The sequence below is a fragment of the Nocardioides sp. GCM10030259 genome, from assembly GCF_042666375.1.
In the GTDB taxonomy this organism is placed as follows: Bacteria; Actinomycetota; Actinomycetes; order Propionibacteriales; family Nocardioidaceae; genus Nocardioides.
In genome coordinates this window covers 1-444963 of record NZ_JBHTDF010000002.1, presented here as the reverse complement: position 1 = coordinate 444963, position 444963 = coordinate 1, and the positions used below count along the sequence as shown (strand labels likewise).

444 protein-coding genes, 1 other RNA gene, 1 pseudogene, 1 riboswitch and 1 other annotated feature (1 of these 448 only partly in view) are annotated in these 444963 nt (G+C 72.1%); of the genes and pseudogenes, 168 read left to right on the top strand and 278 right to left on the bottom strand.

Features of this window, described 5'->3' with window-relative positions; genetic code table 11:
* Together ACFQQI_RS02525 and murI are read right to left on the bottom strand one after the other, a co-directional pair.
* A protein-coding gene (locus ACFQQI_RS02525; RefSeq protein WP_378557435.1) for an MBL fold metallo-hydrolase crosses the window boundary here: on the bottom strand, positions 1 to 388 show its 5' portion. The gene continues 368 nt to the left of window position 1, outside the view; only the first 388 of its 756 coding nucleotides appear in the window; it begins with the start codon at positions 386 to 388; its stop codon lies beyond the left edge, outside the window.
* Positions 385 to 1209 (bottom strand): glutamate racemase, encoded by an 825-nt coding sequence (murI, locus tag ACFQQI_RS02520; protein ID WP_378557432.1) that lies wholly within the window; start codon positions 1207 to 1209, stop codon positions 385 to 387. The genes ACFQQI_RS02525 and murI overlap by 4 nt, the downstream gene beginning before the upstream one ends.
* A 100-nt stretch (positions 1210 to 1309) precedes the next feature.
* On the opposite strand from murI, the gene ACFQQI_RS02515 reads away from it, so the two are divergent.
* Entirely contained in the window at positions 1310 to 2338 is a 1029-nt protein-coding gene (locus ACFQQI_RS02515) for an alkaline phosphatase family protein (protein WP_378557429.1), read from the top strand.
* A gap of 3 nt (positions 2339 to 2341) precedes the next feature.
* Here ACFQQI_RS02515 and ACFQQI_RS02510 read toward each other — a convergent pair whose 3' ends face one another.
* The 4 genes from ACFQQI_RS02510 to ACFQQI_RS02495 form a co-directional block, all read right to left on the bottom strand.
* Complete coding sequence (locus tag ACFQQI_RS02510; protein ID WP_378557426.1) at positions 2342 to 3319, bottom strand: ribose-phosphate diphosphokinase; 978 nt, start codon at positions 3317 to 3319, stop codon at positions 2342 to 2344.
* 155 nt (positions 3320 to 3474) lie between these two features.
* The gene (locus ACFQQI_RS02505; RefSeq protein ID WP_378557423.1) at positions 3475 to 4425 is read right to left on the bottom strand and encodes a PLP-dependent cysteine synthase family protein; all 951 of its coding nucleotides are present in this window, start codon (positions 4423 to 4425) and stop codon (positions 3475 to 3477) included.
* 4 nt (positions 4426 to 4429) lie between these two features.
* On the bottom strand, positions 4430 to 4708 hold the full coding sequence (locus ACFQQI_RS02500; RefSeq protein WP_378557420.1) for a MoaD/ThiS family protein: 279 nt from the start codon (positions 4706 to 4708) through the stop codon (positions 4430 to 4432).
* 14 nt (positions 4709 to 4722) lie between these two features.
* A complete protein-coding gene (locus ACFQQI_RS02495) occupies positions 4723 to 5154 on the bottom strand; it encodes a Mov34/MPN/PAD-1 family protein (protein WP_378557417.1) in 432 nt (143 codons plus the stop codon).
* A 95-nt stretch (positions 5155 to 5249) separates the two neighbouring features.
* On the opposite strand from ACFQQI_RS02495, the gene gdhA reads away from it, so the two are divergent.
* Positions 5250 to 6596: an NADP-specific glutamate dehydrogenase gene (gene gdhA, locus ACFQQI_RS02490; RefSeq protein WP_378557414.1), complete on the top strand. Its 1347-nt coding sequence runs from the start codon at positions 5250 to 5252 to the stop codon at positions 6594 to 6596.
* A gap of 99 nt (positions 6597 to 6695) precedes the next feature.
* Here the strand turns inward: gdhA and ACFQQI_RS02485 are convergent, their stop codons facing one another.
* From ACFQQI_RS02485 to clpS, 3 genes are read right to left on the bottom strand one after another with little or no spacing between them, the layout of a single operon-like run.
* The gene (locus tag ACFQQI_RS02485) at positions 6696 to 7163 is read right to left on the bottom strand and encodes an NUDIX domain-containing protein (RefSeq protein WP_378557411.1); all 468 of its coding nucleotides are present in this window, start codon (positions 7161 to 7163) and stop codon (positions 6696 to 6698) included.
* Positions 7163 to 7747 (bottom strand): DUF2017 domain-containing protein, encoded by a 585-nt coding sequence (locus ACFQQI_RS02480; RefSeq protein ID WP_378557408.1) that lies wholly within the window; start codon positions 7745 to 7747, stop codon positions 7163 to 7165. The genes ACFQQI_RS02485 and ACFQQI_RS02480 overlap by 1 nt, the downstream gene beginning before the upstream one ends.
* 17 nt (positions 7748 to 7764) lie before the next feature.
* The gene (clpS, locus tag ACFQQI_RS02475) at positions 7765 to 8055 is read right to left on the bottom strand and encodes an ATP-dependent Clp protease adapter ClpS (RefSeq protein ID WP_378557405.1); all 291 of its coding nucleotides are present in this window, start codon (positions 8053 to 8055) and stop codon (positions 7765 to 7767) included.
* Positions 8056 to 8061: 6 nt separating this feature from the next.
* Here clpS and ACFQQI_RS02470 point away from each other — a divergent pair, with 6 nt between their 5' ends.
* The 3 genes from ACFQQI_RS02470 to ACFQQI_RS02460 are packed head-to-tail and all read left to right on the top strand — an operon-like array spanning position 8062 to position 10746.
* The gene (locus ACFQQI_RS02470; RefSeq protein WP_378557402.1) at positions 8062 to 9390 is read left to right on the top strand and encodes a nicotinate phosphoribosyltransferase; all 1329 of its coding nucleotides are present in this window, start codon (positions 8062 to 8064) and stop codon (positions 9388 to 9390) included.
* A 17-nt stretch (positions 9391 to 9407) separates the two neighbouring features.
* Complete coding sequence (locus ACFQQI_RS02465; RefSeq protein ID WP_378557399.1) at positions 9408 to 9983, top strand: isochorismatase family protein; 576 nt, start codon at positions 9408 to 9410, stop codon at positions 9981 to 9983.
* Positions 9976 to 10746: an enoyl-CoA hydratase-related protein gene (locus ACFQQI_RS02460; protein WP_378557396.1), complete on the top strand. Its 771-nt coding sequence runs from the start codon at positions 9976 to 9978 to the stop codon at positions 10744 to 10746. Before ACFQQI_RS02465 ends, ACFQQI_RS02460 begins: the two co-directional genes overlap by 8 nt.
* Before the next feature lie 100 nt (positions 10747 to 10846).
* On the opposite strand, the gene ACFQQI_RS02455 is transcribed toward ACFQQI_RS02460, so the two are convergent.
* The 3 genes from ACFQQI_RS02455 to ACFQQI_RS02445 all read right to left on the bottom strand — a co-directional run bounded on the left by ACFQQI_RS02455 (position 10847) and on the right by ACFQQI_RS02445 (position 14251).
* Complete coding sequence (locus tag ACFQQI_RS02455; RefSeq protein WP_378557393.1) at positions 10847 to 12697, bottom strand: bifunctional metallophosphatase/5'-nucleotidase; 1851 nt, start codon at positions 12695 to 12697, stop codon at positions 10847 to 10849.
* 105 nt (positions 12698 to 12802) lie between these two features.
* Positions 12803 to 13339, bottom strand: a complete 537-nt coding sequence (locus ACFQQI_RS02450; RefSeq protein ID WP_378557390.1) for a DUF1697 domain-containing protein — start codon at positions 13337 to 13339, stop codon at positions 12803 to 12805.
* A gap of 18 nt (positions 13340 to 13357) precedes the next feature.
* The gene (locus ACFQQI_RS02445) at positions 13358 to 14251 is read right to left on the bottom strand and encodes a diiron oxygenase (protein ID WP_378557387.1); all 894 of its coding nucleotides are present in this window, start codon (positions 14249 to 14251) and stop codon (positions 13358 to 13360) included.
* Positions 14252 to 14309: 58 nt separating this feature from the next.
* Between ACFQQI_RS02445 and ACFQQI_RS02440 the strand changes: the two genes are divergently transcribed.
* The 5 genes from ACFQQI_RS02440 to ACFQQI_RS02420 all read left to right on the top strand — a co-directional run bounded on the left by ACFQQI_RS02440 (position 14310) and on the right by ACFQQI_RS02420 (position 18835).
* Positions 14310 to 14996: a TetR/AcrR family transcriptional regulator gene (locus ACFQQI_RS02440; protein ID WP_378557384.1), complete on the top strand. Its 687-nt coding sequence runs from the start codon at positions 14310 to 14312 to the stop codon at positions 14994 to 14996.
* Positions 14993 to 15283 carry a DUF4873 domain-containing protein gene (locus ACFQQI_RS02435; RefSeq protein WP_378557381.1) on the top strand — a complete coding sequence of 97 codons (291 nt, stop codon included), beginning with the start codon at positions 14993 to 14995 and terminating at the stop codon, positions 15281 to 15283. The genes ACFQQI_RS02440 and ACFQQI_RS02435 overlap by 4 nt, the downstream gene beginning before the upstream one ends.
* Before the next feature lie 94 nt (positions 15284 to 15377).
* Positions 15378 to 17069 carry an alkaline phosphatase family protein gene (locus ACFQQI_RS02430; RefSeq protein ID WP_378557378.1) on the top strand — a complete coding sequence of 564 codons (1692 nt, stop codon included), beginning with the start codon at positions 15378 to 15380 and terminating at the stop codon, positions 17067 to 17069.
* A gap of 69 nt (positions 17070 to 17138) precedes the next feature.
* Positions 17139 to 17579: a MarR family winged helix-turn-helix transcriptional regulator gene (locus tag ACFQQI_RS02425; RefSeq protein ID WP_378557375.1), complete on the top strand. Its 441-nt coding sequence runs from the start codon at positions 17139 to 17141 to the stop codon at positions 17577 to 17579.
* Positions 17576 to 18835, top strand: coding sequence for an MFS transporter (locus ACFQQI_RS02420; protein ID WP_378557372.1), 1260 nt, complete (start codon positions 17576 to 17578; stop codon positions 18833 to 18835). The genes ACFQQI_RS02425 and ACFQQI_RS02420 overlap by 4 nt, the downstream gene beginning before the upstream one ends.
* Before the next feature lie 19 nt (positions 18836 to 18854).
* Here ACFQQI_RS02420 and hppD read toward each other — a convergent pair whose 3' ends face one another.
* Entirely contained in the window at positions 18855 to 20048 is a 1194-nt protein-coding gene (gene hppD / locus ACFQQI_RS02415) for a 4-hydroxyphenylpyruvate dioxygenase (protein ID WP_378557369.1), read from the bottom strand.
* Positions 20049 to 20130: 82 nt separating this feature from the next.
* Here hppD and ACFQQI_RS02410 point away from each other — a divergent pair, with 82 nt between their 5' ends.
* The 3 genes from ACFQQI_RS02410 (at position 20131) to ACFQQI_RS02400 (ending at position 22569) form a co-directional block, all read left to right on the top strand.
* A complete protein-coding gene (locus ACFQQI_RS02410) occupies positions 20131 to 20598 on the top strand; it encodes an Lrp/AsnC family transcriptional regulator (protein WP_378557366.1) in 468 nt (155 codons plus the stop codon).
* Positions 20599 to 20689: 91 nt separating this feature from the next.
* Positions 20690 to 22321 (top strand): methyl-accepting chemotaxis protein, encoded by a 1632-nt coding sequence (locus ACFQQI_RS02405; RefSeq protein WP_378557363.1) that lies wholly within the window; start codon positions 20690 to 20692, stop codon positions 22319 to 22321.
* Between the two features lie 32 nt (positions 22322 to 22353).
* Entirely contained in the window at positions 22354 to 22569 is a 216-nt protein-coding gene (locus ACFQQI_RS02400) for a DUF2007 domain-containing protein (RefSeq protein WP_378557360.1), read from the top strand.
* Here the strand turns inward: ACFQQI_RS02400 and ACFQQI_RS02395 are convergent, their stop codons facing one another.
* The 4 genes from ACFQQI_RS02395 to ACFQQI_RS02380 all read right to left on the bottom strand — a co-directional run bounded on the left by ACFQQI_RS02395 (position 22570) and on the right by ACFQQI_RS02380 (position 25880).
* On the bottom strand, positions 22570 to 23208 hold the full coding sequence (locus tag ACFQQI_RS02395; RefSeq protein WP_378557357.1) for an IclR family transcriptional regulator: 639 nt from the start codon (positions 23206 to 23208) through the stop codon (positions 22570 to 22572). It lies immediately after the preceding gene.
* 20 nt (positions 23209 to 23228) lie between these two features.
* Positions 23229 to 24911 carry a DEAD/DEAH box helicase gene (locus ACFQQI_RS02390; RefSeq protein ID WP_378557495.1) on the bottom strand — a complete coding sequence of 561 codons (1683 nt, stop codon included), beginning with the start codon at positions 24909 to 24911 and terminating at the stop codon, positions 23229 to 23231.
* Between the two features lie 122 nt (positions 24912 to 25033).
* A complete protein-coding gene (locus ACFQQI_RS02385; RefSeq protein ID WP_378557354.1) occupies positions 25034 to 25294 on the bottom strand; it encodes a DUF3039 domain-containing protein in 261 nt (86 codons plus the stop codon).
* 16 nt (positions 25295 to 25310) lie between these two features.
* The gene (locus ACFQQI_RS02380; RefSeq protein WP_378557351.1) at positions 25311 to 25880 is read right to left on the bottom strand and encodes a PadR family transcriptional regulator; all 570 of its coding nucleotides are present in this window, start codon (positions 25878 to 25880) and stop codon (positions 25311 to 25313) included.
* An 88-nt stretch (positions 25881 to 25968) separates the two neighbouring features.
* Between ACFQQI_RS02380 and ACFQQI_RS02375 the strand changes: the two genes are divergently transcribed.
* Positions 25969 to 26136 (top strand): hypothetical protein, encoded by a 168-nt coding sequence (locus ACFQQI_RS02375; RefSeq protein ID WP_378557348.1) that lies wholly within the window; start codon positions 25969 to 25971, stop codon positions 26134 to 26136.
* Positions 26121 to 26858: a PIG-L deacetylase family protein gene (locus ACFQQI_RS02370; RefSeq protein ID WP_378557345.1), complete on the top strand. Its 738-nt coding sequence runs from the start codon at positions 26121 to 26123 to the stop codon at positions 26856 to 26858. Before ACFQQI_RS02375 ends, ACFQQI_RS02370 begins: the two co-directional genes overlap by 16 nt.
* Before the next feature lie 21 nt (positions 26859 to 26879).
* On the opposite strand, the gene ACFQQI_RS02365 is transcribed toward ACFQQI_RS02370, so the two are convergent.
* Positions 26880 to 27437 (bottom strand): YqgE/AlgH family protein, encoded by a 558-nt coding sequence (locus ACFQQI_RS02365; protein WP_378557342.1) that lies wholly within the window; start codon positions 27435 to 27437, stop codon positions 26880 to 26882.
* Between the two features lie 132 nt (positions 27438 to 27569).
* Entirely contained in the window at positions 27570 to 28097 is a 528-nt protein-coding gene (locus tag ACFQQI_RS02360; protein ID WP_378557339.1) for a hypothetical protein, read from the bottom strand.
* Between the two features lie 153 nt (positions 28098 to 28250).
* Here ACFQQI_RS02360 and ACFQQI_RS02355 point away from each other — a divergent pair, with 153 nt between their 5' ends.
* Complete coding sequence (locus tag ACFQQI_RS02355) at positions 28251 to 28964, top strand: TetR/AcrR family transcriptional regulator (RefSeq protein WP_378557336.1); 714 nt, start codon at positions 28251 to 28253, stop codon at positions 28962 to 28964.
* 10 nt (positions 28965 to 28974) lie between these two features.
* On the opposite strand, the gene ACFQQI_RS02350 is transcribed toward ACFQQI_RS02355, so the two are convergent.
* The 4 genes from ACFQQI_RS02350 to ACFQQI_RS02335 all read right to left on the bottom strand — a co-directional run bounded on the left by ACFQQI_RS02350 (position 28975) and on the right by ACFQQI_RS02335 (position 32593).
* The gene (locus tag ACFQQI_RS02350) at positions 28975 to 29985 is read right to left on the bottom strand and encodes a DUF3048 domain-containing protein (protein ID WP_378557333.1); all 1011 of its coding nucleotides are present in this window, start codon (positions 29983 to 29985) and stop codon (positions 28975 to 28977) included.
* A gap of 165 nt (positions 29986 to 30150) precedes the next feature.
* Complete coding sequence (locus ACFQQI_RS02345) at positions 30151 to 30918, bottom strand: SDR family NAD(P)-dependent oxidoreductase (protein ID WP_378557330.1); 768 nt, start codon at positions 30916 to 30918, stop codon at positions 30151 to 30153.
* A gap of 62 nt (positions 30919 to 30980) precedes the next feature.
* Positions 30981 to 32090 carry a hypothetical protein gene (locus tag ACFQQI_RS02340; RefSeq protein ID WP_378557327.1) on the bottom strand — a complete coding sequence of 370 codons (1110 nt, stop codon included), beginning with the start codon at positions 32088 to 32090 and terminating at the stop codon, positions 30981 to 30983.
* An 86-nt stretch (positions 32091 to 32176) separates the two neighbouring features.
* Positions 32177 to 32593 (bottom strand): HIT family protein, encoded by a 417-nt coding sequence (locus ACFQQI_RS02335; RefSeq protein WP_378557324.1) that lies wholly within the window; start codon positions 32591 to 32593, stop codon positions 32177 to 32179.
* A gap of 20 nt (positions 32594 to 32613) precedes the next feature.
* On the opposite strand from ACFQQI_RS02335, the gene ACFQQI_RS02330 reads away from it, so the two are divergent.
* Entirely contained in the window at positions 32614 to 34323 is a 1710-nt protein-coding gene (locus ACFQQI_RS02330; protein ID WP_378557321.1) for a cation:proton antiporter, read from the top strand.
* Here the strand turns inward: ACFQQI_RS02330 and ACFQQI_RS02325 are convergent.
* Positions 34311 to 35708, bottom strand: coding sequence for a M15 family metallopeptidase (locus ACFQQI_RS02325; protein WP_378557318.1), 1398 nt, complete (start codon positions 35706 to 35708; stop codon positions 34311 to 34313). The two genes, ACFQQI_RS02330 and ACFQQI_RS02325, sit on opposite strands and share 13 nt — an antisense overlap.
* Positions 35709 to 35775: 67 nt before the next feature.
* Complete coding sequence (locus tag ACFQQI_RS02320) at positions 35776 to 36234, bottom strand: carboxymuconolactone decarboxylase family protein (RefSeq protein ID WP_378557315.1); 459 nt, start codon at positions 36232 to 36234, stop codon at positions 35776 to 35778.
* A gap of 74 nt (positions 36235 to 36308) precedes the next feature.
* On the opposite strand from ACFQQI_RS02320, the gene ACFQQI_RS02315 reads away from it, so the two are divergent.
* Positions 36309 to 37193, top strand: a complete 885-nt coding sequence (locus ACFQQI_RS02315) for a sigma-70 family RNA polymerase sigma factor (RefSeq protein ID WP_378557312.1) — start codon at positions 36309 to 36311, stop codon at positions 37191 to 37193.
* Here ACFQQI_RS02315 and ACFQQI_RS02310 read toward each other — a convergent pair whose 3' ends face one another.
* Positions 37194 to 37397: a DUF2892 domain-containing protein gene (locus ACFQQI_RS02310; RefSeq protein WP_378557309.1), complete on the bottom strand. Its 204-nt coding sequence runs from the start codon at positions 37395 to 37397 to the stop codon at positions 37194 to 37196.
* A gap of 12 nt (positions 37398 to 37409) precedes the next feature.
* Positions 37410 to 39590: an MMPL family transporter gene (locus ACFQQI_RS02305; protein WP_378557306.1), complete on the bottom strand. Its 2181-nt coding sequence runs from the start codon at positions 39588 to 39590 to the stop codon at positions 37410 to 37412.
* Positions 39591 to 39720: 130 nt separating this feature from the next.
* Here ACFQQI_RS02305 and ACFQQI_RS02300 point away from each other — a divergent pair, with 130 nt between their 5' ends.
* Together ACFQQI_RS02300 and ACFQQI_RS02295 are read left to right on the top strand one after the other, a co-directional pair.
* Positions 39721 to 40098, top strand: a complete 378-nt coding sequence (locus ACFQQI_RS02300; RefSeq protein ID WP_378557303.1) for an ArsR/SmtB family transcription factor — start codon at positions 39721 to 39723, stop codon at positions 40096 to 40098.
* Positions 40098 to 41012: a cation diffusion facilitator family transporter gene (locus ACFQQI_RS02295; protein ID WP_378557300.1), complete on the top strand. Its 915-nt coding sequence runs from the start codon at positions 40098 to 40100 to the stop codon at positions 41010 to 41012. The genes ACFQQI_RS02300 and ACFQQI_RS02295 overlap by 1 nt, the downstream gene beginning before the upstream one ends.
* A gap of 53 nt (positions 41013 to 41065) precedes the next feature.
* Here the strand turns inward: ACFQQI_RS02295 and ssrA are convergent.
* Both ssrA and ACFQQI_RS02285 read right to left on the bottom strand, forming a co-directional pair.
* Positions 41066 to 41436, bottom strand: a transfer-messenger RNA (tmRNA) gene (gene ssrA / locus ACFQQI_RS02290).
* Positions 41437 to 41530: 94 nt separating this feature from the next.
* Positions 41531 to 42373 (bottom strand): S1 family peptidase, encoded by an 843-nt coding sequence (locus ACFQQI_RS02285; protein WP_378557297.1) that lies wholly within the window; start codon positions 42371 to 42373, stop codon positions 41531 to 41533.
* A gap of 133 nt (positions 42374 to 42506) precedes the next feature.
* Here ACFQQI_RS02285 and ligD (ACFQQI_RS02280) point away from each other — a divergent pair, with 133 nt between their 5' ends.
* Positions 42507 to 43442 carry a non-homologous end-joining DNA ligase gene (gene ligD / locus ACFQQI_RS02280; RefSeq protein WP_378557294.1) on the top strand — a complete coding sequence of 312 codons (936 nt, stop codon included), beginning with the start codon at positions 42507 to 42509 and terminating at the stop codon, positions 43440 to 43442.
* Positions 43439 to 44308, top strand: a complete 870-nt coding sequence (gene ligD, locus ACFQQI_RS02275; RefSeq protein ID WP_378557291.1) for a non-homologous end-joining DNA ligase — start codon at positions 43439 to 43441, stop codon at positions 44306 to 44308. The genes ligD (ACFQQI_RS02280) and ligD (ACFQQI_RS02275) overlap by 4 nt, the downstream gene beginning before the upstream one ends.
* Here the strand turns inward: ligD (ACFQQI_RS02275) and ACFQQI_RS02270 are convergent.
* The 6 genes from ACFQQI_RS02270 to ftsE form a co-directional block, all read right to left on the bottom strand.
* Positions 44303 to 44806, bottom strand: coding sequence for a DNA polymerase ligase N-terminal domain-containing protein (locus ACFQQI_RS02270; protein WP_378557288.1), 504 nt, complete (start codon positions 44804 to 44806; stop codon positions 44303 to 44305). The genes ligD (ACFQQI_RS02275) and ACFQQI_RS02270 overlap by 6 nt on opposite strands.
* 2 nt (positions 44807 to 44808) lie before the next feature.
* Positions 44809 to 45702 (bottom strand): amidohydrolase family protein, encoded by an 894-nt coding sequence (locus ACFQQI_RS02265; RefSeq protein ID WP_378557285.1) that lies wholly within the window; start codon positions 45700 to 45702, stop codon positions 44809 to 44811.
* Positions 45695 to 46174, bottom strand: coding sequence for an SsrA-binding protein SmpB (gene smpB, locus ACFQQI_RS02260; protein ID WP_378557282.1), 480 nt, complete (start codon positions 46172 to 46174; stop codon positions 45695 to 45697). Before smpB ends, ACFQQI_RS02265 begins: the two co-directional genes overlap by 8 nt.
* Before the next feature lie 270 nt (positions 46175 to 46444).
* A complete protein-coding gene (locus tag ACFQQI_RS02255) occupies positions 46445 to 47707 on the bottom strand; it encodes a peptidoglycan DD-metalloendopeptidase family protein (RefSeq protein WP_378557279.1) in 1263 nt (420 codons plus the stop codon).
* Positions 47708 to 47762: 55 nt separating this feature from the next.
* Positions 47763 to 48674, bottom strand: a complete 912-nt coding sequence (gene ftsX / locus ACFQQI_RS02250) for a permease-like cell division protein FtsX (protein ID WP_378557277.1) — start codon at positions 48672 to 48674, stop codon at positions 47763 to 47765.
* 46 nt (positions 48675 to 48720) lie between these two features.
* The gene (ftsE, locus tag ACFQQI_RS02245) at positions 48721 to 49410 is read right to left on the bottom strand and encodes a cell division ATP-binding protein FtsE (protein ID WP_378557275.1); all 690 of its coding nucleotides are present in this window, start codon (positions 49408 to 49410) and stop codon (positions 48721 to 48723) included.
* A gap of 127 nt (positions 49411 to 49537) precedes the next feature.
* On the opposite strand from ftsE, the gene ACFQQI_RS02240 reads away from it, so the two are divergent.
* Positions 49538 to 50158, top strand: a complete 621-nt coding sequence (locus tag ACFQQI_RS02240) for a hypothetical protein (RefSeq protein ID WP_378557273.1) — start codon at positions 49538 to 49540, stop codon at positions 50156 to 50158.
* A gap of 4 nt (positions 50159 to 50162) precedes the next feature.
* On the opposite strand, the gene ACFQQI_RS02235 is transcribed toward ACFQQI_RS02240, so the two are convergent.
* Positions 50163 to 51068 (bottom strand): oxygenase MpaB family protein, encoded by a 906-nt coding sequence (locus ACFQQI_RS02235; RefSeq protein WP_378557270.1) that lies wholly within the window; start codon positions 51066 to 51068, stop codon positions 50163 to 50165.
* 45 nt (positions 51069 to 51113) lie between these two features.
* On the opposite strand from ACFQQI_RS02235, the gene ACFQQI_RS02230 reads away from it, so the two are divergent.
* A complete protein-coding gene (locus ACFQQI_RS02230) occupies positions 51114 to 51710 on the top strand; it encodes a TetR/AcrR family transcriptional regulator (RefSeq protein WP_378557267.1) in 597 nt (198 codons plus the stop codon).
* A gap of 9 nt (positions 51711 to 51719) precedes the next feature.
* Here ACFQQI_RS02230 and ACFQQI_RS02225 read toward each other — a convergent pair whose 3' ends face one another.
* The 6 genes from ACFQQI_RS02225 to ACFQQI_RS02200 form a co-directional block, all read right to left on the bottom strand.
* Complete coding sequence (locus tag ACFQQI_RS02225) at positions 51720 to 52310, bottom strand: DUF6518 family protein (protein WP_378557492.1); 591 nt, start codon at positions 52308 to 52310, stop codon at positions 51720 to 51722.
* A 5-nt stretch (positions 52311 to 52315) separates the two neighbouring features.
* Positions 52316 to 53434: a peptide chain release factor 2 gene (gene prfB, locus ACFQQI_RS02220; protein WP_378557264.1), complete on the bottom strand. Its 1119-nt coding sequence runs from the start codon at positions 53432 to 53434 to the stop codon at positions 52316 to 52318.
* Between the two features lie 35 nt (positions 53435 to 53469).
* Positions 53470 to 54222, bottom strand: coding sequence for a response regulator (locus ACFQQI_RS02215; protein ID WP_378557260.1), 753 nt, complete (start codon positions 54220 to 54222; stop codon positions 53470 to 53472).
* A gap of 52 nt (positions 54223 to 54274) precedes the next feature.
* Entirely contained in the window at positions 54275 to 56230 is a 1956-nt protein-coding gene (locus tag ACFQQI_RS02210; RefSeq protein ID WP_378557257.1) for a PAS domain S-box protein, read from the bottom strand.
* Positions 56231 to 56265: 35 nt separating this feature from the next.
* Positions 56266 to 56736 carry a CAP domain-containing protein gene (locus ACFQQI_RS02205; protein WP_378557254.1) on the bottom strand — a complete coding sequence of 157 codons (471 nt, stop codon included), beginning with the start codon at positions 56734 to 56736 and terminating at the stop codon, positions 56266 to 56268.
* 125 nt (positions 56737 to 56861) lie between these two features.
* Positions 56862 to 57257 (bottom strand): hypothetical protein, encoded by a 396-nt coding sequence (locus ACFQQI_RS02200; protein ID WP_378557251.1) that lies wholly within the window; start codon positions 57255 to 57257, stop codon positions 56862 to 56864.
* Between the two features lie 362 nt (positions 57258 to 57619).
* Between ACFQQI_RS02200 and ACFQQI_RS02195 the strand changes: the two genes are divergently transcribed.
* Complete coding sequence (locus ACFQQI_RS02195) at positions 57620 to 58561, top strand: hypothetical protein (RefSeq protein WP_378557248.1); 942 nt, start codon at positions 57620 to 57622, stop codon at positions 58559 to 58561.
* A gap of 48 nt (positions 58562 to 58609) precedes the next feature.
* Here ACFQQI_RS02195 and ACFQQI_RS02190 read toward each other — a convergent pair whose 3' ends face one another.
* Positions 58610 to 59584, bottom strand: a complete 975-nt coding sequence (locus ACFQQI_RS02190) for a tripartite tricarboxylate transporter substrate binding protein (RefSeq protein WP_378557245.1) — start codon at positions 59582 to 59584, stop codon at positions 58610 to 58612.
* Between the two features lie 185 nt (positions 59585 to 59769).
* Between ACFQQI_RS02190 and ACFQQI_RS02185 the strand changes: the two genes are divergently transcribed.
* On the top strand, positions 59770 to 60549 hold the full coding sequence (locus ACFQQI_RS02185; RefSeq protein ID WP_378557242.1) for an enoyl-CoA hydratase/isomerase family protein: 780 nt from the start codon (positions 59770 to 59772) through the stop codon (positions 60547 to 60549).
* Between the two features lie 7 nt (positions 60550 to 60556).
* Here ACFQQI_RS02185 and ACFQQI_RS02180 read toward each other — a convergent pair whose 3' ends face one another.
* The 18 genes from ACFQQI_RS02180 to ACFQQI_RS02095 form a co-directional block, all read right to left on the bottom strand.
* Positions 60557 to 61474, bottom strand: coding sequence for an LLM class flavin-dependent oxidoreductase (locus ACFQQI_RS02180; RefSeq protein ID WP_378557239.1), 918 nt, complete (start codon positions 61472 to 61474; stop codon positions 60557 to 60559).
* A gap of 8 nt (positions 61475 to 61482) precedes the next feature.
* A complete protein-coding gene (locus ACFQQI_RS02175) occupies positions 61483 to 63111 on the bottom strand; it encodes a tripartite tricarboxylate transporter permease (protein ID WP_378557236.1) in 1629 nt (542 codons plus the stop codon).
* A 1-nt stretch (position 63112) separates the two neighbouring features.
* A complete protein-coding gene (locus ACFQQI_RS02170) occupies positions 63113 to 63619 on the bottom strand; it encodes a tripartite tricarboxylate transporter TctB family protein (RefSeq protein WP_378557233.1) in 507 nt (168 codons plus the stop codon).
* A gap of 38 nt (positions 63620 to 63657) precedes the next feature.
* Complete coding sequence (locus tag ACFQQI_RS02165; RefSeq protein ID WP_378557230.1) at positions 63658 to 64629, bottom strand: tripartite tricarboxylate transporter substrate binding protein; 972 nt, start codon at positions 64627 to 64629, stop codon at positions 63658 to 63660.
* A gap of 261 nt (positions 64630 to 64890) precedes the next feature.
* The gene (locus ACFQQI_RS02160) at positions 64891 to 65625 is read right to left on the bottom strand and encodes a FadR/GntR family transcriptional regulator (RefSeq protein WP_378557227.1); all 735 of its coding nucleotides are present in this window, start codon (positions 65623 to 65625) and stop codon (positions 64891 to 64893) included.
* Positions 65626 to 65719: 94 nt separating this feature from the next.
* Positions 65720 to 66898 (bottom strand): CaiB/BaiF CoA transferase family protein, encoded by a 1179-nt coding sequence (locus tag ACFQQI_RS02155; RefSeq protein ID WP_378557224.1) that lies wholly within the window; start codon positions 66896 to 66898, stop codon positions 65720 to 65722.
* Entirely contained in the window at positions 66899 to 68104 is a 1206-nt protein-coding gene (locus ACFQQI_RS02150) for an NAD(P)/FAD-dependent oxidoreductase (protein WP_378557221.1), read from the bottom strand.
* Between the two features lies 1 nt (position 68105).
* Complete coding sequence (locus ACFQQI_RS02145) at positions 68106 to 68300, bottom strand: ferredoxin (RefSeq protein WP_378557218.1); 195 nt, start codon at positions 68298 to 68300, stop codon at positions 68106 to 68108.
* Between the two features lie 50 nt (positions 68301 to 68350).
* On the bottom strand, positions 68351 to 69505 hold the full coding sequence (locus tag ACFQQI_RS02140; protein ID WP_378557215.1) for a CaiB/BaiF CoA transferase family protein: 1155 nt from the start codon (positions 69503 to 69505) through the stop codon (positions 68351 to 68353).
* Positions 69502 to 70644, bottom strand: a complete 1143-nt coding sequence (locus ACFQQI_RS02135; protein ID WP_378557212.1) for an acyl-CoA dehydrogenase family protein — start codon at positions 70642 to 70644, stop codon at positions 69502 to 69504. Before ACFQQI_RS02135 ends, ACFQQI_RS02140 begins: the two co-directional genes overlap by 4 nt.
* Positions 70641 to 71699: an amidohydrolase family protein gene (locus tag ACFQQI_RS02130; protein ID WP_378557209.1), complete on the bottom strand. Its 1059-nt coding sequence runs from the start codon at positions 71697 to 71699 to the stop codon at positions 70641 to 70643. Before ACFQQI_RS02130 ends, ACFQQI_RS02135 begins: the two co-directional genes overlap by 4 nt.
* Positions 71700 to 71711: 12 nt before the next feature.
* A complete protein-coding gene (locus ACFQQI_RS02125) occupies positions 71712 to 72575 on the bottom strand; it encodes a VOC family protein (RefSeq protein ID WP_378557206.1) in 864 nt (287 codons plus the stop codon).
* Positions 72576 to 72618: 43 nt separating this feature from the next.
* Complete coding sequence (locus tag ACFQQI_RS02120; RefSeq protein ID WP_378557203.1) at positions 72619 to 73401, bottom strand: SDR family NAD(P)-dependent oxidoreductase; 783 nt, start codon at positions 73399 to 73401, stop codon at positions 72619 to 72621.
* A gap of 5 nt (positions 73402 to 73406) precedes the next feature.
* Positions 73407 to 74270: an alpha/beta fold hydrolase gene (locus ACFQQI_RS02115; RefSeq protein ID WP_378557200.1), complete on the bottom strand. Its 864-nt coding sequence runs from the start codon at positions 74268 to 74270 to the stop codon at positions 73407 to 73409.
* Positions 74271 to 74350: 80 nt separating this feature from the next.
* Complete coding sequence (locus tag ACFQQI_RS02110) at positions 74351 to 75694, bottom strand: MFS transporter (protein WP_378557489.1); 1344 nt, start codon at positions 75692 to 75694, stop codon at positions 74351 to 74353.
* Between the two features lie 43 nt (positions 75695 to 75737).
* A complete protein-coding gene (locus ACFQQI_RS02105; protein ID WP_378557197.1) occupies positions 75738 to 76679 on the bottom strand; it encodes a zinc-binding dehydrogenase in 942 nt (313 codons plus the stop codon).
* A gap of 53 nt (positions 76680 to 76732) precedes the next feature.
* Positions 76733 to 77254, bottom strand: a complete 522-nt coding sequence (locus tag ACFQQI_RS02100) for an aromatic-ring-hydroxylating dioxygenase subunit beta (RefSeq protein WP_378557194.1) — start codon at positions 77252 to 77254, stop codon at positions 76733 to 76735.
* Positions 77251 to 78576, bottom strand: coding sequence for an aromatic ring-hydroxylating dioxygenase subunit alpha (locus tag ACFQQI_RS02095; RefSeq protein WP_378557191.1), 1326 nt, complete (start codon positions 78574 to 78576; stop codon positions 77251 to 77253). The genes ACFQQI_RS02100 and ACFQQI_RS02095 overlap by 4 nt, the downstream gene beginning before the upstream one ends.
* Positions 78577 to 78664: 88 nt before the next feature.
* On the opposite strand from ACFQQI_RS02095, the gene ACFQQI_RS02090 reads away from it, so the two are divergent.
* The gene (locus tag ACFQQI_RS02090; RefSeq protein WP_378557189.1) at positions 78665 to 79060 is read left to right on the top strand and encodes a universal stress protein; all 396 of its coding nucleotides are present in this window, start codon (positions 78665 to 78667) and stop codon (positions 79058 to 79060) included.
* On the opposite strand, the gene ACFQQI_RS02085 is transcribed toward ACFQQI_RS02090, so the two are convergent.
* Genes ACFQQI_RS02085 through ACFQQI_RS02075 form a run of 3 tightly spaced genes read right to left on the bottom strand, consistent with a single transcriptional unit; the run spans position 79057 to position 82721 of the window.
* Positions 79057 to 79803, bottom strand: a complete 747-nt coding sequence (locus ACFQQI_RS02085; protein WP_378557186.1) for an enoyl-CoA hydratase/isomerase family protein — start codon at positions 79801 to 79803, stop codon at positions 79057 to 79059. The two genes, ACFQQI_RS02090 and ACFQQI_RS02085, sit on opposite strands and share 4 nt — an antisense overlap.
* Before the next feature lie 34 nt (positions 79804 to 79837).
* On the bottom strand, positions 79838 to 81112 hold the full coding sequence (locus ACFQQI_RS02080; protein ID WP_378557183.1) for a CynX/NimT family MFS transporter: 1275 nt from the start codon (positions 81110 to 81112) through the stop codon (positions 79838 to 79840).
* Positions 81099 to 82721 carry a bifunctional 3-(3-hydroxy-phenyl)propionate/3-hydroxycinnamic acid hydroxylase gene (locus ACFQQI_RS02075; protein WP_378557180.1) on the bottom strand — a complete coding sequence of 541 codons (1623 nt, stop codon included), beginning with the start codon at positions 82719 to 82721 and terminating at the stop codon, positions 81099 to 81101. The genes ACFQQI_RS02080 and ACFQQI_RS02075 overlap by 14 nt, the downstream gene beginning before the upstream one ends.
* 101 nt (positions 82722 to 82822) lie before the next feature.
* On the opposite strand from ACFQQI_RS02075, the gene ACFQQI_RS02070 reads away from it, so the two are divergent.
* Entirely contained in the window at positions 82823 to 83599 is a 777-nt protein-coding gene (locus ACFQQI_RS02070) for an IclR family transcriptional regulator (protein ID WP_378557177.1), read from the top strand.
* A gap of 6 nt (positions 83600 to 83605) precedes the next feature.
* Here the strand turns inward: ACFQQI_RS02070 and dmpG are convergent, their stop codons facing one another.
* Genes dmpG through ACFQQI_RS02055 form a run of 3 tightly spaced genes read right to left on the bottom strand, consistent with a single transcriptional unit; the run spans position 83606 to position 86417 of the window.
* Positions 83606 to 84628, bottom strand: a complete 1023-nt coding sequence (dmpG, locus tag ACFQQI_RS02065; RefSeq protein ID WP_378557174.1) for a 4-hydroxy-2-oxovalerate aldolase — start codon at positions 84626 to 84628, stop codon at positions 83606 to 83608.
* Positions 84625 to 85587: an acetaldehyde dehydrogenase (acetylating) gene (locus ACFQQI_RS02060; protein WP_378557171.1), complete on the bottom strand. Its 963-nt coding sequence runs from the start codon at positions 85585 to 85587 to the stop codon at positions 84625 to 84627. The genes dmpG and ACFQQI_RS02060 overlap by 4 nt, the downstream gene beginning before the upstream one ends.
* A complete protein-coding gene (locus tag ACFQQI_RS02055) occupies positions 85587 to 86417 on the bottom strand; it encodes a 2-keto-4-pentenoate hydratase (RefSeq protein ID WP_378557168.1) in 831 nt (276 codons plus the stop codon). The genes ACFQQI_RS02060 and ACFQQI_RS02055 overlap by 1 nt, the downstream gene beginning before the upstream one ends.
* Before the next feature lie 69 nt (positions 86418 to 86486).
* Here ACFQQI_RS02055 and ACFQQI_RS02050 point away from each other — a divergent pair, with 69 nt between their 5' ends.
* Entirely contained in the window at positions 86487 to 87239 is a 753-nt protein-coding gene (locus tag ACFQQI_RS02050; RefSeq protein WP_378557165.1) for an IclR family transcriptional regulator, read from the top strand.
* Positions 87240 to 87249: 10 nt separating this feature from the next.
* Here the strand turns inward: ACFQQI_RS02050 and ACFQQI_RS02045 are convergent, their stop codons facing one another.
* The 9 genes from ACFQQI_RS02045 to ACFQQI_RS02005 all read right to left on the bottom strand — a co-directional run bounded on the left by ACFQQI_RS02045 (position 87250) and on the right by ACFQQI_RS02005 (position 93619).
* Positions 87250 to 87702 carry a Tad domain-containing protein gene (locus ACFQQI_RS02045; protein WP_378557162.1) on the bottom strand — a complete coding sequence of 151 codons (453 nt, stop codon included), beginning with the start codon at positions 87700 to 87702 and terminating at the stop codon, positions 87250 to 87252.
* Positions 87689 to 88141, bottom strand: a complete 453-nt coding sequence (locus ACFQQI_RS02040; RefSeq protein ID WP_378557160.1) for a hypothetical protein — start codon at positions 88139 to 88141, stop codon at positions 87689 to 87691. Before ACFQQI_RS02040 ends, ACFQQI_RS02045 begins: the two co-directional genes overlap by 14 nt.
* On the bottom strand, positions 88138 to 88530 hold the full coding sequence (locus tag ACFQQI_RS02035; protein ID WP_378557157.1) for a TadE/TadG family type IV pilus assembly protein: 393 nt from the start codon (positions 88528 to 88530) through the stop codon (positions 88138 to 88140). Before ACFQQI_RS02035 ends, ACFQQI_RS02040 begins: the two co-directional genes overlap by 4 nt.
* Positions 88530 to 88712 (bottom strand): hypothetical protein, encoded by a 183-nt coding sequence (locus ACFQQI_RS02030; RefSeq protein ID WP_378557154.1) that lies wholly within the window; start codon positions 88710 to 88712, stop codon positions 88530 to 88532. The genes ACFQQI_RS02035 and ACFQQI_RS02030 overlap by 1 nt, the downstream gene beginning before the upstream one ends.
* A gap of 21 nt (positions 88713 to 88733) precedes the next feature.
* A complete protein-coding gene (locus tag ACFQQI_RS02025) occupies positions 88734 to 89669 on the bottom strand; it encodes a type II secretion system F family protein (RefSeq protein WP_378557151.1) in 936 nt (311 codons plus the stop codon).
* Positions 89666 to 90517 carry a type II secretion system F family protein gene (locus ACFQQI_RS02020; RefSeq protein WP_378557148.1) on the bottom strand — a complete coding sequence of 284 codons (852 nt, stop codon included), beginning with the start codon at positions 90515 to 90517 and terminating at the stop codon, positions 89666 to 89668. The genes ACFQQI_RS02025 and ACFQQI_RS02020 overlap by 4 nt, the downstream gene beginning before the upstream one ends.
* The gene (locus ACFQQI_RS02015; RefSeq protein ID WP_378557145.1) at positions 90517 to 91800 is read right to left on the bottom strand and encodes a CpaF family protein; all 1284 of its coding nucleotides are present in this window, start codon (positions 91798 to 91800) and stop codon (positions 90517 to 90519) included. Before ACFQQI_RS02015 ends, ACFQQI_RS02020 begins: the two co-directional genes overlap by 1 nt.
* 101 nt (positions 91801 to 91901) lie before the next feature.
* Positions 91902 to 93251, bottom strand: a complete 1350-nt coding sequence (locus tag ACFQQI_RS02010; protein WP_378557142.1) for a hypothetical protein — start codon at positions 93249 to 93251, stop codon at positions 91902 to 91904.
* Positions 93251 to 93619 (bottom strand): hypothetical protein, encoded by a 369-nt coding sequence (locus ACFQQI_RS02005; RefSeq protein ID WP_378557139.1) that lies wholly within the window; start codon positions 93617 to 93619, stop codon positions 93251 to 93253. The genes ACFQQI_RS02010 and ACFQQI_RS02005 overlap by 1 nt, the downstream gene beginning before the upstream one ends.
* Positions 93620 to 93819: 200 nt before the next feature.
* On the opposite strand from ACFQQI_RS02005, the gene ACFQQI_RS02000 reads away from it, so the two are divergent.
* Positions 93820 to 94419: a hypothetical protein gene (locus ACFQQI_RS02000; RefSeq protein ID WP_378557136.1), complete on the top strand. Its 600-nt coding sequence runs from the start codon at positions 93820 to 93822 to the stop codon at positions 94417 to 94419.
* 6 nt (positions 94420 to 94425) lie between these two features.
* Here the strand turns inward: ACFQQI_RS02000 and ACFQQI_RS01995 are convergent, their stop codons facing one another.
* From ACFQQI_RS01995 to ligD (ACFQQI_RS01940), 12 genes are all read right to left on the bottom strand, one after another.
* Entirely contained in the window at positions 94426 to 94974 is a 549-nt protein-coding gene (locus ACFQQI_RS01995; RefSeq protein WP_378557133.1) for a C40 family peptidase, read from the bottom strand.
* 6 nt (positions 94975 to 94980) lie between these two features.
* A riboswitch (cyclic di-AMP (ydaO/yuaA leader) is annotated at positions 94981 to 95133 on the bottom strand.
* A 162-nt stretch (positions 95134 to 95295) separates the two neighbouring features.
* The gene (locus tag ACFQQI_RS01990) at positions 95296 to 95934 is read right to left on the bottom strand and encodes an ABC transporter ATP-binding protein (RefSeq protein ID WP_378557130.1); all 639 of its coding nucleotides are present in this window, start codon (positions 95932 to 95934) and stop codon (positions 95296 to 95298) included.
* Positions 95931 to 96755 carry an ABC transporter ATP-binding protein gene (locus ACFQQI_RS01985; protein ID WP_378557127.1) on the bottom strand — a complete coding sequence of 275 codons (825 nt, stop codon included), beginning with the start codon at positions 96753 to 96755 and terminating at the stop codon, positions 95931 to 95933. The genes ACFQQI_RS01990 and ACFQQI_RS01985 overlap by 4 nt, the downstream gene beginning before the upstream one ends.
* Positions 96742 to 99510 (bottom strand): hypothetical protein, encoded by a 2769-nt coding sequence (locus ACFQQI_RS01980; RefSeq protein WP_378557124.1) that lies wholly within the window; start codon positions 99508 to 99510, stop codon positions 96742 to 96744. The genes ACFQQI_RS01985 and ACFQQI_RS01980 overlap by 14 nt, the downstream gene beginning before the upstream one ends.
* 4 nt (positions 99511 to 99514) lie before the next feature.
* Positions 99515 to 100330, bottom strand: a complete 816-nt coding sequence (locus ACFQQI_RS01975; RefSeq protein ID WP_378557121.1) for an HAD-IIA family hydrolase — start codon at positions 100328 to 100330, stop codon at positions 99515 to 99517.
* On the bottom strand, positions 100330 to 101544 hold the full coding sequence (locus tag ACFQQI_RS01970) for a histidine kinase dimerization/phospho-acceptor domain-containing protein (protein WP_378557118.1): 1215 nt from the start codon (positions 101542 to 101544) through the stop codon (positions 100330 to 100332). The genes ACFQQI_RS01975 and ACFQQI_RS01970 overlap by 1 nt, the downstream gene beginning before the upstream one ends.
* Positions 101537 to 102229 (bottom strand): response regulator transcription factor, encoded by a 693-nt coding sequence (locus tag ACFQQI_RS01965; protein WP_378557116.1) that lies wholly within the window; start codon positions 102227 to 102229, stop codon positions 101537 to 101539. Before ACFQQI_RS01965 ends, ACFQQI_RS01970 begins: the two co-directional genes overlap by 8 nt.
* Before the next feature lie 44 nt (positions 102230 to 102273).
* Positions 102274 to 102897 carry a hypothetical protein gene (locus ACFQQI_RS01960; RefSeq protein ID WP_378557114.1) on the bottom strand — a complete coding sequence of 208 codons (624 nt, stop codon included), beginning with the start codon at positions 102895 to 102897 and terminating at the stop codon, positions 102274 to 102276.
* Between the two features lie 296 nt (positions 102898 to 103193).
* Positions 103194 to 103718: a hypothetical protein gene (locus ACFQQI_RS01955; protein WP_378557112.1), complete on the bottom strand. Its 525-nt coding sequence runs from the start codon at positions 103716 to 103718 to the stop codon at positions 103194 to 103196.
* A gap of 109 nt (positions 103719 to 103827) precedes the next feature.
* Entirely contained in the window at positions 103828 to 104748 is a 921-nt protein-coding gene (gene ligD / locus ACFQQI_RS01950) for a non-homologous end-joining DNA ligase (RefSeq protein WP_378557110.1), read from the bottom strand.
* Positions 104749 to 104757: 9 nt separating this feature from the next.
* Entirely contained in the window at positions 104758 to 105465 is a 708-nt protein-coding gene (locus tag ACFQQI_RS01945; protein ID WP_378557107.1) for a hypothetical protein, read from the bottom strand.
* The gene (gene ligD / locus ACFQQI_RS01940; protein WP_378557104.1) at positions 105462 to 106379 is read right to left on the bottom strand and encodes a non-homologous end-joining DNA ligase; all 918 of its coding nucleotides are present in this window, start codon (positions 106377 to 106379) and stop codon (positions 105462 to 105464) included. The genes ACFQQI_RS01945 and ligD (ACFQQI_RS01940) overlap by 4 nt, the downstream gene beginning before the upstream one ends.
* Between ligD (ACFQQI_RS01940) and ACFQQI_RS01935 the strand changes: the two genes are divergently transcribed.
* Genes ACFQQI_RS01935 through ACFQQI_RS01915 form a run of 5 tightly spaced genes read left to right on the top strand, consistent with a single transcriptional unit; the run spans position 106378 to position 110664 of the window.
* Complete coding sequence (locus ACFQQI_RS01935) at positions 106378 to 107697, top strand: flavin-containing monooxygenase (RefSeq protein ID WP_378557101.1); 1320 nt, start codon at positions 106378 to 106380, stop codon at positions 107695 to 107697. The genes ligD (ACFQQI_RS01940) and ACFQQI_RS01935 overlap by 2 nt on opposite strands.
* Positions 107697 to 108641 carry a bile acid:sodium symporter family protein gene (locus tag ACFQQI_RS01930; protein WP_378557098.1) on the top strand — a complete coding sequence of 315 codons (945 nt, stop codon included), beginning with the start codon at positions 107697 to 107699 and terminating at the stop codon, positions 108639 to 108641. The genes ACFQQI_RS01935 and ACFQQI_RS01930 overlap by 1 nt, the downstream gene beginning before the upstream one ends.
* A 47-nt stretch (positions 108642 to 108688) precedes the next feature.
* Positions 108689 to 109582 (top strand): SDR family oxidoreductase, encoded by an 894-nt coding sequence (locus ACFQQI_RS01925; protein WP_378557095.1) that lies wholly within the window; start codon positions 108689 to 108691, stop codon positions 109580 to 109582.
* A 4-nt stretch (positions 109583 to 109586) separates the two neighbouring features.
* Positions 109587 to 110498, top strand: coding sequence for a Ku protein (locus ACFQQI_RS01920; RefSeq protein ID WP_378557092.1), 912 nt, complete (start codon positions 109587 to 109589; stop codon positions 110496 to 110498).
* 28 nt (positions 110499 to 110526) lie between these two features.
* The gene (locus ACFQQI_RS01915; RefSeq protein WP_378557089.1) at positions 110527 to 110664 is read left to right on the top strand and encodes a hypothetical protein; all 138 of its coding nucleotides are present in this window, start codon (positions 110527 to 110529) and stop codon (positions 110662 to 110664) included.
* A 23-nt stretch (positions 110665 to 110687) separates the two neighbouring features.
* Here the strand turns inward: ACFQQI_RS01915 and ACFQQI_RS01910 are convergent, their stop codons facing one another.
* Complete coding sequence (locus tag ACFQQI_RS01910) at positions 110688 to 111440, bottom strand: TetR/AcrR family transcriptional regulator (protein ID WP_378557086.1); 753 nt, start codon at positions 111438 to 111440, stop codon at positions 110688 to 110690.
* Positions 111441 to 111531: 91 nt separating this feature from the next.
* Here ACFQQI_RS01910 and ACFQQI_RS01905 point away from each other — a divergent pair, with 91 nt between their 5' ends.
* Both ACFQQI_RS01905 and ACFQQI_RS01900 read left to right on the top strand, forming a co-directional pair.
* Complete coding sequence (locus tag ACFQQI_RS01905) at positions 111532 to 112452, top strand: ATP-binding cassette domain-containing protein (RefSeq protein WP_378557083.1); 921 nt, start codon at positions 111532 to 111534, stop codon at positions 112450 to 112452.
* Positions 112453 to 112472: 20 nt separating this feature from the next.
* Positions 112473 to 113252: an ABC transporter permease gene (locus ACFQQI_RS01900; RefSeq protein WP_378557080.1), complete on the top strand. Its 780-nt coding sequence runs from the start codon at positions 112473 to 112475 to the stop codon at positions 113250 to 113252.
* A gap of 12 nt (positions 113253 to 113264) precedes the next feature.
* On the opposite strand, the gene ACFQQI_RS01895 is transcribed toward ACFQQI_RS01900, so the two are convergent.
* Positions 113265 to 114584, bottom strand: coding sequence for an SLC13 family permease (locus ACFQQI_RS01895; protein WP_378557077.1), 1320 nt, complete (start codon positions 114582 to 114584; stop codon positions 113265 to 113267).
* A 79-nt stretch (positions 114585 to 114663) separates the two neighbouring features.
* Between ACFQQI_RS01895 and ACFQQI_RS01890 the strand changes: the two genes are divergently transcribed.
* Complete coding sequence (locus tag ACFQQI_RS01890) at positions 114664 to 115425, top strand: sulfite exporter TauE/SafE family protein (RefSeq protein WP_378557074.1); 762 nt, start codon at positions 114664 to 114666, stop codon at positions 115423 to 115425.
* Here ACFQQI_RS01890 and ACFQQI_RS01885 read toward each other — a convergent pair.
* From ACFQQI_RS01885 to ACFQQI_RS01860, 6 genes are read right to left on the bottom strand one after another with little or no spacing between them, the layout of a single operon-like run.
* Positions 115397 to 116230: an SDR family NAD(P)-dependent oxidoreductase gene (locus ACFQQI_RS01885; RefSeq protein ID WP_378557071.1), complete on the bottom strand. Its 834-nt coding sequence runs from the start codon at positions 116228 to 116230 to the stop codon at positions 115397 to 115399. The genes ACFQQI_RS01890 and ACFQQI_RS01885 overlap by 29 nt on opposite strands.
* Positions 116227 to 117303: an ABC transporter permease gene (locus ACFQQI_RS01880; protein ID WP_378557068.1), complete on the bottom strand. Its 1077-nt coding sequence runs from the start codon at positions 117301 to 117303 to the stop codon at positions 116227 to 116229. Before ACFQQI_RS01880 ends, ACFQQI_RS01885 begins: the two co-directional genes overlap by 4 nt.
* The gene (locus ACFQQI_RS01875; protein WP_378557065.1) at positions 117300 to 118136 is read right to left on the bottom strand and encodes an ABC transporter ATP-binding protein; all 837 of its coding nucleotides are present in this window, start codon (positions 118134 to 118136) and stop codon (positions 117300 to 117302) included. The genes ACFQQI_RS01880 and ACFQQI_RS01875 overlap by 4 nt, the downstream gene beginning before the upstream one ends.
* A complete protein-coding gene (locus ACFQQI_RS01870; protein WP_378557062.1) occupies positions 118133 to 119536 on the bottom strand; it encodes an amidase in 1404 nt (467 codons plus the stop codon). The genes ACFQQI_RS01875 and ACFQQI_RS01870 overlap by 4 nt, the downstream gene beginning before the upstream one ends.
* Before the next feature lie 26 nt (positions 119537 to 119562).
* Positions 119563 to 124407 carry an NAD-glutamate dehydrogenase gene (locus ACFQQI_RS01865; RefSeq protein WP_378557059.1) on the bottom strand — a complete coding sequence of 1615 codons (4845 nt, stop codon included), beginning with the start codon at positions 124405 to 124407 and terminating at the stop codon, positions 119563 to 119565.
* 60 nt (positions 124408 to 124467) lie between these two features.
* Positions 124468 to 125295, bottom strand: a complete 828-nt coding sequence (locus ACFQQI_RS01860) for a tryptophan 2,3-dioxygenase (protein WP_378557056.1) — start codon at positions 125293 to 125295, stop codon at positions 124468 to 124470.
* Between the two features lie 136 nt (positions 125296 to 125431).
* On the opposite strand from ACFQQI_RS01860, the gene ACFQQI_RS01855 reads away from it, so the two are divergent.
* From ACFQQI_RS01855 to ACFQQI_RS01840, 4 genes are read left to right on the top strand one after another with little or no spacing between them, the layout of a single operon-like run.
* The gene (locus ACFQQI_RS01855) at positions 125432 to 125851 is read left to right on the top strand and encodes a phage holin family protein (RefSeq protein ID WP_378557053.1); all 420 of its coding nucleotides are present in this window, start codon (positions 125432 to 125434) and stop codon (positions 125849 to 125851) included.
* Between the two features lie 37 nt (positions 125852 to 125888).
* Positions 125889 to 126281 (top strand): DUF3618 domain-containing protein, encoded by a 393-nt coding sequence (locus ACFQQI_RS01850; protein WP_378557050.1) that lies wholly within the window; start codon positions 125889 to 125891, stop codon positions 126279 to 126281.
* Entirely contained in the window at positions 126281 to 126601 is a 321-nt protein-coding gene (locus ACFQQI_RS01845) for a DUF4235 domain-containing protein (protein WP_378557047.1), read from the top strand. The genes ACFQQI_RS01850 and ACFQQI_RS01845 overlap by 1 nt, the downstream gene beginning before the upstream one ends.
* 35 nt (positions 126602 to 126636) lie before the next feature.
* Positions 126637 to 127113 carry a DUF2505 domain-containing protein gene (locus ACFQQI_RS01840; RefSeq protein ID WP_378557044.1) on the top strand — a complete coding sequence of 159 codons (477 nt, stop codon included), beginning with the start codon at positions 126637 to 126639 and terminating at the stop codon, positions 127111 to 127113.
* On the opposite strand, the gene ACFQQI_RS01835 is transcribed toward ACFQQI_RS01840, so the two are convergent.
* The 4 genes from ACFQQI_RS01835 to ACFQQI_RS01820 are packed head-to-tail and all read right to left on the bottom strand — an operon-like array spanning position 127098 to position 130742.
* A complete protein-coding gene (locus ACFQQI_RS01835) occupies positions 127098 to 127271 on the bottom strand; it encodes a hypothetical protein (protein ID WP_378557041.1) in 174 nt (57 codons plus the stop codon). The genes ACFQQI_RS01840 and ACFQQI_RS01835 overlap by 16 nt on opposite strands.
* Positions 127271 to 128899 (bottom strand): L-glutamate gamma-semialdehyde dehydrogenase, encoded by a 1629-nt coding sequence (gene pruA, locus ACFQQI_RS01830; protein WP_378557038.1) that lies wholly within the window; start codon positions 128897 to 128899, stop codon positions 127271 to 127273. The genes ACFQQI_RS01835 and pruA overlap by 1 nt, the downstream gene beginning before the upstream one ends.
* Before the next feature lie 47 nt (positions 128900 to 128946).
* The gene (locus tag ACFQQI_RS01825; protein WP_378557035.1) at positions 128947 to 129294 is read right to left on the bottom strand and encodes a DUF6912 family protein; all 348 of its coding nucleotides are present in this window, start codon (positions 129292 to 129294) and stop codon (positions 128947 to 128949) included.
* The gene (locus ACFQQI_RS01820) at positions 129291 to 130742 is read right to left on the bottom strand and encodes a wax ester/triacylglycerol synthase family O-acyltransferase (RefSeq protein ID WP_378557032.1); all 1452 of its coding nucleotides are present in this window, start codon (positions 130740 to 130742) and stop codon (positions 129291 to 129293) included. Before ACFQQI_RS01820 ends, ACFQQI_RS01825 begins: the two co-directional genes overlap by 4 nt.
* 100 nt (positions 130743 to 130842) lie before the next feature.
* On the opposite strand from ACFQQI_RS01820, the gene ACFQQI_RS01815 reads away from it, so the two are divergent.
* A complete protein-coding gene (locus ACFQQI_RS01815) occupies positions 130843 to 131223 on the top strand; it encodes a hypothetical protein (RefSeq protein WP_378557029.1) in 381 nt (126 codons plus the stop codon).
* Positions 131224 to 132561 (top strand): hypothetical protein, encoded by a 1338-nt coding sequence (locus ACFQQI_RS01810; RefSeq protein ID WP_378557026.1) that lies wholly within the window; start codon positions 131224 to 131226, stop codon positions 132559 to 132561.
* Between the two features lie 7 nt (positions 132562 to 132568).
* Here ACFQQI_RS01810 and ACFQQI_RS01805 read toward each other — a convergent pair whose 3' ends face one another.
* From ACFQQI_RS01805 to ACFQQI_RS01795, 3 genes are read right to left on the bottom strand one after another with little or no spacing between them, the layout of a single operon-like run.
* Positions 132569 to 133351 (bottom strand): hypothetical protein, encoded by a 783-nt coding sequence (locus ACFQQI_RS01805; protein ID WP_378557024.1) that lies wholly within the window; start codon positions 133349 to 133351, stop codon positions 132569 to 132571.
* A gap of 58 nt (positions 133352 to 133409) precedes the next feature.
* Positions 133410 to 134624: a CpaE family protein gene (locus ACFQQI_RS01800; protein WP_378557021.1), complete on the bottom strand. Its 1215-nt coding sequence runs from the start codon at positions 134622 to 134624 to the stop codon at positions 133410 to 133412.
* Position 134625: 1 nt separating this feature from the next.
* Complete coding sequence (locus ACFQQI_RS01795; RefSeq protein ID WP_378557018.1) at positions 134626 to 135342, bottom strand: hypothetical protein; 717 nt, start codon at positions 135340 to 135342, stop codon at positions 134626 to 134628.
* 99 nt (positions 135343 to 135441) lie between these two features.
* Between ACFQQI_RS01795 and ACFQQI_RS01790 the strand changes: the two genes are divergently transcribed.
* Positions 135442 to 135693, top strand: a complete 252-nt coding sequence (locus ACFQQI_RS01790; RefSeq protein WP_378557015.1) for a helix-turn-helix domain-containing protein — start codon at positions 135442 to 135444, stop codon at positions 135691 to 135693.
* Between the two features lie 11 nt (positions 135694 to 135704).
* On the opposite strand, the gene ACFQQI_RS01785 is transcribed toward ACFQQI_RS01790, so the two are convergent.
* From ACFQQI_RS01785 to sigE, 3 genes are all read right to left on the bottom strand, one after another.
* Positions 135705 to 136973: a S1C family serine protease gene (locus tag ACFQQI_RS01785; RefSeq protein WP_378557012.1), complete on the bottom strand. Its 1269-nt coding sequence runs from the start codon at positions 136971 to 136973 to the stop codon at positions 135705 to 135707.
* Positions 136974 to 137035: 62 nt separating this feature from the next.
* Complete coding sequence (locus ACFQQI_RS01780) at positions 137036 to 137509, bottom strand: anti-sigma factor family protein (protein WP_378557009.1); 474 nt, start codon at positions 137507 to 137509, stop codon at positions 137036 to 137038.
* Positions 137506 to 138081 (bottom strand): RNA polymerase sigma factor SigE, encoded by a 576-nt coding sequence (gene sigE, locus ACFQQI_RS01775; protein WP_378557006.1) that lies wholly within the window; start codon positions 138079 to 138081, stop codon positions 137506 to 137508. The genes ACFQQI_RS01780 and sigE overlap by 4 nt, the downstream gene beginning before the upstream one ends.
* Positions 138082 to 138309: 228 nt before the next feature.
* On the opposite strand from sigE, the gene ACFQQI_RS01770 reads away from it, so the two are divergent.
* Positions 138310 to 138951, top strand: coding sequence for an O-methyltransferase (locus ACFQQI_RS01770; protein WP_378557004.1), 642 nt, complete (start codon positions 138310 to 138312; stop codon positions 138949 to 138951).
* 6 nt (positions 138952 to 138957) lie between these two features.
* Here ACFQQI_RS01770 and ACFQQI_RS01765 read toward each other — a convergent pair whose 3' ends face one another.
* Positions 138958 to 140409, bottom strand: coding sequence for a leucyl aminopeptidase family protein (locus tag ACFQQI_RS01765; RefSeq protein ID WP_378557001.1), 1452 nt, complete (start codon positions 140407 to 140409; stop codon positions 138958 to 138960).
* Positions 140410 to 140506: 97 nt separating this feature from the next.
* The gene (locus ACFQQI_RS01760) at positions 140507 to 140674 is read right to left on the bottom strand and encodes a DUF3117 domain-containing protein (protein WP_082574674.1); all 168 of its coding nucleotides are present in this window, start codon (positions 140672 to 140674) and stop codon (positions 140507 to 140509) included.
* Between the two features lie 138 nt (positions 140675 to 140812).
* Here ACFQQI_RS01760 and ACFQQI_RS01755 point away from each other — a divergent pair, with 138 nt between their 5' ends.
* A complete protein-coding gene (locus ACFQQI_RS01755) occupies positions 140813 to 141589 on the top strand; it encodes a PaaX family transcriptional regulator C-terminal domain-containing protein (RefSeq protein WP_378556997.1) in 777 nt (258 codons plus the stop codon).
* Positions 141590 to 141601: 12 nt separating this feature from the next.
* Complete coding sequence (locus ACFQQI_RS01750; RefSeq protein ID WP_378556994.1) at positions 141602 to 142411, top strand: enoyl-CoA hydratase/isomerase family protein; 810 nt, start codon at positions 141602 to 141604, stop codon at positions 142409 to 142411.
* Here ACFQQI_RS01750 and ACFQQI_RS01745 read toward each other — a convergent pair.
* Genes ACFQQI_RS01745 through dapE form a run of 6 tightly spaced genes read right to left on the bottom strand, consistent with a single transcriptional unit; the run spans position 142408 to position 146938 of the window.
* A complete protein-coding gene (locus ACFQQI_RS01745) occupies positions 142408 to 143604 on the bottom strand; it encodes a calcium-binding protein (protein WP_378556991.1) in 1197 nt (398 codons plus the stop codon). The two genes, ACFQQI_RS01750 and ACFQQI_RS01745, sit on opposite strands and share 4 nt — an antisense overlap.
* Position 143605: 1 nt before the next feature.
* Positions 143606 to 144397: a M14 family zinc carboxypeptidase gene (locus ACFQQI_RS01740; RefSeq protein WP_378556988.1), complete on the bottom strand. Its 792-nt coding sequence runs from the start codon at positions 144395 to 144397 to the stop codon at positions 143606 to 143608.
* Between the two features lie 29 nt (positions 144398 to 144426).
* Positions 144427 to 144846, bottom strand: coding sequence for a hypothetical protein (locus ACFQQI_RS01735; RefSeq protein WP_378556985.1), 420 nt, complete (start codon positions 144844 to 144846; stop codon positions 144427 to 144429).
* A 15-nt stretch (positions 144847 to 144861) separates the two neighbouring features.
* A complete protein-coding gene (locus ACFQQI_RS01730) occupies positions 144862 to 145155 on the bottom strand; it encodes a DivIVA domain-containing protein (RefSeq protein WP_378556982.1) in 294 nt (97 codons plus the stop codon).
* Positions 145152 to 145880: a TIGR00730 family Rossman fold protein gene (locus ACFQQI_RS01725; RefSeq protein WP_378556979.1), complete on the bottom strand. Its 729-nt coding sequence runs from the start codon at positions 145878 to 145880 to the stop codon at positions 145152 to 145154. The genes ACFQQI_RS01730 and ACFQQI_RS01725 overlap by 4 nt, the downstream gene beginning before the upstream one ends.
* On the bottom strand, positions 145877 to 146938 hold the full coding sequence (gene dapE / locus ACFQQI_RS01720) for a succinyl-diaminopimelate desuccinylase (protein ID WP_378556976.1): 1062 nt from the start codon (positions 146936 to 146938) through the stop codon (positions 145877 to 145879). Before dapE ends, ACFQQI_RS01725 begins: the two co-directional genes overlap by 4 nt.
* 61 nt (positions 146939 to 146999) lie before the next feature.
* Here dapE and ACFQQI_RS01715 point away from each other — a divergent pair, with 61 nt between their 5' ends.
* Both ACFQQI_RS01715 and ACFQQI_RS01710 read left to right on the top strand, forming a co-directional pair.
* Positions 147000 to 147845 (top strand): LLM class F420-dependent oxidoreductase, encoded by an 846-nt coding sequence (locus ACFQQI_RS01715; RefSeq protein ID WP_378556973.1) that lies wholly within the window; start codon positions 147000 to 147002, stop codon positions 147843 to 147845.
* Positions 147846 to 147928: 83 nt separating this feature from the next.
* On the top strand, positions 147929 to 148729 hold the full coding sequence (locus ACFQQI_RS01710) for an NAD(P)H-binding protein (protein ID WP_378556970.1): 801 nt from the start codon (positions 147929 to 147931) through the stop codon (positions 148727 to 148729).
* Between the two features lies 1 nt (position 148730).
* Here ACFQQI_RS01710 and ileS read toward each other — a convergent pair whose 3' ends face one another.
* Complete coding sequence (gene ileS, locus ACFQQI_RS01705; protein WP_378556967.1) at positions 148731 to 151973, bottom strand: isoleucine--tRNA ligase; 3243 nt, start codon at positions 151971 to 151973, stop codon at positions 148731 to 148733.
* A gap of 264 nt (positions 151974 to 152237) precedes the next feature.
* Between ileS and ACFQQI_RS01700 the strand changes: the two genes are divergently transcribed.
* Positions 152238 to 152732, top strand: a complete 495-nt coding sequence (locus tag ACFQQI_RS01700) for a DinB family protein (protein ID WP_378556964.1) — start codon at positions 152238 to 152240, stop codon at positions 152730 to 152732.
* 19 nt (positions 152733 to 152751) lie between these two features.
* On the opposite strand, the gene ACFQQI_RS01695 is transcribed toward ACFQQI_RS01700, so the two are convergent.
* A complete protein-coding gene (locus tag ACFQQI_RS01695; protein ID WP_378556961.1) occupies positions 152752 to 153720 on the bottom strand; it encodes an ABC transporter substrate-binding protein in 969 nt (322 codons plus the stop codon).
* Between the two features lie 87 nt (positions 153721 to 153807).
* On the opposite strand from ACFQQI_RS01695, the gene dapD reads away from it, so the two are divergent.
* The 3 genes from dapD (at position 153808) to ACFQQI_RS01680 (ending at position 156093) form a co-directional block, all read left to right on the top strand.
* On the top strand, positions 153808 to 154764 hold the full coding sequence (gene dapD / locus ACFQQI_RS01690; RefSeq protein ID WP_378556958.1) for a 2,3,4,5-tetrahydropyridine-2,6-dicarboxylate N-succinyltransferase: 957 nt from the start codon (positions 153808 to 153810) through the stop codon (positions 154762 to 154764).
* Between the two features lie 45 nt (positions 154765 to 154809).
* The gene (locus ACFQQI_RS01685; protein WP_378556955.1) at positions 154810 to 155769 is read left to right on the top strand and encodes a hypothetical protein; all 960 of its coding nucleotides are present in this window, start codon (positions 154810 to 154812) and stop codon (positions 155767 to 155769) included.
* Between the two features lie 150 nt (positions 155770 to 155919).
* Complete coding sequence (locus ACFQQI_RS01680) at positions 155920 to 156093, top strand: DUF5999 family protein (protein ID WP_378556952.1); 174 nt, start codon at positions 155920 to 155922, stop codon at positions 156091 to 156093.
* A gap of 37 nt (positions 156094 to 156130) precedes the next feature.
* Here the strand turns inward: ACFQQI_RS01680 and dapC are convergent, their stop codons facing one another.
* A complete protein-coding gene (gene dapC, locus ACFQQI_RS01675; RefSeq protein WP_378556950.1) occupies positions 156131 to 157231 on the bottom strand; it encodes a succinyldiaminopimelate transaminase in 1101 nt (366 codons plus the stop codon).
* Positions 157232 to 157238: 7 nt separating this feature from the next.
* Positions 157239 to 157565 carry a ferredoxin gene (gene fdxA / locus ACFQQI_RS01670; RefSeq protein WP_378556948.1) on the bottom strand — a complete coding sequence of 109 codons (327 nt, stop codon included), beginning with the start codon at positions 157563 to 157565 and terminating at the stop codon, positions 157239 to 157241.
* Positions 157566 to 157621: 56 nt separating this feature from the next.
* On the opposite strand from fdxA, the gene ACFQQI_RS01665 reads away from it, so the two are divergent.
* On the top strand, positions 157622 to 158572 hold the full coding sequence (locus ACFQQI_RS01665) for a GNAT family N-acetyltransferase (protein WP_378556946.1): 951 nt from the start codon (positions 157622 to 157624) through the stop codon (positions 158570 to 158572).
* Here ACFQQI_RS01665 and ACFQQI_RS01660 read toward each other — a convergent pair.
* On the bottom strand, positions 158569 to 159540 hold the full coding sequence (locus tag ACFQQI_RS01660; protein ID WP_378556944.1) for a DUF389 domain-containing protein: 972 nt from the start codon (positions 159538 to 159540) through the stop codon (positions 158569 to 158571). The two genes, ACFQQI_RS01665 and ACFQQI_RS01660, sit on opposite strands and share 4 nt — an antisense overlap.
* 202 nt (positions 159541 to 159742) lie before the next feature.
* Between ACFQQI_RS01660 and aspS the strand changes: the two genes are divergently transcribed.
* Positions 159743 to 161047 carry an aspartate--tRNA(Asn) ligase gene (gene aspS / locus ACFQQI_RS01655; protein WP_378556942.1) on the top strand — a complete coding sequence of 435 codons (1305 nt, stop codon included), beginning with the start codon at positions 159743 to 159745 and terminating at the stop codon, positions 161045 to 161047.
* On the opposite strand, the gene ACFQQI_RS01650 is transcribed toward aspS, so the two are convergent.
* From ACFQQI_RS01650 to ACFQQI_RS01630, 5 genes are read right to left on the bottom strand one after another with little or no spacing between them, the layout of a single operon-like run.
* Entirely contained in the window at positions 161044 to 162798 is a 1755-nt protein-coding gene (locus ACFQQI_RS01650; RefSeq protein WP_378556935.1) for a VanW family protein, read from the bottom strand. The two genes, aspS and ACFQQI_RS01650, sit on opposite strands and share 4 nt — an antisense overlap.
* A 9-nt stretch (positions 162799 to 162807) precedes the next feature.
* Positions 162808 to 163146: a DUF6113 family protein gene (locus ACFQQI_RS01645; protein WP_378556932.1), complete on the bottom strand. Its 339-nt coding sequence runs from the start codon at positions 163144 to 163146 to the stop codon at positions 162808 to 162810.
* A complete protein-coding gene (mshB, locus tag ACFQQI_RS01640; protein WP_378556929.1) occupies positions 163143 to 164072 on the bottom strand; it encodes an N-acetyl-1-D-myo-inositol-2-amino-2-deoxy-alpha-D-glucopyranoside deacetylase in 930 nt (309 codons plus the stop codon). The genes ACFQQI_RS01645 and mshB overlap by 4 nt, the downstream gene beginning before the upstream one ends.
* A gap of 42 nt (positions 164073 to 164114) precedes the next feature.
* Positions 164115 to 164393, bottom strand: coding sequence for a hypothetical protein (locus tag ACFQQI_RS01635; RefSeq protein ID WP_378556926.1), 279 nt, complete (start codon positions 164391 to 164393; stop codon positions 164115 to 164117).
* 4 nt (positions 164394 to 164397) lie between these two features.
* On the bottom strand, positions 164398 to 164796 hold the full coding sequence (locus ACFQQI_RS01630) for a (deoxy)nucleoside triphosphate pyrophosphohydrolase (protein WP_378556923.1): 399 nt from the start codon (positions 164794 to 164796) through the stop codon (positions 164398 to 164400).
* 37 nt (positions 164797 to 164833) lie between these two features.
* Here ACFQQI_RS01630 and ACFQQI_RS01625 point away from each other — a divergent pair, with 37 nt between their 5' ends.
* Positions 164834 to 165733, top strand: a complete 900-nt coding sequence (locus ACFQQI_RS01625) for a hypothetical protein (RefSeq protein WP_378556920.1) — start codon at positions 164834 to 164836, stop codon at positions 165731 to 165733.
* Between the two features lie 33 nt (positions 165734 to 165766).
* Here ACFQQI_RS01625 and ACFQQI_RS01620 read toward each other — a convergent pair whose 3' ends face one another.
* Positions 165767 to 166603 (bottom strand): thioesterase family protein, encoded by an 837-nt coding sequence (locus tag ACFQQI_RS01620; RefSeq protein ID WP_378556918.1) that lies wholly within the window; start codon positions 166601 to 166603, stop codon positions 165767 to 165769.
* A gap of 44 nt (positions 166604 to 166647) precedes the next feature.
* On the opposite strand from ACFQQI_RS01620, the gene ACFQQI_RS01615 reads away from it, so the two are divergent.
* The 3 genes from ACFQQI_RS01615 to ACFQQI_RS01605 are packed head-to-tail and all read left to right on the top strand — an operon-like array spanning position 166648 to position 169327.
* Complete coding sequence (locus ACFQQI_RS01615) at positions 166648 to 167001, top strand: YidH family protein (protein ID WP_378556915.1); 354 nt, start codon at positions 166648 to 166650, stop codon at positions 166999 to 167001.
* Positions 166998 to 168419 (top strand): hypothetical protein, encoded by a 1422-nt coding sequence (locus ACFQQI_RS01610; protein WP_378556913.1) that lies wholly within the window; start codon positions 166998 to 167000, stop codon positions 168417 to 168419. The genes ACFQQI_RS01615 and ACFQQI_RS01610 overlap by 4 nt, the downstream gene beginning before the upstream one ends.
* On the top strand, positions 168416 to 169327 hold the full coding sequence (locus ACFQQI_RS01605) for a phosphatase PAP2 family protein (protein ID WP_378556911.1): 912 nt from the start codon (positions 168416 to 168418) through the stop codon (positions 169325 to 169327). Before ACFQQI_RS01610 ends, ACFQQI_RS01605 begins: the two co-directional genes overlap by 4 nt.
* Here ACFQQI_RS01605 and ACFQQI_RS01600 read toward each other — a convergent pair.
* Positions 169324 to 170853, bottom strand: coding sequence for an acyl-CoA synthetase (locus ACFQQI_RS01600; RefSeq protein ID WP_378556908.1), 1530 nt, complete (start codon positions 170851 to 170853; stop codon positions 169324 to 169326). The genes ACFQQI_RS01605 and ACFQQI_RS01600 overlap by 4 nt on opposite strands.
* Positions 170854 to 171035: 182 nt before the next feature.
* Between ACFQQI_RS01600 and ACFQQI_RS01595 the strand changes: the two genes are divergently transcribed.
* Entirely contained in the window at positions 171036 to 173195 is a 2160-nt protein-coding gene (locus tag ACFQQI_RS01595) for an MMPL family transporter (RefSeq protein WP_378556905.1), read from the top strand.
* A gap of 28 nt (positions 173196 to 173223) precedes the next feature.
* Here the strand turns inward: ACFQQI_RS01595 and ACFQQI_RS01590 are convergent, their stop codons facing one another.
* Positions 173224 to 174204, bottom strand: a complete 981-nt coding sequence (locus tag ACFQQI_RS01590) for a hypothetical protein (RefSeq protein ID WP_378556902.1) — start codon at positions 174202 to 174204, stop codon at positions 173224 to 173226.
* A 187-nt stretch (positions 174205 to 174391) separates the two neighbouring features.
* Here ACFQQI_RS01590 and ACFQQI_RS01585 point away from each other — a divergent pair, with 187 nt between their 5' ends.
* Entirely contained in the window at positions 174392 to 175549 is a 1158-nt protein-coding gene (locus ACFQQI_RS01585) for a hypothetical protein (RefSeq protein WP_378556899.1), read from the top strand.
* Positions 175550 to 175662: 113 nt separating this feature from the next.
* Positions 175663 to 178224, top strand: coding sequence for a bifunctional FO biosynthesis protein CofGH (locus ACFQQI_RS01580; protein ID WP_378556896.1), 2562 nt, complete (start codon positions 175663 to 175665; stop codon positions 178222 to 178224).
* On the opposite strand, the gene ACFQQI_RS01575 is transcribed toward ACFQQI_RS01580, so the two are convergent.
* Together ACFQQI_RS01575 and ACFQQI_RS01570 are read right to left on the bottom strand one after the other, a co-directional pair.
* Positions 178202 to 179245 (bottom strand): acetate/propionate family kinase, encoded by a 1044-nt coding sequence (locus tag ACFQQI_RS01575; protein ID WP_378556893.1) that lies wholly within the window; start codon positions 179243 to 179245, stop codon positions 178202 to 178204. The two genes, ACFQQI_RS01580 and ACFQQI_RS01575, sit on opposite strands and share 23 nt — an antisense overlap.
* A gap of 1 nt (position 179246) precedes the next feature.
* Entirely contained in the window at positions 179247 to 181592 is a 2346-nt protein-coding gene (locus tag ACFQQI_RS01570) for a phosphoketolase (protein WP_378556890.1), read from the bottom strand.
* 138 nt (positions 181593 to 181730) lie between these two features.
* Between ACFQQI_RS01570 and ACFQQI_RS01565 the strand changes: the two genes are divergently transcribed.
* From ACFQQI_RS01565 to ACFQQI_RS01555, 3 genes are all read left to right on the top strand, one after another.
* The gene (locus tag ACFQQI_RS01565; protein WP_378556887.1) at positions 181731 to 182186 is read left to right on the top strand and encodes a DUF5709 domain-containing protein; all 456 of its coding nucleotides are present in this window, start codon (positions 181731 to 181733) and stop codon (positions 182184 to 182186) included.
* 51 nt (positions 182187 to 182237) lie between these two features.
* On the top strand, positions 182238 to 182381 hold the full coding sequence (locus ACFQQI_RS01560; RefSeq protein WP_378556884.1) for a GPGG-motif small membrane protein: 144 nt from the start codon (positions 182238 to 182240) through the stop codon (positions 182379 to 182381).
* A 198-nt stretch (positions 182382 to 182579) separates the two neighbouring features.
* Complete coding sequence (locus ACFQQI_RS01555; RefSeq protein WP_378556881.1) at positions 182580 to 183443, top strand: TIGR03619 family F420-dependent LLM class oxidoreductase; 864 nt, start codon at positions 182580 to 182582, stop codon at positions 183441 to 183443.
* 6 nt (positions 183444 to 183449) lie between these two features.
* On the opposite strand, the gene ACFQQI_RS01550 is transcribed toward ACFQQI_RS01555, so the two are convergent.
* Positions 183450 to 184694, bottom strand: coding sequence for a DUF222 domain-containing protein (locus tag ACFQQI_RS01550; RefSeq protein WP_378556879.1), 1245 nt, complete (start codon positions 184692 to 184694; stop codon positions 183450 to 183452).
* 347 nt (positions 184695 to 185041) lie between these two features.
* Between ACFQQI_RS01550 and ACFQQI_RS01545 the strand changes: the two genes are divergently transcribed.
* The gene (locus ACFQQI_RS01545; protein ID WP_378556876.1) at positions 185042 to 185407 is read left to right on the top strand and encodes a VOC family protein; all 366 of its coding nucleotides are present in this window, start codon (positions 185042 to 185044) and stop codon (positions 185405 to 185407) included.
* 1 nt (position 185408) lies between these two features.
* Here the strand turns inward: ACFQQI_RS01545 and guaA are convergent, their stop codons facing one another.
* The 4 genes from guaA to ACFQQI_RS01525 all read right to left on the bottom strand — a co-directional run bounded on the left by guaA (position 185409) and on the right by ACFQQI_RS01525 (position 191451).
* Entirely contained in the window at positions 185409 to 186986 is a 1578-nt protein-coding gene (guaA, locus tag ACFQQI_RS01540; protein ID WP_378556873.1) for a glutamine-hydrolyzing GMP synthase, read from the bottom strand.
* Positions 186987 to 187306: 320 nt separating this feature from the next.
* On the bottom strand, positions 187307 to 189025 hold the full coding sequence (locus ACFQQI_RS01535) for a GMC oxidoreductase (RefSeq protein WP_378556870.1): 1719 nt from the start codon (positions 189023 to 189025) through the stop codon (positions 187307 to 187309).
* On the bottom strand, positions 189022 to 190644 hold the full coding sequence (locus ACFQQI_RS01530; protein ID WP_378556867.1) for a succinic semialdehyde dehydrogenase: 1623 nt from the start codon (positions 190642 to 190644) through the stop codon (positions 189022 to 189024). The genes ACFQQI_RS01535 and ACFQQI_RS01530 overlap by 4 nt, the downstream gene beginning before the upstream one ends.
* 81 nt (positions 190645 to 190725) lie before the next feature.
* Positions 190726 to 191451 carry a FadR/GntR family transcriptional regulator gene (locus ACFQQI_RS01525; protein ID WP_378556864.1) on the bottom strand — a complete coding sequence of 242 codons (726 nt, stop codon included), beginning with the start codon at positions 191449 to 191451 and terminating at the stop codon, positions 190726 to 190728.
* Between the two features lie 182 nt (positions 191452 to 191633).
* Here ACFQQI_RS01525 and ACFQQI_RS01520 point away from each other — a divergent pair, with 182 nt between their 5' ends.
* Positions 191634 to 194036: a glycoside hydrolase N-terminal domain-containing protein gene (locus ACFQQI_RS01520; protein WP_378556861.1), complete on the top strand. Its 2403-nt coding sequence runs from the start codon at positions 191634 to 191636 to the stop codon at positions 194034 to 194036.
* Between the two features lie 10 nt (positions 194037 to 194046).
* Here ACFQQI_RS01520 and ACFQQI_RS01515 read toward each other — a convergent pair whose 3' ends face one another.
* The 9 genes from ACFQQI_RS01515 to ACFQQI_RS01475 form a co-directional block, all read right to left on the bottom strand.
* Positions 194047 to 195486 (bottom strand): aldehyde dehydrogenase, encoded by a 1440-nt coding sequence (locus ACFQQI_RS01515; protein WP_378556858.1) that lies wholly within the window; start codon positions 195484 to 195486, stop codon positions 194047 to 194049.
* A 38-nt stretch (positions 195487 to 195524) separates the two neighbouring features.
* Positions 195525 to 196646, bottom strand: a complete 1122-nt coding sequence (locus ACFQQI_RS01510; RefSeq protein ID WP_378556855.1) for a hypothetical protein — start codon at positions 196644 to 196646, stop codon at positions 195525 to 195527.
* The gene (locus ACFQQI_RS01505) at positions 196643 to 197779 is read right to left on the bottom strand and encodes a phosphotransferase family protein (protein ID WP_378556852.1); all 1137 of its coding nucleotides are present in this window, start codon (positions 197777 to 197779) and stop codon (positions 196643 to 196645) included. The genes ACFQQI_RS01510 and ACFQQI_RS01505 overlap by 4 nt, the downstream gene beginning before the upstream one ends.
* 73 nt (positions 197780 to 197852) lie before the next feature.
* Entirely contained in the window at positions 197853 to 199580 is a 1728-nt protein-coding gene (locus ACFQQI_RS01500; RefSeq protein WP_378556849.1) for a glycerol-3-phosphate dehydrogenase/oxidase, read from the bottom strand.
* A gap of 363 nt (positions 199581 to 199943) precedes the next feature.
* Entirely contained in the window at positions 199944 to 200744 is an 801-nt protein-coding gene (locus ACFQQI_RS01495) for a carbon-nitrogen hydrolase family protein (protein WP_378556846.1), read from the bottom strand.
* Entirely contained in the window at positions 200741 to 201211 is a 471-nt protein-coding gene (gene rnhA, locus ACFQQI_RS01490; RefSeq protein ID WP_378556843.1) for a ribonuclease HI, read from the bottom strand. The genes ACFQQI_RS01495 and rnhA overlap by 4 nt, the downstream gene beginning before the upstream one ends.
* Complete coding sequence (locus ACFQQI_RS01485) at positions 201208 to 202314, bottom strand: GuaB3 family IMP dehydrogenase-related protein (protein WP_378556840.1); 1107 nt, start codon at positions 202312 to 202314, stop codon at positions 201208 to 201210. Before ACFQQI_RS01485 ends, rnhA begins: the two co-directional genes overlap by 4 nt.
* An 18-nt stretch (positions 202315 to 202332) precedes the next feature.
* Entirely contained in the window at positions 202333 to 203835 is a 1503-nt protein-coding gene (guaB, locus tag ACFQQI_RS01480; RefSeq protein ID WP_378556837.1) for an IMP dehydrogenase, read from the bottom strand.
* A gap of 50 nt (positions 203836 to 203885) precedes the next feature.
* Positions 203886 to 204770, bottom strand: coding sequence for a GNAT family N-acetyltransferase (locus tag ACFQQI_RS01475; RefSeq protein ID WP_378556834.1), 885 nt, complete (start codon positions 204768 to 204770; stop codon positions 203886 to 203888).
* A 69-nt stretch (positions 204771 to 204839) separates the two neighbouring features.
* Between ACFQQI_RS01475 and ACFQQI_RS01470 the strand changes: the two genes are divergently transcribed.
* Genes ACFQQI_RS01470 through ACFQQI_RS01460 form a run of 3 tightly spaced genes read left to right on the top strand, consistent with a single transcriptional unit; the run spans position 204840 to position 208226 of the window.
* Entirely contained in the window at positions 204840 to 206312 is a 1473-nt protein-coding gene (locus ACFQQI_RS01470) for a hypothetical protein (protein ID WP_378556831.1), read from the top strand.
* 52 nt (positions 206313 to 206364) lie between these two features.
* Complete coding sequence (locus tag ACFQQI_RS01465) at positions 206365 to 206907, top strand: SigE family RNA polymerase sigma factor (protein ID WP_378556828.1); 543 nt, start codon at positions 206365 to 206367, stop codon at positions 206905 to 206907.
* Complete coding sequence (locus ACFQQI_RS01460) at positions 206904 to 208226, top strand: hypothetical protein (protein WP_378556825.1); 1323 nt, start codon at positions 206904 to 206906, stop codon at positions 208224 to 208226. Before ACFQQI_RS01465 ends, ACFQQI_RS01460 begins: the two co-directional genes overlap by 4 nt.
* 82 nt (positions 208227 to 208308) lie before the next feature.
* Here ACFQQI_RS01460 and groL read toward each other — a convergent pair whose 3' ends face one another.
* Positions 208309 to 209937, bottom strand: coding sequence for a chaperonin GroEL (gene groL / locus ACFQQI_RS01455; protein WP_378556822.1), 1629 nt, complete (start codon positions 209935 to 209937; stop codon positions 208309 to 208311).
* Positions 209938 to 210017: 80 nt separating this feature from the next.
* Positions 210018 to 210311 carry a co-chaperone GroES gene (gene groES / locus ACFQQI_RS01450; RefSeq protein ID WP_378557486.1) on the bottom strand — a complete coding sequence of 98 codons (294 nt, stop codon included), beginning with the start codon at positions 210309 to 210311 and terminating at the stop codon, positions 210018 to 210020.
* Positions 210312 to 210504: 193 nt separating this feature from the next.
* Between groES and ACFQQI_RS01445 the strand changes: the two genes are divergently transcribed.
* Positions 210505 to 211665 (top strand): methyltransferase domain-containing protein, encoded by a 1161-nt coding sequence (locus ACFQQI_RS01445; protein ID WP_378556819.1) that lies wholly within the window; start codon positions 210505 to 210507, stop codon positions 211663 to 211665.
* Positions 211666 to 211726: 61 nt separating this feature from the next.
* On the opposite strand, the gene ACFQQI_RS01440 is transcribed toward ACFQQI_RS01445, so the two are convergent.
* The 3 genes from ACFQQI_RS01440 to ACFQQI_RS01430 all read right to left on the bottom strand — a co-directional run bounded on the left by ACFQQI_RS01440 (position 211727) and on the right by ACFQQI_RS01430 (position 214220).
* Positions 211727 to 212362, bottom strand: coding sequence for a hypothetical protein (locus tag ACFQQI_RS01440; RefSeq protein ID WP_378556816.1), 636 nt, complete (start codon positions 212360 to 212362; stop codon positions 211727 to 211729).
* Positions 212363 to 212499: 137 nt separating this feature from the next.
* Positions 212500 to 213108: an MBL fold metallo-hydrolase gene (locus ACFQQI_RS01435; RefSeq protein ID WP_378556813.1), complete on the bottom strand. Its 609-nt coding sequence runs from the start codon at positions 213106 to 213108 to the stop codon at positions 212500 to 212502.
* Positions 213108 to 214220: an S-(hydroxymethyl)mycothiol dehydrogenase gene (locus ACFQQI_RS01430; RefSeq protein WP_378556810.1), complete on the bottom strand. Its 1113-nt coding sequence runs from the start codon at positions 214218 to 214220 to the stop codon at positions 213108 to 213110. The genes ACFQQI_RS01435 and ACFQQI_RS01430 overlap by 1 nt, the downstream gene beginning before the upstream one ends.
* A 94-nt stretch (positions 214221 to 214314) precedes the next feature.
* On the opposite strand from ACFQQI_RS01430, the gene ACFQQI_RS01425 reads away from it, so the two are divergent.
* From ACFQQI_RS01425 to ACFQQI_RS01415, 3 genes are all read left to right on the top strand, one after another.
* The gene (locus tag ACFQQI_RS01425; protein WP_378556807.1) at positions 214315 to 214821 is read left to right on the top strand and encodes a SigE family RNA polymerase sigma factor; all 507 of its coding nucleotides are present in this window, start codon (positions 214315 to 214317) and stop codon (positions 214819 to 214821) included.
* Positions 214818 to 215945, top strand: coding sequence for a hypothetical protein (locus ACFQQI_RS01420; protein WP_378556804.1), 1128 nt, complete (start codon positions 214818 to 214820; stop codon positions 215943 to 215945). The genes ACFQQI_RS01425 and ACFQQI_RS01420 overlap by 4 nt, the downstream gene beginning before the upstream one ends.
* 131 nt (positions 215946 to 216076) lie before the next feature.
* Positions 216077 to 218179 (top strand): MMPL family transporter, encoded by a 2103-nt coding sequence (locus ACFQQI_RS01415; protein WP_378556801.1) that lies wholly within the window; start codon positions 216077 to 216079, stop codon positions 218177 to 218179.
* Positions 218180 to 218278: 99 nt separating this feature from the next.
* Here ACFQQI_RS01415 and tsaD read toward each other — a convergent pair whose 3' ends face one another.
* The gene (tsaD, locus tag ACFQQI_RS01410; protein ID WP_378556799.1) at positions 218279 to 219325 is read right to left on the bottom strand and encodes a tRNA (adenosine(37)-N6)-threonylcarbamoyltransferase complex transferase subunit TsaD; all 1047 of its coding nucleotides are present in this window, start codon (positions 219323 to 219325) and stop codon (positions 218279 to 218281) included.
* Positions 219326 to 219329: 4 nt separating this feature from the next.
* Positions 219330 to 220118, bottom strand: coding sequence for an AraC family transcriptional regulator (locus ACFQQI_RS01405; protein WP_378556796.1), 789 nt, complete (start codon positions 220116 to 220118; stop codon positions 219330 to 219332).
* 49 nt (positions 220119 to 220167) lie between these two features.
* Between ACFQQI_RS01405 and ACFQQI_RS01400 the strand changes: the two genes are divergently transcribed.
* A complete protein-coding gene (locus tag ACFQQI_RS01400; RefSeq protein WP_378556794.1) occupies positions 220168 to 220578 on the top strand; it encodes a DUF2000 family protein in 411 nt (136 codons plus the stop codon).
* On the opposite strand, the gene ACFQQI_RS01395 is transcribed toward ACFQQI_RS01400, so the two are convergent.
* The 5 genes from ACFQQI_RS01395 to ACFQQI_RS01375 all read right to left on the bottom strand — a co-directional run bounded on the left by ACFQQI_RS01395 (position 220575) and on the right by ACFQQI_RS01375 (position 223976).
* Positions 220575 to 221048 (bottom strand): GNAT family N-acetyltransferase, encoded by a 474-nt coding sequence (locus ACFQQI_RS01395; RefSeq protein ID WP_378556792.1) that lies wholly within the window; start codon positions 221046 to 221048, stop codon positions 220575 to 220577. The two genes, ACFQQI_RS01400 and ACFQQI_RS01395, sit on opposite strands and share 4 nt — an antisense overlap.
* A complete protein-coding gene (gene tsaB / locus ACFQQI_RS01390) occupies positions 221045 to 221689 on the bottom strand; it encodes a tRNA (adenosine(37)-N6)-threonylcarbamoyltransferase complex dimerization subunit type 1 TsaB (RefSeq protein WP_378556790.1) in 645 nt (214 codons plus the stop codon). Before tsaB ends, ACFQQI_RS01395 begins: the two co-directional genes overlap by 4 nt.
* A gap of 239 nt (positions 221690 to 221928) precedes the next feature.
* Positions 221929 to 222471 (bottom strand): DUF664 domain-containing protein, encoded by a 543-nt coding sequence (locus tag ACFQQI_RS01385; RefSeq protein WP_378556787.1) that lies wholly within the window; start codon positions 222469 to 222471, stop codon positions 221929 to 221931.
* A 27-nt stretch (positions 222472 to 222498) separates the two neighbouring features.
* Positions 222499 to 222861, bottom strand: coding sequence for an STAS domain-containing protein (locus ACFQQI_RS01380; protein ID WP_378556784.1), 363 nt, complete (start codon positions 222859 to 222861; stop codon positions 222499 to 222501).
* Positions 222862 to 222896: 35 nt separating this feature from the next.
* Complete coding sequence (locus ACFQQI_RS01375; protein WP_378556781.1) at positions 222897 to 223976, bottom strand: DNA polymerase domain-containing protein; 1080 nt, start codon at positions 223974 to 223976, stop codon at positions 222897 to 222899.
* Between the two features lie 23 nt (positions 223977 to 223999).
* Here ACFQQI_RS01375 and msrB point away from each other — a divergent pair, with 23 nt between their 5' ends.
* Entirely contained in the window at positions 224000 to 224401 is a 402-nt protein-coding gene (msrB, locus tag ACFQQI_RS01370) for a peptide-methionine (R)-S-oxide reductase MsrB (protein ID WP_378556778.1), read from the top strand.
* A gap of 10 nt (positions 224402 to 224411) precedes the next feature.
* Here the strand turns inward: msrB and ACFQQI_RS01365 are convergent, their stop codons facing one another.
* The 7 genes from ACFQQI_RS01365 to ACFQQI_RS01335 all read right to left on the bottom strand — a co-directional run bounded on the left by ACFQQI_RS01365 (position 224412) and on the right by ACFQQI_RS01335 (position 231946).
* The gene (locus ACFQQI_RS01365; protein WP_378556775.1) at positions 224412 to 225041 is read right to left on the bottom strand and encodes a hypothetical protein; all 630 of its coding nucleotides are present in this window, start codon (positions 225039 to 225041) and stop codon (positions 224412 to 224414) included.
* Between the two features lie 58 nt (positions 225042 to 225099).
* On the bottom strand, positions 225100 to 225843 hold the full coding sequence (hemQ, locus tag ACFQQI_RS01360; protein WP_378556772.1) for a hydrogen peroxide-dependent heme synthase: 744 nt from the start codon (positions 225841 to 225843) through the stop codon (positions 225100 to 225102).
* 21 nt (positions 225844 to 225864) lie between these two features.
* Entirely contained in the window at positions 225865 to 226518 is a 654-nt protein-coding gene (locus tag ACFQQI_RS01355; protein WP_378556769.1) for a response regulator, read from the bottom strand.
* Complete coding sequence (locus ACFQQI_RS01350; protein ID WP_378556766.1) at positions 226515 to 228581, bottom strand: sensor histidine kinase; 2067 nt, start codon at positions 228579 to 228581, stop codon at positions 226515 to 226517. The genes ACFQQI_RS01355 and ACFQQI_RS01350 overlap by 4 nt, the downstream gene beginning before the upstream one ends.
* 7 nt (positions 228582 to 228588) lie before the next feature.
* Entirely contained in the window at positions 228589 to 229299 is a 711-nt protein-coding gene (locus ACFQQI_RS01345) for a hypothetical protein (protein ID WP_378556763.1), read from the bottom strand.
* Between the two features lie 162 nt (positions 229300 to 229461).
* Complete coding sequence (hemG, locus tag ACFQQI_RS01340) at positions 229462 to 230829, bottom strand: protoporphyrinogen oxidase (protein ID WP_378556760.1); 1368 nt, start codon at positions 230827 to 230829, stop codon at positions 229462 to 229464.
* 13 nt (positions 230830 to 230842) lie between these two features.
* Positions 230843 to 231946, bottom strand: a complete 1104-nt coding sequence (locus ACFQQI_RS01335; RefSeq protein WP_378556757.1) for an LLM class flavin-dependent oxidoreductase — start codon at positions 231944 to 231946, stop codon at positions 230843 to 230845.
* Positions 231947 to 232060: 114 nt separating this feature from the next.
* On the opposite strand from ACFQQI_RS01335, the gene ACFQQI_RS01330 reads away from it, so the two are divergent.
* Positions 232061 to 232981, top strand: a complete 921-nt coding sequence (locus ACFQQI_RS01330) for a DUF4349 domain-containing protein (protein ID WP_378556754.1) — start codon at positions 232061 to 232063, stop codon at positions 232979 to 232981.
* Here ACFQQI_RS01330 and hemE read toward each other — a convergent pair.
* The gene (gene hemE, locus ACFQQI_RS01325) at positions 232966 to 234018 is read right to left on the bottom strand and encodes a uroporphyrinogen decarboxylase (RefSeq protein ID WP_378556751.1); all 1053 of its coding nucleotides are present in this window, start codon (positions 234016 to 234018) and stop codon (positions 232966 to 232968) included. The genes ACFQQI_RS01330 and hemE overlap by 16 nt on opposite strands.
* A gap of 70 nt (positions 234019 to 234088) precedes the next feature.
* Here hemE and ACFQQI_RS01320 point away from each other — a divergent pair, with 70 nt between their 5' ends.
* A complete protein-coding gene (locus ACFQQI_RS01320) occupies positions 234089 to 234751 on the top strand; it encodes a DUF3000 domain-containing protein (RefSeq protein WP_378556748.1) in 663 nt (220 codons plus the stop codon).
* Positions 234752 to 234755: 4 nt separating this feature from the next.
* Positions 234756 to 236012 (top strand): HRDC domain-containing protein, encoded by a 1257-nt coding sequence (locus ACFQQI_RS01315; RefSeq protein ID WP_378556745.1) that lies wholly within the window; start codon positions 234756 to 234758, stop codon positions 236010 to 236012.
* A 6-nt stretch (positions 236013 to 236018) separates the two neighbouring features.
* Here ACFQQI_RS01315 and ACFQQI_RS01310 read toward each other — a convergent pair whose 3' ends face one another.
* The 4 genes from ACFQQI_RS01310 to hrpA form a co-directional block, all read right to left on the bottom strand.
* The gene (locus ACFQQI_RS01310) at positions 236019 to 237386 is read right to left on the bottom strand and encodes an ABC transporter substrate-binding protein (RefSeq protein WP_378556742.1); all 1368 of its coding nucleotides are present in this window, start codon (positions 237384 to 237386) and stop codon (positions 236019 to 236021) included.
* A 92-nt stretch (positions 237387 to 237478) separates the two neighbouring features.
* On the bottom strand, positions 237479 to 237886 hold the full coding sequence (locus ACFQQI_RS01305; RefSeq protein WP_378556739.1) for a type II toxin-antitoxin system PemK/MazF family toxin: 408 nt from the start codon (positions 237884 to 237886) through the stop codon (positions 237479 to 237481).
* Positions 237887 to 238054: 168 nt separating this feature from the next.
* Complete coding sequence (locus ACFQQI_RS01300) at positions 238055 to 238651, bottom strand: hypothetical protein (protein ID WP_378556736.1); 597 nt, start codon at positions 238649 to 238651, stop codon at positions 238055 to 238057.
* Positions 238652 to 238672: 21 nt separating this feature from the next.
* A complete protein-coding gene (gene hrpA / locus ACFQQI_RS01295) occupies positions 238673 to 242443 on the bottom strand; it encodes an ATP-dependent RNA helicase HrpA (RefSeq protein ID WP_378556733.1) in 3771 nt (1256 codons plus the stop codon).
* Between the two features lie 54 nt (positions 242444 to 242497).
* Between hrpA and ACFQQI_RS01290 the strand changes: the two genes are divergently transcribed.
* Positions 242498 to 244009, top strand: coding sequence for an FAD-dependent oxidoreductase (locus tag ACFQQI_RS01290; protein ID WP_378556730.1), 1512 nt, complete (start codon positions 242498 to 242500; stop codon positions 244007 to 244009).
* A 19-nt stretch (positions 244010 to 244028) separates the two neighbouring features.
* Here ACFQQI_RS01290 and ACFQQI_RS01285 read toward each other — a convergent pair whose 3' ends face one another.
* A complete protein-coding gene (locus ACFQQI_RS01285; RefSeq protein WP_378556727.1) occupies positions 244029 to 244643 on the bottom strand; it encodes a TetR/AcrR family transcriptional regulator in 615 nt (204 codons plus the stop codon).
* A gap of 49 nt (positions 244644 to 244692) precedes the next feature.
* On the opposite strand from ACFQQI_RS01285, the gene ACFQQI_RS01280 reads away from it, so the two are divergent.
* Entirely contained in the window at positions 244693 to 246180 is a 1488-nt protein-coding gene (locus tag ACFQQI_RS01280; RefSeq protein WP_378556724.1) for a flavin-containing monooxygenase, read from the top strand.
* Entirely contained in the window at positions 246177 to 247019 is an 843-nt protein-coding gene (locus ACFQQI_RS01275) for an SDR family NAD(P)-dependent oxidoreductase (protein ID WP_378556721.1), read from the top strand. Before ACFQQI_RS01280 ends, ACFQQI_RS01275 begins: the two co-directional genes overlap by 4 nt.
* Here ACFQQI_RS01275 and ACFQQI_RS01270 read toward each other — a convergent pair.
* On the bottom strand, positions 246991 to 248355 hold the full coding sequence (locus ACFQQI_RS01270) for a threonine/serine exporter ThrE family protein (RefSeq protein ID WP_378556718.1): 1365 nt from the start codon (positions 248353 to 248355) through the stop codon (positions 246991 to 246993). The genes ACFQQI_RS01275 and ACFQQI_RS01270 overlap by 29 nt on opposite strands.
* 59 nt (positions 248356 to 248414) lie before the next feature.
* Here ACFQQI_RS01270 and ACFQQI_RS01265 point away from each other — a divergent pair, with 59 nt between their 5' ends.
* Together ACFQQI_RS01265 and ACFQQI_RS01260 are read left to right on the top strand one after the other, a co-directional pair.
* Positions 248415 to 248918 carry a DUF402 domain-containing protein gene (locus ACFQQI_RS01265; RefSeq protein ID WP_378557483.1) on the top strand — a complete coding sequence of 168 codons (504 nt, stop codon included), beginning with the start codon at positions 248415 to 248417 and terminating at the stop codon, positions 248916 to 248918.
* Between the two features lie 19 nt (positions 248919 to 248937).
* Positions 248938 to 250065, top strand: a complete 1128-nt coding sequence (locus ACFQQI_RS01260; protein WP_378556715.1) for a glutamate--cysteine ligase — start codon at positions 248938 to 248940, stop codon at positions 250063 to 250065.
* A gap of 1 nt (position 250066) precedes the next feature.
* Here the strand turns inward: ACFQQI_RS01260 and ACFQQI_RS01255 are convergent, their stop codons facing one another.
* Positions 250067 to 251161 carry a DNA polymerase IV gene (locus ACFQQI_RS01255; RefSeq protein ID WP_378556712.1) on the bottom strand — a complete coding sequence of 365 codons (1095 nt, stop codon included), beginning with the start codon at positions 251159 to 251161 and terminating at the stop codon, positions 250067 to 250069.
* A complete protein-coding gene (locus ACFQQI_RS01250; protein ID WP_378556709.1) occupies positions 251158 to 252261 on the bottom strand; it encodes an aromatic acid exporter family protein in 1104 nt (367 codons plus the stop codon). The genes ACFQQI_RS01255 and ACFQQI_RS01250 overlap by 4 nt, the downstream gene beginning before the upstream one ends.
* Positions 252262 to 252375: 114 nt before the next feature.
* Between ACFQQI_RS01250 and ACFQQI_RS01245 the strand changes: the two genes are divergently transcribed.
* Positions 252376 to 253773: a wax ester/triacylglycerol synthase family O-acyltransferase gene (locus ACFQQI_RS01245; protein WP_378556706.1), complete on the top strand. Its 1398-nt coding sequence runs from the start codon at positions 252376 to 252378 to the stop codon at positions 253771 to 253773.
* Here the strand turns inward: ACFQQI_RS01245 and ACFQQI_RS01240 are convergent.
* A complete protein-coding gene (locus ACFQQI_RS01240) occupies positions 253770 to 254951 on the bottom strand; it encodes a site-specific DNA-methyltransferase (protein WP_378556703.1) in 1182 nt (393 codons plus the stop codon). The genes ACFQQI_RS01245 and ACFQQI_RS01240 overlap by 4 nt on opposite strands.
* Before the next feature lie 70 nt (positions 254952 to 255021).
* Between ACFQQI_RS01240 and ACFQQI_RS01235 the strand changes: the two genes are divergently transcribed.
* Positions 255022 to 256281 carry a phosphodiester glycosidase family protein gene (locus tag ACFQQI_RS01235; protein WP_378556701.1) on the top strand — a complete coding sequence of 420 codons (1260 nt, stop codon included), beginning with the start codon at positions 255022 to 255024 and terminating at the stop codon, positions 256279 to 256281.
* Between the two features lie 3 nt (positions 256282 to 256284).
* Here ACFQQI_RS01235 and ACFQQI_RS01230 read toward each other — a convergent pair whose 3' ends face one another.
* The gene (locus ACFQQI_RS01230) at positions 256285 to 256713 is read right to left on the bottom strand and encodes a hypothetical protein (protein ID WP_378556699.1); all 429 of its coding nucleotides are present in this window, start codon (positions 256711 to 256713) and stop codon (positions 256285 to 256287) included.
* Between the two features lie 69 nt (positions 256714 to 256782).
* Here ACFQQI_RS01230 and ACFQQI_RS01225 point away from each other — a divergent pair, with 69 nt between their 5' ends.
* Positions 256783 to 257361, top strand: a complete 579-nt coding sequence (locus ACFQQI_RS01225; RefSeq protein WP_378556697.1) for a mismatch-specific DNA-glycosylase — start codon at positions 256783 to 256785, stop codon at positions 257359 to 257361.
* A 10-nt stretch (positions 257362 to 257371) separates the two neighbouring features.
* Here ACFQQI_RS01225 and glgC read toward each other — a convergent pair whose 3' ends face one another.
* Complete coding sequence (gene glgC, locus ACFQQI_RS01220; protein ID WP_378556696.1) at positions 257372 to 258619, bottom strand: glucose-1-phosphate adenylyltransferase; 1248 nt, start codon at positions 258617 to 258619, stop codon at positions 257372 to 257374.
* Between the two features lie 37 nt (positions 258620 to 258656).
* Between glgC and glgA the strand changes: the two genes are divergently transcribed.
* Entirely contained in the window at positions 258657 to 259844 is a 1188-nt protein-coding gene (gene glgA / locus ACFQQI_RS01215; protein ID WP_378556695.1) for a glycogen synthase, read from the top strand.
* Positions 259845 to 259865: 21 nt separating this feature from the next.
* Positions 259866 to 260537 carry a hypothetical protein gene (locus tag ACFQQI_RS01210; RefSeq protein WP_378556694.1) on the top strand — a complete coding sequence of 224 codons (672 nt, stop codon included), beginning with the start codon at positions 259866 to 259868 and terminating at the stop codon, positions 260535 to 260537.
* 6 nt (positions 260538 to 260543) lie between these two features.
* On the opposite strand, the gene ACFQQI_RS01205 is transcribed toward ACFQQI_RS01210, so the two are convergent.
* The 3 genes from ACFQQI_RS01205 to ACFQQI_RS01195 all read right to left on the bottom strand — a co-directional run bounded on the left by ACFQQI_RS01205 (position 260544) and on the right by ACFQQI_RS01195 (position 265468).
* On the bottom strand, positions 260544 to 263450 hold the full coding sequence (locus ACFQQI_RS01205) for a glycosyl hydrolase (protein ID WP_378556692.1): 2907 nt from the start codon (positions 263448 to 263450) through the stop codon (positions 260544 to 260546).
* Between the two features lie 149 nt (positions 263451 to 263599).
* Positions 263600 to 264955: a GntP family permease gene (locus ACFQQI_RS01200; protein ID WP_378556690.1), complete on the bottom strand. Its 1356-nt coding sequence runs from the start codon at positions 264953 to 264955 to the stop codon at positions 263600 to 263602.
* Between the two features lie 3 nt (positions 264956 to 264958).
* The gene (locus tag ACFQQI_RS01195) at positions 264959 to 265468 is read right to left on the bottom strand and encodes a gluconokinase (RefSeq protein ID WP_378556687.1); all 510 of its coding nucleotides are present in this window, start codon (positions 265466 to 265468) and stop codon (positions 264959 to 264961) included.
* 83 nt (positions 265469 to 265551) lie between these two features.
* Here ACFQQI_RS01195 and ACFQQI_RS01190 point away from each other — a divergent pair, with 83 nt between their 5' ends.
* From ACFQQI_RS01190 to ACFQQI_RS01175, 4 genes are all read left to right on the top strand, one after another.
* The gene (locus ACFQQI_RS01190; protein WP_378556684.1) at positions 265552 to 266727 is read left to right on the top strand and encodes an acyl-CoA dehydrogenase family protein; all 1176 of its coding nucleotides are present in this window, start codon (positions 265552 to 265554) and stop codon (positions 266725 to 266727) included.
* Between the two features lie 10 nt (positions 266728 to 266737).
* Complete coding sequence (locus ACFQQI_RS01185) at positions 266738 to 267874, top strand: acyl-CoA dehydrogenase family protein (protein ID WP_378556681.1); 1137 nt, start codon at positions 266738 to 266740, stop codon at positions 267872 to 267874.
* Positions 267875 to 267942: 68 nt separating this feature from the next.
* A complete protein-coding gene (locus ACFQQI_RS01180; RefSeq protein ID WP_378556678.1) occupies positions 267943 to 268257 on the top strand; it encodes a WXG100 family type VII secretion target in 315 nt (104 codons plus the stop codon).
* A complete protein-coding gene (locus ACFQQI_RS01175) occupies positions 268257 to 268547 on the top strand; it encodes a WXG100 family type VII secretion target (protein WP_378556675.1) in 291 nt (96 codons plus the stop codon). Before ACFQQI_RS01180 ends, ACFQQI_RS01175 begins: the two co-directional genes overlap by 1 nt.
* 16 nt (positions 268548 to 268563) lie before the next feature.
* Here the strand turns inward: ACFQQI_RS01175 and ACFQQI_RS01170 are convergent, their stop codons facing one another.
* From ACFQQI_RS01170 to ACFQQI_RS01160, 3 genes are all read right to left on the bottom strand, one after another.
* Positions 268564 to 268911, bottom strand: a complete 348-nt coding sequence (locus ACFQQI_RS01170) for a hypothetical protein (RefSeq protein WP_378556672.1) — start codon at positions 268909 to 268911, stop codon at positions 268564 to 268566.
* A 386-nt stretch (positions 268912 to 269297) separates the two neighbouring features.
* Complete coding sequence (locus ACFQQI_RS01165; protein WP_378556669.1) at positions 269298 to 269813, bottom strand: DUF6318 family protein; 516 nt, start codon at positions 269811 to 269813, stop codon at positions 269298 to 269300.
* Between the two features lie 62 nt (positions 269814 to 269875).
* Entirely contained in the window at positions 269876 to 271204 is a 1329-nt protein-coding gene (locus tag ACFQQI_RS01160) for a hypothetical protein (RefSeq protein WP_378556666.1), read from the bottom strand.
* 112 nt (positions 271205 to 271316) lie between these two features.
* Between ACFQQI_RS01160 and ACFQQI_RS01155 the strand changes: the two genes are divergently transcribed.
* Both ACFQQI_RS01155 and ACFQQI_RS01150 read left to right on the top strand, forming a co-directional pair.
* Positions 271317 to 272693 carry an RNase A-like domain-containing protein gene (locus ACFQQI_RS01155; RefSeq protein WP_378556663.1) on the top strand — a complete coding sequence of 459 codons (1377 nt, stop codon included), beginning with the start codon at positions 271317 to 271319 and terminating at the stop codon, positions 272691 to 272693.
* 10 nt (positions 272694 to 272703) lie between these two features.
* A complete protein-coding gene (locus ACFQQI_RS01150) occupies positions 272704 to 272997 on the top strand; it encodes a contact-dependent growth inhibition system immunity protein (RefSeq protein ID WP_378556660.1) in 294 nt (97 codons plus the stop codon).
* 176 nt (positions 272998 to 273173) lie between these two features.
* On the opposite strand, the gene ACFQQI_RS01145 is transcribed toward ACFQQI_RS01150, so the two are convergent.
* Together ACFQQI_RS01145 and ACFQQI_RS01140 are read right to left on the bottom strand one after the other, a co-directional pair.
* Positions 273174 to 273317, bottom strand: a complete 144-nt coding sequence (locus tag ACFQQI_RS01145; RefSeq protein WP_378556657.1) for a hypothetical protein — start codon at positions 273315 to 273317, stop codon at positions 273174 to 273176.
* Between the two features lie 95 nt (positions 273318 to 273412).
* Positions 273413 to 273565, bottom strand: a complete 153-nt coding sequence (locus tag ACFQQI_RS01140; protein ID WP_378556654.1) for a hypothetical protein — start codon at positions 273563 to 273565, stop codon at positions 273413 to 273415.
* 11 nt (positions 273566 to 273576) lie between these two features.
* On the opposite strand from ACFQQI_RS01140, the gene ACFQQI_RS01135 reads away from it, so the two are divergent.
* Entirely contained in the window at positions 273577 to 274179 is a 603-nt protein-coding gene (locus ACFQQI_RS01135) for a hypothetical protein (protein ID WP_378556652.1), read from the top strand.
* On the opposite strand, the gene ACFQQI_RS01130 is transcribed toward ACFQQI_RS01135, so the two are convergent.
* From ACFQQI_RS01130 to ACFQQI_RS01095, 8 genes are read right to left on the bottom strand one after another with little or no spacing between them, the layout of a single operon-like run.
* Positions 274176 to 276368 (bottom strand): glycoside hydrolase family 15 protein, encoded by a 2193-nt coding sequence (locus ACFQQI_RS01130; protein WP_378556650.1) that lies wholly within the window; start codon positions 276366 to 276368, stop codon positions 274176 to 274178. The genes ACFQQI_RS01135 and ACFQQI_RS01130 overlap by 4 nt on opposite strands.
* Positions 276369 to 276417: 49 nt before the next feature.
* Positions 276418 to 276951 (bottom strand): DUF4234 domain-containing protein, encoded by a 534-nt coding sequence (locus ACFQQI_RS01125; protein WP_378556648.1) that lies wholly within the window; start codon positions 276949 to 276951, stop codon positions 276418 to 276420.
* Positions 276952 to 276977: 26 nt separating this feature from the next.
* On the bottom strand, positions 276978 to 278822 hold the full coding sequence (locus ACFQQI_RS01120) for a glycosyl hydrolase (protein ID WP_378556646.1): 1845 nt from the start codon (positions 278820 to 278822) through the stop codon (positions 276978 to 276980).
* Positions 278819 to 280378 carry a glucoamylase family protein gene (locus tag ACFQQI_RS01115; RefSeq protein WP_378556644.1) on the bottom strand — a complete coding sequence of 520 codons (1560 nt, stop codon included), beginning with the start codon at positions 280376 to 280378 and terminating at the stop codon, positions 278819 to 278821. The genes ACFQQI_RS01120 and ACFQQI_RS01115 overlap by 4 nt, the downstream gene beginning before the upstream one ends.
* A 10-nt stretch (positions 280379 to 280388) precedes the next feature.
* Positions 280389 to 281225: a carbohydrate ABC transporter permease gene (locus ACFQQI_RS01110; protein ID WP_378556642.1), complete on the bottom strand. Its 837-nt coding sequence runs from the start codon at positions 281223 to 281225 to the stop codon at positions 280389 to 280391.
* 4 nt (positions 281226 to 281229) lie between these two features.
* A complete protein-coding gene (locus ACFQQI_RS01105; RefSeq protein WP_378556640.1) occupies positions 281230 to 282147 on the bottom strand; it encodes a carbohydrate ABC transporter permease in 918 nt (305 codons plus the stop codon).
* A gap of 2 nt (positions 282148 to 282149) precedes the next feature.
* Positions 282150 to 283427, bottom strand: coding sequence for a sugar ABC transporter substrate-binding protein (locus tag ACFQQI_RS01100; protein WP_378556638.1), 1278 nt, complete (start codon positions 283425 to 283427; stop codon positions 282150 to 282152).
* A complete protein-coding gene (locus ACFQQI_RS01095) occupies positions 283424 to 284413 on the bottom strand; it encodes a LacI family DNA-binding transcriptional regulator (protein WP_378556636.1) in 990 nt (329 codons plus the stop codon). The genes ACFQQI_RS01100 and ACFQQI_RS01095 overlap by 4 nt, the downstream gene beginning before the upstream one ends.
* Positions 284414 to 284568: 155 nt before the next feature.
* On the opposite strand from ACFQQI_RS01095, the gene ACFQQI_RS01090 reads away from it, so the two are divergent.
* Positions 284569 to 285198, top strand: coding sequence for a maleylpyruvate isomerase N-terminal domain-containing protein (locus ACFQQI_RS01090; protein WP_378556634.1), 630 nt, complete (start codon positions 284569 to 284571; stop codon positions 285196 to 285198).
* A 61-nt stretch (positions 285199 to 285259) separates the two neighbouring features.
* On the opposite strand, the gene ACFQQI_RS01085 is transcribed toward ACFQQI_RS01090, so the two are convergent.
* From ACFQQI_RS01085 to ACFQQI_RS01045, 9 genes are read right to left on the bottom strand one after another with little or no spacing between them, the layout of a single operon-like run.
* Positions 285260 to 286210 carry a nucleoside hydrolase gene (locus ACFQQI_RS01085; RefSeq protein WP_378556631.1) on the bottom strand — a complete coding sequence of 317 codons (951 nt, stop codon included), beginning with the start codon at positions 286208 to 286210 and terminating at the stop codon, positions 285260 to 285262.
* The gene (locus ACFQQI_RS01080; protein WP_378556629.1) at positions 286207 to 287064 is read right to left on the bottom strand and encodes a hypothetical protein; all 858 of its coding nucleotides are present in this window, start codon (positions 287062 to 287064) and stop codon (positions 286207 to 286209) included. Before ACFQQI_RS01080 ends, ACFQQI_RS01085 begins: the two co-directional genes overlap by 4 nt.
* Positions 287061 to 287543, bottom strand: a complete 483-nt coding sequence (locus tag ACFQQI_RS01075; RefSeq protein ID WP_378556627.1) for a hypothetical protein — start codon at positions 287541 to 287543, stop codon at positions 287061 to 287063. The genes ACFQQI_RS01080 and ACFQQI_RS01075 overlap by 4 nt, the downstream gene beginning before the upstream one ends.
* Positions 287543 to 288373, bottom strand: coding sequence for an ABC transporter ATP-binding protein (locus ACFQQI_RS01070; protein WP_378556625.1), 831 nt, complete (start codon positions 288371 to 288373; stop codon positions 287543 to 287545). The genes ACFQQI_RS01075 and ACFQQI_RS01070 overlap by 1 nt, the downstream gene beginning before the upstream one ends.
* A complete protein-coding gene (locus tag ACFQQI_RS01065; RefSeq protein WP_378556623.1) occupies positions 288370 to 289203 on the bottom strand; it encodes a hypothetical protein in 834 nt (277 codons plus the stop codon). The genes ACFQQI_RS01070 and ACFQQI_RS01065 overlap by 4 nt, the downstream gene beginning before the upstream one ends.
* Positions 289200 to 289748, bottom strand: a complete 549-nt coding sequence (locus ACFQQI_RS01060; RefSeq protein WP_378556620.1) for an RNA polymerase sigma factor — start codon at positions 289746 to 289748, stop codon at positions 289200 to 289202. The genes ACFQQI_RS01065 and ACFQQI_RS01060 overlap by 4 nt, the downstream gene beginning before the upstream one ends.
* Before the next feature lie 54 nt (positions 289749 to 289802).
* A complete protein-coding gene (locus ACFQQI_RS01055) occupies positions 289803 to 290234 on the bottom strand; it encodes a hypothetical protein (protein WP_378556617.1) in 432 nt (143 codons plus the stop codon).
* Between the two features lie 39 nt (positions 290235 to 290273).
* Complete coding sequence (locus tag ACFQQI_RS01050) at positions 290274 to 293447, bottom strand: heavy metal translocating P-type ATPase (protein WP_378556614.1); 3174 nt, start codon at positions 293445 to 293447, stop codon at positions 290274 to 290276.
* A gap of 25 nt (positions 293448 to 293472) precedes the next feature.
* On the bottom strand, positions 293473 to 293682 hold the full coding sequence (locus ACFQQI_RS01045) for a heavy-metal-associated domain-containing protein (RefSeq protein WP_378556611.1): 210 nt from the start codon (positions 293680 to 293682) through the stop codon (positions 293473 to 293475).
* Between the two features lie 217 nt (positions 293683 to 293899).
* Between ACFQQI_RS01045 and ACFQQI_RS01040 the strand changes: the two genes are divergently transcribed.
* Positions 293900 to 294058, top strand: coding sequence for a hypothetical protein (locus ACFQQI_RS01040; protein ID WP_378556608.1), 159 nt, complete (start codon positions 293900 to 293902; stop codon positions 294056 to 294058).
* Positions 294059 to 294062: 4 nt separating this feature from the next.
* Here ACFQQI_RS01040 and ACFQQI_RS01035 read toward each other — a convergent pair whose 3' ends face one another.
* Complete coding sequence (locus ACFQQI_RS01035) at positions 294063 to 295064, bottom strand: aldo/keto reductase (protein WP_378556605.1); 1002 nt, start codon at positions 295062 to 295064, stop codon at positions 294063 to 294065.
* Positions 295065 to 295081: 17 nt separating this feature from the next.
* The gene (locus ACFQQI_RS01030) at positions 295082 to 295225 is read right to left on the bottom strand and encodes a hypothetical protein (protein WP_378556602.1); all 144 of its coding nucleotides are present in this window, start codon (positions 295223 to 295225) and stop codon (positions 295082 to 295084) included.
* Positions 295226 to 295350: 125 nt separating this feature from the next.
* On the opposite strand from ACFQQI_RS01030, the gene ACFQQI_RS01025 reads away from it, so the two are divergent.
* A complete protein-coding gene (locus ACFQQI_RS01025) occupies positions 295351 to 296169 on the top strand; it encodes a sigma-70 family RNA polymerase sigma factor (RefSeq protein ID WP_378556600.1) in 819 nt (272 codons plus the stop codon).
* Between the two features lie 49 nt (positions 296170 to 296218).
* Positions 296219 to 296551: a TfoX/Sxy family protein gene (locus tag ACFQQI_RS01020; RefSeq protein WP_378556597.1), complete on the top strand. Its 333-nt coding sequence runs from the start codon at positions 296219 to 296221 to the stop codon at positions 296549 to 296551.
* Here ACFQQI_RS01020 and ACFQQI_RS01015 read toward each other — a convergent pair.
* Both ACFQQI_RS01015 and rlmC read right to left on the bottom strand, forming a co-directional pair.
* Complete coding sequence (locus ACFQQI_RS01015; protein WP_378556594.1) at positions 296520 to 296879, bottom strand: TraR/DksA family transcriptional regulator; 360 nt, start codon at positions 296877 to 296879, stop codon at positions 296520 to 296522. The two genes, ACFQQI_RS01020 and ACFQQI_RS01015, sit on opposite strands and share 32 nt — an antisense overlap.
* Entirely contained in the window at positions 296876 to 298012 is a 1137-nt protein-coding gene (gene rlmC, locus ACFQQI_RS01010; protein ID WP_378556591.1) for a 23S rRNA (uracil(747)-C(5))-methyltransferase RlmC, read from the bottom strand. Before rlmC ends, ACFQQI_RS01015 begins: the two co-directional genes overlap by 4 nt.
* A gap of 52 nt (positions 298013 to 298064) precedes the next feature.
* On the opposite strand from rlmC, the gene ACFQQI_RS01005 reads away from it, so the two are divergent.
* Positions 298065 to 299507 carry an MFS transporter gene (locus ACFQQI_RS01005; RefSeq protein WP_378556588.1) on the top strand — a complete coding sequence of 481 codons (1443 nt, stop codon included), beginning with the start codon at positions 298065 to 298067 and terminating at the stop codon, positions 299505 to 299507.
* Between the two features lie 79 nt (positions 299508 to 299586).
* On the opposite strand, the gene ACFQQI_RS01000 is transcribed toward ACFQQI_RS01005, so the two are convergent.
* From ACFQQI_RS01000 to ACFQQI_RS00990, 3 genes are all read right to left on the bottom strand, one after another.
* Positions 299587 to 301893: an immune inhibitor A domain-containing protein gene (locus tag ACFQQI_RS01000; RefSeq protein ID WP_378556585.1), complete on the bottom strand. Its 2307-nt coding sequence runs from the start codon at positions 301891 to 301893 to the stop codon at positions 299587 to 299589.
* 177 nt (positions 301894 to 302070) lie between these two features.
* A complete protein-coding gene (locus tag ACFQQI_RS00995) occupies positions 302071 to 303348 on the bottom strand; it encodes a cation:proton antiporter (RefSeq protein WP_378556582.1) in 1278 nt (425 codons plus the stop codon).
* Between the two features lie 21 nt (positions 303349 to 303369).
* Positions 303370 to 304674 (bottom strand): hypothetical protein, encoded by a 1305-nt coding sequence (locus ACFQQI_RS00990; RefSeq protein ID WP_378556579.1) that lies wholly within the window; start codon positions 304672 to 304674, stop codon positions 303370 to 303372.
* 34 nt (positions 304675 to 304708) lie between these two features.
* On the opposite strand from ACFQQI_RS00990, the gene ACFQQI_RS00985 reads away from it, so the two are divergent.
* Positions 304709 to 305815 carry an acyltransferase family protein gene (locus ACFQQI_RS00985; protein WP_378556576.1) on the top strand — a complete coding sequence of 369 codons (1107 nt, stop codon included), beginning with the start codon at positions 304709 to 304711 and terminating at the stop codon, positions 305813 to 305815.
* On the opposite strand, the gene ACFQQI_RS00980 is transcribed toward ACFQQI_RS00985, so the two are convergent.
* The 6 genes from ACFQQI_RS00980 to ACFQQI_RS00955 are packed head-to-tail and all read right to left on the bottom strand — an operon-like array spanning position 305775 to position 312834.
* The gene (locus ACFQQI_RS00980; RefSeq protein ID WP_378556573.1) at positions 305775 to 306926 is read right to left on the bottom strand and encodes a CDP-glycerol glycerophosphotransferase family protein; all 1152 of its coding nucleotides are present in this window, start codon (positions 306924 to 306926) and stop codon (positions 305775 to 305777) included. The two genes, ACFQQI_RS00985 and ACFQQI_RS00980, sit on opposite strands and share 41 nt — an antisense overlap.
* A complete protein-coding gene (locus ACFQQI_RS00975) occupies positions 306923 to 308179 on the bottom strand; it encodes a lipopolysaccharide biosynthesis protein (protein WP_378556570.1) in 1257 nt (418 codons plus the stop codon). The genes ACFQQI_RS00980 and ACFQQI_RS00975 overlap by 4 nt, the downstream gene beginning before the upstream one ends.
* Complete coding sequence (locus tag ACFQQI_RS00970; RefSeq protein WP_378556567.1) at positions 308176 to 310398, bottom strand: hypothetical protein; 2223 nt, start codon at positions 310396 to 310398, stop codon at positions 308176 to 308178. The genes ACFQQI_RS00975 and ACFQQI_RS00970 overlap by 4 nt, the downstream gene beginning before the upstream one ends.
* Positions 310395 to 311261, bottom strand: a complete 867-nt coding sequence (locus ACFQQI_RS00965) for a hypothetical protein (protein WP_378556564.1) — start codon at positions 311259 to 311261, stop codon at positions 310395 to 310397. The genes ACFQQI_RS00970 and ACFQQI_RS00965 overlap by 4 nt, the downstream gene beginning before the upstream one ends.
* The gene (locus tag ACFQQI_RS00960) at positions 311258 to 312382 is read right to left on the bottom strand and encodes a glycosyltransferase family 4 protein (protein ID WP_378556561.1); all 1125 of its coding nucleotides are present in this window, start codon (positions 312380 to 312382) and stop codon (positions 311258 to 311260) included. Before ACFQQI_RS00960 ends, ACFQQI_RS00965 begins: the two co-directional genes overlap by 4 nt.
* Positions 312379 to 312834 (bottom strand): hypothetical protein, encoded by a 456-nt coding sequence (locus tag ACFQQI_RS00955; RefSeq protein ID WP_378556558.1) that lies wholly within the window; start codon positions 312832 to 312834, stop codon positions 312379 to 312381. Before ACFQQI_RS00955 ends, ACFQQI_RS00960 begins: the two co-directional genes overlap by 4 nt.
* Positions 312835 to 312905: 71 nt before the next feature.
* Here ACFQQI_RS00955 and ACFQQI_RS00950 point away from each other — a divergent pair, with 71 nt between their 5' ends.
* Positions 312906 to 314039: a glycosyltransferase family 4 protein gene (locus tag ACFQQI_RS00950; RefSeq protein WP_378556555.1), complete on the top strand. Its 1134-nt coding sequence runs from the start codon at positions 312906 to 312908 to the stop codon at positions 314037 to 314039.
* Between the two features lie 72 nt (positions 314040 to 314111).
* Positions 314112 to 315128 (top strand): glycosyltransferase family 2 protein, encoded by a 1017-nt coding sequence (locus tag ACFQQI_RS00945; RefSeq protein WP_378556552.1) that lies wholly within the window; start codon positions 314112 to 314114, stop codon positions 315126 to 315128.
* Between the two features lie 3 nt (positions 315129 to 315131).
* Here the strand turns inward: ACFQQI_RS00945 and ACFQQI_RS00940 are convergent, their stop codons facing one another.
* Positions 315132 to 316688: an alkaline phosphatase D family protein gene (locus ACFQQI_RS00940; protein WP_378556549.1), complete on the bottom strand. Its 1557-nt coding sequence runs from the start codon at positions 316686 to 316688 to the stop codon at positions 315132 to 315134.
* Between the two features lie 85 nt (positions 316689 to 316773).
* Positions 316774 to 317100, bottom strand: a complete 327-nt coding sequence (locus ACFQQI_RS00935; protein ID WP_378556546.1) for an STAS domain-containing protein — start codon at positions 317098 to 317100, stop codon at positions 316774 to 316776.
* Positions 317101 to 317250: 150 nt separating this feature from the next.
* Here ACFQQI_RS00935 and ACFQQI_RS00930 point away from each other — a divergent pair, with 150 nt between their 5' ends.
* Positions 317251 to 317640 (top strand): ATP-binding protein, encoded by a 390-nt coding sequence (locus tag ACFQQI_RS00930; protein WP_378556543.1) that lies wholly within the window; start codon positions 317251 to 317253, stop codon positions 317638 to 317640.
* Between the two features lie 16 nt (positions 317641 to 317656).
* Here the strand turns inward: ACFQQI_RS00930 and ACFQQI_RS00925 are convergent, their stop codons facing one another.
* Both ACFQQI_RS00925 and ACFQQI_RS00920 read right to left on the bottom strand, forming a co-directional pair.
* Positions 317657 to 317839 (bottom strand): DUF1918 domain-containing protein, encoded by a 183-nt coding sequence (locus ACFQQI_RS00925; RefSeq protein ID WP_378556540.1) that lies wholly within the window; start codon positions 317837 to 317839, stop codon positions 317657 to 317659.
* Positions 317840 to 317945: 106 nt separating this feature from the next.
* Positions 317946 to 318374 carry an Hsp20/alpha crystallin family protein gene (locus ACFQQI_RS00920; RefSeq protein ID WP_378556537.1) on the bottom strand — a complete coding sequence of 143 codons (429 nt, stop codon included), beginning with the start codon at positions 318372 to 318374 and terminating at the stop codon, positions 317946 to 317948.
* Positions 318375 to 318477: 103 nt separating this feature from the next.
* On the opposite strand from ACFQQI_RS00920, the gene ACFQQI_RS00915 reads away from it, so the two are divergent.
* The 6 genes from ACFQQI_RS00915 to ACFQQI_RS00890 all read left to right on the top strand — a co-directional run bounded on the left by ACFQQI_RS00915 (position 318478) and on the right by ACFQQI_RS00890 (position 324999).
* Positions 318478 to 318756, top strand: coding sequence for a MerR family transcriptional regulator (locus tag ACFQQI_RS00915; RefSeq protein WP_378556533.1), 279 nt, complete (start codon positions 318478 to 318480; stop codon positions 318754 to 318756).
* A 33-nt stretch (positions 318757 to 318789) separates the two neighbouring features.
* Positions 318790 to 320406, top strand: coding sequence for a Na+/H+ antiporter (locus tag ACFQQI_RS00910; RefSeq protein ID WP_378556530.1), 1617 nt, complete (start codon positions 318790 to 318792; stop codon positions 320404 to 320406).
* A gap of 70 nt (positions 320407 to 320476) precedes the next feature.
* On the top strand, positions 320477 to 320869 hold the full coding sequence (locus ACFQQI_RS00905; RefSeq protein ID WP_378556528.1) for a hypothetical protein: 393 nt from the start codon (positions 320477 to 320479) through the stop codon (positions 320867 to 320869).
* 23 nt (positions 320870 to 320892) lie between these two features.
* Positions 320893 to 321924, top strand: coding sequence for a hypothetical protein (locus ACFQQI_RS00900; protein ID WP_378556525.1), 1032 nt, complete (start codon positions 320893 to 320895; stop codon positions 321922 to 321924).
* A gap of 70 nt (positions 321925 to 321994) precedes the next feature.
* Positions 321995 to 323299: an exo-beta-N-acetylmuramidase NamZ domain-containing protein gene (locus tag ACFQQI_RS00895; protein ID WP_378556521.1), complete on the top strand. Its 1305-nt coding sequence runs from the start codon at positions 321995 to 321997 to the stop codon at positions 323297 to 323299.
* The gene (locus ACFQQI_RS00890; RefSeq protein ID WP_378556518.1) at positions 323296 to 324999 is read left to right on the top strand and encodes a serine hydrolase; all 1704 of its coding nucleotides are present in this window, start codon (positions 323296 to 323298) and stop codon (positions 324997 to 324999) included. The genes ACFQQI_RS00895 and ACFQQI_RS00890 overlap by 4 nt, the downstream gene beginning before the upstream one ends.
* On the opposite strand, the gene ACFQQI_RS00885 is transcribed toward ACFQQI_RS00890, so the two are convergent.
* Entirely contained in the window at positions 324965 to 325687 is a 723-nt protein-coding gene (locus ACFQQI_RS00885; RefSeq protein WP_378556515.1) for a TIGR02206 family membrane protein, read from the bottom strand. The two genes, ACFQQI_RS00890 and ACFQQI_RS00885, sit on opposite strands and share 35 nt — an antisense overlap.
* A 51-nt stretch (positions 325688 to 325738) precedes the next feature.
* Between ACFQQI_RS00885 and ACFQQI_RS00880 the strand changes: the two genes are divergently transcribed.
* Positions 325739 to 326059 (top strand): putative quinol monooxygenase, encoded by a 321-nt coding sequence (locus ACFQQI_RS00880; RefSeq protein WP_378556512.1) that lies wholly within the window; start codon positions 325739 to 325741, stop codon positions 326057 to 326059.
* Positions 326060 to 326065: 6 nt separating this feature from the next.
* On the opposite strand, the gene ACFQQI_RS00875 is transcribed toward ACFQQI_RS00880, so the two are convergent.
* Complete coding sequence (locus tag ACFQQI_RS00875) at positions 326066 to 326737, bottom strand: CHAP domain-containing protein (RefSeq protein WP_378556509.1); 672 nt, start codon at positions 326735 to 326737, stop codon at positions 326066 to 326068.
* 270 nt (positions 326738 to 327007) lie between these two features.
* Between ACFQQI_RS00875 and ACFQQI_RS00870 the strand changes: the two genes are divergently transcribed.
* The 4 genes from ACFQQI_RS00870 (at position 327008) to ACFQQI_RS00855 (ending at position 332175) form a co-directional block, all read left to right on the top strand.
* Positions 327008 to 327643, top strand: coding sequence for a hypothetical protein (locus tag ACFQQI_RS00870; protein WP_378556506.1), 636 nt, complete (start codon positions 327008 to 327010; stop codon positions 327641 to 327643).
* 216 nt (positions 327644 to 327859) lie between these two features.
* Complete coding sequence (locus ACFQQI_RS00865; RefSeq protein ID WP_378556503.1) at positions 327860 to 328654, top strand: hypothetical protein; 795 nt, start codon at positions 327860 to 327862, stop codon at positions 328652 to 328654.
* Between the two features lie 41 nt (positions 328655 to 328695).
* Positions 328696 to 331794, top strand: a complete 3099-nt coding sequence (locus ACFQQI_RS00860) for a DUF3427 domain-containing protein (protein ID WP_378556500.1) — start codon at positions 328696 to 328698, stop codon at positions 331792 to 331794.
* Between the two features lie 9 nt (positions 331795 to 331803).
* Positions 331804 to 332175 carry a PH domain-containing protein gene (locus ACFQQI_RS00855; RefSeq protein ID WP_378556497.1) on the top strand — a complete coding sequence of 124 codons (372 nt, stop codon included), beginning with the start codon at positions 331804 to 331806 and terminating at the stop codon, positions 332173 to 332175.
* Positions 332176 to 332303: 128 nt separating this feature from the next.
* Here ACFQQI_RS00855 and ACFQQI_RS00850 read toward each other — a convergent pair whose 3' ends face one another.
* Together ACFQQI_RS00850 and nrdR are read right to left on the bottom strand one after the other, a co-directional pair.
* A complete protein-coding gene (locus ACFQQI_RS00850) occupies positions 332304 to 335204 on the bottom strand; it encodes a vitamin B12-dependent ribonucleotide reductase (protein WP_378556494.1) in 2901 nt (966 codons plus the stop codon).
* 156 nt (positions 335205 to 335360) lie between these two features.
* Positions 335361 to 335831, bottom strand: coding sequence for a transcriptional regulator NrdR (gene nrdR, locus ACFQQI_RS00845; RefSeq protein ID WP_378556491.1), 471 nt, complete (start codon positions 335829 to 335831; stop codon positions 335361 to 335363).
* A 415-nt stretch (positions 335832 to 336246) separates the two neighbouring features.
* On the opposite strand from nrdR, the gene ACFQQI_RS00840 reads away from it, so the two are divergent.
* A complete protein-coding gene (locus ACFQQI_RS00840) occupies positions 336247 to 337026 on the top strand; it encodes a SigB/SigF/SigG family RNA polymerase sigma factor (RefSeq protein ID WP_378556488.1) in 780 nt (259 codons plus the stop codon).
* A 46-nt stretch (positions 337027 to 337072) separates the two neighbouring features.
* On the top strand, positions 337073 to 337453 hold the full coding sequence (locus ACFQQI_RS00835; RefSeq protein ID WP_378556485.1) for a hypothetical protein: 381 nt from the start codon (positions 337073 to 337075) through the stop codon (positions 337451 to 337453).
* Between the two features lie 7 nt (positions 337454 to 337460).
* Here the strand turns inward: ACFQQI_RS00835 and ACFQQI_RS00830 are convergent, their stop codons facing one another.
* The gene (locus ACFQQI_RS00830) at positions 337461 to 337874 is read right to left on the bottom strand and encodes a DUF3052 domain-containing protein (protein ID WP_378556482.1); all 414 of its coding nucleotides are present in this window, start codon (positions 337872 to 337874) and stop codon (positions 337461 to 337463) included.
* 153 nt (positions 337875 to 338027) lie between these two features.
* Positions 338028 to 338378: a LysM peptidoglycan-binding domain-containing protein gene (locus tag ACFQQI_RS00825; RefSeq protein ID WP_378556479.1), complete on the bottom strand. Its 351-nt coding sequence runs from the start codon at positions 338376 to 338378 to the stop codon at positions 338028 to 338030.
* Positions 338379 to 338658: 280 nt separating this feature from the next.
* On the opposite strand from ACFQQI_RS00825, the gene lexA reads away from it, so the two are divergent.
* The 5 genes from lexA to ACFQQI_RS00800 all read left to right on the top strand — a co-directional run bounded on the left by lexA (position 338659) and on the right by ACFQQI_RS00800 (position 344825).
* Entirely contained in the window at positions 338659 to 339411 is a 753-nt protein-coding gene (lexA, locus tag ACFQQI_RS00820) for a transcriptional repressor LexA (RefSeq protein WP_378556476.1), read from the top strand.
* A 106-nt stretch (positions 339412 to 339517) separates the two neighbouring features.
* Positions 339518 to 340321: a phosphatase PAP2 family protein gene (locus tag ACFQQI_RS00815; protein WP_378556473.1), complete on the top strand. Its 804-nt coding sequence runs from the start codon at positions 339518 to 339520 to the stop codon at positions 340319 to 340321.
* A gap of 3 nt (positions 340322 to 340324) precedes the next feature.
* On the top strand, positions 340325 to 341974 hold the full coding sequence (locus ACFQQI_RS00810) for an alkaline phosphatase D family protein (RefSeq protein ID WP_378556470.1): 1650 nt from the start codon (positions 340325 to 340327) through the stop codon (positions 341972 to 341974).
* On the top strand, positions 341971 to 343209 hold the full coding sequence (locus ACFQQI_RS00805; protein ID WP_378556467.1) for an alkaline phosphatase family protein: 1239 nt from the start codon (positions 341971 to 341973) through the stop codon (positions 343207 to 343209). The genes ACFQQI_RS00810 and ACFQQI_RS00805 overlap by 4 nt, the downstream gene beginning before the upstream one ends.
* 59 nt (positions 343210 to 343268) lie before the next feature.
* Positions 343269 to 344825, top strand: coding sequence for an MXAN_6640 family putative metalloprotease (locus tag ACFQQI_RS00800; RefSeq protein ID WP_378556464.1), 1557 nt, complete (start codon positions 343269 to 343271; stop codon positions 344823 to 344825).
* A gap of 1 nt (position 344826) precedes the next feature.
* On the opposite strand, the gene ACFQQI_RS00795 is transcribed toward ACFQQI_RS00800, so the two are convergent.
* The 10 genes from ACFQQI_RS00795 to ACFQQI_RS00750 form a co-directional block, all read right to left on the bottom strand.
* Positions 344827 to 346719 (bottom strand): ATP-dependent DNA helicase, encoded by a 1893-nt coding sequence (locus tag ACFQQI_RS00795; RefSeq protein ID WP_378557480.1) that lies wholly within the window; start codon positions 346717 to 346719, stop codon positions 344827 to 344829.
* A 242-nt stretch (positions 346720 to 346961) separates the two neighbouring features.
* The gene (locus ACFQQI_RS00790; RefSeq protein ID WP_378556461.1) at positions 346962 to 347927 is read right to left on the bottom strand and encodes a sugar phosphate isomerase/epimerase family protein; all 966 of its coding nucleotides are present in this window, start codon (positions 347925 to 347927) and stop codon (positions 346962 to 346964) included.
* Between the two features lie 36 nt (positions 347928 to 347963).
* Positions 347964 to 348971 (bottom strand): sugar phosphate isomerase/epimerase family protein, encoded by a 1008-nt coding sequence (locus tag ACFQQI_RS00785; RefSeq protein ID WP_378556458.1) that lies wholly within the window; start codon positions 348969 to 348971, stop codon positions 347964 to 347966.
* A 1-nt stretch (position 348972) separates the two neighbouring features.
* Positions 348973 to 350160 (bottom strand): Gfo/Idh/MocA family protein, encoded by a 1188-nt coding sequence (locus ACFQQI_RS00780; protein WP_378556455.1) that lies wholly within the window; start codon positions 350158 to 350160, stop codon positions 348973 to 348975.
* 79 nt (positions 350161 to 350239) lie between these two features.
* Positions 350240 to 351298 (bottom strand): substrate-binding domain-containing protein, encoded by a 1059-nt coding sequence (locus ACFQQI_RS00775; RefSeq protein WP_378556452.1) that lies wholly within the window; start codon positions 351296 to 351298, stop codon positions 350240 to 350242.
* Positions 351299 to 351340: 42 nt separating this feature from the next.
* On the bottom strand, positions 351341 to 352369 hold the full coding sequence (locus tag ACFQQI_RS00770) for an ABC transporter permease (protein WP_378556449.1): 1029 nt from the start codon (positions 352367 to 352369) through the stop codon (positions 351341 to 351343).
* Positions 352366 to 353880, bottom strand: coding sequence for a sugar ABC transporter ATP-binding protein (locus ACFQQI_RS00765; protein WP_378556446.1), 1515 nt, complete (start codon positions 353878 to 353880; stop codon positions 352366 to 352368). The genes ACFQQI_RS00770 and ACFQQI_RS00765 overlap by 4 nt, the downstream gene beginning before the upstream one ends.
* Positions 353881 to 354045: 165 nt before the next feature.
* On the bottom strand, positions 354046 to 355236 hold the full coding sequence (locus ACFQQI_RS00760) for an ROK family transcriptional regulator (protein WP_378556443.1): 1191 nt from the start codon (positions 355234 to 355236) through the stop codon (positions 354046 to 354048).
* Between the two features lie 30 nt (positions 355237 to 355266).
* The gene (locus ACFQQI_RS00755; RefSeq protein WP_378556439.1) at positions 355267 to 355959 is read right to left on the bottom strand and encodes an SGNH/GDSL hydrolase family protein; all 693 of its coding nucleotides are present in this window, start codon (positions 355957 to 355959) and stop codon (positions 355267 to 355269) included.
* 123 nt (positions 355960 to 356082) lie between these two features.
* Complete coding sequence (locus ACFQQI_RS00750; protein WP_378556436.1) at positions 356083 to 357306, bottom strand: MFS transporter; 1224 nt, start codon at positions 357304 to 357306, stop codon at positions 356083 to 356085.
* An 82-nt stretch (positions 357307 to 357388) separates the two neighbouring features.
* Here ACFQQI_RS00750 and ACFQQI_RS00745 point away from each other — a divergent pair, with 82 nt between their 5' ends.
* Positions 357389 to 358252, top strand: coding sequence for a LysR family transcriptional regulator (locus ACFQQI_RS00745; RefSeq protein WP_378556433.1), 864 nt, complete (start codon positions 357389 to 357391; stop codon positions 358250 to 358252).
* Here ACFQQI_RS00745 and hflX read toward each other — a convergent pair.
* Complete coding sequence (hflX, locus tag ACFQQI_RS00740; protein WP_378556430.1) at positions 358249 to 359727, bottom strand: GTPase HflX; 1479 nt, start codon at positions 359725 to 359727, stop codon at positions 358249 to 358251. The genes ACFQQI_RS00745 and hflX overlap by 4 nt on opposite strands.
* 68 nt (positions 359728 to 359795) lie before the next feature.
* Positions 359796 to 360533 carry a DUF4386 family protein gene (locus ACFQQI_RS00735; protein WP_378556427.1) on the bottom strand — a complete coding sequence of 246 codons (738 nt, stop codon included), beginning with the start codon at positions 360531 to 360533 and terminating at the stop codon, positions 359796 to 359798.
* A 203-nt stretch (positions 360534 to 360736) separates the two neighbouring features.
* Between ACFQQI_RS00735 and ACFQQI_RS00730 the strand changes: the two genes are divergently transcribed.
* Genes ACFQQI_RS00730 through ACFQQI_RS00720 form a run of 3 tightly spaced genes read left to right on the top strand, consistent with a single transcriptional unit; the run spans position 360737 to position 363992 of the window.
* A complete protein-coding gene (locus ACFQQI_RS00730; RefSeq protein ID WP_378556424.1) occupies positions 360737 to 362737 on the top strand; it encodes a sensor histidine kinase in 2001 nt (666 codons plus the stop codon).
* Positions 362734 to 363411, top strand: a complete 678-nt coding sequence (locus ACFQQI_RS00725; protein WP_378556421.1) for a response regulator — start codon at positions 362734 to 362736, stop codon at positions 363409 to 363411. The genes ACFQQI_RS00730 and ACFQQI_RS00725 overlap by 4 nt, the downstream gene beginning before the upstream one ends.
* Positions 363408 to 363992: a nucleoside/nucleotide kinase family protein gene (locus tag ACFQQI_RS00720; protein ID WP_378556419.1), complete on the top strand. Its 585-nt coding sequence runs from the start codon at positions 363408 to 363410 to the stop codon at positions 363990 to 363992. Before ACFQQI_RS00725 ends, ACFQQI_RS00720 begins: the two co-directional genes overlap by 4 nt.
* Here ACFQQI_RS00720 and ACFQQI_RS00715 read toward each other — a convergent pair.
* From ACFQQI_RS00715 to ACFQQI_RS00705, 3 genes are all read right to left on the bottom strand, one after another.
* On the bottom strand, positions 363978 to 365507 hold the full coding sequence (locus ACFQQI_RS00715; protein WP_378556417.1) for a substrate-binding domain-containing protein: 1530 nt from the start codon (positions 365505 to 365507) through the stop codon (positions 363978 to 363980). The two genes, ACFQQI_RS00720 and ACFQQI_RS00715, sit on opposite strands and share 15 nt — an antisense overlap.
* A gap of 187 nt (positions 365508 to 365694) precedes the next feature.
* Positions 365695 to 367266, bottom strand: coding sequence for an alkaline phosphatase D family protein (locus ACFQQI_RS00710; RefSeq protein WP_378556415.1), 1572 nt, complete (start codon positions 367264 to 367266; stop codon positions 365695 to 365697).
* A 71-nt stretch (positions 367267 to 367337) separates the two neighbouring features.
* Positions 367338 to 368177: a helix-turn-helix domain-containing protein gene (locus ACFQQI_RS00705; protein ID WP_378556413.1), complete on the bottom strand. Its 840-nt coding sequence runs from the start codon at positions 368175 to 368177 to the stop codon at positions 367338 to 367340.
* Between the two features lie 51 nt (positions 368178 to 368228).
* Between ACFQQI_RS00705 and ACFQQI_RS00700 the strand changes: the two genes are divergently transcribed.
* Complete coding sequence (locus tag ACFQQI_RS00700) at positions 368229 to 368765, top strand: maleylpyruvate isomerase family mycothiol-dependent enzyme (protein ID WP_378556410.1); 537 nt, start codon at positions 368229 to 368231, stop codon at positions 368763 to 368765.
* Positions 368766 to 368769: 4 nt separating this feature from the next.
* Here the strand turns inward: ACFQQI_RS00700 and ACFQQI_RS00695 are convergent, their stop codons facing one another.
* The 7 genes from ACFQQI_RS00695 to miaA all read right to left on the bottom strand — a co-directional run bounded on the left by ACFQQI_RS00695 (position 368770) and on the right by miaA (position 375497).
* Entirely contained in the window at positions 368770 to 369546 is a 777-nt protein-coding gene (locus ACFQQI_RS00695) for an SDR family NAD(P)-dependent oxidoreductase (RefSeq protein ID WP_378556407.1), read from the bottom strand.
* Positions 369547 to 369570: 24 nt separating this feature from the next.
* The gene (gene dapF, locus ACFQQI_RS00690) at positions 369571 to 370389 is read right to left on the bottom strand and encodes a diaminopimelate epimerase (RefSeq protein WP_378556404.1); all 819 of its coding nucleotides are present in this window, start codon (positions 370387 to 370389) and stop codon (positions 369571 to 369573) included.
* Positions 370382 to 371026, bottom strand: coding sequence for a pyridoxamine 5'-phosphate oxidase family protein (locus ACFQQI_RS00685; RefSeq protein ID WP_378556401.1), 645 nt, complete (start codon positions 371024 to 371026; stop codon positions 370382 to 370384). The genes dapF and ACFQQI_RS00685 overlap by 8 nt, the downstream gene beginning before the upstream one ends.
* A gap of 116 nt (positions 371027 to 371142) precedes the next feature.
* Positions 371143 to 372978, bottom strand: coding sequence for a gamma-glutamyltransferase (gene ggt, locus ACFQQI_RS00680; protein ID WP_378556398.1), 1836 nt, complete (start codon positions 372976 to 372978; stop codon positions 371143 to 371145).
* Between the two features lie 18 nt (positions 372979 to 372996).
* Complete coding sequence (locus ACFQQI_RS00675; RefSeq protein ID WP_378556395.1) at positions 372997 to 373545, bottom strand: dihydrofolate reductase family protein; 549 nt, start codon at positions 373543 to 373545, stop codon at positions 372997 to 372999.
* On the bottom strand, positions 373542 to 374450 hold the full coding sequence (locus ACFQQI_RS00670; RefSeq protein WP_378556392.1) for a helix-turn-helix domain-containing protein: 909 nt from the start codon (positions 374448 to 374450) through the stop codon (positions 373542 to 373544). Before ACFQQI_RS00670 ends, ACFQQI_RS00675 begins: the two co-directional genes overlap by 4 nt.
* A 126-nt stretch (positions 374451 to 374576) precedes the next feature.
* A complete protein-coding gene (miaA, locus tag ACFQQI_RS00665; RefSeq protein ID WP_378556389.1) occupies positions 374577 to 375497 on the bottom strand; it encodes a tRNA (adenosine(37)-N6)-dimethylallyltransferase MiaA in 921 nt (306 codons plus the stop codon).
* An 18-nt stretch (positions 375498 to 375515) separates the two neighbouring features.
* Here miaA and ACFQQI_RS00660 point away from each other — a divergent pair, with 18 nt between their 5' ends.
* The 6 genes from ACFQQI_RS00660 to ACFQQI_RS00635 are packed head-to-tail and all read left to right on the top strand — an operon-like array spanning position 375516 to position 377106.
* Complete coding sequence (locus ACFQQI_RS00660) at positions 375516 to 375692, top strand: hypothetical protein (protein WP_378556386.1); 177 nt, start codon at positions 375516 to 375518, stop codon at positions 375690 to 375692.
* 1 nt (position 375693) lies between these two features.
* On the top strand, positions 375694 to 375897 hold the full coding sequence (locus ACFQQI_RS00655) for an antitoxin (RefSeq protein WP_378556383.1): 204 nt from the start codon (positions 375694 to 375696) through the stop codon (positions 375895 to 375897).
* A gap of 9 nt (positions 375898 to 375906) precedes the next feature.
* The gene (locus tag ACFQQI_RS00650) at positions 375907 to 376086 is read left to right on the top strand and encodes a hypothetical protein (protein ID WP_378556380.1); all 180 of its coding nucleotides are present in this window, start codon (positions 375907 to 375909) and stop codon (positions 376084 to 376086) included.
* On the top strand, positions 376083 to 376586 hold the full coding sequence (locus ACFQQI_RS00645; protein ID WP_378556377.1) for an NUDIX domain-containing protein: 504 nt from the start codon (positions 376083 to 376085) through the stop codon (positions 376584 to 376586). Before ACFQQI_RS00650 ends, ACFQQI_RS00645 begins: the two co-directional genes overlap by 4 nt.
* A gap of 14 nt (positions 376587 to 376600) precedes the next feature.
* A complete protein-coding gene (locus ACFQQI_RS00640) occupies positions 376601 to 376870 on the top strand; it encodes a hypothetical protein (protein ID WP_378556374.1) in 270 nt (89 codons plus the stop codon).
* Positions 376867 to 377106 (top strand): hypothetical protein, encoded by a 240-nt coding sequence (locus tag ACFQQI_RS00635; protein WP_378556371.1) that lies wholly within the window; start codon positions 376867 to 376869, stop codon positions 377104 to 377106. Before ACFQQI_RS00640 ends, ACFQQI_RS00635 begins: the two co-directional genes overlap by 4 nt.
* Here the strand turns inward: ACFQQI_RS00635 and miaB are convergent, their stop codons facing one another.
* Positions 377107 to 378603, bottom strand: a complete 1497-nt coding sequence (miaB, locus tag ACFQQI_RS00630; protein ID WP_378556368.1) for a tRNA (N6-isopentenyl adenosine(37)-C2)-methylthiotransferase MiaB — start codon at positions 378601 to 378603, stop codon at positions 377107 to 377109.
* Between the two features lie 156 nt (positions 378604 to 378759).
* On the opposite strand from miaB, the gene ACFQQI_RS00625 reads away from it, so the two are divergent.
* From ACFQQI_RS00625 to ACFQQI_RS00605, 5 genes are all read left to right on the top strand, one after another.
* Positions 378760 to 379533, top strand: coding sequence for an amino acid ABC transporter ATP-binding protein (locus ACFQQI_RS00625; RefSeq protein WP_378556365.1), 774 nt, complete (start codon positions 378760 to 378762; stop codon positions 379531 to 379533).
* Between the two features lie 67 nt (positions 379534 to 379600).
* Positions 379601 to 380494 carry a glutamate ABC transporter substrate-binding protein gene (locus ACFQQI_RS00620; RefSeq protein ID WP_378556362.1) on the top strand — a complete coding sequence of 298 codons (894 nt, stop codon included), beginning with the start codon at positions 379601 to 379603 and terminating at the stop codon, positions 380492 to 380494.
* A 50-nt stretch (positions 380495 to 380544) separates the two neighbouring features.
* Complete coding sequence (locus tag ACFQQI_RS00615) at positions 380545 to 381195, top strand: amino acid ABC transporter permease (RefSeq protein WP_378556359.1); 651 nt, start codon at positions 380545 to 380547, stop codon at positions 381193 to 381195.
* Positions 381192 to 382031: an amino acid ABC transporter permease gene (locus tag ACFQQI_RS00610; protein WP_378556356.1), complete on the top strand. Its 840-nt coding sequence runs from the start codon at positions 381192 to 381194 to the stop codon at positions 382029 to 382031. The genes ACFQQI_RS00615 and ACFQQI_RS00610 overlap by 4 nt, the downstream gene beginning before the upstream one ends.
* A gap of 35 nt (positions 382032 to 382066) precedes the next feature.
* Complete coding sequence (locus ACFQQI_RS00605) at positions 382067 to 383548, top strand: CehA/McbA family metallohydrolase (protein ID WP_378556353.1); 1482 nt, start codon at positions 382067 to 382069, stop codon at positions 383546 to 383548.
* Between the two features lie 109 nt (positions 383549 to 383657).
* Here ACFQQI_RS00605 and ACFQQI_RS00600 read toward each other — a convergent pair whose 3' ends face one another.
* Genes ACFQQI_RS00600 through ACFQQI_RS00575 form a run of 6 tightly spaced genes read right to left on the bottom strand, consistent with a single transcriptional unit; the run spans position 383658 to position 386626 of the window.
* Positions 383658 to 384119, bottom strand: a complete 462-nt coding sequence (locus ACFQQI_RS00600) for a hotdog fold domain-containing protein (RefSeq protein WP_378556350.1) — start codon at positions 384117 to 384119, stop codon at positions 383658 to 383660.
* Positions 384120 to 384129: 10 nt separating this feature from the next.
* A complete protein-coding gene (locus tag ACFQQI_RS00595; protein ID WP_378556347.1) occupies positions 384130 to 384444 on the bottom strand; it encodes a hypothetical protein in 315 nt (104 codons plus the stop codon).
* Positions 384441 to 384710 (bottom strand): colicin immunity domain-containing protein, encoded by a 270-nt coding sequence (locus ACFQQI_RS00590; RefSeq protein ID WP_378556344.1) that lies wholly within the window; start codon positions 384708 to 384710, stop codon positions 384441 to 384443. Before ACFQQI_RS00590 ends, ACFQQI_RS00595 begins: the two co-directional genes overlap by 4 nt.
* Before the next feature lies 1 nt (position 384711).
* Entirely contained in the window at positions 384712 to 386004 is a 1293-nt protein-coding gene (locus ACFQQI_RS00585; RefSeq protein ID WP_378556341.1) for a colicin D domain-containing protein, read from the bottom strand.
* Positions 386001 to 386306: a WXG100 family type VII secretion target gene (locus ACFQQI_RS00580; RefSeq protein WP_378556338.1), complete on the bottom strand. Its 306-nt coding sequence runs from the start codon at positions 386304 to 386306 to the stop codon at positions 386001 to 386003. The genes ACFQQI_RS00585 and ACFQQI_RS00580 overlap by 4 nt, the downstream gene beginning before the upstream one ends.
* Complete coding sequence (locus tag ACFQQI_RS00575) at positions 386306 to 386626, bottom strand: WXG100 family type VII secretion target (protein ID WP_378556335.1); 321 nt, start codon at positions 386624 to 386626, stop codon at positions 386306 to 386308. Before ACFQQI_RS00575 ends, ACFQQI_RS00580 begins: the two co-directional genes overlap by 1 nt.
* Positions 386627 to 386704: 78 nt before the next feature.
* On the opposite strand from ACFQQI_RS00575, the gene ACFQQI_RS00570 reads away from it, so the two are divergent.
* Genes ACFQQI_RS00570 through ACFQQI_RS00560 form a run of 3 tightly spaced genes read left to right on the top strand, consistent with a single transcriptional unit; the run spans position 386705 to position 389016 of the window.
* Positions 386705 to 387814, top strand: a complete 1110-nt coding sequence (locus tag ACFQQI_RS00570; protein WP_378556332.1) for a TIGR03857 family LLM class F420-dependent oxidoreductase — start codon at positions 386705 to 386707, stop codon at positions 387812 to 387814.
* On the top strand, positions 387811 to 388830 hold the full coding sequence (locus ACFQQI_RS00565; protein ID WP_378556329.1) for a phosphotransferase family protein: 1020 nt from the start codon (positions 387811 to 387813) through the stop codon (positions 388828 to 388830). Before ACFQQI_RS00570 ends, ACFQQI_RS00565 begins: the two co-directional genes overlap by 4 nt.
* Before the next feature lie 9 nt (positions 388831 to 388839).
* On the top strand, positions 388840 to 389016 hold the full coding sequence (locus ACFQQI_RS00560) for a hypothetical protein (RefSeq protein WP_378556326.1): 177 nt from the start codon (positions 388840 to 388842) through the stop codon (positions 389014 to 389016).
* Here the strand turns inward: ACFQQI_RS00560 and ACFQQI_RS00555 are convergent.
* Both ACFQQI_RS00555 and ACFQQI_RS00550 read right to left on the bottom strand, forming a co-directional pair.
* Positions 389013 to 389375 (bottom strand): VOC family protein, encoded by a 363-nt coding sequence (locus ACFQQI_RS00555; RefSeq protein ID WP_378556323.1) that lies wholly within the window; start codon positions 389373 to 389375, stop codon positions 389013 to 389015. The genes ACFQQI_RS00560 and ACFQQI_RS00555 overlap by 4 nt on opposite strands.
* Positions 389372 to 390142, bottom strand: a complete 771-nt coding sequence (locus ACFQQI_RS00550) for a trans-aconitate 2-methyltransferase (protein ID WP_378556320.1) — start codon at positions 390140 to 390142, stop codon at positions 389372 to 389374. Before ACFQQI_RS00550 ends, ACFQQI_RS00555 begins: the two co-directional genes overlap by 4 nt.
* A gap of 89 nt (positions 390143 to 390231) precedes the next feature.
* Here ACFQQI_RS00550 and ACFQQI_RS00545 point away from each other — a divergent pair, with 89 nt between their 5' ends.
* Complete coding sequence (locus tag ACFQQI_RS00545; protein ID WP_378556317.1) at positions 390232 to 390717, top strand: MarR family winged helix-turn-helix transcriptional regulator; 486 nt, start codon at positions 390232 to 390234, stop codon at positions 390715 to 390717.
* A gap of 3 nt (positions 390718 to 390720) precedes the next feature.
* On the opposite strand, the gene ACFQQI_RS00540 is transcribed toward ACFQQI_RS00545, so the two are convergent.
* Genes ACFQQI_RS00540 through rsmA form a run of 3 tightly spaced genes read right to left on the bottom strand, consistent with a single transcriptional unit; the run spans position 390721 to position 394332 of the window.
* The gene (locus ACFQQI_RS00540; RefSeq protein ID WP_378556314.1) at positions 390721 to 392565 is read right to left on the bottom strand and encodes an ABC-F family ATP-binding cassette domain-containing protein; all 1845 of its coding nucleotides are present in this window, start codon (positions 392563 to 392565) and stop codon (positions 390721 to 390723) included.
* Positions 392558 to 393460, bottom strand: coding sequence for a 4-(cytidine 5'-diphospho)-2-C-methyl-D-erythritol kinase (locus tag ACFQQI_RS00535; protein WP_378556311.1), 903 nt, complete (start codon positions 393458 to 393460; stop codon positions 392558 to 392560). Before ACFQQI_RS00535 ends, ACFQQI_RS00540 begins: the two co-directional genes overlap by 8 nt.
* Positions 393457 to 394332: a 16S rRNA (adenine(1518)-N(6)/adenine(1519)-N(6))-dimethyltransferase RsmA gene (gene rsmA, locus ACFQQI_RS00530; protein WP_378556308.1), complete on the bottom strand. Its 876-nt coding sequence runs from the start codon at positions 394330 to 394332 to the stop codon at positions 393457 to 393459. Before rsmA ends, ACFQQI_RS00535 begins: the two co-directional genes overlap by 4 nt.
* Before the next feature lie 120 nt (positions 394333 to 394452).
* On the opposite strand from rsmA, the gene ACFQQI_RS00525 reads away from it, so the two are divergent.
* Complete coding sequence (locus tag ACFQQI_RS00525) at positions 394453 to 397923, top strand: M6 family metalloprotease domain-containing protein (protein WP_378556305.1); 3471 nt, start codon at positions 394453 to 394455, stop codon at positions 397921 to 397923.
* An 88-nt stretch (positions 397924 to 398011) separates the two neighbouring features.
* Entirely contained in the window at positions 398012 to 399151 is a 1140-nt protein-coding gene (locus tag ACFQQI_RS00520; protein WP_378556302.1) for a hypothetical protein, read from the top strand.
* A gap of 18 nt (positions 399152 to 399169) precedes the next feature.
* On the opposite strand, the gene ACFQQI_RS00515 is transcribed toward ACFQQI_RS00520, so the two are convergent.
* The 4 genes from ACFQQI_RS00515 to rsmI all read right to left on the bottom strand — a co-directional run bounded on the left by ACFQQI_RS00515 (position 399170) and on the right by rsmI (position 403194).
* Entirely contained in the window at positions 399170 to 400312 is a 1143-nt protein-coding gene (locus tag ACFQQI_RS00515; RefSeq protein ID WP_378556299.1) for a ubiquitin-like domain-containing protein, read from the bottom strand.
* Positions 400313 to 400585: 273 nt separating this feature from the next.
* Positions 400586 to 401410 carry a TatD family hydrolase gene (locus ACFQQI_RS00510; RefSeq protein WP_378556296.1) on the bottom strand — a complete coding sequence of 275 codons (825 nt, stop codon included), beginning with the start codon at positions 401408 to 401410 and terminating at the stop codon, positions 400586 to 400588.
* Positions 401407 to 402258: an alpha/beta fold hydrolase gene (locus tag ACFQQI_RS00505; RefSeq protein WP_378556293.1), complete on the bottom strand. Its 852-nt coding sequence runs from the start codon at positions 402256 to 402258 to the stop codon at positions 401407 to 401409. The genes ACFQQI_RS00510 and ACFQQI_RS00505 overlap by 4 nt, the downstream gene beginning before the upstream one ends.
* 69 nt (positions 402259 to 402327) lie before the next feature.
* Positions 402328 to 403194 (bottom strand): 16S rRNA (cytidine(1402)-2'-O)-methyltransferase, encoded by an 867-nt coding sequence (rsmI, locus tag ACFQQI_RS00500; RefSeq protein ID WP_378556290.1) that lies wholly within the window; start codon positions 403192 to 403194, stop codon positions 402328 to 402330.
* Positions 403195 to 403212: 18 nt separating this feature from the next.
* On the opposite strand from rsmI, the gene ACFQQI_RS00495 reads away from it, so the two are divergent.
* From ACFQQI_RS00495 to ACFQQI_RS00485, 3 genes are read left to right on the top strand one after another with little or no spacing between them, the layout of a single operon-like run.
* The gene (locus ACFQQI_RS00495; protein ID WP_378556287.1) at positions 403213 to 404892 is read left to right on the top strand and encodes a dolichyl-phosphate-mannose--protein mannosyltransferase; all 1680 of its coding nucleotides are present in this window, start codon (positions 403213 to 403215) and stop codon (positions 404890 to 404892) included.
* A gap of 18 nt (positions 404893 to 404910) precedes the next feature.
* Positions 404911 to 405330 carry a pyridoxamine 5'-phosphate oxidase family protein gene (locus tag ACFQQI_RS00490; protein ID WP_378556284.1) on the top strand — a complete coding sequence of 140 codons (420 nt, stop codon included), beginning with the start codon at positions 404911 to 404913 and terminating at the stop codon, positions 405328 to 405330.
* A gap of 56 nt (positions 405331 to 405386) precedes the next feature.
* The gene (locus ACFQQI_RS00485) at positions 405387 to 405671 is read left to right on the top strand and encodes a DUF3263 domain-containing protein (protein WP_378556281.1); all 285 of its coding nucleotides are present in this window, start codon (positions 405387 to 405389) and stop codon (positions 405669 to 405671) included.
* A gap of 14 nt (positions 405672 to 405685) precedes the next feature.
* On the opposite strand, the gene ACFQQI_RS00480 is transcribed toward ACFQQI_RS00485, so the two are convergent.
* The 4 genes from ACFQQI_RS00480 to ACFQQI_RS00465 form a co-directional block, all read right to left on the bottom strand.
* Positions 405686 to 406954, bottom strand: a complete 1269-nt coding sequence (locus tag ACFQQI_RS00480; protein WP_378556278.1) for a hypothetical protein — start codon at positions 406952 to 406954, stop codon at positions 405686 to 405688.
* Positions 406955 to 407090: 136 nt separating this feature from the next.
* Positions 407091 to 408533 (bottom strand): PepSY-associated TM helix domain-containing protein, encoded by a 1443-nt coding sequence (locus ACFQQI_RS00475; protein ID WP_378556275.1) that lies wholly within the window; start codon positions 408531 to 408533, stop codon positions 407091 to 407093.
* A 96-nt stretch (positions 408534 to 408629) separates the two neighbouring features.
* Positions 408630 to 409331 carry a hypothetical protein gene (locus ACFQQI_RS00470; protein WP_378556272.1) on the bottom strand — a complete coding sequence of 234 codons (702 nt, stop codon included), beginning with the start codon at positions 409329 to 409331 and terminating at the stop codon, positions 408630 to 408632.
* 43 nt (positions 409332 to 409374) lie between these two features.
* Complete coding sequence (locus ACFQQI_RS00465) at positions 409375 to 409827, bottom strand: MarR family winged helix-turn-helix transcriptional regulator (protein WP_378556269.1); 453 nt, start codon at positions 409825 to 409827, stop codon at positions 409375 to 409377.
* A gap of 111 nt (positions 409828 to 409938) precedes the next feature.
* Here ACFQQI_RS00465 and ACFQQI_RS00460 point away from each other — a divergent pair, with 111 nt between their 5' ends.
* A complete protein-coding gene (locus ACFQQI_RS00460) occupies positions 409939 to 410589 on the top strand; it encodes a maleylpyruvate isomerase family mycothiol-dependent enzyme (protein WP_378556266.1) in 651 nt (216 codons plus the stop codon).
* Here the strand turns inward: ACFQQI_RS00460 and ACFQQI_RS00455 are convergent.
* The gene (locus ACFQQI_RS00455; RefSeq protein ID WP_378556263.1) at positions 410583 to 410879 is read right to left on the bottom strand and encodes a hypothetical protein; all 297 of its coding nucleotides are present in this window, start codon (positions 410877 to 410879) and stop codon (positions 410583 to 410585) included. The two genes, ACFQQI_RS00460 and ACFQQI_RS00455, sit on opposite strands and share 7 nt — an antisense overlap.
* A gap of 185 nt (positions 410880 to 411064) precedes the next feature.
* On the opposite strand from ACFQQI_RS00455, the gene ACFQQI_RS00450 reads away from it, so the two are divergent.
* Positions 411065 to 411406 carry a hypothetical protein gene (locus tag ACFQQI_RS00450; protein WP_378556260.1) on the top strand — a complete coding sequence of 114 codons (342 nt, stop codon included), beginning with the start codon at positions 411065 to 411067 and terminating at the stop codon, positions 411404 to 411406.
* Here ACFQQI_RS00450 and ACFQQI_RS00445 read toward each other — a convergent pair.
* On the bottom strand, positions 411390 to 411842 hold the full coding sequence (locus ACFQQI_RS00445; RefSeq protein ID WP_378556257.1) for a hypothetical protein: 453 nt from the start codon (positions 411840 to 411842) through the stop codon (positions 411390 to 411392). The two genes, ACFQQI_RS00450 and ACFQQI_RS00445, sit on opposite strands and share 17 nt — an antisense overlap.
* 214 nt (positions 411843 to 412056) lie before the next feature.
* On the opposite strand from ACFQQI_RS00445, the gene ACFQQI_RS00440 reads away from it, so the two are divergent.
* Positions 412057 to 412452 carry a hypothetical protein gene (locus tag ACFQQI_RS00440; RefSeq protein WP_378556254.1) on the top strand — a complete coding sequence of 132 codons (396 nt, stop codon included), beginning with the start codon at positions 412057 to 412059 and terminating at the stop codon, positions 412450 to 412452.
* A gap of 109 nt (positions 412453 to 412561) precedes the next feature.
* On the opposite strand, the gene ACFQQI_RS00435 is transcribed toward ACFQQI_RS00440, so the two are convergent.
* Entirely contained in the window at positions 412562 to 415561 is a 3000-nt protein-coding gene (locus ACFQQI_RS00435) for an alpha-mannosidase (RefSeq protein ID WP_378556251.1), read from the bottom strand.
* Positions 415562 to 415599: 38 nt separating this feature from the next.
* Here ACFQQI_RS00435 and ACFQQI_RS00430 point away from each other — a divergent pair, with 38 nt between their 5' ends.
* The 4 genes from ACFQQI_RS00430 (at position 415600) to ACFQQI_RS00415 (ending at position 420000) form a co-directional block, all read left to right on the top strand.
* On the top strand, positions 415600 to 416829 hold the full coding sequence (locus ACFQQI_RS00430) for a 6-phospho-beta-glucosidase (RefSeq protein ID WP_378556248.1): 1230 nt from the start codon (positions 415600 to 415602) through the stop codon (positions 416827 to 416829).
* Positions 416826 to 417797: an N-acetylglucosamine kinase gene (locus ACFQQI_RS00425; protein ID WP_378556245.1), complete on the top strand. Its 972-nt coding sequence runs from the start codon at positions 416826 to 416828 to the stop codon at positions 417795 to 417797. The genes ACFQQI_RS00430 and ACFQQI_RS00425 overlap by 4 nt, the downstream gene beginning before the upstream one ends.
* A 64-nt stretch (positions 417798 to 417861) precedes the next feature.
* Positions 417862 to 418902, top strand: coding sequence for a citrulline utilization hydrolase CtlX (gene ctlX / locus ACFQQI_RS00420; protein WP_378556242.1), 1041 nt, complete (start codon positions 417862 to 417864; stop codon positions 418900 to 418902).
* A 36-nt stretch (positions 418903 to 418938) separates the two neighbouring features.
* Entirely contained in the window at positions 418939 to 420000 is a 1062-nt protein-coding gene (locus tag ACFQQI_RS00415; RefSeq protein ID WP_378556239.1) for a glycosyltransferase, read from the top strand.
* A gap of 10 nt (positions 420001 to 420010) precedes the next feature.
* Here ACFQQI_RS00415 and ACFQQI_RS00410 read toward each other — a convergent pair whose 3' ends face one another.
* The 6 genes from ACFQQI_RS00410 to ACFQQI_RS00385 form a co-directional block, all read right to left on the bottom strand.
* Positions 420011 to 420424, bottom strand: coding sequence for a DivIVA domain-containing protein (locus ACFQQI_RS00410; protein WP_378556236.1), 414 nt, complete (start codon positions 420422 to 420424; stop codon positions 420011 to 420013).
* 6 nt (positions 420425 to 420430) lie between these two features.
* A complete protein-coding gene (locus ACFQQI_RS00405; RefSeq protein ID WP_378556234.1) occupies positions 420431 to 420832 on the bottom strand; it encodes a group 1 truncated hemoglobin in 402 nt (133 codons plus the stop codon).
* A 96-nt stretch (positions 420833 to 420928) separates the two neighbouring features.
* Positions 420929 to 422251, bottom strand: coding sequence for an enolase C-terminal domain-like protein (locus ACFQQI_RS00400; protein WP_378556231.1), 1323 nt, complete (start codon positions 422249 to 422251; stop codon positions 420929 to 420931).
* Positions 422248 to 423747: an aldehyde dehydrogenase (NADP(+)) gene (locus ACFQQI_RS00395; protein ID WP_378556229.1), complete on the bottom strand. Its 1500-nt coding sequence runs from the start codon at positions 423745 to 423747 to the stop codon at positions 422248 to 422250. The genes ACFQQI_RS00400 and ACFQQI_RS00395 overlap by 4 nt, the downstream gene beginning before the upstream one ends.
* A 16-nt stretch (positions 423748 to 423763) precedes the next feature.
* Positions 423764 to 424678 carry a 5-dehydro-4-deoxyglucarate dehydratase gene (gene kdgD, locus ACFQQI_RS00390; protein ID WP_378556227.1) on the bottom strand — a complete coding sequence of 305 codons (915 nt, stop codon included), beginning with the start codon at positions 424676 to 424678 and terminating at the stop codon, positions 423764 to 423766.
* 133 nt (positions 424679 to 424811) lie between these two features.
* Positions 424812 to 425723 carry a LysR substrate-binding domain-containing protein gene (locus tag ACFQQI_RS00385; protein WP_378556225.1) on the bottom strand — a complete coding sequence of 304 codons (912 nt, stop codon included), beginning with the start codon at positions 425721 to 425723 and terminating at the stop codon, positions 424812 to 424814.
* Positions 425724 to 425861: 138 nt separating this feature from the next.
* On the opposite strand from ACFQQI_RS00385, the gene ACFQQI_RS00380 reads away from it, so the two are divergent.
* The 6 genes from ACFQQI_RS00380 to ACFQQI_RS00355 are packed head-to-tail and all read left to right on the top strand — an operon-like array spanning position 425862 to position 432709.
* On the top strand, positions 425862 to 426860 hold the full coding sequence (locus ACFQQI_RS00380; RefSeq protein ID WP_378556222.1) for a Bug family tripartite tricarboxylate transporter substrate binding protein: 999 nt from the start codon (positions 425862 to 425864) through the stop codon (positions 426858 to 426860).
* Between the two features lie 34 nt (positions 426861 to 426894).
* Positions 426895 to 427434, top strand: coding sequence for a tripartite tricarboxylate transporter TctB family protein (locus tag ACFQQI_RS00375; RefSeq protein ID WP_378556219.1), 540 nt, complete (start codon positions 426895 to 426897; stop codon positions 427432 to 427434).
* Positions 427435 to 427445: 11 nt separating this feature from the next.
* Positions 427446 to 428972 (top strand): tripartite tricarboxylate transporter permease, encoded by a 1527-nt coding sequence (locus tag ACFQQI_RS00370; RefSeq protein ID WP_378556216.1) that lies wholly within the window; start codon positions 427446 to 427448, stop codon positions 428970 to 428972.
* A 20-nt stretch (positions 428973 to 428992) separates the two neighbouring features.
* Positions 428993 to 429388, top strand: a complete 396-nt coding sequence (locus ACFQQI_RS00365; protein ID WP_378556213.1) for a universal stress protein — start codon at positions 428993 to 428995, stop codon at positions 429386 to 429388.
* Positions 429385 to 430650 (top strand): glucarate dehydratase family protein, encoded by a 1266-nt coding sequence (locus ACFQQI_RS00360; RefSeq protein WP_378556210.1) that lies wholly within the window; start codon positions 429385 to 429387, stop codon positions 430648 to 430650. Before ACFQQI_RS00365 ends, ACFQQI_RS00360 begins: the two co-directional genes overlap by 4 nt.
* Positions 430651 to 430702: 52 nt before the next feature.
* The gene (locus ACFQQI_RS00355; RefSeq protein ID WP_378556207.1) at positions 430703 to 432709 is read left to right on the top strand and encodes a hypothetical protein; all 2007 of its coding nucleotides are present in this window, start codon (positions 430703 to 430705) and stop codon (positions 432707 to 432709) included.
* Between the two features lie 7 nt (positions 432710 to 432716).
* Here the strand turns inward: ACFQQI_RS00355 and ACFQQI_RS00350 are convergent, their stop codons facing one another.
* Both ACFQQI_RS00350 and ACFQQI_RS00345 read right to left on the bottom strand, forming a co-directional pair.
* Positions 432717 to 433403 carry a FadR/GntR family transcriptional regulator gene (locus ACFQQI_RS00350; protein ID WP_378556204.1) on the bottom strand — a complete coding sequence of 229 codons (687 nt, stop codon included), beginning with the start codon at positions 433401 to 433403 and terminating at the stop codon, positions 432717 to 432719.
* On the bottom strand, positions 433400 to 434521 hold the full coding sequence (locus tag ACFQQI_RS00345) for a mandelate racemase/muconate lactonizing enzyme family protein (RefSeq protein WP_378556201.1): 1122 nt from the start codon (positions 434519 to 434521) through the stop codon (positions 433400 to 433402). Before ACFQQI_RS00345 ends, ACFQQI_RS00350 begins: the two co-directional genes overlap by 4 nt.
* A 75-nt stretch (positions 434522 to 434596) precedes the next feature.
* On the opposite strand from ACFQQI_RS00345, the gene ACFQQI_RS00340 reads away from it, so the two are divergent.
* Positions 434597 to 435820 carry an alpha-hydroxy acid oxidase gene (locus ACFQQI_RS00340; RefSeq protein WP_378556197.1) on the top strand — a complete coding sequence of 408 codons (1224 nt, stop codon included), beginning with the start codon at positions 434597 to 434599 and terminating at the stop codon, positions 435818 to 435820.
* A 2-nt stretch (positions 435821 to 435822) separates the two neighbouring features.
* Here ACFQQI_RS00340 and ACFQQI_RS00335 read toward each other — a convergent pair whose 3' ends face one another.
* Positions 435823 to 436746: a 2-hydroxyacid dehydrogenase gene (locus ACFQQI_RS00335; protein ID WP_378556194.1), complete on the bottom strand. Its 924-nt coding sequence runs from the start codon at positions 436744 to 436746 to the stop codon at positions 435823 to 435825.
* A 68-nt stretch (positions 436747 to 436814) separates the two neighbouring features.
* On the opposite strand from ACFQQI_RS00335, the gene ACFQQI_RS00330 reads away from it, so the two are divergent.
* Positions 436815 to 437726, top strand: a complete 912-nt coding sequence (locus tag ACFQQI_RS00330) for an AEC family transporter (protein ID WP_378556191.1) — start codon at positions 436815 to 436817, stop codon at positions 437724 to 437726.
* Positions 437727 to 437744: 18 nt separating this feature from the next.
* Positions 437745 to 439166, top strand: coding sequence for an FAD-binding oxidoreductase (locus tag ACFQQI_RS00325; protein WP_378556188.1), 1422 nt, complete (start codon positions 437745 to 437747; stop codon positions 439164 to 439166).
* A 111-nt stretch (positions 439167 to 439277) separates the two neighbouring features.
* On the opposite strand, the gene ACFQQI_RS00320 is transcribed toward ACFQQI_RS00325, so the two are convergent.
* Together ACFQQI_RS00320 and ACFQQI_RS00315 are read right to left on the bottom strand one after the other, a co-directional pair.
* Positions 439278 to 440477, bottom strand: a complete 1200-nt coding sequence (locus ACFQQI_RS00320) for a hypothetical protein (protein ID WP_378556185.1) — start codon at positions 440475 to 440477, stop codon at positions 439278 to 439280.
* Positions 440478 to 440602: 125 nt separating this feature from the next.
* Positions 440603 to 442938: pseudogene (locus ACFQQI_RS00315) on the bottom strand (arylsulfatase).
* A 500-nt stretch (positions 442939 to 443438) separates the two neighbouring features.
* Between ACFQQI_RS00315 and ACFQQI_RS00310 the strand changes: the two are divergent.
* The 3 genes from ACFQQI_RS00310 to ACFQQI_RS00300 all read left to right on the top strand — a co-directional run.
* Positions 443439 to 444323, top strand: coding sequence for an IS481 family transposase (locus ACFQQI_RS00310; protein ID WP_378556182.1), 885 nt, complete (start codon positions 443439 to 443441; stop codon positions 444321 to 444323).
* A gap of 46 nt (positions 444324 to 444369) precedes the next feature.
* Complete coding sequence (locus tag ACFQQI_RS00305; protein WP_378556179.1) at positions 444370 to 444699, top strand: transposase; 330 nt, start codon at positions 444370 to 444372, stop codon at positions 444697 to 444699.
* Positions 444657 to 444785, top strand: a sequence feature (AL1L pseudoknot). It overlaps the preceding gene by 43 nt.
* On the top strand, positions 444753 to 444963 hold a 211-nt coding region (locus tag ACFQQI_RS00300; RefSeq protein ID WP_378556176.1), incomplete at its 3' end, for an IS3 family transposase. (Overlaps the previous feature by 33 nt.)

Genomic DNA, 444963 nt, shown 5'->3' with positions numbered 1-444963 from the left:
CGATCTGCACCGGGCCGTCCCAGGTGCAGAAGTCGAACTCCGCGGTCATGCCGGGCTCGGGCGGGAGGTCGTAGGCCCGGGCCATTCGCTCCGCGGTGCCCGCCGGTCCCCAGACCGGGATCCGCGGCTGGGCGCCGGTCGGGTGGTACTTGCGCATCACGTAGTAGCCGCACAGGTCGAGGCAGTGGTCGGCGTGCAGGTGGCTGAGCAGCACCGCGTCGATCGCGAGCGGGTCGACGTACTTGTGCAGCGCCCCGAGCGCGCCGTTGCCGAGGTCGAGCAGCACCCGCCACGTCCGGCCCTCGTGCTCCTGCTCGAGCAGGTAGCAGCTCGCGGGCGAGTCCGGGCCGGGGTAGGAGCCGGAGCAGCCGACGATCGTCAGCCTCATATGCGGCCTCCGGCGAACTGGGAGGCCGTGACCATCTCTGGTCCGAGGAAGCGGTGGCCGATCGACTCGAACTCCGCCGGCGAGCCGGTGGTGAGGAACGTGTAGGTCGGGTCGCCGCCGGGACGCATCAGGTCGGTGGCGACCAGCATCTTGTAGACGTCCTTTGCGCACTCCTCGGCGCTGCTCACGAGCGTCACGTTGTCCCCCATGACGTAGGAGATGACGCCGGTGAGCAACGGGTAGTGGGTGCAGCCGAGGATCACCGTGTCGACGCCGGCCGAGGTCAGCGGGTCGAGGTACTCGTGCGCGACGCCGATCAGCTCCTCGCCGCCGGTGACCCCGGCCTCCACGAAGTCGACGAACCTCGGGCAGGGGCGGGTGAAGAGCTCGACGTGCGGCGCGGCGGCGAAGGCGTCGTCGTACGCCATCGACTCGGCCGTGGCGCGGGTGCAGATGACGCCGATGCGACCGGTGCGGCTGGCGGCGACCGCGCGCCGGGTGGCGGGCAGGATCACCTCGACCACGGGTACGTCGTACCGCTCGCGTGCGTCGCGGAGCATCGCCGCGCTGGCGGAGTTGCACGCGATGACCAGCGCCTTCACGCCGAGGGCGACCAGGTGGTCGAGGCACTCGAGGGCGTACTCGCGGACCTCGCCGATCGGCTTGGGGCCGTACGGCTGGCGCGCGGTGTCGCCGACGTAGACGATCGACTCGTGCGGTAGCTGGTCGATGACCGACCGCGCGACGGTGAGGCCACCGAAGCCGGAGTCGAAGATGCCGATGGAGGCGTCCCGGCGGTCGATGCTGGTCAGGTCGTGCACGGAGCAAGGCTAGAGTGTCCGACCCCCCAGCGCGGGCGCCACGCGACCGACGTCACGGGGAGACGCCGATCACGGGCGCCGACGGGGTAGCGTCACGGGCATGGCCCGCCGTCTCGTCCTGCTTCCTTCGTGCGCCATGGTGGCTGCGCTCCTCGCCCCCGGCTCCGCGACCCAGGCGGCGCCGGCCGAGCCACCGCTGACGCCGGCGCCACGGGTGCTCGCGATCTCGGTCGACGGGCTCAACCCGACCGCGATCAAGCGGCTCGGCGAGGCCGAGGCGCCCACGTTCCACCGGCTCCTGGCCGAGGGGGCCGGCACGCTCAACGCCCGCACGGAGTACGAGCAGAACGTCACGCTGCCCAACCACACATCGATGATGACCGGCCGCCGGATCGACCGAAGCCTCGGCGGACACGGCGTCGTCTGGGACGACGACCGGCCGTTCATGACCGTGCAGAAGGGCGCCGGCCACGCAGTCGCGTCCGTGTTCAGCGTCGTGGACCAGGCCGGCGGGGAGAGCGCGCTCTTCAGCACGAAGGAGAAGTTCCAGCTCTACGAGCGGTCCTGGTCGGCGGGCATCGACCGCGCCGAGTTCGACGTGCAGCAGCGCCGCCTGGTGCGTACGGCGGTCGCGGACGTGGTCGAGAACGACCGGCCGTTCACGTTCCTCCACCTGTCGCTGCCCGACCGGGCCGGACACGCGTACGGCGGCCTGTCGCCGCAGTACCTGTCGGCGGTGCGCAAGACCGACCGCCAGCTCGGCACCGTGCTCGACACCATCGAGGCCAACCCGAGCCTGTCCGAGCACGTCACAGTGGTCCTCACCGCCGACCACGGCTTCCTGCCGGGCAAGAAGACCCACACGCCGCGGGTGCTCGCGGACTTCCGGATCCCGTTCCTCGTCTGGGGCTCCGACGTCCAGCACGGTGACCTCTACGCGCTCAACCCCGACTACCGCAACCCGCGCAAGACGCACCCGACGTACGCCCCGGCGCGGCAGCCGGTGCGCAACGGCGACCTGGGCAACCTCGCGCTCGACCTGCTCGGCCTCGGCCCGATCCCGGGCAGCGAGCTGAACGCCGACCAGGACCTCGACGTCGCCAACCGGGCCGCCGAGCCGATCGGCTAGGGCCTAGTCGAACAGCCGCGGCTGGGGTGGCCCGAGGGAGGGGTCGACGCCGTCGAAGAGGCTGCTGACGGACTCGCCTGCGTGCACGCGCTCGATCGCCTCGGCGAACAGCCCCGCGACCGACCGGACCTGGAGGCCGGGCCAGTTCGACGGCGGCGGGACCGAGTCGGTGCTGACCACCTCGGTGACCATCGGGTGGTCCCGCAGCCGCTCGACGGCCTTGCCGACGAAGACGCCGTGCGTGCACGCCACCGAGGCGCCCGTGCAGCCCTGCTCCCGGAGCCGGTCGAGCAGCTCCACGATCGACCCACCGGTCGCGATCTCGTCGTCGAGGACGATCGCGCGGCGGCCGGCCACGTCGCCCACGATCGTGTCGATGACGACCTGGTCGTCGGCGAGCCGCTTCTTGCTGCCGGCCGCGACCGGTACGCCGAGCAGCCGCGCGAACTGGCTCGCGGTCTTGGCGTTGCCGAAGTCCGGCGACACGACCACGGCGTCGGACAGGTCCTGGCCCTGGAAGTGGTCGGCGAGGATCCCGAGCGCGGTGAGCTGGTCGACGGGCACCGAGAAGAACCCGTGCACCTGCGGGGCGTGCAGCGTCATCGTGAGGACCCGGTGCACGCCCGCGGCCGAGAGCAGGTCGGCCACCAGCCGGCCACCGAGCGAGATGCGCGACGCGTCCTTCTTGTCCGACCGCGCGTAGGAGTAGTACGGGATCACGGCCGTGATCTGGGCCGCGGAGGCCCCGCGCGCCGCGTCGATCATCAGCAGCAGCTCCATCAGGTGCTCCTGCGTCGGCGGCGTCAAGGGCTGGACGATGTAGACGTCCCGCTGGCGGCAGTTGGCCTGCAGCTGGGCCTGGAGGCAGTCGTTGCTGAACCGGGTCATCTCGACCGACGACAGCTCGACCCCGAGGGCGTCGCTGATCGCCGAGGCGAGGGGTCGGTGGGCGCTGCCGCTGAAGACGACGATCTCGCGCAAGGGGTGCTCCCTCGAGGGGTCCGGGCCGGATGGGGGCACCGTAGCGGGAACGCCCCACATACGTCACTGGGTCTCGACACGCTCCGTCGCGACCTCGTTCCTCGGTCGCGGTCGCTGCTCGACCACCGACGATCAGGTCCGCTCCGCGTCCCTGATCACGCCCAGAGCTGGCCCTCGAGGCGGTCCTCCGCCTCGTCGACGGTGCCCTCGTAGGCGCCGGTCGACAGGTACTTCCAGCCGCCGTCGGCGACCACGAACGCGATGTCCGCGCTCTCCCCGGCCTTGACGGCCTTGGCGGCCTGGCCGAGCGCGGCGTGCAGGATCGCGCCGGTCGAGATGCCGGCGAAGATGCCCTCGAGCTCGAGCAGCTCGCGGACCCGGCGTACGGCGTCGCGCGGCCCGACCGAGAACCGCGAGTCGATGAGCGAGGCGTCGTACAGCTCCGGCACGAAGCCCTCGTCGAGGTTGCGCAGGCCGTAGACGAGCTCGCCGTACCTCGGCTCGGCGGCGACGATCCGCACCTCCGACTTGGCGCTGCGGAAGAACCGGCTGACGCCCATCAGGGTGCCGGTGGTGCCGAGACCGGCGACGAAGTGGGTGATCGAGGGGAGGTCGGCGAGCAGCTCGGGTCCGGTGCCGAGCTCGTGCGCGAGCGCGTTCGCGGCGTTGCCGTACTGGTAGAGCATCACCCAGTCGGGGTGCTCGGCGGCGACCTGCTTGGCGACCCGCACGGCCTCGTTGGACCCGCCGGCGGCCGGCGAGGACACGATCTCCGCGCCCCACATGCGCAGCAGCTGGCGCCGCTCCGCGGAGGTGTTCTCCGGCATCACGCAGACGATGCGGTAGCCCTTGAGCTTCGCGGCCATCGCCAGGGAGATGCCGGTGTTGCCCGACGTGGGCTCGAGGATGGTGCAGCCGGGACGCAGCGTGCCGGCCTTCTCGGCCTCCTCGATCATCATCAGGGCCGGACGGTCCTTGATCGAGCCGGTCGGGTTGCGGTCCTCGAGCTTCGCCCAGAGGCGTACGTCGGGGGTCGGCGACAGCCTCGGCAGCCCCACCAGCGGCGTACCGCCGACGGAGGCCAGGAGGTTGTCGTAGCGGGTCATCGGATCAGCGCGCGCCGCCGGCGACCGCCGGCAGGACGACGACCTGGTCGCCGTCGCTGAGCTCCGCCTCGAGCCCACCGATGAAGCGGACGTCCTCGTCGTTGACGTAGACGTTGACGAACCGGCGGAGGTCGCCGTTGTCGATCAGGCGCTCCTTGATGCCGGGGTGGCTGGCGTCAAGGTCGTCGATCAGCGCGCTCAGGCTGGCGCCGTCGGCGGTGACGGCCTTCTCGCCGTCGGTGTAGGTGCGCAGGATGGTCGGGATCCGGACCTCGATGGCCATGGTGTCTTGACTCCTCAGTTGCTCAGCGTGTCCACGACCGTGACCTCTTCCTCGGTCACCTCGCCGTCGACGATCCTGTAGGACCTGAACTCCACGGGACCCTCGTTATTCCCGTGCTCGCGTGTGCTCACCAGCACGTAGTGCGCGCCGGGCTCGCTCGCCAGGCCGATGTCGGTGCGGCTGGGGTACCCCTCGGTCGCCGTGTGTGAGTGATAGATCACGACCGGCTCCTCGTCGCGGTCCCACATCTCCTTGTAGAGCTCGAGGAGCTCGGTGGAGTCGAACTCGTAGAACGTCGGCGACCCAGCCGCGTTGACCATCTCGATCATCCGCTCCGGACGGTCGCTGCCCTCGGGGCCCGCGACGATCCCGCAGGCCTCGTCGGGGTGGTCCCGCTTGGCGTGCGCGACGATGGCGTCGTACGTCGCGCGGTCGATGGTCAGCACGGCTCCAGCGTAGAGGGGTGGTCGGGCCCACCCGCGCGACGCCCGTCCTCCGGACCGATGCCGGACGCCCGGACCACCAGACTTACAGTGCGTTGGTGCCGACCCTTGATCCTGCGCTGCGCCCGCACTACGACATCGTCCTGAACCGCAACCCCGGTGAGCGGGAGTTCCACCAGGCCGTCGCCGAGGTGCTCGAGTCGCTGGCGCCGGTCGTGAAGCGGCACCCGGAGTACCTCCACCAGGCGGTCATCGAGCGGATCTGCGAGCCGGAGCGGCAGCTGATCTTCCGCGTCCCGTGGGTCGACGACCAGGGCCAGGTGCAGGTCAACCGCGGCTTCCGCGTCGAGTTCAACTCCGCGCTCGGGCCGTTCAAGGGCGGCCTGCGGTTCCACCCGTCGGTCTACCTCGGCATCGTGAAGTTCCTCGGCTTCGAGCAGATCTTCAAGAACGCCCTCACGGGCCTGCCGATCGGCGGCGGCAAGGGCGGCTCCGACTTCGACCCGAAGGGTCGCAGCGACGCCGAGATCATGCGGTTCTGCCAGTCCTTCATGACCGAGCTCTACCGGCACCTCGGTGAGTACACCGACGTCCCGGCCGGCGACATCGGTGTGGGTGGGCGCGAGATCGGCTACCTCTTCGGGCAGTACAAGCGGATCACCAACCGCTACGAGTCCGGCGTGCTGACCGGCAAGGGTCTGGCGTTCGGCGGATCGCGGGTCCGCAAGGAGGCCACCGGCTACGGCACGGTGTTCTTCACCGAGCAGATGCTCGCCGCCGCCGGCCAGACCCTCTCGGGTCGTCGCGTCATCGTCTCCGGCTCGGGCAACGTGGCGATCTACGCCGCGGAGAAGGCCATCGCGCTCGGCGCCCAGGTCGTCGCCGCCTCCGACTCCTCGGGCTACGTCGTGGACGAGGCCGGCCTCGACCTCGACCTGCTGCGCCAGGTCAAGGAGGTCGACCGGGCCCGCATCTCGGCGTACGCCGAGCACCGGGGCTCGGCGAAGTACGTGGAGGGCGAGTCGGTCTGGGACGTCCCGACCGAGGTCGCGCTCCCCTGCGCCACGCAGAACGAGCTGGACGCCGACGCGGCGCGCACGCTCGTCGGCAACGGCGTGGTCGCGGTCGCCGAAGGTGCGAACATGCCGTGCACACCCGAGGCGACGCGGATCTTCCAGGAGGCCGGCGTGAAGTTCGCGCCCGGCAAGGCGGCGAACGCCGGCGGCGTGGCGACCAGTGCGCTGGAGATGCAGCAGAACGCCTCGCGCGACTCGTGGACGGCCGAGTACACCGAGCGCCGGCTGCAGGAGATCATGACCGGCGTGCACGACCGGTGCCTGGCGGCGTCGGAGGAGTACGGCGCACCCGGCAACTACGTCGCCGGCGCCAACATCTCCAGCTTCATCCAGGTCGCCGACGCGATGCTCGCGCTCGGGGTCGTCTGAGCGCCCCGAGCCTGAGCCTGCGAAGGCTCGGACGCAGGCGCCAGGTCGAGGAGACGCGCGACCGACGAAGGAGGTCGCGACCGGCGTCTCGAGACCGACTCAGATCCGGAAGCGCGCCGCGGTCTCCGCGGCGAGGACGTCGTCGATCCGCTGACGGATCGACGACGACATCGCCGGCAGGTCGGCGATCGGCCACCACCGGACGTCGACGTTCTCGTCGTCCGCCACCCGCGCCTCACCCGCGACCCAGGTGCAGCCGAACGTGAGGTCGAGGTAGGCGGCGCGGTCGCCGTTCTCGTAGACGACGTCGGGGATCACGCCGACCGAGGCGAGCCGGTCGACGGTGACCTCGACGCCGGTCTCCTCGAGCGCCTCGCGGGCCGCCGAGACCGCCGGCTCCTCCTCGGGGTCGACGATGCCGGTGACCGGCGACCACTCGCCGTTGTCGGCTCGCCTGGTGAGCAGGAGATCGTCGTCGCGGCGGATGACGGCCGTGACGCCGGGCAGCCACAGCGGGTGGGTGCCGATCAGCGCGCGCAGCTCGGACACGAAGGGCGGGATCGGCATCAGGCGCTCAGCGCTCCGACCAGGGTCTCCTGGAGGTAGCCGACCCACTCGTAGATGTCGTGCGCCTGGGCGCGGGGGTCGTCGTCGGGCAGGGAGTACCAGTAGGCCTCGTCGCCCTCCACCACCCCCAGCCGGGTCGCGAGCGCGAGCCGGAGGTCGGTGAACGACCGCATCCAGGTCAGGGCGGTCGGCTCGTCGAGCTCGACGTCGATCACCAGCCCGTCCTCGGCGAGCTCCTGCGGCAGCCCGGCCTCCTCGAGCCCGTCGATGATCGTGATCGCGGCCGCGGCCTTGCCGTCGCGCAGCGTGCCCTCGGTGAACCGGCGGAACTCGGCGGCCGCCTCCTCGTCGTCGGGGTACGCCGTCGGGAACAGCCGCGCCAGCACCGGGTCCTCGGGCTCCTGCGTGGGACCGGAGAAGTCCAGCAGCGCCTCGATCGGGTCGACGTCGTCGCGGGGCTCGGCGGCCTCGTTGCGGAGCAGCTCGACGAGCTGGCCCGCGAGGGAACGCAGCAGGTCGGCCTCGAAGCCCGAGAAGTTCGCGATGATGAGCTTGCTGCGGCGGTGGCGATGAAAAGCACTCATGCTTGGCGGCTCAATCCCTAGTCCTGCCTGTCCATCGTCGCCCAGAGGCCGTACTCGTGCATCGCCTGCACGTCGCGCTCCATCTCCTCGCGGGTGCCGTGGCTGACCACCGACTTCCCGTCCTCGTGCACCTCCATCATCAGCTTCTCTGCCTTCTTCTTCGGGTAGCCGAAGTACTTCTGGAAGACGAACGTCACGTAGGACATGAGGTTGACCGGGTCGTTCCACACGATCGTCACCCACGGCTTCGCCGTCTGGACGATCTCGTCGGGCGTGATGGTCGGCTCGACCTCGACGGGCGCGGTCACGGACCCATGTTTGCACAGCGGAGTTGGCACACTGGCCTCGTGGCTGTCCCGACCGCGCCCTCGACGGCGTTGCTCACCGACCACTACGAGCTGACGATGCTCCAGGCCGCGCTGCGGTCGGGAACGGCGCACCGTCGCTCCGTCTTCGAGCTCTTCCCGCGGCGGCTCCCCGAGGGGCGCCGGTACGGCGTCGTGGCGGGCGTCGGCCGGGCCCTGGAGGCGATCGAGGCCTTCCGCTACGACGACGCGACGCTCGCCGCGCTCGAGGACGTCGTGGACGCGCCGACGCTCGAGTGGCTGTCGTCGTACCGCTTCTCCGGCGACGTGTGGGGCTACGGCGAGGGCGAGGCCTACTTCCCCTACTCGCCCCTGGTCGTCGTCGAGTCGTCGTTCGCCGAGGCGGTGCTGCTCGAGACGGTGCTGCTGTCGATCTACAACCACGACTCCGCCGTCGCGTCGGCGGCCTCGCGGATGACCCTCGCCGCCGGCGATCGGCCGTGCATCGAGATGGGGTCGCGGCGCACGCACGAGGAGGCGGCGGTCGCGGCCGGCCGGGCGGCGTACGTCGCGGGCTTCGCGTCGACCTCCAACCTCGCCGCCCGGCACCGGTACGGCGTGCCGACCACCGGCACCAGCGCCCACAGCTTCACGCTCCTGCACGACACCGAGGCCGACGCCTTCCGCGCTCAGGTCGCCGCGCTCGGCACGGGGACGACGCTGCTGGTGGACACCTACGACGTGGCCGAGGCCGTCCGGGTCGCGGTGGAGATCGCCGGCCCTGAGCTCGGCGCGGTGCGGCTCGACTCCGGCGACCTCGCGGTACAGGCCGCGGAGGTGCGGGCCCAGCTCGACGGGCTCGGGGCCACCGGCACCCGCATCATCGTGACCAGCGACCTCGACGAGTTCGCGATCGCCGCGCTGGCGGCCGCGCCGGTCGACGGGTACGGCGTCGGCACCGAGCTGGTCACCGGGAGCGGCCACCCGACCTGCGGCTTCGTCTACAAGCTCGTCGCGCGCGAGTCGGACGCCGGCGAGATGGTGTCGGTCGCGAAGCGCAGCGTCGACAAGATCTCGGTGGGCGGCCGCAAGTACGCGCTGCGGAGGCGGTCGGCCGCCGGGGTGGCCGAGGCCGAGGTGGTCGGCATCGGCGAGCCGCCCGTGGACGACGGCGACGACCGGTCGCTGCTGGTCCAGCTCGTGCGGTCCGGCGAGCTCGTCGGCAGGGAGTCCCTGGACGCCGCCCGCGAGCGCCACCTCGCCTCCCGCGCCGAGCTGCCCGTGGTCGTCCAGCAGATGTCCCGGGGCGAGCCGGTGATCCCGACGATCCACCTGTGACCGGTAGCGTTCGTGACATGAAGCGTGCCCTGATCGTCACGGACGTGCAGAACGACTTCTGCGAGGGTGGCTCGCTGCCGGTCGACGGCGGCGCCCGCGTCGCCGCCGACATCGGCGCCGTGCTGCGGGCCTGGTCCGCGGGCGGGCCCGACGCCCCGGCGTACGACCACGTGGTCGCGACCAAGGACCACCACGTCGACCCGGGCGACCACTGGGCGAAGGAGCCCGACTACGCGGAGTCGTGGCCGGTGCACTGCAAGGTCGGCACCGACGGCGAGGCCTTCCACCCCAACCTCGACCCCCAGCCCTTCGACGCGATCTTCCTCAAGGGCGAGCACGCCGCGGCGTACTCCGGCTTCGAGGGACGCACCGTCGACGGCCACGCGCTTGCGGACTGGCTGAAGGCGCACCAGGTGACGGCGGTCGACGTGTGCGGCATCGCGACCGACTACTGCGTGCGGGCGACGACGCTCGACGCGCTGAAGTCCGGCTTCGAGACCCGGCTGCTGCTGGGGCTGTGCGCGGGGGTCGACCCCGACTCGACGGCGACCGCGGTCGCCGAGATGGAGGCTGCGGGAGTGCACCTTGGCTGACCTGCTGGTGGAGGCCGCCGACGGCGTGCTCACGCTGACGATGAACCGGCCCGAGGTGTTCAACGCCATGAGCGACGAGATGAGCGACCGGCTCGCCTCGGAGCTCGAGGCGGCGCCGTCGCGGGCGGACGTGCGGGTGGTGGTGATCACCGGTGCCGGTGCGGCGTTCAGCGCCGGCGCCGACATCTCCGGTGAGAACGCGCACGAGCGCTTCGACGTCCGCGCCCTCGACCGCGCCAACCGCCTGGTCCGCGCGGTCGTCGGCTGCGACAAGCCGGTGCTGGCGGCCGTCAACGGCGTCGCCGCCGGGGTCGGCTGCTCCGTCGCGCTCGCGGCCGACCTGGCCGTGGCGTCGTCGTCGGCGACGTTCCTGCTCGCGTTCTCCCGGATCGGCCTGATGCCCGACGGCGGCGCGTCGGCCACGGTCGCGGCCTCGGTCGGAAGGGCCCGGGCGATGCGGATGGCGCTGCTCGCCGAGCCGCTCCCCGCCGCCGACGCCGGCGCCGCCGGACTGGTGTCGCACGTGGTGGACGACGCGGACTTCCCGGCGCTCGTCGCCAAGCTCGCCGGCCGCCTCGCCGCCGGTCCCCCGCTCGGCTTCGCCGCCACCAAGAAGGCCATCAACGCTGCCAGCCTCCCCGGCCTCGACGACGCCCTCGAGCGGGAGCGCACCGGTCAGACCATCCTGCTGCGCACCGACGACGTCGCCGAGGGGATGCGGTCCTTCAGCGAGCAGCGCCGGCCGGTGTTCCGCGGCGAGTAGCTGCTGTAACGGGGTGTTGTGGCATCTTTCGCCCCGTTGTGACGGGGTCATAGATGCCACAACACCCCGTTACATGCGCGACGCCGCCGCGAGGGCCAGCTCAGGTGACCGTGATCGGCTGGCCGTTGGCGACCAGCCGCCAGTCGACGGAGGCGAACTGGGCGGGGTCGATGGTGCCGTGGGCGGTGACCCAGTCGATGAGCAGCTGGCGGATCTCGTTCTGCCGGTTGTAGACCACCGGTGCCGTGGACACGGCGGGGAAGCCGCCGCCGCCCGACTGGCGGTAGTTGTTGACCGCGAGCACGAACTCCTGGTCGGCCGCGACGGGCGCGCCGGCGTACGACAGCCCGACGATCCGCGAGCCGACCGGCCGGGCGAGGTCGATGTCGTAGGTCAGCGGGGCGTCCAGGCCGGCCACCGAGTCGAAGTTGTAGTCGGGCGTGCCGTTGGGCGCGGTCGGGGTGACGGCGTTGGTGACGTCGGCCATGGGAACGGGGCCCGGGCCGGACACGGGCTTGAAGTAGCGGGCCGAGTACTCGAGGTAGTCCTTCACCTGCGCACCGGTCACGCGTACGGCGAGCAGCGTGTTGTCGTAGATGTAGAGGCCCGCCACGTCGCGGACGGTGACCTCCCCCGACGGGAACGACGCCGCGCGGTTGAAGGGCGCCGCGATCGACAGCACCGGCAGCGTGGCGTCGGAGCCGGCGAGGCCGGCCTTCACGGCGTCGGCCTGCACGTAGTTGACGAAGTCGATGATCGGCACGTCCTCGACGACCGCCCGCGCCGCCGACAGCGCGGCGGCGGAGGTGCCGATCACCGAGTTCACGTAGGTGATCACGGTGTCGTGCTGCGACCGCACCGCGCTCGCCACGTCGGGGTCCTCCGCGGCGGTGTTGGAGTTGAGCACCTGCGAGGTGGCCGAGACCAGCCGCCAGCCGCGACCACCCCGCCACCTGGTCTCCTCGACGAGGAAGTCCATCACGGCCAGCCGCCGACCCCAGTACGACGGCTCGCACAGCAGCACCTGCTGCCCGGTCTCGGCGTTCGTGACGTAGCGCTGCGCGATCTCGGCGTGCGCGTGGCCGACCAGGATGGCGTCGATGCCCGGCACCTGCTCGGCCACCAGCGACGAGGCGTTCTCGGGGTACGGCAGCGCGTCGCCGTACGACGAGGACGTGTCCGCGCCCGAGTGCGCCGAGACGATCACGATGTCGCAGCCGCGACGCCGCAGCTCGGGCACGAACTTCCGCGCCTGCTCGACGAGGCCGGGGAACTCCATCCGCCCCTCGACGTTGGCCTTGTCCCAGATCGCGATGCCGGGGTTGGTCAGGCCGAGCACGCCGATCTTGAGCGTGCGGCCGCGACCGACCCGGTAGTGCTTGATGAGGTACGGCGGGAACGCCGGTCGCTTGGTCGCCGGGTCGACCGCGTTGGCGCCGAGCAGCGGGAAGTCCAGCTGCCGCTCGAAGGTGCGCAACGTGTCGAGGCCGTAGTTGAACTCGTGGTTGCCGAGCGCCGCCGCGTCGTACCCGACCTCGTTCATCGCGCGCGCCATCGGGTGCACGGCGCCGCCGGTGATCGGGTCGATCTTCGCGTAGTAGTACGCCAGCGGCGTGCCCTGGATGGTGTCGCCGGCGTCGAGCGTCAGCACCGGCTCGCCGCGGCGGTCGCGCCGCACGGCCTTGATCAGCGTCGAGACCTTCGCCAGCCCGATGTCGTTGTGCGCGGTGTCGTCGAACTCGGCGTTCTTGAAGTAGTCCCAGTTGTAGACGTTGCCGTGCAGGTCGGTGGTGCCGAGCACCGTCAGCCGCACGCGGTCGGGGCCGTGGCCGTGGCCGCTGCCGGCGTACGCCGCATCGGTGTAGCCGGCCGCCGCGAGGGCGGCCGTCCCGGTGACGCCGCCGGCCAGGACGGCGCGGCGCGAGGGCAGGGGTGCAGACGATGACGACACAGGCGTTTCCTCCCGAGAACGGACCGAGCCACGCAGTTCTATCCCGTTCCTCCCCCTCCGACAAGGGGCGACACGCGGTCGGTGGCCCTGTTCACCTGCGAGCCGTCAGCACCACTTCTCCGCCAGGGTCCTGATCACGGTGAGGTTGCGGTTGGTCGCCGCCACGCCGAGGGCCTTCTCGACGCCGAACGGGTCCACGGTCCCCTGGACATAGCCGGCGCCGAGGAGCAGGTGGGCCGCGCGGCCGCGGACGACCACTTCGTTGACGTCCGTCGAGCGGCCGGCGAGCGCGTCGACGCGTGCGACCTCGGGCTCGGACTTGAGCAGGTAGACGAAGTGCCGCTCCAGCTCCCGGTCGGCGCCGAGCTCAGCGGCGTCGGCGGCGATGGTCCGCACCTCCGCCTTTGTGAACACCATCGTCGGCACCTCGAACCCGGCCTCGGCCGCGAACGCCTCCTCGAGCGCGGCCTCGATCCTCGCGCGCGACCGCAGCGAGGTGTCGAAGCGGACGTTGCCGGTGTTGATGTAGGTCTCGACTCCGGTGAACCCGGCCTTCTCGACCGCGGCCGCGATCGACGCCTTCGCGAACTTCCGCTTCGCGCCGAGGTTGATCGCCCGCAGGAATGCCACGTAGGTCGCCATGCGGGCGATCATGCCCGGTCAGCGGATCAGCATCGACTTCCGCCACAGCCCGCGCTGGTGACGCGGGATCAGGCCGAGGTCGTCGAGGTACGACGTGACCCGCTCGCCCATCCAGGCCAGCGTGTCCTGGTAGTGCGGGTTGGCGAGCGCGGCGCGACGACCCTCGCGCGGGTCGATCCCGATGGCCCGGTAGACCTCGGGGTTGACCAGCGCCCGCGCCACCATGAACGCGGTCTGCGCCAGCGCCGCCTGGTGCCACGTGCGCGTCACCTTGTTGAGGTCCGGCAGCATCGCCTCGACCTCGTCGCGCGCGAACGTCATGTGCCGCGCCTCCTCGAGCACGTGGATCCGGCACACCATGCGCACCAGCGGCTGCACGCGCTCGTCCTTCATCAGCTCCCGCTGCCATCGGTCGAGGATCTCCTCGGCCACCAGGATCGAGGCGTACGCCGAGGCGCCGACGCCGATCGTCTTCATCAGCTTGCCGAGGCGGTGGATGGTGGGCTGCGGGCCGTACGCCGGCGCGCCGACCTTCTCGATCGCCTTGCCGAACATCAGCGAGTGGCGGCACTCGTCGCCGACCTCGGTCAGCGCGTAGTGCATCCGCGACGTGCGCGGGTCGGCGTCGTACAGGTCGCGCACCATCATCTGCATCAGGATCAGCTCGAACCAGAGCCCGACGCTGGAGATGCTCGCGACCTCGTGCCGGGAGAGCTCGATCCGCTGCTCCTCGGAGAGCCGGTCCCACACGGGGGTGCCGTAGAGGGACAGGCGCTCGGGCTGCATGAACCAGAGACCGTCGACCAGGGGCGCGTCCCAGTCGATGTCCACCTCGGGGTCGTAGCTCTGCTTCGCGCTCGAGGTGAGCAGCCGGTTGGCGACGGCGCTGGTCGGGGTGTCGGTCATCGTCATGGGGGAGCCTCCCGAGTATCTGTTACCAGAAGTAACGGTTACCGCTAGACTGACGCACATGACGCGCCAGGTCAAGGACGGCAGGTCGGCCCGCTGGGACTCCCACCGCGAGGAGCGGCGGGCCGAGCTCGTGCTCTCCGCGGTCGCCGCGATCGACGCCCTCGGCCCCTCCGCGGGCATCTCCGAGATCGCCCGGGAGGCCGGCGTCAGCAAGCCGGTGCTCTACCGCTACTTCGACGGGCTCGACGACCTGTACGCCGCGGTCGGCCGCTGGGGCGCCGACGAGGTCCTCCGGCGGCTGCTGCCCGCGATCCTTACCGAGGCGCCGATCCGCGAGCGCGTCGCCCGCGGCGTCGACTCCTATCTCGCGACGATCGCGGAGCACCCGCAGGTCTTCCTGCTGCTCGTGCGCCACCGACCCGCGGGCAACGACCCCCTGGCCGACGGCAAGGCCGCCATCGCCGCGACCTTCGCCCGCGTGCTCGGCGACACGATGCGCGAGCTCGGGGTCGACACCGGCGGCGCCGAGCCCTGGGCGCAGTCGCTCGTCGGCATGGGCCTCGCGACCGGCGAGTGGTGGCTGGAGCGGCAGACGATGAGCCGTTCCGCCGTTGGCGCCTACCTGACGTCCTTCATCTGGCACGCGTTCTCGGGCACGGCCGGCGACCTCGGCGTACCACTCACGTCCCTGGACGCCCCCGACACCGTCCCCGGATCCATCACCCCACTCGAGGAGAGGCGATGACAGACAACACCCGGCACGAGCCCCAGGAGGAGTACGCCGGCCCCGCGACGCTGGTCGCCGGCGACGTGGAGCTCGCGGTCGACGCCGACCTGCGCGGCCACGTCGAGCCGATCGACGGACGCTTCCACTGGTACGGCCGGCTCGCGGCCTCGCCCGCGCTCGCCGAGGTGTCCTCCGGGTCGACGGTGACGCTGTCGACCGAGCATGGCGCGGCCCAGGGTCGGCTCAACGACATCGACCCGTGGGGTCGGCCGCGAGTGAGCGGGGTCGGGCGACCGCCGTTCTGACGTACCTCCCGCAGGGGATTCCGCGGACGAGACGCGAGGAATACCTTCGTCCCACGGTTCGCGGCAGCGCAGCCGCGCCGGGAGGGAAACCGTCATGGCTCGTCCCCGCACGCTCGCCGCGCTCGCCACCGCGCTCGTCGTCACCGCCGCCGGAGCGCACGCCGGCGCGGTGGCGGGAGGCCCGGGGCACGGCCCACGCCCGGCCGATCGGCCCACCAAGGTCGTCATCATCGTGGTCGACGCCCTGAGCAGGGAGATCGTCGAGAAGTACGACATGCGCAACGTCGAGGCCCTGATGCGGCACGGCGTCGACACCCCGCGCGGCTACCTCGGCCACACCGGGTCGGTCACCGTCGTCACCCACAACGTGATCACCTCCGGCCAGCTCCCCAAGCACATGGGCTGGACCGACGAGGGCTACCGCGACGTCGCCGACGTGCTGCCCGACCGAGAGCCGACCAACCCCGACGAGCTCTACATCACCAGCAACTTCGGCAGCAGCGAGATGTTCGCCCTGCAGGAGGCGGCCGGCTACCCGAAGCTCGGGGACTACCTCGGCGCGGCCGACCCGTCGGCGAAGAACTTCACCATCAGCCCCAAGGGCTACGCGGGGTACGCCTTCGGCGGGACGGGCTCGGACTCGATCATCACCTTCGGCAGCTCGACCACCTGCACGGGCGTCGCGGGGTCCTGGCGCCCGCCGAGCGGGATCAACGTGCCGTCGTACATCTCGGGCGACCCGTGCAGCCGGTTCTGGGTGCACAGCGGCTACCCGGCATACGCCTACGACACCACCAAGCTGCCGGCGGTGCTCTACCCGCTCGACAGCGACCGCTACACGACCGGCAAGGACGCGGCGCACCCCGGCGGCGACGTGTGGGCCACCGACATCGCCATCGAGGTGATGCGCCGGGAGCCCAGCTGGAACGGGATCTTCGTGACCCTCCCGGGCGTCGACAAGGCCGCGCACATGTGGGGCGGGGTCGACGACCCCGGACCGACGGGCGCCGACGGCGACCCCATGACGCACATGGCGGCCGCGACCGCCGAGGCCGACCGGCAGGTCGGCAGGATCATGGCCGAGCTCGAGGCCCGGGGCGTGCTCGACGACACCCTCGTCGTCCTGACCGCCGACCACGGCTCGGTGGCAGGCAGGAGCTTCCACGGTGCGCTGGTGCCGACGCGGGACCACGGCTACTTCAACTGGTACTACGGCGACCCCGAGAACGACACCGTGACCTACGACAAGCCGCAGGCCGCCCTGAAGCCGCTGGTCGACACGGGGAACGTCGGGCTGTCCTACAGCGACTCCATGCTGCGCGTCTGGCTCAAGGACCAGTCCCGCGCCAAGGTCGACCAGGCCGCGACGGCGATGCAGACCATGGCGGACGTGACCGCGGTGTGGCGCCGCCACGGAGACCACTTCGACCGGGTCTCGCCCGTGCGGTGGGACCGGATGCGATCCGGCGGCGAGCGCCGCTGGTTCCTGGAGAAGGCGCAGGAGCTCGTCGACACCGAGGCGGCGGAGTACGGTCCCGACCTGATCGCCACGCTGCCCGACGACACGACGTACTCCGTCGCCGGCGACCACGGAGGCATCCAGCGCGCGTCCCAGCAGATCCCGATCGTCTTCGCGGGCGCCGGCCTCTCGGGCAAGGACCTGCACGCCGAGGTCCGGTCGGTCGACATCATGCCGACCGTGCTGAAGGCGATGGGGATCCGCGCGACCCACCCGATGGACGGCACCGCCTACACGCTGCCCACACGCGGGAAGCACCGGCGCTAGCAAGCGCGGGCTCCGGTGTGGCCCACGTCATCTACCAATGCATAGGTTTCCTATGTAAAGTGGTCTCACGTGAGCCACCCGTCCCCCGCCGACATCGAGCTCGCGAGTGATCTGGTCGTCCAGGCCGCCCGCCTGGTGCGGGCCGTGCGCCGCGAGCTCGAGCTCCCGGCCCCGAGCCGGATCCTGTCGCTGCTCGACGAGACCGGCCCGGTCGGCATCACCCGGCTCGCCGAGCTCGACCGCTGCTCGCAGCCGACGATGTCGAATGCCGTCACCCAGCTCGTCGAGCGCGGTTGGGCGACCAAGGCGCCCAACCCGGAGGACGCCCGCAGCAGCGTCGTGACCCTCGCCGACGCGGGCCGCGACGAGCTGCAGCGGGTGCGGGCCCTCAATGGCGAGCGGGTGGCGACCCTGCTCGCCGGCACGCACACATCCGAGGAGGTCGCCACGGCCGTCGCCGTGCTCCGCGACGTCCTCGCCGCCTCGAACACCCAGAAGGGAACTTCGTGAACCACGCCGTCATCGAGTCCGCTGACACCCGGCAGCAGGGCTCCCTCCTCAAGCAGCCACGCGCCGTGTGGGCCGTGGCGTTCGCCTGCGTCATCGCCTTCATGGGCATCGGACTCGTCGACCCGATCCTCAAGGAGATCGCGGCCGACCTCGGCGCGACCGGCAGCCAGGTCTCGCTGCTCTTCAGCAGCTACATGGCCGTCATGGGTGTGGCGATGCTGGTCACCGGTGTCGTCTCCAGCCGGATCGGCGCCAAGCGCACCCTGCTGGCCGGCCTCGTGCTGATCATCGTCTTCGCCGGCCTGGCGGGGTCGGCGGACTCCGTGGGCGGCGTCATCGGATTCCGGGCCGGCTGGGGCCTCGGCAACGCACTGTTCGTGGCGACGGCCCTGGCCACGATCGTGCAGGCGTCGAAGGGCTCGGTCGCGCAGGCGATCATCCTGTTCGAGGCCGCGCTCGGCCTCGGCATCGCGTCCGGCCCCCTGCTCGGCGGCCTCCTGGGCGAGCAGTCGTGGCGCGCGCCGTTCTTCGGCGTCTCGACCCTGATGACGATCGCCCTCGTCGCGACCGCGTTCTTCCTGCCGTCGACGCCGCCGCAGGGCCGGCGTACGTCGCTCGCCGACCCGTTCCGCGCGCTGCGCCACCCCGCGCTGCTGCTGCTCGCGCTGGTCGCGATCTTCTACAACCTCGGCTTCTTCACGCTGATGGCCGCCGGCCCGTTCGCGCTGCCGACCTTCGGGATCATGCAGATCGGCTGGACGTTCTTCGGCTGGGGCGTGCTGCTCGCGTTCACCTCGGTGGTGGTCGCGCCGTGGCTGCAGCGGCTCTTCGGCACGCTGCCGACGCTCACCACCGTGCTGGCGCTCTTCGCCGCGGTGATGGCGCTGATGGCGGTCTTCGCCTCGCACGAGACCGTGATCGCCGTCGGCATCATCGTGGTCGGCGCCCTGCTCGGCATCAACAACACGCTCGTCACCGAGGCGGTCATGGGTGCGGCCCCGGTGGAGCGGCCGGTCGCGTCCGCGGCGTACTCCTTCGTCCGCTTCACCGGTGGCGCCATCGGCCCGTTCGTCGCGATGAGGCTCTTCGAGGGCCAGGGCGCGGCCGCGCCGTTCTGGTTCGGTGCCGCGGCGATCACCGTCGGCGTCGTGATCATCGCGGCCGGCTCCCCCACGATCCGCCGCGCCCTCGCCAGCTCCCCGGAGCCCGACGGCACCGATGCGGCCGAGGCCGAGCTGGTCGGCGACCTGGCCTGACCGACCCCTCCGGGCCAGGTCAAAGGTTGCCCCGGCGCTCCTGCTCGCGCTCGATCGCCTCGAAGAGGGCCTTGAAGTTGCCCTTGCCGAAGCCCAGCGAGCCGTGCCGCTCGATGAACTCGTAGAACACCGTCGGCCTGTCGCCCATGGGCTTGGTGAAGATCTGGAGCAGGTAGCCGTCCTCGTCGCGGTCGACGAGGATCTTGCGCCGCTTCAGCTCCTCGATCGGCACCCGCACCTCGCCGATCCGGGCGCGCAGCTCGGGGTCGTCGTAGTAGGAGTCGGGCGTCTCGAGGAACTCGACGCCGTTGTCGCGCAGGATGTCGACGCTGCGCAGGATGTCGTTGGTCGCGAGCGCGATGTGCTGGCAGCCGGCGCCGCCGTAGAACTCGAGGTACTCGTCGATCTGCGACTTCTTCTTCGCGATCGCGGGCTCGTTGAGCGGGAACTTCACCCGATGGTTGCCGCTCGCCACGACCTTCGACATCAGCGCGGAGTAGTCGGTGGCGATGTCGTCGCCGATGAACTCGGCCATGTTCGTGAAGCCGAGGACCTTGTTGTAGAAGGTCACCCACTCATCCATCCGGCCGAGCTCGACGTTGCCGACGCAGTGGTCGACGGCCTGGAAGAGCCGCTTCGGGTGCCCCTCGCGCCGCGCGACCTTCGTGGACGCGGCGACGTAGCCGGGCAGGTAGGGGCCGTCGTAGCGGGACCGGTCGACGAGCGTGTGGCGGGTCTCGCCGTACGTCGCGATCGCGGCGATCCGCACGGTGCCGTGCTCGTCTGACTCGTCGTGCGGCTCGACCAGGATCGTGGCCCCCTGCACGCGTGCGTGGTCGATGCACTTGTCGACGTCGGGCACCTCGATGGCCAGGTCGACGACGCCGTCGCCGTGCTTGCGGTGGTGGTCGAGCACCGGGCTGTCCGGTGTCACGCCGCCGGTGAAGACGAAGCGGGCGCTGCCGGATCGGAGCACGTAGGACTTCGAGTCGCGGCAGCCGTTCTCGGGGCCGCGGTAGGCCTCGAGCTCCATGCCGAGCGCCAGCTGGTAGAAGGTCGCGGTCTGGGTCGCATTGCCGACCACGAAGCACACGGCGTCCTGGGCGGTCACCGGGAACGGGTCGTTGGCGGCGTCGTACTCGACCAGCCCGACCAGCTCCTTGAGCTGCTCGAGGGTGAGGTCGGCCTTGAGCTCGTCAGGGGTCAGCGTCATGCGCGTGAGCCTGACGCGAGCAGGCAGGATGTGCAACAGTACGCCGAATCGCTGTGCAACCTGTCCACCAAGGGGGCCGACCATGGACGACCTCGACGGCAGAATGATCGACCTGTTCGCCGATGACCCGCGGGTGGGTGTGCTCGAGGCGTCCCGGCGGCTCGGCGTCGCCCGCGGCACCGTCCAGGCGCGCCTCGACAAGCTGACCGCGAGCGGCGTGATCACCGGCTGGGGGCCCGACCTCTCCCCCGAGGCGCTCGGCTACCCGGTGACGGCGTTCCTCACCCTGGAGATCCGGCAGGAGCCGAGCCGCGGTGGGCACGACGCCGTCGGGGCACACCTCGCCGCGATCCCCGAGGTGCTCGAGGCGCACACCATCACCGGGGCCGGCGACATGCTCGCCCGCGTGGTCGCCCGGTCGAACACCGACCTCCAGCGCGTCATCGACCGGGTGCTCGAGAACCCCGCGATCGTGCGCTGCTCGACGGTGATCGCGCTCGCGACGCAGGTGCCCTACCGCGTGCGTCCGCTCGCGCGATCCATCGGTTGACTCCTCAACTCCTCCCGGTCGGTGCCGATGGGTACGCCGATCAGGACAGCGGGCGATCCTCGCGTGTCCACCCTGCTGCCCCGAGGTCACCATGCTGAAGAACGTCCTCCGTCGCCTCGACAACGTGAGGATCGGGGTCCGCCTGAGCGCGGTCTTCGCCCTGTGCGGGCTGCTCGTCGGGTCCGCCTACGCCCTCGACATCAAGGCGCAGCACGACGCTGCTGCCCTCGAGGACCAGGTCGAGGCCGCCGCGGTCGGTGAGCAGATCGCCGACGACCTGCTCATCGCGATCAACGACATCACCGGCTGGCAGGGCCTCTACATCGCGGACGCCGCCGCCTACGGCGTGGCCAAGGGCATGGGGCCCGAGGACTACAACGTCCAGGGCTTCGCGAGCTCACAGCAGGGCATCGAGGAGATGTTCGGCACGATGGACCGGTCGATGCTCACGCCGGACGAGGACGCGATCATCGCCGAGGTCGAGAAGAACTTCGAGCAGTTCTTCGCCGAGGACCTCAAGCTCCGCGCGATGCTCACTGAGCAGGGCCTCGATGCACTGCCCGCGGTGATGGACAGCATCAACGGCGGTTCCGCCGGCGAGGCGTGGTCGGCGACGTACGACGCCAGCGCCCGCTTCCGCGAGCTCATCGAGGCGCGGACCGCCGAGCTCCTCGACCAGCAGGAGGCCGAGCTGTCCGCCGGCCGCCGCAACGTGCTCGTGGCATTCGGCCTGGCGGGGATCGTGGCCCTCGGCCTGCTGGTCGTGGTCATCCGGTCGATCACCGGGCCGGTACGGCGGATGGTCGACCAGCTGCGGCTCGTCGCGACCGGCCGGCTCGACGTACGGTCCGACTTCCAGCGCGGGGACGAGGTCGGCCAGATGTCCGCCGCCCTCGACGAGGCGCTGGCCTCGATCAGCGACTCGATGCGGCAGGTGGGCACCAACGCCGACGGCCTCACCGAGGCCTCGCAGCGCCTCGCCGGCGTCTCGGCCCAGATGTCCCACGCGGCCACGGACGCCGCGGGCCAGACCGACCTCGTCGCGACCGCGGCCGACCAGGTCTCCCACAACGTCCAGACGGTGGCCGCCGGCACCGAGGAGATGTCCGCCTCGATCCGCGAGATCGCCCACAACGCCACCGACGCCGCGGGCGTCGCCGGTCGAGCCGTCGAGGCCGCCGAGGCCACGACCGCGACCGTCGCCAAGCTCGGCGAGTCGTCGTCCGAGGTCGGCAACGTGATCAAGGTGATCAACTCGATCGCCGAGCAGACCAACCTGCTCGCCCTCAACGCCACCATCGAGGCCGCCCGCGCCGGCGAGGCCGGCAAGGGCTTCGCGGTCGTCGCCAACGAGGTCAAGGAGCTCGCCCAGGAGACCGCTCGGGCGACCGAGGACATCAGCCGGCGGATCGAGGCGATCCAGGCCGACACCGGCGAGGCCGTCGTCGCGATCGGCGAGATCTCCGAGATCATTGCGCAGATCAGCGACACCCAGACCACCATCGCGTCCGCGGTGGAGGAGCAGACCGCCACCACGAACGAGATGTCGCGCAACGTCAACGAGGCCGCCACCGGCTCCCGCGACATCGCTCAGACCATCACCGGCGTCGCCCGGGCGACGACCGAGAGCACGGCCGCTGCGACGAGCACCAGCGAGGCGGCCGACGACCTCGCCCGGATGGCCGCGGACATGCAGGCACTGGTGGGCCGCTTCACCTGCTGACCACAGATACGCTCCCGCCCAGGGAGGCCCTCATGTCGAAGCTGCTCCAGACCCAGGACGTCGCGCTGATCTCGGTGATCGAGAACCTGCTCACCGAGGCGGGGATCCCCTACCACGTGGCCGACCGCACGATGAGCCTGATGGAGGGGTCGATCATCGCGATCCAGCCGCGCATCCTGGTGCCGGACGAGTACGACGCCGAGGCGCGGCAGCTGCTGATCGACGCCGACCTCGGCGAGTGGGTGTAGCTAGGACAACCGGGCACTGATCTCGGCCGCGGCGCGCTCGACCAGCGGGCCGGCGTTCGCCTCGTCGAGGCCGGCGTCCATCGTCACGATGCCGACGCTCGCCTCCAGCCCGATGATGCCGCGCACCGGCGCGGCCAGGCCGCGGGCGCCCGTCTGGAGCTCGCCGACGGTCACGACGTACGGCGTCTCGTCGCCCCCGCGGCCCATCAGGATCGCCTTGCCGGCCGCGCCGGTGGAGAGCGGGTGTCGCGCGCCGACCCGGTAGGCGACGTGGAAGTCGGTCCACGACGGCTCGACGACCGCGAGCGCCAGCGCCTCCTCGCCGTCGGCGACGGTCAGGTGGGCGGTGCACCCGACGGCCTCGGCGAGGTTGCGCAGCACCGGCAGAGCGGCCTCGCGGACGACCGGCTGCACGGCCGCGCCGAGCCGCAGGACGCCGAGCCCGACCCGGAGCCGGCCGTGCGGGTCGCGGCGTACCAGTGCGTGCCGCTCGAGCGTGCCGACCAGCCGGTGCACGACGGTGCGGTTGACCTCGAGCCGTGCCGCGAGCTCGGTGACGGTCAGCCCGTCGGGCGAGGCCGCGAGCACGTCGAGCACGCGCAGGCCGCGGTCCAGGGTCTGCGAGATCTCGGCGGCCACGGGCCTGAGTGTAGGGAGGCCTACGAGCTCTTGCGCGTGGCCCACTCGCGGATCCGGTCGATCCGCGCGTGCAGCTGCTCGGCCGTCGCGACCGCCGCGGCCGGGCCGCCGCACTCCTTGCGCAGCGCGGAGTGGGTGATGCCGTGCGCCTGCCCGGTGCGGTGGTGCCAGGCGGCGACCAGCCCGTTGAGCTCGCGCCGCAGCACGGCGAGCTGCTCGTGGGCCGAGACCTGGGCGACCGTGTCGGGCTCGGGCTTCGCGGCGCTCGCGGCCTTCTGCTTCTTCGCCCGCTCGCTCTGCCGGCTGTGGAGCAGCTCGCGCACCTGGTCGGGCTCGAGCAGACCGGGGATGCCGAGGAAGTCCATCTCCTCCTCCGACCCGACGTGCACCTCGCCGGCGTGGCCGAACTCGCCGCCGTCGTACAGCACCCGGTCGAAGCGGGCCTCGGAGCCCATGGCCTCGAAGGACCCCAGCAGGTCGTCGGACGCCGCGTCCCCCGCGTTCGCCTCCGCCATCAGCTGGTCCTCGGCGGCGAAGATGTCGGCCTCGTCGGTGATCTTGCGGCCGAGCACGTGGTCGCGCTGCACCTCCATCTCGGAGGCGAAGCCGAGCAGGTTCGGGACCGACGGGAGGAAGACCGACGCGGTCTCGCCGCGGTTGCGCGCCCGCACGAAGCGGCCGACGGCCTGGGCGAAGAAGAGCGGCGTGGACGTGGTCGTGGCGTAGACGCCGACCGCCAGGCGCGGGACGTCGACGCCCTCCGACACCATGCGGACCGCGACCATCCACCGCTTGTCGTTGCCGCTGAACTCGCTGATCTTCTTCGACGCGGCCTTCTCGTCGGAGAGCACGACGGTCGCGGACTCCCCGGAGATGGTCTTGAGCAGCTTGGCGTACGCGCGGGCGGAGTCCTGGTCGGTCGCGATCACCAGGCCGCCAGCGTCGGGCACGTGCCGGCGCACCTCGGACAGCCGCTTGTCGGCCGCCGCCAACACCGACGGCATCCACGAGCCGCCGGGGTCGAGGGCGGTGCGCAGGGCCTGGTTGGTGAGGTCCTTGGTCAGCGGCTCGCCCAGCCGCGCGGCGATCTCGTCGCCGGCGCGGGTGCGCCACTGCATCTCGCCGGAGTAGGCCATGAAGAGCACCGGGCGGACGACGTGGTCGGCCAGCGCGTGGGCGTAGCCGTAGGTGTAGTCGGCCACCGACGTCGGCACGCCGTGGTCGCCCGGCGCGTAGGTGACGAACGGGATCGGGTTGATGTCCGACCGGAACGGCGTGCCCGTCAGGGCGAGCCGGCGCGACGCGGGCTCGAACGCCTCGCGGACGCCCTCGCCCCACGACAGCGCGTCACCGGCGTGGTGCACCTCGTCGAGGATGACCAGCGTCTTGAACCGCTCGGTGCGGATGCGCATCGCGAGCGGGTTGACCGCGACGCCGGCGTAGGTCACGGCGATGCCGACGAAGTCCTGCGAGGTCTTGCCCTTGCCGGCGGAGTACGTCGGGTCGATCGGGATGCCCGCGCGGGCTGCCGCCTCGGCCCACTGGAGCTTGAGGTGCTCCGTCGGCGCGACGATCGTGATCCGGTCGACCATCCGGCGGCCGAGCAGCTCGGCGGCGACCGACAGCGCGAACGTCGTCTTGCCGGCACCCGGCGTCGCGACCGCGAGGAAGTCGCGCGGGTGGTTGTCGAAGTACTGCTTCATCGCGGCGGACTGCCACGCGCGCAGCGAGGTCGCCGTGCCCCAGGCGGCGCGCTCGGGCCAGGCCGGACCCAGCTTCGATCCAAGAGGTGCGTTGGGCTGGGGGTCGGCCTCGGGCCGGCCCGTCACTCGCCGGAGCCCGAGTCGTCCTTGAGGGACTCCCAGACTTCCTTGCACTCCGGGCAGACCGGGAACTTCTCCGGCGCTCGGCTCGGCACCCAGACCTTGCCGCAGAGAGCCACGACGGGAGTGCCCATCACCATCGCCTCGGTGAGCTTGTCCTTCTCCACGTAGTGGGAGAACCGCTCGTGGTCGCCCTCATCGGTCGGGACGGTACGGCGATCCTCACGGACATCCGTGTCTGTCGAAAAGCCGATGGTGGTCACGAACGACAAGCCTACGTCACGTCCGGGACAGTCCGGGATCATCGGTGGCGCGCCACCGATCGACCTCGCCGATCGCCCACGCCGCCCAGTCGATCGTGGTCTGCTCCTGCTGCTGCTGGAGCCGCATGCAGAGCCCGCTGATGTGCCGTCGCTCCGGGAACGCCTCCTCTCCGTCGCTCATCGCCTGCAGCTCGGCGAGCCGCACCCGGGCGCCGTCCTGCACGCCCGCCAGCGTCGCGCGCAGCGAGTCGCGGTCGCCGGCGTCGGCGAAGAACACCCGCACCATCGCCTCGCTCTCCTGGCTCGGCGGCGCCGACGGCTCGGCGAGCCACGCGGCGAGCGCCGCGCGTCCGGCGTCGGTGATCTCGTAGACCGTGCGCTTGCGGCGACCGGTGAACTCCTCGCGCGCGGTCGCCCAGCCGGCCGCGACGAGGCGCTTCGGCTCGTCGTACAGCTTGCGCTCGGCCCGCGGCCAGAACCAGTTGAGGCTGCGGCGCACCTGCTGGGCGAGCTCGTACGTCGTCCAGGGTCGCAGCGCGAGGAGACCGAGGAGGGCGTAGCCGGTCGTGGTCGGGGCGGTGGGCATGAAGCATCTTGACACACTGCCCTTGGCAGTATCTACTTCTCGGGAGAAATACTGCACACGGCAGTATCCGGCACCCACGGAGCCCGTCATGACCACCGCGCGCCACCTTCCGCCGGGCGAGGAGATCGAGGCCGCCTGGCGCAACGTCCGGGCCGCCCTCCACGCCCGGCGCCAGCGCTCCCCGGGCCGCACCCGCCGGCCGCTGCCCACCGGCTCGCGGCCGACGATCGAGGAGCTGCCGTGTTCCCCGAGCTGAGCCCTCGCCACCAGCCGCCACGGCTGCTCCTGGTGGTCGCGCACCCCGACGACGAGACCTTCGGATGCGGCTCGCTGCTGCTGCACGCGGCGGCCGAGGGCTGGGAGACGACCGTCGTCTGCGCGACCCGCGGCGAGGCCGGCGAGCCGGCGCCCGGCACCGACCTCGGCGGCCGGCCCCTCGGCGAGCATCGCGCCACCGAGCTGCACGAGGCCGGCGACGTGCTCGGCGTGCGCCGGCTGGTGCTGCTCGACTTCGTCGACTCCGGCATGGACGGCGACGCCGACCCCGCGACGCTGCACGGCGCCGACCCGGCAGCCGTCGCGGCCGCGGTCCGCGCCGTCGCCGACGAGACCGATCCCGACGTCGTCGTCAGCCTCGACGGCGGCGACGGCCACCGTGACCACGCCCGCGTCCGCGACGCGGCGGTCGCGGTCGCGGCCGAGCGCAGCGTCCCGGCGTACCTCCAGGCCCTCCCCCGCAGCCTGATGTCGCGGTGGGCGGAGCACATGGCGCAGGCGCGACCGGAGATGGCGCACCTGAGGTACGCCGAGCTGGGCACGCCGGACGAGCGGATCGCGGTCGTCCTCGACACCACCGCCCACCTCGACCGGCGCGAGCGGGCGATCGCGGTGCACCGCAGCCAGGTCTCGCCGTTCGAGGGGCTGCCCGACGACCTGCGCCGCGCGTTCCTCACCCGCGAGCACCTGGTGCGGGCGTAGGGCCCGGGCTCGGTTTCGAACTCAGTTGAGGTCGGGGTCGAACGGCCGGGTCGAGTGCCAGGCCAGCTCGCCCGGCTGACGACGCAGCACGTCGCGCCACAGGTCGGCGGTGTCGAGCCGGAACACGTCGGCGGTCTCCGCGGGGACGACGTACCAGCTGCCCTCGGCGATCTCGCCGTCGAGCTGGCCGGCGCCCCAGCCGGCGTACCCGGCGAAGATCCGCAGTCCGGCCAGGCCGCCCTGGAGCAGCTCGACCGGGGTGTCGAGGTCGACCAGGCCGAGCGTGCCCTCGACCGCCCGGAAGCCGACCGGCACGTCGTCGGCGTCGCGCAGGAGCGCCACGGCCAGCGCACCGTCGGTGCCGACCGGCCCGCCGTGGAAGAGCACGTCGGGCTCGGCGACGACGTCGGCCCAGACGTCGAGGACCTCGGCGACCGGCACCCCGGACGGGCGATTGAGCACCACGCCGAGGGCGCCCTGCTCGTCGGCGTCGAGCAGCAGCACGACGGTGTCGACGAAGTTGGGGTCGACCAGCGCAGGCGTCGCCAGCAGCAGCATCCCGGCCCGCGCCTCGCTCATGGGCCCCATCATCACGCACCGGGGCCGGACAGACGACAGCCCCGGGGCCGGCGGGACAGTGCGGTCGGGAGGGACCGCGGGGAGGGAGTTGCCGGCTCCGGGGCCGTCGAGCTCGGGGTCAGGCCATGGGCTCTAGGCCGGTACGGCGGCCCTGATGCGGCGGAGCAGCCGGCCGGGCCGCTCGCGGGTCGCGGGCGCCGGCACGGACACGTAGGTCAAGCGGGCCCGGTCCTCGATCTCCTCGCCCACGCGCGCGGCGGCGGGATCCGGGGTGCTGACCCGGCCGGCCAGCATCGCGAGCATGGTCCGCTCCTTGGCGGTGGCCTTCGCCATCGCCTCGGCCGTGGCCTCGTCGCGGGGTGCGGTCTTGGCGCGATCGAGGATCGCGAGCACGCCGGGGAGCTCGTCGGCGGTCGCGTGCCAGGCGGCGACGACCGCGTCCTCGAGGTCCAGGGGCTGCGCCGCGAGCTCGCGCTCGATGCGGCCGGACAGACGCGTGTGCCAGCGCAGCTGAAGGGCGCCGAGCAGGGAGAGCTCGTCGCCGAAGGTCTCGGCGACGCCGGGCAGCTCCATCGGGAGGAGGCCGTCGCGGCGGCGGTTGGCGCTGGAGATGACGTCGCGGAGGATCTCTCCGCGTCGGTGGAAGGACGTCCAGGTCATGGGTGCCACTCCTTCGGGGGACAGGCGGCTCGTCCGGACGGACATACCGCGAGTACGTACTCACGGTATGTACCCATACCGTCGGTATGCAACCGCGCCTGCCGGTGATCCGAGTCACGCCGTACCGACGGTCGGTATTAGGCTCCCGTGATCATGAGCAAGTCCTCGGTGTCCAAGCTCGTCCCCCGCGTCCCCGGGGTGCCCGGTGTTCCCGGGATGCCGGGTGCCAGCCGGCGGCAGCAGTACTCCGCCTCGACGAAGCGGCTGCTGATCGAGGTCGCCGAGGCGCTGTTCACCGAGAACGGGTACGCCGCGACGTCGCTGGACACGATCGTGGCCGGCGCCGAGGTCACCAAGGGCGCGCTCTACCACCACTTCAGCGGCAAGCAGGCTCTCTTCGAGGCGGTCTTCGAGCAGGTCGAGCAGGACGCCGCGCGGGCGATCCAGAAGGCCCTCAAGGGCCACCGGGACCCGTGGGAGAAGGCCACGGCCGGGCTGCGCGCGTTCCTCGACGTGGTCCAGGAGCCGCGGTACCGCCGGATCGTGATCCAGGAGGGTCCGTCCGTGCTCGGCTACGAGCGCTACCGGGAGCAGGAGGAGCGCTCGACGTTCGCCAACGTCCTCGAGATCGTGCAGTCGGTGCTCAACGCCGGCGAGTGGGAGCTCGACGACGACCTCACCCAGACCTTCGCGCGGATCTTCTTCGGCGCGATGTCGTCGGCCGGCGAGTCGGTCTCGAGCGCGCCCGACCCGATCCAGGCCGCGGCGAACGTCGAGACCGCGATCGGCTTCATCCTCACCGGCTTCCGGGTGCTCGCCGAGAACGGCGTGGAGCTGCCGGTCGCCGACGGCGCCGCCGAGGACTGACCCCGTCGGGCTACTTCGAGAAGGTGACGTTGCCGTTCGCGGCCGGCACCAGCTCGATCCAGGTGTGGCCGGCCGGGATCTTCAGCTCGCCCGCCTTCGTCGACAGCGAGAGCGTGTCGTCGAGCCCGGACTTCGTCCAGGTGCCGCGCACCAGCTTGCCGCCGTGGAAGACCAGCGCCTGGCCCTTGCCCTCGAGCTTGGTCTCGGGGACGGGGTTGCCGGCCGGGTCGCGGTAGCCGGCGTCGCCCACCTGCACCTTGAGCACCAGCACGGTGTCGGCCGGGAAGTGGTCGCCCTGGGCCGCGAAGGTGTTCTCGTTGACGTAGCCCGAGCCGTCGTACTTCCAGTTGGTGGTGTGGCCGCCGCCGAAGCCGGCAGCGATCCGGGTCGCCTTCTGCCCGCCCGGGAAGTCCTTCTCCTCGCCCCACGGCAGGTAGTCGGCCGGACGCCCGGAGTCCTGCTCGGCGGCGTCGGCGACCTTCGTCAGGTCCGCGAAGACGTTGTACGGCGCGCTGCGTGCGGTGTCGCGGGACAGGCCGGTCGCGCCCTCCTGGAAGAACTGGATGCCGGCGCCCTTGATCCGCGCGATGGTCGGGGCCGCCGCGCCGCTGGTGACCACCGAGGCGTCGACCGGCGAGACGATGCCGATGTCGCTGGCGCGCATCGAGCGCACCGGGCCGACCTTGTTCGGCAGCTCGGAGTAGAAGAACGCCGCGAGGCGGGTCAGCCCGCCCTCGACGAGCTCCTCGACCACGAGGTCGGCCTTGCCCAGGCCGAGCTGCGGGGAGCTCGAGTAGGTGTTGTCGATCTTGGTGACCAGCACCGGGTGGCCCTGCTCGACGTCCTCGTCACCACTGACCGGGAGACCCGTGAGCGGCCAGGTCGAGACCACTTCCTCGCCGCCGGCGACCTGCTGGGCGGCGGGCTTCTCGTCGTCGGAGGATTCGCCCCCTCCCCCGCAGCCGACGAGCAGGAGGCTCGAGGCGGCGAGGAGGGCGGTGGTCAGCTGGGCACGGCGCACGGGGTCGCTCCGTTTCGTCAAACTCGTGTGTTCCGATCGACTTCAAGTGTGCGGGCGCGCCTCGGCACAAGTGCGGAGGCGCGCCCGAGAGAGATCAGATCGGCCGTCGGTGGCCGCATCCGAGGGTACGAGAGGCTCCCGGGGAGCCCTAATCACCCGACCCGGTTACCCCAGCTTGGCGCCGCCGTCGACGTACAGCGTCTGGCCGGTGATGTACGACGCCTCGTCGCTGCACAGGAAGGCGGCCGCGGCGGCGATGTCCTCGGGGTACCCGACGCGCTTGACCGGGTTGGCCTCGGCCGCGGCGGCACGGAACTCCTCGACACCGACGCCGAGCCGGGCAGCGGTCGCGTCGGTCATCTCGGTGGCGATGAAGCCGGGAGCGATCGCGTTGGCGTTGACGCCGTACCGGCCGAGCTCGATGCCGAGCGTGCGGGTGAGGCCCTGGATGCCCATCTTCGCGGCGGAGTAGTTGGCCTGGCCGCGGTTGCCGAGCGCGGAGACGCTCGAGAGGTTGAGGATCTTGCCGTACTTCTGCGCGACGAAGTGCTTCTGGGCGGCGCGGGTCATCACGAAGGCACCGCGCAGGTGCACGCCCATGACCAGGTCCCAGTCGTCGTCGGTCATCTTGAACAGCAGGTTGTCACGGGTGATGCCGGCGTTGTTGACGAGGATGTGGATCCCGCCCAGCTCGGCCACGACCCGCTCGACGGCGGCCTCGCCGGACTCGGTGTCGCTGACGTCGCAGCCGATGCCGATGGCCTTGGCGCCGTCGGTCAGCGGCAGCTTCGCCGCGGCCTCCGCCGCAGAGGACTCGTCGAGGTCGAGGATCGCAACCGAGGCGCCCTCCTGCGCGAACCGGGTGGCGGTCCCGAACCCGATGCCACGCGCTGCTCCGGTGACGACGGCTACCCGCCCGTCAAAACGACCCATCGGTGGTGCTCCTGCCTCTCGACGTGGACTGTCGAGGAAACACCATAGGGGGCCGCTACCCGTCAGTACCCGGTGGGTCGCGGCTCGCCGTACGGGAGGACGGCGGCGAAGGCCTCGTCGCGGGGCAGCGTCACGAGGCGCCGCTCCTTGCCGGTCGCCGGGTCGAAGCTCGCCAGCGCCGACCGCACCGCGCCGCCGTCGCAGGTGACCGCGTGCTGGAGCGTCAGCCGGTCGCCGTCGCTGTCGACGAGCAGCACGTTGCCGGCCGCGCGCGGGACCTGGACGTGGGTGATCCGGCCGTCCCGGTGCTGGCGGCCGAGGTAGGCGTAGCCGCACGGACCGGCGACCTGCACGTAGAGCCGCCCTCCGGCGCGCCGGGCGTCGAGGTGGCCCAGGTCGCTGCGCTGCGGGTCGCGGCGCGCGGTGAGGCGGGTGTACGTCGCGGCGCGCATGTCGACCAGCCCGAGCGTCGTCGCGCCGCGCTCCATGCAGGTCACCAGCACCCGGTGGTCGTCCCACCAGCGGACGGGCTGGCACCGGCGCGGGGTGGGGATGACGTTCTGGACGCTGCCGTCGGCCACCGACACGAGGCGGATCACGCGCTGCTTCCAGCTCGTCCCATGGGTGACCAGGCCGGTGCCGTCGTGGGTCGGGAGCAGCCGGCCGTCGACGTCGGGGTTGAGCCGGGACCGGGTGCCGTCCCAGCCGATCCGGAGCAGCGGCGCGCGGCCGGTGCTCCCCCGCTGATAGGCGACGGCGAGCAGCCCGGAGCCGTCAGGAGCCAGCACCGCCTCGGCGATGTTGCGGGGCAGCGCGGTCCGGGTGACGTCGCCGGTGGTGACGTCGACCTGGAGCGCCAGCCGCTTCGGGTACTCCGCGAGCAGCAGCGCGGTGCTGCCGTCGGGCGACCAGTCGACGAGCCGGAACCCGCGCTGGCGTACGTCGAGGACCTCGGTGCGATCGCCGTCCGGCGCGACCAGCTCGAGCCGGAGCCGCTTCGCGCGGATGCCCTCCCGGGTCGGCCGGCCCTGCTCCACGGCGGCCAGGAACCACCCGTCCCCCGGCACGGCGGCGTCGGCGGTCGGTTCGGTCGGAGCCTGCGCGCTCCCCGCCGGTCCCGGCGCGGCGACGAGGCTCGCGAGGACGGCGGCAGCGGCGATCAGGGCCTTCATGGGAGTCTCCCGGTGGTTGTCGGTTGCGTCTCTGGGGAGACGCGCGCGGGCACGTTCAGGTTGCGTCGCGACGCGACCGGCGTGGGTCAGAGCACGGCGCGGAGGCGGGCGGCGTAGTCGGGCGCCTCGCCGTCGGCGTACTTCGTGCGCGGCCAGAAGAAGCCGCGCAGCCCGTCGCCCTTGGTGCGTGGGACGACGTGCATGTGCAGGTGGGCGACGGACTGGCTGACGACGTTGTTCATCGCCACGAAGCTGCCCTGGGCGCCCAGGCCGTCGACGACCGCGGTGGCGAGCCGTTGCGCGGCCGCCAGGAAGGGGTCGCGGAGCGCCGCAGGCAGGTCCGGCAGGGTCACGACATGGGTGCGCGGCACCAGCAGCACGTGGCCCTTGAACACCGGTCGGCGGTCGAGGAAGGCCACGAAGTCGGGCTCGTCGAGGACGACGTCGGCGGGGGTCTCTCCCGCCGCGATCGCACAGAACACACACTCGACCCCGGCTGCCATCGCGCGACAGGCTAACGCCCATGGACGTCGCCCTGCTCGCTGTGTCCGCAGTGCTGTGCATCGCCGGCGTGACGGCCTTCGCGCCACGCGTGGGCGTCGCCGCGCCGCTCGTGCTCGTGCTGATCGGGGTCGCGGTCAGCCTGCTGCCGTTCGTGCCGGTGGTGGAGGTCGACCCCGAGTGGATCCTGATGGGGGTGCTCCCGCCGCTGCTCTACTCGGCCGCCGTGTCGATGCCCGCGATGGACTTCCGGCGCGACCTGCGGGCGATCAGCAGCCTCTCCGTGGTGCTGGTCGTGGTGAGCGCGCTCGTCATCGGCGTCCTCATCGACCGCACGGTCCCCGGCGTCGGCCTCGCCACCGGCATCGCCGTCGGCGCGATCATCAGCCCCACCGACGCCGTGGCGACCACGATCGTCAGCCGGCTGGGTGCCTCGCCCCGGGTCGTGACGGTCCTCCAGGGCGAGAGCCTGCTCAACGACGCCACCGCGCTGGTGCTGCTGCGGTCGGCCGTCGCGGCCACGGGCGCGAGCGTCTCCCTGCTCGGTGTGGCGTGGGACTTCGTCGTCGCCGTGGCGGTCGCCGTGGCGGTCGGCCTGCTGGTCGGGCGACTGAACCTCGTCGTACGTCGTCGCGTGGCCGACCCGACCGTCAACACGGCGATCTCCTTCGCCGTGCCGTTCGTGGCCTACCTGCCCGTCGAGCACTTCGGGGCGTCCGGCCTCGTGGCGGCGGTCGCCGCGGGCCTCTACACCGGCCAGGCCGGCCCGCGGTACCTCGAACCGCAGCACCGGCTGTCGGAGGAGCAGAACTGGCGAACCATCGAGCTGCTGCTCGAGGGCGGCGTGTTCCTGCTGATGGGGCTGGAGCTGAACGGGCTCGTCGACGACGTGCACGCCGAGCACGACCAGCTCGCGGACGCGGTCCGGATCGGCGTCCTCGGCATCGTGATCGTGGTCCTGGTGCGCGCGGCGTACGTCGTACCGCTGCTGTGGGCGCTGGGCCGCCGGGCCCGGCGCGGCGCCCGGGTGCGCGAGCACCTGGAGGGCTGGCAGAGCCGGCTCGACGAGGACGCCGTGGCCGCGACGGACCACGAGCGCCTGCAGACCCGCGTACGGCGCTCGCTGGCCGACATCGACTACCTCGCGAGCGCGCCGCTCGGCTGGCGGGAGGGCACCGTGGTGGTCTGGGCGGGCATGCGGGGCGTGGTGACCCTGGCCGCCGCACAGACGCTCCGGGCCGACACCCCGCACCGCTCGGTGCTGGTGATGATCGCGTTCGTGGTCGCCGTCGGATCCCTGCTGGTGCAGGGCGGGACGCTCCGCTTCGTGGTCCGGGGCCTCGGCCTCGCCGGCGAGGGCGCGACGGGCGACCCGGGCGAGCGCACCCGGCTGCTGACCCACCTGGCCGCCGCCGGGATGGAGGTGCTCGACGACCCCGGCCTGGCCCGCCCGGACGGGCGGCCGTACGACGAGTCCGTGGTCGACCGGGTCCGCCGGCAGGTGAGCGTGCCCGAGGACGCCGAGGGCTGGTCGGCGGCGCACGGCCACGACGAGGAGTACCGCACGCTCCGGCTCGCCGTGATCACCAGCATGCGCGAGACGCTGCTGCGCGCCCGCAGCGACGGCACCTACGACTCCGCGGTGCTCGAGGGCGCGCTGCACGTCCTCGACGCGGACCAGATCAGCCTCGAGGTGCGCGGCGGCCCGATCAGCCCCGATCAGTCGCAGTAGCGGCGGCAGGGCGCGGGACCACCGAGCTCGGCGAGCATCCGCTTGGAGCCGCCGGTGTGGTCGAAGTGCTGCGTGTCGCCGTTGCCGAAGCTCCAGCGCAGCCCGTGGCGAGCCATCAGCTGGACGACCGCGTGGGAGCGGGACCGCCACGCGACCAGGCGGTGCGACCGCGCCTGCCACCAGCCGTTGGGCACGACGCCCTGCGCCGACCGGTACGGGTTCTCCCAGGTGTTGACGTCGAGCGAGCGCCCCCAGGCGTGCGGCGACCGGCGACCGGGTCGGCCGACGACGTCGCGGCAGTTGAACGCCGAGGTGTTGCCGGCCGCCATCGACCGGTAGTCGTCGCCGCCGCGCACCCGGTTGCTCCAGCCGAACCGGTCGACGCGGTACATCGACCGGATCGGCAGCTGGCGGTCGTACATCTCGGCCAGGGCGGCACCCATCGCCTCGGCGGCGCTGGTCGCGGCGACGAGCTCGCCGCGGTGCCGGTAGCCGTCGTAGCCCCAGTAGTTGACGCGGACCATGCGCAGCCCGCCGCGCCCGACCGGGCAGCCCTGGTGCCAGGTCACGCCGGTCATCTGGCGCCAGATCCCGTCGCTGATCCTCGTGATCCGGACGTGGGCGCCGTCGCCGACCGCGCGCGGCTGCGGAGGCAGCGCGACGCGCGGGCTGGGCGCCGCGGCCGGCAGTCGGACCGGCCGGACGGGTGGCACGTTGTTCACCCGGTGCGCCCGGCTGCGGTCGCCCTTCACCCAGTCGAGCCGCGGTGCGCGCGCCTGCCAGCGCGAGTCGCGACGCGGCGTGACGTCGAGGACCGCCTCGCCCGCGGCATCGGTCTGCACCGCGGCGTACTCGCGCCAGGGCCCCTTGCCCTGCCGTCGGTAGACGGTGACCTCGCCGGCCAGCGGCACGTCGTTGGCCGTGCGCCACCGCACCCGCAGCTGGATCGACTGCTCGTCGACGACGGAGCGGGGACCCGCGAGCGAGACCTTCGCCTTGCGGCGCTTCATCGGGATCGCCGCCTCCGCCGTGGCCGGGGCGTGCGCGGCATCGCCGGCGTACGACGCGCGCAGGGCGTTGTCGTCGGCGACCCGCGACACGGTCAGCTGGGTGGCGGCCCGACCGGCGGCGTCGGTCACCAGCGTCGCGACCGGCTGCCAGACGTCGGCCGTGCGGCGCTCCAGGACGATCGTGGCTCCGGCGAGCGGGGCGCCCGACTCGTCCAGGAGCGCGACCGTGACGTCGGTGGCGTCGTCCGCGAAGGCCTCGCCCGCCGAGAGCTGCAGGCTCGTGCCGGTGGCGGCGGACGCTCCTGTCCACGGGCCGATCCCGGTCACCAGCGCCATCGCGCAGCACACGACCAGGACCCGCCACCCGAGAGACATGAAGGAGGTCCTTCCCGCCTGACGGCGTTCCAACCCCTCGATCTCCCGGCGTGGCGGGTCGGGCGGGTCATCCCGACCAGTCGCCGGCGACCTGCCGGGTGGCCGCGTTGAGCCGGTTCCACACGTTGACGGAGGTGATCGCGATGAGGAGGGCGCTCAGGCCCTGCTGGTCGTAGTGCCGGGCCGCCTCGGCCCACACCTCGTCCGACACCGGGTCGCCCGTGTCGGCCACCCGGGTCACCGCCTCGGCGAGCTCGAGGGCGGCGCGCTCCGCGTCGGTGAAGTACGGCGCGTCGCGCCACGCAGCGACCGACAGCAGCCGCTCGTCGCTCTCGCCCTCCTTCTTGAGCGCGGTGCCGTGCAGCACGACGCACACGCTGCACCCGTTGATCTGGCTCGCGCGGAGGTGCACGAGCTCGAGCGTCTGGGTCGGGACGCCGAGTCCCTCGGCGGCCTTCCCGTACGCCACGAGTCCCTTCATCGCCGCCGGGACGAGGAAGGTCGGATGGGTCATGCGTGCCTGCATGGTCGGTCTCCTGTCATGTTGTCCGTGTCCGGTTCGTCATGTGGTTGACGGATCGCGAGGAAGGAACCTGACAGATGACCCAGGAAGAGCTGGCCGAGCAGTTCGAAGAGCACCGCAGCCACCTGCGGTCGGTCGCCTACCGGATGCTGGGCTCGAGCGCGGAGGCCGACGACGCCGTCCAGGAGGCGTGGTTGCGGCTGGCCCGCTCGGACACCTCGGAGGTCGCCAGCCTGCGGGCCTGGCTCACGACGGTGGTCAGCCGGGTCTGCCTCGACCAGCTGCGCGTGCGGAAGTCGCGGCGCGAGGACTCGCTCGACGTACGCGTCCCCGACCCCGTGGTGACCCGCCTCGACGCCGACCCCGAGGCCGCGGCCGAGCAGGCCGACGCCGTCAGCCTCGCGCTCCTCGTCGTGCTCGAGGCGCTCCCGCCGCGCGAGCGCACGGCGTTCGTGCTCCACGACATGTTCGGGGTGCCGTTCGACGAGATCGGGCAGATCGTCGGCCGGTCGGCTGCGACCGCGACCCAGCTCGCCAGCCGGGCTCGGCGGCGGGTCCGCGAGGCGGCGCCGGTGAGCGCCGACCTGCCGACGCAGCGGCGGGTGCTCGACGCGTTCGTGGCGGCGTCGCAGCGCGGCGACTTCGACGCGTTGATGCAGGTGCTCGACCCCGACGTCACGCTGCGGGCCGACCTCGGCGCCGCCGGTGAGTCCCGGGTCATCCACGGCGCGGCCGTCGTGGCCGGTCAGTCCCTGCTGTACGCGAGGCTCGCGCGCGAGTCCGTCCCCGTGCTGGTCAACGGCCACGTCGGGCTGGTGTCGGTCGTCGACGGCAACGTGGTGTCGGTGTTCAGCCCCGAGATCCGCAACGGCCGGATCGTCGAGATCAACGTCGTCGCCGACCCCGACCGCATCGCCCGGCTCGACATCCACCTACCACGGGAGGACGCTCCGGGCGCCTGATCAGCGGAAGGCGCAGCCGGACCGTACGCCGAGGCGGCGCAGGATCGTGGCCGCCGGGCAGAGGCCGGTGAGGCTCGCCTGCAGCTGGTTGGCGCCGACGAAGCCGGCGAGGAGCAGCCACCACGGCGACACCAGCACGGCGAGCACGGCGGCCAGCAGGGTGAGGGTGCCGGCGAGGGCGAAGACGGCGCGGTCGATGTTCACGGTGGTCTCCGTTCAGTGGGAGAAGCGGATGGTCGGGAGGATCCGGCGCAGCCAGGCCGGCGTGGCCCAGGCAGCGCGGCCGGTGAGGCGGAGCAGTACCGGCAGCAGGACGAGCCGGACCAGGAAGGCGTCGAGGAGGACGGCGACGCCGAGGATGACGCCCATCTCCTTGGGCGGCAGCGGCCCGGACAGGGCGAAGGTGAAGAAGACGGCGACCATGACGCCACCGGCGGCGAAGATCACCCGGCCGGAGTGCGTGACGGCGCCGACCATGGCCTCCCGCGGGCTCCCGGTCCTCTCCCAGTGCTCCTTGGCGGACGCGAGCAGGAAGACCGTGTAGTCCATCGCGATGGCGAAGATCATCGCGAAGAAGAACACCGGCGCCCATGCGTCGAGGAAGCCCTGGTGCTCGAACCCGAGCGGGCTCGAGCCGTGGCCGTCCTGGAAGACCAGGCGCGCGACGCCGAACGCGGCCGCCGTGGAGAGCAGGCTGGCGAGGGTGCCGAGCAGCGAGATGAGCGGTGCCTGCAGGGCCACGAGCAGGAGCACGAAGCCGAGCACCAGGACGACGCCGATGACCAGCGGGGTCGACTCGTCGAGCTGGGCCTCGAGGTCGAGGTTCTCCACGGCGGCGCCGCCGACGAGGGCGGAGTCGGGCAGGTCGGCGCGGAGCCGGTCGACCGTGGTCACGAGCTCGGGGTCGGACGGGTCGACGGTGGGCACGGCCTGGACGAGCACGTGGTCGCTGCCGTCGACGGCCGGAGTAGCGGGCAGCACGGCACCGATGCCGGCGTCGCGCTCCAGCACCTGCGCCGCGCCTTCGGCCTGGTCGGTGTCGACGACGACCTGGAGCATGCCGGGCGCGCCCGGCCCGAAGGCGTCCTGGACCTGGTCGTAGCCGACCCGCGCGCTGGCGTCGTCCGGCAGCACCTTGATCGAGGGCATCGCGGTCTTCAGCCCGAGCATCGGCGCGGCCAGGGCGACGAGCACGACCAGGGAGCCGAGGCCCCAGGCGACCGGGCGGCGCCACAGGTGGGCGCCCCACCGCGCGAAGAGAGGTGAGCCGGACGACGCCCGGGCGGCCCGGCGCGCCCAGGGCAGGGAGAGGCGGTTGATGCGGTCGTCGAGCTTGACCAGCACGAGCGGCAGCAGGGTCAGCGTCGCGGCGAGCACGAAGACGACCGAGAGCATGATGCCGCCGGCCATCGAGCGGAAGGACGGCGACGGGACGAGCATGACGGCGCTCAGGGAGACCAGCACGGTGGCGCCGGAGAGCAGGACGGCCTTCCCGGCGGTGTCCATCGTCTCGGCGATGGCCTCGCGGGCCGACCCGGCGCGGCCGGCCTCGCGCTGGCGGGCGCGGGCCGCCCGGTAGCGGACCACGATGAAGAGCGCGTAGTCGATCCCCAGGGCGAGGGCGAACATCATCGCGAAGTTCATCGCCCAGATCGAGACCGGCACGAGCTCGTTGATCAGGACCAGGGACCCGGCAGAGGCGACGAGGCCGGCAAGGGTGAGCAGGAGCGGGAGCCCGGCGGCGACCAGCGCGCCGAAGGCGAGCACGAGGATGGCCAGGGTGACCGGCCAGGAGACCATCTCCGAGGTCAGCATCGCCTCGAGGTTGGCCTCGTTGAAGTCCGACCAGAGCAGCGAGGAGCCCGTCGGGTTCACCTGCACGGTGTCGGTGGAGAGCCCCTGCAGCTCGTCCTTGAGGTCGGTCGCGACGCGCACCATCTCGTTGGTGTCCACGCCCGCGCCGGCGAGCACGACGGCGGTCCGACCGTCCTCGGAGAGGCTCGCTCCGGGCGTCGGGGCGATGACCTCGGCGAGGCGCGGCTCCTGCTCCAGCGTCCTGGTCACCCGGCCGAGGACGTCCCGGCCCTCTCCCTCGGAGAGGGGGCCGTCGGTGCTGTGCACGACGACCTGGATCGCGTGGCTGGCGTTGCCGCCGAAGTGCTCCTGCGCGATCTCGCGCACGGCGACGGACTCCGAGCCGTCGGCCTGCCAGCCGGCGCCGGACAGGTTCTTCTCCACCGAGGGGGCGAACACGCCGAGGCCGACGACCACCAGCACCCAGGCGATGGTCACCAGCCGGCGGTGGTCGGCCACCCAGACGCCCAGGCGGCCCAGCGGGCCGGGCCCGAGGCTCGGGACGGGGGTCGTCTCGTCGGTCTCGTACGTCGTCTGCGCCACCGGGCGCCTCCTCTCGATATATCCCCACGGGGGGATGCGGTGGAGACCGTAGCAGATCCCCCCGGGGGGATACAGAATCGGCGGGCGCACGCCGGATGACAGATCGCGATACGACGGATAGCATCGCCTTATGGCGATGACAGAAGCGGTCGGAGATGCCGAGGTCCCCGCGGAGGTCGAGGCTGCGGCGCTGACGGCCGCGGCGTGCCTCTTCCACGGGTTCTCCGACCCGGCCCGGTTGACGATCGTGCAGCACCTGGCCCTCGGGGAGCACCGGGTGGTCGACCTGACCGCTCACCTGGGGCTGGCGCAGTCGACGGTGTCGAAGCACCTGGCCTGCCTCAAGGACTGCGGCCTGACCAGCACCCGGCCGCAGGGCCGGGCGTCGATGTGGTCGCTGAACCACCCCGAGGCCGTGATGGAGCTCCTGGCCGCCGCCGAGAAGCTGCTGGGCCTGACCGGCGACGCGGTGACGCTGTGCCCGAGCAACCGCGAGGTGCTCCCCTGATGGGCGCCGACCACTCCCACGACGCCGCCGGGCTCGTCGACCACCGCGGCCGGCTCGCCACGGTCCTGGCCATCACGGTCACCGTGCTGGTCGTCGAGGTCATCGGCGCGATCGTCTCCGGCAGCCTTGCGCTGCTCGCCGACGCCGCCCACATGCTCACCGACGTCGCCGGCCTCACCCTCGGGCTGCTGGCCGCCGTGCTCGCGCGCCGGCCGGCGACCCCGGCCCGGACGTGGGGCTACCGGCGGGCCGAGGTCCTCGGTGCCGCAGCGCAGGCCGCACTGCTGCTCGCCGTCGGCGCCTACGTCCTCGTCGAGGGCGTACGGCGCCTCTTCGAGCCGCCCGAGGTCGCGTCGACCGCGATGATCGTGTTCGGTCTGGTCGGCCTCGTCGGCAACCTCGTCGGCCTCGCCATCCTGTCGTCGGGCCGCGGGGACAACCTGAACATGCGCGCCGCGTTCCTCGAGGTCGTCAACGACGCCCTCGGGTCGGTCGCCGTCCTCGTCGCGGCCACGATCATCGCGACCACCGGCTGGCTCCGCGCCGACGCCGTCGCGTCGCTGGTCATCGGGGTCCTGATCGTGCCGCGCACCGTCCGGTTGCTGCGCGAGACCGGGCACATCCTGCTCGAGTCGACCCCGACCGGGCTGAACCTCCAGCTGGTGCGGGAGCGGCTGCTGTCGATGGACCACGTGCACGAGGTCCACGACGTGCACGCCTCCCAGGTCGCCACCGGACTGCCGGTCTTCACCGCCCACGTGGTCGTCGACGACTCCTGCTTCCACGACGGCCACCTCGCCGGGATGCTCGACCAGGCCCAGCGGTGCCTCGCCGATGAGTTCGACGTCGAGCACTCCACCATCCAGTTCGAGGCCGCCTCGCACGCCGCCCACGAGCCCGGGACCCACGCCTGAGGATGGACACGACAATGGCCCGGCCCCGCCGAAGCGGGACCGGGCCATCGAAGAAGTGGAGCTGCGGGGAATCGAACCCCGGTCCTCGAGCGTCGAACCAGGTCTTCTCCGGGTGCAGTCCGTGATGTCGCATTTCTCAGCCCCGGGGCTCGCACGGACACGTCCCCGACAGGCTCAGCCGGGTTTGAGTCCCGATCAACCACCCCGACAGCAGTTGACCGGCAAGTCTCCTAGATGACGCCAGGGTCCGGGACGGAGACGGATGCCCGGTCTGACGCTTCGATCACCGCTCAGGCGGCGAGAGCGAAGGAACTGCGCTGAGTGTTGGCAGTTATTGGTTTCCAGCGATCGTTTACGAGATGACGCTGGCTCCTCGACCCGCTTCCCCTGGAACTAACGTCCCAAGTCGAAACCGATCAGCCCCTCTTGAGTTGTACGACCTCAGTCTAGATGCTCAACCCCGGGCGGGCACGCGGGTATTCCCCCACACCCTCCGCGCGCCCGCCACAGGGAAGACCTCAGATCGGGAAGCCCGCGAGCCAGTCCTGGACCACCTCGATGTCGACACGCTGGTAGCCGTCGAGGTAGCGGCAGTTCTGGGTGTAGCCGTACGACGTCACGCCGACGATCTCCCCGTTGTAGAAGAGCGGGCCGCCGGAGTCACCGAAGCAGGTGCCGCCCGTGCCGAACGGGTCCTTGTCGTTGCCGTTGCCCTGGATGATCTGCGGGGTGATCTTCTGACCGGGCAGCTCGACGTACCGCCGGATCAGCGGGTAGCTCATCGGGGTGGGCTTCTGCGGTCCGGAGTCCGGCTTGCGGACCTCGGTGCCGTAGCCGACGGCGGTGAAGAGCACGCTGCGCGGGTGCTTGATGGCGTCCGCCGTACCGACGTCGGCGATCGTCGCGGGCTCGATGTCGGTCACCGGCTGGTCGAGCACGATCACGCCGACGTCGTTCCAGTTGCGAAGGTCGGTGAAGTCGGAGTACTCGGGGTGCGTGTACGCCGTGCCGCTCAGGTAGCCGGCCGCGGCGAGCTCGGCAGCCGTGTAGCCCGCGGCCGGGTTGGCCGCGACCGGGAACGGCGACGGCGGCTGCTCCGCGATCACGGAGTCGAAGGTGACCAGCGTCTTCCCGACCGTGCCGTCGGTGCAGTGCGCCGCGGTGAGCAGCACCGTCGGGCTGACGAGCGTCGCGGAGCAGCGGAACCGCCCGGTGGCGTCGTAGAACAGGATGAGCCCGACGTTGGGATGGAGCTCCCCGTCCGGGGTCCCTCCGGTGCTGGCCTGCGCCGGCCCGGGCGCGGCGACGAGGCCGACAGCCACCAAGAACATGGCGACCAGCGCGATCAGACGATTTCTCATGAAGTGCTACTCCTTCGCAACAATCCCCTGAGCCTGGGGAGTACCTCACCACCGGAGTGTCCGGATGGGAAGCCTCTTCGCAGGAAATCTCCCTTCGGGTGAGCCGCCCGGCCTCCCGGGGTACCGGTCCGCCGTGCCCGACGTGCCCCAGCCCGCTCTCGCGACCCTGAGCCACGAGCGCCACTGGTCGGACGGGTGGATCTACGAGCGCAAGCTCGACGGGCAGCGCTGCCTGGCCGTGCGTACGGTGAGCGGCACCCGCCTGTACTCGCGCAGCGGACGCGACGTCACGGTCGCGTTCCCCGAGATCGCGGAGGCGCTGGAGCGGCAGGCGTCGAGCGACTTCGTGGTCGACGGCGAGGTCGTCGCGTTCGAGGGGTCCCGCACCAGCTTCTCCCGGCTCCAGCCCCGCATCCACGTGAGCAGCGCCGAGAAGGCGCGCCGCAGCGGCGTGGCCGTCTACTTCTACGTCTTCGACGTGCTGCGCGGCGACGGCGACGACGTACGCCGTGAGCTGCTGCTCGACCGCAAGCGCCAGCTGCGCGGACTGCTCACCTGGGAGGACCCGATCCGGTACACCCCGCACCGCGTGCGCGGCGGCGAGGAGTGGTTCGGCCAGATCTGCGGCAAGGGCTGGGAGGGCCTGATCGCCAAGCGCACGGACGCGGCGTACCCGACCGGGCGCACGAAGGACTGGCTGAAGTTCAAGTGCGAGGCCGGCCAGGAGCTGGTGATCGTCGGCTGGACCGACCCGGAGGGGTCCCGCGTCGCGCTCGGCGCGCTGCTGCTCGGCTACCACCGCGGCGACGACCTGGTCTACGCCGGCAAGGTCGGCACCGGCTTCAGCCAGGCGGTGCTGCGCGACCTGCACGGCCGGCTGACGAAGCTCGAACGCACGGACTCCCCGTGCACGGTCGGCCAGCTGCCTCGCAAGGACGTGCACTGGGCGGAGCCGGAGCTCGTGGCCGAAGTGGCGTTCACCGAGTGGACCGGCGCGGGCCAGCTGAGACACCCTCGCTACCTGGGGCTGCGGACGGACAAGCCGGCGAGCGGGGTGGTGCGCGAATGACGACTGTGGCCGGTGTCGAGATCAGCAAGCCTGACAAGGAGCTCTTCCCCGACGGCCTGACCAAGCTCGACCTGGCGAACTACTACGCCGGCGTCGCTGAGCGGATGCTCCCCCACCTCCAGGGCCGGCCGATCAACATGCAGCGGTTCCCGGACGGCATCGACGGCTCGTCGTTCTACGAGAAGAAGGTGCCTTCCCACTTCCCCGACTGGGTGCACACGGTCGAGGTCGACACCGCCGACGGACCGCAGCAGCAGGTGGTCGTCGACGACCGGCGCTCGCTCGTATACCTAGCCCAGCAGGCCTGCATCACGCCCCACACCTGGCTGAGCACCGGCGACGACCTCGGCCACCCCGACGAGCTGGTCTTCGACCTCGACCCGTCCGACGACAACCTCCGGAAGGTCCGCCGGGCGACGCGGATGGTGGGCGAGCTCCTGGACGACCTGGGCCTCACGGCGTACCTCAAGACCACCGGCTCGCGCGGCTACCACGTCGTGGTGCCGCTGCGGCCCGGCGCGGACTTCGAGGAGGTGCGCGGCTTCGCGCGCGCCGTCGCCGAGCGGCTCGTCGAGCGCGACCCCAACCTGCTCACGCTCGAGGCGCGCAAGGCCAAGCGCGGCGACCGGGTTCTCATCGACATCATGCGCAACGGCTACGGCCAGACCGCGGTGCCGCCGTACGCCGTGCGGGCGCGACCGGGCGCGCCGGTCTCGGCGCCCATCGCCTGGGACGAGCTCTCCCGCGTCGCGCCCGACCAGGTCACCGTGGCGAACCTGAAGCGCCGGCTGGCCTCGAAGGCCGACCCGTGGCGGCGCTGGCGGCAGCACGCGAGCGGTCTCACCCGGGCGCGGCAGCGGCTATGACTCGAAGTCCTCGTTGGTCTTCCCACTGAGCACGGACTCGTTCTGGGTCGAGGTCGGCTTGCGCCGCCGGTCGGCGCGCTCGTCGTCTACCTTGACCAGCATCCAGTTCTTCGGGTCGCCGCCCATCTTGGTGTGGGTGAGCGCGAAGGCGCCCGTGAGCTTCTCGCCGTGCAGCACGACCTTGAGGTGACCACCCTCGATCGCGTCCGCCAGCCCGATCGGCTCGCCCTTGCGCTCGGTGACGTTGTCGAAGGTGCCGGTGTCCCAGACGATCACCGTGCCCTCGCCGTACCCCTCGCCGATGCGGCCCTCGAAGTCGGCGTAGTCGAGCGGGTGATCCTCCACCTGTACGGCCAGCCGCTTGTCCCGCGGGTCGAGCGACGGCCCCTTCGGCACTGCCCAGGAGGCCAGCACACCGTCGACCTCCAGGCGGAAGTCGAAGTGCAGGCTCGACGCGTCGTGCCGCTGCACGACGAAGATCGGTCCGTCTGTGGTCATCGTCAGCGCCCGAACAGGCTCTCGCCGTTCTCCCAGCACACCGCGCGCAGCCAGGCGTCGCCGAGATCGAGGCGGGCGAGGCCCTCGAGCTGGTGGGCGTAGGGGTACGGGATCGTCGGGAAGTCGCTGCCGAGCAGGACCCCGCCGCGGTCGGGGTGGCCGAGGTCGCGGAGCCGCGGGACGAGCTCGGCAGGGTACGGCGGGAAGAAGTCGGTGAAGACCATCGTCGTGTCGAGCCGCACCTCGTCGTACCTCTCGGCGAGCGCCAGGAACTCCGCGCACTCCGGCGCGCCCATGTGCGCGAGGACGAGGCGCAGCCGCGGGTGCTGGCGCAGCAGGCGCTCGGTCGAGTCGGGGCCGGTGAAGTCGTTGCCGACCGGACCGGAGCCGGCGTGCACGACGACCGGGGTGCCGGTGTCCTCGAGCAGCCCCCAGACCTCGTCGAGCAGCGGGTCGTCGAGGTGGAACTCCCCCACCTGCAGGTGCACCTTGAAGATGTCGACGCCGTCGGCGATCCGCTTCCCGACGTACGTCGCCGCGGAGTCCTCCGGGTAGAACGTCGCCGACCACAGCGACTCCCGCACCTCCCGCGCGAAGTCGGCGGCCCAGTCGTTGAGGTACTCCGCGACGCCCGGCTTGTGCGCATAGGGCAGCGTCGGGAAGTGCCGGACGCCCATGGCTCGCAGGATCTCGACCCGCTCGGCGTGGTCCTGCCGGTAGCGGATCGGCCACTCGCGGCCGATCTTCGGGCCGGCGGCGTCGAAGACGGCGTACACCGCGCGCTGGATGTTCGGCGGCAGGAAGTGCACGTGCACGTCGAACAGCCCGGGCAGCCCGAGCGACTCCCAGAAGTCGCGGACCGGCCGGACGTCCGGGTGCGCGTCCGGATCAGTCACGCATGCCCTTGAGGTGCCGGCCCAGCGCCTGCTGCTTCTCCCGGTCGGCCTGCCGCTCGGCGAGCGCGGACCGCTTGTCCCACGACTTCTTGCCCTTGGCCAGGGCGATCTCGACCTTGGCCCGGCCGTCCTTGAAGTAGAGGGACAGCGGGACGACGGTCAGGCCCTTCTCGTTGACCCGCCGCTCGATCTTGTCGATCTCGACCCGGTTGAGCAGCAGCTTGCGCTTGCGACGGGCGGCGTGGTTGGTCCACGTGCCCTGGGAGTACTCCGGGATGTGGACGCCGTGCAGCCACGCCTCGTGGCCGTCGATGTCGACGAACCCGTCGACCAGGGACGCGCGACCCATCCGCAGCGACTTCACCTCGGTGCCCTGGAGGACCAGGCCGGCCTCGTAGGTGTCCTCGATGTGGTAGTCGTGCCGCGCCTTCTTGTTCTGCGCGATGAGCTTGCGCCCCTGCTCCCTGGCCATCCCACCATTCTCTCAGTGGCTACAAGGTGGTTTCGAGACGGGCGCCAGGGCGCCCTCCTCAACCACCGGAGCCGGTGGTTGAGGAGGTTGCGCCAGCAACCGTCTCGAAACCCCCGGCTACGGCAGGCAGTTCATCGGGTGCCGGAGCCGGTGGTTGAGGAGGTTGCGCCAGCAACCGTCTCGAAACCCCCGGCTACGGCAGGCAGTTCATCTGGTGCCGGAGCCGGTGGTTGAGGAGGTTGCGCCAGCAACCGTCTCGAAACCCCCCGGCTACGGCAGCCAGTTCATCGGGTCGACCGCGTTGCCGTTGACCAGCAGCGTGAAGTGCAGGTGGCAGCCGGTGGACCAGCCGGTGGAGCCGGCGTAGCCGATGACGTCACCCTGGTTGACGCGGGCGCCGAGGCCGACGTTGTAGCCGGTGGCGTGGTTGTAGACGGCGGTGACGTTGGAGCCGTTGATGCTGCCGAGCGAGATGTAGAGGCGGTTGCCGTAGACGTCGGACCAGTAGCGGGCGATCACGGTGCCGCCGGCGATGGCGTGCATCGGCTGGCCGCAGGAGACGCCGAAGTCGGTGCCGTCGTGGAGGCCCCAGTAGTGGTAGATCGGGTGCTCGCGGTAGCCGAACGACGAGGTGACGTAGCCCGACACCGGCCGGACGAAGAGGCCGTTGGTCGGGCCCCGGTAGCCGCCCTGGGCCCGGCGCTGGGCGGCGAGGATGCGCTGCTTGATCGCGGCCTCGCGCTTCTTGGCGGCACGCAGGGCGCGCAGGTCGTGGATGCGGGCCTTCTTGGCGGCCTTGCGGCTCTCGGCCCTGGTCAGCACGAGCGCGTGGACCTTGTCGCGGGCGGTGCGCTTGTCGGCGCGCAGGCCCTCCATCAGCACCAGGTGCTTGGCCGCGGCCTTCCGCTGGACCTCCACCGCGTCGCGGGCGTCCTCGACCTGGCCCTCGCGGACCTCGAGGAGCACCTCGGCGGCGTGGAGGTCGTCGTACGCGCGGGTCTCGCGGCCGACGATGACGTTGCGCGCCTCCATCTGGCGGGTCAGGTCGGCCGGGGTCTCGGCGTCCAGCAGCGCGGCGAACGCCAGCAGCTCGGGGTCGCCCTCCTGGTAGATGTCGGTGATCGTCGCGGTCACCTTCTCGTGCTGGTCCTCCACCGCGTGCTTCCCCGCGGCGAGGTCCTGCTGGGCGGTGTCCAGCTGGATCTGCGCCGCGACCAGCTCCTGCTGCATCTGCTCGTCGCGGACCTGGGCCGCGGCCAGCTTGGCGTTGGCGGCCTTCAGGTCGACGCGGGCGTCGGCGAGCTGGGTCCGGGCCCTCGTGAGGGCACCGACGGCCTTCCGGAGCTCGGAGCTCGACTCGTTGAGGGCGTGCTGGGCGCTCCGGACCTGCGCCTGGGCGTGCTTCTGCTTCTGCTTGAGCTGCTTGTGGTCGTCGGCGATGGCGAGGGGGGCGACGAGGGCGCCGATCGCCAGGCTGGCGACTGCAGTTGCCGCGGCCAGGCGCCGGCGTGCGGTACGGGGGAAGAGACGCACCGGGCTGCCTTCACGTGTTCGGGGAGGTGAACGCGTTGACGGTAACCCGCGCGAATCAGACTTTGAGGTATTTGCGCGTCAACACGAGTGTCGGAAGCAGGGTGAGCACCGGACCGAGGATCGCGATCGAGACGAGCGCCACGACGTACTCCGACATCCCGATCCAGGGCATGAACGCCAGACCGGTCGCCGCGCGCTGCTCGATGCCGAAGTACATGAACGCCGCGAGGGCGCCGCCGGCGAGCACCACGCCGATGACCGCGGTCACCAGTGCCTCGAGCAGGAACGGCAGCGCGATGTAGAGCGTGGAGGCACCGACCAGCCGCATGATGCCGATCTCCTTGCGCCGGGCGAATGCGGCGAGGCGGATGGTGTTGCCGACGAGGAGCAGCGCCGCGAAGACGAGGAACGCCGCCGTCGCCAGCGCCGCCCACTGGAGCGCGTTGATGGAGCCGTAGATGGGCTTGAGCACGTCACGCATGTCCCGGATGCCCGACACGCCGTCGAGCCCGACGACCGCGCTGGTGATGCCCTTGTACTCCTCCGGGTCGTTCAGCGTGATCCAGACCGACTGGGGCATGTCGTCGGCGGTGGCCGCCGGGTTGGGCCCCTCGAACTTCTCCGGGCCGAGCAGGTCCTTGACCTTCTCGAAGGCCTCCTCCTTGGTCTCGAAGTGGAAGCCGTCGACCTCCGGGTTCTTCTCGACCTCGGTCGCGATCGCGTCCTTCTGGGCGTCGGTGACCTCGCCGGTGCAGGCGGGGTTGTCGTCCTTGTCCTTGCACAGCCAGACCGTGATCTGAAGCTGGCTGCCCCAGTGCTGGGCGGCCTTGTCGGCCTGCTGGTTGAGCAGCACGCCGAGGCCGACGAGGGTCAGCGAGACGAAGAGGGTCAGGATGACCGCGATGTGCATCGACAGGTTCCGGCGCAGGCCCTGGCCGAGCTCGGAGAAGACGTAACGCAGCTGCATGTGGTGAGGGGCTTCCTTCAGGGAGTCGTACGGCGGGACGCGGCGGTCAGTGCTGGAATCCGTAGACGCCCTGCGCCTGGTCGCGGACCAGGCGGCCGCTGTCGAGCTCGATGACGCGCTTGCGCATCTGGTCGACGATGCCGGCGTCGTGCGTCGCCATCAGCACGGTGGTGCCGGTGCGGTTGATCCGGTCGAGCAGCTTCATGATGCCCACCGACGTGGTGGGGTCGAGGTTGCCGGTCGGCTCGTCGGCGATGAGGATCATCGGCCGGTTGACGAACGCCCGCGCGATCGCGACCCGCTGCTGCTCGCCACCGGAGAGCTCGTCGGGCATCCGGTCACCCTTCCCGTCGAGGCCGACCAGCTCGAGCGTCTCGGGGACGACCTTGTTGATGTCGGAGCGGGACCGACCGATCACCTGGAGCGCGAACGCGACGTTCTCGGAGACGGTCTTGTTGTTGAGCAGCCGGAAGTCCTGGAAGACGGTCCCGATGTCGCGACGCAGCCGCGGGACCTTCCAGCTGGCCAGCCGGTTGATCTCCTTGCCGGCGACGTAGACACGCCCCGAAGTCGGGCGAGCCTCGCGCAGCACGAGCCGGAGGAAGGTCGACTTGCCGGAGCCCGAGGTGCCCACGAGGAAGACGAACTCCCCCTTCTCGACGTCGACCGACACGTTGTCGAGCGCCGAGTGGGTCTGACCTGGGTAGGTCTTGACGACCTTCTCGAAGCGGATCACGGGAGTCGAGCGTAACTGCTGTACCTGAGCGTCCGCCCCACGGCGCCTCCAGGGCGCGTCCTGCCCCATTCCGGGGGAGCCGTGTCGGCTGGCCGTGACGGCGCCGACGGGGGCGTACGTTGGGGGCATGTCTCCCCGGAACCGCGCCCTTCTCGCAGCCGTGGTGGTGACGGCGCTGCTCGGCCTCGCCGGCTGCGGGGACAGCGCCGACGAGCCCTCGACCGCCTCGGAGACCCCGTCCGAGACGGCATCGGAGTCACCCGCGCCGTCGGAGACGGCGTCGGCCGCGCCGACCAGCGCCCGGACCGACTTCTGCGCCCAGATCTCCCCGGCCGCGATCGAGGAGGCGATCCTCGCCAAGCCGGTCTACGAGGAGGCCTGGAGCGACGGCGAGAAGTTCGACATCGTCGGCGGCGCGCACCGGAAGGGCGCCGAGTTCGGCTGCGCCTTCACGGCGAAGGACGGCACCTCGGCCACCGCGTGGCTGTTCGCGACCGCCGTCTCGGCCGACGAGGCCGCCACCCTCGTGAAGCAGGCCCGCGACGGCTGCGCGAAGCGGAAGGTGCAGTCGCCGGGCGACCCGGCCGTCACCGTCCAGTGCATCTTCGACGACGACACCGTGACCCGCACCCAGGCGCTCCACGGCGACGCCTGGCTGTCGTGCTCGCTACAGACCCCGGGGATCCTGACCCGGCTCTCGCGCGCGGCGGACTGGTGCGCGGCCGTCCGCGACGCCGCCCTGACCTGACCCCTCAACCCACTTGGTCGGCCGCCGGCGTGGCCTCGTGCCGCACCGGGCAGCCGTTGCGCCCGGGCACGGGGAACGTGCCGAGCTGCTCGAGGTCGTAGCCGTCGGGGTAGGTGCGGATCCACGAGATGTCCTCGATCCGCTTCGGCTCCTTGCGGGCCGGGAACGCGCGCAGCACCAGTCCGCGACCCCGGAGCGCGGCGCGACTGACCCGCTCGACGACCGCCGGCGGCGCGTCGTACCGGAACGCCTCGCGCAGCGGCTGGTCCATCAGCGCGCGGGCGAAGAGCCCCGCCGGCCTGCGGACCGGCTTCGCGTAGAAGGTCTGCATCAGGTCGAGCGTCGCGTCGGCGACGCGGCGGCCGCCCTCGTCGTAGGCGAAGTGCTCGCGCTCGTAGGAGTCCATGAGCTCCTCGAAGCCGGCGTAGGTCTCCGGGATGTCCTTGATGCCCATGTGGCGCCCGAGCGTCCGGTAGTAGTGCACGCTCGCCTCGACCTCGGTGGGCGTGAACGGGCGCTTGCCGTAGTCGTCCATCCAGCGCTTGGGCACGACGACGAAGGTGCTGAGCACGTAGCGGAACTCGTGGTTGGGGATGTCGTAGGAGCGGTGCATCGCGTTGATCCGGCGGATCGCGGCCTTCGCCTCGGGGTGCTCGAACCCCAGGCGGGTGGGCGGCTCGAGCAGCAGCGCGGTGTCGTCGTACCGCTTCTGCACCTGCGTCGTGAACTCGCCCGTCTCGTCGAGCAGGCGGCCGATGCCGGGCACGGCGTAGGTGCGGAACAGCGCGAAGCTGAGCGCCTGGTTCATGTCCCAGGGGAACTCGTACATCACGACGTTCGCGTAGATCTCGACGAAGTCGGTCTCGGGGTCGAGCCGGTCGTTGCACCGCTTCCAGTGGTCGCGCCTCATGCCGCCAAACTAGAGTAGTCACTCCAGTTCTGTACAGTGTCGACCGTGCGCACGCCCCTGCAGACCCGCAGCACCTCCTCGGCGGACCGGATGCTGGAGGCGACGCTGGAGCTGCTCGACACCGGTGGGCTGGCGGCGGTGACGGTGGCGGCCGTGGCCCGCGGGGCGGGTACGTCGAACGGGTCGCTCTACCACCGCTTCGGCGACCGCGGCGGCCTGCTGCTGGCGGCCCAGGACCGCGCGCTGAGCGCCATCGAGCACGACACGTCGGAGGCGTTCGCGCGCGCGGACGGCGAGCCCGACGACGACCGCGCGCTGCGGCTGCTCGCCCGGGCGGCCCTCGACATCTTCGCCCGGCACCGGGGCCCGATGCGGGCGTTCCTGGTCGAAGGACGGGGTGACGCCGCGATCCACGCGCGCAACGAGCGCAGCTCCCACCTGCTCGCCGTGACGGTCACCGGCTGGCTGCGCCGGCGCTTCGGCGCGCGCCGGGCCGACGCCGAGGCCGCCTGGCGGATCCTCTTCGCGCTCGGCGCGTCGCAGGCGCTCTTCGACGACGCCCAGGTCTCCCCCGGCCGGCTCGGCGGCGACGCCTTCGCGGATGCGGTCGCCCGGGCCGTGCGCGCCGTGGTCACCGGCTGACGCCGCGCCTCAGCGGAAGGAGAGCAGCGCCTCGTGCACGCCGTACCCGAGCAGGCCGAGGCCGGTCGCGACCGGCACGAGGACGTTCGCGGCGACCCGGCCGCGCGCGGTCGCCCAGGCGACGATCGCCAGGGCCGTCGCCACGAGGCCCGCGATGACGAGGTTGCGGTAGTCGAGCCCGCTCGCGCGGGCGTGGGGGATCTCGGCGATCGGCACCCCCGCGAGCAGGCCCCAGGCCAGCACGCGGGTGGTGGCCGACTCGCCGTGCTCCCCCAGCCAGCCGGCGGCGCCGAGGACGGCGCCGAGCAGCGCGCCTCCGATGAGCCACACCGGCGCGCCGTAGTCGCTCAGCATCGAGCCGCCGGCACCGAGGGTCGCCTGCCAGACGTAGTAGGTGACCAGCCCGGCCTCCACGACCACGACCGCGGTCACGGCGGCCCGGCGTACCTCGGACGCGCCGCGGCCGGCGACGAACGCCAGCACCAGCCACGGCGTGCCGAGGTCGGGCAGCGCGCGCAGCGCGCCGGGCAGGTCCGAGCCCTGCGCGGAGAGCACGCCGAGCGCGACTCCGCAGCCGAGCAGGAGCGCCGGGCGCTTCAGGCGCGTCAGTTGGCGTCGGCCTTCTCGGCGCCCCGGCGCCAGCGGATGCCGGCCTCGATGAAGCCGTCGACCTCGCCGTCGAAGACGGCCTGCGGGTTGCCGACCTCGAAGCCGGTGCGCAGGTCCTTGACCATCTGGTAGGGGTTCAGCACGTAGTTGCGCATCTGATCGCCCCAGGCGGCCACGACGTCGCCCTTGAGCTCCTTCTTGAGCGCCGCCTCCTCGGCCTTCTGCTTCGCCAGCAGCTTGGCCTTGAGGACGACCATCGCGGAGGCCTTGTTCTGCAGCTGCGACTTCTCGTTCTGGCAGCTGACCACGATGCCCGTGGGGATGTGCGTCAGGCGGACCGCGGAGTCGGTGGTGTTGACCGACTGGCCGCCGGGGCCGCCGGAGCGGAAGACGTCGACGCGCAGGTCGTTCTCGTCGATCTCGATCTCGTCGGTCTGCTCGAGCACGGGCACCACCTCGACGGCGGCGAACGACGTCTGGCGGCGGCCCTGGTTGTCGAACGGGCTGATCCGGACCAGGCGGTGGGTGCCGGCCTCGACGGAGAGGGTGCCGTAGGCGTACGGCGCGTGGATCGCGAACTCGGCGGACTTGATGCCCGCCTCCTCGGCGTACGAGACGTCGAAGACCTCGACGGGGTACTTGTGCTGCTCGGCCCAGCGCGTGTACATCCGCATCAGCATCTCGGCGAAGTCGGCGGCGTCCACGCCACCGGCGCCGGAGCGGACGGTCACGATCGCCTCGCGCTCGTCGTACTCGCCGGAGAGGAGCGTGCGCACCTCGAGGGCCTCGATCGACTTCTGCAGCCGGGCCAGCTCGGACTCGGCCTCGGCGAGCGAGTCAGCGTCGCCCTCCTCCTGGCCGAGCTCGACGAGGACGCCGAGGTCCTCGACGCGGCTCTGGAGGCCGGTGATGCGCTCGAGCTCGCCCTGCAGGGCGGAGAGGCGTCCGGTCACCCGGGTGGCGTTGGCCTGGTCGTCCCAGAGGTCGGGCGCAGCGACCTGCTCGCCGAGGTCGGCGATCTCCTGGCGCATGGCGCCGAGGTCGAGCACCTTCTCGATGGAGCCCAGGGTCGCCTGGAGCTGCTTGATCTCTGCGTCGAAGTCCGGTCCTGCCACAAAGAGCAAGGTTACGGGGCGCGTGGGTCCCGGGCCTACTCGGCAGCGGCGGAGGCGAGCGGGAGCTCGGCCCAGATCCGCTTGCCGCCGGACTCGACGGACTCCATGCCCCACGACGCCGCGAGCGCCCCGACCAGGTGCAGCCCGCGGCCGTGCTCCTCGGTCTCGGTGAGCGGCTGCGGCTCGGGCGTGCCCGTGCCGTCGTCCTCCACCTCGATCCGCAGCGCCGGGCCGACGGCGGTCAGCCGGACCCGGTAGGAGGACTCCGCGTGCGTGAGGGCGTTGGTGGCCAGCTCGCTCACCACGAGCATCGCGTCCTCGACCGTCGACTCGATGCCCCACTCGATGAGCTGGTTGCGGACGAACCGGCGGGCGCCCGACACGCTGCTCAGGTCGTGGTCGAGGTCGAGCACGGCCTCCTGCCGGGCGGGCCGGCCGACCTCCTCGAGCAGGTCGATGAGGTAGCTGAGGTCGGTGTCCTTGACGACGTACCCGGCCGCGTTGGCGTCGATCCAGGCCCGGTCGACCCCGTCGAGGCCCGAGAAGACCACGACCTTGGCCGACGGCACCTCGCTGCGGATGCGACCCAGCAGCTCCTGCCCGGCGATGTCGGGCAGGCCGAGGTCGAGTACGACGACGTCGGGACGCAACCGCGCGGCGAGGTCAACGGCTTCTGCCCCGTCTCCCGCCTCACCCACGACCTCGAACCCGCCCCGGAAACGGAGCGAGGTGCGGACCAGCCGGCGCACCTCAACGACGTCGTCCACCAGGAGGACGCGGATGGGCACGACCGAAGCCTAGGCGCTGGCGGGCGATCTGGGCCACATCCGTGCGGAGTGTTCATGGCGTGTTGTCGATGGCGTCCCTGCCCGCGCGCGGCAGCCGGAACGCGAACGCGCCGGGAGCGGTGCCGTCCGGCGGGCGGTACCACGCGTCGCCGCCGTGCTCGCGGGCCAGCTGCCGCACGATGTAGAGGCCGAGCCCGGTGCCGCCGGCCTTCCGGCCGGTCGCGAACCGGTCGAAGAGCCGCCCCTGCATCTCGGCGGGTACGCCTGCTCCCGCGTCCTCCACCGTGACGAGGACGTCGTCGCCGTCGGCGCGGGCCGTGACCTGGACGGGCGGCGACCCGTGCACGATCGCATTGGTCACGAGGTTGTCGACGGCCTGGGCGAGCCGGCCCACGTCGCCGACGACCATCAGCCCGGGCCCGGCGTCGACCTCGATCTGGAGCTCGGGGAACCTGCGCTGGGCGGTCGCCACGCTGGTCTCCACCACCGGCGCCACGTCGACCTCGGCGAGCTGGAGCTCCAGCCCGCTGCGCTGGAGCCGCGACGCGGTCAGCAGGTCGTCGAAGAGGCGGCGCAGCCGGGTCGCGCTCGCGGTCATCCCCGCGAGCAGCTCGCTGCGCTCGTGGTCGCCCAGCTCGGCCCAGTGGTCCTCGAGCACCTCCGCCGTGCCGCCCAGCACGCTGACCGGCGTACGCAGCTCGTGCACGGTGACCGCGAGGAAGTGCGCCTGGTCGTCGGCGGCCTGCTCGAGCCGGCGGTTGGCGGCGGCCAGCTCCTCGGCCGACCTCTCACGCTCGCGGACCATCCGCTGGCGCTCGGTGATGTCGCGCACCACCTTGGCGTAGCCGATGTGGCGGCCGTCGGCGTCGCGCACGACGGTGATCACGACGTTGGCCCAGAAGCGGCTGCCGTCCTGGCGGACGCGCCAGCCCTCCTCCTCGTAGCGGCCGTCGCGCGCCGCGAGCTCGAGCTCGTGCTCCGGGTGCCGGATCTCCTGCTGCTCCGCGGGGTAGAAGACCCGGAAGTGGCGGCCGATGATCTCGTCGGCGGCGTACCCGTTGGTGCGCTCGGCTCCGGCGTTCCAGCTCGCGACCAGGCCCTCCGGCGACAGCATGAAGATGGCGAAGTCGGGGACGTTGTCGACCAGCAGGCGGAAGCGGAACTCGCTGCGCCGCAGCTCCTCCTCGGCCCCGCGCTGGCCGGTCACGTCCTGCACCTGGACGAAGAAGTAGAGCGGCCGGCCCGCGCTGTCGAGCACGGGAGCGACGGTCGCGACCACGCTGCGCGGATGCGTCACCCCCGCGACCTCGTGCTCGACCGTGCCGGACTCGACCGTCCCGGCGAGGATCCCGTCGCGCAGCCGTTCGAGCGTCCCGGCGGCCGGACCCGCGAACTCGGCGTACGACGTGCCGACCAGCTCATCCGCGGGCCGCTCGAGGATCGCGCCGAGCGACCTGTTGGCGCGCACGATCTGACCGGCCAGGGTCACCGTCGCCATGCCGATGGCGGCGTCCTCGAAGACCTCGCGGAAGCGCTCGAGGTGGTCGTGCAGGACGCGGCGCTCCGCGTCGTCGACCTCGCTCAGGGACGGCGGGCGGAGGGTGATGTCGGTCGTCGGCTCCACCTGCCCAGCGAGCACGTCGAGCAGGTCGCCGGGCAGCGTGTGGAGCGAGGTGGACTTCTCGAAGAACGCCGCGGCGCCCAGGTCGACAGCGCGGTGCGCGAGCCCCTCCTCCTGGAAGCCGCTGTACATCACGACCTTGGCGCCCGGGGCGACGGCGAGCAGGTGCGGGAGCGCCTCGAGCCCGTCCATCACCGGCATCGAGACGTCGAGCAGCACCAGCGCCGGCTGCAGACGGCGTACGACGTCGACGGCCTCGGCGCCGTCGGACGCCTCGCCGACCACGTCGAGCAGGCCCGAGAGCCGGAGCCGGGCTCGGACCAGCATGCGCACGTCTGCGGCGTCGTCGACCACCACGATCGTCGGCCGCGAGCCGTCCCAACCCACGCCCGGAACCTAGCCCACCCGGAGCGGGTCTGTCGTCAGGCCCGTCCGAAGACCTGCGAGACCCACCACGTGCCCCCGCGGTCGCGATGGGCGCCGATGCCCATCAGGCGGAAGCTCGGTCGCAGGATGTTCTCGCGGTGGCCCTCGGAGTTCATCCAGCCGCGGTTCACCACCTGCCGGCCGGTCGGGTAGCCGTACGCGATGTTCTCGCCTGCCCCGCTCAGGCGGCACTGGCGCATGATCGGCCCCAGCGACTGGTGCACGAGCTCCCGGTCGCGGGCCATCTGCCGCGCCCAGCGCTCGGCGAAGCCGGTGAGGCACTTCCGCGCGCGCAGCGTGGAGAGGTCGCGCTCGCTGCGCTGGTGGTTGGTGGCCGCGAACGCCGCGTCGGCGTACCGCTCCCCCGCTGCCGGTCGCAGGGCCTGCGCCGGCGCGAGCCACAGCGCACTCGTCACCGCGGTCACGCTCAGCACGGCGACGACGGACTGTCGGATCTTCGGGTACATGCCACCCCCCGATCGCTGGTGGACAGGCCTCCGACGGTACCCGGTCAGATCCGAAGGTCGCCGGGGACGGCTGACGGATCACCCGCGCCCAGGCACCCGCTCGTTCAGCACGACGGGCTGGGCCATCAGTACTCCCTCTCGGTCACGCCGGTGACGTCGACCTCGCCGGCGGGCACGCGGATCTGCCAGCCCATGTGCTGGTCACCCTCCATGCCCAGCTCCCGCGCCCGCGCGGGCGACCGGTCGTAGTTGAGGAGGACGGTGCCGTCGATGACCGGGCCGACGACCGTGACCGGCTCGTCGCGCCAGGTCGCCTCGACGGTCACCTTCACCCGACGCTCGAGCGCCTCGACGGGCAGCTTCACCCAGGAGACTCCGCCGGACTCGCCGTACTCCAGCGCGTCCGGGAACTGCTCGTCGTCGCGACCCGCAGCCGCGGGCACCCCGACCCAGACCGCACTCCGGAAGAGGTCGCGATGGCGCCGGCCGCGGTAGTCGACGTAGAACCCTCCCACCTGCACGGCGGCATCCTCTCGCATCGGTTGGCGCATGTCGCTGTCCATCAGTTGCCCTGGGGGATCCACGCGTTGCCGCGGAGCAGACGGCCGCGTGGACCGACGAGACGCCCTCGCGGCAGGCACAGCGCCAGTACGAGCAGCGCCTGCGCACCGGCATCACCGACCTCACCGAGGCCCTCGAGACCGTCCGCGCTGCCGTCGAGGCCCACCGCGAGCGCGCCCGCGACGCCGAGCTCGAGAACGTCGCGATCGTCGGCTGACCCGCGTCAGGGCGCGGGCGCCGCAGGGGTGAGCCCGTTTGGCTCATGTCCTGCGCCCCTCGGGCGTGGTACCAAGATCGAGAGCCAGGTGGAACGAGGACCTCCATGCTTGCTGATGCGGTGCTGCTCAAGGTCGCAGACTGGACCGTGTCCGTGTTCGCTGCCGCCCGGAACAAGCGCGAGCAGCGATACGCCAACGTGCTGCAGCACGCGTCCACCCTCGCCGCCGGGACCCGGTACCTGGATCGGCGGTACACCGAGCTCTTCGCACCACTGACCTTCTATCGGCCCGCAGCCTGGCCGAAGGAGCGACGCATCGCCCAGGCCGAAGCGATCGTGACGTTCCTCAGCGAACCGAAGGTGCTGCCCAAGCTGGCCGCGTCGCTGTACTGGCTCGCCACGGCGAGCGACTCGAGCGACGGCGGAGTACCGGAGGAGCTCAGATCCACCGGAGGGCCGCTGCCGCGGCTGATGTCCACCGTCGCCGTCGGCGTGTGGATGACCGCGGACCCGGACGAGCTGCTGTTCCCGTCGCAGCCGCAGCCCCCGCCGTCAGCGCTCGCCTACGTTCCCCAGCCCGGCATCCCCGGATGGGAGCCACCAGCGGGCCAGGGGCCACCACCCCCTGCACCTGTCGAGGCCGATGCGGTCGGCCGTGCCATCGAGACCTGGCGAGCGCTCGCGGACCAGGGTGGACCCTGGGCTGCCGTGATCCAGGACGTGATCAGCAGGCCCGACCCGGAGCTCTTCTACGACCTGCCGCGCACGGAAGACCTACTGGACCTGCTGCACGAGGACGACCCCGCCCCCGAAGCGGTCCGGGCGGCCGTGCTCGCGAGCATGCGGGCACCAGCGCCGCACCTCGAGGCCCGACGGATGTACGGCAGGTACGACCATGACGCGCCGGGCGCCGCAGTCGTGTACGGAAGCCCCATCCGTCCCTACGCGGATCGCGCAGCGAGCGAGTTCGTCGAGGTCCTGGTCCTCGCGCAGCAGCGGTTCCCCGGGGTCCCGTCTCCCGACTGGATGTTCGACCTGGACGCCTGACGCGCCTCGGCCTGCCGCAGGGTGCGGACGGTCACCGGCGATCAGCCACTACTCGGTCTCGACCACCGACTCGTAGGTCTCGGCGGCATTGCTCAGCATGTCGGCGGTGTCCGCGGCACCCAGGAACGGGTCCGGGACGTAGAGCTCGCCCATCCCAGCGATGACGTCCTCGGAGGCCATGCAGTCCTTGATCGCACCTTCGAGCGTGTCGACGACGTCCTCCGGCATGCCCTTCGGGCCGAAGGCGAGGTAGACGTTGTTCGGCAGCGCGGCGTCCTCGAACCCGAGGTCGGACAGGGTCGGTACGTCCGGGAGCCAGTTCACCGGCTCGTCGCCGATGGCGGCGAGCGGGATGAACTTTCCCGCGTCGATCTGCTCGCGGACGTCGTTCGTCGCCTCCACGGCGACTGCGTCCACGTTGTTTCCCAACATCGCGGCGACCTGACCAGCCTGCCCGTCGAGCGGGACCGCCTCGAGGTCGACGTCGTACTTCGAGCGCAGGGCGTCGAGCACGACCTGCTTGGGGCTGGTCGGTCCGGGGGTGCCGACCTTGATGTCGCCCGGGTTGTCCTCGGCGGCGTCGAACAGCGCCTCACCGCTCTGGTACTCCGAGTCGGCCGAGGTCACGAGGATCATCGCGGTCTCGAAGACCGAGGCGATCGGGGTGATGTCCTCTTCCGAGAAGCCCACGTCGTCCAGCAGCGGCGTCAGCGTCAGCCCGGTGTGGGGGCTGATCGCGATCGTGTAGCCGTCAGGCTCGGACGTCATCAGCTCGCGGGTGCCGATGGCCTGCGAGGCGCCCTCGACGTTCTTGGGGACCACCGTCTGGTCCAGCTCGCCGTTGAGGCACTCACCCACGACGCGGGCCGAGACGTCGTTGGGGCCGCCAGGCGTGTTCGGGATGATCAGCTCGATGCTCTTGCTGGGGTAGTCACCGCCCGAGCTCGCCTCGCTACTGCAACCGACAAGCGTCCCCGACACCAGCGCAGCCACTGCCATCGCGCCGATCTTCGCGTGGTTCATCTCGTCTCCATTCCGGCCGGAGGCCGTGTCAATGGTCGGACCTTCAATGGTTTAGCCAGAGCGTGGCACTCGTCACATGGGGCGTCAATACTCAGAGTTCCGTCCAGCGGGACGCCCGGATCCGCTCGCCGCCGCACCCCCTGGACACCGCTAGACTGAATCAATGGTTGGTCCATACTGGAGCCATGGCAGCCACACCGGACCTGCTGGTGGAGCGTGACGGCGCAGTCCTCACGGTCACGTTCCATCGGCCGGACAAGCACAACGCGATGACGAGTGCCATGTACGACCGCCTGGCCGAGGCCTGCGCCGAGGCCGACCGGGACCCCGAGGTCCGGGCGATGGTGCTCGCGGGCGCCGGCGACCGCGCCTTCGTGGCCGGCACCGACATCGCGGAGTTCCTCGCGTTCGAGGGAGGGGAGGACGGGGTGCGCTACGAGCGGCGGATCACCGAGGTCCTCGACGCGCTCGAGCAGGTCCGGGTGCCGACCATCGCGGCGGTCTCCGGGCACTGCTTCGGCGGCGGCCTCGCCCTGGCCACCGCCTGTGACCTGCGCGTGGTGACGCCGGACAGCCGGTTCGGGTACCCGATCGCCCGGACCCTGGGCAACTGCCTCTCCGCCAGCACCCTGGCGGCCCTGGTCGAGTGCCTGGGCGCGGCACGCACGAAGACCCTGCTCCTCCTGGCTCGGCCGATGGACGCCGAGGAGGCAGTGGCCAGCGGCTTCGCCGCCGAGGTCGTGCCCGGCGACCGCCTTCGCCAGCGCGTGGCAGCGCTGGCCGAGGAGATGTCGGGCCATGCGCCGCTGACGATGTGGGCGACGAAGGAGGCGCTGCGCCGGTTGCGCGTGGCGGCCATGCCCGACGACACCGACATCATCCACACGGTCTATGGAAGCCGCGACTTCCACGAGGGCGTCCGCGACTTCCTCGCCAAGCGTCCCCACACCTGGACCGGCCGCTGACCGCGGCTCAGCCCGCGGCGAGGGACCGGCGTACCTCGGCGGCCACCTCGACCGACTCCAGCGGGCTCCCCGCCGGAAGGGTCAACGAGACGTGGCCGCAGCCCCCCGCGGCGTACTCACGCACGCGGTCGGCGAGCTCGTCGGGCGGGCCGACCGGGCACCAGCGGCTGAACTTCTCGAACGACATCTTGTAGCGCTGCTGCATGGTCTCGGTGAGGCGGTCGCCGCCCCGCCCGTCGGCACCGGGCGTCGCGCACCAGAGCACCAACCCGTGCTGCCAGTCCGTCATCTTCCGCCCGGCCCGATCCGCGAGCTCCGCCACCTCGGAGACCGCCGCGGCGAAGCGTTGGGGCGAGGTCCACAGCGCGAGCCAGCCGTCCCCGTGGCGCGCAGCCCGCCGGAGGGCGGCGTCCGAGCGCCCGCCCACCAGGACCGGGATCCGGGACGCCGGCGCCGGGCGAACGAGCGCATCGCGCACGCGGTAGAACTCCCCCTCGAACGTGACCGGCTCGCCGGTCAGCAGCCCGTCGAGCAGCGCGAGTGCCTCGTCGGTACGCCGACCCCGGGTCGCGGGGTCCACCCCGCTCACCTCGAACTCGTGCCGGTCCTCGCCGCCGACGCCCACGCCGAGCGCGAGCCGGCCGGGGAACAGACGGGCCAGGTCGGCCAGCTGGCGCGCGACCAGCACGGGGTGCCGGAGCGCCAGGAGGTAGAGGCCGACCCGCACCGGCACGGTCTGTTGTCCGGTCAGCGCGACGGCGGCGTGCAGCAGCCCGTCGAAGCCGGTGCCGTCGTGGAAGCTGACATGGTCGCCGATCTGCACGAAGTCCACCTCGGACCTCGCGGCGGCGCGCAGCACCGTCGTGGGAGCGACCCCGTCAGCGCCGATGAAGGCACTGGTCAGGGTCACCCCCACCTGGGGCATGGGCGACGTCATCGTCGCCGTCGGCGGGACCGGTCACCCGGATCGTCGGCGTCGGCGGAATCTCCCGCAGTGACCGTCGCAGGTGCGTGGTCCTCGGTGTCACCTGGCCCGACGTCGACCGCGGCATCGGCCGCGGCGTTCGCCTCGTCGACGCGCATCACCATCGAGTCGCCGGTCCGGCGCTTGCCGATGAAGGCGGCGACGAGGACCACCAGCATCAAGCCGAACACGGCGCCGGAGTAGGGCCGGGTGACGAAGATGGTGAAGCTGCCGTCGGAGAGCAGCATCGACCGCCGGAACGACGCTTCGAGGATCGGTCCGAGGACGAAGGCCAGGACCAGCGGCCCGGGCTCGAACCCGGTCTTCTTCATCAGCCACCCGAGGACACCGAATCCCAGCACGATCCACATGTCGAAGATGTCGTTGTTGATCGAGTAGACACCGGCCATCGTCACCAGCAGGGCGAACGCCGCGAGGATCCCCTCACGCACGCGCAGCAGCTGGATGAAGACACCGACCAGCGGCATGTTCAGGACCAGCAGCATGACGTTGCCGATGTACATCGAGATGATCACGCCCCAGAAGATGTCCGGGTGCTCGTTGATCAGCTCCGGGCCGGGCGTGATGCCCTGGACGAGCAGGGCACCGAAGATCAGCGCCAGGACGACGTTGGCCGGGATCCCCAGGGTCAGCAGTGGGATGAACGACGACGTGGAGGAGGCGTTGTTCGCCGTCTCCGGTCCCGCGACCCCCTCGATCGCGCCCTTGCCGAACCGGCTCGGGTCCTTGGCACGCTTCTTCTCCAGCGCGTACGACGCCAGCGACGAGATCACGCCACCTCCGCCGGGCAGCACGCCGATGAGGAACCCCAGGACGGACCCACGGGCGATCGGCCCGGCGGAGTCCTTGACGTCCTTGCGCGTCGGGAGGATGTTCTTCACCTTCGAGGTGATCAGCTGTGCCCGCTCGGTGTGCTCCAGCTGGTGCAGGATCTCCGCGACGCCGAACAGGCCCATCGCCACGGCGACGAAGTCCAGGCCGTCCCAGAGCTCGAGCCGGTCGAAGGTGTAGCGCTGCTGACCGTCGATCGGGTCCTGCCCGACGGTCGCGAGCAGCAGGCCGAGCGCGGCCATGCAGAGGCTCTTCAGCGGCGACCGTGTGCCGAGATAGGTGACCATCAGGATGGCCAGCACTGTCAGGGCGAAGAACTCCGGAGGACCGAACTGCACGGCCACCCGCGCGAGGAACGGCGCCAGGAGCGTCAGGCCGACCACCGCGATCGTGCCGCCGATGAACGACCCGATGGCCGCGATTCCCAGCGCGGGTCCGGCGCGTCCCTGTCTGGCCATCTGGTAGCCGTCGAAGGTGGTGACGACCGACGCCGCCTCACCCGGCAGCTTCAACAGCACCGAGGTGATAGTGCCGCCGTACATCGAGCCGTAGTAGATGCCCGCCAGCATGATGACCGCGGTCGCCGGCTCGATCTCGTAGGTCAACGGCAGCAGGAGGGCGATCGTCGCGGTCGGCCCGAGGCCGGGGAGGACGCCGATCACGGTGCCGATCAGCACGCCGATGAAGACGTAGAGCAGGTTCGTGGGCTGGAACGCGACCTCCAGCCCGTGCAGCAGGCCTTCCATGTCAGGAGCCTCCCGATTCGATCGTGACGAGTCCGGGCGGGAAGGGGACGGCGAAGACGTCGACGAAGACGAAGTTCAGGGCGAAGGCTCCGACGACCGCGAGCAGGAGGGACATCCGCCACGACTCCCGTGCGAGCACCTTCATCCAGATGAACAGGAACAGAAGTGACGACGGGACGAAGCCGAGCACCCCGAGGGACCACACGTAGGCGGCGAGCACGGCGACCCCGCCGAGCACCCGGACGCTGCGCCAGCTCCAGGCCTCGTAGTCCTCGGGGATGTCCCGCACGACCAGCAGGAGCGCGGTGACGCCCATGACGACGGAGACGATGAGGGGCCACATGCCCGGGCCGGGCTGGGACAGGCCGTGGACCTCGAGGTCGCGCGCCGCGTAGACGGCGTACGCCGCGCAGGCGGCGAGCAGGAGCGGCGCGAATCGGTGCACGTGCCCGCGCCAGCGGCCGTCCGTCTGGGTTCGACCCTGCGTGCCGGTCTTCGTCTCCGGCATCACTGCCCCTGTCTCGCCGGCCTGGTCCGTCCAGGCCGTCACTCGACGATTCCCTGGTAGGTCTCGGCGGAATCCGCGAGCCAGGTGGCGGTCTCCTCGGCTCCCTGGAACGGCTCGGTGATGTAGTCCTCGCCGACCTTCTCCGCGACCTCCGGGTCCTCGACGCAGCCCTTCATGGACTCCTCCAGCGTGCTGACGACGTCGTCGGGCATACCTGCGGGGCCGTAGAGGGGGTACTCGTTCATCGGCAGCATCGAGTCGGCGTAGCCGAGGTCCTCGAGAGTCGGCACGTCGCCGAGCCACGAGACGGCCCCGGGACTGATGTAGGCGAGCGGGACGAACTCACCGGACTCGATGTACGACTTGACGTCGTCGGTCGCCTCGACAGCCGCGACGTCGACGTTGCCACCGAGCATCGCGGTCACCACGCCTGCCTGACCTTCCAGCGGCACCGGCTTGAGGTCGATGTCGTGGTTGTTCCTGAGCGCCTGCATGATCACCTGCTTGGGGCTCGTGGGTCCGGGCGTGCCGACCGTCAGCTTGCCGGGGTTCTTGTCGGCGTCGGCGAAGAACTCCTCAGCAGACTTGTAGGAACCCTTCGAGGTCACGAACACCATGGCCGTGCCGAAGAGCCGGCCGACGGGCGACACGTCCTCGTGGTCGAACCCGAGGTCCTCCAGGTAGGGCGACAGCGTCACGCCGGTGGCCGGGGTCAGCGAGAGCGTGTAGCCGTCGGGCTCGGCGGCGATCACCTCGCGGTTGCCCATCGCGCCAGAGGCGCCGTCGACGTTCTTCACGACGATCGTCTCCCCGAGGTCCTTCTCCATGCAGGTCGCGAGGATCCGGGCGTTCGTGTCGGTCGGCCCGCCGGCCGACGTCCCCACGATCAGCTCGATCGAATCATTCGGGTAGTCCCCGCCCCCCGAGCCCCCGGCGGAGCTGATCTGGCAGGCGGTGAGGCCGGGAACGAGCGCCAGCGCCAGCATGGTCACGACGGACTTCGAACGCATTAGGAATCTCCTGGGTCGACTCACACACTTCGGATGTTCTTCGCCAACCTCGGTCTGCCCGCCCCGAGCCCACTCAACCGAGAGATCAATGGTTGGACCAGCCTCAGTCTGTGGTGGTGCTCACGCTCCTGTCAAGGGATGGACCATTCTCGGTCTTGCGCGTCAGCGCCACGCAGGCGCGACGGCAGGCACGACGGCAGGCCGCAATGACCGGGCCCGACGCTCGGGCGCGGCCGACTGCGGAGAGAGGTGAGACGTGGGTCAGGACTCGCGGAGTCGGGAACCCTTGTAGTAGCCGTCGACCCAGAGCTTGTGCATGCGCTCGAGATGCCGGTACATCTCCGCGACCGCGGCCTCGGCATCGCGGTTGTGGAGGTGCTTCATGAACCGGCGACGGCTGCGCAGCACCACGTCGCCCTCGGTGGGTCCGAGACGCAGCACGATCTTGGCCATGACGTCCATCAGTCCACGCATCATCGCCACCATCACCGGATTGCCGGTGGCCTCGGCGAGCAGGTTGTGGAACTCGACGTTGACCAACGCCTTGCGCTCCCAGTCCCCACGATCGCTGAGCTGAGCGGCTTCCGCGACATTCGCGTCCAGCCTGGCCAGCATCGCCTCGTCGGCACGCTCGCAGGCGATCCGGGCGACGACGGACTCCAGCCAGCCTCGGGCCTCGGTCAGGTCACTGAGGGAGAACTGGTTGAGCTCCAGCATGTCGGTCATGCTCGAGGCGACCTTGGAGGGGTCCGCCTCGGCGATGAACGCTCCCCCACTCGCCCCACGCCGCAGCTGGACGAGGCCGGAGATCTCGAGCATCCGCAGCGCTTCGCGCACCGTGTTGCGGCTCACCGCGAACTGCTCGGCCAGCTGTCGCTCCGCCGGGAGGCGGTCGCCGGGCACCAGCTCTCCCTTGCGCACCATCTCGCGCACCTGGGCGATGATCTCGTCGAAGGCCCGGCGAGGCTTGGCGGGCTGGAACGTGGGCGTAGCCATGCTCGGATTCCGATCTCTCGGGCGTGGTCGCGATTCGGTTGGTCTGACCATTCAGGAGGATACCGAATGGTGGGACCGATCGCCCGGCAATCGGTCAGTGGGCGTGGCCGTCCAGCCATCCCCGCACGGAGTCGTTGTGCTGGCCGAGCAGCGGGGGCGCGAGGTGCTCGGCGCGGCCACCTGCGTACTCGTTGTCGTCGAGCCGGATCGTCGGGCCGGGCAGCTCCAGGGTTCCCTGCGTGGCGTGCTCGACCTGGATCACGAGTCCCTGCGAGCGCGTCTGCTCCCAGCCGTAGACGTCGTCGAGGCTGCGCACCTTGCCGGCCGGCACTCCGGCGCCGGCCATCAGCTTCAGCCAGTGCTCGGCCGGCGCGGTCGCGAAGATCGCCTCGATGCGGGCCGTCAGCGCGTCGCGGTCGGTGACCCGCCGTTGGTTGACCGCGAAGTCCGGGTCATCCGGGTCAAGACCGATCGCGGTGGCGAACCGCCGCCACAGCGACTCCGATCCGCACGCGACCTGCACGGGTGCCGTCGCGGTCCGGAACAGGCCGTACGGCGAGATCGAGGGATGGTGCACGCCGGACGTGCCGGGCACCTCCTTGGCCACTGTCCAGCGAGTGCCCTGGAAGGCGTGGGCGCCGATCACGGATGCCAGCAGCGAGGTGCGGACGACGCGGCCGCGGCCGGTGCGGGTGCGTTGGTGCAGCGCGCTCACGACGCCGTACGCACCGTTCATCCCGGCGAGGACGTCGGCGATCGGCACCCCGACCTTGGTCGGCTGCTCGTCACCGGGGCCGGTGAGGCTCATCAGCCCGGCCTCGCCCTGCAGGATCTGGTCGTAGCCGGCGCGCTGGCCCTCGGGCCCGTCGTGGCCGAACCCGGTGATGCTGAGCACGACCAGTCTCGGGTTGAGATCATGGAGTCGTTGGACGGGGAAGCCGAGGCGGTCCAGGACACCGGCGCGGAAGTTCTCGATCAGCACGTCCGCACGACGCACGAGTCGCGCCAGGACGTCGTTGTCCGCGGGGTCCTTCAGGTCGAGGGTGATCGACTCCTTGTTGCGGTTGACGCAGTAGAAGAACGTCGCCTCCTCGCCGTTCTCGCCGACGAACGGCGGCCCCCAGCCACGACTGTCGTCGCCCAGCCTGCTCTCCACCTTGATCACGCGAGCGCCCATGTCGCCGAGCATCATGCCGGCCTGGGGCCCTGCGACCGCCCGGGACAGGTCCAGCACGATGGTCCCGGCGAGCGGGGCGTCGTCGGGCACGCTCATTCAGGCTCCCGCCGTCGCGCCGGTCGGAGCCAGCAGCTGGTCGATGGGGTCCCGCGCGGCGATGTGGCCGCGGAACCTCATCAGGTGTCGGGCCGCGGCCACGCCGAGCCCGCCGATCAGTCGGCCGCCGTTCGTGTAGAGCACGACGAACTCGGGCTGGTCGAAGCCCCCGTGGACCAGGTGGGTCGCGTCGTGGCCCGCGGACGTGCCGAGGAACTGGATCCGTCGTCGGTACTGGTCGGACCAGAAGTACGGGACGGGCCCGACGGTCCGGACCGAGGCACCGGCGGCGATGTTGTGGGCCACAGCCGCACCCTGCTCCTTGGCCGTGGTCCAGTGCTCGATGCGGACGTGCTTGCCCGTGGCCGGGTTGCGCCACGCCGCCGCGTCCCCCGCCGCCCAGACACCGGGCACGCCGGTGCGGCCGTGCTCGTCGCACACGATGCCGTCATCGATCGCGAGGCCCGCGCCCTCGAGCCACTCCACCGCCGGGACGGCACCAAGGCCGAGGAGGACGAGGTCGGCAGGCAGCTCCCTGCCGTCGGAGAGCCGGACGCGCTCGACGCGCTGCACGCCTTCGATCGCCTCGACGGTGACGCCGCACTCGAGGCGGACCCCGGCGGAGCGGTGCCACCCGGCCAGCGCCTCGGCGACCTCGCGCCCGAACAGGTGCTGGAACGGCAGCGGGAGCGCCTCGACGATCGTGACCTCGAGCGCGAGGTCCGCTGCGACCGCGGCCGCCTCGGCGCCGATGAAGCCGCCGCCCACGACCACGACCCGCGGTCGCCCTGCCAGGGCCGCGCGAACGGCGGCGCTGTCAGCTGCGGTGCGGATCGCATGGACGCCGGGCAGCATCATGTGCTCGGGCAGCAACCGTGCCCGGACCCCGGTCGCGAGGACGACGTGATCCGCGACGAGCTCGGTGCCGTCGTCGAGTCGAACCGCACGCCGCTCGCCGCCGAGCGCGACCGCCGTCCTGCCGGTGACCAGCTCGACGCGCTTGTCGCGGTAGTGCTCCTCGGGACGCAGGAGGCCCTTCACCGGGTCCCAGTCCGGCTTCAACGCCTGCTTGGACAGTGGCGGCTTGTCGTAGGGCAGCGACGGATCCGCGTCGACGACCGTGATGCGGCCGGGGTAGTCCTGGGCACGCAGTCCGTCCGCGACCGCGAGGCCGGCGACCGAGCCGCCGATGACGAGGACGCTCATCTCACTCCTCGATGACGATCGCGTCCGTCGGGCAGGCCTCGGCCGCCTCGCGGGCGCACTGGTGGAGTCGCTCCGGCAGGTCACCCTCGACCAGCGGCACCGCGATCTGGTCCCCGTCGATGTCGAACACGTCGGGCGCGACGCTGATGCACGTGGCGAAGCCGCAGCACTTGTCCTCGATGACCGTGACCCTCATGGCACTCCTTTCAATGGTCGTACCATTGAACACGGCGCGATGGCCGGCCGTCAAGATGTCGAGGAGGATCCGGCCCGCTCGGCTCCGAACACCTCCTCGGCGTCCCCGTCGAGCTCGCTCACCGGACGAGGCTCCGGACCGTCGGGGAAGCTCCGCGACTGGAACGGCGCACCGACGAACTCGAACGTGCCCGCCCGGTCCTCGGCCGTGCGCAGCGTCCCGCGGTGTCGCACCTGGTCGTCGAACAGCGCCTGGTCGACCGTGCGGAACCGGCTGCACGGGACGCCCCGCGACAGCAGCAGCTCCTCGAGCTCCCTGGCGTCCTGGTCGCGCGCCCAGGCCGCGATCAGCTCCTGCCACTCCTCCCAGTTCTCCTCGCGCGCCGACATGGCCGCGAACCGCGGATCCTCGAGCAGCTCGGGCTGCTCCATCGCGTTGACCAGCGACACGAAGTTGCGGTCCGTGATCGCCGCGATGATCACGAACTCGTCCCCGGCCCGGCAGGGCCGGTAGACCGTCTTGCCCGGCCCCGCTCCCCCGGCCTGCGCGGCCTGCGTCTCGTAGACCAGCGTCGACAGCATGATGTCGAGCAGGGCCACGTCGAGGTAGTCGCCCCTGCCGGTGCGCTCACGACCGAGGAGTCCGGTGAGCACCGCGCCGTAGGCCACCTGGCCGGCCATGATGTCGGCGACGAAGGTGCCGGTCGAGGTCGGACGATCGGCGTCGCGCTGGTAGCCCATGTTCGTGAGGTCGTACCCGGAGAGCGCGTGCAGGATCGGCGCGTACGCCGGATAGCGGGACTTCGGGCCGGTCTGGCCGTAGCCGGAGATCGAGCAGTAGACGAGCCGCGGATTGACCTCCGCGCAGGCGTCGTACCCGAGGCCCAGCTTCGCCATCACCCCGGGCCGGTAGTTCTCCAGGACCACGTCCGCCTCGGCGATCAGCGCCATCGCGCGGTCGCGAGCAGCCGGGTCCTTCAGGTCCAGGGCCACGCTCTTCTTGCCGGCGTTCATCGCGCCGTAGTAGGTGCTGGCGCCGTCACGGATCGGCGTCCGGCTGCGCATCGGGTCACCCTCGGGAGGCTCGACCTTGACCACGTCCGCACCCGCGTCCGCCAGGAGGCGGCCGCCGTACGGGCCCGCGATCATGATCGAGAACTCGAGCACCTTCACGCCGGCCAGCGGCCCGCCTCCCGCCGCGTTCATCGGAGGATGCGCTTCGCGATGATGTTGCGCTGGATCTGGCTGGTGCCCTCGTAGATGCCGATCAGCTTGGCGTCGCGCATGTAGCGCTCGACCGGGTGCTCGGACATGTAGCCGTGGCCGCCGAGGATCTGCACCGCGTTCGAGGTGACCCGCTGCACGGTGTCGGCCGCGAACAGCTTGGCCATGGAGGACAGCTTCGTGACCTCGTCCTGCGGCGCGTTCGCGTCATAGGCCATGGCGCAGTCGTAGACCAGGTGCCGGGCCGCGGCGATCTGCGTGTAGTCCTCGGCCATCATCCAGCGCAGGCCCTGGAACTCGACGATCTTCTGGCCGCCGGCCTCCCGCTCCTTCGCGTAGGCGATCGCGTAGTCGAGCGCGCACTGTGCGGCACCGACCGCGATCGCGGCGACCGTCGGCCGGTTCAGGTGCAGTCCGTGCATCGCGGCCCCGAAGCCGTTGCCCTCGTCGCCGATCAAGCCGTCCTCGTGGACCTCGACGTTGTCGAGGAGGATCTCGTTGTTGGGCACGCCGTGCTGGCCCATCTTGTCGTTCGCCTTGGCGATCTGCCAGCCCGGCTGGTCACAGTCGACGAGGAACGCGCTGATCCCCTTGGCGCCCGGCTGGTCGTTGGTGCGGGCGAAGACCACGGCGTACTTGGCCATGCTGCCCCAGGTGATGAACTGCTTGGAGCCACTGATCACCCAGGTGTCCCCGGCCTTCTTGGCGCGGGTCTGCATGAGCGAGGGGTCGGAGCCGGCGTCGGGCTCGGTGATCGCGATGCAGGTGATCGTGCGACCCTCGGCCAGCTCGGGCAGGAGCCGCTTCTTCAGCTGGTCGCTGGCACCGGTGAGCATCGCGTTGATGACGATGCTGTTCTGCCCGGCCAGCTGGGCCAGCGCCATCGAGCCGGCCGCGGCCACTTCCTCACGGGCGATGCAGCCCGACAGCAGGTCGCCGCCGGGGCCGCCGTACTCCTCCGGAACGGCGAGCTGCACGAGGCCCATGTCGCCGAAGACGTCGATCAGGTGCTCGGGGAACTTGTCGGTCTTGTCGATCTCGTCGGCCACCGGCGCGACATGCGTGCGCGCCATCTCCCGGACCGCCTTGCGGAAGTCCTCGTGGTCCTGGGACAACTTCATCGCTCTGCTCCTATCGGGTGCTCCTCGCCGCGGTCGCCGAGGAAGTGGGTGGTGGGGTCGGCTGACCCCAGGAACGTACGGGCGTTGCGTGTGGTGACCTCGGCCCAGTCCCGGCCGTAGGGCAGCAGCCCGGCGGCGACGCCGTTGACGAACGACGCCCCGATCGGGGACTCCTGGGCATCGAAGGGGAAGTCGGACCCCACCACCATGTGCTCGGGGCCGAAGGTGCTCGCGGCGAGGGCGAGCGCGGCGGGGTCGTAGGTCAGGCCGTCGGCCCACAGCCGCGCCAGGAGGTGTCGCGGCCCGGCCCGGGGCGTGCGGGTGTCGACGGGCTGCCGGGACCACCCGTTGGCGAGCCGACCACGGATCGCCGGGATGCCGGCTCCGCCGTGCGCCAGGCACACCCGCAGGTCGGGGTGGCGCTCGAGGACCCCGCCGAAGACCAGCGACCCCACGGCCAGCTCGGTCTCGACCGGTCGGCCGAGACCGAAGGCGAGCCCGTGGTGGCTGGTGCGCGTGGGAGCCATCGGCTTCCACGGGTGTACGAACACCGGCAGGTCCAGCTGCTCGATCCGGGCGAACACCGGCTCCAGCTCCGGCGAGTGCAGCTCGAAGAGGTCCGCGTGGGTTCCGATGCCGACCCCTGCGAGGCCGAGCTCCAGCGCCATGCGACCTACCTCCGCGACCGCCGCCTCCGGGTCCTGGAGCGGCACGGACCCGAAGCCGGTCAGGCGGCCCTGCCCCGAAGCCACGAGCTCGGCCAGCACGTCGTTCTGGGCACGGGCGTAGTCGCCCGCTATGTCGGGGTCCGCGTCGTAGAGGAACGTGAAGGGGGTCGGCAGCACGACGTGGTGGTCGACCCCCAACCGGTCCATGGCCGCCAGGCGGGCCGTGGCGTCCCAGGCTGTCGCGTCGAGGACGCGGACCACTCGCCCCTGTTGCCGCACCTCCACGAGGTCACCGTCGGGGGCCAGCTCCGGCCACCCGTCCGCCAGCGCACGGTCGGACGGTGGCGGAAGGTGGCGTGGGAAGAAGTGCGTGTGGACGTCGAGCATGGACCTCGCCGCTCAGTCCAGGTCCACCGGCGGCACCCAGACGTTGGAGGTCCACCGCCCGGGCGCCATGCTCCGGGGTCGGTAGTCGGGGTCGGTGATCTTGGCGTGGTCGATGCAGAACTCCACGGTCGACGGACCGGGCAGGCCCTTGGCGTAGAAGCCCATCGACCCCGAGGTCGGGTGCCGGAGCAGGTCCCGGTCGAGCGGGATCTCCCGGGCGAGGAAGTTCTGCCGGACCCGCATCAGGTCGTCGATGTCCGCGAAGTGGAAGGCGACGTGGTCGAGGAACGGCGGCGTGCCGCGGCCGCCACCGAGCACCAGCGAGTGGTGGAACTGGTTCGCGGCCCGCAGGAAGATCGTCTTGCCCAGCACCCGGTCGGACTCGAGCAGCCCGAGCACCCGGCCGTAGAAGTCGAAGGACTCCTCGATGTCGTGCACCGCGACCACGGCGTGCAGCAGCTGGGTCGGGGGGACCCACGGCCTCGTCGGAGTGATGCCGACGTTGCCGAGGGCGTCGAAGAGCTCCACCTCGTAGCCGTTGGGGTCCTGGAAGCGGATCGCGTTCCCGGTCCACTCGCCGTCGTGGTCGGTGACCTGGATCCCTTCGTTCTTGAGCCGCTCACGGTAGGCGTCCAGGTGCTCGCGCCGCTGAACCTCGAAGGCCATCCGGCGCAGTCCGGGTTCTCCGTCGCTCTCGTGCAGCACCACCCAGTGGTGGTCGGTGCCGCCGCGCAGGTGGACGGTGCCCTCGGAGGTCTCCGAGACCTCCAGCATGCCGAGCCGGGTCCAGGCCTCCACGGCCTCGTCCAGGTCGGGGACGTTCAGCGCCACGTAGCCCAGGCGCCAGGGGATCAGGTTCTCGTCGGTGGTGGTCATCGGGTCCTCTCTCGCTGCTTCTCTGGGTGGTGGCGCGGATGGGTCACAACATCGTCGAGCCGCCGTTGACGCTGACCACCTGGCCAGTGATGAACGACGCCTCCCTGCTCGCCAGGTACAGGACGGCGGAGGCGACCTCGGCCGTCGTCCCGAACCGCCCCACGGGGATCAGGGCACGGTTCTTCTCGAAGCGCTCGACCGCGTCGGCGGGCCGCGAGGCGACGTACGGCGTCACGGTCCCCGTCGGCGCCACCGTGTTCACGGTGATCCCGTCGGGGGCGAACTCACGGGCGAGCCCGGTCGTGAGCCCGTGCACGCCGCCCTTGGCGGCGTTGTACATCGCGTGCTGGAAGAGTCCGTTGCGGACCGAGTCGGCGCCGACGTTCACGATCCGGCCGTAGCCGGCGCGTCGCATGACGGGCAGGACGCCGGTGGAGCAGTTCACCGCCGTCCACAGGTTCCGGTCCACGGTCTCCCGCCGCGACTCGTGGTCGTGGTCGAGGTAGTCCTTGATGATGCCGCCACCGGCGTTGTTGACCAGGACATCGACCCGGGCGAAGGTCTCGACGGCGTGGTCGACGAGAGCCTGTGCCCCCTCCACGGAGGCCAGGTCACGGTCCAGGTAGGTCCACTTCGGCGCGTCCGGGCCGAGGAACCCTGCCACCATCTCCTCGCCGTCCGGGCGCCGGTCGGATGCCACCACGTGGGCGCCCTCCCGCGCGAAGCGGCGGATGATCGCGCTGCCGATCCCCCCGGCCGCGCCGGTCACGACGACCACCTGGCCGTCGAACCGGCCGGGGCAGGTGAACTCCTCGGTCTCGCTCATCCGCGTCACGTCGCCAGGAGGAAGTCGAGGTGGATCTTGTTGAAGGTGTCCGCGTCCTCGAACTGGGGCCAGTGACCGCATCCGGTCATCAGCTCGAAGCGGGACTCCGGGATCCAGTCGGCGACCTCGCGGCCGACCTCGGGCGGCGCGGTGGGGTCGTGATCGGTCCACAGCACCAGCACCGGACACGCGACCTTCGCCCAGTCCTCCTCGACGAGGCAGTTGCGGTCCTGACCGGCCGGGTCGGTGTGCCGGGCGGCCAGGATGTTCGTCATCCGCTCGACGTAGTCCGGGTTCTGGTAGATGGCCAGGCGGGTCGACACCAGGTCCTCGGTCACGTCGGCCGGATCGTCGACCAGCCACTCGAGGCGCTTGCGGACGCTCTCCTCCGTAGCGTTGCGGACCGCCTCCATCGTGAGCGTGGCCATTCGCTGGATGACGTCGTCGGCGAGCCGCAGCGCGGCTCCGGTGTTCAACACCAGCTTGTCGATCCGGTCCGGGTGGAGCAGCGCGAACCACGCCCCGATGCCGGCACCCATCGACTCACCGCTGATCGAGGCTCTCTCGATGCCCTCGGCATCGAGGAAGGCCCGCAGGTGATCGGCGTAGTCCTTGAAGTCGTAGGTCTGGTCGGGCTTGTCGGTGAACCCGTGGCCGACCATGTCGATCGAGTAGACGTGGAAGTGCTCCGCGTGCGGACCGAGGTTGCGGGTGTAGGCCTCGGCGTGACCGCCGGTGCCGTGGATGAACACCACGGTGGGGTTGGCCCGGTCCCCGGCCTCGAGGACGCGCGTGCGGATGCCCCCGGCGTTCACCCAGCGCTGGGAGAACTCCACGTTGCGCAGGTCGGTCCAGACACTCTGATGCATTGGCCCTCTCTCTCAATGGTTGGTCCAAACTATGCACAACGGTGTGACGCGCGTCAATCCCCCTTCGAGGATCGGCGCCGTCAGCCGCGCGCGTGAGGTCGGCCGACGTAGTTGCCGACCACCCCGATCAGGGCGATGGCAACACCGAGGGCGAAGGATGCGTCCAGGGCGCGCGCCGTCGGGTAGAGGTGTCCCTGCCAGTCCAGGTGCATCGCGGCGACCAGCGACGCGTACCCCGCGCCCGCCGCTGCGATGCCGGTCTGGCGCATGGTCGTGCTGAGCGCCTGCGCCGACGCGGTCTCCGATGCAGGGGAGGTACGGGCCACCGCCATCGGCAGCGCGGCCAGGCAGATCGCGACGCCGGTCTGGACGACGACGTACCCCATCGTCACCTCGACGAGGTTCCGGTCGAGCAACGCCCGCAGTGCGTAGCCGGCGCCCACCACCGTCAGGCCGGTCCGCAGCACGGCCCTGACTCCCCACCTCCGGGCGCACCGTGCCGCCGGCACGGGGGCGACCAGCATCATCAGGTTGCCGGGGATGAGGCAGAGCCCCGCGACGAGTGCGGTGCGACCCAGGCCGTAGCCCGTCTCGAGGGGCCCCTGCACCACCACGACCACGGTGAGCAGGCTGAAGAAGAGCGCGCCGCCCGTGACCAGCGACACCGCGAGCGAGCCGCCGAAGCCCCAGGAGAACGCCAGGCGCAGGTTCACCATCGGATGCGACTGCCGGAGCTGGTGCCGCACCCACAGCGCCCCCACGACCACCGCGACCGCGGCCATCGACCACACCAGGGCCGAACCCCATCCCCATTCGGAGCCCTTGCTCAGCGGGATGAGCAGGCAGGTGAGCACGACGGCCAGCCCGACTGCGCCCCACACGTCGATCCGCCGATTGGTCGCGGACACGTCGGCCGGCACCAGCTTCAGGATCAGCACGAACACCAGTGCCGCGAGGACGCTGGTCGCCCCGAACACGAGACGCCAGCCGCCGTGCGCGAGCAGCACGCCGGCCAGGGTGATGCCGATGCCGCTGCCCAGGCCGAGCGTGGCGCTCAAGGCACCGATCACCACGCCCAGCTGGCGCGCGGGCACGACGTGCCGCACGATCCCCATCGCCAGGGGTACGGCTCCGACGGCGACCCCCTGCAGCACCCGCCCGACCAGCATCATCTCGAGGCTGGTGGCCAGCGCACACACCACGGAACCGACCACGAGGCAGGCCATCGCGCCGAGCAGGGTCCGCCTGGGGCCCCACGTGTCTCCCATGCGTCCGGTGACCGGCGTCGACACCGCCCCGGAGACCGAGTTGGCGACGATGATCCAGGTCGCGCTCGACGCGCTCACCGAGAAGATCGCGGGGAACTGTCCCAACAGGGGCATGGCGAGGCTGTAGACGAGTGACGAGACCGCGCTGGCTGCCACCAGCACCCCCGCCACGGTGGAGGGGCGTGCGGGCGCAGCCACGTCAGTCCTGGTGGCTGACGAGGACGACGACCTTGCCGGGACTTCGTCCCTCGACGAGCTGCCCGTAGGCGCCGGTGATTTCGCCCAGGTCCACGGTCGCGGCGATCACCGGCCGGACCCTGCCCTCGCGCACCACCGGCAGCACCTCGTCACACACGCCCGCGACGCTCTCGGCCAGCTGTTCCAGGGACTGGGTCTTCCAGGTGGTCCCGATCAGGCGGGCTCGCCGGCCGGCGAGCGCGGTCAGGTCCACGGGCACGCTCCGGTCCCCCAGACGACCGACCGAGACCACCCGTGCCCCGATGCGCAGGTGCGCCAGGGCTGCGACCAGCCAGTCGCCCCCGACGTGGTCGACCACGACGTCGTACCCGTCACCGTCGGGGTCTCCGACCGCCTGCGGGTCGCGCGCCACCCGGTCCGCACCGAGCTCGCGCAGCAGCGCGTCGGAGTCGTCGCGACGACTGGTGGTGACCAGCCACGACGGAGCGAGTGCCCGGGCCAGCTGGACGCCGACGAGGCCCACACCCGACGTGCCACCGACGACGAGGACCCGGTCGCCTGCGGACAGTCCACCCAGCCGGACCAGGGCCTCGTGCTCGGTCAGCAGCGCCATCGGCAGCGCCGCCGCCTCCGCCCACTCCAGGTGCTCGGGGACCGGCATCAGCAGGCGGGCGTCCACGACGGCGTAGTCGGCGTACGAGCGCGCGGTCATCGCCATCACCCTGGAGCCGACCAGGGAGTCGTCGACCCCGTCACCGACGTCCGACACGACGCCTGCGAGCTCCATGCCGGCGACGTCGGGGCCCGTGGCACCGGCGAAGGCGCGCTGTCCGTAGCGGCCCGCCGCGTGCAGCAGGTCGGCCCGGTTCATGCCCGCGGCTCGGACCCGGATCCGGACTTGGCCCGGGCCGGGCTCGGGCACCGGGATGTCCGCCAGTGACACGACGCCACCGTCCGGGATCGCAGCCCGCATGCCGGGGCGCGACGCGTGCGCGCTCACAGGATGATCGACAGCACGCCGCCCACGTCGCGCAGGGTGTGGTGGTCGAGCAGCGCGTGCTTGAACGCGATCCGGAAGGAGCCGCCATCCCTGCGCAGGCGGTAGTGGACGTCGGCGACGTACGACGTCGTGCCCGGCACGCGAGAGCGGTAGACGACCACGGAGCAGCGCACGCCGACGTCGCCGTCGTCGTGGTCCCACACGCGCACGTTGCTGACGATGCGACGGGTCCGGGAGCGCGGGTTCTCGATGTGGGCATAGGTGCTCATCAGGCGCTGGACGCGGCCACGGAGACCCTCGGCGTCGTCGTCGATCAGGGCCAGGTCCATGGCGAGGTCACCGTCGGGGTTGTCCGTGGACGGGACGACGTAGTGGCCGTCCTCCTCGAACAGGTCGCGCCACTCCTCGAGCCTCCACGCGTCGAGCAGCTGGGCCTCGTAGTAGAGGAAGTCCTCGACCTCGGACCGGGCGACCTGCTTCGAGGAGACCTGCCGGTCCTCGGCGTACCTGAACGTCATGCGTCTTCTCCCATCAGGGTGTCCCAGCGCCGCCAGAAGGTCCGCATCTGAAGCTCGTCCCAGTTCGCGGGTTCTGCCTTGTCCATGCCGCGCGAGACGTCCGACCATCCTTCGCCCGGGCGGGCCTCGTAGCCGCGCTGGCACGACTCCAGCGCCTCGTTGTCGTCCGGGGTGGCAAGCCCGGCCGGCCCGAGGAAGGACAGGAACGACTCGTTGCGGACCCGCCGGGCCGCCGCGTCCTCGTCACCGGGCGCCAGCGACCAGGCGGTCACGTTCATGTGGCCGGGGGCGTTCGGGAAGAACGTCCGGACGATGACCGCCATGATGTTGTTCAGCACGAGGTTCGGGAAGATCAGCATGTTGAAGTCGAGGTTCGCGATCATCTCCGCGCGCTCGGCACCATGGGCCTCGACGAGCCGCTGGTGACTGCGCTCGACGGTCTCCTTGGTGTCCTCCCCCATCGACGGGGTCCACCGTGCGACCGGTCGACCCCACGGTGCCTGCTTGACGGTGACGGTGTGGCCGTTGCCCAGGTCGAAGGCGTGCGACTCCTTCCAGTCCTTCTCGGTGCTGCCCGCGATGTCGTCACCGCGTGAGCGCTGCACGTCCAGGTAGGTCTTGTGGACCGGAATCGCGTGGTAGCCGTCGGAGCTGTTCTCGGCCAGCAGCTTCCAGTTGCTGCGCATGGAGTACTCGTGCGTGCCCGGGGTGACCACGATGCCGGCCTCTCCGGAGGCCTGGTCGGCGGTGAGGTCGAGGTAGTACTTGGCGTCGGCCAGGTACTCCTCGAGCGGCTCCTGCTCCGGGTTGAAGGTCGCGAAGACGAAGCCCCGGTAGGAGTCGACCTGCTCCGGCTTCGCCAGGCCGTGGTCCTCCTTGCGGAAGCCCTCGGGGAAGCCGCCCTCGTCGGGCATGTTGATCAGGTCGCCGTCGTTGGAGAACGCCCAGGAGTGGTAGAAGCAGCGGAACCGCTTCTGGTTGCCGCGGCGCTCACGACACACCTCGGCACCACGGTGGGAGCAGGAGTTCAGCAGGACCCGCACCTCGTGGTCCTTGTTGCGCGTGAAGAGCACCGGGCGTCCGGCCACCTCGCGGGCCACGAAGTCGCCGGGCCTGGGGATCTCGGACTCGTGCCCGACGTAGATCCAGCACTTGTCGAAGATCCTGCGGCGCTCTGACTCGAACACCTGCTGATCCGTGAACACCTTGCGATGCACGAGGAACCGGTTGGGGGACCGCTCGTCCCGGAGGTAGTCGGTCTCCCGTGGGTCGATCCGTTGGATCTCCGGGATCCGGCTCGATTCAGGCGCGAAGCCAGCCATCGCAAAGGCCCCTTCTTCGAAGATGTCTATGGTTGGACCATTATCGAGTAGAGTGTGGTCCGGGTCAAGCGAGACGAGAGGAACCACCATGACGATCCTGCTGGGCTACAAGCCCAACGCCCTGGGGGACGCCGCCCTGGAGCGAGCCATCGACGAGGCGCGTCGACACGAAGACCGGCTGGTGGTCCTCAACGTCGCCCGCGGCGACGCCGCGATCGAGAACAACCGGCTCACGGATCCGCAGGCCGAGGGGCTGCAGCACCGACTCACCGAGAGCGGCGTCGAGTTCGAGATCGAGCGACTCGTCGATCCCGGCGAGGTGGCCGAGGAGGTCCTGGAGGCCGCCGACCGCCTCGGCGCGGACCTGATCGTGATCGGCCTGCGGCACCGCACCGCGGTGGGCAAGCTGATCCTGGGCAGCGACGCCCAGCGCATCCTGATGCACGCCACCTGCCCGGTGCTGGCGGTCAAGCCGCTCCTCTAGCCGGCCGCGCGTCCGCCCGCCCGACCGGCGAGCAGCACACGCATCAGGTCGGGCTCCACAACGTCCCACGCCCCGCCGTCGCCCTCGAGGAAGGCATCGAGCCCGCGATGGACGGCCGAGCGCGAGGTGAGCACCGCGTCTCGCGCGGGGTGTTCCGCGATCGTTGATGCCATCGTCAGCGCCTCGGCGAGCGGGTCGTCGGCGACCCTGCTGACCAGCCCCCACGTCAGCGCTCGTTCCGCATCGATCGGGTCACCGGTGAGGGCGAGGTCGAGGACCACCTTCATCGGGAGCTGGCGCGGGCCGCGCACCAGTCCCCCGGCGGCGGCCACCAGCCCGTGGCGGACCTCGGGCAGCCCGAAGGTCGCGGTCGGGGCAGCGACGGCGAGGTCGCTGGCGAGCACGAGCTCCATCCCGCCTCCGAAGGCGATCCCGTTGACGGCAGCGATGAGCGGCTTGGCGAGCTGCCGCCGCGCGAGGCTGGTGACGTTGCCGTTGCGCAGTCCGTCGGCGAAGGCCGGCCGGTCGTGGATCTCCTTGAGGTCGGAGCCTGCGCAGAACGCACGACCGGTTCCCGTGAGCACCGCGACGGTCAGGTCCGCGTCGTCCTCCAGCTGGTCGAAGGCGTCGTGGAGCTGCTGCGACATGGCGCGGTTGATCGCGTTCAGCGCTTGGGGCCGGTCGAGGGTGATGACGAGGACGCTGCCCTCGCGCTCGGTCCGGACACTCTGCGGGATCTCCACGACGTTCTCCTGTTCTGTGCTGTCGCTGCGGTTGTCAGCCGGCCCGCGACAGGTCGGTGCGGGTGTGGGAGCGACCGACGGGCAGGCCTCGATCGCGACGGATGATGCGGCGGGCCCACCGGATCACGACGATGCCGAGCGCGCCGACGACCGCGGTGCAGAGCCAGGCGACGCGGTAGGACGAGGTCTCCACGACCAGGCCGAGGAGCACGGGGCCGAACGCGGCGCCTCCGGAGAAGCCGGACTGCACGGTGCCCGTCGCGGCGGCCACCGCACCGTGACTGTCGCGGACGACGGCCAGGTGGAACAGGCCGGGCCAGGCCCAGCCGAGGTAGCCGAGGATCGCGCCGGCGACGAAGACCCAGCCGCTGCCGAATGCGAGCAGCACCATGCCGACGACGGTGCAGGTCATGATGTTCACCGATCCGACGTAGAGACTGCGCCCTGTCAGCCGGTCGGCCAGCCAGCCGGCCACGACCCGGCCCACCAGGCAGCAGGCGGCGCAGACCGCCAGCAGGTAGCCGGCGACCCCGGCGTCGACGCCGGCGTCCACCGCCGCGTCGACGAGGAAGACGCCCAGCGCCGTCGCCGAGCCGGCGGCCAGTCCGGCGCCCACGGTGAGCACCAGCAGCCCACGCCGGCTGAGCAGGGGTGGCGGCGGCACCCGGACCGCGTCGTACGGCGCGGCCGGGACATCCGGGAATGCCGGCTCCTTCGGCCTGTCGTCGTCCCCGACACCTCGCGTGCGGCGGCGTCCGCTGAGGAGCGTGAGCACGCAGAAGACGGCCGCACCCGCGATCGCCCAGCGCCAGCCGTACTGCACCGCCACGATCGGCACGGCCAGCCCGCCGAGCAGGGAGGCGATCGGGATGTAGGACTGCTTGATGCCCATGGCGAGGCCGAGGCGGTGACGGCCGACCATCTCGGTGATCATCAGGTTCGCGGCCGGCTGCGCGGCGGCGTTGCCCAGACCCGCGATGACGAGCCCGGCCGCGAGAATGGCGTACGACGGCGCCACCAGCACCACCACCAGCGCGAGGGTAGACAGCGCGAGTGCGAGGTGGAAGCCGAAACGGGACCCGCGCCGCTGGACCAGGCGCCCCATCGGTCGGGACGTCGCGCCGCCGACGCCGAAGGAGATCGAGGTGGCGAGGCCGAGTGCGCCCGGGCCGAAGTGGAGGTCGTCCTGCAGCTGGACGGCGAGCGCGCTGGTCAGGAACGTGGGCAGGGCACCGCCGATCGTGACGGCGACGGCGAGGAGGGTGCCCGTCGCCTGCGAGCCGCGGGTGTGCGCGTCAGGACCGGACACGTCGCGCCCCTGCCTCCGGGATCCGGCCGCGCAGGTCGCGGCTGATCGCCTCCAGGTCCGCCAGGCTCCCGAGCCCGGCGAGCACTCGATCGGGCCGGATCACCGCGACCTCGGCGCCATGGCGGCCGAACCAGGTGGCGAGGTGTCCGTGGACGTCCTCAACGCGCACTTGGTCGGGCACCTGCTCGGGGGCGGAGGAACGCGAGATGTCGACACGGACGAACGTGGTGCCCAACCGGGACCAGAAGTCGCGCAGGTCGCCGGGCATGGCCGTCGCGGGGTCGCAGCGGTAGCCGACCACTGCGAAACGGGGGCCGAGCGCGTCGTCGAGCCGCACCTCGCGACCATCCTGCTCGACCGCGGGCTGGACGAACATCGATCCCACGGCGGGATGCTGTCCGCCTCCTGCCCGGTGCACGAGGGCACCGTCCCGGTAGCGCAGCGGGGTGGAGAACCAACGTCGGGTGAGCGGGTCGCGCAGCCGCGCCGAGCTGCGGACGCCGTGCATCACGGCGTCGCGGACGGCGACGGCCCGCCGGTCACGCGGGATGAAGACCCTGCCGAAGCGGCGGGACAGGTCGATGACCTTGCGGACGTGGCCGGAGCGCTCGGCGTGGTAGCCGGCCAGCAGCGCGGACGAGTCGAAGCCGTCGCGGGCGGCGGCCAGCCGCCAGGCGAGGTTCGTGGCGTCCCTGACACCGCTGTTGAGACCCTGACCGGCCCACGGGGGCATCAGGTGCGCGGCATCACCGACCAGCGCGACGCGTCCGGCGACGAAGCTGCCGGCCTGGCGCGCCTGGTGGCGGTAGACCTGGGCCCGGATGATGTCGAGGTCGTCGAACGAGGGCACCAGCGGCGAGAGGAGTCGGCGCAGACCGGCCGCGCTGACGACCTCTTCGTCCGACTCACCTGGCAGCAGCATCAGCCCCCAGCGGCGGTGGCCGTGGGGCAGGTGGCCGGAGTAGATCGGACGTGCCGGATCGCAGAGGAATGAGGAGTACGGCGCGTCCCACGGATCGTTGCTCACCTCCAGGATCAGCCACGGCTCCTCGTAGGTGTCGCCCTCCAGCGGGAGGTTCGCCAGCCTGCGCACGGTGCTCCGCGCGCCGTCGGCGCCGACCACGTGGGAGGCGCACACCTCGCGGGACTCGCCGGTGCGCACGTCGCGCACCCCGAGCCGCACGAACTCATCCAACTGGTCCAGCGCGAAGACCTCGGCCTCGCGCTGCAGGTCCACGTGGGGGTAGCGCTCGATGCCGTCGGCGAGCACTCGGTCCGCGAGGTGCTGCATGAACATGTTGCGCCCGAACCAGCCGCCCCTGCGGCCACCCTCAGCCTGCCGCGGGATGTCGGCGAGGAGCGAGCCGTCGGCCGCGAAGAACTTGACGGCGGTGTTCTGGACGATGTCGGGCAGCATCCGGTCGACCAGGCCGATGGTCTGGAACGTGCGCAGCGCGTCGTGGTCGATCCCGACCGCACGGGGATAGCTGACCTCGCTCCCCCGCGCCGACCGCTCCAGCATCACCACGGAGAGGCCGAGCTGCCCGAGCAGGTTCGCCAGGGCCAGGCCGGTCGGCCCGGCCCCCACGATGGCCACGTCCGCATCCATCCGGCCTCCTCGACGTTCCCAGTTGGGTGAATGGTCCAATCATTGGTGGATGTGTCCGAGCGGTCAAGAGTGGCGTACCGCCCTGTGGGCAGGATGCAGGCGTGTGTCCGGAGGAGATCGACACCAAGAGCGTGCTGGGCAAGGTCGTGACGGTGCTGCAGGCATTCACCGTCGACGACCACGGCGTCAGCCTCGCCGAACTGGGTCGCCGTACCGGCCTGGCGAAGGCGACGCTGCACCGGACTCTCGGAGACCTGGTCGCCGTACGACTGGTCGACCGGACACCGTCGGGCTACCGCCTGAGCAGCCAGATGTTCGAGCTCGGCATGCGCGCCTCCGTGGAGCGAGGACTGCTCGAGGTCGCCACGCCGTTCCTCGAGGACCTCTACGAGCGCACCCACGAGATCGTGCACCTCGGAGTCCTCGAGGGCACGGAGGTGGTGTACGTCGGCAAGATCGCCGGCCACCGCCAGGCGTCCTCGCCGTCGCGTGTGGGGGGCCGGATGCCGCTCCACTGCACCGCGATCGGGAAGGTGCTGCTCGCGCACGGGGACGCGGACCTGTTCGTCCGGGTCGTCGGGGCAGGGCTGCCGCGCCGCACCCCGCGGACCATCGTCGCTCCCGGGCTCCTGCGCCGGCAGCTCAGCCTGGTCCGCTCCGCGGGCGTGGCGTACGAGTACGAAGAGTCGGCGACCGGCATCGCCTGTGTCGCCGCGCCGGTGCTGGACCGGGACGACAGGGTGGTGGCGGCCATCAGCGTGACGGGACCCGTCCACCGGTTCCGCCCCGAGGCCCACGCATCGGCGGTCAAGGCCGCGTCCGCCGGCACCTCGGCGATCCTGGCCCGCCGGGCTCAGCCGTCGGCTCCGGCAGGCTGACGGCTCCTACGCCGTGGCCGCGGTCGGGGCGGCCAGGTCGAGCGCGATGTCGATGATCATGTCCTCCTGGCCTCCGACCAGGTTGCGGCGGCCGCACTCCATCAGGATCTCGCGCACGTCGACGTCGTACCGGGCGGCCGCGTTCTCGGCGTGCCGCAGGAACGACGAGTAGACGCCCGCGTACCCGAGCGTGAGGGTCTCGCGGTCGACGCGGACCGGACGGTCCTGGAGCGGGCGGACGATGTCGTCGGCGGCGTCCTGCAACCGGAAGACGTCGCAGCGGTGCTCGAAGTCCAGCAGGTCGGCGACGGCGACGAACGCCTCGATCGGGCAGTTGCCCGCGCCGGCGCCGTGGCCGGCGAGGGAGGCGTCGACGCGGCGCACGCCGTTCTCGACGGCGACGACCGAGTTGGCGACCGAGAGCGAGAGGTTCTCGTGGGCGTGGATGCCGATCTCGGTCTCCGGCTCGAGGACGTCGCGGTATGCACGGACACGGTCGCGGACGTCGTTCATGGTCAGGCGGCCACCGGAGTCGGTGACGTAGACACAGTGAGCCCCGTAGGACTCCATCAGCTTCGCCTGCCTGGCGAGCTCCTCCGGCGGCGCCATGTGCGAGAGCATCAGGAAGCCGGCGACGTCCATGCCGATCTCGCGAGCGGCGGCGATGTGCTGGGCCGCGACGTCGGCCTCGGTGCAGTGCGTGGCCACGCGGACCGAGCGGACGCCCAGGTCGTAGGCGTGCTTCAGGTCGTGGATCGTGCCGACGCCCGGCAGCAGCAGCGTGGTGAGCCGCGCCCGGGTGATGGCCGACGCCGCCGCCTCGATCCACTCCCAGTCGGTGTGGGACCCCGGGCCGTAGTTGACCGAGCCGCCGGCGAGGCCGTCGCCGTGCGCGACCTCGATGGCGTCGACGCCGGCCTCGTCGAGCGCGACGACGATGCGCGTGACGTCGTCGGGGCTGATGCGGTGGCGGATCGCGTGCATGCCGTCACGCAGCGTCACGTCCTGGACGAAGATCGGGGTGCTCATGCTCGGACCTTCCCGGTGGCGGCGATCTTCTCGGCCATCTGGACTGCGGCCGAGGTCATGATGTCGAGGTTGCCGGCGTACGCCGGCAGGTACATGCCGGCGCCCTCGACCTTCAGGAACGTGCTGACCTGGTGGGTCGGACGGTCGGTGCGACCGTCGGCGAGCAAGGTCTCGACGGGCTGGTCGGCCGGGATCTCGGTGATCTGCACGTCCTGGACCAGCTGGTAGCCGGGGACGTACGCCGCCACCTCGGCGACCATCTTCCGGATGGAGTCGGCGACCTGCGCCCGGGCGGTCTCGCCGTCCGGTCCGGCCGGCAGCGTGACGAGGGCGAAGACGGTGTCGCGCATCATCAGCGGTGGCTCGGCCGGGTTGAGGATGATGACCGCCTTCCCGCGCTCGGCGCCACCGACCTCCACGATCGCCGTGGACGTCGTCTCGGTGAACTCGTCGATGTTCGCGCGGGTGCCCGGGCCGGCCGATCTCGAGGCGATCGACGCGACGATCTCGGCGTACGCGACCGGCACGACGCGGCTGATCGCCGCCACGATCGGGATGGTGGCCTGGCCACCGCAGGTGACCATGTTGACGTTCGGCGCGCCGAGGTGATCCTCGATGTTGACCGCCGGGATGACGAAGGGGCCGATGGCGGCGGGCGTCAGGTCGATCATCCGGATGCCGTGCGGGCTCAGCAGCTCCGCGTTGCGCCGGTGGGCGCCGGCCGAGGTGGCGTCGAAGACGATGCCGATCTCGTCGATCTGGGGCGACCCGAGCAGGCCCTCCACACCCTCGTGGGTGGTCTCGAGGCCGAGCTTCGCCGCGCGGGCGAGGCCGTCGGACGCCGGGTCGATGCCGACCATGACCCCCATCTCGAGGTGCTCGGCGTTGCGCATGATCTTGATCATCAGGTCGGTGCCGATGTTGCCCGACCCGATGATGGCCACCTTCGTGTTGCTCATCAGGACTCCTCGCCCATCGTGTTGATCAGGGTGAACTGGACGGCGCCGAGCGGCCGGACGACCGCGCGGACCCGGTCACCGGGGGCGATCGGCCGCATCGGGCCGAGCGCACCGGAGAGGATCACCTGCCCGGCTCGAAGCGGGTCGCCGAACCGGCGCGCCGTGCGGGCCAGCCAGACGACGGCGTCGATCGGGTCGCCGAGGCACGCGGCGCCGGTGCCGGTCGAGACCTCCTCGCCGTCGACGGTCATCGTCATCGTGACGTCCCGCGGCTCGAACTCGTCGAGCGTGAGGCGCTGCGGACCGAGCACGTAGGCACCGGAGGAGGCGTTGTCGGCGACGGTGTCGCTGAAGGAGATGTCCCAGCCCGCGACGCGGCTGCCGCAGATCTCGATGGCCGCGACGGCGTAGTCGATCGCGGCGCGGACCTGCTCGGCGTCGAGGTCGCCCTCGACGAGGTCGCTCTTGAGGACGAACGCCACCTCGGCCTCGGCGCGGGGCTGCAGGACCGCGCCGGCGGGCACGTCGTCACCCCCGTCGTACGCCATGTCGTCGAACAGCACGCCGAAGTCGGGTTGGGCGATGCCCATCTGCTGCTGCACGGCCGCGGACGTCAGCCCGATCTTGCGGCCGACGACGCGGGCCCCGGACGACAGCCGGGCCTCGGTCACCCGCTCCTGGACGGCGTACGCCGCCTGCACGTCGTCGCGCCCGATCAGGTCGCGCACGGGCGGGACCGGCGCGCCGGTCTCGGCGGCAGACAGCAGTCGGGTAGCCGCAGCGGCGATGGCATCGGTGCCGGCGTGGGCGGCGACGGTGGCTTCGGTCATGCCCCTCAGCATCCGGGTCGACGAGCCACGAGCGGAGCCGTTCGTTCCACTCACCGGTACGCTGTTCCCGTGGCCGCCGAGCTCGACACCGTCCTCGGGAAGGCGGTCGCGATCCTCCGCTCCTTCACGGCCGACGACCGCGTGCTGCCGCTGGCGGAGCTGGTCCGGCGCACCGGGCTGGCGAAGGGCACCGTGCACCGGGTCGCCGGCGACCTCGTCGAGCACCGGCTGCTCGACAAGACGCCGACCGGCTACCGGCTCTCGGGTGGCCTGTTCGAGCTGGGGCTGCGGGCCTCGGCCGAGCGCACGCTCCTGGAGATCGCCGTGCCGTTCCTGCAGGACCTCTACGAGCGCACGCACGAGACCGTCCACCTCGGCGTGCGCGAGGGCACCGAGGTCGTCTACATCGCCAAGATCGGCGGTCACCGCCAGGCCCGCACCCCGTCGCGGACCGGTGGTCGGATGCCGATGCACTGCACCGCGATCGGCAAGGCCCTGCTGGCCACCGCCGATCCGGAGCTGCAGCGCGAGGTGCTGGCCGGACCGCTCGAGCGGCGTACGCCGCACACCATCGTGGCGCCGGGCGTGCTGCTGAGACAGCTGCGCAAGTCCCTGGACACCGGCGTGACCTACGAGCGCGAGGAGTCGACGCCGGGCCTGCTGTGCGTCGCCGCCCCCGTGCTCGAGCCGGACGGACGCACGTCGATCGCCGCCATCTCGGTCACCGGCCCGGTGGGACGGTTCCGGCCCGAGACCCATGAGAACGCCGTACGCGCGGCGGCAGCCGGCCTCGGCACCACCCTGGCGCGCCGGCCCCGGTGACGAGCCAGACCTATCCCTCGGCCACGACGACCGCCGAGCCGGTGGCGCCGATCATCGCCACGTCGGGCGAGCCGGGGACCGTGAGCGGCAGGTCGAGGGGCGCGGTGACGTGGATCGTGACGGACGAGGTGGCCGGGTCGACGTCGACGTCGAACGCCAGGCCGGGATAGTCGGCGTAGGCACCGGACTGCTGGAGGAACTCCTGCACCGAGCCGCGCACCCGCTCGACGCTGAGCTCAAGGCGCCCCTCGGGCACCCCGCCGGCGTACACCTCCTCGCCGGTCGCGCCGAGGTCGGCGGCTCGCAGGGCTGCGCCGTCGGCGACGGTGTTGAGGCCCTGGCGCTGGAGGTACGCCGCCGACACGTCGACCACGGTCGCGACGGCCATCGCGAGCACCAGCGCGAAGCCGACGATCAACAGCGTCGTCTGGCCCTGCTCCCCACGGGGCTCACGGCGCCGCATCCGCGACCTCCTGGAACTGCCCGATCGGCACGGAGTGCGTCGAGTCGAGCGCGAAGCTCGGGGCACCGCCGCCGAGGATGTCGGGGATCAGCGGCAGGGCGACGCTCGACTCGACGACGACCGTGATCACCGAGGTCCCGCTGTGGCAGTCGTCCGGGTACGGCGTGCACGTGATCTGTACGGCGAGGGGCGCGCCACCGATCCCCTGGTCCTCGAGCGCCTGGCGGGCCGCGGCCTCCGCCCGAGCCACACCCACGGCGTGGTCGGGCGCCAGCGCGTAGGCGCGGCCGGCGGCCCGCGCGGCGCCCGAGACCGCGAACGCCCCGCGCTGCACCTCGAACACCGAGACCACGATCCAGAGCATCGGCACCAGCAGCAGGATGCCCAGCCAGCTCAGCTCGACCAGCGCGCTGCCGCGCTCGTCGCGGCGATGCTTCACGGCGGCTGCTCCTCCACGGCGTGACCCGTCACCTCGAGCGCGATTCCGGGGCCGCCGATGCCGAGCGCGGGGACGACGGCACGCACCGTGACGACGACGCCGGGTGCTCCGTCGACCGTCGCGGACTGCGCCGACACGTCGCGGGCGAATCGTCCCGAGATCGCACCGTCGATCTGGTCGCGAGTCCGCGCAGCGCCGTCTGCCGGCCCGCGGTCGAGCGTCGCGGCGTACCGCGCCCCCTCGGACGCCGCCGACGCGAGCGTGTTGCGCACCAGCAGCACGAGCGCGACCTGCAGGATGCCCAGGAACACCGGCACGAGCACGACGAGCACCAGCACGAAGTCGACGACCGCCGAGCCCCGGTCGTCGCGTCCGTGCCGAAGCGGCACTACCGCACCTTGGCGAGTGCCGAGCTGACCATGTCCTGCAGGGCCGGGCCGGCGATCGCGGTGATGCCGACGACGAGCCCCGCCGTCATCACGGTGATCATCACCCAACCGGGCACGTCACCGCGCTCGTCGCGCTCGCGTGGGGACAGCCAGGCCGCGAGGGCGAGGACGAGATGGTTCATCGACTTCCTCCTTGTGGGACGTCACGGGGTGGTCAGGGAGAGCCCGACGACGCCGGGCCAGAACGCGAAGAGCACGGTCACCGGCAGCACCAGGAAGACGACGGGCACCATCATCAGCACCTCGCGCCGGGCGGCCGACTCGATCAGCTCGCGGCGCCCGGCCTCGCGCACGTCCGCGGCCTGGGCGTGCAGCACGTCGGCGAGCGGCGTGCCGCGCTCGACAGCCACCGCGACGCCCTGGGCGAAGCGGGACACGACGGGCAGCCCGCTGCTCGCGGCCAGCGCGTCGAACGCCGACGCGACCGGCTCGCCGGTGCGGATGGCGGCGAGCACCCGGGCGAGCTCGCGGGAGAGCTCGCCGCCGCTACGGCGTACGACGCGGTCGAGCGCCATCACGGGGCTCTCACCGGCCGCGACCGCCAGGGCCAGCAGCTCGGCGACGGTCGGGAACTCGGCGAGGATCTGCCGCTCGCGTCGTCGCACCTGCCCGGTGAGGTGGTTGTCGCGAGCCAGCACCCCGGTCACGAACGCGATCGCGCACACGATCGCCCACAGCAGCACGCTGCCCGGCTGCGAGAGAGTGCGGACCACGGCGACGGCCGCGGTGGTGGCGAAGGTCACCAGGCCCCAGACGACCTGCTCGATCCGGAACTCGTGGACGCTCTTGTCGATGCCGGCTCGCGCGAGCCGGCGCTCCACCGAGGCCGCACCGCCGAGCACCCGCTCGACGCCGTCGGCCGCCGACCGCAGCAAGGGCCCGAAGACGCCCACGGCCGCCGACGTGGGCGGCGGGCTGACCCGCGGAACGGCCCCGTCGAGGGTCGGGAGGTCGCGTACGTAGGGCAGCACCCGGAGGGCGAGCTGCGGCCGCCGGATCGCCCGGACCCGGGCCAGGACGAGCAGCAACCCGGCGGCCGAGGTGGCGCCGAGGAGCGCTCCCCACATCGCGGGCGTCATCCGAGGATCCGTCGCTCGACGGGCAGGCGCCCGATCCGCATCATCAGCCGGTAGGCGACCACGCACACTCCGGCGCCGACGACGAGGACGACCACGCCGACCGGCGAGGCGTAGCGACGGATCACGTCGTGCTGGAAGGACATCAGCAGCAGCACCAGCCAGGGCGACGCGACGGCGAGCCGGGCGCCGTTGACGGTCCACGCCTGTCGCGACTCCATCTCGGAGCGGGTGCGCAGGTCCTCACGCAGGTATGTCGACAGGTTGCGCAGCAGCCGGCCGAGCTCTCCACCGCCGACCTCGCGGGCGACCCGCAACCCCTCGACCACACGGTCACCGACGGGGTCGGCGAGCCGGTCCTTGAGCCGGTCCAGCGACTCCCCGAAGCGGCCGGTGACCTGGTAGTCCAGCGCGAACTGGTCGAACGCCGGCCGCAGCGGCGCCGGGCCGCGCACGGCAAGGCCGGCCAGGGCATCGGGCAGCGACATGCCGGCTCGCACGGCCGACGTCAGGTTGTCCACGGCCTCCGGCCAGACCTCCGCGAGCTCCCGCTGACGCCGGCGGGCCCGCCCGGACACGACCGCGACCGGCAGACAGCCGCCCATCGCGCCGAACGCGAGCGCGACCGGCGGCGTACCCGAGACGACCTGCATCAGCAGCGTCGTGACCACGGCGCACACCACGCAGAGCAGCACGAACCCGGTCACCGAGACCTGGCCGAGCCCCGCCCGCGCGAGCAGGTCCGTCGTACGTCGTGCCCGCGGCGCCCGGGACGATCGGCGCGGGAGGAAGAAGGCGCTCCAGACCAGCAGCAGGCCGATGCCCACGCCGAGCCCGACCAGCGCGCCCATCAGGACGCCTCGGCCAGGATCCGGTGCACGTCGATGCCGGCGCGCTCGAACCGCTCGAGGTGGGGCGGCAGCCCGCCCGTCCGGCACAGCTCCCCGCCGCGGCGGTCGAAGACCGGCTCGGTCTCGATGACGTCCTGCTCCACCCGCCCGGGCACGCCGACGATCTCGTTGACCCGTCGGATGCCGCGCTCGTCGACGCCGAGGTGGACGACCAGGTCGACGGAGGCGGCGACGGTCGGGACCACGAAGCGCGCCGAGATGTTCTCCCCCGCCAGCAGTGGCAGGGTGCACATCTTCACCAGGGCCTCGCGGGCGCTGTTGGCGTGGATCGTGCACATGCCGGGCAGCCCGGCGTTGAGGGCGAGCAGCAGGTCGAGGCACTCCTCGGCGCGGACCTCGCCGACGATGATGCGGCTCGGCCGCATCCGCAGGCTCTCCTTGACGAGGTCGCGCAGCTTGACCTCGCCGGTGCCCTCCAGCCCGGACTGCCGGGTCTGGAGCGCGACCCAGTCCGGGTGGGGGAAGCGGAGCTCGAAGACCTCCTCGGCCGAGACCACCCGGTCGCCGCCGGGGATCGCGGCAGCGAGGCAGTTGAGCATGGTCGTCTTCCCGGCCTGGGTCCCGCCGGCGATGAGGATGTTGAGCCCGGCGCGCACCGAGGCCTCGAGGAACGCCGCGGCCGCGGGCGTCAGGCTGCCCAGCTCGACCAGCTCGCCGAGCCGGCCGGCGCGGAGCACGAACTTCCTGATGTTGACCGCCGAGAATCCACGGCTGATCCCCTCGAGCACGACGTGGAGCCGGTGCCCCTCCGGCAGCATCGCGTCGACGAACGGGCTGCTGACGTCGATGCGTCGCCCGCTCGACTTCAGCATCCGCTCGACCAGCTCCTGCACCTGGGCGCTCGTCAGCACCAGGGTCGTCAGCTCGTGCCGGCCGTTGCGGGCGATGAACACGCGACTCGGGTCGTTGATCCACACCTCTTCGACGGTGGGGTCGTCGAGGAACTGCTGCAGCGGCCCGAAGCCCGAGACCCGGGCCACCAGCTCGCCCACCATCGCGCCGACGTCGGGCACCGGGGCGACGAGGCCGGTCAGGCTGCGCTCGTCGTGGTCGCGGACCACGTCCTCCGCGATCCGCCGCACCAGCGTCGGGTCGCGCTGCGGGTCGACGCCCTCGCGGCGCACCAGCTCGCGGACGTGCTGGTCGAGCTGCTCGACGAGCTCACCGTGCGCGCCGCGAACGCCGTCCTGAGTACGGCGCGGCGCCGGATGGGTCAGTGCCATGGGCTCCCCCGAGCTGGATCCTTGCCGCCAGTCTCTCCGCCGACAGGCTCCGCGAAACAGACCCGATCAGCGATCTGTGGACAACGACCGGGCAGGTGCCCTCAGTCGAGGACGCCGGGGGCTGCGCCCTCGTCGTCGACCCAGTCCTCGCCGGCGTCGAAGAGCTCGCGCTTGCGGCCCTTCTCGTCGTCCTTGGCGCTACCGCTCCGACCGCCGGTTCCGGCGCCGCCGGCGGCGCGGCCGCCTGCGCCTGCGCGGCCCGAGGAGCCCGATCGTCCGGTGGCGCCGGCGCCGCCGCGACCGGCCGCGCCTGCACCCGAGCGCCCGGTGGCACCGGCTGCGCCGCGGCCCGTCGCTCCGGCGGTGCCGGCGCGTCCGGTGGCGCCGGCGGCGCCCGCCGCGCCACGGCCGAGAGTTCCGGCTGCACCGGCGCGCGCCGTGCTGCCGATGCCGCGGACGGCGCTCGACGCCGTACCGCGTCCGGCCGTGGCCGAGCCACCCGGGAAGAGCCCGCCCTTGAGCGCACCGGTGAGCTTGGCGCCGATCACGCCGGCGGCCGCGCCGCCGCCGACGGCGCCCGCCGTGCCGGCACCGATGGTGCCGAAGCCGGAGAGGCCCTCGGAGCCGGCCGTCCCGCCGGTGCCCGTGACGGTGGCGTCGACGGGCGTGGGCGTGAACGCGAAGTCGGGGACCGATCCCGGCGTCCCTCCGGGCCCGTCGCCACCGGGGGTGCCGGCATGGCCGGGTCCGTCGGTCGGCTCCCAGGCCGGGTCGAGCCCGGGCTCCCAGACCGGGGTGCCGATGACCCCGTCCCCGGGCCTGCCCTTGCCGCCTCCGGGCGCGCCGACGGCGCTGCCGGTCATGCCCGAGGGCATGCTGCCGGCGCCGCCGGAGCCGGAGGTCGAGGGCGGCGGGGGCGGCGGCGGGTCGGGCTCGCCGTGGATCTTCTTCATCGTCTCGGTCGACTTCTCGAGCGACTTCTCGAAGGCGTCGGCCGCGGCGCGCGCCCTCTCCTCCTGGTCGGCGTACGCCTGGGCCGCTGCCTGCTCACGCCCCTTGCTCTGCGCCTCCCGCTGGAGGTCCTCCGGCGGCGGGTTCGGCCCCGACGCCCGGAACGGCGTGGGCTGGGAGATGTCCTTGGTGCCCTTCTCGGCATCCTTGGCCGCCTTGACCGCGGCCCCGGCGTCGATGAGCGCGCTGGAGCCCTCCGTCAGCACGTCGGCCTTGGCGTTCAGCGCCTTCGACGACGTCGCGAAGGCCTTCTGCACGGCGGGGCCGGTCTCGCCACCGACCGCCCAGCCGACGGTCGACCCGGCGCCCTCCAGGTAGGTGCCGATGTCGCGCAGCAGCGTGCTGCACTTGATCCACTCGGTGGCGGCACTGTTGACGTTCTCCTCGTCCGCGCCGCCGATGGCCTGGCGCAGCCGCTCGACCTGAGGTCCGACCACCATCAGTCCGTCCCCCCGTCGTTGTGCAGGTCGTGCGAGTTCAGGCTGGTGCCAGCGTCGAGCAGCTCGCGCCTGCGCGACGGCGTCAGGGCGGCGGCGGCCTCGAAGTCGCGCTCGCTGAGGTCCCGGACGAAGTCGTTGAGGTTGGTGGCATAGCCCTGGAGTCCGGCGGCCATCTGGTTCAGCGCGTCGACCACGTGCTGGTGCGCGACGTTGGTGTGGTGCCCCATCTGGGCACCATGCGTGGATCCTCCGAACACGCCGGCCCCTGTCTGCATGGGGCTGGCCTCTTTCATGCTGCTCGCATGGTTGTCGAGAATCTCCCGACACTGGTTCACCAGGGCCTCCGGCAGCCCCAGCACCGTCAGCACGTCAATCGGTCCCATTGCGTGTGTCGCCCTTCCCCCGAGTGGCGCTTCGCGCGCCTTCCGTTCCTCGCCGGTGGACTGCCCCGACCGGGCGGTGCTGAAACCTCCGACTCCGTCCACCGGTCGGTCAGGTTTCACAACGATCGGGCGCGGCTAGGGTGACACCGTCGAATCCGGCGACTCTCGGACCCAGGAGGCCCCGCGTGGCTCACCCGCTCCAGGCCCGCGCGGCCCTCGCCGCCACGATCGCGGCCCTGCTGCTGCCACTCGCGGCCTGCGGCGGCGACGAGCCCGGCGGCGCCGACGAACCGTCGGCATCGCCATCCGAGTCGGCCTCGGAGTCTCCCGCTCCGAGCGAGGAACCCTCGTCGACGGTCGCCCCCGCGTCCGGGCCGCTCCTCGAGCTCCCGAACGCGGAGCTCCACGTCCCCGAGGGCTGGACGAAGGACGAGGCGATGATCGACCTGCAGTCCGGCGCCACCGGTCCCGACAGCACCTCCTCGGCCACGCTCACGGCCATCGAGATGCCGGCGGCCGCTCCTGATCTCCCGCTCGCGGAGCTGACCAGGAACGCGCTGAAGTCGGCGCCGACCCCGAAGCCGAAGGTCCTGGACACCGTCCAGATCGGGGAGGTCGACTGGTACCACCTGAGCGGTGAGACCGGCGGCCAGCACGCGGAGTCCTTCGGCACGGTCAACGACGGCTACCAGACGACGATCAACTTCTTCTTCTTCCCGACCATTCCGGTCCGGGAGCGGGAGGAGGTCATCGCCACCAGCCTTGCCTCCTTCGCCTGGCGCTGACCGGGGTCAGCCCCGACCGCGGAGCGTCCCGGCGAACCACGAGTTGGACCACACCCGGTCGGTGCGCACCCGGGTGCCGGAGTACGGCGAGTGCAGCACCATCCGGTGCCCGCGGTACCAGCCCGCGAAGACGCCGACGTGGTAGACGCCACCGCCACCCGTGAAGAACATCAGGTCGCCGCGTCGCATCGCCGAGCGGGGGATGTGCCGGGTGAAGCCGGCCTGTGCGGCCGATGTGCGGGGGATGCCGCCGAAGCCGGCCCGGCGGAAGCTGTAGTACGTCAGGCCGGAGCAGTCGAAGCGGTTCGGGCCGGCGCCGCCGTAACCGTACGGATCGCCCTTCTGGGCCACCGCGGTGCGCATCGCGACCTCGACGCGGCTGGGCTTGCGCTTGGGCTTGTCCTGGCGCTCGCGCTTCACCTGGTCGGTCGTCGCCGAGTGTGCCTCGGAGATGGGTGCGGTGCTGAGCAGTCCGATCGCGAGGGCGCCGCTGACGATGACGCGGGCACCCGCGCGGGTACAGGAGCGCAGGACAGTAGGAAGTGCTGTGGACATGTGCGTGGTTCCTCCCCACGCCTGTGAGGTGAGCTGTCGGGTTCGGGCAGGAAGGTGCCCGGCCGCGCTGGCGCGGCTTCACCCCGAGCGGCCGTGTGGCCGCGAAGAACCTGTGGGTCCCCCACTCCTGCCCGTGTGTTCGATCGTCGGTCGCGGTCCGGCCGCGACCAAGGTGGACCGGTGCCACGGACGGGCAGGACTCGGCGTACCCGGGACCGGCTGTGCTGGTGCAATCGTCAACGACGCTACCCACCTGGTCGGGTGAACCAACCCTCCATCGCCGCAAACCGGACGCAGATCACATAGTCGCGCGCGTGTGATTCAGGAGAGGACCCGGCCCTCGTCGAGCCGCACGACCCGGTCCGCGACCTCCCAGATCCGCTGGTCGTGGGACGCGACGAGGACCGCGGATCCGACGCGGGCGGCGTCCGCGAGCACGCCGATCACCTGGCCGACGTGGTCGTCGTCCTGGTGCCCGGTGGGCTCGTCGAGGATCGCCAGGCGGGGCGCGAGGACGAGCGCCCGCGCGACCGCGACCCGCTGCTGCTCGCCGAGCGACGTCTCGGTGACCCCGCGGTGTGCGAACTCCCCGATGTCCAGCGCCTCGGCGAGACGCGCGAACGCCGCCCCCGGGTCGACCTTGGCGCGCAGCGCCGGCAGCGTGACGTTGTCGCGCACCGAGAGCCCCGCCAGCAGCCCGTGCTGCTGGGGCACGACCGCGATCCGCGACCAGTCGGCGACATCGGCGGTCGGGCTGCCCCCGAGGGTCGCCGTGCCGTGCTCGGGCCGCTCGATGCCGGCGGCGAGGTGGCACACGGTCGTCTTGCCCGACCCCGACGGCCCGGCCAGCGCGACCAGCTCCCCCGGCGCGACGACGAGCGAGACGCCGTGGAGCACCTCGACGCGGCCGGTGCCGGCGCCGTACCCGTGCCGGACGGCGGCCATCTCCAGGGCGCTCATTCGGACACCTCCGGTGGTCGCAGGCGTACGCCGTCGCCGTCGTCCTCGATGATCACGCGCCGCGAGGGGAAGAGGTCCAGCAGCGCGGGCGGCAGCTGGAGCCGGCCGGTCGCGTCGATCACGGCGGTGGTGTCGCGACGGGTCGTCTCGCTGGAGAGCACGCCGTGCCGGAGCCGGAGCAGCCGATCGGCGCGGTGCATGATCCGCTCGTCGTGGCTGCTGATCACGACCGCGGCGCCGGCCGCGGCGGCGACGAGCAACGCGTCGACGACGAGGTCGGCGTTGGCGTGGTCGAGCTCGGCCGTGGGCTCGTCGGCGACGATCAGGCTCGGCGTGCCGGCGAGGGCGACGGCCACGGCCAGCCGCTGCTGCTCGCCGCCGGAGAGCGCGGCCGGCAGGTGGTCGGCCCGGTGCTCGAGGCCGACGGCCGCCAGCGCGTCGTACGCACCGTCGGCGGCGCCGCGCCAGGCGCCGACCTGGCGCACCTGGTCGACCGCGCGCAGGTGCGGGAAGACGCCGAGCGACGACCGCTGCGGCACGAACCCGATCCTCGATCGCCGCAGCGCGCGGAGCTGGCGGGTCGACGCGACGACGACGTCGCTGCCGAGGACCGCGAGCCGGCCGGCGCTCGGCCGGTCGCGCGCGCCGAGGAGGGTCAGCAGGCTGCTCTTGCCCGAGCCGGACGGTCCTGCGACGACCGTGAGCGCGCCCGGGTGGACCTCGAGTCCGATCCCCCGCAGCGCATGGGTCTCCCCCGTCGCCGAGCGGAAGACCTTGACGAGGTCCTCGCAACTGGCGGCCACGGTCTCAGACGCCGGCACGGAGCACCTCCGCGGGGTGTCGGCGCCGGGCGCGCCAGGCGCCGAGCAGCCAGGCGACCAGGACGGTCGCGACGAGCACCCCGACCAGTACGGCGACGTCCGCGAGCCCGGGTCGCGGGCGGGTGAGCGGCGGGATGGTGGCGGTCGCGTCGATGATCGTGGGGAGCAGCACGAGCACGGTCGAGGCGAGGACGGCGGCGAGGACGGCCGTGGCGACGGCGTACCCGACCTCCCACGCGCGCGAGCGCGCGAGCTCCGAGGGGCGCCAGCCCATCCGCGCGAGCAGCACGTCGGAGACGCTGTCGCGGTCGGCGAGCCGCAGTGCCAGCACGAGCGCACCGGCGACGGCGAGCACGAGGACGACGACGCCGAGGGCGAGCACGTAGCCGGCGGCCCAGGTCGCGGCGACGAGGCCGCCCCCGATCTGCGCCTGGGTCTGGTTCGTGACCTCGCCGTCGGTCGCGACGCCGGCGTCGGCGAGGCCGCGGCGGAGCACCCGGGCGGGGTCCGCCGACCACACTTCGGAGCTGAAGACCCCGGCGTCGCCGCTGGACGCACCGCGGCGGCCGGGGTGCACCGTCGGGAACACCAGGCGGAAGAGCCGCTGGGTGTCGGCGACGACCGTCACGGCGCCGGTGTCGGTCTCCGATCCCGGGAACGCCGGGACGACCCCCACGACCTCGAACGGGATCTGGAACTCGCCGCTGAAGTCGAGCGTGCCGTGGTCCCCGGCGTCGAGGTCGGTGTCGCCGGACAGCAGCACCGGGAGGCCCTTGGCCTCGCGGTCGAGCCTCGGCAGCAGGTCGCGGCCCGCGTCGAGGTCGCCGGAGCCGCCCCAGTCGGCGACCGCGGCGAACGAGCCCGTGTCGACGGCCATCAGCGGGTTGTCGCCGAACGCGGGCGGCAGCGCCACCGTGCGCCGCCACACGATCGAGGTGCCCTCAGCGGGCGGGGTCGACAGCACCGCCGTACGACGCGGGCCCTTCATCCCGCCACCCCGGAAGTCCTCGGCGACCTGGATCGTCGTGGCCGCACCGGCCAGGGCCGCGGTCTTGTCCGCGACTCCCTCGTCGATCCCGCGGTGCACGGTGAGCGCATAGGCGAACAGCCCGAGGCCCACGGCGACGACGGCGGTGAGGGCGGTGACCTCGCGGACGACGGGGCCGGTACGGCGCGTGGCCAGCCAGCGCGGCCGGCCGGGATGGGTGCGGGCCGGCCGGCGCGAGCGCAGCCAGCCGACGGCGCGGGCGACCAGCACGGCGACCGACCCTGCGACCAGCACGGGGAGGGCCATCGTCAGCGGCGCCTCGGCCCGGTCGGTGACGTCGACGGTGAAGACCGCGACGGCGACGGCGACCGTGGCCGCGAGCAGCGCCGCCGTCCACGGCACGGCGCGACGGCCCCGGCCGAGGAGCGACAGCCGGGCCAGGCTGTCGGTGCCGACGGCGGACAGCGCCGCGGTCGCCACGACGAGCGCCAGCCCGATGCCCGCGGCCACCGCCGCGCGCACGAGGTCGCCGGTCGAGGTGACGAGGCCGGTGTCGGTGGGCGGACCGGCGGTCAGCACGCCGAGGCAGGCCAGCCCGAGCCCGGCCGGTACGGCGAGCAGCGCGACCGGCAGCATCTCCAGACCGGCCAGGGCGGCGAGCTGGCCGGGGCTCAGGCCGAGCCCGGAGACGAGCAGCTGCTCGCGCCGTCGGCTGCGGCCCAGCAGCACCCACGCGGCCACCAGCAACGCGGCCGCGAGCGCCTGGCCGGCGACGGCGTACGGCCGCACCTGCTCGCGGGCGGTGCGGGCGGTCCCGTCGGTCTCGAACGCGATGTCGGGCAGTCCGGTGAGCACATTGAGCTCGGCTCCACCCTCCGGCTCGGTCCCGAGCAGCGCGCGGTAGAGCGCCGCGCGGGAGTCGAACGCGTCGTTGCCGAGCCGCTGGAGCTGGGTGACCGCTGCCGCCGCGTCGTCGGGGCTGATGTCGGCGTCGAGCGGGAGCTCGGCGAGGTAGAGCGGTATCTCCCCGGCATTGAGCACCAGCCGGTCGAAGGTGTCGCGGCCGGCAATCGCCAGCGGGGTCTTCCTGCTCGGGTCGTCGGGGTCGTAGGGCACGAACCACCGGTCGGCGTCGGGGTCGTCGGCGATCGCCTTCGGGAGCGCGGAGCCCGGCGCGGTCTCGTAGGTGCCGGCCACCTTCGTGCGGACCAGCGACGGCGGCGTGGCGATCAGGAAGGTCGGGACCAGGCCGAGCCGGATCACGTCGCCGGTCTCGACCCCCAGGTCGGCGGCGACGTCCTCGGCGAGCCAGACCCCGTCGGCGTCCTCGTCGCCGCCGATCGCCTCGATCGCGCCGTCGCGGTACCAGATCTCCGACCCGGCCCTGCGGCCGTCGGCCTCCACCACGGCGCGACGGGTACGGTTCTGCCCGTTGCCGGCCGCCGTCAGGACGGGGTCGCCGTACCCGCGCAGCGCAGCGAGCCGCTCCATCACGACGGCCTCGCCCTCCGGAAGGAGAACGGCGTCCCAGGTCACCCGCAGGTCGGCCGACTCCGAGCCGTACGGCGCGCCCGCCGCAGCGCGCAGGCCGTCGGAGAGCGCGGTCGCGCGCGCGGTCGCCGCGAACATCGGCGGCGCGACGACGGACGCCACGAAGAGGGTGGCCGCGACCAGGACCAGCAGCAGCCAGCCCGGCGTCCGCAGCAGGCGGAGCGGCGCCGCCCGCCACAGCGCCCCGCGCCGAGCACGGGCGGGGGCGCTGGTCACGGCGTCAGACTACGGACGTGGGAGCGCTCCCGCCACCGATCTCGGGAACCAGGTCGGCGATCGAGTCGACGACGCGGGTGGGCCGGTAGGGGAACCTCTCGACCTGGTCGGGACGGGTGGACCCGGTCGTCACCAGCACGGTGCGCAGCCCCGCCTCGAGACCGCTGATGATGTCGGTGTCCATCCGGTCGCCGATCATCACCGTCGTCTCCGAGTGCGCCTCCAGCCGGTTGAGCGCGCTGCGCATCATCAGCGGGTTCGGCTTGCCGATGAAGTACGGCGTGCGCCCGGTCGCGGTGCTGATCAGCGCGGCGACCGACCCGGTCGCGGGCAGCATCCCGTGCTGGCTCGGCCCGCTCGGGTCGGGGTTGGTCGCGATGAACCGGGCGCCGGCGGCGACCAGCCGGATGGCGCGGGTGATCGCCTCGAACGAGTAGGTGCGGGTCTCCCCCAGCACCACGTAGTCAGGGTCGCGGTCGGTCATCACGTAGCCGACGTCGTGCAGGGCCGTGGTCAGGCCGGCCTCGCCCACGACGTACGCCGTGCCGCCGGGTCGCTGCTCGTCGAGGAACTGCGCCGTCGCGAGCGCAGAGGTCCAGATCGACTCCTCGGGCACGTCGATGCCGCTGCCGAGCAAGCGGGCGCGCAGGTCTCGCGGGGTGTAGATCGAGTTGTTGGTGAGCACCAGGAACGCCAGTCCGGAGGCCTTCAGCGCCTCGATGAACTCCTGCGCACCCGGGATCGGCACCTCCTCGTGGACGAGCACGCCGTCCATGTCGGTCAGCCAGGTCTCCACGGGACGGTGAGTCATGTCGAGCATTATCGCCGCGGCAGGATGACGTCGACGCCGTCGGCGGGGTGGTCGCCGGTGACCCGCCCGCCGAGTGCCTCGACGACCACGCGGACCTGGCTCATCCGGTCCAGGCTCTCCCCGTCGAGGTCCTTCTCCGGGGTTCGGTCGGCGCACAGCACGTGGATGCGCAGGTGCCCCGCGGGGTCGCCGTGGAAGACGATCCGGACCGCACCCTTGCCACGGCGTACGACGTCGGCGAGGAGCAGGTCCGTCGCGTGCTCGACCGGTCCCGGCGTGTAGGTCAGCGTGAGGTCGCCCTCGACCGCGGCCGTGAGCGCGCGGTTGCGGGCGGCGAGCCGGTCGGCCCAGCGCTGCGCGAGCTGGGTGGAGAGCTCGGAGAGCGGGACCTCCGCCCCGACCACGAGGCTGCCGCGCCGGGTGATCTCGACGAGCTCGGCGGCGACCGTGGCCACCTGCTCGACGCGGGCCAGGCAGCGGGTGACGGTCTCCTGCGCGTCCTCCGGCAGGTCGTCGCGCATCGAGAGGTCCTCGAGCTCGAGCCGGATGCCGGTGAGCGGGGTGCGCAGCACGTGGGAGGCGTGCTCGGCGAACGCCCGCTCGCGGTGGACGCGGTCCTCCAGGGCGAGCGCGCTGGAGCGCAGCGCGTTGGCGATCGCGCGGGCCTCGGGGATGCGGGTCTCCGGCAGGTCCAGGTCGAAGCGCCCCCGGCCGAGCGCGGCCGCGGCGACCGCGAGCTTCTGGAAGGGCGCCGAGAGCAGCGCGGCGATGACCAGGCCGGCCAGGCCGGCGACGACGGCGATCAGCAGGAAGAGCGCCGCGATCGACCCGAGGTCGCGCCCCACGACGTCGTTGGCCACCGACGACGGCTCGCTGACGGTCACCGTCGTGTCGGCGGCGCCGTCGACCACGGCGGTCGCCGAGATGTCGTCGCCGTCGTCGTCCTCGTAGTCCTCGCCGGTGACCACGATCTCGGAGTCGCCGACGGCGAGGACCAGCCGGTCGTCGGGGCCGACGAGTTTCTGCAGCATCTCCTCGTCGACGGCCCCGCCGGCGGCCTGCCGGTCGGCCACGATCGCGGCGACGAGGCTGGCCTGCTGGTCCAGCTGGCCGGCGACCTGCTCGCGGACCATGTCGCGCAACACGAAGGTCCGCACCAGTCCGGCCCCGAGGAGCAGGACGATGGTGAGGATGATGAAGGCAGCTGTCAGGCGCTCACGCATCGGGTGAGCCCTCGAGGCGGAACCCCACGCCCCGGACAGCCACCACCCGATCGGTCACGCCCACGCTCTCGAGCTTCTGGCGCAACCGACCGATCGTGACGTCCAGCGTCTTGGTCGAGCCGTACCAGTTCTCGTCCCACACGTCGGCCATCAGCCGGCCGCGGGAGACCACCTTGTCCCGGTTCGCGGCAAGGATGCTCAGCACCTCGAACTCCTTGCCCGTCAGCGGGACCTCCTCGGCGCCGGCGTAGACCCGACGGGCCTCGACGTCGATGCGCAGCCCGTCGTCGACGGCATCGTCGCTCGTGCCGGCGAACGCTGAGGAGGTACGGCGCAGCAGCGCGCGGACCCGCGCCTGCAGCTCGGCCAGGCCGAACGGCTTGGCCAGGTAGTCGTCGGCCCCGTAGTCGAGACCGACCACCCGATCGAGCTCGCCGGCCCGGGCGGTGACGATGATGATCGCCCCCTGGTAGCCGGCTTCCCGGGCTCGACGGCAGACCTCGAGGCCGTCCATGTCCGGGAGTCCCAGGTCGAGGATCACGAGCTCCGGCGTCGTCGCGAGCGTGTCGAGGGCCTTCTGACCGCTCTCGACCCACTCGACGTCGTAGCCCTCGCGCTCCAGCGTGCGGACGAGGGGGAACGCGATGTCCTCCTCGTCCTCCACGACCATGACCCGGTGCGCCATGGGAGCGAGCATAGGGGCACGGAGGAGCTCGCCGACGGCACTATTCACGGTTCGCTCCTCGCGTGCGGCGCGGCGTCGGCCCCGCCCGAGCGCACGGCGACCACCTCGGCGGGCGTCTCGACGGGCGTCTCGGCGGGGCGCGGCGACGGCGTACCCCGGCGGCGGCCGCGGGCCGTCAGCGCCACCAGCACCACCGCCGAGGCGATCGTCAGGACCCAGCCCAGCGGGTGGAAGAGGACGAGGTACGCCCAGCCCACCCATGGGAGCGCGAACTCGACACGGGGCACTGCCGGGCCGTCCGGGCGCAGCGTCCACGGGTCGGCCGACGGCAGCGCGTCACCCTGCGTGACGATGCCGTCGGGCCCGATCGCCACGATCCGATGGGTCACCATGGCGTCCCCATCGGCACCGCCTGGGCGCGGATAAGTGATGACGTCCCCGACCCGGAGGTCGCCGACGGGCACGACCCGCTCGAAGGCGATCGACCCACGAGAGAGGCCGTCGTCGCCGGCGCCGTCCATCGACGTACTCGTGATGACGTAGCGCTCGAGGCCCAGGCCGGTCGGCAGCAGCACGAGGAGCGAGACAGGCACGAGGAGCACCGCGAGCAGCACCCATCGGCCCCACGGCGTCGGCGCCGGGGGGCGGGGAGCGGTCGGGATCTCCATCGTCGTGCTTTCCGAGAAGGGGGTCAGGGTCCAAGGCGACGGCCCCTGCCGGCCCGGCGCGTCCCCCGAGCGCCGGGCCGGCAGGTGCCTACCCTCCAGAGCGCCGTCCGCGCCTCCCCCCGGATGCGCGCACGGATGCCCGTGGTCGGGCTGACGGCGACCGTCCGCGCTCCCCCCAGATGCGCGGGCGGCCACCTTCAGCCCGGCGACCGGAGGGGCGAGAGCCCCTTCGGCCACAGCTCTTCAGTTGTGAGGCAGAACCCGATCCGGTCCGGACCGGTCCAGACCGGTGCGGGTCACCCCGTCGTGTCGGTGCTCTGCCAGGTGTACGTCGCGACCGCGGGGTCGCCCTGGTTCGCGAACGGCGCCGAGTCGGGCAGCGAGACCGTGAACGTGAACGTGCTGGCTCCCCCGGGCGGCAGGTTGCCGACGTCCTGTGCGACGTCGTTCATGCCGCCGAAGGCGCCGTCGTACACGGTCCGGCCGTCCTGCTCGATCCTCAGGTCCAGCACGCCGCCCGCGAAGGCCGACGGATCGGCGGCCTCCTCGAACGACAGCCGTGACTCGCCGGTCGCGGAGTTGCGGATCGTGATGGTCCTGACCACCGAGTCACCAGGCTCGAGCTCGGTGATGGTCAGCGTGGCGCCCTGACCGGGTGCGGCCTGGAGGCGGATGCCGGTCGCCGCCTCACTCGCCCCGGTCCACGGGATGCCGGTCACCGTCGCGAGCACGCCCACGGCGGCCAGCGCGACCACCGGGAGCACGAACCGGCTCGCCTGCACACGCGTGGTGCGGGTCGGCGCGGTCGTCGCGATGGTCATTGGGTCCTCCGGTTGCAGCCCCTCGGCGTGGCCACACGCTAGGAGGACGGCGTCCACGCAAGGTCAACACGGGCTCCACGCCGGACCCACTGTTTGGTAACAGACCGCCCTATCGCGGATCGGCGAAGAGGTCGCCGTGCTCGGCGATCCGCGCCAGCACCTGCTCGGGCGTGAACTGCTCGAGCCCCAGCGGGTCCTCGGCGCCCTCCTCGACCTCGTCCCAGCCGACGGGGGTGGCGACCGAGGGGCGCTCCCGGCCGCGGAGGGAGTACGGCGAGATGGTGGTCTTCGAGCCGGCGTTCTGGGACCAGTCGAGGAAGACCTTGCCGCTCCGCCGCGCCTTCGTCATCGTCGCGGTCACCAGCTTCGGGTGCTCTCCCTGGAGCTCCTCGGCGACCTCCTTCGCGAGCGCGCTGGACTCGTCGGAGGGCAGGCCGCCGGGCAGGTCGGCGTACAGGTGCAGGCCCTTGCTGCCGCTGGTGACCGGCTTGGCGTCCAGGTGGCGCTCGGCGAGCTTGTCGCGCACCAGCAGGGCGACCTGGCAGCACTCGTGCAGGCCGGCGGGCTCCCCCGGGTCGAGGTCGATGACGAGGCGGTCGGCGTTGCGGGGCCGGCCGTTCTTCCCCACGGTCCACTGGTGGACGTGCAGCTCGAGGGCGGCGAGGTTGACCAGCCAGGTGAGCGTCGCGAGATCGTCCACGATCGGGAAGACGAGCGTGTCACTCGAGGACTGCGCGCGGGAGCCGGTCGTCGGGACCTTCGCCGTCCGCACCCACGAGGGGGTGCCGTTGGGGGTGTTCTTCTCGAAGAAGCTGGCCTCCTGGACGCCGTGCGGCCAGCGGATCCGGGTCACGCAGCGGTCGCGCAGGTGCGGCAGCATCGTCGGCGCGACCTGGGCGTAGTAGTTGAGCACCTCGCCCTTGGTGTAGCCGGTGCGCGGGTAGAGCACCTTGTGGAGGTTGCTGAGCGTGAGGGTCCGGCCCTCGACGTCGACGCGCACCTCCTCCCGCTGCGCTGGCCTGTCCGGCACTGCTCCCCCTCAGCGGCCGACCGCGATCACGGGCCGGTGGTCCGGGTCCAGACGCCTCATGAGCGCGGCGATGAACCAGCGCGGCGCGCTCACGCACCCGGCGGTCGCCCCGCTGCCGTTGACGTGCAGGAAGATGCCGGAGCCGCGGTGCCGCACCTGCCCCTTGTTGAAGCCCATCACGATCGCCCACTCGTACTGCTGCCGGTAGTCGGTGAGCCGCTCCGAGGCGTTGGGGTCGCTGCTCGGGAGCCACCAGCGGAAGCCGCCCTGGCGCTGGTTGCGGTAGCGGTTGTAGTACGGCGAGGCGTTGTCCTGGACCCAGAAGTCCCCGCGGCGCACCTGGCGGTAGCGCAGGTCCCAGGAGTCGTCGCGGGCGTGCATCCCGAACGCCCACGGCAGGTCGTAGGTCCCCAGCGGCGTGGTGCCGGTGTTCTGGCGCCGGCGGTGCCCGGGCACCAGGCCGCCGTAGCCGATCCGCCCGTCGGCCGCCTGCATCCGCTGCTCCCAGCCGTCGCCGGTCAGCGCCCAGAACGTGATCCGGGCGCGGTGGCCGCCGGTGTGGTCGACCGTGACGACCTGGCGGGTGCCCTCCCGGAGGCGGACGTCGACGCCGTCGAGGGTGACGTGGGTGCGTTCGGCGGCGCCGGCAGGTGCGGGCGCCAGCCACGCGGTCGCGGCGACGACGAGGACGAGCAGGAGTCGGATCGGCCGGTTCACAGGTCCTCCGGTGCGAGGTCGGTGCGGACCCCCTGGAACGAGGGCTGTCGCAGGCGGTCATACCCACGACCGTGCGTGTCGATGTCGACGACGAGCACCGGCTCCAGCCAATGGGTGCCCTGGGCGTCGACCCGCGGCACCTCGTCGACGAACGGGCTGTCGGCCCGGCCCAGTCCGGCGACGAGACCGGTCAGCGCGGCGCTCTGCTTCGGCCCGATCCCGCTGCCCACCCGGCCACGGTAGACCAGCCCGTCGGGCGTCTGCTCCCCGACGAGCAGGGCGGCCAGCCGGTCGGACGAGCCCTCCTGGGGGCGCCAGCCGCCCACGACGTACGACAGCCGGTGGCGGTGTGCGAGCTTCAGCCAGTGCGGCGTGCGCTCGCCGGGTCGGTACGTCGAGGTCCGGCGCTTGCTGACCACGCCCTCCAGGCCCTGCTGGAGCGTGGCGTCGAAGAGCATCGCGCCGTCGTCGTACGCCGTCGGGACCTGCCAGCCGCCGTTGATGCCCAGCCCTTCGAGGACGCCGCGGCGCTTCTCCAGCGGCTCGCCGGTGAGGTCGCGCCCGTCGAGGCGGAGCAGGTCGAAGACCATGTAGATCGCGGGGACCTTGTCGGCGAGCCGGGCCGCGGTCGAGGCCTTGCGGACGTGCATCCGCTCCTGGAGCGTGCGGAAGTCGGGCAGGCCGCGGTCGTTGAGCGCGATGATCTCGCCGTCGACGACCAGGTCGCGGTCGCCGAGCGGGCTGGTGGCGAGGTCGGGCCACGCGAGCGTGATGGCGTTCTCGTTGCGGCTGGTCATCCGCAGCACGCCGCCGGTGACGGCGGTGATCGCCCGGACGCCGTCCCACTTGACCTCGTGGGTCCAGGCCCCGCCGGCGGGCACGTGGTCCGTCTTGGTGGCGAGCATCGGACGCATGCCTGACATCATGCCGGTCGTGACGGACGACACCTACGCCGTGATCGGCGCCGGGCCCTCCGGCCTGGCTGCTGCGCGGAACCTCCAGCGCTTCGACATCCCGTGGCACGGCTACGAGCTCTCCTCGGGCGTCGGCGGGCTGTGGGACATCGGCGGCCCGCGCAGCACGGTCTACGAGTCGGCGCACCTGATCTCCTCGAAGCGGACCACGGAGTTCGCCGAGTTCCCGATGCGCGACGAGGTCGCCGACTACCCCTCGCACCGCGACCTGCTGACCTACTTCCGCGACTTCGCCTCGACGTACTCGCTGACCGACGGGTTCTCCTTCGGCACCGAGGTCGTGTCGGCGAAGCCGTCGGGCGACGGCGGCTGGATCGTCGTCACGGAGGGACCTGACGGCCGCGTCGAGCGGCGCCACGCGGGCGTGATCGCGGCCAACGGGACACTGAGCGAGCCGTCGGTGCCGACGTTCGAGGGCTCCTTCGACGGCGAGGTGCTGCACACCAGCGCCTACAAGTCGCCGACGGTGTTCGCCGGCAAGCGGGTGCTGATCATCGGCGCCGGCAACTCCGGGTGCGACATCGCGGTCGACGCCGTCCACCACGCGGCGTCCGTCGACATGTCGGTGCGCCGCGGCTACTACTTCGTGCCGAAGTACCTCTTCGGCAAGCCGGCCGACACCCTCAACCAGGGCCGCCCGCTGCCACCGCGGATCAAGCAGGCGATCGACTCGCGGGTGCTGAGGCTCTTCACCGGTGACCCAGTGAAGTTCGGGTTCCCGAAGCCCGACTACAAGATCTACGAGTCGCACCCGATCGTGAACTCGCTGGTGCTCCACCACCTGGGCCACGGCGACCTGCACGTGCGGCCCGACGTACGCCGCTTCGCCGGCGACTCGGTCGAGTTCGTCGACGGCTCGTCGACGGCGTACGACGTGATCGTGCTGGCGACCGGCTACCACCTGCACTACCCGTTCCTCGACCCGGCGCTGCTGCGCTGGGCGGGCCGCGGGAGCGCGCCGGACCTCTACCTCAACATCTTCACGCAGGAGGACCCGAACCTCTTCGTGCTCGGCATGATCGAGGCGTCCGGCATCGGCTGGCAGGGCCGCTACGAGCAGGCCGAGCTGGTCGCGTCGTACCTCCGGGCGCGGGCGGACCGACCGGATGCCGCGCGCGCCCTCGAGGGCCGGGTCGCCGGACCCCGCCCCGACCTTTCGGGCGGATATCGCTACCTCGGGCTCGAGCGCATGGCTTACTACGTCAACAAGGACGCCTACCGGTCCGCGGTGCGCGACGAGATCGAAAGGCTCCGTTGATGCCGCCCCTGCTGACCAGCCTGGCCGCCGACGTCGACAGCATCAAGATCGACTTCAGCGGCGGCGCCTCGACCGTGCTGAAGATCGTGATCGCGACGATCCTGTTCGGCATCGCGCTGGACATCAGGATCACGGACTTCACCGCGGTGCTGCGACGGCCGTTCCCGATCCTGGTCGGCATCGTCGCGCAGTTCCTGTTCCTGCCCGCACTGACGCTGCTGCTGACGATCGTGCTCGACGTCCGCGGCTCCATCGCGCTCGGCATGATCCTGGTGGCCTGCTGCCCGCCCGGGAACGTCTCCAACATCCTGACCCACCGAGCCGGCGGTGACGTGGCGCTGTCGGTCTCGATGACCGCGATCAGCAACCTGCTGACGATCGTGATGCTGCCGATCAACTTCGCGTTCTGGGCCGGCCTCTCCCCCGCTGGCGAACCGCTCCTGCAGGACGTCGACCTCGACCCCGTGAAGACCTTCCTCGAGATCGCGCTGGTGATCGGGCTGCCGTTCGTCGCGGGTGTCACCATCAACCGGCTCTGGCCGAGCGTCGCGCACCGCGCCCACAAGGTCGTCGGGCCGATCTCGTTCGTCCTGCTGCTGCTGATCATCGTGCTGGCGTTCATCGGCAACTGGGACATCTTCACGAGCTACATCACCCTCGTGCTGCTCGCCGTGTTCATCCAGCACGCGATGGCGCTGGGGCTCGGGTACGGCGTGGCCCGCGGAACCGGACTGCCCAGCCGCAGCCGCAAGGCGATGACGTTCGAGGTGAGCGTCCGCAACACCGGGCTCGGGCTGGTCCTGGTGTTCGCGTACTTCGACGGCCTCGGCGGGATGGCGCTGGTCGCCGCCTGGTGGGGCCTGTACGACATCCTCGCAGGCCTCGTGGTCGCGGCGCTCTGGAAGCGCCGGACGGCCGACCTACCGGACCCGGTGAACGCGTGAAGGCGGTCCCAGAGGAGGTTGCGCAGCAACCGTCTCGAAGGGTGCTGGTGACGGGCGGGGCCGGCTTCCTCGGGCGCTCGGTCGTCGCCGGTCTCACCGCCGCCGGCCACGAGGTCGTGAGCGCCGACCTGCGCCCGCCCTCCGTGGTCATGGACGTGACGTCGGAGTCGAACGTGTCCGACGTGATCTCGTCGGTGCGGCCCGAGGTCGTCGTGCACCTCGCCTCGATCGTCACGCCGGGCCCCGGCTCGACGCGCGAGCTCGAGTACGCCGTCGACGTCACCGGCACCCGTCACGTGCTCGACGCCTGCGTCGCGCACGGCGTGCGCCGGGTCGTGGTGTCGTCGAGCGGTGCGGCGTACGGCTACCACCCCGACAACCCGGCCTGGATCACCGAGGACCAGCCGGTGCGCGGCAACGAGGAGTTCGCGTACAGCCACCACAAACGGCTGGTCGAGGAGATGCTGCCGGCGTACCCGACCCTCGAGCAGGTCGTGCTGCGCATCGGCACGATCCTCGGGGCGTCGGTCGACAACCAGATCACCGCGCTGTTCGAGCGGAAGCGCCTGCTGAAGATCCGCGGCTCGGAGTCGCCGTTCGTGTTCATCTGGGACACCGACGTGGTCGCCGTCATCGAGCAGTCGGTGACCGGTTCCGTGACCGGGGTGTTCAACGTCGCCGGCGACGGCGCGCTGACGATCACCGAGATCGCGGAGCTGCTCGGCAAGCCGGTGCTGACCATTCCCGAGCCGGTGCTGCGCGGAGCGCTGACGGTGCTGTCGCGGCTCGGCCTCTCGCCGTACGGGCCGGAGCAGACGATGTTCCTCCGGTACCGCCCCGTGCTCGCCAACGACCGGCTCAAGGAGGTCTTCGGCTACACGCCGAGCCGGACGAGCCGCGAAGCGTTCGATGAATGGAGGCGGGCTCGCAAGTCATACTGACACCATGCGAGCAATCTGGAAGGGCGCGGTGTCGTTCGGGCTGGTGAGCGTGCCGGTCAAGCTGTACGCCGCCACCGAGTCCCACGACGTGTCGTTCCGGCAGGTGCACGCCAAGGACGGCGGGCGCATCAAGTACCAGCGGGTCTGCTCGCTCGACGGCGAGGAGGTCGCGTACGCCGACATCGCCAAGGGCTACGAGACCGAGGACGGCGAGATGGTCATCCTCACCGACGACGACATGGCCGAGCTGCCGTCGACGTCGTCGCGGGAGATCTCCGTCGAGAAGTTCGTGCCGTCCGACCAGATCGACCCGATGCTCTTCGAGAAGTCCTACTACCTCGAGCCGGAGAAGACCGGCGCCAAGCCGTACGCCCTGCTGCGCCAGGCGCTCCTCGACGCCGACCGGATGGCCGTGGTCACCGTCGCGCTCCGGCAGCGGACGACGGTCGGCGTGCTACGGGTGAAGGACGACGTGATCGTGCTCCAGACGATGATGTGGCCCGACGAGATCCGCGTCCCCGACTTCTCGGTCGACACCGGCGAGGTGAAGCCGCAGGAGGTCAAGATGGCCAACATGCTCGTCGAGACACTCGCCGGCGACTTCGACGCCTCGGAGTTCGAGGACGACTACGCCGGGGCCGTCGACGCGCTCGTCAAGGCGAAGATCGAGGGCGGCGAGGTCAAGCGCACCGAGACCTCCACCAAGACCTCCGGCGAGGTCGTCGACCTGCTCGCCGCACTGCAGCGCTCGGTCGACGCGGCCAAGACCGCCCGCGGCGAGTCGGCGCCCGAGGAGGCAGAGGAGAAGCCGGCGAAGAAGGCTCCCGCCAAGAAGGCCGCGAAGAAGACCGCGGCCAAGAAGTCGACCACGAAGAAGTCGACGACCAAGAAGGCGGCGGCCAAGAAGGCCAGCTGAACCTCGGCCCGCGTGCCACCATGGGGGCATGGCGGATCCTGACTACCGGAAGCTCCCCGAGCCCGTGTCCCTGGAGGACACGGTGACGACCGTCGACCCGGCGCCCGCGCACGACCCCGAGGGCGACCGCAACAAGGAGCAGCACCGCGCCCTGCGCGACGACTGACCCCGCTCGTACGGCGACTGGCGTCAGCGCTGCCTGAGGTGGGACTCGATCCCGTCGAGGATGCGGGCGAGGCCGAACTCCAGCTCACGGCGCGGGTCGGTGCCGGCCTGGTAGGCCTCACCCGTGGCTGAGCCGACGCGGCCGGCGAGCGGGTAGTCCCGACCCGCCATCACGCGACCGAGCTCGTCGGCGTTGGCCTCCCACCACTCGAGGTCGGTCATCCCGGACTGGCGCTCCGCCCGCCGGACGGCGTGCTCGGCCCGGGCGACGTTCGCCGCGAAGCCCGCCACGAGCGTGATCGTCTGGTCCATCTCGATGTCGTCGAGGCCGACGCCCTCGATCGCGGACAGCTGCCACTCGTAGCGGTCCGCGACGTGCGGTCCCAGCCACGGCCGCACGCCGACGACGTCCAGCAGCCAGGGGTGCGCCCGGTGGATGGCGAGCGCGGCGTCGGCGACCAGCGTGAGCCGTGCACGGAGGTCGCCCGTCATGGGCTCGATCGGCTCGCGGCCGTAGACCTGGTCGACCATGAGAACGACCAGGTCGTCCCGGCTCGCGACGTACGAGTAGAGCGTCATGGCGCCGATCCCGAGGTGCTCGGCGAGGGGCCGCATCGAGAGCGCCTCGAGACCGTCCCGGTCGGCCAGCTCGATCGCGGCGTCGACGACCTCGTCGACGCTCACCTTCGGGCGCCGGCCCCGCTTCGGGCCCTCGTCCTCGGCACCCAGCACGTGTCGCCAGAGCAGGCGCAGGGTCGGGTCCGGTTCGGCTGGCACGCGGCGATCCTAACTTTCTCGTACGGCGTACGGAACAAATGCTACTCTCGGCGCGTTCTGATCCGTACAGCGTACGAATATTGGAGGAAGCATGCACCCACCCCTGGTCGCGCGCCAGGTCTGCAAGCGGTACGGCGACACCTTGGCCCTCGACGGGTTCGACCTCGTGGTCGAGGCCGGGACCGTGCACGCGCTGCTCGGCCCGAACGGCGCCGGCAAGAGCACCGCGGTCCGCACGTTCGCCACCCTCACCCGGTACGACGCGGGCGAGGTCCGCGTCGCCGGGCACGACGCCAGCCGCGCCGGCGCCGCGGTCCGTCAGTCGATCGGCCTGGTCGGCCAGTCCCCCGCACTCGACGAGGTGCTGTTCGGGCGGGAGAACCTGGTGCTGCTCGCCCGACTGTACGGCCTGTCCGCCCGCGCTGCCCGCAGCCGGGCCGACGAGCTGCTCGCGTCGTACGGGCTCGCCGAGGCGGGCGACCGCAAGGTGGCGACGTACTCCGGGGGGATGCGGCGGCGGCTCGACATCGCGGCGAGCCTGATCCGCCGGCCGAGCCTGCTGTTCCTCGACGAGCCAACCACCGGGCTGGACCCGCGGGGCCGCAACGAGGTCTGGGCGGCGGTCCGGCAGGTCGTCGCCGAGGGCACGACCGTGCTGCTCACGACGCAGTACCTCGACGAGGCCGACCAGCTCGCCGACCGGATCACGGTCATGGGCACCGGCTCCGTGATCGCCGAGGGGACGTCGGCTCAGCTGAAGGACCGCCTCGGTGGCGACCGCGTGATCGTCACGGCAGCCGACGTCGAGGCCGTCGCCGGGGCGCTGGGCGTCCCCGCCGACCCCGAGACCAGGCAGGTCGTGGTCGAGGCCGGGCCGGACGGCGGCACCGCCGCGCTGCTGCGGGTCGTGCGAGCGCTCGACTCCGCCGGGCTCGAGGTCGACGACGTCCTGCTGCGCCGCCCGACCCTCGACGAAGTGTTCCTCCACCTGACCGAAGGGAGCCTCCGATGAGCGGCTCGATCACTGCCCCGATGACTGCCTTGCGCCAGGGCTGGCTGATGACCCGGCGCGACCTCATGCACTGGCAGCGCGAGCCGTGGGGGCCGATCTTCGGGATCGCCTTCTCCCTGATGCTGCTCCTGGTGTTCGGCTACCTCTTCGGCGGCGCGATCGGGGTGCCGGGCGGCGGCGACTACCTGGACTACCTGCTCCCGGGCATGTTCGCGCTGACCATGCTCTTCGGGGTCGAGACCACGATGGCCGCGGTCACCCAGGACTCGAAGCGGGGCATCACGGACCGGTTCCGGTCGATGCCGATCCACGCCGTCGCCGTACCTCTCGGCCGGTCGGCCGCCGACCTCGCCAACTCCGCGGTCCAGCTCGCGGTGCTGATGGTCGGCGGCGTGATCGTCGGCTGGAGCATCGACGGCGGACCGGGTGGCGCCGCGCTCGCGGTCGCCCTGCTGCTGTGGCTGCGGTTCGCCGTGCTGTGGATCGGCATCTACCTCGGGCTCGCCCTGCGTGGTGAGGGATCGCTGGCCGCGGTGCAGGTCCTGGTCTGGCCGCTCGGGTTCCTCTCGAACCTGCTCGTGGCGCCGGAGACGATGCCGGACTGGCTCGGCACGCTCGCCCAGTGGAACCCCGTGTCGGCCACGGCCGCCGCCGCTCGCGATCTGTTCGGCAACCCCACCGGGATCACCGACGGCGTGCTCGCCGACCACGCGGTGCTGCTCGCGTTCGCGTGGCCCGCGGTGCTGACCGCCGTGTTCCTGCCGCTGTCGGCGCGCGCGTACCGGAACCTCTCCCGCTGAACGCTGGCGGCGTCACCAGCCCGGCAGCACCAGGGCCGCCCACACCAGCAGCGGTCCGGCGACGACGACGATCACGCTGTAGGTCAGGATCTGCTTGTAGTAGACCTGCTCCTCGATCGTGTCGGGGCGGTTGGCCAGCATCAGGGCGCCGTTGGTGGAGAACGGGCTGACGTCGACGATCGTCGACGACACCGCCAGGGCCGCGACGAAGAGGCCGGCGCTGACGCCGCCGTCGGCGATCAGCGGGATCGCGATCGGGATGATGACGGGCAGCAGCGCGGTCGACGACGCGAACGCCGAAACCACGCCGCCGACGTAGCAGAGCACCAGTGCGCCCAGGACCGCCGTGCCGAGCCCCGCCGCCCAGTCGCCGACGAACTCCGGCGAGCCGGCAGTCTCGAGGATCGTCGCGTAGGTGCTGACGCCGGCGACGAGCAGCACGGTGGGCCAGGCGATCTGCTTGACCGCGTCCTTGTGCTCGTTGGGCGACAGCATCGCGAGCAGCACCGCGGCGGTGATCGAGACGAAGCCGATGTTCTTGTCGAAGGCCAGGGCGATCAGGGCGACGCCGAGGAAGGCGAGGAGCGTCAGCACCTGGTCGCGGCGCACACCGACCGCCTGCGTGCCGACCGGCGCGGAGGCGCCCGTGCCGCGCGCCGGCACGGTGGCGCCGCCGCGGTGCAGGTCCTCGGTGAGGGTGTCGTCCTCGTCGGGGTCGATCCGCTGCGACATCAGCGAACGGCCGCCGAGCACGATGAAGAGCACGACGGCGAGCGCGAGGTTCACGAAGAGGCTCGCGAGGAAGATGGTGATCTCGCTGTTGGGCAGGTCGTTCTGCGCCATCACGGAGTTGGTGATGGTGCCGTAGATGCTGATCGGCGAGAACCCGCCGGCCTGCGCCCCGTGGACGACGAACATGCCCATCATCAGCGGACTGATGCCGTAGCGGCCCGCGAAGCCGAGCGCGATCGGGCCGATGATCGCGCACGCCGCCGGGCTGACCGCGCCGACCGCGGTCAGCACGGCGGTGACCGCGAACATCACCCACGGGATCAACGCCACCCGGCCGCCCACGGCCTTCACCGCGGTCCGGACGATCAGGTCGACCGTGCCGTTGTTGCGTGCGATCGCGAAGAGGTACGTGACGCCGATCAGCGTCAGGATCAGGTCACCGCTGACCCCGGCGACGATCTCCTTCTCGTCGAGATCGAGCGAGAACATGCCGACCAACCACGCGGCGACGTACGCCAGCGCTCCCATGTTGATCGGCAGCACCGTGCCGACGACGAACAGTGCGACGAGGGCGATGATCGCCACCCACTCCGGACCCATGCGGGCACTCCTTCGAAGCCGCCGGCGGGGGTCCCGAGTGACCCCGATCACGCCGGCGGCGCTCCTCTAGCCTTACCCGGTGACCGGCCTCGAACACCTCGCCATCGTCGGGACCGGCCTCGTGGCGGGGATCATGACCTCGACCGTCGGAGTGGCGTCCCTGCTGAGCTTCCCGGTGCTGGTGGCGCTCGGCCTGCCGCCCGTGGTCGCGAACGCCTCCAACACGGTGGGGATGGTGCCCGCGGGCCTGACCGGGTCGCTCGGCTACCGCCGCGAGCTGCGCGAGGAGCCGGCCGTGACGGCCGCCGTGATCACGACCTGCGCGGCGGGGGCCGTGGGCGGTGCCGCATTGCTGCTCGCGCTGCCGCCCGGGGTCTTCGAGGCGATCGTGCCGTGGCTGATCCTCGGCACCTGCCTGCTCGTCGGCGCCCAGCCACGGATCCGGCGCTGGCTCGGCCGCAAGCACGACGCGGTGGAGCCGGGCGACTCGCACCTCTCCCCCGCCACGACGTTCTTCTCCACGCTCGTCGGGGTGTACGGCGGCTACTTCGGCGCCGGGTCCGGCGTGATGATGATGGCGGTGCTCGGCATCGGGTCGCACCTCGACTTCCGCGTGATCAACGCGCTGAAGACACTGGCCGTGCTGGCCAGCAACCTCGTCGCCGCCGCGATCTTCCTGGTCGTCGCCGAGCTCGACTGGACGGCGGTGCTGCTGCTCGCTCTCGGCTCGGTGGTCGGCGGGTACGTCGGCGCGCACCTCGGCCGCCGGCTCAACCCGGCGCTGCTGCGCGGCCTGATCGTCGTGGTCGGCGTCAGCGCGGCGGTCTGGATGCTCGTCTGAGGTCCCCTCTGGCCGCGGCGGAGTCCGGGAAGAGCCGGTCGAAGCGGTGGAAGAGCCAGTCGGCGAACCGCGGGGCGACCAGGCCGAGGAGCTCGCCGACGTTGCCGGAGAGCGTGTTGACGTTGACCGGCCGCTTCTCCATGGCGCGCACGACGCGCGCGGCCGCCTGCTCGGGCGTCGCGCCGCGCCCGGCGTACGCCTCCGTCGGCGCGCTCATCGCCGTCCGCACCAGCGAGAAGCGCATGTTCGTGAACCGCACGTTGTCGCCGTAGCACTCGCGGGCCGCGACGCGGCTCCACGAGTCGAGCGCGGTCTTGGAGGCGATGTAGGCGCTGAACTTCGGCGCCTTGAGCTGCACGCCCCACGTCACGATGTTGACCACGTGCCCGAACCCCTGGGCACGCATCGCCGGGAGCAGCCCCAGCGTGAGCCGCACCGGCCCGAGGAAGTTGATCGCCATGCTGCGCTCGATGTCGTGGAAGCGGTCGTAGCTCAGGGCCAGCGACCGCCGGATCGACCGGCCCGCGTTGTTGACCAGGTGGTCGACGGCACCGTGCTCGTCGAGCACCTGCGCGACCAGCGCGTCGACGGCGTCGAGGTCCGTGAGGTCGCAGGGGTACGCCGCGGCGCGGCCACCCGTGGCCTCGATCTCGCGGCGGACGCGGTCGAGCTCGTCCGCCCGTCGGGCCACGAGCAGCACCGTCGCGCCCCGCGCGGCCACCGCCTTCGCGGTCGCCTCCCCGATCCCCGACGACGCACCGGTGACCAGGATCCGACGGCCGGCCAGGGAGTGTGGAGTGCTCATGTGGTCTCCCACCGGAAGAGCTTCGCCGAGATCAGCGTGACGACGACCGCGAAGATCGCGAGGAAGAGCATCGGCAGCAGCGCCGCCGTCCACGGCTCCCCCCGCACCATCACGTCGAGCATGCCGTCGTTGAGGTGCTTGAGCGGCAGCAGGTTCGACACGGTCTGCAGCCACTGCGGCGCGGCGTCGAGCGGGAAGAACGACCCGCTCAGGAAGGCCATCGGCAGCACCATGAAGTTGGCGGCGTTGACCGCGCCCTCCTGGGTCTTCGTGATCGCGCCGGCCAGCAGCCCGAGCGACATGAAGCACAGCGTGCCGACGACGAGCAGCGGGATCGCCATCCACCACGCCCCCGTCAGCGTGAGGCCGAAGAACAGCGCCCCGATGCCGATGAAGATCGCCATCTGCACCAGCGCCACCGCCACCGTCACCGACACCCGCGCGCCGACGACCGTGCGGGTCGACACGGGCGCGAGCTGGAGCCGGCGGAGCAGCTTGGTCTGGCGCCACCCCTGGATCGTCGCGGCCGCGCCGAAGGCGGCGCTCATCGCGACCGCCCAGCCGAGCAGTCCGGGGGTGAAGTACTGGATGGTGTCGAGCGAGTCGTCCTCGACCGACTCGACCTCCAGCGTGTACGTCGGCGGCTGGCCCGTCACCGCGACGTTGGTGCCGTCGACGAGTGCCTGCAGCGCGCCGGCCGTGATGCCCGCCTTCGCGGGGTCGGTGCGCGTGTAGTGCGCGACCAGCGTGTCGCCCTGTTGCTCGATCGCCACGTCGGCATCGCCCTTGCGCACCTGGTCGACCGCGTCATCGAGGTCGTCGGAGCGGGTGACCTCGAAGGTCGCGTCGAAGGTCGCGTCGGCCTCCTCCGGCAGGTCGTCGATCAGCGACACGTCCCCGACGACGATCATGTCGACCTTGCTCGCCGACTGGTCGCCGAAGAGGCCCCCGAAGAGCACGAGGAACATCAGCGGGAAGATCACCGCGAAGAAGACCGCGGTGCGGTCGCGCACGAAGCCGAGCAGGATCGCCCGCGACAGCGCCCAGAACGGGCCCTGCGTCAAGGACCTCATGCGCGGTACTCCCGCCCGGTCAGGTCGAGGAAGACGTCCTCGAGCGTGCCGGTCTGCACGCGGACGCCGTCGAGGCGGTTCTCCTCCGTGAGCCGGGCGATCTCCGCGGCCGGCTCACGCGTGGTGATCACATCGCCGTCGGCCAGCATGATCCGGGTCGGGGCGTCGAGCCGGTGGATCAGGGCCGACGGGGTGTCGTAGACGAGCAGCCGCCCATTGTCGATGATCGCGACCCGGTCGGCGAGAGCCTCCGCCTCGTCCATGTAGTGGGTGGTGATCACGACGGTGCGGCCCTGCTCGTTGATGTCGTTCAGCAGGTCCCAGAGGTTGCGCCGCGCCTGCGGGTCGAGTGAAGCCGTCGGTTCGTCGAGGAACACCAGCTCCGGGTCGTGCACCAGCGCGCAGGCGATCGACAGGCGCTGACCCTGGCCGCCCGACAGGTCCTCGACCCGGCTGTCCGCCTTCTCGACCAGCCCCACGCGCTCCAGCCACTCGTCGGCGTGCGCTGCGGGGACGCCGTACAGCGACGCGAAGGTGTGGATCTGCTCGCGGGCCGTCAACCGCTCGAAGAACGACGAGGCCTGGAGCTGGACGCCGATCCGCGGCAGCAGCGCGTGGTTGCGCGGCCACGCGGGCAGCCCGAGCACCGTGGCGGTCCCCTCGGTCGGCTCGCGCAGGCCCTCGATCATCTCCAGCAGCGTGGTCTTGCCGGCGCCGTTGGGCCCGAGGATGCCGACGAACTCGCCCTCGGCGACCGTGAGGTCCACGCCGTCGACGGCACGCAGCTCGCCGTACACCTTGGTGAGCCCGGCGACCTCGATCGCCGCCGTCATGCTGCGGCCACCGGAGCGAGCAACGGCCACGGGCGGGCCGACTCGATCTGCGCGGACAGCGAGAAGAGGGTGGCCTCGTCGTCGGTGCGCCCGACCAGCTGCACGGCGAGCGGGAGCCCGTCCGGCGCCGTACCGCAGGGCACCGACGCGGCGGGGTTGCCGGCGACGTTCCAGATCGCGGCGTACGCGATCGACGGCATCGCCCTCAGCGACGACTGGATCGTGCCGACGCCGTCCAGCCGGCCGACCGGTGGGGGTCGATGGGCGATGGCGGGCGTGAGCAGCACGTCTACCTCCTGGAAGATGCGGTTCGCCTTCGTCGACACCTTCTCGGTCTGCCCGAGCGCCCACTCGACGACCTTCGGGGTGACCCAGGCGCCGAGCCGGCAGGTCTCCCGGGTGCGTCGCTCGAGGCGGTCGTAGTGCTCGACGTGCTGGGCCTCGTGCCTGATGCCGGCGAAGAACTGCGGCACGAACGCCGCTGTCGGGTCGGGGTAGTGCGGATCGACCTGGCGTACGTCGTGGCCGAGGTCGGTCAGAAGGCGTGCGGCGTCCTCCACCGCGCGGACGTGCGCCGGGTCGGGCGCGACGCCGATCGTGACGGACTTGATCGACCAGCCGATCCGCAGCCGACCGGGCGCCCGCCCGACCGCGTCGACGAAGGAGTCGTCACCACCCGCCGTGTAGAGGTCGCCCTCGACGTTGCCGCGGATGACGTCGTAGACGATCGCGCTGTCCCGGACGGTGCGCGTGAGCGGCCCGGCCGTGCCGAGCGCGAACCACAGGTGCGACTGCGGCGCGGTGGTGACCCGGCCGCGCTGCGGCTTGAGGCCGAAGAGACCGCAGCTGGCGCTGGGGATCCGGATCGAGCCGCCGCCGTCTCCGCCCATGCCGGCCGGGACCATGCCCGACGCGACCGCGGCCGCCGTACCGCCGCTGGAGCCGCCGGGCGTGCGGTTGCGGTCCCAGGGGTTGCGGGTGATGCCGCGCGAGACCGACTCGGTGAACGGGAACGCCCCGAACTCCGGCATCGTCGTCTTGCCGACGATCACCGCTCCCGCGGCGCGCAGCCGGGTGACGACCTCGGCGTCCACGGCGGCCGGGGTGGAGTTGCCCTCGCCGCCGAAGGTCGTGACCGTGCCGGCGACGTCGATCTCCTCCTTGATGGCGATCGGCACACCGTGCAGCGGCCCGGGCGACGCACCGGAGGCCAGCGTGGCGTCCCGCGCCTCGGCCTCCGCGATCGCCTCGTCGGCGAGCACCCGGGAGAAGGCGTTGAGGTCGCGGTCGCGCTCGTCGATGCGAGCCAGTGCGGCCTCGACGGCACCGCGCGCGGAGACCTCACCCTCCCTCACCAGCCGTGCGGTCTCGGCCACACCGGCCGCGGCGAGATCGGTCATGGGAGGACGCTATCGGCTGGGGACGCTCAGCCCGAAGCGAGTAACCCGCGCACCACCCGCAGCGCCACCGACAGCCGGGCCAGGTCGGCCTGCTCGTCGGCGCAGATCTCGTCCAGGGTCGCGGCCGCTCGCGCGACGACGACCTCCTCGGCCGCCTCCCACGCCGCGACCCGCGCCGGTGCGGGGTCGTCGACCGACGTCGCCGCCAGCACCTGCGCGGTGAGCTGGGCGTGCACGGTGTGCAGATCGTCGCGCAGCGAGGCGCGCGCCATCGTCTGCCAGCGGTCGGCCCGCGGCAGCGCGAGGATCCGCTGCACCAGGGCCGGCAGCCCCAGCCGCTCCCCCAGGGCGAAGTGCACCCGGGCGACCGTGCTCGGGTCGAGGCCCTCGCGCTGGGCGATCTCGATGACGCCGAGCAGCATGTACGCCGGCGGCAGCACGGCCACCCGCGACGCCAGGTCCTCGGGCACGCCCGAGCGCTCGAGCGACTCCTTGCGCTCGACGTACGCCCCGAGCTCGCGGCCGCCCATCAGCTCGGGCAGCTCGGCCATCGTGCGCCGCACCGGCTCGCCGAACAGCTCGACCGTGGCCTCGCTGTCGAGCGGCGGCCGCCGGTTGTTGACCAGCCAGCGCGACGCGCGCTCCACCAGCGTCCGCATCTCGAGGCGCATCCGGGTCTGGACGGCCGCGTCGAGACGGTTGTCGTAGGTCGTCAGCTCCCTGCGGAGCTCGAGCGACGCGAAGATCTCCCGGGCCACGAAGTTCGCCCGGGTCAGCTCGCCCGCGCTCGCGCCGGTCTCCCCCGCGAGCCGCGGCCAGTAGGTCATGCCCGCGCCGTTGACGAGGTCGTTGACCACCTGGGTCACGATGATCTCGCGCCGCAGCGGGTGCTGGCCGACCTGGTCGACGAAGCCCTCCTGCACCTGGGTCGGGAAGTAGGCCCGCAGGTCGTAGTGGAGGTACGGGTCGTCCGGCAGGTCCGACTCCAGCAGCTCCTGGGCGAGCACGATCTTCGTCCACGCCAGCAGCACCGAGAGCTCGGGCGCCGTCAGCCCGTCGCCGCTGTCGAGCCGGCGCTTGACCTCGCGTGCCGGCGGCAGGCCCTCGAGCTCGCGGTCGAGCACGCCGTCGCGCTCCAGGCGCCGGATCCACTCCTCGTGGACGTGCAGCATCGAGGGCGCGTGGTCGATGGCGTTGGCGAGCGCGAGGTTCTGCTCGTAGTTGTCGCGCAGCACCAGGTCGGCGACCTCGTCGGTCATCTCCGCGAGCAGCCGGTTGCGCTGCTTCGCGGTCAGGTCGCCGTCCTTGACGACCCGGTCGAGCAGGATCTTCAGGTTCACCTCGTGGTCCGAGGTGTCGACGCCGGCGGAGTTGTCGATGAAGTCGGTGTTGATCCGGCCACCGTTGAGGGAGTACTCGATGCGGCCGAGCTGCGTGAGGCCGAGGTTGCCGCCCTCACCGACCGCGCGCGCCCGGACGTCGCGACCGTCGACGCGGATCCCGTCGTTGGCCTTGTCGCCGGCCGCCGCGTGGCTCTCGGTCGACGCCTTCACGTAGGTGCCGATGCCACCGTTCCAGAGCAGGTCGACCGGCGCCTGGAGGATGGCGTGCATCAGCTCGGCCGGTGTCATCGCGGTGACACCCGCCTCGATGCCGAGCGCGTCACGGACCGCGTCGTTGAGCGGGATCCGCTTCAGCTGGCGGGAGTAGATGCCACCGCCCTCGGAGATGAGGCCCTTGTCGTAGTCCTGCCAGCTCGATCGCGGCAGCTCGAACAGCCGCTTCCGCTCGGCGTACGACGCCGCCGGGTCCGGCGTCGGGTCGACGAAGATGTCGCGGTGGTCGAACGCCGCGACCAGCCTGATGTGCTCCGAGCAGAGCATGCCGTTGCCGAAGACGTCGCCGGACATGTCGCCGACGCCGACGACCGTGAAGTCCTCCGCCTGCGTGTCCACGCCGCGCTCGCGGAAGTGCCGCTGCACGGAGACCCACGCGCCGCGCGCCGTGATGCCCATGGCCTTGTGGTCGTAGCCGACCGAGCCACCGCTCGCGAACGCGTCGCCCAGCCAGAAGCCGTAGTCCTGCGCGACCCCGTTGGCGATGTCGGAGAACGTCGCGGTGCCCTTGTCGGCCGCCACGACGAGGTAGGTGTCGTCGCCGTCGTGGCGCACCACGTCGCGCGGCGGCACGGTCTCCCCGTCGACCAGGTTGTCGGTGATGTCGAGCAACCCGGAGATGAACGTCTTGTAGCAGGCGACGCCCTCGGCCAGCCAGGCGTCGCGGTCGCTGGCGTCGGGGAGCTGCTTGCAGAAGAACGCGCCCTTCGCGCCGACCGGCACGATGACGGTGTTCTTCACCATCTGCGCCTTGACCAGGCCGAGCACCTCGGTACGGAAGTCGTCGCGGCGGTCCGACCAGCGCAGGCCACCGCGGGCGACCGCGCCGAAGCGGAGGTGCGAGCCCTCCACGCGCGGCGAGTAGACGAAGATCTCGTACTTCGGCCGCGGCGCCGGCAGGTCCGGGATCGCGTCCGGCTCGAGCTTGAGCGCGATGTAGGCCTTCGGGCCGCCGTCGGACGCGGGCTGGAAGTAGTTGGTGCGCAGGGTCGCGCGCACGAGCGTCAGGTACGAGCGCAGGATGCGGTCGTGGTCGAGGCTGGCCACGTCGTCGAGCGCGCGGTTGATGCGCTCCTCGACCACCTCGGCGCGGCTGCGGTCGGCCTTCGGGTCGAACCGGATCTCGAACAGCTGCACCAGCAGCCGGGTGATGTCGACGTTCCCGCGCAGCGCGCCCTCGATGTAGTCGAGCGCGAACGGCGAGTTCCCCTGGCGCATGTACTTCGCGTAGGCGCGCAGCAGCGTCGCCTGCCGCCAGCTCAGCCCGGCGGCGAGCACCAGCGCGTTGAAGCCGTCGACCTCGTTGAAGCCGTCCCACACCGCGCGGACGGCGTCCTGGAAGAGCTCGCGGGCGTTGTCGGGCAGGCTCGCGCCGTACCGCAGCCCGAACTCGTAGATGTACGTCGGCCGCTCCAGGTCGACCTGGTAGGGCCGCTCGTCGACGACCTCGACGCCCATCGACGACAGCATCGGCAGCACGTTCGAGAGCGAGAGCGGGCGGCCGATCCGGTAGACCTTGAGGCGGGCCTCGCCGCGGCCGGCGTCGAGGTCCTCGTAGAGCGAGAGGTCGAGCCCGGACTCGTCGTCGTCGAGCCGGATGTCCTCGAGCCGGCCGAGGTCGACGGCGCCCACGCGCGCCGCGAAGTCCTCCTTGTACGCCTCCGGGAACGAGTCGAGGTAGCGGCGCAGCAGCGCCGTGCCGGCCTCCTCGCCGTACGACGCGAGCACCGCGGACGTGAAGTCGTCCCGCCACGACCGGGAGGCGTCGAGCAGCCGGCGCTCGAGATCGGTCGTGTCGACCTCGCGGATGTCGGCGCCCTTCGGCGGGTGCACCACGAAGTGGACGCGCGCCGTCGTCGACTCGGTCAGCCGGACCGTGAACTCGACCGACTCCCCACCCAGCCGGTCCCGCAGGATCTCCGAGAACCGCTCGCGGACCGCCGTGTTGTAGCGGTCGCGGGGCAGGTAGACGAGCACCGAGACGTAGCGGCCGTAGGTGTCGCGGCGGATGAAGAGCCGCAGCTGCCGGCGCTCCCGGGCGTGCATCGCCTGCTCGGCCATCGGCGCGAGCTCGTCGACGGTCGTGTGGAAGAGCTCGTCGCGCGGGTAGGTCTCGAGCGTGTCCATGAGCGCCTTGCCGTCGTGGCTCATCGGCGAGAACCCGATGCGCTTCAGGACGGCGGCCGCGCGCTCCCGCAGCAGCGGGATGCGGGTCAGCGACTCCGTGTAGGCAGCGCTGGAGTAGAGGCCGAGGAAGCGACGCTCGCCCACGACCTCGCCGTTCTCGAACTTCTTCACACCGACGTAGTCGAGGTACGCCGGGCGGTGCACGGTCGACCGCGAGTTGGCCTTGGTCAGCACCAGCACGGTCTTCTCGCGGGCCTTCGCGGCCGCCGCCGCGGGGAGCCGGCCGGACGTCGCGCCCATCAGCTGGTCGGCGCGCAGGATGCCGAGCCCGCTGCCGGGGACGCCGCGCAGGTACTCGTCGTCGCCCTGCCGCTCGAGCCGGTACTCCCGGTAGCCGAGGAACGTGAAGTGGTCGTCGGCCAGCCACTGCAGCAGGTTGCGGGCCTGCTGCACCTCGGCCGGGTCGACGCCCTCCGGCGGCTCGGCCGACAGCTCCTCCACGACTGTCGCGACCTGGGTGTGCATCTTGTCCCAGTCCTCGACGGCCTCGCGGACGTCGCGCAGCACCCGCTGCAACGCCTCCTCGATGGCGGCGACGTCGTCGCCCTCGGGGACCCGGTCGATCTCGACGTGCATCCAGGACTCGCGGACGACCCCGTCCTCGTGCTCGGTGCCGTCGGCCACGGGCCGCACGCTCTGGAGCGAGCCGGTGATGTCGCGGACCACGTCGAAGACGGGGTGGATCACCAGGTGGACGTCGTGGAGCTGGCGGGAGAGCTCCATCGTCAGGGAGTCGACGAGGAAGGGCATGTCGTCGACGACGACCTCGACGACGGAGTGCCCGTCGGCCGACCACCCCTGGTCGCTGGGGCCGGGCGTCAGGACCCGGACCCGGGCCGTGCCCTGCGGCCGGCTGCCCGCGAGCTTGTAGTGGGACGCGAACGCCCCGTAGACGTCGATCTCCGAGCGGTCGGCGATGTCCTCGGGGGCGACATGGCGGTAGTACGCACGGATCAGCGTGTCGACCTGGTCGTGGGGCGGACCGCCACTCCCCCTCCCCGATCGCGCCAGCTCGATCGCGCTCTCGAGGAGCGCGGACTTGTCCACATCATGCGTCGCCGTTGACACAGTTCTGACACTAGGACCCCACGTCGGCTACCGGCCAGTCAGGGTCGGACACGCCGCCCCTCAGAGCTCGCTGCGCAGGCCCCAGAGCAGGGGGTAGTACTGCACCGGCAGGCGCGATCGGAGGTACGTCGCGCCGGACGACCCGCCCGTGCCCGACTTGGCGCCGATCATCCGCTCCACCATCACCACGTGGCGGGCCCGCCAGCTGGCCGCGAGCTCGTCGTGCTGGAGGAGCGCTTCGGCGAGCGCCCAGACCACGGCGTACTGGTCCCGGTCGTGGGCGACCAGGCGCATCGACGCCGAGACGTCCTCGTCGGTGTCGGCCGCGAGGCCGAAGGAGCGCAGCACCGCGAGGAAGGCGTCCCACAGGCTCGGCTCGTCGAGCCGGGCCGCGAGCCGGGCCTCCTCGGCGTCGGTGAGGCCGCGGAACCGGCGCAGGTACGCCGGGTCCTTCGCGCCCGACAGGAACTCCAGCTCCCGGAACTGCACCGACTGGAAGCCGCTCGCGGGCGCCAGCCGCTGCCGGAACTCCAGGAAGTCCTGCGGCGTCATCGTCTCCAGGACGTCGACCTGCTGCACCAGCACCCGCTCGATCACGTGCACCCGGCCGAGCAGGTGCTGCGCCCACCAGAGCCGCCCACCTCCCTCTGACTTCGGGGCGACTCCGCTGAGCATCGCGTCGCGGGCCGCGGTCACCTCGTGCAGCAGCTGCTTGAACCACAGCTCGTAGACCTGGTGGATCGTGATGAACAGCAGCTCGTCGTGCGCCGGCGGGTCCGACTCGAGGTGCTGGGAGTCGAGCAGCTGCGGGAGCCGGAGGTAGCTGCCGTACGTCAGCTGCGCCCCCTGCTCGCCGAAGGACACGAAGCTCTCTGCCTGCTCGCTCATGGGCCAGAGCGTACGGCGACGGTCGCCCTCGCATGCCTGGGGTCGAGGTGGGCACCTGACCAGCAAGCCGCCTGCATCGTGTGGCCGCCGCCCAGGAGGCGCCGGCCGGGCGGGCTGAGGGTTTGGGGAGGACCACATGGCTGTGAACAACGACCCCTCCGGGGCCGGTACTGGAGAGAGCACGACGGGAGACCTGGTGTCCCGTCTGTCCGAGGACGTGTCCCGGCTGGTGCGCGACGAGCTGCGGCTCGCCCAGGTCGAGGTCACGGGCAAGGCGAAGACGGCCGGCATCGGCGCGGGCATGCTCGGAGGGGCCGGCATCCTGGCCCTCTACGGCATCGCGGTCGTCATCGCCACCGTCATCCTCGCTCTTGCCCTCGTGATGGACGCCTGGCTCGCCGCGCTCATCGTCGCCGTCGTGCTGCTCGCTGCTGCTGGGATCGCCGCGCTGCTCGGCAAGAAGCGGGTGGCCGAGGCGACGCCACCGATGCCCGAGCGCGCCGTCGACAACGTCAAGCGTGACGTCGAGGCGGTCAAGCACGCCCGCGAGCACTGACCCGCCGACCCACACCCAGGAGCGAGGGAGCCCTGACATGGCAACGAACGACACCGCCGGAGGCCCCGGCGCCCACCGCGCCGACGGGCACGCCCCGCCGGACCCGATGCCCACCGACGACGCGACCCCGGAGGTCGCCGCACTGCAGGCCGACATCGACCGCACCCGCGCGGACCTGGCCGAGACGGTGGACCAGCTCGCCGCGAAGCTGGACGTGAAGACCCGGGTCCGCGGGGCCCTCAGCGACGCCAGGGACAACGCGTCCGCGCGACTGCGCGGGCTCCGGGCCCGGGCGACCGATGACGAAGGCAAGCCCACCCCGGCCACGCTCGGCCTCGGGGGCGGCGTGATCGCGGCGGCGGCCGCCGTCGTGGTCGTCGTGCTGTGGCGCCGCAACAACTCGCCGCGACGGTCGAGGAGGCGGCGCTGATGGCCAGACAGATGACCGGGCCCGCGGCCGGCGAGAAGCGGTCCAGCAAGTCGGCCAAGATCCTGTACCGGCCGTGGGGGCTGGTCGCGAGCCTCGTCGGCGGGCTCATCGCCGGGCAGATCTTCCAGCAGGTGTGGAAGCGGCTCGACCCCCAGAGCTCCGACGACCCGCCGACGCCGTTGCAGTCCGAGTTCAACCTGTCGAAGATCCTCGTCGCCGCCCTCGTCCAGGGCGCGATCTTCTCCGTCGTCCGGGCCCTGATCGACCGCGGCGGCGCTCGCATGTTCGAGCGCTGGACCGGTGAGTGGCCCGGGGACTGACGGCCCGAGCCTCAGGGACCGGCATGATGTCGGCCATGAGGTTCACCCACACGATGACATACGACGCCCAGCTCGCCGAGGTGGGCGCCATGCTCGACGACCCGGCGTACCGCGACGAGGTCATCGCCGCGCAGGGGTCGCTGACCGGCTCGGCGCGCTTCGAGCAGGACGGCGACACGGTCGTGGTGGTCGTCGACCAGGTGCAGCCGGCGGAGGGCATCCCCGGGTTCGCGAAGAAGTTCGTCGGCTCGGAGATCAACATCGTGCAGCGCGAGGAGTGGACCTCGACCGAGCACGCCGACCTGCACGTCACGATCCCGGGCAAGCCGGGCCAGATGGTGGGCAGCATCGAGCTCGTCGAGGACGGCACGACGACGTCCGAGACCGTGGACGTCGAGATCACGGTCAACATCCCGCTGGTCGGCGGGAAGATCGAGAAGCTGATCGGCGACCTGCTCCGCAAGGCGCTGCGCGCCGAGGAGCGGGTCGCGCACGACTACCTGTCGCGCTGATCCTCGAGGTCGTCCTGCGCGGCGTCGTGCCGGCGCCGCTGCACGATCACGGCCCCGAGCACGACGAACGGGCCGAACGCCAGCGCCAGCACCAGCGCCTGCTCGTAGGTGTGCAGGGCGCCCATGTGCAGCGCCGTCGCGACCTGGGGCAGGGCCATCAGCCGAGGTAGGGGTAGCGGTAGTCGGTCGGCGGGACGAAGGTCTCCTTGATCGACCGCGGGCTGGTCCACCGCAGCAGGTTGACCGCGGCGCCGGCCTTGTCGTTGGTGCCCGACGCGCGCCCGCCACCGAACGGCTGCTGGCCCACGACGGCGCCCGTGGGCTTGTCGTTGATGTAGAAGTTGCCCGCGGCGAACCGCAGCTCCCGCTGCGCCCACGCGATCGCACGGCGGTCCTGGGCGATGACCGCGCCGGTGAGCGCGTACGGCGCGATCGACTCCATGCCGCGGACGACCTTCTCGAAGTCGCCGTCCTCGTAGACGTGGACCGCGAGGATCGGGCCGAAGTACTCGGTCGTGAACATCTCGTCGGTCGGGTCGCCGCCCTCGACGACGGTCGGGTTCACGAAGTAGCCCACCGAGTCGTCGAGGGTGCCGCCGACGAGGATGTCGAGCTTGCGGGACCGCTTCGCGCGCTCGATCGCCTTCTTGTGCTTGGCGAACGCCCGGTCGTCGATGACCGCGCCCATGAAGTTGGAGAAGTCGGTCGGGTCGCCCACGGTGATCGACTCGATCTCGGAGAGGAACGAGTCCTTCATCTTCTTCCACACCGAGCGCGCGACGTACGCCCGCGAGGCGGCCGAGCACTTCTGGCCCTGGAACTCGAAGGCGCCGCGGATCATCGCGGTCCGCACCACCTCGGGGTCGGCCGAGGGGTGGGCGACGATGAAGTCCTTGCCGCCGGTCTCGCCGACGATGCGCGGGTAGGAGCGGTACGACGCGATGTTCTCGCCGACCGTGCGCCACAGGTGCTGGAAGGTCGGCGTCGAGCCGGTGAAGTGGATGCCCGCCAGGTCCGGGGAGGCCAGCGTGACCTCGGAGACCTCGAGCCCGTCGCCCGGGAGCATGTTGATGACGCCCGGCGGCAGGCCGGCCTCCTCGAGCAGCTCCATCGTCAGCGACGCGGCGAGCTGCTGGGTCGGCGAGGGCTTCCAGATGACCGTGTTGCCCATCAGCGCCGGGGCCGTCGGCAGGTTGCCCGCGATCGCGGTGAAGTTGAACGGCGTGATCGCGTAGACGAAGCCCTCGAGCGGCCGGTGGTCCGTGCGGTTCCACACGCCGGGGCTGTTGGCGATCGGCTGGTCCGCCAGGATCCCGCGCGCGTAGTGGACGTTGTAGCGCCAGAAGTCGATCAGCTCGCAGGCGGCGTCGATCTCGGCCTGGAACGGCGTCTTGGACTGGCCGAGCACGGTCGCGGCGTTGAGGCGCTGGCGCCACGGGCCGGCCAGCAGGTCGGCCGCCTTGAGGATGACCGCAGCCCGGTCGTCGAACGACATGTCCCGCCAGCCCGGCGCCGCCTCGGTCGCCGCCTTGACCGCGGCGCGGGCGTCGGCCTGCGTCGAGTTCTTCAGCGTGCCGAGCACGTGCTGGTGGTCGTGCGGCTGGACGACCTGGATCTCCGCGCCGCCGCCGGCCTTCCAGCGACCGCCGACATAGGCACGCAGCGGCTTCTGCTTCTTCTCGAGCCGCGCGATCTCGGCCTCGAGCTCCTTGCGCTCCGGGGTGCCGGGTGCGTAGGTGAGGTTCGGCTCGTTCGTGGGAGCCGGCGGGGTGGTGACAGCGTCCATGTTGCGATGCTCTCACTGCCGGTCCGCGCCCCCAAACCCGGACCGGCTCAGATCAGGTGCTCGATCTCCTGCACCCCGAACCAGCCCAGGTCCTCGTCGGGGTCGGCGTCGGCGGGCCGGTCGGACGCGTCGGCGTGCACGGCGACCCAGCGCTTGCGCGGGATGACGTCGCCGGGCTCGGGCACCCGGTCGAGCTCGGCGACGAGCACGACCCGCCGCCCAGGTCCCTCGAGCAGCACCGTCGAGAGGTCGGCGGCCGTCATCAGCGCGGCGTACTCCTCCTCCTCGCTGTCGTCGACGGCGACCACGAGGTCGTCGTCGACGACGACCTCGCCGTCGGCGTCGGCGGAGGCGAGGCCGCCGAGGGTGAGCGCGACGTAGACGCGGTGGCTCACGAGTCGGCCTTCTTCGCGGCGCGCTTGCGGCGACCGCGCGGTGCGCGCGTGCGGCCCGCCGACGCGGAGTCGACGAGCTCGTCGAGCGCCTCGGTGATGCACGGGCCGAGCAGGTCGGCGTCGGGCAGCATGTCGCGGTCGGCGTTGAGGCCGTAGTACACCGCTCCGTCGTACGACGTCACGCCGATCGCGAGCGGGCGCCCCTCGAAGAGCGGCGGCACGGGGTACGTCGCGGCCATCCGCGCACCGGCCGCGTAGAGCGGCGCCTGCGGGCCGGGCACGTTGGTGACGCACAGCTGGTAGCCGCGCCGGCGCTCGACGGCCGCCACCCGCGCGCCGAGCGCGTGGAACGTCGCCGGCGCGAAGCCGGACATGCCGGCCAGCCGCGAGGCCGGGATCCCGCGGCCGGTCTCCTTGTGGGCGAGGAACGAGTAGGACACCTGGTGCAGCCGGACCACGGGGCTCGCCTCCCAGACGGGCAGGTCGACGAAGTGGGCCGCGATCTGGCTGCCGAGCGAGGTGGGCTCGAGCTCCTCGTCGATCACCGAGACCGGCACCAGCGCCCGGATGCGGCGGATGCCGCGCATGGACTCGCCCCGGGACATCAGCCAGGCGCGCAGCGCGCCGGTGACCGTGGCGAGCACGACGTCGTTGACCGAGCCGCCGTGCGCCTCGCGGACCTTGCGGTGGTCGGCGAGGTCGGTGCGGACGGTCACCACCCGCCGCTGCTGCGAGAGCGGCCCGATGATCGGCGACTCCGCGCGTGGAGTGCGATTGGTCAGGGCGTCGACCACGCGGCCCGTCGTACGCGCGCCGTCGGCGAAGCCGCGCAGCAGCGAGCCGGTCGTCGAGACCACGGTGTCGGTGACCGTGTCGATGTCGCTGACCGAGTCCTTGACCGCACCGGCCATCAGCGAGAACGGCGAGGGGCGGCCGTGCGGCCGCCAGTCGTCGTGGCCGAGCTCCTTGGCGTCCGGGGTCTTGTCGAGGAGCACCTGGCCGATGTCGACGGTCTGGCTGCCGTCCACCAGCACGTGGTGGGACTTCGTGAGCAGCGCGACCTGGCCGTCGGCGAGCCCCTCGACGACGTAGATCTCCCACAGCGGGCGGCTGCGGTCCAGCGGACGGGAGACGATCCGCGAGACCAGCTCGCGCAGCTGGTCGAGGCTGCCCGGCCGCGGCAGCGCGGAGCGTCGGACGTGGTAGCCGATGTCGAAGTTCTCGTCGTCCACCCAGACCGGGTTGGCGATCCGGCCCGGCACCGTCTGGATCCGCTGGCGGTAGCGCGGCACGAACGAGATGCGGTCCTGCACCAGCCGCACGAGGCACGCGTAGTCGAAGCCGGAGTCCCCCGGGTCGAAGATCTCGACCGTCGCGTTGTGCATCGGCGTGGACGGAGACTCCTCGGCCAGCAGGGCCACGTCCCGAGGCCGGAGCCGCTCGCTCATCCGTCCCCCTTCGTCACGGTCGGCCGGTGGACCCGGCGTACCGACGGTTGGTACGACATGGGATTCTGACAGACATCACCCGCACCAGAAGGATGCACGCATGCGACGTACCCTCGCAGCCGTGGCCGCAGTGCTCGCCACGCTCTCGCTCGCGACCGCCTGTGGCGACGAGGAGGAGCCCTCGTCGAACGGTGGGTCCTCGGGCGGCTCCACCGACGCGAAGGTCGTCGAGGTGACCTTCGAGGGCGGCACCGTCACGCCGAACGGCGAGCGGGTCGAGGTCGCGGTCGGCCAGGACGTCGAGCTCGCGGTGACCGCCGACGAGCCGGGTGAGATCCACGTGCACTCCGATCCGGAGCAGGAGCTCGAGTACGCCGCGGGCGAGAGCACCGTGACGATCCAGGGCATCGACCGGCCGGGCGTCGTCGACGTCGAGTCGCACACGCTCGACCAGGTCATCGTCCAGCTCGAGGTCAGCTAGTTGTCCGACGGCTCCAGCCTCGCCCACGGGATCGGCGGGGCGACAGACCTGCCGATCTCGCCCGAGCTCGCGATCGCCGGTGCGACCGCGGCGCTGGTCGTGTCGTTCACCGTGCTCGCGGTGGCGTGGCGCACCCCCCGGTACGACTCGGCGACCAGCGGCCGGCCGGCGCCCGCGTGGCTGGTCTCGATCGTCGACTCGACCTGGTGGCGAGTGCTGTGGCGCGTGCTCGGCATGGCGCTGTTCCTCTACGTCGGCGCCGCCGCGGTGTTCGGCGAGGACCTCGTCATCAACCCCGTCTTCGGGGTGTTCTACGTCTGGTGGTGGGTCGGGCTGGTCCCGCTCTCCCTCCTCTTCGGTCCGGTGTGGAAGGCCATCAGCCCGGTCCGCACGATCAACCTCGCCTTCGCGAAGCTGTCGGGCAGCGACCCGGAGAAGGGCGTCTTCACCTACCCCGCGTGGCTCGGCCACTGGCCCGCGGCCATCGGGCTCTACGCGTTCGTCTGGCTCGAGCTGGTCTACCCCTACTCCACCGAGCTCGGCCCGGTGCGGCTGTGGTGCGCGGCGTACGTCGCGGTGATGCTGGTCGGCGGCGCGCTCTTCGGCAACGTCTTCTACGAGCGGGCCGACCCGTTCGAGGTGTACTCGACGCTCGTCTCGCGGATGTCCGCCTGGGGTCGGCGCGGCCCGGGCGACACCGGCATGCTGGTGATCCGCAGCCCGCTCGCCAACCTCGACGCGACGCCGGTCCGCCCCGGCCTGCTCGCGGTGGTCGCGGTGCTCTTCGGCAGCACGGCGTTCGACTCGTTCAAGGACTCCACGCGCTGGATCCAGTTCGTGCAGGGCTCGACGACCTCGTCGTACCTCCTCAACAACCTGGCACTGCTGACCTTCTGCGTCGGCGTCGGCCTGGTGTTCGCGGCCGGCACGATGCTGACCGGCCTCGGCGACGACCTGAAGCGGCTCGAGCTGCCGAACCTGTTCGCACACTCGGTGGCGCCGATCGTGGTCGGGTACGTCGTCGCGCACTACCTCAGCTACTTCGTCGAGGTCGGGCAGATGACGCTGGTCCACCTCAGCGACCCGTTCAGCAACGGCAGCGACTTCCTCGGCACGGCGGACCTCGACGTCAACTACTGGCTCAGCTACCACCCGACGCTGCTGGCGAACGTCAAGGTGCTGGCCGTGGTCGCCGGCCACGTCCTCGGGGTGATCGCGGCACACGACCGGGCGGTCCGGATCCTGCCGCCGCGCCACCAGCTCACCGGTCAGCTGCCGCTGCTGGTGGCGATGATCGCCTTCACCGTGGGCGGGCTCTACCTGCTGTTCGCGTCCTGACCGCTGCTCAGGCGGCGGTCGGGCCGGCCGACATGCCGGCCAGCCACGGCTCGCTCGCGCTGACCACGAGCTGCTCGTCGACGACGTCGGAGAGGATCACGGCCGCGGCGCGGAGCCGGGTCGCGCGGAAGACGGGGCTGCGGCGGACGGTCGGGCTCGAGACCGTGGTGACCCGGGTGACCATCCGCAGGGACGCCTGGCGGCCGGTGACCGAGGCGGTGGCGAGGAAGGTGTCGGCGATGCCGTCCCAGTAGTACTCCGAGTGGGCGACCCACGCCGCGGTCACGGCCTGCACCCGGCGGGCGCTCCCCGTGAAGTCGGCGATGCCGTGGAGCACGTCGAGCACCTCGTCGTACCCGGGACCGAAGCCGAGCTGCTCCTCCGGTCCGACCAGCTGGCGCAGCGGGCGCAGCGTCTGCTCGGTGACCGCCGGCCGGATCCACCGCTCGAGGTGGAGCACGGTCGCGACGTCGCAGAGGGCGTCGATGCCGTTGCGGTGGACCTTCTCGAGGCCCGGCAGCAGGTCGAGGTAGAAGCGCACCAGGTTGGCGCGCACGCGCACCTGGCTGACGAGGAGGTCGGGCGGAGCTCCTGCGGGCAGCACGGTCGGGCTGACCGGTCCGCGCAGGGCGCCGAGCATGCCGAGCTCGGTCCGCGACATCCGCGGGATCAGCGCAGGGACGATCGAGCCGAGCAGCGGGGACACGAACGCCGTCCGTCGGCCGTTCGGATGGAGCAGACGCGTCTCCATCTCGGCGGCCGCCGGTTCCAGGTCATCGAGTTCCCACACGGGGGAATGGTCGGCACCGCGGGAGCCCGCCTGAGCGTTCCGGGCCCGCCGGTTTGGATCAGCCGACCGGCGGGAGCAGCCCGTCGACGATCCGGGCCACCGCTCGACCGAGCTCGGAGTCGCCGCCCTCGACCAGCGTGCGGCCCGCCACGAGGGCCCGGTCGACCGCCGGCTGGTCGTCGGGGAGGAAGTGGATCGCGCTCGGCCGGGCGAAGCCCGACACCATCGCGACGATCTCGCGCTCGGTCCAGCCGAGCGTCGGGCGCATCCGGTTGACGACGACCTGGACGGGCAGGCCGGCGCGGCGCTCGCGGACCTCGACCAGGCCGCGGGCCAGCCGGGACAGCCCGACGGGGTCGGCGCCGCCGACGACCAGCACCTCGTCGGCGGTCTCGAGCGCGGCGATCGTCAAGTGGTTGCGGCCGGGCCGGCCGCCGAGGTCGGGCACCGCGTCGTCCTCGAGACTGAAGCCGGTGTCGACCACCACCTCGGCGCGCGTGCGCGCGAGGGCCAGGAGCGCCTCGAGCGTGCCGGACCGCACCTCGACCCACCGGTCGGCGCGCGGCAGGCCGGTCACCACGCTCAGGTGCCGGTCGAGGCCCCGCTGGACCGAGCCGAGCCGCTCCTCGAGCTGTCCCGCGGCGTCCAGGCGCACGGCCGCGAGCAGGCCGGAGACCTCGTCGAGGATCCCGAGCTGCTGGGCGACCGCGCCGCCGTACGGGTCGGCGTCGACGAGCACGGCCGTCCGGCGGCGTCGGGCGATCTCCGCGGCGAGCGCGGACGCCAGCGTCGTCCGGCCGGAGCCGGCCGGTCCCCAGACCGTGACGACCCGGCCGGCCACGGCGGCCGCCGGTGCGGCCGGCGGTGCCTCGGGCGCGGGCGCCTCGGGCCGGCGTACCTGGGTCGGCGGCTGGTCGTCGGCGCAGAGCACGTCGGCGAGCGTGTCGAGCCGGTCGTCGGTGACCACGACCCGGATGCCGATCCGGCCGGCCCGCAGCCGCCCGCCGTCGAGGGTGGCGGCCCCGCTCGCGATCGCGACGGGGCGGACGCCGTTCGCGCGCAGGTGGTCGACCGCGACCCGGTCGAGGCCCGGAGCATCGATGCCGACGACGGCGACGTCCGCCTGACCGGCGGACGCGGCAGCCAGCAGGTCGTCGACGTCGACGCAGCGCTTGAGCACGACGACCCGGGGGTGGTCACCGAGCAGGCGCAACGCCTCCGGCTCCCACGCCGCGCCGGAGGCGACGATCAGCGCGACGACCCGGTCGGCCATGTCAGCCCCGGCGGACCACGGTCAGCACCGGGGCATCGAGGTCCGCGACTGTGGCGAAGTACGCCGCGGCCGCCTCCTCGGGCACCGCCAGCACCAGCTGTCGACGGCCGGCCGAGCCGCCGAACCCGGAGTCGACCGCGGGGGCGTCGACCACCGTCGCCTCGCGCAGCACCGGCGTGCCGGGCTCGGTGTCCCGGTCGTCGCCACCGCGGGCGGGCGAGCCGACGAGGTAGACGTCGACGACGGAGCCGGCGCCGACGGTCGGCGGCACCTGCTCGGTCTCGACGGCCACGGGCAGCTCGACCGTGTCGACGGGGGCGTCGTCCTCGCCGACGGCGCCGCGGGGCAGCAGCTCCCCCGCACCGACGCCGCGCACCAGGCGCAGGCCGTCGGGCAGGGCTGCGTCGACGGCGTAGTAGGCGGCCAGGTCGCCGGCGTCGGCGAACCGGACCCGCCGCGCGACCAGGTCGGCCTCGGTCAGCTGCGCGCCCGGGCCTGCGTCGGCCCGGACCGCCCAGACCCGGACGGTGTCGTCCGCGGCGGCGAGCAGCCGGGAGCCCGCGACGACCGAGACGGCGACGATCAGCAGGCCGATCCAGAGCCGTGGGTCGCGCCACCCCGGCGTCGACGTACGGGTCGCGGGCGCGACCGGGACGGCGTCGCGGCCGCCGGGCCGACGGCCGGCGTCCCGCTCGTCGTGCCTGACCCCGAGACTCACGACGACATGATCACCCCGGCGCCCGACGCCGAAACCCGGTCATCCACAGGCCTGCGGGGTCGGTCCCGGCCACCCCCGCGAAGGTGCGACGATGGCCCCATGGCCGCGAGTCCCCGCTTCCTCACCCTCGCCGACGTCGCCGAGGTGCTCAACACCTCGAGCGCGCAGGTCTACGCGCTGGTGCGGCGCGGCGAGCTGCCGGCGATCAAGATCGGCGGGCGCGGTCAGTGGCGGGTCGAGGCCGACCAGCTCGAGGAGTTCATCCAGCGCATGTACGACGACACGCGCACCTTCGTCCGCCAGCACCCGTTCGTCGAGTCGTCCTCCGAGGAGGAGACCCCCGTCGAGTGAGAATTCGCGGCTCAGCCGACCTCGCCGTCGAGGGTGAGCTGGACGGTCCGCTCCTCGCCGTCGCGGACGACGGTGAACTCGACCTGCTCCCCCGGCTGGTGGGTCCGGATCGCGACGATGAGTGCGATGCCGTCGGTGACGCGGGAGCCGTCGACCGCGGTGATGACGTCGCCCTTCTGCAGGCCACCGGCCTCGGCCGGCGTGTCCGGCATGACCGCGTCGATCTCGGCGCCGTCGCCGTCGGTCTCGCCGGTCTTCACCTGGGCGCCGATCACGGGGTACTTCGCCTCGCCGGTGCGCAGGATCTGGTCGGTGGTGACCTTCACCTGCTCGATCGGGATCGCGAAGCCGACGCCGATGTTGCCGGACTCGCCGCCGATCGCGCCGCCCGCGGTGGCGATCGCGGAGTTCACCCCGACGACCTGGCCGCGGAGGTTGACCAGCGGCCCGCCGGAGTTGCCCGGGTTGATCGCCGCGTCGGTCTGCACGGCGTTGATGTACGACGACTCGTTGCCGGAGTCGCCGGTGGTCACCGGGCGGTGCAGCGCGCTGACGATCCCGGCGGTCACCGTGGAGCTGAGCCCCAGCGGCGACCCGATCGCGACGACGCCCTCGCCGACGACGAGCCCCCGCGAGGCGCCGAGTGCCGCGGGCGCGAGGCCGCGGGCCTCCGGGACGTACAGCACCGCGAGGTCGTAGACCGGGCTGCGGCCGACGATCGTGGCGTCGTACCGGTCGCCGTCGCGGTCGACGATCTCGATCGGGCCGTCGCCGTCGGCGGCGTCGGCGACCACGTGGTTGTTGGTGACGACGTGGCCCTGGCGGTCGAGCACGAAGCCGGACCCCGTGGCGCCACCCTCCTCGCCCTCGAACTCCGCGATGATCTGCACGGTGCTCGGCAGCAGCTTCTGGGCGACGGCGGCGATCGAGCCGTTGTCGAGGGGCAGCGGCGGCACGGAGACCGTGTCGACGGCGGCGAGTCCGCCGTCGACCGTGCCCTCGTCGTCCTGGATCCGCTCGTAGGCGGCGCCGCCCACCAGCCCGCCGAGCACGCCGAGCACGAGCGCGAGCACGCACACGACCGGCCACAGCCAGCCGGGCACCCGGCCGCGCGGGGTCGCGTGCCGCGGCGGCGACGGCGGCGCGGCCACGTGCCAGGCCGGCGTGTACGGCGGGGCCTGCGTGGTCGGCGGCACCCAGGAGGGTGCCGGCGCGGTCGGCGGCTGGTACGGCAGCGGCCGGGTCGGCTCGGTGCCGGCCGTGGCGTCGTCGTGGCTCACGGCTCCATCATGTCCCGTGACCGAAGGAACCACGCGTTCCGGGGGCCGGCGGAGCCGCCGGATCACTGCTGCTGGCGAAGGAACGGGTTGACGGAGCGCAGCGAGCTCGGCGGCGTCTGGGCCGGCGCCTGCGGGGTCTGGATGACGGTCACGGGCGCCCGACGGTCGATCGTCGGCGCGTCGGCGGGGGCGATCCCGAGCGCGAGCACGCCCATGAACGCCGCACCGACGGCGCCGCCGCCCAGGGCGACGAGTCCGAGCTGGCGACGCCGGCCGTCGCGGTCGTCGACGAGGAACGGGTCGCCTGCCACCATGGGCAGCGGACCGAGGAGCGATCCCTTCAGCCCGGCCGGAGCCTCGGTGGCGCCGTACGCCAGCCCGGCGAGACGGGTCTTCACCCAGCCCTCGCGCTCGACCTGGTCGCGGCAGGTGTGGCACTGGTGGACGTGGGCCCAGGCCCGCTCGGTGTCCTCCGGCGAGAGCTGACCGTCGAGCAGCGCGCTGATGCGCGGTCCGAGGTGGCCCGGACCGATCACGACGACTGTCCCGAGAGCAGCGGGCCGGCGTACCGCACCCGCCCGGCACCGGGGGCGCGGTGCGCCAGGGCGGCACGCAGCATGTTGCGGCCGCGGTGGATGCGGGAGCGGACGGTGCCGAGCTTGGCGCCGAGGATCTCCGCGATCTCCTCGTAGCTGAGGCCCTCCACGTCGCACAGCACCACGGCGGCCCGGAAGTCGGGCGGCAGCGTCGCGAGGGCGCGCTCGATGTCGTCGTCGAAGGTCCGGTCGGCGTACGCCGTCTCCGGCGCGGGCGTCGCGGACGTGAGCCGCTCGGCGCGCTCGTCGGACAGGGCGTCGAAGCGGATGCGCTGCTTGCGGCGCGCCTGGTCGAGGAAGAGGTTGGTGGTGATGCGGTGCAGCCAGCCCTCGAAGGTGCCCGGCGTGTAGGTCGAGAGGGACCGGAACACCCGGACGAAGACCTCCTGGGTCAGGTCCTCGGCGTCGTGGCGGTTGCCGGTCAGGCGGTAGGCGAGTCGGTAGACGCGATCGGAGTGCTGCTCGACGATCTCGTCCCACGAGGGCACGTGCTGATCCGGAGTCGTCTCCACCGGAGCCTCCTGGTTGTGCACTGGGTCGCGCTGTCGCGCGGTTCCGCCGAACAGGGTCCTTGTCCTTCCTGACCTTAGGGACGAGTACTGAGAGGAACCTGTGAAGCCCGGTTCCCTCGAGCCCAGTGTCCCTCACCGGGCTCTCGGAGGGGAGAACGAGCGGGGTACGGCCGGTGTTCCCGCACGACGTTCCCGCCGGTGGGCGCGCGCTCGCGATACGTTGAACCCGTGAAGCCAGCGACGTGGAGCTACGCCGAGGAGTTCATCGCCGAGGACGAGGTGCTGGCCGCGGCCCGCGCCCGCGCGGCCGAGGTCGGCGTCGTGCCGATCGGGTCCGGGGTCGGGGCAGCCCTGCGCTTCCTCGCGTCCGCCCTCGAGGCCCGCGCGGTCGTGGAGATCGGCACCGGCACCGGCATCTCGGGGCTCTGGCTGCTCCGTGGGATGCGCGGTGACGGGGTGCTCACGACCGTCGACATCGAGACCGAGCACCAGCGCCTGGCGCGGCAGTCGTTCACCGACGCCGGCATCGCCAGCCAGCGGGTCCGGACGATCTCGGGGGCCGCGCTCGACGTGCTGCCGCGGCTCACCGACGGCCACTACGACCTGGTGTTCTGCGACGGCGACAAGCGCGAGTACTCGGCGTACCTCTCCGAGGCGCTGCGGCTGCTGCGCCCCGGCGGCGTCGTCGCGTTCGACAACGCGCTCTGGCACGACCGGGTCGCCGACCCCGCGCAGCGCGACGAGGAGACCGTCGCCATCCGCGAGCTGGGCCGCACCGTGGCCGAGCGCGACGACCTGGTCTCCGTGCTGCTGCCGGTCGGCGACGGCCTGCTCGCAGCGAAGAAGGTCTGGACGCCCGACGCGGACTGACCCCGGTCAGTCGCCGACGCCGGCGAGCGGCTCGGGCGAGCCCAGCCACTCGAGCAGCGCGCGGGCGCCGAACCCGGTGGGTCCGGGCGTCCACTCGTAGGCGTCCTCGGGGGAGTCGCCCACGGAGGCGATGTCGAGGTGCGCCCACGGCTTGTCACCGACGAAGTGCTGGAGGAAGAGGGCCGCGACGATCGCGCCGGGGCCGCCCGGTGCGTTGTCGGCGTCGGCCACCTTCGAGCTGAGCTTGCCCTCGTAGGAGTCGGTGAGGGGGAACCGCCACAGCGGCTCGCCCGCGACTTCGGCCGCACCGCCGAGCAGTCCCGCGAGCGCGTCGTCGTTGGCGAAGAGGCCGCCGACCTGCTGGCCGAGCGCGACCTTCATCGCTCCGGTCAGCGTGGCGACGTCGACGACGACGGCCGGGTCGAGGTTGCGCACGGCGTACGCGATCGCATCGGCCAGCACGAGCCGGCCCTCGGCGTCGGTGTTGGTGACCTCGCTGGTGCGGCCGCCGTAGTGGCGCACCACGTCGCCGGGCCGCAGCGCGTCGCCGCCGATGCTGTTCTCGGCGGCCGCGATCAGCCCGATCACCCGGACCGGGCAGCCGACGGCCTTCAGCGCCGCCATGGTCGCGATGACGACGGCGCCGCCGGTCATGTCGCGCTTCATGTTCGACATCGCCTCGCCCGGCTTGATCGAGAGGCCGCCGGTGTCGAACGTGATGCCCTTGCCGACCAGGACCACGGTGGGCGTACGCCGTCCGGCGCGGCGCGGCGCGTAGTCGAGGCGGATCAGCCGGGGCGGCGTCGCCGATGCCTGGCCGACCGCGAGCAGGCCGCCGAAGCCCTCGGCCGCGAGTCGCTGCTCGTCCCAGACCGCGCAGTCGAGGGAGTGGGCCTCCGCGACCGCCTCCGCCTGCGTGGCCAGCCAGGCGGGGTTCTTGAGGTTGGCGGGGACGGTGGCGAGCGTGCGCGCCAGCCAGGCCGCGCCACCGATCGCCACGGCCCGGTCGAGCGTGGCGGACTGGTCGTCGGGGATGTCGGCGAGCACGATCCGCGCGGCCGGGACGTGCTCGGGCGGCTTCGAGCGCCAGTGGAAGAGGAACGAGCCGAGCGTCGCGCCGACGACGAACGGAGTCACGGCGTCCGGGGCGATCGCCGGGATGGAGGTCGCGACCGCCGCCCGGTCGCGGGTGGCGCGCGCGAGCGCGGCGCCGGCCCGCCGGAAGTCCTGGTGCCGCTGCTGGCCGACGCCGACCAGCAGCACGGTGGTCAGCTCGGCGCTCACCGCGGTGCCGAGCGGCACCGGGATGCTCGTCACCTCACCGGTCCTGCCGGTGGCGGCGGACACCTCGAGCACGCGCAGGAGGTCGAGCCCGAGCAGGTCGGAGAGGTCGGCCGCGCCGGGGCCGAGCACCGGCCCGCCACCGTCCTCCCCGGGCAGCACGGGCAGGGCGACCACGTCGACCCCCGCGACGCCGTGCGGCGCGGCCGCACTCAGGGCGAAAGCGGGAGGTGAGACCTGGCTCGGAAGTATCGGGGTCGGTGTCGGCGGCACGTCAGCCGACGACATCCTTCAGCGCATCCCCGAGAGCGCCTGCCTCCTCGGCGTTGAGCTCGACAACGAGGCGGCCACCACCCTCGAGCGGAACGCGCATCACGATGCCCCGCCCCTCCTTGGTGACCTCCAGCGGACCGTCGCCCGTCCGCGGCTTCATCGCCGCCATCCGCGCACCTTCCTTCACCTGTCAGGGCGCAAGTCGAGCCTCCGAGCGAGCCCGCCGCGCCGTACGCGAGATCCATTATCCCCTATCCGCCGGTGACGTGGAGCACAGGGCGGAAACCCGGGCTGGCACACTCTGGCTATGCAGGCTCGCTCGGCGCTCTTCGACGTCTACGGCGACCACCTGCGCAGCCGCGGGAGCCAGGCGCCGGTGGCAGCCGTCGTACGGCTGCTCGACCCCGTGGGCATCGCCGCTCCGGCCGTGCGCACCGCGATCTCCCGGATGGTCATGCAGGGCTGGCTCGAGCCGGTCCAGCTCCGCGGCGGACGCGGCTACCGCACGACCGAGCGCGCGAACCGCCGCCTCGACGAGGCCGCCGACCGGATCTACGGCCGGCACGTGCCTCGCTGGGACAGCCGCTGGCACCTGGTCTTCGTCGATCCGCCGGCCGCGCGGTCGGCCCGGATCCGGCTCCGCGCCGACCTGGGCTTCGTCGGGTACGCCGAGCTCGCCGAGAACGTCTGGATCAGCCCCTACCCCCGCAGCGAGCTCACCGGGGTGCTCGAGCGTGCCGGCGCCACCGCCCGCACCGCCCGCGCCGACGAGTTCGACCTGGAGCCGACCGGGGCCTGGGACCTCGAGGGGCTCCGCACGGCGTACGACGGCTGGCTGAAGTCGGCCGAGCGCGTCGTCAGCGACCACCTCGATGCCCACGACGACCCCGACGAGGCGGCCTTCGCCGCCCGCTTCCACCTCGTGCACGAGTGGCGGAAGTTCCTCTTCGCCGACCCGGGGCTGCCCGACCAGCTGCTGCCGGACGACTGGCCCGGCCGGGATGCGGCAGAGCTGTTCGCCGCCGAGGCGAGCCGGCTCAAGCCGGGAACCGACCGGTTCGTGGCACGCTGCCTGGGCTCCTGACAGACTGCGCCCATGACCGACTCCCCCGTCCTGCCCGACCCTGTGTTGCTCGACGTGGCAGACGGCGTCGGCACCATCACGCTGAACCGTCCCGACGCCTACAACAGCCTCAACGTGGCCACCAAGGAGCTGCTGCTCGAGACCGTGCAGCGGGTGGCCGACGACCCCGCCGTCCGCTGCGTGGTGCTGACCGGCACCGGCAAGGCGTTCTGCACCGGGCAGGACCTCAAGGAGCACATCGAGCTGCTGGAGAACGGCGGCAGCGACGCGCTCTTCACCACCGTCGACAAGCACTACAACCCGACCGTCACCGCGCTGGCCGGCATGGCCAAGCCCGTGATCGCCGCGGTCAACGGCGTCGCCGCCGGCGCGGGCGCCAGCCTGGCCTTCGCGTGCGACCTGCGCATCGTCGCCGACACCGCCGGCTTCAACCTGGCGTTCGCGAACGTCGCGCTCTCCTGCGACACCGGCGCCAGCTACCACCTGCAGCGGCTCGTCGGGCGCGCCAAGGCGATCGAGCTGCTCTACTTCCCGAGCACCGTCACCGCCGCCGACGCCCTCGAGCTCGGCCTGGCCACCAAGGTGGTGCCCGCCGACCAGCTCGCGGCCGAGGTCGGCGCGCTCGCGACCCGGCTGGCGGCGGGGCCGACCGTCGCGCTCGGCGCGATGCGGCAGTCGGTGGCGTACGCCGCCGGGCACTCCTTCGAGGAGGCGCTCGAGCTCGAGAGCGCGATGATGACGAAGACCGGCGCCACCGCCGACCACCGCGCCGCGGTCGCGGCGTTCGTGGCCAAGGAGAAGCCGGTGTTCGAGGGCCGCTAGCGCTCGCAGCCCTTCTCGAGCTCGGCGTCGCAGGTGTCGGTGCCCTGGCGCCCGAACACGTCGTCGTTGCCCTCGCCGCCGATGAGCACGTCGTCGCGACTCCCGCCGTTGAGGACGTCGTCACCGCCGCGGCCGTCCGCGATCACGCGACCGAAGTCCAGGGTGAGCTCGTCCGGGCCGTCGGAGCCCAGGAACTCCAGGACCCCGCGCTGGATGCCGAAGCCGAGCTCCGCGAAGCCGGTGATCGTGCCGCCGGTCGCCCCGCCGGTGATCGTGCCGGCCCGGGCGTCGACCACGACGCGGGCCCCGGCCATGGGGCCGCGGCTGGAGATCCAGACGGCGTTGGTGTCCCAGGGCTTCGGGCCGGGCGGACCGCCGTCGATCACGGCACCCGACAGGTTGCGCAGGTCGCCGCCGACGTAGACGAAGACCAGGTCGCCGCCCTCGTCGCCGTGGACCTCGTCGCCGGCACCACCGCGCACGGAGATGACGTCGTCGGCGCGTTGGCCGTGGAGCTCGTCGCGGCCGGCGGTGCTGGTGATCTCGTCGGGTCCGCGGCCGCCGCGCACGATGTCGTCGCCGGCGTCGGCGCGCAGGACGTCGGGGCCGCCGAGGCCGATCAGCTCGTCGTCGCCACCGCGCCCGACCAGGTGGTCCGGCTCGTCGGTGCCGAGGATCCGGTCGTCGCCGTCGGACCCGACGACGCCGAGGGTGCGTCGCCAGGTGATCAGGTCGGTGCCCTGGCCGGTGGCGATGCCGGCGTCGAGGTCGACGGCCACGCCGTGCCGTCCCCCGAAGACGAGCAGGTCGGGCTGGACCAGTTCGACGCCGCGGATCGTCGGGCCGGGGTGCAACCGGTCGTCGCCGGGCCCGCCGTCGAGGCGGTCGCCGGTCGCGATCGTCTGGAACTGGTCGCGCCAGCGCCGGTCCGCCCCGCCGTACAGCCGGTCGTCGCCGTCGCCCCCGCAGAGCAGGTCGCTGCCGCCTCGGCCGCGGATCTCGTCGTCACCGCCGCGGCCGACGATCACGTCGCGCCCCGGGGTCCCGGTCAGGACGTCGCCGCGGTCTGTGCCGACGATCGTGGCCCGGTGGCCCTGGCAGGTCGGCGGCGCGGCGCCCCCGGCGGAGGCCGGCACCGCGACGAGTGCTGCCGCGACTGCTGTCGTGACGGCGAGGCCGAGCCCGCGGCGCATGTCAGCGCTCCCGGTGGGCGCCGCCGCCCTTGCCGACGCGGTGCGCGTCGAAGAGGTGGAGCACCTGGCGCGGCGCGGCCTCACGCATCCGCTTCCGCGGGGGGTTGTGGCCGTACTCCACCGTGAGGGCGGCGCCGTCGAAGCGGTTGTTGTACCAGCCCGTCATCGTGCCGTGGCAGACCCCACCGCAGGTCAGCGACTTCCGCGGCAGGCGCAGGTGGGAGGCCACCCGCCGCGAGAAGCCGCGGTCCTTGGTGACCGTGTCGACGCCGACGAGCGGCTGGTGGAAGCTGATGATGCGCGACGGCTTGATCTCCTTCAGGAACCGCATCATCGCGCGGGTCTCCGGCTCCGATCCCGGCCGCGGCCCGGACTCGTAGGAGCCGTCCAGGTCGGCCCAGGCGTTGGGGAAGTTGCGGTTGAGGTCGACGCCACGGGCGTTCTTGCGGGTGCCGCGGGCCAGGCCGTCGGGGTTGTAGACCGGCACCACCCAGAGGTCGATGCCGCGGATCGGGCGCCCGTCCCGCAGGCTCTCGAGGATGCGTCGCGTGTTGTCCTCGTCGCCGTGCATGGTCGAGATCAGCACCACCTTGCGCTGACCCGGCTCGCCGAGGTGCCAGGCCTTGATCGGCCGGCCGCGCACGGAGTGGCCGATCACGCGCTTCTCGATGACGGCGTTGCCGCGGTCGTCGCGCACGGGCGCGGCGTACGCCGATCCGCTGGTTGCCGTGGCGGCGGGCACCGTGAGCGTGGCTGCGAGCAGGGCGGTCGTGATCAGGGTCCCGAGACGCATGACCAGCACCCTGCCACAACGCCCGGGTCTCAAACCGCCGACGTGAGGTAGGCCCAGGTGAAGACGCAGACGCCGACGAGCATGCCCACGTGGGCGAGGATCGAGAGGCCGGGTCCCTCCGACCACGAGTCGGCGCTGCCCTCGGAGGCGTGCCTGCCGTGGGAGGGCAACCAGCGCACGAGGATCAGCAGCCCGGCGATCACGGTCACCCACCACAGAGCCAGCGACACGATGCCGAAGGTGGACGTCCCGACAGGGCTGTCCTCGGGGGCCACGAGGAACACGATCCACGTGATCAGGGCGAGTCCACCGGCCACCGTGTGCACGTTGACGAGGCTCGTCCCCATGCTGAGCCGGCCGGCCCCGCCCTTCCCCAGCCGCAGTCGGGTCAGCGACACCACGACGGCAGCCAGCGCGGTGAGGACGTAGACGATCACCTCGGTCGACACGCCGGGCAGTCTGCCCTACCCCGTGTGGTCGTCGCCACGGGCGGGGTCGTCGCCCGCATCCCGGACAGACTCCTCGCGCTCGCGGGCGAGCCGGTCGAGCAGGGCGTCGACCTCCGACATCCGGTAGCCGCGGAACGCCAGCGAGAAGCGCACGCGACGCAGGTCGTCGGCACCCAACGGACCGGTCGCGGGCACGGTCGAGTCGGGCCGGTCGTCGTACACCTCGGCCATCGGCGTGCCCCGTCCGGCGGCCAGCAACGCGATGCCGCCGAGCGCGAGCACGACGAGGATCGCGAAGAACCACATCATCGCCGGGCCTCCCGCGCGGCCACCATCCGCGCGACCGCGACCTCCACGTCGTCGGTGACGACCAGCCGGTCGATGTCGGCCTGGGCGATCGCACCCTCGGCGAGCTGGGTGCCGCGCATCCAGTCGATCAGGCCGCTCCAGTACGACGAGCCGACGAGCACGATCGGGAACTCGGTGACCTTGCCGGTCTGGACGAGCGTCAGCGCCTCGAAGAGCTCGTCGAGGGTGCCGACGCCGCCGGGGAGCACGATGAACCCCTGGGAGTACTTCACGAACATCGTCTTGCGCGCGAAGAAGTAGCGGAAGTTGATGCCGACGTCGACCCACTCGTTGAGACCGGCCTCGAAGGGCAGCTCGATCCCGAGCCCCACGCTGACGCCGCCCGCCTCGCTCGCGCCCTTGTTGGCGGCCTCCATCGCGCCCGGTCCGCCTCCGGTGATCACCGCGAAGTCGTGCTCGGCCAGGCTGCGGCCGGCCTGCTCGGCCATGGCGTACGTCGGGTGGTCGGGCGACGTGCGCGCGGAGCCGAACACCGAGACCGCCGGGCCGAGCTCGGCGAGGGCGCCGAAGCCCTCGATGAACTCGGCCTGCATCCGGAGCACGCGCCACGGATCGGTGTGCACCCAGTCGCTCGGGCCGCGCGAGTCGAGCAGCCGCTGGTCGGTCGTGCCGGGGTCGACCTGGTCTCGGCGCTGGATGATCGGACCCTTGAACTTGGCTCTCATGCGGTCAACCACCTGGTGAGGACTTCCTCGCAGCGCTGGATGTGCTCCACGGGCACGTGCTCCTCCTGCTTGTGGGCCAGCAGCGGGTCGCCGGGCCCGAAGTTCACGGCGGGTACACCGGCGGCGGTGAACCGCGCGACGTCGGTCCAGCCGAACTTGGGTGCGACCTCGCCACCGACGAGGTCGACGAACGCCTTCGCGGCGGGCCGGTCCAGGCCGGGCAGCGCCCCGGGTGCCGAGTCGGTGACGGTCACGTCGTACCCGTCGAAGAACTCGCGGGCGAACGCCTCGGCCTCCGCCTCGGAGCGGTCGGGCGCGAAGCGGTAGTTGACCTCGACGACGCACTCGTCGGGCACGACGTTGCCCGCGACGCCGCCGCGGACGGCGACGGCGTTGAGGCCCTCGTGGTACTCCAGCCCGTCGATGACCGGCTTGCGCGGCTCGTAGGCCTCGAGGCGGCGGAGCACCTCGCCCGCCTTGTGGATCGCGTTGACCCCGCGCCAGGCGCGGGCGGTGTGGGCGCGCTCGCCGGTGGTGCGCACGTCGACGCGGAGCGTGCCCTGGCAGCCGGCCTCGACGATCGCGTTGGACGGCTCCATGAGGATCGCGAAGTCCGCCGCGAGCAGGTCGGGTTGGCTCTCGGCCAGCTTGCGCAGGCCGTTGTGCTCGGCGGCGATCTCCTCGGCGTCGTAGAGGATGAACGTGACGTCGCGGTTGGGCTCCGGGATCGTCGCGGCGATGCGCAGCAGCACCGCGTCGCCGCCCTTCATGTCGCAGCTGCCGAGCCCATGGACGATCCCGTCCTCGAGCCGCGACGGCAGGTTGTCGTTGACCGGGACCGTGTCGAGGTGCCCGGCGATGACGACGCGCTCGCTGCGCCCGAGGTCGGTGCGGGCGACGATGGTGTGGCCGTGCCGGACGACGTCGAGGTGGCCGAGCCCGCGCAGCGCCTGCTCGACCGAGTCGGCGATCCGCTGCTCGTCCAGGCTCACCGACTCGATGTCCACGAGCTGCCTGGTCAGCGAGACGGCGTCGGTCGTCAGGTCGAGGGAGGTCACGGGCCTATCCAACCAGCCGCCCACTACCGGTAGAACTGGAACACGTTCTACTATGCGACCCATGCGCAACGGACTCGTGCTCTTCACCTCCGACCGCGGCATCCGGCCAGCCACCCTGGCCGCCGCAGCCGAGGAGCGGGGGTTCGACACGTTCTACGTGCCCGAGCACACCCACATCCCGGTGCGGCGCGACGCCGCGCACCCCGGCACCGGCGACGCGACGCTGCCCGACGACCGCTACCTGCGCACGCTCGACCCCTGGATCTCGCTCGCGACCGTCGCCCAGGCCACGTCGCGGATCCGGCTCTCGACGGCGGTCGCACTGCCCGTCGAGTCCGACCCGATCACGCTGGCCAAGCAGATCGCGACCCTCGACCACCTCTCCGGAGGCCGGGTCGAGATCGGCGCCGGCTTCGGCTGGAACACCGACGAGCTCGCCGACCACCACGTCCCGACCGACCGGCGGCGTACCGTCCTGCGCGAGTACGTCGAGGCGATGCGCGCGCTGTGGACGCAGGAGGAGGCGTCGTACGACGGGGAGTTCGTGTCGTTCGGGCCCTCGTGGGCCTACCCGAAGCCGGCCGCGCACATCCCGCTGGTCATCGGCGCCGGCGGCGGGCCGAAGACGTTCCGGTGGATCGCCCAGCACGCCGACGGCTGGATGACCACGCCGACCCAGCAGGACATCTCCGGGCAGATCGAGGCGCTCAGGAAGGCCTGGGCCGACGCCGGTCGCGACGGCTCCCCCGACATCCGGATCCTGATCGCCTTCAAGCCGGACCCCGCCGACCTCGTCGCCTGGGCCGAGCAGGGTGCCACCGAGCTGATCTGGGGCGTCCCGGACAGGTCCGAGGACGAGGTCCTCGCCTCCCTCGACCGCCTCGCCGGCCGACTCGGCATCAGCTGAGGTGTCCGGGGTCCCGGACGGTCCTTGACCTGAAGCGGACTTCAACTCCTAGCGTCGCCGCCAACGACGAACAGGAGGACGACATGGTGATGGCACTGGTGGCAGGAGCGACGGGGAAGGCCGGCCGGGAGACGATGACGGCCCTGCTCCGCAGGGACGTCCGGGTCCGGGCGATGGTGCGGGACCGGGATCGTGCCCACCTGCCGGCGGAGGTCGAGACCGTGGAGGGCGACCTGAGCCGGCCGGTCGACCTGGAGCGCGCAGCAGACGGCGCGGACTACGCGTTCCTGCTGTCCGGCGCGATGACCCCGGAGAGCGCCGCCGCGATCGGGGCGGCGCCGATCCGGCGCACGGTGCTGCTGTGGGCGGGCTACCGCGGCCCGGTCGAGGACGCCCTGGCGGCGTCCGGCACGGAGTGGGTCGGCCTGGAGCCGGTCAGCTTTCTCGGCAACACGCTCACCTGGGCGAGCGGTGTCCGCGACGGGTCGACGGTCGTGGAGCCGTTCGTCGACGTCGCCGAGTCGATGGTCGACGAGCGCGACGTCGCCGAGGTCGCGGCCGAGGTGATGCTGACCGACGGTCACGCCGGTCGCCGCTACTCCCTGACCGGGGCGGAGCCCGTCTCGGTCCGGGACCGGGTGCGGGGACTCTCAGCAGCCCTGGGCCGGGAGGTGACGCTGCGCGAGCTCACCGAGGAGCAGGCGCGGCGGCGCTGGTCGCAGGAGGGGTACGACGAGGCGCTCATCGACGCGCTGGTCGCCTGGCAGCAGCGTCCGCCGGCCGAGGCGACGCGCGTCGACGCCGCCGTGCCCGACCTGCTCGGTCGCCCGGCAGGCACGTTCGCGGGGTGGCTCGGGCGCCACCTCGACCGGTTCCGCAGGTAGCTCAGGCCCTGGCGACCGCCACGGTGGCCTTCTCGCCGTCGCCGACGACGACCTCGGCTCCGTCGACGGCGTCCACCACGTCGTACGACGTCGCGAGGGTCTCGGCCGTGATCAGCCCCTCGTGGGCGCGTGCGGCGGCCTGCACCGACGCACCGCCGGCGACGGTGAGCGCGATCCGGTCGGAGACGTCGAGGCCGGCGTCGCGGCGCGCCTGCTGGATGCCGCGCACCAGGTCGCGGGCGAGGCCCTCCAGCGCCAGCTCCGGGGTGACGTCGGTGTCGAGGACGACGAAGCCACCGCTGCGGAGCATGCCGGTCGCCGAGCCCGCGTCGGCCGACCCGGCGACGGTCTCGAGGGTGTACTCGCCCTCCTGGAGCGCCAGGCCACCGGCGGTGACGCTGCCGTCCTCGGCGACCGACCAGTCACCGGTCTTCGAGCCCTTGATGGCGAGCTGCACGTCCTTGCCGAGGCGCGGACCCGCGGCGCGGGCGTTGACGGTGAGCTTCTGCTCGACGCCGTACGTCGCCGCCTCGTCGGACTCGACCGAGAGCAGCCGGACCTCCTTGACGTTCACCTCGTCGCGGACGATCGCCTCGAAGCCCTCGAGCGCGGTCGGGTCGGCGACCACGACGGTCAGCGACCCGAGCGGCAGCCGGTTGCGCAGGTTGCGGGCCTTGCGCAGCGCCGACGCGGCCGAGCAGACCTCGCGGACGGTGTCCATCGCGGCCACCAGGGCGTCGTCGGCCGGCAGCTCGTCGACCAGCGGCCAGTCGGCGAGGTGCACCGAGCGACCGCCCGTGAGACCGCGCCAGACCTCCTCGGTCGTGAGCGGCATCAGCGGCGCCGTCGCGCGGCAGGCCGTCTCCAGCACCGTGTAGAGCGTGTCGAAGGCCGCCGGGTTGTCACCCCAGAAGCGGTCGCGCGAGCGGCGGATGTACCAGTTGGTCAGCACGTCGAGGAACGACCGCGTCGCATCGCACGCGTCCGCCACGGCGTACCCGTCGAGCGCCTCGGTCATCTCGCCCACGAAGTCGCGGCACTTGGCCAGCAGGTAGCGGTCGAGCGGGTCGGTCGAGTCGGTCGCCCGCCTCGCGTCGTACCCCTGCCCGTTCTTGGCGGCGTTCGCGTAGAGCTGGAAGAAGTACCAGCTGTTCCACAGCGGGATGAGCACCTGGCGCACCGAGTCGCGGATGCCCTGCTCGGTGACGACCAGGTTGCCGCCGCGCAGGATCGGCGACGACATCAGGAACCAGCGCATCGCGTCGGCGCCGTCGCGGTCGAAGACCTCGCGCACGTCGGGGTAGTTGCGCAGCGACTTCGACATCTTGTTGCCGTCGGAGCCGAGCACGATGCCGTGGCTGATGCAGTTCTCGAACGCCGGCTTGTCGAAGATCGCGCTGGCCAGGATGTGCAGCGTGTAGAACCAGCCGCGCGTCTGGCCGATGTACTCGACGATGAAGTCCGCCGGGAAGTGCCCGGAGGCGGAGCCTCCAGATTCAGTACCGTCGAACCAGTCGGAGTTCTCGAATGGGTAGTGCACCTGCGCGAACGACATCGAGCCGGAGTCGAACCACACGTCGAGCACGTCGGAGACGCGCCGCATCATCGACTTGCCGGTCGGGTCGTCGGGGTTCGGGCGCACCAGGTCGTCGACGTACGGCCGGTGCAGGTCGGGCTCCCCCGCCTTGTTGCGCGGCAGCGTGCCGAAGTCGCGCTCGATCTCCTCGAAGGAGCCGTAGACGTCGATGCGCGGGTACGCCGGGTCGTCGCTCTTCCACACCGGCACCGGGCTGCCCCAGAAGCGGTTGCGGGTGATCGACCAGTCCCGGGCGTTCTCGAGCCACTTGCCGAACTGGCCGTCCTTGATGTGCTCCGGCACCCAGTTGATCTGCTGGTTGAGCTCCATCATCCGCTGCTTGAACGCGGTGACCTCGACGAACCAGGACGAGACGCCCTTGTAGATCAGGGGCTCGCGGCAGCGCCAGCAGTGCGGGTAGCTGTGGTCGTAGGTCTCGCGGCGCAGCAGCACCGTGCCCGGCGTGACGGACCCGCTGGTCGCCTTGAGGTGGTCGATGATGTGCAGGTTCGCGTCGAAGACCTGCATGCCCTCGTAGTCGGTGACCGGGAACGTGAAGCGCCCGTCCTTGCCGACCGGCATCACGGCCTCGATGCCCTCGCGGTCGGTGACGATCTTGTCGTCCTCACCGAAGGCGCCGGCGGTGTGCACCATCCCGGTGCCGTCCGTGGTCGTGACGAACTCGGCCGCGACCACCCGGAAGGCACGCTCGTGGCCCCGGTAGTAGGTGAACGGCGGGTCGTAGGTCAGTCCGACGAGCTCCGAGCCGGGGCCGCGCCAGGTGATCTCGGGCGTCTCGCCCAGCTCACGTGCGTACGCCGACAGCCGCGCCGCGGCGAGGACGTACCGGGTGCCGTCCGCCCCCGAGTCCGACGGAGTGGCCACGACGTACTCGATGTCCTCGCCGACCATCACCGCGAGGTTGCTCGGCAGCGTCCACGGCGTGGTCGTCCAGACGAGCAGCTTCGCGCCCCGGAAGGGCCCGTCGGTCGCGATGTCGAAGCCGACCGTGACCGCGGGGTCCTGACGGTTCTGGTAGACGTCGTCGTCCATCCGCAGCTCGTGGTTGGAGAGCGGGGTCTCGTCGTTCCAGCAGTAGGGCAGCACGCGGAAGCCCTCGTAGACGAGGCCCTTGTCGTGGAGCTGCTTGAACGCCCAGATCACCGACTCCATGTAGTCGGGGTTCATGGTGCGGTAGTCGTTGTCGAAGTCGACCCAGCGCGCCTGGCGGGTGACGTACTCGCGCCACTCGCCGGTGTACTTCATCACCGACGCCCGGCAGGCCTCGTTGAACGCCTCGATGCCCAGCTCGAGGATCTCGTCGGTGGTCTTGATGCCGTTGAGCCGCATCGCCTCGAGCTCGGCGGGCAGGCCGTGGGTGTCCCAGCCGAAGCGCCGCTCGACGCGCTTGCCGCGCATCGTCTGGTAGCGCGGGATGAGGTCCTTGACGTAGCCGGTCAGCAGGTGGCCGTAGTGCGGGAGGCCGTTGGCGAACGGCGGGCCGTCGTAGAAGACGAACTCGTTGTCGCCGTTCTGGCCCGGGTCGCGCTGGTCGACGCTCGCCTGGAACGTGCCGTCCTTCTCCCAGAACTCGAGGATCCGCTCCTCGATCTCCGGAAAGCGAGGGCTCGAAGGCACGCTGCCGGACTCGTTCTTCGGATAGCTCATCGCGGGTCTCTCTGTGATCGGTGCGCCAACCACAGGGACGACTTCTCTGCCGCGGTACCACCCTGCTTGCTCCCCCAGCTGCTGGGAGCCACTCGTTCGAGGCTGTGACGGGCCCACCCGCCGGGTTCTACTGGGCCGAGGCCGTTCTTCCCGGGGCTCACCGTTGATGACGGCTCAGACGCCTGTCCCGAAAGCGTACGGCGCGGCGCGCCGCCGGTGCCAATCGGATTGCGCTCCCGCGCGTCGGACTGATCGGGTGCACCCATGACCGACGAGATTCTCCGCGGCGAGGAAGCCGTCCTCCAGGACTACCTGAGCCACTTCCGGGCCGCGTTCGAGCGCAAGTGCGAGGGGCTGGACGCCGAGCAGATGGCGCGCCGGTCGGTGCCGCCGTCGACGATGTCGCTGCTCGGCCTGGTGCGGCACCTCGCCGCCGTCGAGTACTCGTGGTGGCGACGGGTGATGGAGCGCCGCCTCGACCTGCCGAAGATGTGGGGCAAGGACGAGCACCGCGACGCCGACTTCGACGGCGCGGTCGCGGACGACGACGTGGTGGCCGAGGCCTGGGCGGCGTGGCGCGCGGAGGTGGCGTACGCCGCGGAGTTCCAGGCCAGCCACCCGATGGACCACCTCGGACTGCACGACGACGGCGACATCGAGATGCGCGAGGTGGTCGTCCACCTGATCGAGGAGTACGCGCGCCACTGCGGCCACGCCGACCTGCTCCGCGAGTGCATCGACGGCCGCACCGGTCAGTGACCCGGCGAGCGGCCCAGCGTCAGGCGGCGGCCTCCTCCAGGTAGGGCCGCAGCTGGTCGAGCGCGTACGGGATCGACAGCGGCGTGGGCGTGTTGAGCCCCACGATCGTGGCGTAGTCGAGCACCGCCACGGTCCCCGGCAGCTCGTCGAAGCCGGCGATGTCGGCGAGGTCGCCCTCGTCGCCGCCGTTGACGAGGAACGCCAGGAAGTCGGCGCGCAGCAGGTCCGCGCGCTCGGTGCTCACCTGGACCCGTGCCTCACCGGTCTTCTCGCCCTGCGCGCGGACCGGCTCGAACATGGTCATGCCGAGGTGCTCGAAGAAGACGCTGGACCCGTCGGCCTCGTCGGCGACGATGTACATCGAGTCGCCCACGACGTACTGCGCCAGCGCGAACGTCTGGTCGGCCAGCGCAGGCAGGTCCTCGGCGGTCTGCGCGACCGCGTCGTCGACATCGCTGATGACCGACTCGGCCTCGTCGGGGCGGTCCAGGACGGTGCCGGCCATCGTGACCAGGTCCTGCCACGGCTGGACCTGGGCCTCGTCGAGGTTCGGGATCGTCGGCGCGATCGCCGAGAGCAGCTCGTAGGTGCGCTTGTCGGTGATCGAGAAGGACCCGACGATCAGGTCCGGGTTCAGTGCTGCGATCTTCTCGATCGGGACCCCGTCGGTCAGGTCCAGCGCCTCCCCGTCGGCGGGCAGGTCCTGCCACGGCGCCGGGCCGTCGGGCATGTAGGGGTCGATCGTGTAGCCGACCGGCTCGACCCCCATCGCGAGCATGGCGTCGGTCCACTGCACGTCGATCGTCACGATCCGCTCCGGTACGCCGTCGACCTCGGTCGAGCCGTAGACGTGGTCGACCACGACCGGCTCGCGCGGCGTACTCGACGCGCCGGCGGCGTCCGCGGTGTCATCGCCCGTGTCGCCGCACGCGACGAGGGCGAGAGGGAGGACCAGGAGCGACGCGAGGGTCGCGAGACGACGATGCATGATAGGTGAGGCTAACCTAAGTTCCTGGTGCTCGCACTGCGACCCGAGGGGCGAGACCACCGACCGCGACCCCTAGGGTGGACTCCCGTGACCGACGAGCAGACACCCCGCACCGCCTGGGGCTTCGGCCTCGCCACCCTCGACGCCTCCGGGGCGGTCCTGGACGTCTGGTTCCCGGCGCCCGCGCTCGGCGAGAAGCCCGCCGACGCGATCACTCCGCCGGAGCTGAGCGCGCTGCAGGGCACGGACACCGACCGCGGCGTCACCCGCGAGGTGCTCCTCGTCGAGGTCGCGGACCTGCAGTCGGCGCCGGCGAGCACCGAGGACGTGTGGCTACGGCTGCACCTGCTGTCCGCTCGGCTGGTCACCCCCCACTCGGTCAGCCTCGACGGAGTCTTCGGCCTGCTCACCAACGTGGTGTGGACCAGCGCCGGCCCATGCGCGGTCGAGGGCTTCGAGCTCACCCGGGCCCGGCTGCGGGCGAACGGGCGCCACCTCACGGTGTACGGCGTCGACAAGTTCCCGCGGATGGTCGACTACGTGCTGCCCGCCGGGATCCGGATCGCGGACGCCGACCGGGTGCGTCTCGGCGCCCACCTCGCCGAGGGCACGACCGTCATGCACGAGGGCTTCGTCAACTACAACGCCGGCACCCTCGGCGCCTCGATGGTCGAGGGCCGGATCTCCGCGGGCGTGGTGGTCGGCGACGGCTCCGACGTCGGCGGCGGCGCGTCGATCATGGGCACGCTCTCGGGCGGCGGCCAGCAGGTCATCTCGATCGGCGAGCGCTGCCTGCTCGGCGCCAACGCCGGGCTCGGCATCTCGCTCGGCGACGACTGCGTGGTCGAGGCGGGCTGCTACGTCACCGCTGGCACCAAGGTCACCGTCAGCGACATGGACGGCAAGCCGAAGGTCATCAAGGCCCTCGAGCTCTCCGGCACCAGCAACGTGCTCTTCCGTCGCAACTCCGTGACCGGCGCCGTCGAGGCGGTCCCGTGGAAGAGCGCCGGCGTCGAGCTCAACGCGGCGCTGCACGCCAACTGACCGCGGCGATTCGGGGCTGTTGAACCACATCCGCACACTTGCTCCATGCGGATGCGGACCGGCGTCACCCTGCTCGGCCTCGCCACCGTCGGCGTGGCCGCGGCGGTGGGCTATGCCGTCGTGCAGCAGGTGTCGCCGCTCCTCCAGCCCGACGAGTGCACCGCCACCGTCGACGGCCGCACGGTCGCGCTCGACGTGGAGCAGGCCGAGAACGCCGCGCTGATCACCGCGGTCTCGATCCAGCGCGGCATGCCGGCCCGCGCCGCGACGATCGCCCTGGCCACGGCGTACCAGGAGTCGAAGCTCTACAACCTCGAGACCGGCGACCGCGACTCGCTCGGCCTCTTCCAGCAGCGGCCGTCGCAGGGGTGGGGCACGACCGACGAGATCCTCGATCCCGTGTACGCGACCAACGCGTTCTACGACGGGCTGGCGAAGGTCGACGGCTACGAGTCGATGCAGGTCACCGAGGCCGCGCAGCAGGTGCAGCGCTCGGGCTTCCCCGACGCGTACGCCGACCACGAGGCGGACGCTCGCGTGCTCGCCTCCGCACTGACGGGCAACTCCCCCCACGCGTTCAGCTGTCGCCTCGGCGACGAGCCGTCGTCGGCGGCGACGAGGCTCCGGGACTCCGGCCTGACGAAGCGCGCCGACGTCGTACGCCGTGAGGTCGCCGCCGTCTTCGGCGACCCGCCGGTCGGCGGGTTCGCCCCCGGCGGGGTCTCGACCGGCCACATGGAGGGCTCGGCCCACTACGAGGGGCGGGCCGTGGACGTCTTCGTGCGGCCGGTCAACGCCGAGAACAGGATCCGCGGATGGGCGATGGCGCAGTACCTCGTCGCCCAGGCCGACCGGCTCTCGATCCGCACGGTGATCTTCGACGGCCGCATCTGGACCGCGAACGACTCCGACGAGGGCTGGCGGCAGTACGACCCGCCGGCGCGGTCCGGCGACCGCGCGATCCTCGAGCACCGGGACCACGTGCACGTCGACGTCCACGAGTAGTCGTCCGCGACACGCCGGGTCGACTTCCTGTGGAGGACGTGTGTGAAGCGCGCCTCGGCGGAGCATGCTGGATGGGTTGGACGAACTGCTCAGGCTTCACCGACGCACTGCCGATGGAGACGGAGAACACAGACCCCCCGAGGAACGACGATGTGCATCCACTCACCCAGCTGCCCCGACAGCAACGCCGACGACTGCTGCACCGCCCAGGTGGTCGCCGACCACACCGAGCAGGGCTGGTGCCAGCTGTGCAACGGCGTGATCTGGTTCGACGACGGGCACTACCTGACGCCCGACGGCCTCGACCACACGCTGAGCGCCTGACGCTGCGCCTGACGCTGCGACTGACGCTGCGACCGACCTAGTCGGCCAACCGCGCGATCGCCTCGTCGACGCGCTCGTCGGTGGCGGTGAACGCGACCCGCACGTGACGCCCGCCGGCGCGGCCGTAGAAATCACCCGGAGCGACCAGGATGCCGCGCTCCGCGAGCCACGACACCGTCGCCCAGCACTCCTCCTCACGCGTCGACCAGAGGTAGAGCGACGCCTCGGAGTGGTCGACCCGGAAGCCGGCCGACTCGAGCGCCTCGCGCAGCTTCGCCCGCCGCGCGGCGTACCGCGCGTGCTGCTCCACGACGTGGTCGTCATCGTCGAGCGCGGCGGCCATCGCCACCTGCTGCGGGCCGGGCATGATCAGCCCGAGGTTCTTTCGCACGGCGAGCAGCTCGCCGACCAGCACGGGGTCGCCGGCTACGAAGGCGCACCGGTAGCCGGCCAGGTTCGAGCGCTTCGACAGCGAGTGGGCCGCGAGGATGCCCTCGTGGGACCCACCGCAGATGTCGGGGTGGAGCACCGACATCGGTGACGCCTCCCAGGCGCACTCGATGTAGCACTCGTCGGAGACCAGGATCGTGCCGCGCTCGCGGCACCAGTCGACGACCTTCCTCAGGTGCTCGGGCGGCAGCACCCGCCCGGTCGGGTTGGACGGCGAGTTCACCCACAGCAGCGCCGGCCGCTCCGGGCCGAGCGAGAGCAGCGAGTCTGTCGCGACGCCGCGGGCGCCCGCGAGCGCCGCGCCCACCTCGTACGTCGGGTAGGCGAGCTCGGGCCACGCCACGAGGTCACCCGGGCCGATGCCCAGCTGAACCGGCAGTGTCGCGACCAGCTCCTTGGAGCCGATCGTCGGCAGCACGCCCTCGGGGCCCAGGCCCGTGACGCCGTGGCGCCGGGCGAGCCAGTCGACGCACGCCCGCCGGAGGTCCTCGGTGCCGATCGTCAGCGGGTAGCCCGGCGAGTCGGCCGCGGTGGCCAGCGCCTCGCGGACGACCTTCGGCGTGGGGTCGACCGGGGTGCCGATCGACAGGTCGACGATCCCGTCGGGGTGCGCGGCCGCGCGCTCCCGGTGCTCGACCAGGTTGTCCCAGGGAAAGTCCGGGAGGCGCCCGGAGACACGCCCCTTCAAGACAGGATCAGCTGTCCTGGTTCTGCGGAGGCAGCTCGGCGATCATCGGGTGATCGTGGTCGATCTCGCCCATCTTCGCCGCGCCGCCGGGCGAGCCGAGGTCGTCGAAGAAGTGCACGTTGGCGTCGTAGTAGGCCTTCCACTCCTCCGGAGTGTCGTCCTCGTAGAAGATCGCCTCGACCGGGCAGACCGGCTCGCAGGCGCCGCAGTCGACGCACTCGTCGGGGTGGATGTAGAGCATCCGCTTGCCCTCGTAGATGCAGTCGACGGGGCACTCGTCAACGCAGGCCCGGTCCTTGACGTCGACGCACGGCTGGGAGATGACGTAGGTCACCGATTCCTCCTGATACTCACGAGAGCAGGTGCTCGACCACAGCCTAGTATCCCCGGGTGGCACCGTCGGCAGACCCCCAGTATGTGAACCAGCACGGGCTCGGCCCCCACGTGGTGGGCCAGCGCGTGGTGTTGCGCCGTCTGGTGCGCGGCGAGACCGGGCCCACGGGCGGGCCGGCCTTCACCGACGTCCTCGGCACCTGCCTGTCCTGGGCCGACGGCGCGTGCGTCGTGCAGCCCGAGTCGGGCCCGCCGGTCACGATCGCGCTCGCCGACATCGTCTCCGGCAAGCCGGTGCCGCCGCGGCCGTCGACCCGGCACCGCGTCACGCCGGCCGAGGCGCAGCGGCGGGCGCTCGCCCTCTTCCCCGACCTCCGGCCCGAGCCGCTCGGCGACTGGCTGCTCCGGCACACCCCCACGTCGACCGCGCGCCGCGCCAACTCCGTGCTCGCGATCGGCCCCTCGGGCCTCCCCGACGACTACGAGCTGGTGCTCGGCTGGTACGCCGAGCGCGGCGCCCGGCCGATCGCGGCGGTGCTGCCCGACTCCGACGAGGACGCGCTCTTCCGCGGGCACGGGTGGGTCGCCGAGAGCAGCGACGCCGACACGCTCTTCCAGATCACCTCGGTGGCCACAGCCCTGCGCACGCTGCGGGGGTCCCTTCGACGGGCTCAGGACGACGCTCGACAGGCTCGACCACCGGAGGCGGAGCACGACGAGGAGGGTGACCTGGTGACCGTCCGCGTCGGCGAGCACGCCCGGGGCATCGCGGCGTACGCCGACGACTGGGTGGGCTTCCGCGGCATCGAGGTCGACCCGGCGCACCGGCGCCAGGGGCTCGGGCTCGTGGTGATGGAGGCGCTGCTGGAGTGGGGTGCCGAGCGCGGCGCGACCACGGCGTACCTCCAGGTGCTCGCCGACAACCGCGGCGCGATCGCGATGTACGAGGAGCTCGGGTTCACGACGCATCACGCCTACCGCTACCTCGCGCCGCCGCTGGGTCGCTAGTCCTCGGCGAGGTCGGCCTGGCGGCCGAACAGCCGCTCCGACCAGGCGGTGAGCGGCGCCCAGCACCACCGCATCAGCAGCAGCACGATCGCGCCGGCGATCACCATGCCGACGATGTTGACGGCCAGCTGCGTGGCCGACCCGATGATCTCGTGGCTGTTGGCGAAGGCCAGTCCGAGCGCCAGGTTGCCGGCCGCCGGGACGGTCGTGACGCTGATGAAGACGCCGACCATCGTGGCGGACCGCGAGACGGCCAGCGCGAGCGCGCCGGCGGCCCCGGCCAGCAGGGCGACGATGAACGACCACTCGTCGGGGTGCCAGATGAAGCCGGTGTTCGGGCGCGGTCTCGTGACGTCGTCCAGGGTGATCAGCCCGGTCAGCCGGCCCGCCACCGAGAGCAGCGTGATCACGATGATCGCGAACGCGAACGAGAAGAGCAGCAGGCGGAGCCCGCGCCCGATCAGGCCCCGGCGGCCCAGCGCGATGCCGGCACAGACGGCGGCGACCGCAGTGAACTCCGGCCCGACCACCATCGCGCCGACGACGAGCACCGCCGAGTCGGTGATGACCGCGATCGCGGCGAGCGCGACGGCGAGGACCAGGAACAGGTGGTACGACACGGTGGGCACGGCTCCGGACTCGGCGTGTGCCTCGACCGCCTCCCAGATCACCGCGTCGTCCGGGTGCCCGGGCGCGGCGGCCTCGAGCCGGCGAGCCGCCTCGAACGGCGCACCCGTCGGCGTGGTGACGACGATCCCGCCCACCTTGTCGAGGTCGAGAGCGTTGAGCTTCGCGAGCAGGACGCCCGCCTTCTCCCGGGCGACGTCACACTCGACGAGGTCCCCGGGCGGCTGGACCACCGCGCCCTCCTGGCGCGTGACGTTCGTGATCCACTCACGCTCCCGCAGCACGTCCACGACGCGCTCGGTGAGGTCCGACGGCGACGTCAATCTGAAGTGCACGACCACGCGGCGCAGCGTACGCTGACCGCGGCGCCATGAGGCCTGACGAACCTCCCACGATCCGGTGGAGCGACGGGCGCCCGCGCGTGCGGCGTACCGACGAGAGGTCGACCGCCAGAAATCTGGACAGAGCGTCGACGAAGGTGTGGTGGCACCGCGACGTAGCCCCCGCCCACACCTCCAGGGCTTTCGCCTACTGGAGGTAGCCATGCAACGCACACTCTGTATCGACCTTCCCCTCGCGACGCCCGGTGAGACCGTCCGGCTCCAGGGCTGGGTGCATCGCCGGCGGGCGCTTGCCGCTGTGACGTTCCTCGTGGTCCGCGACCGCAGCGGCCTGGCCCAGGTCGTGGTCCGCGGGGGCGAGGTGCCGCCCGAGGAGACGACCGTCGAGGTGGTCGGTACGGCGACCGCGAACGCCCAGGCCCCGGGCGGCGTCGAGGTGACCGATCCGGTCATCACCCCGCTCACCGAGCCGGCCGCGACGCCGCCGGTGGAGCTGTGGCGACCGGCGCTGAGCGCCGGCCTCCCGACGCTGCTCGACCACGCGCCGGTCACCTGGCGCCACCCCGCGCAGCGGGCCCGCTGGGAGCTCGCCGCCGCGTCGGTGCGCGGGTTCCGCGCGACGCTGGACGCGGCCGGGTTCACCGAGATCCAGACCCCGAAGTTCGTGGCGTCGGCGACCGAGTCGGGCGCGAACGTCTTCGAGGTCGACTACTTCGGCCGGCCGGCGTACCTCGCGCAGAGCCCGCAGTTCTACAAGCAGCAGCTCGTCGGCGTCTTCGAGCGGGTCTACGAGGTCGGACCGGTCTTCCGGGCCGAGCCGCACGACACGGTGCGGCACCTCGCGGAGTACGTCTCGCTCGACGTGGAGCTCGGCTTCATCGACGATCACCGCGACGTGCTCCGGGTGCTCCGTGAGGTCGTCGCCGGCATGGTCGCGGGCATCCACGAGCACGCCCCCGGCGCGGTCGAGCGCACCGGCGCGCAGGTCCCGGTCGTGCCCGAGGAGATCCCGGTGATCCACTTCCGCGACGCCCTCGCTCTGGTCGGCGCGCCCGAGGACGAGCCCGACCTCGCTCCCGAGCACGAGCGCGCGCTCGGGGCGTGGGCGCTCGAGGAGCACGGCAGCGACTTCGTCGCGGTCGAGGGCTACCCGATGGTGAAGCGGCCGTTCTACACCCACCCTTGGTCTCGAGACGGCGCTGGCGCGCCTCCTCGACCACCGGCTCGATCGCGCTGGAGCAACAGCTTCGACCTGCTCTTCCGCGGGCTCGAGCTGGTCACCGGCGGGCAGCGCCTGCACCGGCCCTCGGCGTACGACGCGGCGATCCGGGCGCGCGGCGAGGACCCGGCGGCGTACGCGTCGTACCTCCAGGCGTTCGAGCACGGCATGCCGCCACACGGCGGCTTCGCGATCGGCCTGGAGCGGTGGGCCGCCCGGCTCACCGGCGTCGCGAACGTCCGGGAGGTCACGCTCTTCCCGCGCGACCTGACCCGGCTCACGCCCTAGTCGTCGCCCTTCTCCTGCTTGGGCTCCTTGGGCTGCTTGCAGACGACCGTGTCGGAGGGGATGTAGCTGGTGTGGAACTTCTCCGTCTTCTCGACGGCGCTGCTGCCGGGCTCGTGGAAGTAGCGCCAGACATCGACGTCGAAGCCCGAGTAGCCGGTGTTGGGGTAGCAGTCCGGCGTGGTGAGGGTGCGGGTGGCGGGCTCGCGGAAGTTGTAGCGGTCGGAGGTCTTCGTCGTGATGTCCCAGGTCTTCGTCGAGTACATCGAGACGGTCACGACGCCCTGCGACGACGGCGTGCTCGGCCGCACGGTCGCGTGGACGAGCACGCCGTACGGCGTGTCGTTCTCGAAGCGCAGGTCGACCGATCCCCAGGCGACGGTGGCCTCGCGGCCGACCGGGTAGCGGTCGATGTAGAACGAGTGCGGCTTGTGCTCGATGTCCTTCAGGCCGGCGAAGAACATCGCGTTGAAGGTCGTCGTCGCCATCTGCGAGACGCCGCCGCCGAGGTCCTCCTTGAAGATGCCGTCGCTGATGATGAAGCCCTCGGTGAAGCCGTTCTCGGCGGTGCGCTCGCCGACGATGTCGTTGAGCGAGAAGACGTCGCCGGGCTTGAGCACGGTGCCGTCGACGATCTCGGCGGCCCGGCCGATGTTCACGTTGCGGTACTCCGCGTAGGGGTAGTACGTCGTGAACGACGAGACCCGCTCCTTGATCCGGAGGGCCTTGGCGTCGGCGGTCGTGAACTCCGGCTCGGCGACCGTCGCCTCGACCTCCATCCGACGCGCGTCGCCCTCCTGCGTGACCAGCTGGAGGAAGGCGCTGCTCACGGCCGCGGGGTCGTAGGTCACGCCCGGCTTCGCCGGCACCACGCGCGGCCTGCCGTTGACGAGCTCGACGGTGGCGTCGACCGGCTGGTCCTCCTCGCTGACGCCCTGGGCGACGAGCGCGGTCAGCTTCTTCGTCTTCAGGTCGGGCACGAGCGCGCCGTTCTCCGCCTTCATCCGGAGCGCGACCGAGAACTCACGCGGCCGCAGCTGCACGGGCGAGTCGCCGAAGACCAGCGTGACCGGCGCCGACATCGCGGGGTTGGCGAACGTGTCGAGCGCCTCCTGCACGGCCGCCTGGTCGATCTCGGGCTGCACGGTCGCGGGCTCGAGCTCGACGACCTCGTCGTCCGTGGAGAGGTACGACGACAGCACCCCCGTGCGGGCCGCATCCGGGTCGAAGCCCGTGCCGGGCGCGGGGTCCGTCACCGTGATCTCGCCGCCGCGGAACTTCACTGCGCCGTCGGTGGCCGGCGTGCCGACCTGGTCGGCCAGGCCGTCGAGGGCCGCGTCGAACGCCGCGTCGTCGACCGTGACCGTCGGCTCCTGCTCGTCGCCACCGGTCCAGTAGTCCCACAGCCGGCCGGGAGACCAGCTCTTCCCGCCGCCCGCGTCGCCGACCGTGGCGGCGTAGTCGACCTGGAGACCGGCCTCGCTCGGCGTGAGCGACGCGGTGCGGCCCTCGGCGCTGAGGTTCACCGGGCGGTCGGCGCGGTCGGCGAGCCCCTCGCGCAGCGCCTGCTCGGCGTCGTCGGGAGCGAGGCCGCCGATCTCGACGCCCTCGACGCTGGTGCCGCGCGGCACCTTGTCGCCGGCGGCGAAGTAGGCCGCGGCGTAGGCGCCACCTGCCAGCAGCAGGAGGCCGCCCAGCAGGAGCAGCACCACCTTGCCGCCGGCGGACTCCCGGGCGGTCTCTCGCTTGATCACTGCGCGATCCTACGTAAGTGGTGGCGTTCGCCGCGGCAGTGTGGCGAGTCCCACGACGATGAGCACCATGCCGAGACCGAGCACGAGGTAGCCCTGCCAGTCCTGGCTGACCAGGTAGTCGCCCTCCGGCCGCGGCAGGGTCAGCCAGCCCACGAGCAGCACCCAGCCGGCCACGAAGGCGAGCCGGGTCCACCACCCGGGCGGCAGCGCGTACGTCGTCACCACGGTGGCCGCGACGGCGAGTGCAAGGCCCCAGGCCAGGTCATGGACCGCGACGGTGGCGATCCCGGTGCCGGCACCGAGCAGCAGCAGCGCCACGGCCACCCCGATGGCTGGGAGGAGCCTCACGGTCGGTCGGCGAGGCCCGCGAAGAGATCGGTCTCCAGGCCGTCGGGACCGAGCTCGCCGCGCTGCCCCTTGGCGAGGCGGTAGAACTCGACGCCCATCGCCTCCGCGCCGACGTTGTTGGACAGCGCGAAGAACGGTCCGTCGGTGGTGATCTGGGTGGCGTGGGCGCGCAGCGCATCCAGCTTCTGGTCGATGTAGGCGGTCGCGTCGACCGCGGCGGCGAGGTTCTCGTCGCTGGTCACGAACGGCGGGAGCGGACCGTCGGGGTCCATCCCCTCGAAGGTCGTCGAGTCGCCCGCCGCCCGGAGCGCCCGCAGCCCGGCCCGCAGCCGGCTCTCGGACATCGCGCCCCAGTAGACCTTCGGGATGTCCCAGCTCTCGCCGAGGTCCTTGCGGTACGACGGCACCGCGGCGAGCGAGGCGGCGTACGTCGCGACCCGGTGGGCCTGGATGTGGTCGGGGTGGCCGTAGCCGCCGAACTGGTCGTAGGTGACCAGCACCTGCGGGCGCACCTCGCGGATGATCGCGACCAGGTGGTCGGCCGCCTCGGTGAGGTCGGCGTTCCAGAACGCGTTGGGGTGCTTGGCGATCACCTCCGGGTCGCCGACCGCGTGACCGTCGGGGTGCCACGCCATCCCGGAGTCGCGGTAGGTGCCGAAGCCCCCGAGGAACCGGTGGTCGGCGACGCCGAGCGCGGCCATCGCGTCGGCGAGCTCGCCCTTGCGGTGCTCGCCGAGCCGGTCGTCGCGGTCGGCGGCGAGGTGCTCGAGGTCGGGGACGAGGATCTCGCCCATCTCGCCGGCGGTGCAGGTGACGAGCGTGACGTGGCGACCCTCGGCGGCGTACTTGGCCATCGTGGCGCCCTGGCCGATCGACTCGTCGTCGGGGTGGGCGTGCACGAGGAGGATGCGCTGGTCAGTGCTCATGGCTTCGATCCTAGGGAGGGGTGCCGACAGTGTTCTGTGGCCTCAACCATCGGAGGGCCGCTTGATCTTCCGCGGACCGGTCGGAAGCTGCAGCGGCGGGTGGGCGGGCTCGGGCTCGTCCATGTCGAGCCAGCCGTCGTGCTCGTCGACGAGCACGTCGAGCACGAGCTCCGGCGCGTCGGTCACCACCGCCCACGGGTGGTCCTCGTCGTCGTCCTCGCCGGCCAGGCGCTCGCGCTCGGCGCGGGCGGAGTAGCCGGCCGCCACCAGGCGCCCCACGACCGCCCGGGCGTCGTCCTCGTCGAAGAAGATGCCGCGCACGCGCTCATCCTCTCCCGTCGGTCGAGAGCAGCGCGCGCAGGTGTGGGAGGAACGGCCGGTCGGGCTCCAGCCAGTCGATGCTCTCGAGCTCGCCGGCCTCCAGCCAGCGCACCTCGTCGTGCTCGACCGGGTCGGGGTCGACGTCGTCGGCGGCCGCGGCGATCGCCACGCGCAGCACGTGCCGCTCCCCGATCGCGACCTCGCCGGGCAGCCAGCCGGTCACGGCGACGTCGCAGCAGAGCTCCTCACGGACCTCGCGGACGACCGCCGCCTCAGGGCTCTCCCCCTCCTCGACCTTGCCGCCCGGGAACTCCCAGCGCCCGGCCGTCTCGGGCGGCGCCGTACGCCGCGCTGCCAGCACGCGCCGGCCCCGGACGATCGCTGCTCCCACCACCGCGGCCATGGACCCCACCGTAGGGGTAGCGGCTACCGTTCCGCGGGTGCACCTGGAGCGGACCCCCGACCTCACCGCCGAGGTCGACGCGTTCGTCGCACGGCACGGCGGGCGAGCCGGCCTCCACGCGGTCCTCGGCGACCTGGACCGCCGGCTGCGGCGTACCTGGGCCCCCTGCCTGACCCTGAACCGCGCGTGGGCCTGGGAGCGCGCCGACCGCCGGGACCCGGAGTGGTGGCCCCAGGGCATCGCGCACCAGCCGGACGGGCCGCACGTCGCGACGACCTGGTACGCCAAGGGCGGCGGCGTCCGCGTCTCCGTTCTCGACCCCCGGCGCCGGCGCTATCGGCACGTCACGGTCGTCGTGCCGACCACCACGGGCCACGAGCCGCTGAAGGCGCACGCCGGCGGGATCGCGTGGCACGGATCCCGGCTGTACGTCGCCGCCACCCGCGCCGGGCTCTGGGTGTGCGAGACCGGCGACGTGGTCCGCTCGGGCGGCGACTACCTGCTGCCGGTGCGCCACCAGCTCACGCCGCGCACGGACGAGGGCGACGAGCCGGTGCGCTTCTCCTTCGTCACCGTGGACGACGCGACCGAGCCGCCGAGCCTGGTCGTCGGCGAGTACGGCAACCGCCGGCAGACCCGCCGGATCGCCGAGATGCCCATCGACGGCGGGCCGGCGACCGTGGTCGCGCACGACGTGCTCCGCGCGCAGGGCGTCGCCCGGGTCCGCGGCCGCGTCTACCTGTCGTCGTCCAACGGGCCGTGGGGCCTCGGGTCGATCTGGTCGGGCGCGCCCGGCGACCTGCGGCAGCACCGGCGGGCGCTGCCGATGGGACCGGAGGACCTCTCGTACGACGGACGCACCGGCCGGCTCTGGACCGTCACCGAGCACCCGCGCCGGCGGTGGGTGGTGTCGATGCGGCTGTCCCGCTTCGACTGACTCGGTTTCGAGATGGGCGCCAGGGCGCCCTCCTCAACCACCGATGGGTCGCGGCTGTCGGGCGAGCTGGCGGCTCTGCGCGACGAGGCGGCCGGCGGAGTCCCAGACCTCGCAGTCCTCCTCGAACATCCCGCCGGCGAGGTTGCGGGTCGCGTGCCGCACCTTGAGCCAGCCGGGCGCCGGCTTCGCGCGGACGTGTGCGGTCAGCTCGAGCGTCGGCGCCCAGCCCATCATCCCGAGGTCGAAGGTCACCGGCGGCAGCGCGTCGACGACCATCAGGAGCGAGACCGGGTCGGGCTCCCGGCCGTCGACGAGCCGGAACCACGCCGCGATCTCGCCGCGCCCGCTCGGCTGCCCGACCGCCCACCCGACGTGGTCGGGGTGGAAGCGCATGTCGAAGCGGGCCATCATCGGCGCGAGCTCGAGCACCTCCTTCGGCGCGAACGTGTTCGCGACGCACTCGTCCGGCGGCGGCAGCACCGGCTCCTCGGCCGTCGTCCGCACGTCGTCGCCGAGCCGGTCGAGGTCGCCGTACGTCGCGAGCGCGGCGATCCGGGTCTCCTCCCCCTGCGCTCCCGGTTGGCGGAGCTCGGCGGACGCAGTCGCGACCGAGCCGCCCTCGCGGCGTACGTCCACGGCCACGGTCGCCGGGCCGGGCGTCGCGGCGCTCAGGTAGTAGGCCGAGATCGCCAGCGGGTCGGGCTTCTTGGGGAACGTCTCGTGCAGCGCGCTGCCGATCACCGCGAGCAGGTAGCCGCCGTTGACCCCGCCGCCGACGACCCAGCCGGTGTCGAGGTCGGCGGCGTACTCGAGCTCGCCTCCGCCGTCGACGGGCCGGACCTCGGTGTGGGCATCGAACTCGAACGTCACAAACCGAGAGCGTAGAGGTCGGTCCGTGCGGAAGGATGGGCGCCATGACGCGACGTCGGCCGCACTGGGTCTACGACGCCGGGGAGGAGCCTGATCCGCGCTACACCCTGGCCAACGAGCGCACGTTCCTGGCGTGGGTGCGCACGGCGCTGGCGATGATGGCCGGTGGCGTGGCGCTGCACGCGCTCGGACTGCCGGACAACGACTCGGTCCGCGGCCTCCTCGCGATCGCACTCGTGCTGCTCGGTGGCGTCGCCACGGTGTTCGCCATGCTGCGGTGGGCGCGCATCGAGCGCGCGATGCGCACGGGCACGCCACTCCCGGCCTTCAACCTCGGCATCCTGCTGGCCGGGGTCGTCATGGTGGGGGCCGTCCTCCTGGCCTTCGCGCTCGCGTGAGGGGCCGCGCGGCCTGGGGTGTCGCCGGGCTCGCCGCGGCGGCGGGGCTGTGCGCCGTGCCGTACGCCGGACGCCCGCTGTCGCCCGACGAGGGCGGCCTGCTGCTGCTCGCGTCGCAGTGGTCGCCGGGGTCGTCGCTGTACGGCGACTACTTCGTCGACCGCCCGCCCGGCCTGATCGCCCTGGTCGCGCTCGCCGACGCCGCCGGTGGCGGCTGGGCGCTGCGCGCGCTCGGGGTCATGGCCGCCGTGACGGCGGTGCTGCTGAGCGGGGTCGTCGGCCGGCTGGCCGCGCCGGAACGTCCGGTCGCCCCGGTGCTCACCGCGGCGACCGCCGCGCTGCTGACGGCCTCCCCGCTCTTCGGCGGGACGGTCGTCAACGGCGAGCTCCTCGGGCTGCCGCTCCTGCTCGGCGCGATGGTGTCGGTGCTGCGGTCCGTGGCGGCGCCCACCACCAGGGCGATGCTCTGGTGGGGCGTGCTGGCCGGCGCCGCCGCCGCGGGCGGGGCGCTGGTGAAGCAGAGCCTGCTCGACGCGTTCGTGTTCACCGTCGTGCTGCTGCTGGTGAGCCGCCGTGCTCGCCCGGCAGTCGGCGTCGCCGTCGGCGCGATCGTCACCGTCGGCCTCGCGGTCTGGGCCGCCGCGGAGCGCGGCACCGACCCGGTAGCGCTCTGGGACGCGGTCTTCGTCTTCCGCGGGGACGCCGCGACGGTCATCGCCGAGTCGGCCACCAGCGCCACGACCCGCCGGCTCGGCGCGATGCTGCTTGCGCTGCTCGCCACCGGGGTGCCGGTGCTGGTCGCGCTGCTCGCCCGCGGCCTGCCGCACCCGGCCCGGACCGGCGCCCCGGACCTGCGCTGGCCGGCGGCGGCCACCCTGGCGTGGGAGCTCACGACCGTGCTGCTCGGCGGCAGCTACTGGCTGCACTACCTGATGGGCCTGGTGCCCGGGCTGGTGCTGCTCACGGCCGCCGCGTGCCAACGGCCGCTGCCCGGTCGACGCGCCCTCGCAGCGGCGTACGCGGTGATGGCGCTGTCGGCCGCGAGCACGCTGGTGTGGGTGGCGGTCCAGCCGATCGACCGTCCCGAGCAGCCCGCGATCGACTGGCTCGACGCACACGCGGAGGCCGGAGACACGGCGGTCGTGGCGTTCGGCGCCCCCAACATCCTCGAGGCGACCGGTCTGCGCAGCCCGTACGCCGACCTGTGGAGCCTCCCCGTGCGCGTGCGCGACCCCGAGCTCGTGGACCTCACCGCGCTGCTGCGCAGCGACGAGCGCCCCGACTGGGTCGTGGTCGCCGGCCGCTCCCTCGGATCCTGGGGAATCGACGCCACGAACGCCGATCCCGTCCTCGCCGAGAACTACGATCGCGCCACGAGCACCGGCGAGTGGACGATCTGGCGGGAGGTGACCCGGTGACGACGTTGGCGCCTGCTCCCAGCACCAGTCGCGCGGTGCGCAACCGCGCGATGACGGCGTACGCCGCGCTCCTGCTGGCCTGGTCGTGGTTCGTCGGCATCCCCAACGACCCCGCGGGGGTGATCCTCTGGATCTGGCTCGCGACGGTCGCGTGGGACATCGAGGCCCCACGGCGTACGCACCTGGAGTTCTGGCGCGCCTGGTGGAAGCCACTGCTCCTGCTCGTCGGCTACTGGCTCGCGCGCGGGCTGGCCGACGAGATCGGCATCGCCCCGCACTACTCGATGCCGGTGCGCTTCGACGAGTGGCTCTTCGGGGGTACGGCCCCCACCGTGTGGCTGCAGCAGGAGTGGTGCGGCGACCCGTGCGTGAAGTCGCTGCCGCCGCACTGGTACGACGTGCTCTTCACCAGCGTCTACGCCTCGCACTTCCTGGTCGCGTTGACGCTCGCCGGCGTGCTCTGGGTCCGCAACCGCGACGAGTGGGCGCGCTGGCTGCGCCGCTACCTCACCCTCCTCTACGCCGGGCTGGCGATCTACATCGTCTACCCGATGGCGCCGCCGTGGATGGCCGCGCGCGACGGCTACCTCGACGAGGTCCACCGGATCACCAGCCGAGGCTGGTCGGAGATCGACCTGCACCGCCAGACGATGGTCATGTGGGGCATGGGCAACAAGGTGGCCGCGATGCCGTCGCTGCACGCCGGCATCGCGTTCCTGGTCGCCTTCTGGTTCATCAGCCGGTTGCGCTCGCCGTGGCGCTGGGCGCTGCTGCTCTACCCGTTGGCGATGTCGCTCGCGCTGACCTACTTCGCCGAGCACTACGTCGTCGACACGATCGCCGGGGCCGCCCTCGCGGCGCTCGTCATGGTCGGCGTCGGTCGGTGGGAGCGGCGCCGGGCGGCCTAGCTGCCGACGTACTCCGCCTTCAGCTTGCCCTTGACCATCTTCCCCGTCGGCGTGCGGGGCAGCTCGTCGCGGAAGTGGAACTCCCGCGGCACCTTGAAGTGGGCGATCCGCTCGCGGGCGTACGCCGTGAGCTCCGCCGCCAGCTCGTCCCCGGCGGTGACGCCAGGTGCGGGCTGCACGAACGCGACGACGCGCTCCCCCATCTCGTCGTCGGGCACACCGATGACGGCGATGTCGGTGACGGCCGGGTGGAGGCTGAAGAGGTCCTCGACCTCCTGCGGGTAGATGTTCACGCCACCCGAGATGATCATGAAGGCCTTGCGGTCGGTGAGGAACAGGTAGCCCTCCTCGTCGAGGTAGCCGAGGTCGCCGACCGTCGTCCAGCTGTCGTGCTCGGGGTGCTGCGTGCTGCGGGTGCGCTCCTCGTCGTTGTGGTAGCTGAAGTTCCGCTCCTCGCGCTCGAAGTAGACGGTGCCGACCTCGCCCGGCCCGAGCACGGCGCCGTCCTCGCCGCAGATCCGGACGATGCCCATCAGCGCGGTGCCGACCGAGCCGGGCTTGCGGAGCCAGGCAGCGGAGTCGATGAAGGTCGCGCCGTTGGCCTCGGTCGACGCGTAGTACTCCTGGATGATCGGCCCGAACCAGTCGATCATCGCCCGCTTCACGGCGACCGGGCACGGCGCGGCGGCATGGATGACCGTGCGCAGCGAGCCCACGTCGTACGACGCGCGCACCTCCTCGGGCAGCTTGAGCATCCGGACGAACATCGTCGGCACCATCTGCGTGTGCGTGACGCCGTACTGCTCGATCGCGCGCAGCGCACCTTCCGCGTCGAACCTCTCCATCATCACGAGCGTGCCGCCGAGCGCGTGGATCACGCCGCCGAAGCGCAGCGGAGCCGCGTGGTAGACGGGCGCCGGCGACAGGTACACGGTGTCCTCGTCGAAGCCGTAGAGGGCCCCGAACACCGTGGGGTAGCCGTATCCCGGCTCGTCCACGGCGATCTGCGGCAGCGGCGGCTTGATGCCCTTCGGGCGGCCCGTGGTGCCGGAGGAGTAGAGCAGGTCGTCGCCGTGCGGCTGCTCCGCGAGGGGCTCGGGCGAGGCCACGGCCAGCGTCTCCTCGTACGGCACGTAGCCGTCGATCGCGCCGCCGTGGACCAGCCGCGTCGGTACGTCGACGTCGAGACCGGACACGACCTCGGCCTTGGCCGCCGAGACGACGAGTGCCTTGGCGCCGCAGTCTCGGATGATGTAGCTCGCCTCCTCGGCCGACAGGTTGTGGTTGACCGCCGTGATGTAGAGACCCGAGCGCAGTGCCGCCCAGTAGACCTCGTAGGTCTCCGGGGTGTTGTCCGAGAGCATCGCGACCACGTCGCCGACGACCAGGCCGGCGGTGTCGTGGAGGTGGCGCGAGAGCCGCGTGCTGCGCTCCTCGAGCTGCGCATAGGTCAGCGTTCGGCCGGAGCCGGCCATGACGATTGCGGGCTTGTCGGGGGTCTTCGCGGCCCAGGTGCCTGGATACATGCGCCGAAACGTACTCCGGCTCAACCACGGGCGAAATAGGGACGGATGAGGTCTCGAAGACCTGTCACATTTCGGTTGCGGCGTTCGTCGTACCGGTGTCCGATGAGTTCATCGACAGCGGGTGGTCGGACTAGGGGAAAACCCCGATGCCGACTGTCCCCGCCCCCTGAGAGGGTTCCCCCATGCACCGTCAGATCGCCGGTAGATTGACCGGCCCCATCACCAAGTGGCTCGTGCTCCTCTTCTGGCTCGTCGCCCTCGGCGTGTTCGGGTCGCTGTCCGCGAAGCTCGTCGATGTCCAGAACAACGAGGCATCGTCGTGGCTGCCGGCCAGCGCCGAGTCGACCGAGGTCTCCGAGGAGCTCGCGAGCACGGTCGACCCCAACAACATCCCGACGCTGATCGTCTACTACAACGAGGACGGTCTCTCCGAGGAGGACCGGGCGACGATCGCTGAGCAGGCCGAGGAGATGGCCGGCATCGACGGGGTGGTCGAGGGCACGGTCCTGACTCCCCAGCAGGCCGCGGAGCAGGGCATGGGCGGGTTCTCCGAGGACGGCCAGGTGGCGGTCACGTCGGTGACCTTCAACTTCGGCGCCAACGGCTGGAACGACATCCCCGACGCCGCGGAGTCCATCCGTGACATCGCGCAGCTCGACGGGGCAGAGGTCCACCTGGCCGGCTATGGCGGTCAGGCCGCCGACGCCGCCGAGGTCTTCGAGGGCGTCGACACGACGCTGATCCTCGGTGCGCTCGTCGTGGTCGTGATCATCCTGCTGTTCACCTACCGCAGCCCGATCCTGTGGCTGCTGCCGATCTTCAGCGTCGTGGTGGCCTACAGCGTCTCGGGCGGCGTGGTCTACCTGCTCGCCAAGTACGCCGACCTGACCGTCAACGGGCAGAGTCAGGCGATCCTCGGCATCCTGGTGATCGGCGCCGGCACCGACTACGCGTTGCTGCTCGTCGCCCGATATCGCGAGGAGCTGCGCCGCCACGAGAACCGCCACGAGGCGATGGCGTTCGCGCTGCACCGCGCGGCCCCGGCGATCCTCGCCAGCGCGGCCACCGTGGCCGTCGGCATGCTCTGCCTGCTGCTCGCCGACCTCAACTCCACGGCCGGTCTGGGCCCGGTCAACGCCGTCGGCATCGCGGTCACCTTCCTCGTGATGGTGACCCTGCTCCCGGCACTGCTGGTGATCTTCGGCCGCTGGATGTTCTGGCCGATGCGTCCGGCGTTCGGCTCCCGCGAGCCCAACACCACCGGCTTCTGGTCCAAGGTCGGTCGCGCGATCGCGCCGCGGCCGCGCCGGGTCTGGCTGGTCACCACCGGCCTGCTCCTCATCGCCTGCCTCGGCGTCCTCAAGATCGACGCGGCCGGCATGGCGACCGAGGACACCTACACCAAGGAGTTCGACGCCATCAAGGGCCAGAAGGTGCTCGCCGCGCACGGCATGGTCGACAGCTCCAACACCATCCAGGTGATCGCGAACTCCGACCAGGTCGAGGACGTCGCCGCGTCGCTCGAGGGCATCGACGGGCTCGGGGCGCCCACCGAGATCCAGCCGATCTCCGACGACCGGAGCTACTTCGAGGCGCCGATCGACGCGGACATCTCGTCGACGACGGCCTACGGCATCGTCGAGGAGAGTCGCGCTGCAGCTCATGGCGTCGACGGCGCTGATGCGCTGGTCGGAGGCGGGTCGGCCTTCTACCTCGACACCAAGTCCGCGTCCAACCGCGACAACAAGGTGATCATCCCGACGGTGCTCCTGGTGGTGCTGCTGATCCTGATCTTCCTGCTGCGTGCACTCGCGGCACCGTTGATCCTGATCGCCACCGTGGTGCTGTCCTTCGGGGCCGCGATGGGCTTGTCGGCCCTGGTCTTCGACTACTTCATGCCGCTGATCACCGACCATTGGCCGGACGGCGTGCAGGTCGATCCAGGGTTCCCGTTGTTCGCGTTCGTCTTCCTGGTCGCCCTGGGCATCGACTACAACATCTTCCTGATGACCCGGGTGCGCGAGGAGACCGCACAGCACGGAACCCGCCAGGGCTCGCTGATCGCGCTGAGCTCCACCGGCGGCGTGATCACCTCGGCCGGCATCGTGCTCGCCGCGACGTTCCTGGTGCTCGGCTCGATCCCGTTCGTCTTCCTCGCCGAGCTCGGCGTGGCGGTCGCACTGGGTGTCCTGCTCGACACCTTGATCGTCCGGTCCGTGCTGGTGACCGCGATCAACCTCGACCTCGGCGGCAAGATCTGGTGGCCGAGCGCGCTCGACCGCAAGCCGCCCGTCGAGCCGCGGCCGGCGGACGTCGAGGAGTCGGAGCCGGTCTCGGTCTGACCCGGACCCCCGCTGCGGGCGGCGCGCGTCAACCCTGGCGCGCGTCGCCCCAGGCGACTCCGAGGGCGAGCATCGAGCCCACGCCGAAGTGGTCCATCGCCTCGGAGACCCGGCGCCGGCCGGTGCGCTCGGAGATGCCGAGGGCGCGGGCCGCCCCCTCGAGGGTGGCGCCGCCGTTCATCAGCGTGAGCAGCGGGTCCCAGGTGGCGGTCTCGGTGCGCGCCGGGACCGCGCGCTCCCACATCCGCTCGAAGAGCCAGCTCGCCATGCCGGCGACCGCGCGGCTGCGCACGGCGATGACCGACGTCGGCCAGCGCTCTCCCCAGACGAGCGGCAGCGCCACGGTCGAGTCGTCGGTGATCCAGAACCACCCGGGCGGCTCGGCCATCAGCCGGATCTGCACCCCACCGTCGAGCTCCTCGGTGAGCCGCTGCTGGGCGAGCGGGTGGACGGCGTCGGAGAGCCGGGCGATCACCCGGGCCCGGCGCCCCTCGCCCTGGCTGGCCTCGTGCCAGAACTTCTGCATCGCCGGGTCGGCGACGTACAGCCGGGACGCGTCGGGCAGCACGACGTCGGTGCGGCGGGCCGGCTCGCGGGCCTGCCGGACGTGCCACAGGTCCACGACCGCCTCGGGTCCGTGGAAGACCTCGATGTCGAGCAGCTGGTGCTCGCTGGCGCCGACGTCCCACTGCTGCGCGAGCGCCGGCAGCTGGCCGACGACCTCGGCCAGGTCGGCGAGGCGGCGCAGCATCTCGGCGCCCAGGTCACCGGCGCGACGGCGTACGACGTCGGCCACGACCTCCTCCGGCGCCGTGTAGCTGATCTGGTCACCGCGCAGCACCACGAAGCCGTCGGCGTCGAGGCGCTCCAGGTCGCGGCGCACGTCGGTCTCGTCACGCACGGCCAGCGCCGCCAGCTCCGCGACGGTCGCCGCACGGGAGCGCAGGCCGACGCCGAGGAGCTCGAGGGCGGTCAGCTCGGGCGAGCGGGAAGCAGGCTCCGAGGACACCGGGTGATGATCGCATGCCTCAGCGAAGCAGCGCAGGTACTTCCCGAGCCCGTCCGATCCCGGCCATGGCAGGAACCGGTCAGTCCGATTGCTGCCATGGCCTGATTCGGACACACATCGATGCCCCAGGTGCCGACAGGATCCGGCGTCGGGCCCCACGGTGGTGCCCCTGTCGGGAGGAACTGCAATGCACGCACTGAGGGCCGCGAAGCCCCCTAGGTCACGACTGATCGCCGGCGTCGCCGCCGTGGCGCTGGGCGCCGGCGGCATCGTCGGTCTGGCTGCTCCGGCGCAGGCCGCGACGGCCGCACCGGCGAACCTGTCGGCCGCGCCGAACGAATGGTCCATCGACGCCGTCGACATCACCTGGGAGCAGGGGAAGTACTACTGGGAGCTCGAGGAGGCCGGCGAGGAGCTGGTCGAGTACGAGTACCGGGTCCTCGACGCCGGCGACGAGGTCGTCTACGCCGACATCACGGTCAGCCAGAACGCGTGGGTGGACCAGCTGGAGCCGGGTGCGACGTACACCGTCGAGGTCGCCAGCATCGTCGACGACGAGTACAGCGACTGGGCGTCGGAGCAGGTCACGACCTACGAGCGGTTCGTCGGCGCGCCGTCGGACGTCGCGATCCAGGGCAGCCTGACCGTGGGCAGCACCCTCAGCGTGGCCACGACCGGCGCCTGGGAGGACGGCGCCGACGTCACCTACGAGTGGTTCGGCACGCTCCCGGAGGCCCAGTCGAGCGGCCCCGTGATCGCCACCGGCCCGACGCTGCCGCTGACCCAGGCGCACCTCGACATGGCCATCTACGTCGTCGTGACCGGGACCAAGGACGGCCTCGCCACCGTGGGGCTCGCGTCCGCTCCCAACCTGACGACGCGGGTCACGAACCCGGCACCGCCGGTCACCGCGCCGACCACCCCGGCCGCGCCGGCACCGGCCGCGCCGAAGGTGCTGACCGCCGCGACCCCGAAGATCACCGGCAAGGCCGAGGTCGGCGAGACCCTGACCGCCAAGGCGGGCGACTGGACCGACGGCGCGAAGCTCACCTACCGGTGGGAGGCCGACGGCAAGGCGATCAAGGGCGCCGACGACCGCACGCTCGAGCTCACGAAGGCCCTCAAGGGCAAGCGGATCTCCGTCACCGTCACCGGCACGCTCACCGGCTACGCCACCGTGTCCAAGGCCAGCGCCGAGACCGCCAAGGTCAGCGCCGCCGACAAGCCCGGCAAGGATGACAAGGGCAAGGGCAAGGGCGACAAGCCCGGCAAGGGCAAGCCGGGGAAGGGCAAGGGCGGCAAGCCCGGCAAGGGCGGCAAGGGCAAGCCCGGCAAGGGCCGCTGACCCGGCCCGCACGATCGTCCTGCGCCGGCCCGTACACGGGGGTGGGCCGGCGCAGGAGTGACCGACAGGCGGCCAGCCGTCCCACGGAAACGACGGCTGGCTAGCCTGTCGGGGTGAGCGAGCAGCCCACCCCCCAGCAGATACGCCGCGCGCTGGCCCGAGCCGAGCGCGGGGCGGCACTCGACGTCCCCGAGGCCACCGCGCTCCTGGCCGCCACCGGCGAGGAGCTCGACCGGCTGACCGCCGCCGCCGCGAAGGTGCGCGACGCGGGCCTGGTCGCCGCCGGGAGACCGGGCGTCGTGACGTACTCCCCCAAGGTCTTCATCCCGGTCACACGGCTGTGCCGCGACCGGTGCCACTACTGCACGTTCGTCGAGACGCCCGGCCAGGCCGCGCGCGACGGGCGCGCGCCGTACCTCTCCCCCGACGAGATCCTCGACATCGCCTCCCGAGGCGCCGAGATGGGCTGCCTCGAGGCGCTCTTCACGCTCGGCGACCGGCCCGAGGACCGGTGGCCCGAGGCCCGCGCCTGGCTCGACGAGCAGGGCTACGACTCCACGCTCGCCTACGTCCGCGCCATGGCGATCCGGGTGCTCGAGGAGACCGGGCTGCTGCCGCACCTCAACCCCGGCGTGCTGTCGTGGGAGGAGCTCAACCGGCTCAAGCCGGTGTCCCCGTCGATGGGGATGATGCTCGAGACGACCTCGCGCCGGCTGTTCGAGACCAAGGGGCTGGCCCACTTCGGCTCCCCCGACAAGGACCCCGACGTCCGCCTCCGGACGCTCGACGACGCCGGTCGGCTGTCGATCCCGTTCACCACGGGGCTGCTGGTCGGAATCGGCGAGACGCTGACGGAGCGCGCGGAGACGATCTTCGCGCTCCGCTCGACGCTCAAGGCGTACGGCGCGGTCCAGGAGGTGATCGTCCAGAACTTCCGGGCCAAGCCCGACACCGCGATGCGGCACACCGACGACCTCGGGCTCGACGAGTACCGCGCCGCCATCGCCGTCACCCGCATCGTGCTCGGCCCGAAGGCGCGGGTGCAGGCGCCCCCGAACCTGGTCGACACTCAGTCATCTTCGGAGGAGTGCCGGGCCCTGCTCGGCGCCGGCATCGACGACTGGGGCGGGGTCTCGCCGCTCACCCCCGACCACGTCAACCCCGAGCGCCCGTGGCCGTCCCTGGAGCGGCTCCGGTCGATCACCGCCGAGTGCGGCTTCGACCTCAGGGCGCGGCTGACCGTGCACCCGGAGTACGTCGTGGCGGGCGAGCCGTGGCTGGACCCGCGGGTCTCCGCGCACGTGGCCGCCCTGGCCATCCCTTCCGGACCGATGGCCGGGCTGGCGAAGCCCGGCGTACGGCCGCAGGGCCTGCCCTGGCAGGAGCCCGACGGCGGCTTCGCGAGCCTGACCACCAGCACCGGGCGCACGGACCTCTTCGCCGCCGTGGACACCGAGGGCCGGAGCGAGGACCGTCGGTCGGACTTCGCGAACGTCTACGGCGACTGGGACGAGGTGCGCGAGGCTGCCTCGCACAGCGGTGGTCTCGAGACGGGACTTCGTCCCTCCTCAACCACCGGCTCTGCCGCCCTGAGGGCGGCCGAGAAGGACCCGGGCAACCTCTCCGACGAGCACGCGCTGACGCTGATGACGGCCGAGGGCGACCTGCTGCGCGAGGTGTGCCGGCTGGCCGACGACCTGCGCCGCGAGACCGTCGGCGACGACGTGACGTACGTCGTCAACCGCAACATCAACTTCACCAACGTCTGCTATGTCGGCTGCCGCTTCTGCGCGTTCGCCCAGCGCCGCACCGACGCCGACGCCTACTCGCTCTCGCTCGACGAGGTGGCCGACCGCGCCCAGGAGGCCTGGGACCTCGGCGCCACCGAGGTGTGCATGCAGGGCGGCATCGACCCGGAGCTCCCGGCGACGGCGTACTTCGACCTCGTGTCGGCGGTGAAGCAGCGGGTGCCGGAGATGCACGTGCACGCCTTCAGTCCGATGGAGATCGTCAACGGCACCGCCCGCACCGGGCTGTCGATCGAGGACTTCCTGATCAAGGCGCGCGAGGCCGGCCTCGGGTCGCTGCCGGGCACGGCCGCGGAGATCCTCGACGACGAGGTCCGCTGGGTGCTCACCAAGGGGAAGCTCCCCACCAGGACCTGGGTCGAGATCGTCTCCACCGCGCACCGCGTGGGCATCCCGACGACGTCGACGATGATGTACGGCCACGTCGACCATCCGCGGCACTGGGTCGGCCACCTCCGGGTCCTGAGCAGGATCCAGGACGACTCCCTGAATTCTGGGGGAAGTGGGTTCACCGAGTTCGTGCCGCTCCCCTTCGTGCACACGAGCGCGCCGATCTACCTCGCCGGCGTCGCCCGCCCCGGCCCGACCCTGCGCGACAACCTCGCCGTCCACGCGATGGCGCGGATCATGCTCCACGGCCGGATCCGCAACATCCAGACCTCGTGGGTCAAGCTCGGCGGCGACGGCACCCGCGCGATGCTCCAGTCCGGCGCCAACGACGTCGGCGGGACGTTGATGGAGGAGACCATCTCCCGGATGGCCGGCTCCGAGCACGGCTCGGCGAAGACGGTCGCGGAGCTCGTCGAGATCGGCGCCGGCATCGGCCGACCGGTCCGCGAGCGGACTACGACGTACCAGCTCCGCTGACCACCGCCCGGACCTCCCGCTCGATCTCGAGGTCCTCCCGGGCGGTGACGACGAGGGTCGAGCCGGTGGTGCCGGAGGCCGAGATGTCCGCGTCGTCGGTGACCTCGTCGTTGAGCAGCTCGTCGACGGCGAGGCCGAGGAACGCCAGGCGCTCCACGGTCGCGAGGCGTACGTCGGGCGCGTGCTCGCCCACCCCGCCGGTGAACACCAGGGCGTCGACACCGCCGGTCGCCGCGGCCATCGCCCCGACCTCGCGCGCCAGCCGGTGGACGTAGACCTCGAGCCCGGCGGCAGCGGCGGCCGACCCGTCGCGGATGGCCTTCCGGACCTCGCGGATGTCGCCGGACGTGCCGGTCAGCCCGCACAGTCCGGACTCGCGCTCGAGCACTCGCTCCAGCTCGTCGGCCGACACCCCGCGCGACCGCATCACGTGGAGCATCAGGCCGGGGTCGACCGAGCCCGCCCGGGTCTGCATCACGAGGCCCTCCATCGGCGTCAGGCCCATGGTCGTGTCGACCGACCGGCCGCCACGCACGGCGCACAGGGATGCGCCGCCGCCGAGGTGGCAGGTCACGATGCGCAGCTCCTCGACGGGCCGGCGGAGCATCTCGGCAGCCCGGCGAGCGGCGTACGAGTGCGAGAGCCCGTGGAACCCGTAGCGCCGGAGCCCCCAGTCCTCGCGCCACTCGCGGGGCAGTGCGTAGGTCGCCGCCGGGGCCGGGATCGTGGCGTGGAAGGCGGTGTCGAAGCACGCGACGACGGGTGTGCCCGGGTGCTTCTCCACCAGGTCCCGCGCCGCGTCCAGCGCCGGGGGGTTGTGCAGCGGAGCCAGCTCGGAGACGGCGGCGAGCTCGTCGAGGACCTCAGCCGTGGCCAGCACGGACGAGGTCCGGGGCCCGCCGTGCACGAAGCGCACGCCGATCGCGTCGTAGGGCCCGCCGTCGTCGGGCACCTCCCACCCGTCGTCGAGCAGCGTGACCTTGAGGCTGCTCGATCCGGGGTTCACCACCAGCGTGCGCACGTCAGCTCGCCGTCCACGCCCAGTCGCGGATCTCCGGCAGGTCCTCGCCTGCGGTCCGCACGTGGTGGTGGTGCCGGATCAGCGCGTCCTTGAACCGTTCGCGCGCCCTGCCCGACGTGTTGTGCAGCCGCGGCACGCGGTCGATGACGTCCATCGCGAGGTGGTAGCGGTCGATCTCGTTGAGCACCGTCATGTCGAACGGCGTGGTCGTGGTGCCCTCCTCCTTGTAGCCACGGACGTGGAGGTTCTCGTGGTTGGTGCGCCGGTAGGTGAGGCGGTGGATGAGCCACGGGTAGCCGTGATAGGCGAAGATCACGGGCTTGTCGCGGGTGAAGAGCGCGTCGAAGTCGGCGTCGGAGAGCCCGTGCGAGTGCTCGGACTCCGGCTGCAGCCGCATCAGGTCGACGATGTTCACGACGCGGATCTTCAGGTCGGGCAGCTCCTCGCGCAGCAGCTGCACGGCGGCCAGCGTCTCCATGGTCGGCACGTCGCCCGCGCACGCCATCACGACGTCGGGCTCGCCGTCGCCCTCATTGGACGCCCAGTCCCAGATGCCGGCGCCCTTGGTGCAGTGGATGATCGCGTCCTCCATGGAGAGGTACTGCGGCGCCGGCTGCTTGCCCGCGACGATCACGTTCACGTAGTGCTTGCTGCGCAGGCAGTGGTCGCCCACCGAGAGCAGCGTGTTCGCGTCCGGCGGCAGGTAGACCCGCACGACCGTCGCCTTCTTGTTCACGACGTGGTCGATGAAGCCCGGGTCCTGGTGGGAGAAGCCGTTGTGGTCCTGGCGCCACACGTGCGACGTGAGCAGGTAGTTCAGCGACGCGACCGGACGTCGCCACGGGATCCGGCGCGTGGTCTCCAGCCACTTCGCGTGCTGGTTGAACATCGAGTCGACGAGGTGGATGAACGCCTCGTAGCAGGAGAAGAACCCGTGCCGCCCGGTCAGCAGGTAGCCCTCGAGCCAGCCCTGGCACGTGTGCTCCGACAGGATCTCCATGATCCGGCCGTCCGGCGCCAGGTGGTCGTCGTACTCGTAGGTCTCGGCGTTCCAGGTGCGGTCGGTGACCTCCATGACGTCCTGGAGCCGGTTGGAGCTGTTCTCGTCGGGCGAGAACACCCGGAAGTTGTCCATGTTCCGAGCCATCACGTCGCGCAGGAACCCGCCCAGCACCCGGGTCGCCTCGGCCGACCCGGCGCCCGGCGCGTCGACCTTGACCGCGTAGTCGCGGAAGTCGGGCATCCGGAGGTCGCGGAGCAGCAGGCCGCCGTTCGTGTACGGCGACGCGCTCATCCTCAGGTCGCCGGCGGGGCGCAGGTCGGTGATGTCCGCGACCGGGGCGCCGGTCTCGTCGAAGAGCTCCTCCGGCGCGTAGCTGCGCATCCACTCCTCCAGCACCTTGCGGTGCGCCTTGTCGCTGCGGGCGTTGGCGAACGGCACCTGGTGGGAGCGCCAGAAGTCCTCGACCTTGAGGCCGTCGACCTCCTTCGGGCCGGTCCAGCCCTTCGGCGAGCGGAGCACGATCATCGGCCACGGACGCCGCGGCGGCGCCGTCGAGGAGGCCCGTGCCTCCCCCTGGATGTCGGCGATCTCGTCGAGCGCCTGCGCGAGCGTCCCCGCGAAGTCCGCGTGCATCTGGGCGGGGTCGGACCCGGCGACGACGTACGGCGCGTGCCCGTAGCCGCGCAGCAGCGCGACCAGCTCGTCCTCGGGGATCCGGGCCAGCACCGTCGGGTTGGCGATCTTGTAGCCGTTGAGGTGCAGGATCGGCAGCACCGCGCCGTCGCGGCGCGGGTCGACGAACTTGGTGCCGTGCCAGCTGGTCGCGAGCGGCCCGGTCTCCGCCTCCCCGTCACCGACCACGGCGGCGACCACCAGGTCGGGGTTGTCGAACGCGGCGCCGTACGCGTGCGAGAGGGCGTAGCCGAGCTCGCCGCCCTCGTGGATCGACCCGGGCGTCTCGGGCGCCGCGTGGCTGGGGATGCCGCCGGGGAACGAGAACTGCATGAACAGCCGGCCCAGCCCGCGCTCGTCGAGCCCGACGTCGGGGTAGATCTCGGAGTAGGTGCCCTCGAGGTACGACGCGGCGACCACGCCGGGCCCGCCATGCCCGGGACCGGCGATGTAGATCATCGCCTGGTCGCGCTGCATGATCGCGCGGTTGAGGTGGGCGTAGATGAAGGTCAGCCCGGGGGTGGTGCCCCAGTGGCCGAGCAGGCGGGGCTTGACGTGCTCCTCGCGGAGCGGCTCCCGCAGCAGTGGGTTGCCCATCAGGTAGATCTGCCCGACGGAGAGGTAGTTGGCCGCGCGCCACCAGCGGTCGAGCGCCACGAAGTCCGCATCCATGGCCACACGGTTCCCGGCGCGGACCGCCGCACGCAAGAGGCGGCGACCAACGGCAGGCGAATCTCGCGAGAATCGGGTGGGCACCGGGTGCCCAGTAGCGTGGATGCACCGACCAGGCCCCGGAGCGAAGGAGGAGTCGTGACCACCAGCCATGGAGACGGCGACCAGGAGATCTACGGCGACTACAGCGTCGACGACGAGGACCAGCCGGGGAACATCGACGACCTCGGCGACCAGGACGTCGACGACGAGCTCGATCGCGGCTACTCGCCGCCCGAGCGCTACTCCGCCGGTCAGGGCTACGGCAACACGCCCTGGGAGGAGGAGCACCGGGAGTCGATCGACCAGCGCCTCGGGCAGGAGGAGCCGGAGCCCGATCCGTACGCCGAGACCGACACCCGGTTCGACGACACGAGCCTCGACGACGACGAGGTCGGCGACCTGCGGGCGGGCCGCCTCGTCGACCCCGACCAGGGACTCGGTGAGGACCTCGAGAAGGACCTCGTCGGCGACGACGTCGGCATCGACGACGGGGCGTCCTCCGCCGAGGAGGCCGCCGTCCACGTGGTCGACGAGAACGAGGACCGGTACTGAACCCGCACCGAAACGGGTAACTGTCCCTTATCGAGAGGGAGGTACCAGCTCATGGCATTCCTGCTGTGGATCCTCGCCGTCATCCTGGTGATCGGCGGCATCGTCCAGCTGTTCCGTGGCCAGCTTCTGTTCGGCATCGCACTGATCGTCATCGGCTTCCTGGTCGGCCCCGGAGGCGTCAGCCTCTTCACCTAGGTCATGCCGTCCGCGGGCGATGCTTCCTGAAGCCTGCCTGAAGCACGGGGCGGCGGGACCGGCTCACTGCGTGAGGGCCGGTACCGCCGCCATGGTCTTCGTACCCCGGGCGGCCCGGCCGCACCTCCACCCACTCGGGTGACACCGGCGCGGACCCGTTGACGAGAACGTGTTCCAGTTCGGCCCTAGGCTGGGCGCGTGCGCTTCGCGATCAGTACGGCGTTCCAGCCGGTCGACCACCTCGTCCCCCTGGCCCGTGCGGCCGACGACCTCGGGTATCACTCGCTCGCCGTGCCCGACCACGTGGTCGACCTCGAGGAGCTGGCGACGCCGTACCCCTACACGGCCGACGGCGCCCGGCGCTGGCAGCACGACGCCGCGTGGCCGGATCCGTGGGTGCTGGTCGGCGCGCTGTCGGCCGTCACGACCCGGCTGCGCTTCTTCACGTCGGTCTACGTGCCCGCGATCCGCAACCCGTTCCAGGTCGCGAAGAGCGTCGGCACGGCGGCCGTGCTGTCCGGCAACCGCGTGAGCCTCGGTGTCGGCGTCGGCTGGTGCCGCGAGGAGTTCGAGCTGCTGGGCCAGGACTTCCGCAACCGGGGTCGGCGCACCGACGAGGCGCTCGCGTTGCTGGCTGAGCTGTGGCGCCCCGGCTGGACGGAGTTCGAGGGCGAGTTCTACAGCGCGCCGCGGCTCGTGATGGAGCCGACGCCGTCCGAGCCGATCCCGATCATCGTCGGCGGCCTCTCCGACATCGCGATCCGTCGCGCCGCCCGGCACGACGGCTGGGTCGGCGACCTCTACACGGTCGACGAGGCCGGCGCGATCGCGGCGCGGCTCGCGGCCGCCCGGGCCGACGTCGGCGCAGAGGGCGACTTCGCGGTGATCACGGCGCTGAGCGACGCGTTCCTGCCCGAGCACTTCGAGCGCGCCGCGTCCCTCGGCGTCACCGACTGCTGGACGATGCCGTGGGCCTACTACCACGGTGTCGACGCCACGCTCGAGCAGAAGCTCGACGCGATGGAGCGCTTCGCGGCCGACGTGCTGGTGCCACTGAACTGAGCCGGCCTACCGCCGCCGATGGAACCTCACGTCGCCGTTGGGGAGCAGCTCGGTCTGGTAGCGCTGGTCGTGGACGGCGTGGTGATGGCGGCTGCAGAGCAGCCGGGCGTGGTGGAGGTCGGTGTGGCCGCCGTGGGCCCAGTCGAGCAGGTGGTGGGCCTCGCACCAGGTGCCGGGGATGCTGCAGTCTTCGGCGCGGCAGGTCTGGTCGCGCAGCAGCAAGGCCCGGCGTTGGGCGGGGCTGAAGAGGCGGCGTGAGCGGCCGAGGTCGAGGACCTCGGAGTCGGCGCCGAGCACGGCCGGGATGATCTGGGCGGTGCAGGCGAGGCGTCGGGCTTCGGCGGCGGTGATCCGGCTCGGCTGGTCGCCGCCGGGGACGTGGCCGGTGCCGAGGAGGTCCGCGGTGGCCAGTTCCTTGCGGAGATCCTCCAGCGAGATCGTCACGACCACGGTGGTCGCGTCGCCGCCGTGGACCGGGAGCCGCGTGGGGTCGAGGGCCTCGAGGAGCTGGCAGAACGCCTGCCCGAGCCGGCGGGGGTACGGGAGCCGGTCATCGCCGGTGGGCCGGGGCTCGCGGCGGGGGTTGGTGTACGCCTGGAGGTAGGTGAGGAGCCGGTCGGCGGTGGCGTCGGGGACCAGGCCGCTGATCCGGGTGGTGCCGTCGCCGCGGCGGAGCAGGCCGAGCCGGGTCTTGGCGTGGGCGTGGGCGTCGAGGTCGGCCAGCCGCCGGGCTTCCGCGGCCTCGGCGATCTCGGGGGCGATGGCGTCGAGGATCCGGGCCCCCAGGCGGGCGAGCGGGCGGGGGCCGAAGTCCGCCGCGTGGCCGACCAGCACCTCTTCGGCGCGGGCCAGGATGCCGGTCGGCACGTCGTCGGGCAACTGGTCCAGTGCGCGGGCGATGACCTGGGCCTGGGCGAGGGTGGCCTCCCCGTCGCGGAGCGCGGTGCCCAGAACCGTCCAGCGCCGCTCGACCGCGACGGCGAGGGCCAGGTCGGCGCTGGCGTCCTCGCGGCGGAGGTGGGTCTGGGTGGCGAGCCATTCGGCGACTGTGTGGGCGGCGGTGGTCTCGGCGACGTCGCCGGCGTCGGCGAGGATCCGCAGCCGCAGCTCGGCGAGCCGGGTCTCGAGGGTGACCAGCTCGCGCAACGCGGCCGCCTTGTCGGCTGTGGCCATGAAGGTCGGGTTCACGTCCGCGACGGCCTTGAGCGCCTCGTCGATGGAGGCGACCGCGGCGAGGACCGGGTGGGTCATCGGGGGCCTCCTGGCAAGCGTGGACACGACCTTGATGGGGTCGTCGCTCCTGGAGGCCCGGGTGCCGGGCTATTACTCACCCTCGCGGCTGGCGTTCATCCTCGATGCCCTGGACCGGGTCGGTGGTCGGCGTCGTGGATAAAGCGCTTGCGCCGATCCTAGCAGGTCGTGCCAACATGGGCAAGAGTTTTCGGAAATTCGCGGCGCGGACCTGCAGCCCGTCGGCGACCGCAACCCCGCGCCCGCCGCACCGTCTTCGCAGCCTTCCGGTCGCAACCCCGGACCGGCCGCAAGATGCAGGCATCGGGCCTACGATCCGCTCATACGACGGCGACCAGGAGACCACCGTGCCCCACCTCGAGGCGATCACGATCCACGCCCGCCGGCCGGCGGAGCTAGCGACGTTCTGGTCGGCCGCGCTCGGCCTGCCCGTCGATCCGGACGACGAGCGGGCGATCGCCGCCGGGACGCTGGAGCCTGACGAGTCCGTGCTGCTCGGCCGGCGCGACGCGCTGCACGTGTGGATCAGCCCGGCCGACGAGCTCGCACCCGTCGGTGGGCGGCTGCACCTCGACATCCAGCTCACCGCGCCTGAGGACGCGGAGCGCCTGGTCGCGCTGGGCGCACGGCACCGGTGGGACGAGCCGCGTGGCCGGTGGACCGTCTACGAGGACCCGGAGGGCAACGTCTTCTGCGCGGTTCCGAGCGCCTGACTCACTCCCACTCGATGGTGCCGGGCGGCTTCGAGGTGATGTCGACGGTGACGCGGTTGATCTCGCGCACCTCGTTGGTGATGCGCGTGGAGATCCGCTCTAGAACGTCGTACGGGAGCCGCGCCCAGTCGGCGGTCATCGCGTCCTCGGAGGTGACCGGGCGCAGCACGACCGGGTGGCCGTAGGTGCGGTGGTCGCCCTGGACGCCGACGCTGCGTACGTCGGCGAGCAGCACGACCGGGAACTGCCAGATGTCCCGGTCGAGCCCGGCCCGGGTCAGCTCCTCGCGCGCGATGGCGTCGGCCTCGCGGAGGATGTCGAGCCGCTCGCGGGTCACCTCGCCGACGATGCGGATGCCCAGGCCCGGGCCCGGGAACGGGTGGCGCCAGACGATCTCGGCGGGCAGGCCCAGCTGCTCGCCGACGAGCCGGACCTCGTCCTTGAAGAGCGTGCGGAGCGGCTCGACGAGCTCGAACTCGAGGTCGTCGGGCAGCCCGCCGACGTTGTGGTGGGACTTGATGTTCGAGGTGCCCGCTCCCCCGCCGGACTCGACTACGTCCGGGTAGAGCGTGCCCTGCACCAGGAACGCGACCTTCTCGCCCTCGGCGGCGGCCGGGCCCAGCACCTCGGCCTCGGCGGCCTCGAAGACCCGGATGAACTCGCGCCCGATGATCTTGCGCTTCTCCTCGGGGTCGCTCACGCCGGCGAGCGCGTCGAGGAACTGCTTCTCCGCGTCGACGACCTTGAGGTCGGCTCCGGTGGCGGCCACGAAGTCGCGCTCGATCTGCTCGGTCTCGCCTTTGCGCATCAGGCCGTGGTCGACGTAGACGCAGGTCAGCCGGTCGCCGATCGCCCGCTGGACGAGCGCAGCGGCGACCGCCGAGTCGACGCCGCCGGAGAGGGCGCAGATGGCCTGGCCGCGCTCCCCGATCTGCTCACGGATCCGGTCGACCTGCTCGTCGACGATGTTGACCATCGTCCAGGTCTGGCGGCAGTGCGCGATGTCGACGAGGAAGTGCTCGAGCACCCGCTGGCCGTGCTCGGTGTGCAGCACCTCGGGGTGCCACTGGACGCCGGCCAGGCCACGCGCGACGTCCTCGAACGCCGCGACCGGGGTCGTGTCGGTCGACGCCAGCACGTCGAACCCGGCCGGGGCGGCCGTCACCGAGTCGCCGTGGGACATCCAGACGGTGTGCTGGGCGGGTACGTCGCCGAGCAGCGTGCCGCCCTGCCCGACCCGGACCGCCGTGCGGCCGTACTCGCGGGCGCCGGTGTGGGAGACCTCGCCGCCGAGTCCCTGCGCCATGAGCTGGAAGCCGTAGCACATGCCGAAGACGGGCGTGCCGGCCTGGAACACGGCCGGGTCGATGCCCGGGGCGCCCTCCGCGTACACGGACGAGGGACCGCCGGAGAGGACGATCGCCTTCGGCCCGCGGGCGAGCATCTCGGCGACCGGCATCGTGTGCGGCACGATCTCGGAGTAGACGCGCGCCTCGCGCACGCGGCGGGCGATCAGCTGGGCGTACTGGGCCCCGAAGTCGACCACCAGGACCAGATCGTGCTCCGGCGTCTGCGTCATGCGCGCAGCCTATCGAGGCCAGGGGTTGATGTCGGACTCACGGGTGTCTCGACACGACCGTCGTTCGCCGACACCGGGCGCGCGCTCCGCGCGCGCCCGGCTGGCGAAAGCATCAGGGCCCGGCCGGGGAGGGAGGGATGGCCGGGCCCTGACCGTCCACGCAACTGCCGGACAGCGCCTGGACACGGGACCCGGCGGTGGGAGGGAGCGTTTGACCGGGTCCGCTGGCTCAACGAGGGGTCCCGAGCCGGGTCACGGGCAATTCGGTCATTTCTCGTCGGTGCGACGGGCGGTCGGTCCCGTACGACGAACGGGTCGGCTCAGCTGACCCCGACGATCGGCAGTCGCAGCGCTCCCGGTGCCTCGTCTGGCACCACCGGGGCGACCGGGCGCACCGGCTCGATCCGGTGGTACGGCGCGCCCAGGTCCGGGCGGCCGTCGGCCTCACCCTTGTTGGGCCAGAACGCCATCGCCCGCTCGGCCTGCGCGGTGATCGTGAGTGACGGGTTGACGCCGAGGTTCGCGGTCACCGCGGAGCCGTCGGCGACGTGCAGCCCGGGGTGCCCGTAGACCCGCTGGAACGGGTCGATCACACCGGTCGCGGGCGACTCGCCGATCGCGCAGCCGCCGATGAAGTGGGCGGTGAGCGGCTTGTTGAACGCGTCGCCCACCGCGCTGCCCGGGAACCCGTCCATGATCGAGGCCATGGTGCGGATCGCCTCGTTGCCGGCGGGGATCCACGTCGGGTTGGGCACGCCGTGGCCCTGCTTCGACGTCAGGTAGCGCCGGCGGGTGCCGGGGATCCGCTTCGTGTACGTCGTGATCGAGTTGTCCAGGCTCTGCATCACCAGCGCGATCACGGTGCGCTCCGACCAGTGCTTCATGTCGTAGAGGTTCGTGAGCTGCCCGCGCTGCCGCCACATCTCCCGCAGCCAGGTGCGCCACCGCGGCTCGTCGCCGTCGCCGTCGGTCAGCACCGACTGCAGCAGGGACATCAGGTTGCTGCCGGGCCCGTAGCGCACCGGCTCGATGTGGGTGTCCTCGTCCGGGTGGAAGCTCGAGGTGATCGCGATGCCCTGGGAGTAGTCGACGCTGTTGTCGGGCGCGATCACGCCGCCGATCGACTCCGAGTTGGTGCGGGAGAGGTGGCCGAGCCGGTCGGAGAGGCGGGGCAGGTGGCCCTCGTCCTTCAGCCGGTGCAGCAGCCGCTGGGTGCCGAGCGCGCTCGCGGCGAAGACGACCTGCTCGGCCGTCAGCACCCGCTCGGCCGAGCGGCGACGCACCTTGGCCTTGGTGAACCGCACGTGCACGTCGTACCCGCCGGCCTCCCGGGGGCGGACCCGGGTGACGGTGGTCAGCGGGAGGACCTTCGCGCCGTTCTGCTCGGCGAGGTAGAGGTAGTTCTTGACCAGGGTGTTCTTCGCGTTGTGTCGGCACCCGGTCATGCAGGAGCCGCACGCGATGCAGGTCCTGCGGTCCGGGCCGGCGCCGCCGAAGTACGGGTCGTCGATCTCCTGCCCCATGCCGGCGCCCTGCTCACCGAAGAAGACGCCGACCGGGGTCGGGTGGAAGGTGTCGTGCACCCCCATCTCGGTGGCGACCTTCTCCATCACGTCGTCGGACGGCGTGCGCAGCGGGTTCTCAACCACGCCGAGCATCCGCTTCGCCTGGTCGTAGTACGGCGCCAGCTCGTCGCGCCAGTCGGTGATGTGGCTCCACTGCGGGTCGTCGTAGAAGGGCGAGAGCGGCTCGTAGAGCGTGTTCGCGTAGACCAGCGAGCCGCCGCCGACGCCGGCGCCCGACACGATCAGGCAGTCACGCAGCGCGTCGATGCGCTGGATGCCGTAGCAGCCGACCTCCGGCCGGAAGAGGTACTTCCGCACCTCGAACGACGTCTCCGGCAGGTCGTCGTCCTCGAACCGGGCGCCGGCCTCGAGCACGCCGACGCGGTAACCCTTCTCCGTGAGCCGGAGCGCCGTGACGGACCCGCCGAAGCCGGAGCCGACGACGAGGACGTCGAAGTCGTACGTCGTGCTCATGCCCGTCCCAGCCTCTTCATCAGGCGGAGGTTGGCGCTCATCATCTTGGCGTAGCTCTCGTCGGACAGGCCGAACTGGGGGCCGAACCGGATCAACCGCTGGGTCGCGACCGACTGGGTCTCGGTGAAGCGCAGCACCCCCTCGGCACCCTGGCGCCGGCCGATGCCGCTCTCGCGCATCCCGCCCATGGGGGCGTCGAGGCTCGCGAAGGTGGCGGCGAAGGCCTCGTTGACGTTCACCGTGCCGCACTTCAGGTGTCGCGCGACGACCCGCGCGCGGCCGGTGTCCTCGCTGTAGACCGAGGCGTTGAGGCCGTACTCGCCGCTGTTCGCGCGGGCGACCGCGTCGGCCTCGTCGTGGAACCGGTAGACGGACACGACCGGCCCGAACGTCTCGCGCCCGAAGCAGGTCATGTCGGGGCTGACGCCCTCGAGGATCGTCGGCTCGAAGAAGTACGGGCCGAGGTCGGGCCGGGCGTTGCCACCGACCAGCACCCGGGCACCCTTGGCGACCGCGTCGTCGACGTGGGCCGTGACCGTGTCCAGCTGCGCCTGCGAGATCAGCGGGCCCATGTCGTTGCCCCACTCGAGGGTGGATCCGAGCGTCATCGCCTCGGTGCGGGCGACGAACCGCTCCACGAACCGGTCGTAGACCTGGTCGGCCACGAAGATCCGCTCCATCGAGACGCACAGCTGGCCGGAGTTGGAGAACGACGCCCGGACGGCGCCCTCGGCCGCCTTCTCGATGTCGGCGTCACGGAGCACGAGCAGGGGGTTCTTGCCACCGAGCTCCAGCGAGCACCCGATCAGCCGGTCGGCCGCGCTCCGCGCGATGTGGCGGCCGGTGGCCGTCGACCCGGTGAAGCAGATGTAGTCGGCGCGCTCGACGATCGCCCCGCCGATCTCGGCGCCGGGGCCGGCCACGACCTGCCACAGGTCGCGCGGGATGCCGGCCTGCTCGAGCAGCTGGGCGCCGAGCAGGGCGGACAGCATGGTCTGCGCGTCCGGCTTGGCGACCACGGCGTTGCCCGCGACGAGGGCGGCGATGCCGTCGACCAGCGCCAGGTCGAAGGGGTAGTTCCAGGGCGAGATGATCCCGACGACGCCCTTCGGCACCCGGTTGACCTCGACCCGGGTCAGGCCGGGTACGACGCCCGGCCGACGGGTCGTGGCGAGATGGCGGGTCGCCGTACGTCCGTGGTAGCGGGCGGTGAGCGCGACGTGCAGCGGCTCGTCGAACGCGTGCTTGCGCGCCTTGCCGGTCTCCCACTGGACCAGGTCGATGATCTCGTCCTGCCGGTCGAGCACGAGGTCGTGCAGCCGCAGCAGCGCGCGCTGGCGCTCCTCGACCGGGGTGCGCGCCCACGCCACCTGGGCGCGCCGGGCGCGACCGAAGGCCTCGGCCACGTCGGCCACCGTGGACTGCGGGACGTGCGCGAGCGGGGCGTCGTTGAGCGGGGAGCGCACCTCCGCGGTCCGCCCGCTCGTCGCCACCAGGCGGTTGGTGAGCGCCGCGACGTACGCCCGATCCAGGGCGTACGACGCGCGCGGGTCGTGCTCGGGGTCGTGCGGTCCGACGACGGCGGGGTCTCCCGCCGGCGTGGGGTTCTGGGAGCTCATGTGTCCCGAGGGTATGTGACGCCCGTCTCCGTCACTACCCCGGAGTAGCATCTGTGGCGTTTTACACAGCCGGTCGATCTGTCAAGCGGTGTCGCGACGGCTCCCAGCGTCGTCGTCCAGCACCTTCTGGAGCGCCGAGGCGACCCAGTCCCGGGTCGTCGCGACGTGCACCGCGGCGACCGACTCGGCCAGCCGCGCGTCGCGAGTCGCGATCGCATCGAGGATCGCCCCGTGCTCGGCAAGCGTCCGGTCGCTCGACCCGGGCACCTGCTGACCGCGCCAGGCCCGGGCCCGCTGCGTGCGGCTGGACACCGCCGTGAGCATGGAGGCGAGAGCCTGGTTGCCGGTCGCCCGGGCGACGCAGGCATGGAAGTCGGCGTCCCGGAGGATCAGCTCCTCGGGACGGTCGCGCACCTCGTGCATCGCGTCGAGGCAGGCGCGCAGCTCGGCCAGGCCCGCGTCGTCGATCCGGGCGGCGGCGAGCGCGGTGGCGGCCGGCTCGAGGAGCATCCGCACCTCGACCAGGTCGAGGAGCGAGTCGTCCTGGACCAGGTCGATCGCGAACCCGAGGCCCTCCAGGAGCAGCTCGGGCCGCAGGCTGGTGACGTACGTGCCGTCGCCGCGCCGTACGTCGAGGACCCGCGCGGTGATCAGCGCACGGACCGCCTCGCGCGCGGTGTTGCGGGACGTGCCGAGCTGCTTCGCGAGCTCCGGCTCCGCGGGCAGGCGCGAGCCGGGACGCAGCTCGCCGGCGAGGATCAGCTCCCGGATCCGCGCGATCGCGGACTCGATCAACGGTGCAGCCATCCAACCTCCTCGATGCTCGGGCTCCAGTCGCCATTCAAGCAGAACCGCGGATTCCCGCGTGGACAAGCGTGATCTCGCTTCGAGGTGTCACCCGTCGACAGGTGGCTGTGACGTGCCTTACAGTCCAAACATCCAATGTTTCCCCCCTTCTCTCGGGGGTCCCGAACCGAAGGAGTCCGACCATGGTCGAGTTCAGCAGGCGCCGCGTGCTGCAGACCGCCACCGGCGTCGCCGCCGGAGCTGCGGTGGTTCGTCCGACGACCGCAGCCGCCGCCGTCACCCAGGCGGCGGAGCACAACCCGCTCCAGCTGTGGTACCGCAAGCCGGCCGTGGAGTGGCTCCAGGCGCTCGCCGTCGGCAACGGCCGCATGGGCGCCATGGTCTGGGGCGGCGTCGCGACCGAGACGCTCAACCTCAACGAGGACAGCGTCTGGGGCGGCGGGCCGCACCAGTACGACGACCCGCAGGGCGCCGCCGCGCTTCCGGAGATCCGGCGGCTCATCGGGGAGGACAACTGGGTCGGTGCCCAGCGCCTCGCCGACCAGAAGTTCATGGGGCGGCCGACGGAGCAGATGCCCTACCAGCCGGTCGGCGACCTGTTGCTCGAGTTCCAGGGCGTCGATGGTGAGCTGACGTCGTACCGCCGCTCGCTGGACCTCACCACGGCCGTGACCACGACGGAGTTCGTCGTCGGCGGCGTCCGTCACAAGCGCGAGGTCTTCGCCAGCCACCCGGACCAGGTCATCGTCATGCGGATCAGCACCAGTGATCGCACCCCGCTGTCGTTCGACGCGCTGTACCGGACACCCCAGGCCGCGACCGCGCAGCCGCACGACCGCACCACCCTCGCGCTCGAGGGCGTCAGCGGGGACGCCGAGGGCATCGAGGGCGCGGTGCGCTTCGTCAGCCTGGTGCGCGCCGTCACCGACGGCGGCTCGGCGGTGGCCCGGGGAGACCGGCTCCTCGTCCGGGACGCGCGCGAGGTCACCCTGCTGATCTCGATGGCGTCCAGCTACCGCAACTACGCCGACGTCGGCGACGACCACATCGGGAAGGCGGAGCGGCCCCTCGCGCGGGTGACCCACCGCGGCTACGACCAGCTGCTGGGCACACACCTGCGCGACTACCAGGCGCTCTTCGGGCGCGTCGACATCGACCTCGGCACCTCCGACGCGATCAACCGTCCGACCGACGAGCGCCTGCTGACCTTCCGCGACGGCGGGGACCCGCAGTTCGCCGCCCTCTACTACCAGTTCGGCCGCTACCTGCTGATCTCCTCCTCCCGCACCCCCGGCCAGCCGGCGAACCTGCAGGGCATCTGGAGCCTCAAGATGGCCCCGGAGTGGCAGTCGAAGTTCACACTGAACATCAACGCCGAGATGAACTACTGGCCGGCGGGCCCGGCGAACCTGGCGGAGTGCTGGGAGCCCATGTTCCAGATGACCGAGGAGCTCTCCGAGACCGGCCGCCGCACGGCCGAGCTCATGTGGGACGCCGACGGCTGGGTGGCCCACCACAACACCGACGCCTGGCGCGGGACGGCCCCGGTCGACTTCGCGTACTACGGGGTCTGGCCGATGGGTGGAGCCTGGCTCTGCCTGCTCTTCTGGGAGCAGTTCGAGTACACCGGTGACACCGGCACCCTCGCGAAGTACTACCCGGTGCTGCGGGGCTCCGTCGAGTTCTTCCTCAGCACGCTGGTCCGCGACGAGCGCACCGGCTACCTGGTGACCAACCCCTCGCACTCGCCGGAGGTGAAGCACCACGAGCAGGACGACGAGGGCGTCTCGATCTGCGCCGGCCCCACGATGGACTGCCAGATCCTGCGCGACCTCTTCACGGCGTTCGAGAAGGCCGCCGACGTGCTCGACAAGAGCGACCCGATGGTCGCCCAGGCCGTCGCGGCCCGGGCGGAGCTCCCGCCGAACCAGATCGGCTACCTGGGCCAGCTGCAGGAGTGGCTGATCGACTGGGAGGAGGCCGCCCTCGAGCGGAGCCGGCACGTCTCGCACCTGTGGGGCGTCTTCCCGAGCGACCAGATCACGCCGCTCCGCACCCCCGAGCTCGCCGACGCGGCGCGCAAGGCGCTGGAGCTGCGCGGCCCCGCCGTCACCGCCGGCTGGTCCCTCGCCTGGAAGATGAACATCCGGGCCCGGCTGCTCGAGCCGGACAACGCCTACCTCCACGTGCGCCAGCTGCTCGCACCCGGCCGGACCGCGCCCAACCTGTTCGACCTGCACCCGCCGTTCCAGATCGACGGCAACTTCGGCGGCGTCTCGGGCATCACCGAGATGGTCCTCCAGAGCCACTCCGGCGAGGTCTTCCTGCTGCCCTGCCTGCCGTCCGCCTGGCCGACGGGACGGGTGCGCGGACTGCGGGCGCGCGGCGGCCACGAGCTCGAGATCCGGTGGGAGGACGGTCGGCTCGCCGACGCCCGCCTGCGCTCGCTGCTGGGCAACCGCGTGCGGCTGCGCACCGACCGCCCGGTCGACATCGTCGGCGTGGACGCGGTGGAGCGGCCCGAGGCGAACGTCGTGGAGTTCGACACCCGGCGCAACCAGACCTACCGGGTCCGGCCGCGCTGAGTCGGGCTCGTCAGGGCTTGTAGATGGACTTCAGCTCCGTGTAGTGGGACAGCCCCTCGGGACCGAACTCGCGGCCGATCCCCGAGGACTTGTAGCCACCGAAGGGAGCCGCGAAGTCCATCGTGTAGGTGTTGACGCCATAGGTGCCGGTGCGCACCCGGCGGGCGACGTCGAGGCCGGCCTCGACGTCGCCCGTCCACACGGTGCCGGCCAGGCCGTACTCCGAGTCGTTGGCGATCCGGACGGCGTCGTCGACGTCGTCGTACGCGATCACCGACAGCACCGGCCCGAAGATCTCCTCCTGGGCGATCCGCATCCGGTTGTCGACGTCGGCGAACACGGTGGGCCGGACGTACCAGCCCGACGACAGCCCGTCGGGCATGCCGTTGCCGCCGGTCACGACGCGGGCGCCCTCCTCCTGGCCGAGCGCGATGTACTTCTCGACGCGCTCCTGCTGGCGCTGCGCGACCATCGGGCCGATCTCGGTGGCGGGGTCGAGCGGGTCGCCGACGACCATGCCGGAGACGGTCTCGGCGAGCGCGTCGACGACCGCGCCGTAGTTCGAGCGGGGCGCCAGGATGCGGGTCTGCGCGACGCAGGCCTGCCCGGAGTTCATCAGCGCGGTGAACTTCAGGCCCTCCATGGTCGCGGCCAGGTCGGCGTCGTCGAGCACGATCGCCGCCGACTTGCCGCCGAGCTCGAGCGAGACCCGCTTGAGCTGCTCGCCGCAGATCGACGCGATCGTGCGGCCAGCGGCGGTCGAGCCGGTGAAGGCGACCTTGTCGACGTCCGGGTGGCGCACGAGGTGCTCGCCCACCTCGCGACCGGCGGCCACGATGTTCACGACGCCGTTGGGTACGCCGGCCTCCTGGAGGAGCTCGGCCATCAGGTAGGGGTCGAGTGGGGTCTCGGGCGCCGGCTTGATCACGATGGTGCAGCCGGCCAGCAGCGCGGGCACGAGCTTGGACATGATCGTGAACTGCGGGACGTTCCACGGCGGGATGGCCGCGACCACGCCGACCGGCTCGCGGCGCACGATGACCTCGCCCAGCGAGCCGGCGCGGGTCTCCTCCCACGGGTAGGACCGCGCGATGCCGAGGAACGCCTCGATCTGCATCCACGGCGCGGGCGCCTGGGCCAGGTTGGAGAAGGACACCGGCGCGCCCATCTCGGTCGAGATCACCTCGGCCATCTCACCCAGCTTCGCGGCGTACAGGTTCGAGAAGTTCTGCACCACCTCGATGCGCTCCTCGGGCGACATCCGCGGCCACGGGCCCTCGTCGAACGCCCGCCGCGCGGCCGCGACCGCGGCGTCGATGTCGGCCCTGCTGCCCTCGGGCACGGTCGCGACGACCTGCTCGGAGTGCGGTGAGACGACCTGGATCGTGCCGCCGCTGGCGGGCGCGGCCCAGTCGCCGTCGATGAAGAAGGCGGTGCGGTCGAGAGTCATGTGTCCTGGTTCTCCCTGTGGCGGTTGCGGGGTTGCGGTTACGGGGCGACGGTGAAGAAGTCGGTGAAGCCGGAGGGGTCGTGGCGGCCGATGGAGAAGTGCTCGAAGAGGCCCCAGCCCTCCTGGCCGTCGGCCCCACTGGTGCTGCAGAGTGCGCGGCCGACGTGGTCGACGCAGCCGAACATGAAGCGGCCCCGCACGGCGTCGTCGGCCATGTCGTAGGTGACGCGCTCGCTGAAGCCCTCGCCCTTCCACGTGCCGTGGATCCAGTCGGGGTCGCCGCCGTACCCGCCGCCGACGTGGAGGGGTACGGCGAGCCGCGACTCGACCTCCAGCACCAGCGGCTTGCCCTCGGGCGTGGTGCAGCGGATCGTCGCGCCGGTCGGCGTACGCGTGCCGGACTCGTAGTGGATGTCGATCAGCGGCCAGCCGAGCTGCTCGACGCGGCCGTCCTTCCAGACCCGGGTGCAGTCGTTGAGGGTGCGGAACCCGTCCGGGCTCTCCTGGATGATCAGCACGATCGCGAAGTCCTCGAACTGCATCGGCACGTAGAGCCACCACATGCCCTCGAAGGGCGGGTCGGCCGGGGCTCCCGGCGGATCCGCCTCCCCCACGGGGCGGATCCCCCAGGAGCGGTCCCGACTGCCCAGCCAGACGTTCGGGTCGACCGCGATGTCCTCGCCGTCGATGGCGATCGTGCCGCTCCAGCTGCCGAGCTGGGCGAAGCGCTGGGCGTCGAGCGTGACGCGGCTGCCCGCGCGCAGCACGTGCGGCTGCTCCTGGACGACGTCGGAAGTGCCCTCCCAGGTCAGGTCGAGGGCGATGCCGCCGGTCTCCTCGAGCACGACCCGCACCTTCCGGAGCGGGTCCGGCACCTCGATGCGGTAGCCGCCGACCCTCGGGTTCATCCGGTCCTGGTCCATCAGGTCGGACAGGTGGACGGCGGTCTGCTTGCCGTTGCGGGCGACGAGGACGAAGGCGTCCTTGGTGCCGAGGTTGGGGTAGTAGCCCATGCCGGTGATCAGCATGATGTCGCCGGTGCGGTCGTGGGCGTTGAAGTACCAGCGGTCGTAGAAGTTGCGGTCGCTGCTGTTGGCGTACGCGAGGGGCAGCGGCGCCTGGTGGAGCGGGAACTCGTCGAGCGGCGTGATGTCGTTCATGCCCCGACCTCCTCGAGTAGCCGCTCGATCAGCGGCTTGCAGTGGAAGAGGCTCTCGATGTCGTCGGGACGCTCGATCTCGCCGAAGTGGATCTGCCGGGCGCCGGTGCGCATGAAGACGATGCACCACTGGACGCCGTTGTAGACGTGGTACCACTGCAGGTCGCCCAGCTCGACGCCGGCGATGCGCTCGTACTCGGCCTTCACGTCCTCCTCGTGCAGGAAGTGCGGCATGCCCGGCATCTCCAGCATCCCGGTGATGGTCTCGAACACCTGGTGGGCGAAGGCCATCCACGACACGTCGAGCTCGCGCGGGCCGATGGCGGCCATCTCCCAGTCGAGCACCGCTACCGGCTCGAAGTCGCGGTACATGACGTTGCCGATGCGGGAGTCGCCCCAGCACAGGACGGCCTCGTCGGTGGCCGGGAGGTTGGCCTCGAGCCAGGCCAGCGCCCGCTCGACCAGTGGCGAGCGGCCGATGTCGGAGACCGCGAACTCGTACCACTCCCGGGTGCGGGCCAGGTTGCGCCCGAGCAGCGTGTCGCCGCCGTGGCCGTGGCGCGCCGGGTCGAGGAAGTCGAACGTCGTCGCCGCGTGGGGGATCGCGTGCAGCTGCGCGAGCACCCGGACGCTGTTGTCCTGGAGCCGGCGCTGGTCGTCACGGCTGGCGTCGTGGAGCCAGTTGTCGCCGAAGTTGTAGGGCAGCACGTCCTGCGGGACGACGCCCTCGACGCGGTCCATGAGGAAGAACGGCGTGCCGAGCACGTCGCCGGTCGGCTCCATCCAGCGCACGGCCGGCACGGGTACGTCGGTCCGCTCGCCGACGATCCGCATCGCGTCGTACTGGTCCTGGAGCTCGTAGTGCGCGAACACCGGCAGGTCGTGGGCGGCCGGCGCGACGCGCGCGACGTACTCGCCGTGCCGGCGCTCGCCGGCCTCGGTCCAGTCCACGTCGAGGATGATCGTCTCCGACGACATGCCGTTGGCGTCGACGCCGCTGTGCAGCGTGACGACCGGGTCGGCGTCCGCCGGGAGCACGGTCGCCAGCCACTCGGCCAGTCGGGCGGGCAGCGTGGTCGCGTCACGACTCGAGCGCTGCATCTTCATGTCTGCCGGCGGTGGCGCCTGGGTCACATTCCCTCCCGGTGGCTGTGACGTGGCTCTCAGCGTGGTGGAACGTGTTCTAGTTGTCAACGGTGGGTCGAGGTCAGACGACGTCTCCCACGACGACCCGCGCCTCGTCCGCCTCCTGGTCGGTGAGCTTGAGCTGCGACTGGCGCTCCGCCTCGACGCGGCGCAGGTAGTGGTCGACCTCCTCGGCGGTTCGCTCCGGGGACCAGCCGAGCTCGGCGGCCATCAGGGCCGCCGCGGCGGGGGCGGCGGCGACGCCGCGGTCGAAGGTCTCGATCGAGATGCGGGTACGGCGGGTGAGCACGTCGTCGAGGTGGCGGGCGCCCTCGTGGGTGACGGCGTAGACGACCTCGGCGGACAGGTAGTCCTCCGTGCCCTCCAGGGGCAGGGCGAGCGACCGCCGCGAGGCGATGAGCGCCAGCAGGTCATCGACGAGCCCGCCGTACCTGCCCAGCAGGTGGTCGATCCGGGCGACGTGCAGGCCGGAGCGGCGGGCGAGCAGCACCCGCTGGTTGGAGCGCGTCTCCCAGTCGGCGGCGCCGAGCAGCGGCACCCGGTCGGTGATCGAGTCGCGCACCGGCAGCCCGAGCGTCGTGGTCAGCGTGTGGGCGGCGGCGTCGACCGCGTCGCGCCCCATCACGCGGTACGTCGTGAGCTTGCCGCCGGCGATCATCACCAGCCCGGGGACCGGGGTGACGACGGTGTGCTCGCGGGAGATCCGCGAGGTCGGCTCCGACTCCCCGGACAGCAGCGGCCGCAGCCCGGCGTACACGCCCTCGACGTCGGAGTGGTCGAGCGGCTCCCGCAGGATCGCGTTGACGTGGTCGAGCACGTAGTCGATGTCGGCCCGCGACGCCGCGGGGTGGGCCTTGTCGAGGTTCCACGCGGTGTCGGTGGTGCCGATGATCCAGTGCCGGCCCCACGGGATCACGAACAGCACGGACGTCTCGGTGCGCACGATGAAGCCGGCCTCGGAGCGGATCCGGTCGCGCGGCACGACGAGGTGGATGCCCTTCGACGCCTGCACGTGCAGCGCGCCCCGGCCGCCGACGAGGTCCTGGATCTCGTCGGTCCACACGCCGGCGGCGTTGATGACGGCGCGGGCACGGACCTCGATGTCGCGCCCCTCCTCGAGGTCCCGGGCGCGTACGCCGACGACGCGCTCGCCCTCGCGCAGGAAGCCGGTCACCTTCACCCGCGTCGCGACGTGCGCGCCGTGGGCGGCGGCCGTGCGCGCGATCGTGACGACGAGGCGGGCGTCGTCGACCTGGCAGTCCCAGTACTTGATCGCCCCGGCCAGCGACGCCGGGTCGAAGTCCGGCGCGATCCGCTGCACGCCCCGGCGGGAGAGGTGGCGGTGGCGGGGCAGGCCCATCTCGTAGCGCCCCGTCATGGCCATGCCGTCGTAGAGCGCGAGGCCGGCGCCGACGTACGGCCGCTCCCAGGCGCGGTGCGTGAGCGGGTAGAGGAACGGCACCGGGCGCACCAGGTGCGGCGCCAGCCGGGTGAGCAGCAGCCCGCGCTCCTGGAGGGCCTCGCGGACCAGGCCGAGGTCGAGCATCTCCAGGTAGCGCAGGCCACCGTGGATCAGCTTGCTGCTGCGGCTGCTGGTGCCGCTGGCGAGGTCGCGCTGCTCGAGCAGACCGGTGCTGAGCCCGCGGGTGACGGCGTCCAGGGCGGTGCCGGCGCCGACCACGCCGCCGCCGACGACGAGGACGTCGAGCTCGCCCTGCCCCTCGGCGCCGGTCATCGCCGCGAGCGCCTCCACTCGAGCCTGCGTTCCGAGCGCGCTGGAGCGGGTCATGTGGTCCAGTCTGGCAAACCGGCCCGAGCGACTACCCCGATGAGGGGACGCGGCCACCGCTCCGGATCCCTAGGCTCCGGGTCATGGCCCCGCGCATTCCGTCGGCCGATCGGATCACCCTGTACCTAGGCGGGCTGGTGACGGCGGCGGCCCTGATCGTGGTGTGGCTGAAGACCCGATGACCCCGCAGGGCCCGAGCCAGGTGCGGTCCGTGGACCTGCTCCCAGCTCGGGCTCCGAACCCGAGATGGTTCCCCACGTTCCCCCACGCAGGAAGGTAGACCCTGCCCCCCGTGCGTCGGCATAGCCCAGTTGCGTCATTCATCCGCCAGCAGGGCGGCGCGTCGATGGCACGGATGGGCGGTCAGAACCGGACGCGCGGCCCCAGCGTGGCCCGGTGGTCGCCGATCATCGTGTGCGTGGCCCGGGTCTCGGCGACGACCTCGGTGTCGATCTCGGCGATGGCGAGGCCCTCCTCCTCACCGAGCCGGGCCAGGGGACGGCCCTCGGGGTCGTAGACCGCCGAGCCGCCGATGAACTCGGACGTACCGCACCGGCCGGTCAGGCCGGCGAGGACGACGTACATGCCGTTCTCGACCGCGCGGGCGGCGTAGTAGAGGTCGCGGCGGTGGGCACCGCCGGGGAAGTACGCCGCCGACGCGAGGTAGCCGACCGCGCCGTCGAGCGCCGCCGCCTGGGCGTGCTCTGGGAAGCAGCCGTCGTAGCAGATCGAGAGCCCCAGCTCGACGCCGTCGACCGTGATCGACGCGCCGTGGTCGCCGACCGTGAAGAGCTCCTTCTCGACGCCGTCGAGGTGCTGCTTGTCGTACGGCGCACTGGTGGTGCCGTCGGGACGCACCACGACCTGCGAGAGCCGGCGCTCGTCGCCGCGGCGCAGCGCGGTGCTCGCCACGACGGTGACGTCGCCCGCGGCCGCGGCGGCGCGGAGCGGGTCGAGCCAGGCGCCGGCGAGCCCGTCGGCGTCGGGCAGCGGGCCGAGGAAGGCGTCGGCGTCGTACCCGGTCAGGAACGCCTCGGGCAGCACGAGCACCCGGACGCCCTGGGTCGCGGCGAGCCCGACCAGCCGGGCGGACGTCGCGACGTTGGCGTCGAGGTCGCCCGAGACCGAGGCGGCCTGGCCGGCGGCGACGAGGAGCCGCGTCATGACGGTGCCGCCGGCGCGGCTGCGACCGCCTCGGCGAGGCCGCGGGCGGCGAGCCGGTCGGCGCGCTCGTTGCCCTCGTCGCCGGCGTGGCCCTTGACCCAGTGCCACTCGACGTCGTGCCGCTCGCACGCGGCGACCAGCTCCTGCCAGAGGTCGACGTTCTTGACCGGCTGCTTCGCCGACGTCAGCCAGCCGTTGCTCGCCCAGCCCGCGCACCACTTGGTGATGCCGCTGCGGACGTAGGTGCTGTCGGTGTAGATGTGCACGACCGACCGGCGGTTCAGCGCCTCCAGGGCCCGGATCGGCGCGGTCAGCTCCATGCGGTTGTTGGTGGTCGGCTCGACCTGCCCGCCGCAGAGCTCGCGCTCGTGCCCGCCGTACCTCAGCAGCGCACCCCAGCCGCCCGGGCCGGGGTTGGGCACGCACGCGCCGTCGGTGTGGATGGTCACCGCGACGGGCTCGGTCACTCGACGACGACCTCGACGCGCTGGAACTCCTTGACCTCGGTGTAGCCGGTGGTGGCCATCGAGCGGCGCAGCGCGCCGACGAGGTTCATGGTGCCGTCGGCGACCCGCGAGGGGCCGAAGAGGATCTCCTCGAGCGTGCCGATCGTCTCGAACTGCACGCGCTGGCCGCGCGGCAGGTCGTGGTGGTGCGCCTCGGTTCCCCAGTGGAAGCCGCGCCCCGGTGCGTCGCTGGCGCGGGCGAACGGCGAGCCGACCATGACCGCGTCGGCGCCGCAGGCGATCGCCTTGGCGACGTCGCCGGACTTGCCGATCGAGCCGTCGGCGATGACGTGGACGTAGCGGCCGCCGGACTCGTCGAGGTAGTCGCGACGGGCGGCGGCGACGTCAGCGACCGCCGAGGCCATCGGTACGGCGACGCCCAGGACCGTCCGCGTCGTGTGGGCCGCGCCGCCGCCGAAGCCGACGAGCACGCCGGCGGCGCCGGTGCGCATCAGGTGCAGCGCGGCCTGGTGGGTGGCACACCCGCCGACGATCACCGGCACGTCGAGCTCGTAGATGAACTCCTTGAGGTTCAGCGGCTCGGCCTGCGACGAGACGTGCTCGGCCGAGACGGTGGTGCCCCGGATGACGAACATGTCGACGCCCGCGTCGACGACCGCCTTCGCGAACTCCTTGGTCTTGCCCGGGGACAGCGAGCCGGCGACGGTGACGCCCGCCTCGCGGATCTCGCGCAGCCGCTCGGTGATCAGCTCACCCTTGATCGGCTCGCGGTAGATCTCCTGCAGCCGGCGCGTGGCCTCGGTGCCGCGCAGCCCGGCGACCTCCTCGAGCAGCGGGTCCGGATCCTCGTAGCGGCTCCACAGGCCCTCGAGGTTCAGCACGCCCAGTCCGCCGTACCGACCCAGGGCGATCGCGGTCGCCGGCGACATCACCGAGTCCATCGGCGCCGCGAGCACGGGGATCTCGAACCGATAGGCGTCGATCTGCCAGGCCGTGCTGACCTCCTCGGGGTCGCGGGTACGCCGCGACGGCACGATCGCGATGTCGTCGAAGGAGTAGGCGCGGCGGGCGCGCTTGGCCCGGCCGATCTCGATGTCGGTCACCGGTCCAGCCTATCGGCGCTACCGACCGGAGTAGTTGGGTGCCTCGACGGTCATCTGCACGCCGTGCGGGTGGCTCTCCTGGAGCGAGGCCTGGGTGATCCGGACGAACCTGCCCTTGTCCTGGAGCTCCGGGATGGTCCGCGCGCCGACGTAGAACATCGACTGGTTGAGGCCGCCGATGAGCTGGTGGGCGACGGCGGCGAGCGGGCCGCGGTAGGCGACCTGGCCCTCGATGCCCTCGGGGACGATCTTGTCGTCGCTGCTGACCTCGGCCTGGAAGTAGCGGTCCTTGGAGTAGGACTTCTTGCCGCGGCTCGACATCGCGCCGAGCGAGCCCATGCCGCGGTAGGACTTGAACTGCTTGCCGTTGACGAAGACGAGCTCGCCGGGCGACTCCTCGCAGCCCGCGAGCAGCGACCCGACCATCACGGTGTCGGCGCCGGCGACGACGGCCTTCGCGATCTCGCCGGAGTGCTTGAGGCCGCCGTCGGCGATCACCGGGATGCCGGCCGGCCTGCAGGCGAGCGACGCCTCGTGGACCGCGGTCACCTGCGGCACGCCGACACCGGTCACGACGCGGGTGGTGCAGATCGAGCCCGGTCCGACGCCTACCTTGACCGCGTCGGCACCCGCGTCGACGAAAGCCTGCGCGCCCTCCTGGGTCGCGACGTTGCCGCCGATGACCTGCACGTGCCGGGTGGCCGGGTCGGACTTCAGCCGCTGGACCATGTCGAGCAGCATCCGCACGTTTCCGTGTGCCGTGTCGGCGACGAGAACGTCGACGCCGGCCTCGATGAGGGTGGTGGCGCGCTGCCAGGCGTCGCCGAAGTAGCCGATGGCCGCGCCGACCATGAGCCGGCCGGAGCCGTCGTACGTCGCGTTCGGGAACTGCTCGCCCTTGACGAAGTCCTTGACGGTGATCAGGCCGGCGAGGCGACCCTGCTCGTCGACCAGCGGGAGCCGCTCGCGCTTGTGCTTGCGCAGCAGCGTCGTCGCCTCGTCCCGGTCGATGTCGGCCGGACCGGTGATGAGCGGCATGGGCGTCATCACCTCGTCGACCTTGGTGGTCGACCACTCAGCGACCGGTGTGAACCGGAGGTCGCGGTTGGTGATGATGCCGAGGAGTCGGTTGTCGGTGTCGACGACGGGGAAGCCGGAGACGCGGTACTCCCCCGCGAGCCGGTCGAGCTCCTCGAGCGTCGCGTCGGGGCCGATCGTGACCGGGTTGGGGATGATGCCGGTCTGGGTCCTCTTCACGAGGTCGACCTGGTAGGCCTGGTCCTCGATCGAGAGGTTGCGGTGCAGTACGCCGAGGCCGCCCTGGCGCGCCATCGCGATGGCCATCCGGGACTCGGTGACGGTGTCCATCGCCGCGCTGATCAGCGGCACCTTGAGCGAGATCTCGCGGGTGAGTCGCGAGGTCGTGTCGATGTCCGCGGGTGCCAGGTCCGAGTGACCGGGCAGCAGGAGGACGTCGTCGTAGGTCAGGCCGAGCGGGGCGAACTTCTCCGGTACCTCCATTGCCCCAGCCTACCGACGGCGACACGCCTCCCGGGAATCGTGGCCGGCCCTCAGACCCGCAGCCGCTTGAGGTCCCGTACCGCGATCCGCACGGTCAGTGTGTCGGCCGCCATCCGGATCCGGCCGCGCAGCCCGGCGGCCAGCACCATCGGCAGGATCGCCTGGTTGTCCGACCGGGTGGTCAGCACGATCTCCTCGGCGCCGAGAGCGTGGGCGAGCCGGGCGACGTCGCCCAGCAGACGGGAGCCGATCCCCCGCCGCTGCCAGGCGGGGTCGACCCTGAGGGTGACGGGCCGCACGCCGGGCTCTCCCGTGGCCGGGCGCACGACCGCCAGCCCGACCGGCACGCCGTCGATCAGGGCCGACACGGAGTCGTCGCCCACGACGTACTCCGGGGTCGCGCCGCCGCCCATGAGCCGACCGGGCCGGGACACCATGGCGCTCTCGCGCGCACGCTCGATGACGTCCGTGACCAGGTCGGCCAGCGCCGTGCCGCGCGCGTGCTCGGTGGCGGTGAACGGCGCGGCGCGGCGCACCTGCACCTGCACGTCCCCGACGGTCATCTCCATGACGTCGCCGGCCGTGGCGGGATCGGGCTCGGCGTCGAAGAGCCGGCCGACCACGTCGGGGAAGGACGCCGGCTGCGCGAGGATCGCGCGGGCCGCCTGCACGTAGCGGGTCGGCTGGTCGGCCAGCGCGGCCTCGGTGCATCGCTGCGCGCTCACCAGCACGCCGCCGGAGCGGCCGAGCAGGCTGGCGAGGTCGGCCTCGGACCAGTCGTCCGGCGAGCTGAGCACCAGCTCGTCGGTGACGGCCTCGACTCCGGGGAAGATCTGCAGTCCCAGGATGTTGACGCCGGCCTCCCCACAGGTCGCCGCAAGCACGGCCAGGGCGCCCGGTCGATCGGGCAACGTCGTACGGATCCTCCACAACATGGCGCCAGCGTGGCCGGGCGAGGTTGCGCCGCGACGTCCGGGTTGTTTCGGGCGCTTTACAGTTCACGCGTGACGTTCCTGCGCCGGTATCCCGTCGCCGTCGCGGTGGTCGTCACGATCCTCGCGCGGCTGCCCGCGCTCACCCGACCGGTGCGGGCCGACGAGGCCGGGTTCCTGCTCGTCGCCGGGGCGTGGGACCCGCGGCCGGACAGTGTCTTCGGCACCTACTGGGTGGACCGGCCGCCCTCGCTGGTCGCGGTCTTCGACGCCGTCGACGCGCTGGGCGGCGTGACGACGCTGCGCGTGCTCGGCGCCCTGGTCGCCGGGCTCGCGGTGCTGCTCGCCGCCGCCGTCGCAGGCACCGTCAGTGGTCCACGGGCGACCGTGTGGACCGCGGTGCTGACCGCCGCGCTGCTGTCGAACCCGATGATCGACGTCGTCGCGGTGAAGGGCGAGCTGCTCGCGCTCCCCTGCGTGCTCGGCAGCATGCTGCTCACGCTGCTGGCCGTACGCCGCGAGTCGTGGCCGGTCGCGTTCGCGGCCGGCGTCACCGCGGCGCTGGCCGTCGGGCTGAAGCAGAACCTCGCGACCGGGCTGCTCTTCGCCGGCGTGCTGCTGCTCGTCGCGTGGCGCACCGGCCGGCTGCCCGGCCGGTCGGCGGCCGCGCTCGCCGTGGCCGGCGCGGCCGGCGCGGCCGCACCGGTGCTGACCACCGTCGCATGGGCCGAGGCCGCCGGGGTCCGGCTCGGCGTGCTCTGGGACACCGTCTACGGGTTCCGCGCCGCCGCGGCGCAAGTGATCGCGGACGGGTCCACGGACGCCACCGAGCGCCGGGCCTGGATCCTGCTGGTGATCGCGCTCGCCACCGGCCTGTTCGCCGTGCTGGCCGGCGTCGTCGCCCACCTGGGCGAGCTCTGGCGCTACGACCCGCCGGTGACCGCGGCGACGCTCGCCGTGATGGCCGTAGACCTGGTCTCGCTCGGTGCCGGCGGCAGCTTCTGGCAGGACTACCTGATCCCGCTCGTGCCCGGCGCCGCGCTGTGCACTGCCCTGCTCGCCGGCCGCGACGGACGCCCGGGCCGGACCATGCGCGGCGTGGTGGTCTTCGCGACGGCGTCGGCCTGCGCGGGCATGGTGTTCTGGCTGGCCTGGAACGCGACCGGGCAGCAGGAGTTCGACGAGGTGCGCACGGGCGAGGCGATCGCGGCGTCCGCCGAGCCGGGCGACACCCTCGTCGTCTTCGGCGGCCGGCCCGACCTGCAGCGGACGAGCGGCCTCTCCTCGTCGTACCCCTACCTGTGGAGCCTCCCGATGCGCACGAACGATCCCGGGTACGCCGACCTCACCACCCTGCTGGCCGGCCCCGACGCACCCACCTGGCTGGTGCGGTGGGTCCACCTCGACGCGTGGTCCGACGAGGGGGTCGACGACCTCGAGGCCGCGATCGAGCAGGAGTACGTCGTGGCGGGCGCGACCTGCAACGACCAGCCGGTCTACCTGCGGCGTGGCGTCGAACGGACCCCGGTGGAGCCGAACTGCTGAGAAACTCGGACGGTGGATGCAACGGGTCCGGCGCCGACCACGTTGGAAGGGCATGACGCGCGACGCGGGCGTTGACGCCGCCTTCACCGAGTTCGCGACCGCCAGCCGGTCGCGACTGCGGAGCACGGCGTACCTGCTCTGCGGCGACTGGGACCGCGCCTCCGACCACGTCCAGGAGGCGCTGATCCGGGTCTACGTGGCGTGGCCGCGACTGCAGCGGCAGGGGCGCGAGCTCGCCTACGCCCGCAAGGCCGTGGTGAGCGTGGTCCTCGACGCCGGTCGCAAGCGCTCCAACCGGGAGCGTCCGCTGGCCTCGACGCCCGACGTGTCCTCGCCGGAGGACGTGGCCGCCGGGGTCTCCGACCGCGCCGCGCTGATGACCGCCCTCGCCCGGCTGCCCGAGAGGCAGCGCGCCTGCGTGGTGCTGCGGTACTTCGAGGACCTCGACGTCCGCGAGACCGCAGCCGCCCTCGGGTGCAGCGAGGGCACCGTCAAGAGCCAGACCTCGCGCGCTCTCGCCTCGTTGCGGGGGATGTTCGAGGCCGCCCACCGCGACGAGCTCGTCGTGGCCGGAAAGGAGAACCTGCCGTGGTGAACGACCTCCAGGAGCTGCTGCGCCGCAATGTCGAGAGCGCGCCGCCCGACCACCTCGACCTCGCCGGCGTCATGGACGCCGGGCGCCGTCGGGTACGCCGCCGCCGCGGCGCCGTCGGCTCCGCGGCCCTGGCCGCGGCGGGCGTCGTCGCCGTCGCCGCGCTCGGCTGGCCCGGCACCGACGGGAGCGGCGTCAGCACTACCGACGCGCCGCCGAAGCCGGACGCACCGACGATCTCGCTCGCCGACGCGACGCGTGCGGTGGAGGGACGCGACTACGAGGTGCTCGCGTTGTACACCAACAAGAACCTCATGCGCGACAACGGGCAGTACCTCGACGGCGTCACCGACGACGGGATGATCCTCCTGCGCGACGGACCGCGCGCCGACCAGGCCGAGGCCCGCTACGCACTGATGGATCCCGCGACCGGCGCCAAGGACTGGCTGCCGGACCTCCACGCCGGGGCGAGCCAGACCTGGCCCATCGAGCTCGGCAGCGAGGAGCTGACCCTGCTCGGCGACGACGGCGACGGGTTCCCGCTCGCCTACTTCTTCGACCGGGACGGCGGCCGGTGGAGCGGCATGAAGTGGCCGGAGCTCCCCGCGGTCGACGTCTGGCGATCGGTGCTCGGGCCCGACGACCGGCTGTACGTCTTCCAGCCGGCCACCCAGGGCCGGGTCCCCGAGGGCGGCTGGCCGACCGGCCCCGACGGCGAGGCCGACGACGCGGACGCCGAGGGCGACACCTACCACCTGTGGTCGGCCTCGCTCGACGACATGCACGACGTCCGCGACGAGGGGATGACCGTCGGCAGCCTCGCCTTCACCGACTCGTCGATGATCTGGACCGACTCGACGAACGGCGACGCCGGCCTGGTGCACGTGCGCGACCTGGCGACCGGTGAGGAGCACTCCTTCGATCCGCACACCGGCGAGAGGTGCAACCTGCTGTCCTTCGGGGCGACGGACGACCGCATCGTGATGGGCCAGTACTGCGGCACCTACTCGGGCAACACCCGCGACGACCGGGTGCAGGTCCTCAGCACCGACGGCGAGCAGGTGGCCACTCTCCAGGACAACGGCGTCGACGGCTGGCTCCCGACCGGCAGCGACGTCGTGAACGTGACGGTGTTCCAGGGTGGCGGCGATGGCGGCACCTACGTGTACGACCTCGCGACCGACCGGCTGCTGCAGGTCAGCGACACGATCTCGTCGTACGCGCTCGGCGGCCGGCTCGGCAACCCCGGCCAGTTCCAGTGGCACACCCCGGTCGACGGCGCGAAGGGCGCCACCCAGCACATTGGCACGCTGCTTCCCTGAGACGACTGCCCTGAAATGACGCTGACCCGGCAGAGAGCTCTCTGCCGGGTCAGCGCACAGGTGGTGCCGGGTCAGTGGCCGATCAGTGGCCGTGCCCGTGGCCGTGACCGTGACCGGCGCCCGCGGACTCGTCCTCGTCCTCGGGCTTGTCGACGACCAGGGTCTCGGTCGTGAGCAGCATGCCCGCGATCGAGGTGGCGTTGACGAGCGCGGACCGGGTCACCTTGACCGGGTCGAGCACGCCCTGGGCGACCAGGTCGCCGTACTCGCCGGTGGCGGCGTTGTAGCCGTTGCCCTTGCCGAGCTCGCGCACCTTGGTGGTGACGACGTAGCCGTTCTCGCCGCCGTTCTCGGCGATCCAGCGCAGCGGCTCGTCGGCCGCCTTGCGGACCACGCGGACGCCGACCGCCTCGTCGCCTGACAGGCCGAGGTCACCCTCGAGCACCGACACAGCGTGGATGAGCGCGGAGCCACCGCCGGGCACGATGCCCTCCTCGATCGCGGCGCGGGTCGCGGAGACGGCGTCCTCGATGCGGTGCTTCTTCTCCTTCAGCTCCACCTCGGTGGCGGCGCCGACCTTGATCACGCACACGCCGCCGGCCAGCTTCGCGAGGCGCTCCTGGAGCTTCTCGCGGTCCCAGTCGGAGTCGGTGGACTCGATCTCGGCCTTGATCTGGTTGACGCGGCCCTCGACCTCGGCGTGGTCGCCGGCACCCTCGACGATCGTGGTGTTGTCCTTGGTCACCACGACGCGGCGGGCCTGGCCGAGCACCTCGAGGCCGACCTGGTCGAGCTTGAGGCCGACCTCGGGGGCGACGACCTGACCGCCGGTCAGGGTCGCGATGTCCTGCATCATCGCCTTGCGGCGGTCGCCGAAGGCCGGGCTCTTCACCGCGACGGCGTTGAACGTGCCGCGGATCTTGTTGACGACCAGCGTCGACAGCGCCTCGCCCTCGACGTCCTCGGCGAGGATGAAGAGCGGCTTGCCGGACTGGATGACCTTCTCCAGCAGCGGGAGCAGCTCGGCAACGGCCGAGATCTTGCCCTGGTGGAGCAGGATGTACGGGTCGTCGAGGACGGCCTCCATGCGCTCCGGGTCGGACACGAAGTACTGGCTGATGTAGCCCTTGTCGAACTGCATGCCCTCGGTGAAGTCGAGCTCGGTGCCCAGGGTGTTGGACTCCTCGACGGTGATGACACCGTCCTTGCCGACCTTGTCGAAGGCCTGCGACAGCAGGTCGCCGATGACGCTGTCGCGGCTCGAGATCGTCGCGACGGACGCCATGTCCTCGACGGAGTCGACCTCGCGGGCCGCCTCCTTGAGCGCGTCGCCGACGGCCTCGGCCGCGGCGTCCATGCCCCGCTTGAGGCCCATCGGGTTGGCGCCCGCGGCCACCGCGCGGAGGCCCTCGTGGACCATCGCCTGGGCGAGCACGGTCGCGGTCGTCGTACCGTCACCGGCGATGTCGTTGGTCTTGGTGGCGACCTCCTTGGTGAGCTGGGCACCAAGGTTCTCGAACGGGTCGTCCAGCTCGACCTCACGCGCGACGGTCACGCCGTCGTTGGTGATGGTCGGGGCGCCCCACTTCTTGTCGAGGACGACGTAGCGACCCTTGGGGCCCAGCGTCACCTTGACGGCGTTGGCGAGTGCGTCGACGCCGCGCTCCAGCTTGCGGCGGGCGCTCTCGTCGAACTCCAGGATCTTCGGCATGACTCTCCTCTAACGAAGACCGGGTCGTGTGCCTGAGCACGCGCCATGGCGCGGCGTCAGGCACACGACCCGTCGGTGATTCAGGAAACGATGGCGAGGACGTCGCGCGCGGAGAGGATGAGGTACTCCTCGCCCGCGTACTTGACCTCGGTGCCGCCGTACTTGCTGTAGATGACCTTGTCGCCGACGTTCACGTCGAGCGGGACGCGGTTGCCGTTGTCGTCGATCCGGCCCGGACCGATCGCCAGGACCTCGCCCTCCTGGGGCTTCTCCTTGGCGGTGTCCGGGATGACCAGGCCCGAGGCCGTGGTCTGCTCGGCGTCGAGCGGCTTGACGACGATGCGGTCCTCGAGAGGCTTGATGTTGACCGACACGATGTCGACCTCCACTTTCTGGCACTTCGATGATGTGGGTGATGCACGTCTGGTGCCTGGGAATCGGTACGCCGTCGCGGGGGTCGCACCGGGTCACAGGCGCTGGCACACTCACGGGGAGAGTGCCAGATCAGAAACTAGCACTCTGCCCGACTGAGTGCCAGCGATACCCCCGGCTGACAGGATCGGGGCCGTGGACCTCGACGCCTTCCGCTGGCTGCTCACCGACGACGGGCAGCTGCTGCTCGCCGAGGCGATCGCCGCGGGTGACGACTCGCTTGCGACCCAGACCCGGCTGCGGCGTACGGCGGAGCCGGCGCACGTCGCCGCGGCCCTGACCCAGGCCACGTTGAGGGTTCGGGCCCGCGAGAAGCTCGGCGACCTCGCCGACCGGATGTACTTCACGCCCGACGGCCTCGAGCAGGCGACCCGCCTACGGGTCGCCGAGCACCGGGCCGCCCGGGTGGTCGCGTCGTCGGCCACGACGCTGATCGACCTCGGCTGCGGCATCGGCGGCGACCTCGTGGCCGCCGCCCGCGCCGGACTGGTCTGCGCGGGCATCGACCTCGACCCGGTCCGCGTCGAGGTGGCCCGCGCCAACCTCGCGGCCCTCGACCTGCCCGGCGCGGTGCAGGTCGCCGACGCGACGACGATCGACACCACACCCTTCGACGTGGCCTTCGCCGACCCGGCCCGCCGTGGTGCCCGGGGCCGCACCTTCGACGTCGACGGCTGGACGCCGCCGTGGTCTTTCGTGGAGCGCCTGCTGACCCGCGACTCGTGCGTGAAGGTCGCGCCGGGCGTCCCGCACGAGCTGCTGCCGCCGGGCATCGAGGCCGAATGGGTGAGCGACCACGGCGAGGTCAAGGAGGCCGCGCTCTGGTCCGGGCGGCTCGCCACGACCGACCGCCGGGCGACGGTGATCGCCGGCGGCGGGCTGGCCTCGCTCACCTCGGAGGACGACCCGGGCGGCGCCCCCGTTCGGTCGTTCGGCGAGTTCCTCTACGAGCCCGACGGCGCGGTGATCCGGGCCGGACTCGTGACCGCCGTGGCCGCCGGCGTGCAGGGCGGCCTCATCGACGAGCACATCGCCTACGTCACCTCGGACGCGTCGTTCCGTACGCCGTTCGCGCGCGGCTACCGGGTGCTGGAGGAGCTCCCCTACCGGGAGAAGCAGCTGCGCGCCGCGCTGCGCGAGCGCGGGGTCGGCCGGCTGACCATCAAGAAGCGCGGCGTCGACGTCGTACCCGACCAGCTGCGCAAGCGCCTCGACCTCAGCGGCGACAGCGAGGCGACGATCGTGCTCACCCGGGCCGCCGGGCACGGGATCGCCCTGCTGGTCGCGCCGTTCTGACGCGAACGTGCCGAGTCGGCGCCGGTTTGCGTGAAACCGGCGCCGACTCGGCGTGGTGGGGTCAGGCGTGCTGGGGAACTGCCCGCGGGACCTCGGTGCCACCCTCCTGGCGAGCCTTCCTGGCGTGCCAGAGGCCGAGCCCGAAGAGGAGCAGCAGGGCGGCCGCCCCGGCGAAGGCCGCGATGGCGGCGATCCCGGCGATGGTGCCGACGGTCGCGAAGGCGTAGCCGTAGAGGAGCAGGCCGCGGAGGGTGTTGCCCATGAAGAGCGACTCACGCAGGTCCATCCACGCGGCTGCCTCGTCCTTCTGCGCCTGGGTGGCGTTCGGGTTCTCGGCGATCTCGGCCGCGAGGGCGCGAGCCTGGCCGCTGGCCTCCTCGTAGGTGACGGGCTCGCCCGCGAGCGCCTCACCCGAGGAGTTCATGTGCACCAGGATGTAGTGGTCCGCGAACGCCTTGGCCTCGGGCCCGGTGTCGAGCGGGCTGCCGGCGTAGGGCTCCAGGGCTTCGGCGTCGGCCTTCGGGAGGCTGGCGAGCGCCTCGCCCTCCGGCATCACGATGTCCTGCTGCGCGAACTGGGCCTCGACCTGGTCACCGATGAACACGTTCGCCCAGGTGAGCAGGCCACCGGCCATGAGAAGGACGGCGGCCAGGGCCAGTCCCGTCCACGAGATCAACTTGTCGAATGCCGAGCGCATCGTGCGCCTCCCTTGGTTGGCGGGACTCCTTTGTCCTCGCTTCACCAAGAACGTTAGAAATTGCTGAGCGCCGTCGGCAGGGCCCGAAGCACGGTGCTGGCGGGACCTAGGTCCCGCCAGCACCGATCGGCAGTGCGTCAGCCGAGGTCGGCCTTCTCGGCCCCGATCGTGGTGTCGTCGCCGTGGCCGGTGTGCACGACCGTGTCGTCGGGCAGCGCGAAGAGCTTCGCCCGGATCGACTCCTTGATGAGGTCCTCGTCGGAGAACGACCGTCCGGTCGCCCCGGGGCCGCCGTTGAAGAGCGTGTCGCCGGTGAAGACGCAGCCGAGGTCGGGCGCGTAGAGGCAGACCGCACCGGGGGCGTGGCCCGGCGTGTGCAGCACCTGCAACGTCGTACCGGCCACCTCTATCGTGAGTCCGTCGGAGAGGTCGAGGTCCCAGAGGTACTTCGTGTGGGTCAGCTCCCACAGCGGCTTGTCGTCGGGGTGCAGCATGATCGGCGCGACCACCTCCTCACGCAGCCCCGGCGCGACCCGCACGTGGTCGTCATGGGCGTGGGTGCACACGATCGCCTTGACCTTGCGGTCCCCGACGATCGCGAGGATGTCGGCGACGTCGTGCGGCGCGTCGATCACGACGCACTCGGCCTCGTCGCCGACCACCCAGATGTTGTTGTCCACGTCGAAGGTCTGGCCGTCGAGGCTGAAGGTGCCGGAGGAGACGCCGTGGTCCACTCGCGCCGTCATCAGATGATCACCACCGAGCGCAGCACGCTCTGCTGATCGGGGGCGTGGTGCATGCGTTCGAACGCCGCCTCGATGTCGCCGATGCCGATCTCCTCGGACACGAACGCGTCGAGGTCGAGCCGGCCCTGCCGGTAGAGGTCGACCAGCATCGGGAAGTCGCGGCTGGGCAGGCAGTCGCCGTACCAGCTGGACTTCAGTGCCCCGCCCCGGCCGAACACGTCGATGAGCGGCAGGTCGGGCACCTTCATGTCGGGCGTGGGTACGCCGACCAGCACGACGGTGCCGGCGAGGTCGCGGGCGTAGAACGCCTGCTTCCAGGTCTCCGGCCGGCCGACCGCCTCGATGACGACGTCGGCGCCGTCGGCACCCTCGTAGAACTCCGCGGAGATCCGCTTGATCTCCTCGACCGGGTCGACCTTCGAGGAGTCGACGGTGTGGGTCGCGCCCATCCGCTCGGCGGTCTCGAGCTTCTTGGCGTCGATGTCGACGGCGATGATCGGGCTCGCTCCCACGAGCGCGGAGCCGGCGATCGCGGCCACGCCCACGCCACCGCAGCCGATCACGGCGACCGACTTGCCGCGCGTGACGGCGCCGGTGTTGATCGCCGAGCCGATGCCGGCCATCACGCCGCAGCCGAGCAGGCCGACCGCGGCCGGCCGCGCCGCCGGGTCGACCTTCGTGCACTGGCCGGCGGCGACCAGCGTCTTCTCCGCGAACGCCCCGATGCCCAGCGCCGGCGACAGCTCGGTCCCGTCCTCGAGCGTCATCTTCTGCGTCGCGTTGTAGGTCGCGAAGCAGTACTGCAGGTCGCCGCGCTTGCAGGCCCGGCACTCGCCGCACACCGCACGCCAGTTGAGCACGACGAAGTCGCCCGGCGCCACGCCGGTCACGTCCGGCCCGACCGCCTCGACCACGCCTGCGGCCTCGTGGCCGAGCAGGAACGGGAAGTCGTCGTTGATGCCGCCCTCGCGGTAGTGCAGGTCGGTGTGGCAGACCCCGCAGGCCTGCACCTTCACCAGCGCCTCACCCGGCCCCGGATCCGGGACGTTGATCGTGACGACCTCGACCGGCTGACCTTTCCCACGGGCGACCACGCCCTTCACCTGATGCATGCGGCCAGCCAAGCGCATCACGCAAGAATTGCAACCATCGCCCACCGGACCGCGTCTTCGGAGTGTGCAGACGATCGGGGAGACTGGAGCGGCGATGACGGACCGCGACGCCGACTTCACGGCGTACCTCCAGGCGCGCCAGGCGCGACTGCTGCGCACGGCGTACCTGCTCACGGGCGACCAGCACCAGGCCGAGGACCTGCTCCAGACGGCGTTCGCGAAGCTCTACCTCGCCTGGGACCGGGTGCACGACCGGGAGTCGGTCGACGCCTACGTGCGCCGGATCATCGTGAACGAGAACAACTCGCTGTGGCGGCGAGCCTGGCGGCGGCGCGAGGTCCCGACCGGGGAGGTGCCCGACCGCACCGAGAGCCACGACGAGTACGACGAGGGACGGTCCGCCGCGGTCTGGCAGGTCGTCCAGACACTGCCGCGCAAGGCGCGCGCCGTCGTCGTGCTGCGCTACTACGAGCAGCTGACCGAGGCCGAGACCGCCGAAGTGCTGGGCATCTCCGTCGGCACCGTGAAGTCCCAGTGCAGCCGGGCGCTCGCCGCCCTGCGCGAACGGACGCCCGCCGAGCTCCGGGAGGAGGAGCGATGACCGAGGAGACCTTCGCGCGCGAGCTGGAGCGCCGCGCCGACCAGATCCAGGGAGCCCCGCTCGCGCTCGAGACCGTGCGCGGCCGCGCCCGCCGGATCCAGCGCCGCCGGCGTACGGCGGTGGCGGCCGGCGTCGCCGCCGCAGTGGCGGCCGTCGTGCTGGTGCCGGCGGTCCTGACGGGCGGCGGCAGCGACCGGGCACCCGAGCCCGCACCCGTGCCGCCCGCTGCGCCGGGCGCCTCGGTCCTGCACGACGGCGTCGTCACGCTGCCGAGCGGAGACACCGTGCCGCTCGACGTCGACGACGCCGACGTCTCGCAGCTGGCGGTCCTCACCGACGGGCGGATCGTGGTCGGGATGTCGCAGCCGCTCGGGGTGCGCGTCTACGCGCCCGACGGCACCCGCCAGGCGACATACGACGTGGACACCAACGCGATCACCAGCTCGGCGCAGGACGACGCGGTCGCTTGGGTCGCCGAGGACCTGACCGTGCGGGTGCTGGCGAGCGGCGTCGCCGAGCCGACGACCCTGGCCGGGATCCCGATGCCCGGCGAGGCCTCCGGGAGCATCGACGCAGTCCTCGATCCGGAGCACGTGCTGGTGGGCGACTGGAACACCACCACGGGTGAGCTGACCGTCGAGGGATACCGGGAGCTGACCACCAGCGAGCCACTGCGGGTGACCGACGTCAGTCCCGACGGCGACCTCTGGGCCGTGCAGTACGCCGACGACTCGGACCCGCAGTTCGGGTGTTCGGGTCTGTACGAACCCGAGGCCGCGCAGGAGATGGTCGCGCGCACCTGCGGGGCCGCGAGCCTGAGGTTCTCCCCCGACGGGCAGCACCTGCTGAGCCTCGTGGGCGACAACAACATGTTCGGCATCGGCACGACGTACGACCTCGACCTCGAGGAGGTCGGCGGCTTCGAGTCCGCGGGCAAGGGCGACGTGATCAGCAGAGCCGCGTGGGCGGACGCGACCCACCTGCTGGTCGCCCGGACCAACTGGGACACCTTGCAGTGGTCGCTGGACCGCGTCGGCGTCGACTGGGGCGACGCCGAGGTCGTCGTACCCGAGCAGGGTGGCGGGAACCCCGAGATCGTCCAGGAGTTCGTCTTCTCCGAGTAGCCAGGAGTTCGGCCGGAGATAGACGAAAGTCGGAGGCATCCGGACGCCCACCGTCGGTAGAGTCGGGCAACGTGTTCGCAGCCCTTGGTCGTCTCACGTCCCGTCGTCCCTGGTTCGTCATCGGCGCATGGGTGGCAATAGCCATCGCGGTCGCCGCCTTCGCACCCGCACTCACCACCACGCAGGAGGAGTCGGAGTTCCTGCCCGACCACTACGAGTCGGTGCAGGCGATGAAGATCCAGGAGGAGAAGTTCCCCGGCGCCACGACGCCCGCCGCCCTGATCGTCTTCGAGCGCGAGGACGGCGAGGCGCTGTCCGAGGAGGACCAGGCCGAGGTCGGCCGGATCTCGGAGGAGCTCGGCCCGCAGCTGGGGGCGGACACCTTCGTCCAGCAGGTGGTGACCGTCAGCCCCGACGGCCAGCCCAACGTCTCCGAGGACGGTCAGGTCCAGATCGGCATCGTCGGCCTCGCCGACGGCTCGACCGGGTACGACACCCAGGCGTTCGAGGACGCCGAGTCGATGCGCGACTCCATCGCGGACCTCACCGAGGGCACCGACCTGAAGGTGACGACCACCGGCTCCGTGCCGCAGGGTTTCGACTCCCAGGAGTCCAGCGAGCGCGCGCTCGCCATCGTCGGCATCGTCACCATCGTGCTGATCGTCGGCCTCCTGGCGATCATCTTCCGCAGCGTGATCATCTGCCTGATGCCGATCGTCGTCGTCACGATCGTGTCGATCGTCGCGACCGGACTGATCGGCTGGGCCAACGAGGCGTTCGACCTCAAGGCCGACTCCTCGATCCAGACGATCCTCGTCGTCGTGCTCTACGGCATCGGCACCGACTACATCCTGTTCTTCCTGTTCCGCTACCGCGAGCGACTGCGGCAGGGCGAGGACACCCGCGCGTCCGTCGTCCACGCTCTCGAGCGGGCCGGTGAGGCGATCGCCTCCGCCGGTGGCGCCGTGATCGTGGCCTTCCTCGCGCTGCTGCTCAGCTCGCTCGGCATCTTCAAGGCGATCGGCCCGGCGCTCGCCATCGCGGTCGCGGTCACGCTCGTCGCCGCGCTGACCCTGGTCCCGGCCGTGGTCACCCTCCTCGGACGCGCGCTCTTCTGGCCCTCGAAGAAGTGGAAGCGGGAGCCCCAGGCCGCCCGGTTCGCGAAGATCGGCGAGAACCTCGGCCGCCGCCCCGGCGCCTTCGCCGGCGCCTCCGGCCTGCTCCTCGCCGTGCTCGCGGTCTTCGCGTTCGGCTTCAACCCGTCGTTCGACTTCAACTCGAGCCTGCCCGACGACGTCGAGTCGACCGAGGCGCTGCACACGTTCCAGGACCACTTCGCCGCCGGCGCGAGCGAGCCGGTGCCGGTGATCCTGCAGGCCGAGGACGGCACCCTCGACGAGGGTGGCCTCGAAGCCTTCGGCGCAGCGCTCGGCGAGGCGAAGGGCGTGGCCCAGGTCTTCCCGGCCACCCCGTCGGAGGACGGTACGACCGCACAGTTCATGGTCGTGCTCGACAGCGACCCGGTCTCCGACCAGGCGCTCAACGACGTCAAGGGCCCGATCCGCGACGCCGCCCACGAGGCGGCGCCCGACGGCACCGAGGCGTTCGTCGGCGGTACGCCGGGCGTCTTCGCCGACCTCCAGAAGGCGATGGTCCGCGACTACAAGGTGGTCTTCCCGGTCGCCGCGCTGGTGATCATGCTGATCCTCGCGCTGCTGCTGCGCAGCCTGGTCGCGCCGCTCTACCTGATGGCCGCGGTGGGCCTGAGCTTCGCCGCGACCCTCGGCGCGACGGTGATCGCCTTCCAGGGCATCGGGGGCGACAGCGGCCTGATCTTCATGCTGCCGATCTACATCTACCTGTTCGTGACGGCGCTCGGCACCGACTACAACATCCTGATGATCGCGCGACTGCGCGAGGAGGCCCGCGAGGGCAAGGAGCCGCGTCCGGCGGCCGCCGAGGCGGTCAGGCACGCAGGTCCGACCATCGCGGCGGCCGGTGTGATCCTGGCCGGCACGTTCGCCTCGCTGATGCTCAGCGGCAACAGCCTGATGATGTCGATGGGCTTCGCCCTGTCGTTCGGCATCTTCATCGCGGCGTTCGTGATGTCGATGTTCTTCACCCCGGCCCTGACCGCCCTCATCGGCCACGCCGCCTGGTGGCCCGGCCACGAGGACCGGAAGGCACCCAAGGAGCTGTCCGAGGTCCCCGAGGAGCCGGTCCACACGCCGTGACGGCGGGCACGCCGTAACGACGGGATAGTCCGTCACGTTCTGGTCGTCGACACGGGGGTGCGACCGACCGCAACGTGACGGACTATCCCGATTTCGGGCTCAGACGAGGACCTCGGTCACCGGCTGCGAGGAGTCGGCGGGTAGGTCGAGACGGGACGGCGTACGACCGCGGGTGACCATCTCGGCGCCCAGGGCGGCGACCATCGCGCCGTTGTCGGTGCAGAGGCCGGGGCGCGGGACGCGGACCCGGATGCCGCGGGCGGCGGCGCGCTCCTCGGCCATCGAGCGCAGGCGTGAGTTCGCGGCGACGCCGCCACCGATGAGGATGTCGTCGATGCCCTCGGTGGCGGCCGCGTCGATCGCCTTGCGGGTGAGCACGTCGCAGACGGCCTCCTGGAACGACGCCGCGACGTCGTTGACCGGCACCGGCTCCCCCGACTTCTCGCGGGCCTCGACCCACCGCGCGACGGCGGTCTTGAGGCCCGAGAACGAGAAGTCGAAGCGGTGCCGCTCGAGGTCGCGCCGGGAGGTGAGGCCGCGGGGGAAGTCGACGTAGACGGTGCTCCCCTCGCGGGCCGCGCGGTCGATGTGCGGGCCGCCGGGGAACGGCAGGCCGAGCAGCCGCGCGACCTTGTCGAACGCCTCCCCCGCCGCGTCGTCGATCGTCGAGCCGAGCGGGTCGACGCCGATGGTCACGTCGGTGACCCGCAGCAGCGACGAGTGCCCACCGCTCACCAGCAGCGCCAGGCACGGCTCGGGCAGCGGACCGTGCTCGAGCTGGTCGACGGCGACGTGCGCGGCGAGGTGGTTCACGCCGTAGATCGGCTTGCCGAGCCCGACGGCGAGCGCCTTCGCGGCGGCGACGCCGACCATCAGCGCGCCGGCGAGCCCGGGTCCGCTGGTCACCGCGATCGCGTCGACGTCGTACAGGCGTACGCCGGCGGTCTCGCACGCCCGCTCGATCGTCGGCACCATCGCCTCGAGGTGGGCGCGGCTGGCGACCTCGGGCACCACGCCGCCGAACCGCGCGTGCTCGTCGACGCTGCTCGCGATGGCGTCCGCGAGCAGGGTGCGCCCGCGCACGATGCCGACGCCGGTCTCGTCGCAGGAGGTCTCGATCCCGAGGATCAGCGGCTCGTCCGTCACCCGTTCATTGTGCCGACCGGGCGTACGCCGCCGGGCCGACCCCCAGCATCCGGCGGAAGTGGCGCGTCAGGTGGGCCTGGTCGTGGAAGCCGACGGCGACGGCGACGTCGGCCGCCCGCTCCCCGGCGAGCAGCATCCGGCGGGCGCGGTCCAGGCGCCGGCCGGTCAGGTAGCGGTGCGGTGCGATCCCGAACTCGGCGCCGAACGACCGCACCAGGTGGGTCGGGCTCACGCCGAGCCCGACCGCCGCGTCGGAGAGCGTCACGCCCTCGACGACGCGCTCGTCGAGGAGGTCCCGCAGGCGATGGGCCAGCGGCCGGTCGCGGGGTACGACGTGGGTCGTGCCGGCCAGCCGCTGCCGCAGCCCGTCGGTGACGACCGCGAGCCGGACCTCGGCCTCGAACGCGTCGCCCGGATGGCCCAGCGCGTCGTGGAGCGCGCTGACCTCACGACGCAGCGCCGGCTCGACCCAGCCGGGATGGTCGACGGCGGCGCCGACCCGGTCGAGCCCGATCCGGTCGGCGTCGAGGTAGACGACCCGCTTGCGGAAGCCGTCGGTCTCGACCGACCGCCCGTCGTGCGGAACGTGCGGCGGCAGCAGCGTCACCCGGTCGCCGAGCGCGCCGTGCTCGTGGCGGTCGAGGTCGTAGCGGACCGTGCCGCTGTCGACGATCAGCAGCGTCCACGTGTCGTGGGTGTGCGGCGGGTAGGCATGGTCCGGGAAGTGGGCGTGCAGCACCTCAGCGACTCCGGCGACCTGCGGCCGCCAGGCCCGGATCGTGGGCGCCGACATGTCACGAACGTACAAGACCGCGGGGCGCCGGTCGCGCGATCGTCGCACCATGCCCTTCGACACCAAGATCGCCGTGCTGGTCCGCGAGGACCTCGCCCCCTGGCAGCGGCTCAACATGACGGCGTTCCTCGTCAGCGGCATCGCCTACGAGTGGCCGCAGCTCATCGGGAAGCCCTACGAGGACGCCGACGGCACGACGTACCTCGCGATGCTCGGACAGCCGGTGCTCGTCTTCGAGGCCGACGCGGAGACGCTCCGGCTGGCGCACGAGCGGGCGCTGCGCCGCGACCTCACCGTCGGCGTCTTCACCGCCGACCTCTTCCGCACCGGCAACGACGAGGACAACCGGGCGGCGGTGGCCGCCGTCGGCCGGGACGACCTCGACCTCGTCGGGCTGGCGATCCACGCGCCCCGCAACGCGGTCGACAAGATCGTCAAGGGCGCGCGGATGCACCCCTAGGCGCGGCCGCAGCCGACGCCGAGGCCCCGGCGCAGCACGACGGCGGTCGCACCGTCGCGGTAGTAGCGGCGCCGCCGGTCGACCTCGACGAAGCCGCGGGCGGCGTAGAACGCCAGCGCGCCGGCGTTGTCCTCGCGCACCTCGAGCAGCAGCCGGTCGGCGCCGCCCGCGCGCGCCGCGGCCAGCACGGCGTCGAGGAGCGCGGATGCGAGCCCGTGGCGGCGGTGCGCCGGGTCGACGGCGATCCGCTGGAGCTCGGCGATGTCGCCGGCGACGCTGGCCACCGCGTGGCCGACAGTGCTGGGCCCGTCTCCGGCGTCGACCTCGGCGACCAGGTAGGTGATCGTCGGGAGCGCACCCGTCACGCCCTCCGCGACCAGCGCCTCGGACCAGGCGTCGGCGCCGAGGTTGTCGCGTTCCAGCGCGGCGATGGCGGGTACGTCGTCCTCGCGCGCCGGCCGGACGGTCACGAGACCGGCTTGCGGGTGGGTGCCGCGTCGGCGTCCGGGCGGCGCAGGTAGAGCGGCTCGGGGTCGAGCAGCTCGGCCCGCTCCTCCGCGACGGTTCGCGCCAGCCATCCGGCGCTCGGGGCCTCCGGCCCGACCCGATGCGGGAAGTGGTCGGGGTAGAGCACCGCGCCCTGGCCGACCACCGGGCCGTCCCAGGCGAGCGTCGCGGGCTTGTCGACGAGCGGTCCGTCGAGGCGGGCACCGTCGGCGTCGTACCGCGCGAGGTAGACCTCCTTGCGCCGCGCGTCGGTCGCGACGGCGAACGGCGCCGTCACCGCGCCGGTGTCGACGGCCTCGACGGCGAGCACGTCGAGCGAGCACACGCCGTAGACTGGGATGTCGAGCACGAAGCCGAGCGTCCGCGCGGTCACCAGACCCACCCGCAGGCCGGTGAACGGGCCGGGGCCGACGCCGGCGGCGATCGCGGTGAGGTCCTGCCGGACGATGCCGGCGTCGGACATCGCCCGGTCGATGAGCGGGGCGAGCTGCTCGGCGTGCTTCATCGGGCGCTCGGCGAGGTGCTCCACGACGACGTCGCCCGACTCCCCGTCGTGGAGGGCGACGGAGACGAGCGGGGTCGCGGTGTCGAAGGCGAGCAGCACGGGGTCGAGGCTAACCGTTGCCGAACGGTGGACGTCCCGTGGATCCGGCGTGGCCGCTCTGTGCATCGGCGCGCCATAGCGTCGTACCCGACGATCGACCGGAACGTGACCGCGACACATGGGGGCGCGGTGGGCGTTGGGGGACGCCCGGTCCGTTCGGTCACCAGGAACCCGTCCCGCGCTCTCGTAGTCAGAGAAGGCGGGGCGGGTTCCTGCGCGTGTGCCCTCGAGTACGCCGCTCAGCGCCGGTCGCCGAGCTCGACCACGATGTCGAGGTGCCCGGCGTGCCGTGCGTACTCGGCCAGCACGTGGAAGCAGATCCACTCCAGCGACGGCGGGTCGTCGGCGAACCGGCCGCCCGGCGACGCGACCGCGTCGAGCGGGAAGTCGCGCAACACCCCGCGGGTGCGCTCCCCGATCCGGTCCAGTCGCTCGGCGAGCTCCTCGGCGGTCACGTCGTCGGCGACGATCCAGCGTCCGCCGGCGGACTCGTCCCACGGCTCGTCGACCGTCCAGTCGCCCCACGGCTCGTCGACCGGCTCGCCCAGGAAGCCCCACACGAACCAGCGCTGCTCCATGTGCAGCACGTGGCTCAGGAGCTCGATCGGGGTCCAGCCGGACGGCACCAGCGCCGTACGCCGCCGCTCCTCCGGCAGCGCCAGCACGGCGGCCGCGACGTCGGCGCGGACCCAGTCGAGGTACGCCGCCCAGCGGGGAGCGCCCGCGGGGCCGTGCTTGTCGGGCTCGCCGAGGTTGCGGGCGACCCGGCTGTCCTCTGTCATCGGGGGATGGTCATCAGGGGGTGGCCATCAGGCCGAGGCGGTGGCGGCCGCGACGGAGTCGTGGATGTCGAAGACCTTGTCGAGGCAGACCATCTCGAGCAGCCGCAGCGCGGGCCCGGGGGTGCACACCAGGGTGATCGTGGCGTCGCGCGAGGTCAGCCAGCGCCGGGCCGCCACGAGCGTGCCGATGCCGGTGGAGTCCATGAAGGTGATGCCGTCGAGGTCGACCACGACGTGCGGACCGCTGCACAGCACCGGGTCGAAGAGCACCTGCCGCAGGCGGGTGGCGGTGAAGACGTCGAGGTCGCCACTGACTTCGACGACCGTGTGGCCCGCGGAATGGGCGATCCCGACCTCGAACGTCGGCTCCGCGGTCTCGGTCTCGGTCACATCCGGACCTTACCCGTCCGCTCGCGGGCGCAACCTCACCCGATCCGGTTGCCCTGCTCGTCCCAGTGCTCGGCGACCTTCTTGCTCGGCTGCACCCGGGGCGGCTCGCCGGGCATCTTCGGGTAGTCCGGCGGGAAGTTCATCTCGCCGCCCGGCAGCTCCTCCCACAGGCGCAGCAGCGGCTCGAGGGAGTGAGCGGTGTCGTCGATCGTCGCCCACGGGTCGCCGTCGGCGACGCGGTCGGGCACGGTGAACAGGTTGAACTCGCGCGGGTCCGTCAGACCCGCGAGCTCCTCCCAGGTCACCGGCGTCGAGACCGGGGCGCCCGGCAGCGGCCGCAGGGAGTACGCCGACGCGATGGTCCGGTCGCGGTTGTTCTGGTTGAAGTCGACGAAGATGCGCTCGCCGCGCTCCTCCTTCCACCAGTCCATCGTCACGCCCTCGTCGCGTCGGGCCAGCTCGCGGCCGAACCCGATCGCGGCGTGCCGCACGTCGGTGAACTCCCACCGAGGCTCGATGCGCACGTAGATGTGCACGCCCCGGTTGCCCGAGGTCTTCGGGTAGCCGCGCAGGCCGAGCTCCTCGAGCAGCTCGCGGGCGACGCCGGCGACGCGGACGGCGTCGGTGAACGTCGTGCCCGGCTGCGGGTCGAGGTCGATCCGCAGCTCGTCGGGGTGGTCGGTGTCCGCGCGTCGCACCGGCCACGGGTGGAAGACCAGCGTGCCCATGTGGGCGCACCAGACCGGCACCGCGATCTCGGTCGGGCAGATCTCGTCGGCCGTGCGGCCGGAGGGAAAGGTGACCTGCACGGTCTCGACGTACTCGGGCGCACCCTTGGGCACGCGCTTCTGGTAGAACGCGTCGGCGTTCTTGTCCGCCGGCCCGGTCGCGAGCCGCATGCCGGGCCGTACGCCGGAGGTCCAGCGCTCCAGCGCGGTCGGCCGGTCGCGCAGGGCGCGCATCAGACCGTCGTCGACGCTCGCGAAGTACTGGGCGACCATCAGCTTGGTGACGTCGGGCGTCCGCTCGGTCGCCTCGTAGATCACCCGGTCCGGGCTGGACACGCGGACGGCACGGCCGCCCGCCTCGACCTCGACCGCCGGGGGCTTCGCCATGGGCCCCAACCTACAATCGAGCCATGGCCTACAACGTGGAGAAGTCCGACGCGGAGTGGCGGGAGGAGCTCTCGCCGGAGGAGTACGCCGTGCTGCGGCAGGCCGGCACCGAGCGGGCGTTCACGGGTGAGTACACCGACACCGAGACCACGGGCGTCTACCGCTGCAAGGCGTGCCAGGCCAAGCTGTTCGAGTCGGACACCAAGTTCCACTCCGGCTGCGGCTGGCCGTCCTTCTACCAGCCGATCAGCGACACGATCGAGTACCTCGAGGACAACTCGCACGGCATGAAGCGGGTCGAGGTCCGCTGCGCCAGCTGCGGTTCCCACCTCGGCCACGTCTTCCCCGACGGCTACGGCACCCCCACCGGCGACCGCTACTGCATCAACTCGATCAGCCTGTCGCTCGAAGCAGCGGACTCCTGAGCCGCAGGGCTCACTCGTCGTCGACCAGCGCCGGGACGACGACCACCACGGCCTCGCCGTAGGTCTGGTCCGCCCACGTCTGCAACGAGCCGTCGTCGTACACCGCGTCGACGATCACGCGCGGCCCGTCGACGTACGCACCCTGGGCGCCGGGGAGGTCCTGCACCTCGGCCTGGATGCGCTCGAGGTCGGCCTGGCCGAGCGACTCGGCCGGCTCGGGGTGCGTGGGCCCCTCGACGGGCATCGCGTCGTACAGCGCGGCCGGGATCGCGCCGGAGACCGTGAGCCGCTCGCCGTCCCACGTGCCGGTGACGTGGAACTGCCCCCACCGGGTGTCGCCCTGCCGCTCGAAGACGCCGTTCTGGTCCTGCCAGCTCCAGCCGACGAGCTCGGGGCCGCCGCACTGCGGCGGATAGGACTCGGCGACGGGGCCGAGGCAGAGCTCGGGCGTGCCGGTGTCCATGACGGTCGCGAGGACGCGGGTGTGGACCGAACCGGGTGCGGGCGGCACGGCCGTCGGACGGTCGGTGGTCGCTGCGGCGTCGGTCGGCCCGGCGTCCGTCGCGGTGCTGTCGCCGTCGTCGCTGCCGCAGGCGGTCAGGGCCAGGAGCAGCGCGGCGGTTGTCAGGATCGTTCTCACGCGGGTACGACGTCGCGCCCGGCGGACCGGTTCCCGGCCGGTCCAGACCGGCGCGGGGTCAGGGCAGCTGGTCGAGCAGGTCGCCCACGTCGATGCGCCGACCGGTGTAGAACGGCACCTCCTCGCGCACGTGGCGGCGCGTCTCGGAGCCGCGCAGGTGCCGCATCAGGTCGACGATGCGGGAGAGGTCGTCGGCCTCGAACGCCAGGATCCACTCGTAGTCGCCGAGCGCGAACGACGGCACCGTGTTGGCGCGCACGTCGGGGTAGCCGCGCGCCATCTGGCCGTGCTCGGCGAGCAGCCGACGGCGCTCGGCGTCGTCGAGGAGGTACCACTCGTAGGACCGCACGAACGGGTAGACCGCGACGTAGTCGTGCGTGCGCTCGTCGGCGAGGAACGCCGGCAGGTGGCTGCGGTTGAACTCCGCCGGCCGGTGCAGCGCCATCTGCGACCAGACCGGCGCGAGCCGGGTGCCGAAGCGGGTGCGGCGCAGCCGGTGGTACGCCGCCTGGAGCTGGTCCGCGGACCCGGCGTGCCACCACACCATGACGTCGGCGTCGGCGCGCAGGCCGGCGACGTCGTACACGCCCCGGACGACGACGTCGTCCGCCGCCAGCTCGGCGATCAGCTCCTCGACCTCGACCGCCTCGCGCTTGCGGTCGGCACTTGCGTTGGACCCGGGGCAGCCGAGCCGGTCCTCGAGGCGGAAGACCGACCACATCGTGTAGCGGATCAGGTCGTTGAGCTCGTTGATCCGTGCGGCGTTGGACTTGATGTGAGCCTGCGGGTCGGTCTCGGTCATGCCTCCATGATGAGGCCCGCCTCAATCCCGACCGTAGCCGGCCTCCCGGGCCTTGATGATGGCCTCGGCACGGCCGGCGGCGTGGAGCTTCGCGTAGATGCCGGAGACCGCGTTGCGGACGGTCTTGTTGGAGACGTAGAGCTCCGCGGCGATCGCGTCGTTGGACCGGCCGACGGCGAGCAGCCGCAGCACGTCGCGCTCGCGGTCCGTGAGGTCGGGGAACGGCTCGGGCTCGTCGGCCTGCGCCAGCGCGCCGGAGAAGTACGTCGAGACGCGCGCCGCGAGCCGCGCCCCGAAGACCATGCCGCCGGCGGCCGCGGCGCGGATCGCCGTCTGCACCTCCTCGGCGCCCGACCCCTTGAGCAGGTAGCCGCTCGCCCCGGCGCGGATCGCACTCAGCACGGTGTCGTCGTCCTCGTTCATCGTCAGCATCACCACCCGCACGCCGGACTGGCGGCCGGTGATGTGCCGGGTCGCCTCGATGCCGTCGAGCTGGGGCATCTGGATGTCCATCACGACGACGTCGGGCGCGGTCTCGCCGACGACGTGGATGGCGTCGCGGCCGTCCGCGGCGGTGCCGACGACCTCGATGCCGTCGAGCGCGCCGAGCAGGCTGGACAGCCCCTCGCGGACGATCTGGTGGTCGTCGACGACCACGACCCGGATGTCGGTCATGCGCTCTCCCTCAGGGGCAGCCAGGCGCGCACGACCGTGCCGCCCGTGGGTGGACAGGTGACCTCGCTGCGGCCGCCGAGCTCGGCCGCGCGTTCGCGGAGCCCGACCAGGCCGACGCCGGCCTGCGCCGTTGGGTCGATGCCGACGCCGTCGTCGGCGACCTCGACGAGCAACGCGGCGTCGACGACCTCCAGGCGGACCGTGCAGCGGGTGGCCCGGGCGTGCCGGGCGACGTTCGTCATCGCCTCGCTCGCGATGCGGTAGGCCGCGACCTCGACGGCGGCCGGCAGCGGGCCGAGCTCGTCGGCCTCGACCGTGGCGGCCGGCTCGAGCTGCTCGCCCTGCTGGCGCAGTGCGCCGACCAGCCCGCGATCGTCGAGGGCGGGCGGGCGAAGGTCGTGGACGAGACGGCGTACGTCGGCGACGACCTCCTGCAGGTGCGCCCGGACGCCGTCGACCTGCGCCTTCGCGGACTCCGGCTCCCGGTCGACCAGCAGGCGCGCGGACTCGAGCTGGAAGACCGCGCCGCTGAGCGCCGGGCCGAGGCCGTCGTGGAGGTCGCGGCGGATCCGGCGACGCTCCTCCTCGCGAGCGGTGACGAGCCGCTCGCGGCTCTCCTGGAGCTCGTCGGCGAGGCGGCTGGTGCGCGCGGCGGTCGCCGCCTGGCGCACCAGGTCGCCGAGCAGCTCCTCGTCGCGGCGGGACAGCTGGCTGCGCAGCCCGCGGGCGGGCAGCACCAACCGGCCGACGTCGGCGCCGCGGTAGGTGATCGGCAGGGTGCGGATCTGCTCGGGCGGGGTGCCGGACGTCGCGATCAGCCGCTCGCCGTTGCTGCGGTCGACCTCGACGCTGACGTAGCCGACGCCGAAGGCGCTCGCCACCGACCGCGCGACGGCGGCGAGCTGCTCGGCGCCCTCGTCGGTGGACTCCAGGGTCGAGGCGAGGCCGGCCACCACGTCGTACGGGTTGGCCCGGTCGCCGAAGAAGTAGCGGCGCACACCGCTCGACAGCCGCTGGCGCACCGGGCCGTAGAGCAGCACGGTCGTCAGCAGCACGAGGAGCACGACCTGCGACTGGGCCATCTCGTCGTCGAGGAGCGCGCTCAGCGCCGCGACGACGACGAAGTCGATCGCGACGAGCACGACCGCGAGGAGCGACAGCAGCAGCGTGCGGCCGAGGAGCTCCTCGATCGAGACGACGCGGGGGTTGACCACGGCGACCGTCATCGCGATCGGCGTCAGCGTGATGCAGAGGAAGAAGACGGCGCCGGTCAGCGCGCCGAGGTCGAGGAAGATCGTGACGACGATGACCGTGGCGGTCACCAGCGCGCCCCAGAGCAGCCAGCGCATCTGGTCGCGCTCGGTGCCGCGCGAGCGGCGGTAGCGGTGCACGACGACGCCGATCGGCACGACCAGGCCGATGACCGTCAGTGCCTGGAGGCCGCCGGTGAGCAGGTCGGCGATCGGCTCGAGCGCCCAGATCGTGGTCGGGTCGGGGTCGACGCCCGGAGGCAGTCGGTCGGTGGCGAGGTCGTACGGCGCGATCGTCGTCGCGACCGCGACGAGCACCAGGACCGCCATGCACACCCAGCTCGCGACGCCCCACGCGCCGCGGAGGAAGCGGCCCTCGGGGAAGAGCAGCGGCAGCACCACGATCGTCGCGGGGAGCAGCGCGGTGAACCGCGCCAGGAACCAGACCGCGAACGACATCCCGGGCAGGGCGTGGTCGGTGACCATCCCGAGGCGGACGTAGGACTCCGCGAGCCCGTCGAGCGCCCAGAAGAGGCCGACCCCGCCGAGGGTCCAGCCGATGACCTGGTGGCCGGGGTGGCGCAGCACGATCGTCGACAGCACCCCGAGGACGAGGCCGACGAGGCCGGTGCCGATGCCGTGGCCGATCTCCATGCCCTCGCCGAACGACCAGAGCTCCGGCTCGCCGTACGACCTGCTCTCGAAGAGGAGGACGCCGACGACACAGGCCAGGCAGAGCGCGGGCAGCACGGCAGCGACCGGCCAGGAGGCCGGCCGCTGCACGGTGCTGCGCGAGCTGCTGGTGTCGTTCACCGGCACATCATGACCGGAACGCGCGGTCGCCGAGGGCAAACCCGGCAGCCGTCACGACGAGCCAGAGCGGACCGGTCATGCCGGCCATGTACTGCAGCGGCGAGATGCCGAGCAGCAGGGTGAGGCCGCCCAGGACCAGGCCGACCCGGCCGATCCAGCGCGGCGCGGCGCCGGCGCGAGCCGCGACGAAGACGGCGAGGCCGCTGAGGCCCGCGAGCGTCCAGAGCCACGGGATGGTGCCGATCCAGTGGTTGAACAGCGCGGCGTTGGCGGGGTCGACCATCGTCGGGTCCTCGACGAAGGCCATGATGAACTCGGTGTCGAGGCCGCTGCCCAGGATGCCGACGACGGCGGTGCCGAGCAGGCCGGAGAAGGCCACCAGCGGGGCGGTGGATCCGTCGCCGAGGGCGGCGCGCAGCCGGCGGAAGAGCCCGGCGGCGAACACGATGGTCAGCACGGCGCCGACCGTCGCGAACGTGTGGAACGCGAACATCGGCCCGGTCTGGTCGGCCAGCTTCGCCGCGATCGCCGGGGTGTCGCCGACGAGCTTCTCGTCGTACACGGCGTTGACCATGCCGCTGGTGACGATGACGCCGATGCCGGCCACGCCGGCGCCGATGCCGGCCAGCGCCCAGGAGCGGGACGCGCTGCCGGTGCGCGGGTTGATCGTCGTGAGGTCCGATCGGACGGGGTTCTCGGTGGTGACGTGGGTGGTCATCTCGGTGCGCTTTCTGTGAGTGGGTGCTTCTCGATGACCAGAGGTTGCTGGGCCGGTTGTCCCGGCGACGAGGGACAACGGGGCAGAGGTGGGTGGGCGTTCGGGATAGTCCGGCACGAAATGGCCGTGGATCGTGCCGGATGGCGACCAGAACGTGACGGACTATCCCAGCGGTGCGACGGCGTCGGCGGCGGCCCGGTGAGCGGAGCCGATGACGGCGGGGATGCCGACGCCGTCGTAGGCGGCTCCACAGAGGGCGAGGCGGGGTACGTCGGCGACGGCCGCGCGGGTGCGGGCCACGCGGTCGAGGTGGCCGACGGCGTACTGCGGGAGTCCGCCGCCCCAGCGCTGGACGTGGGTGTCGACGGGGCGGGCGGCGACGCCGACGGCGTCGTGGAGGTCGGCGAGCGACCAGGCGACGAGCTCCTCGTCGGTGGCCTGGAGCGCGGTCTCCTCGCCGTACCGGCCGAGCGAGGTGCGAAGGAGCAGGAGGCCGTCGCCGGCCGCGCGGACCCAGCCCCACTTGGCGAAGGAGAACGTCGACGCCTTGATCCGGCGTCCCTCGATCGGCGGCACCAGGAAGCCCGAGGAGTCCGTGGCGTCCAGGGACGGTACGTCGGCGGCGCGGAAGGCGAACGTCACCACCGCCATCGACGCCGACTCCACCTCGGCCAGCGCGGCCGCGGCTGCGGGGGCGACCGCCGACAGCAGCCGCGCGGTCGGGGCCGCCGGGGTCGCCAGCACGACGGCGTCCGCGGCGACCAGCTCGGGGGCGGTGGTCGGGCCGACGACGAGCTCGAACCCGGCGGCGCCGCGCCGCAGCTCGCGCACGGTCGCTCCGGTCCGCACCGACAGGCCGGTGGCCAGCGCCTCGGGGAGCTGCCCCATCCCGCCGGGGATGCCGGCGAAGACCGGCAGGTCGTACGTCGTGGGCGCCCCCGCGGCCTGCTCCAGCACCGACCCGCGGGAGGCGTAGGCGACCAGCTGGGGCACGGCGGCGCGGGCGGAGATGAGCCGGGCGTTGCCGGCGTACACGCCCCCGAGCAGCGGCTCGACCAGCAGGTCGGTGACCTCGGGCCCGAACCGGCGGTCGACCAGGGCGCCCACCGAAACGTCCTCGACCAGCGCCTCGGGCGGCAGCGTCGGCTCGCGACGGACCCGTTCCACGGCCTCCGGCGAGAGCACGCCGGACGCGGCGAGCTGCTCCAGGTCGAGCGGGACGCCCATCAGCGAGCGGGGCAGCGGCCGCAGCGCGTCGCGCGTCCAGATCCGCGACGACGCGGTCGTCGGGTGCTCGATCGGCAGCCCGAGCTCGCGGGCCAGGCCGACGCCCTCCGCGCGACGGTTGAGCATGGCCTCGGCGCCGACGTCGACGGTCACGCCGGCCACGGAGGCCCGGAGCAGCTTGCCGCCGACCCGCGCGGACGTCTCCAGCACGACGACGTCGTGCCCGGCGGCGACGAGGTCGCGGGCGGCGGTCAGTCCGGCGACGCCGGCACCGACCACGACCACCCTGAGCGCGCCGACCACGCGCCCAACTCTGTCAGACCGGGTTCGGCGGCTCCCACAGGCCGCGGCGGGCCAGCTCGGGCAGCACACCCTCGCCGAACCAGTACGCCTCCTCGAGGTGCGGGTAGCCGGAGAGCACGAACTCCTCGATGCCGACCTCGTGGTACTGCTCGACGAGGTCCGCGATCTCGGCGTACGACCCGACCATCGCGGTCCCGGCGCCGCCACGCACCAGCCCGACGCCGGCCCACAGGTTGGGGTGGATCTCGAGCCCGTCCTTCGAGCCCCGGTTGAGGTCGAGCATCCGCGCCTGCCCGACCGACTCGCTCTGGCGCAGTCCCGCCTGCACCCGCGCGATCTCCTCCTCGGAGATGCCGGCGAGCAGGCGGTCCGCCTCGGCCCACGCCGCCTCGGAGGTGTCGCGCGCGATCGTGTGCAGGCGGATGCCGAAGCGCACCCGGCCCTCGCGACCGGCGTCGGCCGCGAGCTTGCGGATCCACTCGACCTTCTCGAGTACGGCGGCCGGCGGCTCGCCCCAGGTCAGGTAGACGTCGACGTGCTTCGCGGCGACGCGACCCGCCGCGGGCGACGAGCCGCCGAAGTAGATCTCCGGCAGCGGGTCGGGGACCTGCGACAGCACGGCGTCCTGCACGCGCAGGTGCTCGCCCTCGAAGGTGACGGGCTCCCCCGTCCACAGCCGCCGCACGATCGTGAGGAACTCGTCGCAGCGGGCGTAGCGGTCGTCCTTGTCGAGGAAGTCACCGAACATCCGCTGCTCCCGGCTCTCGCCCCCGGTGACGACGTTCAGCGCGAGCCGGCCGGCCGAGAGATTCTGGAACGTGCCCGCCATCTGCGCGGCGAGGAACGGCGCGGTGAGTCCGGGCCGGAACGCGACCAGGAACCGCAGCCGCTCCGAGACCTGGCTGAGCATCGCGGTCGTCACCCACGCGTCCTCGCACCAGGCGCCGGTGGGCGTCAGCGCGGCCTCGAAGCCGAGCTGCTCCGCCGAGCGCGCGACCTGGCCCAGGTAGGGCACCGACGCGGGTCGGCCGGACGGCCCGGCCTCGACGCCGTGTCCGCCGCCGACCACCTGACGGCCGTCCCCGCCGTTGGTGGGCAGGAACCAGTGGAACTTCATGGAGGGTCCTCTCGTCGCGACTGCCGGAATCAAACTGAGTCTAGTCATTTTGTGGATTATGGGCTCGGAGAGGGCCGCGGGAACCGACGAGGCCCGGTCCCCGTCCGAGCCGGCATGAACCACTCACTCACCCGCTCGCTGGCGACCGCGATCCTCGGCGCGGCGCTGGCCGCCGCACTCATCGGCTGCTCCGGGGGCGGCAGCGACAGTGACAGCAGCAGCGCCGGGGACGCCGCCGCTGTGGACGAAGGTGCCGCCGGCGGGTCTGCCGAGAGCCTCACCGGCGCCGCGGACCAGCCCGCGGCCCGCGAGCAGTCGGCGGACGTGCCCCGCGCCGTGATCCGCAAGGGCAACGTCGCGCTCCGCGCCGACGACGTCGACCGCGCGCGGATCGACGTGCAGAAGGTCGTCGACCGCCACGCCGGCGAGGTGACGGAGGAGGAGACCATGGCCGACGAGGACGGCAGCGCGGCGTACGCCCGTCTGGTGCTGCGCGTGCCGTCCGACGACTTCGCCGACGCCGTGTCAGAGCTCAAGGAGATCGGCGAGCTCGAGTCGGCGAACACCAACGAGGACGACGTGACGACCAAGGTCATCGACGTGCAGACCCGGATGAAGGTGCAGGAGCGCAGCATCGCCCGGATCTCCGTGCTCTTCCAGCAGGCGCGGAGCATCCGCGACATCATGGCGATCGAGGCGGAGCTCTCGCGGCGCCAGGCCGAGCTGGAGACGCTCCAGCAGCAGGCGGCCTACCTCGAGAACCAGACGTCGCTGTCGACGATCGTCGTCAGCATCGACAAGATCCCGGCGAAGGACGGCGGGCCGAAGGGCGACGACGACACGGGCTTCCTGGCCGGGCTGTCGGCCGGGTGGGGCGCGCTGTCGGCGTTCGCGGTCGGCCTCGCCACCGCCCTCGGCGCGCTGCTGCCGTGGCTGGTCGTCGCGGCGATCATCGGCGTGCCGGCGCTGCTGCTGGTCCGGTCACTGCGGCGGCGCCGGCCGGCACCGCCGGAGGCGCCTCAGGCCAGCGAGTAGCCCTGCACGAACTCGGTCAGCCGCTGCAGCTGGTCGGGGTTCGTCGAGGGCAGCACGCCGTGGCCGAGGTTGAAGACGTGGCCGCGGGCCTGCCGGCCGGCCTCGATGACCTCGGCGGCGCGCGCGGTCATCACCTCGGTCGGGGCGAAGACGAGCGTCGGGTCGAGGTTGCCCTGGACGGCGCGGTCACCGACCCGCGGGATGGCCTCGTCGAGCGGGGTGCGCCAGTCGACGCCGACCACGTCGGCACCGGCCTCGCCCATGAGGCCGAGCAGGTTCGACGTACCGACGCCGAAGTGGATGCGCGGCACCCCGAGCTCGCCGGCGCGGGCGAGCACGCGCGCGGAGTGCGGCATCACGTGGTCGCGGTAGTCGCGCGGCGTGAGCGCGCCGGCCCAGGAGTCGAAGAGCTGGACGGCGGAGGCGCCCGCGGCGACCTGCACCTCGAGGTACGTCGCGGAGATCGCGGCGATCTTGCTCAGCAGCGCGTCCCAGACGTCGGGGGCGCCGAACATCATCGCCTTGGTGCGGGCGTGGTCCTTGGAGGGGCCGCCCTCGACGAGGTACGACGCGACCGTGAACGGCGCACCGGCGAACCCGATCAGCGGCGTCCCGCCGAGCTCGCCGACGAGGCTGCGCACCGCCTCGGTGATGAAGGGCACGTGCTCCGCGGTGAGGTCGGGGATGCGCGAGACGTCCCTCAGCGTGCGCACCGGCCGCGCGACGACCGGGCCGACGCCCGGCTTGATCTCGAGGTCGACGCCGACCGCCTTGAGGGGCAGCACGATGTCGGAGAAGAAGATCGCCGCGTCGACGCCGTACCTCCGGACCGGCTGGAGGGTGATCTCGGTGACCAGCGCGGGGTCCATGCAGGACTCCAGCATGCCGATCCCCTCGCGCACCGCGAGGTACTCGGGGAGAGAGCGGCCGGCCTGGCGCATGAACCACACGGGCGTGTGGGGCACCGGCTCGCCCCGGACCGCCTTGAGGAAGGCGCTGTCGCGCAGCTCAGGCAGGGGGCTCTGCGGGTCCGGCATGGGCGAAGCCTCGCAGGTCAGTCGGCGTGTTCGCACATCCGCGACCCGGGACCGACCTACTGTGAACCCTATGGTCGTCGGTCAGGAGGCGCACCCGGGCGCGGGTGCGGGCGCGGCACCCGCGGAGTTCCGCGAGGCCGTCGCCAGCATGCACGCCGCCCGGCTGCGGCCCGAGGTGTTCTGCGAGGAGATGCCCGCGCCCCAGCGGATCGCCCCGTGGGCGTCCGCGCTCTCCGCCGACGTAACCGTCGACGGCACCGACATCGGGACCGGCCGCATCATCCTGCTGCACGACCCCGCCGGCAACGACGCGTGGTCGGGCACCTTCCGCTGCGTCGCGTACGCCCGCGCCGAGGTCGACCTCGAGCTGATCTCCGACCCGATGCTCGCGGCGGTGGGGTGGTCCTGGCTGACCGAGGCGCTCGACGAGCACGGCGCGGCGTACCTCGCCGCCTCGGGCACGGTGACCCGCGTCGCCACCGAGAGCTTCGGCGGCATGGCCGACGAGGGCGGCACCGCCCAGGTCGAGATCCGCGCCTCCTGGACGCCCGTGCTCCCGGAGGACGCCCCCGACCTCGCTCCGCTCGACCTGGCCCCGCACGTCGAGGCCTGGGGCGAGCTGCTGTGCACCGCGGCCGGCCTGCCGCCCGTCCCGGAGGGCGTGGCGGTGATGCCGAGTCGCCGCGGACAGCGGGGCGGTGGATCCGGAGACGCCCCCGGTGGCGGACACTGACCCAATGCCCGAGGACGACGACACCACCACTCCCCCTCCGCCGCTGCTGCGGCTGCGCGACGACCTCCCGCCGGTCGTCGAGTCCGAAGCGGCGCTGGACGAGGTGGCCGACGCGATCGCGCACGGCACCGGGCCGGTGGCGATCGACGCCGAGCGTGCCTCCGGCTACCGCTACTCCTCGCGCGCCTACCTGATCCAGCTGCGTCGCGAGGGATCGGGCACGTTCCTCGTCGACCCGATCGCCTTCGACTCGCTCGAGCGGCTCCAGCAGGCGCTCGACGGCACCGAGTGGATCCTGCACGCGGCGACCCAGGACCTGCCGTGCCTCACCGAGGTCGGCCTGCGGCCGACCACCCTCTTCGACACCGAGCTCGCCGGCCGGCTGCTCGGCTACCCGCGGGTGGGGCTGGCCACGCTCGTCGAGCAGCTGCTCGGCTCCCGGCTCGCCAAGGAGCACTCGGCCGCCGACTGGTCCACCCGCCCGCTGCCGCGGCCGTGGCTGGAGTACGCCGCGCTCGACGTCGAGGTGCTGGTCGAGCTCCGCGGCCTGCTGGGCGAGGAGCTCGAGAAGGCCGGCAAGGCCGAGTGGGCGCTCCAGGAGTTCGAGTACCTGCGCCACTTCCGGCCCGCGCCGCGCACCGACGCCTGGCGGCGGACCTCCGGGGTGCACCGGGTGCGCGGGCGACGCGCCCTCGGCGCCGTACGCGAGCTCTGGGAGACCCGCGACGAGATCGCCGCCCAACGCGACGTGACGCCCGGCCGGATCATCCCCGACGCGGCGATCGTCGCAGCCGCCACGGCGATGCCGACCGACCGGGACGCACTGCTCGGCACGCACGGCTTCCACGGCCGCGGCGCCGAGCGCTACGCCTCCCGGTGGGTGGCGGCGCTGCGTCGCGTCGCCGAGATGGACGACAACGACCTGCCGACCCGCACGCCCCGCGGCGACGGCCCGCCGCTGCCTCGCGCCTGGGCGGAGAAGGACCCCGTCGCGGCCCGGCGCCTGGCGCTCGCGCGCGAGGGCCTGAACCACCTCTCGGAGGAGCTGTCGGTGCCGGTCGAGAACCTGCTGACGCCCGACTACATGCGCCGCACGCTGTGGACGCCGCCCGCCACCCGCGACCCGGTCCGCCTGGCGCCCGCGGTCGCAGAGCGGCTCGCGGGGTACGGCGCGCGGCCGTGGCAGATCGAGATCGACGCCCCGATCCTCACCGACGCGATCCTCGTCGCCGAGGACGAGAAGGACCCGGCCGACGACTGAGCGCCGCTACTCCGAGTCGGTCTCCGACGGGTCGGGCGACTCGGAGAGCGACTCGGGGTCGAGCACGGTGCGGGACGTCTCGTCGATCTCGGTCGTGACGGCGTCGAGGTCGAGGACGCCGACACCGAACACCAGCTGCCGGAGCTGGGGCGCCACGGCCTCCTCGAGCTCGGGGAGGGTGTCGATCAACGGCGCCACCGCAATGGACCGCACGCTGGTGTTGAAGAACAGCGAGTGCTCCGGCCGGCGGCCGGGCTGCAGGAAGTCGTCGGAGAGCGCGACCTCGACGTTCGCGGGCTGGAGGTAGCCGGTGCGGCTGACCGTCGCGACGGAGTCGGGGCCGATCTCGTGCACGATGAAGTCGGCCGCGATCGCCGGCGACGGCGTCTCCGCCGACATGCACAGGGCGGTGACGTCACCGACGGTCGCGGAGCCGTCGAGGCGCGGCATCGGCAGCACGTCGAAGTCGAGGTCCGCCTGCTGGCGCAGGGTCGGCACGAGCGACCGGTCGCCGGCGATCATCCCGAGCTTGCCGCGCAGGAACCACCGCAGCGCCGGCGCCTGCTCGAGCTGGGCTTCGTCGAGCGTGACCTGCGGGTTGCGCAGCAGCTCGAGGGTCCGCTCGAGGGCGTCCTTGGTGTCGTCGCTGGAGAACGCCAGCGACGTCGGCGAGCTGGAGTCGTCGAAGACCGAGCCGCCGCCGGAGAGGATGAACGGCCCGAGCCCGTCGAGCGTCGGGTCGATGTGCACCCCCTTCGCGCCGCGCGCCGGGCGGCTCGCGAACTCGGCGGCCGCGGTGAACTGGTCGAACGACCAGCCGGTCGCCTCCTCGTCGGGGGCGTCCAGCTCGCGGTTGCGCATCCGGTCGAAGTTCACGAGGCGCTTGTTGTAGAAGATGACCTGGGGCGTGACGCCGTACGGCATGCACTGCAGGTGCTCGTCCGCGCTCAGCTGCTCGAGCGCGCTGCGCGTGTAGTTGTCGCCGAACTCCACGCCCCGCTCGTCGAGCAGCTCGTCGACCGGCTGGGTGTACTGGTTGTCGAGCAGCCAGCGCAGCTGGGAGCGCGACGCCAGGAACACGTCGGGCAGCTTCTCGCCGCCCTCGATGGCGTCGCGCATCGAGGCCTCGGAGGTCCAGCTCCGGATCTTGGCGTCGACGTGGTCGGGGTCGACGTTCCAGGCACCGACCGTGGCCCCGAACGCGCGCTGCACGTCGCGCGGACCGACGACGCCGAACGTGATCTGGTCGGGCGGCGTCGGCTCGGCACTGGTGGGGGTCGGAGTCGGGGTCGGCTGTTCCGGGTCACCGGTGCAGGCCGCGGTGGTCAGGACCGTCGCGGCCACGACGACCGCCAGCATTCGGTTCACCCTCACCGGGGCTCCACACCACCTCTCGGACGCACTCATGAAGCCGCCCGGGCAGGCCCGGGCGCGGCCCACCCTATCGACCCGGAGGCGGGTCGGGGTCAGTCGAACGCGTGGTGAGAGCGTGCGGCGTCGATCACGCGCGCGAACACGGCGGGGTCGAGCGCGGCGCCCTCACGGCGTACGGCGTCCGCCTCGAGCCGGATCAGCCGGTCGAGCCGCACCTCGCTCGGCCGTCGCGACCGGTCCCAGCCGCCGCTGCCGACGTCCATCCAGTGTCGGCCCCACCGCGCCTCCTGCTCGGCGTCGCGGTCGTGGTCCTTGCTGGTCAGCATCAGGCCGAGCAGCTCGCGGCCCTGCACGCCGACCAGCAGCACCGGCCGGTCCTTGCCCCGGGACGGGTCGTCCTCGTAGGGCACCCAGCCCCAGACCACCTCGCCGGGGTCGGGCCGCCCGTCCGCCTTCGGCGCGTAGGAGACCGGGAACGGCGACCGGGCGACCGGGGACACGGGGCGAGCTCGCTTCAGCCCCCGGAGAAGACGATGACGCAGACCCATGGGACCGAGGATAGAAGCACGCCGGACCGGGAGCGCCTCACGGCGCGTGGCCGCTCGTAGCGGCTGATGTTGGGACCCGGGGCTGCCGCGGCCCGGCGTGCTCCGACGATTGTAACGGCGTCAGGCGAGCGGATGTTCCAGTTCGGCGTGACCCGCCGCCTCGAGCTGCTCCGAGAGCACCAGGATCCGCTGGACCTCCGCCTCGGTCGGGTCGCTCAGCGCCGCCCGCCCCGCGGCGACGACCCGCGCGAACGCCGCCGCCCGCAGCAGGACGTCGGCAAAGTCACTCTCGGCGATGCCGCGCAGCACCTGGTCGACCATCGCCTTGAGCTGGTCGGGTCCCGGCGGGTCCGCCACCCCGGCGACGACCCGCGCGACCGGCGCGCTGCGCAGCCCGGCCTCGAACTCGCGGGAGACCGCGAGCGGGTCGGCGTACACCCAGGAGCGCAGCAGGTAGAGCCGCCACAGGCAGCCCGCGAGCGAGTCGGCCGGCGCGCCGGACCAGACCTCCGCGATCGTCTCGATGCCCTCGCTGTCTGCGAGGCGCAGCACGCGCTCGGCGACCGCGGCGTCGTCGGTGTCACGCGCGCCCCGCACGAGCAGGTACGCCGCCCGGTCCGCCGCCTCGCTGACCAGCGCCGGGTCGGCGCCGCCGGTCAGCGCCTCGAAGAAGTTGCTGCCGGGCGTCATCGGCCGGTGGTACTGACGGTCCGTCACGCCTGCAGGCTACGCGTCGGACTAGCTGGTGAGGGTGCGCCGGATGCGCTGATCGCTGACGGGGTACGGCGTGCCGAGCTGCTGCGCCCACAGCGAGACGCGGTACTCCTCCAGCATCCAGCGCACCTGCCGCAGCCGCTCGCCCGGCGGCCGGCCGTCGGGCAGCGCGTCGCGCTGGTGGAGGTAGGCGTCCTGGACGTCGGCGATCTGGTCCATCATCTGCCGGTCGCGGTTGACCTGACCGGGCAGCTTGTCGCGGCGCTGCTCGAGCGCGGCGAGGTAGGTCGGGTAGCGGCGCAGCTGGGTGGCGCCGGACTCGCCGACGAAGCCGGGGTGCACCAGCCGCGCGAGCTGGGCGCGCATGTCGGTGAGCGCGGGCAGCATCGTCATCTCCGCCCGTCCGCTGAGCGCCTTCTCCGCGCGCCGCCACGCGTCGAGCACCCGGACGACGTCGGCCATCGTGGCGCGCACCTGCGCCTCGTGCTCGCGGGCGGCGTCGGCGAGCAGCGCCGCGTACGCCGCCTCGTCGCGCACGGCCGGTCGCGCGTCGACGACGTCCTGCAGCACGGCCGCGCGCACGTCCTCCAGCAGGTCAGCCACGCTGGCGTGGGGCGATCCGGCGAGGCCGAGCTTCTCGGCGTTGGTGAGCCCGGCGACGATCCGCTTGACGGGCGAGTCGACGGCCAGGAGCAGCAGCCGGCGTACGCCGAGCCGGTGCCGCGCCTCCTGCTCCTCGGCCGACCCGAAGACCTGGAGCCCGACGGTCGCGCCCTCGTCGACCAGCGCCGGGAACACCTGCACCTCGTGGCCGGCCCGCCGCTGCGTGAACGACCGCTCGATGGTGCCGAACGTCCACGTGGTCTCGCCGGTCCGGGCGAGGCCGCTGTCGCTGGCGACCTCGGCGATCGCCTCGGCGAACTGCGGCCGCAGCGGCTCCTTGAGCGCCTCCAGGTCCTTGCCGCGCGCCTGCTCCTGGCCCCCGTCGTCGATGACGCGGTAGGTCGGGCGCAGGTGCTCCGGCACCTTCGACCAGTCCCAGGCCTCGCGCGGCACCACCGCGCCGGTCGTCGCCCTGCACCACCGCTCGAGGGCGTCGAGCAGCGGCTCCTCACCGGGCGGCACGGCGGCGAGGAACTCGCGCGCCTTGTCGGGCGCAGGCACGAAGCTGACGCGGAGGTTCTTGGGCAGGCTGCGGATCAGGCTGGTGACCAGCTCCGCGCGCAGGCCGGGCACGTTCCAGGAGAAGTCATCGGCCTCGACGCGGTTGAGGGTCGCGACCGGCACGTCGATGGTGAGGCCGTCGTCCGCGGCGCCCGGCTCGAAGTGGTAGCTGATCGGGAAGGTCAGCCCCTCCCCTTCCCACTGCGCCGGGTAGTCGCCGGCACTCACCTCGCCGGCGGTGTCGTGGGTCAGCATCGCTGGGTCGAAGGTGAGCAGCTCCGGCGTCGTGCGGCGGGCCTGCTTCCACCACTGGTCGAAGTGCGCGCCGCTGACCACGTCCGCGCCCACCCGGGCGTCGTAGAAGTCGAAGAGCGTGTGCTCGTCGACGACGATGTCGCGGCGCCGGGCCCGGTGCTCGAGCTCCTCGGCCTCCTCGAGCAGCCGCCGGTTGGTGTCCATGAAGCGGTGGCGAGTGTGCCACTCGCCGTAGACCAGCGCGTGCCGGATGAAGAGCTCGCGGGCGAGCGCGGCGTCGACCTTGCCGTAGGAGACCAGGCGGTCGGCGACGAGGGGCACGCCGTACAGCGTCACGCGCTCGTAGGCCATGACGGCCGCGCGCTTCTTGCTCCAGTGCGGCTCGGAGTACGTGCGCTTCACGAGGTCGCCGCCGAGCCGCTCGGCCCACTCGGGCTTGATCGCGGCGTTCTGGCGGGCCCAGAGGCGGCTGGTCTCGACGAGCTCGCCGGCCATCAGGAACTGCGGGTTCTTGCGGTGCAGCACGCTGCCCGGGAAGACCGCGAAGCGGGCTCCGCGGGCGCCGAGGTACTCGCGGGGGCCTCGCTTCTCCTTCTCCCGCTCCTCCAGCAGGCCGATGTGCGAGAGCAGGCCGGAGAGCAGCGCCTGGTGGATGCCGTCGCTGTCGTACGGCGCCCCCGCGGTAGCGGTGGTTGAGGAAGGCGCGCTAGCGCCTGTCTCGAAACCCATCTCTTTGCAGACCTGGCGCAGCTGCGACTCGAAGTCCTGCCATTCCCGGACCCGCAGGTAGTTGAGGAACTCCCGCCGGCACATCCGGCGGAACGCCGAGGACGAGAGCTCCTGCTGCTGCTCCTTGAGGTAGCGCCAGAGATTCAGCCAGGTGAGGAAGTCGCTGCCCTCGGCCTTGAAGCGCGCGTGGAGCTGGTCGGCCTGCGCCTGCTCCTTGGGGTGGTCGGCGCCGGGCCGCTCGCGTGGGTCCTGCAGCGACAGGGCGGCCGCGATGACGACCACCTCGCGCACGCAGCCGAGCCGCTCGGCCTCGACGATCATCCGGGCCAGGCGGGGGTCGATCGGCAGGCGGGCGAGCCGCCGCCCGAGCTTCGACAGCCGGCCCTCCCGCAGCGCGCCGAGCTCCTCGAGGAGCTGCACGCCGGACTGCACGTTGCGCCGGTCGGGCGGCTCGACGAACGGGAACCGCGCGATGTCGCCGAGCCCGAGCGAGGCCATCTGGAGGATGACGCTGGCCAGGTTCGTGCGCAGGATCTCGGGGTCGGTGAACTCCGGACGCCCCTCGAAGTCCGCCTCGGAGTACAGCCGGACCGCGATGCCGGCCTCGACGCGGCCACACCGTCCCGAGCGCTGGTTGGCCGAGGCCTGGCTGATCGGCTCGATGGGCAGCCGCTGCACCTTCGTGCGCACCGAGTAGCGGCTGATCCGGGCGACGCCGGTGTCGACGACGTACCGGATGCCGGGCACGGTCAGCGACGTCTCGGCGACGTTGGTGGCCAGCACGACGCGGCGTACGGCGTTGCCGTGGGAGCTGAACACGCGGTGCTGCTCGGCAGCCGTCAGCCGGGAGTAGAGCGGCAGGACCTCCGTCCTGGGCAGGTCGCCGAGCGCGTCGGCGGTGTCGCGGATCTCGCGCTCGCCGGGCAGGAAGACGAGCACGTCGCCGGGGCCCTCGGCCGAGAGCTCCTTGATCGCCTCGACGATCGCCTCGGTCTGGTCGCGGACGACGACCTCGCCCTCGTCGTCCTCGTCGTCGAAGGCCATCAGCGGGCGGTAGCGGACCTCGACGGGGTAGGTGCGTCCGGAGACCTCGACGACCGGGGCGTCGAAGTGCTTCGCGAACCGCTCCACGTCGATCGTCGCGGAGGTGATGATCAGCTTGAGGTCGGGCCGGCGGGGCAGCAGCCGCTTGAGGTAGCCGAGCAGGAAGTCGATGTTGAGGCTCCGCTCGTGGGCCTCGTCGATGATGATCGTGTCGTACTTCCGCAGCTGCCGGTCGCGCTGGAGCTCCGCGAGCAGGATGCCGTCGGTCATCAGCTTCACGCGGCTGCTCTTCGACGTGCGGTCGGTGAAGCGGACCTGGTAGCCCACGAGGTCGCCGAGCTCGGTCTCGAGCTCGCTCGCGATCCGCTCGGCCACCGACCGCGCAGCGATCCGGCGCGGCTGGGTGTGCCCGATCAGGCCCTTCGTGCCGCGGCCGAGCTCGAGGCAGATCTTCGGCAGCTGGGTGGTCTTGCCGGACCCGGTCTCGCCGGCGACGATCACGACCTGGTGATCACGGATGGCCGCGGCGATGTCGACGCGGCGCTGGGTGACCGGCAGCTCCGGCGGGTAGGCGATCTGGAGCTCTGCGGTCGGCGGGGTCATGACCGGCCCATTCTGCCAACCCTGTCCACTAGAACATGTTCTAGTATCCGGAGCATGACGGATGCCCAGCAGTACGACGTCGTCGTGGTCGGCTCGGGCGGGGGCGCGCTGACCGGCGCGCTCCTCGCCCAGAGGGCAGGCCTGTCCACGGTGGTGGTGGAGAAGACCGCGTGGGTGGGCGGCACCTCGGCGTACTCCGGCGGGGCCTGCTGGCTGCCCGGCAGCCAGGTGCAGCAGCGCCCGGACCTCCCGGACTCGACCGAGTCGGCGCGGACCTACCTCGCCTCGGTGCTCACCGACCCGGACTGGCACCCGGACGACGAGAAGGTCGAGACGTTCCTGGCGCACTCCCCCGAACTGGTGGCCGAGCTCGAGGCGGCAGGCATCCCCTTCGAGTGGCTGCCCTTCTCGGAGTACTACGACGCCCCGGGTCGCGTGGCGATGGGCCGCTCGATCCAGCCGACGAGCATCAAGCGCGGCGACCTCTCCCCCGAGGTCGCGGCGCTGGTCCGTCCGCCGGTGGAGCGCGACCGGCTCGGCCAAGGCGGCCGCAACACGCTGACCGGCGGCCAGGCACTGATCGCGCGGCTGCTCGAGGGCTTCGTCGCCGCTGGTGGCACGGTGCTCACCGAGCTACCGATGACCGGCCTGGTGCTCGACGGCGACCGGGTCGCGGGCGTCGCGGCGATGACACCCGAGGGGCCGGTGGAGATCCGGGCCCGGCGGGGCGTGCTGGTGGCCGCCGGCGGCTTCGAGGGGAACGCCGAGGAGCGGGCCGCCCACGGCGTGCCCGGCGACGTCGCGTGGACGATGGCCCCGCGTGGCACCAACACCGGCGAGCCGATCGCCGCCGGCATCGCGGTCGGTGCCGCCTCCGACTACGGCGGGCTGGGGTGGTTCTGCCCCGGGCTCGCGCAGCCCGACGGCGGCGGGTCGTTCACCCTCGGCTTCCGGTCGGGTCTGATGGTCGACCAACGCGGGCAGCGCTACGGCAACGAGTCGCTCCCCTACGACCGCTTCGGCCGGATCATGGCGGAGGCCCCCGAGCGGATCCCGTCGTGGTTCGTGTTCGACTCCCGCGAGGGCGGGCGGCTGCCGGCGATCGCGATGCCCGAGGGCGACCCCACGGAGCACCTCGAGGCGGGCACCTGGGTGCGCGCCGACTCGATCGCGGACCTGGCCGAGCGGATCGGCGTACCCGCCGACGCCCTCGTCGCCACCGTCGAGCGGTTCAACGGCTTCTGCGCGAGCGGGGTCGACGAGGACTTCGGCCGCGGCAGCGACGAGTACGACACGTTCTTCACCGGCGGAGCAGGCCCCACGCCGTGCGACCAGGGGCCCTTCTTCGCCGCGCGCTTCGTGCTCTCCGACCTCGGCACCAAGGGCGGCCTGGTCACCGACGCGGCCGCGCGGGTGCTGCGCGAGGACGGGTCGGCGATCGAGGGCCTCTACGCCGCGAGCAACAGCGCGGCGTCGCTGTTCGGGCCGCGCTACCCGGGCCCGGGTGCGCCGCTCGGCTCGGCCATGGTGTTCGCGTCGCTGGCCGTGCGGGACATGCGGGGCTGACCGGAACGACCGGGCTGCGTCACTCGCCGGGTGAGGCCCCGACGATCGCCGGCAGCGAGCCGGTGATGATCGCGAGCAGGTCGTCGCGGGTGACGCCGCGCGGGTCGTCGATCCACGAGAGCACCAGCTCCTCGACCATCGCGGACCAGCCGCGCACCACCAGCCGGTTGGCCGGGGTGTCGGCGATGATCTCGCCCTCCCCAGAATGCAACCGAGCGTCCTCGCGGAAGATGCGGCTGTTGAGCGCCGACCGGGCGTCCTCGTAGATTGCGCGCAGGCTCTCGTTGCCGCCGGCCGCGGCCTTCACGAGCGACACGTAGCCCTCGTGGTTGGCGACCACGTAGTCGACGTACGCCGTCACCGAGGTGAGCAGCCGCTCCAGCGGGTCGCCGTCGGTCGGCGGCGTGGTCTGCGCGATCAGGTCGTCGGCGGCGTGCCGCACCACGGCCTCGTGGAAGGCCTGCTTGCTGCCGAAGTAGTGATAGAGAAGACCCCGGGAGATCCCGGCCTCCTCGGCCAGCAGGTCGATCGACAGCTCGTCGAGCGATCGGTGCGCGAGCAGGCGTACGCCGAGGTCGAGCAGCTGCTCACGGCGCTGCTCGGGCGAGAGCCGCGTGCGGGACGTGGTGGACACGACCCCACTCTATTGACGTTCGTTCAATAACGCCACTACCGTCGACGCCATGAGTGTCCAGCACGTCGACCACCTCATCGTCGGCGCCGGCTTCGCCGGTCTCTGCGCCGCGATCAAGCTGCAGGAGGACGGGGAGCGCGACTTCCTCGTCGTCGAGCAGGGGGCGGAGGTGGGTGGCACCTGGCGCGACAACACCTACCCCGGCGCGGCGTGCGACGTGCCGAGCCAGCTCTACTCGTTCTCGTTCGCACCCAATCCCGAGTGGTCGCGATCGTTCTCGCCGCAGCCGGAGATCCAGGCCTACCTGCGCAAGGTCGCGGCGGAGTCGGGCACCCTCGACCGGTTCGTCTTCGACACCACCTTCGACGACGCCGCGTGGGACGACGCCGCCGGACGCTGGACCGCTCGGATCACGGGGCCACAGGGCACCCGCACGATCTCGGCGCGCACCCTCGTGGTCGGCGCCGGCGGCCTCTCCGCGCCGCGCATGCCGGACATCGAGGGCATCGAGACCTTCCAGGGAGAGCTGTTCCACTCCGCGCGCTGGGACCACTCCGTCGACCTCAGGGGCAAGCGCGTCGCGGTGATCGGCACCGGCGCGTCGGCGATCCAGATCGTGCCCGAAGTGCAGAAGGTGGCCGCGCACCTCGACGTCTACCAGCGCACCGCGCCGTGGGTGATCACCCGCTCCGACCGCGCCTACACGCGCCTCGAGCGCGCCGCGATGCGCCGCCTGCCCGCGGTGCAGTCGCTCTACCGCACGGCGACGTACTGGTCGCGCGAGGCGCTGGTGCCCGGGCTGACCGTCGACTCGCACCTGTCGGCCCCGGTCAAGGCGGTGGCCCGGCAGAACCTCCGCAGGGGCGTCGCGGACCCCGCGCTCCGCGAGCGGCTGACCCCGCACTTCGAGCTCGGGTGCAAGCGGATCCTGATCTCCAACGATTACTACCCGGCCGTCGCCTCGGACAACGTCGACCTGGTCACCGACCCGATCGCGAAGGTCACCGGCGACGCGGTGGTGACCGCCGACGGCGTCGAGCGGCCCATCGACGTGCTGGTCGTGGCGACCGGCTTCTGGACCACCGAGCTGCCCGTGACCGAGCACATCACCGGCACCGCCGGGCGCACCCTCGCCGACGTCTGGCGCGAGGGCGGCATGGCGGCGTACAAGGGCACGACCGTACCCGGCTTCCCGAACCTCTTCGTGCTGGTCGGCCCCAACACCGGGCAGGGCCACACCAGCATGGTGTTCATCATCGAGTCGCAGATCGCCTACGTCCGCGACGCGATCCGCACCATGCGCGAACGCGGCTGGGCCGCGGTCGAGCCGCGACGCGGCGCCTTCCGGCGCTGGAACGCAGGCCTGCAGCGCCGGATGGGCCGCACCGTGTGGACCCGCGGCGGCTGCCAGAGCTGGTACCTCGACGAGCACGGCCGCAACACGACGCTGTGGCCGAAGGCCACGTTCACCTTCCGGCGCCAGCTCGCCCGGTTCGACGCAGACGCCTACGACGTACGACAGGAGATGGCAGCGTGAAGGACTTCAACGGCAAGGTCGTCGTGATCACGGGCGCCGGCTCGGGGATCGGCCGGGCCCTGGCGGTCAACCTCGCACGCCGCGGCGCGCGGCTGGCGATCTCCGACGTGAACGACGACGGCCTCGCCGAGACCGTGGACCTCGTCAAGGGCGCCGGCGCGCGCGAGGTGCGGTCCGACCACCTCGACGTCGCCGACCGGGCCGCGTTCGCCTCGTACGCCGCGACCGTGGTCGACCACTTCGGCCAGGTCAACCTCGTCGTCAACAACGCCGGCGTCGCGCTCGCGGGGGACCTCGTCGACCTCGAGTACGACGACATGGACTGGATCATGGGCATCAACTTCTGGGGCGTCGTGCACGGCACGAAGGAGTTCCTGCCCCACCTGGTGGCGTCCGGCGACGGCCACCTCGTCAACATCTCGTCTCTCTTCGGGCTGGTGTCGATGCCCGGGCAGAGCATGTACAACGCCGCCAAGTACGCCGTGCGCGGCCTGTCCGAGGCGGTCCGCGAGGAGATGCTGGTCGCCGGCCACCGGGTCGGCGTCACCGTCGTCCACCCGGGTGGCATCAAGACCGCGATCGCCCGCAACGCCCGCTACTCGGCGGCCGAGGACGGCGTCGAGAGCGCGAAGCGGTTCGACGAGAAGCTCGCCAAGATGACGCCCGAGCGGGCCGCCGAGATCATCGTCGCCGGCGTCGAGAAGGACAAGGCGCGGGTGCTCGTCGGGCTCGACGCCCACGCCGTGCACCACCTGGCGAAGCTGACCGGGTCGCGCTACCAGGACATCGTGGCGCGCGGCTACCGCAAGGTCATGCCTCCGAAGACGACGATCGTCTGAGGCTCCGGCTCCGGCGCCGCGGCTTGACCCGCAGCGGCCCGACCAGGCGCGGACCTGCCAGCCGGCTCTCGAGCCTGCGGGCCTCGCGCTTGAGGGGCTGCGCGACGTACTCGCCGAGGATCACCCCGGCCGCGAGCGCGAGCGCCACCGAGCCGGCCGTGAAGAGTGCCAGCAGGCCCTCGGACGTTGCGGCTCCGCCCTCGGACAGCAGGCTCAGGCCGCGGTAGATCGAGAGGCCCGGCAGCATCGGCACGACGGCGGGGACGATCACGACCAGGGGCGGCACCCGGAGCCGGGCCGCGACGCCGTAGCTGACCAGGCCGACGAAGAACGCCGCCACCCCGGTCGGCCAGGAGCGCCCGATCCCGCTGACGTCGACCGACTGGCTGATCAGCACCGCGACCGCGGCGACCAGGCCGATCGTCGCGAGCGTGCGGCGCGGGGCGTACGACGCGAATGCGAACGCCGCGGCACAGATCGCGGCGCCGATCGCGGCCGCCGACGCCTGCTTGAGGTCCGCGGCCGCGCCGGGGTCGAGGCGTCCGACGTCGACGCCGACTACGTTGCCGATCTGGAGGCCGCCGCCGACGCCGGCGATGATGCCGGCGGTCGCGAGCAGGGCCTCGGTGAGCCGCGCTCCGGCCGTCACGTAGAAGCCGGACAACGCGTCCTGCAGGGCGCCCATGAAGCCGATGCCGGCCAGCAGCATGATGATGTTGGCGGTCACGACGACCGACGGGTCGAGGTCGGCCGGGGTCGCGGCGACCGCGACCGCGATCAGCGTGGCCACGCCGCCGCCCGCGACCTGGAGGTAGAAGAACGGCAGCCGGCGTCGCGCCATCATCATCTGCAGCCGGTCGATGCAGACCGCGGCCACGAACGCGATCGACACGACCTCCCAGCCGCCGCCGAGCTGTAGACCGACGCCCGCGCACATCGCACCCCAGCCGAGCGTGGCGGCCCAGCGCGGCAGGGTGTGTCCGGACGAGACGATCCGGGCCAGGCGCGCACGCGCGTCCTTGAGGTCGACCTCACCACGGAGCACCTCGCGCGCCAGGTGGTCGACCAGCGTCAGGTCCTCGTAGTCGATGTCGCGCTGCTTGACCTGGCGGATCAGCACGAACGCCGGGAGCTCCGGGTCGGGCTGGTAGCTCATCGACAGCGACGTGAAAGTCACGTCGACCTCGGGGTTGCGCACCCCGAGCTGCCAGGCCAGCGCCTGCATGGTCGCGGTGACGTCCGCCGCGCCGGCGCCCGAGGAGAGCAGCAGCTCCCCGACGCGGAGGCAGAAGTCGAGAGTCAGGTTGAGCTCGCGCGCCTCCAGCATGGTGGCCATGTTTCCAGTACTACTTTGGGCATGTGCCACTGGCTGCTGGAGACGATGTCCGTGTCGTGATGTCGAAGTGGGGTGACCGTCCGCACTGGGAGTTCGACACGTTCTACCTCGGCACCGACCGACGCGGTGACTGGCTCGGCATCCCTGCCGGCACCGTCATGGTGCGGCCGGGCGCGACGTACGTCGCCCCCACGAACCAGGTCGGCCTCGTGCCACCGCCCGGACCCGACGCCGAGCGCGGCTGGCTCGCGACCTTCCACGCCGTGGGCGGCCCGGTGCGGATCTACGTCGACGTCACCACGCCGCCGGTGTGGGACGGCTCGACCGTGCGTGCCGTCGACCTCGATCTCGACATCGTCCTGGGCAACTCGGGCCGCGTCTGGGTCGACGACGAGGACGAGTTCGCGGACCACCGGACCCGGTTCGGCTACCCCGACGACGTCACCGCGGCCGCGATGGCCTCGTGCGACTGGGTGCACGAGCTCGTGGCCGGCGGGCACGCGCCGTACGACGGCAGCGCATCGGCGTGGCTCGCCCGGCTGGGGGGCTTGTCGACCCGATGACGTGTGGAACGCTGGTGTCGTGCGCATCGACTTCCACGGGTCGCCCGAGCCGACGCTCGGAGTGGAGTGGGAGCTCGCGCTCGTCGACCGCCGCACGCGCGACCTGCGCAACGACGCGACCCACCTCTTCGCCCGGGCGAAGCCGCGGCTCGATGACCCGAACAAGCTCCACAAGGAGCTGCTGCGCAACACCGTCGAGATCGTCAGCGGCGTCTGCCACACCGTCGGGGAGGCGATGGCCGACCTGCGCCGGACGCTGGGGGTGGTGGTGCCGGCCGGCGACGAGCTCGGCATCGACCTGTACGGCGCCGGCACCCACCCCTTCGCCTCGTGGACGGTCCAGCAGCTCACCGAGGGGCACCGCTACGAGGAGCTGATCAACCGCACCCAGTGGTGGGGACGGCAGATGCTGATCTGGGGCGTGCACGTGCACGTCGGGATGCCCGAGGAGAAGCGCGTGATGGGCGTCCTGTCGGCGCTGCTGAACTACCACCCGCACCTCCAGGCGCTCTCGGCGTCCTCCCCGATCTGGGCCGGGCTCGACACCGGCTACGCCTCCAACCGGGCGCTGATGTTCCAGCAGCTGCCGACCGCGGGCCTGCCCTTCCAGTTCGAGGAGTGGTCGGAGTTCGAGGCGTTCGTGGAGAGCCAGCTGACGACCGGGGTCATCGAGGTCCTCTCCGAGATCCGGTGGGACGTCCGGCCGGCCCCGCACCTCGGCACGCTCGAGAACCGGGTGTGCGACGGCGTCTCCACCCTCACCGAGCTGGCGGCGCTCACCGCGCTGATGCACTGCCTCGTCGTCGACCTCGACACCCGGATGGCCGCCGGCGAGGAGCTGCCCACGCTGCCGCCGTGGCACGTCCAGGAGAACAAGTGGCGCGCCGCCCGCTACGGCCTCGACGCCATCATCATCACCGACGCCGCCTCGAACGAGCGGCTGGTCACCGACGACCTGGCCGACCTGCTCGAGCGGCTCTCCCCCGTCGCCGACCGGCTCGGCTGCAGCGCCGAGCTCGCCTCGGTCGAGGGCATCTGGCGCCGGGGTGCGTCGTACCAGCGCCAGCGGGCCGTCGCCGCCGACTCCGAGGGCGACCTCGTCGCGGTCGTCGACTCGGTCGTCCGGGAACTGCGCGGCAGCCTGTAGCTCAGTAGCCCTCGGGCGGCGGCACCATCTCCAGGCGTACGCCGAGCAGCCGGACCGGCCGGTCGTGGTCGACCCGGTCGAGCAGCGACACCGCCGCCTCGGCGAGCACGTCGGGGTCGTTGGTCGGCTCGGGCAGGGTCAGGCTGCGGCTGAGCGTGATGAACGGCTTCAGCCGGATCTTCAGGCCCACCCGCGCGGCCGGCCGCCCCTCGGCGTCGATGTCCTCGACCGCCCGCCGGGTGATCCGGCGCGCGGCCTCGGCGACCTCGGCCCAGTCCTCGATGTCCTGCTGGAACGTCTCCTCGCGGCCGTGCGCCCGCGGCACCCAAGGCGTCGCGTCGACGGGGCTGGTGTCGACGCCCCGGCCGAGCCGGTGGAACCACGGCCCCATCGTCGGCCCGATCTCGGCCGCCAGCACCCGGGCGTCCGACGCGGCCAGCTGGTCGACCGTGTCGATGCCCAGCGCGGCCAGCCGCTTGCCGGTCTTGCTGCCGACGCCCCACAGCGCCGTCGTCGGGCGCTCGCCCATCACCTCCTGCCAGTTCGCCGCCGTCAGCTGCCACACGCCGCGCGGCTTGCCGAAGTCGGTGGCGATCTTGGCGCGCAGCTTGTTGTCACCGATGCCCACCGAGCAGTGCAGCCCCGTCGCGTCGAGCACGGCCGACCGGATCTGCTCGGCGTACCCCCGCGGGTCGCCGAGCTCGCCGTGCCCGGGCCCCGCCGCCAGGAACGCCTCGTCCCAGCCGAGCACCTCCAGCACGACCGGCACGCCGCCCCAGACGAGCGAGCGCAGCGTGGCCATGACCTGAGCGGAGGCCTCGTCGTAGACGTCCTTGTCCACCGGCAGGAACACCGCATCGGGGCACTTGCGCGCCGCCAACCGCAGCGGCATGCCCGAGCCCACGCCGTACGCGCGCGCCTCGTACGACGCCGTCGACACCACCCCGCGCTCCGTCGGGTCGCCGCGACCGCCCACGACCACCGGCAGGCCGGCCAGCTCCGGGCGGCGCAGCACCTCGACCGCCGCCAGGAACTGGTCGAGGTCGACGTGCAGCACCCACGGCTGACCCTCCGGACCCTGCCGCAGCGCCGTCATCGCGGTGGTGGCGGCAGCGCGTCGGTGGACTCGAGCTGGTCCATGCCCGCGACCATGAGCAGGTCGACGATCACGGAGCGGAGCTGGGCGAGCACGGCCTCCGCGGCCAGCACCTCGGTGCGCTCGACCCGTCCCGTGGCCTCACCGACCTCGACCAGCGGTCCGCGGGCGGCAGCCGCCATCCGGTCGGCCGCGAGCTCGTCGGCGGCCAGATCGGCGGCGTCGGCGAGCTCGCGCGCCAGTCGGGCGTAGGACGGTGGGACCGGCCGGCGGTGGTAGGCCGCGACCGCGGTCTGCCGCACCAGCACGCGGGTGCTGCGCAGCGCCCGGTCGAGCGGATCGACCAGCTCGGACATCTTGCGCAGGTCGTCGCGGTGCCGCACCCGGAACGGCGACGACGTGACGACGTCGAGCCCCTCGTCGGCCGCGGCCTGGAGCTCCCGGATCAGGTAGTCGGTCGAGCGCGCGTCGGCGAGCAGCTCGAGCGCGTCGGCGGCCTCCCCCTCCGACATCACGTCACCGGCCGCCCGCAGCAGCCCGGCGATCTTGCGCATCACGACCGCCGCCTGCTCGCGGGGTCGCCGCAGCGGCGCGGCCGGCACCACCGTGGCGGCCACGAGCGCCACCAGGCCGCCGACGACCGCGTCGGTCCACCGCGTGAACGCCGCACCCGGGTCGGGCACCAGCGAGGCGACCACGATCGACTGGACGGCCGCCTGGGTGACCAGCAGCTGCCCGCCGTCGAGCAGGAACGCCGCGGTCATCGACAGCGCGACGATCAGGGCGATCTGCCACGCCCCGGAGCCCAGCCAGACGACCAGCAGGTCGGCCAGGAAGACGCCGACGGCGACGCCGACGGTGACCTCCGCGACGCGGCGGAAGCGCTGGCCGTAGGAGGTGCCGAGCGCGACGACGGCGGCGACCGGGGCGAAGAACGGCGTCGGGTGGCCGAGCAGGTCCGCGGCCACGAACCACGCGACGCCCGCCGCGACGGCGCACTGGCCGATCTGCCACCACTTCCCCTGCCAGCGGCGCACCCGGGCGCGGACGGACGTGCGGCCCCGGTCCCACGCGCGGTCGAGCGGTCCGGCCTCCTCCACGACGCCGATCCTGCCACGGGTCCTGGCGCCCGGTTGTGGCTGCCGTCACGACGTGCCACAGTCGGCGCACCGCCGACCGGCGGCCACGGAGCAAGGACGGCGAGGGGGAACGGCGTGGTCTCACTGATCGACCCGACAGCGACGGCGTTCCTGCTGACGGAGAACCGCAGCATGCCGATGCACGTCGGCGGGCTGCACCTCTTCGAGAAGCCCGAGGGCGCCGGGCGCAACTACGGGCGCGAGATGTACGAGTCGATGCGCGACGTGCTCGAGGTCGCGCCGCTCTTCCTCAAGCGCCCGCACCGGTCGCTGACGACGGCCGGCCAGCTGGTCTGGGTCGAGGACGACCAGTTCGACATCGAGCACCACGTCCGGCACGGCGCGCTCCCGAAGCCCGGCCGGATCCGCGAGCTGCTGGAGCTGGCCGGTCGCCTGCACGGCACCCGGCTCGCGTGGGAGCGCCCGCTGTGGGAGGCGACGGTCATCGAGGGGCTGCGCGACGGCCGGATCGCGCTCTACACGAAGACCCACCACGCGCTCGTCGACGGCGTCTCCGCGATGCGGCTGCTGCAGAGCGTGCTGTCCACGGACCCCGACCGCACCGGCATGCCGGCCCCGTGGGACGCCCGCACCCAGGAGCGCCGTACGCCGGGCGCGGAGCCGGCCGCGCTGACGGACCTCCCGGTCCGGACCCTCCGCTCGGCCCTCGGCGTCGCAGCCGAGGCGGCCGGGATGCCCGGCGCGCTGGCACGCACGGTGAGCAAGGGCGTCCGCAACGAGACCTCGGCCATCTCGCTCTACGCACCGCGCACGATCTTCAACCAGAAGATCACGGGCTCGCGCCGGTTCGCCGCGCAGGACTGGCCGATCGCGCGGTTGCGCGCCATCGGCAAGGCGACGGGCACGACGATCAACGACGTGGTGCTCGCGATGTGCAGCGGCGCCGTGCGCGCCTACCTGCTCGAGCTCGACGCGCTCCCCGACGCCCCGCTCGTGGCGATGGTGCCGGTCGGCCTCAATGCCAGGCAGGCAGGCGCCGCCTCCACCGAAGGCGGCAACGCCGTCGGCTCGGTGATGTGCCAGCTCGGCACCGACCTCGCCGACCCGGCCGACCGGCTCGTCACCATCCACACGTCGATGGCCGACGGCAAGCACGCGCTCTCGAGCATGACCCCCGCGCAGATCATCGCCATGAGCGCCCTCGGCCAGGCGCCCGCGATCATCTCCCCGCTGCTGCGGATGGAGGGCATGGTGCGCCCGCCGTACAACCTGATCATCAGCAACGTGCCCGGCCCGCGCACCGCGCACTACTGGAACGGCGCGCGCCTCGACGGCACCTACCCGCTCTCCATCCCGATCAACGGCATGGCGCTGAACATCACCTGCACGTCGTACGACGGCAAGATCGCCTTCGGGCTGATCGGCTGCCGCCGCACCGTGCCGCACCTCCAGCGCATGCTGGTCCACCTCGACGACGAGCTCGCGGCGCTGGAGAAGGCGGCGGGGGTCTAGACCTCCTCGTAGCCCCCGCCGACGGTGTCGGCGACCGCCTGCAGCCGCGCCCGGGTGATGTCGGCGACCGTGCGGAGCCCGGCGCCATGTGCATTGGAGCCGACGCGCGTGGGCTCGGCCGAGTTGATGCTCACGCAGCGTCGGGTGCCGCCGTCGGCGTCGTTCTGGAGGGCGACCGCGTGACCGGTCGTGCCGGAGCCCGCGAAGAAGTCGACGACGAGCGCGTCGTCGGGCATCGTGCCCAGGATCCGCCGGACCAGGCCGGTCGGCTTCGGCGACTCGAAGACGTGGCCGACCAGCTCCTTGAGCTCCGCGACCGCGGTGTCCGTGGAGCCGATCTCCTCGGCCAGCCAGATCGTGCGGAGCTTCTTGCGTCGCCCGCCCGGGACGTCGCGGTGCAGCCAGTCGCGCTGGAAGACGTCGACCCGCTCCCCCGCCCGGCCCTTCACCACGCGACAGACCACGTCGTCCGGTCGGGCCTCGATCAGCGGTCGGCTCCACCGCCACACGGCCGGCGTGCCGTCGCCGAACACCGGGGAGATCTCGACCGACCCCTCGAACGGCGCCGTGCCCACCCGCCCGCTCGCCGGGTCGCCCCAGACCGGGAAGTGCAGGGTGCGTGCCGTGACCGGGTTGAACTTCTTGTTGGTGTTGCGCAGCGGCAGGTGCCGGTAGCGACGGCCGTCGGCCGCGGTCAGCGGGAAGTCGCGCTCGTCGACCGCGTCGGGGCTGCTGGCGTCGAGGACGGTACGGCGTACGTCGCGGGCGTAGACGAGCAGGTACTCGTGGCTCGTCGCGAAGCCCTTGCCGAGCTGGCGCCCCTTCGGGTTCAGGTTGACCACGACCTGCGCCAGCAGGTTGTCCTCGCCGAAGACCTCGTCCATGAGCAGCCGCAGGTGCGCGACCTCGTTGTCGTCGATGCTCACGAAGATCGCCCCGGTGTCCGCGAGGACGTCTCGGGCGGCGGTCAGCCGCGGACGCATCATCGCGACCCAGGCCTCGTGCCGGCTGCGTCGCGACCCGTCGGCGCGGAAGTCGTCGCGGTAGGCGAAGTCGTTGCCGGTGTTGTACGGCGGGTCGATGTAGACGAGGTCGACGGGGCGTCCCAGCAGCCGTGGCAGGGTCGGCAGGACGTCGAGGTTGTCGCCCTCGACGAAGACGTTCCACGGCTCGCCCACCCTCGCAGCGTAGAGACACACGAGGCCCGGCTGACCGATCCACGCCCAGTGGCGACCTACTCTTGGGCAGGTGCGCACTCGGGTTACCTTGACCGCCGGGCTCACCGCCTGTGCCCTTCTCGCTGCGACGCCTGCCCTCGGCGACCCGGGACCCGACCGGCCGACGCAGTCGCAGCGGCAGTACGCCGTCGAGAAGGATCGGTCCCACGGCCGGGACCTCAACCCGCGGCACACCTCGGGCGGCGAGCCGGGCTGGATCGCCCCGAAGCTCACCCCGGCGCAGCGACGCGCCCCCGCGCGCAAGACCGAGGCGACGACGTACACCGTCGTGCCGGGCGTGACCTACTCGACCTGGGCGCAGACCGACGCGCGCGGGCAGATCGTGGCCCACCTGCTGGCCGTCGACCCCAAGGCCGCCGGCATCGGCATCGACTACCTCGGGCCCGGCCACGTCGGCGAGACCGCGCCGCTCGGGGACATGCTCGCCGAGCATCCCAAGGCGGTGGCCGGCGTCAACGCCGACTTCTTCGACATCGGCCGCACCGGCGCCCCGCTCGGCGTCGGCGAGCCGAAGGCCAAGAAGCTGCTCCACGCGCGAGTCGAGGGTCGCAACTGGGCGTTCTACTTCGACAAGTCCGGCGCGCCCCAGGTCGGCGAGCTGCCGATGGTCGCCCGCGTGCGCGACCGGCCGCGCATCGAGGTGACCGGGCTCAACCAGCCGTACGTCGCGCCGGGCGGCGTCGGTGTCTACACGAAGGCCTGGGGCAAGACCGACGGCTACACGATGACCCAGGGGCAGCGGAAGCACATCCGCGTCGTGTGGGTGCGCAAGGGCCGGGTCCACAAGGTCCGCAAGGTCCTCAAGAACAACCGCAAGATCCCCGGCACCATCCTGATCGGCCGCGGCGAGGGCGCGAAGCAGCTCAAGAAGCTGAAGAAGGGCCGCAAGGTGGTCGTCAAGGCCTGGCTCAAGGGCAAGCCGAAGATGGCGATCAGCGGCGACCGGCCCCTCATCGACGACGGCATCATCAAGGTCGTCGACAACCGCGTGATGCACCCGCGGACCGCGGTCGGCATCGACCGCGACACCGGGCAGGTGCTGCTGCTCGTCGTCGACGGGCGCTCCTCGGTCAGCCGCGGCTACACGATGGTCGAGCTGGCCAACCTGATGATCGACCTCGGAGCCGACGAGGCGATGAACCTCGACGGCGGCGGCTCGTCGACGATGATCGCCCGCGATGCCGCCGGGGTGAACCAGGTGCTCAACGTGCCCTCCGACGGCTACCAGCGCTGGGTCGCCAACGGGCTCCAGGTGACCTACAAGCCGTAGGGCTCAGGCGGGCACCAGCACGAGCGCCACGCTGGTGATCGGCGCGAAGCACTGCTTCGTCGGCGACGGCAGCACCGCGTTCACCGTCAGCTGGTCGCCGGTCGCGGACCCCGTCACCCGGGTCGGCACCTCGCACCCGATGGCGACCACGGCGGCGGCGAGCTGCCGGTCGTCCGGGACCTCGGCCTCCTGCGCGGCCTGCACGATCTCGCGCTGGAGGCGGTCGTTGCGGAACACCTCGACGTACTCCCGCACCGCCCGCTCGTCCGGCAGCAGCGTCGGTCGGGTGGTCACCTGCCCGCCGGCGGAGGTGGCGGTGAGCACGGCGACCTCGGCGACCTCGGTGACCGGGGTGGTCGCGTCGGTGTCGTCGCCGCATCCTGCGGTCGTCAGGAGCAGCGCGAGCGCGAGGGTTCCGAGTGTTCGTCGCATGGTGTCTTCGACGGTAGTGCCGCGCACCGGGTTCCACCGACCCCGACGGCCCGTGGCAGGCTTGCCGCCGTGGCCCGCTTCACCCGCGCCGAGCTGGAGACCTTCCGCGACGCGAAGGTCCCGGACCTGCTTCCCGGCCCCGGCGACCCCGAGCTGAGGCTGCTCTTCGTCGGCATCAACCCCGGGCTGTGGACGGCCGCGACGCAGACGCACTTCGCGCACCCCGTCAACCGGTTCTACCCCGCGCTGCTGCTCGCCGGGATCATCACCGAGCCGATCAGCCCGTCCGACGGCATGAGCGACGCCGACCGCGACCGGCTGCGGGCCCGCGGCATCGGCATCACGAACGTCGTACGCCGGGCGACCGCCCGCGCCTCCGAGCTGTCCGACGACGAGCTGCGCGCGGGCGGGATGGAGCTCGTCGAGACCGTGCGCCGTACGTCGCCGCGGGTGGTCGCGATCGCCGGCGTCACGGCGTACCGCACCGCCTTCGGGCAGCGCCGCGCCGCGCTCGGCCGGCAGCCGGAGCCGCTCGAGGGCGCCGAGGTCTGGGTGGTGCCGAACCCCAGCGGCCTCAACGCGCACGAGACCGTCACCACGCTGGCGGCGGCGTACGCCGAGGCCGCCCGCGCCGCCGGGGTCATCTAGCCGGGGTCATCTAGGCGGGGAAGGCCTGGTCCTTGCCGAGCACGGTCAGCCCGTCCTCCACGACGAACCCGCGGGCCCGGTCCTCCTCGGGATCCACCCCGAGCCGGGCCCCGGGCGGGACGACGACGTTCTTGTCCAGGATCGCGTTGCGCACGATGGCGCCCGGCCCGATGCGCACGCCGTTCATCAGCACCGAGTCGGCGACCTCCGCGCCGGCCTCGACCTGGACGGCCGGCGAGAGCACCGATCGATTCACCCTGCCGCCGATCACGACCACGCCGGGCGAGAGCACCGCCTCGTCGACCTTGGTCTTCTCGCCCGCGCCGCCCTGCACCAGCTTGGCCGGCGGCTGCGGGCCGTACGACGTGTAGATCGGCCAGTCGAAGTTGTAGAGGTTGAAGACGGGCAGCGGCGAGACGACGTCCATGTGCGCGGCGAAGTAGGACCCGAGCGTCCCGACGTCGCGCCAGTAGTCCCGGTCGCGCTGGGTCGAGCCGGCGACGTCGTTGTCCTTGAAGTCGTAGACGCCGGCCTGCTGACGGCGCACGAACGCCGGCACGATGTCGCCGCCCATGTCGTGCTTCGAGCCGATCTCGGTGGCGTCGCGGGTGACGGCCTCGACGAGCGCGTCGGCGTCGAAGACGTAGTTGCCCATCGACGCGAGCACCTCGCCGGGGCTGTCCGGCAGGCCCACCGGGTCCTTCGGCTTCTCGAGGAACTCGCGGATCCGCTTCGGGTCGTCGGGATGCACGTCGATGACGCCGAACTGGTCGGCGAGCTCGATCGGCTGCCGGATCGCGGCGACGGTGCAGGCGGCGCCGCTCTCGACGTGCGCGTCGACCATCTGCGAGAAGTCCATCCGGTAGACGTGGTCGGCGCCGACCACCACGACGATGTCGGGCTTCTCGTCACGCATCAGGTTGAGGGACTGGTAGATCGCGTCGGCGCTGCCGAGGTACCAGTGCTTGCCGACCCGCTGCTGTGCCGGCACCGGCGTGACGTAGTTGCCGAGCATCGTCGACATCCGCCAGGTCTGGGTGACGTGCTTGTCGAGGCTGTGCGACTTGTACTGCGTCAGCACGACGACCTGGAGGTAGCCGCTGTTGACGACGTTGGAGAGCGCGAAGTCGATGAGCCGGTAGATGCCCGCGAACGGCACCGCCGGCTTCGCGCGGTCGGCGGTCAGCGGCATCAGCCGCTTGCCCTCCCCTCCCGCGAGGACGATCGCGAGGACCTTCTTCCGGGAGCTGAGCGACATGTGTCCAACGTAGTGGTCGGGCAGTAGGTTCGGCAGCGTGCGAGTCGACGTGCTGTCCCGCGAGTACCCACCGGAGATCTACGGCGGCGCCGGCGTGCACGTCGCCGAGCTGGTCCGAGCGCTCCGCGCGCGGCCGGACGTCGAGGCGCACGTGCACGCGTTCGGCGCGCCGCGCGACGAGCCGCTGACCGCGTCGTACGCCGACCTCGCGGAGCTGTCGGGCGCCAACGCGGCTCTCCGCACCCTCGGCGTCGACCTCGCGATCGCCGACGGCTGCGCCGGCACCGAGCTCGTGCACTCGCACACCTGGTACGCCAACCTCGCCGGCCACCTGGCGTCGCTGATGTACGGCGTCCCGCACGTCGTGAGCGCCCACTCGCTCGAGCCGCTGCGGCCGTGGAAGGCCGAGCAGCTCGGCGGCGGGTACGCCGTGTCGTCGTGGGCCGAGCGCACGGCGTACGAGGCGGCCGCGGCGGTGATCGCCGTGTCTGCGGCCATGCGCGACGACGTGCTGGCGTCGTACCCCGCCGTCGACCCCGCCCGCGTGCACGTGGTCCACAACGGCATCGACACCGCCGACTGGTCGCCGACGACGGACCCCGACCGCGTCCGCGAGCTCGGGGTCGACCCGGACCGGCCGTCGGTCGTCTTCGTCGGCCGGATCACCCGGCAGAAGGGCCTCCCGCTCTTCCTGCGCGCGTGCGCCTCGCTGCCGCCCGACGTGCAGATCGTGCTCTGCGCGGGCGCCCCGGACACGCCGGAGATCATGGCCGAGGTCGAGGGCCTGGTGGAGGGGCTGCGCTCGACCAGGTCGGGCGTCGTGTGGATCCCGGAGATGCTGCCGCGCCACGACGTCACGGCGCTGCTGACCGCGGCGACGGCGTTCGCGTGTCCCTCGATCTACGAGCCGCTCGGCATCGTCAACCTCGAGGCGATGGCCTGCGAGACCGCCGTCGTCGCCACCGCCACCGGCGGCATCCCGGAGGTCGTCGTCGACGGCGTCACCGGCCTGCTCGTGCCGATCTCGCAGGCGACCGACGGCACCGGCACGCCGCTGGACCCCGACCAGTACGTCGCCGACTTCGCGGCCGCGCTCACCTCGGTCGTCTCCGACCCCGCCCGCGCCGCGGAGATGGGCCACGCCGGCCGGGAGCGCGCCATCGCGGACTTCTCGTGGGCGTCGATCGCCGAGCGGACCGTGGAGGTCTACCGGTCCGTGCTCTGAGGACCCGCTAACGTCACCCCCGTGAACAAGAACGTGTTCCTGTTGTGGGGCGAGGAGCTCCCTGCGGCGCTCCGCGACAGCGCGCTGCACGGACGGCTCGCCGCGGTCGGCGTACGACGCCTCCAGGTCAACGTCACCGACGAGCAGGTCAGCGGCGCGATGCGCATCGACCACCTCGACGACCCGATCGGCGGGTTCGTCACGACCTGGGACGCGGACCCCGCCGCCGTCGCCGACGTGCTGGCCGCGGCCGGCACCGTGCACGCGTACGCCGTCGACGAGCGCCGGCGGCTCGACCCGCCCGAGGCCTGGGACGGCAGCCGCGCCGACGCGCTGGCCAACGTCGCGGTGCTACGCCGGCCGGCGGACCTCGACCACGACGAGTGGCTGCGCCGGTGGATGGTCGACCACACCGGCGTCGCGATCCGCACCCAGGCGACCTTCGGCTACGTCCAGAACATCGTCGTCGAGGCCCTCACCGTCGGCGCGCCCCGCGTCGACGCCATCGTCGAGGAGCTCTTCCCGGCGGCTGCCGTCACCGACATGCACGCCTTCTACGGCAGCGGCGGGGACGACGCCGAGCTCGGCCGCCGCATCGGCGAGCTGATGGCCAGCGTGGCCCGGATCGGTGCCGACCGCGACCTCGACCTGGTGCCGACCAGCCGCTACCTCTACCAGCTGGCCGGCACCTGATCTCACTCAGCCCTGCGACTCCACCAGACGCACCGGTCCGAGCGCGCCCGAGGGCATGACATCCCAGTCCTGGGGCTCCGCGCGCGACCGCCAGCTCATGAAGTGCGGCAGCTCGAGCTCGCCGCGCAGCGCCAGCGCGCGGAACCGGTTGGCCGCGAGGTTCGTGACCTCGAGCTCGAGCACGTTGGCGCCAGGACGAATCGCGTCACCGACGCGGACGCGGTACGGAATCGCCCATGCCGTCCCGACATCCTCACCGTTGACGCGCACGCGGGCGCTCTCGCACAGCTGCCCGAGGTCGAGCAACCAGTCACGCTGCGCCGCGTCGGCGTCGAGCTCGAACGTCGTCCGGTAGAGCGCGGTGCCCGAGAACGCCGCCTCGGCCTCGCCGAGCTCGGTCCACGAGACCAGCGTGTCGATCGTCCGGGCGCCAGGCAGCTCGGGCCCGCCCTCGAGGAACCGGAGGTCCCAGGGACCATCGATGGACAGGGCGCGCGCACCCGCGATCGCAAGGTCGGCACCACGGCCGGAGATCCGGCGCCGGTCGAACGTGCGCAGGATGACGCTCTGTCCCGGCTCGAGGTGCAGCCGGACCTGCGTGCCACTGCCCGATTCCCGCTGCTCCGCCCGTCCGCTGGTGTCGCGGAGCGGGTCGAGGAGGCCGACGGACCGCGCGTCGACGCCGAGCTGCTGCCAGCCGGAGACCGTGTCGGCCCCGACGTTGGCGACGAAGTAGTGCCACCCGTGCCGGTGCCGCCGGCGCAGCACTCGCAGTCCGGCATCGGCGAGAGGCTCGCGCACGGCCCCCGCCTCCGAGAGGGCAGCGTCGAGTACCGCGCCCTGGGCGGCGACGACCACGTGGCCCTTCCCGACCCGGTGCCAGCCGGCGCGGCCGGCGACCGGGCGGGCGGTCATCGCGTCGCGCAGCCGGCCGAACCGGTGCCGACGTGCGTCGAGGTCGCCGTACCCCGGCACGTCCGTCGGCAGCGCGTCGACGAAGACGACGGTGGCACCGCCGGAGGCGAGGTCGCGCAGCTTCTGCATGGTCTCGAGCGGCACACGCTGGGCCCGGGGCACCACGACGACGGCGTAACGGCTGCGCCCGTTGTCGAGCCCGCCGCGCCGCCCGGAGAACTCCTGCAGCTGTGCATCCGACGCCCAGTCGAACTGCCAGCCGCGCTTCTCGATGGGGTCGACGACGGCCCCGGGCGACTCCGGGTCCCCGTACATCCACCCGGTGCCGCGCCAGGCGTAGTCGGGGGTGAGCTCGCGCTCGTCCCCGGTGAGGCCGCCCGACGGGCGCGACCAGAGGTCGGCCTGCGGCCAGTAGACCAGGACGTCGTTGCCGTGCTCGCCGTCCTGGAGGACCGACTGGCAGCGGGTGATGTAGGAGTTCAGCTCGGGCAGGTCACGCCACAGCGTGTTCGCGGGGTTGACCTCGGTCGACGCATAGAAGGAGAACCCCGGCCAGGCGACGTCGTCCGGCGAGTACGTCGAGCCGTGGAAGAGGACGTGGTTGATGCCGGCCGAGAAGAGCAGGTCCACGGCGGGCTTCGCCTGCGAGAGCGACACGTGGTAGTGCTCGTCGCGCCAGGTGATGGTCTCCGCGCTGACGAGCGTGGTGCCCTTCAGGTGCGCCGGCGACGACGCCATCCGCCACACGAGCGATACCGGCGGCGCGGCCGCGCCGAGACCCTGGCGCAGGCCAGGGATGGGCACGATCTCGGCGCCGGTGTATTCGGTCTCCGGGATGTCGCTCGCGCCGTAGACATCGAGCAGGTTGGCCGGCGACCCGTGCGCCTGGTTCCGGGTGAGCCAACCGTGGCCCTTGCTCCACTGGTCCCACGGCTTCGCGAACCGCTCGACGAAGAGCTCGGAGAAGGTCTGGCGCACGTCGGCCATGACCCGCAGCGCCGTGGCACCGACCTCGCCGGCCGCGAACACGTCGGGGAGGTACGGCGCGACGTCGTACCCGCGCAGCCGCTCGAAGTCGGCGAGGAAGGTCCGGTGCCAGTCGGTCGCCTCGAGCTCGTAGGAGTCGTGGAACGACGCGCGCAGCCCGTGCGCGCCCGAGCCCAGCGCCGCGTCGAGCCGGTCGAGGTGGGGCCGGACGCCGGTGCCGCCGGTGTAGTCCGACATCAGGCCCTTGCCGCCCGGGCCGGCCCGCTCGACGCGCTTGAGCGCCAATCCGGCGAAGACGCCGGTCAGCTCCCAGCGGCCGGCCGGAGCCGTCCAGTCGAGCCGGCCGTCGGCGCCGACCCTGTCGGTGAGGACGACGGTCTCGCCGGTGCTCGCCTCGCGGGCGACGAGCGCGCTCAGCGGGGGCTCGGGCAGCGCGTCCATCGGCGGCCTCAGGTCCGGGCGCGAGAGCTTCTCCTCGTCGACCAGGCCCGGATGGGCCGGCTGCTCGGTCCGCACCGGCTCCTCCAGCCGCTGACCCTCGACGAGCTGCCAGCGCGCGACGAGCGCCTTCCCGGCCGAGTGCTCCGGGGTGATCCACGGACCACCCATCGTCCATCCGGAGCCGCTGGTGAGGTCGACCTGCATGCCGAGCCGCGTCGCCTGCCTCGTCGTGTGGTCGAGCGCCGAGACCCACTCCGCGGAGAGGAACTCGAGGTCGCGGTCCTCGTAGCCCTGCGCCTCGTAGATCGGCTGGACCTCGACACCGCCGAGGCCGGCCTGGTGCAGCTGCAGAAGGTGCCTGGTCAACCCGGCACCGGTCACCGCGCTGCCCAGCCACCACCACCGGACCCAGGGGCGGGTCTCCGCGGTGAACCGGGGCCAGCGCAGCGCGGCGCCGTCCGGGCTTCGGCTCGCGCCCGGTTCTGCTGACGCAGCTCTCCCCGAGGCGAGGCTGGCGGAGGCGGCGGCCGCGGCGGCCGAGCCCTGGACGAACGTACGTCGACGAAGCACGTGCAATTCCCTTCCCGAGTGGGTCTGCAGTTGTGAAACGTTGCGCCGCCCGTGGCGGCAGTCACACACGTGCCCGTGGATCCATGCGTTGAAACGTTTTATTCCGAACGCGGACGCGGCAGCCGGGCGCGGTACGCCGGGCGGGATCGCTAGATGAAGATCCCGAGGATCAGCACCACGACCAGGCCGGTCACCGACAGCACCGTCTCCATGATCGACCAGGTCTTCACGGTCTGACCGACGGTCATGCCGAAGTACTCCTTGACCAGCCAGAAGCCCGCATCGTTGACGTGGGAGAAGAACAGCGACCCGGCGCCGACGGCGAGCACGACCAGCGACACCTCACCGGTCGACATGCCAGTGACGAGCGAGGTCATCAGGGACGAAGCCGTGATCGTCGCGACCGTGGCCGAGCCGGTCGCCAGCCGGATCAGGACCGCCAGCACCCAGGCGAGCAGCAGCACCGAGATGTTCGCGTCCTTGGCCCAGTCGGCGAGGACCGTCCCGATGCCGCTGTCGACCAGCACCTGCTTGAACCCGCCGCCCGCCGAGACGATGAGCAGGATGCCCGCGATCGGCGGGAGGGACGCGGCGATGGTCTCCGACAGCTTGTTCTTGTCCATCCCGACGCCGGTGCCGAACGTGAACATCGCGACCAGCACGGCGATGAGGAGCGCGATCAGCGGGTTGCCGATCACGTCGCCGACGCGCTGGACGATGTTCGTCTCGTCGTTGATGACGATGTCGAGGATCGCCTTGCCGAGCATCAGGACGACCGGCAGCAGGATGGTCGCGATGGTGACGCCGAACGAAGGACGCTCGATGCCCTCGCGCTCCTGGGTGTCCCAGGTGTGCGGCGGCTCGACGTCGACCCAGCGTCCGGCGACGGCGCCGAACAGCGGGCCGGCCACGACGATCGTCGGGATCGCCACCAGGATGCCGAGGCCCAGGGTGATGCCGAGGTTGGCACCGAGCAGGTCGATCGCGGTCACCGGGCCGGGGTGCGGCGGCACGAAGCCGTGCATCGCCGACAGGCCGGCGAGGGCGGGGATGCCGACGGTGATCAGGGAGACCTGGGCCCGCCGGGCGACGAGGTAGATCACCGGCATCAGCAGGACCAGGCCGATCTCGAAGAACATCGGCAGGCCGATGATCGCGCCGACCAGCGCCATCGACCACGGCAGCATCACCCGCGACGACCGGCCGACGATGGTGTCGACCACCTGGTCCGCACCGCCGGAGTCGGCGAGCAGCTTGGCGAACATCGCGCCGAGCGCGATCAGCGCGCCGACGCCGGCGGCCGTCGTACCGAACCCGGTCGTGAACGACGCGAGGACCGTGCTGACGTCCTGCCCGTCCACGATGCCGACGGTGAGCGCGCCGAGGATCAGCGCGATGAAGGGATGGACCTTCAGGACCGTGATCAGGATGACCAGCAGCGCGATCCCCAGCAGCGCAGCCAGAACCAGATGCCAGCCGGCAGCCACCGGCTCGACGACGTCCATGCGTCAGTCCTTCCCGAGATCGTCCTCCGCACGTTCGAGGTCCACGTACCCCTGCACGATCGCGTCAACACTTTGATCGACGTCGATGACGACACCGTCCTCGTCGGGCGCCAGAGGCTCGAGCGTCGCGAACTGAGAGGCGAGCAGCGAGGCCGGCATGAAGTGCCCGGGCCGGCTCGCCTGCCGGGCGGCGATCACCTCCGGGGTGCCGTGCAGGAGGAGGAACCGCACGTTCGGGGCGAGGCCGCGGATCTGGTCGCGGTACTTCCGCTTCAGGGCCGAGCAGCCCATCACGGCGCCGTCCTCGTGGACCGCCAGCCACTCGCCGACGAGCTCGAGCCAGGGGTACCGATCGTCGTCGTCGAGGGCCTCGCCGCGCCGCATCTTCGCGATGTTCGCCGACGGGTGCAGGTCGTCGGCGTCCTCGAAGGGCACCCGCAGCCGTTGCGCCAGCGCGGCGCCGACCGTCGACTTGCCCGAGCCCGAGACACCCATGACCACCAGGGGACGCATGGCGTCACGCTAGTCCGCCGTGAACCTACTGAGCGGTCGCTTTCTCGGTGCGGCATGATGGGCACGACCCAGGAGGTGCACCGATGCAGCTGGCGCTGTCGACCGAGGACGCCGAGTTCCGCGACCAGATGCGGGAGTTCTTCACGACGAAGATCCCGCAGGAGACACGCGACACCGTCGCCGAGCGGCGCGAGCTCACCCGCGAGCAGTACGTCGAGAGCATGCAGATCCTCAACGCGGCCGGCCTCGCGGTGCCGAACTGGCCGGTCGAGTGGGGTGGCCAGGACTGGAGCCCGCTGCGCCGGCACATCTGGCACGAGGAGATGCAGCGCGCGTTCGTCCCGCAGCCGCTGGCGTTCAACGCCTCGATGATCGGCCCGGTGATCGCGCAGTTCGGCTCGCCGGAGATGAAGGAGCGCTTCCTCGCGAAGACCGCCAACCTCGACATCTGGTGGTCGCAGGGCTTCTCCGAGCCCGACGCCGGCTCCGACCTCGCCTCGCTGAAGACCCGGGCGGTCCGCGACGGCGACGAGTACGTCGTCAACGGCCAGAAGACGTGGACCACCCTGGGTCAGTACGGCGACTGGATCTTCACGCTCGTCCGCACCAACCCGGAGGTGAAGAAGCAGGCCGGCATCTCCATGCTCCTGATCGACATGACCTCCCCCGGCGTCGAGGTGCGCCCGATCGAGCTCATTGACGGCGGATACGAGGTCAACGAGGTGTGGTTCACCGACGTGCGCGTGCCGGCCGAGAACCTCGTCGGCGAGGAGGACCGCGCCTGGGACTACGCCAAGTTCCTGCTCGGCAACGAGCGCGTCGGAGTCGCCCCGGTCGGCGCGACGAAGCGCAACCTGTCCCAGGCCAAGGAGTGGGCCGCGACGGTCTCGACGGGCGAGGGCACGACGCTGCTCGACGACCCGCTGGTCTCGACCCGCATCGCCGAGCTCGAGAACGAGCTGCTCGCCCTCGAGCTGACCGCCCTGCGGGTCGTCGCCCACTCGGCCGACGGCAAGCCGCACCCGGCGTCGTCGGTGCTCAAGCTCCGCGGCACCGAGCTCCAGCAGGCCGTCACCGAGCTCATCGTCGACATCGCCGGACCAGCCTCGCTGGCCAGCGGCGCCGGGGACGACTCCGACCTGCCGTGGTGGACCCGGCGCGCGACGCCGACGTACCTCAACTTCCGCAAGGCCTCGATCTACGGCGGCTCCAACGAGGTGCAGCGCCAGATCATCGCCCGCACGATCCTGGGTCTCTGAGGGGGACGAGATGGACTTCAACTACGACGAGGAGCAGCAGGCGCTGCGCGAGGCCGTGCGCGGCCTGGTCGGCAAGGCGTACGCCGACTTCGAGAGCCGTCGCCAGACGGTCGCCGAGGAGCCGGGCTTCAGCGAGAAGCTCTGGACCCAGCTCGCCGAGATGGGCATCCTCGGGCTGCCCTTCGACGAGCAGCACGGCGGCATGGGCGCCGGCGCCGTCGAGGTGGGCATCGTGGCGCAGGAGCTCGGCCGAGTGCTGGCGCCGGAGCCGTTCCTGACCTCGGTGGTGCTGGCCGGTGGCCTGGTCGCCGCCGCCGGCTCCGACGAGCAGAAGGGCGAGCTGCTGGGCGCGCTGTCGTCCGGTGAGAGCGTGCCGACCTTCGCGCACGCTGAGCCGGGCTCGCGCTGGCAGGCGACCGCGTCCTCCGTGACCGCGGAGTCGTCCGGAGACGCCTGGACGCTGAGTGGCGTGAAGGAGCCGGTCCCCCACGGCGCCCGCGCCGACGTGCTCGTCGTCTCCGCCGCGCTGCCCACGGGCGGCACCGGGCTGTTCGTCGTCACGCCGGACGCGTCCGGCCTGACCCGCGACGGCTACGCCACCCACGACGGCGGCCGGGCCGCCAAGGTCACCTTCGACGGCACGCCGGCGACACCGCTCGGCTCCGCCGACGACCGCACCGAGGTCATCGCGCGGGTCCTCGACATCGCCCGCGTGGCCGCCTGCAACGAGGCTGTCGGCGCGATGGAGGTCGCGCTGCACACGACGTCGGAGTACCTCAAGAGCCGCAAGCAGTTCGGCGTCACCCTCAACACGTTCCAGTCGCTGACCTTCCGCGCGGCAGACATGTACGTGTCGCTCGAGGAGGCGCGCAGCCTGGCGCTGTGGGCGTCGATGGTGCTGGACGCCGGCCTCGATGTCTCGAACGCCGCGAGTCGCGCGTCGCTCGGCGTCAGCCGTGCGGGTCGGCACATCGGCCAGGAGGCGATCCAGCTCCACGGCGGCATCGGCATGACCGCCGAGTACAGCATCGGCAGCTACACCAGCCACCTCACCGCGCTCGACCACCTGCTCGGCGACGGCAACCACCACCTCGGCCTGCTCGCGGCGGGCGTCGCGGCGTACGACGAGGTGGATCCGCTCCCCTGACGCGGGGTTGTCCACAGATCGACGAACGGTGGTGTCCCCGGGCCCTGGGCCCGGGGATGCTGCTTTCCATGGGTCTCGGGATCACTGCCAGCCACGACACGTTCCTGGCCACCTGCGCCGGCGTCGACGCGACGGCCGGGCGCCTTCGCACCGACCGCGACCGGGTCCACCACCGGGTCGAGACGCTGCTCGACGGCGGCTGGCGCGGCACCGCCGCCTCGGCGTACGCCGAGGGCTGGGCGACCTGGCGCGAGGGCGCCGACCAGGTGCTGGCGGCGCTCGAGACGATGTCGGCGCTGCTGCGCGCGGCGGATGTCGACCTCGTCGAGACCGACCAGAAGGCGGAATCGTCGGTGACCCTGCTCGCGTCGAGGCTGGGCTGATGTTCGCGGTCGACCTGGACCTCCTGGCCGAGACGCTCGTCGCGATGAAGCAGTGCGGCGAGGCGCTCGACGCGCGGCTCGCCGAGGCGGCCGCCCAGGTCGGCGCGCTCCAGGCGACCTGGACCGGCGACGCCGCCGACGCCCAGGCGGCCGCGCAGGCGGCGTGGGAGTCGGGCTTCCAGTCGATGTGCGAGGGCTTGGCCGCGATGCGAGCCGCCGGCACGGTCGCCGACGGCAACTACCACGCGGCCGTCGACACCAACCTGCTGATGTGGCAGCAGCTGGCGTGAGACACGCCCGCGCTTCTCAGCCCCCGACCAGCACGGGTCGCGCGGTCACCACGCGCAGCGACTGTGGGCTGCCCGTGATCGTCGCGGTGCCGGGCACGTCCTGCCACGGGCCTCCGTCGACGCGGAACTCCGCGGCGTAGGTGACGTCCACGCTCGGTGCCACGGCTCCCTTGTCGCGGTAGGAGTGGGTGATCTCCAGGTCCGGGTACGGCGCGCCCGGCGAGGTCGAGTCCAGCACCTCGCCGTCCCCGAACCGCCACCGGAAGCCCGCCGGCCAGATCCGCAGGTCCACCTGGCGGCCGAGCAGGGTCACGCTGCGCTCGAGCTCGCCCTGGTCGGTGTAGAAGTTCGTCTCGAAGTTCACCAGGGTGCGGCCGTTCGGGGGCTGGATGACCAGGTTGGCTTCGGGTAGCGGGACGCGCGCGAGAGCCCGGCTGACCAACCCGGGTGTCACATCAGGTGGGGCTTCTCCAGCAGGGATGTCACAAAAGACGGCCGGGTCAAGGTCAGTGGCGAGAGCGGTTCGGACGCATGCCGCATCCCAGTCGGAATCGCGGGGTGGCACAACGGGCGAGTGGTCGACATAAGAGGTGTGTTCGACATCCGGTGTACAGCGCTCGACCATGACGATCCTGACCTCCGCTTCGACCATCTGCTCCTCTTCGACGAGGGAGCACTCCGCGAACGCAGGGCCCGATGAAACTGAGAGCCAACTGGCGAGCAGCGCGAACAGGATCGCGATCCGAGTAGTCATTCGACGAATGCCACCAGACTGACCTTCATGCCAGTCGACACGGCGAACGTCATCATCACGTTGTCTGCGCTGAAGCGAATCGGCTCTGCGCCCGCTGAGGCATAGGACCTGCCACCAGCGATCTTCACCCCGGCATCGACCCGTATCTGCCTCGAGTTGGTCCGCACTTTGGCAGCGACCACTGTCCATCCGGCCGTTTCAAGATGCCCGCCCTCCTCGTAGACGTTCTCAATCGACTCGATAAAGGGCGAACAGCCCTGGCATCCGTTCGCTGTGAGAGCTCTTAGGTCGGATGTGTCGCCCGTGCTGAGAGCCGCATTGCGGGCTTCCACCCATGCCCGGACAACGTCTTCGGGGTTGTCGAACTCGGCGGCCTCGGTGGTGGTCGGCGACGAGGGGGCCTCGGACGAGGACGAGGGCGGCGCGAACTGGGGTTCGGGGTCGTCGTCGGAGCACGCGGCCAGGCAGAGCGTCGACACGAGGATGGCGACGACCGCCCAGGTACGGCTCACGGCGCCGATCATTCCCCGACCGCGGATTCCGCGAAACCGCGTCGCCGGATCCTGTGGAGAACTCAGGCGGCGAGGTCGAGGTTGATGAGGAAGTTGGTGAACTCGACCTCGAGGCGGGAGGCGGGGTTGGGCCGGGGGAGGCGGCGGGTGCCGGTGTGGTCCACGACGTAGTGGGCGCCGTGGGGGTCGCGCCAGAGGTAGATGCCGGGGAAGGGTTGCTGCACTTGCCAGCCCGGGGCGTGGGTCTTGATCCGGTGATGCGCGGTGGTCATGGGGCCGTAGTTGCCCACCCCGGTGGCACCGCCGGCGTCGAAGGGGACGGTGTGGTCGACCTGCATCTGTCTCGTGGTGCAGGTGGCGTAGGGGAAGGTGTCGGCCGGCGTCATCAGGTGCACGGCCTGTCTATGTCGGTCCGGGATCTCGTACGCATCGACCGGGGCCTGGCCGGCGAGGTCCAGTACGGGCTGGATCTTGAACCGAGCCTGCGGGCCGAGCACGGTCCGGACCCAGTCCTCGGTCACCGGGCCGTGGCCCTCGATCCGGGCGATCCCCTCACCGTCGGGCTGGCCGGGGCTGCCGGCGTACAGGTGCACGAAGAGCGTGACGGTGGGGAGCAGGTCCGCCAGGTCCACCTCGCCAGACGAGGTGGGGAGGTCGTGTCCGGTCATGAGGTGCAGGACGGTCAGCACGCGGCGTTCGTCGTCGGTGGCGTCCGGGAACACCGGCTTGAGGCGTGCTGCGCCGGCGGCGGTGGTGGCCTCGAGGGTGGCGATGGTGGCGGCGTCGGCGCGAACCAGGAACGAGGCCATGCCGTGGGCCTCGCCGTGCAGCCTCCGCGCGAACCGGGCCTGCGCGGCGCGTTCCTCGCGCTCCCGGGCGGTGTCGGGGTCGGCCTGGGCGACCTTCGCCTCGACCAGGACCTCGAACCGGGACCACGGGATCCGCCCGTCCGCGGACTCCACCACGGCGGCATCCACGAAAGCGGCTTCGGTTTCGGTGAGGTCGCGGGTCTTCGCGCACACGTGCCGCGCGTAGGACGCCCGGACTTCACCGGCCAGCACCCGGGTCCAGAGCTGGGGGTGGCGGTGGCGCAGGGCGTCGGCCATCAGCTGCCGCGCCGCATACGGGGACCGCCCGATCCGGGCGCCGAGCTCCGCGGCGGCGAACTCGGCCACCTCCGGCGTCCCCGCACCACCGAACCTCCGGGCCCTCTCGCGACCCGGCCTGCCGGCCTCGGCGGGGTCGAGCCGGTCCGGGGAGTGCAGCACCGCCCACTGGTAGGCGACCCGGATCAGCTCGGTCTCGGCGTCCCGGATGACGGCCGCGCAGTCGGTCGCGGCATCGAGGAGCTGCTCCTCGCTCATCGCGTCCAGACGCTGCACCACCGACATGTACACATGATATCGAACACATGTTCGTATCACAAGGTTGGTGTGCGTCGGTTATCCACAGATCGCCGAACGGTGCTGCCGCCGGCCCGGTGGCTCGGGGATGCTCCGTGGCATGAGGATCGCGGTCACCGAGCAGGCGCACGCCACGGCGGTCGAGGCGCTGGTGGGCGGCAACCAGCTGGCCGCGCAGACCGTGATGGGCCTCTCCGACCGGCTGGCCCCGTACGCGGGGATGGCTGGGGACGACTCCACCGCGACCGAGTTCGCCACCTCCTACGACGACGCCGCGGCCGGGTCGGTGGCGGCGGTCGGGTCGCTGGTGGGGGCGTTCGCGGCCCTGGCCGGACTGGTCGAGGCGTCCCTGGCCAACCACGCGCACGCCGAGGCCACCTCGGTCCTCCCCGGCTGGACCACCACGCATGTGGCGGCGCTGACCGCGGTGGACCAGTGCCATTGGGTGCGGGTCCCCGACCCACCCTCCTCCCTGGGCGCACAGACCGAGCCGCCGGGTGGCCCGGCCGGGCTCGTGCTGAACTTCCTCCAGGACGTGTTCTGGCCCAACGCCGACACCGACCGGGTCCGGGCCGCTGCCGGCACCTGGACCGCCACCGCCGAGGCGCTGGACCTGCTCGGCACCCACTGCGACTCCGCCGGCTACGCGCTCGTCGACGAACGCTCCCCGGAGATCCCGCTCGCCCTCGGCGTGCTCGCCGACCTCCGCGACCGCACCTCCGACCTCGCCGCCCAGCTCGGCGACCTCGCCACCGCGTGCACCGAGTACGCCGACGCCGTCGACCAACGCCGCCACCAGCTCGTCGAGCTCCTCGAGGACCTCGCCACCGAGCTCGCCGCCGGCGCCCTCATCGCCGGCGGCCTCACCTTCCTCTCCGGCGGCACCGCCGCCGGACTCGCCGGCGGAGCCGGCGCCGCCAAGCTCGCCACCGCCAGCACCAAGGCCCGCACCATCCTCGACACCCTCCGCGCCACCACCACCGCCACCGCCGCACAGACCCGCCCCATCGCCACCACCGCCGGCGACATCGGCGCCCACGCACAGAAGATCGCCCGCGCCCGCGTCATGCTCATGGAGGCAGGCGGACGACCGCGCCGCGCGTCACTCTCCCTCTCTGCACACGAGGGACCGACGCGAGGGCACACGTTGAAGAAGCACGTCGGCAAGTCCGATGAGCAACTCCTCAAACGACTGCAAGACGAGCCCGAGATCCCGATGTCGTCCTCGTTTGCCGATCAGGCAACTGCTGAACGCATGGTGAGCGAAGAGCTCGCGCGCCGGTCCGCCGACGTTGAGGCGTGGCTCGCTGGGAGCCGGCGGCGACTGATCCTGAACGATTGGGGACCTGGCATTGCCGGCCGTAGCGCAGCGCGAGACGGCATCGTCTCCGATGTGGAGGGGATTCGAGTGGTGTTGCAGCGAGATCCGACCATGCCGTCGGGATTCACGATCAAGACCGCGTTCCCGCAGCCGTAGGGTGTGTTCCATGAGCGAGCGACCCGCGCTTGAACAGTTGATGGGCGCGTACTTCCATCAGGACTGGAAGGACGACGGAACGGTCTGGGACGTCGTCGATCTCTTCGTGTCGCACGAACCGGAACTCGCACGTGCGCTACCTGACGAGGTCGAGAGCACGCTCACCGACAAGTCGACTGAACCGGAGCTCAAGGACTACGTGATCCGAGAGCTGGGCGCCTACTACCTGGCCGACGCGAGCGGTGGCACGTTCCGCGAGTGGTTGACCGAGATCGCGGACCGCGTCCGTACACCGGCAACCTGATCCCGGCGCCGCTCAGCCACGACACACCCTGACCCACGGGGCGCCGTGCGGGCGGCAACGGGGGAACCGACCGCACGGCGGCCGGTGGGCCAGGAAGCATCGGGCCCGGGACGTCGTACCAGCGGGCCGTGCGGCCGACCCGTTCGTACGACGTCCCGGACCCGATGAGTGACGGGTCACCGGACCTGCGCCTGCAGCCGGAGCATCTCGAACTCCACCTGTCGCTGCTGCTGCTGGCGCATGGCCGACAGCCGCTGGTGCTTGTCCTGGGTCGACATGGCGCGCCACGCCTGGTGGCGAACTCGCTGTCCGGTCCTCATGACGGTTCCTCTCGGTCAACGCCCGCCACCCTGGCGAGCACGCCCATCCTGCGGGCGCGCTCTTGAAGGTGGCTTGGAGTCGACTTGGAGGACGGTCAGGACTCGGGCGGGGCCATCCGTTCGTGCAGCCGGTCGCGCACCTGCTCCGGCGTGAGCTGCGCTCGTTGGCGCTGGTCGCGCGCGATGATGACCCCCGAGGCAGCGACACCGGCCAGACCGGCCAGACCGAGCACCTTCCACAGCTTCACGAGGAACCTCCATGACCTTGACCCTCGACCAGGCGGTCGACGTCACCCGCACCGGCGACCTGTGGCTCTTCCGCGGCCGCTCCGTCGCCGACCACGCTATCCGCGTCGTCACCAACGCGCCCGTCAACCACGTCGGGATGGCGGTGGTGCTCGACGACCTGCCGCCGCTGATGTGGCACGCCGAGCTCGGCAAGGGCCTTCGCGACGTCTGGACCGGCAGCCACCACCGCGGCGTCCAGCTCCACGACCTGCGCGAGGCGGTCGTCCAGTGGACCGGCCGCTACGGCCAGCAGGCCTGGCTCCGCCAGCTCGACGCGACAGTCACCCCCGAGATGGAGGACGCGGTGCTGCAGACGATCGCGCGGCTCGACGGCACGCCGTTCCCGTCCACCGCCAAGCTGGTGGGTCGCTGGGCGCGCGGTCGGGTACGCCGCCCCGCCGGCGCCGAGCTCACCTACTGCGCCGAGGTCGTGGCCGCGACGTACGCCGCCATGGGGCTGCTCGGCGACGACCGGCCCACCAACTTCTACGACCCCGGTCGCTTCTGGTCCGGCGACGACCTCGAGCTCCGGCACGGCGCCCGCCTGGGCGGCGAGATCGCGGTCGAGGTCTAGTCCAGGTACCGCCGAGCGACGACCCGCGGCTGGTCCACGATCCGCTCGGACTGGATCGCCCACGCGAGCCGCACAAGCTGCGCGTGCGACCACACCAACGGAGTCGCCGCCCTGGTGCCCTCCCCCGCGGGGCAGCAGGCGCGACCCGTCGGCGCCCGGCCGTCCCAGACCTGCTCCGAGATCATGTCGCTCTCGCCGGCGGCGGCCGCCATGGCGTCGAGGTACGGCGTGGCGTCCTCGCCCGCGGCGACGGCGTACTCACCGCGCTCACCGGTCAGGATCGGCCAGCCTCGGCCCAGCGTCCGTCCGGTGCCCGGATCGGTGATCACCCATTCGCCGCCGGCGCGGGTCTCGCCGTACCCGTCGCGCGTGAAGCGATGCCAGAACGGCCCGTTCGGCGTGTCCACCTTCAGCTGCTCGTCGACGACCGCCAGCGAGTTGACCACCGCCGGGTCGGTCGCCGGCAGGATGCCCAGCCGCACCAGCTCGACGAACCCCGCGTCGACGACGCGCCGCTGGTCGATCGACCTCGGGCCGCCGTCGCCCATCTCGTACGTCGTGCCGCGGTCGGGCCGGCCGTCCTTGGTCAGCCGCAGGAAGTACGGCGACTCCGACAGCGGACCGTTCCGCGTCACCGTGCGGGCCTTGACCCGACGCTCCCACCGGTCGGCGAACCGCAGCCACCGCTTCGCGAGGTCGCGCTCGCCCCGAGCGCGCGCGAAGTCGGCTGCGGCGACCAGACCGGCGATCTGGGTCGCCATCGAGTTCGGCGAGTAGCCCGACTGGTTCTCCCAGCGCTCCTGCGTCGAGTACGGCGCGCGCCGGCCCGAGTCGTGGTCGGTGAACGTCACGAGGAACTCCGCCGCCTTCCGCACCCCGCGCCACGTCGCCCGGTCGCGCTTGCCGGTCAGGTGGGCGAGCACGATCGGCAGCGCGACCTCGTCGAGCTGCAGCGACTCCCAGACAGGTGCGCCGCTGACGTCCGAGTTCTGCGGGAACGACCCGTCCCGGTTCTGCTGCGCGCCGAAGAGCCAGTCGACCGCCCGCCGCGCGGCGGCCCGGTCGCCCATCGCCCAGAGGGCGGTGGCGAACTGGTACAGGTCGCGCGACCACACCAGGTGGTAGGCGCCGGACGGCGACGACAGGTCCTTCACCTCGTTGCCCCACACCCAGGGCGCCGACGGCGAGGCGATGATCGCGCCGGGGTGCTGCTTGTCCTCGGCGGCGGCGAGCACGAGCGCGGAGGCGAGGTACTGGTCGCGCACGCCGGTCGCGCTGGCCGGCACGTCCTTCAGCGAGGCGAGGTAGCGGTGCCAGCCCCGGTCGTAGCCGTCCCGCACCTGCTCCCAGTCCACGTCCTGCGTCGCCTCGGCCGCGTCCGCCGCCCGGCCCGGCGTCGCACCCAGCCCGAGGGCGAGCGTCGCCACGAGCGGGTCGTCGGTGTCGGCCCGGCCCGCGATCCGGCCCACCTGGACGACGTTGCCCGGCCCGGCTGTACGGGCTGTCTCACCGAGCCTGCCGTCCCGGCGCAGCGCACGCCGGGGGTCGGAGGCGGTGCCGGCGAGGCCGCTCGCGGCCCGACCGAAGGCCGGCTGCGAGACCAGGTGCGTCGCGACCGTGCCGTCGGTCGCGGTCAGCGCCTTCCCGACGGTGCCGGCACTGTCGTCCTTGCCGCCGTTGGCGAGGGCGGGGTCGTGCACGGCGTACAGCCGGTACTGCCCGCCGTCGAGCGAGTCGAGGAGCACCCGCACCGCGACGGTGTCGCGGCGCGGGTCGGTGACGACCTCCTGCGTGACCACGTACCGCCCGGGATGGCCGCTACCCGTCATCTCGAAGCGCAGGCTCTTCGGGTCGGGGCGCCGCACCTCGACGTCGTACGACGAGGGCTCGTCGACGAACCCCTTGCCGACCACGACGAGGTCGAGCGCGCGCACGCTCGGCGTCGACAGGTCGGGGTAGAACACCTCGCTGACCCGGCCGCGCTGGAGCGTGAACCACACGTTGCTCCCCCGCGTGCGGGACGTGCCGAAGCCGGACTTGTCGGCCTCGGTCCAGGTCGATTTCGCGCCCCGCTCGGGGGCAGACGTGCCGATGGCCGCCGGAACGGGTCCGGCGGCCATCGGGAGCAGCGCGAGGGTGGTCGCGGCGGCGGCCACGGCCGCTACGCCGCCCGAGAGACGGATCGCCATGAGGGTCGGGTACCCGAGGACCCCCCGGCGAAACGGCGAACCGGCCGGGTCAGCCCTGCGCGCCCTGCGAACGCCAGTAGTCGTTGAGCGCCCGGTTGGTCTTAACGAACCACACGATCGCGCCGACGAGGAAGAACCAGCCCAGCAGCAGGTACCACAGGCCGGTGACGGCGGTGACCGGCTTCGGCTGGCCCTTGCGCTCGTAGAGCTTGCCCACCTCGTCGGAGGTGAAGAACGGCATCACGACGCTGACGAAGATCGCCAGGATCAGCGCGACGCCGCCGCCGAGCCCGGCGCCGGTGTGGCGCTTGAGCTCGTCGTGGGTCTTGTACCACCAGTACCAGGTGTAGAAGCCGAGGGTGACGATGCTCAGCAGGATGCACGTGCCGGTGCTGCGCACCTGGCCGACCGGACCGTCGGGCATCCCGCCCATCGGCGCCATCGGTGCGGCGGGCGCCGGCGTCGCGGGCGGCGGAGCAGCGGCGTACGGCGGCGGCGCGGCTGCCGGGTCGGGCGTCTGCTCGGGCGCCTGCTCGGGCGTCGGGTCGGGCGTAGACGCGGTGGGGTCGTTGCTCTCGGTCATGGTGTCCTCACATCTCAGGCGGACGGTCACCTGAGGTTAGTGGTCTCCGTGAGCGAGAGCAGGCTCATTGCGGGCATCGGCAGGTCCACGTCGATCCGCAGCACCCCGTCGTCGGAGGCGGTCACGGTGCGCTCCGGCTCGACCTCCTCCAGCCGGTCGGCCGCGCGCAGCTGCGCCCACTGCTCCTCGTCGGGCCAGTCCTGGCCGTCCGACCGGAGCCGGTCCCACGCCGCCGCGACGTTGGAGCGGTGCTGGTCGACGCGCTCGTGGCGCAGCGCGTACGTCGTACCCGGCGCGAGCCCCGTCACCTCGACGGTCACCAGGCGGCGGAGCGCCTCGCACCCGGCGGCCTTGGTCTGGTCGAGGGTGAGGTTCCAGAGCAGCACCGTCGTCTCGCTCGCGGACGTCGCGGCCAGGGCCTCGACGAGCGAGCCGCCGCCGTCGCCCGTCGGCGACACCAGGAGCCGTCGCGACCCGAGCCGCTCCAGCATCGCCAGCGCCCACCACCGCGGCTTGCGCAGCTCGCCCACCGTGCGGAGCCCGAAACCCCCGTGCAGCAAGGCCGGAGGCCGGCCGAGCTCCTCGAAGTGGTCGGACACCACCCAGTAGGAGAGAGCCGCGATGCGGCCCATCGCCGACGCCATCCCACGCAGCAGGAAGGTGCCGGCGAAGACCGCATCGCTGACCTCGTTGAAGTGGGTCGGCGTCACGCCCCACTCCGTCCACCAGATCGGCGTGCCCTGCCGGCCGTAGCGCGCGAGCGTCGGCCGGAAGTCCAGCGGTGGTGAGCCGTAGGTGTGGGTGGACACGAAGTCGACCGGCACGTCCGCCTCCTCGGCGTGGGCCAGCAGCTCCTCGACCCAACCGGCCGCGGCCGACGACGGCCCGCCGACCACGAGTCGCTCGTCGACGGAGCGGATCGCGGCGACGGTGACGTCGTACAGCTTGAGGTACTCCTCCGGCGTGCCCGACCAGAAGACCTCGAGGTTGGCCTCGTTCCAGACCTCGAACGACCAGTGCTCGACGACCTCGTCGCCGTAGCGCTCCAGCAGGTGCGCTGTCAGGTCGCGCACCAGGTAGTGCCAGCGCTCCCAGTCCTTGGGCGGCGAGACGATCGCGCCGTAGTCGAAGACCGTCTTCGTCGGGTCGCTCGCCAGGTCGCGCGGCATGAACGACACCTCGACGACGGGGTGCAGGCCGAGCGACCGGATGTGGTCGTAGACCCGGTCCACGCCCGAGAAGTCGTGGACGGGGACGCCGTCCTCCTCGCGGTAGACGCCGAGGTCGTCGCAGAGGATCGCGTGCGCGCGGACGTGGGTGACGCCGAGCTCCTCGTGGGCGGCCCGCAACGCCGCCGAGAGCTCCTCACCGACCACCCGGCCGCCGGTGGTGTCGGTCGACAGCGCGTGGGAGAGGTGCTCGGAGCCGATCATCGGCCGCCACGGGCGGTCGAGCTCCCCGAGGTCGGAGGCGGCGTCGACCGAGATGGTCACCGGCCCCGCGTCCTCCAGCGGCACCGCCGACACCGGAGCCGACAGCGGGCCCTCGACGTCCACGTCGGAGAGCGACGACAGGGCGTACCACCGCTCCGTCCCCGGCCGGCCCGTCGTGTCGACGTACGGCGGGTGCGGCACGGCCAGCACGTCGCGGCCGGCGTGGTCGAGCTCCTGCCAGGGGCCGCGTGGGCTCTCGGCGACGTGCACCTGGTAGCCGACGGCCCCGTCGACCGGCTTCCAGTCGAGCGTCACCTGCGACCCGCCCGCGACGGCGTACAGGCCGTCGGGCGGCGGGAGCGGCGGCGCGTTGCCCGCGAAGGCGACGCCGCTCCGCAGGCCGATGCGGGACTCCCAGTCGCTCCGAGCGTCCGTCATCGTGTGAAGACCTCCTGCTCCATCAGCGGGCGCAGCGTCTGCTCCATCGCGCCCCGGGCGACGTAGCGCCTCATGTCGTCGTCGGCCAGCGCGTTGCCGAGCGCCGCCATCACCATGCCCTGGTCGAGCGACAGGTAACGCTCGGACACCTGCCCGCTGCGCACCGCGACCGCGTCGTAGAAGCCGCCCCTGCCGTAGGCGTCGAAGTCGCGGGCGATCCGCGCGAGGTTGGCCAGCGCCGCCTGCGGCGCGTAGCGCAGCGCGAGGAACGACGCGTGCGGCGTCACCACGCCGTCGCCGTACGTCGTGGGCGGGGGCGAGCCCTCGCGGCAGCCCTCGTACGGCTGGTCCACGGTGGTGCTCTCCTGGTCTGTCGTGTAGCCGGGGCCGTCGAGTCCGAGCTGGTCGACGCCGTACTCGCGGTAGCCGCCGGCGGGGTTGTTGGAGGGCGAGAATCCCCAGTAGCCGTAGGCCGCCTCGTCGAGCCCGTGCTCGATCTGGCCCTGCACGTAGACGGAGTGGTTGCGGCCCCACGACCGCGGGCCCCAGGTCTCCTCGGGCACGAAGAGCGGCACCATCAGCGCCTCGAACATGCTGCCGCCCCAGGTCGGCACGACGTGGCTGCCGCGGTAGGGCAGCGCGCCCTCGAACACCTCGATGTCCTCGCCGTCCACGGCGTACGTCCGCCACTCCCCGACCGGCCTGGTCTCGGTCCACGACCAGTCGCAGCTGTCGGGGAAGGTGCGGAACGTGCCGTAGTAGTGCTTGCGCGGGATCTGGCCGGCGGCGATGCCGAGGTACGACGCGATCCGCGGCTCGGTGTTGAACGCGCCGTAGTGGTGGCCGGTGTACCAGACGTCGGCGCCCATGCCGCAGTAGTCGCCGGTGACGGCGGCCGGATCCTGGGGGTTCTCGTCCCAGAAGCCCCCGCGGATCTGGCCGCCTGCCACCGGCCCCCCGTTGCCTTCGGTCGCGTTGTAGTAGCAGCCGAAGTCCATGCCGTCCCGGATCGCGTCGGCGCGCTGCGCCAGGGACGGGTCGGCGCGCGAGACGAGCAGCAGCGCGGTCGCGAGCCAGCCGTTGTCGACGCTGGAGAGGAACGGCTTGATCGGGTCGCCGCTGTCGGGGAAGGTGCGCAGCTTCTCGCCGGTCGTCGGGGCGTACCAGTTGTAGAACATGCCCGACGGCTCGTGCCGATCGAGACCGGCCACCGTGTCGAGGGTGCGCGCCATCCGCCGGTGCGCCTCCCCGTGCGTGATGAAGCCGATGTCCCGGGCGGCAACGGTCGACCACAGGTAGGAGCCGATGTTGGTGGGCGAGGTGTACGCCGCGCGCGTCGAGCCGGCCAGGCTGGCGCCGACGTTGTCGGCGGGCAGTCCGGTGCGGCGCACGACCATCGCGCGCACCGATCGCCACGTGTCCGCGGCGTACCGCTCGAGCACGGCGCCGCGCCGCTCCGTCTCCAGGTCGGCCGGGACGCCCTGCCCGGGCGTGGGCACGCTCAGCCAGGCCGAGAGGCCGAGCGCGAGGACGAGGATGCGCACCGAGTTGCGCATGATCAGCTCCTTACTTGATTCCGGTCATGGCGATGCCCTGCACGATGTAGCGCTGCAGCAGCAGGAAGACGACGAGCACGGGCAGGACGACGACGACCGACCCGGCGAGCAGGAGGCCGTACTTCGTGGCGTTCTGGCCGACGGCGTAGAGCGCGAGCGCGACCGGCAGCGTGTACTTCTCCTCCGAGGTGGCCACCACGAGCGGCCAGAGGAAGTTGTTCCACGACGTGAGGAAGGTCAGCACGGCGAGCGTCGCGAGCGCGGGACCGCACAGCGGCATCACGACCCGCGCGAAGATCGTGAGCTCGCCGGCGCCGTCGACGCGCGCGGCGTGGATGAGCTCGTCGGGCAGGCTGAGGACGTACTGCCGCATCAGGAAGACGCCGAACGGACCGGCCAGGAACGGCAGGATCATCCCCGGCAGCGTGTTGGTCAGGCCGAGGTTGGTCGTGAGCACGAAGAGCGGCACGAACGTCACGACGCCCGGCACCATCAGCGTGCCGAGCACGACCAGGAACAGCACCCGCTTGCCCGGGAACTCGAGCTTGGCGAGCGCGTAGCCGAGCATCGAGCAGAAGACGACGTTCCCGGCCGTGACGACGAGCGCGACGATCGCGGAGTTCACGAAGTACGTCGGGAAGTCGAGCCGGGTGAAGAGCATCTCGTAGTTCTCCGTCGTGACGGTCTGCGGCCACCACGTCGGTGGGACCGCGCGGACCTCGGCCTCGGGCTTGAAGGACGACGTGAGCATCCAGACGAAGGGCAGCACGACGAGCAGCAGCCCGGCGGCGAGGACGGCGTACAGCCAGCGCGGCGTGCGGACCTGGACGTCGGCGGTGTCTCTCATGGGGTCAGTCCCTCTCCCGGAGCAGCCGGAACTGGACGAGCGTCAGCACCACGATCGCGAGGAACAGCAGGTAGCTCGCGGCCGCGGCGTACCCGTAGTTGCCGTAGCTGAACTGGTCGAACGTGAAGAAGGTGACCGACCGCGTGGAGTCCAGCGGCCCGCCCTTGGTCATCACGAAGGCCTCCTCGAAGAACTGGAGGTACCCGATGCCCGTGATCACCGCACCGAAGAGCAGCACCGGCCGCATCGTCGGGAGCGTGATGTGGCGGAGGCGCCGCCACGCGCCGGCGCCGTCGACCTCGGCGGCCTCGAGCTGCTCCTGCGGGACGGTCTGCAGGCCGGCCAGGAAGATCACCATCAGCGTGCCGAAGTTGCGCCACACGGCCATCACGACCAGCGACGGCAGCGCCGTCGTCGTCGAGTCCAGCCAGCCCGGCCCGTCGATGCCGACCCAGCCGAGCGCGGTGTTCAGCAGGCCGCCCTCGTCGCGGTAGATGTACTTCCACACCACCGACACGGCCACGATGCTGGTGACGACCGGCAGGTAGAACGCGACGCGGAAGAAGCCGCGCAGCCGGGCGACGCTGTTCAGCCCGACGGCCGCCAGCATCGCGACCGCCATGGTGAGCGGCACGCCGAGCACCAGGTAGAGCAGCGTGTTGAGGGTGACCTTGCGGAAGAGCGGGTCCTGCACGAGGTCGGTGTAGTTGGACAGCCCGGTGAACTCCACGGAGAACGGCGACCGCACGTCGGTGCTGCGCATGTCGGTGAAGCTCATGCCGAGGCTGGCGAGCACCGGCCCCGCCGTGAACACCAGGAACACCACGACGAACGGCGCGGACAGGATCCAGCCCGCGACGGCCTGCGACCGCCGGCTGGGATCCACGGCTCGCGCCGTGGCCTCGGGCGCTGCCCTGAGCATCGTCAGAGCCCGGTGCCGATCGACTGCGCCTCCGACTGCATCTGCTCGACGGCGTCGGTGCCGGACAGTTTCCCGCGAGCGGCCTGCTCGACCACGGAGTCGATCGCGGCGGCGACCTGCTCCCAGGTCGGGACGGACGGCGGCGACTGCGCGTCGCCGAGCTGCTCGCCGAACACCGCCAGCTGCGGGTCGTCGGCGAGGTCGCCGGTCTCCCACGCCTCGTGCACGGCCGGGAGGTCGCCGATCTCGTCGTACCAGTCCTGCTGCACCTCGGGGTCGCTGAGCCACTGGACGAGCTTCCAGGCGGCCTCGGGGTTCTGGGCGTCCTTGAAGACGGCGAGGTTGCCGCCGCCGACGAACGACGTGCCCATGCCGCCGTCGCGGCCGGGCATCGGCGCGACGGCGTACTGCTCCTCCTCGAGGCCGGCATCCTCGACGAGCCCGGTGTGCCAGGGGCCGGAGATGAACGAGCCGAGTGCGCCGTCGGCGAAGGTCGACTCGATCTCGCCCGGGTCGAGGGCTCGCGTCACCGAGAGGCCGTCCTCGTAGAACTGCGTGTAGAAGTCCAGCGCCTCCGCCATCTCGGGCGAGTCGAGCGTGTACTGCGTGCCCTCCTCGTTGGTCAGGGCCGCGCCGCTGCTCCACGCGAACGGCAGGTAGGTCTGCCACGAGCCGGCCTGCCCCGGCTGCAGGTAGATGCCGTGGGCCGCGCCGGCCTCCTGGAGGTCGGCGGCGAACTGGTGCAGCTCGTCCCAGCTCTTCGGCGGCTGGTCCCAGCCGGCCTTCGCGGCGAGGTCGGTGAGGTAGTAGAGGACGCGCGTCTCGACGTACCAGGGGACGCCGTACGACGTGCCGCCGACCTCGGTCGACTGCCAGGGGCCGGGGAAGAAGTCGGCCTCCTCGACGAGGCCGTCCGGCGTCGGCATCAGCCCGTCCGCCGCGGCGAACTCGCCCATCCAGGTCGTGCCGATGAGGCTGACGTCGGGGGTGTCGCCGCCCGCGATCGCGTTGGCGATCTTGTCGTGCGCGGCCTCCCAGGGGACGGCCGTGACCTTGACGTCGGCGTCGGGGTTGGCGTCCTCGAAGTCCGCGACGAAGTCGCCGAGCTCCTCGCCCTCGGTGCCCATCGCCCAGACCTCGATCGTGCCCGTGGCCTCGCCCTCGGCGATGGCGGTGCTCTGCGCCTCGCCTCCGGCGCCGGAGTCGTCGTCCCGGCCGCAGGCGGTGAGCACGAGGCTCGCGACGGCGAGCCCGGCCAGCATGGCGTGGGTGCGCTTCATTGATCTTCCTTTCGGAGGGTGGTGCCGCGGATCACGAGCTCGGTGGGGAGCACCTCGTGACGTGGGTGGGCGCGGACGCCCGTGATCAGCTCGTCGAGGAGCCGGGCCGCGGTGGCGCCGAGGTCGCGCATCGGCTGCCGCACGGTGGTGAGGCCGGCGTACTGCGCGGCCATCACGTCGTCCCAGCCGGTCACCTTGACCCGGCCGGGGATGTCGACGCCGGCGGCGCGCAGCCGGCCGAGCATGCCGAGCGCGAGCTCGTCGTTGGCGCAGACGAACGCGTCCGGCATGGCCCGGGTGAGGTAGTCGCCGACGATGTGGGCGCCGGACTGCTCGTCGAGGTGGTCGACGTGGTGGATCACCACGGACGCCCCGGCCCCGGGGGTGAGGCCCTCCCGGACCCCGCGCAGTCGCTCGGCCACGTCGGGGGAGGTCGAGGGATCCCCGACGAAGACGAGGCGGCGTGCGCCGAGGTCCAGGAGGTGTTCGGTGAGCGCGCGGGCGGTGCTGCGGTTGCGCGCGTTGACGGAGTCGACGCCGCCGACGGGCGGGCGAGCGATCAGGACGATGTTGGCCCCGCGGGTGGCGAGCCGCTCGACGGCGCGGTCGGAGACGGTGCGCCCGAGGATCACCAGGCCGTCGCAGCGCTCGGCCATGGCCAGGACAGCGGCCTCGGCGTCGTCGCGGCCTCGCGTCGAGAGGATCAGGACCGAGCGGTCGAGCTCGGCCGCGACCGACTCGTAGCCGAGCACGACCTCGGCGTAGTACGGCCCGGACAGGTCCGGGAAGACGATGCCGTTGGCGGCGTGCCGGCGCTCCGCGAGCTGACGGCCGAGGTGGCTGGGCACGAACTCCAGCTGGTCGGCGGCCGCCTGCACCCGCGCGCGGGTCTCTGGCCGGACGCCGTTGGAGTCGCGCATGACCCGCGAGACGGTCGCGATGGAGACACCGGCCTCCCGTGCGACATCGCGGATCGTGGCCCGCATCGACCTCACCTCCCGAGATGGGTGCGTCGCTGCCCTGCTTCGATGTAACCGGTTCGTGAAACCGGTTACATCGGTCTCTACCCCGTTGTGGCCCGGGTCACACCGCTTTCGGACCACCTTTTTCGGAGGCCCGCCACCACCGCCACAATGGGCGGATGACTGCGCTCGAGACAGCCCGTGCGACGTACGCCGAGGCGTCGACCGCGTTCCTCGACCTCGCCGCCGAGGTGCCGCTCGATCGGTACGCCGGGCCGGGGCTGGGCAACTGGGACCTGCGTGCGCTGATCGGGCACACCGGCCGCTCGCTGGTGACCGTCGCGGCGTACCTGTCGACCCGGGCGGAGCGCATCGACGCCGAGGACGCGGCCGACTACTTCGTGGTGGTCAGCCGCCTCGCCCACGGCACCACGCGCGACGCCATCCACCGGCGCGGGGTCGAGGCCGGCGTGCTGCTCGGCGAGGACCCGATCGCCGCCCTGCGCGCCTCGCGCGACGAGGCGGAGCTCGCATTGGACCTGCTCGAGGGCGAGGACGTCGTCGTCGAGACGGCCGGCGGCGGGATGCGGGTGAGCGACTACCTGCCGACCCGCACCTTCGAGCTCACCGTCCACTGCCTCGACATCGCCCGCGCCACCGGACTGGAGTTCACCCCGCCCACCGAGGCCCTCGCCGACACCCTCGCGCTCGCCAGCGCCAGCGCCCTCCGCCAGGGCCACGGCGTCGACGTCATCCTCGCCCTCACCGGCCGCCAGCCCCTCCCCGACGGCGCCTCCGTGGTGCCGTAGCGCGATAGTCCGGCACGTTCTGGTCGCAGGAAGGCCCCCAGGGCTACCATTCCGTGACGGACTATCCCGAGAAGGCGCTCTCGTACGACGCGTTCAGGCCGGCCTCGTCGAGGGCGGTGACGACGGTGGTGCGGCCGGGACCGGTGCGGGTGAGGCGGCCGGTGTCGTCGACCGTCCAGGTGCCCCGCCGGGTGTCGGCCAGAGTCGGCTCGACGAAGGCCGCGGCGGTGGCGAGGTCCCACCGCTTCGGGACGTCGCCGGCGGCGGTCGCGATCGCTCCGACGACGCCGACGACCAGCTCCTCGGGCGTGCCGGCGGGGATCGGATCGTCCGGCACCACCGTGACCGGGACCGGTCCGTCGAGCACCGTGGCGAACGACGCCGGGTCGGCCGCTGCGTTCCACTCCGCGACCCCGTCGATCGCCGGGACGTCCACGGCCCCGGCCATCGCGTGGATGCCGTCGAGGAGCCGATAGTCGTCCGGCCGCTCGGTCGCGAGGTCGCCGAGGTTGGTCAGCGGCCCCAGCGCGACGACGCGCAGGTCGTCGTGGGTCGTCGCCAGCTTGGCGATCAGCAGCGGCGCCGGCTCGGAGACCGGCAGGAAGGTGGTGTCCAGGCGCGGCAGGCCCGGCGCAGCCTCAGCGGTGGCGACCCACGCGGGCGGCCACGGGCGTACGGCGTCCTCGCGACCACACGCCACCGGCACCGACCCCTCGCCCAGCGCGTGCACGAGGTCGGCGACCAGGTCGGCCCCCGGATCGCAGCCGACCAGCCCCGTCCCGGCTATCGTCACCGCCTCGACCCGCACGTCGGCGCGACGCAACAGGTAGGCCAACGCAACCAGGTCGTCGCCGGCGAGGTCCGTGTCGACCACGATCGGTGTCGCCTCCGCGTCAGGCGCCAGACCCTGTGCGAGGGCGCCGGCCGACCCGAACTCGCCGTCTCCGTCGTACGCCGCGGTGCAGCCGCTCAGCGCCAGCGCCGCGACGACCGCGGCGACCAGCGCCCTCACGGCGCGACCACCTGCTGGAGCGCGACGCCCGCCACGGCGACGACGGCGCCGCTCACGAGCAGTGGCCAGCGAGCCCGGCCGGGCGCCGCGACGCCGACGGCCAGCAGCACCAGGCCGACCAGGTAGACGTTGTGCCACATCGCCATCGCCGGCGACACCACGACGCGCGCCCAGTGGTCCTGGTACACCCCCGGCCCCGTGAGCAGCCAGCTGCTGGGGAACGTCGCCGGGTCGGTCTGCGGCGGGCCGATGTCGACGTACGCCGGCTGCACCTGCACGATCGCCAGCCAGCGCAGCACCGGACCGTTGAAGATCCAGTACGTCGCGCCGGCCAGGAACCACACGACCGCCAGCACGATGGAGGCCGCGAGCCGCTGGCGCAGCAGGTGCACTGCCGCCGCGCCGAGCGCCACTGCGACGCACGCCAGCAGCACCAGCTGGAGCAGCTCGGGCAGCGTGTGATGGGCGTGGATGGTGCGGCCCGGCTCGTCGCCCAGGGGCACCCCGCCGATCGACCGCAGCCAGACGGCGACCGCGGCGACCAGCGCGAGCGCGAGCCCGACGAGCGGCAGGCCGGCGAGCAGCCGCGCGGCCGACCGGTCCGGCCGACCCACGGGCGCCGCCTCGGCGACCGGCACCAGCTCCCGGCCGAACGCCGCGACGCTGGCCAGCGAGATCCCGAGCAGCAACGGCGTGACGGACGCGACGAGGCCCGTGTAGCGCTGGCCGGACCAGGTCTCGTCCCAGGTGCTCCAGCCCATCACCAGCGACAGCGCCAGGCCCAGCCACGGCGCCGGGTGCCGTACGGCGCGGCGCGCCTCCAGGCGGGCGAGCTCGTACGTCGCGGCGTTCATCGGTCCCGTCCCATCCAGAGAGCGGCGCCGGCGGCCACCGTCACGAGCTCCGGCCGGAGGTCCCAGTCGTGCTCGACCGCCCGGGCGACGATCACCCAGAGCAGGGGCACGGCGACACCGAGCGGCACGCTCGCCCACACCGACACGGCCAGGCCCGCCGCGGTGAGCGCGAGCAGCCCGAGCAGCGAGCCGCCGACCAGGGCCAGCCAGACCCCGAGGCCGGCGGGCACGAGCAGGGCGATCCGGCGCGCTCGGCGTACCGCGACCGACGTCGGGACCGCCGAGAGAAGCGCCGCCGCGGGGTCGCGCATGCCGGCGACGATCGCGCCGGCGACCGCGGCCGCGGCGAGGCCGGTCATGCTGGCCGGCCACGCCCCGGCGTACTCGGCCAGCGCGGCGAGCGCCGCGAGGCAGGCCGTGACGCCGGCCAGGGGCACCCAGCTGATCGAGCGGATCGTGGGCCAGAGCCAGGCGGACATCACGCGTGCTCCTTCCGGGCGAGCAGCAGGTAGCCGTCGTCGAGCGTCGGGTCGACGACCTGCGCGCCGTTCGGCGGGTCGCCGAGGTGGCGGTAGCTGCCGGTGGAGGTCAGCCAGCTGCGGATGGCCTCCGGGTCCTGCCGGTCGTCCTCCCAGACCCGGCCGTGCGCGAGTCCGGCCAGGTCGACCGGGCTGCCACTGAAGCGGATCCGGCCGGAGAACATGACGTAGACCTGCTGGCACAGCGCGGAGACCTCGGAGATGTTGTGCGTCGACATCAGCACGGTCGGTGCGGCCGACAGCAGGGAGCGCAGGCCGAGCCGCTGGTCGGGGTCGAGGCCGTTGGCCGGCTCGTCGAGCACCAGGAGGTCCGGGCTGCCGACCACCGCGCAGGCGAGGGCGACGCGCTGCTTCATACCGCCGGAGAGGGCGCGGATCTTCTTGTGCATCACGTCCTGGAGGTCGACGGACTCGAGCACGCGGCGCACCTCGTCGCGGCGCCGGGCACGGTCGGTGTGCTCCTTGAGGACGGCGACGTAGTCGACCATGTCGAAGGCCGTGAAGCCCGCGTAGAGGCCGGGGTTCTGCGGCAGGTAGCCGAGACGCCGCCGGATCTCCACCCGCTCGTCGGCGCGCCCGGGGTCGAGGCCGAGCAGCCTCAGCCCGCCGGCGTCGGGGGCGAGGACGGTCGCCGCCATCCGGAGCAGTGTGGTCTTCCCGGCGCCGTTGGGCCCGAGCAGCCCGACCACGCCGCGGTCCGCGGAGAACGTCACCCCGTCGACGGCGCGCGTGCCGCCGAACGTCTTGGTGAGGTCAGCTGCGTCGATCATGCGATCCTCCGGTAGGCGACGGCGTCGCGACGTACGACGGTGAGGACGACGGCCGCGACCGCGACCGCCAGGGCGCCGACCTGGACGCCGGGCGCGGCGATCGCGTCGACGAACACGTCCGGCCGCAGCGTGCGGTGCGCGATGACGACGGTGCCGACGAGCAGCGCCCAGCCGGCGCTGGCGGCAACGGCCACCTGGGCCGGATCGATGCGCGTCGTGCCGGCCAGGAGCACCAGCGCCGAGAGCGCCAGTCCCGGGAGGCACCACGCGAACGCGAGGGCCACGGGCACGTCGTCGATCAGGCGGTCGACGGCGAGGAGCACCCCGAAGGCCAGGGGCAGGGCGACCGCCGAGACGAGCAGCGCCCGCAGCGCGACCGTCCGCAGGCCCGCCGTCGGCGCGGCCAGGGCGATCTCGCCGCTCGGGTCCGACGCGTCGCGGTAGGCGAGCGCGACCGCGGCCACCGGGGCGAGCGGCGCCAGCACCAGCAGCGTGATCAGCCCGGACTCGCCGAAGGCCGATGCGGCCACCAGCGGCACGAGGCCGACCACCAGCGTCGCGATCAGCGCGGCCTGGACCATCAGCGGCGTCGCGACGGCCGAGCGCACGATCCACGGGCTCCGTGAGGGCCGGTCGACGGCGTCGGCCAGCCGGTTCCAGGCGAGCTCCTGCTCGGCCGGGTTCGAGAGGGCGGCGAGCCGCGACCGGCACCGGCCGCAGCCGAGCAGGTGGCTCTCGAGCGAGGCGGCGAGCACGGGCGGCGTGCCGCCGGCGACGTACGTCGCGAGGTCCTGGTCGTCCGCGTGCCACGCGGCATGGGGGGTGCTCACAGCAGCGCCTCTCTCAACTCGGTGCGGGCCCGGCTCATCCGGCTCTTCACGGTGCCGCTCGGGATGCCCAGCAGGGCCGCGGCCTCACGGGTGGACAGGCCGTCCAGGACCGTGGCCTGGACGACCGCGACCAGCTCGGGCGACAGGCGCTGGAGCGCCTTGCCCACGTCGGTGTGCTCGACCGCGAGCAGCACGGCCTCCTCGGCGGACGGCGCGTGCTCGTGGCGGAGCTGGCCCAGCCTCTCGAGCACCGACTTCCGCGGCCGCATCCGGTGCAGGAGGGTGCGGATCGCGATCCCCCACAGCCACGCGGCGACCTCACCGTCGCCCTTGTACCTGCCCGACTTCTCCCAGACGACGAGGAACGTGTCGTTCACGACCTCCGCCACGATGGCGGGGTCGGCGCAGCGCTGCCGCACCCGCGCGGCCAGCCACGGCTGGTGGCGCGTGAACAGCACGTGCAGCGCCCCGCGGTCGCCGCGGCCGATGTCGGCGAGCAGCGCGCGGTCGGTGGGCCCGTCGTCGAGCCCCTGGTCGTCGGTCACGCTTCACTGTGCCACCGAGGGGCACGATCGGTTCACGACTGCGCAGAATTGCGCTCAGGCCAGGGCCCAGACCCCCGGGCGGCCCTTGGTCATCGACCCCTCGGCGACCATCGCCTGGCGGGCGCGGCGGGCGGCGTACCGCCACCGGAGCTCGCCCTCGGGCGTCTTCTCCTGGTCGGCCGGCTTCAGCCGCTCACCCATCACCGCCTCGAGGGCGTCGAAGAGGTCGTCCTGCTCCATCTCGCCACCGTGGTCCTCGAGCACCTCGAGGATCACCGCGCGGAACGCGTCCGGCGGGGTCCAGCGGTGGTTCACCACCCGCGGCGGCGCGGCCGCCGACCCCGATGCCGAGGTCGTCGTACGCCGCCGCACGGGTGTCGCACGCGGGGCGGCCGCGGCCCTGGCCGGTGGCGGCGCAGGCGGGTTGCCGTGGATGCACGTGCTCTTCGGAAGGTCACACAGCTCGCAGTAGTCCACGTCGCTCATCGCCCCTCAGCCTATATGGAGGCTGAGGGGCGGACGAGCTCAGTGTGCGTGCACGACGAACGGCGCGGTCACGACCGACCCGTCGGCCAGCCGGAGCTGGAGCCACAGCCGGTAGGCACCCGGGTCGTCGAACCGGACGTGCAGGTCGAGCTCCGGCCCGAACGTCGTCCCCGGCAGCGCCATCACGGGCCGACCCCGGTCGTCGAAGGTCTCCGCGTGCCGGTGCTGGAAGTCGCTGCCGTCGGCCCGCAGCACCACGACGTGGCCGGCCGCGCCCAGGTAGGGCTGCAGGTCGTCCGGAGTGCGCAGCGTGAAGTCGCTGGTCTCGCCCACGTGGGCGTCGCCCTCGAGCTCGACCGTGACGCCGTCGACGGTGGCCGACCGGACGTCGTCCTCGGGCACGGGTACGGCGGCGGGCGGCAGGCCCGCGATCGCGACCTCGTGCCGGTCGAGCACGTCGGCCATCTGGCCCTGCCTGCGGATCTCGGCGTGCAGCGCGAACTCCCCGGCGGTCGGGAAGGTCGCCTCGACCTCGAAGACCCCGTCGGAGCCGGTCGGCTCGGGGTGCAGGTGCGCGAAGGTGCCGAGGTCGGCCCGGGTGAGGATCAGGTGCATCCACGCCTGGTGGGTCTGGACCAGGTCGCCGGCCGGATCGCCCGTCTCGGCGTCCCGCACGGTGATCCTGACCGTGGTCGGCTCGCCGGGCGTGGCGTCGGCCGGCACGGCGTACTCGAGCTCCAGGCCGGCGTCGTGCGCGCTCATCGGCGGCGTGTCGGTCTCCTCCATCACGCTCATCTGCGGGCGCATCGGCATGCCCATGCCCTCCTGCCAGGCGAGCACGCCGTTCATGCCGCGCTCGGCCTGGTCGGTGCGGCTCAGCCACGTGAACCCGACGCCGATCGCGACCGCGAGCACCGCGATGCCGGCGAGGTAGGCCCAGTCGGCGATCCGGCCCCGGCCTATTGGATTCTTGGGAGGCTTCCGCAGCCGCAGGGCGTTGGTGACGACGCTGACCGAGCTCATCGCCATGGCCGCGCCGGCGAGCACCGGGTCGAGCAGCAGCCCGTCCCACCAGTAGAGGGCGCCGGCGGCGACCGGGATCAGCAGCACGTTGTAGGCGAACGCCCACACGAGGCCCTGCTTGATGGTCGTCACCGTGCGGCGGGACAGCTCGATCGCCGAGACCACGCCGTGGAGGTCGCCGCCGACGAGCGTCACGTCGGACGCCGCGACGGCCACGCCGGTGCCGGTGCCGATCGCGATGCCGAGGTCGGCGGTCGCGAGCGCGGGGGCGTCGTTGACGCCGTCGCCGACCATCGCGACGACCTGCCCTGCGGCCTGGAGCGCGGCGACGCGCTCGGCCTTGTCGGCGGGCCGTACGCCGGCGAGGACGTGGTCGATCCCGACCTCGGCCGCCACCGCGCGGGCGGTGGCCTCGTCGTCGCCGGTCACCATCCAGACCTCGAGGCCGAGCGCCTCGAGCTCGCGCACGGCGGCAGCGGAGGTGGGCTTGACCGTGTCGGCGACCTCGATGCGGCCGGCGTAGGCACCGTCGACCGCGACCAGGATCCCGCTCCCGGACGCCGTGACGCCGTGCTCGGCGAGGTGGGCGGCGTTGCCGGCGACCACGGTGCGGTCCGCGACCGTCGCGACCACGCCGTGGCCGGGGACCGAGTCGAAGCCGGTCGCGACCGCTACCTCGAGGCCGCGCTCACGGGCGGCCCGCACGACGGCCTCGCCGACGGGGTGCTCGCTGCCGACCTCGGCGGCGGCCACCAGTGCGACCAGCGCGTCGGCGTCCCAGCCGGCGGCCGGCTCGACGCGGCGGACGTCCGGGCGGCCGCGGGTGATCGTGCCGGTCTTGTCGAGCACGACGGCGGTCAGCCGCCGCGCGGTCTCGAGGGCCGCGCCGTCGCCGATCAGGATCCCCATCTCGGCGGCCCGGCCGGTGCCGACCATGACGGCGGTCGGCGTGGCCAGCCCGAGGGCGCACGGGCAGGCGATGATCAGCACCGCGACCGTCGTACCGATCGCGAGCACCAGCCGCTCGCCCTCCGGACCGAACGCCAGCCAGCCCAGGAACGTCGCCAGCGCGACCACGAGCACCGCGGGCACGAACCACGCGGTGACCCGGTCGGCCAGCCGCTGCATCGGCGGAGCCGACGCCTGGGCGTCCTCGACGAGCCGCACGATCTGGGCGAGCGTGCTGTCGGCGCCGACGGCGGTGGCCCGGACGACGAGCGTGCCGGTGGTGTTGACGGTCGCGCCGATGACCGGGTCGTCGACCTGCTTGGTGACCGGCTCGCTCTCGCCGGTGAGCATCGACTCGTCGACGGACGAGCGCCCCTCGACGACGACGCCGTCGACCGGCAGCTTCTCGCCGGGGCGCACCCGGACCAGGTCGCCGACGACCACGTCGGCGAGGGGTACGTCGACCTCGGCGTCACCACGGACGACGCGGGCGGTCGTCGGCGCCAGCTCTCCGAGCGCGCGCAGCGACGACGCCGTGCGCTTCTTCGCCTTCAGCTCGAGCCAGCGGCCCATCAGGATCAGCGCGACGACGATCAGCGCGCTCTCGAAGTAGAGGTGCAGCGGCAGCCCCCAGCGCTCGGACGGCCCGGGCCAGAGCGTGACGAAGGCGCTGTAGCCCCAGGCGACGCCGGTGCCGAGCGCGACCAGCGTGTCCATGCTGGTCGTGCGGTGGCGCAGGTTGACCCACGCCTGGCGGTAGATGTCGCGGCCGGCCCAGAACTGCACGGTGGTCGCGACCACGAGCAGGAGCGGCATCAGCCAGTCCATGGTGTCGATGTAGAGCGGCAGGTACATGACGCCCATCAGCGCCAGGCCGGTGGCCAGGGCGACCTGCCAGCGCCGCCGCAGGGTCGCGATCTCCGCGTCGCGGCGGGCGTCGAGCGCGGCGATCGGGTCGGGCTCGGCCGCGGCGGCCGGCTGCTCGGGGCGAGCCGGCTCGCGCAACGTGCCGACGTACCCGGCCTTCTCGACCGCGGCCGTCAGCGCCGCGCGGTCGACGGTCCCGGGATCGTAGGTCACGGCCGCGGTCTCGGTCGCGAGGTTCACGGAGGCCGCCTCGACCCCCTCGACCCGCGACAGCGCCTTCTGCACGCGGTTGACGCAGGAGGCGCACGTCATGCCCTCGATGTCGAGGGTCGACTCGATCAGCGCCGGCGGCCGGGCGAACAGGTCGGTGGACATGGTGGTCTTCTCCTCCTCGGCCTTCTCAGGAAGCCAGCTCGTAGCCGGCCTCGTCGATCGCCGCGGCGACCTCGGGCTCCGTCAGCGGACGACCGGACTGCACGGTGACGTCCCCCGTCGCCAGGTCGACCTGCACGTCGGTGACCGTGTCCAGCGAGCCCAGCTCGCTGGTCACCGCACTGACGCAGTGGCCGCAGGTCATGCCGTTGACACGGTAGGTGCGGGTGGCGCTCATCTGCATCATCTCCCTTGGGATATTACCCCTATGGGGTATCTGGTTGTCGAACCATACATACCCCCTTGGGGTATACGCAAGGGTGATTTAGGGCAGGGGTGAGCCGTCTGAGGTAGCACCTCAGGTGCGACCTAGGGAGCACTCCCGATGTGTCGGGGTGCCTCAGGCGCGCACTGTCGGGTCATCGACACCGCAGCCCCACCGAGGAGTGATCAGGATGACCAGCTCGATGTTCGCCACCGACCCGACCTCCGCCCTCATGCTCGCCGGGCTGGACGTCGACGAGTACGGCCAGGTGCGCTCGCGCCGCAGCGACCGACGCCGCCGGCAGCGCCGGTTCCAGCGGGCCGCCCGGCTCCGCAAGCAGCTCGCGTGAGCGGCTACCAGCGGCCGTGGACCGCGGCCCGGAAGTGCTCGTCGTAGATCCGCTGCACTCCGTCCAGCAGGGCGGGGGGCAGCGGATCGGCGTCTCCGGCCGCGGCGTTGGCGCGCGCCTGGACGGCGTTGCGGGCGCCCGGGATGACCGTGGTGACGCCCGGCAGCTGCCAGACCCACGCGAGCGCGACCTCCGCCGGGCTCAGCCCGGTCGGCCCGACCTCGTCGACGAGGGTGGAGAACTCGCGAGCGGCCCGCACGCCCGTCTCGAAGTCGACGCCCGAGAACGTCTCCCCCACGTCGAACGCCTCGCCGCGCCGGTTGTAGGTGCGGTGGTCGTCGGCGGCGAACGTCGTCGACTCGTCGTACTTCCCCGACAGCAGGCCGGACGCGAGCGGCACCCGCGCGATGATGCCGACGCCCGCCCGCTCGGCCGCGGGCAGCACTTCGTCGAGCGGCTTGAGCCGGAACGCGTTGAGGATGATCTGGACCGACGCCACGAGCGGCCGCGCGATCGCCGAGAGTGCCTGGTCGCAGGTCTCCACGCTCACGCCGTACGCCGCGATGGCGCCCTCGTCGACCAGCGTGTCGAGGGCGTCGTACGTCGCGTCCGCGTCGATGGTCGCGGTCGGCGGGCAGTGCAGCTGGACGAGGTCGAGGGTGTCGACGGCGAGGTTGCGCCGGGAGCGGTCGGTCCAGGCGCGGAAGCTCTCAAGGGTGTAGTTCTCGGGCAGCTGCTCGACCCGGCGCCCCATCTTGGTGGCGACGGTGATGCCGTCGTGGGTGCGCAGGAAGCGGCCGATCACCTGCTCGCTGCGCCCGTCGCCGTACACGTCGGCGGTGTCGAAGAACGTCACCCCGGCCTCGACCGAGGCCTCGAGGACCGCGAGCGCGTCGCTCTCCGAGACCGAGCCCCAGTCGGCGCCGAGCTGCCAGGTGCCGAGTCCGACCACCGAGGCCTCTCGGCTCGTGCCTCGTCCGGACGCGATCAGGGTGCGCTGCTCCATGCAGCGAGTCTGGCAGGTCAGCCGGCGCGCACGACGCGCAGGATGCGCGCATCCCGGGCGAGCTGGGCCTGCTGAGCGCGTCGCAGCCGGGCGAGCCGCACCTGCTTCTCCGCCGGGCTGAGCGAGCTCCAGGCGCGGCGTGCGTCGGTGTGTCGCTGCATGTCGTCGAGGAGCGGTCGCCGCCCGGTCAGATACCTCCCGGAGAGCCCCGAAAAAGACTTCCGAGGATCGGCGCAGAACCGCGTCACGACCGCCGGGGGCACTCGTCATCTAGGCAATGGAGACCATGACCGCCCCCCAGGCCCCCGTCGACATCGAGCAGCTGGTCGTCGACCACCTCCCTCTCGTCCAGCACATCGTCCGCGAGGTCTCGCGGCGCATCCCGTCGTACGTCGACCGCTCCGACCTGCAGTCCGCCGGCAACGTCGCCCTGGTCCGGGCCGCCCAGGCGTGGGACCCCGAGCGGGGCGTCCCCTTCGCCTCGTACGCCTCCGTCCGCGTCCGCGGCGCGCTCGTCGACGAGCTCCGGTCGGTCGACTGGGCGTCCCGCTCGGTGCGCCGCCGTGGTCGCGAGATCGAGGAGGAGCGCGCCCGCCAGTCCGCCGCGACGGGCGAGTCGGCGTCGAACGCGGCCGTGGCCGCCGCCCTCGGCCTGGACGCCGCCGCCGAGACCCGCTCCGACGCCGCCGTCGCCCGCGCGTCGGTCGCCTCCCTCGAGGCCGACGCTGCCGTGCTCGACACGCTCGCGTGCCCGTCGACCAGCCCGTCCGAGCAGGTCGAGGCCGGCGAGCAGCGGCGCTACCTCGTCGCCGCCATCGAGGAGCTGCCCGTCCGCCTCCGCGCGGTCGTCCGCGGCTACTTCCTCGAGGAGCGCCCGATGGCCGAGATCGCCGCCGAGCTCGGCGTCACCGAGTCGCGGGTCTCCCAGCTGCGCGCCGAGGCGCTCGTGCTGCTCCGCGACGCGCTCGCCCACGCCCTCGAGCCCCACCTGGTCACCCCGCTCGAGCGCCCCGAGGGCGTCGCCGCGCGCCGGCGGATGGCCTACGTGCAGGCGGTGGCCGACCGCGGCCGCGCCACCCGCCCGCAGCTGGCCCTCGCCGTCTGACGGCCCCGCACCCCTACCCGAGCGTCGCGGCGCGGTCCAGAATCGGGCCATGGCGTACGACGAGGACCTCGCCGCCCAGCTGCGCGAGATCAGCGCAGGCCTGCCGGGCATGTCCGAGACCCGCATGTTCGGCGGGCTGGCCTTCCTGGTCAACGGCAACATGGCCGTCGCCGCGAGCCGCGAGGGCGGGCTGCTGCTACGGGTGCCGCCCGAGCGCACGGAGGAGCTGCTCGGCCGGCCGCACACGGACGAGTTCGTGATGCGCAACCGGGCGATGAACGGGTGGCTCCGGGTCGAGCCACCGGGGCTCGCGACGTACGACGACGTGCAGCAGTGGGCCGAGATCGGCCTCAACCACGCCGCGAGCCTCCCGCCGAAGTAGCGCAGGCGACGCACGTCCGGGCGGTAGGCCGCGCCTCGAGCCTGCCCTCGGGAATCGGTCCCCTGCAGGCTTCGCACACGCCGTACGTTCCTTCCTCGACCCGGGCCAGCGCGGCCTCGATCTCTCCGAGCTGGTCCTCGGCCTGACGCACCAGCGCGCCGACCTGGGACCGCTCGAACGCGATCGTCGCCCCCTCGGGGTCGTGCTCGTCGTCGGCGTTCGAGTCCTTCGACGCCTCGACGAACCCGCGGTAGTCGCCGCGCAGGTCGGCCAGGCGCGCGACCGTCCGCGTCCGCTCCTCCTCGAGCCGTGCGCGCGCGTCCCTCACGAACGCTCCAGCAGCGTCAGCACCTCGTAGTGCCCGGTGTTGGGGAACATGTCGAGCACCTGCCCCCGCACCGGCCGCAGCGACGGCATCTCCGCGAGGTCCTTCGCCAGCGTCTGGGCGTTGCAGCTCGAGTAGAGGACGTGGCGCACGCCCGAGCCCTCGAGCCACGCGCTGAGGTCGGCGCCGATGCCGCGGCGCGGCGGGTTCACGACCACGAGGTCGGGCGGGGTGGCCGCGCCGACGGCGTACGCCGTGGCGTCGCCGGCCTCGAAGCGGACCCGATCGAGACCGGCGTCCGCGGCGCTCAGCCGCGCGCTCGCCACGGCCTCACGACTCACCTCGATGCCGGTCACGTCGACGCCGGCGCCCGCGACGGCGAGCGCGAACCCGCCCACGCCGCAGTAGAGGTCCCACACCGAGCGCGGCCCGGCCTCGGTCATCCACGCCCGCCCGCGCTCGTAGAGCTCGGCGGCCATCGCCGTGTTGGTCTGGAAGAAGCTCTGCGGCCGCAGGTGCAGGTCGAGGCCGGCCACCCGCATCGTCAGCGTCTCCTGCTCGGTCAGCAGGATCTCGCGGTCGCCCTCGAGGATCGCCTTGTGCTCGGGCTGGAGGTTCACCGACGCGACGACCATGGCGGGCAGCGCCTCCCGCAGCGCCGGCAGGTGCTTGATGATCCGCGCCACCGGCTCCTGCGAGCGCAGCACGAACCGCACCATCAGCTCCCCGTCCGGCGACTCCGTCACCAGGAGGTGCTTGAGCTCGCCGCGGCGCGCCGGCACGTCGTACGGCGTGAGGCGTGCGGTCGACACGAAGCCGGCGAGCACCGGCAGCGCCGCGCGGATCCCCGCCGTGTGCAGCGGGCAGTCGCGCAGGTCGGTCCCGCCGCCGGCCGGGTTGAGGATGCCGAGCACCGGGTCGTCGGCCGTGCCGCTGACGACCATCTTCGCCTTGTTGCGGAAGCCGAGCTGCGCGCTCGCGACCGGCTCCCGCCAGTCCAGGCCGTCGTGGATCCCGAGCAGGTCCTCGACCTGGCGCTGCTTGTCGAGCAGCTGCACGGCGTAGGGCAGGCCGAGCCAGCTGCACGACCGGCAGCGGCCGGCGTCGAAGTGGTGGCAGTGGACGTCCGTGGGCATGACCGGTCAAGGCTACGGAATGAAATGCCGGACGGCGGGGTTGCCGCTGCACGTGACCGCTCCCCTGGACCGCCGCACCGACCATCGGGTGACCTTCGCGGTCCTGTGCGTGGGCGTCGCGTCGTTCTCGCTGCTCCAGTCGATGGTCAACCCGGTGCTGCCGACCATCCAGGCGGCGCTCGACACGGACCAGACGACAGTGACATGGGTGCTGACGGCCTACCTCGTCTCCGCCTCGGTCTTCACGCCGATCATCGGCCGGGTCGGCGACAAGGTCGGCAAGGAGCGGATGCTCGTGGTCGCGCTCGGCGCGCTCGCCGTCGGCTCGCTGTTGGCCGCGGTCGCTGGATCCATCGGCGTGCTGATCGTCGCCCGGGCGATCCAGGGCATCGGCGGCGGCGTGCTGCCCCTGACGTTCGGGATCATCCGCGACGAGTTCCCGCGGGAGAAGGTCGCGGGCGCGATCGGTACGTCGGCCGCGCTGCTCGCCGTCGGCGGCGGCGTCGGGCTCGTGATCGCCGGGCCGCTGGTCGACGCGCTCAGCTACCACTGGCTGTTCTGGATCCCGCTCATCATGACGACCGCCGCCGCGGTCGCCGCGGCGATCTGGGTGCCGGAGTCGCCGGAGCGCGCGCCCGGCCGGATCAACGTCGGCACCGCGCTGCTGCTCTCGGCGTGGCTGGTCGCGCTGCTGGTCGCGGTCAGCCAGGGCCACCACTGGGGCTGGGGCTCCGGCCGGGTGGTCGGCCTGTTCGTGGCCGCAGCGATCCTGCTGCCGACCTGGGTGGTCGCCGAGGCGCGCAGCAGCCACCCGCTGGTCGACATGAAGATGATGCGGATCCCGACCGTGTGGACGGTCAACCTGGTCGCGCTGCTCTTCGGCTTCGGGATGTACTCGACGTTCGCGTTCCTCCCGCAGTTCCTCCAGACCCCGGAGGCCGCGGGCTACGGCTTCGGCGCCACGGTCAGCGAGTCCGGGCTGCTGCTCGTGCCGCAGACCGTCGCGAGCTTCGTCGGCGGCGTCGCGGCCGGCCGGCTCGCGGGTCGCTTCGGCTCCAAGGCGCTGCTCGTCGTGGGTGCCGGGCTGACCGCGCTGGGCACGTTCGGCCTGACGTTCTTCCACGACGAGGTCTGGATGGTCGTCGTCGAGTCGAGCATCTCCGGCCTCGCCTTCGGCCTCGCGTTCGCCGCGATGTCGAACCTCGTCGTCGACGCCGTCCCCCAGTCGCAGACCGGTGTCGCGAGCGGCATGAACACCAACATCCGCACCGTCGGCGGCGCGATCGGCTCGGCCGTCATCGCGACCGTCGTCACCGGCACCCTCCAGTCGAGCGGCGTCCCGGTCGAGGACGGCTACACCCACGGCTTCCTGGTGCTCGCGCTGGTCGCGACGGCCGCGGCCGTCGTGGCCGCGTTCGTGCCCGTCGTGCGCGCCCACACGCACGTCGTACCCGGCCCGCAGGCGGAGGCCGAGGCCGAGCGCGCCCGCGCCTGACCTGGCCCTGGAGAACGGCCCCGAAATGGCGCTGACCCGGCAGGGTCGTCCTGCCGGGTCAGCGCACCGCTGGTGACGGTCAGTTCACACGGACCGTCATGATCCCCTTCTTGTCGTCGGACGACAGGATGCGGATCTTCGTGCCCGTGCCGCCGACGATGACGCTGCCGGCCGGGTTCGCCTCGTCGTAGTAGGCGTACGGGTCGGTGTCGTCGAACACCTTCACCGCCGGCTGGGCCTTCTCCACGATCGTGGTGCGCTGGGTGCCGCCGGGGGTCGCGGCCTCACGGTGGAGGCTGATCGCGTCGGTCCGGTCCAGGCTGAACGCCGCGTCGAAGGACTGGATCCGGTTCCGGGCGACGGTGCCGTCGGTCCAGGTCAGCGCCTCGGGGTGGGCGTCGACCGGAAGGGCCTCGCCACCGCCGGGGTGCTGGCTGGTGTTGTTGTCGGAGTAGAGCGAGTTCGCGTACCAGACGATCAGGCCGTTCTGGTACGGGAAGCGCTCCACGCGGTTGGGCTGCGTGACCGTCCAGCCGAAGTTGTACGGGCCCTCCTTCAGCGTGCGGTCGTAGCCGGCGTACTGCCGGTTCTCGGCGAGGTAGTAGTGCTCGTACGGCTTGAAGTAGCTGCCGTCGGTGACCACCAGGAACTCGTCGCGCGTCCAACCCGGCGCGTCGTCCTCGACGCCCGTCGTCAGCGCGGTGCCGACCGCGATGTCGTCGACCTTGAACCCGAGGCCGTGCTCGGCGGCGTCGTTGAACATCCGGAACCGCACCTTCGCGGTCTGGCCGGCGTACGACGCCAGGTCGGCCGTCAGGTCGACCCATGCGCCCTTGCTGGTGCCGGTGATGCCCTCGCCGTCGTTCTGGTTGTTCGGGTTGACGCTCGTCGACAGGTTGGTGTGCACCGGCTTGAACGTGGCGCCGCCGTCGGTCGAGATCTCGGCGTAGGCGTAGTCCCAGTTCGTCTCGATCTCGTAGTTGACCTTGGCGGTGAGCTGGCCGCCCGCGGGGACGGTGAAGCCCGGGCTGGTCACCGTGGCGGTGCGCTCGTCGCCCTGACCGGAGTAGAAGTACTTCGCTCCGGAGGCTGCCCCGCCGACGTCGATCTTCTCCTGTCCCGGGGGCAGGTTGACCAGCACGGCCTGGGCGTTCTTCGTGGCGTGGTACGCCGGGCCCATCTTGACCTCGGCGCGCCGGCCCGCGGCCACCTGGGCGTAGTCGAGCCACCCGAGGAAGAGCTTCTCGGTGGCGCCCATGTGGTTGGGCGTCGTGCCGATCGCACCCGCCTCCTTGTGGCTCATCCAGGAGCCGGAGCTCATCAGGGTGTGGAAGCCGGTGCCGTTCTCGCCACCGTTGGTGTCGTAGTAGTCCGGCAGGCCGAGGTCGTGGGCGAACTCGTGGGCGAACACGCCCAGGCCGCCGTTCTCGGGCTCCGTGGTGTAGTCGCGGATCCACAAGCCGGTGTTGCCGATCTGGACGCCGCCGAACTTGGCGCCCTCGGGGCCCTGGCTCCGGTTCGGGTTGACGTACCAGCGGTGCGCCCAGATCGCCCACTCGGGAGCGCCGGCCTCCTCGCCCTCGCCGGCGTGGACGGCCTGGAAGTGGTCGATGTAGCCGTCGGCCTCGTCGAACACGCCGTCGCCGTCGTGGTCGAAGCGGTCCCAGATGTCGAACTGCTGGAGGTAGGCCTTGATGTCGGCGTCGGACTTGCCGGCCGCCACCTGCTGCTGGTACCACGCCGTCGCGCTGTCGTTGATGAAGCGCGTCATGTCGACGTTGGACTCGGTCTGGCCGTAGCTGGCCTCGTTGTTGGGGACGGTGACCCACTCGGAGACGTCGCCCTGGAGGTCGAAGCGACCGCTGGACATCTCCTTGTAGACGTCCTTGAACGATTCGCCGTCCTGCTCCGGCATGCCGTTGAAGAACATGTCGAGGTAGTGCTGACGGTCGAAGTCGGGCTTCCAGTAGGTACTGTTGTCGTCGGCGCCCGGCTCCGCGATCTCACCGGCGGCCGGTCCGGCCGGGGCGGTGGGGAACCGCGAGTCGACGGTGTCGCCGAAGTCGACGAGGAAGGTGAGCAGCTGGGCGGTCTCCTGGGTGCCGTACTCGACCCACTGGCCGCCGCCGACCTTCACCGCCTTCGACCCGCCGCGGGTCTGGACCTCGCGCTTGCCGGTGGCGACGAGCTCGACCGCCTTCTCCTTCAGCGCGCGCCGCTTCGCCTCGAGCGGGTCGCGGCGGTCGTCCTTCTTCTCCTGCTTGATCTGCTGGGCTCCTGGTACCGAGACGGCCTGCGGGGTCGCCGCAGCCAGTCCGGGCATGACGACGGCCGCGAGCGAAATGCTCGCGGCCGCACCGAGGACGCCCGAGATGCGTCGCTTCAACGTATTTCCTCCGAGAGTTGTCCGGCATTCCCGAGTGGGTGCCGTGTGGGCCTCGATGGCCACGACCCGCACCTCATCACGCCGACCTTCGTCTGTAAATACCCTCCCGCGCAAAGAGCAGCGATCGGCAGGATCTTCGGCCTTCCGGGTGAGGTCGTGGACAACCTCGGCGTCAGGTCAGCCGGACTCGCGCGGCTCCACCCGCCGCATCACCGGGGAGGCGAGCACGCCGTGCACGAGCACCGACAGGACCACCGTGAACCCGACCGTCGACCACAGCCAGTCGGCGGCGAGCTCCTCGTCGTACCCGGCGGCGTAGGCGAGGTAGTAGATCGAGCCGACGCCACGGACGCCGAAGAACGCCGCTGCCCAGCGCTGCCCACGGTCGAGCGGAGGGCGCTCGCGGTGGGCGAGAGGGGCGAGGGCGACGAGTCCCGCCACGGGGCGGACGACGACCACCAGCGCGAGGCCGAGCAGGACTCCGCGCCAGTCGAGGCTCTCGAGGAGCCCGCGGCTGAGCGCGATGCCGAGGACCAGCAGCACGAAGAGCGTCAGCAGCCGCTCGAGCCGCTCGACGACCTCGTGCATGGCGGCGTGGTAGTCGTGCGCCCGCTCGGCAGACCGGAACGTCAGCGCGCACACGAAGACCGAGAGGAAGCCGTAGCCGCCGACCACCTCGCCGACGCCGTACGCCGTGACCAGGGCGGCGAGCGCCATCAGCGACTCGCCGCGCTCGGCGACCCGCAGCGATCGACTGCGCGATCGGAACGCGACGTACGCGAGCAGGCGCCCCACGACGACCCCGGCCGCGACGCCGATGACTACCTTCCCGACGAGGTAGAACCCCAGCCACTCGGCGATCCAGTCCTCGGCCCCGCCCTCGGTGGCCAGCAGGATCGCGGCGTACACGAACGGGAAGGCGAGCCCGTCGTTGAGCCCCGCCTCCGAGGTGAGCGTGAACCGCAGCTCGTCGGTCTCGTCGACCTCGTGGTCCCCCGTCTGCGGCCCGGCGACCTGCACGTCCGAGGCGAGCACCGGGTCGGTGGGCGCGAGCACGGCTCCGAGCAGCAGCGCCGCGGCCGCCGAGAGGCCCGCGGCCCAGCCGAGCATCGCGAGGCCGGCGATGCTCAGCGGCATCGTGATGCCGAGCAGCCGCCAGGTCGTGCTCCACCGGGCCCACGACGCGCGCCGCCGCGGCGAGAGCGGGCGGTGGATCGCCAGGCCGACGCCCATCAGCGCGACCAGCACGACGACCTCGGTGACGTGCTCGATGGCCGCGCGGTTCTCCTGCGGGTCCAGCGGCAGCCCGTCGGGCAGCGGGGTGAGGCCGATCAGCAGCCCCACGCCGACCAGCACCATCGGGGCGGAGATCGCCCACCGGTCCAGCACCGCCGGCAGCACGACGGCCAGCAGCAGGCTGGCGCCGGCGACGACGTACACCAGGTCGGCGGTCACGTACGCCGCGTACCCGAGGCGCTACCGGCCCACGCGCCTCCCGAGGACGACGGCCACCGCGCCCGCGCCCAGCCCGACCTCGACCCGGCGCGCGCTTGAGCGCCGGGCGGGAGCGTCGTCGGCCGACACGCGGTGCACGGTCAGCTTCCGCGGGTGCCGCAGCCGCACGGTGACAGGCACCCGGGGCACAGGCGTCCGGACGCGCTCCGCCGGGTCGTAGACCGAGACGTCGCGCCACAGGAGGAGCACGTATGTGCCGTCGCTGCGCTGGGTGAGCAGCCGCCGCCCGTCGGCGGGCATCCCTGCGGTCCGCACCCGCAGCCGGCCGGGCTCGAACGCCGCAGGCGGGTCGTCGGCGAGCAGCCCGATCAGCCGCCGCATCGCGAGGTAGGCCGGCTTCGGGGTGAGGTCGTGGCGCAGCAGGCCGAAGTTCGCCTCGCGGTCGGTGTGCGACGGGTCGTCGAACTCGTCGATGAGCTCGTAGGTGTAGACCCGCGCGTGGCCGCGCAGCACGTGCTCGAGCAACAGCCGCGGAAGGTACTGCCCGGCAACGCCCTCCGGGACGCCCCGGAACGAGCCCCGGTCGTTGACCGCGTTGTGGTAGCCGGTCTCGGTGACGACCACCGGCCCACCGGTCACGGCCCCGCGCAGCGCATCGATCATCGGGCCGACGGCCGCGCCCGGCCGGTCCGCGCCCGGGTAGGCGTGCGCGTTGGCGACGTCCGACCATGGCGAGAGGTCGCCGAGCGCCGGGTAGTTCTGGCCGAAGGCCAGGGCCGGTGACAGCAACGGGAGCCCGGACGTGGCCGGGTCGGCCCGGGCCGCCTCGGCAAGCCCCCGCTGCCAGGCGGTCGCCTCGCGCGGCCACCCGTCGCCGCCACCGAAGTGGTCCCACTCGTTGACGCCCTCGATGCTCTCGACCGCCCCCGCCGGCAGCTGCGCAACCGTGTCGACGTAGTCGACCGGCTTCGCGCCGGTGCCGGGCCGGCCGAGGATCAGGTCGAACTTCGCACCCGCGGCGGCGACCGCCGCGATCGCGGCGTACTGCCGGGGCGCGTCGAGGTAGAGGTCGTCGCGCACGTGCCGCACCCCGAGGTCGGCCACCGCCTCGGCGACGGCAGCGGTGTCGCGGTAGGGCGTGTCGAGGTAGTTCGTGTGGATCCCGACGCCGTAGGAGTCGACCACCGCCTCGGACCGGATCGCCTGTACGCCGAGCCGGTCGGACCGCGGGCGGTCGTCCGTCTCCGCGGCGTGCGACGGCGCACCGTCGACCACCGCCACGAGGGCGAGGAGCAGTGTGGGGAGTGCCGTCCCGATCCGGCGCATGCCCGCATAACGTCGCGACTGCCGTGGTCGTTACGTGGCAGTGGGGACCGATGGCCGGGTCGACTACCTCGACGGCATCCGCGCGGTGGCGATCGCCGCTGTCCTCGCGCTGCACTGGTTCAGCTGGTACGTCCCGCTCTTCCACGGCGGCTCGATCGGAGTCGACCTGTTCTTCGTGCTCAGCGGCTTCATCATCACCACCGTGCTCTGGCGCGCCCCGACCGACTGGTCGGCGTGGGGCGCGTTCCTGCGCCGCCGCGTGGTCCGGCTCTACCCCGCGCTGCTCGGCCTCGTCGTCGGCGCCGTCGTCCTGTACGCCGTCGTGCCCACCGCCCCCGTCGACGCGGTCGAGGTCGCGCGCCGCGGCGTCCTCGCCCTGACCCAGACGTCGTCGCTGTGGGCGGCCGGCCAGGACGGCAGCCTCTGGCTGCCCGGCCTCCAGCCGTTCGGGCAGACCTGGTCGCTGGCGGTGGAGTGGGGCTTCTACCTGCTGTGGCCCGGCTGCGTGATCGGCGCCCGTCGCGCCGGCTGGTCGGCCCGCCGGCTGGCCGCCGTCGCGCTGGTCGTCGCAGCTGTCGCGTATGCCGCGTCGCTGCCGCTCGGCGCCTTCTGGTTCTACTTCGGGCCGGCCGACCGCAGTGCCGAGCTGCTGGTCGGGGCCGCGCTCGCGCTGTGGACGCTGGACCGTCCGGCGACCACCACCCGGAGCGAGCTCCCGGCGGTGCTGGCGCTGGTCGCGGTCGCGGCGTACGCACTCCTCGCGCCGGACGCCCTGAGCCCCGTCTACCGCTACCTCGGGGTGCCGCTCGCCGTCGTCGCCGCGGTCGTGCTGATCCGCACCGGGTACGCCGGCGGCCGCGGGCCGGTCACCCGGCTGCTCGGTCACCCGTGGCTGGCCACCACCGGGCGGCACAGCTACAGCCTCTACCTGTGGCACGTGGTGCCGTTCCTGCTGCTCGAGGAGGCACCGGGCCCGAAGCCCCTGCTGGGGCTGGCCGCGGTCGCCTCGGCGATCGGGCTGACGGTGCTGAGCTACCGCTACCTCGAGCGGCCGTTCCTGCGACCGCGCGGCGACCTGCTGCGGCCGCGGACCGAGCCGGTCAGGCCGACGCCAGCACGCCCAGCTTCGCCAGCCGCGTGACGAGGTCGTCGGCGGCGGTCGCGGTCATCGTGAGCCCGATCCGCTCCGCGACCGCACGCCGCCGCTCGGCACCCAGGTCTCCGTCGGCCGCGACGTCGGCGAAGAACTCCTCGAACGGGCGGCCGGCGAGGTCGACCACCTCGCCCGGCACCCAGTCGAGCACGTCGGGCGGCACCAGGTCGCGGTCGTAGCCGTTCCGGTCGGGCACGAGGAACGCGATCGGCCGGTCGACCAGCAGGTAGTCGACCCACACGCTCGAGTAGTCGGTGACCAGGCCCGAGGCCTCGCCGAGCAGCTCGTAGAGGGTGACGCCTGCCGCGTCGAGGGCGGCCTCGTCGACGGTCAGCGCGCCCGCCCAGGCGCGCCGGTCGGCGTCCATCGGGTGCGGCTTGACGACGAGCTGGAGCCCCCGCGCGCGCAGGCCGGCGGCGAGCTCGGCCAGCCCGGCGCGGTCCTCCGCGACCGGCCCCGCCTTGACCCGCATGGCGCCGACCGCCCGCGCGCGCCGGAAGGTCGGCATCCACACCACGAAGTCGCCGGTGATGCCCAGCCGCGCGAGCCCGCCGGGCGCGGGTTCCCGCCAGAGCTGGTCGGTGCGCGGGTTGCCGGTGACGAGCACGCGCTCGGGCGGCAGCCCGAACGTCGCGGCCTGCAACGGCGAGAAGAGCGACGTGCTGCCGACGAACCACGTGCTGGCGACCAGGCCGCCGGCGTCCCGCGCCGGGGCGATGCCCTTGGGGCCGTCGCCGTGCCAGAGGTTCACGACCGGCTTGCGCGCGACCGGCCGCGGGCTGCCGTAGAGGCCGTGCGTGAAGAGCACGGTCTCGGCCCGCAGGTAGGCCCACAGCCCCACCGGGCTGGCCTTGCGAACCGGCACCAGACCGCGCTCGACGAGCCGCGCGACCTGCTCCGGCACCGGCCCCCCGTCGCGCAGCCACACCACCCGCCCGGCGTACCGGTCGACGAGCGCCCGCGCGACCTCGACGCCGTTGCCCTCGGTCTCGGGGTACGCCGAGACGACCACCGATCGCGACTGCGGCATGACGCGCGACAGCGCCCGGAGCACCACCCGCAGGGTCGCCAGGGTCGCGGTGAGCGCCAAGTTCCTCATGCCGGTGCGAGCTCCGTCGTCGGGGCGGGGGCGCCGTCGGCGTACCGCGCGAACGTCGTCGTCACCACCCAGCCGAGCAGGCCGCCGACCGCGTGCCCGATGCCCCACGCCGCCGCGACCCAGACCGTGCCGTGCCCGACCAGCGCGAGCGCCAGCCCCAGCATCACCAGGGTCGAGACGAGCTGGACGCCGATCATCGCCGCGAGGTTGGCGGCCAGCCGCAGCCGCATCATCCCCCAGTAGTTGAGGGCAGCGCCGACGCAGGCGAGCGCCAGCACGCGCAGCGTCGCGGTGCCCTCGTCGACGTAGTGGGCGCCGAAGATCGCCAGGAAGTACGGCGCCAGCAGGACCATCGCGCCGCAGCCCGCGACCGCCCCACCGAGCAGCAGCATCCCGCTCCGCCGCACCAGCGCGTGCCGGCCGTGGGTGGCGCGCTCGCACTCGGCGTACGCCGCGTTGCCGACCGCCAGCACACCGGCGTTGAGGAGCGCGGCGACCTGGAAGCTGATGAAGTAGGCGCCCGCCTGCGCCGACCCGAGGGCGTTGACGACGACCAGCGGGAAGACCAGCAGTGGCAGCACCGTCAGCACGTAGGTGACGTAGCCGGCCGCGGCGAACCCGCGGTTGGCGAGCAGCTCCGGCGACGGCCGCGGACGGCGCGGGCCGGGCACGTGGCGCAGCACGACGACGAGGCTGGCGGCCGCGCAGCAGAGCAGGGCCAGCCCGACCGAGCCGTAGAGCCCGAACGCACCGGCGCCGGCGAGCAGGAACGGCAGTCCGGACTTGAGCACGCCCAGCAGCAGGCCGTTGAGCCGGAAGAACGACCACACCCGGTCGATGGCGAGGAAGACGCTGTCGGTCAGCACGTTGAGCGCGGTCGCCGCCACGAGCACGGCGTACGCCGCGATCGTCCACGGCGACTCGAGCACGGCTGCGAGCCGCGGCGACGCGACCGGCAGCAGCAGCGCATAGGCGAGGGCGAACGCCGCGCCCGCCGTGGTCACGACCAGCGCGGCGGCGACCACGTCGGCCGCCCGGCGGGAGCTGGTGGGGAGGGTGCGGACGATCGCGATGTTCAGCCCCACCTGGGCGAAGAGCGCCAGCGAGTCCCCCGCCGCGACCAGCGAGCCGGCGAGGCCGACGTCGTCCGGCGAGGCCAGCCGGGCCGCGACCACCCAGAAGACCGCGCCCGCGCCGGCCATCAGCAGCGTGGTCGCGAGCACCACCATCGAGTTCGAGATCAGCTTGCTCATCGGTAGACCCTCGCGTCGGGGGCGCTGTAGACGAGGTCGAGGTGCCGGTCGAGGGCGCGCAGCGGGTAGCGATAGGTGAGCAGGTCGCCGGTGTAGAAGACCGTCGACTCCCCCTGCTCGAGGATCTGCCCGTCGACGAACACGTAGGCGTCGCGCGAGAGCAGCGTCGGGTAGAGGCGGTCCGAGACCGGGGCGCGGTTGTCGCTGAGCCCGAGCAGCCGCACGTTGACGTTGCGGTTGGCGATCAGCCGCTCGTTGGTCCGGTCGGCGCGGTCGACCGAGCCCAGCCAGGCGATGCCCTGCTGCTCGGAGTCGCTGACGTGGAAACGGTCGTAGTAGCTGCCGGCGTTGGCGATCGCGATCCGCTGCTGGGTGCCGGCGAGCACGACGAGCAGCGCCACCGGCACCACCGCGGCCAGGAACGGCCGGCGCAGCGCCAGGGCCATCCCCATCGCCATCACCGGCGCGACGACCAGCAGCGTCTGCTGGAAGGCGCGCAGGACGCCGTAGTCGACCGACAGGTTGGGCACCACGACGATCAGCCCGAGCGCCGCCATCGACCCCCAGGTCAGGTACAGCAGCTCGCGCGGCATCCCGACGCCCCAGCGCCGCCGCAGCAGGTGGACGAGGCCGAGCAGCAGGAACGCCTGCATCACCAGGGCGCACGCCGTCTTCACCGGCGTGGCCGGTTGCTCACGCACCGCCGGGCTGAGCACCGCCCCGCCGGGGTCGCGGAGCACCTGCAGCTCCGGCGGGATCTCGGCGTCGCGGTGGTCGAGGGTCGCGCCCACGAAGAGGTCCATCCGCTGCTCGGGGGTAGCCCGGTCGCCCGCGAGCACCCAGTAGGACGTGTCCGACGACGCCGGCCCGTCGTCACCGTCGCCCAGGATCGACTGCACGGTCTCGCTCAGCACCTCGCGAGCGTGCCCGCCGGTGCCCGTGATCGGGCCGGCCCAGGCCAGCGTGATCGCGAACAGCGCCGCCACGACCCCCGGGTGCAGCAGCACGGACGGCGGGCCCTCGGGCGCTGCTCGACCGCGCCGGCGCCGTACGACCGACGCGACCGCGACGAGGGCCAGCGCACCGCCGAGCGCCATCAGCAGCACGTACGTCGTCGAGTAGTGCGACAGCACCACCCCCACCCCGAACGCCAGCACCAGCAGGCGGGTGCGGACCCGCGTGCGCGCGGGCGAGGTCGCCGCGAGCAGCATCAGCGCCAGGAAGAAGAAGGCCAGCTCCTGCCGCACCAGGTAGGGCATGTCGGTGAAGTACGTCGGGAACGCGATCGTCAGGACCGCGGCGGCCAGCGCCAGGCGGCGGTGCAGGAAGCGTCGCGCGAGCAGGTAGGTCAGCACGGGCACGACGGAGAAGACGAGCTGCAGCAGCACCTTGAAGACCACCACCCCGGGCAGCCCGGTCGCCTGCGCGAGGACCGTCGGGAGGATCGTCACCGACAGGCAGGCGTTGTAGGCGCTGGGCAGCGCGGACATCGTCCAGTCCTGGGCGCCGTCGGCGAGGCGGAACGCGAGGTACTCCGCCTGGACGTCGTGGCCCGTGATCGCCCAGCCACGCAGGGAGGTCGCGAGCAGCAGGCCCGCCGCCACCAGGCCGAGGACCCAGCCGTCGCGACGGCCGTCGTGGCCGAGCGCCTGGGCGAGGAGCGCGGCCGCCCCGACGACCACCGCAGCGATGGCGACGACGCCGGAAGCCCCGTTGTTGAGCCGGATCGCGCCGACCACCGACAGCAGGAGCGACAGTGCCGCGAGCGCCGGCGCGAGCCGCAGCCGCGCGTCGACGAGGGCGCGGCGTACGTCGTGGACCTCGCCGGCCCGCACCAGCGGGATCTCCCGCCGCCAGGCCAGCAGCGCGGCGTCGACCACGAACCAGCCGATCGCCAGCGGAGCCGGCGCGAGTGGCCGGTCGACGCCGGCCGACGGCAGCGCGACGTCGAGCAGCAGGCCGCCGACGACCAGCCCGAGCACGGTGAGGCCGAACGCGTAGGGCAGCGCGAACGCCCGGCGGTAGAGCACCCACGTCGGCAGCGCGACGAACCCCACCAGCGCCGCGAGCGGCCGCAGCACCGGCACGTCGACGTCGAGGACCACGAGGCCCAGCACCACGGCGAGCACTGCGACCTGCACGACCAGGTCGAGCGGTCGCCGACGCGGCGCCGCGTCGGTGTCGAGGTGGCGCGCGAGACGCTCCAGCTGAAGGGTCACGAGGCCGCCTCGGCGGGTGGCGGAGCCGCCAGCTCGGCCTCGACACCCCACCGCGACAGCGGCAGGTCGGTCGCCTCGGGCCAGCGCAGCAGCACGGACTCGTGGATCGCGAGCATCGCCTCGAGCAGCGCCTGCGGCGAGTCGAAGTCCTCCGGGTCGAGCGGCCGGTGCAGGCGGATCAGCGGGCGACCGCGGTCGTCCTCCTCGGAGGTCATCACGACCACCGGCGCCCCCGCGACCTCGGCCAGCCGGGCTGCTCCGAACGACCCGCGGACCTCGCGGCCGACGAACCTCAGCGGCGTACGCCCCGGAACGTCCGACGCGATCGCGACGACCTCGCCGCGGGCCAGCAGGTCGAGCAGGCCGTCGGTGCCGATCCCGGCGCTGACGGCGGCGCCGCCGTTCATCGATCCGACCTTGACGTGCTGCCGCAGCCACAGCGGCGCGTCGGGCTCGAGCATGTAGGGGTGGACGACGATCTGCGGAGCGACGCCGAGCCGGGCGATCGACGGGAACGCGCCGTCGTAGTAGCCGTGGTGCACGAAGTTGAGCAGCACGCCGCGGCCGAGATCGCGCGCCGCCAGCAGGTGCTCGAGTCCCTCGACCGGCAGCGAGGTGAGGGTCGCGGGGTGCCAGCGCAGCTCGCCGCGGCGCGCCTGGTAGCCGACGTAGGCACGGGCGACCGCCTCGAGGTCGGACTCGGGGCGCGTGTGCTCGAGCAGGAAGCGCATCTGGGCGCGCGCGTCCTCGCGCACGGCCTCGCGCCGCCACTCCAGCCGGGCGCGCGTGCGCCACAGCAGCGGCAGCAGCGACTGCGGCACCGCAGCCCGCAGCCGGGCGACCTTCTCCTCGGTCGACGTCATGCCGCCACCTCCCTCGTCCTTCGTCGTGCGCCGGACCCTGCTGCCCGCGCGATGACGTCGAGCGTCGGCTCCACGCGGAGCGACCAGTCCCACCGCGTCGTCTCGACCTCCGGCGGCGCCACCAGCACCGCGGCCAGCGCCTCGGCCAGGGCCACTGGGTCGCCGGGCGGCACCAGCCGCCCGTCGACGCCGTCGCGTACGACGAACGGGATGCCGCCCACGTCCGACCCGACCACCGGGCAGCCGCACGCCAGCGACTCCGCGAGCGCCATCCCGAAGGACTCCGCCTCGGTCAACGAGGGCAGCACCGTCACGCCGGCCCGCTGGTAGCGGGCGGGCAGGTCGACGTGGTCGACCCGTCCCGCCCACTCCAGGAGATCGTCGACCCCCATGTCAGCGGCGCGCCGACGCAGCCGGTCGACGTCATCACCGTCACCGACGATCTCCAGCTCGATGTCGGGCACCAGCTCGCGCAGCCGCACGAGCGACTCCACGAGCACGTGGAGGCCCTTCCAGCGCGAGGTCTGCTCGACCCGCCCGACGTACAGCACCCGGCGCTCCCGCGGCCGGTCGGACGGCCGGAACACACTGCCGTCGACGCCGGGCGGCACCAGGTGGGCGCGTCCGGTCGCGTGCGCGAGGGAGACGGGCGACACCGCGACGAGCTCGGCGCAGCGCGCGAAGACCCGCGGCAGCACCCGCCGCTCGTAGGTGCGCAGCATCCCGTCGACCGGGTGGCCGCCCTTGACCAGCGAGCCCGCGTGGTAGGTCAGCACGACCGGCACCGGCGACCGGAACGCCGCGATGTCGGCCAGCCCCGGCACCGGCGCGTGGGCGCTGACGACGTCGATCCCGAGCCGGTCGAGCAGCCGCGGCAGCCGCCACCACCACAGCGGGTTGACCGGGGTGTTGGAGAGCGTGAACCAGGTGCCGAGCCTGATCACCGGCATCCCGTCGTACGTCGTGCGCCGGGTGCGCCGAGACCGGTCGGTGCAGACGACGGTGACGTCGTGGCCGGCGTCGCGGAGCGTGCGGGCGACCCACGCGGCGTACTGCTCCACGCCGCCCGGCTCGGGCGGGAACCGCGGCGTGACGACGGCGACGCGCAGGGGCGCGGTCATCGCCGCACCTCCGGGCAGTGCGCGCGGAGCGCCTGGTCGCGGCCGCGCAGCCGGACCTCGACGGCGTACTCGCGCGCGGGACGCGGGAGCAGCAGCCGCGTCTGCGTCGTGTCGCCGGGGGCGACGCGCACCTTCCCCTCGTCGCGCTCGGTCCTCCCACCACCACGGACGGTCACGACGTAGCGCAGTCGCTTCGGCTCGGGCAGGTGGCTGGTGACGTCGAAGCGGACCCGCACGACCTTCTCCCCGGTGCGGCAGACCGGCAGCGTGCCGTCGGCCTCGCGCCCGAACGCGAGCTCCACCCAGGCCTGCTCGCGGTGCGTAGCGGAGAGGGCGACCTGCTCGCGTACGCCGGGGACGAGCAGCGTCGCGAGCGCCAGCAGCGCGGCGGCGACACCGGTCACGGGCAGCACGCGCTGCCACCACGGTGCTCGTTCGTCGCTCGCGGCCATGCTCCAACTCCCTCGCTCGGACGATCAACGCAGGGGGTGTCGGCGCAGTTACGCGGCGGCATACTCCGGCCGTGAACCGGTCCGTCCTGCACGTCGCCCACCACGTGCTTCCCCACGTCGGTGGGCTGGAGGCCGTGGTGGCGGCCGAGACCCGCGGCCTGCGGGCGCGCGGCTGGGACGTGCGCGTCGTCAGCAGCGCGGCCGGCGCCACACCCGGCACCCACGTCGAGGGCGGCGTCACGACGGTGCGGGTGCGCGCGTGGAACGTCCTCGAGGAGCGGTACGGCGCGCCGTTCCCGCTCTTCTCGCCACGCCTGCTGACCGTGCTCGGTCGCGAGGTGCGCCGGGCCGACCTCGTGCACGTCCACGACGCGCTCTACCTGTCGAGCTGGGTCGCCGCGCTGTGGTGCGTGCTGACGCGGACGCCGTACGTCGTGCACCGCCACGTCGGGTTCGTGCACCACTCGTCGGCGCTCGTGCGCCTGGTGCAGCGGGTCGTCCTCGGCACGGCCGGGCGGCTCGTGCTCGCCCGCGCCGCGGCGGTCCTGGCGATCGACGAGCCCATCGCGACCGGCCTGCGGTCCGGCGGCGTCGATCGCGTGCACGTGCTGGCCAACGGCGTCGACACCGCCCGCTTCCACCCGGTCGACGACGAGGAGCGCCGGCGCACGCGCTCGGCGTACGCCCTGCCGGACGGGCCGCTGGCGCTCTTCGTCGGCAGGTTCGTGCCCAAGAAGGGCTTCGGCGTGGTCGCCAAGGCGGCGAGCGACGACCACGCGATCGCGTTCGTCGGCGGCGACCGGCCCGACGGCGTCACCGACCCGCGGCTGCACTTCCTCGGCAGCCTGCCGCCAGAGCGGATGCCGGAGGTCTACGCCTGCGCCGACGTGATGGTGGTGGCCTCGGTCGGCGAGTGCCCGCTGACGGTGCTCGAGGCGCTCTCCAGCGGGCTCTTCCTGCTCGCCAACGACGACCCGGCGCTGCACTCCCCGTGGACCGCCGGCCCGGGCGTCGAGCACGTCGACATGGCCGGCGGCCGGCTGCCGGAGGCCCTGCGCAAGGCGTTCGTCGACCTCGATGCACTGCGCGAGGCCGGTGTCGCGGGACGGGCGCACGTGGCGGCGGCGTACTCCTGGGACGCCCACCTCGACCGGCTCGAGAAGCTTTACCGAGCCCAGGTGGAACGAGTTTCAATCTCCCCGTAACCCGCCGTTTCCCCACCCGTTGGGGTGGACGACACCAGCCGTGTCCGTCGTTCGTTCCTGTGGGGGTCCGAGATGTCCGTCGCGCTGCGCTATCGCATCGCCGCCGTCGTGCCCTGCCACAACGAGGAGGCGGCCGTCGGCAAGGTGGTCCGCGACCTGCGCGCAGCGGTGCCGGGCATGACGGTCTACGTCTACGACAACTGCAGCACCGACCGCACCCGCGACGTCGCCCGCGCCGCCGGGGCGGTCGTGTGCAGCGAGCCCCTTAAGGGCAAGGGCAACGTGGTGCGGCGGGCGTTCGCCGACATCGACGCCGACATCTACCTGCTCATCGACGGCGACGACACCTACGACGCGAGTGCGGCGCCGGCGATGATCGAGATGCTCGTCGACGCCAACCTCGACCAGGTCGTCGGAGTACGCCGCGGCGCGGCCTACCGCCCCGCCCACGAGACCGGCAACCGCGTGCTCAACGGCATCGTCACCGGCATCTTCGGCGACACGATGGGCGACATGCTCAGCGGCTACCGGGTCTTCTCCCGGCGGTTCGTGAAGAGCTTCCCGGCGGTGTCGCGCGAGTTCGAGATCGAGACCGAGCTGACCGTGCACTCGCTCGCCCTGCGGATCCCGTCGGCCACGCTGCCCGTCGGCTTCCGGGACCGCGCGGAGGGCTCGGAGTCCAAGCTCCGCACCTACCGCGACGGCTGGAAGATCCTCGGCGTCATCCTGTCGCTGACCCGCCACGAGCGCCCGATCTACTTCTTCGGACTGGTCTCCGCCGTGCTCACCGGGATGTCGGCGCTGATGGCGGCGCCGGTGCTGGCGCAGTACCTCGACACCGGCCTGGTGCCGCGGCTGCCCACGCTGTTCGTGGCGTCCTTCATGCTCGTGATCAGCTGCCTGTGCCTGCTGGTCGGGCTGATGCTCGACGGCCAGCGCAAGTCACGCCACGAGGCCAGCCGGCTCTCCTACATGCGGCATCCACCGATCCGGGGCGCATACGTCGAGGACCCCGGACCCGTCGACACGCCCTTCGGCGGCCAGATCGTCATCCCGCTGCCGCGGGGTCCCCTCGCCGACCCTGCGTGACCCTCAGGCCGGCTGGAGCTCCCGGGTGTAGAGCACCTGGCCGCCGATGTCGCGCAGGCTGACCGTCATCAGCCCGGCGTCGTCGATGTCGACGTGGCCGAAGAACTGGTTGCCCACCCGCGGCGACTCGTTGGACCTGGCGCCCGCCTTCTGGAAGTCGACGACCGGCCCGAACGTCCCGTCGAGCTGGTTGGGCCCGAAGGTGCCGGCGGCGACCGGACCGGCGACGAACTCCCAGAAGGGGTCGAAGTCGGTGAACCCGGCGCGCGCCGGGTCGTAGTGGTGCGCCGCGCAGTAGTGCACGTCGGCTGTCAGCCAGACGACGTTGCGCACGCCGGCGGCCTTGAACGCCGACAGCACGGCCGCGATCTCGAGCTCCTTGCCGAGCGGAGCCCCGTGGTCGCGGTTGGCGAGGCTCTCCTGGTTGACCGCGCCGTCGGGCACGACCAGGCCGAGCGGCAGGTCGGCGGCGATCACCTTCCACGTGGCGCGCGACCGGCGTACCTCCCGGATCAGCCACTCCGTCTGCTCGGTGCCGAGGATGTGGGTGGGCTCGGTCTCGAGACCCGGTGTGTTGGGGTCCTTGAACGTGCGCATGTCGAGGCAGAAGACGTCGAGGTGTCGGCCGCGCTCGACCTTGCGGTAGATCCGCGCGGGCGCGAAGCCGTCGCCGCGCCGGTGCGCCCGCGGGTCGGCGATCGGCTGGTACTCCTGCCACGCGCGCCGCGCCCGCAGGGCCAGCACGTCGACCCGCTTCTCGACGTAGCGCTCGTCGGTGAGGATCTGGCCGGGCCACCAGTTGTTGTGGGTCTCGTGGTCGTCCCACTGGGCGACGACCGGCACGTCGGCGGTCAGCGCCCGGAAGTGGTCGTCGAGCCGGGTGTAGCGGTAGCGGCCGCGGAACTCGTCGAGCGACTCCGCGACCTTCTCGACGCCCTCGGCCACGACATTGCGCCAGACCTGGCCGTCGGGCTCGGTGACCCGCTCGGCGATCTCGCCGTCGCCGTAGATGCAGTCACCGGAGTGCAGGAAGAACTCGGGGCGGGTGTCGAGCATCGTGCGGTAGCCGACCAGCCCGCCGAGGTCCGGGTTGATGCCCCAGCCCTGGCCGCAGTTGTCGCCGGTCCACACGAAGCTGGTCGCGCCGGACCGGACCGACGCTGTCCGGAACGTCGCCGTCTGCACCTCGCCGACGCGCCCGCGCTCGTCCTCGAACGACAGGCGTACGGCGTACTCGCGACCCGGATCGAGGCCGTCGAGCGGGAGCTTCGCGGTCCCGTCGGTGGCCGCCGTCGCCCACGGGCCCCGGATCCGCTGGCTGCGGCGGCCGGTCCGGAGCTCGGCCAGGAGGCGACCCGGCCCCGACGACCGTGCCCAGACCACGGCCTCGCGGCTCGTGACGTCGCCGGTCTGCACGCCGTACGGAAGCTGGAGCCGGCGCGACACCAGGGGCGGTGCCGCGACCGACCGGGAGCCGGCCGCGCCGGCTGCGGCGCCGGCGCCCACGGCGCCGGCACGGAGGAGGGTGCGTCGATGGAGGTGCTTCCCGAGACCAGTCATGCGCCCACGCTGGAGGGCGTGGGCGGCGCGCCGATGACCTCCCGGTGACGACTCTCGGGCAGGAAGGTTGCCGCCAGGCCCGGACTCAGACCGGGTCGGTGGCGGGGAGCTCCGTGTAGGGCAGCGCGCAGATCGTCAGGACGCGGGCCACGATGCCGCCCTCGCGGGCGCGCACCTCGATCTCGGCGCCGGCCTCACGGCTCTGCCGCATCGCGACGGCCAGCACGCCGACGGCGAGGCTGGGGAAGAACTCGACCTCCGACAGGTCGACGGACAGCGGCTTCGTGTGCTGCTCGGTGTGCTTCGCCAGGTCCTCCCGGAACACCGGGCCGGCGAGCTCGTCCACCGAGCCGACCACCCGGAGGACCTGCTGGTCGGCGTCGTACGACGCGGCGTAGGGGTTCTCGTCCACGCGGACAGAGTAGTGCGCCCGTCCATCACCCACTCGGGTGAGTTCCTGCACATCGTCGGGAGAATCGCGCGAAGGCCGTTTCCCAGCGGTCTCACTGGGAACACCAAGGGTGTGCCGACAAGAGTCGGCGACAACCGACACGGGGGAATGATGACGTTGACGCGCTGGTCGACGCGGCTCGAGATCGCGCCGACGTCGAGGTCGGCGCCGGTCGCTCGTCACGAGGTGCGGCAGCTGCTCACGGACGCGGGCGTCGCCACCGACGTCCGCGAGACGGCCGAGCTGCTCACCACCGAGCTGGTGAGCAACGCCGTCGAGCACGGTGGCGGCGCATCGTTCCTCAACGCCACCGTCGGCGCCGACGCCATCCGCCTCGAGGTCACCGACCCCAGCCCCGCCCTGCCGACGCCCTCGCAGTCGCTCGACGAGCTCAACGACCGCGGCCGCGGGATGCTGCTCGTCGCCGCCCTGGCGTCGCGCTGGGGCACCGAGCGGCAGCCCCCGGGCAAGACCGTCTGGTGCGAGATCGCCCTGGCCTGACCCGCCTGTCAGGCGCTCAGTCGTGCTTCACGTGGGCGTCCGGGCCGGGGTAGCACAGCCCCTCGTGCCCGTCGTCCCACTGCACGACGTACGGCGGCTGGCCGTCCGCGCCGCGCACCTCCGTCACCGTGCCGGACCGGCCCGACGAGTGGTCGGTCGGAGCCTCCACGATCAGCCGATCCCCTACCTCTGCCCGCATGTCTCCACGATGCTCCTGCGCACGTCGGTGCCGCAAGGTGCCGGGCAGCACGAAGGGGCCGCCCCTGCCGGGAGCGGCCCCTCTCTGCCCTGACCCTGCGTGAGTGTCAGGCCTCGATCGCCGTGCGCTCGGAGTCGGTCGAGTCGTTGATCTCGATCCTGCGCGGCTTCGCCCGCTCCGCGACGGGCACGACGAGGCGCAGCACGCCGTCGGCGTACGACGCCTCGATCCGGTCGAGGTCGAGGTTGTCGCCCAGCACGAGCTGCCGGCTGAAGACGCCCTTCGGACGCTCGGACGCCAGGGCCTCCCAGTCGCCGTTGCGGGCGACTCGCTCCGCGCGGACGGTGAGCACGTTGCGCTCGACGTCGAGGTCGATGCTCTCCTTCGCCACGCCGGGCAGGTCGAACTCGATCGTGAACTGGTCGCCCTCGCGCCAGGCATCCATCGGCATCACCGCGGGACGGTTGGTGGTGCCGAGCAGCTGCTGGGTCAGGCGGTCGAAGTCACGGAACGGATCGGTGGTGCGCAGCAACATGATGTCCTCCTGGTCCTGATGCCGAGGACCCGTGGCTCCGGGTCCGTATCTATAACGCTGGATACAGGTTTCTTATATTCCATCCGTCAGGCAAAATCAAGACGTGCCGGAGAGAGGTCGAGGGGTGTTCGCGATCTCGGTCGCCGCCGAGATGGTGTCGATGCAGATCCAGAACCTGCGCGTCTACGAGCGCCGCGGCCTGCTCGAGCCCGACCGGACCGCCGGCGGCAGCCGCCTGTACAGCGCCGACGACATCGACCGCCTCCACCGGATCCGTGAGCTGCTCGCCGAGGGGCTCAACCTCGCCGGCATCTCCCGGGTCATCGAGCTGGAGGCGCGCATCGCCGATCTGCAGGCCGAGGTCGCGCGACTCCGCCGGTGAGCGCCATTTCGGACGGCCCGGGAGGATAGGCCCGTGGATGTCTCGACGACGCTCTTGCTCGTGCTCGCTGCGGTCGCCGCGATCGTCCTCACCCACCGGGTCGCCGAGCGCACCGGGCTCCCGGCGCCGGCGCTGCTCACACTGATCGGCATCACGTACGCCGTCCTGCCCGGCCCGAACGTCCAGCTCGATCCCCACCTCGTGCTCACGCTGCTGATCCCGCCGCTGCTCTACAGCGCAGCGCTCGACTCGAGCCTGACGGCGATCCGCCACAACCTGCGGACGGTGGTCAGCCTGTCGGTGCTCCTCGTGCTGGCGACCGCCCTGCTGGTCGGCGCGGGGTTCGCGCTCTTCGTCACCGGCGCCACGCTGGCCGCCGGAGTCGCGCTCGGCGCGGCGATCGCTCCCCCCGACCCGGTCGCGGCGCTCGCCGTCGGGCGCAAGGTCGGCCTGCCGCCGCGACTGCTCACGCTGATCCAGGGCGAGGGCCTGCTCAACGACGCCACCGCGCTGACGCTGCTGACGGTCGCGGTGTCGGCGGCGACCGGCGACGGCTTCTCGACGTGGTCAGCGGCGGGCCAGTTCGTGGTCGCGGCGGCCGGCGGCGTACTCGTCGGCCTCCTCGTCGCGTACGCCGTGCGCTGGACCCGCCGGTGGTCGCAGGACCCCCTGATCCTCAACGCCGTCTCCCTCGCCACGCCGTTCATCGCCTACCTGGTGGGCGAGGAGGTGCACGTCTCCGGCGTGCTGGCCGTGGTGATCGCCGGGCTCGCGATCGGCCACGACAGCCCGCGCTCCGTGTCCGGAGCCAGCCGGCTGCAGGTCAACGCGGTCTGGCGCCTGGTGAGCTTCCTCCTCGAGGGCCTCGTCTTCCTGCTGATCGGCCAGCAGCTGCCGACGGTCGTGCGCGGCCTCCACCTGTACGACACATCGACGATCGTGATCGCCGCCGCCATCAGCGTCGGCGTCGCCCTCCTGCTGCGGCCGGTCTGGCTGGTCGCCACGCAGCTGCTCCCCCGCCGGCTGCACACCCGGCTCGGCGGCGGCGCCCGCGAACGACTCGGCGCCCGCGAGGTGCTCGTGCTGAGCTGGGCGGGCACCCGCGGCGTCATCACGCTCGCCGCGATCTACACGCTGCCGCGGTTCACCGACAGCGGCGAGCCCTTCCCCGACCGCAACCTGCTGATCTTCTGCGCGTTCCTGGTCGTGCTCGTGACGCTGGTCGGCCAGGGCGTGACGTTCGGCCCGCTGGTCCGGATGCTCGGGCTGCGCGCGAACGCCGTCGACCAGGCCCGCCTGCGCAACGAGGCGCGGTCCGCGGCTGCGCGGGCGGGCCTGGCCCGGCTCGACGAGCTCGAGCGAGGCGAGCACAGCGCGGGCATGGACGGGGCGGTCGCCACGCTCCGGGCGCAGCTCGAGCACCGGCTCACGCGGTACCAGCAGCGCCTCGACGTGCTCGAGGACGCCGACCGGCAGATCCCGGCCGACTCGGCGTACGAGGCAGCCGTCCAGCTCCACCTCGCCGTCATCGAGGCCGAGCGCGAGGAGCTCCTCCGCATGCGCGAGACCGGTCAGCTCCCGGACGCCAGCCTGCGCGTGCTCGAGCGCGAGCTCGACCACCGCGAGGTCCTGCTGCCGCCCCGGCGCTGACCTCCCTACATGAGTGGACTCTCACCGTCGCCTCACATGCGCCCCATCCGGACGGGGCACAGTTGAGGTCATGAAGACCCTGGCCCTCGCCACCGCCGCCCTGCTGACCGTCCCCGCTCTCGCCCTCGCGACCGCCGCGCCCGTCTCGGCGGGCAACGACGACGACCGCGAGCGCAGCGGCTCGTGCTCCGGCCCGACCGACTGGAAGATCAAGGCCGGACCCGACGACGGCCGCATGGAGGTCGAGGCCGAGATCGACAGCAACCGCTCCGGCCACACCTGGCGCTGGAAGCTGCGCCACAACGGCAAGGTCGTCGCCAGCGGCGTCGCGATGACCCACGGCCCGAGCGGCTCCTTCGACGTCGAGCGCCGCACCGGCAACGCCCCCGGCACCGACCACTACAGGTTCCGCGCGGTCCATCGCGCCTCCGGCGAGGTCTGCGTGGCCCGCGTCAGCCGCTGACCGTCTGCGGGTACAGGTCCTGCATGAGCACGACCACCGTCGTACGCCGCGCCCGGGCCGTCGCACGTGCCCACCCTGACATCGCGCTCGCCCTGAAGGCAGCGCTCGCCGTCATGCTCGCGTGGCTGGCAGTGCTGCCGTTCGGGTTCGCCGCGGAGTACCCCTACTACGCGCCGCTGGGCGCCCTGGCCGTCGTGTCGACCTCGGTCGCGGTCTCGGCGCGGAGCTCGATCGACGTCGTCGTCGCGATCCTGCTCGGATCCGCCATCGCGCTGGCCGCCCAGCTGCTCCCCCTGCCCGACCCCGTCCCGCTCGGCCTGGCCGTGATCTTCGCGAGCCTGGTGGCCGCCGGCGGGGTGGCGGGCTCGATGGGCGGCTGGGTGCCACTGGCCGCGATGTTCGTGCTCGTCGCGAGCAAGGGCGACCCGGTCGAGTACTCCGCGGCGTACGGCGGCCTCACCGCTTTCGGCGCCCTCGTCGGTGTCGGCGTCAATGTCGCGCTCCCCCAGCTGCTGCTCACCCCGGCGGCGATCGCCCAGGACCGGCTCCGCGCGCAGCTCGCCGACCAGCTCGACGAGCTGGCCACCGCCCTCGAGGAGGAGATCGTCAGCGAGAAGGACTGGAACTCCCTCCGCCACTCCCTCGACCAGACCGCGCGCGCCGCCGACCACCTCATCAGGCAGGCGCGCGAGGCGCGCCGCGCCAACTGGAAGGCCGTCCGCTGGGCCGAGACGTCCAACCGTCATGAGCTGCGCGCCCAGGCGCTGCACAGCCTCACGGCCTGCGTCGACGAGGTGATCGCGCTGATCGCCGACCAGCGCGCCGAGATCCGGAACGACGACCCCGACGCCGCCGACCTCCGCGTCCAGACCGCGCGCGCCCTCCGTTGCGTCGCCGCGCTCCTCCGCGACTCCACGTCCGTCGACGACGCCCGGCAGGCGGTCTCCGCCCTCCGCACTCGCGTCGCCGAGACCCAGGCCCGCACCGGCGACCACCACTTCGCCGCCGCTGCCATCACGCTCAACCTCGAGCAGGCCGTCGAGGCGTGGTCCTGACCGCAGGGGATTGACCAGGCGTGGGGTTGGGAGCACAGTCACGGAATGCAACTCGGGATGCAGAACTGACATGCGCCGGCGTACCTTCCTCCAGGCCACGGCCGGAGCGGCAGGCGTAGGAGCGCTCACGACAGTGCCCGCCCACGGCGGGACTCGACGACGTGGCCGGGTGCTCACCGGCTTCGAGACCCTGGCCCGCGACGACTACCAGCTCGTGTCCGGGCAGCGGGTCGGGCTGATCTCCAACCCCACCGGCGTGGTCACCGACCTGCGCCACGAGGTCGACGTGATGGCCGCAGACGGCCGCGTCGACCTGGCCGCCGCGTTCGGCCCCGAGCACGGCTTCCGGGGCAGCGCCCAGGCCGGCGGCTCCGAGCCCGGTGGACCAGACCCGCGCACGGGCGTGCCCGTCTACGACACCTACACGAAGACCCCGGCGCAGATCGCCGCCTTCTTCGCGGATGCCGGCGTCGACACGGTCATGTTCGACATCCAGGACGTCGGGGCGCGGTTCTACACCTACGTCTGGACGATGTACGACTGCATGGTCGCCGCCTCCCTGGCCGGGGTCCGGTTCGTCGTGCTCGACCGGCCCAACCCGATCGGCGGCACCGCGGCGTACGGCGCGGTGATGCACCCCGAGCACTCGACCTTCGTCGGCCGCAAGGCGATCTCGCAGCAGCACGGCATGACGGTCGGCGAGCTGGCCGGGCTGTTCAACGCCGAGTTCCTCCCCGACGACACCGCCGCCGCCGGCCCGGTCGAGCTGGCCGTCTCCCGGATGTCGGGGTGGCGGCGCGACATGTACGCCGAGGAGACCGGCCAGCCGTGGGTGATGCCGTCGCCCAACATGCCGCGCGTCGAGACCGCGGTCGTCTACCCGGGCACCTGCCTCTTCGAGGCGACCAACCTCTCCGAGGGCCGCGGCACGACCCGCCCGTTCGAGCTGATCGGCGCGCCGTACGTCGACCACCGCTGGGCCGAGGCCCTCACCGCCCTCGACCTGCCGGGTGTGGGCTTCCGAGAGGCGTACTTCACGCCGTCGTTCTCCAAGCACTCGGGCGTCGCGTGCGCCGGCGTGCAGGTGCACGTCACCGACCGCGACGAGTTCGAGGCGATCCGCACCGCGATCGCGATGATCGTGACCGGTCGGCGGCTCTATCCGGAGAAGTGGACGTGGCGGGAGCTGTCGCCGCCGCCGCAGACGCCGCCGTCGTCGTACTGGATCGACAAGCTGTCCGGCAACGAGCAGGTCCGACTGGCGATCGACGCCGGCGCCGACGTCGACGAGGTCGTCGCCGTGTGGCGGGCCGAGCTGCGCGACTTCCGCGCGCTCCGCGCCGAGTACCTGCTCTATCCGGGGCACCAGCGTTGAGGCTGACCGCCACGATCGCAGCCGCCGCCGTGACGGCCGGTCTGCTCACCCTCACCGGGGTCCCCGCGCGCGCGGCGGACGTCGAGGTGAGCCCCGAGGATCTGCGGTTCCACCAGCACCACCTCCGGTACGGCTCGCCACGCCAGGCGGACCTGCTCGCGGAGCCGATCCGCCAGATGTCCGGCGACCTGCGGTCCTTCCTCGATCCCTCGCCCGACCACCCGATGTACGCCGGTGGCGTGGTGCTGGCCTCCCGGCACGGCGTCATCGCGGTGCACGACGCCGCCGGCAAGGCCGTTCGGTACGCCGACCCCGCGACCGAGCTGCCGGCCGCGCAGCAGGTGCCGGTGCGGCGAGACACGATCTTCGACCTGGCGTCGGTGACCAAGACGTTCACGACGATCGCCGTGCTGCAGCAGGTCGAGGCCGGTCGCATCGGCCTGGACGAGCCGGTGGCGACGTACCTCCCGGCCTTCGCCGCCCGCGGCAAGGACGACGTGACGATCCGGTACCTGCTCACCCACACCGGCGGGCTGCCGGCCTGGGTGCCGCTCTACAGCCGCTACCCGACCGTCGAGGAGCGGCTGGCCGCCGTGCTGGACGTCGCGCCCACGGCCGAGCCGGGCGCGGCGTACGTCTACTCGGACCTCGGGCTCATCACGCTGGGCCTGGTGGTCGAGGCGGTCACCGGACAGCCTCTCGACGCCGTCATCGCCACCGGGATCACCCGCCCACTGCGGATGCGGGACACGATGTTCAACCCGCCGCCGCACCTGGTCGATCGGATCGCCGCGACCGAGGCGCAGCCGTGGGCGGGTCGGCCGATGATCCGCGGCGAGGTGCACGACGAGAACGCCTGGTCGCTCGGCGGCGTCGCCGGCCACGCGGGCCTCTTCTCGACCGCCCACGACCTCGGCATCCTGGCGCGCACCCTGCTCAACGGCGGGCGCTACGGCCGCGCCCGCATCCTCGACGACGACACCGTGCGGGCGATGCTGGTCAACGAGAACGCCGCGTTCCCGGGCGACTCCCACGGCCTCGGCTTCGAGCTCGACCAGCGGTGGTACATGGACGGCCTCTCGACCCCGGTCACCTTCGGGCACACCGGGTTCACGGGCACGTCGGTGGTCATCGACCCGCTGTCGGACTCGTTCGTCGTGCTGCTGACCAACCGGGTGCACCCGACCCGCGACTGGGGAGGCAACAACCCGGCCCGGCGCGCGGTCGCCCGCGACCTGGCCAGGGCGCTCGCCGTACGCCCGCTCGAGGGCCGGCGGGCGTGGTTCTCCGGCGTCGGGGACGCCCGCACGCCGGTGCTGTCGGCGCCCGTGACCTCAGGCGGGCTGCTGTCCTTCGGGCTCTGGTACGACACCGAGGCGGACTCCGACGTGCTCACCCTGGAGGCCTCCACCGACGGCGGCGCGAGCTGGTCGCCGGTCCCCTTCTCGCTGCAGTCCGGGGCCGAGTCGGTCGAGACCGACGGCAGCGTGTCCGGATTCGGCGGACGACGCTGGCACCACGCCGCCGCGGCGCTGCCCGCGGCCGACGGGTCGTCGGGGGTCGTGCTGGTGCGGTGGCGGTACGCCAACGACGCGCTCTACCAGGGGCGCGGGGTGTACGTCGACCGGGTGCGGGTCGACGACGCCCGGATCGACGACAGCCTGTTCACCGCCGACGGCTGGGCTCCGTCTCCGGACTAGCGCTCGCCGTCGCGACCCACGGCCACGTGATCAGTGCCCAGCCGGTGGCGATGATCGCGGCCTCGGCCAGCACGTACCACGGCCACGGGCCGAGCAGGTCCAGGATCGAGGCGGAGTTCGGCTTCTCGTTGAGGTAGCCGTAGTTGGTGCCGGCGACGACGTTCACGACCACGACGCAGGCCACCCAGACGGCGGTCCCGGCGATCGCGATCCGGTAGCCGCGCCAGTCCGGTCGCAGCCTCCGTCCCCAGGTCAGGTGGACGGCCGCCCACACGCTCGAGAGGTGCATCAGCCAGTAGAGGAGGAACAGCGGCTCCGGGAACGGCGTGGCCAGGTCCGGGGTCGCGATCGCCTGCGTGGTCAGGGTGAGTCCCCAGTAGTAGGTCAGCGCGACCGCCCAGCGCCGATGGGTCCACAGGGCGTACGCCGCCACCACCGACGCGACGTCGCACAGCTGGACGGGCAGGGTGCGGTCCAGGCTCCAGTACGTCGGCGTGAAGTACAGGACCTGGAGCGGGACGACGGCGGCGACGATGACGACCGCGAGCCCCTTGCCGAGGCGGTCGTCCGGGTCGCGATCGCCCAGCGCCCGACCGGCGACCACCAGCAGGACCGCACCGAGGATCAGCACCCCGAGCGCCCCGAAGTGCGACGCGTCGTACGCCGTGAACCGCTCGGCAGCCGACATGGTCACAGGATGACGTCACCGTCCCGGGATGCAACCTGCTAGGAAGAGGAAATGATCTTCATCACCGCGAAGTTCCGCATCAAGCCCGCGCACGTCGACCGCTGGCCCGAGATCACGCGCGCCTTCACCGAGGCCACCCGGGCCGAGCCGGGCAACCTCTGGTTCGACTGGTCCCGCTCCCTCGACGACCCGGACGAGTACGTCCTCGTGGAGGCCTTCGAAGACGACGCCGCCGGGGCTCACGTGACCTCGGACCACTTCCGGCAGGCACAGGCCGACCTGCCGCAGTACCTCGTCGAGACGCCCCGGATCGTGAACTTCCAGGTGCCCGGGACGGACTGGTCCGAGCTCGGCGAGATGAAGGTCGGCTGACCGGCCTCAGGCGCCCGCGACGCCGGGGATCCGGTAGCCGTTGATCGAGGTCGCCCAGCCGGCGTACCGGAGCTGGCCCCACTCCCGGTCGAAGTACCGGATCGGCACGGTGGCCACCGCTCCGGTCCCGCCCGCGTCGGACGAGCGCACCATGCCGTTGCCGAGCGAGATCGCGACGTGCCCGTAGCCGGAGCTGCCGCCGGTCCAGTAGACGGCCGCGCCGCGCGGCGGCGTCACGTCGTCCGGGTGCCGCCCCGCCGCGTGCTGCCACGCCGTCGTCGCGTCGGCGTACCGCGACGGGACGCCGGCCTGCTCGCGCACCCACGCCAGGCACTGCCCGGGGACGTTGTACGCCGACGCCATCGCGGACGCGACGGTCTGGGTGGCGTTGCTCTGCGCCAGGGGCAGCGCCGGCCGCACCGGCTTGCGCTCGACGCGATTGGCCTGCTTGACGCGCTCGGCGCGTACTGCCGTCCGGTCACCGGAGCGGGAGACGGCGGGCCGGCGGTCCGGGTCGATCGCGCTCGAGCCCGGGTCAGACGTGACGGAGACCTCGGGCTCGGGCTCGGCGTGCGCGGCCGCGATCGATGTCACGGTCATCCCGATCGCCATCACGATGACGAACAGCCAGACGGGCGACGCGAGCGCATGGCGCAGCGGTTTGATGAACGACGACACAGCGGGATTCCTCTCGCACGGGGGCAGTGGCCCACCGCACGGCGTACCGCTCGTGCTCGACTCAACGCTGAGTGGGACCTACGCAGGGCGCGCCCGTTCGGCGCAGCATGAGACCTGCAGTAGTTGAAACGTCTCGGATCCCCAGCTCATCCCTTGGGGCGGTGTGACCTCCGTCAACCGGCTGCGTGACGCGCGACGTCCGCTCGGGGCGGCGGGCTGCAACGTGCGTTCGCCTGCGGGATCGCGCACCGATGCGCTGGGATCATCCTCGTGAGAATCGGCACCTGGAACCTGGCCGGACGATGGACGCCCGACCACGAGCGCTTCCTCCTCGACCTCGACTGCGACGTCCTGTTGCTCACCGAGGTGAGCGAACGCTTCACACTCGCGGGTCACCACCTCCACCTCAGCGAGGCGCTCATGGCCCCGCGTCGACGCTGGGCCGGCGTCGCCAGTCGACCGCCGCTGACGCCGGTCCCGGACCCGCACCCGGCCAGCGCGATGGCGGCCGTCGACGGCTGGACGTTCTGCAGCTCGATCCTCCCGTGGCGGTCGTGCGGGAACCGGGACCCGTGGCAGGGCACCCGTCACGCCGACAAGACGACCGCGGCCGTCGAGCGGCTCCTCGAACGCCTGCCGACCGATCGCTTCGTGTGGGGTGGTGACTGGAACCACGCGCTCTCCGGCCGGGAGTGGTCGGGCAGCATCGGCGGCCGAACCTCCATCCTCGCCGCGCTGGAGAAGCTCGGCCTCGACGTCCCGACCGCTCTCCTTCCCCATCGCATCGAGGGTCTGCTGTCGATCGACCACATCGCCGTGCCCTCGGGCACAGAGGTTACGGAGGCAACCGCCGTCGACGCCGACAGCCTCTCCGACCACGACGCTTACGTGGTCGAGCTCCGCTGACGACCTCAGGCAGACCGGCGCAGCCGACTGACGCCCACATGACCATCGGCCCGCGAGGTCCGCCTCGGCCCTGCTCCGGCGGCACGGGGTCAACAGCCCTTCGCTGACTGCCGAGGGGCGGTTTGGGGCGCGGCGATTCGCTCGAAAGCGTCCGCTACTCGGCGGGCGCGCCCCATACTGGCCGCCACAAACGCGTGGCATCGAGGGATGGTGGGAATGAAGTTCGGGCTTCTAGTGATGTTGGTTCTTGGCTTTGGACTGCCGCCGATGTCAGCGAGCGCAGGCACCATCGAGTCCCCTGCCCGTCCGACTGCTGTGACCGTGCGCGGCCCAGCGGAAGCAGTCGAAGGTGACCGCGTCACCTTCACCGTGCGCGTGCCCAAGGCAGGCCGAGCCAAGAACGTCCGGCTCGAGGCGCAGACGTCAGACATCTTGGGCAACAAGACGTGGGAGGGAGTACGCCGTACCGCCGTGCTCGGGCCCAAGGTCGCCCTGCGGACCACCGTGACCGCTCTCAACCGGCAGCGTTACCGGGCCGTCGTGACGTACCAAGACAAGACGGTGGTCCGCTCCCGTCCATTTAGCGTCAAGATCTGGCGCTGGATCCCCCTGACTGCGTTCGAGTCCTACTACGACACCGGCGGGATCATGGACGAGGCCTGGTGGACGTTCGCTATCAATGGACTCGCATACAAGGGTTGGGGCACCTACACGCGCTCAACTGCCTGGGAGTCGCGCTACACGCTTGGCCGACACTGCACCACGATGAGTGGCATCTTCGGCGTCACTGACGAATCGGCTGACGGCTCCTCCGGCCAGGTTGCGATCAAGGCTGATGACAAGCTGCTCCACACGTCACCGGTCCTTGTGCCAGGTTCCGAACACAAGACGACCCTCCCCCTCGGCCGGCCCTACCGGATCTCCGTCTCTGCGACCAATCCCGCCGCATCGTCCGAGCTTTACGCATTCCCGGCAATTGGCGACGCGGAGTTCTTGTGCACAGGCCTCTGACATCCCGCACCTCCGCGGCGAGTTGAGCGAAGCTACGACCTGTGCCTGATAGCCCGCTGCCATTCGGCTTGTACGAAGAGCTAGTCACCGACGACCTGGGGCCGCGGCTTCTTCACCACGCAAACGAGCTCGTCGTGACCGGACAGGTAGACGACGCTGAGCTGCCGCATGTGCTTGCGCGCCACATCTACCAAGCAGCGGTCCGTGCTTTCGCGGCCGAACGTGTGGCGGAGAAGAGGATCGGGTTGGCGAACGCGCTCCTTTCGGTCATCGATGAATCCGAGCCGGCTGTAGTCGACCCCGCGCACCAACTGCTCCGAATCGCTCCGCCACCCGCACCGGGCATCCAGGCCCACGGAGACGTCCGTCCCAGCACTCCCCTTTCGGATGCGGCCCTCCTAACCAACGCCGCGGGTGAACCCGCCCTCGGTTCAGAGTTGCGCGCCGAGGTCGACACAGCGGACGAGGTCGACCTGCTGTGCGCGTTCGTCAAGTGGCATGGATTGCGCCTCCTCGAACCGGAACTGGAGCGGCTGAAGCTCCGCAAGGCACCGCTCCGTGTCATCACGACGACCTACATCGGGGCGACCGAGCGCCGAGCACTCGACCGATTGGTCCGCCAGTTCGGAGCCGAGATCAAGGTCCAGTACGACGCTCAGCGCACTCGTCTGCACGCCAAGGCGTGGATGTTCCGCCGCGCGACGGGTTTTGACACGGCCTACGTCGGCTCTTCGAACCTCTCTAAGACTGCGCTTCTCGACGGCGTGGAGTGGAACGTCCGCCTTTCGAAGGCCGGCACACCGACACTTCTCAGCAAGTTCGCGGCGACATTCGACACGTACTGGAACGACCCGAGCTACGAGCTCTACGATCCCGACCGCGATGGTGATCGCCTCGAGCTTGCCCTCGCCGAAGCCGCTGGACGGACGTCGACCGACCGCGTCACCATCACGCTCTCCGGCCTCGAAGTCACCCCTTATCCGTATCAGCAGGAGATGCTCGACGCGATCGAGGCTGAACGAACAGTGCACGATCGACACCGCAATCTCGTCGTTGCGGCGACAGGCACCGGCAAGACTGTGGTCGCATCCCTCGACTACCGGCGGCTTTGCCAAGTCGCGAACGGCGAGCGCCCAAGCCTGCTGTTTGTAGCGCACCGCAAGGAGATCCTTGCGCAGTCACTTCGCACCTATCGCGAAGTTCTGAACGACGCGAACTTCGGAGAGCTGTATGTCGACGGCGTGCGCCCCGACCATTGGCGGCACGTCTTCGCGAGCATTCAGTCGTTGTCGTCATACGGCGCATCCAATATCCGTCCCGACGCCTTCGACGTTGTCGTGATCGACGAGTTCCACCACGCGGCGGCGTCGACGTACCGCGCTGTCCTGGATCAGCTCCGCCCCCGCGAACTGCTGGGCCTGACGGCAACACCTGAGCGAGCCGACGGCGTGAATGTCCGTGACGCGTTCTTCGAAGGTCGAACAGCAGCCGAACTGCGGCTGTGGGATGCGCTTGGCGCCGACTTGCTCTGTCCCTTTCACTACTTCGTCGTCTCGGATGGCACCGATCTCAGCGGCCTGACATGGACCCAGGGACGGTACGACGTCTCCGAGCTCTCCCGTCTCTACACCGACGACGATGCTCGGTCTCGAGTCATCCTCCGTGAACTACGCGACAAGGTGCTCGATCCGGGAGCGATGCGCGCTCTCGGCTTCTGCGTGACTGTCGAGCACGCGGAGTACATGACGCGGATCTTTAACGACGCCGGAGTTCCTGCCCGGACGGTGACGGGGGGAACGCCGTCCACAGATCGTGCGCAGGCGCTCAATGATCTACGGGATCGTTCGATCAACATCATCTTCACGGTTGACGTCTTCAATGAAGGCCTGGACCTGCCGGCCGTTGACACCGTGCTATTCCTTCGCCCCACTGAGAGCGCCACAGTGTTCTTGCAGCAGTTCGGCCGCGGCCTCCGGCGAACCGTAGACAAGGCGGTGCTGACCGTTCTCGACTTCGTTGGGCACCAGCACAAGAAGTTTCGATGGGACCAGAAGCTGCGCGCTCTCACTGGCGAGACGCGAGCTGGCTTGGAACGCCAGATCAACCGCGGCTTCCCTTTCCTGCCTGCGGGTTGCCAGATCGTGCTCGACGAGCAGGCGCAAGCGGCGGTCCTGGAGAACATCAGGATGCAGGTCGCGGCTCGTTGGCCGCAGATCGTCGCGGAGCTGCGTTCGTATGGCGACATGGACTTGCCGTCGTTCCTTCGAGAAGCCGGGCTCGAGCTGTCAGACGTGCTCCGACGCGGCTCCAAGTCGTGGACGCAGCTTCGTCGCGATGCACAGCTGTCAACAGCTGTCGGTACTGAACGCGAGGCCGAACTCCTGAAGCGCATCCGCGCCTTCGCCCACGTGGATGACAGCCTGCGAGCCACTGGCTATCCATCGCTGCTCGAAACAACCAGTCGATACGACGCGCTGTCGCCGACCGAGCAGCGGCTGGCCCGCATGCTCTTCTTCTCTGCGTGGCCAGGCGCCGGAGGCTTCGAATCGTATGATGCCGGCCTCGACACCCTCCGGCGCGAGCTAGCAGTCAGGGATGAGCTCAGGACCGTCATCGACATTGCCTTCGACGACACCCGGCACCGGGCCATCGACCTCGGCGGTTCCCTTGCACCCGTCCCGCTACGAGTGCACGCGAGATACCAGCGTGAGGAGATCCTGGCCGCTATCGACTACGCCAACCTGCAGCGACGCCCGGTGAGCGTGATGCAAGGGGTCGCCTACTCCGAGTCGCTCAACATCGACGCCTTCTTCATCACGCTGAAGAAGTCAGAAGCGGACTACTCCCCCACCACGATGTACCGCGACTATCCGATCAGCCCGACCCTGTTCCACTGGGAGTCACAGAACGCGACGACGGTCGCCTCACCCACGGGACAGCGGTACCTCACGGGCACCAGCACGGTGCTGCTCTTCTGTCGGCTGGAGCATGACGGCGAGTTCGCCACCATGCCGTACACCTTCCTCGGACCGGCATCCTACGTTTCTCACGTCGGCGAGCGGCCGATTGCAGTCACGTGGCAGCTCGACCATCCGATGCCGGCTGACTTCTTTGCCGCAGCATCTGTCGTCGCGCGTTAGGAGTAGTAGATGGAAACCGCCTCAATCACTGCGTGGACTCTCATGACGGAGATTCCAATTCCGGAGGACGTCAAGCCACTGCTCGTCCAAGGTGAGGAACCAGTCGCAGCGTTCAAGACCTTTCGTGACAGTGCGGTCTTCACGACCAAGCGCCTCATCGTTCGGGACGCACAGGGCTTGACCGGCAAGAAGGTTGAGATCTACTCGCTGCCGTACAGCTCGATCAACATGTGGTCGTCCGAGAACGCCGGCGGTTTCCTCGATCGCGACGCAGAGATCGAGCTGTGGACCCGCGCCGGACACATCAAGATCAAGTTGGCGAAGGGCGCCGACGTTCGACGCATCGATTCGTTGATCGGCTGGGCGGTGCTGAACCACTAACTACTCGGGAGGTCAGACGAATGGGGCATCCACTTGCTCGGGACGTCTGGCGTCCCGCCAAAACGGCGCAAAATGCGCGACGGGCCCGACACCTCACGCGGTGTCGGGCCCGTCGGGTTACGCGATGATCAGCTGCAGCCGCTGGTGCTGCCGCAGCCCTCGCAGACGTAGCAGGAGCCGGCGGGGCGCATCTTGGTGCCGCAGGTGAAGCAGAGCGGGCTGTCGATGGCGGTGCCGGTGATCTGCTCGAGGAGCTCGGCGCTGGTGTGGGCGCCCGACGGGGCGGGCTTCTCCGCGGCATCGGTGGTTTCGAGACGGCCGTGGCCGGCCTCCTCAACCACCGTGGTCGCCTCGGGGTCGTCGGCGCGGAGCTCGATGGTCGGGGCGAGGAGCTCGGCGGCGGTGTTGCCAGCTTCGAGGGGCTCGTAGGAGCCGGTCTCGAGGTAGCGCTGGCGCTCCTCGGCCGAGTAGATGCCCAGGCCCTGGCGGGTCTCGAAGTCCAGGTAGTCCAGCGCCAGGCGGCGGAAGACGTAGTCCATGACCGACTGGGCCATCCGGATGTCGGCGTCGTCGGTCAGGCCGGCGGGCTCGAAGCGCTGGTTGGTGTACTTCGAGACGAAGGTCTCCAGCGGCACGCCGTACTGCAGGCCGATCGAGATCGCGATCGAGAACGCGTCCATGACGCCGGCCAGGGTCGAGCCCTGCTTGCCGAGCTTGAGGAAGATCTCGCCGAGCGAGCCGTCCTCGTGGGCACCCGAGGTCATGTAGCCCTCGGCGCCACCGACCGTGAAGGAGGTGGTGCGCGAGACGCGGGACTTCGGGAGGCGCTTGCGGACCGGGGCGTAGACGATCTTCTCGACGACCTTGGGCTCGACCTCGGTCTCGACGGTCGCGTCGGCCTTCTTGGCCTTCGCGTCGGCGAGCGGCTGGCCGACCTTCGCGTTGTCGCGGTAGATCGCGGTCGCCTTGAGGCCGAGCTTCCAGGACTGGAGGTAGATGTCCTCGACGTCCTCGATGGTCGCGCTCTCGGGGAGGTTGACGGTCTTGCTGATGGCGCCGGAGAGGAACGGCTGCGCCGCCGCCATCATCCGCACGTGGCCCATCGGCTTGAGGGCGCGGGCGCCCATCGCGCAGTCGAAGACCTCGTAGTGCTCGGTCTTCAGGCCCGGCGCGTCGACGACGTGGCCGTGCTCGGCGATGTAGGCGACGATCGCCTCGATCTGCTCCGCCTGGTAGCCGAGCTTCTTCAGCGCGCGCGGCACCGTCTGGTTGACGATCTGCATCGAGCCGCCGCCGACGAGCTTCTTGAACTTCACCAGCGAGAAGTCGGGCTCGATGCCGGTGGTGTCGCAGTCCATCATGAAGCCGATGGTGCCGGTCGGCGCGAGCACCGAGGCCTGCGCGTTGCGGTAGCCGTTGGCCTGGCCGAGCTTGATCACGTCGGCCCACGCCTGGGTGGCCAGCTTGTGCACCTGGCTGTCGGCGATGTGCAGGGTGCGCACGGTGTCGTTGGCCGCCTGGTGCTTGCGCATGACCCGCTTGTGGGCCTCCGCGTTGCGGGCGTAGCCGGCGTAGGGGCCGACGATGCCGGCGAGCTCCGCCGAGCGCTTGTACGACGTACCCGTCATCAGCGAGGTGATCGTGCCCGCCATCGCGCGGCCGCCGTCGGAGTCGTAGCCGAGGCCCATCGCCATCAGCAGCGCGCCGAGGTTGGCGTAGCCGATGCCGAGCTGGCGGTAGTCGACCGTGGTCTTGCCGATCGCCTCGGTCGGGAAGTCGGCGAAGCAGATCGAGATGTCCATCGCGGTGATGATCAGCTCGACGGCCTTCGCGAACAGCTCGGCGTCGAAGGTGTCGTCTTCCTTGAGGAACTTCAGCAGGTTGAGCGACGCCAGGTTGCACGAGGAGTTGTCGAGCGACATGTACTCCGAGCACGGGTTGGACGCGGTGATCCGGCCGGTCTCGGGGTTGGTGTGCCAGTCGTTGATGGTGTCGTCGTACTGCAGGCCGGGGTCGGCGCACTCCCACGCCGCGGTCGCGATCTTGTGGAACAGCTCGCGGGCGTCGACGGTCTCGATGACCTCGTGGGTCTTGCGGGCGCGCAGGCCGAAGTCGCCGCCCTCCTCGACCGCACGCATGAACTCGTCGCTGACGCGGACGGAGTTGTTGGCGTTCTGGTACTGGACGCTGGTGATGTCCTTGCCGCCGAGGTCCATGTCGAAGCCGGCGTCGCGCAGCGCGCGGATCTTGTCCTCCTCGCGCGCCTTGGTCTCGACGAACTCCTCGATGTCGGGGTGGTCGACGTCGAGCACGACCATCTTCGCCGCGCGACGGGTGGCGCCACCGGACTTGATGGTGCCGGCCGAGGCGTCGGCGCCGCGCATGAAGGAGACCGGGCCGCTCGCGGTGCCGCCGGAGGAGAGGAGCTCCTTGGAGGAGCGGATGCGGGAGAGGTTGAGGCCGGCGCCGGAGCCGCCCTTGAAGATGAAGCCCTCCTCCTTGTACCAGTTCAGGATCGAGTCCATCGAGTCGTCGACGGACAGGATGAAGCAGGCGGAGACCTGCTGCGGCGACGAGGTGCCGACGTTGAACCAGACCGGGGAGTTGAAGGAGAAGTACTGGTGCGCGAGCAGCCAGGTGAGCTCGTGCTCGAAGACCTCGGCGTCGGCCTCGGTGGCGAAGTAGCCGTGGTCGATGCCGGCCTTGGTGTAGGTCTTCACCACCCGGTCGATGATGTTCTTGAGGCTCCACTCGCGGGCGTCGGTGCCGACGGCGCCACGGAAGTACTTCGTGGTGACGATGGTCGAGGCGTTGACCGACCAGAAGTCGGGGAACTCCACGGCGCGCTGCTCGAAGACCGTCTCACCGGTCTTCCAGTTGGTCTGCACGACGTCGCGGCGCTCCCACGTGATCTCGTCGTAGGGGTGCACCCCCGGGGTGCTGAAGACCTGCTCGATCTTCAGCCCCGCGCCCTTCCTGGCCTTGCCCTTGCCTGCTGCCTGGGCTCCGCCACTCACCGTCTCGGTCATCCCTCTTGGTCCCGTCTCTCGAGGTTGGTGTGTTCTTCGATCATTGCTGCTGCCACCGACAGTCCCTATCCAAGTGGGGGTCGGTGACGGTCTTGCTGGCGATTGGTGGGCCCGGCGTACGCAGCTTCCCCACTACGCACGCCGGGCCGTCTGTGGTCAGCCCGTGGGGACGGGCTGAGGTGCGCGGTCCGCACGGAGGGCCGAGATCTCCTTCTCGAAGTCCTCGGCCGACTCGAACGCGCGGTAGACGCTCGCGAACCGCAGGTAGGCCACCTCGTCGAGCTCGCGCAGCGGGCCCAGGATGGCCAGGCCCACCTCGTGGGCCTCGACCTCGGCGGCCCCGGAGAGCCGGAGCGTGTCCTCGACCGCCTGGCCGAGGCAGGCGAGCTGGTCCTCCGACACCGGCCGGCCCTTGCAGGCCTTGCGCACGCCGGCGACGGCCTTCTCGCGGGTGAACGGCTCGCTGGCGCCGGAGCGCTTGAGCACGGTCAGCTGCATCAGCTCGACGGTCGTGAACCGGCGCTCGCACTCGGAGCAGGTACGCCGGCGGCGGATCGAGCCGCCGTCGTCGGCCACCCTGGAGTCGAGGACCCTGGTGTCGGTGTTGCGGCAGTACGGACAGTGCATGAGGCCCTCCTCCCGAAGCTGTGGAGAACAGACGTTCTCCTGTGTAGAACAAGCAGTTCGCTGTGGGTCATCCGCCATCCGCTGTGAACTAGATGTGGATAACTACACCGTTGTAACTACTAGATGTAGTGGTAACCGTACGCCCCGGTGACAGGTGGCGCAAGTGACGCGGAGGGCGTTCTCGCGGGTTGCCGCGGCCGCGCGGCAAAGTCGCAGGTCAGAGCCGAGAAATGCCCTGTCAAGACCTCTCCAGACCGGCTGCGTGTCGGCGTGGCGCCGGGCGTGGCGCGGGCCCGCGACACACCACGTTCACCCGATGGGGTGGTTTGACGTTTGACGACTTTCGGGCAGGGGACTGAGAAGCCACACATCCCCCTGGCCGCACAACTGGACACAACGAACGAGGTCATCGCCGATGTCGATTCAACCGATCGCCGTACTGCATGAGAGCCGTTCTGACGCCACCACCCGTCTGTTCGCCGAGCGCGCGGAGAACCCCGCGGACCGCGAGCGGATCGAGGAGGAGGTCGTCCGCATCAACATGCGCGTCGCTGCCGACGCGACCCGCCGATTCCGCAACCGTGGCATCGCCACCGAGGACCTCGAGCAGGTCGCGTACGTCGGGCTGGTCAAGGCCGTCCGGGGCTTCGACCCCGACCGCGGTCACGACTTCCTCAGCTTCGCCATCCCCACCATCCGCGGCGAGGTGCGCCGGCACTTCCGCGACCTGGGCTGGACGGTGCGTCCCCCGCGCTCCATCCAGGAGACCCAGACCAAGATCCTCGGCTGCGAGGGCGAGCTGACCCAGCAGCTGGGCCGGGCACCGCGCCCCTCCGAGATCGCTGCCCACCTCGACGTCGACCTCGAGCTGGTGGTCGAGGCGCTCGGCGCCAACGGCTGCTTCGCGCCGGTCTCCCTGGACGCGACGACCAGCGACGACGACGAGGCGCTCTCCCGGCGCCTGGGCCACGACGACGCCGGCTTCGACGTCGCCGAGGCGCGCGCCCTGCTCGCCCCCGTCCTCGCCCAGCTCACGCCGCGCGAGCGCAAGATCGTCGAGATGCGCTTCTTCCGCGGCTGCACGCAGGCCGAGATCGGCAGGGAGATCGGCGTGACCCAGATGCAGGTCTCCCGGCTGCTGACCCGGATGATCGCGCGGATGCGCAACCAGCTGAGCGTGGCGCACGCCGCCTGACCGGTGTTCCATGCCCGGTTCGCCGCGCATCGGACACAATGTCCGTGTGACGGGTGCGACGGGTGGGAAGCGGGCGGGGTCCCGCCGCGGACCCCGCCGCAGGCGCAGGTTCCAGCCCGCCCTGCTGCTGCTCGCCCTGGGCATCACCGCCTGCGTCCTGGCCTGGGGCTACCTGGTGTACGCCGCCATCGACTTCGGCGCGACCGCCCGCGGCGGGGACGCCCGCGCGTGGTGGTTCCTGGCGATCGCGTCGGTCGGCGCGGTGGCCTGCCTCTTCTTCGGGCTGATGCTGGTGGCGTTGCTGACCCGGCGCCTCGGCATCAGCAGACCCCCCACGCCGCGCGGCTCGGCAGAGTCGACCGAGACCGACGGCGGCTCCGACGACGAGCCGCCGCGGCCGATCGGCGGGCGGCGCGCGGCGCGGTAGCGACGTCTCAGCGGTCCGCGAGCCGGCGCACGAACTTCAGCCCCGACCAGGTGTCGTCGACGGCCGCCACCTTCACGTCCACCCAGCCCAGCCGGAGGCCGAACTCGCGGACGACGCCGTCACCGAGGTCGCTGTCGATGCCGAGCGCCCGCTGCGCCGCCTGCTTGGGCCAGCACACCCAGACCATGCCGGCGGTCCGGGTCCGCTCGAACAGCACCGGCAGCCGCGCCTCGAGCGCCGCGCGCCTGGTGTGGAAGGTCAGGGTCACGTCGAGGCTGTCGGGCCGACCCGGCAGGCGGCGTACGACGTGGGCGCCGGTCGTCCCGAGCTCGAACCCGTCGGGCGCGCCGTCGAGCAGCACCACGTGCTCGTCCTTGACGCCCAGCTTGCGCAGCAGCGGGGTGCCGGAGTAGCCGGCCATGGCGGCAGCGTAGGGACACCGGCCCCGAAATGACCTCGAGGGGCGGAGCCGGCCAAGGCTCCGCCCCTCGCTTCCCCGGTTATCGCCGGCCGGGGTCGAAGCGGCCGGCGAAGTGTGTGACCCGGTGGTCTGTGCGGGATCAGTCGATCGGACTCACTCGACCGGGACCAGCAGCCGCTGGCCGGCGACGAGCATCCCGGAGTCGAGCGCGTTGAGCTTCTCGATCCGCTCGATCATCGAGCGGACGTCGCCGTCGGTGGCGGCCGCGGAGGCGATCTCCCACAGGGTGTCGCCCGGGCCGACCTGCACCACGGCGGTGGGCTCCGGCGTGCCGGAGTCGCGGGTGGCGACCGAGCCGCCGGCCAGGGCGACGCCGACGGCGAGCACGGCGACGAGCGCGAGGAGGACCACGACGGCGCGGCCGCGCCGGGTCAGGCGGACCGTGCTGCGCGGACGCGCGGCGGGCCGGCTGTGGAACATCTGGTCGATCGTCATGGTGCTCATCTGGTGACCTCCTGGGGAAGTGGTCCCGCCTCCGGGACCTCGGGTCTCTGTGTCGTCGAGAGCAGTTCTAGTGGCGACCACCGACAGTCCCTCGGGACCGGTCCGGACCACCCACTCGATCAGCCGTTCGATCGAACATGTGTACGACGTTAGAGCACGTGTTCGAACGACACAAGGCCTTCGCCGAACATTTGTTCGATCACCTCGAATCCCCTCGGGCACCGACACGCGGTTCGAACAGATGTTTGAACCCGGCGGCGGGGAGGACTACCGTGAGCCCATGGCGAAGACGGCAGGGAAGAAGATGGCCGGGAAGACGCCCGGCAAGATGACGGTCCGCGAGCTGCCCGACGGCCCGGCCGACGCGACCGGGCTCACCCCGCGACAGCAGCGTGTCCTCGCGACGATCAAGGACTCGATCGAGAAGCGGGGCTACCCGCCGAGCATGCGCGAGATCGGCGAGGCGGTCGGGCTGACCAGCTCCTCCAGCGTCGCCCACCAGCTCAAGGTCCTCGAGGAGAAGGGCTACCTCAAGCGCGACCCCCACCGGCCGCGCGCCCTCGAGGTCTTCCTCCCCGAGGTGATGGCGGCCCGCCGTTCCCTGGGCACCGCCGAGGAGTCGACGTACGACGAGACGGGTCTCGGCGACAGCGTGCCCGCAGCGTCGTACGTCCCGCTCGTCGGCCGGATCGCCGCCGGCGGGCCGATCCTCGCGGAGGAGCGCTACGAGGACGTCTTCCCCCTGCCCAAGCAGCTGGTGGGCGACGGCGAGCTCTTCCTGCTCGAGGTCTCCGGCGACTCGATGATCGAGGCGGCCATCTGCGACGGCGACTACGTCGTCATCAAAAAGGAGCAGACCGCCGACAACGGAGAGATCGTCGCGGCGCTCATCGACGGCGAGGCCACGGTGAAGACCCTGCAGCGCAAGGACGGAAATGTGTGGCTGCTGCCGCACAACCCCAACTACGATCCCATCGACGGCACGAACGCCACCATCCTCGGCAAGGTGACCGCCGTGCTGCGACGGGTCTGATAGGTCGAATTCCCTACAACATCGGGGAATCACCCGATCGGACCCCGAGGTTGATCGGGTGAATACCCGATGGGCACGGGGAGGGATGATGGAGGACGCTGGTGCTGTGACGACAGCGCCTGCGGTGGCACGCACGCGGACCCTCCCGATCTGGGCCCGCGGCCTCCTCGAGCTGGCCCTGATCCTCGGGCTCTGGGTCCTCTACAGCCTCGCCCGCCTGCTCGCCGACACATCGATGAAGCCGGCCCTCGACCGCGCCAACGACCTGTTGCACATCGAGAAGCTGCTCGGCATCGAGTGGGAGGTCCCGCTCAACCAGCTCTTCAGCGACTACCGCGTGATCGGGCTGGTGGGCAGCTACTGGTACGCCACCTTCCACTACATCGTGACCGCCGGTGTCCTCATCTGGCTCTGGCGCCTGGGCACCGACCGCTATGGACCAGCCCGCCGCGCCCTGGTGATCGCGACGCTGGCGGGCCTGGTCGCCTACCTGTTCATGCCGACCGCGCCGCCGCGGTTCATCAGCGGGTACGTCGACGTGCTCAGCCTGCACGCGGCGGACGGGTGGTGGGGCGCCGACGCGTCCGCGCCGCGCGGCGTCGGCGGGCTGACCAACGAGCTCGCGGCGTTCCCCTCCCTGCACGCCGGCTGGGCGCTGTGGGTGGCGCTGGCGCTGCACGTCTACGCGACCCGCAAGTGGGTCCGGGTGCTCGGTTGGGTCTACGCCATCGGCACCGGCATCGTCATCGTCGGCACCGGCAACCACTGGGTCATCGACGCCCTCGTCGGCTGGATGATCGTGCTCCTGGCCTGGGTGGTCGCGATGGCGCTTGGCCGGGTGCCCCTGCGATGGCCCCGACGAACAACAGGTGAACGAGCAGAACCCGGGGGGACGGCGGTCGTTGAGTGAGGCGTGACAACGCCTCTCCTCCCGCGTCGCGCCGTCCTCGCGACCACCGGCGCGATCGGCGCCGTCGCTCTCGCGCCCGGCGCTGACTCCGTCGCTGCGGCTGCGCGCTTCCGCCACGGCGTCGCCTCCGGCGACCCGCTCCCCCGCGCCGTCGTCATCTGGACCCGCGTGACGCCGACGGCGGCCAGCACCCCGGGCTCGGGCCGCGGCCCGACGGTCACCGTGCACTGGGAGGTCGCGACCGACGAACGCTTCCGCCGCGTCGTACGACGTGGGCGCGCCACGACCGGACCCGACCGCGACCACACCGTGAAGGTCGACGTGACCGGGCTGGCGGCGGACACGGCGTACCGCTACCGCTTCCGCCTCGACGGCGAGACCAGCCGCGTCGGCCGCACCCGCACGGCGCCCGCGGTTGACAGCGATCCGGCGAACATCCGCTTCGGGGTCGTGTCGTGCGCCAACCTCCAGGCCGGCTGGTTCAGCGCCTATCGCGGCCTGGCCGCGCGCGACGACCTGCACGCGATCGTGCACCTCGGCGACTACCTCTACGAGTACGGCCCGGGCCAGTACGGCTATGGCGCCAACGACGTCGACATCCGGCCGCACGTGCCGGCCCACGAGATGCTCTCGCTGGCCGACTACCGCCAGCGGCACGCGCAGTACAAGGAGGACGCCGACCTCCAGGACCTGCACGCGAAGTACCCGTGGATCATCACCTGGGACGACCACGAGGTCACCAACGACCAGTGGCGCGACGGCGCCGAGAACCACAACCCCGACCTGGGCGAGGGCGACTACCGGCGCCGCCGAGCCCGGGCGCACCGGGCGTACGACGAGTGGATGCCGGTCCGGATGGACGGCACCGCCCGGCTCGGCGACGGCACACGGCTCTTCCGCCGGTTCCGGTTCGGCCGGCTGCTCGAGCTGAGCATGCTCGACCTGCGCACCTACCGGGACGGCCAGCTCGAGGTCCCCGGTCACCGGGTCGACTCGCCCGACCGCACGATCGCCGGCGCCGAACAGCTGGAGTGGCTCAAGCAGGGCCTGTCGTCGGACGCTGCTCAGTGGAAGGTGATCGGCAACCCGGTGATGATCGCGCCGGTTGAGCTCGGCTCGCTCCCGCACGACCTCGTCGACCCGGTCAACGAGGTCACCGGCCTGCTGCCGCGCGACGGCGTCGCCTACAACGTCGACCAGTGGGACGGCTACACCCACGACCGCCGCCGGGTGCTCGAGCACATCCGGGACCACCAGGTCAGCGACGCGCTCTTCATCACCGGCGACATCCACTCGGGCTGGGCGTGCGAGCTGCCGTACGACGCCTCCACGTACCCACTCGGCGACTCCGCCGGCGTCGAGTTCGTCTGCGCGTCGGTGACCTCCAACAACCTCAAGGACATCACCGGCTCCCCGGCGCGGACGACGAGCGTGGCGGTCGAGAACGTCATCAAGGCCGCCAACCGGCACATCCGCCACCTCGACTTCGACAGCCACGGCTTCTCGGTGCTCGACGTGACCGCGACCCGCGCGCAGATGGACTGGTACGTCATCGGCGACCGCGCCGACCACGCCACCCCGATCACGTGGTCCGTCTCCTACCGGACGCGCACCGGCACCGGCCGGGTCGAGCAGGTCGGGGGGCCGCTGTGACGACCACGCGCCGTACCTTCCTCAAGACCGGCGCCGCGGGCCTGGTCTTCTCATCGGTCCCGGGCGTCGCGCGCGCCGCTGCCGGCACCCGTCGGCGGGCGTACGTCGTCGTCATCGACGGCTGTCGTCACGACGAGCTCGACAGCGGGCTGACGCCGCGGCTGGCGGCGCTGCGCGACGGCGGCCTCCGCTTCCCGCGGGCCCGGTCACTGCCGGTGATGGAGACGATCCCCAACCACGTGATGATGATGACCGGGGTGCGACCGGACCGCAGCGGCGTGCCCGCCAACTCCGTCTACGACCGGGCGCTCGGCGAGGTGCGCGACCTGGACCAGCCGACAGACATCCGCTGCGAGACGCTCATCGAGCGGCTCAACCGGCGCGGCCGCACCACCGGCACCGTGCTGTCGAAGGACTACCTCCACGGCATCTTCGGCGAGCGGGCCACCCACCGCTGGGAGCCGCAGCCCTCGCTGCCCGTCACCGGGCACGCGCCCGACCTGTTCACGATGCAGGCCGCGCTGACGATGCTCGAGGAGCTCGACCCCGACCTGATGTTCGTCAACCTCGGCGACATCGACCGCTTCGGCCACGCCGACCTGTCCGGCACGACGCTGCGGCTGGCGCGCCGCCTCGCACTGGCCGACACCGACGCGCACATCGGCCGGTTCGTCGATGCGCTGCAGGAGCAGGGCAAGTGGGACGACGCCCTGCTGATCGTGCTCGCCGACCACTCGATGGACTGGTCGACGCCCGACAAGGTCGTCAGCCTGGCGAGGGCGCTCGACGCCGACCCGCTGCTGGCCGGGCAGGTGCAGATCGCCGACAACGGCGGCGCCGACCTCCTCTACTGGACCGGCCCGACCGACCAGCACGACGAGGCCGTGGGGCGGATGCTGGCGGTCGCGCGGGCCCAGCCCGGGGTGCTCGAGGCCCACGACCGCCGCGAGCGGTCGCTGCGGCTCGGTCCGGAGGCCGGTGACGTGGTCGTCTACTGCCGTGCCGGCTGGCGGTTCAGCGATCCCTCGCCGCTCACCGACAACCCGATCCCCGGCAACCACGGGCACCCCGCCACCCGGGCGATCCCGTTCTTCCTGGCCGGCGGCCATCCCGTCGTACGCCGTGGCCGGGCGAGCACCCGCATCGCCCGGACCGTCGACGTCGCGCCGACGCTCGCGGCGTACTTCGGCGTCGGCTCCCCGCAAGGCGGCTTCGACGGCCGCAGCCTCCTGTAGTGCGGTTCGACACGCGGTCGGTTGGGCAAATCTTGGCGCGGTCGGGGACAGTAGGGCCCATGCGCTTCCCTCTCGGCCGACGACTCCTGCCGGCGACGTGTGTGCTGCTGGTGGCACTGACGCTCGCCGAGCCCGCCGGCGCGACCGGGAACCCGGACCCCGCGACGTCCGAGCAGGGCGTGCCCGCCGAGTCCACCGACGCCGCCGCGGCCGCACTCGACCAGGTGCAGGAGCTGCTCGCCCCGCAGGCACCGGGCCTGAGCCGCGAGCAGGCGAGCACGGAGCAGGAGGGGCGCGACCTCACGCTGGCGCTGCGCGACCTGCGGCTGCGCATGGACGACCTGTCCGCCGCCGACCGCGCGGCGGCGCGACGCGCGACCCGTCGTCCGGCGGCCAACGCCGCTCAGGACTTCGGCGCGGTGCGGGTGCACTGGAAGTCCACCAACACCGCCATCACCCCGCAGTGGGTGAAGAAGGTCGGCAAGGTCGTCAACCACGTGCTGTCGACGTACGCCGCCGCCGGCTACCGCGCGCCGAAGCCGGACGGCACCGGCGACAAGGTCGGCGGCGGCACCAACCTCTTCGACGTCTACCTCGTCGACTTCGACCAGCCCGGCCTCTACGGCTACTGCGACACCGACGTCGACCCGGCGCCCGCGGGGCCCTACGACGCCCCGGCGTACTGCGCCTTCAACCACACCTTCTCCGAGTTCCCCCGCACCCCCACCGCCAACCTCAAGGTCACCGCGGCGCACGAGCTCTTCCACGCCGTGCAGTTCGCCTACGACTACAACGAGGACGCCTGGTTCATGGAGGCCACGGCGGTCTGGGCCGAGGACGAGGTCTACGACCGGATCAACGACAACCTCCAGTACCTCGACGTCAGCCCGCTGCGCCAGCCCGGGCAGCCGCTGGACCAGTTCGGCGACGCGCTGCGGCAGTACGGCGAGTGGTTCTTCTTCCGCTACCTCAGCGAGCGCTATCCCAAGGCGCAGGGCGGGATGCCCACGATCGTGCGGAAGATGTGGGAGCGCGTCGACGGCGCCGCCGGAGGGCCGGACAGCTACTCCATCAAGGCGGTCGCGCAGGAGCTGAAGAGCCGGGGCACCGACCTGCGGCGCGCGTACGCAAGGTTCGCCGACGCGAACCGGCGGCCGCAGCGCACCTACGAGGAGGGCGCGTCGTACCGACGCTCCCCCGCCCGCGGCATCACGTTCACCCGCGAGAACCACGACACCGGGTGGCAGCAGGCGCGCGTCGACCACCTCGCCAGCAAGACCATCGCCGTGCGACCGACCGCGGAGCTGAGGCTGCACCGGCTCCGCGTCGAGGTCGACCTGCCCCGGAAGAAGCGTGGCTCGGCCGCCGTGCTCACGTGGTACGGCCCCAAGGGCAACGCGCACCGGGAGATGGTCCGCCTGTCCAAGGACGGCGTCGGCACCGCCAAGACCCGCTTCGGCGCGAAGCGGGTCAGCCGCGTCGACCTGACGATGTCGAACGCCAGCATCCGGTCGAAGTGCTGGCAGGGTCAGGTCAACGGCATCGAGTACTCCTGCCGCGGCGTCCCGCGTGACGACCGGATGGAGATGAAGTACCGCATCCGCGCGGTGCGGTAGCTCAGCCCTTCGCGAGCCGGGTCAGCGCCTGGCGCACCACCGCCGGGTCGGTGGTGGTCCACATCGGCGGCAGGCTGGCCTTGAGGAAGCCGCCGTAGCGGGCGGTCGCGAGGCGCGGATCGAGCACGGCGACGACGCCGCGGTCGGTGTGGGTGCGGACCAGGCGGCCGGCGCCCTGGGCGAGCAGCAGCGCGGCGTGGGTGGCCGCGACCTGCATGAAGCCGTTGCCGCCGGCCTGGTCGGCGGCCTTCTGGCGCGCGCTGAGCAGCGGGTCGTCGGGGCGCGGGAACGGGATCCGGTCGATGAGCACCAGCTGGCAGGTGTCGCCGGGTACGTCGAGGCCCTGCCACAGGCTGAGCGTGCCGAAGAGGCAGGTGTAGGGGTCGCCGACGAACTGCGCCGCGAGCTCGGGCAGCTGCGCGTCGCCCTGGGCCAGCGTCGTCAGGTGCGGCAGCCGCTCACGGACGACCTCGGCGGCGGCCTCGGCGGCGCGCCGGCTCGAGAACAGCCCGAGGGTGCGCCCCTCCGCCGCGTCGACCAGCTCGACGATCTCGTCGAGCACGGCCGGCGCCATCCCGTCGCGGCCGGGCGGCGGCAGGTGGCGGGCGACGTACAGGATCGCCTGCTTGCCGTAGTCGAACGGGCTGCCGACGTCGAGGCCACGCCACGGCATCGCGTCGCCGGTGGTGGCCGGGGCCGGCGCTCCTTCGGCGACGCGCTCGCTCGGCTTGAGCCCGACACTGGTCGCCACCGAGGAGAAGTCGCCGCCGAGCATCAGCGTCGCGGAGGTGAAGACCACGGTCTTCTCCGACAGCAGCTTGTCGCGCATCGGGCCCCAGACCTGGAGCGGCGCGACGCACAGCCGCGGCGGCATCCGCTCGGTGCCCTCCGAGAGCCACAGCACGTCGGTGTCGAGGTCGGCGGCCATCCGCTCGGCGGTCGCGAACACCTCTTGCACGGCGCCCTTGGCCTGCTGGCGGCCGGCGTCGCCGTCGTCGTCCTTCTCGGTGCCCTTGGGGTACGCCGAGACGCAGGCTCGCGCCGCGTCGCGGACCAGCACGAGCGCGTCGCCGAGGGCCTGCGGAATCGCGTCGAAGCGACCCGGGCGCGCGTCGGCCATCGCCTGTCGCAGCGCGTCGGCAGCGTCGGCGAGGTCGTCGGCCTGGTCGCCGTCGACGTGCCGCTGGCTGCGCCGGGCGGAGCGCTCGACCTCGGCGGCCCACAGCTCGTCGGTGGCCGCCTGGGTCACCCGCGTGGTGAGCTCGTGGGCCTCGTCGATCACGACGACGTCGTACTCCGGGATCATCGGCACCCCCTCGATCGCGTCGATCGCGAGGAGCGAGTGGTTGGTGACGATGAGGTGGGAGCGCTGCGCCTTCTCCTTCGCGCGCTCGGCGAAGCACTCCTGGCCGAACGGGCACTTGGTCGCGCCCAGGCACTCGCGGTGGTTGACGCTGACCTGGCGCCACTCGCGGTCGGTGTGGCGCGGCGCGTTGTCGCGCTCGCCGCTGCCGCCCTGCTCGGACTCCTCCTCGGCCCAGGTGCGCAGCTCGAGCACCTTCTTGCCGAGCGACCCCTCGGGCAGCACGACGTCGAGCGCGCCCTGGTCGTCGGGCACGCCCTCGCGGATGCGGTGCAGGCAGGCGTAGTTGGAGCGGCCCTTGAGCACGGCGTACGACGTGTCGGCCCCTGAGTCCTTCACGGCCTCGACCAGCCGTGGGAGGTCGCGCTCGACCAGCTGGTGCTGGAGCGCGAGCGTCGCGGTCGCCACCACGACGCGGTCGCGGTGGAGCAGGCTCGGCACCAGGTAGGCCAGCGACTTGCCGGTGCCGGTGCCGGCCTGGACGAGCAGGTGCTCCTCGCTCTCCATGGCCTCGGTGACGGCTTCCGCCATCCGCACCTGGCCCGCGCGCTCGTGACCCCCGAGCGCCGCCACCGCGGTGCTCAGCAGCTGCGTCACCGTGGGGGTCGGGGTCTCTGGCACCCGAGAACCCTAGCCGCGGCCACCCCCGGTTGATGCGCGCCATCCCCAGGCACGGCGTGGCACATGTAACGGGGTGTCGTGGCGTCTTCTGACCCGTTGTGACGGCTAGTCAGATGCCACAACACCCCGTTACAGCCAGGGGGCGGGAGCGGTCAGAACTCGAGGTGCTCCAGGTAGGTGTGGCCGACGGCGGCGGTGGTGAGCGGGGTGACGTCGGGCTCGTCGTTCTCGACGATGTACTCCTCGACGGCGTGGCTGCGGAAGATCCGCTGGAAGTCCACGACGCCCACGCCCAGATCGGCGAACTTGTTGTTCTCCGGGCCGCTCTCGTCACGGTCCTTGGCGTGGTACTGCCGCACCTTCTGCGGGGCCTCGCGGATCACGTCGATCGCGAACTGGTTCGGGTCCGCGGCGCCGACCCCGACGCCACCCGTGTAGGCCCAGAAGAGGTCGACCTCGAGGTGCACCAGGCGCGGGTCGAGGCGGGAGGTGAGCACGTCCCACGGCGTCGTGCCGCCCCCCAGGTCGGTCGTGAACTCGTGGGCGTGGTTGTGGTAGCCGTAGCGCAGGCCGTACCGCTTCGCGACCGCGGCCTCGGCGTTCATCTGGTCCGCCCAGCGCTGCCAGTCCGCGAGGTTCGGCGAGATGAGGTACGGCACCACGGTGTAGCTCTGTCCGAGCGTCACGGCGTTCTCCAGCTTGGTCCGCAGCCCAGCCGCGTCGGAAGCGATGTTGTCGTGGCTGGAGGACGCCCGGATGCCGAGGTCGTCGAGCTTGGTCCGCAGCGCGGCCGCCGACCGGCCGAGCAGCCCCGCCAGCTCGATCCGCTCGTAGCCGTACTGCGCGAGCCGGGTCAGCACCAGGTCGGCGTCGGTGACGCTGCCGGTGGCCCGCCGCAGCGTGTACATCTGGATCGAGATCCGGTCGTGCGGCACCGTACGCCGGCCCTGGCGGTTCTCGCCCTTGCCGTGCGCCACCGCGGGCGAGAGCAGGCCCGCGCCCAGGGTTGCCGCACCCGCGGCGCCGACCGCCGCACCCCGCAGCAGCGAGCGGCGGCTGGCGCCCTTCTGGTCCAGCGAGTCGCGCAGCGCGCGCTCGCCGTCAAAGCCGAAACACATGACGATCCTCCCGAGTTGACTGCCAGCTGTTGAGACCTATTCAGTTGTGGCGAACGCGGCGTCGAACGCCGCCGTCGGTGCGTCGAACGCCAGTCGGCGCACGAACTCCAGGGCCTCCGGGGCACCGACCAGGCGGTCCATGCCCGCGTCCTCCCACTCGATCGAGATCGGGCCGTCGTACCTGATGGTGTTGAGCATCCGGAAGCACTGCTCCCACGGGACGTCGCCGTGGCCGGTGGAGACGAAGTCCCAGCCGCGCCGCGGGTCGGCCCACGGCAGGTGCGAGCCGAGGCGGCCGTTGCGGCCGTTGCCGACCTGGCGCTTCGCGTCCTTGCAGTCGACGTGGTAGATCCGGTCCTTGAAGTCCCACAGGAAGCCGACCGGGTCGAGGTCCTGCCACACGAAGTGCGACGGGTCCCAGTTGAGCCCGAACGCCTCGCGATGGCCGATCGCCTCCATCGCCGCGACCGTCGTCCAGTAGTCGTAGGCGATCTCGGAGGGGTGCACCTCGTGGGCGAACCGGACGCCGCACTCGTCGAAGACGTCGAGGATCGGGTTCCACCGGTCGGCGAAGTCGCGGTAGCCCGCGGCCACCATCTCCTCCGAGGCCGGCGGGAACATCGCGACGTACTTCCAGATCGAGGAGCCGGTGAATCCGACGACGGTCTGTACGCCGAGCCGCTGCGCGGTGCGCGCGGTCATCTTCATCTCCTCGGCCGCCCGCTGCCGGACGCCCTCGGGGTCGCCGTCACCCCAGACCCGGGCCGACAGGATCGCCTCGTGGCGCGCGTCGATCGGGTCGTCGCAGACGGCCTGGCCCTTGAGGTGGTTGGAGATCGCGTAGACCTTCAGGCCGTACTTCTCCAGCAGGTCGAGCTTGCCCTGGACGTAGCCGTCGTCCTCGGCGCCCTGCCACGGGTCGAGGTGGTCGCCCCAGCACGCGATCTCGAGCCCGTCGTACCCCCACTCCGAGGCGAGCTTGCACATCTCCTCGAACGGCAGGTCCGCCCACTGCCCGGTGAACAGCGTGATCGGTCGCGGCATCTCAGCTTCCTTCCAGGCTCTGCCAGCTCCGGGTGTCGGAGCTGGTCTCGACGGCGTCCAGCACCCGCTGGACCTGCAGGCCGTCGGCGAACGTCGGGGACGGGTCGGTCCCGTCGGCGATCGCCTGCACGAGGTCGACGACCTGGTGGGTGAAGCCGTGCTCGTAGCCGAGCCCGTGCCCGGGCGGCCACCACGCGGCGACGTACGGGTGGTCCGCCTCGGTGGCGAGGATCCGCCGGAAGCCGGCGGTCTCGGCCGGCTCGGACGCGTCGAAGAACTCCAGGACGTTCATGTCCTCGAAGTCGAACGCGATGCTGCCGGCGGAGCCGTTGACCTCGATGCGGATCGCGTTCTTCCGGCCGTTGGCGAAGCGGGTCGCCTCGAAGACGCCCATGGCGCCGCTCGAGAACGACGCGAGGAACGACGCCGCGTCGTCGACGGTCACCGGTCCGCGCTCGGCAGAGGTGCCCCCACCGCCGAGGCTTCCGGCGGTCGAGACCGCGGCGTACGGGCGCTCCTTGACGAAGGTCTCGAGGCGTCCGGTGAGCTCGACGATGCGGTCGCCGGTGACGTACTGGGTGAGGTCGACGATGTGGGCGCCGATGTCGCCGAGCGCGCCGGAGCCGGCCTTCGCCTTGTCGAGCCGCCACGACAGCGGCGCCTCGGGGTCGGAGATCCAGTCCTGGAGATACTGCGCGCGCACGTGCCGGATCTCCCCGATCCGGCCCTCCGCGATCAGCTGGCGGGCCAGCCCGATCGCCGGGACGCGACGGTAGGTGAACCCGACCATCGCGAGCACGCCGTCGCCGCGGGCCTTGTCGGCCGCGGCGGTCATCGCCTCGGCCTCGGCGACGGTGTTGGCCAGCGGCTTCTCGCACAGCACGTGCTTGCCGGCCTCGAGCGCCGCGATGGCGATCTCGGCGTGGGTGTCGCCGGGCGTGCAGATGTCGATGACGTCGATGTCGTCGCGATTGACGACGTCGCGCCAGTCCGCGGAGCTCTCGGCCCAGCCGAGGCGCTCGGCGGCCTCGGCCGCGCGGCCGGCGTCGTGGCCGACGAGCACGGCCATGTCGGGACGGAGCGGGAGGGGGAAGAAGTGGGGCGCGGTGCGCCAGGCCTGCGAGTGGGCGTTGCCCATGAACGCGTGCCCGATCATCGCGACGCGCAGGGGCTTGCGCGGGTCAGTCATGCGGATTCTCCCGTGTGGGGGTGCGTGCCCGCCCCCGGGACGGAGCTCCCGAGGAGAGCCGGGGGCGGGCACGGATCGGTCAGGACTCGAAGCAGAGGTCCCTGTAGTCGTCGACGTTGTCGGCGTTCACGACCGGCGCGTTGAGCACGATGCGCTTGGGCACCTCGACCTGGACCAGGTCGGACATGCCCTTGTCCTGCGCGATCAGGCGGGCCAGCTTGATGCCGTCGGCAGCCTGGGTCGGCGGGTAGATGACGGTGGCCTCCATCTCGCCGTCCTCGATCCAGTCCATCGCGTTGCACGAGCCGGCGCCGCCGATGAAGAAGAACTCGTCGCGGTCGGCGTTGTCGAAGGCCGCCTTCACGCCGACGCCCTGGTCGTCGTCGTGGTTCCAGATGATGTCGATCTGGTCCTCGGCCTGGAGCAGGTTCCCAGCCACCTCCTCGCCGGACTCGACGGTGAACTCCGCGGCCACCCGACGGTCGACGGTCTGGTCGCAGGACTCGAGCGCGTCCTTGAAGCCGTCGGAGCGGTCCTGGGTGAGCGGCAGGGCGTCGATGCCGGCGATCTCGGCGATGACCGGGTTGGCGATGTCGTTGTCCTCGATCAGCTGGCACGCATAGGTACCGGCGGAGACACCCATGCCGTAGTTGTCGCCGAGGACGGTGGCGCGCGCCGCGAACGGCGAGGAGAACTCGCGGTCGACGTTGACGACCGGGATGCCGGCGTCCATCGCCTGGATGGCGACCTCGGTCAGCGCCGCACCGTCGGAGGGCAGCAGCACGATCGCGTCGACCTCGTCGTTGATGAACGTCTCGACGGTGGCGATCTGCGCGTTGACGTCGTTGGTGCCCTCCGCGAACTGCAGGTCGATGTCCTCGTACTCGTCAGCAGCCTCCTGGGCGCTGCTGTTGATCGCGGCCAGCCAGCCGTGGTCGGCGGCCGGACCCGAGAAGCCGATCGTCACGGTGTCGCCGGTGTCGTCGTTGGAGCTCGCCGCGTTGGCGTTGCTGTCGCCGTCGTCACCGGAAGGCTCCGGGTCGTTGCTCGTGCACGCGGTCAGCACGAGACAGGTGGCCGCCGCTGCGGCGACGCCGGCGAACACGCGCCGGCGACGCGGAAGGGGTCGTGCGGACATTGGTTCTCCTCGGGTTGTGTCGTCCAGGTCGTCCCGGGACGTCTAGGTGGTGGTGGTGCGGTTCGCCAGACGCTGCTGGAGGAGCACGGCGACGACGATGATCACGCCCTTGGCTACCGCCTGCGCCGAGCTCGAGAGGTTGTTCTGGATGAAGACGTTGTTGAGCGTCGCGAAGATGAGCACCCCGAAGACGGTGCCGACGATGGTCCCGCGCCCGCCGGTGAGCAGGGTGCCGCCGATGACGACGGCCGCGATCGCGTCGAGCTCCCACAGGCCGCCGTGCGTCGAGGAACCGGTGGTCGTTCGGGCGGTGATCATCAGCGCGGCGATGCCACAGCAGAGGCCGACCACGACGTACAGCATCACGGTGTGCCACTTCACGTTGATGCCGGCCAGGCGCGCGGCCTCGGGGTTGCCTCCGACGGCGATGGTGCGCCGACCGAACGTCGTGCGGTTGAGAACGACCCAGCCGATCACGGAGACCACGGCGAAGATCCAGATCAGGACCGGGATCCCGAGGAAGTCGCCACGGAAGAAGTCGTTGAACTCGTCGACGCGGACGAGCTGCGTGCGCCGGTTGGCGATGATCTCGGCGAGGCCGCGAGCGCTGGCGAACATCGCGAGCGTGGCGATGAACGGGACCACGGGTCCGTAGGCGACCAGAAGCCCGTTGACCAGCCCGCAGCCGAGTGCCACCGCCACGGCGGTGAAGATCATCAGGGTCCAGTGGGTGTCCTCGGCCATCTGCTGGGTGGCGAGCGTCGTGCACCAGACCGAGGCCAGTGCGGCGATCGCGCCGACCGACAGGTCGATCCCGCCACCGATGATCACGAATGTCATCCCGATGCTGACGACGCCGATCACCGACGCGAAGCGCAGGATGGTCAGCCCGTTGTCGAGGCTCGCGAAGTTGTCCCCAGCGGTGATGACGCCGACGACACAGATCAGCAGCAGCGCGACGACCAGCCCCGCATTGCGGCCGACGCTGGTGCCCATCACGGCTCGGACCGGGTTCGACTCCTTGCTCGCCTCGAGCGCGGCCTTCTCGACGCGCACGCTGTCCTGGCTCATGCGGGAACCTTTCCTTCCATGACGAGATCGAGGACTCCAGCCTCGTCGAGCTCGGTGGCGTGGGACTCGTGGACGACGACGCCCTCGCGGACGACGAGGACCCGGTCGGCGAGACCCAGCACCTCCTCGATCTCGCTCGAGACCACGACGACGGCGACGCCGCGGTCGGCCAGCGAGCGGACCAGCTGGTAGAGCTCCGACCGGGCGCCCACGTCGACCCCCCGCGTGGGCTCGTCGAGCAGCAGCACCCGGCACTCGCGCAGCAGCCAGCGGGCGAGCACGACCTTCTGCTGGTTGCCGCCGGAGAGGGTGCGCACGGCGCGGGTCACGCCCGCGGGACGTACGTCGAGGCTCGTGGTCAGTGCCTCGGATCGGCGCCGCTCCTCGCGGCGGTCGAGGAATCCGAGGCGGGCGAACCGGCCCATCGAAGACATGGTGATGTTGCGGAAGACGGCCTCGTCGAGGAAGAGGCCCTGGCTCTTGCGCTCCTCGGGTGCGAGGCCGATGCCGGCGCGGACCGACGCGACGACCGAGCCGCGGCGCAGCCTCTTGCCGTCCACGGTGACCGTGCCGGCCGAGGCGCGGCGGGCGCCGTACAGGGTCTCGAGGATCTCCGACCGGCCGGCCCCGACGAGGCCGGCCAGCCCGACGATCTCGCCGGCGTGCACGGTGAGGTCGACATCCGTGAACACGCCGGCGAGGCTGAGGTCCCGCACCTCCAGCACCGGCTCGCCGCGGTCGCGGGGAGTTGCGGAGCGGGGCGGGAAGACGTACTCGATCGACCGTCCGGTCATCAGCTTGATCAGGTCGGCCGTCGGGGTGTCGGCGACGGCGAGGCCGGTGCCGACGGTGCGGCCGTCCTTGAGCACGGTGATCCGGTCTCCGATCTCGCGGATCTCCTCGAGCCGGTGGGAGATGTAGACGATCGCGACTCCCTCCCTCGTGAGGTCCCGGATCACCCGGAACAGGTTCTTGACCTCCTCCTGGTCGAGCACGGCGGACGGCTCGTCGAGCACGAGCAGGCGGGTGTCGTGGGACAGGGCGCGGGCCATGCTGACGATCTGCTGGGAGGCGGGCGACAGGTCGCCGACGATCCGGGTCGGCGAGATCTCGGAGTGACCGAGCCGGGCGAGCAGGTCGCGGACCTGCCCGCGGGTCTGGCCACGCTGGCTGAACCCCGCCCGGGAGATCTCGTGGCCGAGGAAGACGTTCTCGGTCACGTCGAGGTGCGGCACCAGGTCGAGCTCCTGGTAGATCGTCGCGACGCCGTGCTCGATCGCCTTGGCCGGCGTGGAGAACGACGTCTCCTCGCCGTCCCACACGATGGTGCCGCCGTCGGGCTGGTGGAAGCCGGAGAGCACCTTGATCAGCGTCGACTTGCCCGCGCCGTTCTGGCCGAGCAGGCAGTGCACCTCGCCCGGTCGCACGTCGAGGTCGACGCCGTCGAGCGCGCGTACGCCGGGGAACTCCTTGACGATCCCGGTCATCTGCAGCAGCGGCTGGTCGGTCATCTGCTCCTCCGCGCGTCCCACGCGCCTGTGACCGCGGTCACTGGCGGCCGCGATGCCGCACAAACTAGGACGCGGATTCGGGGAACCGCAAGGGTTTGGCGAAAGAAAGTCCAGAACTGGGCAAACTTTTGACAGTTACCTGCGAAAGTCCCCTTCGGGAACGGACTAGGACGCGTAGACGGACGAGCTGATCAGCCGGGCGGTGCCGACCACACCACCCTCGTCGCCGAGCTCGCTCAGCACGATGGGCAGGTTGCCGGTGGCGAGCGGGAGCGAGCGGCGGTACGTGACGCCCCGGATCTCCGCGAGCAGGGCGTGCCCGAGCCCGGTGACGCGGCCGCCGATCACGATCATGCCGGGGTTGAAGAACGAGACCAGGCTCGCGAGCACCTGCCCGATGTGCCGGCCGCTGTCCCGGATCAGCTGCACCGCCTGGGCGTCCCCCTCGGCGACGGCCCGGCCGACGTCGGCGGCCGTCAGCTCGCCGTTCGCCTCCAGCACCGCCGCGAGCACCGGCGAGCGCCCGCTGCGGGCGGCGGCCATGGCGTCCCGGGCCAGCGCGGCGCCGCCGGAGAACGCCTCGAGGCAGCCGGTGTTGCCGCAGGCGCAGGTCGGGCCGAAGTCGTCGACCCGGATGTGCCCGATGTCGCCGGCACACCCGTTGACGCCGCGGTAGAGCTCGCCGTCGAGGACGATGCCGCAGCCGATGCCGGTGCCGATCTTCACGTACAGGAAGTCGCGGGCGCCCTTGGCCACCCCGGCGTGCTGCTCGCCGAGGGCCAGCACGTTCACGTCGTTGTCGAGCAGCGCGGGGCAGCCGAGTTCACGGGACACGGCGTCGCGCACCGGGTAGCCGTCCCAGCCGGGCATGATCGGCGGCGAGACGGAGACGCCGCGGTTGAAGTCGACGGGGCCGGGTACGCCGATGCCGGCGCCCATCGGCTTGTCCACGCCGACCTCGTCGAGCACCTTCCGCACCAGCTCGAGCGCCACCGCGAGGACGACCTCGGGACCCTGCCTGATGTCGCACGCCTCATGACGCGTGGAGAGCACCGCCAGGCGCCCGTCGGTGACGCCCACGGACATGCCGGTCGCACCGATCGAGATGCCCACGAAGCGGATGTCGGAGGCGAGGTCGACCAGCGTCGACCGTCGTCCGCCCCGGGATGCGGCCGGCCCGGCCTCCTGGGCCAGCCCGAGCTCGACGAGCCGCCCGACCTCGGCGGCCACGGTGGTGCGGGACACCTGGAGCCGGTCCGCGAGCTGGGCCTTCGACAGCGGCCCCTCGTCGCGGAGCTGGGCGAGGATCCGGGCCTGCATCGGGGACTCGGCCCGGCCCGCGAGGGAATGACGCACGACAGGGAGTGTCGCACGCGGGCGGCCGCCTCAGGAGAGACCGAGCTCCACGAGCTCCCCGGCGACGTAGTCGCCGAACGCGTCGTGGCCCGCCGGCGTCAGGTGCAGCCGGTCGGGCAGGTAGGGCAGTCGCAGGCCGGTGGTTCGCACGTACGCCACGTCGTACTCCCCGGAGAGTCTGGCCAGCAGCGCGTCGACGCGCGGGACCGCGCGGGACCGCGACGGTGCGCTGGCCGGTCCCACGACGACGACCTGCTGCCCGCGCAGCTCGCGCATCAGCGCCCGGAAGCCGGCCCGGATGGCGGCGTCGGGCTGGTCGTAGTCGTTGAGCCCGCCCTCGACGACGACGAGGTCGGCCCCGCCACGCAGGGCGCGCGACGCGCGCTCGCCGAAGGAGACCGCAACGCCGCAGCCGCTCGCGCGGGCGCTGAAGCCCGAGCCGGAGAACCCGGCCACGTGCACGGTCCCCGAGAGGCGGGCGGGCCACGAACCGCCCGACCGCTCGAGGCCCAGCCCCGCCGACCAGGAGTCGCCGATCACGACCACGCGCTGTCCGCTGCCGGAGACGGCGGCGGCCCGGGCGCGGGAGTCGGCGGCGAAGCGCTCGCAGCGGGAGGGGTCGCTACCGGTGGCGCGGACGCCGACGAGCACGGTCAGGGCGGCCGCGAGGGCGACCGCCAGCACCATGCCGACCAGCACCGGTCGGCGTACCGACAGCGCCATGCCCGCCCTCCCAAGACCGCACCCGACTAGACCACTGACAAGCGTCGAGGACAGGACGGTGCCGGCGTGGCGGAATGACGCAGAAACCGGCCCGCCGCTACCGAATCGTGATCTTGGCCGACCTCAGGCGGGTGTCCGGGCAGCGGCGACGAGCGGCGACGTACGACGCAGGACGGCCGCCAGCACGGCGGTGACGGCGAGCAGGACGGTGGCCATCCCGACGACGCCCGCCCAGCCGGCGCCGCTCCAGGCCGGGCCGGCGACGCTGCCGAATACGGACGAGCCGAGGTAGTAGGCGAAGAGGTAGAGCGACGCCGCCTGCGCCGCCGAGACGCCACCGGCGTGGGCCCGGGCCGGCACCCAGCCGCTCGCGACGCCGTGCACCACGAAGAAGCCGGCGACCAGCAGGCCCAGGCCGGTGACGACCATCGCCAGCGAGTGGGCGAGGGTGAGCAGCAGCCCGGCCAGTGCCAGCAGGCAGCCGGTCGGCAGCACCGCACGCCGCCCGACGCGGTCGGCGATCCGGCCCGACACCGTCGAGCTGACCGTGCCGATCGGGTAGACGAGGAAGACCAGGCTCGCGGCGCCCAGCCCGAGGTGGAAGGGCGCGGCCTCGAGCCGGAAGCCGAGCGTGTTGAAGACCGCCACGAGCATGCCGACCGAGCAGCCGCCGATCCCGTAGAGCGCCAGCAGCACCGGGTCCGAGACCGCGCGCACCGTCCGCCGGACGACCAGGCGGAGGCCGGGCGGCGAGGGCACGAAGCGCGCCGACGGCGGGAGCAGCACCCGCACCGCGAGCGCGCACGCCGCCGCCAGGACTCCCGTGGCCACGAGCGCCCAGCGCCAGCCGGCCAGCTCCCCCACCCCACCGGTGAGCAGGCGACCGGCCATGCCGCCCAGCGCCGTACCGCCGATGTAGAGGCCGGCGGCGCGGGCGTGGGCCGAGCCGTGCAGCTCCTCGCGGAGGTACGCCGTCGCCACGGCCGGCAGCCCGGCCAGGGCGACGCCCTCGAGGAAGCGCAGCACGAGCACGCTCTCCCAGGTCGGCGCGACGGCGGTGGCGAGGGCGATCACGGCCGACGCGACGAGCGAGCCATGGATCAGCCGCGTGCGGCCGATCAGCTCGGAGGCGGGGCCGGCCACGAGCAGCGCGAGCCCGAGGCCGAGCGTCGTCAGCGACAGCGTCAGGGTGCTGGCCGAGGTGGAGACGCCGAAGTCGCCCGCGAGCTCGGGCAGCAGTGCCTGCGTGCTGTACAGCAACGCGAACGTCGCCAGGCCCGCGACGAACAGGGCGCCGACGACCCTGCGGTAGTCGACGCTGCCCGGAAGGTGTCCCTCGGTCTCCACGCGGTCGACCCTGCCGCCTCTGGCCTCATACATCCAATGTGTTGACTGGCTGATCTCCATACGTTCAGTGCATGATGAGTGGATGATGGTGCGCGACCTCCAGTGGCTGGCGACCGTGGCCGACCTCGAGCACGTCACCGATGCCGCGGCCGTGCTCGGCGTGCCGCAGCCGACGCTCTCGCGAGCTGTCGCGAGGGTCGAGGCGGAGCTCGGGGTGAGGGTCTTCGAGCGGGTGCCGGACGGCGTGCGGGTCACGCCGGTGGGAGAGCTCGTGGTGACGGCCGCGCGTGAGATCGAGGCGCGGCACACCCAGCTGGTCGACGACGTCGCCTCGCTGCTCGACCCCGACACCGGCGTCGTGCGCCTGGCGTTCCTCGACTCGATGGCGGGCCTGCTCGTCCCGCGGCTGCTGCGCGACTTCCACCGCGTCGCGCCCCGGGTCCGGCTGGTGCTGCGCCAGGAGCCCTCGATGGAGATCACGGCCGACCTGGCGAGCGGCGCCGCGGACCTGGCCATCACCACGCGTCAGGAGGGCCTGGGCTGGGTCCCGCTCCTGGACGAGCGGGAGGTGCTCGTCGTGCCGGCCGGGCATCGTCTCAGCGGGCGGAAGCGGGTGGCGCTGAGCGAGCTCGCCGACGAGGAGATGGTCGCGATCCCGCCGGGCTTCGGCTACCGCGAGCTCGTCGACGACCTGCTGCGCTCGGCCGGCATCGCACCGCCGATCTCCTTCGAGAGCCAGGACCTCGCGACCATCGAGGGCCTGGTGGCCGCCGGGCTCGGGGTCGCCATCGTCCCGGAGCACTTCGCCGGCGCCTCCGGCACCGTCGGCATCGCCATCGCGGGCGCTCGGGTGCGCCGCTCGATCGGGCTGGTGTGGCGCACGGACCGCGAGCTCTCACCCGCCGCGGCCCGGTTCCGGGACTTCGCGACGCGTCCGACGGGCTAGAGCGCGTACGCCGCCAGCTCGCCGGCGAGGTCGGGGTTCGCGCGGCCGACGACGACCGTGCCCTCGCCGGTGTGCTCGAGGGACTCGATCTCGCCGTGCTGGTGCAGCCGGTTGATCAGGTCGCCACGGTCGTAGGGCAGCAGCGCCTTGAACTCGACCCCGGGCCGAGGCAGCTCGCCCTCGACCACCTTCAGCGCCTCGGCGATGCCCTCGCCGGTGCGCGCCGAGACGACGACCGAGTGCGGCTCGCGCTGGCGCAGCCGCGCGATCACCATCGGGTCGGCCAGGTCGGCCTTGTTGATGACGATCAGCTCGGGCACCTCGACGGCGCCGATCTCCGAGAAGACCTCGCGCACCGCGGCGATCTGGCCCTCCGGATCGGGGTGCGAGCCGTCGACGACGTGCAGCACGAGATCGGAGTCGGCGACCTCCTCGAGCGTCGAGCGGAACGCCTCGACCAGCTGGTGCGGCAGGTGCCGCACGAAGCCGACGGTGTCGCTCATCGTGTAGACCCGGCCGTCGGAGGTCGTCGTACGACGCGTCGTCGGGTCGAGCGTCGCGAACAGCGCGTCCTCGACGAGCACGCCGGCGTCGGTGAGCCGGTTGAGCAGGGACGACTTGCCGGCGTTGGTGTAGCCCGCGATCGAGACGCTGGGGATGTGGTGGCGACGGCGCTCCTGGCGCTTGGTGTCGCGGGTCCCCTTCATCTCCTTCAGCTCGCGGCGGAGCTTGGCGATCTTGGTGTTGATGCGGCGCCGGTCGGTCTCGATCTTCGTCTCACCGGGACCACGGCCACCGATGCCGGCACCGCCGGCAACCCGGCCACCGACCTGGCGAGAGAGGTTGCCACCCCAACCACGCAGGCGCTGCTTCATGTAGTTGAGCTGGGCCAGCTCGACCTGGGCCTGGCCCTCCTTGCTCTTCGCGTGCTGCGCGAAGATGTCGAGGATCAGCGCGGTGCGGTCGACGACCTTGACCTTGAGCCGGTCCTCGAGGTTGCGCAGCTGGCTGGGCGCGAGCTCGCCGTCGCAGATCACGGTGTCGGCGCCGGTCGCCCGCACGATCTCGGCGAGCCCCTCGACCTTGCCGCGACCGATGTACGTCGCGGGGTCGGGCGACTGCCGGCGCTGGTAGATGGCGTCCAGCACCTCGGAGCCGGCGGTCTCGGCGAGCAGCGCGAGCTCGGCCATGGAGTTCTCGGCGTCCGCGACCGAGCCCTCGGTCCACACCCCGACGAGCACCACCCGCTCCAGGCGGAGCTGGCGGTACTCGACCTCGGTGATGTCCTCGAGCTCGGTGCGGAGGCTGGCGACCCGGCGGAGCTGGTGGCGCTCGGCCAGGTCCATCTCGCCGGTGGTGAGGTCCTCGGGGTCGGGCTCATCGGCGTAGCCGGACTCGAAGTCCTCGGACTCCCAGTCCTCGGTCTCCTCGAGCTCGTCGTCGAGGTTGAAGTCAGAGGCGTGTGCGTTCGTCATACGCCATCCAGAGTACGGTCCGGTCCCGCATCCGGCGAACCGATTAGCGCACCCCGGCGCATCGTGGGTCAGCCCCGGGCGACCAGCGTGCGGGCCAGCCAGAGGTTGGCCAGCACGCCGAGGGCAGCGCCCGACACGGTGACGGCGTCGGCGAACTCCCCGGAGGAGAGCACCATCCCGACGATCATCGCGACCGGCACCCACCGCGACACCAGGCGGGTCCACAGCAGGCTGCCGACCACGAGGAGCGTGGCGACGCCGCCGAAGACCAGGCCCGGTGCCACCAGCACGTCGAAGAAGCCGCCGGTCTGGAACGCGGTGTAGGTCTCGACCGACGACGCCGGGACCGACCCCGCGTCGACCATCGACCACACCATGGCGCGGAAGCCGACCTGGGCGCACAGGCCGACGCCGGACAGGAACATCAGCACCGCGATCACCACGCCGAGCCGGGGCAGCCGCGGACGCAGCAGCCGGGCGAACCCGACCGCCGCCGGGATCGCCAGGACTGCGGCGAGGGCGAGCAGGGCGGTGCCGGCGAGGTAGCGGTCCGGCGACGTGGCGACCGACTCGAGGAAGACCTGCGGGTCCTCACGGGGCAGCACCGACGGCTCGACCGCGAACCAGCCGGCCATCGCGAGGGGGCTGGCGACCATCGCCGCCCCCAGGGCGACGAGGAAGCCTCTGTCGGCGGGCTGCGCCGGGGCGACGGCGGGGGCCGCCGGTCCGGCGACCTCGCTCGCCCAGTCGCTGACGGCGCCGTGGCCGGGAGTGCCGTGAGTGGTGGTGGAGGTGGACTCGGGCATGGGGATCTCTCCTGGGAGTGGGGCGCCGGACCGTCCGGCGCGGTGTGCCCCGAACACTGCGGAACGCGCCGTCCCGCCGTCCGGAGGCGGATGATCACCTCTTCGTCGGGGCGGCGCGTCCCGGCCGGTCGTCGCCATGTCCCTCGGGGTTCGGGACGGTGCGTCCCGTGACAGGGGTCGCACCGCGTCGGCAGCATGTGCGCATGTCCGTCGTCGCCGCCGTGGCCGCTGCGCTCCTCGCCGTCCTCGCGACGGTGGGATCGATCGTGCTGCGGGCTCTCGACGGCCTGCCGCCGTCCGCCCCGAGCGTCGCCGGCGTCGCGTTCGCGGTCACCGGTGGGGTGCTCGCGGCCCGCCGCCCACGATCGGTGCCGGGCTGGCTGCTGATCCTGGCCGGCGTCGCGCTCAGCGTCTCGAGCCTGGCCTCCGACTGGGCGCACCGCGCCCTGGTCACCGCGCCCGGCTCGCTGCCCGGCGGCGAGGCGGCACTGTGGGTCGGGTCGTGGGCGTGGGCGGCCGGCTACTGCGTGGCCGCGACCCTGCTGCCGCTGCGGCTGCCGGACGGCGCACGACCGCGCGGGGCCTGGCGGGTGGTCTGGTGGGTGGCCGTCGTCGTCACCGTGCTCGCGCCGATCGGCTGGGCGGTCACGCCGTACGACCGGATGGACCAGCCGCCGCTGGACCCGATGCCCCCGGGCGTCACCTCGCCGGCCGGGCTCGACGTCGGCCCCACGCTGCTCGCGGCCCTGCTCCCCCTGGTCATGCTCTGCGCGCTGGCCGGCCTGGTCTCCCTCGTGCTGCGGCTGCGCGCCTCCGTCGGCGAGGAGCGTCAGCAGCTGAAGTGGGTGGTGTACGGCGGCGTGCTGAGCATCCTGCTGCTCGCGCTCGGCCAGGTCGTCTCGGAGGCCGGTTCGGACCTGCTGCTCGGCATCAGCATGCTGCCGCTGCCGCTCGGGATCGCGATGGCCGGCCTGCGCTACCGGCTGTGGGACGTCGACCACGTGATCCGGCGGACTCTCACCTACGCGGTGCTCACCGGCCTGGTGGTGGCGATGTACGCCGCGGCCGTGCTGCTGCTCGGCGACGCGCTCGGTGACCGCACCGGCGCTCCCCTGCTGGCCACCGTCGTGGTGGCGCTGACCGCCGAGCCGGCCCGGCAGCGGGTGCAGCGGCTGGTCGACCGCGTCACCCGGGGCGACCGCGCCGACCCGTACGGCGCGCTGGTCCGGCTCAGCGGACGGCTCGAGGCCGCGGCGGCGGAGCCCGCGGGCGCCGAGGCGCTGACCCGGGTTGCCGAGGCGGTCCGGCACGCGCTGCAGCTGCCGTGGGCGACCGTCGACGTCCTCGACGGGCCGTCGGCGTCCAGTGGCACGGTCACCGGAGACGGCGTCGAGGTGCCACTGGTGCACGGCGGCCAGCTGGTCGGGCACCTCGTCGTCGGCCCGCGCCGGGCCGACCGGGCGCTGTCCGCGGGCGACCTGCGGCTGCTCGACGACCTGGCCCGCCCGGTCGCGGTCGCCGCGCACGCCGCCCACCTGCGCGACGCCCTCCAGACCTCGCGCGAGCGGCTCGTGATGGCCCGCGAGGAGGAGCGCCGGCGGCTCCGGCACGACCTGCACGACGACCTCGGGCCAGTGCTGGCCGCGGTCGCGCTCCAGCTCGGCGAGGTGCGCTCGCAGATCGGCGACCACCCGGTCGCGCCGCTGGCCGCTCGGGCCGAGTCGCTGCTCACCGGCGCCGTCGCCACCGTCCGCCGGATCGTCGACGGCCTGCGGCCCGCCGCGCTCGACGAGCTCGGCCTGGCCGAGGCGCTGCACGCGGCGGCGGAGGGGTTCGAGGCGGGTGGCCTCGAGGTCGACGTCGAGGTGCGCGGGGAGCTGCGCGACCTGCCCGCGGCAGTCGAGGTGGCCGCGCTGCGGATCGCGACCGAGGCGCTCTCGAACGCCGCGCGCCACGCCGGGGCCGGCCGGGTCCGGCTCGGCGTCGAGCGGCTGCCCCGGACAGTCGAGGTGACCGTCGCCGACGACGGCCGCGGGCTGGCCGACGCGGCCGAGCCCGGTGTCGGGCTCGTCTCCATGCGGGAGCGGGCCGAGGAGCTCGGCGGCGGCTGCACGGTGACCACCGGACCGGGCGGCGGCACGGTCGTCGTCGCCTGGCTGCCTGCCCCCGCGGACCGGGCTGCGGATGAGAGGGTGCGCCAGTGAGCGACGAGGTCGAGCAGGAGCTGCGGGTCGTGGTGGCCGACGACCACCCCGTCTACCGCGAGGGCCTGGCGATGGTGCTCGGCTCGCTGCCGGGCGTGACCGTGGTCGGCGAGGCCGGCGACGGGCTCGAGGCCGTGGAGCTGGCGGAGCGGCTGCGACCCGACGTGGTGCTCATGGACCTCTCCATGCCCGGCCTGAACGGCGTCGAGGCGACCCGCCGGATCGTCGCCGAGACGCCGGGCGTCCAGGTGCTCGTGCTGTCGATGCACGAGGGCGCGGACAGCGTGGTCGCCGCGCTGCGCGCCGGTGCGCGCGGCTACCTCGTCAAGGGTGCGACGAAGGTCGAGGTCGCCCGGGCGATGCGCGAGGTCGCGTCGGGCGGCGCGGTCTTCGGCGAGGGCGTCGCCGAGCAGGTGCTGCTGCGCGTGCGCGAGTCGTCGCGGACCGCGCGCCGCGGCGCCGAGGCCTTCCCCGACCTCACCGACCGCGAGCTCGAGGTGCTCGATCTGGTGGCCGGCGGCCTGTCGAACGCCGCGATCAGCGCGCGGCTGCATCTCTCCGACAAGACGGTGCGCAACGTCGTCTCCAACGCCGTCGCCAAGGTCGGGGCCCGCGACCGCGCCGACGCGATCCTGCTCGCCCGTCGGGCCGGCCTCGGCGAGCCCGCGCCATGACGGTGCCGGCGGTACCGGACGGCATCCGCCTCCTCGGCATCACCGGCGCGCCCGGCGTCGGCAAGTCCACGATCGCCGCGTCGCTGGGCCTCCCGATGGTGCCGATGGACGGATTCCACTACGCCGACGTCGAGCTCGTCCGCCGCGGCCTGCGCGACCGGAAGGGCGCGCCGGAGACGTTCGACGCGCCCGGGTACGCCGCGCTGCTGCGGCGCGTCCGGGCGGGGGAGCCCGACGTCGTGGCACCGATGTTCGAGCGCGACCTCGAGCAGCCGATCGCGGGCGCGATCGCGGTACCGCCGGCCGGGACCGTGGTCACCGAAGGCAACTACCTGCTGCTCGACGAGCCGCGCTGGCACGGCGTACGCGCCGAGATCGACGTGGTGTGGCACCTGACGCTCGACGACGACGTACGGCGGGAGCGGCTCGTCGCCCGGCACGTGCTGTTCGGCAAGTCGCCCACCGAGGCCCGCGCGTGGGTCGCCCGGGTCGACGAGGCGAACGCCGTGCTCGTCGAGGCCGCCCGCGACCGGGCGGACGTCGTCGTCGACCTCACCGGTTGGACGTCAGCCGGCGCGTGACCCGAGGGCCTCGCGGAAGACCGTTGCGATGTCGGCCGGGTTCTCGGCGATGTAGGCGTCCCCACCGGTCGCGCGGGCGATCTGGCGCAGCGCGGCCGCGTCGGAGTCCGCGGAGATGCCGATGGCGATGATGCGCACCGGCCGGCTCGGGTCGGCGAGGTCGCGGAGCTCCGACATCAGCTGCGGGAGGCTGATGCTGCCGGGGTCGTCGTTGGCGCCGTCGGTGAGGAGCAGCACGCTGTTGGCGGCCTCCGGGTCGTAGTCGGCGAGCACCGCCTCGTACGCCGCGAGCGCGGTGTCGTAGAGGCCGGTGCCTCCCCCGGTCAGCCCGGCGAGCCCGGCGAGCCCGGCGGCGAGCGACTCACGGTGCGTGCCGTCGTCGGTGGCGGTGCCGAGCCGGCGGATCGGCAGCAGCTTGCGGTGGTCGGTGTTGCCGTCGAGCTGCTGGGAGAACGCCCAGAGCCCGATCGCGGCCGCGTCGGGGAAGAGCGCGAGCCCCTGCTGCGCCGCGGCGGTCGTCAGCGCCATCCGGGTCTGGCCGCCAGCGTCGAAGTCCATCGACCCCGACACGTCCACGACCGCGAGCGCCCGGGTCGGCAGCACGAGCGTCGCCCACTGCTGCAGCGCGGTGCTGACCTGCGCGGCCGACGCCTGCACGGCCTCGACCGCGCCGACGCCGTCCTGGCCGGGGGAGCCGTCCGGGCCGCGGAAGCCTGCGTCGGCGAGCGCCGTGCCCGTCGGCTTCTCGCCCAGCAGCCGGGTCAGGGTCCGGGTGGTCTGGTCGATGTCGGCGCGCCGCTCCTCGCCGGTCGTGAGCACCACGGGGTAGTCGAGCAGCAGGGTGCCGGTCGCGGGCACCCCGGCGGAGAGCGCGGGCGCCGTGGCGAGCCAGGCCTGCTCGCTCACCGCCGCCACGCCGGAGCCCTCGTCCGCGAGCTGCTCGAGCCGCTGTACGTCGCCCGGCGCGTCGCCCCGGGCGTCGGCCTGGGCCTGGGCGAGCGGCACCACGGTGGCCGCGAAGTCCGTGCCGGCGCGCTTGGCCTCTGCGCCTCCCGCGACGAGCGGGACGGCCGCGGCCGCCGACGTCAGCGGATCGCCGAGCACGAGGTCGTCGGCGTCCAGCGCGGCGGTCCACGTCTCGGGCGGGCGGTTGTCGGCCGAGACGAGCACGACCGGAGAGGTCGCGAGCGACTCGACCAGGGGCTGGGGCGTGGCCGGCGCCGACACGGCGGCGCGCTTCACCCAGCTCGACGACTCGGGGATCCACACGTCGGGGGCGTCCTTGCCCGCCGCGACCCGCGCGCTGACCAGGGCGGACGGCAGCGGGTCGACGGCGATCTGGTCGCACTCCGCCTGCTCGACGACCTCGGCGACCACCGGGGCGATCTCGGGAGCGGCGGCGACGGTGATGCTCGGTCCCGGGCAGGCGTCGGAGGCGCCCGACGGCTCCCCGCCGAGCAGGACGTACGTTCCGCCGGCACCGACCGCCACCGCGATCGCCACGAGCGTGGCCACGAACACCGTGCCTCCCCGGCCTCGTTGCCGGACGGCCCGGTGACTTTTCGCGTGCGAACTCACGCGACCTCCCTCCCCAGAGAACCCCGGCGGTTCTTTCCACCCCTGCGGGTGAGTCAAACGTCGAGTGGGAGCGATGCCAACAACATCGCCAAGATGGGGGCCAGGACGGGGGCCCAAGAGGGGGTCAGCCGGCGGGTTCCGCGGGCTCGAGCGCCCGGGACCACAGCGCGGCTCCGGACCCGTCGTGGAGGGTGACGGTCAGGAGGCCCGCGGCGTCGATCGCGACGTGCCCGAAGAACTGGTTGCCGGCCCGGGGCGACTGCGCCCACGTCGGCGTCTCGTTGCCCTTCGAGAAGACGACCTCGGGGCCGAACGTGCCGTCCAGCACGGCGTCCTTGGTGGCGAACGTCCCGGCGGCGAGCGGCCCGGACACGAACTCCCAGAAGGGGTCGAAGTCGCTGAACGCCGCCCGGTCGGGGCTGTAGTGGTGAGCGGCCGTGTAGTGCACGTCGGCGGTGATCCAGACGACGTTGCGCACGCCGTGACGCCGGAACGCGGCCAGCACCCGCGCCAGCTCGGGCTCGCGCCCGGTCGGCGGGCCGTCGTCGCCGTTGGGCACGCTGTCGAGGTCGTCGGCGTGGTTGGACGGCGCGGAGAGCGGCAGGTCGGCCGAGATCACCTTCCAGGTCGCGGTGGACGCGCTGACCTGGTCGACCAGCCAGCGCTCCTGCTCCGGTCCGAGCACCCCGGGCTGGCCAGCCGCCGCCGAGGTCGGGTTCGGGCCGCGGTAGGTCCGCATGTCGAGGCAGAACACGTCGAGGTGGGGGCCGCGCGGCACGCGGCGGTAGATGCGGTCCGAGGCGAAGCCGTCGCCGCCGCGGTCGATCAGGGTCCGCACCGGCACCGGCTGGTACTCCTGCCAGGCCCGCCGGCCACGGGCGGAGAGGACGTCGCAGCTGCGCTCGACGTACCGGTCGTCGTCGAGGACCTCGCCTGGGTACCAGTTGTTGCACGTCTCGTGGTCGTCCCACTGGCTGACGGTCGGCACCTCGGCGTACAGCGCCCGCACGTGCTCGTCGAGCAGCGGGTAGCGGTGCCGCCCCCGGAACTCCTCGAGCGATTCGGCCACCTTGCCGACCCCCTCGGCGACGACGTTGCGCCAGACGTCTCCGGTCTCCTCCTCGAGCCGCGACTCGATCTCGATGTCCGCGTAGATCGTGTCGCCGCAGTGGATGAGGAAGTCCGGGCGCGTGTCGAGGATCGCGCGGTACGTCGTGAGGCCGCCCAGGTCCGGATTGATCCCGAAGCCCTGGCCGCAGGTGTCACCCGACCAGACGAACGACTGCGCCGCCGGGTGGACCGGCGCGGTGCTGAAGCTGATCCGTTCCGGCCGGCCCTCGGTGCCGTCGGGGGCGGTGAACGAGACGTCCGCGTCGTACCGGCGCCCCGGCGCGAGGCCCTCGACGATCAGCCGCGCGGTGTGGTCGGTCCGCTCGTCGGCCCAGGCGCCGGCGACGTCGCGCACCAGCCGGCCGTTGCTCGACAGCCGGACCGACATCCGGGCGTCCGCCGACGCGCGGGCCCACAGCACCGCCGAGGTGGTGGTGACCTCGCCGGACCGGGCCCCGGAGGTGAGCCCGACCCGGTCGCGCACGAGCGACGGAGGCCCTGCCCGCAGGCCGGCGACGACCAATCCCGGCGTTCCCCCGATCGCCACCCCGGCCAGCAGGGCGGCCCGTCTCCCGAGGAGGACCATGGCTCGCACGCTGGCGAGGCAGTCCGACGGGACCGGTACGCCGACGTGTCGTGTCGGTCAACGGTGCGTGATCAGCCGGTGGTGTCCCGCCGCGGCTCCGCCGCGAACTCGCCCGGCGTCAGCCCGGTGACCGCCCGGAAGTCGCGGCCGAAGTGGGCCTGGTCGGCGTACCCGAGGTCGACGGCGACCCGTGCGAGGTCGGGCCGGGCCACGTCGCGGAGCCGCTCGGCGGCCTCGTGGAGGCGGCGGCGCTGGATCAGCCACTTCGGACTCAGGCCGATGCGGCGGGCGGTCAGGCGCTGCAGGGTGCGCTCGGAGATCGCGAACTTGTCGCAGACCTGGCCGACCCGCTGCACCGCGGGATCGCCCTCGACGTACTCGACGATCGCGTTGACCAGCAGCCCCTCCTCGTCGACGGGCAGCAGGCCGGCCAGCCACTCCTCGACAGCGCCGATGGCGGCGAGCTGGCGGGCCGGGTCGGCCGGGTCGTCGTCGACCGCGTCGTGGACGCGACGCACCAGCGCCCCGTCGTCCAGCGGGACGACCCGGTCGGTCAGCGTGTCGACCCCGCCCCCGACCAGCGCGAGACCGGGCGCCGGCTGCAGCATCGTGCCGAGGGCCCAGCCGGTGCCGGAGATGTCCTGGGTCGACAGCCCGCTGTGCGGGCCGACGAGCTCGGCGCAGTCGTCGGCGATCACGACCTGGCAGACGGGGTACTGCAGCACCCGCTGCACCGACACGACCCCGTCGGGCAGCGACCACACCGGCATCCAGTAGCGGCGTACGACGCCCGCGAGCGCGGGGTCGGGCGCGTAGCGGTGGATGGGCGGCGTGAAGCCCGACCGGTCGAGCAGGTGGGCACGCTCCGCGAGCTCCCCGGGGGCTGGGTTGATCGGGCGAGGGCCGGACATGTGTCGGATTCTTTCAAGATCCGCCGACATCGGCGATGCCACCGTGAGGGCATGACACCGGAAGCCACGAAGTTCCTCGAGACGGCGGAGCGCTTCTCCGCCACCACCACCGACGTCGCCGACTGGTCGGCACAGAGCCCGTGCGACGACTGGACCGCCGCCGACGTGGTCGGCCACGTCGTCGACACCCAGCGCGAGTTCCTGACCCAGCACGGCGCCGACCTCGGCGACCGGCCCTCCGGCTCGCCCGAGGAGGTCTGGTCCGCCCACCTCGCCGCGGTGCGACCCGTCGTCGCGGACGACGCCTACCTGGCCACGACGTACGACGGCTGGTTCGGGCCGACGACGGTCGGCGAGACCGTCGTGCGGTTCTACGGCCTCGACCTGGTCGTGCACGGCTGGGACATCGCCTCGTCGCAGGGGGCGCCGACGACGTTCAGCGACGACGACATGGACGCGATGGAGAAGTCCTTCGTCGGGTTCGGCGACGCGATGTACGCCCCCGGCGTCTTCTCCGAGGACCTCCCGGTCCCCGACGACGCCGACCGCCAGACGAAGCTGCTCGCCCGGATGGGCCGGCGCGCCTGACCGGCTACTTCGGGGGCATCCTGATGCCGCCGTCGACGCGGATCACCTCGGCGTTCATGTAGCTGTTGGTGATGCACTCGACGACCATGCTGGCGAGCTCGTCCGGGACGCCGAGGCGCTTGGGGAAGAGCACGTTCTGGCCGAGGTTGGCCTTGAACGCCTCGGACGCCTCGCCCTCGCCGTAGATCGGGGTGTCGATCAGGCCGGGGGCGATCGTGTTGAGGCGGATGCCCGAGGCCGAGAGGTCGCGGGCGACCGGGAGGGTCATGCCGACGACGCCGCCCTTGGAGGCGGAGTACGACGCCTGGCCGATCTGGCCGTCGAAGGCGGCGACCGACGCGAGGTTGACGATCGCGCCGCGGCAGCCGTCGGCGTCGGGCTCGTTGCGGCTCATCGCGGTCGCGGCGAGGCGGGTCATGTCGAAGGTGCCGATCAGGTTGATCGCGATCACCTTGCGGAAGGCGTCGAGGTCGTGGGCGGAGTCGAACTCGCCGTCGCGGCCGATGGTCCGCTGTGCCCAGCCGATGCCGGCCGAGTTGACGCACGCGCGCAGCGGGGCGATCTCGGCGGCGGCGTCGACGGCGGCCTTGATCTGGTCGGTGTCGGTGACGTCGACCTGGGCGAAGATGCCGCCGATCTCCTGGGCGAGCGCCTCGCCCTTGTCGGCCTGCAGGTCCGCGACGACGACGACCGCACCCTTGGCGGCGAGCTGGCGGGCTGCCGCGGCACCGATCCCCGACGCGCCGCCCGTGACGATGGCACTTGCTCCGTTGATGTCCATGCGCCGGACCCTAGCGTCAGCGCATCAGAGGCTGGTTGTGCCCTTCGCCACAACCACCGCCGGGCCGGCGAGGAGCACGCGGTCGTCGGCGGTCCAGGTGACGGTGAGGGTGCCGCCGGGCACGTCGACCCGGTAGGCCACGTCGTCACCCTCGGGGCGGGCGCCGTCGGCGAGGGCCGCGGCCACCATGACCGCGCACGCGCCGGTGCCGCAGGAGCGGGTCTCCCCCGAGCCCCGCTCGTGCACGCGCATGGCGACGTGGTGGTCGCCGCGGCGTACGACGAACTCCACGTTGACGCCGTCCGGGTAGACCGCGGGGTCGTGCCGGGGTGGGTCGAGGAGCCGACCGGCGTCGTCGAGGGAGTCGACGAACGCGACCGCGTGCGGGTTGCCCATGTCGACGTGGAGCGCCTCGAGCTCGCGGCCCTCGACCCGGACGGTGGTCTCGCCGAGCACCTTGGCGACGCCCATGTCCGCGGTGATCAGGTCGCCCCGGACGGTGAGGAGCTTGAGGCCGGCGCGGGTGTCGACGGGGATCGGCTCGGCAGGGTCGGCGAGGCCCTCGTCGACGAGGTAGCGCGCGAACACCCGGACGCCGTTGCCGCACATCTCCGAGACCGAGCCGTCGGAGTTGCGGTAGTCCATGAACCAGCCGTCCCCGCGGCGTACGACCCGCAGCACGCCGTCGCCGCCGATGCCGGCCCGGCGGTCACACAGCGCGCGCACCCGCTCCGCCATCTGGCCGGGCGACAGGTCGCCGTGGACGGCGCCGTCGAGGTCGGGCAGCAGCACGAAGTCGTTCTCGGTGCCGTGCCCCTTGAGGAACTCGTAGGACTCAGCCATAGAGGCCCTTGGAGTAGTTGGGGCTCGCGTAGTAGTCGTCGAGCTGCTCGACGGTCATGCCGCTCGGCTCGACCTCGTGGGCGATCACGGCGCGGCGCGGGACCGTCGCCTCGGGCGCCCAGGTCTCCGGCTTCCAGAGGCCCGAGCGCAGGAACGCCTTCGCGCAGTGGAAGAAGATGTCCTCGATCTCGACGACCAGCGCCAGGATCGGCCGGTGGCCCTTGACGACCATCTCGTCGAAGAACGGCGCATCGGAGACCAGCCGAGCGCGGCCGTTGATGCGCAGCGTGTCGCCGCGGCCGGGGATGAGGAAGTTCAGCCCGACGTGCGGGTTCTCGAGCACGTTCCGGTAGCCGTCGGCGCGCTTGTTGCCGGGTCGCTCCGCGACCGCGATCGTCGTGTCGTCGATGACGTGGACCAGCTGCCCGGCCGGGTCTCCCTTCGGGGAGGCGTCGCACGTCCCGTCGGCGCCCGCGGTGGCGAGCACGCAGAAGGGCGTGGCCGCCAGCCAGGCCCGGTCGACGTCGAGCAGCGCCGGCCGGCCCTTGTCGCGGGCGCGGGCGTTGGGCTCACCGAGCAGGTCGACGAGCTCGTCGACGGAGGCGATCTGGGTCCACGGGGTGGTGTCGGTCGGCACGCGACAAAGGTACGCCGTGGGTCAGCCCGCGATCCCCCACGTTTCACGGAACTCGCCCGGCGTCCCGCCATGTCGCCCGCGAGCCGCAGCACCTCGGCACCGTCGGGCCGGCGCCGCTACGGGGCGGGCTTGACCACCATCGCCGAGCCGCCGCCCCGCCGCGCGGGCTCGGCGGCCGACGTGAGCAGGCCGTCCGGGCCGATCTCGATGCCGGTGGCGGCGCCGATCTCCTGGGTGCCGGTGAAGATGTCCTGGTACGGCTGCACGTCATGGCCGAGCAGTGCCAGCTGCGCGCCGTACTGCTGGATGAACGCCGGCTCCGCCAGGTCGCTCGCCGTGTTGCGCTGCGTCACGCGGGGCGCGGCGATGGCGTCGGGCAGCGTCATGCCGAGGTCGAGCCGGCCGAGCAGGACCTGCAGCACCGTCGTGATGATCGTCGAGCCACCGGGCGAGCCGACCGCCAGCACCGGCTTCCCGTTGCTCAGCACGATCGTCGGCGACATCGACGAGCGCGGCCGCTTCAGCGGCTGGATCCGGTTGGGGTCCTTCGGGTCGTACTCCGCCGAGAAGTCGGTCAGCTCGTTGTTGAGCAGGAAGCCCCGGCCGGGCACGACGATGCCGGACCCGCCGGTCTGCTCGATGGTGAGCGTGTACTCGACGACGTTGCCCCGCTTGTCCACCACCGTCAGGTTGGTGGTCTCGGTGTTCTCCGTGTCCGGCGCGGAGGTCGCCGTGCCGGGCGTCGCCGGGCAGGTGCCGTCGTACGACGTGACGTCGCCGGGCTCGACCGGCTTGTTCATCGCGGCGGCCGGGTTGACCAGGCAGTCACGCTCGGCCGCGTAGGTGTCGGAGAGCAGGTCGGAGAGCGGCACGTCGACCTTGGCGGGGTCGCCGACGTACGCACCGCGGTCGGCGAAGGCGAGCGCGCTCGCCTCGAGGTAGAGGTGCAGCGCCTGGGCACGCGGCATCGTCGAGAGTTCGTGGCGCTCGAGGATGTTGAGGGCCTCGCCGACCGTGGAGCCGCCCGACGACGACGGCGCCATGCCGTAGACGTCGAAGCCGCGGTAGCCGACCCGCGTGGGCTTGCGGTCGATCACGCCGTAGCGCTTCAGGTCGCGGGCGGCCATGAAGCCCTCGGGCACCGGCAGCTTCGGGTTGCGGACCGTCGGGGGCTGGCGCACAGCGTCGACGATCTCGTCGGCGAGCGGCCCGTCGTACAGCGAGCGCCAGCCCTGGCGGGCGATCATGCGGTACGTCGAGGCCAGGTCGGGGTTGCGGAACGTGCTGCCGACCCGCGGCGCCTTGCCGCCGGGCAGGAACAACCGCTTCGTCGGCACGAACGCGCGGAACCGCTCGCGGTTCTGCTGCACCTGGCTGCGGAAGGTCTCGTCGACGACGAAGCCCTTGCGGGCCAGGCGAGTCGCCGGACGCAGCGACCGCTCCAGCGAACGGGTGCCCCAGCGCTTGAGCGCGCGCTGCCAGGTCGCGAGGGTGCCCGGCACGCCGACGGAGACACCGCTGGTGACCAGCTCCGGGGAGAAGTTCCACGGCTCGCCGGTCTTCGGGTTGATGAACGCGGCGCGGGGCATCGCGGCGGGCGCGGTCTCGCGGCCGTCGATCGTGCGGACCTTGCCCGACTTCGCCGAGTAGTGGACGAAGTAGCCGCCGCCGCCGATGCCGGCGCTGAACGGCTCGGTGACCCCGAGGGCCGCGGCGGTCGCGACCGCCGCGTCCGTGGCGTTGCCGCCGTTGCGCAGCACGCGCAGGCCGACGCGGGAGGCGTAGGGGTCGACGGAGGAGACGGCGCCGCCGGTGCCGATCGCGGTCGCCTGCTTCGACGGCTGGGGTGCCCTGCGTTCGTCGGGCGTCGTTCCGGAGGCCGGCGGACCGCCGACCGCGGCCGTGAGTGCTGTGGTCAGGGACAGGGCGAGGACCGACGCTCCGAGACGCATGTCCTCCCCCCTGCCCGGTCAGGCGCCGGGCAAACGCGGACCGATCACCCGATATCGCGCGCAGAGGAAGGCCTTGTTGCGGTCGAGCTCGAGCAGCTCGAGGTCGAAGCGCCGTGGGAAGAGCGGCCGCCCCGCGCCGAGCGTCACCGGGGCGATCGAGACCACGACCTCGTCGAGCAGCCCGGCCTCGGCGAACTGCGCGGCGAGGTCGCCGCCGCCGACCATCCAGACGTCCTTGCCACCGGCCGCGGCCGCCATCTCCGCGTGCACCTCGGCCACGGGTGCGGAGGTCAGCGTGATGTTGTCGGCGACCAGGCGCAGGTCGCGGTGGGTGAACACCCACGACGGCTGCTCGTAGAACCACTTCTCGCCCTGGTCGACATGGTGGTCGAGGATCCACTGGTACGTCGTGGCGCCCATCGCGATAGCGCCGACGTCCTGGATGAACGCGTCGTAGCTGAACGGGCCGTCCTCCTCGATGGGCTGGCTGAGCAGCCAGTCGAGCGAGTCGTGCTCGTCGGCGATGAAGCCGTCGAGGGTCGTGGCGGTGTAGTAGGTGGTCTTCATGCGTGGTCCGATCGTCGTGCCAGCCAGTTGATGGGATCGCCCTCGTCGACGTCGACGCCGTGGTCGCGCAGCATCGCGCGGGCCCCGAGCCGGCGGTGGGCGGAGTAGGTGAGCACGTGCGCGATGATGCTGCCGAGCACGAAGCTCTCGGGCGGGTCGCAGAGTGCGTCGACGATGCGGTCGTCCCACGCCTCGCGGCGCTCGATGTCGCGCAGCATCTCCAGCCAGCGCGCCGCGACGTCGTCATGGCGCTCGAGCAGCGACCCGACGTCGTCGGGCACCCGGTCGGGGAAGTCCTCGCCCACGATCGCGGCCACCCACACCTCCTTCGTGTGCACCTGGCTGGTGAGCACCGCGGCCACCGAGGCCTCCTCGCCCTCCCAGCTGTGCACCCGGCTCCCCGCCTGCAGCTCGGCGCGGTAGGCCCGGTCGTCCAGCTGCTTGGCCAGCACGATCAGGTCACGGGTGTCGTCGAGGTCGTGGTGGACCATCAGGTCCAGCGGCTGGGTCATGGTGCGCTCCCCGGTGTGCACCCACAGCGAGGTGGGCGGGTGGAAGTGGATGCCGTTGGGCGCCGGCAGCCAGTGGCTGCCGGTCGTCGCCTGGCTCGGCGCGTGCCCGTAGGCCCGCGCGAAGGCGCGTGCGAAGCCCTCGACCGACTCGTAGCCGGCCGTGAACGCCGCGTCGGTCACCGTCGCCCCGTGGCGCAGCTGCCAGGCCGCGCGCTCGAGCATCACCCGTCGGCGCATCGCCACCGGCGGCTCCCCGGCGCCGGCGGAGAGCTGGCGGGTGAAGTGGTACGGCGAGGCGAACGCCCCGCTCGCCATCTCCCCCAGGCTGCGGTGCTCCTCGGCCAGCACGGCGTCGAGCAGCTCGCGGAGCCGGTCGCGCCCCGTCTCGGTCATGGGTCCAGTCTGGCCGCGGAACGCCCCTCACGCCTGACCGTTCTTGCTGTCTCCAGGCCTCCGTCGCGATAGTCCGTCACGAAATGGTTGCCGACACGCCCGGCTGGACAGCCGGATCGTGACGGACTATCCCAGCGAAGCGATCTCCACGGCCCGCTCGGCGAGCTGCGGGTCGTCGTACCGGAGCCAGGTGATGCGGGGGTCCTTGCGGAACCACGAGTCCTGGCGCCGGGCGAAGCGTCGGGTCGCGAAGACCGTGCGCTCGCGGGCCTCGTCGAGGGTGAGCTCGCCCCGCAGGTGCGCGACCGCCTCGCGGTAGCCGATCGCGGTCACGGCCGTGCGTCCGTCGGCGAGGCCCTCGGCGAGCAGCCGCTCGACCTCCGCCACCAGGCCCTGCTCGAACATCAGGTCCACCCGCTGCTCGATCCGCTTGTCCAGCGTCGGTCGGTCGATGTCGACGCCGATCTGCACCGCCGCAGGGTCGGCGTACTCCAGCGTGGGCAGCGAGGCGCTGAACGGCCGCCCGGTGATCTCGACGACCTCGAGGGCGCGCACGATGCGGCGCCCGTTCTCGACGAGGATCCGGTCGGCCGCCTCGGGGTCGACCGCGCGGAGCCGCTCGTGCATCTCGGCGCTGCCGACCTCGGCGAGCTCGGCCTCCAGCCGGCGGCGTACGGCGTCGTCGGTGCCCGGGAACTCGAACCGGTCCAGCACCGCCCGGGTGTAGAGCGCGGACCCGCCGACCAGCACCGGCACCCGCCCGGCGTCACGGAGGCCGGCGATCGCGGCCCGGGCCCAGCCCTGGAACTCCGCGACCGTCAACGGCTCGCGCACGCTCAGCAGGTCGAGCAGGTGGTGCGGGATCCCCCTGCGCTCGGCCTCGGGCAGCTTCGCGGTGCCGATGTCCATGCCCCGGTAGACCTGCATCGCGTCGGTGTTGACCACCTCGCCGCCGAGGCGCTCGGCGAGGTCGAGCGACAGGCTGGTCTTGCCCGAGGCGGTGGCGCCGACGACGGCGACGATCGCGGGGAATGAGGTCGACGCCATGTGGTTAGTGTGGCAAGCATGACCGCGCCGATTCCCGAGGAGCAGGACCAGCCGTCGACGGGTGGTGGCCAGCCGCCCGGCGAGCACCCCTCCGAGCTCCCCTCCGACGCCGACCGGACGACGCCGTCCGGCAAGCAGGGGGAGAATGCGGAGACGTCCCTCGACGAACCGTCGGACGACAGCGGAGGTGAGTGAGATGAGCTTCTTCGACAGGGCCAGGAACGCCGTCTCGGACGCCGTCGACAAGCACGGCGACAAGATCGCGGACGGCATCGACAAGGCAGCCGAGACCATCGACGACAAGACCGGCGGCAAGCACGCCGACAAGCTCGCCACGGGTGCCGAGAAGGCCAAGGACGCCCTCGACAAGCTCGACGGCAAGAACGACGACATCCGGTAGGTGGCTGCGATGAGCGAGTTCGACACCACCGACGAGGTGGAGCCCGAGGAGCGCCCCGACGAGGAGGAGTACGTCGGGGAGGGCGACGGCCCGACCTCTCCGGAGACGGGCACCCGCTACGACGAGCGCGGCGAGACCGAGATCACGCCGCACGACCTCGAGGAAGTCGAAGCCGGGGACGGGGAGTGACCCGGGACGCCACCGAGGGCTACACGGAGGAGTACGCCGCCGCCCACGGGCGCTTCGTCGTCGTGCCCGCGGCGTACGTCTTCCTGCTGCGCGACGGCGTCTCCGGCCCGGAGGTGCTGCTCCAGCGCCGGCAGAACACCGGCTACATGGACGACCACTGGGCGGCCGCCGCGGCCGGCCACGTCGAGCGCGGCGAGACGGCGTACGACGCGGCCCGTCGCGAGGCGCTCGAGGAGCTCGGCGTCACCGACGTGGACCTGGCGTTCGTGACGTCGATGCAGCGCACCCGCCACGACCTGCCGATCGACGAGCGCATCGACTTCTTCTTCACCGCCCGGTCGTGGTCGGGCGAGCCGCGGATCGTCGAGACCGAGAAGGCGGCCGAGCTGCGCTGGTGCCGGCTCGACGACCTGCCCGACCCCGTGGTGCCGCACGAGCGAGCCGTGTTGGAGGCACTGCGATCGGGTACGGCGGAGGCGTACTCCACCTTCGGCTTCTGACCCAGGAGGCGCACGTGTCCGACCAGCGCAACGAGTCCGGCCTCGGCCCGATGCCCGAGCCCGAGATCGAGCCGGGCGAGCCGAACCCCGGCGGTGTCGACGCGAAGCCCGACGACGCCAACGGGACGATCCCGGACCCGCCCGTCGCCGACAACCCCTCGATCGCCGAGAAGGTGCCCGAGCCGATGCGCCAGGAGGTCGAGGAGGGCGAGGACACCTCGACGAAGGCCACCCGCAGCGGCGACGGGGAGAACGACGAGCCCGAGAAGGAGTCGCCGGCATGAGCGACGAGCGCCGCGACGGCATGGGCGTCAGCAGCGAGCGGGTCGGCCACGCCGGGCCGGGCCAGGAGGCCACCGACGGCCTGCGCGACGTCTCGGAGCACGAGCGCAGCCCCGACGAGGAGACGCTGCCCGAGCAGTCCGTGGGCAACCCCGAGGACAACCCGACGGGCCTCCCGCCCAAGGCGGGCTACCCGAAGCTCGACCCGCGCTCCGACGACCGCGCCGACGAGGTCTGACTAGCCGCAGGCGGGGGCGTCCGGCAGCGGAGCGGGTACGCCGACCGACGGCATGCCCAGCGCGACGCCGGCGCCCGTCGACGGTGCGGCGTTGCGCGCCTCCCAGGCGTCGCCCGACCTGGTACGGCGCACGTCGATCACAACGCCGTCGGCGACCAGGTGGTGCGGCGCGGCGTACGTGATCTCGACGGTGACCATGTCGCCCGGTCGTGGTTTCGAGACGGGACTCCGTCCCTCCTCGACAACCGGGTTCCACGCGAAGTGGACGAGCCGGTTGTCGGGGCCGCGGCCGGAGAGCCGGTGCGTCTCGGCGTCCTTGCGGCCCTCGCCCTCGGCGACCATCAGCTCGACGCGGCGGCCGACGAGCGCCTTGTTCTCCTCCCAGGCGATCTCGTTGACCAGCGCGACGAGCCGCTCGTAGCGGTCCTTGACGACCTCCGGCGGGACCTGGTCGTCGAGCACGGCGGCCGGGGTGCCGGGCCGCTTGGAGTACTGGAACGTGAACGCACCGGAGAAGCGCGCCTCGCGCACGACGTGCAGCGTCTCCAGGAAGTCCTCCTCGGTCTCGCCGGGGAAGCCCACGATGATGTCGGTGGTGATCGCGGCGTCGGGCATGGCGGCGCGGACCCGCTCGATGATGCCGAGGAACCTCTTCTGCCGGTAGGAGCGGCGCATGTCCTTGAGGACCTTGTCGGAGCCGGACTGCAGCGGCATGTGCAGCTGCGGCATCACGTTCGGGGTCTCGGCCATCGCCTCGATGACGTCGTCGGTGAACTCCGCCGGGTGCGGGCTGGTGAAGCGAACCCGCTCGAGGCCCTCGATCTCACCGCACGCGCGGAGCAGCTTCGAGAACGCCTGGCGGTCGCCGAACTCCACGCCGTACGAGTTGACGTTCTGCCCCAGCAGCGTGACCTCGGAGACGCCCTCGGCGACCAGCGCCTCGATCTCGGCGAGGATCTCGCCGGGCCGGCGGTCCTTCTCCTTGCCGCGCAGGCTCGGGACGATGCAGAACGTGCAGGTGTTGTTGCAGCCCACCGACACCGACACCCAGGCGGCGTACGCCGACTCGCGGCGGGTCGGCAGCGTGGAGGGGAAGACCTCGAGCGACTCGAGGATCTCGACCTGCGCCTCGTCCTGGATGCGCGCCCGCTCGAGCAGCGCCGGCAGCGAGCCGATGTTGTGGGTGCCGAAGACGACGTCGACCCACGGTGCCTTCCGGGTGATCGTCGACCGGTCCTTCTGCGCCAGGCAGCCGCCGACGGCGATCTGCATCCCCGGCCGCGCGGCCTTGACCGGGGCCAGGTGGCCGAGGTTGCCGTAGAGCTTGTTGTCGGCGTTCTCGCGCACCGCGCAGGTGTTGAAGACGACGACGTCGGCCTGCTCGCCCTCGGGTGCGGCCAGGTAGCCCGCGTCCTCCAGCAGCCCGGACAGCCGCTCGGAGTCGTGGACGTTCATCTGGCACCCGTAGGTGCGGACCTCATACGTGCGCGCGCTCATGACAGTCGTCAAGGGTACGGCGGGTGTCGGCCTGGGCGGGAACTCGCGGCGTCGGTCAGGTCGCCCAGCGCCACGACAGCCGAAATCCGATGGCCGGACGAGAAGTGCCCCAGCGCGTCGGTAGCCCGAACGGGCTATCGCGGATAGTGTCCCGGCATGGCGGCGCCGTTGACGTCTCAACCGACGACCAGCACCGAGTTCGTGGTGGCGCTGGAGAGTGTGGACAAGCACTTCGGCGACCTCCACGTGCTGCGTGACATCAACATCAGCGTCCGCCGGGGCGAGGTAGTGGTCGTCATCGGACCCTCGGGCTCGGGCAAGTCGACGCTGTGCCGCACGATCAACCGCCTGGAGACGATCGACTCCGGCACGATCACGCTCCAGGGCCAGCCGCTGCCGCAGGAGGGCAAGGCGCTCGCCCGCCTGCGCTCCGACGTCGGCATGGTCTTCCAGAGCTTCAACCTGTTCGCCCACAAGACGGTGCTGGAGAACGTCACGCTCGGCCCGATGAAGGTCCGCGGCACCAAGCGAGCCGACGCCGAGAAGCGGGCCCGCGAGCTGCTGGACCGGGTGGGCGTCGGGCACCAGGCGGAGAAGTACCCCGCGCAGCTCTCCGGCGGCCAGCAGCAGCGGGTCGCGATCGCCCGGGCGCTCGCGATGGAGCCTGCGCTGATGCTCTTCGACGAGCCCACCTCGGCCCTGGACCCCGAGATGATCAAGGAGGTCCTCGACGTCATGGTGGACCTCGCCCGGGGCGGCATGACGATGATCGTGGTGACCCACGAGATGGGCTTCGCGCGCACGGCGGCCGATCGGGTGGTCTTCATGTCCGACGGGGCGATCGTCGAGGAGAGCACGCCCGACGACTTCTTCACGAACCCGCGCTCCGACCGCGCCCGCGACTTCCTCGGCAAGATCCTCAAGCACTGATCCTCAAGCACTGATCCTCAAGCGCTGAATCGTCAGCACTGCCTCGCACTCGGAAAGAGGAGAAGAAATGCGACACATCCAGAAGGTCCGGGCGGCGGCAGTTGCCCTCGCCCTCGCAGCCGCCCTCGCGGCCTGCGGTGACGCCGGCGACGACAGCGACGAGGGCGCCGACGTCGAGGTGCAGGAGAACGCCGCCGACGAGTTCGACGACGGCACCCGCATGAAGGAGCTCGCCGACTCCGGCGAGGTCATCATCGGCGTCAAGTACGACCAGCCCGGCATCGGGTTCAAGGGCGCCACCGACGACATGCCGGTCGGCTTCGACCCCGAGATCGGCAAGATCCTCGCCGCCGACCTGGGCATCGCGCCCGAGGACATCACCTGGAAGGAGACGATCTCCGACAACCGGGAGCCGTTCCTCCAGTCGGGAGAGGTCGACCTGGTCATCGCGTCGTACTCCATCACCGACGAGCGCCGCGCGGTGGTCGGGCAGGCCGGCCCCTACTACGTCACCGGTCAGCAGCTGCTGGTGAAGTCCGACAGCGACATCGACAGCCTCGACGACGTCAAGGGCACCGAGGTCTGCTCGGTGACCGGATCGACGTCGCTGGAGAACATCGAGGCCGAGGGCGCCAAGCCGCGCGGCTTCGACACCTACTCCGAGTGCGTCGACCAGGTGCTCAACGGGACCGTGGACGCGATGACCACCGATGGCGCGATCCTGCTCGGGTACGCCGCCGAGAACCCCGACGAGCTCAAGGTCGTCGTCGACCCCTTCTCCGAGGAGAGGTACGGCGTGGGCTACTCGCTCGACTCCCCGGAGATGTGCGAGTGGATCACCGAGACGATCCAGGACGCGCAGGACGACGGCGACTGGGAGACCGCGTTCGAGGCGACGCTCGGCCAGTCCGGCGTGGACACGCCCGAGCCGCCCGCGATGGACGAGTGCCCGGCTGCCTGACCACGGGCAGCCCGGCGAGCTGACGACACGCTGACGGAGAGGATCGAGGGTTGGACGACCTCCTCGACCAGTACGACCTGGTGCTCCAGGCGTTCTGGCTGACCATCCAGCTCTCGGTCCTCTCCGGCGTGTGCTCGCTGGTGTTCGGGACCTTCCTGGCCGCGATGCGGGTCGGCCCGGTCGCCGTGCTGCGGGGCGCCGCGACGACGTACGTGACGCTCGTGCGCAACACCCCGCTGCTGCTGATGTTCGTCTTCGTCTTCATCGCCGCACCCAACCTCGGATGGTTCGTCGGCACACCGTTCCTGGTCAAGGGCGTCATCGCGGTCAGCGTCTACACGTCGGCCTTCGTCTGCGAGGCCGTGCGCTCCGGCGTGAACGCCGTCGCGCTCGGCCAGGCGGAGGCGGCCAGGGCGATCGGCCTGACCTTCACGCAGACGATGGCGAACGTCGTGCTCCCCCAGGCCTTCCGCGCGGTGGTGCCGCCGTTGGCCAGCGTGCTGATCGCGATGACCAAGAACACCTCGATCGCCGCCGTCTTCGGCCTGATGGAGCTGACGGGCCGGATGCGCTACTTCACCAACAACAGCGCCGACGACACGGTGATCTTCGTCGTCTTCGCCGTGTTCTACATCGTGCTCGTCGAACTGATCTCGGCGGGCGCGATCGGCCTCGAGCGTCGATGGAGGGCAGCACGATGAGCACTGTCCTCTTCGACACCCCCGGTCCGCGCACCCGCGCGCGGCACCGTCTCTACACCGTCGTCGCGGGCGTGGTCCTGCTCGGTCTGCTCGCGTGGTTCGTCTGGTACCTCTACGACCAGGGGGAGCTCGAGTACGAGCTCTGGGAGCCCTTCCTCACCCCGGACTACCTCGAGGTGCTCTGGGAGGGCCTGCTCGACACGCTGGCGATGGCGGTGCTGGCGATCCTGCTCGCCGTCGTCATGGGCTTCCTGCTCGGGGTCGGCAAGCTCTCCGAGCACAGGCTCGTGCGGTGGCCGTCGTGGCTGGTCGTCGAGTTCTTCCGCGCGGTGCCGCTCCTGCTGCTGATCATCTTCCTGTTCCTCGGCCCGGTGGGGCTCAACTCCTACTGGTCCGTGGTCGTCGGGCTGACGCTGTACAACGGCGCCGTGCTCGCGGAGATCACGCGCGCCGGGGTGCTCGCGGTGCCGAAGGGCCAGGTCGAGGCGGCGTACGCCCTCGGCATGCGCAAGACCCAGGTGATGCTGAGCATCCAGCTGCCGCAGGCGGTCAAGATCATGATCCCCGCGATCATCAGCCAGTGCATCGTGGCGCTGAAGGACACCAGCCTCGGCTACTACGTGCTCGCTCCCGGCCTGACGACCGTGGGCCGCCAGATCTGGACCGAGTTCGGCAACCAGCTCCAGACCGCGATCGTCCTGTCGGCGATCTACATCGTGTGCAACCTGATCCTCACGGTCCTGGCCACGTGGGCACAACGGAAGCTCGTCGGCGAGCGCAAGCCCATCGTGCACGCGATCGACCCCGGGATGGGCCAGGGAGGCCCGGTTCCGTAGTGACCGGGCCGGCCATGGGCGAAGATGTGCGCACCATGACCGATGCACACCTCGACCGCCGCGGCCTCTTCCTGGCCGGCGCCGGCGTCGCGACCACCGCCGCCCTGCTGACCTTCGAGCCCGCCGCCGCCGGTGAGCGGCAGCGGACGAAGACGTTCAAGGGCGAGCTCACCGACCCCGACGGCCCCGACTGGGTCTACCTGCCGTTCCGGGTGCCGAAGGGCGTGCGCGCGATCTCGGTGAAGTACCGCTACGAGCCGACGCCGCTTGGTCCGACGACGCTCAACGTCGTCGACATCGGCATCTTCGACCCGTCGGGCCGCGGGATCGGCAGCGAGGCCGGGTTCCGCGGGTGGTCGGGCGGCTCGCGCGACTCGTTCCGGATCAGCCGGTCCTCGGCGACGCCGGGCTACCTGCCCGGCCCGATCACGCCGGGCCGGTGGAACATCGTGCTCGGGCCCTACCAGATCTCGGGCGACGGTACGCCGTACCGCGTCGACGTCACGCTGCACTTCGGCCGGCGCGGGGAGAAGTTCGAGCCCACCCCGGCGCCGACGGCCGTGCGCGGCACCGGTGCCGGGTGGTACCGCGGCGACCTGCACGTCCACACCGTCCACTCCGACGGTTCCCAGACCCCGAAGCAGGTGATCGGCTACGCCCGCAAGGCCGGCCTCGACTTCATCGGCACGTCCGAGCACAACACCACCTCCGCGCACGGCGTCTGGGGCCGGGTGACGCCGGACGACTTCCTGGTCATCGCCGGCGAGGAGGTCACGACGCGGGCCGGCCACTGGCTCGCCGCCGGACTGCCGAGCGGGACGTGGATCGACTGGCGCTACCGGCCCGAGAACGGCCGGCTCCGCCGCTTCACCGAGCAGGTGCGGAAGGCCGGCGGCCTCTCGATCGCCGCGCACCCCTTCCAGATCGGCACCGGCAACGGGTGGCAGTTCGGCGACGACTTCACCGTCATGGACGCGATCGAGGTCTGGAACGGCCCGTGGAGCGGGCTCAACGCCATCGCCAACGCCAAGGCGGTCGCGCGCTGGCACGAGCTGCTCACCGCGGGTGTCTTCAAGCCCGCGGTCGGCAATTCCGACACCCACAAGGTCGAGCAGCGGATCGGGCTGGCGCAGACCGTGGTGCGGGCGGCGCGGCTGTCGAAGGCCGCGATCATCGCCGGCTACCGGGGCGGGCACTCCTGGATCACCGGCTCCTCGGAGGTCGACCTCGAGTTCGCGGCCACCCTGGGCGCGGCGAGGGCCGAGTGCGGCGACCGCCTCGCGAGCACGGCCGCCGACCAGGTCGCCGTACGCCTGCACGTCACCGGGGTGCCCGTCGGCTCGGTCGCCACGCTGATCGGGCCCGGCGCCACGACGTACGGCGCCCCCGTGGTCGCCGGCGCCGACGGGGCGGTCCTGGTGGAGCGGTCGGTGCCGGGTGGCACGGCGTTCGTGCGGGCCGAGGTCCGTCAGGGCGATGCGATGGTCGCGATGACCAACCCCATCTTCCTCGGCTGAGAGCCCACCCGTTGGGATAGTCCGTCACGAAATGGTCGCCTGGGATCGCGTGTCGACGACCAGAACGTGCCGGACTATCCCAGCGGTCCACTCGGGGAGGGACCGGGTGTCACCGGCGCGGCGTGACCCACAGCCGGATGACGCCCTCGATCACGACGGTGCCGTCGGCGAGCTCGCCGCGGACGCGGACGGGTAGATCGGGGTCGTCGCCGGACCACTGCTCGGCGTCCGTCTCGGCGACGCAGGTGACGTCGCCGGTCGCCTTGGCCGTGTAGGAGACGTCCATCCCCTTGGGGATCCAGCGCTTGCCGGGCGGGACCGTCGCCTCGGCCAGCGCCCCCATCGCCGCCTCGAGGCCGTTGCACAGCGCGATCGCGTGCACGGTGCGGAGGTGGTTGTGGACCCGGCGGCGCTTCGGGATCACGAGCTCGGCGCGGTTGGGCTCGATGCTCACGAACCGCGGCCGGACCGTCGCGAAGTAGGGCGCCTTCCGCGCGAACAGGAACGAGAAGACCCTCGACCCCATCGGGAGGGCGCTCGCCTTGTTCCAGAGGGTGAGGACCTGGCTCATGGGCGCAACGTTACCTGTCGGTAACGTCGCGCCCGACCTCGGTCTCGAACGCCCGGCCGGCCTCGAGGCCCGCCGCGCGCTCCTCGGGGCCGAGCGACTCCCACAGCTCCGACCAGGCCTGCATGCCGCGGCGGGTGAAGTCCTCGAACTCCGGGTCTGCCGCGAGCTCGCGGATGCCGATCCGGCCGGCGAGCACCTCACGGACCCGGTCGCCGAGCGGCGTGCCCGCGTAGTGGTCGGCCATCGCCCGCAGCGACCGGCGCATGATCTCCGCCCCGGCGGCGTCCCCGGTGAACGCCTGGAGGTCGTCTCGCGGGGTGCTCATGCGAGACCGAGCCGGGCGAGGGCACGTCGCGCCGCGTCGCGCAGCCCCGCCTCGTCGAGGTCGTGGGGACCATCGCGGAGCGCGGGATCCTCGACGTAGTCGTCGCAGGCGACCGCGAGGTTCTCCAGCGCGAAGAACGTCTCCTCATCGACCCGAGGGAGTCGGGAGAACAGCTTCCGGAACTGCTCGTCGTACGACGACGCGTCGAGCTCGTCGGCCAGGAACGAGCGCGTCAGGTCGATGAGGGGTTGTGCCGCTGCGTCCATGTCATCCTCCTCCGAGCCGACCGGTCCTGATGACGTGCTGCAGCTGCGTGTAGTTCAGCTCCCAGGCCGACACGAAGCTACCGTCCTGCCCCAGGATGACGCACTTGCCCGTGGACGGGTTGAAGCTCAACGAGACGGGATCACCGTGATAGGTCCCGGAGCGCGTCTGCGTGGCCGGGTTGTTGACGAAGTCGTCGACCGCCTGCTCGAACTTCTTGGCATTGGCGGGGTTGTAGTTGCCGTCCACGCCGAAGTCCTTCGCGTGCTTGTACTTCTTCTGCAGCTGCTTGGGGGTCGTCTTCAGCTTCGGCGGGGCGATGCGCTTCATCTTCACCAGGGACCGGGCCGTCGACAGTCGGTCCAGGGCCTCGCGGACCCGGTTGAGCTTGGGCGCGTTCTTCGACAGCGCGAGCACGGCGCGGGCGGCCTTGAGCGCCTTGAGGGCGGTGATGATCCGGTGCGCGTAGCGGATGGCGCGGGCCGCGATCACGCCGGCACCGACCGCGGCAGCACCGCCGAAGGTCACGAAGCTGAGCGCGATGCTGGCGCCGGCGGTGACCCCGCACTCGATGGCGAGGTCCTTCAGCAGGCCCTTGATCGTCTCCCGCGTCTCGTCGACCTGGGTGGCGTAGTCGTCGCACGCGGAGCCCTGCGCGCGCAGGCCGTCGGCGAGGTCGGAGATGTTGGTCTTCGTCGAGCGCAGGATCTCCAGCGCCACCGGGATCTCGGGAGACCGTTGGCCCTCGAGGTGGCTCACGGCGACGTCGATCCGGCTGGTGAGCCCCTCGACCGTGCTCGCCGCCGACCGCCAGGCGCTGCCGGCGCTGCGCAGCTGGTCGGTGTTGGCGCTCGGCCAGCCCCAGCCCTGCAGGTGGTCGACGACGTGGTTCCACCACTCCGGGAGGTCCTGGTTGTCGCCGCCGAGGGAGCTGGGCAGGGACACCGCGGCGACGTCGACCGGCCCGCGGCCCGCGACGCCGCCGTCGTACACGGGTCGCGGCTTGTTGTAGACGGAGTCGGCGTTGGCCTGTCGGTGGTTGGAGCCGGAGCCGTGCGAGGCTTCGCCCACCGCGGCCAGCCCGGTCACCAGGCTGCGCAGCGCGTCCACGGCGCCCTGCGCGGCGCCGTCGTACTCCCGGACGAAGTCCTCCGAGCTCGCGTCGTCGCCGCCCAGCGCCCGGAAGCCGGTCAGGGTGTCGGTGAGCGTGTCATAGGCGTACGCCGCGCTCTGGTTGGCCGAGTAGAGCGCCTCGGCCGCGGAGTCGTAGCTCGTGCCGCTGACGTCGAGCCTCACCGCATCTGCTCCCACATGGAGCGGTTCGCCTCGGCGGCGGCGGAGTAGTTGCCGTGGGCGGCCCGGGCGGCGGCACGCAGGTCGGCCATCGCCTGGCGCATCGCGACCATGCCGGTGGTCCACTCCTCGTGCGCCTCGACATGCGCCCGCGCGGCGAGCCCCGCCCAGGTCTCGTGGAGCGTCCGCATCTGCGCGGCCAGGTCCGAGGTGAGGGACTCGAGGCGCTGCTCGGTCCTCTCCAGGTCGAAGATGACGGCGTCGAGGTCGTCGACGTCGATGGCGAACCGGTCCACGTCGCCCATCAGCCGAGCCTGTCGACGATGCGCTGGGAGATCTGGTCGAGCGCCTGCTGCGACGCGTCGTCCTGCTGGACGAAGTCGCGCTGGGCCGCATCGAGCAGCTGGCCCATGGCCTCGAGCCCCTGGCGTACGTCGTCCGCAGCGGCCTTCCACTCGTCCCAGGCCTCGACGAACGACTCGGCGGCCACACCGGTCCACCCCGCTTCGAGGAACCCGCGGACCCGGCCGTCGATCTCCTTCTCGTCCGCGTCGAGCCTGGTCGTCGCCGCGACCACGTCGTGCACGCCGCGGTTGAACGCGTCATGGATGACCTGGACAGTCATGCACACTCCCCCGAGATGATTGCTGGCTCCCTCAGCGATGCCCGGCCTGCGCGCGCCGAAACCCGCTACCGTCCCGCCATGGACGAGAACACGTTCCAGTTGGGACAGGAGCTCCCCGAGCTCGGCTGCTACGGGCTCGCCGGGCACTCCGCCAGCCCGCGCGACCTGGTCGACGAGGTCCGCCTGGCCGAGCGGCTGGGCATCGGCTCGGTCTTCCTGTCCGAGCGGTTCAACGTCAAGGACGCCGCCGTGCTGGCCGGCGCCGCCGGCGCTGTGAGCGAGACGATCGGCATCGCCACCGCGGCCACCAACCACAACACCCGGCACCCGCTCGTCACGGCGACCTTCGCGACGACCATGCACCGGCTCACCGGCGGGCGGTACGCCTTCGGGCTCGGCCGCGGCTTCGACCTCCTCTTCGACGTCATGGGGGTCCCGCGCGTCACGGGAGCGCAGCTGGAGGACGCGATCGGCATCTACCGGTCGCTGTGGCACGGGCAGGCGGTGCTCGGGCACGACGGGCCCGCGGGCAGCTACCCCTACCTGTCGCAGGACAGCTCGTTCGACGAGGACATCCCGGTGCTGATGATGGCGATCGGCGGGCGGACGCTCGAGCTCGCGGGCCGCGTCGCCGACGGCGTCGTGCTGCACACGTTCCTCTCCGACGAGACGCTCGCGCGGTCGGTGGCGACCATCCGGCGGGCCGCCGAGGAAGCGGGACGCGATCCCGCCTCGGTGCGGATCTGGGCGGTGCTCGCGACCGTCGAGGAGTCGATCGGCGAGGAGGCCCGGCTGCGCAAGCTTGTCGGCCGGCTCGCGACGTACCTGCAGGGGTACGGCGAGGTGCTGGTCCGCGCCAACGGCTGGGACCTCGCGGCACTGGAGCGGTTCCGTGCGGACGACCTCGTGCAGGGCTACCCGGGCGCGTTCGACGCGATCGGGACGGCCGAGGAGCTGACCCACCTCCGCGACGACGTGCTGCCCGCCGAGTGGCTGGCCGCCTCGGCGACCGGTACCGCGGCCGCGTGTGCGGCGCGGATCCAGGACCAGCTCGACGCCGGAGCCGACAGCGTGATCCTGCACGGCGCCACGCCCACCGAGCTGGAGCCGGTCCTTGCCGCGTGGCGGGCGATCCGGCCCGCCGACGCGCTGGCGGGCCTGCCGACGAACCCGGGGCGGGCGCGATGAGGGTCGAGGACCTCACAGCCCCGTGGTTGAGCGGGATCCTCGACCGCGAGGTCTCCGCGATCACCGTCGAGCAGGTCGGCACCGGCCAGATCGGCACCTGCTTCCGGGCCCGGTTCGGCGGAGGTGAGACGGTCCTGGTCAAGCTGCCGCCGCCCGACCCTGCCGCGCGGGACATGATGGCGGGCGCCTACCGCGGGGAGGTCCGCTTCTACCAGCAGATCGCCCCGACGGTCGCCGTACGCACGCCAGCCTGTCACCACGCCGAGATCGCCGACGACTCCGGCGACTTCGTGGTCGTGCTCGAGGACCTCGCGCCGGCCGAGCAGGGCGACCAGATCGCCGGCTGCACCGTCGAGCAGGCGCGCGACGCCGTCGTGAACCTCGCCGGCCTGCACGGACCGCGCTGGTGCGACCCGGCGCTGCTCGACGTCGACACGCTCTCGATCAACGGCCCCGACGAGATCGCGCTGCTGCTGGAGATGTGGGGGCCGACGGCCGACCTCTTCCTGGACGGGCTCGGAGACCTGGTCGCGCCCGCGGACGCCGCGACCCTGCGCGCCTGCGGTGACGTGCTCGAGCGGTGGCTGCTCGGCCGTTCTGAGCGGTTCGGGCTCGTGCACGGTGACTACCGCCTCGACAACCTGCTCTTCCCGCCCGCCGGAGCACCCGGCGTCCGGGCCGTCGACTGGCAGACGCTCAGCCTCGCGCTGCCCGCCCGCGACCTGGCCTACTTCACCGGCACCAGCCTCACGGTCGACGACCGCCGCATCCACGAGCGCGACCTGGTCGCGGCGTACCACTCCGCCCTTGTGTCGTACGGCGTGCCGCACTACTCGCTCGAGGACTGCTGGGACGACTACGCGTTCGCGATGGTGCAGGGCCCGCTGGTCTCGATCTTCGGGTGCGCCTACGGCACCCGCACCGAGCGCGGCGACCGGATGTTCGCGACGATGATCGCCCGGTCCTGCCAGGCGATCCGCGACCTCGGCACGCTGGAGCGCGCGGCCGCTGGGTAGCGTGTCGCCGTGAGCAACGGTCGCGTCAACTGGTCCATGCTGCTGGTCGCGATCGCGCTGCTCGCGCCCGTCGCTCTCGGCGTGGTGCTGGTGATCGGTGGCACCGGGCCGCTGGGCTGGGCGCTCGTCGGCTTCTTCGGCGCCGGAGCCGTCGTGCTCGGCAAGAAGGCCGTCACCGGAGACTAGGCGAGCACCTCGACGCGGTTGCCGTGGGCGTCGAAGGTGTGGAACCGCTCGTAGCCGGCGAACGTGCGCCGCTCCCGCCAGTCGACCTCGAAGCCGAGGCCGGTGAGCCGCTCGGCCATCGCCTCGAGCGTGGCGACGTCGTCGACCACGAGCGCCGGATGTGCCTTGCGGGCCGGGGCGAACGGGTCCTCGACGCCGACGTGGATCTCCACGCCGTCGCGGCGGAACCACGCACCGCCACGCCCGGCGAGGTCGGCGGGCTTGGGGACCTCGGCCAGGCCGAGGCCGTCGGCGTAGAAGCGCCGGGCGGCGTCCTCGCCCCCGCGGGGGCAGGCGACCTGGACGTGGTGGAGCCTCATGAGGTCACCTGAGCGACGACGAAGATCCGACGGAAGGGCAGCACGACGCCGTACTCGCGCTCGGGGTACGCCGCGGCGAGCCGCCGGCGGAACTCGGCCTCGAACGCCGGGCGGAGGTCGTCGGGCAGCGCCTGCAGGGTCGGCCTGGCGCCGGTGCCCGAAACCCAGGTGAAGACCGGGTCGGGGCCGGTGAGCAGGTGGAGGTACGTCGTCTCCCACGCGTCGACGGTGCAGCCGAGGCCGGCGAGTGCATCGAGGTAGTCGGCCGGGTCGTGGCTGCTCGGCACGGCGACGCCGGCAGTGTGCTCGGCGTACGGCGCCTCGGCAGCGAGCTCGTCGCGGATCGTGTGGCTGGGCTCGTCGAAGTTGCCGGGGACCTGGAAGGCCAGCCAGCCCCGGGGCGCGACGGCGTCGACGAGCCGCGGCAGGAGGTCGAGGTGCCCGGGCACCCACTGGAGGGTGGCGTTGGAGACCAGGACGTCGACGGGCGCGGACGGGGCCCAGTCGCGCAGGTCGGCGACGTGGAAGCGGAGGCCGCCGCGGAGCTCGCGCGCCTTCGCGATCATCTCCGGGCTGGAGTCGAGGCCCACGACGTCGGCCTCGGGCCAGCGGTCGGCCAGCAGCGCGGTCAGGTTGCCGGGGCCGCAGCCGAGGTCGACGACCGAGGCGGGCCGGTCGGCGCCGACTCGGGCCAGCAGGTCGACGAACGGCCGGCCCCGCTCGTCGGCGTACGTCAGGTAGCGGCGGGGGTCCCAGGTGTGGGTCATCGGCAGTCCTCTCAATCTCTTGACGTCGAGATACTTCACGCAGTTTGTCTCGATGTCAAGATTCTCGATGCATCCGCTACGCTGCGACCATGCGCGATGAGGTCGACGAGCTGGTCGAGGCGTGGGAGCGCGAGCGCCCCGACCTCGATCTTGCCCCCGTCGAGGTGTTCAGCCGGATCAGCCGGCTGGGCCGCCACCTCGACCTCGCGCGCCGCGACGCCTTCACGACCGCGCAGGTGGAGTCCTGGGAGTTCGACGTCCTGGCCGCGCTGCGGCGAGCGGGCGCGCCGTACGAGCTCTCCCCCGGGCGGCTGCTCCGCGAGACGCTCGTGACCAGCGGCACGATGACCAACCGGGTCGACCGCCTGGTCGGCCGCGGGCTGGTGGAGCGGCTGCCCGACCCGCACGACCGTCGCGGGGTGCTGGTGCGGCTCACGCCGGAGGGCAAGGACACCGTGGACGCGGCGTTCGAGAGGCTGCTCGAGGCCGAGCAGACGTTCCTCGCCGGGCTGCCCGAGAAGGACCGGACGCGGCTGGCGGCGCTGCTGCGGACCCTGCTCGCGCCGTTCGCCTGAGTCCTACTCCAGCACCTCGGCGGCTTCGAGCCACTCGAGCTCGAGCTCGCCCTTCTCGTTCGCGAGCACGTCGAGCCGTGCGCTCAGCTCGGCCAGCTCCTCGTAGCGCTCCGCGGCCTGGGGCGAGAGCTCCTCGATCCGGGCGTGGAGCTCCCCCTCCTGCTCGGCGATCCGCTCCAGCTGGCGGTCGACGCGCGCGATCGTCTTGCGCGCGGCCCGCTCCTCCGCACTCCCCGCCTTCGCCCTGGGCGTTGAATCGAGACTTGTGACGGTTGAGTCGGTACTTGTGACGGTTGAGTCGGTACTTCTCGTCGCAGGAGCTCCGGATTCAACCGGTGAAAGTCCCGACTCGACATGCAGGTCCGCCGCGCGGCGCTCGAGGTACTCATCGACACCCCGCGGCAGCATCGAGATCTGCCCGTCGCCGAGAAGCGCCCAGACGGAGTCGGTGACCCGCTCGAGGAAGTAGCGGTCGTGGGAGACCACGACGAGGGTGCCGGGCCAGGCGTCGAGGAAGTCCTCCACGACATTGAGGGTCTCGATGTCGAGGTCGTTGGTGGGCTCGTCGAGCAGCAGCACGTTGGGCTCGGTGAGCAGCAGGCGGAGCAGCTGGAAGCGGCGGCGCTCACCGCCGGAGAGGTCGCCGATCCGGGCCGTGAGCCGGTCGCCGGTGAAGCCGAAGCGCTCGAGCATCGAGGTCGCGGTGATCTCGCCGTCGGCGGTGCGGGTGATGCGGCGGATCGACTCGACCGTGGGCAGCACCCGGCCCTCGGGATCGAGGTCGTCGAGCTGCTGGGTGAGGTGCTGGAGGGCGACGGTGCGGCCGTGCTTCACCCGCCCGACGGCGGGGGCGAGCTCGCCGGCGAGCATCGCGAGCACCGACGTCTTGCCGGCGCCGTTGACGCCGACGATGCCGACCCGGTCGCCGGGGCCGAGCCGCCACGTGGCGTGCGAGAGCAGCTGCCGGTCGCCGCGGAAGAGGTCGACGTCCTCCACGTCGATGACGTCCTTGCCGAGCCGCTGGGCGGCGAACTTCTGGAGCTCCATCCGGTCGCGCGGCGGCGGCACGTCCTCGATCAGCAGGTTGGCAGCGTCGATGCGGAACTTCGGCTTCGACGTCCGCGCCGGGGCGCCGCGGCGCAGCCAGGCGAGCTCCTTGCGGACGAGGTTCTGCCGGCGGACCTCCGAGGCCGCGGCCTGCCGCTGCCGCTCGGCCTTGGCGAGCACGAACGCGGCGTACCCGCCCTCGTAGGCGTCGACGACGCCGTCGTGCACCTCCCACGTCCACTGACACACGGCGTCGAGGAACCACCGGTCGTGGGTGACGACCACCAGGGCGGACGGCCGGGCGGCGAGGTGCTGGGCCAGCCAGGCGACGGCCTCGACGTCGAGGTGGTTGGTCGGCTCGTCGAGCACGATCAGGTCGTGCTCGCCCAGCAGCAGCGCCGCCAGCGAGCAGCGGCGCCGCTCGCCACCGGAGAGCCCGAGCACGGAGCGGTCGAGCTCGACCCCGGCGAGCAGGACGTCGACGACCTCGCGCGTGCGCGGATCGGCGGCCCACTCGTGGTCGGACCGGCCGCCGAGCACGGCCTCGCGCACGGAGTGGGTGTCCTCGAGCTCGTCGCCCTGGTGGAGGTAGCCGACCAGCAGGCCGCGCTGGCGCGAGACCCGGCCGGAGTCGGGCTCCTCGAGGCCCGTCATCACCTCCAGGAGCGTGGTCTTGCCGTCGCCGTTGCGGCCGACGATGCCGATGCGCTGCCCGGCCGCGACGCCGAGCGAGACGTCGGTGAGCAGCGGGCGGATGCCGTAGGACTTGGAGACGCGCTCGAGGTTCAGCAGGTTAGACATACGACACCAGGTGGGCCCCCGCCACCGCGCCGGTCGTGACCAGGACGATGTCGTGGTGGGCGCGCAGCTCGCCCGCGGTCGCACGCGCCGCGTCGGCGGACTCGCAGAGGAAGACGCACGTCGGCCCGGAGCCCGTCACGACGCCACGCAGCGCGCCGGCGCCCTCGCCGAGGCCGATCAGCTTCGACAAGTCGGGCCGCAGGTCGAGCGCTGCCGGCTGGAGGTCGTTGTGCAGTGCCGCGGCGAGCGCGTGCGGGTCGCCGGCGTCGAGTGCCGCTAGCAGGTCCTCCGGCATGGGGGGTACGTCGGGGGCGTTCGGGAACAGCTGGTCGAAGTGGCGGTAGACCTCCGGCGTCGACATCCCGTTCGCCGACGGCACCAGCACCCACCACCACGTGCCGTTGTCAGCGACCGGCTCGACGATCTCCCCGCGGCCCGTGCCGAGGGCGGAGCCGCCGACGAGGGCGAAGGGCACGTCGCTGCCGAGCTGGGCCGCCAGCGCGAGCAGGTCGGCGTCGGAGGTGCCGACGCCCCACAGGCGGTCGAGCCCCACCAATGCCGCGGCCGCGTCGGCCGACCCGCCGGCCATGCCTCCGGCCACCGGGATCTCCTTGTCGATGAAGACCTCGCCGCTGACGGCCAGCCCGTGGTGGCCGGCCAGCAGCGCCGCGGCGCGGTCGACGATGTTGTCGCCGGAGAGCGGGACGTGGGTGCGGTCCATCCACGGCGACACGGCGACGTCGACCGACCAGGCGTCGGAGTCGGTGAACGTGAGGTCGTCGTAGATCCCCACCGCCTGGTAGACGCTGGTGAGCGGGTGGAAGCCGTCGTCGCGCGGGGCCCCCACGCCGAGGTGGAGGTTGATCTTGGCCGGCGCGCGAACGGTGAGGCTCATGAGGCTTCCTCGGGGCCCGGGAGCGCCTCGGCGATCCGGACGAAGTCGTGGATGGTCAGGGTCTCCCCGCGCGCCAGCGGCGCGACGCCGGCACGCTCGAGGGCCGCGTCCACGGCCTCGGTGGGGGCGAGCACGCGCAGCGCTCCCCGCAACGCCTTGCGGCGCTGGGCGAACGCCGCGTCGACCACGTCGAAGACCCGCTCGCGGGACACGGCCGTCGTCGGCGGGTCGCGCCGGGTCCAGGCGACCAGGCCGGAGTCGACGTTGGGCGCGGGCCAGAAGACGTTGCGGCCGATCGCGCCCGCCCGGCGTACGTCGGCGAACCACGCGGCCTTGACCGAGGGGATGCCGTAGACCTTCGAGCCCGGCTCGGCGGCGAGCCGGTCGGCGACCTCGGACTGCACCATCACCAGCCCCCGCTCGAGCGAGGGCAGCAGGGCCAGCAGGTGTAGCAGCACCGGGACCGAGACGTTGTAGGGCAGGTTGGCGACCAGCGCCGTCGGTGGCGGGCCCGGCACCTCGTCGATCCGGAGCGCGTCGGCCAGCACCACCTCGAACCGGTCGGCCTGGGCGGGGGCGTACGTCGCGATCGTCTCGGGCAGCAGGGACGCGAGCTTCTCGTCGACCTCGATCGCGACGACCCGGCCCGCCACCTCCAGCAGCGCGAGGGTCAGCGAGCCCAGACCCGGACCGACCTCGACCACGACGTCGCTGTCGGTGACGCCCGACTCGCGGACGATCCGGCGCACGGTGTTGGCGTCGATGACGAAGTTCTGCCCGCGCTGCTTGGTGGGTCGCAGGTCGAGCCGCGCGGCCAGGGCGCGGACGTCCGCCGGCCCCAGCAGGCGCGGCTCGGCAGACGTGTCGGACATGGGCGCCAGCGTAGTCAGCGCGGCGAGTCGACCCGACTTCGGCCGTGATCTCCGACCACCGTCGATAAGGTCCGAGCACCGTTCGCGGCGCTCGGGCCCGCACCACAGTCGGAGGGAACCTTGATCAGACGCGCCATCGCGGCCGCGAGCACAGTGGCGGTCGCCGCGGTGCTCCCGGTCATCGCTGCCCCAGCCCAGGCGAGACCCGCCAGCGCCCAACCGCCTGCCAGTGACGCCGCCGGTCCCCACCGACCGGACAACCGCCCGAGCCCCCTCGCCACCCAGCGGGCCTCGCTCCGCCAGCGCGCGATCGACCAGCTCGCCAGCGGGGACGCCCGGCTCAAGGGCCGAGGTGAGAGCCGGACGATCCAGCTGGCCGGGGGAGCCGAGGTCGACTACCCGGCGACCCAGGACGCCAACCTGCTGACCTTCCTCGTCGAGTTCGGCGAGGACGACCCGGCGGACCTGGCCAGCGAGGACTTCCCGGCCGAGGGCCCCCTCCACAACGAGATCCCCGAGCCGGACGCGGTGGACAACACGACGTACTGGAAGGGTGACTTCAACCGCCAGCACTTCCTGGACATGTTCTTCAACGGCATGGACGACCAGGGCGGCGAGTCCTTCAAGGATCTCTACGACGAGATGTCCAGCGGTCGCTTCGACCTCACCGGCGACGTCTCCGACTGGGTGCAGGTGCCCCACGCCGAGGCCTTCTACTCCGACGAGGACGGCTTCGAGAACCAGCCGGAGATGACCGCGTTCATCGGCGACAGCGCGAACGCGTGGTACGACGCCCGGATCGGCGCCGGCATGACGGACGCGCAGATCAAGGACTACCTCGCCGAGTACGACGTCTGGGACCGCTACGACATCGACGGCGACGGCGACTTCAACGAGTCCGACGGCTACATCGACCACTTCCAGGCCGTCCACGCAGGTGAGGGCGAGGAGGCGGGCGCGCCGATCTGGTCGATCTGGTCGCACCGGTGGTCGGCCAACATCGGCGGCTTCGGCACCGCCGGGCCCGCTGAGGGCTCCTGTGATGCCTGCTATCCCGTCGGCGGCGTCGAGATCGGTGACTCGGGCTACTGGATCTACGACTACACGACCGAGCCCGAGAACGGCGGCCTCGGCGTCTTCGCCCACGAGTTCGGCCACGACCTCGACCTGCCGGACTACTACGACACCGGCGACGGCGACAACAGCAACGGCTACTGGACGCTGATGGACTCGGGCTCCTGGCTCGGCCACGGCGACGGCGCCACCGGCAACTCCGCCGGCCACATGGGTCCGACGGAGAAGCTCTTCCTCGGGTGGTACGGCCCGCAGACCCCGGACGGCTACGACGACCTCGCGGTCGTCGACGGCACCGCCGCGGCCGAGGAGGTCACGCTCGGCCCGAGCTACCACGCCACCACGGCCGGCAAGCAGGCCGTGCTCGTGACGCTTCCTGACGGACACGGGTCCGCAGACGGACCCGTCGATGGTGACTACCTCTACTCGGGCTACCTGGATGGGAACGCGGTGCAGGCGACCGGGCCGAGCATCGAGCTCTCGGCGGGCACCGTGACGCTGCAGGCCAACGTCAACTACGACACCGAGGAGGACTTCGACTACGCCTACCTCGAGGTCTCGAACGACGGCGGCGCGACGTGGGACAACGTCCACACCAGCGTCTCCTCGACCGACAACCCGAACGGCAGCAACCTCGGCGAGGGCATCAGTGGTGACAGCGCCGGACCGGTGGACATCACCGCCGACCTCTCCACCTACGCCGGCCAGACCGTGCAGCTGCGGTGGGAGTTCATCGCCGACGCGAACACGCACGGCGAGGGCACCATCGACGGCTTCGTCGTCGACAGCCTGTCGGTGGGCGACTACTCGACGACGTTCGAGGACACCAGCGACTGGACCCTCTCCGGCTTCCATGCGGTGGCGGACGGTCAGTACTCGTACGAGTTCACGCAGTACTACATGGCCGAGAACCGCACGTTCGACGGCTACGACGTGGCGCTCGGCCAAGGCCCGTACAGCCACGACTACGAGGTGTCGATCCCCGGCCACAAGAAGGTCGACCACTACTCGTACGAGGACGGCCTGCTGCTCTACTACTCCAACAGCGCGTACACCGACAACAACACGAGTGACCACCCGGGCTTCGGCGCCAACCTGCCCGTCGACGCCAACCCCGAGTCGATCACGTGGACCGGTGCCGGAGATCCGGCAACGGCCAACGGCCGGCTCCAGGCGTTCGACGCGACGTTCGACGTCGACAGCACCCACCTCCTCTCGCTGACGCGCGAGGTGCCGGGTGGCACCCAGTCCGTGAACATCCCGGCCCGCCCGAGCGTGCCGGTGTTCGAGGACAACGACGTCAACGGCTACTGGAGCGAGGACCCCGACGACGACGCCGTCGGCTGGTTCTCGACCAAGGTCGCGGGCGCCGGCACGACACTCCAGGTGGTGTCGTCCGACAAGGCCAGCGACACGATGGTCATCAAGGTCGGCAAGAACTTCATCGCCCAGGTGAACGAGCCGTTCATCAACGGCCCGGCCGCCGTGGGCAAGCAGCTGACGCTCGAGCCGGGCTGGTTCCAGAAGGGCGTCACCAACGACGTCACCTGGTTCCGTGACGGCGTCGAGATCGGCAACGCCGGTCATGGCACGACCTACACCGCTCAGCCGGCCGATGTCGGTCACGAGATCACCGCCGCGGTCACCGCCACCAAGAGCGGGTACGTCGGCAACGCGACCGAGGTCACGGACGGTCCGACGGTCGTCACCGGCGCTGCGCCGTCGCCGACCGTGGCGCTGGCGATCCAGGGGGCGGCGTCCGTCGGCTCCACGCTGACGGCGGCCGGGGCGACCTGGCCGGTGGCCGGGTCGTCGACGTTCGCGTGGACCATCGGCGGCGTGGCGGTCGGGACCGGGGCGTCGTACGCGGTCAACGCCGGCGACGCGGGCAAGGTCGTGACGGTCACGGAGACCCGGACCAGCCCCGGCTACGAGACCGCGAGGGCCTCGGCCTCCACGGCCCCGGTCGCGGCCGGCGCAGAGCCTGTCGCGAGCGCCCCGCCGACGATCAGCGGCAAGGCCCGCGTCGGCTCGACGCTGAAGGTCACCGCCGGCACCTGGCCGCGGGCCGGCACCTCCACGTTCACGTGGACGGTCGGCGGCAAGCAGGTCGGCACCGGTACGGCGTACGAGGTCAAGCCGGCCAACGCCGGCAAGACGGTCACGGTGACCGAGACGTTCGTGAGCCCGGGCTACGCGCCCGGAACCGCGAGCGCGGTGACGGCGAAGGTGCTGCCGGCGAAGGTGAGCCTGAGCGTCGACCCGGGCAAGGCGACGAAGGGCAAGAAGGTGAAGGTCGTCATCAAGGCGACCTCGCCGGGGCTGACCGTGCCCGGCACCGTGAAGCTGGTGTACGCCGGCGAGAAGCTCGGCGGCGAGAAGCTGGACGACGGCAAGGTGACCGTGCACCTGCCCGCGAAGCCGAAGGGGACCTACAAGCTCAAGGTCTCCCTCGAGAGCGGGACCGGGTTCGCCGACGCCGACGACACCGTCGAGATCAAGGTCAAGCGGAAGTAGCCGCCTGACGGATCGCGTCGCAGAAGGGCCCCGGTTGTGCCGCACCGGGGCCCTTCTCCTGTGTTCTCATGGGTCCGTGCGAGACCTGATGAGACGTGTCCTCGTGGCGACCTGCGTGGTCGCGGTCGCGGCCCTCCCGCTGGCCGTGGCGCCCGCGGCCGAGGCGGTGGACGAGACGGCGCCCCCGACGATCGCCGGCACCGCCAAGGTCGGGATGACCCTCACCGCCCAGCCGGCGACCTGGCCCGTGCCGGGAACGTCGACCTTCGAGTGGTGGGTGGGTGACGTCTCGGTCCGCAAGGGCGCGACGTACACGGTCCCGCGGAATCGTCTCGGCCAGGTGATCACCCTCCGCGAGACGTTCGCCGCCAACGGCACCAACGAGACCGGCACCGCCGAGGCCACCACCGCCCCGGTCGTCGAAGGGGAGCCGTTCGCGCCGACCCGCGCCCTCACGGTCGCCGGCCCCGCCGAGGTCGGCTCGTCGCTGGTCGCGAGCAAGGCGACGTTCCCCGTCAAGGGCGTCACGACCCTGACCTGGACCGTCGACGGGGTCCGGGTCGAGACCGGCCGCTCCTACACGATCCGCGCGGCCGACCTCGGCAGGGTCGTCCGGCTGACACAGCGCTTCTCGACGAACGGGTACACACCGACCGTCCTCACCCTCGACAGCGGGCCGGTCGCCCTCGGACCCGCACCCACCGCCTTCGCCCGGCCCTCGATCTCCGGGAAGGCCAGGGTCGGCGCCACGCTCCGCGTCACCGGGGGCACCTGGTCGACGCCGGGCCGCTCGTCGTACGTCTGGACGGTCGACGGCACCGAGGTCGAGCGAGGGCGCTCGTACGACGTGGCGCGCGCCGACGTCGGCTCGCGGGTGACGGTGACCGAGACCCTCAAGAGCACCGGCTACGCACCCGGCACGGCGACCGCCCAGTCGCCGGTGGTCGCCCCGGCGCCCGTGCAGCTGCGGATCAAGGTCGGCAAGGCGCGGGCCGGGCGGCGGGTGGCGGTCATCATCCGCGCCGTCTCACCGGGCCCGACCGTGCCGGGCAAGGTCCGGATCGGGTACGCCGGCAAGTCCCTCGGCAAGGAGCGCCTCGTCGACGGCAAGGTGTCGCTGCGTCTGCCCCGCAAGAAGCACGAGGGCGTCGAGCGGCTCCGTGTCGTCTACCCGGGCAAGCGCGGCTTCGCCCCGGCCAGCAGGACCATCCAGATCCGGCTGCGCTGAGTCGGCCGGGGGCCCGGGTCAGCGCGGCAGGCCGAGCTTCGCGGAGCAGGCCGGCCAGGCGCCGTACCCGCCGGAGGCGTCGCGGACCTTGGTCGCGATCGCGATCTGGGTCTCGCGGCTGGCGTTGCTCGGCAGGCCGCTGCCGCCGTTCGCCTGCCACGTGCCGAGGCTGAACTGGAGGCCGCCGTAGTAGCCGTTGCCGGTGTTGATGGCCCAGTTGCCGCCCGACTCGCACTGCGCGAGGCTGTCCCAGACGGTGTTGCCGCCGGCGAAGTTGGCGGCCGGCGCCTTGGTGCCGACGGCCACGATCTCGTCGACGGCCTTCCGCTTCACGTCCTGCTCGAGGACCGTGCGCTCGGCGATCTCGCCGTTCTTGAAGACGATGCGGTAGGTGACGTCGCGCAGGCCGGAGCGGCCCTCGCGGACGACGGACTCCTCGCCCTCGTACTTCGAGTCGTCCTCGCGCTCGACGGTGCCGAACGGGATCGACTCGCCGTCGACGCGTCGCTCGACGATGCGGACGTCGGTGAAGACCAGCTTGTCGCCGTCCTCGAGGACGTGGTTGACGCCGGGGCTGGTGCGGTCGTGCTTGCCGACCTCGACACCGAGCTCGTCGAGCGCCTCCTCGACGGTCAGTGCCGTGAGCGTGCGCTTCACCGGCTTGCGGTCGCCGACCTCGACCGTGAGGTTCTTGGGAGTGACGACCTCGAGAGTCATGCCCTCGCGGTCGACGGAGCCTCCGCGGCTGGCCGAGAGGTCGGCCTCGGCGTACCGCTTGCCGACCTCGTCGAGCGCCCCGGCGACCGTCGTCGCGGTGACCCAGTGGGTCGAGGTCTCGCCGTCGACGCTCAGCTCGAGCTGACGGGCGAAGTGCACGGAGATGCGCGTGCCGTCGGTGATCTCCTCGTCGAGCGCCGGCGCGACCTCGTCGCGGTCGCTCACCTCGACGCCCTGGGCGGCGAGCACGTCGCCGACGGTGCCGCCGAAGGCGCTCACCTCCTCGGACTTGCCGTCGAGGGTGAGGGTCACGGACTTGCTGAGTGCGCTGTAGCCCCAGGTGCTGCCGGCAACCGCGAGGACCGCGACCGCTGCGGTCGCGATCATGACGGGTCGGCTGGTGGCGAGGCGGCGGAACCGGCTGGTGTGCTCGTTGTCGGGCACGTTTCTCCGAACGTCGTGCTCTCCGGGTCTCGGGTTCCAGTGCTCCCGACACTGCTCTCCACGATGGTGAGGTGCTGTCTCGGGGTGGTGCTGCGGCGGCCTGTCGGCCACCTGCACTGGTCAGATCGGGGGTCCCGATCCCGGCCATCAGTGCTACAGACCACCAGCGTTCCCCGGTGATTGCAAACTGAACCTGTCCACCTTGCGGAAATCGTGAGGCGGATCTCAGGGGCCGTTCTGTGGCCCGAGTGACGCACGGGACAGATGGGGCGACTACCAGGCGCCGCCGAAGGCCTCGAACGTGTTCGCCTCGATCGCGACGCACAGCTCGCCGAGGTCGTCGCCGCGCACCTCGGCCATGGCGCGCACGGTCAGCGGCACCAGGTAGGAGCCGTTGGTGCGGCCGCGGTGCGGCATCGGCGTCAGGTACGGCGCGTCCGTCTCGACCAGCAGCCGGTCGCGCGGAGCGACGGCGAGCGCGTCCCGCAGCGGCTGGGCGTTGCGGAACGTGACGGTGCCGGCGAAGGAGAGTTGGGCGCCGCGGTCGAGGCACTCCCGCGCGAACTCCGCGTCGCCGGAGAAGCAGTGCATCACCCATCGGTCCGGAGCGCCCTCGCTGTCGATCACCCGCAGCACGTCGGCGTGGGCGTCGCGGTCGTGGATCACCAGCGTCTTGTCGAGCCGCTTCGCGAGGTCGATGTGGCGGCGGAACGACTCCTCCTGGACGGAACGCCCCTCCTCGCCGGTGCGGAAGTGGTCGAGCCCGGTCTCCCCCACCGCCCGTACCTTGTCGTGGGCTTCGGCGAGTGCCTCGATCTCGGCCATCGCCTCGTCGAGGGACGGCAGCAGCGGCGCCTCGTTGGGGTGCAGCGCGACGCCCGCGACCAGCGCGTCGTACGCCGCGGCCGCCTCGACCGCCCAGCGCGCGCCCGGAAGGTCGCAGCCGATCTGCACGATCCGCGGGACACCCACGGCCGTGGCCGCCGTCAGCGCCTCGGCGAGCGGCAGGGCGGGCTCGTCGCCGCGAGGGACGTCGAGGTGGCAGTGGTTGTCGACGACCGGGTGCGGCAGCGGGTCGGGCAGCGGGAGCAGGCTCATGCACCGACCTCGGAGGCGACGACGCGCTCGATGATCGCGGCCGCGCAGTCGTCCGGGGCCTGCGTGGGGATCCAGTGGCTGACGCCCGGCAGGTCGACGCGCTGGAACGGCGCGTCCACCCACGCCGCGGTGGCGTCGACGCTGCCGCGGGTGATCGCGATGTCGCGGTCGCTCCACACCAGCGTCGTCGGCACCCGCACGGGATAGTCGGTCGAGCCGGGCTTGATGAGGGGCAGCGCGCGGTACCAGCCCAGCGCGTGCGGCAGCGCGCCGTACTCCACGATCTCGCGGCGGAACCGCCCGACCTCGTCCTCGGTCATCCCCGCCTTGAGCATGCTCGTGTCGAAGCGACCGCCCGCCCGCCGGGCGGTCAGCTCGGGTAGCAGTGGCACGTTGAAGAGCAGCATGTAGCGCGACCGCCGCCGCTGGCTCCTCGTCTTCATGGCGCGCGCGAACGCCGCCGGGTGCGGCACCGAGATGGCGGTCCAGCTGAGCAGCAGGTCGGGTCGGCGCATGGCGACGGCCCAGCCGACCGCCGACCCCCAGTCGTGGCCGGCGAGGTGCACCGGCCCGCCGATCCGCTCGATCAGCGCGACGACGTCGGAGACGAGGTGGAACATCCGGTAGTCGCGACGCCGCCGCGGGCGCGCGCCGGGCGAGTAGCCGCGCTGGTCGAGCGCGTACGTCCGCAGCCCCGCCTCGTGCAGCAGCGGCGCCACCAGGCGCCAGGTCGAGCTCCGCTCGGGGAAGCCGTGCAGCAGCACGATCGGCTTGCCGTCGATCGGGCCCTCGTCGAGGACATCGAAGCTGAGACCGTCGTGGTGGAGGACGTGGATGCGCTCATGCATTTGGGGTCCCCGCGGGATCGTGGGCTGGAGGAGCGAAGCGGGGGAAGCCCGCGATTTCGTGGGGTGTTTTCATGGGGTTCCTTGTCCCCCGTGGACGAGGTTGTAGACCTCCCGCTTGGGTACGCCGGCGCGTCGGGCCACCTCGACGATGGCCTCCTTGCGGCGGACTCCCTCGGCCTCGAGGTCCGCGACCGCGGCCAGCAGGCTGGCGGGGTCGGAGCCGATCTCGGCCACCGGCTCCGCGCCGGAGACGACGATGGTGACCTCGCCGCGGACACCCTCAGCGGCCCAGGCGACCAGCTCGTCGAGCGGCCCGCGGCGTACCTCCTCATGGGTCTTGGTCAGCTCGCGGCAGACCGCCGCGGCCCGGTCGCCGCCGAACGCCTCGGCCATCGCGGCGAGCGCGGCCTCCGTGCGGTGCGGCGCCTCGAAGAAGACCATCGTGCGCTGCTCGCCGGCGAGGTCGGCGAGGCGCCGCCCACGCTCGCCGGCCTTGCGCGGCAGGAAGCCCTCGAAGCAGAACCGGTCGACGGGCAGCCCGCTGACGGCCAGGGCGGTGAGCACGGCCGAGGGTCCGGGCACGGCGGTCACCAGCAGCTCGTGCTCCACCGCGGCCGCCACGAGGCGGTAGCCGGGGTCGGAGACGCTGGGCATCCCGGCGTCGGTGACCAGCAGCACCCGCTCGCCCGCGAGCAGGGCCTCCAGCAGCACCGGGGTGCGGGCCGACTCGTTGCCCTCGAAGTACGACACGACCCGCCCGGTGACCGTCACGCCCAGGTCGGTCGTCAGCCGCTTCAGGCGGCGGGTGTCCTCCGCGGCGACCACGTCGGCTGTCGCGAGCTCGTGGGCCAGCCGGGGCGGCGCGTCCCCGACCTGGCCGATCGGCGTCGCTGCCAGCACGAGTACGCCGGACGGCGGGTCGTCGGTAGGGCACACGACTTAGAGTCTTCCATCGTGACCAGCGCCGCGCCCCCCGAGCCTCCCCAGGCGCGGACCGGGCTCTCCTCCGACGCCGCGGGCCGCCCCGTGCCGTCGGCGTGGCAGCGCGCGCGGTCGCGGATCCGCAGCGAGGACCCGGTGATCGGCTGGGCCGCCAGCATCGGGGTCGCGGTGCTCGCGCTGTTCCTGCGGGTGTGGAACCTCGGCAAGCCGCACTCGTTCTCGTTCGACGAGACCTACTACGCCAAGGACGGCTGGTCGCTGCTGCACTTCGGGTACGCCCGCGACTGGGTCGAGAAGGCCAACGAGCGCATCCTCGACGGCCAGACGGCCGACCAGGTGAAGGCGACGCCCGAGATGGTCGTCCACCCCGAGGTCGGCAAGTGGCTGATCGGGCTGGGCGAGCAGGCCTTCGGCATGGACCCGTTCGGCTGGCGGATCTCCGCGGCCGTCATCGGTGCGCTGACCGTGCTCGTCCTGTGCCGCCTCGTCCGGCGGATGACCGGGTCGACGCTGCTCGGCTGCATCGCGGGCCTGCTGCTGTGCTTCGACGGCCTGCACTTCGTGCTGTCCCGGCTGGCGCTGCTCGACGTCTTCGTGGCGTTCTTCGTCGTCTGCGGCGTCCACTGCCTCGTCGCCGATCGCGACTGGCACCGGGCGCGGATGGCCCGCCTCGTGCCGGAGCACGGCGGCAGTGTCGGCAGCTGGGGGCCGGTCCGGGGCCTCCTGGTGCGGCCCTGGCTGCTGCTCGGCGGGGTCACCTGGGGCCTCGCCATCGGCACGAAGTGGACCGCGCTCTACCCGCTCGCCGCCTTCGGCCTGCTGGTGTGGCTGTGGTCGGCCGGCGCCCGCCGTTCGTTCGGGGTGCGCGCGCCCGTCCTGCGGTCCGCGGTGGTCGACGGGATCCCGGCGTTCGTCCAGCTCGTGCTGGTCGCCTTCGTCGTCTACGTCGCGAGCTGGACCGGCTGGATGGTCCACGCCGAGACCTACGAGGAGCACCTCTCCGCAACGCAGTACACCCACTACGACGGCGGCCAGGACTGGCCGACCCGCACCGAGCCGGACGCCAGCGGACTCGGCGAGGTCACCCAGTCGCTGCGGTCGCTCTGGTACTACCACCAGGACATCTACACCTTCCACACCCACTTCCTCAACGACAGCACCCACACCTACGCGTCGAAGCCCTTGGGCTGGCTGCTGCTCAACCGTCCGGTCGGCGTCTCGGCCGACACCGACATCCAGCCCGGCACCCAGGGCTGCGAGGCGCCGGCCGGCAGCGACTGCCTGCGCCAGGTGCTGCTGCTCGGGTCACCGGCGATCTGGTGGGGTGGCTGCCTGGCGCTCGTCTTCGCGCTGGTGATGTGGATCGGCGCCCGCGACTGGCGGTACGGCGTCGCCGTGGTCGGCGTCGCGTCCACCTGGCTGCCGTGGCTGCTGTACGACGACCGACCGATCTTCTCGTTCTACGCGGTCGTCACGCTGCCGTTCCTCGTCCTCGCGCTGACGCTCGGCATCGGCCGCCTGCTCGGGAGCTCGGCCGCCCCCAGCGGACGGCGTACCGCCGGCGTCGTCGTCGTCGGCGCCTATCTCGTGCTGGTGCTCATGAACTTCGCGTGGTTCTGGCCGATCTGGACCGACCAGCTGCTCACGCACGGCGAGTGGCTCGACCGGATCTGGTTCACCCGCTGGATCTGACCCTGACAACATGTCCGGGTGACGTCGTGGCGACCCGGCTGGGAGGACTTCCCGGCACCCCTCCTGGACTTCTGGACCGAGCGGCACCTGTGCACCCTGACCACGGTGCGCGCCGACGGCCGGCCCCACGTCGTGCCGGTCGGGGTCGCGCTCGACCTCGAGGAGCGCTGCGCGTGGGTGATCACCGACGGCGGGTCGCGCAAGGCCGCGCAGGTGGCGGAGGACGCCCGCGTCGCGGCCTGCCAGGTCGACGGGCGCCGGTGGTCGACGCTCGAGGGCTCCGCCCGGGTCCTCGCCGACCCGGCGTCGGTGCGGCGGGCCGAGGAGCGGTACGCCGCCCGCTACCGCACGCCCCGGCCGAACCCGACCCGGGTGGCGCTGCGGATCGACGTCGACCGCTTCCTGGTGTCGTCCGCGTTCGCAGGTCCGGGCAGCTGACCTCGACCGCGGGCCCGGTTCCGGACCGTCACCGGCGGGATGTCAGGCTTGGATCCATGTCCGGCCAGACCTCCGCACCCGCGCACCACGACGGCGACGGGCTGAGCGACCTCGACCGGGAGATCCTCGAGTTCGAGGCCGACTGGGTCGCCCACGTCGGCACGAAGGACGAGGCCGTCCGCGACCGCTTCGACCTGACGCCGACCGGCTACCACCAGCTGCTCAACCGGCTCATCGACCTGCCCGCCGCCGAGGCGCACGCGCCCCGGCTGGTCCGCCGGCTACGCCGTCGGCGCGCGGCGCGCCAGGAGGAGCGCAGCGCCCGCCGACTCGCCCGGTAGCACCCGGGCACGGGTCAGGACTTGTTCTCCTTGATCACGCCGGTGACCGTCTCCGAGCCGGGGATCACCTGCATGTTGACCGGGTCGACGACCCCGAGGACGTAGGTCTCGTCGCCCTCGCGGATCCCGTCCTTGTTGATCTTCACGTAGATCGTGCGCGAGCCCGGCAGGAACGACGACGGGTCGATGTAGAAGTCCTCGCCGGGAGTCGCGGTGCCGCCGACGACGCCCACCGACGCGAAGCCGTGCGCGAAGTCGCCCTGGAGCGGGACCTCGACGAACTTGCCCGCCACCTTGGTGTACTCGTCGCGCAGGGGCGGCGCGCCGGCGAACCCGATCGATCCGTACGGCGCGACGTACCCCGGCACGGGCGCCGGCAGCTGGTAGGTGCCGACGGCGGGCCGGTGGTCGGAGCCGCCGATCTGGGTGAGGATCTGGGTCGCGACCGGCGAGCTCGCGTTCCAGATCTGGTCGATCAGGGCGTTGCTGTGCGTGCCGTACTTCTTCTTCAGCAGCGGGCTGCCCGCCCACATCGACGTGAAGCCGAGCTTCTTCCTGAACTGCTTGACCGGCAGCTGCTTCTGGCCCTCCCGGATGTCCTCCTCGTAGCCGGAGTTGAAGTCCCCGAGGACGTAGACCTGGGCGCTCCTCCCCTGCTCGTAGCGGGCGGTGCTGATGGTCTTGCGCAGCTGCCGGAGGTACATCTTCTTCGCCTCGGGGCGGCCCGGGACGAACTTGCCACCCTTGACCGTGCCGGTCAGCAGGTGGACGTTGATGAAGCTGAGCTGCTGGCCGGTCGCGCGGTGGAAGAGCCGTACGACGGTCGCATAGTTCGGGGTCTTGGCCTCGGGGCCGCCACCGTTGCGCCCCTCGATCGTGTGGCCGTCGGAGAGCAGGACGCCGCGGCCCGAGACGAAGTCGAGCTGCCGGCGGTCCCAGATGACGGGGTTCTGCTGGAGCTGCGGCGGCCGGTAGTAGCCCCAGTTGCGGTCGCCGATGAGCCACTTGTTCTTCTCGTTCATGCCGATTTCCTGGAGACCGAGCACGTCGGCGTACGGCCCGGGCCCGGGCGCCGGGCCCTTGAGCTCCGTGATGATGTCCTGGAACGTCTCGACCTTGGCGCGGGAGATCACGTTGAAGGTACCGACGCGCACCTGCAGCGGGTCGTACTTGCGCGCGTGCGCAGGCGTCGGCGCGGCCGAGGCGGTCGACGCGGAGGTCGCGCCGAGGGCTGACAGCGCCAGGACCGCAGCGGTCAGGACTCGGGTGGCGGCACGGTGCACGAGGAATCTCCCTCATATTGGGTACGGCACAGGCTAAGCATCGGGTACCCCCATATGCCGCATTCGCAACGGGCATCCCCGGGTGGACCGGACGAGGGCAACGATCGGCAGACCACCCGGGGACCTGAGAAGCCGCCTACGTGGTGCCGAACCAGCGGGCGAGCGCGGGCACCCGACGCAGCACCAGCTGGTCGAGCACCAGGACCAGCAGGAGGGACAGCCCGAAGAGGGGCAGCACCACGGCGAGCACGACCAGCAGCGCCGCGAGCACCGGGGTGGCCCGGACCGGCAGCCTGCCGCGCGGCGCGCCCAGTGAGCCGCTGCCGCGCGGCCGCCGGCGCCACCACATCAGCGGTCCGCTCACGCACATGAAGACGATCGCCGCGCACATCAGCGCCGAGCCCCAGAACGACCACAGCCCGAGGCTGCGACCCTCGTGGAGCCCGATGCCGTGGGAGACGACCTGCGCGAGCAGCGGGTAGTCGTCGAAGCCGTACGTCGAGACGACGTCGCCGCCGTACCGGTCCACGTGCACGGTGCGCTCGTCGGAGGGCGCGTCGAAGGCGTAGCCGATCACGGAATACACCCCGGTCTCGTCGTCCGCAGGGGGCAGCGCGACCGTCATCGGGTGCCGCAGCCCGGCGCCGTCCGCGACCTCGATCGCGGTGTCGACGTTCGCGACGTTGCGCCCCCGGCCGCGCGGGTCGGACGACGGCACCTCGGACTCCTGCTGGGCCCACGGCACGTCCTGCAGGTGGCTGTGCGGCAGCGACTCGTCGAGCGTGGACGTCGGGTTGCTGATCGCGCCGTGGTCGGTGCTCCACATCGACGTGCCCTGCCGGGTCGCGAGCTCCTGGACCTTCGCTCCCCAGAAGTCGGTCCACGGCAGGCCGCTGACCAGCAGCATCAGCAGGCCGACGCCGGCGACCGCGCCGACCAGGCCGTGGCGCCAGCGCAGCCGGGCACCCGGTCGGCCGGTCGTCCGGGCCCGCCGGCGGGCCCGCCAGCCGCGGACGAAGAGGTAGTAGCCGGTGACCGCCATGACCAGCGCCCAACAGGCGGCGAGCTCGATCAGGTAGCCGCCCCACTTGCTGCCGGTCATCAGGTCGGCGTGCAGCCGGATCGCGGTGCCCGAGAGCGTGGTGTCGGGGTTCAGCGAGCCGAGCACCTCGGGCCCGTAGGGGCTGACGTAGACGTCGCGGGACTCCCCGGCCGCGGTCTCGATCGAGATGATCGTCGGGTCGCCGGCCTGGCGCGGCTCGGCGAGCGACACCGCCGTGGAGTCCGGGTACGCCGACTCTACGACCGCGAGCTGCTGCACGTACGGCTGGGCCACGGCTCCGGCCGGGCGGTCGACCTGCATCAGGTCGGGGTGCAGGAGCGGCTCGAGCTCGAAGCGGAAGAGGTAGATGAGGCCGGTCACCGCGAGCAACAGCAGCACGGGAGCGACCAGGAAGCTGGCGAAGAAGTGCCAGCGCCAGACGGCGCGGAACCATCCGGCGCCGGTGGACCTGGCCTGGCTGGGGGGCCGTCCCGGTGGGTCGGCGGGATCGCGCCGCGGCGCGACGACGTCGGTCATCGTTGTCTCCTCGGGGCATGAAGGCCGCGCGCGCCACGATGTGGCGACGCGCGAGCGCGCCGGGACCTCGTCGGGTCCGGCGCAGGGTGGGTGGCTTCAGGCAGCGAGGACGGGTGGCCCGCGACGCGAGTCGGGGCGGACCAGCCAGGCCGAGCGAGGGCCGCGCGGGGCGTGCGCGGCGACGACGCGCGTGAGGCGCGGCCCGCCGGCGACGACCGGCACGAGGCCCAGGGCGACCGCGAGGATGCGGCGGCCCATCAGGGCGATGAGCGTGAAGAGGCAGTGCTCGCCGTACGCGAGCCAGAGCGCGACCAGCGCGGCCGCCGCGAGGTGGGCGGCCATCATCGGCGCGTGGGCGGCGAGGTCGTCGACCAGGTGTCCGATCGGCAGGCTCGGCGCGACGCCGCCGGACTGGTGGGCGGCGCCGTCGTACGCGTCCTGGAGCGAGCCGACGCGGTGGCCGCCGACCACGGGCAGGGCGTCGAGGGCGCCCGAGCGGACAGCGGGAGAGGCGGCGCGGACGTCGCCGGTGTGGCCTGCGGTGACCGTCAGCACCAGGTGGATGACCGCCTGCCCGCCGACCAGCAGCGCGACCAGTCGCAGCGGCGTCGCCTGCCGCTGGAGCAGGGGCGCACTCAGCGCCACCGCCATCAGCAGGAGGGCGACGAGGTACGCCGGGCCCGGGAGCCGGCCGTCGGCGGTGACGTGGCCGACGACGCCGACGAAGAACGCGACGAACCCGAGCAGCGCGGCGCGTGCCCACAGCACGGCAGCATCGACCCGGGTCCCGGCGTTCACGGACAGCTCCTTAAGTTGACCGCGCCACTGTACTAAACCCCGGCTAGACCTCAGAAGTGTCGGCCCAGGGGTCGGTGATCTCGCGCAGCCGCAGGAGTGTGTGCCGGAGCTCGTCGGCGGCGTCCGCGCCGAGGTGGCGGCGCCACTCGTCCTCGATCTGCGCCTGGACCCGGCCGGCCACCTCGATGGCGGCGCGGCCCCGGGGCGCGATCCTGACCAGCCGCGCCCGCGCATCGGTCGGGTCGACGACGCGGGTGACGTAGCCGTGCGCCTCGAGCTGGTCGACGAGGAAGCCCGCGGTCTGCTTGGTCACCTGCGCGGCCTCGGCCAGCGTCGTCAGCCGCGATCCCGCCGCGTCGATCCGCTGGAAGACCCGGGCCTGGGAGAGGGTGATCGGGTAGCCCGCGGCCACGACCGCGTCGAGGATGCGCTGCTCGAGGTGCCGGTACGGCAGGAAGAGCAGGACGCCGAGGCTGATCCCGGGATCGTCGGCCACCAGGTCCCCCTTGCCAGTCGGAGCTGTCAGGAGCACACTTTAGTCAGTCTCACTGACTAAATGCACGGCGGGCTCGCCGGATCGGCGTACCGGCCCGGGGCGGAGGCAGGCATGGACACCGAGACCCACTGGACCCGCATCGAGTCCGAGCGGCGCAGCCTCGCCGACCTGCTCGCCGGCCTGAGCGCCGAGCAGTGGGAGGCGCCGTCGCTGTGCACCGAGTGGCGGGTCCGCGACGTGGCCGCACACCTCGAGATGACGCTGCACGGGCAGCCGACGCTCGGTGCGACCCTGGCCGGGATCGCCCGCGCCCGCGGTCACCTGTTCGACTTCGGGCGCGACGTCGCGATCGCGTGGGCCGACCGGCCGACCGACGAGCTGGTGTCCGGCCTGCGCGACCGGGCGTCGTCGCGGACGCTCCCGGTCGTGGCGATGGCGCGCAACGTGCTGCTCGACGTGGTCATCCACGGCCAGGACATCGCGGTCCCGCTCGGCGTCGAGCGGCCGGTCCCGACCGACACCGGCGTGGCCGTGCTCAGGCGCGTGTGGGACATGGGGTGGCCCTTCGCTGCCCGCAAGCGGCTCGGCGCCTGCACCCTCGCCGCGACCGACGCAGACATCGCCCTGGGCGAGGGCCCCGTGGTCACGGGCCCGCTCGCCGCGCTGATCCTGCTCGCGTCGGGTCGCGACGAGGCCGCGCTCGCGCGCCTGCACGGCCCGGGCGTCGAGCTGCTCCGGGCCGGCACTCCGGTCGATCAGTAGCGCTCGGTCGGCGAACCCGGGGTCGGGGTCGCGTCGGCGCCGTCCGGCGACGCCACCTTGTCCTTGAGCGCCTGCTGGGCATGGCCGGCGCGCTCCGCGACCTCGTGGGCCGCCTGGCCGGCCTTCTCCTTCGCGACATCCTGCGCCTGACCGACCTTCTCCTGCACCCGCGGGTCGCGCCACGCGGACTGCGCCTTCGCGGCGATCTGGTCGTAGCGTTCCCGGCCGGCACGTGCCCCGAGCACGTAGCCGACCGCGGCTCCGGCGAGCAACCACAGCTTCCCACTCATGAGACCTCCCGATGTCTCGACTCCCTCATTGTGCCGGTGTCCGCGGGCCCCGACGACCATGCGCGGGCTCATGCAATTTGGGGAACCGCGCCACCGCAGGCCGGCTTTACCTCTGCGGGAGGAGTGATCGGGGTGGCTGCGGGTATGACGCGTCTGGCCCTGTCGCCTCCCGAGCGAGCATCCCGATGACCCTCTCCGCAGCCCCCGACCTCTGGATGGACTTCGACGAGGCGCACGGCACCGTCCATCTCGGCGGCCATCTCGATCCCCGCGGCTGCGCCCATGTCGGCACCGCCGTCCTCGACTGCATCTGCCGCTCGCCGAGCATCCACGTCATCGACATCCTGCACGTCGACGTCCTCAGCGGCTCGGCGATCCGGCTGATCGACCGGGTCCGCCACCTGGTCGCCGCACACGGCCACACCCTCCAGATCGTCTGCCGGCCCGGGACGCCCGCCGGGCTCGCGCTCGCGGCCGCGGGGCTCGGCGCGCACCTGACCGCCAGCCCGGTCAACGCACCGGGCTGACCGCGTCGACCAGGGTCCTCAGCCTCGCCACCGCGTCCCCGGCGAGCACGGCGTACGTCATCGTCACGTCCCCGCGGGCCAGGCCGCGCGCGATCGCGGTCCTGGCCTGGTCGGGGTCGGCGCCGATCGACAGGACCAGCAGCACCGACCCGCCCGGGGCGACCGCCGTCCGCAGCTCGTCCAGGATCCGCTCGTCGACGCCGGTGCCCTCGAGCACCTCGGCCACGATCGGCACCGGGTCGCGGTACGACGGGCGGATCAGCGCCTCGACCACCGGGCTCAGCACGGAGCTGCCGCGCGGCGACGGCATCCGGAGGTGCCCGATGCGTGGCCGGTGGGTGCCGGGGATCCACGTCACCGTGATCGCGTCCTCGACGATCACCCCGCCCTGGCGCTGGAGCTCGCGCATCCGGACATGGCCCGCCGCGGCTCCCATCGGGGAGTCGTAGGCCCACACCGTCAAGGTGGGATGCGAACCCCACCCGTTGGCCTTTCGTGCACCAGCACCCGTGCCCATCGCCCCAGAGCTCCTGATGAAACGGTACCCGGGTGAGGAGCCGAATACCCCATACGAAACAGGCGTTGTCGGGACGATTCCCGTCGTGAAATGGGGGCCACTAGGGTCGGAGCAGTCGAGGAAACGGGAGCCCATGTCCGACCGCGCCGAGAGAGCACACGAGCACCGCGAGGCGCAGCGGCGCCGGCGGGAGCAGGAGTCGGCGAAGGCACAGGTGCTGATCGACGGGTTCGTCGAGGAGGCGCGGCGTACCGGCATCCCGACCGAGGAGCTGACGGCCCGGCCGTGGACGGGCGGTCAGCGGTACCGGACGGGGATCGTCGGGTGGTACCTGCGCAACGACCGGTCGGTCGGCGTCGGCGCGGACGGTCGCTACTACGAGCTCGTGGTGCCGCCGATGCGGCTCGGGAGGTGGCGGACGATCCGGGCCGAGCCCGCTCCCCCGCCGCTCCAGGTCGGCGAGGGCGCCAGGGACGGCGAGTCCATCGCTCTCGCAGACCTGCTGGCGATCCGACTCGAGCGAAGATGACGGGCCTGAGGTCTTGTCGTCGCGGGACGGCGGGGGCAGGCTGTCATCAGGTTGGGGGTCTCCGGGTCCGGCTCACGCAGCCCGGATCCGGAGACCGCACCTGGTCGGGTCAGCGCCGGATCCGCAGCGTGACCACCTGGAACGGCCCGAGGTCGAGCACGACCGTGTCGCCGTCGACGGTCATCGGCGCCAGCGCGGCCACCTCGTCGTCGGACCTCTCGTGCAGGTCGACGACCTCGACGCCCGTGTGGTCGAGGCCGAGCCACAGGCGCGCGGTCGTGCGGCCACCGAGCGACTCGTAGGCGCGGACGACGACGTCGCCGCTGCGGTCCTCGGCGAGCTTGACCGCCTCCACCACGGCCGAGCCGGCGACGACGCCGACCAGTGGAGCCACGTCGGCGCCGACGGCCTGGCGCAGCGGCAGGTTGATCCGGTAGCCCTCCCGCACCGCCCCCGCGACATCGACGCCGGGCACCAGCGCGTAGCGGAACGTGTGGGTGCCTTGATCGGTGCCGGGGTCGGGGAAGCTCGGCGCGCGCACCAGCGAGAGCCGCACCGTCGTCGGTGACGAGCCGCGGCGGTCGCCGGAGCTCGCGCGGGTGACGTCGTGGCCGTACGTCGTGGCGTTGACGAGCGCGACGCCGTACCCGGTCTCGCCGACGTGCAGCCACCGGTGCGCGCAGATCTCGAAGCGCGCCGCGTCCCAGGAGGTGTTGGTGTGCGTGGGCCGGTGCACGTGGCCGAAGCCGATCTCCGACGTCGATCGGTCGGCGTGCACGGCCAGCGGGAAGGCCGCCTTGAGCAGCGTCTCGCGGTGCTGCCAGTCGACGGTCGTCTCGAGCTCGACCCGGCCGGCACCGGGCGCCAGGCGCAGCCGCTGCTCGAAGGTCGACGGCCCCTCGCGGCGTACGACGACCACCTCGGCGGCTCCGTCCTGCGCGATCTCGGCGCGCACATCCTCCGCCGCGTCGAGGCCCGTCGACCGGGCCCGGTAGTGGGGCTCGATGTCCCACGCGTCCCACTGCGTGGGGTGGTCGGGGTGGAGCTGCAGCAGGTTGGCCGGACCCGCGAGCACCTCGCGGCCGGCCCGCAGATCGAGAACCGACATCAGCACGCCGGCGCCGTCGAGGCTCAGCCGCAGCACGCCGTTGTCGAGAACGAGGCCGTCGTCGGAGCGCTCCAGCGAGACGGCGCCGGCCGGGACCTCGACCGGACCGGCCGACAGCGCGGGCACGCCGTCGACCTCGAACGGCCCGGCGTTGAAGGCGACGTCGCCGTCGCCACCCAGCGCGGCCAGGGCCGCGCCGATGACGCCCTCGAGCGACGCCTCCAGCTCGGCATACACCGCTCGCGCCTCGCGGTGCACCCACGCGATCGAGCTGCCGGGCAGGATGTCGTGGAACTGGTTGAGCAGCGCGGCGCGCCAGAGCCGGTCGAGCTCGTCGTAGGGGTACGCCGTGCCCGCGCGCACCGCCGCGGTCGTGGCCCAGAGCTCGGCCTCGCGGAGCAGGCGCTCGGTGCGCCGGTTGCCCTGCTTCATCGCGACCTGGCTGGTGTAGACGCCGCGGTGGTACTCGAGGTACATCTCGCCGGACCACACCGGCGCGTCCGCGGCGTACTCCTCCTCGGCAGCGGCGAAGAACTCGGCCGGCGTCTCGACCGCGGCCCGCGGCACTCCCTCGAGGTCGGCGAACCGGGCGGCGCGCTCGAGCATCTCGCGGGTGGGCCCGCCGCCGCCGTCGCCGTACCCGAACGGCAGCAGCGCGCGGGTGGCGGCGCCGCTCTCGCGGAAGCCGCGCTGCCCGCGCAGCAACTCGTCGGCGGTGACCTCTCCGTTGTAGGTGTCGGCGGGCGGGAAGTGCGTGAAGACGCGGGTGCCGTCGATGCCCTCCCACCAGAAGGTGTGATGGGGGAAGTCGTTGGTCTCGTTCCACGACATCTTCTGGGAGAGGAACCAGCGCGCGCCGGCCAGGCGGGCCAGCTGCGGCAGCGAGGCCGTGTAGCCGAACGAGTCGGGCAGCCACACCTCGCGGCACTCGACGCCGAGCTCGTCGCGGAAGAAGCGCCCACCGTGCACGAGCTGGCGCGCCATCGCCTCGCCGCCGGGCAGGTTGGTGTCGGACTCCACCCACATGCCGCCGGCGGGCACGAACTGGCCGCTCGCCACGGTCTTCCGGATCCGCTCCCACAGGGCCGGGTAGTGCTCCTTCATCCAGGCGTACTGCTGCGCCGAGGAGCACGCGAACCGCAGCTCGGGTCGCTCCTCGGCGAGCGCCACGACGTTGGAGAACGTGCGCGCGCACTTGCGGATCGTCTCGCGCACCGGCCACAGCCACGCCGAGTCGATGTGGGCGTGGCCAACGAGGGAGACCCGGTGGGCGCTGGCGTTCGCGGGCGCCGCGAGGAGCGGCGCGATCTCGGCCCTGACCCCGGGAGCCTGCGCGCGTACGTCGTCGAGGTCGAGCCGGTCGATCGCTCGGACCAGCCCGACGAGGAGCTGCTCGCGGCGGGTGTCGTGCTCCGGCAGCCGGTGCGCGAGGTCGAGCAGCACCTCGATGTCGAGGCCGAGGGCGCGCACCTCCTCGTCGACGACGACCAGATCGGCGCGGTTGAGCCGGTAGAGCGGCGCCGACCCGGCGGTCTCGGGGTCGCCGAGCGGGGTCGGGCTCGTGCCACGGAGGGTGGGGTTCGAGGCGGCCTCGACGTACACGTCGACGGGACCGTCGCCGTCGAGCGGGACGTACGTCGTGCGCGGCTCGACGCCCTTGATGATCGAGCCGTCCGCGCGGTGGGCGAGGCCCTCGGCCTGGAAGCCCGGACCGCCGCCGCGGAAGCCGAGGTCGACGACCAGCTCGGCCCGCTGCCCGCGCAGGCCCTCGGGCACGTCGCCGGTCAGGTGGAACCAGGTCGTGCCCCACGGCGGACCCCACGGCATCCCGATCGCGCCCGGCTCGAACGGCCGCGCGACGGCGTCGGCGAACGGCACCGGCTCGCCCTCGAGCTCGGTGAAGGCGATGTCGAGCGGATGGGCGCCGACCTCGGCGGCGGCGCGGATCCGGGCCAGGACGCGGACGAGACGGTGGCGCTCGTCGTACAGATTCCGGTGCACGCGCTCAGGCTGCCATGAGACCGCTCTAGGGTGTCGACGTGAAGGTCACCGTCATCGGCGCCGGCTCGACGTACACCCCCGAGCTGGTCTCCGGGCTCGCCGCCCAACGCTCGCGTCTCGCCGTCGACGAGCTCGTGCTCATGGACGTCGACGCCGAGCGGCTCGAGGTCGTGGGCGGCTTCGCGCAGCGGATGCTGGCCCACCAGGGCCTCACGACCGACGTCCGGCTCACCACCGACCGCACCGACGCGGTGCGTGACGCCGATGCCGTGCTGGTGCAGCTGCGCGTCGGCGGGCAGGCGGCGCGGCTGGCCGACGAGACGTTCCCACTGGAGTGCGGCTGCGTGGGCCAGGAGACCACCGGCGCGGGCGGTCTCGCGAAGGCGCTGCGCACCGTGCCCGTCGTGCTCGACATCGCCGACGCGGTACGGCGGATCGCCAAGCCGGACGCGTGGTTCATCGACTTCACCAATCCGGTCGGCATCGTGACGAGGGCGCTGCTCGACGCCGGGCACCGCGCGATCGGGCTGTGCAACGTCGCGATCGGCGTACAGCGCCGGGTCGCGCGGATCCTCGAGGTCGACCCCGCTCGCGTCGAGGTCGACCCGGTGGGCCTCAACCACTTCTCGTGGACGCGTCGGGTGTTCCTCGACGGCGAGGACGTGCTGCCCCGACTGATCGACGAGCGCTTCGCTCAGCTGCAGGAGTTCTCGCCGTTCCCCGAGCACCTCGTGCGGCTGCTGGGCGCGCTGCCGTCGTACTACCTGCGCTACTACTACGAGCACGACATCGCGGTCGCCGAGCAGCGCCACGAGAGGCCGCGCGCGGCGGTCGTCGCCGACCTCGAGGCCGAGCTGCTCGAGCTCTACCGCTCCCCCGAGCTCGTCGAGAAGCCCGCGCAGCTCGAGGGCCGCGGCGGCGCCTTCTACAGCGAGGCGGCCGTCGACCTGCTGGCGTCGCTCCACGCGGACGAGCCGACCCCGCACGTGGTCAACGTGCGCAACGACGGGCTGATCCCCGGGCTGGCCGACGACGACGTCATCGAGACGCGCTGCCTGGTGAGCCGCAAGGGCGTCGAGCCGCTGCCGCAGCCCGAGGTGCCGCCGGTGCTGCTCGGCGCGATCCAGCACGTGAGCGCCTACGAGCGGATCGCCGCGCAGGCCGCGATCTCGGGCGACGAGGACGACGTACGCCGGGCGCTGCTGGCGCACCCGCTGGTCGGCCAGTGGGACAAGGTCGAGCGGCTCCTCCCCGGTCTGTCGCGATGACGGGCGAGGTCCTCGGCGTCGACGTCGGCAACTCCAAGACCCACGTCGCGGTCGTCGACCGGGCCGGCGTCGTGGTCGGCGCCGCCGCCGGGACCGGCTGGGTGTCCGGCGATCTGACCTTCGACACCGCCGCCGACCACGTGCTCGACCTCGTCGAGCTCGCGTGCGGACGACGTACCGGGTTCGACGCCGCGGCCATCGCGATGGCCGGCCTCGACCTGCCGGAGCAGGAGCGGGACATGGCCGACCGCTTCGCGGCGGTCGCGGTGGCGCCCGAGATGTCGGTCGTCAACGACACCTTCGCCCTGCTCCGCGCGGGGTCGCCGACCGGCGAGGGCATCGCGGTCGTCTCCGGCGCGGGCATCAACTGCGTCGGCGCGCACGGCGACCGGGTCGCCCGCTTCCACTCCCTCGGCCGGCTCAGCGGCGACTGGGGCGGCGGCTTCGACGTGGGCGCCGAGGGGCTGGCCGTCGCCTGCCGGGCCGAGGACGGCCGCGGCGCCGCCACCGTGCTGGAGCGGCTGGTGCCCCGCCACTTCGGCCTCGACCGGCCGCTCCAGGTGAGCGAGGCCGTGCTGGCCGGCACGCTCCGCCAGGACCGCCTGCTGGAGCTCTCCCCGGTCGTCTTCTCCGCCGCCACCGACGGCGACGCCGCCGCCCGGTCGATCGTCGAGCGCCAGGCCGCCGAGGTCGTCGCGTTCGCGACCACCGCCGTACGCCGTCTGGCCTGGGACTCGGGCCCCGTGCCCGTCGTGCTCGGCGGCGGGCTGCTCCAGTCGCGCAACCCGGTGCTCCTCGACGCGATCACCGCCGCGCTCGACGACCGGTTCGAGGTCATCGTCAGCACCGAGCCGCCCGTCGTCGGGTCGGTCCTGATGGCGTTCGACCTGCTCGGCTCCTCCGCGCCGTCCGTCGCCGACCTCGGCGCCCGACTCCTGCCGCTGCTGCGCCCGGCCCCGCGACCGTGACGCTCGGCTGATCGCCTCCCCCGCCGTCCGGCTCCGGGTACGCCGTCCTCTACATTCGGAGATCGTGAGTGCCCAGGCCCCTTCCGCCGTCATCCTGATCCGCGCGGAGCGATTCGTCCCGAACCCCGCAACGGCTGCCGACAACGCGTTCCAGCGCGACATCCCGCCCGGCCAGTCCGACGACGCGACGTCGGCGAAGGCGCTGGCGGAGATGGACGCACTGGCCCAGGCCCTGCGGGACGCCGGCGTGAGGGTGCACGTCTTCGAGGACGAGGACCACACCCGCCCGGACAGCGTCTTCCCGAACAACTGGCTGTCCACCCACGCGGGCGGCTACGTCGCCGTCTACCCGATGTACGCGTCGAACCGCCGCCACGAGCGCCGCGCCGACGTGCTGGAGATGCTGAAGTCGGCGTACCGGTGCCAGACGATCATCGACTACTCCGGGCTCGAGCCCGACGGCATCTTCCTCGAGGGCACCGGCGCCATGGTGCTCGACCACGTGTCGCGGGTGGCCTACATGGCGGTCAGCCACCGGGGCGACACGCACGTCCTGGAGCGCTTCTGCAGCGACTTCAACTACGAGCCGATGGCCTTCGAGGCGGTGGACTCCGACGGCGTGCCCGTCTACCACACCAACGTCATCGCCTGCGTCGGCACCGACGTCGCGATGATCGCGCTGGAGATGATCGCGGACGAGCAGCGCCGCGAGCAGGTCCGCGAGAGGCTCGCCGTCAACGGACGCACGGTGGTCCCGCTGACCGAGCAGCAGATCCGCGAGTTCGCCGGCAACGCCGTGGAGCTCTGCGGTCGGACGCCGGAGGGCAAGCGTCGCTACATCATGGCGATGTCGGGGCGCGCTCGGCGCAGTCTCCGGCCCGACCAGATCGCGGCGATCGAGGAGTCCTGCGAGATCGTCTCCGTCGACATCCCCACGATCGAGCTGGCCGGCGGATCGGTCCGCTGCATGATCGCCGGGGTCCACCTCGACCGGCGACCGGTCGCCGCCGAGCCCGAGCTCACCGAGGCGGTGGAGGCGATCAACGAGGAGCACCCGACCACCACCGACGGGCAGGACGTGGCCATGGCCGAGGTCGGCGCCTGATCCAGGCCGGACGCTGCCGGCCGGTAGGGTGAAGCGGTGCCCGACGACACCGCGGGCCGGCGCGTCTCGCTGGCCATGATCGTGCGCGACGAGGCCCGGTCGATCACGCGCTGCCTCGACAGCGTGCGCGACCTCGTCGACGAGATGGTGGTGGTCGACACCGGGTCGGTCGACAACACGCCCGAGCTGGCCGCGGCCGCCGGGGCGCGGGTGCACCACTTCACCTGGGTCGACGACTTCGCCGCCGCCCGCAACGCTGCGCTCGACCTGTGCGACGGCGAGTGGCGGCTCGTCCTCGACGCCGACGAGTGGGTGGTGGCGGGGGCCGAGACCCTCGCCGGGCTGCGCCTCGCCGAGCCCACCTTCGCCGGCATGGTCCGGGTGGAGAGCCCCACCGACGCGGGCACGACGGAGCAGTCCTGGCAGGAGCGGCTGCTGCCGGCCGACGTGCGGTACACCGGCCGCGTCCACGAGCAGCCCGTCCACGACCTCCCCCGCCGCCGGCTCGACCTCCGGTTGGCGCATGACGGCTACCTCGGCGTCCAGCTCGAGCGCAAGGCCGGCCGCAACCGGCTGCTCCTCGAGAAGGCCCTGTCCGAGACCCCGGACGACGCCTACCTGCACTACCAGCTCGGCAAGGACCACGAGGCCGCGGGGCAGTTCGGCGCCGCCTGCGCGTCGTACGCCGAGGCGTACGCGCTCAACGGGCCCACCGGCCCCCGGACCCCGGCCTGGCAGCACGCGCTCGTGACGCGCTACGTCTACTGCCTCGGCGAGGACGGGCGCACCGAGGAGGCCATCGACATCGCCGACGCCGAGCTGCCCCACTGGCAGAACTCGGCGGACTTCTGGTTCGGCCTCGGCAACCTGCTGCTCAAGCACGCGCTCGCGAACCCGGCGGCCGCCGAGGGCCTGCTGCCGCTCATCGAGTCGTCCTGGCAGCGCTGCCTCGAGCTCGGCGACAACCTGCACCTGCCGGGGTCGGTGGTCGGCCGCGGCAGCCACCTGGCCGCCCGCAACCTGGTCGTGTTCTACGAGTCCCAGGGCCGCGGCGCCGAAGCGGACCGCTATCGCGCGCTGGCCGAGCCGCCGGCCTGAGCCCGCTGGGTCACAGCCGCTGCGAGCCGAGGCCCGCGGTCGCGCCGGCGGCCCGTCGCGCGCTCTCGAGGATGTCCCGCTGCTGCATCCGCGCGGCCATCATCAGGTCGCGTGCGTGGACGACGGCCTCCTCCACGAGCTGGTCGGCGACCAGCTGCGCATGGTTGAAGAGCGCCGCCGCCCGCGGGGTGATCTCCGTGGGTCCCGCGTCGAGCTCCAGCCGGAGGATGCGGTTCTGGTTGCGGAGATCCTCGATCTCGGCCCGCAGCCGGGCCGTCTCCGCGTCGGCCGCCTCGATCTGGCCGGCGAGCAGCTCGAGGAAGTCGCGGACCTCCTCCTCGTCCAGGCCGCGCATGCGGTGGCTGAACACCTCGCTGCGAATGCTGTCCGGCGCCTGGCGTGCGATCTGGTCGTGCTGCGTCACGTCGCGTCACCGCCCCGGCGTGCAGCTGGCACCGACCGACACCACGTCGGGCTCCGTGGCCGCCAGCGCGACACGGATCCTCTCGAGGAGGGCCGGCGCGACCCGCAGCTCGACCATGGCCTGGACGAGATGGGCGACCACCTTGAGGTGGTCGCCTCGGGCGATGCCCAGGCCGGCGTGCGCCGCCCGGAGGTCCGGGCCGTCGTACGCAGCGGGGCCGCCGAGCACCTGCGTGATCAGCTGTGCCTGATGGCGCCGGAGCCGGGCCATGTCCGTCCTGTCGAAGAACTCGACGAGCGTCTGATCGGTCAGGATCAGCTCGTGGAAACGGTCCACCACGGCCGTGACGGCCGGCCCTCCACCGATCCGCTCGTAGTCGGAACTGCGGTCGCGCAGCACCTCTCCCATGGTTCCCTCCCAAGAATCCAACCCCGAACCACGGGCAGTCTTCCTACCAATCCCGGAGGTGTTCTGACAAGAGGCACTGCCAGTATTGGGGAGGGATCAGCGCACGAGGCAGGGGCGCTTGGGGTCGAACACCCAGTCCGCCACGAGGTAGCGCATCGCGACCGCGTCGTCGCGCGACCCCAGGCCGTGCTCGAGGTAGAGCTCGTGGGCCGCGCCCACCTTGTCCCGGTCGAGGCGCACGCCGAGGCCGGGAGCGGTCGGCACCGCGATGGCGCCGTCGCGGATCTGGAGCGGGTTCTCGGAGAGCTCCTGCCCGTCCTGCCAGATCCAGTGGGTGTCGAGCGCGGTGATCTCGCCGGGCGCCGCGGCGCCGACGTGGGTGAACATCGCGAGCGAGACGTCGAAGTGGTTGTTGGAGTGCGATCCCCAGGTCAGCCCGAAGTCGTGGCAGAGCTGGGCGACCCGCACCGAACCCGCCATCGTCCAGAAGTGCGGGTCGGCGAGCGGGATGTCGACGGCGTTGGTGCGTACGGCGCTCGCCATCTGGCGCCAGTCGGTGGCGATCATGTTGGTCGCGGTGCGCAGCCCGGTCGCGCGCTTGAACTCGGCCATCACCTCGCGGCCGGAGAAGCCACCCTCGGCGCCGCAGGGGTCCTCGGCGTACGCCAGCACGTCGTCCTTGCCGTTGAGCAGGCGTACGGCGTCGGCGAGGAGCCAGCCACCGTTGGGGTCGAGGGTGATCCGGGCCTCGGGGAAGCGCTCGTGCAGCGCGGTGACCGCGGCCACCTCCTCCTCGCCGGCGAGCACGCCGCCCTTGAGCTTGAAGTCGACGAAGCCGTAGCGCTGCTGCGCGGCCTCGGCGAGCCGGACCACCGCCTCCGGGGTGAGCGCCTCCTCGCGGCGTACCCGCTCCCAGTCGTCGGCGCCGTCCGGCTCGCGCAGGTAGGGCAGGTCGGTCGAGTCGGGGTCGCCGAGGTAGAAGAGGTAGCCGAGCATCGGGACGCTCGTGCGCTGCTGGCCGTCGCCGAGCAGCTCGGCGACGGGCACGCCGAGCTCCTGGCCGGACAGGTCGAGCAGCGCCGACTCGAGGGCGGTGACCGCGTGGATCGTCGTCCGCAGGTCGAAGGTCTGGAGCCCGCGCCCGCCGGCGTCGCGGTCGGCGAACCGCGCGGCGACGTCGCGCAGGAGAGAACGGTGGCGCGCGACGGGCTGGCCGACCAGCAGGGCGGCCGCGTCGGCGATCGTGGCGCGGATGGCCTCCCCGCCGGGCACCTCGCCGACGCCCTCGCGGCCCTCGGAGTCGGTGACGATGGCGATGTTGCGGGTGAAGTACGGCGCGTGCGCACCGCTGAGGTTGAGCAGCATCGAGTCGTGGCCCGCCACGGGCACGACCTCGACCTGGGCGATCGTGGTCGTCACGGCAGTCGCAGCTCTCCGTCGATCCGGCGGGCGAGGCCCCACGGGTTGTCGTCGCGCACCGGCTCGGGCAGCACGTCCGCCGGCACGTCCTGGTAGGCGACGGGCCGCTGGAACCGCTCGATCGCCAGGCTGCCGACCGAGGTGCCGCGGGGGTCGGAGGTCGCCGGGAACGGGCCGCCGTGGACCATCGCGTGGCCGACCTCGACGCCCGTCGGCCAGCCGTTGAAGAGGATCCGACCCGCCCTGAGCTCGAGCACCGGCAGCAGCGCCCGCGCCGCCTCGGTGTCGGCGGCGGTGGCGTGCACGGACGCCGTCAGCTGTCCCTCGAGCGTCTCCAGGTGCGGCAGCAGGTCGTCGACCGAGTCGAAGCGGACCACGACACCGGAGGCGCCGAAGACCTCGTCGGTCACGCCGGCCAGCGTCGGCGCCTCGACGACCTGGGGCGCCGGGGCGTGCTCGCCGCCGGCCGTGCCCTGGCCGACCACGCGGACGCCGGGGACCTCACCGAGCGCGGTCGTGCCCCGCTCGTACGCCGCGGCGATGCCCGGCGTCAGCATGGTGCCGCCGACTGCCTCGGCGACGGCGTCGCCCGCGGCACGCAGGAACGCGTCGCCCGCCTCCCCGGTGGGCAGGAAGAGCAGGCCGGGGTTGGTGCAGAACTGGCCGCTGCCCAGCGTCAGCGAGCCGACGTACGCCGACGCGAGCCCCGCGACGTCGCCGGCGAGCGCGCCGGGCAGCACCACGACCGGGTTGATCGAGGACATCTCGGCGTACACCGGGATCGGCTCGGGCCGCGCGGCGGCGGCGGCCACGAGCGCCAGGCCGCCGCCGCGGGAGCCGGTGAACCCGACGGCCCTGATCCGCGGGTCCTGGACGAGCTCCTGCCCGAGGTCGATGCCGCGCTGTCCATCGACCTCGAGCAGGAAGGAGAAGGTGCCCGGGTGCAGCCCGTGCTTCTCGACGGCCCGGGTGACGGCCTGGGCGACGAGGAAGCCGGTGCGGGGGTGGGCAGGGTGTCCCTTCACGACGACCGGGCAGCCGGCCGCGAGGGCCGAGGCGGTGTCGCCGCCGGCGGTCGAGAAGGCGAGCGGGAAGTTGCTGGCGCCGAAGACGGCGACCGGGCCGAGCGCGACCTGGCGCTGCCGGATGTCGGCGCGGGGCAGCGGCGCACGGTCGGGCAGCGCGGGGTCGATCCGGACGCCGAGGTGGTCGCCGCGGCGTACGACGCCGGCGAACATGCGCAGCTGCCCGGTGGTCCGCCCCACCTCGCCGGCGAGCCGGGGCTCGGGCAGGTGGCTCTCGGCGATCGCTGCCTCGACGATCGCGGCCCGGTCGGCCTCGATCTCGTCGGCGACCGCGTCGAGGAAGGCGCCGCGCTCCTCCGGGGTGGTCGCCCGGTAGGACGCGAACGCCGTGGCGGCGGCGACGGTCGCGGCGACGACGTCGGCGCCCTCGGACTCGGCGCCGGCGATGATCGAGCGGGGGTGCTCAGGCATGGGTTCCTCTCGGGCGTCAGGAGATGCGGGCGATCAGGTCGCGGAGCTCGGCGACCTCCTCGTCCCGCAGGTCGGTCAGGGGCGGCCGGACCGGGCCGGCGGGCCGACCGATGGCGGCGAGCCCGCCCTTGACGATCGAGACGGCGTACCCGGCGGTGCGGTCGCGGATGTCCAGGTAGGGGATCACGAACTCGTTCAGTCGACGGTAGACCTCGTCGCGGTCCTGGGCACGCACGGCGTCGTAGAACTCGATCGCCCAGCCCGGCAGGAAGTTGAAGAGGGCCGAGGAGTAGGTGCTGACGCCGAGCTGGAGCAGCGGGAGGGCGAAGGTCTCCGCGGTGGGCAGGCCGCCCACGTAGGTGAGGCGGTCGCCCACCCGGGCGTAGGTGCGGGTCATCTGCTCGATGCTGCCCACGCCGTCCTTGAAGCCGATCAGCGTCGGGTTGCGGTCGGCCAGGGTCGCGACCGAGACGTCGGTGAGCACGGCGTTGGCCCGGCTGTAGACCACGACGCCGAGGCCGGTCGCGTCGCAGACCCGGCTGACGTGCTCGACCAGGCCGGCCTGGCCCGCCTCGGTGAGGTACGGCGGCATCAGCAGCAGGCCGTCCGCCCCGGCCGCCGCGGCGGCCTGCGCCTGCGCGATCGCGTTGGCGGTGCCGCCGGTCGCGGGGGCCAGCACGGGCACGGTGCCGGCGACCTCGTCGACCGCGGCGCGGACCACGCGGTCGGTCTCGTCGAAGGTGAGCGAGAATCCCTCCCCGGTGCCCCCCGCGGCGAACAGCCCGGCGACCGGGTACTCGGCCAGCCAGGCGAGGTGCTTGCGGTAGCCGCCCTCGTCGAACTGGAGGTCCTCGGTGAAGTGCGTGACCGGGAACGAGAGCAGCCCGCTCTTCAGCTGGGCGGCCAGGTCGGTGGGGCTGTACTCGGTCACGTTCGAGTCCTTCGTCGTCGGTCGGAGTGGCGGTGATCACCACGCTAGGAACGTCCGACGATGCCTGTCCAAGCCCGAATTTGAATCCCGCGATACCCACCGGGCATGCACGGCGTACGCCGGCCGCGCCGGACTACCCGGCGACGTCCCCGATCACCCCGAGCACCCGGCGCATCACCGGGGTGACGGTGTCGCGGGCCCAGATGGCGTGCAGCTCGACCGGGCGCTCCGGGTCGGCGTCGAGGCGCGTGTCGCCGCCACCGTGGCTGAGCTCCTTGAGCACGACGCCCTCGACGTGCAGCGACGACGACGACGCCGGAGCGAGGGCGACCCCGCGCTCCGCCGCGACGAGCAGCATCGCCGTGAGCACCTGGTGCACCCGCTGGTCGATGCGCGGGTGCGCGTTCGCGAGGAACCGCGCGGTCAGCTCGTGGAAGTAGCGCGACTGCTGCGGGTGGTAGCCGATGACGGCCTCGCCCTCGAAGTCCTGCGGGGTCAGCGGGCGGTCCAGCCCGGCGAGCGGGTGGGCCTCGGGCACGACGGCCATCAGCGGCTCCCGCAGGACGACCCGCGAGGACAGGAACGACGTGTCGAACGGCGGCCGGGCGAGGCCGATGTCGAGCTCGCCCCGGCGGATGCCGTCGACCTGCGCGTTGGTGACGCGCTCCGACAGCCGCACCTCGACGTCCGGCAGCTCGGCGGTCAGCCGGCGCAGCAGGGGCCCCAGGACCGAGATCGCGGAGACGGCGGTGAACCCGAGCCGCACGATGCCCGCCACGCCGGCGTCGACCCGTCGGGCGAGGTCGCCGGCGCTGTCGACCAGGTTGAGCATGCGGTAGGCCTCGTCGAGGAACGCGGCGCCGGCGCCGGTCAGCACGACGCGACGGTTGTCGCGCTCGAGCAGCTGGGCGCCGATCGACTTCTCCAGCTTCTGGATCTGCCGCGACAGCGGCGGCTGGGTCATCCGCAGCCGCTCGGCCGCGCGGCCGAAGTGGAGCTCCTCCGCGACCGCCACGAAGGACCGGACCTGGTCGAGCGTGATCACCCGGCCAGCGTAGTTGACGATGCACGAGATGGATCACTCCATGCCGAAACGGGCTTGGACGGGCATCGAAGTGGCTACCTAGTGTCGGTGGTCACACAGCGCCGGGCAGTGCCCGGCGGACCGACCAAGGAGTCAACGATGCGCAAGCACACCACCTGCCTTGCCGCCGTGATCGGAGCGGCGACCCTGGCCCTCACCGCCTGCGGCGGCGTCGAGACCTCGACCGGCAGTGGCGACGGAGGCGACGACTACCCGAACGGCACCGTCGAGATGTACGTCGGCGCGTCCGCCGGCGGCTCGAGCGACCTGATCAGCCGTGCGGTCTCCAAGGGGCTCTCCGACGAGCTCGGCACGTCGTTCCCGGTGATCAACGCGGAGGGCGCCAACGGCGCGCTGGCCGCCGACGAGATCGCCAAGGCCGAGGCGGACGGCTCGAAGATCGCCATCCAGAACGCCTCGCTCTTCGCGATCACGCCGCTCGCGGTGGGCGAGGACGAGGTCACCAGCATCGACGAGTTCGACGTCGTGCAGGGCGTCTCGCGCGACGACTACGTCATGGTCACCAACCCCGACGGCGGGTACGCCGACCTCGACGCCCTCAAGGGTGCGACCAAGAAGGTCACCTACGGCACCACCGGCGTCGGCACCGGCTCCCAGCTCTCGTGCGCCCTGCTGCTCGGCAACGCCGGGGTCGAGGGCGAGGCCGTGCCGTTCGACGGCGGCGCCCCCGCGCTCACCGCTGTGCTCGGCGGCCAGGTGGACACCGCCTGCCTCCAGGTGGGCGAGGCGATCGAGAACATCGAGTCCGGCAAGCTGGTGCCTCTGACGGTCTTCGGGCCGGAGCGAGTCGAGTACCTGCCCGACGTGCCGACCGCCCAGGAGCAGGGCCTCGACGTCGAGGTCGCGCAGTACCGCTTCATGACGGTCCCGAAGGGCACCTCGGACGACGTGCAGGAGACCATCGCCGAGGCGATGCAGTCCACCTTCGAGACCGAGGAGTACCAGTCCTTCAACGAGCAGAACAGCCTGACGCCGATGGAGATCTCCGGCGACGAGCTGGTCGCCCAGCTCGAGAAGGACAAGCAGCGGTACGCCGACCTCGTCGAGCAGTACGACATCAACCTCGGCGAAGGCTGATCCCGCGCCGGGACCACACGGAGGACACATGACGATGAGCGACGAGCGCGCACCGCGGCCGGAGTCCGGAGAGCCGGACATCCTCGCCGAGCTCCGGGCCGAGGTGGCCCACGACCTCGCGGAGGATCGGCCGCCCGCAGGCGGACCTGCGTACCAGGTGGTCGGCGCGCTCGTCGCTCTCGCCATCGGCGTGATCGGGATGGTGCTCTCCTACGGGTACGGCCTCGGCTCGCTGCGCCGCCCCGAGGCGGGGATGTGGCCGTTCGTCATCAGCGTGGTCATCTGCGTGCTGTCGGCCGCGCTGCTGGTCGGTGGCCGCCAGCTCACCGACTCGGAGAAGTTCACCCGGGCGAGCGTGCTGCCTCTCGTCGGCGTCGTCACGTTCGCCGGGCTCGGGGTGCTGATGCCCGTCATCGGCTTCGAGATCCCCTCGCTGCTGCTGTGCGTGATCTGGCTGCGCTTCCTCGGCGGCGAGTCCTGGCGCAGCACCATCGCGGTCGCGATCTGCACCGTCGCCGCCTTCTACTTCCTGTTCCTCTACGGGCTGCGCATCCCGCTGCCCCACCTGTTCTGAGGGGGTGACCCGTGGACGTCAACGCCTTCACCGACGGCTTCGCCCTCGTCGCCGAGCCGCGCAACCTGCTCTACTGCCTGATCGGCGTGCTGGTCGGCATGCTGATCGGCGTGCTGCCGGGCCTCGGCCCGGCCGCGACGATCGCGATCCTGCTGCCGGTCGTCTACACGATCGACCCGGTCTCGGCGATCATCATGCTGGCCGGCATCTACTACGGCGCCCAGTACGGCGGCACGATCACCTCCGTCCTGCTGAGACTTCCGGGCGAGGCGTCATCGGTGGTGACGGTCTTCGACGGATTCGCGCTCGCCAAGCAGGGCAGGGCCGGAACCGCTCTCGGCATCGCGGCGATCGGATCCTTCATCGGCGCCACCGTCTCGATCGTCGCCATGACGCTGCTCGCCCCGGTCGTTGCGGAGTGGGCCCTGGACTTCGGGCCCCAGGAGTACGCCGCCCTCGCCCTGCTCGGCGTGCTGCTGGTCGCGACCATCGGCAGCGGCAACACCGTGAAGGCCCTGGTGGCCGCCGCGATCGGACTGCTGCTCGCCACCGTCGGCAGCGACAAGTTCACGGGTGCGGACCGGTTCACGTTCGGCAGCCTCCAGCTCGAGGGCGGCCTGGACTTCGTGGTCGTCGCGATGGGCCTCTTCGGCGTCGGCGAGATCCTCTACAACCTCGAGGAGCGGCACGGGAAGCCGCACGTGCCGGCGACCGTCTCGAACGTCTGGCCCTCGCGCAAGGACCTCAAGCAGTCCTCCGGCGCGATCGGCCGCGGCTCGGTGATCGGCTTCGTGCTCGGCGTGCTGCCCGGCGGCGGCGCCGTGATGGCCTCGCTCTCGGCGTACGCCGCGGAGAAGCGGATCTCCAAGCACCCCGAGCGGTTCGGGCGCGGTGCCGTCGAGGGTGTCGCCGCCCCGGAGACGGCGAACAACGCCGCGGCGACGTCGTCGTTCATCCCGCTGCTCACCCTGGGCATCCCGGCGAACGCGTCGATGGCGGTGCTCTTCGCCGCGCTCCTCGTGCTCGGCGTCTCCCCCGGGCCGCAGCTGGTCGAGGAGCGTCCCGACCTCTTCTGGGGCGTCATCAACTCGATGTACATCGGCAACCTGATCCTGCTCGCCCTGAGCATCCCGCTGGTCGGCATCTTCGTGCGGATCCTGCGGGTGCGGCCCGCGATCCTGGCGCCGATCACCGCCCTGATCACGATCCTGGGCGTCTACACGATCCGGAACTCCACCTTCGACATCTTCGTGATGATCGTCTTCGGCGTGATCGGCTACCTGATGAAGAAGACCGGGTTCGAGCCCGGACCGATGGTGCTCGCCTTCGTCCTCGGCGCGATCCTGGAGGACAGCGTCCGGCGGTCGCTGCTGATCCAGGACGGTGACCCGCTCGGCTTCGCCACCCGGCCGATCTCGGGAACCATCCTCGCCGTCTTCCTCCTCGTGGTCCTGTGGCCGGCGGCCAGGATGCTGCTCGGCCGGCGCACGTCCGCCGACACCACCGCCGATCGCGACCGCGACCACAGCCCCGTCTGACCGTCCTGAAAGGCACGACCATGACCATCGTGATCGGGTACGTCCCCACGCCCGTGGGCGAGGCCGCCCTCGCGGCCGGCCTCGCCGAGGCGGCCGCGCACGCGGACGACGTGGTGATCCTGAACAGCCCGCGCCGCGGCGCGACCGTGGACTCCGACCTGGTCGACGCCGCCGCCGTCGCCGCCCTGGTCGAGCGCGCCGCGGCCGCCGGTGTCACCGCCCGCGTCGACCACGCGGACCACGGTCCCGACGTCGTCGAGACGTTCGAGGCGGTCGTCCGGGAGACCGGCGCGCGCATGATCGTGATCGGGCTGCGCCGGCGTACGCCCGTCGGGAAGCTCGTGATGGGCAGCAGCGCGCAGCGGATCCTGCTCGAGGCCAGCGTGCCGGTGCTCGCCGTCAAGCCGTCCGCATGAGCCGGTCCCGGATCAGCCGGGTCGCCGTCACCCCGGTCGCCTTCGCCGACCCCCCGCTGCTCAACGTCGTCGGGGTCCACCAGCCCTGGGCGCTGCGGGCCGTCGTGGAGCTGCACACCGACTCCGGCCTGCTCGGGCTGGGCGAGACGTACGCCGACGAGACGCACCTCGCGCGACTCGAGGCGGTCGCGGCCGCGCTGCCCGGCCACGACCCCTACGACCTCAACGGCCTGCGCCGCCTGGTCACCGACGTGCTGGGGCGCGAGACCGGCGGAGCGGGCGCGTCGTTCGGCGGCATGCTCGACGTGTCGTCCGCGGTCGACACCGTCTTCTCCCCCTTCGAGGTGGCCTGCCTCGACATCGCGGGCCGCGAGGCCGGACGCCCGGTCAGCGACCTGCTCGGCGGTGCGGTGCGCGACCGGGTGCCGTTCAGCGGCTACCTCTTCTACAAGTGGGCCGGGCATCCGGGACTGCCCGACGACGACTGGGGCGAGGCGCTCGACCCGGACGGCGTCGTGGCGCAGGCGAAGCGCATGATCGAGGGCTGGGGATTCGGCTCGCTCAAGCTCAAGGGCGGCGTCTTCCACCCCGACGACGAGTGCGCGGCCGTCGAGGCCCTGGCCGAGGCCTTCCCCGGCGTACCCCTGCGGCTGGACCCGAACGGCGCCTGGACGCCGGAGACGTCGGTGGGCGTGGCGGCGCGGCTGGCCGACGTCGTCGAGTACCTCGAGGATCCGACGCCCGGCATCGAGAACATGGCGTACGTCGCCGCCCGCACCGACGTCCCGCTCGCAACGAACATGTGCGTGATCGCCTTCGAGCACCTGAAGCCGGCCGTCGCCGCCGACGCCGTCCAGATCGTGCTCTCCGACCACCACCTGTGGGGCGGGCTGCGCCGCTCGGCGCTGCTCGGCGGGATCACCGAGACGTTCGGCATGGGCCTGTCGATGCACAGCAACTCGCACCTCGGGATCTCCCTGGCGGCGATGGTGCAGCTCGCCGCCGCGACCCCGAACCTCACCTACGCCTGCGACACCCACTACCCCTGGAAGACCCAGGACGTCATCGTCGACGGCGTCCTGTCCTTCTCCGAGGGATCGGTCGCCGTCCCCACCTCCCCCGGGCTCGGCGTGGAGCTGGACCGCGAGCAGCTCGGCGTCCTGCACGAGCAGTACCTCACCTGCGGCGTCCGGCGCCGCGAGGACACGGTCTACATGCGGTCGATCGACCCGTCGTTCACTCCCAACACCGCGCGCTGGTAGTACGCCGGGCGCCCCGTTGCGTGCGGTCCCCGGAGACGCGACGCTGGGTCCCGTGCCTCGCCTCGCCCACGCATGCGCAGTCGGGGTCGGCGCCCTGCTGCTGCTGGTCGGCACCGTCGCGGGGATAGTGAACCGCGAGGTGATGGACACCGATCGCTTCGTCGCCCACGCCGACGCGGTGCGCAGCGACCCGGACGTAGCCCGGGAGATCGGGGCGCTGCTCGCGGCCCGGCTGATCGAGCAGGAGCCCGACCTGGTGGCGATCCGGCCGCTCGTCGAGACGATCGCCACCGGCCTGGTCGGCAGCTCCGCGCTCGGGGCGCCGGTCCGCGTCGGGGTCGCACCGCTGCACGAGGCTCTCGTCGACGGCGACGACGACCCGGTCGTGCTGCGGCTCGCGGACCTCGCGGCCGTGCTGGTCGCGGCCGTCGCCGTCGTCGCCCCCGACGTGGTGGTGGGCGTGCCACCGGACCTCGACGTCCGGCTCTCCGAGCTCGGTGGCGGCGGCTACGACGCCGGCACGGTCGGCCTGGCCCATCACGTGGGCGTGCTCGCCTGGCTGTGCCCCCTCCTCGGCCTCGCGCTGCTCGCGGCCGCGGGTGCGCTCGCCCATCCGACGCAGCGCGTTCGAGGGGCGCTGCTCGACCTCGGGCGCGGAGCGCTGGGCACCGGCACCGCGCTGGCCCTGCTGCTCCTCACGGTCGGTGTCGCGGTCGCCCGCGACGACCGCGACACCCTCGCCGACGCACTCCGCCGCGCGGTGTGGGCCGAGCTCTCGGGGACGTTCTGGGTCGCAGCCGCGCTGGCCGCGGCGGGCGGGGCCGCCGTTGTGCTGGCGGTGGGCTCCGTCTCCGCACGCCTCCGGGCGCTGCTGGGCGCCGTGGTGATGGGCGTGGCCGGTCTGGCGCTGCTGCTCGACCCGGCGGCCGTCGCGGCGGCGTTCGCCGTGCTGGCGGGCGTCGGTCTCGTCGCCGCGGCGGTCGTGATCGTGGTGGTCCGGGTGCTGGACACCTCCGCGATCCTGGTCGGCGCCACAGTGGCCGCGGCCGTGCTGGTCGCGGGGCTCGCCGTCGGCGCCGCGCCGGCCGACGACCGGCCGACCCCCGCGGCGGCGGACGGCACCGCGTGCAACGGCGAGGTGGAGCTGTGCAGCCGTGCGTACGACGAGGTCGCCTACCCCGCCACGCACAACTCGATGTCCGCCGCGAGCGAGCCGGGCTGGTTCTTCCCGGAGCAGCCCGACGGCATCGTCGACCAGCTCGACCACGGCATCCGGGTGCTGCTGATCGACAGCTGGTACGGACGGGAGACCGACCGGTCCGGCGTCGTGGCGACCGCCAGGGTCAACCGCGACGAGGCCATCGCCGAGGCCACGCTCGCGTTCGGGGCTCCCGCGGTCGAGAGCGCCCTCCGGCTGCAGGCCGCCGCCGGGCTGACCCCGCACGGGCCGGTGCGGACCTACCTCTGCCACGGGATGTGCGAGCTCGGCGCGACCCGCTGGATCGAAAGCCTCCGCGGGGTCCGGGCCTGGCTCGACGCGCACCCGCGCGAGGTCGTGACCGTGTTCGTGCAGGACCAGGTGACGCCGGAGGACACCGCCCAGGAGTTCGCGACCGCGGGACTCCTCCCGTACGTCGCCGTGCCGCCGGGCGACGGGGACTGGCCGACCCTCGGGCAGATGATCGAGTCGGGCCGTCGGCTGGTCGTGCTGATGGAGGACCACGGCGGCGGCGCGGCGTACCCCTGGCTGGGCGAGGGCTTCGACCTGGCCCAGGACACGCCCTTCCTGTTCCGGACGCCGGATGCGCTGATCGACGACCCCGACCGCTGCGCGCCCAACCGCGGGCTGCCGGACGCGCCCCTCTTCCTGGTCAACCACTGGGTCACCAACAAGACGGCCGAGGTCACCAACGCGACCCGCGTCAACGCGCGCGCCGTCCTGCAGGCACGCGTCGAGGAGTGCGAGGCCCAGCGCGGCCAGCTCCCGAACTTCGTCGCCGTCGACTTCTACGACCGCGGCGACCTGTTCGACGTGGTCGCGGAGCTCAACGACCGCTGAGCCCGCCTCACCCCTGGAGCCGCCGCCTGGTGTTGCCGAGGTGCACGCGCATGGCGGCACGCGCCGTCTCGGCGTCGCCCGCGATGACGGCGGAGGCGACGTTGTCGTGCTCGCGACGGACCCGGTCGACGTGGGTGGCGTCGGTGAGCGAGAACTCCTCCGGCAGCCGGGTGCGCGGGAGCATGATCATCATCGGCCCGATCGAGTCGATGAGCTCGAGGTAGAAGCGGTTGCCGCTCGCTGCGGCCACCGCGCGGTGGAACGCGAAGTCGGCCTCCACGGCGTCCTCGGGACCGGCCGCCGCGAAGGCGTCCAGGGCGTCGCGCACGGCGTCCGCGGCCGCCGACGAGCGGTCCCGCGCGGCCAGGTACGCCGCCTCGCCCTCGATGCCGAGCCGGAAGTCGATCATCGCCAGCACGTCGGCCTGGCTGCGGATCGCCGACGCCTCGACGGTGAACGACGTCGGCTCGGGCATCGCGAGCACGAACGACCCGCGGCCCTGGAACGTCTCGACCAGGCCCTCGGCACGCAGCCGCGTGACCGCCTCGCGGATCACGGTCCGCGAGACGGCGTACTCCTCGATCAGCTCGTTCTCGGACGGGAGCTTGGCCCCGGCCGGGAGCGAGCCGTCGAGGATGTGTGCCTTGAGGCCGGCGACGACGGTCTGGGCGAGCGTCGTGGGTGCTGTGCTCACTGGCCGAAGGTAGCGGTCTCCTTGGTCAGGGATCGCATCTTGTCGCTGAGCGTGAAGCCCAGGCCGGGGCGGTCGGGCACGAACATCTGGCCGTCGCGGATCTCGATGCGCTCCTCGAAGAGCGGGTTGAGCCACTCGAAGTGCTCGACCCACGGCTCCGTCGGGTACGCCGCGGCCAGGTGCAGGTGGATCTCCATCGCGTAGTGCGGGGCCAGCGCGAGACCGGCGTGCGCGGCGAGCGTCGCGAACCTCAGGAACGGCGTGATGCCGCCGATCCGCGGGGCGTCCGGCTGCACGATGCCGCGGTAGCCGGCGTCGATGAGCGCCATGTGCTCGGGCACCGAGGTCAGCATCTCGCCGGTCGCGATGGGGGTGTCGAAGGTGCGCGAGAGGTCGGCGTGGCCGACGGCGTCCCAGGCGTCGAGCGGCTCTTCGATCCAGACCAGGTCGAACTTCTCGAGCTCGCGGCACATCCGGCGGGCGCGGGCCCGGTCCCACTGCTGGTTGGCGTCGACCATGAACGGCGTGTCACCGAGGTGCTCCCGGATCGCGGCGACCCGGCGGAGGTCCTCGGCCCAGTCGGGCTGGCCGGCCTTGATCTTGATGCCGCCGATGCCGGACTCGAGCGAGGCGGTGGCCTTCTCCTTGATCTCCTCGACCGATGCCTGGAGGAAGCCGCCCGAGGTGTTGTAGACGCGGCACGAGTCGCGGTGCGCACCGAGCAGCTTGGCCAGCGGCAGCCCGGCGCGGCGCGCCTTCAGGTCCCAGAGCGCGACGTCGAGCGCCGCGACCGCCTGCGTCGCGACGCCGCTGCGGCCGACCGAGGCGCCCGCCCACATCAGCGACTCGTAGATCTTGGCGATGTCGGAGGGGTCCTGGCCGATCGCGACCTGGGCGACCTCGGCGAGGTGGGTGTACTGCGCCGGGCCGCCGGCGCGCTTGGAGTAGCTGAAGCCCATTCCTTCGAAGCCCTGCTCGGTCGTCACCTCGACGAAGAGCAGCACGGTCTCTGTCAGCGGCTTCTGCCGGCCGGTGAGCACCTTGGCGTCGCTGACCGGGTTGTCCAGCGGCAGCACGACGTGCGACAGGGTCAGGCTGCGGATGCGGTCGGCGGCCATGGCGGGTTCTCCCTCGATGCGATAAGTTGTATGACGAGTTGGAAACTTATCCCACAAGTGGCGAGGAGTCCAGAGGTGACGTCGACCCGACAGGTGCCGCGGTGGCGCGACCTCGAGCCCTTCCTCAAGGCCCGGCCGATGCACCGGAACCCCACGCAGCGACGGCTCTCCCGCTGCCTCAGCGTCGACGACCTCGAGCGCCTGGCCAGGCGCCGGGTTCCCGGCGCCGTCTGGGACTACGTGTACGGCGGGTCCGACGGCGAGCACGCGCTGGCCCGCAACCGGGCGGCATTCGACCGGGTCGAGCTGCGGCCGACCGCGTTCGGCCAGGTCGCCGACCCCGACGTGACGACGACGATCCTCGGGCGGCCCGCCGCGGCCCCGGTCGTGCTGGCGCCGACCGGCTACACCCGGCTCAGCCACCACAGCGGCGAGGCCGCGGTCGCGGCCGCTGCCGCAGAGGCCGGGCTCCCCTACACGCTGTCGACGTACGCCACGACGTCGATCACCGACGCGGCGCGGGCGGCGCAGGGCGGCCGCAACTGGTTCCAGCTCTACCTGATGAAGGACCGCGCGGTGAGCCTCGCGCACCTCGAGGAGGCGCGCGAGCAGAAGTACGAGGCGATCGTGCTGACGATGGACACCACCGTCACCGGCATGAAGCGCAAGGACAAGAGCAACGGCTTCGCGATCCCCCCGCAGCTGACGGCCCGCACGATGGCCGGGATGGCGCGGCACCCGGGCTGGGTGACCAACATCCTCACCACCGAGCCGCTGCGGTTCGCGACGTTCCCCGAGGGCTCGACGTACGGCCGCTGGGGCATGTCCAACCAGCTGCGCGAGCAGGCGATCCGCCCGACCGACATCGGCTGGCTCAAGGAGCAGTGGGACGGACCCGTCGTGGTCAAGGGCATCCTCTCGGTCGCCGACGCGCTCGCCGCGGTGGACGCCGGCGCCGACGCGCTCGTCCTCTCCAACCACGGCGGCCGGCAGCTCGACCGGGCGCCGGTGCCGCTCGAGCTGCTGCCCGAGGTCGTCGACGCGGTCGGCGACCGCACCGAGGTGTACGTCGACTCCGGGGTGCGGTCTGGCGGCGACGTCGCGGCCGCGCTCGGGCTCGGTGCCCGCGGCGTGATGATCGGTCGCGCGTACCTCTACGGCCTCATGGTCGGCGGGCAGCGCGGTGTCACCGCGACCCTCGACCTGCTCGTCGACGAGCTGCGCCGCGCGATGTGCCTGATGGGCACGCCGGACGTCGCGAGCATCGGGCCCGAGCACGTCCGGCTGCGGACCTCGTGAGGTCAGGCCGGGACCGGCGTGACCAGCGTGCCGTCGGTCAGGAACTGCTCGACGTTGGCGAGCGCCAGCTCGAGCATCGCGGCGCGCGTCTCGACGGTCGCGCTGCCGATGTGCGGCAGCAGCACGACGTCGTCGCGCCCCAGGAGGGCGTCGGGCACGTGCGGCTCGTCGGCGAAGACGTCGAGGCCCGCTCCGGCGATCCGGCCCTCCTCGAGGGCGGCCACCAGCGCGTCCTGGTCGACGACCGAGCCGCGCGAGACGTTCACCAGGACGCCGTCCGGTCCGAGGGCGTCGAGGACGTCGGCGCCGACGAGGTGCCGCGAGCCCTCGCCACCGGCCGCCGCGAGCACGAGCACGTCGCTGGCCCGGGCGAGGTCGACCACGCTGGCGGCGTACGGGTAGCGGACGTCGGTGCGCTCGCGCCGGTTGTGGTAGCCGATCGTGGTGTCGAACGCCTCCAGCCGCCGCGCGATCGCCAGGCCGATCCGGCCCAGGCCGACGATGCCGACGCGGCTGCCGCTGACGCGCCGGGCGAGGGCCGGCATCCGGCCCTCGACCCACTCACCCCGTCGCACCAGGCGGTCGGCGGCGGAGAACCCGCGCATCACGTCGATCACCAGCCCGACCGCGGTGTCCGCCACGCAGTCGGTCAGCACGTCGGGGGTGTTGGACACGGCGACGCCGCGGCGCGTCGCCTCGGCGACGTCGGTGGAGTCGTAGCCGACGCCGAAGTTCACGACCGCCCCGAGCCCCGGCAACCGGTCGAGGTGCTCGCCGCGGACGCCCCAGATCCCGCTGGTCACCGCGACCGTGGCGCGGGCCGGGTCCGCGTGCTCGTCCAGGGGCACCGCGGCGTACCGCTCGCGGAGCGCGGCGTCGAGCTCCGCGCGCATGTTGCCGACCATCACCACTCGTCCCTCGGTCACTGCGTGACCGTAGGCAGCGGGCACCGGCATCGTCCATTGCCGATCGGGCATCACGGGAGGGCGGCGCGATGGGCCTGCTGATCGGCTTCACCACGATCATCGTGGTGATCCTGGCCGGCCTGGCCCTGGCCCACGCCGGCGTGCTCGACGCACGCTCGCAGCGCACCCTCGGGGAGATCGCGTTCTTCGTCGCCTCCCCGGCGCTGATGGTGGTGACGATCGGCAAGACCCACGTCGGCGGGGCGGCGACCAACCTCGTCGCCTCGGCCGCGGCGCTCGCCGCGAGCTTCGCCGTGTACGCCGCGATCGCCCGGCTCCGCTGGCGCCTCGACGCGGGCTCGGCGCTGATCGGGTCGCTGGCATCGTCGTACGTCAACGCGGGCAACCTCGGCCTCGCGATCGCGGCGTACGTCGTCCGCGACATCACCGTCGTGGTGCCGACGCTGCTCGTGCAGATGCTCGTGGTGCAGCCGATCGCGCTCGTCGCGCTCGACCGGCGTGCCGGGCGTGGCCGCGGCTCGCTCGCGATCGTGCGCCGGCTGGTCACCAACCCGCTGACGATCGCGGCCCTGCTCGGGCTCGTGCTCGCGACCACCGGCTGGACCCTGCCGACGGTCGTGCAGCAGCCGCTCGACCTGCTCGCCGGGGCGGCGATCCCCCTCATGCTGATGTCGTACGGCGCGGCGCTGCGGCTGAGCCCGCTGCCGGGGCGGGCCGGGCACAACCGCGAGGTCGTGACGGTGACGCTGCTCAAGCTCGCCTTCATGCCGGTCGTCGCCTGGCTGGTCGCGACCGCCTTCGGGCTCGAGGGGCCGGTGCTGCTCGGGGTCGTGCTGACCGCGGCACTGCCGACAGCGCAGAACATCTTCCTGCACGCCACCCGCTACCGCGTGGGCGAGGACGTCGCCCGCGAGAGCATCCTCGTGACCACCCTGTGCAGCCTCCCGGTCGCACTGCTGGTCGCGGTGCTGCTCGGCTGACACCCGACCGGAGGGACCATGACCGACCTGATCGACCGCCTGCACGCCGCCCTCGGCGACGGCGCGGTGCTGACCCACACCGACGACGTCGCGCCGTACGTCGCCGACTGGACGGGGCGCTTCCGCGGCGCGGCCGTCGCCGTCGTCCGGCCGGCGGACACCGAGCAGGTCGCGGCCGTCGTCCGGATCTGCGCCGAGGTCGGTGTGGCGGTCGTGCCGCAGGGCGGCAACACCGGACTGGCCGGAGGCGCGACCCCGCAGGGCGGCGAGGTGGTCCTCTCGCTGGAGCGGATGCGCCGGGTCCGCGCCGTCGACCCGGTGGCCGACACGATCACCGTCGAGGCCGGTGTCGTGCTGCACACCGTGCAGGAGGCGGCCCGCGAGGAGGGCCGCCTCTTCCCGCTGTCGCTGGGCTCCGAGGGCTCCTGCACCATCGGCGGCACGATCGCGACGAACGCGGGCGGGACCTCGGTGCTGCGCTACGGGATGATGCGCGACCTGGTGCTCGGGCTCGAGGTGGTGCTGGCCGACGGGCGGGTCTGGGACGGGCTGCGCCCGCTGCGCAAGGACAACACCGGGTACGACCTCAAGCAGCTGTTCATCGGCTCGGAGGGGACGCTCGGCATCGTCACCGCGGCGGTGCTCCGGCTGCTGCCGGCGACGCCTCGGCGCGCGACCGCCCTCCTCGCCCTGCCCGGCGTCGAGGCCGCCGTGGAGCTGCTGCCGCTGCTGCGCGAGCACGGCGGCGGCCTGCTGACGGGGTGGGAGCTCCTCAACCGGCAGGCCGTCGACCTGGTCCTCGTCCACCTGCCGGGCGCGCGCGACCCCTTCGGCGCTCCGCACCGGTGGTACGGCCTGGTCGAGCTCGCCGGCACGTCGAGCGAGGTCGACGACCGGCTGGCCGCCGCTCTCGAGGCCGCAGCCGAGCGGGACCTGCTCATCGATGCGGTGGTCGCCGGCAGCCCGGCCCAGCGGGCCGCGCTCTGGGCCCTGCGCGAGGGCGTGTCCGAGGCGCAGAGGTCAGCAGGCGCGTCGGTCAAGCACGACGTCACCCTGCCGATCGCCGCCCTCCCCCGGTTCGTCGCCGAGGCCGGCCCGCGGCTCAACGCCCTGCTGCCCGGCGTACGCCTGGTGACCTACGGCCACGTCGGCGACGGCAACCTGCACTACAACCTGAGCGGACCCGCCGCGGACGCCGGCGCGCTCGCCCCGGCCGCTGCCGAGCTGACCCGCGTCGTCTACGACCTCGTCGCCGCCGGCGGCGGCAGCATCAGCGCCGAGCACGGTCTGGGCGCCCTCAAGCGGGACGCCGCAGCTCGCTACAAGTCCGACGTCGAGCTCGACCTGATGCGCGCCGTCAAGGACGCACTGGACCCAAGCGGCCTGATGAACCCGGGAAAGGTCCTTGCCCAAGGGCACGAAAAGTCTCCGATCGGGTGAGCGCGGGCCGCCTCTGCCGGACTACGCTCGACTCCAGACTCGGGGTCACGGGCGGCCCGGGCGGTCGGTGAAGTGGGGGAGCTGACCGTCCTGGCCCTCCGCTGTCGCTCGTCACGAGGTGCTCGTCGTCCCCTCCAGCGGGCGCTCGAGCAGGCGGGTCCCGCCGCCGGGGAACGACACCGTGGCGCGGATCGGGAAGCCGAGTGGCGACCCGGTGCCGGCGCCGACCCGCTTGGTGTGAGTGCCGATGAACCACGTCCACTCCACCCAGCCGCTGGTGTCGGCGGTCTTCGTACCGAGCCCCTTGGCCGAGCTGCGCCGGCCGCTCGGATACACCACCGAGAGCGAGCACGTCGCGCCCGGGGCCGTCCTCGCCCGCACCCGGCAAGCGCTGCCGATGACCGCCCGGCCGATCGCGGCGCCGTCGAAGACCAGCACGTTGAGCTTGTTCATCACCTGGTCCAGGTGCTTGGCCGAAGCCCGTTCCGGGCCCGTCGTGTTGCCGGCGAAGTGCAGGCCCACGGCGCGGTTCGTCGTCAGCTCCATCCAGATCGAGCCGGAGTCGCCGGGCAGGCTCATCTGGCCGCTCGCCGGCACCGACGTGTCCGGCACGATGGTGAACCCGCCGCTGTTCATCCCGTCGATCACGCCCCAGGTGACGCCGGTGGTCAGCCCCGACTTCATCACCTTCTTGCCGAGCTGGGCCGGCGCCCACCCGGTCACGTCGCCGACGCCGTACATGTCCAGCGTCCACGCACGGTTGCCGATCGAGCAGACCGCACAGTCCAGCGCGACGTCGAGACGCGTCACCGGACCGAGCACGTCGGGCGCCTGGTTCGGGCCCGGCTGCGACATCAGGTCGCCGCGCACGGCAGGCGCCAGGTCCGGGGTGCGGTTCATCACGTGGTTGTTCGAGATCGCCAGCGGCTGCAGCGTGTCTCGGTCGAACACGATCATCCCGAGGGTGCCCCCGCCGGCACTCATGACGTTGGCGAGCCGGACGCCGCCGCGCACCGGGACGTGCACGGCCGTGCGCGGGATCGCCTGCTCCTCCGGCGTGAACTCGATGACGTCCACCGGGACGCCGTCGATCTCGTCCGGCACCCGGTCTGCGACCTTCAGCCCGCGCAGGCTGCGCTTGCGATCGACGTGGACGCGCAGCGCCAGTCGACCCGACGGAGCGCCGTCGGTGAACTCGAACCCGAAGTCGACGTCGTGCACGTTCGGGAAGCCGAGCAGGCGCTTGCGATGCCTGCGCAGGAGACGCTCCATGCGCTGCTGCTCGTCCTCGGACACCTCGTAGAAGTCCATCGCTCGTCTCCCTCGACGACTCTCGGCACTCATTCATGAGAGCCGGGACACGCGCTGGATACGCCAAGACCCAGGAGCAGGCCCCGGAAACGGGCAGGCCCCGATCCGAGGGAGCCGACCGGCCGTTACTGCCGGGACAGCGCGACCCGGAGACGTTCTTCGGGATCGATGAAGTGGTCATGGTCGTCGGTGCCGAGGTCGAGCTGGACCCAGTGCAGCCTGCCGGTGAAGCGGGAGCCCTGCGCGGAGTAGTCGGCGGTGACGGTGGTTCCGGATTCGTAGCCGATGTCGGTGGTCTCGTCGGCAGAGAAGATCATCGGCTGAGTGGCCTCAACGCGGCCGGAGCCGGACCTGTCGCCGTCGTAGAACAAGGTGACGTCTCCCCCCTTGGCCAGCCCGCCCCCGTCGTAGTCGAACTCCATCCGGACCTGGTGCCGGCCCTCCGGCACCGGGCGGTCGGCTCGAGTGGTGAACTCGCGGATGCCGAGCAGGTTGTAGGTGAACGAGAGGACACCGTTCTTCGCGTAGAGGGCCCAGCCGCCGAACCGGCCACCCTGAGCGATGATCACTCCGTCGACACCGACCGGGACATCGGCCTCAGCGGTGACCGAGAACGACTTGTTCTTGATGTTGACCACGCTGTTCTCCGACAGCCGCCCCATGCCTGGGAAGAACAGCTGGGACCTGCCCCGGATCAGGGTCGGCCGCCCCGCCAGGTCGGGATTGAGGCGCTCACCGGTCCGGTCGTCCATCGGCAGCACGTTGTACTTGGTCGCCTCGATCAACCACAGCCGCTGCAGCTGCGCCAGCCTCTCGGGATGCTCGGCGGACAGGTCGCGGGCCTGGCTGTAGTCCTGCACGCCGTCGTAGAGCTCCCACACGTCGTCGTCGAACGCGCGGACATCGGGATCGATGAGCAGCCACGGTGTCTTGTGCTTCGTCACCGCGCTCCACCCCCGGTGGTAGATGCCGCGGTTGCCGAACATCTCGAAGCACTGCAGGTCGTGTCGTTCGGCGGCGTCCGGGTCGTTGAACGCGTACCGCATGCTGGTGCCCTCCATCGGCGACTGCTGGACCCCGTTCACCGACGTCGGCTCGGGCAGGCCCGCCACCTCGAGCACCGTCGGCGCCACGTCGATGACGTGGGTGAAGTGCGAGCGCACCCCGCCGCCCTCCTCGATCCCGCGCGGCCAGTGCACGATGGTGCCGTTGCGAGTGCCGCCCCAGTGCGAGGCGACCTGCTTGGTCCACTGGAACGGCGCGTTCATGGCCCACGCCCACCCCACCGAGTAGTGGTTGTAGGAGCTGGGCGAGCCGAACTCGTCCATCTTGCTCGCCATGAACTCGGGCGTCTCGATCTCGGCCATCCCGTTGAAGTTGGCCATCTCGTTGAAGGCGCCGTTCATGGTGCCCTCCGCCGAGGCACCGTTGTCGCCGATGACGTAGTAGACCAACGTGTCATCGAGCACCTCCAGGTCCTCGAGCGCATCGATCAGCCGGCCCACCTGATGGTCGGTGTGCTCCAGGAAGCCCGCATAGACCTCCATCTGACGCTCGAGCACGGGCGGCAGCTCGTCCGGCATCTCCTCCCAGGCAGGGATCAACGGGTTGCGTGCCGTGAGCTCCGCGTCGGCCGGAACCACACCGAGCGCCTTCTGGCGGGCCAGCGTCTGCTCGCGCTGGACGTCCCAACCGTGGGAGAACCGGCCGTCGTACTTGTCGATCCACTCCTTCGGCACGTGGTGGGGTGCATGCGTGGCCCCGGGGGCGAAGTAGACGAAGAACGGCCGGTCCGGCATCAGCGCCTTCTGCTGGCGCATCCAGGACACCGCGCGATCCGTGAGGTCCTCGGTGAGGTGGTAGCCCTCCTCGGCCGTGGCCGGCGGGTCGACCGGGGTGGTGCCGTCGTACAGGGCCGGTTCGTACTGGTTGTTCTCCCCGCCGATGAAGCGTAGAACGTCTCAAACCCCCCGCCGCCGGTGGGCCACGCGTCGAACGGCCCCATCGGGGAGGTCTCCCAGACCGGGACCTCGTGGCACTTGCCGAACTGGGCGGTCGAGTACCCGTTCAGCTTCAGCGTCATCGCCAACGGCGCCTTGGTGTTGGGCCGCACCGAGCTGTTGCCGGGCGCGGAGGTAGCAGTCTCGGTGATCGAGCCCATCCCCACCGAGTGGTGGTTCCGACCGGTCAGCAGCGCCTGCCGGGTCGGGGCGCACAGCGCCGTGGTGTGAAACCTGTTGAAGCGCAACCCGCCAGCAGCCAACCGCTCCGCCGTCGGCGTGTGGCACGGTCCTCCGAACGCGCTCGACGCGCCGAACCCGACGTCGTCGAGGAGGATGATCAACACGTTCGGGGCACCGTCAGGCGGCAACAGCGGCTCGATCGGGGGGAAGGAAGTGTCCCGATCCTTGGCGTCGTAGGTCGTCAGCCGCGGAGCCGCACGGGCCGGGATCGGCAACATCGCCCGCGCGTGCTGATCAGCGCTCATCGAACCCTCCCGGGCGCTAGGACTAATAGGTCCCGAGACCACCGAACCTAGGACGACGGCGCACTCCGCCACCTCACCCGATCCGGACGAACCCGACTCGAACCGACGGTGCCACCCACTCGGACGACGACGTCATCGACCCTCACCCGTCCCGCGGCCCGCCGGGCAAGGAGGTCGGGGGGTGCACTGCGGGCTGCGCGCCCGGTCCGGCGTAGCCATCTGGAACTCGCGTCAATGGCCTCCGCGGCCAGAGCAGCCGGGCGGGTTCGAGTCGCTGCCGGACGCGCTGGCAGCGACTGGCGAAGTGCGGAGAGCCCATCTCGTCTTCCTTGGTTCGGATGACGGGATAGGCCCTGACCAGCGGTTTTGGTGGAGCTGAGGGTGTGTTCATTCAGGACATCCCGGACTGATCTCTCAAGACATCCCGGACTGAATCAGCCGGTGGTGTCAGCGCCCGGTCCGAGGCTGCGGGCGTGTCGAAAGCGCGCTTGGTCATCACCGCGATCGAGGTCGAGGGTCGCACTGTCGCCGAGGTGATCGCCGCCTACGGCGTCTCGAAGTCATGGATCTACGAGCTCCTCACCCGTTACCGGATGGAGGGCGAGGCCGCGTTCGAGCCACGGTCGCGACGGCCCCACACCAGCCCGACCGCGATCAGTGACCGCGCGGTCGAGCTGATCGTCGGGCTGCGCAAGAGGCTCACCGAGGTCGGCCTGGACGCCGGCCCCGACACCATCTCCTGGCACCTCAAGCACCATCACCAGATCAAGGTCTCCACCGCGACGGTGTCCCGCACGCTGACCCGGCAAGGGCTGGTCGAACCCAGTCCGAAGAAGCGACCCCGGAGCTCCTACATCCGCTTCCAGGCGGCCATGCCGAACGAGACCTGGCAGTCCGACTTCACCCACTACCGACTCACCATTCCCGACGGCTCAGCGAGAGCCGACACCGAGGTGATCACCTGGCTCGACGACCACGCCCGCTACGCGCTGCACGTGTCCGCCCACCCACGTATCACCGGCCCGATCGTGGTCGACACCTTCACCAAAGCTGCAGGTCAGCACGGCTACCCCACCTCAGTGCTCACCGACAACGGCATGGTCTACACCACCCGATTCTCCGGCGGCCGGGGAGGCCGCAACGGGCTGGAGTCCGAGATACGACGCCTCGACATCGTGCAGAAGAACACCCGCCCCAACCACCCCACCACGACCGGGAAGGTGGAGCGGTTCCAGCAGACCATGAAGAAGTGGCTGACCGCCCAACCTGCCCAACCAGCCACACTGGCCGACCTCCAGACCCTCATCGACACCTTCGTCGCCGAGTACAACCACCGCCGCCCGCACCGGTCACTGTGAACCGCCCCGGGATGTCCGGAGACTTCATTAGTTGGAGGATGAAGTCATGGCACGTCCCAGCAAGTACCCCCAGGAGCTGCGTGAGCGCGCGGTGCGGGCGGTGGCCGAGTCGGTCGCGCAGGGCGAGTACCCCTCGGAGTTCGTGGCGATCCGCAACATCGCGGGACAGCTCGGGCTCGGGTCCCCCGAGACGCTGCGCAAGTGGGTGCGGCAGGCCGAGGTCGATGGGGGCAGGCGTCCGGGGAAGACGACCGAGGAGCTGGCTGAGATCCGGGAGCTGAAGAAGAGGGTCGCCGAGCTGGAGCGGGCGAACCAGATCTTGAAGTCGGCCTCGGCTTTCTTCGCGGCGGAGCTCGACCGCCAACCCAAGTTCTGATCGAGTTCATCGATCAGCATCGCGACCTGTACGGAGTCGAGCCGATCTGCCGGGTGCTCACCGAGCATGGCGTCAAGATCGCTCCGTCGACCTACTACGAGGCACGCAACCGGGCCCCGTCGAAGCGTGCGCTGCGTGACGTCGAGATCCTCGAGCTGATCCGCGAGGCGCGCGAGCACCGGTTCCGTGCCCGGTTCGGTGCCCGGAAGATGTGGCTCCACCTGCGCGCACAGGGCCATGACGTGGCGCGGTGCACCGTCGAGC

Coding starts and splice junctions, on each gene's coding strand:
- ACFQQI_RS02325 (WP_378557318.1), bottom strand. CDS start 35,708: ATGTCTCTCGGGTGGCGGGTCCTGGTCGTGTGCTGCGCGATGGCGCTG.
- ACFQQI_RS01145 (WP_378556657.1), bottom strand. CDS start 273,317: ATGAGGACCGGACAGCGAGTTCGCCACCAGGCGTGGCGCGCCATGTCG.
- ACFQQI_RS00520 (WP_378556302.1), top strand. CDS start 398,012: ATGAGACGTGTCCTCGTGGCGACCTGCGTGGTCGCGGTCGCGGCCCTC.
- ACFQQI_RS02140 (WP_378557215.1), bottom strand. CDS start 69,505: ATGAACGCGGCGGGAGGCGGGCCGCTGGCCGGCGTGAAGGTGCTCGAG.
- ACFQQI_RS02505 (WP_378557423.1), bottom strand. CDS start 4,425: ATGACCCGCTACGACAACCTCCTGGCCTCCGTCGGCGGTACGCCGCTG.
- ACFQQI_RS01045 (WP_378556611.1), bottom strand. CDS start 293,682: ATGAGCGCCACCCGCACCTACCGTGTCAACGGCATGACCTGCGGCCAC.
- ACFQQI_RS01070 (WP_378556625.1), bottom strand. CDS start 288,373: ATGATCGACGCAGCTGACCTCACCAAGACGTTCGGCGGCACGCGCGCC.
- ACFQQI_RS01875 (WP_378557065.1), bottom strand. CDS start 118,136: ATGACGGCGGCGATCGAGGTCGCCGGGCTCACCAAGGTGTACGGCGAG.
- ACFQQI_RS01280 (WP_378556724.1), top strand. CDS start 244,693: ATGAGTGTCCAGCACGTCGACCACCTCATCGTCGGCGCCGGCTTCGCC.
- ACFQQI_RS00605 (WP_378556353.1), top strand. CDS start 382,067: ATGACCGATGCACACCTCGACCGCCGCGGCCTCTTCCTGGCCGGCGCC.
- ACFQQI_RS01570 (WP_378556890.1), bottom strand. CDS start 181,592: ATGGATGCGGACTTCGTGGCGCTCGACCGCTGGTGGCGCGCGGCCAAC.
- aspS (WP_378556942.1), top strand. CDS start 159,743: ATGCAACGCACACTCTGTATCGACCTTCCCCTCGCGACGCCCGGTGAG.
- ACFQQI_RS01975 (WP_378557121.1), bottom strand. CDS start 100,330: ATGCTCGACATGACTCACCGTCCCGTGGAGACCTGGCTGACCGACATG.
- ACFQQI_RS02120 (WP_378557203.1), bottom strand. CDS start 73,401: ATGAGCGAGACCGAGGAGTTCACCTGCCCCGGCCGGTTCGACGGCCAG.
- ACFQQI_RS02160 (WP_378557227.1), bottom strand. CDS start 65,625: ATGGCTACGCCCACGTTCCAGCCCGCCAAGCCTCGCCGGGCCTTCGAC.
- ACFQQI_RS00705 (WP_378556413.1), bottom strand. CDS start 368,177: ATGTCCGGCCCTCGCCCGATCAACCCAGCCCCCGGGGAGCTCGCGGAG.
- ACFQQI_RS02190 (WP_378557245.1), bottom strand. CDS start 59,584: ATGAACCACGCGAAGATCGGCGCGATGGCAGTGGCTGCGCTGGTGTCG.
- ACFQQI_RS00565 (WP_378556329.1), top strand. CDS start 387,811: ATGAGGGTCGAGGACCTCACAGCCCCGTGGTTGAGCGGGATCCTCGAC.
- ACFQQI_RS02020 (WP_378557148.1), bottom strand. CDS start 90,517: ATGGGCGCGCTGGTCGGGCTCGGCGTGGGCATCGGCCTGCTGCTGGTC.
- ACFQQI_RS01740 (WP_378556988.1), bottom strand. CDS start 144,397: ATGCGTCTCGGGACCCTGATCACGACCGCCCTGCTCGCAGCCACGCTC.
- ACFQQI_RS01055 (WP_378556617.1), bottom strand. CDS start 290,234: ATGAGCGACGTGGACTACTGCGAGCTGTGTGACCTTCCGAAGAGCACG.
- ACFQQI_RS01715 (WP_378556973.1), top strand. CDS start 147,000: ATGCGCAACGGACTCGTGCTCTTCACCTCCGACCGCGGCATCCGGCCA.
- ACFQQI_RS00675 (WP_378556395.1), bottom strand. CDS start 373,545: ATGAAGACCACCTACTACACCGCCACGACCCTCGACGGCTTCATCGCC.
- ACFQQI_RS02355 (WP_378557336.1), top strand. CDS start 28,251: ATGAGCAAGTCCTCGGTGTCCAAGCTCGTCCCCCGCGTCCCCGGGGTG.
- ACFQQI_RS00710 (WP_378556415.1), bottom strand. CDS start 367,266: ATGGTCCTCCTCGGGAGACGGGCCGCCCTGCTGGCCGGGGTGGCGATC.
- ACFQQI_RS00720 (WP_378556419.1), top strand. CDS start 363,408: ATGACGGTGCCGGCGGTACCGGACGGCATCCGCCTCCTCGGCATCACC.
- ACFQQI_RS01420 (WP_378556804.1), top strand. CDS start 214,818: ATGACCGAGGAGACCTTCGCGCGCGAGCTGGAGCGCCGCGCCGACCAG.
- ACFQQI_RS00940 (WP_378556549.1), bottom strand. CDS start 316,688: ATGACTGGTCTCGGGAAGCACCTCCATCGACGCACCCTCCTCCGTGCC.
- ACFQQI_RS02315 (WP_378557312.1), top strand. CDS start 36,309: ATGACCCAGGAAGAGCTGGCCGAGCAGTTCGAAGAGCACCGCAGCCAC.
- ACFQQI_RS01850 (WP_378557050.1), top strand. CDS start 125,889: ATGGCAACGAACGACACCGCCGGAGGCCCCGGCGCCCACCGCGCCGAC.
- glgC (WP_378556696.1), bottom strand. CDS start 258,619: ATGTCGCTCAGCTCCCGGAAGAAGGTCCTCGCGATCGTCCTCGCGGGA.
- ACFQQI_RS01115 (WP_378556644.1), bottom strand. CDS start 280,378: ATGCGCAACTCGGTGCGCATCCTCGTCCTCGCGCTCGGCCTCTCGGCC.
- ACFQQI_RS02470 (WP_378557402.1), top strand. CDS start 8,062: ATGTTTGCACAGCGGAGTTGGCACACTGGCCTCGTGGCTGTCCCGACC.
- ACFQQI_RS01190 (WP_378556684.1), top strand. CDS start 265,552: ATGCAGCTGGCGCTGTCGACCGAGGACGCCGAGTTCCGCGACCAGATG.
- ACFQQI_RS00550 (WP_378556320.1), bottom strand. CDS start 390,142: ATGACCCACACCTGGGACCCCCGCCGCTACCTGACGTACGCCGACGAG.
- ACFQQI_RS02515 (WP_378557429.1), top strand. CDS start 1,310: ATGGCCCGCCGTCTCGTCCTGCTTCCTTCGTGCGCCATGGTGGCTGCG.
- ACFQQI_RS01915 (WP_378557089.1), top strand. CDS start 110,527: ATGGCGGATCCTGACTACCGGAAGCTCCCCGAGCCCGTGTCCCTGGAG.
- ACFQQI_RS01200 (WP_378556690.1), bottom strand. CDS start 264,955: ATGGACGTCGTCGAGCCGGTGGCTGCCGGCTGGCATCTGGTTCTGGCT.
- ACFQQI_RS00575 (WP_378556335.1), bottom strand. CDS start 386,626: ATGACTGTCCAGGTCATCCATGACGCGTTCAACCGCGGCGTGCACGAC.
- ACFQQI_RS01815 (WP_378557029.1), top strand. CDS start 130,843: ATGCGACGTACCCTCGCAGCCGTGGCCGCAGTGCTCGCCACGCTCTCG.
- ACFQQI_RS01330 (WP_378556754.1), top strand. CDS start 232,061: ATGAACCACTCACTCACCCGCTCGCTGGCGACCGCGATCCTCGGCGCG.
- ACFQQI_RS00895 (WP_378556521.1), top strand. CDS start 321,995: ATGCGCCGGCGTACCTTCCTCCAGGCCACGGCCGGAGCGGCAGGCGTA.
- ACFQQI_RS00555 (WP_378556323.1), bottom strand. CDS start 389,375: ATGAGGCTCCACCACGTCCAGGTCGCCTGCCCCCGCGGGGGCGAGGAC.
- ACFQQI_RS01135 (WP_378556652.1), top strand. CDS start 273,577: ATGACCTTGACCCTCGACCAGGCGGTCGACGTCACCCGCACCGGCGAC.
- ACFQQI_RS01930 (WP_378557098.1), top strand. CDS start 107,697: ATGCCGCCCCTGCTGACCAGCCTGGCCGCCGACGTCGACAGCATCAAG.
- ACFQQI_RS00440 (WP_378556254.1), top strand. CDS start 412,057: ATGTCCGACCGCGCCGAGAGAGCACACGAGCACCGCGAGGCGCAGCGG.
- ACFQQI_RS02195 (WP_378557248.1), top strand. CDS start 57,620: ATGCTTGCTGATGCGGTGCTGCTCAAGGTCGCAGACTGGACCGTGTCC.
- ACFQQI_RS00375 (WP_378556219.1), top strand. CDS start 426,895: ATGAGCGACGAGCGCGCACCGCGGCCGGAGTCCGGAGAGCCGGACATC.
- ACFQQI_RS02170 (WP_378557233.1), bottom strand. CDS start 63,619: ATGCCGGAGACGAAGACCGGCACGCAGGGTCGAACCCAGACGGACGGC.
- ACFQQI_RS01080 (WP_378556629.1), bottom strand. CDS start 287,064: ATGAACGCCGCGACGTACGAGCTCGCCCGCCTGGAGGCGCGCCGCGCC.
- ACFQQI_RS01630 (WP_378556923.1), bottom strand. CDS start 164,796: ATGGCCGCGGTGGTGGGAGCAGCGATCGTCCGGGGCCGGCGCGTGCTG.
- ACFQQI_RS02100 (WP_378557194.1), bottom strand. CDS start 77,254: ATGACGTTCAGGTACGCCGAGGACCGGCAGGTCTCCTCGAAGCAGGTC.
- ACFQQI_RS01090 (WP_378556634.1), top strand. CDS start 284,569: ATGACTGCGCTCGAGACAGCCCGTGCGACGTACGCCGAGGCGTCGACC.
- ACFQQI_RS02435 (WP_378557381.1), top strand. CDS start 14,993: ATGACAGACAACACCCGGCACGAGCCCCAGGAGGAGTACGCCGGCCCC.
- ACFQQI_RS02375 (WP_378557348.1), top strand. CDS start 25,969: ATGACCACCGCGCGCCACCTTCCGCCGGGCGAGGAGATCGAGGCCGCC.
- ACFQQI_RS02205 (WP_378557254.1), bottom strand. CDS start 56,736: ATGTACCCGAAGATCCGACAGTCCGTCGTCGCCGTGCTGAGCGTGACC.
- miaB (WP_378556368.1), bottom strand. CDS start 378,603: ATGAGCGCGCGCACGTATGAGGTCCGCACCTACGGGTGCCAGATGAAC.
- ACFQQI_RS02485 (WP_378557411.1), bottom strand. CDS start 7,163: ATGCCGATCCCGCCCTTCGTGTCCGAGCTGCGCGCGCTGATCGGCACC.
- ACFQQI_RS00855 (WP_378556497.1), top strand. CDS start 331,804: ATGGAAACCGCCTCAATCACTGCGTGGACTCTCATGACGGAGATTCCA.
- ACFQQI_RS01150 (WP_378556660.1), top strand. CDS start 272,704: ATGAGCGAGCGACCCGCGCTTGAACAGTTGATGGGCGCGTACTTCCAT.
- ACFQQI_RS01905 (WP_378557083.1), top strand. CDS start 111,532: ATGCACCCACCCCTGGTCGCGCGCCAGGTCTGCAAGCGGTACGGCGAC.
- ACFQQI_RS01595 (WP_378556905.1), top strand. CDS start 171,036: ATGCACCGTCAGATCGCCGGTAGATTGACCGGCCCCATCACCAAGTGG.
- ACFQQI_RS01180 (WP_378556678.1), top strand. CDS start 267,943: ATGGGTCTCGGGATCACTGCCAGCCACGACACGTTCCTGGCCACCTGC.
- mshB (WP_378556929.1), bottom strand. CDS start 164,072: ATGAGCACTGACCAGCGCATCCTCCTCGTGCACGCCCACCCCGACGAC.
- ACFQQI_RS00795 (WP_378557480.1), bottom strand. CDS start 346,719: ATGGCGGAAGCCGTCACCGAGGCCATGGAGAGCGAGGAGCACCTGCTC.
- ACFQQI_RS00975 (WP_378556570.1), bottom strand. CDS start 308,179: ATGAGCAAGCTGATCTCGAACTCGATGGTGGTGCTCGCGACCACGCTG.
- ACFQQI_RS00445 (WP_378556257.1), bottom strand. CDS start 411,842: ATGGGAGCCGCGGCGGGCCATGTCCGGATGCGCGAGCTCCAGCGCCAG.
- ACFQQI_RS00785 (WP_378556458.1), bottom strand. CDS start 348,971: ATGCCGCGACCGATCACGCTGTTCACCGGGCAGTGGGCGGACCTGCCG.
- ACFQQI_RS01320 (WP_378556748.1), top strand. CDS start 234,089: ATGGTCGTCGGTCAGGAGGCGCACCCGGGCGCGGGTGCGGGCGCGGCA.
- ACFQQI_RS02150 (WP_378557221.1), bottom strand. CDS start 68,104: ATGAGCGTCCTCGTCATCGGCGGCTCGGTCGCCGGCCTCGCGGTCGCG.
- dapF (WP_378556404.1), bottom strand. CDS start 370,389: ATGGCTGAGTCCTACGAGTTCCTCAAGGGGCACGGCACCGAGAACGAC.
- ACFQQI_RS00775 (WP_378556452.1), bottom strand. CDS start 351,298: ATGTCCGCACGACCCCTTCCGCGTCGCCGGCGCGTGTTCGCCGGCGTC.
- ACFQQI_RS00485 (WP_378556281.1), top strand. CDS start 405,387: ATGTCCGGCCAGACCTCCGCACCCGCGCACCACGACGGCGACGGGCTG.
- ACFQQI_RS00655 (WP_378556383.1), top strand. CDS start 375,694: ATGAGCTTCTTCGACAGGGCCAGGAACGCCGTCTCGGACGCCGTCGAC.
- ACFQQI_RS00360 (WP_378556210.1), top strand. CDS start 429,385: ATGAGCCGGTCCCGGATCAGCCGGGTCGCCGTCACCCCGGTCGCCTTC.
- ACFQQI_RS01855 (WP_378557053.1), top strand. CDS start 125,432: ATGGCTGTGAACAACGACCCCTCCGGGGCCGGTACTGGAGAGAGCACG.
- ACFQQI_RS02335 (WP_378557324.1), bottom strand. CDS start 32,593: ATGGCAGCCGGGGTCGAGTGTGTGTTCTGTGCGATCGCGGCGGGAGAG.
- ACFQQI_RS01920 (WP_378557092.1), top strand. CDS start 109,587: ATGCGAGCAATCTGGAAGGGCGCGGTGTCGTTCGGGCTGGTGAGCGTG.
- ACFQQI_RS01820 (WP_378557032.1), bottom strand. CDS start 130,742: ATGAGCGAGCGGCTCCGGCCTCGGGACGTGGCCCTGCTGGCCGAGGAG.
- ACFQQI_RS00825 (WP_378556479.1), bottom strand. CDS start 338,378: ATGAGCACCATGACGATCGACCAGATGTTCCACAGCCGGCCCGCCGCG.
- ACFQQI_RS00900 (WP_378556525.1), top strand. CDS start 320,893: ATGAGCACGACCACCGTCGTACGCCGCGCCCGGGCCGTCGCACGTGCC.
- ACFQQI_RS00885 (WP_378556515.1), bottom strand. CDS start 325,687: ATGTCGGCTGCCGAGCGGTTCACGGCGTACGACGCGTCGCACTTCGGG.
- ACFQQI_RS00990 (WP_378556579.1), bottom strand. CDS start 304,674: ATGCGCCGGATCGGGACGGCACTCCCCACACTGCTCCTCGCCCTCGTG.
- ACFQQI_RS02405 (WP_378557363.1), top strand. CDS start 20,690: ATGCTGAAGAACGTCCTCCGTCGCCTCGACAACGTGAGGATCGGGGTC.
- ACFQQI_RS00765 (WP_378556446.1), bottom strand. CDS start 353,880: ATGACCGACCAGCCGCTGCTGCAGATGACCGGGATCGTCAAGGAGTTC.
- ACFQQI_RS00945 (WP_378556552.1), top strand. CDS start 314,112: ATGTCCGTCGCGCTGCGCTATCGCATCGCCGCCGTCGTGCCCTGCCAC.
- ACFQQI_RS02500 (WP_378557420.1), bottom strand. CDS start 4,708: ATGGCCATCGAGGTCCGGATCCCGACCATCCTGCGCACCTACACCGAC.
- ACFQQI_RS01120 (WP_378556646.1), bottom strand. CDS start 278,822: ATGACGGACGCTCGGAGCGACTGGGAGTCCCGCATCGGCCTGCGGAGC.
- ACFQQI_RS01845 (WP_378557047.1), top strand. CDS start 126,281: ATGGCCAGACAGATGACCGGGCCCGCGGCCGGCGAGAAGCGGTCCAGC.
- ACFQQI_RS01400 (WP_378556794.1), top strand. CDS start 220,168: ATGCCCTTCGACACCAAGATCGCCGTGCTGGTCCGCGAGGACCTCGCC.
- ACFQQI_RS01475 (WP_378556834.1), bottom strand. CDS start 204,770: ATGTTGTGGAGGATCCGTACGACGTTGCCCGATCGACCGGGCGCCCTG.
- ACFQQI_RS01095 (WP_378556636.1), bottom strand. CDS start 284,413: ATGCGGGCCACGATCCGCGATGTCGCACGGGAGGCCGGTGTCTCCATC.
- ligD (WP_378557291.1), top strand. CDS start 43,439: ATGACGACTGTGGCCGGTGTCGAGATCAGCAAGCCTGACAAGGAGCTC.
- ACFQQI_RS02440 (WP_378557384.1), top strand. CDS start 14,310: ATGACGCGCCAGGTCAAGGACGGCAGGTCGGCCCGCTGGGACTCCCAC.
- ACFQQI_RS01600 (WP_378556908.1), bottom strand. CDS start 170,853: ATGTATCCAGGCACCTGGGCCGCGAAGACCCCCGACAAGCCCGCAATC.
- ACFQQI_RS02235 (WP_378557270.1), bottom strand. CDS start 51,068: ATGAGGCGCGACCACTGGAAGCGGTGCAACGACCGGCTCGACCCCGAG.
- ACFQQI_RS01585 (WP_378556899.1), top strand. CDS start 174,392: ATGCACGCACTGAGGGCCGCGAAGCCCCCTAGGTCACGACTGATCGCC.
- ACFQQI_RS00425 (WP_378556245.1), top strand. CDS start 416,826: ATGACGGGCGAGGTCCTCGGCGTCGACGTCGGCAACTCCAAGACCCAC.
- ACFQQI_RS00800 (WP_378556464.1), top strand. CDS start 343,269: ATGCGCTTCCCTCTCGGCCGACGACTCCTGCCGGCGACGTGTGTGCTG.
- ACFQQI_RS01405 (WP_378556796.1), bottom strand. CDS start 220,118: ATGTCGGCGCCCACGATCCGGGCCTGGCGGCCGCAGGTCGCCGGAGTC.
- ACFQQI_RS01375 (WP_378556781.1), bottom strand. CDS start 223,976: ATGGCGAAGCCCCCGGCGGTCGAGGTCGAGGCGGGCGGCCGTGCCGTC.
- ACFQQI_RS00880 (WP_378556512.1), top strand. CDS start 325,739: ATGATCTTCATCACCGCGAAGTTCCGCATCAAGCCCGCGCACGTCGAC.
- hemE (WP_378556751.1), bottom strand. CDS start 234,018: ATGCCGGACCCGCAGAGCCCCCTGCCTGAGCTGCGCGACAGCGCCTTC.
- ACFQQI_RS00965 (WP_378556564.1), bottom strand. CDS start 311,261: ATGACGTCGACCGAGGAGAAGGTCGCCCGGCTGCGGGCTGCGGTGCCG.
- ftsX (WP_378557277.1), bottom strand. CDS start 48,674: ATGCAGCTGCGTTACGTCTTCTCCGAGCTCGGCCAGGGCCTGCGCCGG.
- ACFQQI_RS00730 (WP_378556424.1), top strand. CDS start 360,737: ATGTCCGTCGTCGCCGCCGTGGCCGCTGCGCTCCTCGCCGTCCTCGCG.
- hrpA (WP_378556733.1), bottom strand. CDS start 242,443: ATGACCCCGCCGACCGCAGAGCTCCAGATCGCCTACCCGCCGGAGCTG.
- nrdR (WP_378556491.1), bottom strand. CDS start 335,831: ATGCACTGTCCGTACTGCCGCAACACCGACACCAGGGTCCTCGACTCC.
- ACFQQI_RS01430 (WP_378556810.1), bottom strand. CDS start 214,220: ATGCATCAGGTGAAGGGCGTGGTCGCCCGTGGGAAAGGTCAGCCGGTC.
- ACFQQI_RS00625 (WP_378556365.1), top strand. CDS start 378,760: ATGGCGGCGCCGTTGACGTCTCAACCGACGACCAGCACCGAGTTCGTG.
- ACFQQI_RS00790 (WP_378556461.1), bottom strand. CDS start 347,927: ATGTGTTTCGGCTTTGACGGCGAGCGCGCGCTGCGCGACTCGCTGGAC.
- ACFQQI_RS02410 (WP_378557366.1), top strand. CDS start 20,131: ATGGACGACCTCGACGGCAGAATGATCGACCTGTTCGCCGATGACCCG.
- ACFQQI_RS01195 (WP_378556687.1), bottom strand. CDS start 265,468: ATGCGTCCCCTGGTGGTCATGGGTGTCTCGGGCTCGGGCAAGTCGACG.
- ACFQQI_RS00840 (WP_378556488.1), top strand. CDS start 336,247: ATGTCGATTCAACCGATCGCCGTACTGCATGAGAGCCGTTCTGACGCC.
- ACFQQI_RS02135 (WP_378557212.1), bottom strand. CDS start 70,644: ATGAAGTTGTCCCAGGACCACGAGGACTTCCGCAAGGCGGTCCGGGAG.
- ACFQQI_RS01840 (WP_378557044.1), top strand. CDS start 126,637: ATGAGGTTCACCCACACGATGACATACGACGCCCAGCTCGCCGAGGTG.
- ACFQQI_RS02125 (WP_378557206.1), bottom strand. CDS start 72,575: ATGACCACCACCGACGAGAACCTGATCCCCTGGCGCCTGGGCTACGTG.
- ACFQQI_RS00505 (WP_378556293.1), bottom strand. CDS start 402,258: ATGCATGAGCGCATCCACGTCCTCCACCACGACGGTCTCAGCTTCGAT.
- rsmA (WP_378556308.1), bottom strand. CDS start 394,332: ATGTCCGACACGTCTGCCGAGCCGCGCCTGCTGGGGCCGGCGGACGTC.
- ACFQQI_RS01535 (WP_378556870.1), bottom strand. CDS start 189,025: ATGAGCACGACGTACGACTTCGACGTCCTCGTCGTCGGCTCCGGCTTC.
- ACFQQI_RS01335 (WP_378556757.1), bottom strand. CDS start 231,946: ATGAAGTTCCACTGGTTCCTGCCCACCAACGGCGGGGACGGCCGTCAG.
- ACFQQI_RS01315 (WP_378556745.1), top strand. CDS start 234,756: ATGCCCGAGGACGACGACACCACCACTCCCCCTCCGCCGCTGCTGCGG.
- ACFQQI_RS02115 (WP_378557200.1), bottom strand. CDS start 74,270: ATGCATCAGAGTGTCTGGACCGACCTGCGCAACGTGGAGTTCTCCCAG.
- ACFQQI_RS01995 (WP_378557133.1), bottom strand. CDS start 94,974: ATGTCCACAGCACTTCCTACTGTCCTGCGCTCCTGTACCCGCGCGGGT.
- ACFQQI_RS01270 (WP_378556718.1), bottom strand. CDS start 248,355: ATGGCCACCATGCTGGAGGCGCGCGAGCTCAACCTGACTCTCGACTTC.
- hemQ (WP_378556772.1), bottom strand. CDS start 225,843: ATGACCGAGACCGACCCGCAGGCTCACATCAAGTCCAACGCCGCACGG.
- lexA (WP_378556476.1), top strand. CDS start 338,659: ATGGCGAAGACGGCAGGGAAGAAGATGGCCGGGAAGACGCCCGGCAAG.
- rlmC (WP_378556591.1), bottom strand. CDS start 298,012: ATGCCCACGGACGTCCACTGCCACCACTTCGACGCCGGCCGCTGCCGG.
- ACFQQI_RS01550 (WP_378556879.1), bottom strand. CDS start 184,694: ATGACCCACCCGGTCCTCGCCGCGGTCGCCTCCATCGACGAGGCGCTC.
- ACFQQI_RS01030 (WP_378556602.1), bottom strand. CDS start 295,225: ATGCAGCGACACACCGACGCACGCCGCGCCTGGAGCTCGCTCAGCCCG.
- ACFQQI_RS01685 (WP_378556955.1), top strand. CDS start 154,810: ATGCGGATGCGGACCGGCGTCACCCTGCTCGGCCTCGCCACCGTCGGC.
- ACFQQI_RS02095 (WP_378557191.1), bottom strand. CDS start 78,576: ATGGCTGGCTTCGCGCCTGAATCGAGCCGGATCCCGGAGATCCAACGG.
- ACFQQI_RS00590 (WP_378556344.1), bottom strand. CDS start 384,710: ATGGACGCAGCGGCACAACCCCTCATCGACCTGACGCGCTCGTTCCTG.
- ACFQQI_RS01860 (WP_378557056.1), bottom strand. CDS start 125,295: ATGAGCGAGCAGGCAGAGAGCTTCGTGTCCTTCGGCGAGCAGGGGGCG.
- ACFQQI_RS01520 (WP_378556861.1), top strand. CDS start 191,634: ATGGTCGAGTTCAGCAGGCGCCGCGTGCTGCAGACCGCCACCGGCGTC.
- ACFQQI_RS01355 (WP_378556769.1), bottom strand. CDS start 226,518: ATGACCGACATCCGGGTCGTGGTCGTCGACGACCACCAGATCGTCCGC.
- ACFQQI_RS01745 (WP_378556991.1), bottom strand. CDS start 143,604: ATGCGCCGCGGGCTCGGCCTCGCCGTCACGACAGCAGTCGCGGCAGCA.
- ACFQQI_RS02480 (WP_378557408.1), bottom strand. CDS start 7,747: ATGAGTGCTTTTCATCGCCACCGCCGCAGCAAGCTCATCATCGCGAAC.
- ACFQQI_RS00405 (WP_378556234.1), bottom strand. CDS start 420,832: ATGGGAGAGGTGCTGCGCGACCGCAGTTCCGACTACGAGCGGATCGGT.
- ACFQQI_RS00325 (WP_378556188.1), top strand. CDS start 437,745: ATGACCGACCTGATCGACCGCCTGCACGCCGCCCTCGGCGACGGCGCG.
- ACFQQI_RS00380 (WP_378556222.1), top strand. CDS start 425,862: ATGCGCAAGCACACCACCTGCCTTGCCGCCGTGATCGGAGCGGCGACC.
- ACFQQI_RS01175 (WP_378556675.1), top strand. CDS start 268,257: ATGTTCGCGGTCGACCTGGACCTCCTGGCCGAGACGCTCGTCGCGATG.
- guaA (WP_378556873.1), bottom strand. CDS start 186,986: ATGACGCAGACGCCGGAGCACGATCTGGTCCTGGTGGTCGACTTCGGG.
- ACFQQI_RS01440 (WP_378556816.1), bottom strand. CDS start 212,362: ATGCGCTCGGCATTCGACAAGTTGATCTCGTGGACGGGACTGGCCCTG.
- ACFQQI_RS01710 (WP_378556970.1), top strand. CDS start 147,929: ATGGTGATGGCACTGGTGGCAGGAGCGACGGGGAAGGCCGGCCGGGAG.
- ACFQQI_RS02030 (WP_378557154.1), bottom strand. CDS start 88,712: ATGAACCATCTCGTCCTCGCCCTCGCGGCCTGGCTGTCCCCACGCGAG.
- ACFQQI_RS00925 (WP_378556540.1), bottom strand. CDS start 317,839: ATGCGGGCAGAGGTAGGGGATCGGCTGATCGTGGAGGCTCCGACCGAC.
- ACFQQI_RS02180 (WP_378557239.1), bottom strand. CDS start 61,474: ATGCCCCAGGTGGGGGTGACCCTGACCAGTGCCTTCATCGGCGCTGAC.
- ACFQQI_RS00460 (WP_378556266.1), top strand. CDS start 409,939: ATGGACACCGAGACCCACTGGACCCGCATCGAGTCCGAGCGGCGCAGC.
- ACFQQI_RS01185 (WP_378556681.1), top strand. CDS start 266,738: ATGGACTTCAACTACGACGAGGAGCAGCAGGCGCTGCGCGAGGCCGTG.
- ACFQQI_RS01880 (WP_378557068.1), bottom strand. CDS start 117,303: ATGAGGTCCTTGACGCAGGGCCCGTTCTGGGCGCTGTCGCGGGCGATC.
- ACFQQI_RS02285 (WP_378557297.1), bottom strand. CDS start 42,373: ATGAGAAATCGTCTGATCGCGCTGGTCGCCATGTTCTTGGTGGCTGTC.
- ACFQQI_RS00305 (WP_378556179.1), top strand. CDS start 444,370: ATGGCACGTCCCAGCAAGTACCCCCAGGAGCTGCGTGAGCGCGCGGTG.
- ACFQQI_RS02400 (WP_378557360.1), top strand. CDS start 22,354: ATGTCGAAGCTGCTCCAGACCCAGGACGTCGCGCTGATCTCGGTGATC.
- ACFQQI_RS00450 (WP_378556260.1), top strand. CDS start 411,065: ATGACCCTCTCCGCAGCCCCCGACCTCTGGATGGACTTCGACGAGGCG.
- ACFQQI_RS01510 (WP_378556855.1), bottom strand. CDS start 196,646: ATGAACGACATCACGCCGCTCGACGAGTTCCCGCTCCACCAGGCGCCG.
- ACFQQI_RS00620 (WP_378556362.1), top strand. CDS start 379,601: ATGCGACACATCCAGAAGGTCCGGGCGGCGGCAGTTGCCCTCGCCCTC.
- ACFQQI_RS02300 (WP_378557303.1), top strand. CDS start 39,721: ATGGCGATGACAGAAGCGGTCGGAGATGCCGAGGTCCCCGCGGAGGTC.
- ACFQQI_RS01700 (WP_378556964.1), top strand. CDS start 152,238: ATGACCGACGAGATTCTCCGCGGCGAGGAAGCCGTCCTCCAGGACTAC.
- ACFQQI_RS00850 (WP_378556494.1), bottom strand. CDS start 335,204: ATGACCGAGACGGTGAGTGGCGGAGCCCAGGCAGCAGGCAAGGGCAAG.
- ACFQQI_RS01100 (WP_378556638.1), bottom strand. CDS start 283,427: ATGAAGCGCACCCACGCCATGCTGGCCGGGCTCGCCGTCGCGAGCCTC.
- ACFQQI_RS01750 (WP_378556994.1), top strand. CDS start 141,602: ATGACCGACTCCCCCGTCCTGCCCGACCCTGTGTTGCTCGACGTGGCA.
- miaA (WP_378556389.1), bottom strand. CDS start 375,497: ATGGCGTCGACCTCATTCCCCGCGATCGTCGCCGTCGTCGGCGCCACC.
- ACFQQI_RS01965 (WP_378557116.1), bottom strand. CDS start 102,229: ATGGCGCACCGGGTCATGGTCGTGGAGGACGAGGAGGACATCGCGTTC.
- ACFQQI_RS00700 (WP_378556410.1), top strand. CDS start 368,229: ATGACACCGGAAGCCACGAAGTTCCTCGAGACGGCGGAGCGCTTCTCC.
- ACFQQI_RS02445 (WP_378557387.1), bottom strand. CDS start 14,251: ATGACGATGACCGACACCCCGACCAGCGCCGTCGCCAACCGGCTGCTC.
- ACFQQI_RS00930 (WP_378556543.1), top strand. CDS start 317,251: ATGACGTTGACGCGCTGGTCGACGCGGCTCGAGATCGCGCCGACGTCG.
- ACFQQI_RS02165 (WP_378557230.1), bottom strand. CDS start 64,629: ATGCGTTCGAAGTCCGTCGTGACCATGCTGGCGCTGGCGCTCGTTCCC.
- ACFQQI_RS00830 (WP_378556482.1), bottom strand. CDS start 337,874: ATGGCCGGCTACTCCGGCACCCCGCTGCTGCGCAAGCTGGGCGTCAAG.
- ACFQQI_RS01515 (WP_378556858.1), bottom strand. CDS start 195,486: ATGACTCTCGACCGCACCGCCTTCTTCATCGACGGCGACTGGGCCGCG.
- ACFQQI_RS01935 (WP_378557101.1), top strand. CDS start 106,378: ATGCCTGACATCATGCCGGTCGTGACGGACGACACCTACGCCGTGATC.
- ACFQQI_RS00755 (WP_378556439.1), bottom strand. CDS start 355,959: ATGGCGCTGTCGGTACGCCGACCGGTGCTGGTCGGCATGGTGCTGGCG.
- ACFQQI_RS00745 (WP_378556433.1), top strand. CDS start 357,389: ATGATGGTGCGCGACCTCCAGTGGCTGGCGACCGTGGCCGACCTCGAG.
- ACFQQI_RS00955 (WP_378556558.1), bottom strand. CDS start 312,834: ATGGCCGCGAGCGACGAACGAGCACCGTGGTGGCAGCGCGTGCTGCCC.
- ACFQQI_RS01790 (WP_378557015.1), top strand. CDS start 135,442: ATGGCCGCGAGTCCCCGCTTCCTCACCCTCGCCGACGTCGCCGAGGTG.
- ACFQQI_RS02450 (WP_378557390.1), bottom strand. CDS start 13,339: ATGGCGACCTACGTGGCATTCCTGCGGGCGATCAACCTCGGCGCGAAG.
- smpB (WP_378557282.1), bottom strand. CDS start 46,174: ATGGCCAGGGAGCAGGGGCGCAAGCTCATCGCGCAGAACAAGAAGGCG.
- ACFQQI_RS01425 (WP_378556807.1), top strand. CDS start 214,315: ATGACGGACCGCGACGCCGACTTCACGGCGTACCTCCAGGCGCGCCAG.
- ACFQQI_RS00580 (WP_378556338.1), bottom strand. CDS start 386,306: ATGGGCGACGTGGACCGGTTCGCCATCGACGTCGACGACCTCGACGCC.
- ACFQQI_RS02295 (WP_378557300.1), top strand. CDS start 40,098: ATGGGCGCCGACCACTCCCACGACGCCGCCGGGCTCGTCGACCACCGC.
- ACFQQI_RS00695 (WP_378556407.1), bottom strand. CDS start 369,546: ATGGACATCAACGGAGCAAGTGCCATCGTCACGGGCGGCGCGTCGGGG.
- ACFQQI_RS01385 (WP_378556787.1), bottom strand. CDS start 222,471: ATGACAGAGGACAGCCGGGTCGCCCGCAACCTCGGCGAGCCCGACAAG.
- ACFQQI_RS00865 (WP_378556503.1), top strand. CDS start 327,860: ATGAAGTTCGGGCTTCTAGTGATGTTGGTTCTTGGCTTTGGACTGCCG.
- ACFQQI_RS01110 (WP_378556642.1), bottom strand. CDS start 281,225: ATGAGAGACACCGCCGACGTCCAGGTCCGCACGCCGCGCTGGCTGTAC.
- ACFQQI_RS02345 (WP_378557330.1), bottom strand. CDS start 30,918: ATGGGTCGTTTTGACGGGCGGGTAGCCGTCGTCACCGGAGCAGCGCGT.
- ACFQQI_RS02380 (WP_378557351.1), bottom strand. CDS start 25,880: ATGCCCACCGCCCCGACCACGACCGGCTACGCCCTCCTCGGTCTCCTC.
- ACFQQI_RS00455 (WP_378556263.1), bottom strand. CDS start 410,879: ATGAGTGGGAAGCTGTGGTTGCTCGCCGGAGCCGCGGTCGGCTACGTG.
- ACFQQI_RS00540 (WP_378556314.1), bottom strand. CDS start 392,565: ATGTCTAACCTGCTGAACCTCGAGCGCGTCTCCAAGTCCTACGGCATC.
- ACFQQI_RS02055 (WP_378557168.1), bottom strand. CDS start 86,417: ATGACCGAAGCCACCGTCGCCGCCCACGCCGGCACCGATGCCATCGCC.
- ACFQQI_RS01125 (WP_378556648.1), bottom strand. CDS start 276,951: ATGACCGAGAGCAACGACCCCACCGCGTCTACGCCCGACCCGACGCCC.
- ACFQQI_RS01040 (WP_378556608.1), top strand. CDS start 293,900: ATGACCAGCTCGATGTTCGCCACCGACCCGACCTCCGCCCTCATGCTC.
- ACFQQI_RS00600 (WP_378556350.1), bottom strand. CDS start 384,119: ATGAGCCAGGTCCTCACCCTCTGGAACAAGGCGAGCGCCCTCCCGATG.
- ACFQQI_RS01525 (WP_378556864.1), bottom strand. CDS start 191,451: ATGGCTGCACCGTTGATCGAGTCCGCGATCGCGCGGATCCGGGAGCTG.
- ACFQQI_RS02320 (WP_378557315.1), bottom strand. CDS start 36,234: ATGCAGGCACGCATGACCCATCCGACCTTCCTCGTCCCGGCGGCGATG.
- ACFQQI_RS00545 (WP_378556317.1), top strand. CDS start 390,232: ATGCGCGATGAGGTCGACGAGCTGGTCGAGGCGTGGGAGCGCGAGCGC.
- ACFQQI_RS02090 (WP_378557189.1), top strand. CDS start 78,665: ATGACGATCCTGCTGGGCTACAAGCCCAACGCCCTGGGGGACGCCGCC.
- ACFQQI_RS02075 (WP_378557180.1), bottom strand. CDS start 82,721: ATGGATGCGGACGTGGCCATCGTGGGGGCCGGGCCGACCGGCCTGGCC.
- ACFQQI_RS02155 (WP_378557224.1), bottom strand. CDS start 66,898: ATGAGCGTGCCCGACGACGCCCCGCTCGCCGGGACCATCGTGCTGGAC.
- ACFQQI_RS00770 (WP_378556449.1), bottom strand. CDS start 352,369: ATGAGCCAGGACAGCGTGCGCGTCGAGAAGGCCGCGCTCGAGGCGAGC.
- ACFQQI_RS01050 (WP_378556614.1), bottom strand. CDS start 293,447: ATGTCCACCGACCTGTTCGCCCGGCCGCCGGCGCTGATCGAGTCGACC.
- ACFQQI_RS00365 (WP_378556213.1), top strand. CDS start 428,993: ATGACCATCGTGATCGGGTACGTCCCCACGCCCGTGGGCGAGGCCGCC.
- ACFQQI_RS00780 (WP_378556455.1), bottom strand. CDS start 350,160: ATGACTGACCCGCGCAAGCCCCTGCGCGTCGCGATGATCGGGCACGCG.
- ACFQQI_RS01435 (WP_378556813.1), bottom strand. CDS start 213,108: ATGACGGCGCGAGTGGACCACGGCGTCTCCTCCGGCACCTTCAGCCTC.
- ACFQQI_RS01900 (WP_378557080.1), top strand. CDS start 112,473: ATGACTGCCTTGCGCCAGGGCTGGCTGATGACCCGGCGCGACCTCATG.
- ACFQQI_RS01970 (WP_378557118.1), bottom strand. CDS start 101,544: ATGCGTGAGCGCCTGACAGCTGCCTTCATCATCCTCACCATCGTCCTG.
- ACFQQI_RS01760 (WP_082574674.1), bottom strand. CDS start 140,674: ATGGCGGCGATGAAGCCGCGGACGGGCGACGGTCCGCTGGAGGTCACC.
- ACFQQI_RS02175 (WP_378557236.1), bottom strand. CDS start 63,111: ATGGAAGGCCTGCTGCACGGGCTGGAGGTCGCGTTCCAGCCCACGAAC.
- ACFQQI_RS01465 (WP_378556828.1), top strand. CDS start 206,365: ATGACGCGCGACGCGGGCGTTGACGCCGCCTTCACCGAGTTCGCGACC.
- ligD (WP_378557104.1), bottom strand. CDS start 106,379: ATGCGTCCGATGCTCGCCACCAAGACGGACCACGTGCCCGCCGGCGGG.
- ACFQQI_RS01155 (WP_378556663.1), top strand. CDS start 271,317: ATGAGGATCGCGGTCACCGAGCAGGCGCACGCCACGGCGGTCGAGGCG.
- ACFQQI_RS02390 (WP_378557495.1), bottom strand. CDS start 24,911: ATGAAGCAGTACTTCGACAACCACCCGCGCGACTTCCTCGCGGTCGCG.
- ACFQQI_RS02010 (WP_378557142.1), bottom strand. CDS start 93,251: ATGGTGGTCGGACCTCAGGTCGAGCGGCTGCGCCAGGCCATCGGCGGC.
- hflX (WP_378556430.1), bottom strand. CDS start 359,727: ATGACGAACGCACACGCCTCTGACTTCAACCTCGACGACGAGCTCGAG.
- ACFQQI_RS02015 (WP_378557145.1), bottom strand. CDS start 91,800: ATGGCACTGACCCATCCGGCGCCGCGCCGTACTCAGGACGGCGTTCGC.
- ACFQQI_RS00395 (WP_378556229.1), bottom strand. CDS start 423,747: ATGCCTGAGCACCCCCGCTCGATCATCGCCGGCGCCGAGTCCGAGGGC.
- msrB (WP_378556778.1), top strand. CDS start 224,000: ATGGCCTACAACGTGGAGAAGTCCGACGCGGAGTGGCGGGAGGAGCTC.
- ACFQQI_RS01730 (WP_378556982.1), bottom strand. CDS start 145,155: ATGATGTGGTTCTTCGCGATCCTCGTCGTGCTCGCGCTCGGCGGCATC.
- ACFQQI_RS02430 (WP_378557378.1), top strand. CDS start 15,378: ATGGCTCGTCCCCGCACGCTCGCCGCGCTCGCCACCGCGCTCGTCGTC.
- hppD (WP_378557369.1), bottom strand. CDS start 20,048: ATGACGCTGACCCCTGACGAGCTCAAGGCCGACCTCACCCTCGAGCAG.
- ACFQQI_RS02060 (WP_378557171.1), bottom strand. CDS start 85,587: ATGAGCAACACGAAGGTGGCCATCATCGGGTCGGGCAACATCGGCACC.
- dmpG (WP_378557174.1), bottom strand. CDS start 84,628: ATGAGCACCCCGATCTTCGTCCAGGACGTGACGCTGCGTGACGGCATG.
- ACFQQI_RS01530 (WP_378556867.1), bottom strand. CDS start 190,644: ATGAGCTCCCAGAACCCCACGCCGGCGGGAGACCCCGCCGTCGTCGGA.
- ACFQQI_RS01160 (WP_378556666.1), bottom strand. CDS start 271,204: ATGTCGGTGGTGCAGCGTCTGGACGCGATGAGCGAGGAGCAGCTCCTC.
- pruA (WP_378557038.1), bottom strand. CDS start 128,899: ATGGACGCTGTCACCACCCCGCCGGCTCCCACGAACGAGCCGAACCTC.
- ACFQQI_RS01500 (WP_378556849.1), bottom strand. CDS start 199,580: ATGACCCGCTCCAGCGCGCTCGGAACGCAGGCTCGAGTGGAGGCGCTC.
- ACFQQI_RS02340 (WP_378557327.1), bottom strand. CDS start 32,090: ATGAAGGCCCTGATCGCCGCTGCCGCCGTCCTCGCGAGCCTCGTCGCC.
- ACFQQI_RS01345 (WP_378556763.1), bottom strand. CDS start 229,299: ATGACCACCCACGTCACCACCGAGAACCCCGTCCGATCGGACCTCACG.
- ACFQQI_RS01105 (WP_378556640.1), bottom strand. CDS start 282,147: ATGCTCAGGGCAGCGCCCGAGGCCACGGCGCGAGCCGTGGATCCCAGC.
- ACFQQI_RS02365 (WP_378557342.1), bottom strand. CDS start 27,437: ATGAGCGAGGCGCGGGCCGGGATGCTGCTGCTGGCGACGCCTGCGCTG.
- ACFQQI_RS01755 (WP_378556997.1), top strand. CDS start 140,813: ATGCAGGCTCGCTCGGCGCTCTTCGACGTCTACGGCGACCACCTGCGC.
- ACFQQI_RS00670 (WP_378556392.1), bottom strand. CDS start 374,450: ATGACCGAGACGGGGCGCGACCGGCTCCGCGAGCTGCTCGACGCCGTG.
- ACFQQI_RS01695 (WP_378556961.1), bottom strand. CDS start 153,720: ATGCATCGTCGTCTCGCGACCCTCGCGTCGCTCCTGGTCCTCCCTCTC.
- ACFQQI_RS00920 (WP_378556537.1), bottom strand. CDS start 318,374: ATGTTGCTGCGCACCACCGATCCGTTCCGTGACTTCGACCGCCTGACC.
- ACFQQI_RS00320 (WP_378556185.1), bottom strand. CDS start 440,477: ATGGACTTCTACGAGGTGTCCGAGGACGAGCAGCAGCGCATGGAGCGT.
- ileS (WP_378556967.1), bottom strand. CDS start 151,973: ATGAGCTATCCGAAGAACGAGTCCGGCAGCGTGCCTTCGAGCCCTCGC.
- ACFQQI_RS01230 (WP_378556699.1), bottom strand. CDS start 256,713: ATGCGACGAACACTCGGAACCCTCGCGCTCGCGCTGCTCCTGACGACC.
- ggt (WP_378556398.1), bottom strand. CDS start 372,978: ATGCGTCTCGGAGCGTCGGTCCTCGCCCTGTCCCTGACCACAGCACTC.
- ACFQQI_RS00475 (WP_378556275.1), bottom strand. CDS start 408,533: ATGACCGACGTCGTCGCGCCGCGGCGCGATCCCGCCGACCCACCGGGA.
- groL (WP_378556822.1), bottom strand. CDS start 209,937: ATGCCGAAGATCCTGGAGTTCGACGAGAGCGCCCGCCGCAAGCTGGAG.
- ACFQQI_RS01800 (WP_378557021.1), bottom strand. CDS start 134,624: ATGGCCGACCGGGTCGTCGCGCTGATCGTCGCCTCCGGCGCGGCGTGG.
- ACFQQI_RS01025 (WP_378556600.1), top strand. CDS start 295,351: ATGACCGCCCCCCAGGCCCCCGTCGACATCGAGCAGCTGGTCGTCGAC.
- guaB (WP_378556837.1), bottom strand. CDS start 203,835: ATGGAGGTACCGGAGAAGTTCGCCCCGCTCGGCCTGACCTACGACGAC.
- ACFQQI_RS01955 (WP_378557112.1), bottom strand. CDS start 103,718: ATGACCATCGCGACGACCGCGCCGACCCGCACCACGCGTGTGCAGGCG.
- ACFQQI_RS00595 (WP_378556347.1), bottom strand. CDS start 384,444: ATGAGCACCCCGCGAGACGACCTCCAGGCGTTCACCGGGGACGCCGCC.
- ACFQQI_RS01885 (WP_378557071.1), bottom strand. CDS start 116,230: ATGAGCACTCCACACTCCCTGGCCGGCCGTCGGATCCTGGTCACCGGT.
- ACFQQI_RS02185 (WP_378557242.1), top strand. CDS start 59,770: ATGGCAGCCACACCGGACCTGCTGGTGGAGCGTGACGGCGCAGTCCTC.
- ACFQQI_RS01960 (WP_378557114.1), bottom strand. CDS start 102,897: ATGGAGATCCCGACCGCTCCCCGCCCCCCGGCGCCGACGCCGTGGGGC.
- ACFQQI_RS01495 (WP_378556846.1), bottom strand. CDS start 200,744: ATGACGCGGCTCCTCGTCGCCGCCGGCCAGGCCGCCTCGGTCTCGGGC.
- ACFQQI_RS02330 (WP_378557321.1), top strand. CDS start 32,614: ATGGACGTCGCCCTGCTCGCTGTGTCCGCAGTGCTGTGCATCGCCGGC.
- ACFQQI_RS00510 (WP_378556296.1), bottom strand. CDS start 401,410: ATGAGCCTGCTCCCGCTGCCCGACCCGCTGCCGCACCCGGTCGTCGAC.
- ACFQQI_RS02025 (WP_378557151.1), bottom strand. CDS start 89,669: ATGACGCCCGCGATGTGGGGAGCGCTCCTCGGCGCCACCTCGGCCGCC.
- ACFQQI_RS01990 (WP_378557130.1), bottom strand. CDS start 95,934: ATGAGCGCCCTGGAGATGGCCGCCGTCCGGCACGGGTACGGCGCCGGC.
- ACFQQI_RS01560 (WP_378556884.1), top strand. CDS start 182,238: ATGGCATTCCTGCTGTGGATCCTCGCCGTCATCCTGGTGATCGGCGGC.
- ACFQQI_RS00570 (WP_378556332.1), top strand. CDS start 386,705: ATGGACGAGAACACGTTCCAGTTGGGACAGGAGCTCCCCGAGCTCGGC.
- ACFQQI_RS00635 (WP_378556371.1), top strand. CDS start 376,867: ATGAGCGACGAGCGCCGCGACGGCATGGGCGTCAGCAGCGAGCGGGTC.
- ACFQQI_RS00650 (WP_378556380.1), top strand. CDS start 375,907: ATGAGCGAGTTCGACACCACCGACGAGGTGGAGCCCGAGGAGCGCCCC.
- ACFQQI_RS00905 (WP_378556528.1), top strand. CDS start 320,477: ATGAAGACCCTGGCCCTCGCCACCGCCGCCCTGCTGACCGTCCCCGCT.
- ACFQQI_RS01290 (WP_378556730.1), top strand. CDS start 242,498: ATGACGGATGCCCAGCAGTACGACGTCGTCGTGGTCGGCTCGGGCGGG.
- ACFQQI_RS01615 (WP_378556915.1), top strand. CDS start 166,648: ATGACGCGACGTCGGCCGCACTGGGTCTACGACGCCGGGGAGGAGCCT.
- ACFQQI_RS00960 (WP_378556561.1), bottom strand. CDS start 312,382: ATGACCGCGCCCCTGCGCGTCGCCGTCGTCACGCCGCGGTTCCCGCCC.
- ACFQQI_RS01255 (WP_378556712.1), bottom strand. CDS start 251,161: ATGACGGCGCTGCGGCAGGGTCCGGAGGGTCAGCCGTGGGTGCTGCAC.
- ACFQQI_RS01835 (WP_378557041.1), bottom strand. CDS start 127,271: ATGGCCCTGCCCCAGGTCGCGACGGCGCTGCACATGGGCGCCCTGCAC.
- ACFQQI_RS01895 (WP_378557077.1), bottom strand. CDS start 114,584: ATGGGTCCGGAGTGGGTGGCGATCATCGCCCTCGTCGCACTGTTCGTC.
- ACFQQI_RS01020 (WP_378556597.1), top strand. CDS start 296,219: ATGGCGTACGACGAGGACCTCGCCGCCCAGCTGCGCGAGATCAGCGCA.
- ACFQQI_RS02130 (WP_378557209.1), bottom strand. CDS start 71,699: ATGCTCGACGTCCACACGCACTTCTTCCCACGCCACCTTCCGCCACCG.
- ACFQQI_RS01035 (WP_378556605.1), bottom strand. CDS start 295,064: ATGGAGCAGCGCACCCTGATCGCGTCCGGACGAGGCACGAGCCGAGAG.
- ACFQQI_RS00660 (WP_378556386.1), top strand. CDS start 375,516: ATGACCGCGCCGATTCCCGAGGAGCAGGACCAGCCGTCGACGGGTGGT.
- ACFQQI_RS02270 (WP_378557288.1), bottom strand. CDS start 44,806: ATGACCACAGACGGACCGATCTTCGTCGTGCAGCGGCACGACGCGTCG.
- ACFQQI_RS00735 (WP_378556427.1), bottom strand. CDS start 360,533: ATGCCCGAGTCCACCTCCACCACCACTCACGGCACTCCCGGCCACGGC.
- ACFQQI_RS01680 (WP_378556952.1), top strand. CDS start 155,920: ATGTGCATCCACTCACCCAGCTGCCCCGACAGCAACGCCGACGACTGC.
- ACFQQI_RS00980 (WP_378556573.1), bottom strand. CDS start 306,926: ATGAGGAACTTGGCGCTCACCGCGACCCTGGCGACCCTGCGGGTGGTG.
- ACFQQI_RS01130 (WP_378556650.1), bottom strand. CDS start 276,368: ATGGCGATCCGTCTCTCGGGCGGCGTAGCGGCCGTGGCCGCCGCCGCG.
- ACFQQI_RS02240 (WP_378557273.1), top strand. CDS start 49,538: ATGTCTCCCCGGAACCGCGCCCTTCTCGCAGCCGTGGTGGTGACGGCG.
- ACFQQI_RS01725 (WP_378556979.1), bottom strand. CDS start 145,880: ATGAGAGCCAAGTTCAAGGGTCCGATCATCCAGCGCCGAGACCAGGTC.
- ACFQQI_RS01075 (WP_378556627.1), bottom strand. CDS start 287,543: ATGTCCGCCTGGCTCTGGCCCACGATCCGCTCGATCAGCTGGGTGCCC.
- ACFQQI_RS00610 (WP_378556356.1), top strand. CDS start 381,192: ATGAGCACTGTCCTCTTCGACACCCCCGGTCCGCGCACCCGCGCGCGG.
- ACFQQI_RS02045 (WP_378557162.1), bottom strand. CDS start 87,702: ATGCGGCGCCGTGAGCCCCGTGGGGAGCAGGGCCAGACGACGCTGTTG.
- ACFQQI_RS01870 (WP_378557062.1), bottom strand. CDS start 119,536: ATGACCGATCTCGCCGCGGCCGGTGTGGCCGAGACCGCACGGCTGGTG.
- ACFQQI_RS01265 (WP_378557483.1), top strand. CDS start 248,415: ATGTCGAAGTGGGGTGACCGTCCGCACTGGGAGTTCGACACGTTCTAC.
- ACFQQI_RS00345 (WP_378556201.1), bottom strand. CDS start 434,521: ATGGCCGCCGACCGCATCCGCAGCCTGACCCTGTCGCACGTCGTGCTG.
- ACFQQI_RS02360 (WP_378557339.1), bottom strand. CDS start 28,097: ATGACCTGGACGTCCTTCCACCGACGCGGAGAGATCCTCCGCGACGTC.
- ACFQQI_RS00535 (WP_378556311.1), bottom strand. CDS start 393,460: ATGAGCCTCACCGTTCGCGCGCCGGCCAAGATCAACCTCCACCTCGGC.
- ACFQQI_RS02465 (WP_378557399.1), top strand. CDS start 9,408: ATGAAGCGTGCCCTGATCGTCACGGACGTGCAGAACGACTTCTGCGAG.
- ACFQQI_RS00330 (WP_378556191.1), top strand. CDS start 436,815: ATGGGCCTGCTGATCGGCTTCACCACGATCATCGTGGTGATCCTGGCC.
- ACFQQI_RS02145 (WP_378557218.1), bottom strand. CDS start 68,300: ATGAGGGTCACGGTCATCGAGGACAAGTGCTGCGGCTTCGCCACGTGC.